The sequence below is a fragment of the Paraburkholderia sp. BL6665CI2N2 genome (genome assembly GCF_004366535.1).
Taxonomy (GTDB): Bacteria; Pseudomonadota; Gammaproteobacteria; order Burkholderiales; family Burkholderiaceae; genus Paraburkholderia.
Map to the genome: position 1 here is coordinate 3,327,159 of NZ_SORC01000001.1, position 461,373 is coordinate 3,788,531.

Here is a 461,373-nt window from a genome sequence, read left to right on the forward strand (position 1 = left end):
TGCTCGCACACGCGTCGGCTTTATTGATTGGCTATCGTATGCCTCTGCTCATCCAAAATCATTGCAGGGCCGTTGCCACCTTGACCTGCTCGTTTTCGAACGCGGGCTGGAAGGCATCGAGGTCGTCGTCAGTCATGCCGACCGGTGCCGACTTCGCGACGCGTTTCCAGTCTCTGACCGCGTTGCGAACTTCATTGAGAATGCGTTTCGCCTCATCGGCGGAGAGCCTGAAATAAGGGGCTTCATTCATCACGGCCTCGATCGAGTCGACCGGCCCGTAGTCTTCATTGAGCCACAGCTTCAACTCGGGGTCCTTATCCGGGAAAGGGTTGATGTCGAACGCCGGCGCGAGCCGCCACTGCCCATGCTCGACGTGCAGGAAACCGTGGTTCTGCACATGGTCGTCGACATTGGTAATCAGCAGATTGAACACGAGTCGTCGCCACAACTCCTCGAGGTCGCGCTTCGGGTCCACGCAACGCGCGATGATGCAATCAGCTATCTGGGTATAGGCGTGCTCTTCCTGCCGTGACGCTTGCAGCATGGAGCCAGCCGAGAGGTACGGAATCCGGCCGCCGTTCGCGACACGATCAAAGCGGCGCACGAGCGCAACCGGGATGTCTTCCGACATGACAATGCGCGATTGCGCCACCGTAATGCCGGCGGCTGCGGCCAGATGAAGAGCGAGCACTTCCCCACGCGTGACATTGCGGTCGTCGTTGACGCTGGGAAATTTGCCGATGGCCAGTTGCCCGTCCTCATCGAGAATCGTGCACTTGGGTCGCATACCGCCAAGCGACGTCCCCCGACCGCGCAAATACTTCAGGTCGGCCGCGGTTTCCCTGTTCATCTCGACCGCGCGAGTGGCGCCGATCAAATGACCCAATTCGAGCAAGGGCGGCGTGCCACGCCCTCCGTCTTCAATGCTGCGCAAATAGTTGCCCGCTTCATCCACGAATCGCAACGCACCGATCCGGCTCATATCGTCGACGCCCAGCAGGTAGTCCATCTCCGTGAGCCCGGCGCGCGGGACCTCCAGCCCCTTCTCCTGCGCCGACTTGCGACGCCTCGCGTGGTCACGCGCGATCACCCGGCATCCCCATCCGTCGGGCTCGGTATCCGCAAATGCGAAGTGAAAAATCGAATCGTCTCTGCTGGGCGCCTTACGAAACTGCTGACCGTAAACCAGCTGCAAATCGGGCGAAATCTCGAACCGGTCGGTGGATTGCAGCCACGCTTCGTGATAAGCAAAGCTTGAGTTTTCGCGTGCGCCGTCCTTGTTGAAAGTCAGGGCGCCAACGGGAAGCGCCGCTTGCCCAAGCGCCACCCGGACGATCTGCTGCGACACAGGCCGCTTCATAGTGCCCCCGATTCGGGCGTGACACGTTTGTTGCGAACCCGCTGCGGCAGTTGCTGGTTCATTAAGGTCAGCCCGATGGTATCGCCAGCGGAATCCATTAGTCCGTCGATTTTGTCCAGCTCACCCAGAACGAGAAACGCCTGCGCGATCGTGCCGATAGAGATACGTTCGTCGCCGTGTTCCATGCGACGCAGCGTAGCAACGGACGTCTGAATGCGCTCGGCCATTGACGCCTGAGTCAACCGGCGTCGACGGCGCGCCAGCGCAAGGTCGGCTCCGAGTTTCTTCAAGGCACGCACGACCGGCAGGGGGAGCGGATCTCTTTTTCTTTTAACGCTCACATGTGAGCGCTTATGCGGCTTTGCGGTTTCCATATGAGCGGTACTTCAGGATATGGGTTTCCTATTGTCCGCGCGCATTGTTCCTGGGTCAAGGAAATCGACTTAATCGATCACAGATGATCTTTTATCCGCATATAGCGATCATACGTGCGCGATTAACAGGAACGGAAAGTCGTGCGGATGGAGGCACACGCGTAGCCAAGAGGGGCGTTCCGGGATTCACCCACCACCCGTCGAGCCCTCAGGCACGCGGCTTGCACACCAAAAACCCGCCGCGCAAGCCGCAACGATTCCGCCTAAGCTGATGTGACGCCGCATTTTCTCAAGCACCGGCGCGACACTCGAGCCTCTACCCGTTTCGTCCCCGGCCCGCGCGTCGCGAACCCATCACACGCCCCATGAGCGAAACCAGCCCGCGCCTTTTCATTGTCTCGCCCCATTTCGACGACGCCGTCTTCAGTTGCGGCGCATTGCTCGCCGCCCATCCCGACGCCGCCGTGTGCACGGTATTCGCCGCGCCGCCCGAGCAGCCGATGCACACCGAATGGGATGAAAAGTCAGGCTTCACGGACGCCCATCAGGCCATCCACGAACGCACACTGGAAGACAACCGCGCACTCGAAGTGCTCGACGCGATTCCGCTGCGCATGCCATTTCGCGACAGCCAGTATTCGGACTCGCCGTCGATCAGCAAAATGGCGGCGGCGCTCGAAGAAACCATCTACCGCACTACCGCCAACACGTTGCTGATGCCGCTCGGCCTGTATCACGACGACCACGTGCGAGTGTTCGAAGCCTGCTGTGAAATCCTGCCGCGCCTGTCGCATCTCACCTGGTTCGGCTACGAGGAAGCGATTCACCGGCGCACGCCCGGCGTGGTGCAGGCGCGGCTCGCCGATCTCGCGCAGCGCGGCATCGTCGCGACGCCCGCCAGTCCGAGCGCCGGCCACACCATCGATGGGCAGCGCCGGGCGCAACTCAAACGCGAGGCGGTCTATGCTTATGAGAGCCAGTTGCGCGCGTTTGGCGCAGGCAATTACGACGACATCTTCGCGACCGAGCGCTACTGGCAGCTCAGCGTGGGTCGTCGCGTGAAAAAGTAGCAGACGGGGCGCGCCGGAAAGGCCTACGCTTGAAGAGGACGGCCGGCGAGAGTTCGACGCCGTCGCCGCACCGGCTTCTTCTCCACTCAAAGGTGCTGCCATGAGCTACGACATGCATACCAGTCCGATTCCCGACCCCAACGCCGATCCGAACCGCGACCCGGAAGCCGATCCGCTGGTGCCGCCGTCGCCCGGCCATCACACAGAGGAGCCGCAGCGGCCCGATGGGCCGCCCGACAAAGACCCGGTGTGACCGCGTTGCGCGGCCAGCCACCGCAAGCGCGAATCAGCGCATCAGTTCGGTAAAGCCTTGCAACAGACGGTCGATGTCGGCGGCGTGAATGTTGCCCATCGTCGAGATGCGGAACAGTTCGGCCGACAAGCCGCCTTGCCCTGCATAGATGACGAAGCCGCGCGCCTTCAGCGCGTCGTGCAGGTGCGGATACGCGATGCCTTGTGGCAAACGGTACGCGCGCAGCACCACCGACGACTCTTCCGGCGGCAACACGCTGCCGATGCCGCGCTCGGCGAGGCCCGCCCGCGCCTGTTCGGCCAGCGCCGCATAGCGCGCGTGACGCGCGCGCCAGCCGCCTTCGTCGGCGAGTTCGCGCAGCGCTTCGACCAGTGCGTAGTACGCGTGCACCGACGGCGTGAACGGCGTGTTGCGCTGATCCTGCAACTTCGCGAGACGGCCGAGATCCAGGTAATACGTGCGGCTCGCCGCTTGGGCGAGCGCCGCGCGGCGCACCAGCACGAACGAGGCGCCCGGCACACCATGCAGACATTTGTTCGCCGTGGCGGCGACTGCGTCGACACTGGTATCGGCGAAATCGATCGTCTCCGCGCCGAAGCTGCTCACGCCGTCCACCAGCAGACGCAGTCCGCGTTCGCGGCACAATGCGCCGAGCGCAACCAGATCGTTCAGACGGCCCGTGGTGGTTTCATGATGGATCACGGCGACGTGCGTGAACGCCTTGTCCGCGTCGAGGCGTTCGGCGATCCTGGTGAGATCGGGCGCCTGCATCCAGTCGTGCTTCAGCGATTCGTGCGCGATGCCGTATTGCGTCGCGATCTGCGAAATACGCTCGCCATACACGCCGTTTTCCACCACGAGCAGTTTGCCGTTCTGCGGCACCAGCGCAGCAGTCATGCTTTCGACGGCCGCCGTGCCGGAGCCGGTCATCAGCACCGCCTGCCATTCGCTCGCGTCGAGACCGTAGAGATCGACGAGGCGCGTGCGGGCCTCTTCCTGCAAATCGAAAAATTCGCTTTCGCGATGGCACAGATCCGTCTGCAACAGGCTGTTGCGAACGCGTTCGGTGAGCGTCACCGGGCCGGGATTAAGCAGCAGCATGAGCGTTCCCTGACGTTGAATCGAGTTTGACTCGAGGTTGACTTCAAGCGGCGCCGATGTGGCGCATCAGACGCGTCTTCACATCGGGCGGCGTGATGGTGGGACGCGGCAGCCCGTCGGGTGTGCCGCGGCGAATGGCCAGACGCACGAAGCGTGGGCCGTCGAGCGGCGCGGCGTCGAACAGGGCGTCGAGCACATTCACGTCGTCGCTTTCGAGCGCCGACGCATAGCCGCACGCCGCCGCCACGCCCGCAAACGAAACTTGCGGCGAGACCGTGGCCTGGCCGCCGGTCGAATCGTGCGCGCCGTTATCGAGCAGCACGTGCGTGAGATTCGACGGATCGTACGCGCCGATGGTGGCGAACGCGCCCATGCGCATCAGCGCGGCGCCGTCGCCGTCGAGCGCGACCACGTGCAGGTCGGGACGCGACAACGCAAGACCCAGCGCGAACGGCGTCACGCAACCCATCGAGCCGACCATGTACAACTGGTTCGCACGATCGTCGATCGCGTAGAGCTCGCGCCCGCAAAAGCCGGTCGACGCGAGCACCACCGTCGATTCGAGCGGCGTGTGCGCGATCACCTTGTTTAGCGCGTCGTGACGCGAAGCCAGTTCGCTCGCCGCCACATTCGTGAACTGCGATTGCGGCGTGACAGGCGCGCGGCGCTCGTTCGCACCACTGTCCTTCAATTCGTACGGCGCCACGCTGCCCTTCTGCATCACAAGCGCGTACGGGCGGCCGGTTTCATCCATATGCGCGATGGCGCGTTCGAGCGCCGGGCCGATTGCATCGGCTTCGGTCGGGAAGGTTTCCCAGGGAATCTCCATCGTCTCGAGCATCGCGGGTGTAACCGGACCCATCAGCGCGTGCTGCGGTTCGTCGGCGACACCGGGCTGGCCGCGCCACGTGACGATCAGCAATTGCGGCAGACGGAAGGTCCACGTGAGCGAGGTCAACGGGCTCACAGCGTTGCCGAGCCCGGAGTTCTGCATCATGGTGATGCCGCGCCGGCCGTTTTGCGCGCCAAGCGTGACGCCCGCGATCAACGCGACGGCGTCGCCTTCATTGGCCGCCGACACGTAATGCAACGATTCGTCCTGCAACACGTAGTTGATGAACGGCGTCAGATACGAGCACGGCACGCCCGCGTACCAGTCGAAGCCGCGCTCGCGCGCCGCCTCGACGAACTGTGCTGCCTCGATCATTGCGCGGCTCCGCTCGCTGCGTCCGTCGCATCTTTGCCGGCTGCGCCAACCGCGGCCGCGAACGGCGCCTGCGCGTGCGCGAAATCGCCCGCACGGCGGAAGTCTTCGAGGTCGTTCACGCCGCGCCAGTGCCCGTGCACGTATTGCACTTCAATCGATTCGCCCGCTTCGATCAGCGCGTTCAGCAACGCCGGCATGTCGAGCGACGCGAAATCCGCGCGCGCCTGCAATTGGCTCATCACCGCCTGCAAACGCTCACGGCCTTCACCGCGCACATTCAGCAAACCGACCCAGCGGCCATGCGGTGTTTGCGACGCGATCGCCGAGGATGCATCCTGCCCGCTCGACACATGACGCAGCACGACCTTATTGCCGAACAGGCCGCGGTCGTCGGCGGCCGAACACCACGCGAAATCGCGCACACTGGCATTTTCGGCGTCGGTCAATGACGAATCGACCACCACGCTGAACGCCGCTTCGCTCTCCACGAGATCGCGCAGGATGTAGCTGCGGAACAGCAGATCGCCGTACGAGACCACCGTGTCGCCCGCAAGTTTGTCGATCGCGCAGGCGAGCGACGCGAGTTCGCCGGTTTGCGCATGTTGTTCATTGACGACGAGCTTGATGCCCGCCGTGTCGATCGCATCGGCGCGATAACCGCCGACCACAGTAATGTCGTTCACGCCCTGCTTCTTGAACGCATCGACGAGCCAGCGCAAGAGCGGCTTGCCGGCGATCGGCAGCATCACTTTCGGACGGTCTTCGGTCACGGCTTCGAGACCCTTGCCGCGGCTCGCCGCGAGCACGACCGCGGAACCGGCGGCACGGCCGCTCGACAGGTAGCGATCCTCGGCTTCCGAGTATTCGTCGGCGTCTTGCAGGCGGAAGATTTCGTTGACGGCGGCAATGCTGTCTTCCACATTGACGAGCGTTTCGCTCGAATGGATTTCCTTGGCGACGGCCTGCATGGCCGACGTCGCCGCGCGGATCAAATGGTTCGCCCAGATCACCGTGCTGATGCCGGCTTCGCGGAACACTTCGGTGGGCGTGCTGTAGTACTTGGTCGGCACGATCACGAGCGGGCCGCGGCCGGCCCATTCGCGCGCGAATTCGAGAATTTCGTCGGGACGCGACAGCTTGCTGTGAATCAGGATCGCGTCCGCGCCGGCCTGGCGATACGCTTCCGCGCGACGCAGCGCTTCGTCCATACCCCAGCCGGCGATCAACGCTTCAACCCGCGCGACGATCGAAAAATTCTCATCGGACTGCGAGTCTTTACCGGCCTTGATCTTGCCGCAGAACTCGTCCATATCGGCGAGCGGCTGCGCTTCGCCGTTGATGAAGCTGTTGGTCTTGGGGAATTGCTTGTCTTCGATACACACGCCGGCAATGCCGCGCTGTTCGAGTTTGCGCACCAGGCGGCGCACGTTGTTGAAGTTGCCGTAGCCGGTATCGCCGTCGAGCAGGATCGGCAGATCGCTGGCGTCCGCCATGAATTCGAGCGTGTCGACCACTTGCGTCCAGCTTGCTTCGTTGTTGTCGCGCACGCCGTATTGCGCGGAGATCGCGAGGCCCGAACCCCAGATGGCCTTGAAGCCGGCTTCGCGAACAATGCGGGCGGACAGGCCGTTATGGGCCTCCATCATGAATTCGAGTTCGTTGCTGACGAGCATCTGGCGCAGGCGCGCGCTACGGGAAACAGACACGAAAGCGGGTTCGCGGGCGTTCATTTTATGTACTCCTGGTGGCGGGCTTATCAATGCTCTTCTATTGCCCGGCTGGCGTCTGGAAAACGGCGACTATAGCGGAATTTTTATTTATTCGTCTTTTCCGTGACAGCGGTTTTCTTCATTTGCGGATAAGTGGAAAAATGTGTCGTTTTTTGCAATCCGCAATTGCGAGAAGTCGCTTGGATTTTATTGGCGTTTTGTGGAATTCTGCCGCAACCGCACGACCACGCTTCGACGGGCGGCGCGTCCGTTCGTTTTTGTCATCACGCGGTTGTGGCGATACCGAGGTTTTAGTATCCGTATTTTATTTACGGAAGGTTTTAACTCTTATTATCGATTCGCCAACACTGCCAATTTCTCACCCGCAATCGTGGGGAATCCCGATTGAATCGGGCATCAAATAAATCAGCTGGTGCGAATGCACGCATAAAACCGCCCTCGCGACGATAAAAGTCCTTTTAGTCAGACGAATAAAAATACCTGACAGCGGGTTTCCCCTGCCCTGCGCAGCTTCTGTCGCCGCGCCGTAAACACAGTCAGCGACAAGCCACTCGCCGCAAGCGAATCCAATCCCTGACCGACCACTGTGCGAAAGCAGAAACCGCTATGACCCTGAACAAAAAACTGACCTCGATGATCGCCGTCCTCTGGATCGGCCTGATCCTGATCGGCGGCTTCGGCGCATGGCAAAACCGTGCCTCCATGATCGCCGACCGCCGCGATCAGTTGAAATCGCTGATCGACCAGGCCGACCACATCGTCGAGCGCTACTACACGCTCGCGCAGCAGCACACCATCACGGACGAGGAAGCCAGAAAGCAGGCGCTCGATTCCCTCAAGGCGATGCGTTACGGCACGGACGGCTACATCTCCGTCAACAATTCGCAGCCCGTCATGCTGATGCATCCGTTCAAGCCGCAGATGGTCGGCAAGGACCTGACGCAATTCACCGATCCGGCGGGCAACCATCTGTTCGTCGATATCGTCAATGCGGGCAATCACGACGGCGGCGGCTTCGTCGACTACCTGTGGGCCAAGCCGGGCAGCGACAAACCCGTGGCCAAGACCAGCTTCTCGCGGCACTTCGCGCCGTGGGACTGGTATATCGTCACCGGCATGTACATGGACGACGTGCAACGCGCGTTCTACGCCAATCTGCTGCGCTGGCTCGTCATTACCGTCGCGCTCGGCGCGATCGCTACCGTCGTCATGTTGCTGGTGCTGCGCAGTATTCGCCGCATGCTCGGCGGCGATCTCGAAGTCGCCGTCGAACACGCGCAGTTGATGGCGCGTGGCGATCTGGCGACGCGCGTGCCGGTTCAGTCGGACAACACCGGCAGCCTGCTGCATGCACTTCAAACGATGCAGGCCGGTCTCGTCGAAACGGTGTCGCGCGTGCGTCTCGGCACGGAAAACATCAATATCGGCGCGACCGAAATCGCCGCCGGCAACACGGACCTGTCGCAGCGCACGGAAGAACAGGCCGCCGCGCTCGTCGAGACGGCGTCGAGCATGGATCAGATGACGGTCAACGTGAAGCAGAACGCGGACAGCGCGCTGCAGGCCGCGCACCTCGCCGGTCAGGCCGCGGACGTCGCCACGCGCGGCAGCCGCGTGGTGGACGACGTGGTGCGCACGATGGGCGAGATCACCACCAGCTCGCGGCAGATCGGCGACATCATCGGCGTGATCGACGGCATCGCTTTCCAGACCAACATCCTGGCGCTCAACGCCGCCGTCGAAGCGGCCCGCGCGGGCGAACAGGGACGCGGCTTCGCGGTGGTCGCCGCCGAAGTGCGCAGCCTCGCACAACGCTCGGCCACGGCGGCGAAGGAAATCAAGGCGTTGATCGAAACGTCGACGACTACCGTGGAAGCCGGCGCGTCGCTAGTCGCCAACGCCGGCTCGACGATGGGCGAGATCGTGCAGTCGGTGCGTCGCGTGAACGAGATTCTCGAGGAGATCAGCAACGCTTCGCGCGAACAGAGCGCGGGCATCGAGCAGGTCAATCGCGCGGTCGGCGAAATGGATCAGGTCACGCAGCAGAACGCGGCGCTGGTCGAAGAGGCCGCCGCGGCGGCGCATTCCTTGAAGGATCAGGTGGGTGTGCTGCGCGAAGCGATTTCGAGCTTCGCGCTGCCGGCCTGAGCGTTTTTACACCGCCCGGCACGAGCAGTTGAAACAGCAGAAGCAGCAAAAAAAGAAGGCGCTCAACAGGCAGGGAGCGCCTCTTTAACACGCCGCGTCGGAGTCGACGCATTAATCGAACGAAACAGCCGCGCGGATTTTTCAAGTCCGCGCGGTTTTTTTATGGCCGCGCGCACCCTGGTCTGGCGTCGGGTTGCGCCTCGTCGGCACCGTCACCGCGCTCGGCGGCGGCACGATGCGCGACGTTCGGCTCGGTCACTATCCTCTTGCGTGGATCTCGCATACAGATTACGTTCTCATTACAATCGGAGCGGCGTCGATAGCCGCGGCGTGCGCGAGGTGGCTGCGCAACTGGCAAAGGCTCTTCGTCACGGTCGACGCGATCGACGCGATCGGCTGCGACGTGGCCGCCGCGCTGGACGCAAGCCCCGCCATTGTCGTGCTGGCCGGCGCGATCGCCGGCGTGTGTGCTGCGTGACGTGCTGTGCAACCAGATGCCGCTGGTGTTGCGTCAGGAGTTGTACGCGAGCATCGCGCCCGGCGCCGGCGTCGTGTATGTGGGTTTGCAAGCCTGCGGCGTGGCGCCGGAACCGGCGTCGCTCGTGGTGCTAGCAAGCGGTTTCGCGGTGCGCATGCCAGCCGTGCGTTTCCGCTGGCAACTCAAGGTATTCACCGCCGCCGATTCAGGCGGCGCAAGTTAATCGAGCTGTTCGTTATGCGCATCCAATGATCCAGAAGAAGAAATCGCAGTCGCACGATCCCTATACGCCCGTCGCGAAGCACCCGCTGCTGGCCGCGCGCCTGCCAATGTGGCGTTCGAAATTCATCGTCCTGCTGGTGTTCGGCGCGTTCGCCTCGCTCGCGGGACGCGCGTTCTGGGTGCAGGTGGTAAACCAGGACTTTTACGTCGATCAAGGGCAAAAGCGCTATCAGCGCACCATCGAACTCGACGCGACGCGCGGGCGGATCGTCGATCGCAACGGCTCGATGCTCGCCGTCAGCCTCGCAACGTACGAGATCTGGGCTTCGCCCAAGCTGATCGACGAAGCGGCTGTCGCGCCGCTCTCGAAGCTGCTCGATCTGCCGCTCGCGGAACTGCGCCGGCGTCTGAACGGCGACAAAACCTTCGTGCTGCTCAAGCGTCAGGTGGATGCCGAGACCGCCGGACATCTGTCGAAATTGGGCCTCGCGGGCATCACGCAGATCGCCGATTCGAAGCGCTTTTATCCCGAAGGCGAATCGGCGGCGCACGTGGTCGGCTTCACGGATATCGAGGACAACGGCCAGGAAGGCGTCGAGCTCGCCGTCAACGAACGGCTGCTCGGCGTGCCTGGCCAGCGCGAAGTGATCCGCGACCGGCTGGGGCGCGTGGTGTCCGAGACGCGGCCGCTCGTGCCCGCGCAGAACGGCGATACCATCCACCTGACGATCGACCGACGGATCCAGCAGCTCGCTTATGCACAACTCAAGGAAGCGATTGCCAAACATCACGCCGAAGCCGGCAGCGTGGTGGTGCTCGACGTGCGCAACGGCGAGATCCTCGCGCTCGCCAACTACCCGAGCTTCGATCCGAACGACCGCGCCCGCCTGACCGGCCGCCAGTTACGTAACCGCGCGGTGGTCGATACCTTCGAGCCGGGCTCAACGATCAAGCCGGTGGTCGTCGCGCTCTCGATCGACGAGGGCAAGGTGCGGCCGCAGAGTGTGATCGATACCGCACCCGGCTGGTACAAGATCGGGCCGGCCGTGATCCACGACACCTCGAATCATGGCGTGATGACCGTCGCCGAAGCCGTGCAGAAGTCGAGCAACATCGCGCTCGCCAAGCTCGCGTTGAATCTGCCGGCCGAAAAGATCTGGACCAAGTATCAGGAATACGGGCTCGGTTTGCGCCCGGAACTGACGTTTCCGGGCGTGGCATCCGGCAAGGTGCGTCCATACAAACGCTGGCGTCCGATCGAACAGGCGACCATGGCGTATGGCTACGGGCTATCCACCTCGCTATTGCAGATGGCGCAGGTGTACACGGCCTATGCCGGCGACGGCACCATGCATCGCGTAAGTCTGTTGCGCAACGGAGCGGGCGCGGCCGCGCCGTCCGACGACAAGGGCCACGCGGTCACGACGCCGGCCACCGCGCGTGCCATCCGCTCGATGCTGGAAATGGCAACCGGTGTGGGTGGCACAGGCCGCGCGGCGACCGTGGAGGGTTACCGGATCGGCGGCAAGACCGGCACGGCACGCAAACAGGTCGGTGCGACTTACGCGAAAAACCGCTATCGCGCGCTGTTCGTCGGCATGGCGCCGATGAGCGACCCGCGGCTGATCGTTGCGGTGATGATCGACGATCCGGCGGGCAAGGCGTTTTATGGCGGGACGGTGGCCGGCCCCGTGTTCAGCGGCGTGACGGGCGGAGCGCTGCAGTTGCTGGGTGTGCCGCCGGATGCGCCGGGTACTTGAGCGAGAGCTTCGGGCAGCATGCGGGGAGCGAGGCGAGGCGAGGCGCGAGCGTCAGCGCCTCAGATCAATGTGCCATCTGCGCATCGCCCGCTGCTGCCAGCGCCTCGATGCGATTGCGGCCGTTGCGTTTGGCCTGATACGTCGCGCGATCGGCATCTTCTATCATCGCGCCGCCCAGTTTGGCCGCGTCGGTCGGCGTGCCGCTGATCGTGCGCGCAGCCACACCGATCGACACCGTCAGGACGATGCGCTCGCCATGATCGTCCTGCAAAGCCAGCCGTTCGACCGCCAGCCGCACACGCTCGGCGACGGTAAGCGCGTCGGCCCGGTCGCCTTGCAGCAGCGCGGCGAATTCTTCGCCGCCATAACGCGCCACCGTATCGCCGAGACGCACCTGTTGCCGCACACAAGCCGCCACAGCCGCCAGTGCGCGGTCGCCGGTCTGGTGGCCGTAAGTGTCGTTAATGCGCTTGAAACTGTCGATATCGATGAACAGACACGCCACCGGCACGCCGTAGCGACAGGCGCGCATGATCTCCTCGCGCATCCGCTCGTCGAAATAGCGGCGATTGGCGAGGCCCGTCAATGAATCGGTCATGCCCAGTTGCTTGAGCCGCTCGCGATGCGCGACGTTGTCGAGACTCGCTGTCACGATGCTCGCGAAGCGCTCCAGAATGTCGGTGGCCATGCCTTCGGCGAAACGCGCCGGGTCGTCGCTGCCGAGACAGAGATAGCCGCTCGCGGCGTCGCCCACTGCAAGCGGCAGAACGATTGCGCTCGCGGGGACTGCGCCGTCGCCGAAGAATGCACGCCGCGCCGAATCGCCCATACCGTGCAGCTTGCCGAGCCACGGCCGGCGCGCTTCGCACAAACCTTGCGCGGCAAGGCCACCTTCGCGCGAGACCAGCAGCTTCGACTGATCGAGTGCGCGCAAGGCGGCCGGCTCGAGCAGCTCGCGCAGCATTGGCGCGCGGTCGTCGAGCCAGAGCGTCACGCCCGCCAGCGAAAATTCCCGCGGCAATTGAGTGAACAGCGTGTCGAGAAACGATGCGAAGTCCTGAGCGCCGATTAAACGAAGTTCGACGTTCTGGAAGCGCCGCAACGTGCGCTCGTTGTGCTGCACGGTATCGACGAGCGAACGAAGGCGCTCGGAAAGCGGCGTTTGGGCGAGGTTCGTCACGTTATCAGGGCGGGCCCGAAGGCGAAGCGGGGTTGGCGACCCCAATCGCTGTAATAACGGCGGATCTTGCCGGGTCTTGAGGGTCCGATCGCGCGACTACGCTTTTACGCGGTCCGCTTTTCGCCTTCTTAAGTCTGGCTTAATTCTTTGCTGCAACCATGAGGCACAACATCCCCTGTTGAAGCCGCCAGAGCACCGGCGGCGCTTTTTCCCCGGGGTGTCGACGACGCGCCAGAAGATGGGCTGCAGGCCCGCGAAGAAGGAGTCAGACCATGGTTGAAGACACGGTATTCGAGCATCTGCGCGCCATGCCCGGCAACGACTGGGTCAGCCAGATTCACTCATGCAAGGTCTCGGACCCGCTGCAGCATCCTTGGGGTCGCTCATACCGGCTCGTCGAATGGACCATGAAGCACACGCCCGAATCAAGCCACCGCGTGGTGCCCGCCGAGAGCACGCCGCTCGAGATCGCTCAAGCTGTTGTCTCGCACGTGCCGGGCCGCCGTTTTTGCCAGGACGGCAACGAATAACCAGCAGCGCGCCGATCACGCGCCGCGCATTCGACGCTCTAGCCGCGCGCGGCGATCGATGCGCAGTGGTCCAACGCATCCTCCAGTCGGTCGTTGCCCCAGAACATTTCATCGCCGACAAAAAACGTCGGCGCGCCAAAGATGCCACGAGCCGCGGCCGCCGCGGTTTGTTCACGCAAGCGTAGTTTGTTCGCGTCGCTTTGCGCTTCGGCGATGATCTCCGCCGCCGGCAAACCCAGTTCATCGAGCGCTTCGCTCACCACTTCCGTCGAACCGATATCGCGGTCATGCGCGAAGTTCAGTTGCATGATCTCGCGGCAGTAGGCGGCGATCCATTCGCGCTGCGCGCCGAGCAGCGCCACGCGCATCGCAAGAAGCGCGGCGCGCGGAAACGTGGAGGGACGCTTCAGGGCGATGCCGTATTTGCGGCATTGCCGTTCCATGTCTTTCCACACATACGCACCCTTTTCCTTCTGAAGCACGAACGGCGAATTGTCGAAACCGAGATCGCGAAACACCGGCCCCAGCAGGAACGGACGCCAGCGAATCCGCACGCCTCGCGCAGCGGCCTCCGCTTCGATGCGCATGACGCTGAGGTAGCTGTAGTTGCTGCCGAAGTCGAACCAGAAATCGATTTCCGGTACTTGCGTGGGCACGCGCGTTGCTGATTCGTTCATCTTTGCCCTCCAGTCATTCGTAACCGGACCGCGCTTATGTCTTGCAAAGCTTAACAGTCGGACAGGGCGCGTGTCCCTATGATGACCCTTCACACCGCTACGTCAGATGCTCATAACATGATGAAGTATCCCTACGACATTCTCACCGCCGCGTGTCTTTTCATCATCGTGGTTTCCACGTCAATCATGCTCGCGCTGTCCTGAGCGATTCGCACCCTTTTCCGCGGCAACGGTAAACCTAGGTACGCACGCTACGCGTTCCCGTAAAGAGACGGGATATACTGTACATATATACAGTACTTTTCGTCTGAGCAATGCGCCTTCCACCCTTTGAACCTCCCACGCTCGCCGAGCTGCGCGCCTGGTGGCGCACGCGCGACGAGCAGGCCGTCCAGCGGCTCATCCTCGAAATCCAGCGGCAGCGGCTCACGCTGCTGGAACTGCGCAATCTGATCGACGTCGGCGTCCAGCAGGCGCGTGCCGCGGACCGCACGCTGGTCGAGCGTGGCGAACCGTTGATGACACTGCGTATCAGGATCGCCCAGGAAGTGCTCCGGGTCGGCGAGATCGACGACACGCGGCAAATGAGCCGCGCCGAACAGGAAAGGCTTGCGGTTCGCACCGAAGGCCAGATGGATTACGCGCGCGAAGGCCGCCTCAGGCGACAGCGCCGCAATATCTAGCGCAAACGCGACCTCGCTGCCGCAGCGGTTAAGCGAGGCCGCGCCGTTCGATCAGCGCGTTTGCGTGGCCACGCGCAGGCCGAGCGAAATGAACAGCACGCCGATGATCTTGTTCTGCCAGCGCGTCAACCACGTCAGACGCTTGACGAATTTGCCCAGCGGACGAATTGTCAACACGATCAACGTCGTATAGAGCGCGCTCATGCCGACAAAAATCAGCCCGAGCGTGGTGAACTGCAGAAACGTGGAACCGTGTTCGGGACGAACGAACTGCGGCAGAAACGCGAGAAAAAACAGTGCGGTCTTGGGATTCAATACTTCGGCGGGAATGGCCTGAAAGAAGGCTTTCGAGGCCGACACCGGCGCGACGGCCGGCATATGAGCGCTTGCCTGTTTCTCGCGCAACGCGCGAACGCCCAGATACACCAGGTAGGCGGCGCCGACGAACTTGACCGCGTTGAAGGCCAGCGCCGAAGTCATTAGCAGCGCCGACAGGCCGACCGATGCGCCCAGCGTATGAATGAAATCGCCAACCGCAATACCAAGGCCGGTGAGAATGCCGGCCTTGCGGCCGCCGTGCACGGTGCGCGTCAACACCAGCAGCACAGCCGGACCGGGAATCAGAAAGAGCCCGAATACAACGGCAACGAAAGTCCCTAGCGTGGATAGATCAAGCATGTCGTCTCCCTGGTGACGCGCTGGCTGCAGCGAACAGGCGCGCGCGTTCAGCGGAAGATTGTAGACGAATGGGTGATTTCTGATTCGCGTGCGCCGTGCCTGCCGTCCGGTGCATTGCTATCACTTACACAACAAACGCGCGGCGAGCGGCCGGCAGAATGCACGCCGCAAACGGGCTCGCGGGTCTTGCAGAGTCGTCTCGGAGAGAGTCCGTCAGTGGCCGCTGATCCGTTACCATGGCGGGCACGACGCCGCGTGCGGCCCGTATTTTTTATCTAACGAACTCCTTGCCTTGCCCACTTACACCCTGCCCGCGGCGTTGAGCGCGGAACTCGAGATACGCAAGAGCCGATTTATTGCGTACGCGATACCGGTTGCCGACCGCGACACCGCGATGGCCGAATTGCGGCGCCTGCGCGACGAGCATCCTGCCGCGACGCATGTCTGCTGGGCGCTGCTGGCTGGCGGCCAGTCCGGCATGTCCGACGACGGCGAGCCCTCCGGCACCGCTGGCCGGCCGATTCTCGAAGTGCTGCGGCATCACGACCTGGACGGCGTGCTGGCCGCCGTCGTGCGCTACTACGGCGGCGTGAAGCTCGGCGCAGGCGGTCTCGTGCGTGCGTATACCGATGCGATCGCTTCGGCGCTGCTGGATGCGCCGCGGGTAGAGCGTATCGCGCAGGTTTCGCTGACCGTCGAGGTCAGTTACGCCGACGAGGCGAAAGTGCGTCGATGGATCGACGCCGAAGGCTATGCGCTCGTGGACAGCGCCTACGCGATGCTGGTGAAAATGACGATCCGTTTGCCCATCAACGCGGTGGATGATGCGCAGCGAGCGTTGGTGGATATGACTCAGGGAAAAGCCGGCTTCTTCTGACGGCGTGGCGTGCCTCGTCCTTAAAGGAGGCCGAGCGCGCCCCGATTAAGAGATGCCAGGGTGCGGGCCGCTGTTACCATGTTGTTTATTCCCCGGAACGACTCAATTTAATAGGGCAACTCCTCTGACCTCGACCGCCGCTTTTTCCAGCATAGCGCCTGAGTTGCCGCATCGGAGCGCGTCTGTGCCGCAGTCGCTCGATGCCACGCGTTCACCGTTGACCTCGACCGTGCTCAAGGGATGCGGCACGCTCGCGCTGCCGTTGATGCTCTCCGCCTGCTCGTGGTCGTGGTTCGGCCTGAATACCTCGGCACGCGCGGTGGCGCATCCGACCGGCTGGCTCAGCGTCGCGCCCGCAAGTGACTTCGCCTATGTGCCCGCTCGCGACGGACAAGTTTCGCCGAACCGCATCGAAAACACAGCAATGACGGGCATCGTGCTCAAGAACGACATCAATGAAACCGTGCGCAATGGCATTGTGAAGAGCCTGCGGATCGCCGGTTTTCATCTCGACGGCGGCAAGCGGGTCCTCAGCGGCAGCATCGAGAAATTCACGGTGGACGACACGCGCTCGCCAGCGTTCTGGACATTGAAAATGCGCTACGTGGTGACCGACGCCGCAACCCAGAAGGTTGTGTTCTCAACCACCAAGACGGTCAAGCAAAAATCGCCGAAGTTTACCAGCAGCACCATCGCCATTGAAGACACGGTCAAGCTGAGCGTCGACGCATTGATCGACGATCCGGGGTTTGTCAAAGCGGTGAATTAAGCGCACCCTCGACATCGGCCTCACCAGCTTCGCTACAATCGCACAAGGGTGTCGCGCGCGCCGTCCTGCCGCGCGGCCCGTCGCAACTGCGTTCTTTCTATGTGCGAGCCGTCATGTCCATCACCGCCTGGCTGTTCTTTCTTCCCGCCTGCTTCGCGATCAATCTCGCGCCCGGGCCCAATAATCTGCTGTCCATCAACGTGGCGGCGCGTCATGGTTTCATGACCGCGTTTGTCGGCGGCACGGGGCGTCTGGCTGCATTCGCGGTGATGCTCGTGCTTGCCGCAACCGGTCTCGCCGTCGTGTTGCACGCGTCGGAGTGGTTCTTCCTCGCGATCAAACTGGCTGGCGCTGGTTATCTGATCTGGTTGGCCATTCAGTTGTGGCGCAGCGATGCGCCCACCATCGACACGACGCAGCAGGAAGATGCCTCGCTTACGCGGATCGCACGCAGAGAGTTCCTCGTGGCTGCCGGCAATCCGAAAGCTATTCTGGTGTTCACCGCGTTCTTGCCGCAGTTTGTCGATATTGCCAAGCCGATGTTGCCGCAGTTTGCAGTGCTGGGAGCGAGTTTTCTGGTGTTGGAGTGGTTCGCTATCGCGCTGTATTCGTGGGCGGGAATGTATCTCGGCAAGTGGTTGGTGCGTGCGAGAGTAAGGCGGTGGTTCAATCGGTGCTGTGGGGGTTTTCTGGCGGCGATTGGGGTGGGGTTTTTGATGGTGAGGCGGGGGTGACGAACTCCGAAATTCAGACGCTCCGCCGCGGCTTGACGATTCGCGCGGGCACGCCCACTACGGTTACGTCTGGCGGCACATCGAACGTGACCACGGCATTTGCACCGATCTTCACGTTGCGCCCAATCGTCACCGGCCCCAGTATGCACGCGCCCGCGCCGATCAAAACGTTATCGCCGATCACGGGCGCACCGGGCTGGCCACGACCTCCAATCATAACGTTGGGTGAGATCACAATATTGTCGCCCAGCACCGCTTGCCGGTGCACGACGATACCAAGCCCCTGATAACCGAAAACCACGTTGCGCCCAACTGTCACCGACGGCGGCAGCGATACGGAAAACACCACTCGGTTAAAAACCTTCAGCGCCCATGGCAGAAAGGGCACGCGCAATCGATGAAGCAAATGCGCGATGCGATAGATGTACAGCATGAAGAGCTTCCCTTTTTATATAGCCGGCGCAGTCCGCCGTCCCTGTTACCGTTGCACGAATAGCGCCTTACCCAACATAACTGCGAACTTGCTGTTCGTGACCAGATAGCGGCGCCACATGCGACGCGGTTCCTGCAGAACACGGAAGAACCACTCCAAACCTGCCGTTTGCATCCAGCGAGGCGCACGGCTGACTTTCCCGGCCACCACATCGAAGGTCCCGCCAACGCCCATCACGAAGTCGACGCCGAGCGATTCTCGCCAGCGGTTAATAAAATTTTCTTTGGTGGGTGATGTGATGGCTACGAACAGCAGCCGTGCACCGGACTCGCGGATCCGGTCGACCACGGGTTGGTGATCGTCGCCGAAATAACCATGGTGGTAACCGGCGATTCTAAGACCAGGATACGTGTCTGCGCATAGCATGGCTACGCGTGCCACGACTTCGTTGGTTGCGCCTAGCAGATACACGGGAAACTTTAGTCTCGCCGCTTCCGCTAGCAGCTTGTCGAATAGATCCACACCTGCGACGCGTTCCGGTACGGCATAACCCAGCGCCCGGGCAGCCCACACGACACCCATTCCATCAATGCTGATCATGTCGCAGCAACGGACCGACCTCGCAAGTTCCGTGTCGGCCTGCATGTACACAAGCTTTGCGACATTGACCGCAACGTGCTGAGTGAACTGCCTCGCAGCAATGCGAGTTGAAATCTCGGCGACCGTTTCATCCATTGTCGCCACGTCCATTGGACATCCGAATACTTCAATACGCTTCATACCAACCATTCTCTATGTTCGTTCGCATCCGCCCGCGAATCGCCCGCCGCAGATGTGCCTTCATTTCTTCGATACGGAAACCGATCCAAAGAACAAGGTAATGTCGCTGACGTCGGAAGCAGAACTCTTCCACCCCGATTTGTACAGCCCCATCTTCAGGTAGGCATCCTGTACGCCGGGATAGGCATTCGGTATTCCCTGCGACGCAAACACCGAATGCCCGTCTTTCCACAATTGAGTCGAAGCATGGTGACCGGAATCGTCGGCGATGTAGCGCAGCGACCAGTTCACCCACTTGCCCTGGTCCGCGTCGGCGCAGCACAGCCATTTGCCTGCGGAAACGGTCGAAGTATTCGCCCCGCCGCGCTCGGATATGGCATACCGATTGCCCTGCAGACTCAAAGCGATTGTCGGACCGCCCGTCCGTTCGCCCTGGTGCACCTGAGTAACAATGACCGCCTGTTTGTTATCGAAGGCGAATCCGGCGGGTATGAACGTACTCCACCTCAGCAGATAGTCAGGTCCCTGCGCAAAGTTCACCGCCTTGGGAAAAATCAGCTCTGCTCGGGGAACACCGTTCGCGATCTTTGAAAAGTCTTCGGCTCGGCTCATGTGAACACGTACGGCTTTTCGTCCGACTATTACTGGATCATCGACCACCGCGATATCACCGGGATTCGCCTGCACGCCGATGCCTGCATCAATACCGCCGCTCCACTCTGTCGAGAACAGCTTGTCGTACGTGCTCGCGAGCGCAGTCATTTGCGGATCGGTCCAGCTAACGTTCGCATCTTGCGCGACGGCAATACTAGATAGGGTTCCTAAAATGCAAGTCAGCGTCCAGCGACGTATCGGGCTACACTTCATATCACTCAACCTCCTTTGGATTCGCTCACATTTCTATAGCAGTGAACATACTGCCTGACGACCGCTTCGACGGAATAGCGACTCAAGGCTCTTGCGACGCCATGCCGCCCCATCGTGCGCGCGAGTTCGGGACTTTCCACGAGGCGCCGGATTCTTTCCGCGAGCTCGGCCACGTCTCCGCACGGGACAAGGTAACCAGTCACGCCCTCTTCCACCAGATCCAGAAACCCGCCAATGCGCGTGCCGACTACAGGTCGACCGATAAACATTGCCTCGAGCGTCGAAATCCCGAATGCTTCGAAATGACTCGGCATGCAAAACAATGCGGCATCGCGATAGAACTCGAGCTTGGCGTCACCCTGCAGCCACCCGACAAAGCTGACCTGATCGCGAACGCCATATTCGATCGCTGCGCGCGTCCATCTATCCGTATCGCCGGCACCGGCCAGTCTCAGTTGTATCGTCAGGCCTTGCCGTTTGAGCAGCGCCGCCGCGCGCAACAATTCGTCGAGCCCCTTGCCCTCTGTGAATCTGCCTGCAAACGCGACATATGGCGTCATGTCTGAGGCCTTCGCGTCGGGAGCCTCGCGCAAAGCCGCGCCTACCGCCGCCTCGGCGCTATATGCCGTGTTGCCGATCACATAAAGATTATTCGCAATGCCTTGACTGCCTCGAAGTCCTGCCGCGACTGCCGAAGAAACAGCCACCGCGGCGTCCGCTCCGCGCACGAAGCCACACACCGCCTTGCGAGTCAACGACCCACCGCCGGCGTAGAAATTCTGGAAGTTACCCGCATGAAGATGAAAAATAGTTTTCTTACGGAAAAGCCGTGCGAGAAGATACAGCGTGAACTTTCGATAGAACGATCCGCGAACCGACACATGGAAATGAATCAAGTCGATACCCATGAGCAGCGCGAACAGAAAGCGCGGAATGTCGAACAGCGGAAAGCACAACAGCGATTTCGCGCTCTGGAAACCATGCGTTTCGAAGATGGCTACCGCTACACCCGCGCGCCGGAAACTCGCACGTTGTGCAGCAAGTTCCGCGAGAACGGACGCAATGCCGCCTCGCTGACCTTGTCCCGGCCCCACGTGCAGCACACGTAACTGCGGTACGTCGTGAGCTGCGTGTGGCTCTTTGCTTTCGCGCTTACTCATCGTGTGCTCCTTCTATAAGAGTACGATTGTCCGCAGCACGCTTGATAAGCACGGCGATCATGGCCAGATACGGACTCACAATTGCTGAGACGAGGATGTGCCCCGCCGTGCACGCCGTCGCCATGAGGACGAAAAAGAACCACTTGCCAAAGCGCGACTCAGCCCCGCCTTCACCGCAGACAAACGCCTTCCTTATGTCCCACAAGTAAAAGACACAAACGGGTAATCCCATTGCCAACACAAGATCGGGCACGTCAATTTCGACCAGATATCGCACCACCGGATAGCCACCGGTGAGCAGTGGAAGATAGCCATCCTTCGCCACTTCGTCCCACACGTTGGAAAACTTGACATCCCGCCCGGACAAGACCATCGTGAGTGCCCCGCCACTGTTCACGTGGTCATGCTGGTACATGAAATATTGAAAGCTGAGATCGACGGCGCTTTGCACGCCCGGCAATGACAGATAGGCAGCCGCCGCGAAGCCGGCCAGCAGCCCGAGAAGGGCCAACGCACGCACGGTGGCTTGCGGCACGTTATGCCGGCAATAGAAGTACGAGCAGATCATCGCAACGGTTCCGGCCATAGCGGCTTTCGTACCGACAAGGCACGAAGCCAGCACGATGCTTCCTACCAGTACGCCGTTCCATGCCGACCAGCCGAATTTCAACACCCTCATCAGTCCATAAGCCAGGCCCACGATCATGAGTGCGGACGCTTCGTTCTGCGCGTACACGATACCTTTGTAGCCAGATCGGATCTGCGTATCGGCCCAGTAGCTGCGAAACAGGTCGATCGAAAATACCGCGCCAGCCACGATCGCCGCCGCATATGCCAATAGCGTGAGCCGTATGAACGGTTCGAGTTTCTCAAGCTGCCTGTCGCTCATTCCCGATAGGGCCGCGAGACAAACAAAGAAGGAGAACACCTTCAGGACGAAAACCGCCTGCTGCGCAAACTCCGCACTCGACATATCGCCAAACGCATATGTCGCGGCCGAGGCGGTGATCGCCACCATCGCCAGAAGCGCCGTGCGCCAGCTCGACAGCCGGATCCGTCCACTCGCCAATAGAAGCAACAGCAGTCCGGCTACCATGGTTCCGCGCACGAGCAGCGAGTAACGTGCGTTCCCACCCGCAGCGTCGATTCCATGCGCGGCCCTGACCGATAGGTAATCCGCGAAAGGCGACAGCGCGAGACCGCCGGCGAATATCGCCCAGGTAATTGAGGTTGAACTCTGACGCGCCGACTTCTGCGCTGTCGAATCGCTCAGCCGCCTCGCAACTGCGGTGTTACTCATGACGTGCTCTCACCACATCGCTGCCAGATGAAAGCCGCTGCGATGCGACCACGCTCCAGCGAACCGCGGTGCGCATGAGACGAAGAGGCCAGCGCGCTGCGATATGCAACGACGAGCGAGGCTTTATACGCGCCTTACGTTCCTGCTCGATACTGCTCGATAGCCGCTCAAAGTCTTCCCACACAGCATAGGGGCGCAATTCCGCGACGCGAGCACCGCCCTCGTCGCGATGCCACGGCCAGTCGTCGAGCAATGCGCTGAGTGGGCCTTCACTGTAGGCGAGCGCCTGCCGAGCGGCCTGCGTGGATATCCAGTAGCCCACGGCCCCGGATGTCCATTGTTTGAACGGGACGCCAACCCGCAATCCGCCAACGCTCGCGCGCCGCCTGAGCGGTTCGTTAAAGTAGGTCCAGGATGACGCGGCGCGACGCAGCTTCGATCGTCCCAGCAGCACAATGTCGGCGACGGCCGACAACTCGGACTCGTCGGCATGCAACACGCGTTCAAAAAAAGCCGGTTCGAGAATCGCGTCGTCTTCGAGAATCACGGCGGCGCGGCCGGTCTCCACGACCTTTCGCCACACTGACCGATGGCTCATGAAGCACGCTACCTCAGCACTAGTCAGTGAACGTCCGTAGCGGCGGCGAGCCGCGGCGTCGTCGTAGACGGCATTCAGTTCGCTATGCGAGAGCAAACGCCCGTCGACCGCGTCCTCGATATGAAACTCGACGCCACGGTCGCACAACAATGCTGCGATCGCGTCCCGGCGTCCCGAGCGAGCCAGAGATATGACGTGAATGGGTGCCAGACCTTCCATCATCGATTCAACAATTGCGTAAAGTGGTGGCGCAAAGCCGGCTTGCTCAAGATCATCGACACATAGACGACCAGCAACACCGCTTCTGCGACAAGCAGCGATATCGCCGCCCCCGAGGCGCCGAAGCGCGGCGTCAGAACGATCGCCAACCCGACGTTCAGCACACCTGCTGACAGCATCAACAGCGACCGGATACGAGCGTTGCCGAACGGCACCAGTACTTGCAATCCGAGGAAATAAGCCAGATTGCCGAAGACGGTGGCAAGGCAAAGCATATTCAGGAGCGACGCGGCACCTGCGTAACCACCGCCCAATATCAACGTAGTGAGCGGTGCCGAAACACGGCCGACAAAGGCCACTCCGGCAAGCGTGGCCAACACGGTGGCGAGCGCGCCGAACACCGTCAGCCGGGCTGCGGACCTGGGCTGCGCACTGAACAACGAAGTGATACGCGGGTAGCAAACCGTATTGATTTGAGCGGGCACCATGTTGGCCACCGTTTTGAGCTTGTCGGCGGCCGTATAGATGCCCACCTGATAGGGCGTCGTCATTGAAGCGAGGATGACCGCGTTCGTCACGCCGAAAAGACTCACGGACGCCGACGAAACGAACATGTCGGCACTTTCTCTGATGCGCTGCATGACCGAGCGCACCGAAACGGAAGGGCGTCGCAACGCGCCGAGGCGCCGTGCGGCAACCAGCGAGAAGACGCCGGTGAAAACCGCCGCCCCTGCCTGGATTCCGGCTGCGAAAGCGACATCGTCGCTGTGACGCACGAAGACAAATGTCAGCGGTAAAGCCGCAAAGCGGCCAGCCAATGCTACTGTCGCAAAGACTGAGAAACGCTCCAGCCCTTGCAATAGCCAGTTCAATGTAAAGACATTGCCGATGACCATCGGCCAGGCCGCGAGTACTACAGGAAACACCGAAGCCACCTTGCGATCGAAGTGCGCAACAACCAGCAGCACGGCAAACGCGATCACACACAGACACGCTTTCGCGGCCATCGTCGACCATACAAGTTCGTTCAGCGCCTCCGGATGCCCCCGGCGCTCGACCACCGCTTTGGGGCCGCTGAGAAAAAATCCCCATTCGGTCACGAGCATGCCGTATGTGGCAATCGCCGTAGCATAGCCAAGCATGCCGAAATGCGCCGCCCCAAGCACCCGCGTCAGATAGGGAAAGGACGCAAGCGGTACGAGATAGTTGCCGATCTGCCAGACCATCATCGCCACAAAGTTCGTGCGGATGCGCGGCGCCTTCAGCACCGGCATGTGGCCCGTAACACCCCGATCATTCACGAACGGCTCCAAATGGGGGCCAACGAGCGGCGCGCGCGATCACGCATGCGCCAGCACCCCACGCGTGTCGATCACCACCTTCGCCTGAAAGCGGACGGGATCCACACGTCGAAACTGCGCATGGTCCACCAGAATGACAATAATGTCCGCCTCCAGCAGCGCTTCGTTCAATTCACAGAGGCGAACCTTGCCATCGAGCGACGCCGGCAACGTTCTCACATTCGGTTCGACGACGACCACCTGGCCGGCGAATCGCTCCGCTAGTTCGTCGGCGATTTCGACGGCCGGGCTTTCGCGCAGATCGTCAATATTCGCTTTGAACGCCAGCCCGAGACACGCAATCACCGGATCCTTGAAGCGCCGCGCCGCGCGTTCCACGCGCTCTATCACATAGCCCGGCTTTGCGTCGTTGACCGTTCGCGCGGTACGGATCAGGCGCGCCTCGTCCGGCGCAGAGTCCACGATGAACCACGGATCGACGGCGATGCAGTGGCCCCCCACTCCCGGCCCCGGCTGCAGGATGCTCACCCGCGGATGGCGGTTCGCAAGACGGATCAACTCCCATACGTTGATATCGAGCTTGTCGCAGATGATCGAAAGTTCGTTCGCAAAGGCAATGTTGACGTCGCGGAATGAGTTCTCCGTCAGCTTGCACATCTCGGCAGTGCGGGCATCCGTCAGGATACAGTCGCCTTGCACGAAGCTTTGATAGAGCTCACGCGCCAGCTCGCTACAGCGCGGCGTCATGCCCCCGATTACGCGGTCGTTCTCGACCAGCTCGCGAATCACGTGGCCAGGCAGCACGCGTTCAGGACAATGAGCGATGCGGATGTCCGACTGCTCGCCCGCCTCTTGCGGGAAGGAGAGATCGGGACGGAGTTGTGCCATCCAAGCTGCCATCTGCTCAGTTGTCCCGACCGGTGAAGTCGATTCGAGGACGACGAGGTCACCCTTCTTGAGCACCGGCGCGATCGCATGGCTCGCTGCTTCGATGAAGCGGAGGTCCGGCTTGTAGCCGTCGGAGAAAGGCGTCGGCACAGCGATCAGAAACGCGTCCGCAGGCTCCGGCGTGATGGTCGCGCGCAGATAGCCTTGCGTGACTGCCGCGTGCACCAGCATATCGAGTTCAGGCTCGACAATATGAATGGCGCCACGGTTGATGGTGTCGACCGCATGCTGACTGACGTCCACGCCGATGACACGTTTGCGGCGTGCCGCAAACACGGCTGCAGTAGGAAGCCCAATGTAGCCGAGGCCGACCACCGAAACAGTTTCAAAATCCATTTTCTTTTCTATATCCGTAAGCAGGGTATGTTCGCTCAGACCGCCAGAGCCGGACCGAAACGTTTTTCAAGTAGCGCGCTCGCAATGCGAGCGCAGGCTTGGCCATCGCCATAGGGGTTGCCGCGTACGCTCATCGCCTGGTAGACGGTTTCGTCGCACAGCAGCTGCGATACGGTCTGGATGATTTTCTGCACGTCGGTGCCGACCAGTTTCACTACGCCCGCGTCGACGGCCTCCTGACGCTCGGTGGTTTCGCGCATCACCAGCACCGGCTTGCCGAGCGAAGGTGCCTCTTCCTGAATCCCACCGGAGTCGGTCAGGATCAGATAGGCACGGTCCATCAGACAAACGAACGGCAAATAGTCGAGCGGTTCGATCAGATGAACATTGGCAATGCCGCGGAGAATCCGGTTCGCCGGCTCGCGTACATCCGGGTTGAGGTGAACCGGGTACACGATGTCCGCGTCGGGATACGAATTCGCGACCCGAGCCAGCGCCGTGCAGATACGCTCGAAACCGCCGCCGAAACTCTCGCGCCGGTGTCCCGTCACCAGAATCAGGCGCCGGCCTGGCGTCAACAACGGGAGATGCCGCTGCGCTTCGTCGCGTAGCCGCGTAACGCTTGCCAATTGCTGCCGCACGTGCAGGAGGGCGTCGATCACCGTATTGCCCGTCACCACAATGCGTTCGTCCGGCACGTTCTCCGCGAGCAGATTCTGTCGGGCGCGCTCGGTCGGTGCGAAGTGCATCGCGGCAAGCACGCTGGTCAGCCGACGATTCGCCTCTTCCGGCCACGGCGACAGAAGCTCACCCGTTCGCAGGCCCGCTTCCACATGGCCGACGGGCACGCGCTGGTAAAACGCCGCGAGGCTGGCGGAGAAGGTCGTCGACGTATCGCCATGCACCAGCATCAGGTCCGGGCGGCAGTCCTTCAGCACATCCCGCATGCCGAGCAGGATGGAACTCGTCACGTCATAGAGATCCTGATTCCGCTTCATCACGTTCAAGTCGAAATGAGGACGGATCTGGAACAGGTTCAATACCTGATCGAGCATCTCGCGATGCTGGCCGGTTACGCAGACGAAACAGTCAATTCCCTCGGCGTTCTTGAGTTGCCTCACGAGAGGCGCCATCTTGATGGCCTCAGGACGGGTTCCGAAGGTAAGCAGAATCCTCTTGTTCATTAGCGAGTGGTTTGCTGATCGCGCACCCGAAAGCGCCGCGATACGACTATCGTGGAAGACGACGCGTGGCGCCGTGACTAAATGCTGCAATCCGTCATGCGGATTTTTCGGCCCCGTATTCGGAGAACGCGCCGTACGCACTGGCCCGCTGCGGAACGTCGTTCAGCAGAACGCCGTCGACTGTATGGCCGCCGTTACTCAGCTGACGCACGCTCTCCTGGAGCTCGGCCGCAGAGTGGCGTCCGTGACGAACGACGAGCAACGTCAGGCCCGCATGCTTGCCGATCAGTACCGGGTCGGTAACGGCCAATACCGGCGGCGAATCAACGATGACCACGTCGTACTGTTTACTGAACTGTGCTAACAATTTGCCGAATGACTCACTCATGAGCATTTCGGCCGGACTCGACGCAACGCTGCCACTCATTAGTACGTCGAGGTTGGGCAGGACCTGGTAGTGCACCGCGCTTGACGGCTCGACTCCGCCGATCACGTCTGACAAGCCGGGTTTGCTCGGGAGCGAAAAGTATCTGTGCACGTCACCTCGGCGCATGTCCGAGTCGACTAACAACACGCGTTTGCCGCCAGCCGATAGCACCGCTGCCAGATTCACCGAGAGAAACGACTTGCCGACGTCGGGCCTTGGCCCCGTCAACATCACGATGTTGTTGTGCAAATTGAGCAAGCCGAACTGCAACGCCGTTCTCAAGCTACGGATGCCTTCCACTGCCACGTCATCGGGTTGCGCCGCCGCGAGCACGTTCAATTCCGACCCGCCGCCGCGAGCCGACTGATGCAACGTCCGTTGCCGCGCGCTTCGAGACACGATCGCGTACACCGGCACGCCGACCGCGCCTTCGATTTCCGACGGCGTCTCGAGTCCGCGATTCAAGGTACTGCGCACGAACGCGATAGCGCATCCGAGCAACACCCCGATCAGGCCCGACAGCGCGATCACAAGCGTTTTCTTCGGTTTGACCGGTTTTTCGGCCACCTCTGCGTAGTCCACCGTGTGGACGTTGCCGAGCTGGCCCGCCTTCAGCACACGCAACTGCTGCGTGCTATCCAGCAGCTTGGTGTACAGGTCAGTGTCGACCCGAACGTCGCGCATGAGGCGCAGCGCCTGTTGCTGCGTGCTCGGCAAAGCCGCGACTTTCTCGTTGAAAGAGCGTTGCTGTTCCTGCAACTCACCGATCTGGGCGTCGATCGCCTGCACGGATGGATGTTCCGCCGTGTAACGCTGCGCGAGTGCGGAGCGTTGCTGTTGCAACTCGACCAGTTTGGTTTTGCTGTCGACGATTGATTGCAGCAGAAGCTTGCCCTCTGCTTCCAGATCAACAGTGCCGTTCTGCGCTCGGAACGCGTTATATTTGGCTTCGGCCTCGTCGAGATCCGCGCGCAGCTGGGGAAGCTGGTCGGCGAGGAACTGCAGCATCTGCTGTGCTTGTGCGGACTTCCGGTCTACATTTCGCTGAACATAAATGCTCGCCACGCGATTCACGGTAGCGGCGATCCTTGCAGCATCCCCGCCTTCGAGCGAGACGGCGACGATACCCGACTGTTTGGCCTTCTCGCTAATGTCGAGTGCGGTCTGCAGGTCCGCTGTCGTCAGTTGCGTCGAGGCTCTCGCCAGATTGAACGACGTGCCAGCGCGCGCGACCATGTGGTCCACTCTCAACTGCACCGGCCCGAACCGTGTGACGCCCTGCTCCGCGATGCCCACGCGGCCGCGCAGCACCGTATGACCATCCGCATCGCTCAGTTCGAACGCCTGGTCCGCGCCGACCATCAATTTGAAACGCTGATCGTAGAGCGCGGCTGGGACGTCGAATTGGGTCACGCCCAAAGCCTCTCCGCCCCAGGCGAAACTGCTCATTCCGAGGAAGGGACTCGCCGGACTGCCGGCCGGCGCCTGCCGTGCGATCAGGGCGCCGATCAGCGGAAATCGATGCGGCGTGGCATTGACATCGAGATGCAAACTCCGGACAGTTTCTTCGACCACCATTCGCGAACGGATCAGTTCGATTTCCGCGTCGGTCGAGGCCTTGCTCTGGAACAGCGACGCGAGGTCGCCTAGCTTGTCGTTGAGCGTGTCGCTGCCGGGGTCGCTGTCGACCTGAATCATTACATCGGCTTTGTACAGAGGCGTGCCGAAAAATGCATAGGTAATGCCGAGAAACAGCATTGCCGCCGTGGTCAACACGATCAAGAGCCGATTTTCGCTCAGCAATGCGAAAACTTCGGACAGCGTTATTTCCTTTTCGCCCAGCGCGTCGGCGAAGCGTTCCCGATCAAGTAATTTCATGATTTAGTGCGTCAGCCTGATAATGTCGTCGCACCATTTCAAAACGCTGTGCTCGATTTGCGCGAAGGCCAGTTCAAAAATGACACGATGCCGCTGATATGGATCCACAATATCGAGCTGCTCATGTTCGCCCAGACGAAAAACCTTTCCTCTTGCAGAAGGAAAGCGATCGAGAATCAACGTGCGCTGGGAATTCGTCATGGCCAGCACGACATCCGCCGCGCGTACGTGTTCGTTGCTAAGCGCCTCGGCTACATGACCGCTGATGTCCACGCCGTGCTGGCATGCAACCTGAACCGCGAGTGGATCCGCGTGCCTGCCAACGAGCGCTCGCGTACCCGCGGAACTCACTGAGACAGCAGGCAGCGCCCGTTCAAGAATGGCCCGCGCAACCGGACTGCGGCAAACGTTCCCCTCACACACCATCAGAACCCCGGTCATTTCGCAATGACTCCCGCCGTCAGACCCGTGTTAATCAACGGCATCAACAGACTCAACACGCGATTGAAGCGAACAAGACCGCTACCATCCACGTACACCACGTCCTTCGGTTGCAATTCGAAATCCTTCGCAAGCAGCATCGCGACCGGCGAATGCGCGTCGAGGTGAAACACCTGCGGCGTCCCGGTCAGTGAACCGCGGATCACGAACATCTGGGCGGCATCGGCGGTCGAAGCGTTCACACTGCCGGCCTGCGAAAGTGCGTCGGCCAACGTCATGCGACCCGTTCGGCGCGGAATCGCCGAAACCGGTTTATTGACTTCACCCATCACATACACGTCGTTCTCATCGCGCGAAACGACACGCAGCAGATCACCCGCCTGTAGAAAGAGGCGCGACGGGCTCAATCCTTGAGCGAGCATTTGCGTCAGATTCACGCGATAAGAGCGATCACCGCGCACCAGAACGAGGTCGCTCTGATCGGCCGCCTCACTGAATCCACCGGCGCGGCTGACAGCTTCATAAAGCGTCATGGGAACATCATTAACCGCCAGCACGCCCGGGCTATGCACTTCCCCGTCGACGTAAACTTCATGCGCGCGGTAAGAAGCCATTCGCACTGTCACCTGCGGCTTGACGAAGTACCTGGCAAGCGCACTGCTTAGCCGCTGCTGAATCTCTTCGGCGCGCAGGCCCGCCGCCTGCAGCGTGCCCGCATAGGGAAATGTGAGTGCACCGTTCTGGTCGACGACGAATCCCGCAAGCGGATCCCCCGGCCTTGCCGACGATTGGGTTTGCGCAGAGCCGAGTGCAGCGGCGAATTCCGGATGATCCCAAACGACGATCTGCAGCACGTCACCGGGACCGACCGTATAGGCCTGGGGTGCGCCAGAGAGCAATTGCGAAACTTCGAGCTGCTGCTGTTTGCGGCTTTGTGCGAGCTGCGAAATCAGCGCAGCGTCGAGTTCCGTTATCGCGATGTCTGGCGTACCACTCGTTGCACTCGCCTTTTCGCCCGGCGCACCAACGCCGGTTTCCCCAGCCGTGCCAGAAGTGGCATACGTACCCGAGTGATCCTGCGCCTGAGACGTGTCCATCCTCATCCCCGGCGCCACCGAGCACGCACTCGCCAACAAACTTACTGCCGTCATCACGACCCCGAGCCTGAAGGCGGGTCTGGCCAGAAATACCGCTAACATCGTGTTCAACCTATTCAAACCAGCGTGCCGAGGCAACGCTCTCGCCACCCAACATCGGGCAGATGTAATCCATAACTAGCGGCGATCTCTGCCTTTCTATGCAGAGTATTGCCTCACAAAAACTCGCCGGCGCCACATCGCGGAACCGCATTTCAATACGCATTCCGATGCCGCAACCCTCTCACCACCGTCGCCAGCACAATCCGCATATCCAACCCAAACGACCAGTTCCGCAAGTAATACAAGTCGTGCTCAACTCGCGCCTGCATCTTCTCAACCCGATCCGTCTCACCGCGAAAGCCATTCACCTGCGCCCATCCGGTAATACCAGGCTTAATCCGGTAGCGATGGATATACCCATCGACAATTCCCCGATACTGGTCATCGTGTTCGATCGCATGCGGCCGCGGCCCAACCACCGACATTTCCCCACGCAACACATTCAGAAACTGCGGCAACTCATCAAGGCTCGTGCGACGTAAGAACGCGCCGACACGAGTCACCCGCGTGTCTCCTCGCGTGGCCTGCAGAACCACACCTGGCCGCGCCGAGTGCTCGCGCATCGAACGAAACTTGTAAATGCGAAAGACGCGTCCGTCCGCACCCTTACGCCGCTGGGTGAACAACACAGGTCCCTTCGAAGTCGCCTTGACGGCAACTGCAATCGACAACATCACCGGCAACAAAGCCAGCAGCGCCACACTCGCGAACAACCGGTCGAAAACCGCTTTCTGAACCAGCGCGTACGGTGTCATCGGCGAGGCCATCAGATTGATCGCCGGCGCGCCGATCAGATCGACCACATTTCGATCGAACATCGCGAGACTGCGCACATCAGGAATGAAGCGCAAATTAACAAGGTCACCACTGAATTCGTCGAGCACCTTCAGCACGGTGTCTTCTTCGGACATCGGCAGCGCGATCCACACTTCTTCGATCTGTTCACGGCGCACCCAGTCCGCGAATTCGCGCAGCCGCTCGAACGACGGCAAGCCGTCAAACCCGGACTCACTATCCTGTCGCGTGTTGAATGTGGCAACTGCCCGGAAGCCCGCATCCGGTGAACTCATGATGTTGGCGATCACAGCGTCGCGATGCGCGCCGGCGCCCACCACGGCGACCATTCGCAGATTCCGGCCGCCACGTCTCATCCGACCGAGTACCGCATGCACCACCCACCGCGAAGCGACCAGCGCCGCAGCGGCGATCACGGTCCAACTCACGCACCAAAGCCGGGACACCGACGCAGCGCGATGAAGCAGAAACAACATCGCGAGCCCGCAGGCTTGCACCGCGATCCAGCCGAGCACCAGCTTGACGCTCAGCCGCCATTTCGAGCGGCCGCGCCATGAGTCATACACGCCGAACCAGGGCAGCAACAAAACAGCGAACGCAATATCGAGAGCGACGAAGGCGCCTTCGAGAATCGAATACCCTGAGTGAGGCATGAACAGCAGCGAGGCGAGCGCCGCCGACAACGCGATCAACGTCGCGTCTAGCAGGCGCGCCAGCACGCTTTCCATCTCCGCCAAATCCCGGCCAGCGGTTTTACGAATCACCGTGTGCATGAGACCGGGCCTAGCGCGGAGCCGCCGATCCGACACCGCGCAACTTCCGCACAGATGTCACACGCAAGAACACAACGGGATAGCTCACATCAAGCTTTGACTTCATGGCACCACTCTCAAAATTCCTTTCGCGATGCCACGTGCATGCGCAACTTCTCATAGAGGCCGCATTCTGCGCCCACGAAGATTGGAGAGGCTTAAGAGATTTCCGAATCGTTCGCGGCATTCGTCCGCCATCCCCCTTTGGCTCCGATTCAGTCCGGTCCTGTTCCACGTTTTTTCGGGCGCCGCGCCACCCATAACCGATCCCTAATGCACCTCTCCACAAACTTTAACTATCCGCAATCGTCCCGCCCCCGTATGCTCGAACAATGATCCGCAAACCGTGCACGGCAAGACACGGCATCGGGCAAGCGACTATTCATCATCAGAGGAGGGGCATCATGAAGATCTGTGTCTTCGGAGCGGGAGCAATCGGCGGCTTGATGGGTGTGCAACTCGCACGCGCCGGTGCGGATGTGAGTTTCGTTGCGCGCGGTCCGCATCTCGCGGCAATGCGCGAGCACGGTGCGCGTCTGATCATGGACGGCGAGACGTTCAGCGCACCGGTGCGCTGCACGTCCGACCCGCGCGAACTCGGCGTGCAGGACTTCGTGATCATTACGCTCAAGGCGCACTCGCTGCCCGGCGTAGTCGATGCAATGCAGCCGCTGCTCGGCAAGCACACGGCCATCGTCACGGGCGTCAACGGCATTCCGTATTGGTACTTCTATCAGCACGGCGGACGCTTCGCCGGCACGCGTCTCACCAGCGTCGACCCGGACGGCAGTCAATGGACCAAGCTCGGCCCCGAACGGGCAATCGGCTGCGTGCTCTACCCGGCTGCCGAAATCGTCGAACCCGGCGTCATCAAGCACGTGTACGGCAAGAAATTCCCGATCGGCGAGCCGAGCGGAGAACGCACGCCGCGTATTCAACAGTTACACGAGATCATGCAGGCGGCGGGTTTCGAGGCGCCGATCCGCGACAATATCCGCGACGAAATCTGGCTCAAGCTATGGGGTAACCTGTGCTTCAACCCGATCAGCGCATTGACGCACGCCACGCTCGACGTGCTCACCAGCGACCCAGGCACACGCGCGGTATCGCGCACGATGATGCTGGAGGCCAAGCGCATTGCGGATCAATTCGGCGTGCACTTTCGCGTCGACGTGGAAAAGCGTATTGATGGCGCGGGCGCGGTCGGCGCCCACAAGACATCGACGCTGGTCGATCTGGAGAATCGTCGGCCGATGGAGATCGATCCGCTGTTGACCGTCGTGCAGGAAATGGGCCGCCTCGTCGCCGAGCCGACGCCGACTATCGATGTCGTGCTGGCGCTCATTAAACTGCGTGAACGGATGGCGTTGCAAGGAGATTGAGACTCGATAGAGAGCGCGCGATCAGAAATTCGTTCGCTCTCCAACTTATCGGCAAACGCAAGCATAAAAGGATCGAACGCCAAAACGCGTTCGATCCTTTTTTACGCTACTGATCGATGGCGAGCCACACAGCCTTGGGCTCTGTGAAGTTCTCGATCGCGACGTCACCGTGTTCGCGGCCGAACCCCGAGTCGCCTGATCCTCCCCACGGCAGGCGCACATCGGTGTAGCCGTATGTGTTGATCCACACAGTCCCCGCCCTCAGATCCCGCGCAACCCGATGCACCCGGCCGATGTCCGCGCTCCACACGCCCGCCGCCAGGCTATACAGCGTGCCGTTGGCGATCCGTATCGCGTCGGCTTCGTCGTTGAAGCGAATCACGCTCGCCACAGGCCCAAATATTTCCTCCTGTGAAATGCGCATTTCATGCTCGACGTTGGCAAACACGGTCGGCTCGACAAAGAAGCCGCGCTCGCCCACGCGCGCGCCGCCCGTGACGAGCGACGCACCCTCAGAACGACCCGTTTCGACATAGCCCAGCACCGTCTTCATCTGCGCCGCGGAGATAAGCGGTCCCATCGACGTTTCGCGCGAAGACGGATCGCCGACCTTGATCGACTTCGCGCGCGCGGCGAGGCGCTCGACCACTTCGTCGTACACATCGCGATGGGCGAGAATGCGCGACCCCGCCGAACACACTTGCCCGGTATTGAAGAAGATGCCCGACGCCGCGGCGCGCACGGCGTTGTCGAGATTGGCATCCGGGAAAATCAGATTGGCCGATTTGCCGCCGAGCTCCAGCGTGACGCGCTTGAAATTGCCGGCGGCGCCTTGCAGAATGCCGCGCCCCACCGAGGGCGAGCCCGTAAACGTCACCTTGTCGACGCCGGGATGCGCGACCAGTGCGTCGCCGACCACCCGCCCCTTGCCCGTGACGATATTTAGCACGCCCGGCGGCACACCCGCTTCGAGCGCGAGTTCGCCGATGCGCAGCGCGGTCAGCGGCGTAATCTCCGCGGGCTTGACGATCAGCGTGCAACCGCACGCGAGCGCCGGCGCGATCTTCCACATGCCGATCATCAGCGGGAAATTCCACGGTACGATCGCAGCCACCACACCGACGGGTTCACGCAACGTGTAAGTCAACGCATCGGGGCGCACCGGCACGACCTGACCGTTGATCTTGTCGCACCAGCCTGCGTAGTATTCGAGCGTATCGATCGCGGCCGGAATATCCTGGCGCATCACCGCCGCGATCGGTTTGCCGGCGTCGAGGCTTTCAAGCGCGGCGAGTTCCTCGAGATTCGCGCGCATCAAGCCGGCGAGGCGCATCAGAATGCGGGCCCGCTCAGCGGTCCGAATGCCGTTCCATACTTTCAACGCAGCGCGCGCGGCGCGCACGGCGGTGTCCACGTCGGCGGCGCTGCCTTGCGCAACCAGCGCGATCGGCTCTTCGGTGGCGGGGTTGATGTCGACGGAATATTCGCCGGTGCCGGGCGGCAAGCGCTTGCCGTCGATCAGCAGATCATGGCGCCTGAGGTCGGTTTCAGTTTCCATCATGAAGCTCCTTGCTTGGATGTTGCGTGGGCTGAGTGCGTGCGAGCCGCTTCGAGTAAAAGACGCTAGGGCTCGTGGAGGACGGCGCCGTCGCGCGCAACGGTCGGCTTCGTCTGCATCTGCGAAGCGGACGGCGACACGTCGGTGGTCTGTGAAGGAGTGGAGAATTGCGCCCAGGCTGCTGCGGCGTTGGGTCGGAGGGAACGGTTGCGGCGATGCACGAGCAGTGTCGCCAGATTCATCGCGGGTGCGAGCGGTCGGCTGACCAATGAGGCGCCTACTGCGGGCCAATGCGTGTCGATTGGCAAGATGCCGACGCCGAGGCCGAGCTCAACCATGCGCAGCACCGCCGCGACATGTCCGAGTTCCTGCACCGGCCGTCGTTTAACGCCGTTCGCGTTGAAGGCGAGTTCGAGCGCCCCACGCACACCTGTGTCGGCGTTCAGCGTGATGAGCGCCCATTCGTGCAACTCGCTCCATGCAACACTCGCGTGGCGCGCAAGCGGATGCGCAGGTGGCATCACCGCATGGAGCGGTGTCGTGAAAACCAGTTGCGCGTGCAACAGGTCGCCGGCGAGCGGCTCGGCCATCGAGACCACGCCGAAGTCCACCTCGCCCTGTTCGACGCTCGCGAGCACGCCGCTTTGCGGCTGATCCCTGACGGAGACAGCTAGCTCAGGAAAAGCCGCCGCGCAGCGCGCGAGTCCCTGCGCCACCCAACTCGACGACAACACCGGATTGCTGGCGAGCACCACCACGCCGGTGTGACCGTCGTAAGCCGCCCGCTCTTCGCGCAACGTAAGTTCGATTTCATCGAGCAGCCGGCCGATTCTTCGCTCGAGGCTCGCCCCTGCATGCGTCAGTTCGACCTGGCGCGTGGTACGGTCGAACAGCTTTAATTCCACGGCGTCTTCGAGTTCGCGCACGCAACGACTCACCGCCGATTGCGTCAAGTCGAACTCACGCGCCGCGCGCGTAAAACTCCGCTCACGCGCGACGGCGACAAACACCTTGAGTTGCTGCAACGAAACATTCATGACGTCACTGCCGGGTGTGGACCATTCACCTATTCTCCTGTCTGCTCAGGCCAATGGCTCAAGCGCGAAGCCTTGCCGTTGCCGGCAACGGCAAGCGCACCTTGCGGCTCGTTGTGCGTTTCGATCCAGCGCGAGCGCATCGGCGCGAGTATGAACTTCGCGGAAATGCCCGCGACGATCGTCACGACGGCGGAGACGATGAATACGAGATTCCATCCGCCCGTCGCCGACAGCACCGATGCGATCGGCACCAGCAACGAAGCCGTACCCTTGGCGGTGTACAAAGTGCCGGCGTTGGCCGCGGCATATTTGCTGCCGAACGTATCGGCACAGATCGCCGGGAAGATCGAGAAAATTTCGCCCCAGAACAGGAAGATCAATGCGGCGAACGTCATGAACGCGTACGGGTTAGTGCCGTATTGCATCAGACCGAGCAACGCCAGGCCTTCGCCGATAAAGATCACGAACATCGTGTTTTCACGGCCGAGCTTGTCGGAGATGAAGCCGCACAGCGGACGCGTAAAACCGTTGCAGACGTTGTCGATAGAAAGCGTGGCGGTCAGGAGCGGCAAGGTCATGCCGAAGATCGTCATCGGGATGCGTGCGAGGCCCCAGTCTTTCGCAATCGGACCGATCTGCGCGGTCGCCATCAAACCGCCCGCGGCCACGGCGACGAACGACACGTAGATCACCCAGAACACCGGCGTCTTGATCATCTGCCCCGGTGTGAAGTCGACCTTCGACACGGCGAACTTCCTCTTCGGTGCGGCTTGCGAGCGCAAGTTCGGCTTCTTCAACAGCAGCGCAAGAGCGAGAATGCACCCGCCTTGCAGGATGCCGAAGAAGAAGAACGTATGCTCATAACCCGAACGCGTGATCATGTTGGCAATTGGAATCACCGTCACCGCGGCGCCCGCGCCGAAGCCCGCAGCGGTGAGACCCGCTGCGAGTCCGCGCTTGTCGGGAAACCATTTCAACGCATTGCCCACGCACGTGCCGTACACGCCGCCCGCACCGATACCGGCGATGACCGCGGAGACGTACAGCATCGGCAAGGTCGTGATGTACGAGTTCATCACCCACGCAACGCCCGCGCAAATCGCGCCGCCCGCGACTACGGGCCGCGGTCCGAACCTGTCGACGAGCCAGCCTTCGAGCGGCACGAGCCAAGTTTCAGTGAGAATGAAAATCGCGAACGCAAGTTGAATGGACGCTTCGCCCCAATGATGCCGCGCGTTCATCGGCGTGACGAACAACGTCCACGCGTATTGAAGATTGGCCACCAGAGCCATGCACACCATGCCGATGACGAGTTGCCACCAACGGTTGCCCCAAAATGCGCGGCTCGTAGTCTGCTGACTGATATCGTCCATTCGCTTTGTCTCCACTATTTGTCTGGTGCAGCCGGCTGGCGTCCCGCAGGAAATCGCCCTGCAACGCGCCGTACTGTATGCGTCCCACCTTATGTTATGACCCGAAAAGCCGCGCTCTTCGGGAATATCTGATATTTGCGTCTTTAATTCGCTGCTTTAAAAATAGATCGACTTAAATCATCTCTTTGCGGGAATTTCTTTATTCCGATCAATTAATGCCTTTAACCGCGAGGCGTCGGTTGTTTCGCCCATCAGGGCTCGCATCCAAGCGTTAACCCGAGTTTTTCGCCACGCGCTCCGGCGGCAATTCCGCTTTCTTATACAGAGCCATGCTAGGGTCATTGCTGAATTACTAATAATTAAAGTTTGTTATTATGTTGATTCACATTTGCTTATACATCGGTCATGACGATGCGGAATGCGACTCTGCGGCAACTGAAGGTTTTCGAAACGGTGGCGCGCCACCTGAGCTTCTCGCGCGCCGCCGAGGAATTGCACCTCACCCAGCCGGCCGTTTCCACTCAGGTCCGGCAACTCGAAGAACACGCCGGGCTGCCGCTGTTCGAACAACTCGGCAAAAAAATCTATCTGACGCCGGCCGGCACCGAAATGCTTCACTACAGCCGCGCGATCATTCAACAGTTCCACGAAGTCGACGAAGCGATGAGTCAGCTCAAAGGCGTCTCCGGCGGCAAGCTGAATGTCGCGGTGATCAGCGCCGGCGACTACTTCTTTCCGCGGCTGCTGGCTGAATTCACGCGCCGTTACTCGGGCGTCGTGCTCAACCTCGCCGTGCACAATCGCGAGGAACTGCTGCATCAACTCGCTACCAACCAGACCGATCTGGCGGTGATGGTGCGTCCGCCCCACGAGACCGATGCGACCAACGAGCCGTTTGCACCGCACCCGTATGTGATCGTGGCGGCGCCCACGCATCCGCTCGCCAATAAGCGCAACATCAAGTTCAGCCAGTTGGCGAACGAAGCGTTTATCGTGCGCGAGCGTGGCTCGGACACGTGGAATTCGATGGAAGAAGGCTTCGCCGGGCGGCTTGCCAACCTCAAGATCGCCATGGAGATCAAAAGCACCGAAACGATCAAGCAGGCCGTGATCGCGGGCATGGGTATCGCCTTTCTGTCCGCGCATACCATCAGCCTCGAATTGCAGCTCGGCCACCTGGTCGTGCTCGATGTCGAGAGCTTTCCGGTCATGCTCAACTGGTACGTGGTGCATCGAAAGAACAAGCGCCTGCCGCCGGTGGCGGTCGCCTTCAAACGCTTCCTGATGGAGGAAGGCGCGAATCTGATCGAGAAGATCACGCGCGTCAAGGAATTGAGCGTGTATAAGCAGTAGGCTATGAAGATCCAATGAAACTTTAACTATTGCAGATTCGTCAGGACTTCTATGCTGCAAGCGAGTTCCATCACTCGTCTGCCCAGGAGTCCGGTCATGAACCACGCTTCGGTTGAGTCTCATCCCAGCGCACACACTGCCCGTGTTGCCGCAAACCATCCCGACGACGCCCACCTGAGCGCGTACAACGCCGCCTTCAGCGACCTCGGCCTGCGCTTTCGCTGGGACCGCGCCACCCTCGACGTCCTCAGGGAATTCAATAGCGAGGCGGCGCGGATCACTGCCTACATCGAGCGCTTTCACGCCCATTTGCATAGCGCGTACGACGCCGACTTTCTCGCTCAAATGATTCTGCACAAGAAGGCGCAGTACTTCAGCGAGTTCGCGTCGGCGGGCGATTGAGGGGGTTCGCGGGATCACGGTCCCGCGACGCGTCACACCCGCCCGCCTGAAGGTGTGAGCATTCATGGCATTCGCCGTGTCGCGGCGCGAACCGGCCGGCGGCGGTCGCACGCACGTTGCCGCACGTGGACACTCACACCATTGCTGCCGTTTCGACGATACGGGTAGGCCGCCGTGCGCACGCAGTATGTCGTCACGTCGCGCAGCATCCAGCTCTGCTCTTCCCCGCCGCGCCATTCGATTCGTGCGAACAGCCCGTGCTTGCCCATCGTCAGGCTATGACAGCGCGCGGCAAAGGCGAGTGTGCTCGAATCGTGGCCATGCTCGTGGCTGTCGGAGTACTCGCGGCTGAGCATCAAATGTACGCCCATCGCACAAGCCAGCGCGCTCATCGCGAGGAGCGCGGCGAGTCCGAATGGCTGCGCCGGTTCGGTCACGAATCCATAGCCGAGCCAGCCGCACAGCGACAGCGCAAACAGGTTGACGATGCCGTGCCCCGGCCGCGCCACCACGCTGAGTCGCAGTGCGCCGCGCAGTTTGCAGAACGCGATGGCCGACGTGGCGAAGATCAATGCGCCGATGAACACGGCGACACAGAGCTCGACGCGCTCGACATTCGCCTGCGCCGCCGACGACAGATAACGCGCGAAGCCGCCCGACATCACAGCGAGCCCCATACTGCTGCCCAACAGCGCAACGAGGCGCGGGCGCCGCGTCAAGTTGCGCCGACGCACCAGCCACGCGCCGAGCACCGCGCCCGCCACCGCTGCGCCGACCACGCCATCGCTCGCGCCTATGCCGGCTGCGAAAAGACCCGCGAGCGCGGCGGCCAATGCGCCCGCATGCCAGTCAGGACGGCGCTTCGGTCGCCGTTCGAGCGGCAGTTGCCCGACAGCCGCAAGCGCAACGGCCAACACCGAAGCAAACACCACGGCCAGCGAACACCAGACGGTACTGTCATACGCTAGCGGCATGCGTGCTCCTTGGTACCGGAATGCATGGGCGCGATCCCAACGGATCGCGCGATCGGTCAAGCGTTCAGACAGCGCCTGCCACGGCCGGCTCCGCGCCTGCGGCGGCGCCCGCGCGCACAGCGTTCAAGGTATTGCTCAGCGTGCCGATCCCGTCGACCGTGACCGTTACTGTCGCGCCATCCTTGATCGAACCGACGCCGACCGACGTGCCGCACGCGATCACATCGCCCGGCTCGAGCGTGAGATCCTGCGAGATCAGACTCACCTGCTCGGCGGGCGAGAAAACCATGTCGGCGAGCGGATAGTTCTGCCGCTCCACGCCATCGAGCATTGTGATGAGATGTGCCTGCTGCCAGTCGAAACCGGAGACGATCGCCGGGCCGACACAGCAGAACGTATCGAAGCCCTTCGCCCGGCACCATTGCGGAAAGTGCGGATTCTCGTTCAATAGATCGGCCGCGGTGACGTCGTTGACGAGCGTGTAGCCGAAAATCGCTTCGGCCGCCTCTTCGACACTCGCATCGCGGCAGCGCCGTCCGATCACAATGCCGAGCTCGCCTTCATAGGCGATCTTGCCGGCATAGCTGAGCGGCCGCCTGATCGGCTCACCTGAACCGATCACCGAACCCGCGGGCTTCAACAAGAAAAGCGGGTGTGCCGGCACCGGTTTGTCGAGCTTCGCCGCCAGCGCGTGAAAGTTGTTCCACAGCGCCACGATCTTGCCGGGCGCGCACGGCGCGAGCGGCGTCAGTGCGCGCGTCGACAGCACGGCGCCGGTCGGCACCGGGTGCTCCAGACCTTCATACTCGTGCAGATAGCCACCTTCCACACGGCCGAACACGACGCCGCCGTCGCTCGACATGAACCGCATCCATGTATCCATACGTTGCTCCCTGTTTACGTGGATCGGGCCTAGATCGCGCCGGCAGTGCGCAGCGCACTGACCTGTTCGGGCGAATAGCCGAGTTCGGCCATGACTTCGTCGGTATGTTCACCCAGCAACGGCGAGCGCGTGACCTCGGTCGGGCTGTCGGACAGTTTGATAGGATTGCCAACCGTCAGATACTTGCCGCGAGTCGGATGATCCACTTCGACGATCGTGCCGGTTTTGCGCAACGACGGCTCTTCGGCGATTTCCTTCATCGACAGAATCGGTCCGCACGGAATGTCGTACTTGTTCAGGATCTGCATGGCCTCGAACTTGGTCTTCGTCATGGTCCAGCGTTCGATCTCGGCGAAGATATCCTTCAGATGCGGCAGGCGCGCAGCGGGCGTCGCGTAGTTGGGATCCGTGGCCCACTCTTCCTTGCCGATCACGTTGCAGATCTTTGCCCACACCGGCGCCTGCGTGATGAAGTAGATATACGCGTTGGGGTCGGTTTCCCAGCCCTTGCACTTCAGGATCCAGCCCGGCTGACCGCCGCCCGACGCATTGCCCGCACGCGGCACCGCTTCGCCGAACTCTCCGTTCGGATACTGCGGATACTCTTTCATCACGCCGGTACGTTCGAGCCGCTGCTGGTCGCGCAGTTTCACGCGGCACAGGTTGAGCACGCCGTCCTGCATCGCGGCGAGTACGCGCTGACCGCGTCCGCTGTGTGTGCGCTGATAAAGCGCCGTGACGATACCGAGCGCCAGATGCAAGCCGGTGCCGCTGTCGCCGATCTGCGCGCCTGTCACGACCGGCGGGCCGTCGTCGAAGCCGGTGGTCGAAGCCGCGCCGCCCGCGCATTGCGCGACGTTCTCGTAGACCTTGCAGTCCTCGTACGGCCCAGGACCGAAGCCCTTCACCGACGCGACGATCATGCGCGGATTCAGTTCCTGAATCCGCTCCCACGTGAAGCCCATGCGGTCCAGCGCGCCCGGCGCGAAGTTCTCGACCAGCACGTCGCATTTCTGGATCAGCGCCTCGAGCACCTGCTTGCCTTCAGGATTCTTCGTATCGATCGTGACGGAGCGTTTGTTGTGGTTCAGCATCGTAAAGTAGAGGCTGTCCACATCGGGAATATCGCGCAACTGCTCGCGCGTGATATCGCCCGCGCCCGCCCGCTCCACCTTGATGACATCCGCGCCGAACCATGCAAGCAGTTGCGTGCAGGTAGGCCCGGATTGCACATGCGTGAAGTCGAGAATGCGCACACCGTCGAGTGCTTTGCTCATGTCCTGTCTCCTGTGTCGACCAGGGTTTTGCGCTTTGGCGCCTTACTCTGGTCCTGAGCAACGTAGTTGTTGAAAAGGCGTCTACTTGTAATTTCCTGGCAATTTCGGTGCGTTCTCCGCCGCGCTGACTATGTATGCGGCTTGTCTTCGCGGCAAAAAACGTTAGCGCCGTCACGCGATGCGGGCGAAACAACGGCATCGGCTTTCGGTCTGCGTCTTTTGATATATCACATACCATATTTTTAGGACCGTCAAGCGAGGTTTATCCCGCATTAGCCGGGAAGCCCCGCGCCTGCTGCGTTCGACACAAATAAAAAAGGCCCGCGGTGGCTGCGCCGCGGGCCCTTCCTGTCCTACTCATTCATCAAACGCCGCCTCGACAGGCAGCCGCGTCAGTCCAGAAAATCGCAATTCGCCTCGACGAACGCCGCCAGATCTAGCGAATGCTGACGGGTGAGACGCTCGGCGAGTTCGGTATCGCGCTTCTCCAGCGCTTCGATAATGCGTAGATGATCGACGATCGAGCGCGATGCGCGGTCGCTCTGCGAAATGGTCATGCGGCGAATCGCGCGCACGTGGATGAAGATGTTCTTGATCGTGTCGAGAATGATCTGCGACTTGGACAACTCGACAATCGCCTGGTGAAACGCGATGTTGGCGTCCGAATACTCGGCGATGTGTTCAGCCGGCGTCGCGTCGCGGAAGTTGTCGAACATGTGGCGCAGACGGGCGATCTCCTCGTCCGTGGCGTGCAGCGTGGCAAGACGCGCCGCCATGCTTTCGAGCGCGGCCCACATCTGGATCATCTCGACGATTTCACGCTTGCTCTTGCGCACGATATAGATGCCGCGGCGCGGCACCATGCGCAGAAAACCTTCCTGTTCGAGCAGCGTCATGGCCTCGCGCACCGGCGTGCGGCTAACGCCGAGTGACTCGCTCAGCACCCGCTCGTCGAGACGGATTTCTTCACGGTTCTGATAGATGTCCGCGTCGGCAATGGCCTGGCGGAGCATCGCATACGCCTGATCGCGCAAGCTCGCGCTCGCGCCGATCGGCTGCAATGACAACGTCAACGGTGTGGCCACTGCTTCAGTTTGAAGTTCTGACGACATTCATCGCCTCTTGTTGAACATGCGCACGATACGGTCTTGCCACTGCCACGCGCTGCTCGCCCAAGCCCACGAAGCGGCCATGTTGCGCTGCAAGTTGCGCGACAGGCTGCGGAATCCAGCGGGTCAACAGCACAGTGGCGGCAGAGCCTAAACCGACAACAGCAATGGCAAACAGCGAGAGAGGAACAACTTCCATTTGTAACTCCGAATGATTGAGTGAAGGAATGACTCAATCATATGCTGCAATGCCGCAAAAATCAATATTCCGTATGTAGTATATCAGCCGATGTTGTTTTTAGGATTATCTACTCACGGTAGCACGGGCCGCTCCGGGGTGTTCGGTCAAGCGGGCCGACGTGGCTAAAGATGCCGCTCACGGGCCGCCGTCCTATGAGAATGCGGTAGTTTATTCCGGACAACGCCACCATCGGGCCGCGAATCGGCAGATTACGCTGGTGTTTCATCGGGCAAACGTCATATGTATTTGTATCTCATATTGCCAAGGGCTTGATCGCCCCCTATCGTTCGACGAAGTTGATTTCGTCGCGAATTCGAGCACGCCATATGCAATGAAAATACATATATTGGTGGCATCGAAAACCGCAATTTTTACGCCGCAAGACCTAAAGCATTCTTGCGCAAGGCCGATAACAACTAATTCGTCACCGGGAGACCGACCATGAGCAGCATCACCGAGCCGAGCGGGAATTCAGGCTCCGCCCCCTTCTTTTCCAAGCAGGCCACCGTCGCGAAGCCAGGCTTTTCGCGCTGGATGGTTCCGCCCGCAGCCCTTGCCGTTCACCTCTGCATCGGCCAGGCGTACGCCTTTTCCGTGTTCAACGGTCCGTTGACAAAAGTCATCGGCATCACGCAATCGACTGCTGACGACTGGTCGCTGACCTCGCTCGGCTGGATCTTCTCGCTGGCGATCGTGTTCCTCGGTTTGTCGGCGGCCTTCGCGGGCAAGTGGCTCGAACGCGTCGGCCCGCGTCGCACGATGTTTACCGCCGCATGCTGCTTCGGCGGTGGATTCCTGGTTTCCGCGCTCGGCGTATATCTGCATCAGATCGTGCTGCTCTATCTCGGCTACGGCGTGATCGGCGGAATCGGGCTCGGCCTCGGCTACGTGTCGCCGGTGTCCACGCTGATCCGCTGGTTCCCGGATCGCCGCGGTATGGCGACCGGCATGGCGATCATGGGCTTCGGCGGTGGCGCGATGATCGCCGCGCCGTTGTCCGTGGCATTGATGAATCACTTCCGCAGCGCGACCAGCATCGGCGTGGCCGAAACGTTCGTCGTGCTCGGCATTGCGTATTTCATCTCGATGACGATCGGCGCACTCGCGATCCGCGTGCCGCCGGCGGACTGGAAGCCGGCCGGCTGGACGCCGGGCGCCACGAATCAGAACAAGATGATCTCGCGCAATCACGTGCATATCGATCAGGCGTTGAAGACGCCGCAGTTCTATCTGATCTGGCTCGTGCTGTTCCTGAACGTGACGGCCGGCATCGGCATTCTCGGCCAGGCCTCGGTGATGATCCAGGAGAGCTTTAAGGACACGGTGTCGGCAGCCGCGGCGGCCGGTTTCGTCGGCCTGCTGTCGCTCTTCAATATGGGCGGCCGTTTCGTGTGGGCGTCGGCGTCGGACTGGATCGGCCGTAAGAACACCTACTTCATCTTCTTCGCGCTCGGCGCGGTGCTGTACTACCTCGTGCCCGGTTTCGCGGCGTCGGGCCACATCGCCCTTTTCGTGCTCGCCTACTGCGTGATCCTGACGATGTACGGCGGCGGCTTTTCGACCGTGCCGGCTTATCTCGCCGACATGTTCGGCACGGCGTTCGTCGGCGGCATTCATGGGCGTCTGCTGACGGCGTGGGCCGCGGCGGGCGTCGCCGGTCCGGTGCTGGTGAACTACATTCGCGCTTATGAAGTCGCGCAAGGCGTCGCCAAGGCGGACGCGTACACGATGACCGTTCACATCATGGCCGTGCTGCTGGTAGTGGGCTTCGTCTGCAACCTGCTGATCAAGCGTGTGGACGACAAGCACCACATGACCGACGCACAACTCGCCAAAGGCGCTTAAGGAGACTCGCATGTCGACCATTCAAGCAGTGAATCAGACCAGCAAGGTCAAACTCGCCGTCTTCTGGCTGTATGTGACGCTGCCGCTGGCATGGGGCGTGGTCAATACACTCTCGCAGGCAATGAAGCTTTTCAAGTAAATGTCGTTCGGCACCCCGCGCGCTCGGACGTGCGGGGTGCCTCTGCAGCGAATGCGCCTCGCCGACTGTCTATCGACGCATTCCAGCAGCGTCAATTTCCCGCCGCCCGGCTACCACTGATACGCCGCGCCGGCCGTGACCGCAGTGGTGGCGGAACTGATGCCCGCGCCGAGTTTCACCTTCAAACTCTGCGTGACGCGCGCCGACAGACCCACCGCCACCGCCTGATAGCCTTTGTAACCAGCCGTTCCGACGCCGATTGCGAGGTTCTTCGTGGCATCGACTTCGGGGATCGAGGTCAGCGCCAGCGCCGATGCCGTTCCGGAGTACGCGCTGCGCGCCATGTCGCTCAAACCGCCCTGGAACTGCTGCATGTTGACGGCGTCGGTCGGCCCCTGCCCGGCCGCGACGTTGGTGATACGGCGCTCGCTGCCGGACGAGCCTACCGACACCGTGTTCGTCACATCGGCCACCGAGCCCTCGCCGATTGCGACCGAATTCGGCGCCGATGCTTTGGCGCCGCCGCCGATCGCCACGGAACCGTTGCCGATTGCCTGCGCAGCGTTACCCGAACTATTGACGGCAACATAGGGCGTGCCGCTGGTCTGGTTGTTCCGCACCACGTTGATCTGCTGGCTAAGCGTGCTGACAGTCTGGTTGGTGGTCCAGAGTTGCGCCCCTGTCACCGCGTCGGTACTGGTGGCCGAGAGCGCGCCGTCCTGCAGATTGGTCAGTTGGACTTTCGGCGCATTGGCCGCCGCGCCGCCGAGCGTGATTCGGTCATGCGCCGAACTGTCGTACTGCACCGCATTCGCAACCGCGCCGCCAAGGTTGCCGACGGTGCTTTGCAGACCGGCGATATCGCTGCTGTTCTGCGTCACGCGCCCGTCCAGGTTGGTGATCGCGCCGCCGACATTGTTCACGACCGTGCCGCCCACGCTATACGACGGCGCCGAGACCGAACCGTCCGCGTTGACGGTCGCCCCGCCGCCGAGCGCCACTGCCGTGCTCGCCGCCTGCGCGTACAGTTGCGAGCCATTGACCGCGTTGCTGCTGGCCGGACCCACCGTGCCGGCTGCCACGCCTATGACGACACGGTTGCCCGCCGTGCCGGCCATGTCGATCAGTTTGCCGTCCGTGATCGCACCGACGTTGATGACGCGCGACACCGGATCCTGCGTGACCATCCCAATGCCGCCGTTCTGCATGCTTTGCTGCAAGGTGTTGAGGCCGGTGTCGAGCGAGTCGAGCGCGTTGCCGACGGTGGTTTGCGTGCCGCCCTGCATGTGATAGCTGGGGCCGGTCAGCGAACCGTCGGCATTGATCTGCGCGCCGCCGCCCAGCGCGGCCACCATCGGTCTGAACTGGCCGAGATTGACCGCGGAGGCATCCGTGGTGCCGGCCGCAATGCCCGTCAACTCGCGCGCGCCGCCGGTGCCGGTGAAATCGACGCGAGCGCCGTTCGTGTCTTTCGCCACCGTGAGATTACGCGAGGTCTGATCCTGCTGAACCAGCCCGATCTCACCATTGCTGATCTGGTTCGTGATGTTGCTCACGTCGCCTTCGATCGTCGTGGTGCGCTGATCGAGGTTGCTGATGTTCGTGGTGTTGTCTGTGGTGCGCTGATCGAGGTTGGTGATATTCGTCGTGTTGTCCGTGACGCGCTGATCGAGGTTGCTGATGTTCGTCGTGTTATCCGTGACACGCTGATCGAGGTTGCTGATGTTCGTCGTGTTATCCGTGACCCGTCGATCGAGGTTGCTAATGTTCGTCGTGTTATCCGTGACGCGCTGATCGAGGTTCGTGATGCTGCCGGTGTTCTGCGCGACTGCCTGATTGGTGGCGAACAGTTGCGCGCCATTGACGGCGTCCGAACTGCCGGCGGCAAGATTCGCGGCGCGCACGTTGGTGAGGCGGACCGGCGCGCTACTGCTGCCTAACGTGACGGTGTCGTGAGAGCTCGAATCGTACTGAACGGAATCGGCGCTGGCCTGGGTGGTGGTCGTGACGACGGCTGCGAGCGCGGAGCCCACATCGTTGTATATCCTCCCACCGACCTTATAGACGGGCTTCGCAATCGTTCCGTCAGCGGCAACGTCGGTGCCGCCTCCCAGCACGCCCGCCATGCCCTTCAACTGCGAGACGTTAGTGGCATCGCTGCCCTGGGTGCCGGCCCCGACATTGGCGATCTGCCGTTGCAGCGTGGCGCTGCCGATTGAGACGGTATTCGCCCGGTCCGCGGAGGAATCCGCACCCAGCGCGACCGATCCCGCTGCCGTGGCCGTCGCGCCGGAACCAAACGCGATTGCTTTCGTGGCGGCCGCCGTGATAAGGGCGCCGCTACCCGCTGCGATCGAGTTCGCCGCGTCCGTCTGGACGCTCGTCCCGATAGCCAATGCATTGACGTTCTGAACGGCTGCGTTATAGCCGATTGCAACACCATTCTCTGCAAAATTGTTGCTTGTCGCACCCGCGCCCACCACCGTCGCATTGGGTGCCAACGCTGCGGCTCCCGCGCCGACGGCGGTCGTATTGACGCGCGCCGCGCCCGAACTTGTGCCAATGGCGAGTGCGTTATTGTCGATGGCCATCGCGCCGACGCCGACCGCCATTGCGTTTTCGCCTCCCGACGCTGACGTCGTCAACGCGGGCGTCGTGAACGGACTGACGGCAATGAATTGGGTGACGGGTACTGGATCAGCCAGCGCAGCAGTTGCAAGCGTTAGCGTTTTTGAACGGTTCACATTGGACTCGGGCGTTTGGCCGACAGTCACCGGATCGGCGACATCCCATTCGACAGGCGCATTCATGAGTGGGTTGGGCGACTCCCCGGCCGCTTTCGCGGGCAAAGCCATCACTAACGTCCCAAACAGACTGGTGCTGACGGCTAGCAGTGCGCTATAGCCTACAACCCCTCGCCCACCACGACCTTTCGTCACCTCGGACCCCGCCGCGTATGTGCGGGTCGTGCTATTCGATACGCTCTCATAAGACTTGTTCAACATTCCTCCCAATCTTTTATAGAAGATCCAAAGCACCAGGACTTTTACTATGTCATCCTAATTATTTAACGCGATCCAATAGAAACTTAAGACAGCGTGACTACCTGGTCACGACACAAAGTCGCCGAGCACAAATATACCGTGTAAAGCGATTTTTTAGCTTATATTGGAAAAATGGCATAGCGCGTTTAAGACCAAAAATGCCAAACGTCTTATATCGCGCTCATTATTTCTAGGCACTTCTAAGCAGAAGTTTTGACTATTCCGAATCAGCGCACGAGACAGCGCTAATTCCGTTCGAAGTTCTCAAACGGGACGAAAATCGACCACAACGAGTCCACCCTCGGCGGTCAAACGGAAGTCATACGGGAGAACTACACGTGAAGAGGCGTGAACTGATACAGCGGGTGACGCTATTCCCAGGCAGATCTATCAGCCGCCCGCGGCCTCCAGACGCATCGGAAAACTGATTTCGAAGATCGTCCCCTCGCCTTCGTGCGAGTCGAAGCGAATCTCGCCCTGCAGCACCCGGCACAGTTCCTTGACGATCGCGAGGCCCAGGCCCGCGCCCGGAATGTCCTCGTCCGTGGCGCGCTCGAACTCCTTGAACACGCGTTCGCGGTCCGACGCGCCGATGCCCACGCCCGTATCCGACACGCGCAGGCGCCAGCGATCGTTTTCCATCGCCGTCATGCTCAATTCGACCTCGCCCGCCTTGGTGTATTTGGCCGCGTTGGTCAACAGGTTGAGCGCGACCTGTTTGAGCTTGAGACGGTTGGAGACGACCACGTCCAGCGCGCCGTCGAAGGCGGTCTGAAGCTGCAGCCCTTTCGCTTCGATCGCGCTTTCGCAGGAGATCACCAGTTCGTCGAACAGCTCGCGCAGCGCGAAGCTTTCCAGCACGAGCGGACTGTCGTCGCCGAGCACCACCGAGTATTCAACCAGTTCGTCGACCAGCGTTTTCATATCGGCCGCCTGACGGTTCGCCAGCGCGAGCGCGGTCTCGGTTTTGGCCGGCGCGCGGCCGATCAGTTGCAGCGCCATCGAAAACACATTGAGAAAGTTGCGCAGATCGTGCACGACGCTGCGCGTGATCTGCATGCGCGACTCGTACAGGTCGCCGACCAGCCGTTGCTTGAGCGTCAGCTCGTGATTGGCGCGCTCGAGGCGCTCGGTGTAGTCGTCGATCGTGCGGTCGCGTTCGTTGACGACCTCGCGAATCGACGTCAGCGTGACAAAGCTCACGGCTTCGTCGATGAAGTGCCGCGCCCGTTCCTCGTGGCGCCGCGTGAAATACGGCCGCGCTTCGCTGAATTCGACGATCGCGCCGGTCAGCATCTGCCGGAACAGATCGAGCTCGCGCACCAGTTCGTCGATCCGGTAGCCTTGCTTCCAGCGCAATTTGCCGTGCAGGCGCGCGTCGCGTTCGATCGCGCTCTCGACGTGGTCGAGATCCTGGTTCTCCAGCACGCTGCAGATTTCGTCGAGGATATTCGGGATGTGATCGGCCAGTTGTTCGTAGGTCAGCCGGTCAGATTCGGTCAATTCTGCGTCATGAAAGACAGCCTTCATCCAGCGTTCGGTCAGTTCGACCTGTTGCAGGCGCAACTGTTTGGCGAAAGCGGTGAGCGGCAGTACGTGCGAGTCTGTCATGTGGGAGACCTGGCGCCGCATGGCGGCGAAAATAGGTGTTCCGCGCCGTCCCGGCGAGACTTCCTTCGGGACATGCTTAACGCGACCGCATGGACTGCAAACCGCGCTCAGGAGGCAATGGTGAGCGCTGCGCAAGCCGCCCGGGCGCCTCCAGTATGCGCGATTTATGGAACAAAAATTAACCAGGGTTAGGACGTGTCCGCACCGGCTCGTCCCAAAGAAGGAAGTCCGGGAGGTTGCCACCCGGAGGCCATCCCCCTTGCGCGAAACTGCCCCGCCGCTTCAGATCTTCTCGAACAGCACGTCCTGCGCGCCTTCCCACAGCACTTTGGTGCCGAGCTCGCGCAGCTTCTCCTTGCCTTCGACGATCGTCAGGAAGTGATTGCCCGCGAGCTGCCCCATCTTGCTCGCGAAGCAGCACGAACCGTACGCAAGAATGATCTCGGTTTCGCTGTAGCCGCCGGGATAAAACAGGATATCGCCGACCGACGGATGGCTCGTATGGTTCTCGAAGCCGACCGCCTTGCCGTCGTTTTCGAGCTTGAAGTCGCCGAGCGGCACCCAGCATCCTTCGCCGCTCCAGCGCACGTGGATGAGCTTTTGCCGGTACGGCAGGAGCTTCAGGAACGCGGCCACGGTTTGCGGCGCGTCCGGATGGGTTTCGGCGGTAAAGACATGGCCGCAGGAGGTGATTCGGAGTCGGGTCATCGCCAGGTTTCCAGTGTGAGGTGAAGGGAACGGTCGGTCGGAGCGGTTGACGCAGGGCGAGGAACCAAGCCGCGGGCACATGATTCTGTCGTCCGATGCAAGGCTTCAACAGATACAGTTGCTGTCCGACTGGTCAGTCCAGTTGGCTCCGTGCCAATGTTTTGAGCGAATTACGCCCGGCAAGCCACACCGGCACACGCATGCCAGGTCCAACCACCTCGCCGCCACGGAAGTTCGTAGTTTGCAAGCTGCGCAATGCACAGCACACTGCGCGATGTGCGTGATTCCCGAAGGCGGCTCATCGGCTGAATCTTCCGGCGACCCGATCTTGCCCGCGGTCGCAGGCAGGGCGGCAACACTGCCCGGCGGCGAAAGCGGCGAGGGGCGAGGCGCCCTCGTCAGGCTGCCTCGAATTGTCCACTGCCGTCCCGCCATTGCCGCGCTGACCAGCCGGCCACTTCCAGCCGCGCAATCCGTACTTCAGCCGCGCAGCCGGTAAGCGAGCGGCGTTACGCCGTAGCCACGCTTGAACTGCACGGAGAAATGACTGGCATTCTCGAAACCAACCGCGATCGCAATCTGCAGCACGGTTTGACCGGTGGCACGCAACAGCCGCGCGGCTTCCTCGAGCCGCAAGCGCGATACATATTGATGCGGCGTCTCGCCGGTCTCGCGGCGAAACACCCGCGCAAAATGGAAACTGCTTAGCCCCGCCTGCGCGGCCAGTTCGATGATCGCCAGATCACCGTCGAGATTGGCGCGAATGTAATCGGTTACACGGCGGACCCGGCGCGGCACGAGGCGCTCCGGGCGCGCCGGCGTTGCGGCGCCCGCGGGACGGCCGCGCGCATAGTGCTGCAACAGATGCGCGGCTAGCGCGTGGACCAGCGCATCGACATACAGACGCGAGTCGGACGGATCGGCGGCGGCGCGATGCAATGCAGAAAGCATTGCGGCGATCAGCGGATCGCGAAACTGCATTGCGTCGCCGAGGGACAGCTCACGGGAGCCGCCCAGTTCCATCTGTTCGGCGACGCTGTCGATCAGGCTGCGCTCGAGGTGCAAATGGACGGTCGACAGCGGCGCATCGCTGATCGAACGCCAGCGCCAGGAGATCGGCGCGGGCGGCACGAACCAGACGTCGCCCATATACAGATCGGCGCTTTCCCAGCGCCCGTCGAGGTTGCGTTCGAGATGCTCGGCGCCGCTCGCGAGCGTCATCAGCGTGAGGTCCTGCAAGCCGGGCGCTTCCAGCAGCTCCTGCTCGGCCGGTTCGAGATACGAGCGCAGCACCAGGTGCCGCCACGGGCGATCCACGCTCGACACCAGTTTCTGGCCCGCCATGTAGCGGTCGTAGGCGAGCGTCGTTGTGAGTTTTGGAATTCGTACCATCACGTCCATTCCCAGGGAGGTGCCATATGAAGAGTGAACCCTGCCATGCCCGCGTTGCCGATTCTCTATCGCAGCAAGAACTCAAAAATGATAGCAAGGAACCGGCTACCGCAATTTCTGGAAATAGCTAATCATTCAGGTTGTCGTCTTTCACGCGTTTCGAACGCCGGAGCTACCGTTTCATGGAACACGAATGCGATACGCTGCCGCACTGGTTGACCGGTTCGCCGCAAGGTGAAGCCGGGCACGCGTCGGCAGCATACAACTCGGCGGTTGCCGCCCAACCGGCTTACCCGGCCGACACACGGCAACTCGAGAAATCAGCCCACGCGGCTGATGCATCCAGGGCACCCAATCGCGCCGCAACAGGCGTGGCGCCCGCAGGCTTTCTCACGCTCTTCACCGAGGAGGAGATCGGCACGCCCTCGCCCGCCGCGCGGCGCGCCGCACCCGTCATCAGTCCGCTGGTGCGCTTTGGCAGCGCGCAGGACCGCATCGAATTCGTGCGGCGGCGCATCAGGCAACTGGGCTTCGACTCGTTCAGCTATACGGCCACGCGCACGTCGGCGCATCACAAGACGATGTTCGTGCTGACCAGCTACGAGTCGCAGAACTGGCTCACGCGTTATTTTCGCGAGCGTTATTTCGAGCTCGACCCGCGCGTAGCCCTCGCCTCGCCCACCGGCATGCCGTTTCTCTGGAACACGGCCGACATGCGCGCCGACCTGCCGCGTGCGCAAATGCGCAGCGAACGGCTCGGCGGGCTGATCGACATGCTGGAGGCGACCGGGCGCAAAAGCGGCATTCTCACGCAGATGCCGCTGCCCGAGCCGGAACTGAGCGCGAGCCTGTGCTTCAACTCCGAGATCGGCAATCCGCGCTGGATGACCGAGTCGATCGTGGCCGAAACGCTGATGTTCGCGCACACAATCCACGAATTTATCTGGACGCACGCGAAGAGCGTGATCGGCATCGCGCCCGCGCAGCAGCAACGCGTGACGCTGAGCGAATTGCAGCATGCGGTGCTGAAGGCGGTCGTGCAGGGTCAGCGAGACAAGGAGATCGCCTACTTCCTTGGGCTGTCGCCGCATAACGTCGATTACCACTTGCGCCGTCTGCGCCAGTTGTTCAATGTGCGCAACCGCGTGCAGTTGATCAATGTCGCGCAGGCTTATGTGACGTAGAGGCTGGCAAAGCTCAGGGCCGGCACGCTAACGCGTGCCGGTCACTCGAAAGCCGGTTGCGATCGCACCGGGCTCGCCGGGCTGACGCGTGCGTGCGCGCGCTCATGCCCTCAGGTCTTGAGCCGATAACCCGTCTTGAAGATCCACGCGACGATCAACAAAAACACGGCCAGAAACAGTGCGGTCATGCCGAGACTCACCTCGACATTCACATCGGCGAGACCATAGAAGCTCCAGCGAAATCCGCTGACCAGATAGACGATCGGATTGAACAGCGTCACGACCTTCCAGAACGGCGGCAGCATATTGACCGCATAGAAACTGCCGCCGAGAAAAGTTAGCGGCGTGATGATCAGAAGCGGCACGAGTTGCAGCTTCTCGAAACTATCCGCCCAGATGCCGATAATGAAACCGAGCAAACTGAACGTCACCGCCGTGAGCACGAGAAACAGGATCATCCAGAAAGGATGCTGCACTTGCAGCGGCACGAACAAGCCCGCGGTGGCGAGAATGATCAGACCGAGCAGAATCGATTTGGTGGCCGCCGCGCCCACATAACTCACGACGATCTCCAGATACGATACGGGTGCCGACAGCAACTCATAGATCGTGCCGGTAAAGCGCGGAAAGTAAATCCCAAACGAAGCGTTCGAAATGCTTTGCGACAGCAGCGACAGCATGATCAAGCCCGGCACGATGAAGGCGCCGTAACTGATGCCGTCCACTTCCTTGATGCGCGAACCGATCGCCGCGCCGAACACGACGAAGTACAGCGAAGTCGAAATCACCGGCGCGATGATGCTCTGCATCAGCGTGCGCCAGGTGCGCGCCATCTCGAACTTGTAGATGGCGCGAATCGCGTAGATATTCATTGATTACCTCGGAGCAGACTGACGAAGATGTCTTCGAGCGAACTTTGGGTCGTGTGCAGGTCCTTGAAGCGGATGCCGGCGTCGTCGAGCGCCTTAAGCAGCGCGATGATGTCGGTGCGCCCGCCCTCGCCTTCGTAGGTGTAAATCAGTTCGTTGCCGCCCTTCGCGACGTCGAGCCCGTAGCCCGCGAGCGAGGCCGGCACTTGCTCGAGCGGGCTTTCCAGTTGCAGCGTCAACTGCTTCGTGCCGAGCTTGCGCATCAACTCCGTTTTCTCTTCGACCAGCATGATTTCGCCCGCGCTGATCACGCCGATGCGATCAGCCATTTCCTCGGCCTCGTCGATATAGTGCGTGGTGAGGATGATCGTCACGCCGCTCTCGGCGAGCGAGCGCACCAGCTTCCACATGTCGCGACGCAGTTCCACGTCCACGCCGGCGGTCGGCTCGTCGAGGAACAGCACGCGCGGTTCGTGCGAGAGCGCCTTGGCGATCAGCACGCGCCGTTTCATGCCGCCCGAGAGCGTGATGATCTTGCTATTGCGCTTTTCCCATAGCGAGAGGTCGCGCAACACCTTTTCGACGTAGGCCGGATTTTTCGGCTTGCCGAACAGCCCGCGGCTGAACGAGACGGTCGCCCAGACGGTTTCGAAGGAGTCGGTGGTCAACTCCTGCGGCACGAGGCCGATCAGCGAGCGCGCACCGCGATAGTCGGTTGCGATGTCGCGGCCGTCCACCGTCACGCTGCCGGCGCTGGCGTTGACAATGCCGCAAATGATGCTGATAAGGGTCGTTTTTCCCGCCCCGTTCGGCCCGAGCAAAGCGAAGATTTCCCCGCGGTTGATCGCCAGATTGATGTTTTTAAGTGCATGAAAACCGGTGGCATAGGTTTTCGACAGGTTCGTGACTGAGACGATTGGCTGCATGGAATCGACGATGGCAGACACCGTTGTTTGATTAGAGGGAGCGATGCTAAAGCACCATCGCACCCGCAATGTAAAGGAAAGTGGGAAAGCGTGCAGCGCATCGCGGCAGTGCGCCGGCAACGCGCGGGGTCGAGGCAGGGATGGAAGCGCGCCGCGCCGGCACGGCAAAAGGCGCAAGTTGACCGGCTTCGCTGCAGTGCAAAATAGTTCGGTTTCCAAAGCGGTTTAGTCGCGCGACGCCAGGAACGCCTCCTGCTCGATACGCCTCCTGCTCGATTGCAGGCAGTGCCGCCGCGGCGCCTGTCCGAGCGAAACGCGCTCGAGCGAGGCACACCGCTTGCGGCAGTCCATGCATGCAAGTGACAGGCGCTTGCGTGACATTAGACCGACTCTATGGAGGTGAACCATGAAACGCATTACCAGGACGATTTTCGCTTCGGCACTCGTGATGGCATTGTCTGGCGGCGCTTATGCGCAGGCAGGCGGCGGCGCGGGAGGGGCCGGCGGCGGTGCGGGTGGTGGCGGCACCGGCGTGGGTGCGGGCGGCGGCACGACCGGCGGCGCGGGTGGGACTGCCACACCGGGCACGGGCGCCGGGTCGATGAAAAGCCCGAGCGAGTCCGGCTACGGCTCGCCGGGTGTGACCGGCACCGGTGGCGGCACGGGCACCGGCACTGGGGCGACACCCAATAGCCCGTCGATGAACCGGCCGAACAACGGCATGAGCAATGGCATGAACAAAGGCACGAACAAAGGCATGAGCAACGGAACCGGTAATGGCATGAACAACGGTGCCGGCGGCACGACGCAGAACGGCCAGTAAAACAGGCTGTCGTTGGCTTGACCGGTTCAGTTTCGAACGGGGCGGCGGCGCTGACGTAAAGCGTCGCCGCCCTCTTTTTTGAAGCGCCGATCACGCGTTCATCCACCGGGGGCTCGGATCACGCACGCGAGTCATTCCCCTTGCGAGGCATTTTTTCAATAACTGCCGCTCACGGCTCCGCGCAAACGAAACTGTTGGCGGAATTCACATTGCCTCTGCCGACATAGCGCGGAAACAGCGGATAGCGGCACAGCGGACGCGAGCGCCCATTGGTCGCCGCCGCGATATCGGTTGCCGTCAGCGTCTCGGGCGATGCCCCGCGCGTCACCCAGTTGTCGAGCGCGCCCAGCAGATCGACCGATGGAATGAACACTCCGCTGCCGTGCTGGAATCCCGGCACCATGTACAAGCGCATGAAACTATTGACCTGGTCGATGCCGAACCGGGCCACCAGCCTGTCGTAGTAAGCGATGGTCTGGTTCGGGCTGATAACTTCGTCGGCGAGGCCTTGCAGCGTGATGAGCTTGCCGCCGCGCGCAATATAGCGCGTGAGGTCGGGGTTCATCGCGCCGATGGTCTGCGACAGTGCGACCAGTTGTGCGCGATATTTGCCGGGGTGTTGCGGGTCGAACCTGAGCGAGTCGAAGCCGGCGTCCCGCGCGACGAAGTAGCGGATATAGCCGTCGCCTTGCGCGAACAGGTAGCCGTTGGCAAAAAACGTCGGCACCGGCAAGCGCTCCGGCTGATGCGCGAGGCCGAGCAGGCCGGTCAGATGCGTGCCCTGAAAAATGTTGTAGCCGCTATAGCCGTCGACATCCCACGCCAAACGGTAGGGCAACGAGAGCCCGTCGCGCATCACGAGCAAGGTGGCAAGCTGCGTGTTGGTGAGGCATTCATCGTGCGAAGGCGTGCGTCCGCTGCAGCGCAACGAATCGATGATCTCCGCCTCGCGCTCACGGCATGCGGCGACGTCGCTGACAATGCCGTCCGCCGCGCCGTCGAGCCGGTCGCACGCGGCGAGCGTGCGTTGATAGGCGTGTTCGAGCAGCATCGGTGGAATGAAGCCGCCGGGCGTGCTGTATTCCGCCTGGCCGAGTTTCACGCCCAGCAGACGCACGCCAGTGAAATTGAGCGCGGGCGAATTCGCGATCACGCCGTCGTAATCGTCGGGATAGCGCTGCATCACGGTGTAGCCTTCGCGGCCGCCGGTCGAACCGCCGGCGAAATACATGCGTTGCGGCGGCCGGCCGTATGCGCGGACAATCAGCGCAAGCGCGGCATCGTGGGTTTTCTTCAGATGCGCAAAGCCGAAGTTGGTGACCGCGTCGTCGACGAGGCCGAACACCGCCACCGACGAATCGCCGACATGCCCCGAGTCGTCGCCGAAAGTTGCATAGCCTTGCGCGAGCGGCGCGCGGTTCGGCGAAAACGGCATCACGCCGGTGCCGCTCACCACCACGCCGTTATAACCGCCGCCACCGATCTGCAACGCGCGGCCGTTCCAGCGGCGCGGCAAATTCAGGTCGAAACGGATATCCGGCGTCGTGGCGCTGAACCCTTTTATGCGGCCGGTGATACGGCAATACTCGCCGCCTTGCTGATTGCCGGGTGCGGTCGCGCTCACCATCGCCGCGCTTTCGATCTGCACGCCGGCAGTGGGCAACGCAATCAGTTCGGGTTGCAGGACGGCGCCCGCCAATTCCGCACAGCGCATGGCGAGCGGCGCTTCCGCGAGCGCGGCGAGCGCCGGGTGAGCGGCAAGCCACAACATCGCGCCGACAATGCGGATGACCGCACGCGAATCTCGCGCGACACGCGCACAGCGCCGCCGCGACCTCATCCGTAACCCGCGCCATTGGCGACCGCAGCCGACTTCTGCCCTTTCCAGCCGTTCCAGCCGCGCGCGATCATCAGCACGGCGCCGATAGCGACGAGATCGCCGCCCAGACCGATCAGCACGCCGCGAAAGCCATGAAACATATGCGGCGTCGCCGTATCGACGATCAGCGAAACGAGTGTGCCCGCAACGAAACACACGAGCCCCGTGCGGCCGACGGTCACCACGGCGGGCAGCCGCCGCGCGAGCCACGCGATGCTGCCCAGACGCACGAGCTGTGCGGCGAGCCAGGCAATGACGATGAAGTTGATCACGCGGTCAGGAGACAGATTCTGTTTAAACGCGCCGGGCAAAGGCTGCGTCAGCACGAAGAGTTTGACGATAGCGAACGCCAGCACCGCGACCACCGCGACTCGCGTGAACCAGCGCGCGGTACGGGTTGCGTGAAAGCACTCGCTGATGGGTTGCACCCGGCAGAGAATCCCGAGCACGAACATCAGTTGCCATGCAAACGGATTAAAAGCCCAGTCGGCCACATCGTCAATGCTGAATAATGCGGCCAACGGCCGGGCCAGCGCCCAGATCAGCAAGCTCAGGTTTACCGCCATGAGCGGCGAACGCCGCGCCAGCGGCACCGCGAACGGCACGCTGAGCGCGAAAACCACGTACATGGGCAATACACTCGACAGATAAGGCTGGCGCCGCAGCAGCATGATATCGAAAGCGTCGCGCAGCGGCTGAACCGCAAAAGGCGGCCAGCCGGTGAGGTCCACCATGGGACGGTTCAGATTCAGCGTTGCGAGAACGGCGCCGGACAGCAGCGTCAAGACCGCCGTCAACAGATAGGCACGGTAGATTTCCCAGCAGCGCCGCATGAAGCGCATCTTCGCCGCGTTCTCGCCGCGGCCCGCGAGCACCGCCGTGTATGCCGCCGCCGATGCATAGCCGCCGAGAAACACGAACACTTCCGCTGAATCGCACAACGCGTAGGCATGCAGCATCAGATGCGACAGCGTGCTGCCGGGAATGTGGTCCAGCACGATGACGATCAGCACGACGCCGCGGAAGAAGTCCACTTCGATCGAGCGCCCTCCAGGAGGACTTCCACCGGGGCGGCCACGACGGGTTTCCATTCAGGTTCTCGCAGGAGGGACGCACGCATGCCGCGCGTCGTTTTTCGTAGAAACATCATGACAATAAAACGTTCCCAGCGAGGCTGCGCGGATGAGCGCCGCGCGCTGACAACCCGCCTCTAATTTCGGATCACGTGGCGGCGATTTGAAATTCGGTTGTCGGCATGCGGTAATACTGAGTCATCGCGTCTTCAATTTGCGGCAAGATTTGCGGCTTTAATTCAGCGTCGCGCGGGAGATCGGTAATCGGCGCGGAAAATAAATCGCTGAATGCGATGCGCGATTTTTTTCGCTTTTTTTCATCGTAGGATGGTTTCATGCACGCCCGTCGGGCCTCGCGCGATTCGCGCGATGCCACCGTTCGACGGCGGCCACTCATGTGGACCGGACACGCGGGCGGCCGATCCGCGATCGGCCGGCTCGCCGAGCGTCATTGCGACGCCTTCCACTCGCCACGGCCGACCTGAGCGTCACCGATGCGCGCCGGTCCTTCCACTACCGCCCAGAACGGCTGCGCCGCGCGCGCCGCCTTCGCAATGGAAGACGACCACATGAACAACAGAATTGCCGGCTTCGACGGATTGCGTGCGATCGCAGTCCTGATGGTATTTTTTCAGCACCGCCTGTTCGGCGACATCGGCGAGATCGGCCATCTCGGCGTATGGATCTTTTTTGCGCTGAGCGGTTTTCTGATCATCGGCATTCTTGCTGCGCAACGCGCACGCATTGAAAGCGGCGCGAGCCGATTCGGCGCCGAATTGAAGCGCTTTCTGTTTCGCCGGACCCTGCGCATTTTTCCGATCTACTACCTGATGCTGGTGGTGATGTGCGTACTGATGGCGTTCGGCATGGCAAGTCCCGAACTGGCGAGCGGCATGCCGTTTCATTTCGCCTATCTGTCGAATATCTGGATCGGCTCGGTGCTGCACTATTGGCCGGGGCGCTACTCGCATTTGTGGAGCCTCGCAATCGAAGAGCAGTTTTATCTCGTGTTCGCGCCGCTCCTGCTGCTGCTTGCCACGCGCCGCCATCGCGCGGTGTGTGTCGCGATCGTCGTGGCCGGGCTAGGTTCGCTGCTCGCCATGCGCGCGGCGCATTGGCCGGAAATCACCATTTACACGCATCCGCTGACGAACTTCTGGTTGCTGGCGTTGGGTGGCATTGGCGGCTTGATGATCGCCGGGCAAGCGAGCCGCTTGCGAGGCTGGCTCGGGCACGGCGTGACACTCTTCGCGCTGAGTCTAGCGCTGGTGGGCTTCTGCGCGACCGAACCGAGATGGAGCGAGGTGGACAGTCCGCTGCTGTTCACCGTGGTCAGTGCTTTGTACGGTATGTGCATCGCGGCGCTGGTGTGCTCGATTGCCTGCTGCCGCAACGCCTTCGTGATCGGCCTGCTTGAAACGGGCCGGCTGGTGAGCTTCGGGCGAATCAGCTATGGCTTTTACCTCTATCACAATCTGATCCCGGACCTGACGCGCAACCATCACGCCGCGGCGATCTTTGGCGGCACGGTGCCCGTGTGGGCGCACGTCGTGGGCATCGCCGGGTCGTTTGTGATTTCGCTCGCGATGGCGATGCTGTCATGGCGGGTGATCGAAGCGCCGATCCTTCGTTTGAAGACGCGGCCTGCGTCGGCGACGTCGCCTTCGCGTCGTGAGCGGACAGAGCATTCGTCGAGGAACGACAGCACCGCATCCGACGCAGCCTGATCCAAACGCGACCTACGCTCACTTGCAAGCGGCGCAGTTGGGGGCACGGCATCGTGCGGCCTCGGTTAGCCGGCAGCTTCGGATCTTGCGTGGCACGCGGGCACTGACCTAGCGATCTCTACCTGCGCAAGCGTGCCGGTGATTGCGAGCATGCTGCTGGTGCGGCCCTTGCGCAGTGGCTTGCCGGCCTCCGCGCTCCGGATTCTGGTTCTGGTACTGGTGTTCGTGGTGGTCGCCGCCATGCAGATGATCCGGAAATCCGGCGCCCTGTAGGTTTGCACCGTCAGCGCGCGTTCGAAATGGGCCGTGGTACGCGCATTGCTGCACAACGGTGTACCCCAATCAACCGGAGAGCCCGTCGTGGCAACCATGGCCAATTCCCCGAACGAGCAAGAGCACGAGCCCGCGCGCCAGCCCGAGGAAGACCCCGGCAGGCCGCCCACCGAGGTTTCCAAGCCGATCGGCGACGCAATCCCCACGCCAGTCGAACCGGGTCTCGATCAGCCGCTGCCGAAAAAAGGCGAGACGCCGCCGCCCGCTGACGAAGCCGATGGCGAGGCACTCGGCGACACCGACACGCCTCCGGGCGTTCCGGAGCCCGGACCATCGGATTTCGCGTAGCTACTGCCAGCGAATAAAAAAGCGGCGCCATTAACTGGCGCCGCCCATTGATTGTGATCGAGGCAATCAGTCGATCATTCGTTCAAGCCGCTTCCGGCTCGTGAACGATTTTCAATGCGCTCTTGTGTTCCCTGATCAGCCGATACACGGTTTCTCCAGGCACGGTCTCCTGCTCTAGCAATTCGTCCGCAATCGCGCGCAGCACCGGCTCGTACACATGCAGCAAGCCGTAGCACAGTTCATTCAATTCCTTGAGCAGCACATTCGCATGCTCGATGGCGCTCTTCATTTGCAGACCCGCGTACTGCGAGGGCAGCGCCGCCAGGCTGAACAGATCGCCGTCGCTGTTGAAACCGAATTTCGACACCATGTCGAGGCTGATGCGCGACGCTTCCTGCAAATCCGAAGCGGCGCCGCTCGATGCTTCGGAGAACGTCAGAATTTCCGCGTTGCGGCCGCCGAGCAACACCTGAATTTCGTTGCGGATCTCGGTCTCGCGATACAGGTGCTTGTCTTGCGCTTTCGTGATCAGCGCGACGCCGAGCGCACCGCCGCGCGGCAAAATCGTGACCTCTTCCAGCACGCCCGTGCCCAGCAACGCGGCGACGAGGCCATGCCCCGCTTCGTGCACGGCGATACGGGTGCGTTCGTCTTCGCTCAGCGCGCGCTCGGCGCCGCTCACGTCGCCGATGCGCGCGATCTTGATCGCTTCCATGAAATGCTTCGAGGTGATTTCGGTGTCGCCCGCCTTACGCGCGACGAGCCCCGCCTGATTCACCACCATCGCGACCGTTGCCGGCGACAGGCCCGTGGTGAGGCGCGCCAGTTGGTCGTAATCGATGTCGGCGGCTTTCGACTTCAGCTTCTCCGCGTAGAAACGGAAAATCTTCGCGCGGTCTTCGCGGTCGGGCAAACGGACCTGCACGGTGCGATCGAAGCGGCCCGGCCGGCGCAATGCCTCATCCAGATTGTCGGGGTGATTGGTCGCCGCGACGATAATCACGCCTTCGTTCGAAGCGAAGCCATCCATTTCGGCCAGCAGTTGATTGATGATGCGGTTGCTCTCGGCTTCGACCGGACCGCTGCCCGTATCCGTGCGCTTGGCGAGCCCGTCGGCTTCGTCGATGAAGATCACCGTGGGCGCATTCTTGCGCGCCAGTTCGAACAGATGCTTGACCTTCTGGATGCCGACGCCGTAGTACTTCGCGCTGAAATAGCTGCCCGTGATCGAGATGAAGTTCGCGCCGCACTCGCCGGCTAGCGCCTGCGCAAGCCGCGTCTTGCCGACGCCGGGGCCGCCCACCATCAGAATGCCGCACGGCGCGCGCACGCCCATCGACGTGAACTGCTTCGGGTCGGAGAGATAGCCGCGAATGTCCGCGAGCGCCGCCTTCGCCTCGCCCGCGCCGATCACATCGTCGAAACGCAGTGCGGGCGCCCGCGCGAGCAGCGTCGCGCCGCCGCGCATTTCGCGGCGCATGAACCACACCATGCCGCCGACCAGCAGTAACGGCAGCAGGACGCTGATGGCGTCGCGCACCTGATCGAACGCCTGCACCCAGCGCGCGCCGCCGGTTTGAATATCCGCATCGGGAAGCCAGACGAGTTGATAGGCGGCGGCTTCGTCGGCCTTCGGCTCACCGAGCAGCAGCGCATGCGAGAACGTCGCGTTGTGGTCGGTGACGAAGTATTTCGTGCCGTCGCGCTTCGAGATCAGAATTGCGTTGGGACTCACGCCGATCGCGGCAACCTTGGCGTCGTGAATATCGCGCAGCATTTGCGAGGCGTCTTTCTCTTCGTGCGTCCATGCCGAGGAATCGTGGCGCATCTGGCTCGCGACGCCGGTCAACGCAGGCGCGACCTGTGCCGCTCGCTGCTGGTAATGCCACACGCCGAAGGCGAGCAGCACTGCGATAAGCGCCGCCGCCACCGGGATGGCGATCTTGCGCGTGCGTCTTTTACCAAGCGAATTGTTTCGCGGCTTCATGAGTCACTTCCAAAAACGGGCTCAAAGCGAGCCCCGATACTTGTCAAAGTTCAGATGGGCAGAGGTTGGCGGAGGGGAATCGACCGACGCGACACCATGCATAACCGGAAGACAGGACAGCCAACCATACGTCCCTTTTTAACGACGTGCCTACGGCCAGTATGCCGTGCCGCCGCTTCTTCCAAATCGCAGAAAAGGCCTAGTTCTACCGTCTATCCGGCGTTTTCGCGCCGCCAGATTTTGGGGAGCGAGCACCGTGTGCAGCGCGCTATGAGACTGCTCCGGCGCACAGTTTATCAGCGCTAAATTCATTGCGTATTCCGCATATCTACTATTAACCGCTCCCTATTTAAAAGCGGTCAGAATTACTGAATATAGTCTCGTCATGCTCGCTTATCCTCCGACGAAAAATGCTCGCTGCCGCCGCGTTCATCTGCATCTACTCTAAAAAGACCGCCGTGGATGCAGGTTCGCCGCGGCGAGCTGCACAATCCTGTGCATCACCGCGGCGCCACACGACGGGAGGACTGCCATGCACGACAACACGCCGGTATTCGATACAGCGCTGACCCGTTTGCTCGGTTGTCGGCATCCCGTCATTTCCGCTGGTATGGGCGGCCCGGCGCGCGCAGAGTTAGCGGTGGCCGTTTCTGAAGCCGGCGGCTTTGGTCTGCTCGGCATGGTTGGAGAAGCGCCGGAAGTGATCGAGTGCGAAATCGCCGCCGTGCGCGCGACGACGAACCGGCCGTTCGGCGTCAACCTCATTCCTTTCCGGACGGAGCCCGCGCTGCTCGATGCGCAACTCGACGTGTGCCGCGCGGCGCAGGTGCCGGCCATGTGCTTCTTCTGGGACGTCATGCCTGACGTGGTGAAACGGGCTAAAGATGCCGGCGCGCTCGTCCTCTGGCAGGTCGGCTCGCTCGACGAAGCGCTCGCCGCGCAGCAGGCCGGCGTGGACGCAATCATCGCGCAAGGCGTGGAAGCCGGCGGCCACGTGCGCGGACGCATCGGCATCATGGCGCTGCTGCCGGAACTCACGCAGCGTTTGCGCGTGCCGGTGGTGGCCTCCGGCGGCTTCGCGACCGGTGGCGGCCTGATTGCCGCGCTCGCGCTCGGCGCGGCGGGCATTCACTGCGGCACGCTATTCGTCGCCACGCATGAATCTTTCGCGCACGGCTATCACAAGCAACGGATCGTCGACGCCCGAGCGGGCGACACCGTGCATACCGACATCTACGCGATCAACTGGCCGCCCGGCTCGCCGGTGCGCGTGCTGGCCAATAGCGTGACGCGCGAGGCCGGCGATCATCTGTTCGGCAATCAACCGCATGTGTTGCCGCGCGAAGAAATCGCACACGACGACCAGGGGCCGATTTACAAATTCAGCACGATCTCCCCGCTACGCGACACGGTGGGCGATCTGGAAAAAATGGCCTTGTTCGCGGGGGAATCGTCGGCGCTGGTCGAGCGGTGCGCGTCGGCGGCGGAAGTTATCGACCGGCTCATGAACGAGGCGGCGGACGCAGCGGCGCTGGTCCGCGCCGCAGGTGTGCATTGACAGTCACGTGCTGGGGAGATGCGACGGGCCTCTTCGGGCCCGTTCGCATCGTCGCCACTTGCTCTCTCAGGTTCTGCTGTTTTTATTAGCTTTTATTAGCTTTTGTTAGCGATGCCGGCCTGCATCGATCTGGTTCTCCTCGGCTCGGCGCTATATCTGCGCGCAGTTTCGATTCCCATTCGGGCGGCGGCCGACTCCCTGCCACGCCGTCAGCGAAAACGATCTGCATCTGATCACGCAACATTAATGCAAGTTTTTTGTTAGGCTTGACCGTCCGTCTCACATTCGGACGGCGGCGCGTGAAATACCCGCATGCGCGCCGCAGCCTGCCGAAACACATTTCCCGCTTGCAGCAACCGATTAATGAACCAGCGAACTTCGCCGCACCATGTGGCCGCGGCCGCCGCGGCCAATTCGCGCTCCGCCACGTCGACGAGCCGTTTCAGCACGCACGGACTGGCGCCCGACGAACAATTCCTCGCCTGGCGCCGTCGCGTGGGGCATGTGGTCGACGCGCCGCCGTCGAAAGCGCAGATTGCCGGGGGGTTTCGCGGCGAAATCGATTTATACGCGGTCGGCGGCATGGTTTTTACCGACTGCCGCACCGATTCCATGCTGCTGGAGCGCTCGGTAGCCCGCGTATCCACCGATTCGCGGCGCGACTACGTGTTTCAGCTCTTCGTGGAAGGGGAAATTGGTCACGTCACCGGCATGCACAAAAAGCGCAGCGCGCCGGGCTCGGTGGCAGGCATTGTCGCGTTCGATCTGAACCAGCCGTTTCGCGCCGAACGCCCGGACTGCCGCCTTCTGAGCCTGTTCGTACCGGCCGCGGTGGTGGATGAGGCATTGCGCGACGGCGCGTCGATTCACGGCCGCATCGTCCCGCAAGGCTCGCCGTTAACCGGCGTCGTGCTGGATCACATGACGGCGCTCGCCCGCGACATTGCGCGGCTCGATCCGGCCAGCGCCATCCATGCTTTGCAGGCGGGCACGCAATTGCTGATGGCCGCGTTTCGCAAGGAGGCGCGCCTGAGCGGCGCCGGCCGCGCCGCGCTGCAGGCCGCGGTGATGGGCCGGGTACGCCGCTATATCGAGGCCAATCTGCACCAGGGCGACCTCACGCCGACCAGCGTGGTTCAGGCGCTGCAACTTAAACGGGCGACGATCTATCGCTGGTTCGAGCACGAAGGCGGTCTCGGCGCCTATATCCGCAATCGCCGTCTGCGCGAGGCCGCGGACGAACTAGTCCGTTATCCGCATCTGCAGGTCGCGGAAATTGCTTTTGGACTCGGCTTTCAGAGCGCGTCGGACTTCACGCGCGCGTTTCGCCGCGCCTTCGGCATGAGCCCGCAGGACATGCGCGCCCATGCCTTCGTCCTGCAGCAGTTGCGCGGCGCGGCCTAGCGCGTCAGGCAGGCGATTGCGACGCGCTTGCAGCGCACGCGTCCGGCTCGGGCTCCGCCTCCGGGAACGCTTCCGGGAACGCCTTCAGCGCGACCAGCGTTAGTGCGGCGGCGCCCATCAGATACCAGGCCGGGATCATCGGATCGCCTGTTCGGTTGATGAGCCACGTCACCAGAAACGGCGAAAATCCGCCGAACAGCACCACGCCAAAACTGTAGATCACCGATAGTCCGGCCGCGCGCCGGTGTGCTGGGAATGCTTCCATCATCAGCACCGAGGCGGCGCCGGCATTGTTCACCGCGAGCGCCACGTAAGCCGTGATGATGACGAGCACCGCGAGATCGCCCGCACCGTGTGTCAGCGCCCAGAACGCGGGCCATGCCGCCGCCAGCGAGGCGAGAAGCGATGCGTACTGCAGCGTCTTGCGGCTCGCGAGCCGGTCGGCCGCGCGCGCGATCAGCGGCGTCACGAGCAGAATCACGACGCCCGAAAGGCACGCCGTCAACAGACTGATGGTAGGCGGCCGGTGCAAGGTACGCACCAGATAGGCCGGCATGTAGAACACGGTGATATAGATGCTCACCGAAGGCGCGGCCATCATCAGAATGCCGCAGACGAGCGGACGCGTATGCTCCGCGAACAGCCGCCGCGGACTGAGCCGGGTGCGCTCCCGCGGCGCGGCCGCCGGCATGCGGCGGCGCAGATACCAGCCGACCGGGCCGATCAGGCCGCCCAGCACGAACGGAATCCGCCAGCCCCATTCGTGCATGGCGGCGGGCGACAGAAGCGCCGTGGTGCCCGCCCCCACCAGCGCGGCGGCGAAAGCGGCCGCGCCCTGACTGGCGCCGCGCCAGCTCACCATGAAACAGCGGTGCCGGTAGCCGGCCGATTCCATCAGCGAGGCCGACGCCGGGCCGATCTCGCCGCCCGCCGCGAGCCCTTGCATCAGGCGCGCGAGCACCATCAGCACCGTCGCCGCCGGGCCGATCGACGCATAGCCCGGCAGGCAGGCGATCAGCCACGTGCCGAGCGTCATCAAGGCGAGCGATACGGTGAGCCCGGTTTTACGGCCGCGGCTGTCGGCAATGTGGCCGATCATGAGCGCGCCGAGCGGGCGCATCACGAAACCCGCGCCGAAGGTGGCGAGCGACAGCAATAGCGACGACGCCGGATTGTGCGACGGAAAGAACAGATTGCCGATCACGACGGCCGAGAAGCTGTAGACAGTGAAGTCGTAAGCGACGAAACCATTGCCGATTACGATGGCGGCGACGATACGCCTGAGTTCGGCGCGGGACAGCGGGACCGCTTTGCCGGCAGCAGTGTGCATGAGTGACTGTCGACGCATGTCGAGGTATTCAGGAAGGTTATGGAAGAAACGCGAGTTGCCTGTTCGACTTAACGGCGAGGCATCACGCTGCACTTTTACGGGTCCGGGCCTTGGGTCTCGCACAGACTCACGCGCGCCGCCAGTAAGCAAGGCAGCCAGAGGCTCAGGCGGCTTGCGGCCGTCCCTTGCGCTTCGGCTCGACCGCTGCACCACGGCCGCGACCGTCGCCACGCGCAGACTGCGCTTGAAATACGGCGAACTCATACCATTCCACAAACGCGAAGCGCAAGATATTTCTGCATTCATGGAGGAATGACGCTGCGCGTACTGATGTCAGCAGGAAGCGGTTTTCTCGGGGGAACCGATCCACGGACCACCGCTCGCGCAGTACATACTCAAGCAAGATCGCCCGGCATCGCGGCATGATGAAAGCCGGGCAACACTTTGGAGACACACAACATGACGCAATCCGATGCCCCTTCTTTTTCCACCTCGCTGGATGAAGGCCTCAGTGGCGCCACGCGAGTGATTTTCATCGTCGGTGATCCGATCGCGCAGGTCCGCTCGCCGTCCGGCGTGACCACCGCTTTGCGCGCGGCCGGACGCGATGCGGTGGTGGTGCCCGCTCACGTCGCGCCCGCCGATCTGCCCGCATTTTTTGCGGGCGTGACGCCCATGCGCAATGTCGACGGCGTGATCATTACCGTGCCCCACAAGTTCAGCGCCACCAGGTACTGCGGTTCGCTCACCGAGCAGGCGAGCTTTCTCGGCGCGGTCAACACGTTGCGCCGCACGGCGGACGGCATCTGGCACGGCGGCATGTTCGACGGCACCGGTTTCGTGGCGGCGCTCGTCGATGCGGGTTGCGATCTGCGCGGCAAACGTGCGCTGCTGGTCGGTGCGGGCGGCGCGGGCTCCGCGATTGGACACGCGCTGGTGCAAGGCGGCGTGGCATCGCTCGAAGTGCGCGATAACGATGCCGAACGCACGGCGTCGCTGCTCGGCCGGTTGAACGCGCTCGGCCAAGGTGAAGTGCGCGGTGCGGCCGCTTCCGTGGATGCCAATGCGTATGACGTGGTCGTCAATGCATCGCCGCTCGGCATGCGCGCGGACGACCCGCTGCCCATCGACGTATCGCGTTTGCCGGCCACGACATTCGTCGGCGATGTGGTGACGAAGCCGCCGCTTACGCCGTTGATCGAAGCCGCCCGCGCGCGTGGATGCCCGACCGTGACGGGCACGCAAATGTTCGGCCGCGTGTGCGACCGGATGGTGGCGTTTTTGCTGGATGCGGATCGGTAAGCGAAGCTTCGGACGCGACAGCGTCCACGGCCCACGCTGCTACACTTGCGCGACGCCAACCTGTAGAAGACATCTGCCGCGCGATTCAACGCGGCCGGTCGTCTCCTGACTCACGCTCCAACCATGCTTCGATTCGAAAACCTCGGCAAACGCTACGGCGAACGCCTCATCTTTGAGGCACTGCATTACGACACAGCATCAGGATGCGTCGCGTTGAACGACGAATCCGGCAGCGGCAAGTCGACGTTGCTCAGCATCCTCGCGGGCACAATCGAACCCGATAGCGGCGAGGTGTGGCTCGGCGGCCATTCGCTGCGCAGTGCACCGCGGGCCGCGCAATCCGTGCTCACCTACGTGCCCGAAGACTGCATGCCTTGTTCGGATCAGACCGGTCGCGAGTATCTGAACACGGTGGCATCGGCGCGAAACACCGCTGTCACCGCCGGCGCGTTGACGCTCGCGGACCGCTTCGGTCTCACGCCGCATTTCGACAAACGCTTCGAGCAGATGTCGTTCGGTACGCGCAAGAAGTTTTTCCTGACGTCGGCCGTGCTCGGCGACACCCAGGTGCTGATCGCGGATGAACCCGTCGGCGGACTCGACGCCGCCGCACGCGCCGTGCTGGTCGATCTGTTCAAGACACTGGCACAAACACGCACGGTGTTTTTCTCGAGCTACGACGAGGTCTTTACGAATGCGTGCGAAGCGCACAGCGTCAGCTTCGCCGACTTGGGAAAGCGCGCCTGACACGCTTGCATGCCCTGCATACCGTTTGTAGCCCTTGCGGCGATATGGACAACGCGAGCGAAACCGGCACACGTCGGCATTCACTCGCACACGCGAACGGTCCTCAAACCGCCACGCAAATCTTCCCGAAGTGAGCGCCGGATTCCTCGTGCGCAAACGCCTCGCCGAGTTTCTCCAGTTCGAACGTGCTGTCGATCACCGGCTTGATGCCGGTCACTTCGAGCGCGCGGATCATGTCGCGCTGATCCTGACGGCTGCCGACGATCAAGCCTTGTAGGCGCTGCTGCCGCGCCATCAGCGCTGCGGTCGGCACCGGCCCTGCGCGTCCGGTCAACACGCCGATCAGCGCGATATGACCGCCTATCCGGCACGCGGTGATCGACTGCGGCAAAGTGCCCGGCCCGCCGACTTCGATCACATGATCGACACCGCGGCCACCGGTCAGCGAGCGGACCTGCTTACCCCATTCCTGATTCTCGCGATAGTTGATCGTATGGTCGGCTCCGAGTTCGCGAAGCCTCTCGAGCTTCGCGTCCGATGAAGACGTCGCGATCACCGAAGCGCCCATCGCTTTAGCGATCTGCAAGGCGAAAATCGACACGCCGCCGGTGCCGAGCACGAGCACCGTGTTGCCGGCCTTCAACTGGCCGTCCACGACGAGCGCGCGCCATGCGGTCAGCCCGGCTGTAGTCAACGTTGCCGACTCGGCGTGGCTATAGCCGCGCGGCGCATGCGTGAAGTAGTGGCTCGGCAGCACGACGGCCTCGCGGGCATAGCCGTCGACGCCGTCGCCGGGTGTGGTCGTGAAATCGGCGATGGCAGGCGGCCCGTTTTCCCAGAACGGAAAGAAGCACGACACCACGTGATCGCCCGCTTTGAATTCCGACACGCCCGCGCCAACTGCCTCGACGACGCCCGCGCCGTCCGCCATCGGAATCCGCCCTGCTTCAGCAGGCAGATTGCCGCTCACCACGCCATAGTCGTGAAAGTTCAAGGAGTTCGCTTGAATGCGCACGCGAATCTGGCCCGCCGCGGGCTGACCGGGATCGGCGATGTCGACGACCTGGAGATTGGCGACGGTAGCGGGCGAACCGATTTTGACGGCTTTCATGTTTTCGTTCCTCTGTGAGTTGCGCCGGCGCGCGACGCGTCGCGGCGAAATGCTCGCAAAAGAATACCGTAAGCCTGCTCTGCGCGTAGTCGAGGCGCGCACCGGCTGACGCCGGTGAAACGCTCGCTGAAAGCGCATTATCAACGGGGGAGTCCCTTCACGACGCCCGTGAATGACACGGGGCGCGTCGCGAACGTCATGCATTCATTTGACGGTTTGAATGACTTCGAAGCCTTCGAATTCCGGATGCCCGAGATAGAGCACGCGATTGTCGCCGCCCGCGTTGCGATGCGCGGCGCGAAAGGCTTCGGATTGCGTCCACGCCTCGAAGGACGCGTAGTCCTTCCAGATCGTATGGCTGGAATAGAGAACGTGATCGTCCTTCTGCGGACCCTTCAGAAGATGAAATTCCACGAAACCCGGCACCTCTTTCAGATGCGTATCGCGCGTGGTCCACAGATGTTCGAAAGCAGCTTCGGATCCGGGCGTCACTTTGAAACGGTTCATGGCAATGTACATGCTGAAGGCCTCTTTGCAGTCACGATGTATCTGACGGATTGCCGGATTCGAACGAATCGTTCCGGCAAATCCGTCAGGCGGCCTTTTATTATATGCGCGCCACTCTTCGTACCCGTGTCACGACTGCGATACGGCCAACGCACCCGACACCGTCCGCATTCAGGCCGCCTTGTCCTGCGCCACCTGTTCGAGCCATAGCCGGCTGTCCGGAAACCAGAATGCGTCTGGCCGCGGCGGCGACACGAGTTTCACCGGCAGCGACGGATTGAATATTCTGGACCATGCCGACAGATATGACGGCGTCTTCACCAGATACCCGCAACGGGACAACAGCAGACTGGAGACCAGCGCTTCGCGGCCGATTTCGAGTCCCGGATAACCGCTGAAATGAATGGGCGTATTGCCGTACGCGAGGAGTTTCGCGGGCGCCACTTTGACCGGCCTGGAAAACGGCCACACGGCAAAGTAGTCGAGAAACGCCTGTTCGTCGCTTGAAACGAAAACGTTGCTCAAGTGCGGGTTTTCAGCAAGTGTCGTTTCTATTTGGCGGCAGAAATCGCTCCATGAAACAGGGATCGCTTCCAGCGATTTGTCCGTGCCTCTGAAATGCGCACCAAGTGTGGACGCGCCGATCTCTAGCTTGCCGCAGATCGCATCGACTTCATCGACGATATGGGCGGCTGGGCGGTAATGTGCGAAGAATAGTTCGCTGGCGCTCTTGAGTTGAAGCTGAGTCTCATAGCGTTGACGAAACCCTAACTGGACCAGGTCGCGAACCGTCGACTTTCTCACCTTGTGCGCAAGCGATGCCGCCGCCTCGCCATTCACGGACTCGAAGAAGGAAGAGAACCAGTCGATGGTTCCCTCTGCGTCTCCGTAGAGACCGCCGCGTGCGCTGATGCACGGCGTCAGAGACTTCTCATCGCAATACATCAGAATAAACAGGACCATCTGCATCACGGAGAAGAAACCAGAGTTCTCCTGAATTTCAATGGCAAAGATTCCCCTGTTTAACCGCTGTGTGGCATGAAGCGAGATGCGACGCGGTGTGGCAACGGAATGCTTGAACCCCTCACTGCGTCGGATCTGTTTCGCCCGATCGACTACTTTTCTTAGCATGCCCGGCTCCTAATGGAATCTAGGTATTTTTAATTTCGCACGCGTCTATGCATGAAGAAGTTCACGACGCCCGAGCATAACATCTGCGAAGCGCGCGGCGAGTAAGTTCCGCCCGTCTTCGTGAGCTAACGCACAAAGGATCGGTAAGACTTCCTATAACTTGCGCCCGGTCGAGCTGTGCAAAGCATCGGCGACACGTTCGAGCACGCCGTCCCAGTCACCGCGTTGCGACTGCGTGAAGAGCCGCGCGCTGGCGTACCAGGGGCTATCGTCGCGATCGCGCAACCAGCGCCAGCAACCGGCGAAGCGGTTGAGCAGCCACACCGGCTTGCCCATTGCCGCGGCCAGGTGTGCAACCGAAGTGTCGACGCAGATCACCAGATCGAGGTTGTCGATCAGCGCGGCGGTATCGGCGAAGTCCGTCACGTCGTCCATCCAGTCCGTCAAACGCGCGTTGCATGTTGCGTCGGCGCGCTTCGCGGGGTCATCCGTCTTTTGCAGACTGATCCAGCGCACATCGGGCAACGCGAGCAACGGCGCGATCTGCGCTGGGGTCAAGCTGCGTGCCCTGTCTTCCGTCAGACCTGAATGGCCACCTGCCCACACCAGGCCGACGCGCGGCAAGCCGGCATCGGGCAACAGGGCAAGCCGCGCGCGCCATGAAGCGGAGCGAGCGGCATCCGCATGCAGATAGGCGCCGGCGGGAATGTTGTCGAGCCGCGTGCCGAACGCCATCGGCAGCGACATCAAAGGACAATGCCAGTCCCAGTCGCTCAGGTCGGACAAGCCGTCGTCGAGCATCACGAGGTCTGGCAAATGCGCGAAAGATTCTTCGTACAAGCGCCGCAACGACGGCGGGCATATGTAGCCGACGCGCGCAAAACGTTCGAGCGCCATCGGCAGATAGCGCACGAACTGCAGGCTGTCGCCATGGCCCTGCTCCGGGATGACAAGCAGACGCGCGCCGTATGCGGGCGCTCCCTGGCTGGCACTCGGGATGTCCAGGCGCTCGCCCCTCCATTGAGGCAGCGGCAGCGTCGGGCGCGCCGACACGGGGCGCCCGTCCGCATCCACGAAATTGGCCCAACGGTCTTCGAAATACGGCCAGGCCTCTTCATTACGGCCGGCGGCCAACAGGACCTGACTGAGGCTGGCACGCGCGCCGAGGTAGGACGGCGCGAGCGCGATGGCTTGACTGAGATGCCGTTCGGCTTCATACAGCGAGCCGAGATCCTTGAAGACCACACCCAGATTAGCAAGCGCTTGTGGATGGTCCGGCCGGAGTTCGAGCAAGCGACGGTAGACCACGGCGGCATCTTCGGAACGTCCGAGCACTTGGAGGATTACCGCCATGAAGAAGCAGAGCGGCAGTGCCGCCGGTTCGAGCGCGAGCCCGCATTCGGCCGTTTGCAAAGCGCTTGCATACGCACGCAGTTTGATCTGGATAATACATAAGGTGCCGTAATACGCCGGGTGCGAGCGCACTTCGAGCGCGCGTTCGACCCAGCTTTGGGCCGACTCGAGCTGATTCGATGCGAGCGCAACCAGCCCATGCGTATGCAACGCGTCCGCATGTCCGGGGTCTTGCCCGATGACTCGGTCGAGGAGCGTTCGGGCCATGTCGAGCTCGCCTGCCAGGCGAGCCTGCTCGGCCTGATTGAACCATACATCAAGGGTTTCTTCGGATGGTGAAGCGGGATGGGTCGGCATGTTCGGCGCAATGAGAAAGATGGTGTCGTGTCGCGGGTGATGCTGCCTGCCCCGCGACACTGTGTGCGCGGATTATCCTTACCGCTCATCGGCCAGTCTGTAGGAGCGCTCCGAAACGCCCCTCACGCGAAGCGCGCTACCGCTTCTCCAGTTTCACCACCGTCAGCACTCCGGCCACCTCGTCGGCGATGAAGTCGATCGTGTCGCCCGGCTTGACCTGCGCGAGGATTGCCGGGTCCTTGACCTTGAATACCATCGTCATGGCATCCATGCCGAGGTTTTCCAGAGGCCCATGCTTGATGGTCAGCTTGCCGGCCGCCGCGTCCACTTTCCTGACTTCGCCATGCGACATCGTCGTTTGCGCATCGGCGCTCGCACTCATTTGCGACTCACTCGCCTCGCCCGCCGCGTACGCCGACGCGGAAATCATCACCATGCAACCCATCGCCATTGAAGCCAACCAATTCTTCATCTCACACGCTCCCACGTTAAATACGATCCTCACGGCCAGCCCGCGACCGTCGACGTCAACCATCCGGCAACTCGCCGGTATATTCATAAGCCACCGTTCCCTTCGGATGCCTGAACCAGCCCGGGTCGCGGTAGTCGTTGCGGCCCAGCCCCTCGCGCACTTTCACTACCGTAAACATGCCGCCCATTTCGAGCGCGCCGAATGGGCCCGTGCCGGTCATCATCGGCAATGTGTTGTCGGGGAGCGGCATCTCCATCGCGCCCATCGAGCCCCCCGTGCTGCCCATCGCCATGTAGTCGGGCACCAGCCGGTTAATGCGTTTGGCAAGGTCTTGCTGCGGCACGCCTATCATGTTCGGAACCTTATGCCCCATCGCGTTCATCGTGTGATGAGACTTGTGGCAATGAAATGCCCAGTCGCCGGGACGATTCGCGGTGAACTCGATAGCGCGCATCTGCCCGACCGCGACATCGGCGGTCACTTCGGGCCAGCGCGCGGACGGCGGAATCCAGCCGCCGTCCGTGCCCACCACTTCGAAGTGGTAGCCGTGCAGATGAATCGGGTGATTGGTCATGGTCAGATTGCCGACGCGGATCCGCACGCGATCGCCCGCGCGCACCGGCAATGAATCGATGCCAGGAAACACGCGCGCATTCCACGTCCACATGTTGAAGTCGGTCATCTCGTTGACACGCGGCGTGAAGCTGCCCGGGTCGATGTCGTAGGCGGACATGATGAACACGAAGTCGCGGTCGACCTGCATCACGCCCGGATCTTTCGGATGGACGACAAACGCGCCCATCATGCCCATCGCCATCTGCACCATCTCGTCGGCGTGCGGGTGATACATGAAGGTGCCGTGCCTCTCCAGCTGGAACTCATAGACGAAGGTCTTGCCCGGCGGAATGTGCGGCTGCGTGAGACCGCCCACGCCGTCCATGCCGCAGGGCAGCGACATGCCGTGCCAGTGGACCGTGGTGTGCTCCGGCAAGCGGTTGGTCACGAAGATGCGCACCTTGTCGCCTTCCACCGCCTCAATGGTCGGCCCCGGCGCCTGACCGTTGTAGCCCCAGAGGTTCGCGCTCATGCCCGGCGCCAACTCGCGCACCACCGGTTCGGCAATCAGATGAAACTCTTTCCAGCCGTTCTTCATGCGCCATGGCAGCGACCATCCGTTGAGTGTGGCAACCGGCGCGTACGGCCGGCCGTTCGACGGCGCGCGCGGCGGCTGCATGGAGGACGTGGCCATCGAGGGTGCTTCGGGCAGCGACGCGGCGCCGGCCTTGCTCACCAGTGCGGCTCCCAGCAAAGCGGCGCCCGAGCCGCTCATAAAATGTCGACGTGACACCATGTCATTGACCTTTGGATTCTTCGGATTGGGTGGACGACGCCGCGAGCGCGGTCATCGGCAAACGGCCGCCGACTTCCTGTTGCAAATCGGTCTGCGCGAGCCAGTAGTCCTTCAGTGCGTCGATAGCGCTATTCACCGCGCCGATCTGGTCGCGCGAATCGGCGAGCAGTTCGAACACGCTCGCGAGCATGCCGTTATAGCGAAGCAGCAGTTCGTCGGAGATGGTTTTGCGGATCGGCACGACTTCGTCGCGATAGTGCTTCGCGAGGCCGTAGCCGGACACGTAGGTTGAATACGCTTCGCGCACTTCGGAACGCGCGTTGATGGCGGTCCCGGCGAGGCGATTCGCCGACTGCATATAGATCGCTTCAGCGCGCGCCACTTTGGCGCCGCCCCAGTCGAAAAGCGGAATCTCCACACTGATTTCATAGCCCTGCTCGCGTCCGTCGGAAGTCGTGAAATTGTTTTGATAGCCGACGTCCAGCACGTTGATGAAACGCGTCGCCTTGCTCAATCCCAGTGAACTCGCGACGCTTTGCGTTTGCAGTTTCGCGGCCTGAATATCGAGCCTGTTTTGCATCGCAAACGTTTCCAGATCGCGCAACTCGGGGCGTGTGGCAGGCAGATCCGGCAGACGTTCGGGCAATGCGTATTGCGCTTGCGAACCCCACAGGCCCATTACGCGAGTGAGCTTTTCTCGCGCGGACGCCGACTGCTGCCGCGCTCGTGCCACTTGCGCCATTGCATCGGCGTAGAAGGCCTGCTCGCGCGCGTAATCGAGTTGGCTGAAGTTGCCGGCCCGCTGCATGCGCCGTGCGAGTTCGGTGCTGGCCTCGGCCGAGTCCTTCACCTGCTCCGCGTAGGCGGCCGACTGCTTCGCAGCGACTGCGCGGATGTAGGCGCGCCGTGCATCGGCGGCGACGTCGAGCATGGCGTTGGCGGCTTGCAAGCGGGCCAGTTCGAAACGACGGCTTTCGATGCGTGTCGTCAACGGCATCGTCAACACGCGCAACATGCCGAGCGTGAACGTGCGGCTGATACTCAGGTCGTCGCCACCGCGCGTGCGGCTAAACGAGAAGCCGGGATTCGGCAAGCGTCCCGCCTGAACGAGGTCCGCTTCGGCGATGCCCAGCTCGCCGTACGAAGCCTGCAAACCGCGGTTGTTCAGAAGCGCGATCTGGACAACCTCGTCCATGTCGAGCGGCGCGGACAGCAGTTCCTGTGTGCGTTGGGCGACGGCGTTCCGGTCGTCCTCGGTCTTGATCAGGACGGCGTCTTTACCGAGTCGCTCGGATGCAACGCTCGACACGGTGCCGAAACCGCCGTCCTTCGAAAACGCCGTGCAGCCCGCAAGTAAAGTCACCGCGATGGACATGGCCACGGTGCGGGCGGCAGGAAACAGGCACGGCCTCATTTCGCCGCCCCTTCACGATGAGAACTGTGAGCGTCTTCTTCGGCCTCAGCAGTGCCCGAATGCAGCGAGCCATGGCCCGCTCCAGAGCGGCCCGCTGGCTGCGTCACCGCGCGGTTGAGCGCTGGCCAGCTCGCCACCTGCTGCTCACGGGACGGCCGATAGTCGGCCAGGACCGACGGCGTATCGAGCGGCGGCACGGATGCCGCCGGATCGGCCGGGTCAGGGAGTAGGGATATAGCGTGCGCAAGCGCCGGCAGACATGCCGTCGCGCCGAGCGCCACAATGAACGTTCGCATGAATCGTCTCGTCAAGTACGGCCACGACGCACGGCACACGGCCGTCCATCGGGTCGGAATGAAACAACGGGAACAACGCAGCGTGAGGCTGCGAAAGAACTAGACGAGAGAGATGCGAGGAGGCCGTTCGACGCCGCCGGTCAGAAACGACGCGACGCGGACAGCGGGAGGCAGGGGAACAGCGAAATGAGCCGCGTTGCCGGACAGGGACGCAAGCGGCGTGACGGGCAGCGCGCCGCCGAAACAGCAGGACGCGCAAGTGGAGCACGCGTGCGCATGATGCTCGCCGCCGACGGGACTGTGATGCTGAAGATGAGCCCCGGCGTTATTGTCGGCGTGGTCGGCGTGGTCGGCTTGTTCGGCCAGCATCGCGGCATGGTCGAGATGATGGGTCATTGCACCGGCTGCCTCCTCGTGCGCGGGTGCCGCATCGCCCACGGAATGCGATGACCCGCATTTCATGGAGACGGCCGCGAACGACTGAACCGGTAGGCTCAGCACGAGCAGCACGACGATGAAGAGTTTGCGCCAGTAAGACATGGGTACGGAGTCTAGCATGCAGATTTGCAAAATCGTAAAGCTGAAAATGATGCCGCGCATGATGGCTTTGCGTGCGCCCATACGATTTCAACCAGCGACGAAAACCTGCTTGACCTTACCGCCGTGGGAAGGTCCACGCTGGAGTCATGACTTCTCATTGGAGGTAGGAAATGGAATTCGACGTCCCGGATATGTCCTGCGGCGGGTGCGCCAACGCAATCAAGCGTGCAGTCACGAGTCTCGATCCCGCGGCGAGGCTCGAAGTCGATGTCCCCGTTAAAATCGTCAAGGTTACGTCGACACTGGCGGCCGGACAACTCATCGAGGCCATCGAGGCGGCGGGTTTTCATCCGTCGCCGCGAGGCTGACGGACACCCTTTTCCCAACGGACATTCACTATGAAAAAACTTCACGCCTTTCGTGCCCTTTGCCTGTTCAGCGGCTTTGCATTTGCTGTCGCGACCGCGCCTGTCCACGCCCAGCAACCGGCCGCCATGCCTGGCATGGACATGTCGAAGTCGGCGGATGCCGGCACCGGGGATGCGACGCAAGCCTTCAAGGCCGCCGACGACAAAATGATGCGCGACATGAGCGCCGACTATACGGGCAACGCCGACAAGGACTTCGTCGCGCACATGATTCCGCATCATCAAGGGGCGATCGAAATGGCACAGGTCGAGTTGAAGTACGGCAAAGACCCGGAGTTGAAGCGGCTGGCTAGAAACATCATCAAGGCGCAGCACGATGAAATCGCGTTCATGAAGAGCTGGCAGGCGAAGCACGGGGTGAAGTGAGGACGGCGCACCCGCTCGCGCGGCTGGCGCTCTAGGCACCTCGATCGTCGAACGATCCGTCCATGGCGGCGGCCGCGGCGCCGGCAGAGCCCGCAGAAGTGGCCGCCGTCTCGCCCCGGCTCCTCCGCCACCCGGCCGGCGGCATGCCGAACTCGCGCTTGAAAGCCCGATTGAACGCCGCCTCCGACTCATATCCCACCTGATCCGCCACCGCCGCCAGCGACTTTGTCCCAACACGCAACTCCTGCGCGGCAATCTGCAAACGCCAATGCGCGAGATACTGCATAGGTGGCTGACCGAGCAACTGCGTGAATCGCTGCGCCAGCGCGGAGCGGGACAAGCCCGCTTTGCGCGCCAGTTCATCGACCGTCCAGCCGTGTGCCGGCTGCGCATGCATCAACGCAAGCGCACGACCGACGAACCGGTCTCCCACACCGGCGAGCCAGCCCTTCCGATCGGACGGCAGCGCGTCGATGCAGCGTCGCACTGCCTCCACGAAGAGCAGCTCCGATAGCCGCGCAAGAACAATCGCGCTGCCCACTCGCCATTCCGCCGCCTCAGCCGCCGCGAACCGTAACGACGATTCGAGCCACGCGGACTGCGGGTCATTGCGCATGTCGACTTTGAAGATGCGAGGCAGCGCGGACAGCACCGGATTGCTCAACGTGTCGTCGCACGCGAGAAAGCCGCACACCAGACGCGTGTGGTCTCCACCCCCGCCGTAGCGAAGCGCCATTAACTGTCCCGGAGCATTGCGCAACTGATTCTCGAGCAGTTCGCCAGTGGGTCCGGGCGCGATGTCGAGCGAACTGCCGAGCAGATGCGCCTCGCCTTGCGGTACGACAAGCAGTTCGCCGGCAGCCACGTAAATAGCGGAGTCAGGCTCGTCAGGGAGAGAAGCCCAGCAGCCTCCCTCGGTGATCAGATGGTAGGAGACGATGCGTTCGGCCGGAGGAAGGAAGCTGCCGCACAATGCCGCGTCGGCCTGGCCGTACAAACACCAGGGTGCGGTGAAGTCGCCATTTAAATACACGGCGCCACCAAGGCGAACCAGGCGGAGCACGTCAGAAAGAGCGTCCATCGTTGTCCACGAACTTCGGCGTCCTGCGCAAAAGATCTGGACGCCCGGTCATTCACCGATTTAACAGTCGCACCGATACTAGCATCCATGCGAATCCCTTACAACAATGCTAAGGAATCTTGAATGAATAGAACACTTAACCACAATTAAGGAGGCACCACATGAATTTATAAACCCTGGCGCAATAACACTAGCGTGCATCGCACAACTTTTTCTCTGGAGCATCTCATGTCTGAAGTCCAATCTTCTTCATCACAAACCTCCGAATTCGCTGACGTCAAAGCGCGCCAGCACGCCGCGTGGGAAACGGGCAATTACGCCGTGGTCGGCACAACGCTACAGATCGTCGGAGAAAACCTGTGCGAAGCACTCGACTTGCGCGCCGGCAGCCGCGTGCTCGATGTCGCGGCGGGAAACGGCAACGGCACGCTCGCCGCCGCGCGCCGCTGGTGCGACGTCACCTCGACCGACTATGTGGCCTCGCTGCTCGACGCGGGAAAAGCTCGCGCGCATGCGGAAGGTCTGACAGCGGTTCAGTTCCGCGAAGCCGACGCCGAAGCGCTGCCCTACGCGGACGCCTCGTTCGATGTCGTCATGTCGACCTTCGGCGTCATGTTCACGCCCAATCAGGAAAAAGCGGCCGGCGAGCTGGCGCGCGTATGCAAACCCGGCGGCAAGATCGGCCTCGCGAACTGGACGCCGGATAGCTTCGTCGGCCAGGTGTTCAAGACGATCGGCAAATATCTGCCTCCGCCGCCTGGTCTCAAGTCGCCGGCGCTGTGGGGCACCCGGGCGCGGCTCGACGAGCTCTTTCATGGCAGTGTGCGCAGTGTCGCCGTGACGAGCCGCGAATTCATGTTTCGATACCACTCGCCGGCGCATTGGCTCGAGGTCTTTCGGACCTACTACGGCCCGATGAACAAGGCATTCGCCGCAATGGACGGCGAACGGCAAGCGGCCTTCCAGCTCGATCTGATGACGCTGATGGAAAGCCGCAACCGGTCCGGCGACGGGACGCTCGTACTGCCCAGCGAGTATCTCGAGATCGTGATGGTGCGGCAATGAACGGGGTCGGCCGCGTACTGGCCGGCGCGGCTGTCTACTTTTTCGATCGATGGCCACAGGCCAGCGCCGTCGGCTTGCGGTGTATGTCGCTAGCTTTCGGCCTGCCGCTGTTTTCGTCAGTTTGTTTCTTCGGTCTTCGGTTCGTTCTCGCCAGCTTCGGGCTGATGTCTTAGGCTTTGCCGTTGCATCAAAACCCGTTATTTCCCGGCTTCGTCCGTTGCGGACGAAGCCGGACGTTCGCTCAGCGCTCCTGCGGCACCCGCACCCAGCCTTCCATCAGCACCCGCGCGCTGCGGCTCATGATGGCCTTGGTGACGGTCCACTCGCCGCCGCGCTCGCTCGCCTCGGCGCCGACCCGCAACGTGCCCGATGGATGACCGAAGCGCACCGATTCTCTGGCGCCGCCGCCCGCCGCGAGATTCACCAGCGTGCCGGAAATCGCCGCCGCCGTGCCGATCGCTACGGCTGCGGTGCCCATCATGGCGTGATGCAGCTTGCCCATGGACATCGCCCGCACCAGCAGATCGACATCGCCCGCGCCAATCTGCTTGCCGCTCGACGCCACATACGCAGCCGGTTTCGCGACGAACGCAACCTTCGGCGTATGCTGGCGCGTGGCGATCTCGTCGAGGTTCTTGATGAGCCCCATGCGCAACGCCCCATGCGCGCGAATCGTCTCGAACATCGTGAGCGCCTTGGCGTCGCTGTTGATGGCGTCCTGCAACTCCGTGCCCTTGTAGCCGATCGATTCCGCATCGACGAAGATGGTTGGAATGCCCGCGTTGATCATGGTCGCCTTCAGCGTGCCCACGCCCGGAACGTCCAGATCGTCCACCAGGTTGCCGGTGGGGAACATCGAGCCGCCCGCGCCCTCTTCTTCCGCGGCCGGATCCATGAATTCGAGCTGCACTTCCGCGGCCGGAAACGTCACGCCGTCGAGTTCGAAAGCGCCGGTTTCCTGCACGGCGCCGTCGGTCATCGGCACGTGTGCGATGATCGTCTTGCCGATATTCGCCTGCCAGATGCGCACGACAGCCACGCCGTCGCGCGGAATGCGGCTTGGGTCGACGAGACCCGCGCTGATCGCGAACGGCCCGACCGCGGCGGAGAGGTTGCCGCAATTGCCGGTCCAGTCGATGAACGCCTTATCGATCGATACCTGCCCGAACAGGTAGTCCACGTCGTGATCGGGCCGGCTGCTTTTGGCGATGATCACCGTCTTGCTGGTGCTCGACGTTGCGCCGCCCATGCCGTCGATCTGCTTGCCATACGGATCGGGGCTGCCGATCACGCGCATCAGCAGCGCGTCGCGCGCGGCGCCGGGCACCTGGGCCGCTTCGGGCAAATCTTGCAGGCGGAAGAACACGCCCTTGCTGGTGCCGCCACGCATGTAGGTGGCTGGAATTTTGATCTGGGGTTGGTAGGCCATGAAAATCTTGTCCCGATGTAAGCGGGTGACATGGCAGAGCGTGCCATGTCACCCTGTCCCGCGTTGTAGCATTCGCCGCTTCAGGCGAAGCGATCCGAAAAACCAGCCACCTCAAGCCGCCTTCTTCGACGACTCGAGAAAGTCCTGCGCAAAGCGTTGCAGAACACCGCCGGCTTCGTAAATGGAAACCTCTTCGGCGGTGTCGAGCCGGCACGTCACCGGCACCTCGACCCGCTCGCCGTTCCTGCGATGAATCACCAGCGTGAGGTCCGCGCCCGGCTTGCGCTCGCCGACCACATCGAACGTCTCCGTGCCGTCGATTGCCAGCGTGAGCCGGTTCACACCGGGCTTGAACTCCAGCGGCAGCACACCCATGCCCACCAGATTCGTGCGGTGAATGCGCTCGAACCCTTCGGCGACGATTGCTTCCGCGCCGGCCAGACGCACGCCCTTCGCGGCCCAGTCACGCGACGAACCTTGGCCATAATCGGCACCGGCAATCACGATCAGCGGCTGCTTGCGTTCCATGTAGGTTTCGATTGCTTCCCACATGCGCGTGACCTTGCCCTCGGGCTCGATGCGCGCGAGCGACCCGGCTTTCACCTTACCGTCTTCAAGCACCATCTCGTTCTTCAGCGTCGGGTTCGCGAAGGTGGCGCGCTGCGCCGTCAGGTGATCGCCACGGTGCGTCGCGTAGGAATTGAAGTCCTCTTCCGGCAAGCCCATCTTCGCCAGATATTCGCCTGAGGCGCTATCCGCCAGAATCGCGTTGGACGGCGACAGGTGATCGGTTGTGATGTTGTCGCCGAGCACGGCGAGCGGACGCATGCCTTTCAAGGTGCGCTCACCGGCAAGCGCGCCTTCCCAATACGGCGGACGGCGAATGTACGTGCTCATCGGGCGCCAGTCGTAGAGCGGATTGGCTTTCTCGCCTGTATCGACGGAAACCGCGAACATCGGCTCATACACCTTGCGGAACTGCTCCGGCTTCACGCTCGAGGCGACGATCGCGTCGATCTCCGCATCCGACGGCCAGATGTCCTTCAGCGTGACGGCGTGGCCGTCGGCATCGATACCGAGCACGTCTTTCTCGATGTCGAAACGGATCGTGCCCGCAATCGCATACGCCACCACCAGCGGCGGCGAAGCGAGGAACGCCTGCTTCGCGTACGGATGAATACGGCCGTCGAAGTTGCGGTTGCCCGACAGCACGGCGGTCGCATACAGATCGCGCTCGAAGATCTCCTTCTGGATCGCCGGATCCAGCGCACCGGACATGCCATTGCACGATGTGCACGCATACGCGACCACGCCGAAGCCAAGTTGCTCCAGTTCCGGCAAAAGCCCGGCCTCTTCCAGGTACAGCGTGACCGCCTTCGAGCCTGGCGCGAGCGAGGTCTTCGCCCATGGCTTGCGAGTCAGTCCGCGCCGGTTCGCGTTGCGCGCGAGCAAACCCGCGGCGATCATATTGCGCGGGTTGTTGGTGTTCGTACAGCTCGTGATCGCGGCGATGATCACCGCGCCGTCGGGCATCAGTCCCGGTTCGTTCTCCACCTTGCCGCTGATGCCGCGCGCCGCCAGTTCCGACACCGGCAAACGGCGATGCGGGTTGGACGGCCCGGCCAGTGTGCGCACCACAGTCGACAGATCGAACTTCAGCACGCGTTCGTATTCGGCATTAACGAGGCTGTCTGCCCACAGGCCGGCTTCCTTCGCATAGGTCTCCACCAGTTTGACGAGTTCGTCGTCACGGCCGGTGAGCTTCAGATACTTGATGGTCTGTTCGTCGATCGAGAACATCGCGGCCGTGGCGCCGAATTCGGGCGCCATGTTGGCGATCGTCGCGCGGTCGCCAAGCGTCAGATTGGCCGTACCCGCGCCGTAGAATTCGAGGTACGCGCCGACCACTTTTTCCTTGCGCAGGAATTCGGTCAACGAGAGCACTACGTCGGTCGCCGTGATGCCTTCGGCCGGCTTGCCCGTCAATTCCACGCCGACGATATCCGGCAGGCGCAAATACGACGCGCGCCCCAGCATCACGCTTTCCGCTTCGAGCCCGCCCACGCCGATCGCGATCACGCCGAGCGCGTCGACCATCGGCGTATGCGAGTCGGTGCCGACCAGCGTATCCGGAAACGCCACGCCGTCTTTCACCTGCACCACCGGGCTCATACGCTCCAGGTTGATCTGATGCAGGATGCCGTTGCCCGGCGGAATCACGTCGACATTTCTGAACGCACGTTTGGTCCAGTTGATGAAATCGAAGCGGTCTTCGTTGCGGCGATCTTCGATCGCGCGGTTCTTCGCGAACGCGTCCGGATCGAAACCGCCGCACTCGACGGCCAGCGAATGATCCACCACGAGTTGAGTCGGCACCACCGGATTGACCAGCGCCGGATCGCCGCCTTGCGCGGCAATCGCATCGCGCAGGCCGGCGAGGTCGACGAGCGCCGTCTGGCCGAGAATGTCATGACACACCACGCGCGCCGGGAACCACGGAAAATCCAGCTCGCGCTTGCGTTCGATAATCTGCCTGAGCGACGCGGTCAACGTGACCGGATCGCAACGGCGCACGAGGTTTTCGGCCAGCACGCGCGACGTGTACGGCAGCTTGTCATAAGCGCCGGGCTGGATCGCGTCGACCGCGGCGCGCGTGTCGAAGAAATCGAGCTGGGTGCCGGGAAGGCGTTTGCGGTTTACAGTATTCATGGCGTAGGGGACAAGACAGTAATGATCCGGGGACGATGGCGGCGGCCGATCACGATCGGCGGCCCCTTTTTTATGGCGTTTCCCTGGCGGGCCAGTCAGGCAGTACGTGTAGTTTAGCGCGCGGCACCATGCCGGCCGGGTTTGCAGGCGGCCGCGCAAACGCGCCGCAAAAAACGGCCCTGGCTCGGGGTTTCAGAAAGCCAAGGCCCAACTTCATTGCGCCGCGCTCTTTAGACGCAATGGAGGAGAAACGCTTACTTGCGTGCGGTTATGCGCTCGCGCGATCGACCGCGATGAAGCCGCCAATAAAGGCGGCTTCAAAGCGACCTCAAACACGCTTCGCGAGCGGCACGAACGGCAGGTCGTCGGGTCCGGTGTAATTCGCGCTCGGGCGGATGATCTTGTTGTCGACGCGCTGCTCGATGATGTGCGCGCTCCAGCCGGCCGTGCGCGCGATCACGAAGAGCGGCGTGAACATTGCCGTGGGCACGCCCATCATGTGATACGAGACCGCGCTGAACCAGTCCAGATTCGGGAACATCTTCTTCGCCTCCCACATCACCGACTCCAGCCGCTCGGCGATATTGAACAGCTTGCTGTTGCCGGCTTCCTTCGAGAGCTTCTTCGCGATTTCCTTGATGACCTTGTTGCGCGGATCGGAGATCGTGTACACCGGGTGGCCGAAACCGATCACCACTTCCTTGTTCTCGACGCGCTTTCTGATGTCGGCTTCGGCTTCGTCCGGCGTCTGGTAGCGCGACTGGATCTCGAACGCGACTTCATTGGCGCCGCCGTGCTTCGGTCCGCGCAGCGCACCGATCGCGCCGGTAATGGCCGAATAGATGTCCGAGCCCGTGCCGGCGATCACGCGGCCGGTGAAGGTCGATGCATTGAATTCGTGTTCGGCGTACAGGTTCAGCGACACATGCATCGCGTCGACCCAAGCCTTCGACGGCTCCACGCCGTGCAGCAGATGCAGGAAGTGGCCGCCGATCGAATCGTCGTCGGTTTCCACTTCGATGCGCTTGCCATTGTGCGAGTAGTGGTACCAGTAAAGCAGCATCGAGCCGAGCGAGGCCATCAGCTTGTCGGCGATGTCGCGCGCGCCCGGCAGGTTGTGATCGTCTTTCTCCGGCAGCACGGTGCCGAGCACCGACACGCCGGTGCGCATCACGTCCATCGGATGCGCGGCGGCCGGGATCCATTCGAGCGCGGCCTTGACGTTGGCGGGCAGCCCGCGCAGCGCCTTCAGCTTCGTTTTGTACGCGGTCAGTTCGGCCTGAGTCGGCAGCTTTTCGTGCACCAGCAGATAGGCGATTTCTTCGAATTCGCAGGCGCTCGCGATATCCAGAATGTCGTAGCCGCGGTAATGCAGGTCGTTGCCGGTCTTGCCGACCGTGCAGAGCGCCGTGTTGCCCGCTGTCACGCCGGACAGGGCGACGGATTTCTTCGGCTTGAATGCGCCCGCGTTGGGCGTGCTGTTGTCTGCTTCGCTCATGAGTTTGTCTCCTGATGCATGGGGGATGCTTTTAAATGCAGCCTGAAATGCAAAGAACGGGCCAGCCGCATCGACACGCGCTAAGTGCCTGATTTCATGAGAGACATGCGATCGCATCCACCGGCATTCGATTTCACAACTGAAATGCTGATTTCAAATCAGAAACGGATGCGCGCATAATAGACGCACTTCACCCGCCTCTTCGCGAGCCGCCCTCCCTTGAGCACACCTCTTTTCGAACCCGCCCAGCGCCCCCGCATCTGGGCCGTGAGTATCAGCCGACTGCGCGATCTGTTCTTCGATATCGCCGGCGAATACGTGGAACGCGCGGACCTGCGCATCGTCTCGCATGGTTTCGAAGACGCCGTGCGCGAGATCGACGCCGCGGGCGCGGGTCGTCCGGACGTGGTGATTGCCGGCGGCTCGAACGGCGCGTATCTGAAGACGCGCGTGTCGGTGCCGGTGGTGCTGATCAGCCCGACCGGCTTCGACGTGATGCATGCGCTCGCGCGGGCGCGACGCGACGGCGCAAAGGTCGCGCTCGTCACACACGGCAATACGCCTGACGAAGTGCGCCGCTTCGTCGCCGCCTACGCGCTCGACGTCACGTTCGCCTCGTATCAATCGGCGCAGGACGCGGAGAGCGTCGTGCTCGATCTGCGCGATCGCGGCATCGACGCGGTGGTCGGTCCTGGCATGGTCACCGATCTCGCGGCGAATGCCGGCATGGGCGCGGTGTTTCTGTATTCGCGCGCGTCGGTGCGCGCGGCCTTCGACACCGCGCTCGAAGTCGCGCAAGCCACGCGGCGCGAAACGGTCCGGCGTCAACGGCTCGACAATCTGCTGCAGCATCTGCGCGACGGCGTCGTCGCGCTCGACGCGCAAGGCCGCGTCGAAGCGATGAACCAGCGCCTTGCCGCCGTGCTCGGCCTCGACGCGGCGAAGGCCGTGGGCCGCGTGCTGCTCGAACTCGCGCCCGATCTCGCGGGCAGCCTGCCGGACGCCGACGGCGACACCTTGTGCACGGTGCGTGGCGTGAGCTATGTCGTGCATCGCGGGCCGCTGGCGAGCAGCGGCGCGGCGGCGGGCACGGTGCTGACGTTTCAGGAATCGCGCGCGGTCGAACGGCTCGACCGGACCTTGCGCTCGCGCCAACGCGTGCAGCAGTTCAGCGCGCGTTACCGGCTCGACGATATCGTCGGCGCGTCCGAATCGATCGAACGCGTGCGCGCGCTCGTGAGACGCTACGCGCGCTCGGACGCCACTGCGTTGATTCTCGGCGAAAGCGGCACGGGCAAGGAGATGGTCGCGCAAAGCATGCATCAGTTGAGCGCGCGGCGCGACTTCGCCTTCGTCGCGATCAATTGCGGCGCGTTTCCGGAGGCGCTGCTGGAGAGCGAACTGTTCGGCTATGAGGAAGGCGCGTTCACCGGCGCGCGCAAGGGCGGCAAGGCGGGGCTGATCGAAGTGGCGCACCGCGGCACGCTGTTTCTCGATGAAATCGGCGAAATGCCGCTGTCGCTGCAAAGCCGGCTTCTGCGCGTCCTGCAAGAGCGTGAAGTGGTGCGGCTCGGATCGACTGAGCCGACGCGGGTGGATATTCGCGTGGTCGCGGCAACGCATCGCGCGTTGACCGAGGGCATCGAAGCGGGCAGCTTTCGCGCGGACCTGTACTACCGGCTCAACATTTTGAGCATCGCGCTGCCGCCGCTGCGCGAGCGGCCGACCGACCTGCTGCCGCTCGCCGTCGAACTGCTGCTGCAAGCCGCCGCGCGCGAACCGAGGCTCGCGGCGCGCCTGCCGGACGCGCCCGCCGCCGGGCGCCTGCTTGCCGCGCTCGCCGAGCCGCTCAAGCGCTACGCGTGGCCGGGCAACGTGCGTGAATTGCAGAACGTGATCGAACGGATCGCGGTCGAACTCGCCGATGCGAATGCCGAAGCCGATGCAGATGCGGACGCGGGCGCGATGTCCGAACACACCGCCGAACCGGTTCTCACCCGCGACATGCTGCGCACGGTCGCGCCTGAAATAATCGAGCCGCACGCGCGCACAAAAAAAGCCGCGCTGACCCTGCGCGAACGCAGCCGTCACGTGGAAGCCGACGAAATCCGCGCCGCGCTCGCCGCGCACGACGGCGATCGCGACGCGGTCTGCGAGGCGCTCGGCATCAGCAAGACGACGTTATGGCGGAAGCTGAGCGCGACGCAGTAGGCGTGCCGTTCAAGCTATTCAAGCCGCTAGCGCCACTCAAACCGCCAGCGCCATTCGCTGCGCTCGCCCCACCGTGCCGCGCCGCATTGGCCGCGGCCCGCGCGATGAACATGCTGGGCGTCATGCCGCAGCATCGCTTGAAATGGCGGCCGAAGTGGCTTTGGTCGAAGAAACCGACCTCCGTCGCCACCACCGATCCCGGCACGCCTTCGAGCAGCAGCGTCTGCGCGCGCTGGATCCGCAGCCCGCACAAATAGCGGTACGGCGATGAGCCGTATTGCTGCCGGAACACCGTGGCGAAACGCGACACGCTGAGCGCGGACAGCGCGGCGAGTTGGGCGAGCGTCACCGGTTCGTCGAAATGCGCTTCGATGAAAGCGCGGGCCGCATTGAGGCTGATGGACTGTTTCATGACGTCACGATGGTCGAGCGGGCCGCCGGTTGTTTCGTGAAACGCTGGATGGAAAACGCGTCGAGAGGAATCGCCGTGCTGCCCGTATCGACGAGTTCCGCCAGCGTTTCGCCGACGCCCGGGCCGATCTGAAACCCCGACCCACTGAAGCCGAACGCGTAGAACAATCCGTCGACCTGACCGCTCGGACCGATCACCGGCTCGCTGTCGGGCAGATAGCTTTCCACGCCGCTCCACACGCGAATCACATGCAGCGGCGCCAACGCGGGCACGAGCCGGCGCATTTGCGCGAGTTGCCGCACGGTGTTGATCGGCAACACGGAAGCGCGGCTCGTCACGGCGTCGGCGGGACCGGCAGGACCGCCGCCGACGATGATGTTGCCGCGCGGAATCTGACGAAAATAAATGCTCTCCTCCTTGATCGACGTGAACACGCCCATCGACGACTTGAACACGTACGGCACCGGCTCCGTCACGCACATTTGCGGTCCGCGCGCGGTGAGCGGCGCGGATTCGCCGAACTGTTCGGTCAGCCGGCACGCCCACGCGCCGGCGCAGATCACGAGTTGCGCCGCCCAATACACGTCGCCGCGCGCGCTTTCCACGCGAAACCGGCTACCGTCTTTTTCGACGCGCACGATCTCCGTGTCCTCGATCACCCGCGCGCCCAGCCGGGCCGCCGCGCGGCCGAACGCGGGCGCGGCGAGGCGCGGATTGGCGTGGCCGTCGAGCGGAGAGATCGAAGCCGCCAGCACCTCGCGGCCGAGAAACGGAAAGCGCCTGAACAGCGCTTCGCCGTGCAGCACTTCGAGTTCGAGACCGTAGGCGCGGGCGTCGATCGCGTACTGGTCGAAATTCTCCACGTCCTTCTGGTGGTAGCACACACGCGTATGACCCGACGGCAGAAACTCGATGTCCTCGCCGAGCAGTTCCGTGGAACGTTGCCAGGTACGCAGCGCGCGGTTCGCCATCGCCAGTTGCGACAACGCACGGCCCTGACGGCGAACGCCGCCGAAGTTCACGCCGCTCGCCTGCTGACCGGTGAGTCCGCGTTCGAGCAGAATCACCGAACGGTTGCGCCGGCGCAGGAAGAACGCTGTCGTCGTTCCCACGATGCCGCCGCCAATCACGATCACATCGGCTTCGTTCGCGGTCGTCGCGCTCATTCGATCACCTCGTCGCTCACCGCTTCGGTCACTGCCTCGCTCACCGCTTCGGTCAATGCCACCGGCAGCGGTTTGACCGGCGCCTGGCCGCGCAGCCGTCCCACTGAAGACAGCGGCACGCACGCCGCAGCCGCAATGATTTCCGCGCCCGCGTGGCCGCAATAGCGCCCCTGGCAACGACCCATGCCGACGCGCGAAAACGCCTTCGCACGATTGGCCTCTTTAGCGCCGGTCGCGCGCACCACGCGACGCAACTCGCCTGCCGTGATCGTTTCGCAACGGCAGACAATCGTTTCGTCCGGCAGCGACGCGGCGAATTTCGCCGGCCACGGAAACGCTTCACGCAAGCCCGCGGCAAAACGCGTAAAGCGCGCGAGTTCGGCGCGCAAGTGCTCCACGCCGTCGACCGGCAGGCCGTGATCCTGCAAGGCGGCCAGCGCCGCGAGACGGCCCGAGCGTTCCGCTGCGTCCGCGCCGCGCACACGCGCGCCGTCGCCTGCCAGATAGACGCCTTTGATGCTGCTGCGGCCATCGGAGTCGATTTGCGGCAGCCACTGCTGAGCGGTCTCGTCGAACAGAAAGCGACAGCCGGCAAGGTCCGCGAGTTGGGTCTCGGGCCGCAGGTGATAACCGAGCGCGACGGCGTCGCACTTGAATTCGAGGCGCTTGCCACCGGGCAATGTCACCTCGACCGCGCTCACGCCGTCTTGCGCCGAGCCTTTGATTTCGAGCGGCACTACGCCGCGATGAACCGGCACGCGCGCGTCAGCCAGCACGCGCGTCAACGCAATGCCTTTTCTGAGCGCGGCGGGAATCGCCAGCAAACGCGGCAATGCGGCCACGCGCTGCATGAACGTCGAAGTGTCGAGCACCGCGGCAACCTGCGCGCCCGCTTTCACGTACTGCGCGGCCACGAGGTACAACAGCGGACCGCTGCCCATCATCACGATGCGCGAGCCGATCACGCAGCCTTGCGACTTCAACGCGACCTGCGCGCCGCCGAGGCTATAAGTGCCGGCCTGATGCCAGCCCTTGACCGGCATCAGCCGATCCGTCGCACCGCTGCAAACGATCAGCGCGTCGAACGCGAGCTCGTGATACCGCGTGCCGCTCACCAGATGCACCGTGTTCGGCGAAATGTTCCAGACCAGCGTTTCCGGCAAATAGTCGATCCTGCTTTTCAACGCATCGAAGCTCTGATGCAGCGACGTGGCACGCTCGGCCTCGGTGCCGTAGAGCGTCTCGTAGCTACGCGAAAACCCTTCCGGCTGACGCCGATAAATCTGCCCGCCGTCACGCCGCCCTTCATCGATCACCACGGGCCGCAGTCCCGCTTCGACGAGCGCCTGCGCGGCGCGCACACCCGCCGGGCCGGCGCCGACGATAACTACGCGCGGGGCCATACACCCTCCCCGGCTTCCGCCAGCTTGGTGACGATCGACATGCCAGGCAGTGCCGGCGTGCTGCACGCGCGCACGCGCTCGCCTTGCGCGGTCCACACCCAGCAGTCCTGGCAAGCACCCATCAGACAGAAACCGGCGCGCCGGCCGTCGCCGAATTCGGAGTCGCGCAACGTACGCGTGCCGGTGAGCAGCGCGACCATCAGCGTGTCGCCTTCGGCGGCCTCGCGCACGACGCCGTCCACCGTGATCGGAAAGGTCTTGCGGCCCGTTTCCGCGACGCGTACAAATCGTCCGCTCATGCCGCGGTCGCCTCCACGGTCTGCAGGCGGTTCAATTCGGCGGCCGGATGGTGGCACAGAATCTCCGCGCCCGAAGGCAGCTTCTTCAACGAAGGCGGCGTTACGTTGCATTTGCCGTCGATACGCACCGGACAGCGCGCGCGGAACGAGCACAACTCGGCAATGTCGGCGCTCTCGCCCATCGCCGGCAAGGCGGTCGCGACAATGTCGCGGCGCGCGTCGAGCCAGCCGGGTTTCAAGGCCGGCACCGAATCGACCAGCAAACCCGTGTACGGGTGATACGGCGGCGCCGCCAGCACGTCGCGCTGCCCTGCTTCCACGCGATGCCCCGCGTACAGCACGATCACTTCGTCGCAGATCGCGCGCACCGTCGAGATATCGTGGCTGATGAACATGTACGACACGCCCAGTTCGCGCCGCAATTCGGCGAGCAGATCGAGAATCGCCGCGCCGACCACCGTGTCGAGCGCGGAGGTCACTTCGTCGCACAGAATCAAGGCAGGATTGGCGGCGAGCGCGCGTGCCAGATTCACGCGCTGCTTCTGGCCCCCGGAGAGTCCGGCCGGCGTACGCTTGGCGATCGAAGCCGGCAGCTTCACCAGATCGAGTAACTCCAGCATGCGTTTTCTTGCGGCCGAGCCGCGCAGATGGTGATAGAACGCAAGCGGCCGCCCCAGAATATCGGCAATCGAATGGCTCGGATTGAGCGCTGTATCCGCGTTCTGGAACACGATCTGGATCTGCCGATACTGCTCCGGCGTACGGCGGGAGATTTGCGCGTGCAACGGCTCGCCGTTGAACAGCACCTCGCCGCGCCCCCGGTCGACCAGGCCCGCCACCACGCGCGCGAGCGTGGTCTTGCCGGAGCCGGATTCACCGATCACGCCGAGCGTGCTGCCGCGTGGAATCGACAGACTGACGTCGTCGAGCACGCGCACGGCAGGCACGCCTTGCCGGTCGATCCGTCCATAGCCCGCCGACAGCCCGCGAATCTCCAATAGCGGCGGCACGTGTTTGCCGAGATTTGGCGGCAACGTCAGCACGGCTTCCGGACGCCGCGTCGCGGCCAGCAATTGACGCGTGTACGCATCCACGGGCGCGTCGAGCACTTGCGCGACCGCGCCGTTCTCCTTCACCGCGCCGCCGTTCAACACGACGATGCGGTCGGCCATCTGCGCGACCACCGCCAGATCGTGCGACACGTACACGGCCGTGGTGCCGAGTTCGCGAATCACCTTCTTGAAGGCCGCAAGTACTTCGATCTGGGTGGTGACGTCGAGCGCGGTGGTCGGCTCGTCGAACACGACGACGGCCGGATCGGTGATCAAAGCCATCGCGGCCATCAAGCGCTGCAACTGACCGCCGGATACCTGATGCGGATAGCGCGCGCCGATCGCTTCCGGCGCGGGCAGCGCGAGCGAGCGGAATAGTCCGATCGCTTTGGCGCGTGCGGCATCTTTCGTCATCAGGTGATGCAGCAGCGCCGGCTCGATGACCTGATCCATGATCGTGCGCGCCGGATTGAAGCCCGCCGACGCGCTCTGCGCGACGTACGCGACGGTGCGCGCGCGCAACGCGCGGCGTCCCTTCGCATCGAGCGACAACACTTCGAGCTCGCCGATGCGCACCGACCCGCCGCTGATCTCGCAGCCCGCGCGCGCATACCCGAGCAGCGACAGCGCGATGGTGGTCTTGCCCGAACCGGACTCGCCGATCAGCGCGAGCACCTCGCCCTTCTTCACCGAGAAATCGACGCCCTTGACGATCTCCGTCACCGGCCCCGGTGCGGCACCCGCGACGACTCTCAGGCCCTTTACTTCGATCATGTCCCGCTCAGCCATCACGCACCTCCCTGCTTGCGGTTGCGACGCCGCAAGTTGTCGATCAGCAGATTCATGCCGATGGTCAGCGTCGCGATCGCGACAGCGGGCATCAGCACGGCGGGCGCGCCTTCCGACAAGCCGCCGATGTTCTCGCGCACGAGCGAACCCCAATCGGCGTTCGGCGGTTGCACGCCGAGGCCGAGAAAGCTCAACCCGCTCAGCAGCAGCACGATGAACACGAAACGCAGGCCGAAATCGGCGAGCATCGGATGAATCATGTTGGGCAGCACCTCGACCCGCGCGATATAGAAGATGCCTTCGCCGCGCGCGCGGGCCACCTGCACGTATTCGAGGCTCATCACGTTCACCGCGAGCGAGCGCGAAATGCGGAACGCGCCGGGAATGTAGGCGGCCGCAGCGACCGTCGTCAGCATCGGAATGGACGATCCGAACGCGGCGATCACCACGAGCGCGAGCACCTTGCTCGGAATCGAAATCAGCGCGTCGAACAGGCGGCTCAGAACTTCATCGACCACGCGGCCCGAGACCGCCGCGAGCAGGCCAAAGAACGTGCCGATCACGCTGGCGAGCACGGCAGCCGCGAGCGCGAGGCCGACGGTATAGCGCGCGCCGTAGAGAATCCGGCTCAGCATGTCGCGGCCGAGATAGTCGGTGCCAAGCGGGTACGCCGCGCTATAACGGCCGAAAATTTCCGTCGAGGTCAACGCACCACCTTTGTACGGCGCGACCAGCGGTCCGATGAACGCGACCAGCAGCCAGAACGCGACCATCAAGAGACCGATCAGGCCGAGCACCGAGAAGCGGTGCACGAGGCGTTTGAACACGCCGTGTTTCAACGGCGCGACTTCGACAGGCGCGGGCTCGACGACCACTTCGTCGCGGCGCACGTCGTACAGCTCGGTGCCGGCGTGAGGAACATGGTGGGGATTGGTAGGTTGGCTCATCATCGACGCAGCCTCGGGTTGGATACGATTTGACACAGGTCGGCGATCAGCACGAGCGCGAGATACGCCGCGCAGAACACCATGACGCAACCTTGCACGAGCGGCATGTCGCGGTTGGTGACCGCGTCGACCATCAGGCTCGCAAGACCCGGATAGTTGAAGATCGATTCGACGATCACCACGCCGCCGAACAGATACGACAGACTCAGCGCCACGGCGTTGGCAATCGGCCCGACGGTGTTCGGCAACACATGCCGCCAGACCACGCGCACCGGCGAGGCGCCCTTGAGCAGGGCCATTTCCACATACGACGAATTGAGCTGGTCGAGCACCGCGGCGCGCGTCATGCGCGCCATCTGCGCGACGAGCACGCAGCACAGCGTCATTACCGGCATCGCGTAGATGCGCAGCAGCGCGCCGAACGAATGCACTTCCGACAGATACGACAGCGCCGGCAGCCAGCGCAGCTTGACGGCGAAGATCAGCACGGCGATCGTCGCGATCAGGAATTCCGGCACGGCGACCGTGGAGAGCGTCAACACATTCAGCGTGCGGTCGAGCAGCGAGCCGCGGAACATCGCCGACGAAATGCCGATCAACAGCGCCACCGGCACGGACACCACCGCCGTCAGTCCGGCGAGCACCAGCGAGTTCGGCAGGCGCGTCGCGATCAGTTGACTGACGGGCAGATTGTTCGACAACGACGTGCCGAAGTTGCCGCTCACCACGTGAAGGAGCCACACGAAGTAGCGTTGCAGCGCGGGCTGGTCGAGGCCGAACTGATGCCGCAGAGCGGCGACGGCTTCGGGGGTTGCCGCCTGGCCGAGCGCCTGCTGGGCCGCGTCGCCGGGCAGCAGCCCGGTGATCGCGAACACGACGGCGGACACCAGCAGCAGCGTGAGCAGCGCGAGGCCGAGGCGCGCGGCGATGAGACGTTGCGCATGTGCTTTCATCGAGAATCGCCTCCATTGCAGTTGAAGCCGCGCACCGCCGATGAGGCGGCGCGCGTGTTGCAGGGCGTGCCCTGAGTCGGGCTCAGGTTTCGAGCCAGACGTTTTCCGCGAACATGAAGCCCATCAATCCGGCGAGCGGAATCGAACCGAGACCCTTGAGCTTGTTCGTGTACGCGTCGAGCGAACTCTGGAACAGCGGAATGCCGGTGCCGCCCGTTTCATGCACCAGCACCTGCATGTCGCCGTAGATCTTCTTGCGCTTGACGTCGTCCGGTTCGCCACGCGCCTGGACCAGCAACTGGTCGAACTTCGGGCTCTTCCAGTTCGCTTCGTTCCACGGTGCATCCGACTTGTAGAACTGCGTGAAGATCACGTCGGCGCTCGGCCGCGCGTTGACATTGCCGAAACCCAACGGATGCTTCATCCAGTGGTTCGACCAGTAGCCGTCGGCCGGCACGCGCGACACCTGCAGATTCAGACCCGCTTGCGGCGCGACCTGCTGAAGGAACATCGCCATTTCAACCGAGCCTTCGGCCGCCGGCGACGCGAAAATCTGGATCGGCGCGCTGCCCACCTTGGCCTTCTGGAAATGGAACTTCGCCTTGTCCGGGTCGAAGGCGCGCTGCGGCAAGCCGGCCAGGTAGTACTTGTTGGTCGGATCGATCGGCTGATCGTTGCCGATCGTGCCGTAACCCTGGAAGATCGCGCGGCGCATCTGCTCGCGGTCCTGCAGGTACATCATGCCTCGCCGAAAATCGTCGTTGCCGGTAATGCCGCCTTCGTCGCGGACCACCAGGTCGGTGTACAGGCCCGTTTTCGTCTCCAGCACGGAGTAACCGCCGGCGCCCTTGATCTGGGCGGTCGAACGCGGGCTCACCGAGTTGATCAGTTGCACGTCGCCCGAGAGCAGCGCGTTCACGCGAGCCGACTCGTCGCCAATGCCGATCAGCTCGATTTCATCGAGGTGCGGCATGCCCGGCTTCCAGTACTTCTCGTTCTTCACGCCGACCGTGCGCACGCCCGGCGAAAATTCCTTGACCTTGAACGGGCCAGTGCCGATCGCCGTTTTGAAATCCTTGGTGCCGTCCTTGATGATCTGGAAATGCGAGGTGGCAAGGATCACCGGCAGATCGGCGTTCGGACCTTCCAGCGTGATGGTCACTTCGTTCGGGCCCGTGGCCTTCACTTCCTTGATCTGATCGGCCAGCGTCTTCGCTTTCGAAGCGGTGGCCGGATCCTTGTGGCGCATGATCGAATAGACCACGTCGGCCGGCGCGAGCGCCTTGCCGTCGTGGAACTGCACGCCATTGCGCAGTTTGACGACCCAGACGGTGGCGTCTTTCGTATCGAGCGAGGTCGCCAGCGACATCTTCGCGCCGAGATGCGAGTCGAGTTCGGTCAGGCAGTTGTAGAACATGAAGCCGCGCACGTAGTCTGTGCCGAGCGCGCCCTTCGCGGGGTCGAGCGTATCGGCCGCGGAGGCGGACTGCGTTGCCACGCGGATCTTGCCGCCCTGCTTGGGCGTGGCTTGCGCCAGGGCCTCACCGCTCGCGGTCAGAAGGCCGGCGCCTGTCACCGACATCATCCCGGCTGCAGCCACCGCGCGCAGCACGCCGCGCCGCGATGCACCTTTGGCGGTCAACCGCTCCAACTCGGTGCCGAGACCAAGAGCGCCATGTTGCGAGTTTTCCTTATTCATCGAACTTCTCCGCGAGGTAGAGCTATGGGGTTGAGCAGGCGTGGCTGCGTTTTTTTAACTGCCGGGTGTAAGTGTCAATCCAACAACGAGACCATCAGTAGAAAATGTCTTTGATACGGTAATACGTGCCCACCAGCGGCAGAAACCAGGGCTTGCCGGTATGCCCGGGAATCGCGGGCCACTCCGACTCGCGCCACGGGTTCTGGTCCTCGTGGCCGTCCATCACGTCGGCCATCACCTGGCCCATGTGCGTCGACATCTGCGTGCCGTGGCCGCTATAGCCCATCGAGAAATAGATGCCGTCGTGCTGCCCGGCGTGCGGCAGACGGTCGGCGCTCATGTCCACCAGACCGCCCCAGCAATAGTCGATGCGCGCGCTCGCGAGCATCGGGAACATCGCGGCGAGGCCTTCCTGCAGGATGCGTCCGCTCTTTGCATCGGACGGGCGTTCGGACGCCGTGAAGCGCGCGCGGCCACCGAACAGCAAACGCGAGTCCGGCGTCACGCGGAAGTAGTTGTGCATCAAACGCGTGGTCGTGTACGCGCGCCGGTTGGGAAACACTTGCGCCAGCAACTCGGGCGACAAGGGTTCGGTCACGACGATGAACGAACCGATCGGCGCGAGGCGCCGCCGATACCAGCCGAACGGACCGTGCCGCGACGGACCTGTCGCGATCAGCACCTGCCTTGCGCGCACTTCGCCGCGCGCCGTGGTGATCCGAAAGCCACTGCCGTCTTTCACGATGGCGGTGACCGCCGCGTTCTCGTACAGCTTCGCGCCGCGCCGCACCGCCGCCTCGGCGAGACCGACCGCGAACTTGCCCATGTGCATCTGGCCGCCGTGGCGTTGCAGCAGCCCGCCGTGAAAACTGTCGGACTGGATTTCGCTGCGAATACGGCTGCGGTCGATTAGTTCGATATCCGTATCGACTTCACGGCGAATCGCTTCCGCGGTCTTCTCCAGATGCGCGAGGTGATGCGGCTTCGAGGCCAGTTTCAGCTTGCCGGTCGCGATGTAGTTGCAGTCGATGTTTTCCTCGCGGATCAGCCGCTCGACCGTATCGACCGCATCTGAAAACGCGCGGTAGCAGGCGCTCGCGCGCTCCACACCGAGTTGCGCGACCAGCGCGACGAAGTCCTGCGCGACACCGGTATTGACCTGCCCGCCGTTGCGCCCGGACGCGCCGCCGCCGATGCGGCCGGCGTCGAGCACGGTCACCGCGGCGCCGCGCTTGCCCAGCGCCTGCGCCGCCGACAGCCCGGTGAAGCCGCCGCCGATCACCACCACGTCGGTCTGGCCGTCGACCGGACCCTCGCACGCCGAAAGCAGGGGCGGTGCGGTGTCGAGCCAGTAGGAATCGAGCTTCATCCGGTCTGTCCTTGAGATGGGCAATGAGCGTGAAAAACCGGCGCTTACAGGCCGAGTTCCGAAGCCAGATGCGGAATGTCCTGGACCTCGTAGTACTGGTAATACGGCGTGGACGGTTCGTGGCCGCGGCTGACGAAGACCTTGTGCTTGATGCCCATGTCGTGCGCGGTCATCAGGTCGTAGCGCAGGCTCGACGATACGTGCAACACGTCTTCCGGATTGCAGTTGAGCTGGTCGAACATGTATTCGAAGCCTTGCATGCGCGGCTTGTACGACTGCGCCTGCTGGGCGGTAAACACCTTGTGGAACGGCGCGCCGAGCTTGTCGACGTTGCTCTGGATCTGGTCGTTCGAAGCGTTCGAGAGAATCACCAGCTTGTACTTCTTCGCCAGACGAGCGACGCCTTCCGGCACGTCCGGATGCGGGCCCCAGGTCGGCACGGCTTCATAGATGCTCTGCGCGCCCGCTTCGTTGAATTCGACGTTCACGCGCTTGCACGCGCGGCGCAGCGCATTCACTACTACGTCGCGATACGGTTTCCATGCACCGAGCACTTCATCGCGACGATAGCCCGCGTAAAACGCGACGAGCTTTTCGAGGTCTTCACCGCTCAGCAAGTGGCCGTACTGTTCGCGCGTCATGTCGGCCATGTGGAATTTCGTCAGCGTGCCGTAGCAGTCGAAGGTGATGTATTTCGGTTCGAATTCGATCATGGTGCAGTCCTATCGTGATGGTGAACCCGCTGTCGGAGTTCATTGGCGGAAACCGCTTTGCGTGAGACCGGAGCAACGCGTCAAAGCGCGCAAGCCGGTCGACTAAACCTCAATTCCTGTTAAAGATTTAATCAGCGCAAAAACATAGATGTTCCTGATTAGTGCGCTGCTGGTGACACAAACATTGCGTTTTAACGCCGCTGACAGCACAGAATGCGGTGTTCGGGCTGAAAGCCTTATCCCGCCTGGATTTGCGGCCGGCGCGCGAGGCGTGCATCGCGCGTTCAGACGCGCCGCTCGATCAGCACGCTTTCGAACCGCAGGCTGGCCTCGTAAGCGTGGCGGCCGAGATTCTTGCCGCCGCCGAAGCGCAGCGTCGCGCCCGGCTTCAACCCGGCGAAGGTCTTGCCGATGCGCTCGGCCAGCGGTTCGGCAAGACTTTGCTCGACGTCGTCCGGATTGAAGCTGTCCATGAGCAAGGTTTCCTGGGTGACTGGCCGGTGGTCCGCGCGGTGCGTTTCGTGAATGCTTGCGCCATGACAAAATCGTAGAGCCGCGGGCCTGACATATGTCGTCGACAAAATTCGCCTCGCAGCAGAAGTTACCTGTAATGCGCACCCAGACCTGGCGTTTTGCATTGAATTTCGATGCGGCCCTGTCCGTGGGCCTCGATAAAAAGATCGTCCTAGTCACACCGCGCACCGGATGACACAGTGACGGCGTAAGCCTTCAGTCAATCAGGGAGTACGGCGTGTCCGATTCGATTACCTATAGACGCTTCACCCTCGACGACATTCCCGCCGCGCACGCGTTGACGGTCGAACTCAAATGGCCGCATCGCGCGGACGACTGGAGATTCGTCCTCCAGCTGGGCGTGGGTTTCGTCGCGGAAGACGCGAGCGGCGTGATCGGCACGGCCCTATGCTGGAAATACGGCGCGCAGCGCGCCTCGCTCGGCATGGTGATCGTGTCGCCGCAAAGCCAGGGGCGCGGCATCGGCAGAAAGCTGATGGAACTGGTGCTGGAAGAACTGGGCGGCCGGGTTACGTTCCTGCACGCCACCACCGCCGGCCAGCCGCTTTATGAAAAGCTCGGCTTTCGTGCCGCGGGCACGCTCGACCAGCATCAGGGCGCGGCGTTTCAGCCGCCGCTCGTATCGCTGCCGCCGGGCGAGCGCTTGCGCCCGCTCGGTTCGAGCGATACGGCGCGCCTGGTCGAACTGGCGTCGCGGGCCAGCGGTCTGGATCGCGGCGAAGTCTTGCCCGCGCTGCTTGACACCGCCGATGGCATCGCGCTCGACCGCGATGGCGAACTGATCGGCTTCGCGCTGTTCCGCCGCTTCGGCCGCGGCTTTGCGATCGGTCCGGTGGTCGCGGCCGCCTCGGAGGACTCGAGCCGTGCCAAGGCGCTCATCAGCCACTGGCTCGCGCTGAACGAGGGCGTGTTCGTCCGCGTCGATACGCCCAGCGATAGCGGTCTCACGGAGTGGCTGGAAGAGTTGGGTTTGCCGCGCGTGGACACGGTCGTCAGAATGGTCCGCAACGCCACGCCGGGCGAGCCCGCGAGCGCCGGCCAGGACTCGCATTACCTGCAATACGGCATCATCAACCAGGCAATCTTCTGACCGACATGGCCTTCCTCTATAAAGCCGATCCGGCGCGCGGCGCGCAGTGGGCGAAACTCTTCGCGCAGAAAGCGCCTGAGCTGCCGTTCCATATCTGGCCCGATCTCGGCGACCCGGCCGCGATCCGTTATCTCGCCGCCTGGCAGCCGCCCGAAGATCCCACGCGCACCTTCCCTAATCTGGAGGTCGTGTTCTCGGTCGGCGCGGGAATCGATCAGTTCGATCTGTCGGGCGTGCCGGAGCATGTGCCCGTGGTGCGCATGATCGAGCCGGGAATCGTCGAAGGCATGGTCGAGTACGTCACGCAGGCCGTGCTGACGATTCATCGCGATCTGTTCGACTACGGCCTTCAGCAACAGCAGCAAGTCTGGCGCGAGTTGCCGCTCAAACCGGCGAGTCAACGCCGCGTGGGCGTGCTCGGGCTAGGTGTGTTGGGCACGGCCGTGCTGGAGCGGCTGCGGTTGTTCGGCTTCGACTGTGCGGGATGGAGCCGTTCGGGCCGCGAGATAGAAGGCGTGACCTGTTATGCGGGCGAAGACGCGCTGGATGCGTTTCTCGCGCGCACCGATATCCTGATCTGCCTGCTGCCGCTCACGCCCGCCACGCGCGGGCTGCTCGACGCGGCGTTGTTCGCGAAGCTGCCGCGCGGCGCGTCGCTGATTCAACCCGGTCGCGGTCCGCATCTGAATCAGCAGGATCTGCTGGCGGCGCTCGAGAGCGGCCAGTTGCACAGCGCCATTCTCGACGTGACCGATCCCGAGCCATTGCCCGCTGGTCATGCGTTGTGGACACATCCACGCGTGCGCATCACGCCGCATATCGCCAGCGCGACGCGGCCCGAAACCGCCGTTGAAGTCGTGCTGGAGAATCTGCGCCGGCATCGTGAAGGCGTGCCGATGGTCGGTCAGATCGACCGCGCACAAGGCTATTGAGGGCAGTACCGCATGAAACGCCCGCGCGGTGGTGCTTTTCAGCGTCCGCAGCAGAAAATGCCAAGACAGCGCATCAAAACGCGTCGTGCGAGCTTTTCAGGCAATTGTTTAGGTAAGCGGGCGATCGCCGCTGATCAGTAGTATGGAACGGTCAACAGCCCCTTCCGCGACGAGATACCCATCATGCCGATTCAATCGCTCATCGAAGCCGACCGCAAGCATCTGATTCACCCGGTCATCAACTACCGCGCGCACGAAGCACGCGGCGTCACCGTCCTCGAATCCGCCAACGGCGCGTTTCTGCGCGACGCGGCCGGCAACGAATTGCTCGACGCGTTTTCCGGACTCTGGTGCGTGAACGTGGGCTACGGCCAGCAGAGCATTGTCGACGCCGCTGCCGCGCAGATGCAGAAACTGCCCTACGCGACCGGCTATTTCCATTTCGGCTCGGAACCGGCTATCGAACTCGCGCAGAAGCTGGTCGAAGTGTCGCCCGCTTCGCTGCAACATGTGTACTTCACACTCGGCGGGTCCGACGCGGTCGATTCGGCGCTGCGTTTCATCACGCATTACTTCAACGCCACGGGGCGGCCGTCGAAGAAGCACATCATTGCGCTGCAACGCGGCTATCACGGCTCGTCGACGACCGGTGCCGGTCTTACCGCTCTGCCCGCGTTCCATCGCAACTTCGATCTGCCGCTGCCGAACCAGCATCATCTGCCGTCGCCGTACGCCTACCGCAGCGATTTCGCCGACGACGCCGCGCTGACCGCCGCCTCGGTCGCAGCGCTCGAAGCAAAGGTGGCCGAGCTCGGCGCCGACAACGTCGCCGCGTTCTTCTGCGAACCGATCCAGGGCTCGGGCGGTGTGATCGTACCGCCGGTCGGCTGGCTCAAGGCCATGCGTGAAAGTTGCCGCAAGCTGGGCATTCTGTTCGTCGCCGATGAAGTCATCACCGGTTTCGGCCGCACGGGTCCGCTGTTTGCCTGCCAGGGTGAAAACGTCGAACCGGATCTGATGACGGTCGCCAAAGGCCTGACGGCGGGCTATGCGCCGATGGGCGCCGTGCTGATGTCGGACGAAATCTATCAGGGCATCGCGGACGGCGACGCCGAAGCCGTGGTCGGCCATGGCCATACGTATTCGGCGCATCCGGTGAGCGCGGCGATTGGCCTCGAAGTGCTGCGCCTCTATCACGAAGGCGGCCTGCTCGCGAACGGTGTGGCGCGTGCGCCGCGTTTCGCGCGCGGCCTCGATGCACTGCTCGCGCATCCGCTGGTGGGCGACTCGCGGCATCGCGGCCTGCTGGGCGCGCTCGAACTCGTCGCCGACAAAGACAGCAAGGCGGGCTTCGACCCGGCGTTGAAACTGTCCGACCGGATCGCCGCCGCCGCGTATGAAAACCGCCTGATTTTCCGTGCGTTCGGCGACAACATCCTCGGCTTCGCACCGGCGCTTTCGTACACCGAGGCCGAGTTCGATCTGATGTTCGAACGGCTCGAAAAGACCCTCGACGACGTTCTCGCACAAGCCGATGTGCGCGCCGCGTTGAAGGTCAAAACTCATGCCACTGCATGCTAGAGTAGAGGGCCATCCCAGCCCCCACCACGATCGCCGGAGCGACAACGTTACGATGAGCAGCGACTGCAAGCTAGACCGGATTGACCTGCGCATACTTTCCCAGTTGCAGAAGAAAGGCCGCATAACCAACGTCGAGCTTGCCGACGCGGTCGGGCTGTCGCCCAGTCCTTGCCTGATCCGCGTCAAGCGTCTGGAGAAAGCCGGCTACATCATCGGCTACGGTGCGCAGATCCAGCTCGAAAAGCTCGGCGACGTGCAGATCGTGTTCACCGAAGTCACGCTCGCCGATCATCGGCGGGAAGACTTCATCAAGTTCGTGAATGCGATTCGCGACGTCGACGAGATTGTCGAGTGCCATCTGGCAAGCGGCGGTTACGACTATCTGCTGAAGTTCGTCACGCGCAGCGTGAGCCACTACCAGAGCATCGTGGAAGGGCTACTGGAACGCGATATCGGCATCGAGAAGTACTTCAGCTACGTGATCATCAAGTCGCCGTTCGTGAAGAGCCATTACCCGCTCGAAACGCTTTTCTCGCAGAATCATCACTAGGCATTGCTTTGTTGTGACCGGCCGGATCTTGCCGTCGTTCAGCGTGCAGTATTCAACGTTCGGCAACGCCGGCCATGTTCGCGCCGGCCGCATCGTCGCCCGGCGCATTGCCTTGCGCGAATTCCTCGCTCAGAAAGTCCACGCAGACGCGCACCTTCGCCGACTGTGCGAGGCGCGCCGGATACACCGCCCACAGGTTCGCCGGTTGCGTGACCTCGGGCAACACCTGCCGCAACTGACCGCTTTCGAGCAGCGGCCGCACGTCCCACATGGAACGCAGCACGATGCCGCGTCCGGCCAGCGCCCACTCTACCGCCACTTCCCCGTGATTGGTCGACAACGGTCCGGTGACCTTGATCGACACGGGCTCGCCGCGCACCGTCAAACGCCACAGACCAAACGGATGGTCGCGTTCCTTGATCGCGAGACACGCATGCGAGGACAGCTCGGCAAGCTGGCGCGGCGCGCCATGCCGCGCGATGTAATCGGGCGACGCGCACAACACGCGATGATTCGACGCGAGCCGCCGCGCGATCAGATGCGGAGCGATCTCGTCGCCGATCCGCACGTCCAGGTCGAAGCCCTCGCCGCCGACATCGACGAGGCGGTCGAACAGATCAAGCCGCACGCTCAGTTGCGGATAGCGCTCGGAAAAGCGCGCGAGCGCGGGCGCGACGAAGCGCCGGCCAAAGCCGAAGCTGCTGGAAATACGCAGCTTGCCGCCGGGAATGCGGCGCGTGGTGGAGACGTCTTCCACGAGCTGATCGACATCGTCGAGAATCTTTTCGGCCCACGTGTAGACGCGCTCACCGGCTTCCGTGATCGCGACGCGGCGCGTGGAACGGTGCAATAAACGCGTACCGAGCGTAGTCTCGAGCACGTTGATGCGTTTGCTGACATACGCCGCGGACACCGACAAGGCTTCCGCCGCCGCGCTGAAACTGGACTTGCGCGCTACTTCGCAGAACACGCGCAAATCGCCGAGATCGGGTGAGGGGACGGCGTTCATGGGTCGATTGCTCGCACCTGAGTTTGTACACGAATCGTGCACAGTGGCTTAACTAAAGCGACTATTTTAGTCTCAAACAGCGGGAATAAAATAGCCGTTATCGAATCGTCCAGAAGCCCCAACAGAACCCAAGCGGAGGAGCACAACATGTCGAAGAAATATCGGATCGCAGTCATTCCCGGCGACGGCATCGGCGTTGAAGTCATGCCGGAAGCCATCCGCGTGCTGGAGGCGGTGAAAACGCGCTTCGGCATCGAGCTGGAGTATCAGCACATTGAATGGGCGAGCTGCGAGTACTACGCGAAGCACGGCAAGATGATGCCGGACGACTGGAAAGCGCAACTGCAATCGGCCGACGCGATCCTGTTCGGCGCGGTCGGCTGGCCCGACACCGTGCCCGACCATATCTCCCTGTGGGGGTCGCTGCTCAAGTTCCGCCGCGAATTCGACCAGTACATCAATCTGCGCCCGGCGCGCCTCTTCGCCGGCGTGCCTTCGCCGCTCGCCGGCCGCAGCGCGGGCGACATCGACTTCTGGATCGTGCGTGAAAACACCGAGGGCGAGTACTCGTCGGTGGGCGGCGTGATGTTCGAAGGCACGGAGCGCGAATTCGTGCTGCAGGAATCCGTCTTCACGCGGCACGGCAGCGAGCGCGTGCTGAAGTTCGCATTCGACCTCGCGCAGCGGCGCGAGCGCAAGAAGATCACCGTTGCCACCAAGAGCAACGGCATCGCGATCAGCATGCCGTGGTGGGACAAGGTTGCGGCCGGCATCGCGGAGCAGTATCCGGACGTGACGTGGGACAAGCAGCACATCGACATTCTGTGCGCGCGCTTCGTGCTGAACCCGGATCGCTTCGACGTGGTGGTGGCCACCAATCTGTTCGGCGACATCCTGTCGGACCTCGGCCCCGCCTGCACCGGCACGATCGGTCTCGCGCCGTCGGGCAATCTGAATCCGGACCGCAAGTTTCCTTCACTGTTCGAACCGGTGCACGGCTCGGCGCCGGACATCGCCGGCAAGAACATTGCCAATCCGATCGCGATGATCTGGTCGGCCGCGATGATGCTCGATTTCCTCGGCAATCACGAGGGCAAGGAGCGCGAGGCGCACGACGCGATCCTCGCCGCCATTGAAGCAACGCTGGTGGAAGGCCCGCATACCGGCGACCTCGGCGGCAAGGCGAACACCACCGAAGTCGGCCAGGCGATTGCGGCAAAACTCGCCTGAGTCTTTCGTTCACTTTCTGCCAGGACAACTCGCATGAGCATGGAAGCCTACCCCATCGAAGTCGAATTCCCCGATATCTCGGCGCACGAACAATCGGCGTCCGGCATCGCTTACGTGCATACGTTCGATTCGGGCGCGCCGGGTCCGCACGTAATGATCAACGCGCTGACGCACGGTAATGAAGTGTGCGGCGCGATCGTCGTCGACGAATTGCTGCGCCGTGAGTTGCGGCCGCGGCGCGGGCGTCTCACGCTGGCGTTCGCCAACGTCGACGCTTATCGGAGTTTCGATCCCGCGCAGCCGGATGCGGCCCGCTTCGTCGATCAGGACTTCAACCGCGTGTGGACCGCCGCGATGCTCGACGACACCTCACGCACGTCCAGTGAACTGGAACGCGCGCGCGCGATGCGGCCGGTGATCGACGCTGTCGACGCCCTGCTCGATCTGCATTCCATGCACGAGAAGAGCAAGCCGCTGATCGTGGCGGGACCGCTGCAAAAAGGCATCGATCTCGCCGTGCGGCTCGGCACGCCGGCCACCGTGATCTGCGACGAAGGCCATCCGGAAGGCCGCCGCATGCGCGACTACGAAGGTTTCGGCGATGCGGCCAGTTCGAAGAACGCGCTGCTGATCGAATGCGGGCAGCATTGGGAACAGAGCGCGGTTGCGGTCGCGCGCGACACCACCGCGCGCTTCCTGCTGCTCGCCGGCGTGATCGACGAAGCGGACCTGCCGGAAGGTTGGCTTGCTCCGCTGCCGCCGGTACAGCACATCGTCCGCGTGACGCAGCCGGTGGTGGCCACCAGCATGGATTTTCGTTTTGCGGCGCCGTACACGGGTCTCGAGATCTTCGCCGAGGCCGGCGCCGTGATCGGCTGGTCCAACGGCGAGCCGGTCACCACGCCCTACGACAACTGCATGCTCGTCATGCCTTCGCTGCGGCAACTGCGGCCCGGCGTGACCGTCGTCCGGTTAGGCAAGATCGAGCAGACCGTGACGAACACCCAAGCCAGCGGCCAATAAAGCGGCCCGTGCACACTCAAAAGGTAACGTGAAGATGAAGGTACAGCAGCTCAAGCAAAGCGTGAATCTGCAGAATCTCGAAGACTGGGGCAAGGTGGGATTGCCCGGCACGGCGCCAATTCAGGTGTCGGGCGTGCAACGCGTTATCAAGGGCAGCGAAGCCGTCGATACCGGCATCTTCGAATGCACCGCCGGCACCTACCGCCGCTCGATCAAGCAGGCCGAGGTGATGCACTTCATTGCGGGACGCGGACGCTTCACGCCCGATAACGAAGAGACCATTCACTTTCAGAGCGGCGATACGCTCTTTTTCGAAGCTAATACAGAAGGGCTCTGGGAAGTCGAGGAGACGATGCGCAAGGTCTACGTCATCTTCTGAACGCCGCGTCATAAGTTGCACCGAGCGGCGGCCTGCACCGCGCGAAACCGATAAGGCCGGCGCTCCGCCCCCTCTCTTGCCCCCTCCCTGCGCGCGCCTCGACCATTCGGGTCAGTCGCGCCGCCTCCCAGCGCTCCCCGCCTTCCCATGCACGTCCGCGACAGCGTCGGGTAATCCCGCGTTGCTCCGATGTTGTCGTCCTACTTACAATTCAGCTTCGTTCGCAGATAGAATCTACGTTCTTATTATGAACATTTACGCGTTGCAACTATTACTTGCCGTCCCTGCGGCGTAACTGGTTCGCCGCGGCATGGGCGTCGCACGGCTTCTAAAACGGCGTCCGATCGTATAAAAAGAAAAGGCTCGTTCCCGCGAGCCTTTGCTTATCCGGCAGTGAGGAGACCATCATGAACCGCAGCACGGCTGTGAACGTTCAAGCATTTATCAACGAACATCCCTTTTCGCCGTTCCAATGGCTCGTGTTCTCCATGTGTTTCATCATCGTCCTGCTGGACGGTTTCGACACGGCCGCGATTGGCTTCATTGCGCCTTCGTTGATCGCTGAATGGGGCATCACCAGACCGGCGCTCGCGCCCGTGCTGAGCGCGGCGCTGTTCGGCCTCGCCTGCGGCGCGCTCGGCTCGGGACCGCTGTCCGACCGGCTCGGGCGACGTTCCTTGCTGCTCGGCTCGGTGCTGCTGTTCGGCGTGGCGTGCCTCGGCTCCGCCTTCTCGACCAGCATCGAACAACTGACGACACTGCGCTTCATCACCGGCGTCGGTCTCGGCGCGGCCATGCCGAACGCCGTGACGATGATGGGCGAATACTGCCCGGACCGCCGCCGCGCGACGGTGATCAACCTAATGTTCTGCGGCTTTCCGCTCGGCGCCGCGTTCGGCGGGTTCCTCGCTGCGTGGATGATTCCGCATTTCGGCTGGCGCAGCGTGCTGCTGCTCGGCGGCATCACGCCGCTTCTGCTTCTGATCGTGCTGGCGATCAAGATGCCGGAATCGGTGCGCTACATGGTGGCCAATAACAAGCCGGTCGAACGGATTCGCGCGGCGCTCGCGCGCATTTCGAGCGAAGCCGCGCAAGCGGGCAGCTTCATCATGACCGAAACGGCGCCGCAAACCGGCGGCAAGGGTGCGGCGGTAGTGCTGTCGCGCTCGTACATCATCGGTTCGGTGATGCTGTGGATCACCTATTTCATGGGTCTCGTGATCTTCTACGCGTCGATCAACTGGATGCCGATCCTGCTGAAGGACGCCGGACTCACGCCGCAACGCGCGACACTGATTTCCGCGCTGTTCCCGCTTGGCGGCGTGGGCGCCGTGCTGTGCGGCGTGCTGATGGACCGCTTCAACGCGAACCGGATCATCGCGGCCTGTTATGCGTTGACGGCCGTGAGCGTGTACTTCATCGGTCAGGCAGTGGGCAATGTGGGCGCGCTGGTGTTCATCGTGTTCGTCGCGGGCGTGCTGATGAATACCGCGCAATCGTCGATGCCCGCGCTCGCCGCCGCGTTCTACCCGACCGAAGGCCGCGGCACGGGCGTGGCGTGGATGCTGGGCATTGGGCGCTTCGGCGGGATTGCCGGCTCGTTCCTCGTGGCCGAACTGACGCGTCGCCACTTTTCATTCGCGGGCATCTTCGCCATGATCGCGGTGGCGGGTCTGATTTCGTGCGTGGCGTTGCTGATCAAGCAGGCGGCGCGGCCGCATGTGGCGAACGTGGGTGCGCCGAAGGCGGAGTCGTTCGGGCATTGAGCGGGTGAGTCGAATGCGTACCTAATCGACCCAAATCATGAGTCGATTAGCTCCCCCGAGCCTGAACGGCCGGTTGCACGCGATTCTGAGGCCGGATTCGGCATAAAGCTGTTGTCCCTGACAGTGAAGGGTTCGTGACTTTCCCGATAAACTACGCGCTTGTTGACCCGTGCCCATCTACCACAGGATTCAGGGAATGAAACGCGTAGTCGTATCCGCGCTGCTTGCGGCGTGCCTCGCGCAGCCGGCCGTTCAAGCCGTTGCGCAAACCGTCAGCGATCAATGCTTTGCGATCGGCGATATCGCCGGACAGGTCGCCTCCTGGCGCGCGCACAAAAAGACCAGGGCGCAAGCGCTCGAGCAGGCGGCCAAGTATTACAACGATGCGGCTGACCGGCAGGCGGTCAACGCCATCATCGAGAAGATCTACAGCCCGGACGTGCCGCGCATGACGCCGGATCAGGCCAGCATGGCGTTCACGTCGGATTGCGCGAATCGTAAGGCGCAGACGCCCAGGCAGTAGCGCCTGCCCTCGCCGTTGGCGCCTGGCTCTTGCCGCTAGCGTTTCCGAAACGCATCCAGCGACGTCAGCACGTTGCCGTGGAAATCGAACAACGTGTTGTTGTCCCACTGATCGCCGGCGCCGACTTTCCATCCGACGTTCGGCGTCGGAATCCATTCGGGCTCCCACCAGAACACGCCTTTGCCGTGGCCGTCCGGTATCGCCTTGACGACGTCCGTCAGCGCGCCGAGAAACTGTGCCTGTCCTGCCGGCGTCTGCGGGTAAGTCGCGGTCCCCACGTTGGTCATCGAGTTCGGTTCGGAATCGCCGTCGCTGGTGGTCCACGGGTACGCCGTCTCGACGACCATCACGTCCTTGTCGTAGCGCGTCGCGAGATCGCTCGCGTTGTTCTGCAGGTCGCTTAGCGAGCCTTGCCACTGCGGGTAGTAGGACAGACCGATCACATCGAACGTGACGCCGCGCTGGGTCGCGCTGTCGAACCACCAGCGGCTCGTCGCGTTGTTGCCGCCGCTATCGAGATGCAGCATGACCTTGATGCGTTCATCAACCGATTTGACCGCATCGTGCCCCGCCTTCAGCAATTGCGCCAGGTTGTCCCACTGATCGTACTTGCCAAGCGGCCATAGCATGCCGCCCGTGATCTCGTTGCCCACCTGCACCCACTCGGGATGCACGCCGTCGCGCTTGAGCATGTTCAGCACATTCGACGTGTACTCCGACAGCAACGCGCAGGTCTGCACGATGTCCTTGCCGGCCCACGCGTGCGGCGGATACTGCTTGCCCGGATCCGCCCACCAGTCGCTGTAATGGAAGTCGATCAGAACGCGCATGCCGAGCGCGGCGGCGCGGCGCGCGAGCACGCGCACATGTTCGGCATTGTTATAACCGGCCGCGGGACTTTGATCGGCCGGGAAAAAGTTCGGATTGCCAGGATCGTTCCAGACCTTGATACGAATCGAATCGATGCCGTGGCTTCTCAACAGCAGCAGACAGTCGTGCGGCACGCCGTGCTCATAGAACTTCGCGCCGTTTGCCTCCAGTTCGAGCAGCGTCGATATGTCCGCGCCTTTTGCAAAGCGACTGCTGCGACCTGAAGCTTGCAGTTCCGCAGCCAGCGCCGGCGCGCCGCGCGTTGCACCGACACCGGCGGCGGCCGCGGTAGACGCGAGCCAGCCGAGCATTTCTCTTCTGTTCATCTGTCATCCTCCGTCAATTGATGGGCGGCTCTTTTGAAGGCCGCCTGGTCCCAGGTTCAAGCGCCCTTCCACGCACAAACGTCGCCCGTTCTCAGCAGCGCATTGCCGAGCACGAACGTCGCGTCAGCCGGCGACGGTGCATGCACAGGCTCCGCGCCGAAATTGAACGCAAAGGTCAAATCGCCGCGCCGCCGAATGCGCAAGCCTTCCGCCAATAGCTGCGTCTCGATCCCGGCCTCGTGCGCCGCCTGCCGCAATACCGTGCGATGCAACGCATGCGACAACCAGCCCGCCACATAGCGAACCCTGCCGTGCGAGAGAATCGCCGGCCATGTGTCGTCGAATTGCGCGTCGACATGCGTGCCGCCATTGGCCCGCACGTGCTCGCGCCAATGCACCGCCACACCGTCCGTACCGTCGATGGACACTGCGGGCGCCAGCGTGGGCCGCAGCGTTTCGACTTCGAGCACTTGCATCGGCAGAACGCGTTGCAAGGCGCCGGGCGGCAGCGTGGACGGAATGGCGAAGCTGTCGGTTTTCGAGCCGCTGCGCGGGCCGAAAACCCATTGCGCCTGACTTCGCTCGATCTGATGCACCAGCGCGTCGTCGATCACGGCGATGCTCGGGACGACCACTAACGCATAGCCCGTCAGATCCGCGCGGCTCGACACGATATCCACGTCGAGCCCGAGTTCGCGCAACGACTCGTAGTAGTCGAACGCCAGCGTCTGATAATCGAAGGTCTTGCCATGACGCTGAATCTCGAACATCCATTGCGTCTCATAGTCGAATACGAGCGCAACAGTCGCGCGCGACGGCGCTTTGAGTTCCGATAGCGCGGCACAAGCGGCAATCTCGCGCGCCGCCTGCTGCACCTCGAGGCCGCCTGGCGACAGTTCGTTGTTCGGTAGATTGAGCCCCGAATGCATCTGCTCCTGCGCATACGGACACTGACGCCAGCGGAAATACGACACCAGTTCCGCGCCATGCGCGAAGGCCTCGTACGCCCACAACCGGACCATGCCTTTCGCCGGCACCGGATTCCACGGCGCCCAGTTGACCGGACCGGCTTGCTGCTCCATCACCCAGAAACGGCCGCCGCCGATCGCCCGATAGCGGTCGTGGTCGAACGCGGAAACGTCGGGATGCGCGGTGCGCGCATAACGCGCTTTCTGCTCATCGGGCAGCGCGATCGATTCGGTGCGCGCGATCGGATAGCTGTCCCACGCGGCGACATCGAGCGCATTGTCCCTGGCGAAGCGGTAGTGATCGAAGGTCGTGAAAAAGCCCATGAAGTTGTGCAGCAAATCCGCAGTGGGCGCATGCTCGCGCAACACATCGATCTGCTCGCGATGAAAACTCGCCACCTCGTCCGACACGAAGCGGCGGAAGTCGAGCAGATGAATCGGATTGGCGTCGGTGGGCGTGAGGTTCGGCAAGCCGATCGCCTCGAACGACGGATACTCCATGCTCCAGAACACGTTGCCCCACGCATCGTTGAGCGCCTCGACGGTTTCGTAGCGGCGCCGCAGCCACTGATGAAAGTGCGCGAGCGCCGCAGGCGAATAGCTGGGCACGGTATCGTGACAGCCGAGTTCGTTATCGGTCTGCCACGCGACGATGGAAGGATGACGTCCGTAGCGCTGCGCCATCGCCGTGACGAATCGCACGCACTCGCGCCGATAGGTTTCGCTGGATATATCGTAGTGACGGCGTGACCCGAAATTCCAGCGCGTACCGTCGGCGCGCACCGGCAATACTTCGGGATATGCGTCGATCAGCCACTTCGGCGGCGACGCGCTCGGCGTACCGAGCACGAGCTTCAGGCCCGCAGCCGCCAGCGTGGCGACTGCTTCATCGAGCCATTCCCACTCGAATTCGCCGGCGCGCGGTTCCATCCGGCTCCACGCGAATTCGGCAATCCGCACATGCGTGATGCCGAGCTCGACCATACGTTTCGCGTCGTCGGCCCACATCGTGCGCGGCCATTGTTCCGGGTAGTAACAGACACCAAGTTGCATGAGAAAGTCTCGTTGTTAGATGACGTCGAACAGGCGCTCAGCCCTTGCTTGCGCCGAAAGTCAGACCGGCGACGAAATGCTTCTGCATCGCGAAGAACATCAGCACGGAAGGCAGCGCGGCCAGCACCGAGCCCGCTGCGACCAGATTCCATGCGGTCGTCCACTGGCCCTTGAGCGCCGCGACGCCCACGGTGATGGGCGCGGCGTCGTCGCCTTGCGTGAGGCATAGTGCCCAGAAGTAGTCGTTCCACACGAAGGTGAACACCAGAATGCCGAGCGCGGCGAGCGCGGGACGGATCAGCGGCAGCACGATACGCAGGTAGATGGTCCATTCGCTCGCGCCTTCCACGCGCGCGGCCTCGATCATTTCGAACGGCAACTGCTTGATGAAATTGCGCAGAAAGAGCGTGCAAAAGCCGGTCTGAAACGACACATGGAAAATCACCAGCGCCCACACGCTGTTGAAGAGTCCGACCTTCAACGCCATGTCGCGCACCGGGATCATCAGAATCTGGATCGGCACGAAATTGCCCGCGACGAACGCGAACAACACGGCTGTATTGCCTGGAAACCGATAGGTGGCTAAAGCAAAACCCGCCATCGATGCCAGCACAATCGCGCCGATCACCGAAGGCACCGTGATCAGCACGCTGTTGGCGAAGTAATGCAGCATCGGCGTTTGCGTCAGCGCGGCGCCATAGTTTTCGATCAGCGCGAAGTGTTTCGGCCAACCCCAGTAGTCGCCTTGCGAGAGCTCGTCGGAAGAGCGAATCGACGTGACGAGCGCGGCCAGCATCGGCAGCAGCCATATCAGCAGCGCGACGGGCAGCGACGCTTTATAGAGCCTTCGGTTAAGCGGTTTCCAGCGTTCGACGGGAAGCGGATACATGACGCGTAACTCCTGGAGATCACCGTTCTTCGCGCAGCATGCGGCGCAAATGGAACACGATGTAGACGAGCATGATGGCGAACAGCACGACGGCAATCGCCGCGGAATAGCCTTCGCGGTAGTACTTGATGGCCTGGTCGTACATGTAATAAGCGAGCACGGTGGAACTGTCGAACGGACCGCCGCCGCTCATCACCGCAATCAGGTCGAAGCTGCGCAGCGCGCCGATCACCGTCAGCACCACGGCCATGAAGGTGGCCGGCCGCAACTGCGGCAGGATTACATGCCACAGCAGCTTCACGCCCTTGGCGCCTTCCATGCGCGCCGCCTCGACCACTTCCGGATTGATGCCGGTAAGGCCTGTGAGATACAGCACCATGCAGAACGGCGTTTGCGGCCACAGTGCGGCGAAGACGATGCCGAACGTCACCGTGTGCGGATCGCCGAGCACCGGAATGCCGTGACCGACGATCAAACGCAGCAAGCCGAAGCCCGGGTCGTAGAACCAGCTGAACACGAGACCGACCACCACGCCGGAGAGCACGAACGGCGCGAAGAACAGCGACTTCACGACGCGCATGCCACGGATATGCTGGTTCAGATACAACGCGAACAGCAGGCCGAGCGGCGGCGCGAGCAGGAACAGCGCGAGCCAGATGAGGTTGTTTTTCAGAGCCGTGTAAAACGTGTCGGCATGGAACAGCTCGACGTAGTTATCGAAACCCGCGAAGGTTTTCGGCGTCATGCCGTCCCAGTGATAAAAACTGAGTGAAATGCTGCTGATGATCGGATACACGACACACAGGCAAAACAACGCGCAACCCGGCAACAGGAAGAAAAACGCGGCGCGGTGCTGATGACGGCGCGTCGTCGAGACGTGACGGTGCGAAGCCGCGGGCAAGCGGCGCGCTGCGGAATGAGACATGGATCGGGCCTCGTTGAAAAGCGAAGGCGAATCGAAGACGAGCGCCGGCCGTTGCTACGCCGCCGGCGCTCCAGGGCTGACTTCTTTACTTCTGGTAGATGCGCTTGCGGGTCGCTTCGAGGCGCACGAGCACAGCGTCGAGTTGCGACGGATCGCTATAAAACTGCTGCATCGCTTTCATGCCTTCGTCAGCCATTTCCTTTTGCATGTCGCGATCGTAGAACTGCGCGATGCCGCCTTTAGTATTGGCGAGCGTCTGGAAGCCGACCTTGGAAATCGCGTCTTCGGGTTCCGCCGACTGGCTGTTCGACGGCAGTTGGCCCCAACCCTTCGCGAGATCGGCGTTGATCTGCGGCTGTTCCATGAAGGCGAGCAGTTTGCGCGCATCGGCCTTGTTCTTCGCTTTCGCGGGAATCAGCAGCACATTGACCGGACCGTCTTCGGCCATCGGCACGTTGGCGTCGATCACCGGGAAACGGAAGAAGCCGGTTTGCGGTTTGAGGTTCGCCGGGATGCTCGCGGAGAAGAACGTGCCCATCAGCATCATCGACGCCTTGCCGTTCACGAGAAACGGCGCGATCGAATCGAGGTCGTAGGAGAGCGCGTTGTCGATGAAGTAGCGATCGTCGATCAGCGTTTTCCACGCGGCATAGACCTTTTTCACGCGCGCGTCGGTGTACGGAATTTCGCCGGCCATCAATTGCTGGTGGAAGCCATTGCCGTTGATGCGCAGATCGAGATAGTCGAACCAGGCGGCGAGCGTCCAGCTATCGCGCGCGGCCACGGCGATCGGCGCGACGCCACTGGCTTTCAGCTTCTTGCAGGCGTCGAGGAATTCATCCCACGTCTTCGGCTCGCTCTTGATGCCGGCTTTCTCGAACAGGTCCTTGCGATAGAAGAAACCGTATGCGTCGTAGCCGAGCGGCGCCGCATACTGCTTGCCCTTATACGTCGACGCTTCTTTCACCGACGCATACTGCTGCGTCCAGCCGTTCTTGCTCCAATCCGGCGACAGGTCTTCGAGCAACCCGCGTTGCGCGTAATACGCCATGCGCTCGCCGTCGTGCCACGAGACGACGTCAGGCGGATCGGTGGCGAGCCAGCCGCTCATCTGCACCTTGTACGCTTCTTCGGTAATGTAGGTCACTTTGAGATCGACATCGGGATTGGCTTTTTTGAACTTGTCGAACGCGTCTTGCCATGTCGAGCGTTGATTACCGCGCGCCGATACATTGACGTTGAGCGTGGCGGCGTCGACGGCGGCACAGCAGAGCGAGCCGGCAACCAGCGCGGCTGCGATCGACACGTGTGCAAGACGGCGAAGGCGAAGAGCAATCATCTTGTGTCTCCTTGATACCTTGTTGGCCGGCAGCGAACGGCTGCCGGCGATGTAACCCGCTCTGTGGCGGAATTCGGCTTTGATCAATCAGTGGGCGCTATCTGCGCTCATGAACGGAAACTCAGGCGGCGGCCCGTTCGGGCTCGAACGCGCTTCGCCGCAATGTAATCCCATCCGCATCGAATAGATGGCACGCGGAAGGCGGAACGTGGATGGCGATGCGTTCGCCGGAGCCGACCGGCGTATCGCCCGCGGCCTTGGCGATCAGCGTGCCCGCTGCATGATCCGCGTGAATGTAGCTGTGTTCGCCGAGGCGTTCCGAGAGCACCGTCGTGCATTGAACGAATTGCCCGTCGCCGTCGAGGCGCAAATGTTCCGGCCGCACGCCGAGCGTGACCGGCTGGCCGCTTTGCAAGCGTTGACCGTCGACGTGCGCGTTCAGACGCTCGCCGCTCTGTGTCAGCGTGACCCTTACGCTACCAGGCTCGATCGAATCGACCACGGCGTCGATGAAATTCATGCGCGGCGAACCGATGAAGCCCGCCACGAAGCGCGACTTAGGATGGTGATACAACTCGAGCGGCGCGCCACTCTGCGCGATGCTGCCAAAGCGCTCCGCATCCGCGCCGGCGTGCAGCAGCACGATGCGGTCGGCGAGCGTCATGGCTTCGACCTGGTCGTGGGTCACGTAGACCACGCTCGCGTTGGCGAAGCGCTGATGCAGGCGCGCGATTTCGACTCGCGTTTGGCCACGCAGCGCGGCGTCGAGATTCGACAGCGGCTCGTCGAACAGGAACACACCAGGCTCGCGCACAATCGCGCGGCCGATTGCGACGCGCTGCCGCTGCCCGCCCGAAAGCGCCTTCGGATAGCGCTGCAAATAATCATCCAGTTGCAGGATGCGCGCGGCTTCGCGCACCTTGCTGTCGATCACGTCCTTGGGTTGTTTCGCGAGCTTCAGTCCGAATGCCATGTTGTCGAACACGGTCATGTGCGGAAACAGCGCGTAGCTCTGGAACACCATGGCCACGCCGCGCGCGGCAGCAGGCACATCGTTCACGAGACGTCCGCCGATATGCAACTCGCCTTCGCTCAAATCTTCGAGACCGGCGATCATTCGCAGCAGGGTCGACTTACCGCAACCCGACGGGCCGAGAAAGACACAGAACTCGTGCTGCCCGATGTCCAGATTCACGCGCCGGATCACCGGCGCGTGGTCACCGTACGACTTTTGCACGTTCGTCAAACGAATTGCCGCCATGTTGCCTCCTGTGGATTTAACCGCTTAAATTTCTCTGGAAAATAAGTGGCCAACCCTTGCGCGGCAGGCATTTAATCGCTTAAATTCGAGCTTGAGGGAAAAAGTCATGGTGGGTGTCTCCTGTGTGTTTTCCAGCAAGTTATCAACGTCGCCAGCGGCTTGCAACATTTGAATCACATTCCCTGAATATGGGATAGCGAGAATATGGTCACTCTGTCCGAAGTCGCGAAACGCGCTCACGTCACCGCCGCCACCGTCTCCAACGTGCTGCGCAATCGCGAGAAGGTGCGCCCGGAAACGGCTGAGCGTGTGCTCAAGGCGATCGCCGATCTCGGCTACCGGCCCAACCTGAACGCACGTGCATTGGCCGAGGGCCGCTCGTCGACGCTTGCCTTGATGCTGTCGAATATTTCGAACCCGTTCTATCCCGAGTTCGTGCTGGCCGCCGAACGCGCCGCGCGCAAAGCCGGCCACTTCCTGATGGTTTGCAATACTGACGATGACGCCGAAATCGGCCGCGCGTATCTGAACCAGATCGCTGGCACGCTGGCCGACGGCGTGCTCGTCATGAACACGGACATCACGATCAACGACCTGTGCGCCTCCGCCACGCACAGCGCGCCGATTCTGCTGGCCATGTGGGAGCACCCGGAAGCGCCGCCCGCGCTGCCCTGCATCGCCGTGGACTTCGCGCGTGCGGGCGAACTGGCCGCACGGCATCTGCTCGAACTCGGCCACCGCGAAATCGGCCTGCTGATCGGCGACGGTTGCGGCGGCTTGCAGGATGCGCGCTCCAACGGCTTTCGCGCCGCCATGCGCGCCGCCGGCATCGAGACCGATGCGGCGGCGGTGCTGCAGATTCGCGACTCGATCGACGCCGGCTACGCCGCCTGCATGCAACTGATGGCGAACCAGCCGCACCTCAGCGCGATCTTCGCGACCAACGACCTGCTCGCCATCGGCGCGGCACAGGCGCTGATCACGCTGGGCCGCGCGGTCCCGAACGACGTTTCGGTGATCGGCATTACGGATATTCAACTCGCTCATCAGGTTCACCCTGCCCTGACGACGGTCGCCATTCAGACCGCGGCGATCGCCGAGTTGTCGATCGAGAGTCTGATCCGGCTCATCCACACGCCGAACCAGCAGCCGTCGATGGTGCTCGCGCCGCCGCCCACTTTGGTGGTGCGCGCATCGACCGGGCCGCGGCGGCTGAAATGAATTTGCAGGGTGATCAGCAGAAAATGCTGTGATCGCCGCAAAAAAACGGCATGCGCACCACCGGCGCCTCGATTGGCAATTTCATCGATTGCGCTAGAGGCGTAGCATCGATCCATCAATCGACGCGCGTACGCGGCCGCGTGCCTCGCTACGTCAAGGGCAACCTGAAGGAGCAACCGAATGTCTCTCGCATTGACACGCAATGAACTGATTCGCTCGCAGAACCTGATCGACGGAGCATGGACCGGCGCCGCCGACGGCGCCCGCTTTGCCGTCACCAACCCGGCCACCGGCGAGACGATCGTCGAAGTCGCCGACAGCGGCGCCGCTGACGCGCGTGCCGCCACCAACGCCGCAGCCCGCGCATTCCCCGCCTGGCGCGACAGGCTGCCGCGCGAGCGCGCCGAGATTCTGCGCCGCTGGCATGCGCTAATCGTCGCCAATACCGACGACCTCGCGAAGCTGATGTCGATGGAACAGGGCAAGCCGCTTGCGGAGGCCCGCGGCGAAGTCGCTTATGGCGCGTCGTACGTGGCCTGGTTCGCCGACGAAGCGACCCGCATCTACGGCGATCTGATTCCGCAGCAGCAGCGCGGCAAGCGCATGAGCGCGGTGAAGGAGCCGGTCGGCGTGGTCGCGGCGATCACGCCGTGGAATTTCCCGCTGGCCATGATCGCCCGCAAGATCGCGCCCGCGCTTGCGGCGGGTTGCACCGTGGTCGCCAAACCCGCCGAAGACACGCCGCTCACCGCGCTCGCCCTCGCCGCGCTCGCTCAGGAAGCCGGTTTGCCGGACGGCGTGCTGAACATGCTGTCGGCGTCGCGTGAACAGGGCATTGCCGCCGTTGCCGACTGGCTCGCGGACGCACGTGTACGCAAGATCACCTTCACCGGTTCGACGCCGGTGGGCAAGCATCTCGCGCGCGAATCCGCGGGCACGCTGAAAAAGCTCTCGCTGGAATTGGGCGGCAACGCGCCCTTCATCGTATTCGACGACGCCGATCTCGACGCGGCCGTTACCGGCCTGATGGCGGCGAAGTTCCGCAATGGCGGCCAGACTTGCGTGTGTCCGAACCGCGTGTATGTGCAGGACGGTGTCTATGAGCGTTTCGCCGATCTGCTCGCGAAACGCGTCGGCGCGCTGAAAGTTGCGCCCGCAACCGACCCGCAGGCGCAAATCGGCCCGATGATCAACGAACGCGCGATCGAGAAAATCGCCCGTCACGTGGAAGACGCCGTCAAACATGGTGCGAAGGTGCTAGTGGGCGGCAGGCGCCTGACGGAACTCGGACCGAACTACTACGCGCCGACCGTGCTGACGGACACGAAGGACGGCATGCTCGTCTGCTGCGAAGAGACCTTCGGCCCGGTTGCGCCGCTGTTCCGTTTCGACGATGAAGCCGAAGCGATCCGTCTCTCCAACGACACGCCGTTCGGCCTCGCCGCCTACTTCTATACGCAGGACGTGCGGCGCATCAACCGCGTGGCCGCGCAACTCGAAGCGGGCGTGATCGGCATCAATGAAGGCGCGGTGTCGAGCGAAGCGGCGCCGTTCGGCGGCGTAAAGGAATCGGGCTATGGCCGCGAAGGGTCGAAGTATGGGCTCGACGATTACATGTCGATCAAGTACATGTGCCAGGGCGGGCTGGATTGACGGGCCGCCCTCCCGCCAGAGCCTGAACACCTGAACACTTGAATACCCTGCCGCCGAACGCCATCGCTTCCCAGTTGTGAGAAGCGCTACGCCGAGGCGGCAGTTCTCATTTTGCCCGCAATAAATCCAGTGCTTCGCCAGACCCAACGCGTTCGCCTCTCAACAGAACGCAGCCCCCTCTCGCCGTAACACCCCTCGCGCGAAATACCGTAACCGTCATGCACACGATTCATGACGGCCATTTTTGGCCTGAATTTGACCGCCTATTTCCGCGGTCATATTGTTCGACCATGCCTGCCGGGCTCGTTTCGCCGCTCCTGCCGAACACCATGACAAGAACGCGCGACCCTCCACATCGTGACCCTCCACCTGCCATGACCCGCCATGAATTCTGACGCGACAGCCGCTCTGACACCTCTGCCCGCAACCCGGCCCACCAGCAAGGTTCGTCGCGCAGTGACGACCGCCGTGCTCGGGCAGGTCCTCGAATGGTATGACTTCTTCCTTTACGGCACCGCTGCCGCGCTCGTGTTCGGCAAGCTGTTCTTTCCCGTCGGCAGCGATCCGTTGACGGGTACGATCGCGGCATTCGGTGGCTTTACTGTGGGCTTTATCGCGCGGCCTATCGGCGGCGTGTTGTGCGGCCATATCGGCGATCGCTACGGCCGCAAGACGGTCATGATGCTGACGCTGCTCGTCATGGGCACGGCCACCGTCTGCATGGGTCTGCTGCCGACCTATCAACAGATCGGCCTCGCGGCGCCCGTCTTGCTGGTGCTGTTGCGCATTCTGCAAGGCCTCGCCGCCGGCGGCGAATGGAGCGGCAGCATCCTGCTGATTCACGAAAGCGCGCCCGCCTCGCGGCGTGGCGCGCTCGCCGCCTGGAGTCCGTGCGGCGCGGCGTTCGGCTTCGTGCTGTCCACCGCCGCGTTTCTGCTCGTGCAAACGCTCTCGCCCGCCGACTTCCACAGCTGGGGCTGGCGCGTGCCGTTCCTCTGCAGCGCCGTGCTGGTCGCGCTGGGTCTGTGGATGCGCCGCTCCGTCGACGAAAGCGCGGAGTTCGCCGCAGTCAAGGCGACGCGCCGCGACGCCCGCATGCCGATCGTCGAAGTACTGCGCCAATGTCCGCGTCAAGTGCTGACCGTGTTCGGCCTGCGCTTCGGTGAAGGCGCGGCGTCGTACATCTTCTTCGCGTTCTCCATTGCGTACGGCCAGTTCATCGGCCTCAAATCGAGTTGGGTGCTAGGCGGCCTGACCGTGTCGATGCTGCTGATGATTCCCGTGTCCCTGTTAATGGGCCGTCTCACGGATCGCGTCGGCCGCAAGCCGGTTTATCTCGCCGGCGCCGTGGCGATGGTGCTGGTCGCCTATCCGTATTTCACGTTGCTCGGCTCCGGCGTGCTGTGGAAAGTCATCACGGCGCTCATGCTCGCCAACAGCATCACGCTCGGCATTCTGGAAGGCGCGCAGCCCGCTTTCATCAGCGAATTGCTGCCCGTTCATCTGCGCTTCTCGGGCCTCGGCATTGGCCGCGAGATTTCGTCGGTACTCGGCGGCGGCCTCTCGCCGATGGTGGCGACCGCGCTGCTCGCGCACTACCGCAGCGCCGCGCCGGTGGCGATCTATCTCGTCGTGCTCGGTTTGATCACGGTGCTCGCGACCTGTCTCGCGCCGGAAACCTTTCCCAAAACGCTACGGCTTCAGGCGAAAGCCAAAGAGCACGCCGGGTACGAAAGCGTCTAAGCCCGCTTCTTCCGCACCCATTCACTTTCTTTCGAAGCCGTCATCATGCAAAGCCTTCCGATGAGCACTCTTTCGACTTACGCCTACGAACCTCGCGCGACCGATCACGCGGATCCGTATCCCGACTACGCCGGCCCGCTCACGCTCGACGCGCTGATCGGCGAGATCGAACGCCGCCGCGACGAGTTCGATCATCTCTCGCATGTGCCGCGCGACATGATCGCGAAGATGAAGCGCGCCGGCATCTTTCGGGCGAGCACGCCGCAGCGCTTCGGCGGCGACGCGCTGCCGCCGGCGCAATTCCTGCGGATGCTCGAACGCATCGCGACCGCCGACGGCTCCGCCGCGTGGGTCGCGGCGTTCGGCTCGGCGAATACCTACCTCGCCGCTTTGCCGATCGAAACGCAGCAGCAGATTTACGCCGCCGGCCCCGACCAGGTTTTCTCGGGCGGCCTCTATCCGCTGCAACCCGCGACGAAAGCGCCGGGTGGCTTCGTGGTCAGTGGGCAGTGGCGCTTCGCGAGCGGCTGCAAGGGCGCGGACTGGATCGGCGTCGGCATCGGCGGCACGCCCGCCAATTCCGGCGATGCCGGCGCGGGCAAGCCGTTCACCGCCGTGTTCCCCGCGCATGAAGTGGAGATCGTCGAGAACTGGAACGTGGTCGGCATGCAGGGAACGGGCAGCCACGATTTGCGGCTGCGCGAGAAATTCGTCGATACGCAATGGACCTTCGTGCGCGGCGGCGCGGCGCTGATCGACGAACCGCTTTACCGCTATCCCGCCGTCGCGTATCAGGCGCAGGTGCACGCCGCCGTCAACATCGGCCTCGCGCGCGCGGCGCTCGATCTGCTGACGGACATGTCCGGTTCGACCAAAACCACCACCGGCGCGCCGCGTCTCGCCGACCGTGGCTATTACCGCTCAGGTCTCGCGAAAGCGGAGGCCAACTGGCGCAGCGCCCGCGCGTTCTTCTACGAATCCGCCGAGGCCGCCTGGCGGACGATCATCGACGGCGATCCCGTCTCGCAGGAACAGGCCAATCTGTTGCGCCTCAGCGCGACGCACGCCGCGCAGATCGGCGCGGAAGTGGTGATGCAGGCGTATCAGATGGCGGGCATCGCCGCGATCTATCGCGAGAACCGTTTGCAGCGCCTCGTGCGCGATTCGATCGTCGTGACCCAGCATGCGTTTCTCGGCGAAGGCACGTATGACGCATCCGGCGCGCTGTTCGCCGGCGTGCCGCCGGTCACGCCGTTTCCCTAACGCGGCGCGCCCTGACTCATGCCATGCAAAAGGAAAACATCGTGACGATCGAAGACACCAGAAAGCGTTTCCGCGATGCGATGGCGTGCCTGCCGGCCGCCGTCAACATCGTCACCACGGACGGGCCCGGCGGCCGCTGCGGCATCACTGCAAGCGCGGTTTGCTCGGTGACGGACGCACCGCCCACCATGCTGGTGTGTATCAATCAGGCCAGCTATGTGCATGACGTACTGCATCGCAACCGCAGCGTGTGCATCAACGTGCTTGCCGCCGAGTGCCAGGAAGTGGCCCGTGATTTCGCCGGCATGACAGCGTGCTCGATGGACGAACGCTTCGGACGCCATGCGTGGACCAGCGGCGCTTTGCAGGCGCCGGTGCTCGCGGATGCGATTGCCAGTCTCGAAGGCGAGATCGTCGACATCAAGACGGTCGGCTCGCACTCGGTCATGTTCGCGCAGATTCGCCACATCGCGTTGCGCTCGGATGGCGATGGACTCATCTATTTCGGACGAGAGTTTCATCGGTTGACACGGCCGCAAGCGGCGGCGCGCCTGGTTGCAACGCCCGGCGCGAGGTGAGCGTGGAAGTCTGCTTCTTTCTCCTTGGCCACGGTACGCCTGCATGTGCGCCGCGCTTCGAGCTAGCACCGCGAAATGTAGAGGGATTACGCCGTTACGTGATCCACCTGCCCGGGGACTCGCACGACTGCGATCCTTTGTCGAAGTCCGACGTATCCGCGCGACCTCGCTGCGTGCTGCAATGGTATTTCGACGACCTCGAACTGCTTGAACAAGCGCTGCAACCTAAGGGGGCGATTCACGACGTCGCAAAGGAATCTGCGAGCACGGGTCTCACCTTTGTGCAGCAAGCCATGGCGGTCAGGCAATTCACCACCCCGAATCCAGGCGACGTCGGCACTCGCGCCGAATACTGCACCTACCTCGTCAGCTACGAAGGCGAAGCGCAGGACTTCAACGCGTGGCTCTCGCATTACCTCGCGCATCATCCACCGCTGATGGCGCAATTGCCCGGCATTCGCGAGCTCGAAATCTACACGCGGCTCGATTACCGCTCGGGTCTCGACGTCGAGCGCGCCATGGCCATGCAACGCAACAAAGTCGTCTTCGACGATTCCGCGTCGCTAGCGGACGCGCTGGCCTCGCCGATACGCGCCAGCATGAAGCAGGACTTCAACGCTTTTCCGCCCTACAGCGGCGCGACGCTGCATTTCCCTATGCGTAGCATTTACGGTAATCTGAAACCCAAATAAACGCCCGCCCTCGCCGCGATCCGAACGTCATGACCAAGTCGCACCCCGGCATTACGGATTTGAACCTGCTGCGCGTGTTCCTGGCCATCTCCGATCTGCGCAGCCTGACCGCCGCAGGCGAGCGTCTCGGACTTACACAACCGGCGGTCAGCCACGCGTTGCGCCGGCTGCGCGTTTTATTCGACGACCCGCTGTTCGTTCGCACGCCCACTGGCATGGTGCCCACCGACGCCGCGTTGCGCCTGCACGCGCCGTTGACGCAAGCGCTCGGCATCATCAACGACGCGGTCCAGCAAATCGCCAAATTCGATCCCGCCACGGCGCAGCGCGTGTTTCGCGTGTCCATGTCGGATATGTCGGAGTTCTATTTCCTGCCGCCGCTTCTGTCGATGCTCGACCGCAACGCGCGCGGCATTCGCCTGGAGATCGCGAATGTCTCTGTCGATTCGGTGAGTTCGGCCATGCGCAGCGGCAAGATCGATCTCGCGCTCGGCTACGTGCCCGGTCTCGATCCAGGTTGCGTGAGCAGGACGCTCTTCGTCGACGAACATGTTTGCGTGGTGCGGGCCGGTCACCCGCTGCGCAAACAGAAGCCGACCAAGGAGGACCTCGCGAGCCTGCGCTACGTCTACGCCAGCACCAACGCGACCGGCCACCGGATGGTCGAACAGTGGCTCGAAGAATTGAATCTGCGCCGCGATATCGTGCTGCGCCTGCCGCATTTCGTGGTGGCGCCGGAGATCGTTCAGCATACCGACCTCGCCGTGATCTTTCCGCGGAGTATCGCGCAGCGCTTCAATCGCAACAAAGCCTTTCGCATTTTGCCGTTGCCGTTCGCGCTGCCGCCCATCGAAATCCAGGTCCACTCGCACTCGCAATTTTCAGCGGATCCGGGCATCGCGTGGTTGCTCGATGAGATTTACGGCATGTTCCGTCAATCGCCTGATAGCGCATAGACGCGGACGCCGGCTGAACCGTGAAGCCACGCGGCTTAGCTTCGGATACTGAAGCTGGGTACTTTCATTGTCGGCAACGATGACGGTCACATCCACCGCTCGTAGGTCATTCCGCACCGGAAACGGATGATGAACAACTGCCTGTGAGCCTCATGGCGCAATTTCCGAACGCTGCAACACTCCTCGAACCAATGCTCGCTGTGCAGGCGGCTCTAGATGCGTTACGTGGAGGCTGGCGGATATTTCGTGGACCGCAGGATTCGAGCGGTGAAGGCGGAGTTGATCGAGGATGTGCCTTTGCCGGCGTAACGGTGGCAGCGCGCACGCGCGCCGCCTAATGCCCCGGTTTCAACGCCGCATACGCCCCGGGCGTGATCCCATAAGCCCGCTTGAACAACCGGTTGAGATGGCTTTGATCGTAAAACCCCACGGCCGCCGCAGCCGTCGCCGCGCTCTGCCCTGAGGCAAGCATCCGCTTCGCCGCCAGCAACCTCACCTGGGTCGCGTAGGCGTGTGGCGGCAGCCCGAATTCCTTGCAGAAAGCGCGCGTGAGGTAGTAGCGGCTCAGTCCCACCAGTTCCGCCAGTTCATCGACCGAAATATCGCGCTCGTAATTGGCGGCGACGTACTCGCGCACCTGCTCCATCTTGCGCGCCTCGCGCCGAGGTTCTCCCATCTCCTCAGCCGAGCGCCCATAGCGCCCGACCAGCATCCCCATCGCGGCCCACCAGTTCGCCTGACGCTCCATCAGCGACACCGCGCGCTGTTCGTCCAGGCTCGCATGCGCCTTGACCAGCAGGCCCGCGAGGTGCGGATCCTGATACAGCCCAGGTGGAATCAGCAGTGGTTTGTCGGCGCGCGCGTCGGGAGAGAAGACTGCGCTGAGCGCGCCGAGCCCTTCCATGTCCAGGTAGATCGCGCGATAAATCCATTCGCGCCCCTCCCAGACCTCGCCGCTATGGTATTCCCCCGGGCCGAAGACCAGCACGCTGCCGGGCCCGGCAACCTCGCTGCCCGCGCGCGTGTGACATTGGCCCGCGCCGGTTTCGGTCATGACGATGACGAGTTCGTCATGCAGATGCCGGTCGAACTTGTGATTGCCGTAACGGGCGCTCGCGAGACATGCGCCGTCGAGCGCGCCGTCGCGCCAGCAGACCACTTCCGGCTCGTTTTTATCCGATGTCTCCATAGCTCGCGCCCCCTGTTCTTCAAACCAGTTCGATTCTGACCCGGCGATTGCGACGGCCCTTGTTCTCTATCTTCGCGATGCGAATGGGCCGCGACTGCGCGGTATTGGTCAGGTGAGTGCCGCCGCATGCCTGCCGGTCCAGATCGCCGATCTCGACGATGCGCACCGTGCCGTCCGGCGTCGGCGGCGGCGCCACCGAGAGGCTGCGGATCAGACCTTGCGTCGCCTTTGCTTCGTCGGCGCCGACGTAATAGGTGCGCACCTCCATCGCGCCGCGGATCACCTCGTTGACGGGTTCTTCCAGCAGACGCAGCGCGTCGTTGTCCGCTTCGGGCAGATCGAAGTCCATGCGCGCGGTGCCGTCGGCGTTGATCTGCGCGCCGGTCACGAGCGCGCCGGCAAAACGCTGGTACACCAACGCGTTGAGGATATGCGTGACGGTATGCAGTTGCGCGACCGTGGCGCGGCGCGCCGCGTCGATGGCCACGTGCACGTTGCCGTCCAGTTCGAGCGGTTGGTCGAGCAGATGCCAGAGCACGTCCCCTTCCGCCGCGACACCGGTAATGCGCACGGCACCATGCGCGTGCGTCAGCGTGGCGGCGTCCGACACCTGGCCGCCGCCACCCGGATGCAAGGCGGAACGGCCCAGCACGACCGCGCCGGGACGCGCGGCAATCACGGCCGTTTCAAAGTCCAGCAGATCCGGCTGCTCGTGGCAAAGATAATGCGGCACCTTGATGTCCTCGCGGAAATTGACTGAATACGCCTAGGATACCCAGTCCCGCGGGCGGCCGTCTTGGTTAAAAATGCCCTGCGGAGGCTCACCGGGCAAACTCATGTCGGCGGATATGGAACAGCCTCTGCCGGAAGCGCTCCGGACAAGGCCCATTTCTCGCGAATTCCAGTATCCTGAACCATCTCGCTGAACGCACCCAACCGCCCCGGCTTTCCTCAATGAATCTATCTTTTGAAGTCCTGCAGGTACTCGATGCAATCGATCGAACCGGCACGTTTGCGAACGCCGCCGAAACGCTTCACAAAGTTCCGTCGTCGCTCAGTTATCTGGTTCAGAAACTCGAACTCGATCTCGGCGTCAAGCTGTTCGACCGCACGGGCCGGCGTGCCACGCTGACGCACGCGGGACGCGTGGTCGTCGAGGAAGGCCGGCGTCTGCTGGAAGCGGCCGAAGCGCTCGAATTCAAGGCGAAGCGAATTGAGCACGGCTGGGAATCCGATCTGCACATCGCCGTCGACGAGATCATTCCGTTCGATCTGCTCTGGCATCACGTCAGCGAGTTCTACAAGCTGAAGCTGGAAACGAAGCTGCATCTGTCGAAAGAAGTGTTGGGCGGCTCATGGGACGCGCTGCTCACTCGTCGCGCGGATCTGATCGTCGGCGCGGCCGGCGATCCGCCGCCTATTCCCAATCTGATCGCGAAACCGATCGGCTCGCTGAAACATGTGTTCGTGGTGGCGCCGGATCATCCGTTGGCGTCGATACCCGGACCGCTCACGATGGACATCGTCGCGCGCTATCGCGCGGTCGCGATCGGCGATACGTCGCGCAAACTCGCGCCGCGCACGATCGCGCTCGCCGTCAATCAGGAAGTGCTCACGGTGCCCACGCTCGAAGCCAAGCTCGCCGCACAGATCAGGGGCCTCGCCGCGGGCACGATCCCGGAATGCCTCGCCGTCAACGCGCTGAGGCAGGGCGAGCTGGTGCAAAAGGAAGTGATCGGCATGCGCGACGTCACGCACTTCTACCTGGCGTGGCGCGACAACGAGAGCGGCAACGCGCTGCAATGGTGGGTCGATCAGTTGAACCGGCCGGACCTGATCGATGACGTAGTGCAACAGCGCATGCTGCACGGTTGAGGTTCGATGACTAGCAGGCTTCGCTGATCTCGTCCGGTGGCGGGTCGTCGAACGACGCCGCACTGGCATCCGCATGCGGGTGCATCCGCGTATCGATTCCTGTTGAAATACCGGCCGGCGCGCACGCTTCAGTCGCTGCACGCAGTAATGTTTTAGCCGCCTTGAAGTCGTCCCAATCGCGGCCCTCCGTCAGTCTCGCGCAAGCGGACTTCAGCAGTTGCACCGCCTCCGCCCTCCGGCCTTGCGCATGCCAAAGCCGCGCGAGGCTGGTCGCGGCCCGCAGTTGCAACGTGCCGCAACCCTGTACCGACGATTCTTCGACCGCCGCGGTCAAACTCGCCTGCGCCTGCGTCGCCGCAGCGCCGAACGGCGACTGGCCAAAGCCGTTTTCCATCAGCATTAGTTCGGCGTGCACGCGTCTGAGTTCGGCCGCATACCACTGGTCGCCGGTTTCGTCGCCCCGCGCGAGCGCAGCCACCACGGCGGCGATGCCTTCTTCAAGCTGTCCGGCACGGCCGAGCGCAAGGCCGTATCGCGCGACGAGCATGGCGCGTGGCGCGGCGTAGCCGAGCGCGTCGAGATCGTCCAACGCGGCGCGGAAGCTGTGCACACGCTGCGCACTGCTGTCATCCAGCGAACGCAGGTATTCGTCGAAACAGCGGCAGCACGCATGCGCCACACGCAGCCCGCCGCGCGTCGACACGTCCTGCAATAGCGCGATGGCCTGAGCCGCCCGCTTACGATCGCCCGCGAGCAGCGCCAGCGGAATTTCCGCTTCGACCAGCACATAACACGTGACGATAGCCTGCTCCTGCCGGCACGCTTCGGCAACGCATGCCTCGGCGACCCTGAGCGACTGATCGCGCGCACCCTGCAAGCCGAGCACGCGAGCAAACGTCGCGCGGCCGACCACGCCCTGATCGATGGATTGCCCCAACGGCAGCCGATGTTGCAGACGGCCGGCATGCTGCAAGAGCTGATCGAGCGAGGCGCGCGCCTGGTGCTGATCGCCCGCATAGTGCGAGGCAATGCCGAGCAGGCGATGAGCGAGAATCCCGTTGGCGGTATTGCCCGTCTCGGCGGCGAGCAAAGCGAAGCGCTGCGCGAACGCCAGCGCGTTGCGCGCCTCGCCGGACGACTGGCTCGCGTTCCACATGCCCCACAACGCGCGCGCTTCGAAGGTCTGATCACCGAGCGCAATCGCGAGCGCGAGCACTTCGGCCCAGATGCCGAGCGTTTCGCGATCCGGTCCATTGACGTAGACGAGCGCCGCACCGAGCGCGGCCAGCAGTTGCATGCGCACGCGTAAATGGCGCGGCGAGCGCGAGCCCTGATACGTCGCGTCCACGGCGTCGAGCGCGCGCCGCGTCCACACGCAGCATTCGTCGACCAGCGAGAGCTCATACAGCAGCGACACGAACTTCACCGCCAGCGTTTCACCCAGCGCGGCGTCGCCTTTGGGCGATAGCGCCCAGCCCAGCGCGGCTCGCAAATCGTCGAGTTGCTCGCGCATGCGGTGATGCCAGCCGTGCCGTTCGGCGCCCGCGGCGTCCGCTTCACGCGCTCCATTGGAGGCGTCGCTCGACGGATCGCGTTCGAGCAGGTTGGAAAAATAGCGTGCATGAGCGAGCGTGATGAGACGCCGTTCGCCGTTGTCGTCGAGCTTTTGCATCGCGTAAGCACGCGTGGTTTCCAGCAGCCGATACCTCGCGTTGCCGCGCTCGGCCTGCACCACCACCAGCGATTTTTCGACGAGCCCGGATAGCGCCGCGATCACGTCCGATTCGCGCAAGCCTTCGTCGCTTACGAGAGCGATCGCCGAGTCGATCGTGAAGCTGTTGACGAAAACGCCGAGCCGGCGCAACGTCGTGCGCTCCGCGTCGTCGAGCAACGCGTGGCTCCAGTCGAGCGTCGCCTTCAAGGTCTGGTGGCGCGGCAACGCAGTGCGATTGCCGCCCGTCAGCATGTTGAAGCGGTCGTCGAGATGATCGGCGAGCGTCTCGATACCGAGGATCGCGGCACGCGCCGCCGCCAGTTCAATAGCCAACGGAATGCCGTCGAGGCGGCGGCATACGGTGCCCGTCAAATGGATGCTTCTGTCGTCGGACGAAAAACGCGCGTCGATCGCGCGGGCGCGTGACAGGAACAACTGGACGGCACTGTGTTGCAACACACACTGACTCTCGACGTCGCGAGCGGGCACGTCGAGTGACGCCACCCAGTACAGGTGTTCGTCCACGACACGCAGAGGCTCGCGGCTGGTCGCGAGAATCCGCATGGCCGGACTCACGTTCACGAGCGCTTCGGCGAGTTCGGCTGCGGGACCGAGCACATGCTCGCAGTTGTCCAGCACGAACAGCACGCGCCGTTCGCCGAGTTCCTTGCTGATGCGGGCCAGCGTAAGCGGGCCACTCGCGGCGCTCACGCCCACGCTGTTGGCGAACATGGCGAGCACGCTGTTCGCATCCACGGCGCACGCAAGCGGCACGAGATACACACCTTCGGGAAAGTGCGCCAGCAAGCTGCGTGCGATCTCGATGGCCAGGCGCGTCTTGCCGATTCCGCCCGAGCCGACGAGCGTCACGTGGCGCGTTGAAGCGAGCGCGTGTGCAATGTCGTTGATTGCCTGGTCCCGCCCAATTAGCGACGAGCTATTGGCCGGCAGATTGTTCGGAGTACCGCGAAGGGATGCGACGTCTTCAGCGGCGTCGGGCGCGTTATCGCGAGCGGCATTGCCCGCCTGTTCCGCGGATGCGTCTCGCGACACCAGCCGGTAGCCTCTTCCCGACACGGTCTGTATGAGGTTGCGGCTCTCGCCCAGCACCTTGCGCAAGGCGGACATATGCACCTGAAGATTGTTCTCTTCAACGATGGTGTCCGGCCAGACCTGCTCGAGCATGGCGCTCTTCGACACCAGCGCGCCGTTCGCGCCGATCAGCACGGCCAGGATGTCGAATGCACGGCTGCCGATGCGCACAGGCTGGCCGTCGAGAAACAGTTCCCGGCTGGCGAGGTCCACCTGAAGCGGGCCAATGCGGATCATTGCCTGAGTATCCAAGACGCTGCGGGAAGAGGAAACACTGAGCATTGATCACTCAGCGTTATGTCCCCGAAGTCTAGACCAACCGCGAATACGCATGCGCGGAAAAAACTGAACCTATCGTTCAAATTTTTTGTACTGAGCAAGCGGCTGCTGGTGACGGACCGCGTGCCCGCAGTGGCGCGCTAACGCGAGTCGCCCGTCAAGACAGTAGACGCCACGCAGGCAATGACGGAAGCCAGAATCATGGCGTCTGCATTGGCGGGAACCGCGCTGCGTATTCTCGGCTTGTAGATTGCATCGTCACGGCGAATCGTCGCGCCGCTCAGTGCGCAGCGTCCCTTGATGCGGGCGCGGCAGCAGATCCACACCTGGTCGACGTATTGACAGCGGGTCGCGTCCCGCCACAGCACGGCGATCGATGTGTCCGACAGACGCTCGAGTATTTCGATCTGGATATGGCGCGACGGCGTGTCCGCCGCGCCGGCGACGCGTTTAGCCCGCGGCTTGAGATAGGCTTCACCTTCGGTCTCGTTGCAATAGCCCGCCAACAACCGGTTGATCACGTGATCCCATACCGGCGCGCGCCGGTCGTCCGGCATCGCCGGCGCGTTCTCGCTGACCTGACAGCACGCTCCACAACGAACGCGCGTCTCGTACTGAACCGTATCCGTGCGTTGCGTCAAGGGGGTTTCGATATGCATGATGCTGCTCCCGAAGTGTGTGCGGGTGGAACCGATCAGCACTGATGTCACCGGCCGGGTGCGGCCTCGTAGTTGACCGGCACCCAGTCGTATTTGCGGCCGTTTTTTCTGATGTGCCCGAGGCCTGGAAAGGTGACATGCGCCGCGCCGATCAGATAGCGTTTGCTGGCCGCGAGTTCGAATGACGAACGGCGCGAGCGCTGCGCGTCCGCCGCGCTGGTGTCGTATTCGACCGAAGCCGCCGGGTCCTGTAACTGGATCGACGCGACGTGGATAATGTCGCCCCACACCAGCAAATCCTGCGATTCGCTCTCCACCAGATAGCCGGTGTGACCCGGCGTATGGCCGGGCAAGGCGACCGCGTGAATGCCCGTTTCGAGTTCGGCGTCGCCACTGAACGGCTTGAAGCGTCCGGTCGCGACGTAAGGCGCGACAGAGGCGCTGGCCGCGTCGAAGAAGGTGCTGAGAAAAGCGGGCGCTTTCGACTTGTTGAGCGGGTTCAGCCAGTAGTCGGCTTCAACCTGGCTCACTCGCACAACCGCGTTCGGAAATGCCATCTGGCCGTTCGATACGATGCCGCCGACATGGTCCTTATGCAGATGCGTCAGCAGCACCTCGTCGATCTGCTCGGGCTGATAGCCGGCCGCGCGCAAGTTCTCGGGCAGCTTGCCGCAGCAGTCGCCGTACAGCACGCCCGCGCCGGAATCGATCAGGATCAGCTTCGAACCGGTGTTGACCAGAAACGCGTTGATGGAACCTTGCACCGGCGCCTGCAAAAAATCGCGCTGGAGATCGCGCGCGATTTCGGCTTTCGATACGTCCTTCACGACTGTATCGATTGGAAACGGATGCGTGCCGTCGAGCAGTGCGGTCACTTCAAAGCCGCCGAGCATGATCCGGTAAAAGCCCGGTCCCTGCGTTTTCACCTGAGGCGCGGCGGCGAACGCGGAAGCGCTCGCCATGCTCGCCGCCAGGCTCAATACGAACACGCACCACGTGCTTGCATGCATCGTCCATTTGCGCCGTATCCACTTCATGATTCGGTCCCTGGTGTTCATCGTGAATATGCTGAAAAGCATAGCGGCCACCTGCCCGGCACACTCGCTAATTTTTATTAATCGTCCTGAGTAGTCACCGTCGCGAGCCGGCTCAGATACGCATGAATCTGCGCGACGACCGCTGCGCCGTCGCCCACAGCGGCGGCCACCCGTTTCGCGGACTCCGAGCGCACGTCGCCCACCGCGAACATGCCCGGCACGCTGGTTTCCAGCGGATATCGCGCACTGGCTTGCGAGAACCCATGCTCGCTGCGCGCAAAACCGGTGACGACGAAACCGCGGTTATCCAGCTCCACGCCGCTCATGTCGAGCCAATCCGTCTTCGGGTCCGCGCCAATAAACAGAAACAGATGGCGCGATGCCACCACTTCGTCCTCGCCATCCTGTTCGTGCCGCACGTGCAGATGCGTGAGTCCGGCTTCGTCGCCTTCGAGCGCGCGCAGTGTGCAACCGGTGCAAAGCGTGACGTTGGGCAAGGAGCCGATCCGGTCGATCAGATACTTCGACATGCTCGCGTTGAGGTCCTTGCCGCGAATCAGCACGCGAATGCTGCGCGCGAAGTTGGCGAGGAACACCACCGCCTGACCGGCGGAATTGCCGCCGCCCATCAGCACGATGTCCTGGCCTTTCACCAGCTTCGCTTCGATCGTCGACGCCCAGTAGTACGTGCCGCGTCCTTCGAAGCGTTCGAAACCCGCCACCGCCGGCTTGCGATACGCGGCGCCGCTCGCCAACACGACCGTGCGCGCGTTGATGCGCTGGCCGTCGAGCAGCGTGAGCAGGAACATGCCTTCGTTGCGGCGCACCTCGGTGACTTTGCCCGGAATCGCCAGATGCGCGCCGAACTTCAGCGCCTGCTGGAACGCGCGCGCGGCGAGCGCCTGCCCCGAAATGCCGGTGGGAAAGCCGAGATAGTTTTCGATGCGCGAACTCGCGCCGGCCTGGCCGCCCGGCGCCCTCTGATCGAACACCGCAACTGACAGTCCTTCCGTTGCGGCATACACGGACGCCGCGAGTCCCGCCGGCCCCGCGCCGACGATCGCGACGTCGTACACATGCGATTGCTCGAAGGTCGGCACGAGACCGAGGCACGACGCGAGTTGCACTTCGTCGGGCGCGCGCAGCACGTTTCCGTTCGGGCAGAACACCAGCGGAAAATCGCCGGGGCCGGTGGTCATGCCGCCCAGCAGCGTGATGGCTTCGGGATCGGTGCGCGCGTCGATCACCATCGCGGGATAGGCATTGCGGCGTAGAAAGCCTTGCAGCCTGATGAGCCGGTCATCGTTTCCATTGCCGACGATGATCGGCCCCAGCCCTTGCTCGATCAGCCCGAGCCGCCGCAGAATCAGCGCACGCATGATGTGTTCGCCGAGTTGCGCGTCGGCGACGATCAGCGCCCGCAGCCGCTCCGGCTCGATCACGAGCGTCTCGGCTTCGGTCAATGCCACGCCGTCGATCAACGCGGGCTTGCCGGAGAGTTGCGCCATCTCCGCCATGAAGTGGCCGTCTTCGTGTTCCGTGACGAGCGTCGAGCGTCCGAAGCTGTCGCGTGAATAGATGCGCACGCGGCCGCGCAACAGCACGAACAGGCCGAGCGCGATCTTGCCGGTTTCAAAGATCAGTTCGCCGGCCTTGAACGACATCGGCGTGGCGAAGCGCCGAAGGCTTTGAATCTCCGCGGGTGAAAGCCGCGGGAACATCTGGTGCTGCCGGTATTCCAGCGACGAATACGGAAACTCGAGTTCGGACGGCGCCGCCGCTTCGACCTGTAGATCAGGCGTGCTCATAAAAAATTAACCTCTTCTGACACGCCTCGCTGACGACGTGGTGCTGATACGGCGTTACCAGCCGAACTTGAGTTCGGCGCCTACATAGTCGGAATTGCGCGCGCCCAAGTCGCGCAGCGACGGTCCGACCTGAAAATGCACGGCTTCGACCGCAGCGGCGAGATTCGCGGTGACCGCATAGTCGGCGCGCAGTTGCGTATAGAAACCGGTCCAGCGGCTGCCGTGTCCCGCCGTTCCGGGCACGACTGCCGAGCCTTGCTGATATACGGCGTCGGCGGTGGTCTCGCGCCATTGCAGCCCCACGCCCGCGAGCAGCGAGAGCTTGCTGTTCGGTTTGACGATCAGCGACGGCTTGACGTGAATCACGTTCGAGTAGCCGGTATAACCGGCGAGCGCGAAGTAGTAGCCGTTCGGAAAGAGCGGATTGAAGGTGCCGATGCGGCCGTCTCCGGGATGCGTGTCGCCCGAGGCCGCATCGATCTGCAGACCGAGACGCGGCGTCCACGGCAGCGAAGCCAGCGTGTAGCCGGCGAGCGTGCCCACCGCCCACGCACCGATCGTCTTGTTGCCGACATGGCCCGACTGATACATCGCCTCCGCGTCCCAGTCGATGTGATTGACCGAGCCGGCGTAACGCGCGTCGAACACGTCGCGACGCTCGTTGCCGGTAGCGTCGAGAAAGCGCGCGTTGCTGCGGTTGTAGCGGGAGTAATAGGCGGACAGATCGCCCGGCCCGACTGCCTTGCGCTCGACCCGCACGCCGCTGAAGGTCAGGTCGCGATTGGAAACGTCGTCGAAATCCGAGTTGTCGCGGTACTGCACCGGTTGCGTCGCATAAGCGATCCAGCGCCACGGGCCGGTTTCATAGTCGGCCCAGATGGCGTCGAAGGCCTGGCGCACGTTCGGGCCGTCACGCACGGAAATGAACCGCTGCAAGTCGAATGCCATCTCCTGGCGGCCGACGCGGAACTTGAAGGTGCCGGGTCCGAGCGGCTCGGTGATGGCGACGAACGCCTGGCGCAGGTCGAGCGGATTCTTGTCGACCGGCGAAACGTTGTCTTTACCGAAAGGCCGCGCGTCCTCGAACTGCGTGAAGATCTGCACATGAGGGCCGAGGCGCACATCCGCGTGAACTTCGAGACGTTGCAGCACATACGTGTCGTCGTGGCCCGAACCGAGGCCGAAGAGCGGCGCGTCGTTCATTTCGAACCGCTCGCGCAGCACCATGCCGAGCGAGATATACGCGTCGGGATTGCCGAACAGCGGAATGTATTTCAGCGAGTCGAAGGGCTTCTTCGGCACGCACGGATTGGCGAGCGCCGACCAGTTTTCCTGCCAGCGGTTGAACATGACAGCGGGCCGCGCGCATGAAGTGCTTGCCGCCGTTGCCGTTGCCGCTGTGCTCGGCGTACTGGTCGTGCTGGTATCGTCCGCACCGCCGAGCGCGGTGTCCGCCGCCGACGCCGGCAATGCGGCCGCCAGCCCCGCGCTGATCAACAGCGCGCGGGCCGCGCGCAGCGCCGAGCGCCGGCGTAGCCGCTCGCGCGGCCGCACCGCCTGCATGGTCTGCAACGTCCGCATGAGGCCTGCTTTACTGGCCATCGTGCACTTCGGCGATATAGCCACCCGGGAATTCGAGCACCGCGCTCTTGCCCGCTTCGCTGCTGTACGGCTGCGACACCACTTTCGCGCCGGCCGCTTGGGCGCGCTCGAGCGTCTGCGCGAGGTCGTCGACGGCATAGCCGGTCGTTTCACGTCCGAACGGGAACGGCAGCTTGCCGTCCGTGACGAACACCACCATGCGGCCGAAGCCCGAATTGATGCGGATCTCGCGAATCGTCTCGCCGGGACGGCCAATCACGCCGGCATCCGCGCGCGGGTTATCCGACACCACCTTGCCGTGCGAAAAATGCACCCAGCGACGCACGAAGTTGTTGGCTTCATAACGCGACACATACACGCGGTTATCCGGCACGCTGTGCAACGGCGCGTAGTTCGGCGCCTTGGTGTGCCAATAGAGCTGCATCGTCAGGCCGCCCGGCCATTGAATGACCGCGTCCTTGCCGATTGGATCGTCGAAGCTATCGACCAGCACGTCGGCGCCCGCCGCGCGCGCCGCCTTCACCGCCTGGTCGATGTTGGTGACCAGATAGCCGGTGCGTTCATTGCCGAACGGATAGGGAATCGGCGTTTCAAAGCCGAACACCGACAGCATGCCGACCGGCGTCTGCACGTATTGCGACGCGGTCTTGCTCGGCGTCGGCGTGACCGTGAACACCGCGCGCGGCGACGCCTTGCCGCCGAACGTGGCGAGGAAGCTGGTGACGAACGCGTCGAGGTCCGCCGAGGCCACGTACACATGGGTCGTGTCGTACTGCGCGCCGACCGAAACGTCGGGCATGCGCGCCGCGAGCGCGGTCTTGCCGCTCGAGACTTCCGGCGGGCCGTTATCGGCGAACGCGGACGAGACCGGCGCGAGGCCGATCAGCAAAGCTGCGCAGAAAGCCGCAATGGGACGAAAGCGTTGAAGCGATGTGAACATGTGATTACCCGATCGTGTTAGCACTATCTGAATGGACGGCCGGCAGGATCAGCCGCCCTCTTTTGTCGCGCCGGGCGTAGCCGGCTTTTGCGCCGGGCTGCCCGGCTGCCGCTCGGCGACCTGAACCGCGGTCGTCTGCGCGAAAAACTGCGCCTTGACGACCGGTATCGCGTGCTCGCCCAGCACCATGCCGAGCAGGCCGGCAAGAGCGATCAACGGCGGCGCCGGCGACTGCACCTTGAGCAGCCAGTAAAGAAGTCCAACGCCGAAGCCGACTCCCAATGAAATGATGTAGCCCATGCCGATTTCCTTTGTATGCACACTTGCGGCGAACCGCGTCGTCAATTCGCCCACTCCGAACCCAGCACCAGCCCGCAGAAATTCAGCCGGCGATAGTTCGGGTCCCACCGGTCCAGCACGTCGGCATTCACGGTGCCGAACGTCGTCTCGGGACGATGCTCCATGCCGCGCGCGTACGCTTCGATGATCTGTTTCTTGAAGCCGGCTTCACGCGGACACGCCTGCACGATCTCGTCGCGCTGCTGCGCGGTGAACTCGCCATAGCGGGCGCCGCGAATGTCCATCTGCACGCCGGCGCTCACCAGCGCGACGAGAGGCGACAAATGCTCCGGAATGCCCGGCGTGGTGTGCAGCGCGATCGCCGCCCAGACCTCGCCGATCGCGCCGGCGGCAACGCCGTACTGGAGCATGAAGTCGCGCGCCTCGTTCGCGCTGTCCACTTCATAGCGACAGGGGGACCGCTGATGCCGCACATTCAACCCGACGTTGTGAAACAACGCGCTTACGTACAGCAACTCCGCGTCGAACGTCAGCTTGTCGCGCACGCCGGTCAACACGCCGAACAGATACGCCCTGAGCGCGTGATGAAACATCAGGCTCGACTCCGTGGCGCGGATCCGATCGGTTGCGGCCCGCGCCAACGGACTGTCGGGAATGTCGACTCCCGCGATGGTCTTCTTCACGTCTCCTCCTCCCTATCCGACATTCGCTTGCGGGCGCGCCTCGCCGACAGACTGTTCAATGCAGCGTAGCGAATTAACCTCATAAAGACTTTGGCGAATCCTTAAAAAGACTTAATCGACGCGGCACGGCTCGCACTCGTTCATAGCGCTAGGTCGTGGATGCGCCGGACCCCATCGCGAATCCATTGCAGCAGACCGCCGGAGCCTGAATCGGCGTCGTCCGGCGACGCCAGCATCAGCTTCTCCGTTTCATGGTGTTCGGACAGCAGCCGGCACATTTCGCGTCCCACTTCGGGACGCCGCGCGAGAATCGGCGTCAACGCGGCCTTGTCGAGCTGGAAAACGGTGACTCGCGTCAGCGCATGAACGATCACGCCGGTCTTGACGCCGGCCAGGATGCCCGACTGGCCGATCGAGTCGCCCGGCGCGAGGCGGCGCAGCTCCAACTCGCCGCTGTCCTTCGGCACGGTGACTTTCGCCACGCCGCTCGCCAGAATGTGCAACGCGTGGCCGCTTTCGTCGGCCGCGCTGTAGATGGTTTCGCCGACATCGAACTCGTGGCGCGTCAGTTGCGCGGCCAACTCCGCGATGCCGTTGTCGTCGAGCGTCTGGAAAATGAGCACGCTGCGCAGCAGGCGTTGCTTTTCATCCGTGGCCTCGTTCACCGGTTCGACCACGGATAGCGGATGCAGCACCACACCGCGCGATGACAGATGCCGGTGCGCGAGATCGAATAGCTCGTTGCGCACGTCGATCTTCCTGCTCAGCGAATCGACATAGCAGACGATCTCGTACTCGATCGCGTCATTGGTCGCCCGCCGGACGCTGACCACCGGCTTCGGCTCGGCAAGCACGTTCTCCGAGCTTGCCGCCGCGTTGGCGAGCGCCTGCAACACGGTGGCGGGCCGCACCGAAGGCTTGACCGGCAGCAGCACGCTGATGCCGTGCGTATGCGAAGGCTGGTTGGCATTGACGATATTGGTGCGCGCCGCCACGCTGTTGGGAATCACGACGATGTTGCCCTGCCCGTTGAGCAGGCTGGTCGCGCGCCAGTTGGTTTCCACCACCTTGCCTTCGACTTCGCCGATCGTCACCCAGTCGCCGATCGAAAACGGCCCCGTGGCGTTGAGCACCACGCCAGAAAACACGTCGTTGAGCGTGCTCTGAATCGCGAGACCGAGCACGATCGCGAGCGCGCCCGAGGTCGCGAGCAGGCCGCGCACCGGCAGTTCCAGCACGAAGGCAATCGCGCCGACCGCGGCCGCCAGAAACACCAGTGCGCCGAACACGTCCTGAAACAGACGCTCCTTGTGCCAGGTCTCCGGCAGCACGGTGCGATCCAGCAGGATCGTCACGAGCCGCGCGCCTTGCAGCCACCACACCACCTCCAGCAATTGCGCGAGCAGATGACGCACCGGCTCGTCCGGCCACGGCGCCGCGCGCAGCGGATTCATGCCGTAACTGAACAGCACATAGGTCGACAAGCCGAACATCAGCGCGCGCAGTGCGAGACGCCCCTTGTCCGTTTTACGGGTCATGAAACGCCAGGCGAGGAAATCGAGAACCAGAATGCCCAGCCCATACAGCACACCATCGTTCAGGGTCGGCATAAAGGTTCTCGCTGGACTCGTTGCTTCAAGCGGTGAAGGTCAGAACGCGAAACAGCTACAGCCCAGCGCGCCCCAGAAGCCGTTCGAATCGGTGACCGGCACGTTCTTCCGCCATGCCCAGCCGTGCGCATGAGCATGCACGCCGCACAGATTCACGCAGCCGTCCACACAGGCCACCGCAGTCGGTTTGTAACGGCTGTAGCCGCCGAACTCCGCGACCGGCGACCACGACGGACTGACCGGCAGATCAGGCGGCGCGAGCGGCGCGAACTCGTCGTCCGCATAGACGACCTTGCCGCCCACCACCGTCATGTTCGAGGTGAGGAACTTGATGCGGCTCTCGTCGACGGTGAAGAAGTCTTCGCTGAGCACCGCGAAGTCCGCGAACTGGCCGGGCACCAGCGCACCCTTTTTGTCGTCTTCGTTCGAGAACCATGCGCTGCCCACCGTGTAGCGGCGCAGGGCTTCCATGCGATCGAGCCTGTTCTCTGCCGCATACATCTGCGTGCCGCCCACCGTCTTGCCCGACACCATCCAGTACAGCGAGACGAACGGGTTGAAACTGGCGACGCGCGTCGCGTCCGTGCCGGCACCGACCGGCAGGCCGGCGTCGAGCATGTGGCGGATCGGCGGCGTGCGCTTCACCGCCTCTTCGCCGTATTGATGGATGAAGTACTCGCCCTGATACGCCATGCGGTGCTGGATCGCAATGCCGCCGCCGAGCGCCCGCACGCGCTCGATGTTTTTCTGCGTGATGGTCTCGCAATGGTCGAAGAACCACCGCAGTCCGTTGAACGGAATTTCGGCGTTGACGCGTTCGAACACATTCAGGAAGCGTTCGATCGATTCGTTATAAGTCGCATGCAGACGGAACGGCCAGCGGTTCGCCACCAGCAGCTTGACGACGGCTTCGAGTTCGTCTTCGAGCGAGTCGGGCAGATCCGGGCGCGGTTCGAGAAAGTCTTCGAAGTCCGCAGCGGAAAACACCAGCATTTCGCCCGCGCCGTTCACACGCAGGAAGTCATCGCCCTCGCCGGGTTTGGTCATCTTCACCCACCTGGCGAAGTCTTCGATTTCCTTCTTGGCGTTCTGCGTGAACAGGTTGTAGGCGATCCGCACGGTCAGTTCGCTGTGCTTCGCCATGTCCATGATGACGGCATAGTCGTCGGGATAGGCCTGATATCCGCCGCCCGCGTCGATCGCGCTAGTTACGCCGAGGCGGTTTAGTTCGCGCATGAAATGGCGCGTGGAATTGCGCTGATCCTCGGGCGCGAGCTTTGGGCCTTTCGCGAGCGTCGCGTATAGAAGTCCGGCGTTTGGCCGCGCGATCAGCATGCCCGTCGGATTGCCGCGCTTGTCGCGCCGAATCTCGCCGCCGGGAGGATTAGGCGTGTCTTTCGTATAACCGACCGCGCGTAGTGCCGCTGCATTCAGTAGCGCGCTGTCGTACAGATGCAGGATGAACACCGGCGTATCCGGCGCAATCGCATTGATTTCTTCGAGCGTCGGTCCACGGCGCTCGGCGAACTGGAATTCGTTCCAGCCGCCCACCACGCGCACCCACTGCGGCGCCGGCGTGCGGGCCACCTGCTTGCGCAACATGTCGAGCGCGTCGGCTAGCGACGGCACGCCGTCCCAGCGCAGCTCCATGTTGAAGTTCAGGCCGCCGCGAATGATGTGCAGGTGCGAGTCGTTCAGCCCCGGAATGACCGTACGGCCTTTCAGATCGATGTGGCGTGTCGCGTCGTTGGCGTGCCGCATCACGGCATCGCGCGAACCCGCGGCGACGATACGGCCGTTCGCCACGGCGAGCGCATCGGCGAAAGAGCGCTTGTCATCCTGCGTGGCGATCTTGCCGTTGAAAAAGACGACCTCGGCCGGCGTCGGCGCGGAAGGTGTGGAAGTCATGGCGGTCCTCATGGGAGAGCGCTCCGCCGGGCACGCACGGAGCTATTTCCGGGCAAGCCCGGAAACCGGAAACAGGGAAGCCTGGAGGCGCACGGCCGGCGCGCCTTCTAACGAGCACTCGAACGGATGCCGCGGCCGGCATGAGCCGGGTGGATATGCCGGCCCACGGTTGTTGAACGGTGCGGCATCCATACGCTCCGGCCGGCGTCACGCCGCGCCGGGGCGCTGAGTCGACCGGTTAGCCCGCTTCGCTCGCGTGCTCGCCGAGAATCGACTTCGCGTAACGCACGCCGATGCCATAGGCGCTGTGCGCCTTCAGGATGTCCATGCAGCCTTCGTACGTTTCGCTGCGTCCCCAGTCGCGTTGCAGTTCGAACATGTACTGGAACGAGGTCATCGGCACCGCGCCCGCCTGGATGATGCGTTGCACCGCGCGTTCGTGCGCTTCCGTGGTGATGTCGCCGCACGCGTCGGTCGGCACGTAGATTTCGTAGCCTTCATTGATCATCTGGATGGTCGGGAACGATACGCATACTTCCGTCCACAGGCCGGCGAGCACGATCTTCTTGCGGCCGGTCGCCTCGATGGCCTTGCGGAAATTCACGTCTTCCCACGAGTTCATCGACGTACGGTCGATCGGCGTGTACTCCGGGAAAACCGATTGCACTTCCGGCACCATGTCGCCGCTGAACGACTTGGCGGCCACCGTGGTCAGGATCGTCGGGACCTTGAAGAGCTTCGAGGCCTTCGCGATTGCCTGGACGTTGTGCAGGATAGTGGTCCGCTCATGCGACGTCGTTCCGAAGAACATCTGCGGCTGGTAGTCGATCAGGGCAACCGCACATGAATCAGGGGTCAAGAGTTCTTTAGGCATTACGGGCTCCGTATTGAATGGACAAAGCATGTCTGAGAGACGTGCCGTGCTCGCTTGAACAGCGAGGAAAACTGGAGCCGAGTCTATCGACGGGGCTTCGCGGAGTCCTTGTGGAAGTCCTTAATCGTTCTTAAAAATGATGACGGTGTGGAGTTGATTGCATTCCTGCAAGCGCGAGTGCGAGATGTCGCAAGATGGTCGGCGCGCGCCGGTAGACCGGCGCACACAAGCAAGCGCATTCAGAAGAATTAAGCAATCTGAAGTTCTCTACAGTGGCTCCCACCGTACGATTGAAAACTGCGATGGCCGCCACAACGGGCGGCAGCGGCAACGCGCACGCAGGCAATGCATCCCACTCACAGCATGGAGAGCGTCACACAATGAACACGGTAACCACGAAAGACGGCACGCGAATCTTCTTCAAGGACTGGGGCACCGGCAAGCCCGTTGTCTTCTCGCACGGCTGGCCGCTCGACGCCGATGCGTGGGACGCGCAAATGCTGTTTCTGGTGCAGAAGGGCTATCGCGTCATCGCTCACGACCGGCGCGGCCACGGCCGCTCCGACCAGCCGTCGCACGGCAACGACATGGACACCTACGCCGACGACCTGGCCGCGGTCATCAATGCCCTCGACCTGAAGGACGCGACGCTCGTCGGCCATTCGACGGGCGGCGGCGAGGTGGCCCACTACATCGGCCGCCACGGCACCGCGCGGGTGGCGAAGGCCGTGTTGATCGGCGCCGTGCCGCCGCTCATGCTCAAGACCGAAGGCAATCCGGACGGCCTGCCGATGTCGGTGTTCGACGGCATTCGCGCGAACGTGGCATCGAACCGTTCGCAGTTCTATAAGGACCTTGCCGTGCCGTTCTACGGCTTCAACCGGCCCAATGCCGAAGTCTCGCAAGGCACGATCGGCGAGTTCTGGCGCGAAGGCATGCTTGGTTCGATCCAGGGCCAGTATGAATGCGTCAAACAATTCTCAGAAGTGGACTACACCGAGGACCTGAAGAAGATCGACGTGCCCACGCTGATCCTGCACGGCGACGACGACCAGATCGTGCCGATCGACGACTCGGCCCACCTATCGGCGAAGCTGGTGAAAAACGCCACGCTGAAGGTTTATCCGGGCGCACCGCACGGCATGTGCACGACTGAAGCGGCCAAGGTCAACGCCGATCTGCTTGAGTTCCTGCAAGGCTGATAACGGCCGGGGCGCCGGTTGTGGATGCAGTCGCACGGCGCAAGTTGAATACGTTGTAGACGCGGCGCGGCGCCTGGTGGATTTACTTCGCCGGACGCCGCGCCGCGTTGTTTTTGCGGGCTCGAATCAGATCGTTCAATATAGGTTGTCGGCGTTTTTGCTTTGCGTTTCTACTCCCCGCCGAATGCCGGTTCAGAATTTCCACCGCGCATTCGCATGGCGCCATGGTTATTGCGACGGCGCACAGGTGTAATCAAAGGACTACGGGTAGCCGCGCCGCTTATGCGCGGCGGTGCGACAAAGTTGGTGCGACTGCCTTACGTTCGCGCCAGAGTTGCATCTCGCGGACTCGATCGGTTGTCATCGGACCCGAACCGGTCCGTCGAATTAGCCCGTAGCGCTCATTCGACGACCCTAAGGCGTAAGCCCGGAGACACCCTCAACGGAGTTCTGCATCTCGTAAGATCGCTGAACCGGACCGGCCGGCTCCTGCCCGACGGTTCGTGAAGCTGCATTAGTTGAATTACCTCGGATCGTTTTCAGGTAACCAACCCTCCTCGATCCGCTGTATCAGCATCGTGTCATTCCAGGAGCGTCGAATGGGGAGCTTTCGCTGCTCATCGGTGATCGAACCGATGCACCATTCCTTCTCACCATCCCACAACCACCAGTCGACCACTTTTCCGACGGCAGGATCGACGACGCCAGCCCGGAACACCGGGACGCTCTTTGAATGATCCGGAATGGCATATCTGCCGATCTTGCGAACGATGCCGCGAGAGAAAGCGGCTCCCGCAGGAAAGAAGATCCAGAAATTCGTTTCTTTCGCTACGAGCGATTCGAAATCTGTAGATGCGTCCACGAACACACCCGGCAACACGCGGATCAGCGAGCCCATCGGATCGATTTTCTTCACATACTGGAAGTATGCGTCGCCGCCAGACGTCCGAATTGCAAAGACGTCTCCTGAACGAATCACGTTGCTCTCCCTGTAAAGCTATTCGACGAGGCATTGTCGACGATCCTCGGCACTGAGTCGAGTGTCTCCTGTTGGCCGATCGCCGTCCGATGCTGATTGCGTAGCGTGCTTACGTGAGATCGAGGTGGCGTCGGACCTTCATCGACCCTGAACGGTCTCTCACGTTTGTCGAAACCGGTCATTCACAGTCCTTGAATTTACCGGACGAATAAACCTAAATCAGCGCAAGTTCATTCGACGCACGCCGACGTTCCTCTACCATTGCTTCGATTAAAGAGGCAAGATCATCTGTGGCCGGATCACGAATCCCTGACGAGCGATGCAATTCGAGATCTGCTGGCGGTAGCGGCGGCAACCCTTCAGCGGCACCCAATACGCGCCAGTTGGACGGCAGCGTACAGCGGTCAATGATCGTCGCCGCCGCACCGTGATTCACGGCCACCTTGATGCCGGTCGGGCTCTGGCTCGTATAGATCACGTGATACGAGCGGTCCAGTGCCGCCAGCGCCTCAAGTCCTCGCTGCCGGTAGCAGCAAGTCTCCGGAAACAACGCGAGCGGCACCGAGGCCTTCCGGTCGAGCACGAAATCCTTGTGCGCCGCCCACACCACATTTTCCCGCCCCAGGCTCCGGCCACCCGTCGTCGAACCGTGCCGCACGACGAGTGCGAGATCCAGCTCGCCCGCCTGCAACCGCTCCAGCAATTCGAGCGACATCCGGCAATGGATGTGCGGCCGCGCACCTGGCCGCAGCTCGTAAAATTTTTTCAGCAGATCCGGTAGCCACAGTTCGGCGTAATCCTCAGGCAGTCCAAAACGGATCACTCCTTCGCGGCTGCTCCGGTTTAGTGCAGCGATCGCTTCGTTTTGCACCTGAATAATGCGCCGCGCGTGAATCAGGAAGTTCTCCCCGTCGCGCGATAGCGCGAGACGCCGGCTATTGCGCAAGAACATGTGTGTTTCGAGACGCTCTTCGAGGGTGCGAATCCGCAGACTGATAGTGGATTGTGTGCGATGCAGTTGCTTTGCGGCAGCGGTGAAGCCGCCACTGTCAACGACAGCGACGAATGCACGCACCAGTTCGGGGTCCAGAGAGCTGAGTTTGGACCAATCGGGTCCGCTGATGGCTGCCATCGGAATTACTCGCTTTCCAAAGAAATTTGGCGATCAAAACATGAGGACGTCGGTGAGCTGATTGTTGTCGAAAACAATTCAGCTCACAAATCAACCTTCGAACCACAAAACTGGAGCCGCACCGTGTCAGCCAGCCTGCCTCTTGCCGACGCCGAATGTACCGATCTGGGCGATATAGTCGATACCGAGCGTTATCCGTTGCACGATCCAGACCACCCCCGCATGCGTGAGCTCGTCGCAAGCTGCCGGGCGCATCTTGCCGGTAACGGCAGCGCCGTGCTGCACGGTTTTCTGCGTTCGGCTGCTTTGGAGCAGGCTCGCGCCGAAGGGTTGGCGCTCGCCAGGAAGACGTACTTTTCGAGCCGCAAGGTCAACGCGTATTTCACCGCCGACGATCCGTCTTTGCCCGAGGGCGATCCGCGCCGCGTGTTCATGGACCGTACCAGCGGCTTCGTCACGCGCGACTTGATTCCGGGCGACGCGATCATTCACCGCATCTACGTGGCTCACGCCATGAAACGCTTTGTCGCGGCTTGCCTTGGCGAAGAGCGTATCCGGGAATACGCCGACCCGTATGCAGGCCTTGTACAGAACGTCATGCCGCCGGGCACCGAACAGCCGTGGCACTACGACACCAATGAATTCATCGTTTCGATGATGACGCAACAGCCCAACGCGGGCGGCGATTTCGAGTACTGCCCGAACATCCGTTCTCCTGGCGGCGAGAACTACGACGGCGTCGGCGCGGTGGTACGCGGCGAAACTCGTGCGCCGATCAACGTCATTACGCTGCAGCCGGGCGACCTGCAACTGTTCAAGGGCCGTTTCTCATTGCACCGCGTGACGCTTGTGCAAGGTGAGATTGACCGTCATACCGCGATCTTCGCGTATTCGAAGAAGCCTGGCGTGATTGGGCGGCTGGAGCGTACCCGCCAGCTCTATGGACGCGTGTCCGAGATGCATCTGGAAGCCGAACAAAAGCTGGTCCGTGCCGACAATCTTGTCGATTGAAGTCGCTTTCAAGTCCCTGCCGAAGCCGCTGCGGTAAACCTCGTCGTTCCCAATACTTATAACGCGCTCTCACTGACACCATGACAATTCTTCGCCCGACTCATCGCCCGGAAGATTGCGAACCGACTGCGGAAGAAATTGCGCAGATCCAGCGCGACCGGCTCGCCGCCGTGCGCCGCGAACTCAGGAAGCGCGACCTCACCGCCGCGATCCTTTTCGATCCCACGCACATGCGCTACGCAACCGGTTCGCGCAACATGCAGGTCTATTCGATGCGTAACCCTGCGCGCTATGTGTTCGTGCCCGCAGAAGGCAAGGTGGTTTTGTTCGAATACGCGGGCTGCGATTTTCTGGCTGAAGGACTCGACACGGTTGACGAGGTACGGCCCGCCACGGCGATTTCCTACTACTTCTGCGACGATATGCTCGGCCGCGTTACCGAACGCTGGGCCGACGAAATGGACGAGCTGGTAAAGCAGTGCGGCGGCGGCAAGCGCATCGCAATCGAAAGCGCGACCTCGGCAGCGGCGTTCGCATTGCAGGCACGCGGCTACCAGATCTCCGACGCACAGGAACCGCTCGAGCGCGCTCGGGCGATCAAGGTGCCCAACGAGATCAAGATGATCCGCTCGTCGCTGCGCGCGGCCGAAGAAGGCGTGCGCAAGCTGGAAGCTGCGCTCGTGCCCGGCATCAGCGAAAACGAACTGTGGTCGCATCTGCACAAGCACATCATCGAGACTGACGGCGACTATGTTGAAACGCGGCTCATCAGTTCGGGGCCGCGAACGAACCCGTGGTTCCAGGAAAGCAGTCCGCGCAAGATTCAGGCAGGCGAACTGGTTGGCCTTGATACCGACGTGGTGGGGCGCTTCGGCTATTACGCCGATTTTTCACGCACCTTTCTGTGCGGCGACGGTCCCGCAACACCCGCGCAAAAGAATCTCTACCGCCTCGCTTACGAGCAGGTCCATTCGAACATGGAAAATGTGCGCGCCGGCACGACCTTCCAGGAGTTCATCGCCAAGGCCTGGAAAATCCCCGGTCCGTATCAGGCACGCCGCTACTTCGCCCTCGCGCATGGCGTGGGCATGACCGGAGAATATCCGTACATCGTTCATCGCGAAGACAACGAAGCAAAAGGTTACGACGGCGTGATCGAGCCGGGCATGACGCTGTGCATCGAGAGTTATATCGGCCACGAAGACGGCGGCGAAGGCGTCAAACTGGAAGAACAGGTGTACGTACGTGACGATGGCCATGTCGAACTGTTGTCCGACTATCCATTCGAAAACCGCCTGCTCGCCTGATTTTCAAGCACCTACGGCTGCTTGGTGAGCACAAAGGCGGCCTTCCCTGATCCAGGAGTTGAATATCCATGAATAACTGGCTGAAAACGGCATTGCTAGTTCTTGCGATGTGTCATATACCAGCGGCCGCTGCCGGGCCGAAGGACACGCCGATCACGATTGGCGTGAACAACTGGGCGGAGAACATTGCAGTCGCGAATCTATGGAAAGTTTTGCTCACGCAGAGGGGCTACACGGTCAACCTGCAACCGGGCGACAAGGCAATCATCTATAGTGGCGTCGCGCAAGGAAAGCTAGACCTGACTTTCGAGGTATGGCTGCCGTCGGCCGACGCCGCCCCCTACGACAATGTGAAGGCCCGCGTGGAAAAAATCGGCCCTTGGTTCGATAAAGCGCAACTGGGTTTGGCCGTACCGGATTACGTAAAGATCGACAGCGTCGATCAGTTGAATGACCAGGCAGCTCAGTTTATGCACGACGGCCACGCTACGATCTTCGGCATCGAATCGGGCAGCGGGCTGATGAAGCTGACGGCGAAGGCGAAGACGGACTACAGCCTGAATTACTCGGTGCTGGCGTCGTCGGAGGCGGCTATGCTACTGCAGTTAGCGCGCGCCGAACAGGGACACCAGCCAATCGTGGTAACACTGTGGAATCCCCATTGGGTGTGGGCGAAGTATCCGATGCACTATCTGAAGGATCCGAAGGGCACATTCGGCGCGCCGGATGCGATTTATTGCATCGCTGCATCACATTTCTCGCATGACTATCCGGATCCGTCGCGCTGGCTGCATCAGTGGAAGATGGATGACCAGACGCTTGGCTCGCTTATGGACGATATTCGGACGGGAGGCGAGGCCACGCCGGAAAAAGGTGTAGCGGCGTGGATCGGCAAGAATCCTTCGCTAGTAGCGCAATGGTTCAAGTAGCCGTGGCGTTGATGTAAAACCTACCCGTTCATCATGCAATCGCGACGACGCCAGCCGCCACGATGTCACGCGACTATTGTCCCGGATCGACGCCATCCCGCCGATCCGGGAGCCGAGGTGGCTGCCCCTGTTGCCGTTCAAATTTACTGCTAGCCATGATCACAGATACTGCTAGCGACGAAAACTTCGAAAGCCTCTCAGGAAAGACAGCGCGCGATTTTGGGCTGAAACAGTCTGCGCTGCATCGTCGCAACAATGTAAGCGATCGATAAACGACGCCTTTCAGTCATCGAACGTGTAAGAACGTTCTGATAATCTTCGCCTCTCATTCTCGCTCACCAGGAGCAATGACATGCGTTGGATACTGACTTTTGTATTGGCAATCGTATGCCCGTGCTCCGCGCTAGCCGCCCCGGCCGCTTTTTACGCAGGCGTAATCCGTCTCACGGTGGCGGGCGAGGCGGCTCCTTTCGACGCGGTCGTCTTTTACCCTACGCTTGAACGTGAGGTTCCGTGGCAAGCGGGTCCGTTCACCGTCGAGGCGACGCGCAATGCTTCGCCCGCACCGGATAGTCGCTTCCCGGTCGTATTGATCTCACACGGGCGAGGTGGCGGCCCTCTCAGCCATCGTGAATTGGCTAGCGTTCTGGCTCGTGCCGGATTTATCGCCGTCTTGCCGACCCACGTTGGTGACGCTTCAGGCTATCCCCGAGCGCCATCGCAAGCCCAGGTTCTGATCGATCGCCCCCGGCAGGCAGAGGCCGCGCTCAATGCAGTCCTCACAGATCCACGGTTTTCGGCGAGCGCCGACGCCGGACGAATCGGCATGATCGGATACTCGGCAGGCGGCTACACGGCGCTCATTCTGGCGGGAGCGAAACCCGACTTTGCGTCCGCCAGTGCATACTGCGCGAGCCACGATGATCCCGGATCGTGTCCGCGTTCAGCATCCGGCAATGGTACGAACGGCGCCCAGGGTAAAGCGGCCGTACCCAACCAATTGGTAAGCTGGCAACCGCCCGTTGAACGTCGCCTGAAGGCCCTAGTGCTGATGGATCCATTGGCCATGATGTTTGAGGCGCCTGGCTTGTCCGCTGTACGCGTACCGACGATGCTTTATCGACCGCAGGACGACAGCTATCTTGGTTCTGCGAGAAACTCTCTCGCCGTTATGTCAGGCTTGCCCACACCGCCTGCAACCCACATCGTGCCAGGCAATCACTTCGTTTTCATTGATCCTTGTCCGGCCTCGGTCGCAGTCAGTGCGGCGCTGATCTGCCAGGACGCGCCCGGGATCGATCGGGTGGAGATTCACCGACAGATCGATCAGGAGGTCGTGAACTTCTTACGAGCAAATCTATAACTCATGGGGGATGAACTGACATGGCCCACGGCATGAGCGCCGCATAGACGTCGGCGGTTGCAGCGAGGGGCAACTTCTCGAACAGCGAGACGGCAACAAAAGTGGGACCGATGTTCGCCAATCTGCGAGCGCGTTTGCCAAGTTTCCCCTGCCCTGCGCGTCTGACACGATTATCGACGATTCACGAGATACACTTGAGCGACTGTTCTTGGGCCGAACTGTGCCTTATCTCTCGGCACCCGATGCGTGCTGTGACAACAGATGGTTGAAGAATACCGACTCTATGCTACGAGCGTTGAACTGTGCATCCGAATTTATCTCGGCCAATGGTGGGACCGGCAGCCTTCCAAGCTGAGTTCCCATTGCCGAATTGTGGCCGTCTGCGTATCCGCACCCGACCGTCGCGGAAAAACTCGAGTTTGCGAATTTCATAACGTTCGTTGTCAAGCTGCGAGACGAGTCGAATCGGCTCCGTCACGAAACCGTGTGTCCATGCAACATCGATAAATATTGGCTGAAACGCCTCGTCCATCTGTTTCTCCCTGTGGGCTTGCCGCTGCTAGCTTTGAAACCGTCATTGTCGACGATTCGTGCAGTGGAGTCGAAGGACCGTTCATGGCCGACACGGGGCAGCACCGCGGCAGACCGATGCTGCACTCATTGGGCGACGAGCTGATAGAACGCCCATACTCCCGCCGAAACTTCCGCCGCAGCAAAGCGAACGACGCCGGGTCCGGACTCGATCTCAAAGATCCGCACTAAATGCCGTTGCGTTCGATACTTCGGATGAGGCAACACGATGGGCGGTTCCGGCGATCGCCTCCCTTCGAAACTCCATGGATTCAACCCTGAAATGATTATTTGCTGCCCTCGGCGACCACGCCGATGGCTTCCCAAGGCTCCATCGCGACTTCCTAGATGGTGAGACTGCGATTCTCGACGATGTTCGCCAGGAGGGCGAATGTCCCTTCATGGCCGATGCTGTTGAAAAAATCGCTGCCCTGCTTTTTCAACTCGGCGGTGAAAAAATCGACCTCTCAGATCGGTCTACAAACCGCTCGCGAATGCCGGCTAAGGGTAAGACGACCCCTAAAAACCTTATGCGGGAGACGTCAACGACTTTTTCAACAGCATCGGCCGGATTCTGTCCGACGACGCTCGGCGGGAGTCGGCCCCTTCCCGTCCCCAGTTAGTTTTGCGAATACCGCCACTGCGCTCCAGAGCGACCGTTCTGCCCCGCCGCCGCTCGAACGCAACTAGACGTCACCGATTTGTGTTCCCGCCTGTCCACGCTCACAAAGGACTGTTCTGCGCATATTGAGCGAGCCGCTTGTCGATCCATCCCCGGTTCCTGGTGGCTTGTCACCCTCACCAGGTGCTATGTTAAGCACTGCGGGACTAATGGCGAAAATCAGTGATGGGACAGGAATAATGGCGAAAATTATCAATCTCTATCGCTATCCAATCAAGGGCCTCTCTCCCGAGCCCTTGACGGAAATGGCCGTCAGCCAGGGGCAAGGACTGTCCTTCGACCGCGCATTCGCGCTGGCGCTCGGCACGACGCGTTTTGATCCGGAAGCCCCCGAGCCGCTCGACAAGGGCCATTTCCTGATGCTGCGCAAGAATGAAAAGCTTGCCGCGCTGGCGACACGGCTGGATCCAGAGACCGGCACGCTGACCATTCGCTATCGCGGTGAGCTTGTGCTTGAGGCGGCGACGACGAGTGCTGCGGGCCGCGAGGCGATCGAGGATTTCATGGCGGCTTATCTGGGCGAAGCGACTGAAGGCCGCCCCCGCCTGGTCTCGGCCACAGGCCACAAATTCACGGATGTCGGCGTGGTCTCGCCGGTCATGATGAAAGCGATCTCGGTGATCAACCTGGCCTCCGTGCGGGCGCTTGAGGAGGCGACCGGGACTTCCGTGCACCCCCTGCGGTTCCGCGCCAACATCTATCTCGACGGCGTGCCTGCCTGGGCGGAGCTCAACTGGCTCGGTCGGGAAGTCGAGATTGGCGGGGTACGCTTTCGCGGGGCCCTACCGACGCGGCGCTGTGCCGCCATCAACGTCAACCCGGAGACCGCCACACGCGATGCCAATCTGCCGAAAGCGATCATGCAGCATTTCGGCCACGCCGATCTGGGCATTTATCTTGAGGTGCTGAGCGACGGCGTCTGTTCAATCGGCGATGCGGTGACGGTCGCGGCCGCCTGACGAGGCCGGAGGGGTAATCAGGGTTTCGAGATTCTGTTCGTCGGACCAGCGCTTTACTCCCGGCTTCCTTCGGATTCCAGGTTGCCCGCAGCACCGTTACCTTTCGCTAACTTCCCCTTGTCGGGCCCGGCGCGGTTTGGCCGAACCCGGAAGTTCGTCGCAAGCCGCACCGCCAACGGCGGCGAACTTCGGCTGTCGATCCGTATCAGCCGTCGGGAACGGTGCGGCATCAAGGGCCGCGGCTGATGATCTTCGGACCTTGCTTCGCTCCGGTTCACAGCCTGTGTGGGCCACGCGATGTCATCTTCAGATCGTCCTCCTCGCGCACTACCATTCCTTTACGATCCGATGATCTTGACGCGATTTGACGGCACTCGGCAGTGCTATGCCGCGGCGCCCAATCGGGCCGCAAACCCTCATCTGCGCGAAATCTGTGTGAGATACGGAATAACTCCGAATCTGACAGGTTCACTCCAATGAGACACCTGTTCATAACAACGGGAGAACCATCGTGCGTACCCCAAGCCCCCGTACCGTGCTGACGATCCTGAGCGTCGTCATTGTTCTGGCGATCTCGGCGCTTTGCGACTCACCTTCCTTCACTGCCGGCTTACAGACCGACGGTACGTCCAACGAAACCCCCTTCCTGGCGGAGAACAATACCGCCATGACAAGGATGATGGACGGCATGTCGACGAGACCGACAGGCAACGTTGATCGCGATTTTGTCGCAATGATGGTGCCTCACCATCAAGGTGCCATCGACATGGCGCAGGCCGAACTGCGTTACGGTCACAACGAACAGTTACGCCGCATCGCGCAAGAGATCGTCGTCGAGCAACAACAGGAAATTGTCGCCATGCGCGTCGCACTCGGGCAGCCATTGCCGCCACCTGCCGCCGCCCCGGACCAGCAAAAGCCGGCGTCTATGCCTGTCGCACCTGTTCACCGGACGTCCGACCACGGCATGCAAATGAACACGCCAAACCCTATGCAGGAGGACCGGCAATGAAACGCCAATCAAGAATCACCATCGCGTTGTCTGCAGCCATGCTGGTGGCGACTCAGCTCGCGTGCGCTGGGCAGGCCCCTGGATCGCAGTCCGATCCTGACATTCCCGTAAGCCATCACGACCGCGTTTACGCCGCTGAGCAGTTTTCGAACACGGTGTCGGTGATCGACCCGGCCGACACCACGCTGCTCGGCCTGATTCGGCTCGGCGATCCCTCGCCGGGCAATTTCAGTCCGTTGTATAAAGGTCAATTACTTGTGCACGGCATGGGTTTCTCGCCGGACCATCACACGATTGCGGTTGTCTCGATCGGATCGAACTCGGTTTCATTCATCGACACGCAGACTAACGCCGTCAAGCATGTCACCTACGTTGGCCGCTCGCCTCACGAGGCTTTCTTCACGCCCGATGGAAAGGAGGTCTGGGTGACCGTGCGTGGTGAAAACTACGTCGCGGTACTCGACGGAAAAACGTATGAGGAGAAAACACGCATTACTGTCCCGGCTGGCCCCGGAATGCAGATATTCTCACCGGACGGGAAATACGGTTATGTCTGTTCGTCCTTCAACCCGGAGATCGAGGTGGTGTCCGTGGCCGACCACAAGATCGTCGGCACGGTCCAGCAGGCCAGCCCTTTTTGTCCCGACCTGGCGGCGACGCCCGACGGCAAGCAGGTCTGGTTCACGCTCAAGGACACCGGCAAGGTCCAGGTGTTCGATGCAAGGCCGCCATTTGCGCTGATCAGGACACTCGACACAGGCCCAATTACGAATCACGTGAACATCGTACATAACGACAAGGGCACGTTCGCGTACGTCTCCGTTGGGGGCCTGAATGTGATCAAGGTGTTTCGAACTGACAACTTTTCGCAGGTCGCGACGATACCTGTCGGCAACTTGCCGCACGGGCTCTGGCCGTCGGGGGACGGCAGCCGCATCTATGTCGGGCTGGAGAACGCCGACGCGATGACTGCGATCGATACACTGAGCAACAAGGTCATCGCGACTGTGCCCATTGGCCAGGCGCCGCAGGCCGTCACCTATGTGCCGAATGCGGTGCCGGAAGGTGATGGTACGCAGAATCTGCAGACGTTGGGCCTCGCTGGTCAGAGCGTCCACCTTGCACTGGTGCCGGTGGGCGCGGGCAAGACGGCGGACGCCACCCATGCACCTACGACTGTCGCGTTGTTCGACCAGGGCCTGGTGCAGGTTCTCCAGGCCGCTGTCACTGGTCTTCAACCGAAGCAGCCCTATGTTCTAGGTCTTGCCGATAACCCCGATGGCACGGGTGACCTGCAAGTGCTCGCGAATTTCATGTCCAATCCGGCCGGCTCGGCGATCGTCAATGCTCTCGGGCAGATTCGCCAACTGGTCACACCAGGAATGGGCCATGCCGCTGACAAGCGCCGCTACCTCGTTGTCGCGCCGCAAGCGTCGGGTAAGCCAGGTGCCCCCGTACAGGTGCAGTCGCCGTAACCGGTTCCGCCGCCACGTCTCGTTCGCGGTGGCGGAACGGTGTGCGGTGCGGCTATCTGATTCTGGTAGTCACGGGAGCGATCCCGTCGCGGCGGCGAATTGAATGACCTGCTCCTGAGTGGAACAGACGCCTGAACGTCTGAGCGACGGTAAGAGGGAACGACGCTTCATGGCCGGGTCCTGCCTGTTGGGGATTCGCAGGACATGACCCGTTCGAATCAGTCCCGCTTCGCAATCACACCTCCGCTACACGACAATCATCTCGGCGGAGTGGTAACGTCGTGTCGACAGAACCCCGCGTTGTAAGGTCCCTGTGCCACACTTTGATGTCAAACCTATCGTCGACGCAGGTGAATGCGATGGATCAGCTACATACTGCCATGACTGCCCCCATTCTTTGCGCCGACTCGGCGGTGTGGTTTTCCGCCTATGGGTTCGGCTGGGGATACTGCGCTTTCGCGCTGCCGTTTGAAGTCGTTAGTGAAGAGCTTGGCGCTCGCAATGAAACCGTCCAACAGGTGCGACTCGCGTTCGAGTTGAACAAACGCCGAATTCTAAGTACCGTGCAACAGTATGAAGCAGCATCTGCAACAGGCGAGCGCATAACGCTCTCGGTCGCAGATCTTCAGCGCCGGACGCCCGAACTCATTTACTTCGGAGCATAAATGCCGACAGATCGCGCTTGGCCGACCTCTGCCTGACGGCGATCGGCCGCACGCAACCCGCTTCGGCCGGTCGGAGTTCTCGAAAGCCGTCACTCGCGGGAAACCGACGAATGGGAACGGTGGCGGCGCAGGGAGGGAGGGCTAGGCCCAATGTCTGTTGTGGCATGAGGGGAGCACGCCTGCGGAGCGATGCTGTCGCTGCATCGGTCAATCGCGACGGGGGCGGTCAGACAGCGCGTATTCAATCCAAGGAATTTGATGAAGACGCCCGAGGCGTCTGACGGGACGCGTAGAGCCGCTCTGACATGCGCGCATAGCTGTTAGCCAAAAACGGGTACACCGACAGTTCCGGTTTTGCCAAGTTGTTTGCGACGCACCGTTGTTCCTCGACCGAGGGAAGCACCTTTTTACCGCGGTGCAAATTGTCGTTAAACCTCTCAACCTCCTCGGACGTGATCTCGGGCTTTGTGCGCGGGGTATACATTTCTCCGACCGTTTCCGGGAGAACTTCGGGCAACATCTTGATTGTTTGTGCGAAAATTCGATCTGCGACTCGGACAACCCACGGATCCGCCTGCGGGTCGCGTCCGATCAGCTTCAAAAAGTCGTCCACCTGAGAATTGACCTTCCAGTAGTCGCAAGTAAAGAATTCGTTCGGGACTTCGCCTTTCGAAACCATGCGAATGGTCCAGATCATCGTTCGTGTGCAATACAAAATCGATTCAATATTCCGTCTTAACTCCATCAAGGCGGCGGCCTCATCTGGCTCAAGCGAGCTTATGAGTATCGACGAGTTCTGGAGAAACGCTTCGCATGCCGTTTCGCTGCCTGAAAAGGCAATTTCGCTTCTCGATAGAAGGGATTTGAATTCGCTATATTGTTTGTCGAAAATTTCTTTTGATATCTCTAATTCTCTGACTAAGGGACTTCCTGATTTTTCATATTTCAAAAAGCTGTCGTAGAGCTCAGGTTCAGATTTGGCGTTACTAGTTCTGAGGAGCGCCTGTGATATAAAATCATGACATTTACAGTATTTCTAACTAGCTCGCTCCAGTCTTCGGACACAAAGGCCGTACCTATCTTTCGGGTTGGCGCGATCGTCCGCCGCTTTCTTCGAGAGGTCAGCGCGGCAGTCAGCGGTGCGATAACAAGTATGCTAACAATGAGCGGGCCTAAAGTCGTCACGATCCACCAACCGGCGTCGAAAAGTTGTTGTTCAGTTAATACCGTGTGCGGGGTAGTCATAGCTCATAGCCCAAAAAAGCGCCCTGTATGTGCGGCAAGGGTTGCTCAAACTTCGAGCGACGCTAACAGGCAAGTTGGGGTGCGTATGTGCGCGACCGTACGGTCAGAGCAGGGCGGCGACCGCCGATTGGGATTGACAGGATCACGAGTCGCACCGATGTGCTGAATTTCCGTCGCGAACCGTGGTCGCCCATCGCTCTCTAGAGTCGACGAATGCGGCTCGCTGCCTTAGCAAGGGCCGGCTTCGTTGCTCCATTGGGTTCCTGTTCACCGTGAAATAGTGATTTCAGTGTGCGTAATCAGCTACGCGGCGTCGTTTGTTGACGATCTGGGCGCCGATGTCTATTGACCGATGTTGGCCGCGCGCTGCCTGATGCCCTTTGGCTCATCGCGACCCTCAAGGCGCAGCCAACGTTCCCGACAGCGGTCATTGGCGACGCTAACTAACCGGCTGTTCGCCCAAATACGCGAATAGGGATCGCTTACTGACATCCGACTGATCGGATCAACCAGCTAGTCTTACTGTGTCACATAAGTTGTTGTGTGGTCTTTCGCTACCCAGGAAGAGTGCCATCGCCGCATGAGCCGTAGTCCAAGCAGGATGCGCAACGTAGTTATGGAATCAGGAACGTGACGTTGAGCGCGCTGGACTGCCCCGGGGGATGTAATCCGGGGGAAGGGAAGGCAGCGTGCGTTCAGCGACGTTTTTTTTACCGCGTTCATCCGAGCGCATCCTGAGTCGCTGAGCCATCAGAAACCCATATGCAGCGATACTCAGCGTGGCGTGGTGGTGAAAGCCACGCCAGCCTCGCCCTTCGTAATGGCCGAGTCCGAACTCCTGTTTCAGGTCCTGGTAGTCGCGCTCGATGCGCCAGCGCATCTTGGTTACGAACACGAGCTGCTCAAGTGTCGCCTCCTCAGGGGCGGTAGTGAAAAAGTACTTGAGTGGCTCCGCATCGCCGTCAGGCCATTCAATGAGCAGCCATTCTTCGTCGCGAACGGTACTTCGCCAGTAGTCGCGATGTGCGGGACGAACCCGTACGGCGGCAAAGCGTGAGGAAAGTGCTGAGTTGCTGCCTTCCCGCCAGGTTACGGTTTGCCAGGCGTTCACGGGCAATTGCATGGCCAGTTCCTTCACCGCGAGCGGTTCGTGGCCGGGTGCACGGCGCAACAGTGTCGGCGGCTTGCCGCGCCCGCTCCAGGGTTTGGGCGGAAGTGGCGCCGTACCGCGCGCCCACACAGAGGTGCCAGGCCGGATCCCTACCGCGTACAACAAACCCAGTTCAGTGATGCCATCGCGGAAAGCGGTTTCGTCGCCGTACCCAGCATCGGCCAGCACGATGCCCGGTGCAACGCCGGATGCTATAGCCTCCCGAAGTTGGGCCAGCGCAATCTCGGGCTTGGTCTCGAAGGCCAGATCGTCGGGAATGCCCGCACGACGGGCTCGTTCCCGGTCGTCAATCCATTCCTGGGGGACATACAGCTGCCAGGCGATCGGCAGGCTGCCGCGTTGCGTCGCAATCGACAGGCTCACGGCGACCTGACAGTTGTCTTGTTTGCCGAGTTGCCCACAGTACTGACGTGTCACCCCGACCGAATGACGCCCCTTCTTTGGAAAGCCTGTGTCGTCAACGATCCAGTAGTAGCCGGTTTCTTCTGCAGCGTGCGCGTCTAACGCGGGCATCACCCATTCGTGCACCCGCTGCAAGACAGCCCGGTCAGACCATTCTGCCTTGGCCACAAAGTGGTGGAGTGACTGGTGCTTCGCACTCGCGTGAAGTGGGTCAATATGCGCGGCCATCGGTTCGACACTCTTGCGTGACAACGGCAATACCAGGCCCGAACAGTAGCCCTTGAGGCCGGCATGGCGATCGGCGTGACCCAATACCTGCGTCAGATGGTTAAGATACGAATCAAATTCGTCGACATCTTCTCTCATCGCGATCGCCCGGAGTTTGCATTATTCAATAGTACCAGGTACCACGCCACTGCGAATATTCTTTATGACACAGTCAGACTAGGTGTCTGACAATTTTCTGGACCGATGGGATATTCGGAGCACTTTGGGCTGGCAAATCGTGCGGACACCACGGATAGGGCAGCATCCGTACCCATTCGAGAATTAATTGGCTCGATTCTCCGGACAGGTTTTTCATCTCTTCGATGGTTATTTTAAGCTTCGAGACCTTTCCCGATCCATCTTGACAAAGCCATTCGTATCTACCGAAACCCATGCGTGCCGCGCCTGATACCTTTTCGGTCATGCATACGAGCCAATCGCAACGGAACGAGGTTTCGTCGTCTGGCGGTGTCCCCAGGCACAACGTGTAGATGTTCTCGTAGCGCTGCGCGAACTGGCTTACCAAAACGGCTGAAATGCCATCCACGCCTTTAACCAATGTCGGGAATGATATCTCCTCGGTTTTGACTTCCATAACAAGCTCGGCATCAACCGTGAACGCACTGGGCATCAAATGCGGCCGGTTTCCGTCCTTCGCATGAATGTAAGTCTCGATCGATCGTCGTAGCAGTGTCATTTCGGCGTCCGCAAGCTAAGGGGTATTCCACAACGAGTTTACCGCGATGGACTGACGCTGCTATTGATGCCCCTACGGCGTTACGGACATGCCGGCCCTCACGTATCGTGAAATGGGTTCAAGAGCAGAAATTGGCGACGTACGCGAATGCCCGCTCGTGGCCGACTCTGTCCGACTCGGCCTCGGCGCGGTAGATGCTCACGCGACCAGACAATGTAGCCCAGTCATACCGACCTTGTCGCTCAGTCGCACAACTGCGGCGGCAGTCGCACTCACTCTGTCGCCCTACAGCGTCGATATCCGTTACGCCTATATGTCAGCGCAAAAATAAATCATTTCGGCAAGCTGAAAAAAATAAAACCGGCTGCGCCAACGATAAGGCGCGACACCACGCCTGAACGCTCCAGAGCCCACGCGTTCGCATCAAATGTCCTTCTGCCTGTTATTAAAGCACCGACCATTTAACTCCGCACTTTCACATTCCGCGCCGATTAAGCCATAATCCCGCTAGCTTACATTTTTTAATTTTCAGGTAAATTGCTGAAAGCAGTGCGACCGCTGCGCGACGATCGAGGTGACCCATCATGTTGAACGCCACACTGACCGCCACCACCGCCCCGGCCGCACGATCCAAGGACTCGCTGGGATGCCTCTCGAACCAGCTCGGCCGGGACCTCGAACTCGACACGGGCGAGTTCAAGTTTTATCGCAAGTCCACCGCGGACGACAAACCAAGCGCGGTCGCCATGCACGGTTCCGATCGCGGCTTCCTGATCGGCGTGTCGCTCAAGCCTGGCCACCGGCGGCGCATCTATTCGGCGCACCGTTGGACGACTCACGACTTCGGCCAGGATAGCGTCTATATCCGCGACTTCGCGGACGACTACCAGGCCGATCTGCAACGCGGGTTCGATTTCGTGCTGATCGAACTGTCGCGTGCTTTCATTGCCAACGCCTGTTATGAGCGCAACGGTTCAAACGTGCCGCGCCTCGCCACGCTCGCCGGTCGCCACGATCCAACGCTCGGCCACTTCGCGCAGATCCTCTCGCTCACGCTGGACCGCAAGAGCGACGCAAGCCCGCTGTTTGTCGAGCAGTTAGGTCTCGCCATCGGCACACATCTGCTCGATCGATACGGCGACACGGCGTGCTCGTCCTTCAGCAAGACCCGGCGCCTTTCGAGCTTGCAGGAAACACGCGCCAAAGACATGTTGCTCGCCAAGTCGCAAGGCAACGTGTCGATCGAAGAAATCGCCAACGCATGCAACCTCTCGCGCAGCTACTTCATTCGCGCCTTTCGCGAAACCACGCATCGCACGCCGCATCAATGGCTGCTCGAACGGCGCATCGACCGGGCTCGCGATCTCCTGAGAAATTCGGACTATTCCCTTTCCCAAATCGCCATTGCATGCGGCTTCTCCGACCAGAGCCATTTCACGCGGACCTTCTCGCAACTGGTCGGCACGCCGCCCGGCACATGGCGCAGACAGGCCACCGGCTGAGCGGCCGGACCGTCGAACAAACGCCGCTGACGGCGCCTGCCGCCTCCTGAACCATGCCGCTTTTGCAACGAACGAACGGTATTCGCACGCACCGTTAGACTTTCCTACAAAGCATCGCACTAACCGACAAGACGCGCGTGATTTGCCAAGGTACTTTCGAGCCCATCGACGATGGCTGTTCGAGCCTGCGCCGCCGCAGCGAGGACATGCAAGGCGCTCACCAACCACCGAGCGGCACATCGCTCTCTCACGCTCATTGTCCCGGGACTTGAAGACGACATGATTGAACTAGGCCGCTTTCAAATCGATCTGGAAATGCGCATCGTGCGGCGAGACGGCGAAGCGCTGCATCTCGGCTCACGCGCCTTCGACATTCTCGCCGTCATCGTGTCCGCCGCCGGCCGTCTCGTCACGAAAGACGAATTGATGAATGCGGTCTGGCCGAACACCGTGGTGGAAGAGAACAACATCCAGGTGCATCTGTCGGCGTTGCGCAAAATTCTCGGCGCGGACCGGCATCTGATTCTCACCGTGCCCGGCCGCGGCTATCAGCTTGTGCATCGGCAAAAGCCGGCCCCTGTGCGGCCCGCCAATCAGGTTTGCGCCGGGCGTCCTTTGCCTTCGTCCAAAAGCCGCCTCGTGGGCCGAGACGCGGCAGTCGAACAGCTCCGCGCGATGCTGCAGGACGCGCACGTGCTGACGCTGGTGGGCGCGGGCGGCATCGGCAAAACCAGTCTCGCGATCGAAGCCGCGCGTCAAGCCGAAGAGATTTTCGCCGAGCCAACCTGCTTCGTCGAACTGGCCACGCTGACCACGTATGACGGCGTACTCGGCGCCATTGCGGAAGGCTGCGGGCTGCTCACGGAAGGCGCGACGCCCGCCGTCACGCAACTCGCCGCGGCGCTCGCGCACAGGCATCGGCTACTGGTGCTCGACAATGCCGAGCATGTGATCGGTTTCGTGGCCGAAATCGTGGAAGCATTGACAGCGGAAAGCGATTCGCTGCGTGTGCTCGTGACGAGCCGTGAACCGCTGCGCATCATGCCCGAAACCGTATTTCGCGTGGATCCCCTGGACGTACCGCACTTGCATTGCACCGATGCGGAGATCCTGCAACAGTCGGCCGTAAATCTGTTTCTGCTGCGCGCCAACTCATTGCAGTACAAGGTCGGGGCCGAGAGCGCCGAATTGCGGCTGGTCGGCGAGATTTGCCGCCGCCTGGACGGCATTCCACTCGCGATCGAACTGGCGGCGGCGCGCGTCGCGGCGCTCGGCGTGGAAGGCGTGCATCGGCGGCTGGACGATCGCATGGCGATTCTCGCGGGCGGCTACCGCACCGCGCTGCCGCGCCATCAGACCTTGCGCGCCACCTTCGACTGGAGCTTCGCGTTACTCGACGAAGACGCGCAGTGTCTCTTCCGGCGGATCGCAGTGTTCGGCGGCGTGTTCACGTTCGAGGCCATGTGCGCGGTCGTGTGCGATTCCACGTTGACGATCGCGAACGCGATCAGCGGGATCAGCGAACTGCTGGCCAAATCGCTCGCCAACGTCGAGTTCGACGGGCCGGTTGCCAAGTACCGGCTGCCCGAATCGACGCGAGCCTACGCGTTGGAAAAACTGCAGGCCGAAGGCGAGCGCCCGGCGTTCGCTTCGCGCCACGCGCGCTATCTGTCCACCTGCTTTCAGTTGCGCACGGCGCCGGCCGTGCCGCGCGACGCCGAGCGCGCCACGGTTCTCCACCACTCGTTCGACGACGCGCGCAGCGCGTTCGACTGGGCCTTCTCCCCCGAAGGCGATGTGTGTCTCGGCGTCGATCTCGCGTCCAACCTCGCCGATGCGCTACTCGACGGCGGCATGATCGCGGAGGCCTGCGCACGCGCCGAACGGGCGGTCGGCGTACTCGACCAGCTTCCGGTCGGCACGGTGGGCGCCGCCTGCGAGATGCGGGTGCGCGCGGCGTTGGCGACGGCCTTGCCGTCAATTCACGGGTGCGTGGCGCGGTCGGCCGAACTGTGGCGCGATGTTTTTGCGCTGGCGATCGCGAGCGGCGACCGCGCGTTTCAGGCGCGCGCGCTGTGGGGCCTATGGAACATGATGCTCTCCAGCAGCAACATCCACGAATCGATGAAGTTCGCGCGACAATTGCAGCGTCTCGCCGAAGACGAAAGCAATGCATGGCAAGCCGTTCTGGGCGACCAGGCAGTAGCCATATCGCAGCACTGTCTCGGGCAGCATGCGGAGGCCAAACGGAGACTGCTGGGCGCGCGCGAACGCTTTGCGCAACTTGAGGGCGAGTCGCAGCGGGACAGCGCGTTCGCCGTCGATCCGCTCGTCTATTGCAATGGGACGCTCGCGCGGATCGCCTGGCTTCAGGGCCAGCCTGGTGAGGCCATGACGCTGGTCGATACGCTCGTGAGCCGGGTTCGCCCCGAAACGATGGAGCCATCGCTCACGCACATGCTCGGCGCCGTGGCCGCGCCGCTCGCGCTGCTGTCGGGCGATCTGAACCGCGCCGGGGCGTACCTGGAGATCATGCGCTCGCAGGCAGCGCTGCATCGCTTCGACGTGTGGGTGGAGTATTGCGGGTGCCTGAGCGCTTACCGCGACATCCTCGACGGACAGGTCGCGCCGGCGCTGCCGATCCTGGCCGCATCGCTCGATGCGTTGATTGCGCGCGGCTTCAGGCGCCTCGTCACGTTGTTTGTCGTCGTGCATGCGGAGGCGCTCGTGAGCGTGGGACGCACTCGCGAAGCGACCAGCCGTCTGAACGACGCGCTGGCGTTTTGCCAACATCACGGTGAACTGATGTTTGTGCCGGAAATCTGGCGTGTGCTGGGAATCGCCGCGCACGCTGAAGCCGGTGTGCAAGCCGGTGCCGGCGAAGAATTCGGCGACAGGCTCGCTCAAGCGCTCACCTGTTTCGCGACGGCACTCGAAATGTCCCGCGCACAGGGCGCGAGAATGTGGGAACTGCGCGCGTCGCTGGCCATGGCGGCAATGCTGCGCGACCAAGGCCGGAATGACGAAGCGATCGAAGTGCTGGAACAGATCGCACCGTATTTCGACGCGTCGGCCAGTGCCGCCGATGTGCGCTCGCTGTTCACGATGATCAGGGCGCTGCGCTCGCGTCACGGCAAGACAGGACAACGAGCGGCGTTCGCAGAGTCTGGCGAATCAGTTGATGGATAACATCGAGAGCTTCGTCAACGATACGCCGATGAATCTGGTGAGCGGAGCGTATTGAGCTTGCTAGCCGCGCCGCCTGTATGTCAAGCGACGCGGCTTCCCGCCTTGAACGCCGCTTACGCTTGACGGAAAATCGGCGCGCCCCACGGCGCTCCAATCGTGCCGCCGTCCACGACGATTTCCGCGCCGGTCATTCCCGACGCGTCGCTGGAAGCCAGGAACAACACGGCCGCCGCGACTTCTTCCGGAGCGGCGAGGCGCGCCATCGGAACACGCGGCGCGAGCGCCTGTTCGGTGCCGTCGAGCGTCGCGCCCTCGCGCGCGCCACGTGTCCAGATCGGCGTACGCGTGCCGCCCGGGATCACTGTATTCACGCGAATACCACGCTGCACCAGTTCCGACGCGAAGACCTTCGCCATACCCGTGATGCCGGCCTTGGTGGTCGAGTACGCCGACGAGCCAGGCGAGCCGAGTTCACGCATCACCGAGCCGTTCAGCACGACTGCGCCACCCGCGCTCATCAATGGCAATGCGGCTTGCACGGTCAGAAAGACCGCTGTCAGATTCGTGCGGAGAATGGCCTCGAACGCCGCGGCCGTCGTGCCGCCGAGCGGCGTCGGACCCGAGATGCCGGCATTCGCGAACACGATGTCCAGCGAGCCGAATTTGCTCTTGATCTGTTCGAACAACGCGTCGATGTCTGCTTCGTTATCCAGATTGGCCCGCACGCCCAGCGCGTTTTCTCCGAGTTCGGACACGGCCTGATCCAGCTTCGCACTGTCGCGGCCGGTGACCACCACCTTTGCGCCTTCGGCAATCAGCAGCTTCGCCGTGACGAAACCAATGCCGCTATTCCCACCGGTAATCAACGCTGTTTTTCCTGAGAAACGCATCATCTCTCTCCTTGATTGCGCCGCGAACGCGCCGATAGTCACGGCCGTGCGACGCCTGTAACGGTTAAGCGGCCAACAAACGCCGCCGCGTGCGGACATCCGCGAAAGATGCCCTCATCCAAATTCTGCATGTTGATCATCATGCACATTTTCAGTATTATGCTCATCATGCAGATTGTCAAGAGGGTGATGAAAATGGGCTACTCGCAGGCGCAAAAAGCAGAAAGCCGGCAGCGTGTGCTGGAAACAGCGGCGCGGCAGATTCGGGAAGATGGCATCGAGGCGCTCGGCGTGGCGGACTGCATGCGGCGCGCCGGCCTCACGCATGGCGCGTTTTACGGTCACTTCGAGTCGCGTGACGCGTTGATCGTCGAGGCGCTGGAGTATGCCGTCGCGCTGAGCGAGAAACGGATCGCCGCGACCGTGGCGGCGGCGAATGCGAGCGGCTCGGCGAAGAAAGAACCGTTGCGCGTGATCGCCGAAATGTTTCTCAGCGAGAAACACATCAAGGATCCGGGCAACGGTTGCGCGTTGTGCTCGCTTGCCGGCGAAGCGCGGCACGCGGCGCCGGCGGTTCGCGAGAGTTTGACGCAATACGTGCACAAGCTGGCGGCGCGCATCGCGCAGACGTTGGCCGGCGATAGCGAAAGCCTGCCGCTCGGCATTGTCGCGACCATCGTCGGCGCGGTGACGCTGGCGCGTGCCGTCGACGACCCTGAAACAGCCAGATCAATTCTGGCGGGCTCGCTGGATCTGATCGTGGCGCAAGGCGCCGAAGCCTAGCTTGATGGAGCGACGCCGGCATAGGCCAGCGCCGCCCTTCTGTCGCCTCAATGCGCGTCGGAAACTACGAGGCGCGCGTCAGCGCTTCAATGATCGTCGTCGCGATCGAACCCGCACATGCGGTCCGACTCGCCGTGGTCGCGGCGGTGGTCGCCGTGATGATCGTCATCCACGCCAGGCAATTTTTGCGCAACGTAACCGGGCAAGTCGCTCGGGTCCCACGCGAAGGCGAAAAACTGATTCGGGTTCGCGATACCGGCCGGGTGGTTGGTATCGGTAACCGTGCCTATGAAGTCGTTGTCGTTGGCAACGAACAGCGTGTGCTTCTTCACACCGCCCACCACGACATCGGGACCGAATGCCAGACCTTCCAGCTTCGCCGGAATATCGTTCGCGTTGTAGCCGTGGGCGGTGAGCGCGGCGACCAGGTCCACAAACAGCGTCTTTTGCACCGCATACGGCGCAAGGCCGGCCTCGCCGCTTGCGTTGCTCACGTCCTGAGCGCCGTTCAGGTCGATATGGAACACCTTCTTGAACACGGCCGTCGAGTTATCGCCCAGGCCCTGGCCGTCCCGCTCATCCATCAGCATTTCGTGATCGTTGACGGCCACCACGTCGCTAATGGTCGGATATTTGGGTTTGGCTGCCGTGCCGATGTTCGTCAGCGGATACGCGAACTGGGTCGTCTTGCCGGTGCGCACGTCGATCCTGACGATGCGCGTGTACGCGCCTTTCGTGCCGCCATCCTGGATCAGCGGGCTTTGCATCGCGCCGAACAGCGTCTTGCCGTCCGGCGAGATCGCGAGACCTTCCATGCCCTTGTTGGCGACACGGCCCGAGGTGTTCTCCGAGATCTCGTCGTTGCCGATAGGGCTCAGTGTGGCAACCGCGAACGCATCCGGCAGCTTGTACGTGTCGATCCGGCGGCCACTGCGGCGATCGAAACGATACACGTAAGGGCCGTACTCGTCCGAGATGAAGACGCTGTCGCCGTCGTTGCTCACGCGCACGCTTTCGGGATCGAAGCGCGCGTTGCGGTCGTTCGTCGACAGGCGTGTCGGATCGAAGTTGTCCGAGCGGCCGGTGAAGTAGTTGGTGTGATTGCGGCGGTTGAGCGCGGGCGCGCCGTTGGGCACGCCCGCGGCAGCGCCTGTGCCGTAGACCAGCCTGTCGTCGGTGCGGAGCAGCGTCGTGGCGAGCAGGGTCGGCGTCATCGTGTACGGAAGCGACGCACCGCTCGCGCCGGGTTTCAGGCGCAGACGCAAAGTCTGAAAACGGTTGATATACGAAGCGGTGTCGTCGATCGCCGGGTTGTACGACACCGCATTCGGACCGCGGTCCGGCACGGCGACGAACGTATGGCATCCCGCGTAAGCGATGCCTGAACCGAGACCGCCGAGCAGATTGCCCGCCACACCGTTCTCCAGCGGCGCCGCGGTTTCCTTCGATAAGTCGCTGGCGAGGCCGCTGAGCTGGCCGACCGCGATGAGATCGATGCCGGCATGCGCGGCCGTTGCGAAGAAAAGCGACGAAGCGATCGCCGTCAGAGCAAAGATTCTTGAACGGGACACGGTGTCTCCTTGATTGGAAGGCTTGTTTGTCGACGGATCGGGCGCGCGGCGTCGTGCATGGGCGCTTTTGTCCGCGTGGATATGCGAAAGATGTTGAGGGCGGGCCGGCCCGCGGCCCGTCGGCGGATTGAAGGCCGCCGGTAATACTGCGTGAGGTTCGTGACCGAATAATGACGTCGGGGACCAGCCTTGAGACGACGGCGGCAGCATTGCACTGCGCCGGAAGGGTCGATGGGTGCCCGCGACCTTACCCGATCGCCAATCCCGCGTCGGCCAGCGAACGGCGCAAACCCAACTTTGGATACGCCCGATCGACCGCGCGCACGTCCGCGCGCGTCTCCTCGATGATCCAGTCGCGCACGTCCGCCGCGGCGGGCCGCAGCGCGCGGCTCTCCGGCCACACCAGACAGCAGCGTCGGTTGGTGACGATCAGTTCCTGTTCGGCCGGCTGAAGCGCGCCTTCCAGCAGCCAGTGCGACACCACGTTCAACCAGCCAAGCGCCACGCCCTGGCCGAGCAACGCGGCCTGCACGACGATCGCGTAGTCGTTGAAACTCAACATGCTCGCGGCGTGCCGTCCGTGTGCCGCGAACGCTTCAAAGCGCTCATGCCAGCCGCGCTCGCCGTCGTCCATGACGATCACCGTGTCGCCGTGCGCGCGGCCTGCCTCGGTGGCCGCGATCTCATCGTAGCGCCGGTTGCACACCGGCAGCAGCGTCTCCGGCATGACCAGCACACTGTTCTCGCCGATTTCGTCCTCGCGCCGAAAGCGCATGCCCAGATCCACGTCGACGAGCGGCCCGCCGATGCGCCCCGAGATCAACTGGAACCGCAAGTCGACATGGGGGAACGCCTGATTCAGCCGGTTCATGCGCGGCATCAGCCAGTGCGTGGTGAAGGCCGTGGACACCGACAGCGTGACCGACTCCACGCCGGTGGCGCGCGCCTCGATCTCGCGGATCGCGCCTTCAATGCCGTTGAAGCCCTCGGAGATCTTCCGATAAAGAATCTTACCGTTCTCGGTCAACTCGATGCCGCCGCGCACGCGCTCGAACAACCGCACGCCGAGATGGTCCTCCATGCGCGCGAGCATGCGGCTCACCGCCGGCTGGCTCACATATAACTCCTGCGCCGCGCGCGTGAAGTTGCCGCAGCGCGCGGCAGCTTCGAACACGAACAGCGCATTGGCGCTCGGCAGTTTTTTGCGGAGATTAGGCATGATCTGATGTTATGCCTTCTCCAACAATTTGGGAATTGCCGCCAAAAAAGGCGAAGCCTATATTTTCCCTAACGCAGGCTTCTACAGCGAGACATGACGCAATGGACGCACGAGCGAAAACAGGTGTTTCGATCCGATCGGCAGCGAAACGTTATGGCCAGGTGGTGGCCCTCGACGACGTTTCACTCGACATCGCCCCCGGCGAATTCGTCTCGCTGCTCGGTCCTTCAGGCTCGGGCAAGACCACCCTGCTCGGCATTCTCGGCGGCTTCGTGCAGCCGAGTTCGGGCGCGGTCTGGGTCGGCGAGCGCGACATTACATTTGCGCCGCCGCATAAACGCGACATCGGCATCGTGTTTCAGAACTACGCGCTGTTTCCGCATATGAGCGTCGGCGAGAACGTCGCGTTTCCGTTGCGCGCGCGCCGTCAGCCGAAAGGCACGTGGGCGAAGAAAGTCGCCGACGCGCTGGCGATGGTCGAACTCTCCGGCTACGAAAGCCGCGGCATCGGTCAGCTCTCCGGCGGCCAGCGGCAGCGCGTGGCGCTCGCCCGCGCGATGGTGTTCGAGCCGCAACTGATCCTGATGGACGAGCCGCTCTCCGCGCTCGACAAGCAGCTGCGCGAAACCATGCAGATCGAACTGCGGCGGCTGCATCGCAAGCTCGGCGCGACGATCGTCTATGTGACGCATGACCAGCGCGAAGCGCTCACCATGAGCGACCGCGTGGCCGTACTGAAGAACGGCCGGCTGGTGCAGATCGACACTCCTGAACGACTCTACGACCGCCCGTGCGATGCCTTCGTGGCGAGCTTCATCGGCGAGGCGACGCTGCTCGACGTGACGCGCGCCGGCGACGACGCCGTGCGTCTCGGCGATACCGTTCTGCGCACTGCGCATCCGCTGCCGCATGGCAACAAACTGCTGCTCGCGGTGCAGACCGAAAAACTCGTGATCGATGGCGGCGGCGTCCAGAACGGCAACGTGAACCGTCTATCGTGCCGCGTCACCGAGGTGCTGTATCAGGGCGAAAGTCTGCGCGTGTTCGCCGCGCTCGCCGACGGCACCGCCATCAGCCTCAGACAACCCGGCGGCCACGACGCGCGCCGCCGCATTCCCGAGCCGGGCGCGCAGATGAGCGTCACGCTCGACCCGCAGGACACGATCGTCGTGCCCGCCTGATTTCCTCCGCCCACGCATGGGGCACTCCCTCTCCGATTCACCGCACATTGCAAAAGGATGATTTCATGAAGCTCACCGATTTCAAGGTCCTGACGTTCGACGTCGTCGGCACACTCATCGACTTCGAGCGCGGCGTGCTCGCCTCCGTTCGGCGCATTGGCGGCCCGAAAGCGAAGGACCTGACCGACGACCAGATCTTCGAGCCGTACATGCGCGGCCGCGCGGCTTATCCGGGCCGTTCGAGCCACGAAATGGCGAATGTCTATCTGTCGCTCGCGAAAGAACTCGGTCTGCCTGACGACGCGCAATCGGCCGCCGCCTTCCAGCGCGACGTGCTCGAATGGCCGGCGTTCGCGGATTCGGTCGCGGCGCTCAAGCGTCTGCGCAAGCACTTCCGCCTGGTCGCGATGACCAACGCGGACCGCGTGGCACTCTCGGCTTACGCGCACACGCTCGGCGATCCGTTCGACGACACCGTCTGCTGCGATGAAACCGGCGTGGCCAAACCCGACCCGCAATTCTTCGCGTACAACCGCGGCCGTCAAGCGGCGTTCGGCTACAAATTCGGCGAAATCCTGCACACCGCGCAGAGCCAGTATCACGACATCGGCATCGCCACGAAACTCGGCTATGCGACCTGCTGGATCGAGCGCCGTCAGAACGTGAAGGGCTTCGGCGCCACGCCCGTGCCGGAAGCGGTGACCACGCCGACCTTCAAGTTCGCGACGCTGGGCGCGCTCGCGGACGCTGTCGAAGCCGAAGCACGCCTCGCCCCCTGAGCCGATGCTCGCGCCGATGACACCTCCCACGCCCGCGCCTGATTCGCTCTGGCGCGCGCTCCTGACGGCATCGCCTGGCGCCGCCGCGGCGGTCAGCACCGGCGTACCGCTCACGCGCGATCTCGACGTCGAGGTCGCCGTGATCGGTGCGGGCTACTCGGGGCTTGCCGCAGCGTATGCGCTGCAGAAGCGCGGCGTCGACTGCGTGGTGCTCGATGCGAATCCGGTGGGCTGGGGCGCCAGCGGGCGCAATGGCGGCGTGGTGTCGTCGAAGTTCCGCCTGTCGTTTCCCACCATCGACAAACTGCACGGCCTCGATACCGCGAAGCGCATGCATCGTCTCGCGCATGACGGCGTGCGGGTCGTCGAGACGCTGGTCGATGAATTCCAGTTGGCGGGTGCCCGCTTCGAACACACGGGCAGCCTGCGCTGCGCGCACACGGACACCGCGCTCACCGCGATCCGCGCTGAAGCCGACTGGGTTCGCACGAATCTCGGCGACACCTCCATGACCGCGCAATCGCGTACCGACATCGAACGCGAGACGGGTTCCAAGGGCTTTGTCGGCGGCGTGCTGAGCGCGGATGCCGGCACCATTCTGCCGCTCGAATACGTGCGCGGACTCGCGAGCGGCCTCACACTGCGCGGCGTGCCGATCTACGAATCGACGCCGGTGCAGCAGATGCAACGCGCGCCCGGCGAGCCGCGCGTGACGCTGCGCACGCCAGGCGGCACGGTGCGCGCGAAGCAGGTCATCGTCGCGACCAATGCATATTCGGATCTCACGGAGGCCACCGCACCGTATCAGCGCGAACTCGTACCGTTTCGCAGCGCGATGATCGCCACCGAACGCCTTCCCGCCGACCTCGACGCGCGCCTGATGGTCGAGCGCCGCAGCTACACCGAAACGCGGCGCATGATGAAGTGGTTCCGCAAAGTGGACGGCCGCATGCTGTTCGGCGGACGCGACGCGTTCGGCAAGGAAGGGCAAACCACCGGCTTCGACGCGCTGCAGCGTGCCATGGTCGCGCTCTTCCCCGATCTCGCAGACCTGCGCGTGGAATATCGCTGGTCGGGTTATGTGGGCATGACGTTCAATTCGCTGCCGCATGTGGGGTGCAGCGACGACGCCACGACCTTTTGTCTGGGGTATAACGGAGCAGGCGTTGCGATGGCGAGCCTGCTCGGCCAGCATGCCGCCGCGCTCGCGCTCGGCGAAACGCCGGAGCTTTCGCTGCTCGGCGCGCCCGGTCTGCGGCCGGTGCCCTTCCATTCGCTGCGCGCGCCGGGTGTGAGACTCGTCGCGGCGTGGTGTCAGTTTCTCGACGCCGTAGGTGCATGATGACAACCGCCAAACGGATGCTCCAGGGAACCGCCTTGATGCAGGCCACCGAGTCCGATCCCGCCGCGCGCTATCAGCGCCGCGAGGATCGCACGATGCTTCTCCTGATGACGCCGGCGCTCGTCGTAATCGTGGTGCTGCTGGTCGTGCCGCTCGCGTGGCTGTCGTGGCAGTCCATCTATCACGACGGCTTCACGCTCGAAAACTACCGGCGCATGTTGACCGGCGCTTACCTCGATACGTTTCTGCTGACATTCAAGCTGAGCATTATCGTGACCGTCATCACGCTGCTGCTCGGCTATCCGGTGGCCTACTTCGCCGCTTCGTTGCCGCCGAAGCTGAGCGCGCTCGTGCTCGGCATGGTGATTCTGCCGTTCTGGACCAGCGTACTCGTGCGTACCTATGCGTGGCTCGTGCTGTTGCAGCGCACGGGGCTGGTGAACAAGGCGCTGATCGCCTCGGGACTCGTCGACCGGCCAGTGCAACTCGCATACAACCAGTTCGGCACGGTGATCGCGATGGTGCATATCCTGCTGCCGTTCATGGTGCTGCCGCTCTATTCGGCGATGCAGAAAATCCCGTCGAATCTTTCGCAAGCCGGCGCGAGCCTGGGCGGCTCGCCGCTGCACGTATTCCTGCGCGTGTTCCTGCCGCTGTCGCTGAGCGGCGTGTTCGCCGGCGTCACGCTCGTGTTCGTGCTATGCCTCGGCTTCTACATCACGCCTGAACTGATGGGCGGCGGCAAGTCGATCATGGTGTCGATGGTGGTGAGCCGCAACGTCGAGATCTACAACAGTTGGGGCGCGGCGAGTGCGGTAAGCGTCGTGCTGCTGATCTGCGTGTTCGCGATTTTCTACGCCGCGAGCCGCGTGGTGCCACTCGAAAAGACCCTGGGCGCGAAATGAACAAACTCCCGTTCAGACGGATCGTCCTCGGCGCGAGCGTCGTGCTGATTCTGCTGTTTCTGATGGTGCCGGTGCTGATCGTGGTGCCGCTGTCGTTCTCCGACACGCGCTTCATGACCTTCCCGCCGCCCGCCTATTCGCTGCGCTGGTATCACTCGTTCTTCGACAACCCCGCATGGATCGACGCGGCGCGCACCACCCTGAGTGCTTCGATCTGCGCCGCGCTGATCGCCACCCCGCTCGGCGTGGCCGCCGCCTACGCGATCCAGAACGGCACGCACTGGATCATGCGCTATCTGCGCACGCTGTTGATGCTGCCGTTGATGGTGCCGATCATCATCGTCGCGGTCGGCGTGTTCTTCGTGTACTCTCAGGCCGGCTACGTCAATACGCTCGGCGGCCTGATTCTCGCCGATACGATGCTCGGGTTGCCGTATGTGCTGATTTCGGTCGGCGCCGATCTGCGCACTTTCGACCGCACGCAGGAGATGGTCGCGCGCAGTCTCGGCATGAATCGCTTTCGCAGTTTCATGACGGTGACGCTGCCGCAGATCAAGGCAAGCGTCATTTCCGGCGCGGTGTTCGTGTTCATTCAGGCGCTCGACGAAACGGTGGTCGCGCTCTTCGTGTCGGGCGGTTCGAACCAGACGCTCACGCGCCGCATGTTCGTGACGCTGCGCGACGAGATCGATCCGACCATCGCCGCGATCAGCACGATGCTCACCGCGCTGACGCTGTGCCTCGTGATGATCGTCGTGGTAAGCCGCCGCTCCAACGCGGCGCGCGCCTAACCTCTCTCTCTGAAGAAACGTGACTACATGGTCAACGCACTGAAGTTTTATATCGATGGCGCGTGGGTCGAGCCGTCCACCGACGCACGCCGTGCCGTCGTCGATCCCTGCACCGAGCAAGCCATCGCCGAAGTGGCAATGGGCACGCCCGCTGACGTGGATCGCGCGGTAGCCGCCGCGAAGCGCGCGTTCGTGTCGTTCTCGCAGACCATGCCGGCCGAACGCCTCGCATTGATCCGCCGCATTCTCGAAGTATTTCTCGAACGCCAGGACGAAATGGGCGACACGATCTCGCGCGAACTCGGCGCACCGCGCGCGATGGCGCGTGCGTGGCAAGCGGGCATCGGGCGGCGGCATCTCGAGGAACTGATTCGCACGTGCGAAACTTTCGCGTGGCAGCGCAGGAAGGGCACGACGCTCGTCAATCACGAACCGGTCGGCGTGGTCGCGCTGATCACGCCATGGAACTGGCCGATCAATCAGATCGTCTGCAAGGCCGCGCCCGCCATTGCGGCCGGATGTACGATGGTGCTCAAGCCCAGCGAAGTCACGCCTCTCAATGCGTTGCTGTTCGCGGAGATACTCGACGCGGCAGGCGTGCCGCCGGGCGTGTTCAATCTCATCAACGGCGACGGGCCGACTGTCGGCGCGGCGCTCGCGGCGCATCCCGACGTCGATATGGTGTCGTTCACCGGTTCGACACGCGCGGGCGTCGAGATCGCGAAGCTCGCGGCGCCGACTGTGAAGCGCGTGCATCAGGAACTGGGCGGCAAGTCCGCGAACATTCTGCTGGACGACGTCGATTTCGAAGCGGCTGTGACGGCCGGCGTCAACTCGTGTTTCAACAACAGCGGCCAGTCGTGCAATGCGCCGACGCGCATGCTCGTGCCTGCGGCGCGCCATGACGAAGCAGTGGACATCGCGCGGCGCGCGGCGCAGGCGCAACGCGTCGGCCCCGCCGATCACGAGCGCACGACCATGGGTCCGGTGGTCAGCAGCGTGCAATTCGAGCGGGTGGAGCGGCTGATTGCGGCCGGCATCGACGAAGGCGCGCAAGTCGTAGCTGGTGGCCTCGGGCGTCCGCCGGGTCTGGAACGTGGCTATTACGTGCAACCGACGGTCTTCGCGGATGTGCGCCCTTCCATGACGATCGCGCGCGAAGAGATCTTCGGCCCGGTGCTCGCGATCATGCCGTACCGCGACGAGGAAGAAGCGATTGCGATCGCGAACGACAATCCCTTCGGACTCGCGGCCTATGTTCAATCCGCCGATCTGGAGCGCGCGCGGCGCGTGGCGTTCAGGCTTCGTGCGGGCAGCGTGTATCTGAACTATCCGTCGTGGGATGCGGGCTCGCCGTTCGGCGGATATAAGCAGTCGGGCAATGGACGCGAATACGCCGAATGGGGACTTGAGGCGTTTCTTGAAGTGAAGGGTATTGTTGGATTCGGCGACTGAGCACGCCGGGCGCCGATTGGACCATTCATCGCTTGATACCTGACGGGCCGCCGCGCTGCAACGCGACGGCCCGGCATTGCATTCACATACGCCCGCGCAACATGTCCGCAATCCGCTCCGCGATCATGATGGTCGGCACATTCGTGTTCGCGCACGGTATGGACGGCATCAGCGACGCGTCGCACACGTAGAGGCCGCTGACGCCATACACCGCGCCGCGCGCGTCGCAGACAGCGAGCGGATCGTCGGCGGCGCCCATGCGGCAGGTTCCAGATGGATGCCAGGTGCCGCCAACGGAACGCGTCACGAAGCGCGTCAACGCGTGATCGTCGGCGAGCAAATCGTTTAGCGTCACGCCTTGCGTGACCACGCTGCGCACCAGCCACGCGCGCATCGGTCCGGCAATGTCCAGCAGCAGGCTCAGCATGCCGCGTTGCAATGCATTCCACGCGCCCGGCACGGCCACGCTCGCGACACGCGGCGAATAGCTCGAAGGCAGCAGCGTCGCGCGATGCTGCGCCATCATGGGATCAGCGAGCGTGCGGGCGCCGAAGTGCAGCGCGAGCTTCAGCCGTTCGAGATCGCGCGCGTCGGCGAGCATGTTGAAGTCGACGATGGGTTCGTCTTTCGGATCAGCCGACGCGAGACTCACGCGGCCGCGCGAGTACGACTTGTTCACCCAGAAGAAGATCGTGCCGAGCCGGTGGCCGACCGAATGCCAACCCGAGCGTGAGAGGATCGCACCGTGCATGTCGCCGGGCACTGCCCCGCTCACCCCCGATGAGAAGCGCACGATCGCCTGCTCGTGATGCTCGTTCGGATATAACGTGCGGGAAGCGCGCGGCAGAAACGCCGACACGGCAATCGACGGATGCTCCATCAGATTGCCGCCGACACCGCCTCGATCCGCCACCACCTCGATACCGAGCGCGGCGAGTTCAGCCGCCGGGCCGATGCCGCTTCGCATCAGCAGCGCGGGGCTGTGAATCGCGCCCGAACAGACGATCACATGTTTGGCGCGCAACGTTTCGTTGCGGCCGTCCTGGCCGATCACGCGCGCGCCGATCACGACCTTGCCGTCGAACAGCACACGTTCGACGAGCGTGTGCGTGCGGAACGTGAGATTCGGTCGAGCGCGCACGGTGTCGTCGAGATAGCAGACCGAGGTCGGGATGCGTTCGCCCGCTGCGCTCACCGCGATCGATCCAATGAACGTGCCGTCCTGCCACTCGCCGTTCTGGTCATCACGCCGCGGGTGGCCGCGTGCGTCGAGCGTGGCGAGCACCGCGCGCACGAATGGCGAGACACGCGCCCACGGCGCGCGCTGGATGCGAACCGGCCCGCTATTGCCATGCAACGCGCCGTCGAAGTCGCAATCGGTTTCGAGCTTGCGGAAGTACGGCAGGCAGGCGCTCCAGTTCCAGCCATGCGCGCCGAGCGCGTGCCATTCGTCGTAGTCGGCCGGCGCGCCGCGATTTGCCATCAGCGCATTGATCGCCGAACCGCCGCCGAGCAGGCGCGCCTGTTCGTAACGGCGCGGCGTGGCCGAGGCGCTCATGCATGCCTTCAGTCGCTGCCAGATGTTCGCCGTTTCGAGATAGGCGCGGCCGGGATAGCGGCTGCGCACTGCCTCGGGCATATCCGTTCGCGAGATATTGCGGCCGGCCTCGACGAGGCAGACGGTCTTGCCGGCATCCTCCGACAGGCGCGCGGCGAGCACGCAGCCGGCCGAGCCGCCGCCGAGAATCAGATAGTCGATCACGTTCGATGAATGCGCAGACGATGAGTCGTGCGGGACGCGTGACAAGCGCTCAGCGTTGCGCGCGCAACTCGGCGCGTTGGCACTCAACGGCCTCGACTCGCGCGCGCAAGATAATGGCGCTTACTGCATGAACTTGAGCCAGCGCGCCTTCGCCTGGATGCCGGCGTCCGACGCCCACCATTCCTCCGACATCAACGCCTGCTTGGACGCATTCTCCGGCGAGCTCGGCAACTCGCTCGCGCGCTTCGCGTCGATCTTGCCGGTCTTGAATGCCGCCGGATTGCCCGGACCGTAGTCGATATAAAGCGGCAAGTTGGCCTGCAATTCCGGCGAGACAGCTGCGTTGACGAACTTGATCGCCTCGGGCAGGTTCGGCGCGTTCTTCAGCACACAGAGTTGGGTGTTCTGCAGAATTCCGTCGTTGAAGGTGAAGTCGACATCGGGATTGTCCTTGCGCACCGCACTTGCACGGCCGTTCCAGATCATCGTCATATCCACTTCGCCGTCGTGCAACAACTGCGCCGACCGGCCGCCCGAGGTCCACCACACGGTCACGTCCGGCTTGATCTGCTGCAGCTTCTTAAATGCCCGATCGACGTCGAGCGGATAGAGTTTGTCACGCGGCACACCGTCGGCGAGCAGCGCGGCTTCGAGCACGGTCTGCGGATCATTGCGCAATGCGCGCGTGCCGGGGAATGCCTTCACGTTCCAGAAATCGGCCCAGCTCTGCGGCACTTTTTTCAACGACTTCTTGTTGTAGCCGATCACCGTCGAATAGAACTCGTACGCGACCGAGTACGGCGTGCGGTATTTCTCCGGCATGGCCGCCCCATTCGGAATCTTCGAGAAGTCGAGCTTTTCCAGCAGACCTTCCTTGCCGCCGCGCAGGCAGTTGGAGGTCGGCGTGTCGACCACGTCCCAGATCGGCTTGCCGGTCGCGGCCTAGGCTTTGATCTGCGGCCACGCGTCCGGAATGCTGTCCTGGTTCACCGTGATGTTAAGCAGCTTCGCAGCCGGATCGAGAATCGCCTTGGTCTGCGCCTCCTGATAGGTCCCGCCTTGCGAGACAAAGGTGATCTTGCCGGCGGCGGCAAACGCGGGCGTCAAACACGCGGACGCGAGATTCGCGACGCCGAGGATCAGAACAGCGGCAAGCGGGCGCAACATGGGCTTCTTGATCACGACGGGGTCCTCGAAACGGTTGAGCGAACATATCGTCGATGTCATGCATCGTTGAGCCCAATATAGTGAGTCTATTTATTCGCGACAACGCCGGAATTGTTTGAGTGCCCATGACGTCACGTTATAACCCGGCTAAACCCCAATATGCCGTGAAAACGCCCGTTTGCGTACGCGCGAGACACGCGCCGCATGCTGATGCCAGGTTATCGGCGCTCGAGACCAGACTCGAGGACTATGAATCATGGCGCTGATCAACAGACGGGCGTTTACGCTGCTCAAGGCGCGCGGCTCACTCGACAAGGCGCTGGGACTTCTCAACGAAACGCGCAGAGGCGGCGGGTGGCTGATAGTGACGGACCGACCGTCGAGCGGTGTCAGAACGGTGTCAAAACGCACGGAGAAAACCGCATAAATCGCATTGCAAAACGCCGCGCCAAATGTTTTTTGGCGGTCGATTATCATGATTCGATCACCTCACTCGAATGGTTCGGTGTTGGATATGACGAATACAGGCAAGGCGTTAGTAGTCGCGCTGGTTCTGGTGGACGTGGGCTTCATCGCTTACCAGCTTCTCCCTAAAAGCAATCGCTCCGAAGGGGCGCCGGACGTGGTGACGGCCAGCTCCGTCGCCACGGCACCGGTTAGTCCGCGCGTGGACGGCACGCATGTGACCGCGGGCAACGTGGTTGCCACTTCGCCGTCCGCGAACAGCACGGGCGAGATCGCGGGCGCACCGTTGTCGCCCAAAACGGAGCCGGTCCTCAACGGCGCGCAGCCACAGGCATCGCGACACAAAGCGCCGGGGCGCGCGCCTGCATCGGCGGAAGCGCGCGAGTCTGTCGCTGCGAAGGCGAACACCGTGCAGCCGACCGCACGCGCGCGAAGCGATCTGACCCGGCATGGTTCGAATGCCGTCGCGGCGGCCATGACGGAACAACTCGTCAGGGAATCCTCCAAACCCGATCCGTCGCTGCCCATGCCACCGCCGACGCAGGCCGCACCGGCCAGCCAGGACCACCGCGGGTCGAACCCCGTCGCCGCCGCGATGACGCAGGAACTGGTAAGACAATCCGCGCGAGTCGGTCCAGCTTCTCAGGCACCGGCTCCAGGCGGCACTCAGTAATACTGCAGTCCGAACTAATTGAATGACCGCCTGCCTTCGATCGACAGGCAGCTTCCCAACTACACGGCAGAATGGCTGTCGCGTGCATTTCGAACACCCCGACTCGCTGCAATCGGCCCACTCACCGAAGGTTTGGGCGCGATGCCGCGTGCGCTTCGTCGCAGACTCGAAGCATGAAGGCGCCAGGCGAACGGCCTATACTGGTTCGGACTCCCGCAGACCGCCCTCCTCCACCTGCCTGTCTGGACCCAGCCATGCTGACAACCGACGACATCCGGTCAGTACCGCTCTTCGCCACCCTCTCCGACGACGAACTCGACCATCTCGCGCACACGTCCGCGGACCTCCATCTGTCCGCCGGGGAGTTCGCGGTACATGAAGGCGGCGAACGCGCACTGTACGTCGTGCTCACCGGCAAGATGGAAGTCATCAAGACGTTCGACGGTATCGAGCGCACGCTAGGCTGGCGTTTGCCCGGCACGATCTTCGGCGAAGTGCCGCTTGCGCTGAGTTCGCCGTTTCCCGGCGCGTACCGTGCGGCGGAGCCGTCCCGCGTCATGCGCGTGGACGCTCAGCGTTATTACGAACTGGCGGCCACATCGCCCGCTGTGGCGCTCAAGATGGGCGCGCTCGCGCGCGAACGCATCGGCGGCTTGCAGGGGCTTTCCGCTGAACCGCCCAAGGCGCGCGTCACCATGGTCGGCAGCCGCTGGGACGATGCCTGTACGGCGCTGCGGCATTTCCTCGCGCGCAACCAGATCAGCTACGACTGGATGACGCCGGACGCGCCCGAACTGCCCAGGCGTTGGCCCGGAACCTGTCCGGCGGAAGAAGAGGGTCCGTCGCTGCGACTGGTCGACGGCACGGTGCTGAACCGGCCCGAGACCCGCGAGCTTGCCGGACTGCTCGGTCTGCAAACGCAGCCCCGCCTCGCCGAATACGACACGATGATCATCGGCGGCGGCCCGGCCGGTCTTGCCGCGGCGGTGTACGGCGCATCGGAAGGCTTGCGTACTATCGTGCTGGAGCGCGAAGCGCCGGGCGGCCAGGCCGGCACCTCTTCGCGTATCGAGAACTATCTGGGCTTTCCTAACGGCGTCTCCGGGGACGAACTCGCGAGCCGTGCACTGCAGCAGGCAAGGCGGCTCGGCGCTGAGATTCTGGTGACTCGGTCAGTCGACCGGATCGATGTGCAGGCGCGTAGCGTTCACCTCGACGGCGGCGACATCATCCGGACGCGCACCATCATTCTTGCGACGGGTGTCACGTGGCGGCGTTTGTCGATGGAAGGCTTCGACCGGTTTATCGGTAAGGGTATTTACTACGGCGCGTCACGCAGCGAAGCGAACGCGACGCACGGCCTCGACGTGTATCTGATCGGCGGCGGCAATTCGGCCGGCCAGGCCGCGTTGTACTTTGCCAATCATGCACGCATGGTGACGCTCGTTCTGCGCGGCGATTCGCTCGAAAAGAGCATGTCGCGCTATCTGATCGAGCAGCTGCGCGGCAAGTCGAACGTGGCGGTGCGACTGCGGGCGGAAGTCGTGGGCGCGTACGGCGATACCCATCTGACCGCGATCGACGTGCGCGATGCGTCGAGCGAGGAAGCGCGCCGGCAAGATTGCGGGGCATTGTTCGTGTTCATCGGCGCCGACGCACAGACCGGCTGGTTACCCGAAGAAATCGCCCGCGATGCGCGCGGCTACGTGCTCACCGGCGACGACGTCGTCAAGGCCGGACGCTGGTCTCATAACCGGGATCCCTACCTGCTCGAATCGAGCGTGCCCGGTGTGTTTGCCTGCGGCGACGTGCGCCTGAGCCCGGTCAAACGCGTTGCTTCCGCGGTCGGCGAGGGCAGCATGGCAATCGCGTTCGCCCACAAATATCTGCAGCAGGACGCCCGCTAGCGGCGGTCGCGCCGCGCGGCTATTCGGCCCGCGCGCGAAAGCGCGCCGGCCGCTGGACGGCGGCGCCGACAACGCCTATTCTTCAGCGGAATACGTCGGTTTTCCGATCATCGCAGATTGACTAAAAAACAGGCTTCTGTTCGGCCGATTGGAACCTGCCCCGCCAGCGCACACTTGGCGTACCCATTGCGCAAGGAGCCCATGATGTCTACCCGCCACGATAAAGATAACGAGTTCGAAATCGGCCGGCCGGCTGCTTCGGCGCCTGAATGGACCAGTCCGGTGCCGGGCGCCGACGCCGCAACAATGCGCGGGCTGCACCTCGCATCGGAGAGCGTGCTGTGCCTCGCGACGCAGACCTACGACGCCGTTGCGCGCGGCGACGCGGCAGGCGCGGAGGCGACGCGCGCCTCGCTCGAACAGCAACTGCAACTGGCCACGCGCCTGATCGACGAGCTTCTGTTCGACGGCAGCGGCCCGCATACGACGCATTGACCGGGCCGCCGGCCGAACAGCACCCATCGCATCTCACCCTCTGAAAATTGACATGAGCGCTCTGACGGTAATTTTCTGCATCTGGGCCATGGTGGCCTTTTGCGCAATCCTCTTTATTCGCGGCGCCACCTCGCGCGTGGAGCGTCCAACCCAGGCACCGCAAAAGCGCCCGGCGCGTTTTTCGATCGCGGAGTAACGGCAAGCAGGCGATCCCGATTCGCACGTGAGAACACATGCGAATCGTTCGAACGTTCTCATCGGAATAGTCATACGGCAAAAGCGGCGCGGCAGCCCATCATCACCACAGGTCGCAACGACCCGGCAGCCGCCGCAGCATGAATCCGAGCGGTGCAGTGCTGCCCGGCTGTCATCTGCGTTGCCTTTTATTCCATGGAGATCGTCTTCATTTAAGGCCGAGCCGTTTAGCGAGCCGGTTCAGATTCGCGCGGTCAAGACCAAGCTCGCGCGCGACCGCCGCCCAATTCTGATTGTGGCGCGCCAAAGCGTCGACAACGGTGTTCCGCTCGAACTCGGTGACCGCGCTGCGAAAATCCTTCGATCCGGTCTCAGTTGTTTCGGCCTGCGTTTTCTGGACCCTGTCTTCTTCCGGTGCGGCGGCCAGCGCAAAGTCGGCGGCCGTCAACGTCAGAATCCGGCGACGCTCGCGATTCGCGGCCAGCGCCTTGAGCGCGCTTCGGCCGATCAGGTGCTCTAGTTCACGCACGTTCCCCGGCCACGGATAACGCAGCAGCATGGCTTGCGCATCCGTCGCCAGACGCAGACTCAAAAGACCGAGCCGCGAGCGATTCTCTTCGAGAAAAAACCCCGCCAGCAGCAACACGTCGCGGCCGCGCTCGCGCAACGGCGGCACGCGTAACGGATAGACGCTGAGCCGATGATAGAAGTCCGCGCGGAACCGCCCGGCGCGAACCTCTTCAGCCAGATCACGATTCGTCGCGGCGATCAACCGCACGTCGACCTTGTGCTCGTGGTCCGAGCCGATGCGCTGCAACTGGCCGTTCTGCAAAACCCGCAACAGCTTGGCTTGCACAAGTAGCGGCAGCTCACCCACTTCGTCGAGAAAAATCGTGCCGCCGTCGGCCAGTTCGAATTTGCCGCGCCGGTCCGACGACGCGCCGGAGAACGCGCCGCGCACATGCCCGAACAGTTCGCTCTCGACGAGCGTATCCGGCAGCGCGGCGCAGTTCAGGCTGATCAGCGGCTTGTTCGCCCGCGCCGAGAGCGCGTGGATCGCGTTGGCCACGAGTTCCTTGCCGACGCCGGTCTCGCCGGTGATCAGCACAGTCAGATCGCTACCGGCGACCACCTCGATTTCCTTCATCAGATGCGTGTGCGCGTCGCTGCTGCCGACCATCTCGCGCCGGCTCTGGCTGCTCGCCTGCCGGTAGGCTTCAGCACGCGCCCGCTCTTCCTCGCTGCTGCGCGCAAGGGTGTCAATCCGCTCGACGACGCTCACGGTAGCGGCGGCCAGGCCCAGAAACGCCCGCAGCGACGCCATGTCGATACTGTCGAAGCGCGCCGGGTCGAGCGCATCGAGCGTGAGCAGCCCCCACGGCCGGCCGCGCACGAACAGCGGACAGCCGAGGCAGTCATGCACTTCGAGATGCCCGGCCACGCCTTGCACGAGGCCGTCGTAGGGATCCGGCAGATCGGAGTCGGCGGCGAGGCGGGTCGGCTCCGGCCGTGACAACAGCTGCTCGAAGCGCGGGTGGTCGCTTACACGAAAGCGGCGTCCAAGCGTATCGCTGCTCAATCCGTCGATGGCGAGCGGCACTAGCGTGTCGCCCTCCAGACGCAATAGAGCGGCCGCGTCGCCGGGAAACAGCGCGCGCAGGCTGCTCAGCAGACGGCGGTAGCGTTCGCGGTCGGACAGCTCGCGCGACAGATCGAGGATCAGCGGTGTCAGGACGTCCAGCAGTGCTTCCGCAGTCAAATTGACTCCATCAGGAGTCTTTTCGACTAAGGTCGAATTGACCATCATTAAACTCAGATCATTGATTTGATTATATTTTATACCTGGCACGGAACATGGATACATCAGCACATCAGTCGAAGACGACTGGATATCCACCAACAACCCAGGACTTCCCATGCTTTCCGCCGAACACCGCGCCATCGTCAAAGCCACCGTTCCTCTTCTCGAAAGCGGGGGCGAGGCGCTGACCACGCACTTCTACGACATGCTGATCAGCGAACATCCCGAAGTGCGTCCCATGTTCAATCTCGCCAATCAGGCGAGCGGCGCGCAGCAGCGCGCGCTGGCCAACGGCGTGCTGATGTACGCGCGTCACATCGATCAACTCGAACAACTGGGCGGGCTGGTCTCGCAGATCATCAACAAACACGTCGCGCTGAATATCCTGCCGGAGCATTATCCGATCGTTGGACGGTGCCTGCTCAGGTCTATCCGCGAAGTGCTCGGCGCGGAGATCGCCACTGATTCGGTCATCGAAGCATGGGCCGCCGCTTATCAGCAACTCGCCGATCTGCTGAGCGGCCTCGAAGAGAAAATGTACGCCGAGCGCGAAGCGGCGCCGGGCGGCTGGCGCGGCACGCGGCTTTTTCGCGTCGCCCGTAAAGTGCGGGAAAGCGACGAGATCACGTCGTTCTATCTGCGTCCCGACGACAACGGCGAGTTGCTCGCGTTTCAGCCGGGGCAATATATCGGCGTGCGGCTCGTGATCGACGGCGAGGAAGTGCGGCGTAATTATTCGCTCTCGGCCATGTCGAACGGCGAGGAATACCGGATCAGCGTGAAGCGCGAACCGAATGGCAAGGTGTCGAACCATCTGCACACGCACGTCAATGAAAACGATACCGTGGAACTGTTCGCGCCGGCTGGGGATTTCAAGCTCGAAGACAGCGACAAGCCGCTGGTGCTGATCAGCGGCGGCGTGGGCATCACGCCCACGCTCGCAATGCTGCAAGCCGCGCTGAAAACCGATCGCCCTGTGCACTTCATTCACTCGGCGCGTCACGGCGGCGTGCATGCGTTCCGCGACGTGATCGACCAGTTGGCCGCCCGCCATCCGAAGTTGAAGCGTTTTTATTGCTATGAGCAGCGCCGCGCGGAAGATGCCGACGCGCACGGCATCGGCTATCTGGACGAAAAGCATCTCGACGCGTGGCTGCCCAGGACGCGTGACATCGACGTCTATTTCCTCGGACCGATCGCGTTCATGAAGGCCATCAAGAAGCATTTGAAGGCGATCGGCGTGCCGGAGTCGCAGAGCCGGTATGAGTTCTTTGGTCCGGCTTCCGCTCTCGAATAAAGCGCGGGTTGCGCTTGACGTGCAAATAGCCGGAGCCGGCTATTTGCATGCAACGACCGGGCGCGTTGAAATCACGCCTTTAGCAAAGCGTTGCGCTCGTCACCCAGGACATGCTCTTGAAGCGCGCGATCATCGCGTCCACCAACTCGCGTTGCGCTTGAGCCAGCGCAATCGTGACCTCTTCAAAACCGCTGCCCGGAAGCGTCGTGACAGCGACTGTCTCGACGTTGCGGGAGAATGGAAATAGCACCTGCCAGATTGCGGCAATGCGCATGCCATGAAGTGCCGCGCGCACCACGAGTCGATGACGGCCCGGGGTGTGCGATGTCAGTACCTGCAATCCGCTCTCAGAAGATTCACTGGTCATGTCGTGTCCTTTTATATTGACTGATCCGCGTTGCTCGCGGCTTTTCGATGTTTGCCGATTCTCCCACCTTATTAAGGCATCTTGATGATTCCGCTCAAGCGCCTGAGCAAGGCGTCGGCATGCTCGCGCTCGACCCTCGATATTTCGCGCTGATTCAGTATTGTCTCGATACGTTGACGCCAATAATTCGGTTCATTGATGACCGACGTGCCGGCCATCGAATCACCTTTTGAAAGCAATCTCTCTAGCGTTGTGACTATCGTTTCAATATGCGAAAGATCGTTCCTATAAGAAGCGTGACTTCCCATTACATTCCCGGCTTACTTTATCAAGCGCCTTCGGACCGCCCTTCGAACGGGTTGGCAAGCAACGCGATACCCGTTTCGTTTCCGAATCGGCCGATCCGTCTGCTTGGAGGAAAGCGAAACAACAGCCCCCGGCGCATTTGCGCCAGGCTGCGTGAGCATTGCTGTTGACTGACTGGCTTTATTTGGCCCGCGCCTGAGCAGGCACCGTCAACTGACTGGCTTGCGCCATGGCAATGGCTTGCGCAGTGGCTTTGCGCATCGCGTCGTAGGCAGCGCCCGCGCTGGAAACCGCCGACTTGAACGCGGTGACCGCGAGTTCGGAACCTGCGGGCGCATTGCGCGCGAAGTCGTCGAACGCCGTCTGCATTTTCGTGTTGGACTGTGCGAACCGGTCTTCGACAATCTTCAGAAACTCGCCTTGTGCGTCATTCGCGATTTCAAACATGTGACTGCTATAAGACAGTACTTTCTCAGCGACGGGCTTGGCGTTGCTGGCCTGATGAACAAACAGCTCGACCGGCGTCTTACCCGACATCGCCATCTGCCATGCCTGCTCGCTCTCCGCAAGCGTGGCCCTGGCTGCCTGCAGGTTCAACTTAGCCAGCTCTTCAAAATACTGGAATGTTTGCTGCGCCAACGAAAAGGCGACGGCAACATTGGCACTTTGCAGGGAGATGAATTGATCTGGCGTCGAAAAATACACTCTGGACTCCTTCGTTAAGACGTTCACATTGCTCAGACAAGAGATATGCGAAACCAGCGGGATGCAAGCAGATTGTTGACCATCGAATTGCCCCAAGCCGCTCGAATCGTTTTGCGATGCAGCATTAGATGAAACATTCTAACTTTGTTAAATCTGCACCTGGCGTACTCTTTTGTAAGTAATTACCCTTGTCTGATGGCGCGGTTTTGGCTGAGGAATCGCGCGGCTGCGCTGGTTGAAAGATCAGCGGAATAAGCGCCGCCCCGGCGCATGCACCGCCATATGGGAATCAACGTGGAGAACACTGTGAATAAGCGGCTTGGTCGCGCTATGAAGTGCGTGGGCAGATGTGCGGTAGACGATCAAATGCATGCATATGTGACCGTCTATGGCAGCGGAGAAAAGAATAAATGTGATGCGGATTTACAACCACTTATCCGCAGCGCGCGCAATTCAATGCGGCGGCAATACCAGTGGGCTTCAATTGGTATCAGCAAAAAACGTCGCGAGTATTTTGGCCGCATGCACGGGATCAGGCGCGCATGAATGCCAATTCCCTCTTCCTGCGAATCAACACGGATCTGGTACCGGACACTTAGCGCGCTGAGGGCGCTGTCGGATTACCTGGAACGGCATCCTGAATCGATCGTGTCGGGTAAATCGGCGGACCGCTGAGGTGCTTCGCGGCATGCCCGTGAGCCGGGGTTGCGCGTGTGCGATGATGCCTCACGTCGAACCGCCCCCCCGGAGGTCATGATGAGCGGCAAATGGTTTTCGAAGTTCGCAAGCTTCCTTTCCACGATGACCGGCAGGCCGGTCACCTTTGTGCTGGCCGTCGCCATGGTGATCGTCTGGGCCCTCACCGGCCCGCTCTTTCACTACAGCGATACGTGGCAACTCGTGATCAACACGTCGACCACGATCGTTACATTCCTGATGGTCTTTCTGATCCAGAACACCCAGAACCGCGACACCGCCGCGATGCAGATCAAGCTCGACGAGTTGATCCGCGCACTGGGCGGGGCTCACAACGCCCTGCTCGATCTTGAAGAGCTCGAGGAAAAGGACTTGACGCGCTTTCGACGACACTACGAAAAGCTGGCTGAAGAAGCGCGCGCTGTGTTGCGCGCCGGCGGAAGCGACACCGATTCGCCGTTCGTCGACAATCGCGATGATCGTGACGAAGACCGGCGAAGCGGTAAAGGTCGCGACGGCAAACCTGGAGCGGCGGAGCAACGCGACTAGCCAATACGTTGGCCGCGTGCGGACGCTTTGCAATAGCCGTCAGCGCGCGCAATGCTAGAAACGTGCGACATCGATCACGGCATCGGCAAATGCTTTCGGCGCTTCCTGCGGCAGATTATGTCCTACGCCGCCGCCGATGTTCCGATGCGCGTACTTGCCGGTGAACTTCTTCGCATACGCCGCCGGGTCCGGATGCGGCGCGCCGTTCGCGTCGCCTTCCATCGTGATGGTCGGCACGGCGATCGTCGGCGCCGCGGCCAGGCGCTTCTCCAGATCGTCGTATTGCGGCTCGCCCTTCACCAGTCCCAGACGCCAGCGATAGTTGTGAATCACCACCGCGACATGATCAGGGTTGCTGAACGATTGTGCCGAGCGCTCGTACGTTGCATCGTCGAAATTCCATTTCGGCGATGCCGTATGCCAGATCAGCTTGTTGAACTCGTGGCGATTCGCGTCGTAACCCGCCGCGCCGCGCTCCGTCGCGAAGTAGAACTGATACCACCAGGCCAGTTCCGCTTTCGGCGGCAACGGCGTGCGGTTCGCCTCCTGGCTGCCGATCAGATAGCCGCTCACCGAGACCATCGCCTTGCATCGTTCCGGCCACAGCGCGGCGATAATATTCACCGTGCGCGCGCCCCAGTCGAAGCCGCCGAAAATTGCCTTGTCGATCTTCAACGCATCCATCAGCGCGATGATGTCGACCGCCACGACGGCCTGCTGGCCATTGCGCGGCGTATCCGCGGACAGGAACCGCGTCGTGCCATAGCCGCGCAGATACGGCACGATGACGCGATAGCCGGCCGCTGCCAGCAACGGCGTGACTTCGGCAAAGGCATGGATATCGTACGGCCAGCCGTGCAGCAAGATCACAACCGGACCGTTCTGCGGGCCCGCCTCGGCGTATCCCATGCTGAGCGTGCCCGCGTTGATCTGCTTGAGGGTGTCGAACGAGGCGGCGCTCGCTCCCGCCTTCGTGCTATTGGACTGTGCGTTGGCAAGCCCGCTTAGTCCCAGTTCCGTCAGGCTGAGGCCCGCAACCGCCGTCCCGAGCAGACGACGCCGCCGGGTGTTGATCTGGTCAGACATCGCTAATTCTCCTTATGTGCGACAGCGCTGAATTGAACGGTGCGCCCGCGCGACGCACCGAATGTTTGAAGCAAAACATCGCGAGGCGTGGTCGACAGAAGCGCCTGTCCTCGAAGCCGAGTTTAAGTTACGGCTTGGCGTAGATCGCGCCGAGACCGATCACTTCAGAGTCCGGCGCACGCGAGCCCGATGCCGAGCTGCCAGCCGTCGCCGAGCCGTATGACGATGCCGTCGGCCCGTTTTGCGCACTCACACGAGCTTCGGCAGCCAGGATATTCCTGGGGTACTGCGTCTCATCGCTCGCGGGGTTGTAACCGGCCTTCTCCAGTTGCACGAGTTCCGCGCGAACCTGCGCCCGGGTGAGCGGCTGATTCGATTGTGCGAACGACAAAGCCGGCAGAGCAACGGCAGCGGCGACGATAAGCGAACGAATGACTTTCATGACTTTCACCTCGAGAAAATGTCTTCCACGCAAACGCCCGTTTGCGTTCTGGTTAGCAAGGCCAGTTCGGCTGGCTTGGAAGCATTAGACCCCGTGGACGTATCTGGCTTATGTCAGCAATGCCCGTTGATGAAACGTTATGTACCTTGCTACGGTGCAGATACATTGCGATACAAAGAGCGGGACGACGTTAAGGCTTCCGCCCGCCTCTGAGTCCTCGTCCATGATGGGCAGAAAGGGTGTTGCCTGGGAGGAAATGCTCAGTTTCCTGTAGAGATTGCGCCGGTGAACCTTGGCCGGGGCCGGTGATGCACTCAGCTGTCTCGCCATGTACCTGGTCGAGTGACCGGTGAGAATAGTCAGCGCGACTTCGATCTCGCGATGGGTCAGCGACGCATTGGATCGCTTGCGCAATGCTTTGTGTCTCCGCGATCAACTGAGGTTTTCTATTGGGCCAAAAGACCATCGCCGTCGGGTCGTCGAAGTGGACCACTTTGCGCAACAGATGGTCGAGTTTTTCTACCAAACGTCCGCGCCGCTGATGAAACGCGACATCCCATACCTCAAGCGCCATGTCAGCGCGGACGCAATTCAAAGCGGGGCGGTAACTTACAATGCTGCGGATGAGCCAATCTTCTACAGCATCGAAGCGAGACCTACTGACTTCCTATTTCTCGAGTGGCGATGCCATTCGCAGTCGAAGCGTCAGTGACATCGTGCTGTCAGGCATGCTCGACGTGCCGCCGCTCCCCGCTCGTGTGCTGGCGGATTGGGACAGGGAGACGTCGTCGCGCATGGTCCTCGAACCCGGTGACGTCGAGGTCATGCCGTTGGCGCGAACGCAAGTGCGCTGGCCGGACTACACGCGCTGCGTGCGAGCAGCGTCCGAATGGACGGCTGCGCTCGGCCTGCCCGGCGTGCTTGCCGTCAGCGACATTGCGCTCATGGCCTGCCGTGGCGCGAGATATCACCATGACGGCGCGCAATATGGCGGTGCGGCCTTCTGCAATCTTTTTCTCAGCGAAGACAAAGGGCTGGATGTGCATTTCCCCGGTACGGGTCATCGCATTCCCCTGACTCGCGGCACGGCCTTGATATTCGACACCGGCCAGCCACATGGGGTAATCCGGCGCGGCAGCAGCGGATTCAATGCTGCTGACTTCGTTGCGGATCAGGATTGCACGCAAATATTCCTGACGTGGGAGCTTCCCATCGAAGACGTGCATGTGGCGCAGACGCTTAAAGTTGCCTTCGACATTGCCTCTCCAACCTCTTTGCACGCGGATAAAGATCAAGTGTGCGTGAATGGCGAACCCGCCATGGTGTGCCCGGAAACCGGTCGTTGGTGTCGGGTTGAATGATCGTCGAGGTTGACAGCGGGTTGTCGCGGTTGAGCCTCGCCTCCTGGAGGCAACCGCCTCAAGATTGCCCTCCAGGCGTTCGCCGCGTTGGTGGTGACCGCACTGGCGTTACCTGCAAGCCGCGGCCTGAGGCGACTCGGCCGCAACCGCACATGCATGGCCTAACGACGCGTTAAGCCATCGCGTTCGCTATACGGCAATACCTTGCGTGACTGGTGCGGCGCAAACCGCTTCGCATTCGTGCGCTTCGGGCGCGATCGTCGTGATTGGCGTGACTAGCTTTGCCAGCGGCAGACGCACCACGAATTCCGAGCCGCGGCCCAGTCCCCCGGAAAACGCTTCGACGGTGCCGCCATGGCTCGCGACGATATCGCGCACCACCGCCAATCCGAGTCCATGCCCCCGGGTGCCCAAGGCGCGGCCCGCAAGCCCGCGCGCGTAGGGCTTGAAGATGGTCGCAAGCTCGCCCGGCGCGATGCCGGCCCCTTCGTCGCTCACGCTGATATAGCAGTAACGCCCGGCGCGGGACGCTGTCACCTTGATCGCATCCGCAGCCGCCGAATATTTGAGCGCGTTGATCAGCAGATTGACGAACACCTGGGTCAGCTCGCCGAAGTCCCCTTGCACCCGCAACGGTGCGTCGCCGGCCATCACCTGAATCGGCGCGTGATCTGGCGCGCCCGCTTCGGCTACCAGCACACAATGCGCGAGCAGATCGCCGACATCGACCGCCGCGCGACTCACCACCGCTCTCTCGCGCGACGCACATGCCAGCGCGCCCAGCGCCGGGTCAACAGAGCCGGCATCGTCCGGCGCCATCAATTGCTGGGCCAGTTGACCGAGCACGCTGGCCTGCCGTGAGAGTAGAAGCGCGTATCGCGTCAACTGTTCGTCATGGCCGTACTGGGTGTTCAACAAACGCGCGAGCAGTCCGAGCGGGGTGATGGCATTGCGGATTTCGTGGCCTATCGTTGCGGCGCTCGAAGCCTGTTCCGATTCATCACTGCGCCCGGCAACGGTGACGACGTGCTCCGCACGTTGCACGCTCTGCCCACCAGCCTGCGCGCGCGCATGCCCGCAAGTCTCGACGCGCGGCCGCTCGATCTTCGCATCGTGCAGACGCTCGATGTCCCGCGCCTGCGCAGTGCGCAGCTTCTGCACGCAGTACGTGCACAAGCCGATGATCGGCAGCGCAGCAAGCCTCTCCTTCAGCGAGGCTTCATAGTCGAGCAGCGCAACCCAGTCGGTGCTTTCGTTGCAGACGGCGTCGCCGGCCACTCGCAATCCTTCGAAGCCTCGCCCCAGTGCGTCGTTGATCGCCTTGGACCACAAGCCCACGGTGGCGCCGCCGTTGAAGCCCGTTTTAGGCGAGGCGTAAATCTGCGCGCCGTCGAGAATCTGCAATTGGCCTGCATCGATATATTCAGCGAGTGCGGGCGCGGTTCGCGTGAGCATATAGCGGGCTTTGTCGGGTCCCAGCAGCGCGGGCGCGATCCACACGGCCGCTTCGCGATTGGCGAGTCCGGCATGCAGGAAGTCCGCGGTGACGCTGAGCAATTCGCTCCGCGATTCGTAGAAGTGACACAGATGGGAGCCCCAAGTGAGGGCGCCAAGCGCTGGAAAACCGCTTTTACGAGGTCCGGTGGTCATCGTTTCCCTGAGAGTGCGTGGGTCAAGAACCACAGTCGCGCCAGGCTTTAACGATGTCCCGCGCGCTCGAATATGAATGTCACGACACCACTCGCGTCGATCCGCCGATCCTATTGAAGGACAGGAAGCGGTTCCGCCGCGTTGGTGCTCGATATTTGGGATTCAGCAGAATTTGAAAGTACGCGAGGGCCCGCTTTGACAGAATAGATATTTTCCCTATGCATGTTTTGGGGCGGCAATGAGCATCTGGTCACACGCGCGTCAATCACATGTGGTATTCGATCTGAAGAGGGGCAATGCGCTCACGGCGGCCAGGTGCTCGCCACGAGCAGATCCTCCGCATTGTTCGGCGGCCGCAGACCGTCGGTCCTGCCGGAGAAGTAGCGCTGCGTCAGATCGGCCGCCGGGACGTGTATCGCTTCGCCAAAGCCGGCTTCATGGGCCAGCGCCAGCATCTCCGGTGGAGTGAAGAAGCTGATAAAAGGTGTCCCGCTTGCTCGCGCGCCCTTCTCCGCCATCTCGAGCCCCGGACGCACCTCAGGGTCCGCCAGATGCAGCGGGAGCAGGAAGGTCATGGCAAGCGTCGATCCCGGCGCGAGCGCCGCGACCTCGCGCAGCGTGGCCATGTTCGCTTCCAGGGTGAGATACATACTGACGCCCGTGGAGACCACGAGCGCCGGCTTGCTGTCATCGAAGCCGGCAGCCGTCAACTCGTCCCGCCAGTTCCGGCCCGCTTCGAAATCGACCGGCACGAAGCGCAGCCAATCCGGCACGCCGTAGCCGAGTTCGTTCAGGCGCTGGCGCTTCCATGCCTGAGGACCTGGCGGGTCGATCTCGAACACCTTGAGGCGGGACGCGATCTCCGGCCTGCGCTGCGCGAAGCTGTCGAGCCCCGCGCCGAGGATCACGTACTGACTCAGCCCGCGCCCGGCCTGTTCCGCGACCAGGTCTTCGATGAAGCGCGCCCGAGCCACGATCGAAGCGCGAAACGGACGCGTGAACTGCGGGTCCATGTCTCCGCGTCCGCGCCAGTCGCCGCCTGGAGCCAGCAACTTGAGGCCGACTGTGTCTTCCAGCACATGCGGCGGCGGGTCCGCCTCGACATGCAGCGCGCGCCACAAGGCGACACGCGCAGCGGTGCTATCGGGCGCCGCATTTCGCTTCTCGTTCATGAGTCTCGATCCGGTTCTTTGTTTCCGGGCTCCGATTCGACATCGCACACCAGCACCTGTCGCAATCCTGCCGCGCGCAACAGGCTATGATTGCCACGTGAATAGACGAGCCGATGACGGGGGACAGCGTGTCACAGACAAGCTCTGATCGCAAGACGACCTTCAGCACACGCCTCTTATGGTTCATTGGACTGTGGCTGCTCGGCGTTGCCGGCGCAGTGCTGCTCGCGCTGCCGTTCCGGCTTCTGATCGCCGCGGCCATGCATTATCAGCATTGAGGCATTGCTTCCGCTTCAATGGCGGTCGAGCATTTTTGGCAACTGGCCAAGCTGTCGAAATAGCGATAGCCAATCCTCGAGGTGCCAGGTTTTCTCGATCAGATTTCCGCGCATCTGATGGAAAGAATGAATCGCGAATTTCACATGCTTCGAACTCGCGTCGATGCCGAGCAGCTTGCCCGTTTGCGTGCCGCTGATCTCCGCGCGAACCCCTATCCGGTTGCCATGCACCAGCAAATCGAGAATTTCGACTTTCAAGTCCGGCAGCGCGGTCGCTATGTCATGGAACACCTCAACCATTTGACCGGGCCCGGGGGCGGCGCCGCGAGGCTCCGGAATGTACTGCCAGTCAGGGGTGACAACCTTCGCCAATAACTCGACGCTTTTCTGCTCGAACGCTCGATAGAACCCTTCAACCGCTTCTCGCGCCACCGCTTCATCGGTACCTGAGGTCATGATCTGCTGCTCCTGAGGGTGCAAGTCGTCATGGTAGACCGAATCATTCCGGGTGGCTTCACGGCATTCAACGTCAGCCCGCCCTCCATTTGCAATGCGAATGAATGCAGTCGTTTTTTTCAATCCGCCGCGCCATAGCGCGTCCCGAAGCCGGCACCCAGCACCCACAAATTATCTGCCCGGTATAACATCTGTGAGCGTGATGGACGTCAACCATGTCACGCATGTTGCGCCCTTCCTGCGACAAGCCAAAGCGGCATGCATGCGTGCGGCGTCGCGGTGACCGCAATAGCTAACCTGCTTCAATCATTCAAACGAAACTCGCGCCCGCCTCCGGCATGAAACGCGCAGGCGGAACGACGTGGGTTCTACTGCTGTAGGAACCCGTAACGGTCTAACAACAATCAAGCCGATGCCCAACGAAATCCCGGAACCGCAAGCAATTTGTAATGACGTCTCCCGCAGCGCGATCTTCATTGTCGCGACAATCGCGAACAACCGTGATCAGGAGGCCAAGGTGCGCGAATGGTGCGGCGACATTGCCGCCCTCGTGCGCGCGGTCGGCAAGCGTGTGCCGGCCGGCAATCTGTCGTGCGTCTGCTCGTTCGGCTCCGACGCGTGGGACAGGTTGTTCGGCGCGCCGCGGCCCGCCCTCCTGCATCCGTTCCGCGACATCGGCGAGGGCGAGCGTCGCGCGTTGGGGACACCGGGCGATTTACTGCTGCACATCCGCGCCGATCATATGGATCTCTGTTTCGAACTCGCCACGCAGTTGCTGGGCGCGCTCGGCGACGCGGTCGCCGTGGTCGATGAAGTCCACGGATTTCGCTACTTCGATATGCGCGACATGGTGGGTTTCGTCGACGGCACCGAGAACCCGACAGGCCGCGCCGCCGATGAATACACGCTGATCACCGAAGACCCCGGCTTCGAAGGCGGCAGCTATGTCCTCGTGCAAAAGTACCTGCACGACATGGACGGATGGAATGCGCTTTCCGTCGAGACTCAGGAACGCATCATCGGCCGCAAGAAATTGTCCGACGTCGAACTCGACGCAGCGGTCAAACCGTCGTCATCGCACAGCTCGCTGACCACGATCACCGAGAACGGCAAGGAAGTGAAGATCTTGCGCGACAACATGCCATTCGGCCGCCTGGGCGCGGCGGAATTCGGCACCTACTTTATCGGCTACGCACGATCGCCCGCGCCGATCGAGCAGATGCTGGAGAACATGTTCATCGGGCGGCCGCCGGGCAACTACGACCGGCTGCTCGACTATAGCCGCGCCGTCACGGGTGGCCTGTTCTTCGTGCCGTCGGCCACCTTGCTCGAAGAACTCGCGGACCGCGATCCGCCGAGCGTCACGGCCGCCATCGAAACACAGCCCGAACCCTCTTCGCCCGCCGCGCCACGCCACGACGGCTCGCTAAATATTGGCTCTCTCAAGGGAATCTCCCAACATGAATAACCTGCATCGCGAGCTCGCCCCCATTTCCAGTGCCGCCTGGTCGCAGATTGAAAACGAAGTGGCGCGCACCTTCAAACGCAGCGTAGCCGGCCGTCGCGTGGTCGACGTCAAGGGTCCGGGTGGAACCGAGTTGTCCGGTGTCGGCACGGGGCATCAGACCGCGATTGCCGCGCCTCAACAAGGCGTCGTGGCCAGGCTCGCGGAGGTCAAACGCGTGGTCGAGTTCACCGTGCCGTTCGAGTTGCAGCGCGAGGCGATCGACAGCGTGCTGCGCGGCGCGAACGACGCCGACTGGCAACCCGCGAAAGACGCAGCGAAAGAACTCGCCTATGCGGAAGATCGCGCGATCTTCGACGGATACGAGGCAGCGGGAATCGGCGGGATTCGCGAAGGCTCGTCGAACGCGCCGCTCGCGCTGTCCGCCGACATCGGCGATTATCCGCACGCGATCGGCAATGCACTGGAGGCGTTGCGGCTCGCCGGCGTGGACGGGCCTTATTCCGTGCTGCTCGGCGCCGACGCCTACACGGCGCTCAGCGAGGCACGCGACCAGGGCTATCCGGTGATCGAGCACATCAAGCGGATCGTGAACGGCGACATCGTCTGGGCGCCCGCGCTGAGCGGCGGAAGCGTGCTCTCCACGCGAGGCGGGGACTTCGAGTTGCACCTCGGTGAAGACCTGTCGATTGGCTATCTCAGCCACACCGAATCGGTCGTGCGCCTCTATCTGCGCGAAACGCTGACATTCCTGATGTTGACGAGCGAAGCCTCCGTGTCGCTCACGCTCGCTGAATAAGCGCGGGCCGTTGCGGGCTCAGGCACGCAACGGCCGTTTCATCCGCGACCGGCGGCGCCGGTGTCAGTGGTAGCCGGCATCCCCTTCCCGCACCTTGCCGCGGAACACGCGGTACTGCATGGCGTTGTAGACGAGGATGACCGGCAGCACGATCACCGTGCCGACCAGCGTGAAGAGCTGGCTCGAATGACTCGACGAGGCTTCCCAGATCGTCAGCGAAGGCGGCACGATGTTCGGCCAGATGCTGATCAGCAAGCCGCTGTATCCGAGAAAGCACAGCGCAAGCGTGAGCAGGAACGGCATCGCTTCATGCTGCAAGCGAAGCGATCGAAAAATGCCCCACACGCAGGCCAGAACGAGAATCGGCACCGGCATGAACCAGCCGAGATAGCCGCTCCCGAACCAGCGATGCTCGACCGCCGGCAATCCGATCACGGTCCACAGACTCACCACGAAGATGATCCCCAGCAGCACGGCCAGCAGCGGCCGCATCACCTCGCGCATCTTGCGCTGCAGTTCGCCTTCTGTCTTGAGGATTAGCCAGCCGCAGCCGAGCGTCGCATAGGTGAAGAGCACGCCGATGCCGCAGAACAGGCTGAACGGCGACAGCCAGTCGAACGGGTCGCCGGCGAATTGGTCATCGACGATCTTGATGCCTTGCAGCAGCGACCCCAGCACGACGCCCTGGCAAAGGCCCGCGAGAGCCGAGCCGGCGATAAAGGCGAGATCCCACGCATGCTGGGTCCGCGTGGCCTTCGCGCGCAATTCAAAGGCCGCGCCGCGAAAGATCAGCCCCACGACCATCAGGATCAGCGGCAGATAGTTTGCCGGGAGCAGCGTCGAATAGACGACCGGGAACGCCCCGTATAGCCCCGCGCCGCCGAGCACGAGGAACGTTTCGTTGCCGTCCCAAACCGGCGCGATGGTGTTGAGCATGACTTGCCGATCGCCTTTCTCCTCGAAAAACGGAAACAGCAGGCCGATGCCGAGATCGAAGCCGTCCAGCATCACATAGATGAAAACGCCGAGGCCGATGATCGCAGCCCACACGACCGGAAGATCGATTTGCATGGCCTCACTCCCGTTCCAGTGCGTCCAGCGGACGATTGCGCAACACCGGATGTTTAACGGACCGGCGGGCGTCGACCTGTTCTTCCGGTCCGCGCTTCATCATCTTGAGCATGTAGTAGACCCCCATACCGAATACCAGGAAGTACACCAGCACGAAGATCAGCAATGACACGCCCGCTTGCTGGGCACTGATCGGCGAGAGTGAGTCTTCGGTTCGCAGAACACCATAGACCGTCCAGGGTTGGCGGCCGACCTCCGTCGTTACCCACCCGGCCAACAGCGCGACGATCCCCGACGGCCCCATGCACAGCACGAAAATCTGATACCAGCGCGTCTCGTAGAGGCGGCCTCGCACCCTGAGCAGCAACCCGAGCAAGGCGGCCAACAGCATCAGCATGCCGAGGCCCGCCATGATCCGGAAGGTCCAGAAGATGATTGGCGAATACGGGCGGTCTCTGGCGGGAAAGGTCTTGAGCCCGCGGATTTCTCCGTCCCAGCTATGGGTCAGAATGAGACTGCCCAAATGCGGGATTTGCAGCGCATAGCGCGTCACTTCCGCATCCATGTCGGGAAAACCGACCAGATTAAGCGCCGTGCCGCCTTTCTCGGTTTCCCACAGGCCTTCAATTGCGGCGATTTTGGCGGGCTGATATTGGCGCGTATTGAGGCCGTGCGCATCGCCGACAAAAATCTGCACCGGTGTGAGCAAAAGCAGAATCCACAACGCCATCGAAAAGCTGCGTTTGACGGGTCCGTCGCGCCGGCCATGCAACAGGTGCCACGCCCCACACGCAGCGACGATAAAGCCCGCCACAATGAACGCGGCGATGGTCATATGCGCGAGCCGGTACGGGAACGACGGGTTGAAAATCACCTTCAGCCAGTCGACCGGTACGATCCGGCCGTTCATCATGGCGAATCCCTGCGGCGTTTGCATAAAGCTATTCGACGCGAGAATCCAGAAGGTGGACATCAACGTGCCGAGCGCCACCATCAGCGTGGCGAAGAAGTGCGCGCGCGGACTCACACGCTGCCAGCCGAATAGCATGACACCCAGAAAACCCGCCTCGAGAAAGAACGCCGTCAACACTTCATAAGTCAGGAGCGGTCCTGTGATGTTGCCGGCAATGGTGGAAAAGCCACTCCAGTTGGTGCCGAACTCGTAGGCCATCACCACGCCCGAGACCACGCCCATGCCGAAGCCGACCGCAAAGATCTTCGACCAGAACAGAAACATGTCCTTGTAGACCGCGTCGCCGGTCAGCAACCAGCGCCCTTCTAGCACGGCGAGGAAGCTGGCCATGCCTATGCTGATTGCGGGGAAAATGATGTGAAACGAAACCGTGAATGCGAACTGAAGCCTGGCGAGGTGGAAGGCATCGAAGATTTCCATGATTGAACGGCGGCTCCAGGTTGTACCGGCACTTGCGCAAAGATGAACGCCTCGCGAAGCTGAGAGACATCACTCAGCCGGCGAACCGCGCGCCTCCCGTCTCTTTCCTGGTAGAAGAGTTCGGGAGGCATCATCAGGTCCGCTTCCGGATAATACGCGCCACACCGCCGACACGCTCGCTGCGTGTCCTTGCCCGTTGCTCACACCACGCCGTCAGGAACTGGCGCCCTCCGTGGACTCCGTGCTGCCGACTTCGTCGGACGACTTCTTCTTTGTCCGGCTATTAGCGCGTTTCGCCTTGGGCGTCGTCGCCTCGCCGCGAACGAACTTCACTTCGCCGCTGTCCTTGTCATAGCTGACCTCGACATTGTCGCCCGATTTCAGTTTGCCGCCGAGAATCTCCTTGGCAAGCCGCGTTTCCAGTTCCTGGCGAATCTGGCGCTTCAGCTCGCGGGCGCCGAACTCCGGCCGGTAGCCGGCCTCGGCCAGATGGTCGACAATCGACTCGTCGATCTTGAGTGTGATGTCCTGGGCCGCCGCGGTGCGCGTGACCCGCTCGAGCTGGATCCGCACGATCGAGCGGATATTCTCGCGAGAAAGGCCGTGAAAGACGATCACCTCGTCGATGCGGTTCAGGAACTCCGGACGGAAGTGGCCCTTGAGCACATCCATCAACTCCTCGCGAAGCTTCTTCTCCGGCAACTGATCCGCCTCGGGCTTTTCGAGGTTATCCATGATGATGTGCGCGCCGAGATTGCTGGTCGCGATGATGATCGTGTTGCTGAAGTCCACCACGCGGCCCTTGCCGTCGGTCAGACGGCCGTCGTCGAACACCTGGAGCAATACGTTGCTCACGTCTGCGTGGGCCTTCTCGATCTCGTCGAGCAGAATCACGCTATACGGCCGCCGCCGGACCCGCTCGGTCAACTGGCCGCCCTCGTCGTAGCCGACATACCCCGGCGGCGCGCCGATCAGGCGTGCCACGGCGTGACGCTCCATATACTCGGACATGTCGATACGAATGACCGACTGTTCATCGCCGAACACCGTTTCGGCCAGCGCCTTCGCGAGTTCGGTCTTGCCGACGCCGGTCGGTCCGAGAAACAGGAAGGTCGCGATAGGCCGGTTTGCCTGGCCGAGTCCGGCACGCGACAGGCGCACGGCGTCGCTCACGGCAAGCACCGCGTCGTCCTGGCCGACCACGCGCTCACGCAATTTGTTTTCCATGTCCAGCAGCTTCTGGCGCTCTTCCTGTGTCAGTTCCGTGACCGGAATGCCGGTTTGACGCGACACCACTTCGGCGATGGCCGCCACGGTGACTTCAAGCGTTTCCGAACCGGTCTTGCGCTGCCATGCCTCCATCTGCTCGTCGAGTGTCGTCTGCTTTTCGCCGATACGTTCCTCGAACTTCTTCGCCTCGTCATAGCGCTTGCGCGAGGACGCGTAATCCTGCTCGCGCTTGAGTTGAGACATCTCGGCTTCGAGTTCCTGGATGTCCGCCGGACGCGAAGTCGCACCGATCCGTACGCGCGCGGCGGCCTGGTCGATCAGGTCGATGGCTTTGTCGGGCAGAAAGCGCGACGTGATGTAACGGTCCGACATTTCAGCGGCCGCGACAAACGCATCGTCCGCGAAGGTCACCTGATGATGCGCCTCGAGCTTGTCGCGCAGGCCGCGCAGGATGACGATGGTCTGCTCGACGGTCGGCTCGGGCACCAGCACCGGCTGAAAGCGCCTCTCCAGCGCGGCGTCTTTTTCAATGTACTTCTGGTATTCGTTGAGCGTCGTCGCGCCGATCAGACTGAGTTCGCCGCGAGCCAGCGCCGGTTTGAGCACGTTCGCGATGTCGAGACCGCCCTCGCCGCCGCCCTGGCCGGCGCCCACGATCATGTGCAACTCATCGATGAACAGAACCAGCTCGTCCTTCTTTGCCGTCACTTCGTCGATCAGCGTTTTTGCGCGTTCCTCGAACTCGCCGCGATACTTCGCACCCGCCACCATCGAATTGATATTGACCTCGACGAGCCGCTTGCCGCGCAGATTTTCGGGAACTTCGTCGTTCACGATGCGCTGCGCCAAGCCTTCGACAATGGCGGTCTTGCCGACGCCGGGCTCGCCGATCAACACCGGATTGTTCTTCCTGCGCCGCGCGAGCACCTCGATCGTGCTTTCGATTTCCTGCGCGCGGCCCAGCACCGGGTCGAGCTTGCCCTGGCGCGCGAGCGCCGTGAGGTCACGCCCGAACTTGTCGAGTGTGGGCGTGCCGGTCGGTGCATCGACGCGGCCGTCCTCGGCGCCTTTGCCGACCAACTTCACCACTTTCTGCCGCAGCCCTTCCGGCGTCACACCATACTTCTTCAGCAGCGTGCCCGCGATACTGTCCGGCACCGCCGCAAGCCCGATCAGCAGATGTTCCGGGCCGACATACGAATGACCCAGATCGCGCGATGCCTGGAACCCGTACTGGAACACTTTCTTCAGGCGCGGCGAAATGGTCATTTTCTCGAGCGGCGCATCGGGATTCGCGGTGCCCTTCTGCGCGTGCTGATCGATATAAGCCTTGATGTCCTGCGGCGAGAGCTTGAGTTCCTTGAGCAGCGCAGTGCCGACATCGTTGTCCGCCAGTACATACAGCAGATGTTCGGTGTCAAGCTCGCTTCGCTGGAGTTCGTGCGCTTTCTCTGCCGCACGCTGCAACAACTCGAGCGTCTGTTCGCTGAAGGCGTCGGTTGCGTCGACCGATTCGCGCGGCACCTCAGCGGAGAGACTCTCGTTATCGTCGTCTTCCTCGTGCGCGCCGCCCATCCCGCCGAAGAAGCGTGACAGACCACCGCCTCCCAATAGCGAGTCGAACGGGTTCGCCATGCTCTGGTGCCGCATTAATTGCCGGTAGTCGTAATCGCAAATCGATAAAGTTTTCCGCTCGCCGTTCTGCACAACGGTCACACGGGCGACGGCGGGACGGGCGTTACAGATTTCGCAAAGGGCGGGCATCGTAAAATCACCTTTCTGAGGTAAGGCATCCGATGTTGTTAGAGGTTGTAGGACGCGTTCAAGTGAGGGGAGAACGCTCGGAACCTGTCGCCGGCCTTTCGTTATGGTTGTGCGCGAGGCCGATGTTTCGCTGTTCAGCGTTCAAAATGGGCGTCGCTTTCGAACAGATAGCGACGCACGAGCGGCTTGCGTCAACCGGCATGCGCTTGCGCTCTCTCACTACGCGTCTGATCGCCGCATGATTGGCATAACGAACCTAAATAAACCGCCCTTGAATTCTATGAGTGGATTGTGAGTAAGGGGACATTGGTTTTTCCGATGGGGCGCATGGGCCGACATGCCGACGCTATCGTGCGGCGAGACGACGCGCTCTAATGCGCGTGGTCGTCACTACTTGCGGGCCTCGCGGCGGCTCTGCTCCGCCACGGTGAGAATCGCTTCTGGCATGACCTCGAGCCGCTCTTTCGGGATCGGCTGGCCACTTTCGTCGGAGAGGCCGTAAGTGCCGTCGTCGATTTTCTGCAGCGCCCGCCCAATATCCGCAATGCGCTGGTCGTTCACGTCGTGCAGCGACTGATTGATTTCATTCTGCGCCATTCCCTGCGCCGCGTCCTCATACTCCTCAGCCTCGTCGCCGTGCTCCTCCCGAGCCGTTCGATCGTCTGCGATCGTCTCTGCTTCGCCGCCCAGCAATTCCCGGCGCAGCGCCTCCAGGCGCTTACGCTGCTGCGCGATGAACTCGTCACTCAAGCCGCTCTGTTGGTTCGACATGGTGTTCTCCCTCTGTATGATTGGCCCGCTGAACGTTGGGACGGCGCCGTCAACTTTCGTCGACGTTGTCCGCGTAATGGTCGACGGTAACCTTGCATTCGTCGATCACGACCTGAAGAAAAGCAGGATCGTTTCTTTCCACCCATCTTTCCACGTGCAGGAAACGCTGCGTGCCGAGGTCGTGAGATCGACCGTAACGGTCCCCCGATTTGTTTGCAGAGGCGAGATCGTCGCGGAGAACTGAAACCGTCGATATGAAAATTCTTGTGCCATAGCGACTCCTTGGCAGAAGTGAGCTAAACGTACGATTTCTTCATACGAGTGCGAGGTTTCGTGCGCGCCTGCTTGCGACCACCATGGTCATGCTACCGGGATTACGGCATGATGGCGCTAGCAGCGACACGCAGGCTAAGGAGAAAACGATGCCAGCATCCACTGTTTTCTATGGCGAGTTCGAGATGGTCGTGCGCCCCGAGACCAATAAGTTCGGCGCCTGGATCGCGAGCGTGAGCCTGAAAAATAGCGCGGGTAAAGTGGTCGATATTCGCCCGATGACCGTTCAGCCCGAATGGCTGACCGAAGAAGAAGCGATCAGAGACGCGGTCGAATGGGGCCGCCGGTTCATCGATCGTGAGTTCGAGACGCCGCAACCACACTCCTGGGTCAGCGCCCGGTCTCGCGCGGAGGACTGGTTCCGCGATGCCGAAGAAAAATCGCACGGGCCGGACATCAGTTCCTGAACGCGACAAACCTGAACACCGCAAAGCCGGCCCTGCACACGCTTGCAGGCTCAGTGAACTCTTGCGCAGCCGCTCTCTACTTACGCAGACGCGCCTCGATTTCCTGCTTACTGAGCGCCAGCAGATCTTCGCTGATCTGCTCGAATATCATTCGACGCGCTTCCTCGCTCAGATTCGAACGCACCATGCCGAGGAATTTCGCCTCCATGGCGAGCCGTAGCCGATTGTAGAGTTGACGGAGTCGCCCTTCTTCCAGATAGGTGGCAACCCGCTTTGCAAATTTCTCGCGGTCTTTCTCAGTCAGCGCCGTGCCGGTGTATTCGTCGTTGACGAGAACTTCGACCTCCTGCAAGTCGAGCTTAAGCCCAGGCGTCTGGAAAACGCGCGCGCGACCTCCGTCAGCCACGACAAGCCAGGTAACTTCGACCATCATGCACCTCTGAGCAGAATTTCTAGCGCATACGTGGCGCTCGCTCGCCGACAGTGCCGGCGACACTCACTCAAGATAGCAGTTCGGACGGGCTACGCCCAAGGTCAATTCGTCGATTTTCTCGAGCCGTGCCACCGCTTTACCAACCGCGGCTGAAGACATGCCGAGTTGCTGGCCGGCATCCGTGACACTGCGCAACTACGCGGCGCCGGAAAAGGCCTTGAGAGCGTTGAGACTGTCCAGACGCGTCCGCACGATCGCGGACATTGGTGTCTGATAAGTCATGAATTTCAGCATAGTGATGGCCGCGGACGCGGTCCTCGGCTTCGGCCGGACGCCAAACCGCGAAGTTCGGTACGATAAGGCCGCCTGTCGCACGAGCACATCCTGCTATGAACGAAATGACAATGGATTGGGGCGATGTCCGCGTGTTTCTCGCGATCGCCCGTTGCGGCACACTCGGCGCCGCCGCGCGCCAACTGGGACAAACCCAGCCCACCATGGGGCGCCGGCTGCGTGCGCTCGAAAGCGCGGTCGGCCAGGCGCTGTTCCAGCGCACCGCCGACGGCTTCGTACTGACCGACGAAGGCACCGCGGTGTTGAGTTTCGCGGAGCGAATGGAGGAAGAAGCGCTCGCGTTCACACGTTCGCTCGCGGGGACCACGCAGCAGTTGACGGGGTCGCTGCGCGTGTCGTCCTCGGACTGGTTCGGTATTCATGTGCTCACCCCTGTGTTCGCCGCGTTTCTCTCGCGGCATCCGCAGCTCTCGATCGAGTTGATCACCGATTCGCGACGCTACAGTCTTTCACGCCGTGAAGCGGATCTCGTGTTTCGCATCACGCCGTTCGACGAACCCGACGTGATCCAGCGAAAGGTCATGGATCTGAACTACGCGCTGTACGGGCACGCCGATCTGGTGGCGCCGCAGGCCGGCGATGGCGCGGGCCAATCGCTCATTACGATGGACAGCGCCTTCGAGGCCCTGCCCGACGTGACATGGATTCGCCGCATGCTGCCGAATGCGCGAGTCGCGTACGCCAGCAACAATCGCGGCGTCCAGGCGCGCATGTGTGCCGAGCGCGGCGGCTTCGCGGTGCTGCCGTGCGCGCTTGGCGACAACACGCCGGGACTGCGGCGCATCGACCTCGGCGAAACGCCGCCGGGCCGCGAAGTGTGGCTCGGCTACCATCGCGACCTTCGGCGGCTGGGGCGGTTGCGGGCGTTGATCGACGTTGTCGTCGACAAACTCGCCAACACGTAATTGACGTCTGGCCGCCGCTGAATTCACTCACGATTGCCGCCCCGCGCGGCCAGCGTCACTCGATATCGACGACGATCTTGCCCCGCGCGCTGCGATCGGTGATTGCGTCGTACCCTTGTTCCGCCGAGCGAAGATCGAAGCGGCGCGGATCGAGTCTCGGCGTCAATTGACCCGCTTCTGCAAGGCGCGTCGCCTCGCGCAGCATATCGCCGTGATGCGCCCGATTCTCGCCGCTCAGCAGCGCATGCAGAGTGAACACGCCTGAATACGTCGCCTCGCGAAACGACAGCGGCGCGAGCAGATGCGTGCCCCAGCCCAGCGCGCTGACCACATGGCCGAAATGCTTGACCGCCGCGAACGATGCATCGAGCGTCGCGCCGCCCACCGTGTCGGCGACCACCTCGAATCCCGCCCCGCCCGTATGCTGCGCGACATATTGCTCGACGTGCTGCGCGGCGTAATCGATCGGCGTGGCGCCGAGGCGCATGAGTTCGTCGTGATCGCGTGCGCTCGCCGTCGCGAACACGCGTGCTCCCAGCGCCCGCGCGAGTTGCACCGAAACATGGCCCACGCCGCCCGCGCCTCCTTGCACGAGCACGGTCTGCCCGGCCTGAAGCTTCGCGCGATCCACGAGCCCCATGTAGGCGGTGATGAACACGAGCGGCAAAGAGGCGGCTTCGCGCATCGACAGATTGGCGGGCTTCAGCGCGAGCAGATCCGCGTCCACCACGGCATATTGCGCGAGCGAACCCTGAATGCCGCCGACACCGCCTGTCATGCCGTAGAGCTCGTCGCCCGCTTTGAAGCGCGTCACGCCCGCACCCACCGCCTCGACCACGCCGGCCATGTCGATGCCGAGCACCAGTGGCAGCGGATGTTTTGCATGAGCGGCACCGCCTGCGCGGATTTTCGTGTCGAGCGGATTGAGACCGGCCGCGGCGATACGCACCCGCACCTGGCCGGGCAACGGTTCAGGGCGAGCCACGGTGGTGAGTGCCAGCGGTCCGTTGTACTGAGAGAGAACGAGGGCTTGCATTGTCATGGTCAACGCTCCTTGCAAATACCGGTGAGAGGAAAAGCAGATGGAGCGAATAGTGACCCATGCAAACGGGTCTGAAAACTTACAAATGTGCACGCTTGTCATGCATTAATGCATGATGCAACGCCTTTGGGCGGCGGTTCTTCATTCAGAGTCTCACGCATGAGATGACTGATATTCCAATCCGCCTCAATCGTGACTTCCGGAAAAATACCGAGAGTGTCGCGACGTGCGCCTCCGACGGCGTTGCGCGCCCCCATCCCTGAAGCGGGGGCAGGCCCAACATGTCAATTTCGTAATGAACCGGTGGGGATCGCGTCAGGTGCGCAAGCGCAATATGGTTTCCAGACGCTCAGAGAAGAAAGACCCGCGCAATACCAGTAGCGTCGAATGAGCTGCTGCTATTCAACGAATTTCCCTCAATCCACCCTCGTATTTATTTCGGAGTCTGAATCATGAAGAAAGCTATCGTTTGCATCGCCCTCGCTGCCGCCGCCCTGTCCGCTCCGGTGCTCAGCTTCGCGCAATCCAACGGGCCGGTGACACGCGCCGAGGTCCGCAGCGATCTCGTGCAGTTGGAGCGGACCGGCTATAACCCGGCGCGTTCCGACGACGCCAGCTATCCGGCCGACATCCAGACCGCCGAAGCAAAAGTCGCCGCGCAATCCACGCATCAGCAAACGCAGAGCTACGGCGGTGTGCCGGCGAACGGCACGTCGTCCGGCGGACCGGCGCATACGGCAATGCAATCGACCTGTATCGGTCCGGCCAGCTTCTGCACCCCGTACTTCGGCAAATAAGCGATATGCCGCGCCGGTCCCGTGCTTGCCGCCAGGCGCACGGGATCGAGCTTGATGACGCCCTTGCCTTGCGGGCGTCGCCGTTGATGACGCGCAGCGTTTTTAGGCGCGAGGCAGACGCCGTGGCGGCCGCTCGCGACTCAATCCTGCAAGCCGCGCACGTTCCGGTAAGAACAGCGGCTCGAATCGACGAAGCGCACGCGAAACTCGACCGGCTGGTCTTTGAACGTAAAGGCCGTCCGTTCGATGCGCAGCACCGGCGCACCGACTTCGATATTCAGCGCGCGCGCCACTTCTTCGTCGGCGGCCGCGCCGCCCAGATCTTCCACCACGCGCACGACTGAGATTCCAAAATGCTCCTGGTAAAAGCCGTAAATGGAACCGCGCCGTGCCTTGAACATCTCCGCTTCCAGCGTCGGGAACACGTCGAGCGGAAACCACAAACGATCAAGCATGACAGGCACGTCATCATGCAGCCGAAGATTGTCGGCGGTGGCAAGCCGTGCGCCGCGTGCGAGCTTGAGCGTCGCGGCGAGTTCCGCGCTCGCGCGCTCCTTGCCGAAACGCAGCAGGCGCGCGGTGACTTTCAGTAATTCGCCGTCTGTATCGACGAAGCTGAAGTAATGGTCGAACGCATGTTCGTCGGCGAACTTCGCGACGATCGTGCCGCGCCCTGCCCGGCGAATCAGCAGACGCTCGGCCACCAGTTCTTCGACCGCGCGGCGGATCGTACCGATGCCGACGCCGAATTCCTCGGCTAGTTGCGGCTCCGTCGGGATCTTGTCGCCGGCTGTCCATTGGCCGGTACGAAGGCGCTCGAGAATACCGGCGCGGACGATTTCATAGAGCGGTTGCTCTCCCGGAGTACGAAGTCCTGGCATTCAGGTCAGTGTCAGAGTGAAGAAAAAAGAATCGGAAAACGCCGCTCGATCCGCGATGAGATGCCCGCGAAACGCACGCGTTTCATGCGCCGCTTCCGGTCCGATTCGCGGCCCGATTCGCGGCCCGCATGGCGAATTCCGGAAGGATACAGGATCGACACCCAAATGCGTCACCACGACAGGGCGCCGCGCCTAACAACCGCGAGGATCGAAGACAATCGGCGCCGACCCCAACCCCTCTTTTAATTCGAATCATTCGAATGATTCGATTGACGAAGGCATGATGTCGTCCTAGACTGATCTCCATCGCGCAACCACGCGCGCTTACATCAAAGGAGATGAGCCATGCCGAATTTCATCAAGCACATTGCATTCAAGGTTGAAGATGTCGAGAAGGAACGCGCGTTCTATGAGAACGTGTTCGGCTACAAGCACGTGAATACGGTGCGTCGCAAGGGCAAGAACGGCGACCACATTTCGCATCACCTGACCGACGGCTATATGGACCTGACGTTGATTCACTATGAGCAATCGGATTCGGACGAAGCCGATTTCGCCGGCCCGGCGCCGTGCATTCACCACATCGGCATGGAAGTGGAAGACCTCGAGGCGTTTATCGCGCAGATCAAGGAAAATGGCGGTGAAATCATGACGGCGCCGGGTCATCTGCCAGTCAAGTTCCGTTCGCCGAACGGGCCGGTGGCCGAAGTCGTGCCCATGGATCGCTGGGAAAAGAAGACGCTCGCCGCCGGCGTACACGGCGAAGTACTCGAGTAACTACGTTCAGGTTCGCGTTACACCAGCTCGCATTACACCAACTCAATAGCGAGCGGTTCGACGTACGGCGACGTGGAGCGATCCCCGCGGCGCCGCGACACCAAACGCAACGGCACGTGCCGTTGCGTGGTCGCAAGGAGGAGACACGATGGAATCGATCCGCCGCCGCAAGCGCTTTCCCGCGACGACAGGCGTACTGATTGTCCTGTGCATCATGTCGTTCCTGATGTATGTGGACCGCACCAACATTTCCACTGCGGCTCTCGCGATCCGTCGCGATCTGCATCTGAGCAACTCGCAGCTTGGCATCGTGTTTTCCGCTTTTGCGCTGACCTACGCGCTCGCGATGATTCCAGGCGGCTTTATCAGCGATCGTCTCGGCGCCCGCAAGATGCTCGCCGTGTGCGGCGTGCTGTGGGGTCTCGGCACGCTCCTGACCGGCCTCGCCGGCGGGCTGGGTACGCTGCTGCTCGCGCGCTTCGTTGTGGGGTTGGGTGAAAGCCCGATCGTACCGGCATCGGCCCGCGCGTTGACCGCGTGGATGGAACCCGAGCGGCGCGGCTTTTCGCAAGGCATCACGCATGCCTGCGCCAGGCTGGGCAACGCATCGACGCCGATTCTCGTCGCCAGTCTGATCAGCGCATTTTCGTGGCACATCGCGTTCATCGTGCTCGGCGCGGCGAGTCTCGCGTGGGTCGTGCTGTGGGTCTGGTACTACCGCGACAATCCCGCTGATCATCCGGGCATCACACCCCAGGACATCGCGCGCCTGCCCGCCAAACTCGGCACGGCACGCGTGCCGATGCGCTGGCCGCCGCTCTTGCGGGCGCTCTGGCCGGCTACTCTAGTGAGCTTCTGTCACGGCTGGATTCTGTGGTTCTTTCTCAACTGGATGCCGTCGTTTTTTGCGCAGGCGTATCACCTGAATATCCGGCATTCAGCCATTTTCAGTTCGGGGATTTTCCTGAGCGGCGTAGTCGGCACCACGCTCGGCGGCTCGCTCAGCGATCTGATGCTGAAGAAGACCGGCAACATTCGCCGCTCGCGTCAAACGCTGATTACAGTGGGGTTTCTCGCACCCATCGTGTTCTTCGTGCCGATGTTCCTGCACACGTCGTCGACGCTTGCCGCGCTCTCGCTGGCCGCCGCGCTGTTCCTCTCCGAACTGGTGACCGCGCCGCTGTGGGCCGTCGCAATGGATCTCGCACCCAACCACGCGGCGACCTCGAGCAGCATCATGAACGCGGGGCTTGGCATTGCGGCATCGGTGTCGCCGCCGCTCGTCGGATGGCTGGTCGATACGACGCATTCATGGCAACCGGTGTTCGCGCTGTCGATGTTCTTTCTCGCGCTCGGGCCAATCGCCGCGCACTGGATTCGCCCCGACCGTCCCTATCTCGGCGAGCCCGAAGCGAAAGCGAAGGAGGCCGGCGGTTTTGCGGCGCGGATGGATGCTTACTGAACGCGGCGCCTCGCCAACGCATGTCGGTTGGCGACGAGTTGGCCGCGTCGAACCTCACGCAGTGTGCGCACGAAATCGTAGGCTAGGACTTCGCAGCGTTGCCGTTGTCATCCCCGATAACGCCGAACTCGACGGGTGTCTTCACGTAGAACAGATGCACGCCATCGGCGCGCAGCCGGTCGAATAACCGGTCGGCTTCGTCGCTCGTCACCGCCATCACGACGGACAAAGGCTGGTCCGCCAGCTCGAAGAAATGTGCAGAGTGAATGCGGTGATGGTGGCCGATTCCTTCGCAGCCTGGTATCACGGTCGCGCCGCGCAGGCCAAGTTCGCCCGCAAGGTGGACGAGCCAGTCAGCCAGCGGCTTGCCGCGATGGCGGCGATCCTGTTGAGTAAAGAAAGTGACCTGATAGCCGTTCATGTCGGTGTCTCCTGTCCGCGCTGGATCGCTGTCGATTATTCTTGTCAGTAGAGAGGCGCGGCAATACCTGCGTCGCCGGTTCGACGCAGTCGTCGGCATCATCAGCCGAGCCATGGAATAAGTGTAGATGCCGGGCAGAACGAGTGCCAGCTAAGGCTGCCGGGATGCCCCGTATTCCTGCTGCCAGCAGCGCAGGCCGAACAGCGGCACGAGCCCATAAGCGTGGTCCAGCATGTCCGACTGCAGGTTTTCGTCACGGCCGCAGCGATTCCCGACGCCCGCAGCTTACGTACTCTCTTCTCCAACACCGCCGCAGCCACATTCGCAACGTGTGACGCTGGAAGAACCGCGGCTGCGATTGCACGAGCGGCTCCTGAACGGCAAACTGCATCGTACAACTCGTGGATTCGCAATTGTACTGATTGGACCCTGCCCTGCCCCGCGTCGAGTTTTACCCCTGCTCAATCTCAAGGAGCCGCGCGTCAAGCCGCCGCGCTAGCGCCGCGCCGCCTTCGCGCATCACCACGTCATGATTCCATTGAAAGACCGGTCGCAGCAACGGCGCCAACGCATTCATCCACGCGCGTTTCGTATGCACGCACCAGTCATAGCGAACCACGGTCAGGTTGCGCCCGTCGGTCGAAAAGCTCCACCGGCCTGCGCCTTCGACGTCGCCACTGGCCTCCCCTTCCAGCGCGACCAATGGGTCGACGCGCGTCACCCGCATATCGAACACGAGGCGGTAGGGCAACCAGCCTTTCCACGTATAGCGTTGAACGACGCCCACGCCTTGATCCGAACCCGCTTGCAGCTGGTCCACGCGCTCGACGTTATGCCACCATTCGGGCCAGCGCGCCGAGTCCTGGATTGCCGCCCACACTTCCTGCACTGGCGCATCGATGCGCCAGGTAGTGGAAAAGCGGTATTCGACCGTGCGCAAGCTGCCTCCATTCTTAATATTCTTCCCGAGATTTTGGCAGATGCTCGTTGTACTTGCCATCACCGGCGAAACTGCGCCGCGCGACAAAACGTAGAACAGCCGGAAGCAGCCGGCGGCCGCTGACGCGCTCGGCGACAGGATTAACTGTCGCCCGTCGTCCGATAGGACTTATGCTAGGATAAAAGTTCGCACACGAACTAAATTACAGCAAAAAAGCGCCGTCCGCCGGAGCGCAACAGGTGAGGTTGAAACATGGATCATCGGCTCGTGTATCTGCTCAATGTGGGCCAAAAGCGCCTGCATCGGTGGTCGCAAACTCGGACAGCCGCAGGTGGAGTGACTGCGGCGCAGGCGGGGCTGCTTTTCTTTCTCGGGAAAAACGACGGTGCACTCACGAGCGAGGCGGCTGCGGCGCTCGATCTCAAGGCGCCGGGAATGAGCGGGTTGGTCGACAGAGCGGAGCGGGCCGGTCTCCTGGAACGCCATTCGGACGAACTCGATGGGCGCGCGTCGCGACTTTGGCTAACGGCGGCAGGACGCACCGCACTCAAGCGGTCGAAGTCGGGCCTCGCTGAACTGAATGTCAGGCTGACGGAAGGATTTACGGAGGCCGAGATCGACGTGGTTGGGCGCTGGCTGACGAGTTTGCAGGACAAGTTCCCCGATGTCGACGAGGAAACGGCATAAGGCGACACCTGAGGACGGCGGCACCGGCATACCGCCGTGTTTCCCGGCAGTGTTCGCCGCTTCCATCAGCGTGGAATCTTCGTGAAGTCCGGCCGGCATTTCTGAGCAAACGCGAGGAATGCTTCTTTCCCCTCCGCGACGGCAAGCCGCTCCATGAATGTGACGCTTTCCCGATCCATCCGGGCTGTCAGCCGCTCCGCGTCCCGCATGAGCCGTTTCGTTGCTGCCAGTGATCCATAGGCACGCGGGGCACATTTGAGCGCATAAACTTGTTCGCATGCGAAATATATAATGTTCGCATACGAAGTAAACGTGTTTGTCATCGACAAGGCGGATCAGCGGGAACGCCGTTGCGGGACGCGAGTGAGACCCGCTTTCGCAAAACATCGGGAATTCGACCGCGAAGCCGCACGCTTCCAGTACGCCGCATCCCACGCGTTCTGCAACGCTTTAAAAAAGGCCCAATGCGCGTCGCGAATCCCAATAATTGGTCTGCAGCAACCCTGAACCGTCGTGCAGTATGGAGCGAACGCTTCCCCTTCTTCTCATCCGTCTTCTTTCAGGCATCAACTCGGTAGTAATACTATTAAATCGGTGTATCGTGCACAAAAAAAGCCGCGCGTTCCACGCCAGTCATTCATATTCAAACCAGTTAAGGGTATACATCGATTAGTAGCCAAAAGTGCGTGATATAGCATTTTCGTGGGGTAGTCATGCGTACGCGCGTGCACGTGGGCTTTCCGAAAGGAGCGATGCCCAGCTCCGGTGCCTGTCTTGCCGGAGTTTTTTCTGCTTGCGCCGTTACAACCAGTGAAACGTTCTACAACTGAGAGACGGGAGACTGAGATGGCGCAATCGAAGGAAGACAAGGACGAAGTGCAGGGAACGCGTCGTGGTTTGCTGCAGGGCGCAGGCCTGACCGCGGCACTGGCGCTTATGGGTGGAATGGGTGGAATGGGTGGAATGATCTCGTCGGCCCAGGCGGCGGAAGGCGGTTCGTTTCCAGCACACAAACGTTGGAAGATCGTGTTCGTCAACCATGTCACGACGAATCCGTTCTTCGTGCCCACGCAATACGGCATTCAGGACGCGACCGCCTTGCTCGGCATGGACTATCAGTGGACCGGCTCGGCCAACGCCGACATCGGCGAAATGGTGAATGCGGTCAACGCGGCGATTGCCGCGAAAGCCGATGCCATCGCAGTACCGATCGTCGACCCCAAGGCATTCGACAAACCCATCCAGGCCGCACTCGACGCCGGCATTCCCGTGTTCGCCTATAACGCCGACGCGCCTTCGGGTTCCACCAATCCGCGCCTTGCGTACATCGGCCAGGATCTTTATCTGTCCGGCTATCAGATGGGCGAGCGGATCGTGAGCCTTATCGACAGCGGCCTCGTCGCGCTCTTTATCGCCACTCCCGGCCAACTCAACATTCAGCCCCGGCTCGATGGCGCGGCGGCTGCAATCAAGAAATCGGGCAAGAAGATCGACGTGCAGACCATCGCCACCGGCGCGACCGTCAACGAAGAACTCTCGAAGATCAAATCCTTCTTTCTCGGCCACCAGGATCTCAAAGGCATGTTCGCGGTGGACGCGGGAAGCACCCAGGGCGTCGCCGAAGTCATGAAGGAATCCAACCTGCCGTCCAAGGGCGTGCACGGCGGCGGCTTCGATCTGCTGCCGCGCACGGTCGATCTGATTCACGACGGCTTCCTCGACTTCACCATCGACCAGCAGCCGTACGTGCAAGGTTTCTATACCGTGGTCGAGGCATTTACCTTCCTCGCCTCCGGCGGGCTCGTCGGGCCGGCCAACGTCAACACGGGCCTGAAGTTCGTCACCAAGGGCACGGTCGATCCGTACCTGACCACATCGACGCGCTATGAAGGCAAGAGCACGAAGCCCCAGATCGTGCCACGCACGGGTGCGATCAAAGGGTGACGTCTTCCGTGACGGACGCCCAGCAAGCCGCCAAACGTCCGAGGCGCTGGTCCGGCGCGCTCGGGCGTTCCAGCGAGATCCGCATCTTCGCGGTGGCGCTCATCCTCTGCATCTACTTCGAGACGGTCAATCATGACTTTCTGCTGACCGGCGCGAGTCTGCAGAATCTCTCGCAATTCATCGCGCCAGTGGCGATCATTGCCTTTGGCGAAATCATGTTGATGATCGGCGGAGAGATCGATCTCTCAGCCGGGATGGTCTTCGCGTTTGCGCCTTTCATCATGCATTTCGCCATCGAGGCGGGCTTGCCGCCGTGGCTCGGGATGCTCACCGGCCTGGTGGCCGCGGCCATCGTCGGGCTGATCAATGGCGCGGTGACGGTGTATCTGCGCATCCCATCGTTCGTGACGACGCTCGGCACCTTGTTCTTCGTGAACGGCCTCACGCTGACCATCTCGCGAGGCACGCCGGTTTCGCCACCGGAAAATTCAGCGTTCGCGGCCTTCATGGGCGAATGGGGCTACAGCGAAATCATCTGGACGCTCGCCATTGCGGCCTTCATGCACGTGCTGCTGCGCCACACGCGCTGGGGTTTGCATACGATCGCGTCGGGCGCGAATCCGCTGGGCGCAAGCGAGGCGGGGATCCAGGTCAGACGCCTGAAGCTCGGCAACTTCATTCTTGCGGCGCTGCTCGCCGGACTGACCGGAATCCTGGAGGGCTTCCGCATCACGTCGATCGATCCGCAGGCAGGCGGCAACCAGATCATGTTTCTCGCCGTCGCCGCTGCCGTGATCGGCGGCACGCCCCTCGCCGGCGGATCGGGCACGATCATCGGCGGACTGATCGGCGCGGCGGTGCTCGGTATTCTCAACGACGGCTTCACACTGATCGGCATCAACGCCTTCACCTTCAACATGATTCTCGGCGCGGCGATTCTCGGCGCCATGATCTTCAACATCCACGTGGTTCGTCTCGCGCGCAAGGGGGAGCTGTAATGTCCGAAGTGCTGGAGGCGCTGCGCGGCGAAGACATCGTCAAACGTTTCGGCGCGGTCACCGCGCTCGATGGCGTTTCGCTCACGCTGAAACAGGGCGAGATTCTTGGCGTACTCGGCGACAACGGCGCGGGCAAATCGACCCTGATCAAGATCCTGACTGGCTTTCATCAGCAGACGAGCGGCAAGCTTTTTGTCGGCGGCGAGGAAACGCTGCTGCGCTCGGTCGATCACGCCCGTTCACTCGGCATTGAATGTGTGTATCAGGATCTGGCGCTCGCCAATTCTCTGAGCATCTATCACAACATGTTCCTGAATCGGGAGATCATCCGCCGAGGGCCATTTCGGCTGTTGGACAATCGCGCCATGCGCGAGCGCGCCGCGGAGTGTCTTGAAGAAATCGGCGTGCACGTGCCCTCGGTCGATCTGCCGGTCGAGCAGCTTTCGGGCGGCCAGCGGCAAGCTATCGCGGTCGCACGCGCAGTCAATTCGAACGCAAAGATCCTGTTGCTCGACGAACCGCTGGCCGCGATGGGCGCCCGCGAGGCGGGACTCATCATCGACCTGATCCTTCGGCTCAAGGCGAAAGGCGGCCTGTCTATCGTCATGATCATGCACAACTACGCGCAGACGCTCGACATCGCGGACCGTGTGATGCTCATGCAACGCGGACGGGTGACTTATCAGCGCGAGGCAGCCAGCACGTCAGTGGAAGAACTGATGGATATCGTGCGGCGCGAATATCGGGCAATGCGGTCAGCGACGCATTAATACCCGAACCGGCGACCCGCCGGCTTTGCTCCTGGAGCTTATCGAATAGCCGCGCCCCGCTCGCAAGCGCCGAAGCCGAATACGCTGCGAGTCGAGCCGCTTAACGAACAGTCAAGTGCGGTCAAGTCCAGCCAACGCCGGAGACATGCCATGAGCCCGACAATGGATCGACAGTGGAAGCGGTGGACCGCAATCGCGGGCGCCGCTCTGCTGGTGTCGTGCGGCGATTCGCTCAGCTCGAGTCCCACGGTTCCCGATTCGATCATGCAGGTGATGCAAAAACCGGTCTACAAGAACGCGACCTGGTCGATGCAGGTGGTCGATCTCGACTCGGGCCATGTGATCTACGACCTGAATTCGAGCGCCCAGATGTTGATCGGCTCAGTGCGCAAGCTCTTTTCGGTCGGCTCCGCACTGAATCAACTGGGTGCGCGGCACCAGTTCGTCACGCCGGTCTACCGGCAGGGCACGCTCGATGCGGGCGGCACCCTCACCGGCAATCTGATCCTGCTGGCAAGCGGCGACCTGACGATGGGCGGCCGAGCCAACCCGGACGGCACGATCGCCATCACGAACTTCGATCACAACGAGGCCGACTCGCTGGGCAACGCCATACTCGCCACGCCCGATCCGCTTGCCGGCTTCAATTCCCTCGCGGCGCAAGTGGCGGCGGCGGGCATCAAAACGATCAATGGCGATGTCGTGATCGACGACCGGCTTTTCGAGCCCTTCGACTTTCGCGGTGAATTCAACGTGCGGCCGATCTTCGTCAACGACGACGTGGTCGACGTCACCCTGAACCAGGGCGCCGAAGGCTCGGCCGTTCCGTTCGACTGGCGGCCCAAAACAGCCGCGTTCAGCGTGCAATCCACGCTAGCGACGGGCAGCGCGGCCTCGCAACTGGACATTGAACTCGCACCGGAACTGCCGTTGTGCATCGGCTCGCCGGGCTGTATCGGCAACATAACCGGCAACGTGCCGGCGGGTTTCACGCCGCCACTGACGAACGCCTACCCGCTGATTCGCACGTTCCGAGTGACCCAGCCTTCCAATTACGCTCGCACCGTGTTCATCGAAGCGCTGGCGCGCGCGGGTGTCACGGTTTCGGCGACGCCCGTCGCCGCCAATCCGGTTCAGTTGCTGCCCGCGCAAGGCTCGTATTCGAGCGCGACGCAGGTTGCGCAACTCACTTCGCAACCGTATGAGCAATACGTCAGATACGTCATGAAGGTCAGCTATAACATCGGTGCCGACACCAGCCTCATGCTGTTCGGTCTCGCACGCGACGGTTCGACGACGCTGACCGGCGCGCTAGCGGCGGAACAGGTCCAACTCTCGAACACGTTCAAGATCCCGTCGAGCCAGTACCACTTCATCGACGGCAGTGGCGGCGGCGACTCGACTGCGAGCGGCACGGCGGTCATCGCCATGCTCAGAGGCATGAGCACGACGCAGGTCTTTTCGCCCTTTTTCGACGCGTTGCCGGTGCTGGGCGTGGACGGATCGCTGGCCACCATCACCGCCTTCGAATCCGATGCGACGCTTGCAGGTGCGAAAGGCCAGGTGCACGCGAAGACCGGCACTTACGTCACGGAGAACCCAAACACGCCATCGCTGCCGTTCCTGAGAGGACAATCCCTCGCCGGCTATATCGACGCGAAAAGCGGCCACCGGATCGCGTTCGTACTGACGGTCAACAACGTTCCTATTTCGGGCATCAGCGACGTGCTCGCGGTCTTTCAGGACGAAGGCACGATATCGGCGATGCTCTGGAAACTGCAGTAGTGCGGGCGCGTCCGCTCTTTGCGTCGATATAGCCGGTCATCGGCAGACGCAGACCGGGCCGGCTAAGGATTTCCTGACCCGAAGTTCAGCATCGACCCCGCTCATTTTCTTGATCTCCTGACAGCACTGTGAAAACTGGCCGCATACGATGAACGCACGCCGATCGTCCTTCGTCCGAGTGCTGCCATGGTTCCGTATCTGTCTGAAAGAGAAAATTCGATCGAGCACGTCAATGCGATGTGCTTGCGCCTCTTCGACCAGTGGTGCGAAACCAGAAGCGTCGTGCCGCTGACGTATCTGCTAAAGGGCTGGCCGATGACGAACGGCGACCCCGACACCCTCCGGCGTCTCGGAACCGCGTTGCGTGAGCTCAGACGGCAACATCTGCACGATTCCAACGACGCCGCCTTTCAGGAAGTCTGCGAGCTATCGGATTGTGTCGACGATCTGCTGATCCTTTCCTCCCTGCCAACGTCGGTGACGAGCGGCTGGTAGCGCGAACGGCGACAGCCGGGCCCGCGCAATGCAATGAGTAGGGGGAGGACAGCGTGCATTTCAACGAAATCAGTGACGAAGAGTGGCTACTGCTCGCGCCCGTCCTGGCCGATCCCCCGCTTATACACCGGCAGCGCGGCCGGCCACGCGCAGCGGTTCGCGCGGTGGCGAATGCCGTGCTGTGGGTACTCACAACCGGCGATCCCTGGTCCACGTTGCCAAGCCATTATCCGTCGGTGCCGACGTGCCGGCACCGCTTCGAGGCGTGGCGTTCGAGCGGCGCCCTTGCGCAGATGTACCGGATCCTTTCGAGCAGCGGCCGCAAGTTTCGGTGCGGCCCGCAACTGACACTGGAACGCCGCAACGCCGTGACGCGCGGCATCGACCGCCAGACTCGGGACGAAGGTTTTCGGCGGGTGTTCTGGAGAGACCAGGCGTCGTGGCAGACATCGCGCGAGACATGGCAGTCGTCCCAAACGGCGGATATTTTCAAGGATCTCGCGCGCGATCTCCCGCACCCCGCCAACTCCGAGCATGCCGTACCCGAGCGCATCGAACCCCGCGCGCCGGTGACACACCTCCCTGCCATTCAACGAGTCGCGTCGCCATGGATGGGCCTCGCGTCGAAAGGCCGAACCGAATCCGACCCGCGCGGCTACGTCATCTACATTGCCGCCGATCGGCTGGCGAACGCCCATTTCCGCGGATGGGCCGAGATCGTGCGCGACGATCGGCGAGTTGCGCGCTCAGGGCTGATCGGGCCGAGCTTCAAGAATTGCGAGACGGCACAGCAATACGCGCTCGAATGGGCCTGGCGGTGGATCGACGAGGAAAGCGGTGAAGACGGCAACGCCGCCGAACTGGACAACGACGTCCGGCAGCAAAAAACGCGCGCGGGGTGAGCGACGCATCGACGCGGCGGATGCCCCGGCGCGTCCGCTGCGTCAATGCACCACGCCGAAGATCGCGTTAACGCCCTCCGCGGGCGTCAGGCCCACGTCGAAGTAACCTTCCAGCCTCAAAGCGGTCGCGTCGTCGAGTATGAAAGGCGGCCGGATGAAGCCGGTCGCGAATGCGTGGTCGTACCAGTCGCTCAGCCACGCGCGCAATTTGGTTTCGTGGCCCGACAGCGTCCCCAGGTTGTCTGCGTTCATCGATAAACTCCTTTGTGCGGCCTTGTTCACGTCAACTGGCGAGCGGTTCGAAGCTCATTCTGCACAGATCCTTTGCCGGCGGAAATACGTGCCAGGTACCATCGTCGTGCCGGAAGAAGAACAGCAGGATCGGACCGTCCGGACGCCTGATTTCGACGCATACCCGGCAAATCCGACCGTCCGGCGAACCATGCAGCGTAAGCACACGAACGGGTAGCGTACCCGCCGTTGCCAATAATTTGTCGCGCAGTCCGCGTAGTGAGCTTTTTGTCGCATCCACATCTGCCCCCGCACTTCAGGTTCCGATTTGACAATCGTGGGACAACGGCGAGGATTCTTCAGTCAGCAGCGCCGGATTGTTGATTCGGGAAATGCTGCTTCTCGCCTCAGGATATCCCTAAAGCCTCTGTCACTCCGTCACCAGACCGTGCCTGATCGCATACCGGATCAGCTCGGCGTTGTTGTTGAGGCCGAGCTTTTGCATGAGACGCATCTTGTGGGTGCTGATGGTCTTGGCGCTGAGCGAACACGATTCGGCAATCTCGTTGATGCTTTGACCGGCCGCCAGCATCCGTAATACCTGAAATTCACGGTCGGACAACACCTCGTGCGGCGGCGCATCGCCGGAATGCGTTTCGAAGACCATGGCGTCGACCAGTTTCGGGTCGATGAATCGCCCGCCTCCGGCCAGTTTACGGATCGCCGCGAGCAGCACGTCCGGATCGCTGTCTTTCGTCACATAACCGGTCGCGCCGGCGCGCAGCGCGCGCGACACGACCTGCGCCTCGTTATGGATACTGAGCACGAGGATCGGCAAGGGCGGCTGCTCGAGGCGTACGCGGCGGATCAGATCGACTCCGCTGATGCCGGGCATCGTCATGTCCAGCAGCACGAGATCGAAGCGCCTCGCGCGCAGCCGGTCGAGTACTTCCGAACCTTGCGCGGCTTCGGCGGCGACGACGATATCCGAGGTCGTCGCGATAATCTGTTTCAGGCCGCCACGCACCACGGCATGGTCGTCAGCAATCAGGACGTCGATCATTTTCTGCCCCGCCTGTATGCGGAATGTGAATGGAAATGGCGGTGCCCATGCCCGGCGCACTGTCGATGGTCATCGCGCCGCCGATCAGACGCGCGCGCTCCTGCATGCCGAGCAGTCCGTAGGAATACCCGGTCCGCGCCATGTCGGGATCGAAACCGCAGCCGTCGTCGCTTACGTGAAGTTTGAGCGCCGACGCCGTGCTGGTCAGCGTCACGTCGGCCCGCGTTGCATGCGCGTGGCGCCCGACGTTGGTCAGCGAAGCCTGAACGATACGAAATACCGCTGTGGCGCACGTCTCCGGCAGCACCGGTTCGCCTCCGTTGATATGCAACTGGCAAGGAATGCCATGGCGCCGAATGAAGTCCTCCACGAGCCACTCCAATGCCGACACAACCCCGAAGTTCAGCGCCACCGGCCGCAGATGGTTCGCGACATTGCGGACCATCCAGATGGTCCTTTCGACGAGTTCGCGCATGTCGTCGGCTTTGCGCATCGCGTCCGGATCCTGGCCGAGGCGCATTTTCAGCAGCGAGACATCCATCTTCAACGCGGTCAGCAACTGGCCGAGTTCATCGTGAATCTCCATGGCGATGCGCTTGCGCTCTTCCTCGCGAATCGCCTCCATATACGCGGACAACTCGCGCAACTGGTTACGCGATTCGAACAGCTCCTGTTCGATACGTTTGCGCGACGTAATGTCGCTGAGGCCCACGTAGATCGCCGGAGCATCGCCGAAGGTCGCGACGCGCGCGGTCGCCATGGCCCAGAACGGGGAGCCGTCCACGCGCCGCATGTGGACTTCGCTGTTGTTGAAACTGCCCTCCGTGCGCAGATGCGAGACGAGCCGGTCACGATCGACGGGGTCCATATAGAAGTCGACGATATTGGTCAGCGTGCGCATGCCGGTATCGAGACCGAACAGTTCTCGCAGCGGTTCATTCACGTACAGAATGACGCCTTCGGGCATCGACGTGATGCACAGCGGGATCGGGCTGGTTTCGACAATCGTGCGAAAGCGCGCTTCGCTCGCCTGCAATTTCGCTTCCGCACGGCGGCGCTCGTCGATCTGGGCGGACAGCCGCGCGTTCGACTCCGCGAGTTGCCGCGTGCGCTGCTCGACCTGCTGTTCCAGCGCATCGCGCGCGCTCGACAGTTCCGTCTCGGCCTGCTGGCGCACCGCTATCTCGTTCAGAAGCAGGCGGTTCTGCGCGATGAGCTGCCGGTGCATCACGCGCAAGGCGAGATGAGTTTCGATGCGCGCCATCATTTCATTGACGCGCACAGGCTTGGCCACGTAATCGACGCCGCCGGCCGAGAAACCCTCGACCATGTCTTCCGCGCCGGTCAGCGAGGTCATGAAAATCACCGCGATATCGCGCGTGCGCGGATCCGCCTTGAGCCGCCGGCAGGTCTCGAAACCGTCGATGCCGGGCATCTTCACGTCGAGCAGGATCAGGTCGGGTTGAGAAAACAGCGCGCGTTCGAGCGCCTCTTCGCCGTCTAGCGCGACGAGTACCCGAAAGCCGCGGTCCGTCAGGCTCTCCACGACCACGCCGAAATTCGCCGGCGTGTCGTCCGCGATCAGAATGGTCGGCCGTTCGCCGGCCTCCGTGTTGAGCTCGTTCATGGCCTGGGCTCGACATTCAGATGCCGCTCGACCAGATTAAGGATGGCTTTGGACTGGTAGTCGCGAGCGAGCGCGCAGAGTTGCGCCGTGAACGAGCGATAACGTGAATCGCCCGCCGCCACACTCTCGGCCCAGACGATAATTTCATGCATATCGCCAAGGCGGGCAAGGTGATGCAGTTCTTCCATCTGTTGCTGGGGCACGGCCGCAAGACTGATTTCGGGCGTCGCTGCGCGAGCGGACGACGGCAGCGACGCATGGCTCCACGTCAGTCCGAGCAAAGTGGCAATTTGCGCCAGTAGCGCTTCCAGGTCGACCGGTTTGGGCAGGAAGGCGTTGACGCCCGCTTCAATGCTCATCACCCGGTTGACCCCGGATGGGCTGGCGGACATGGCAACGATGGGGACATTGGCGAACTCCTGCGATTGGCGCAGGTTGCGTGTGAGGTCGAATCCGTTCATCTCGGGCATCACGATGTCCGTGAGAACCAGCGCGGGTTGTTCGCGCTGCGCCACCTCCAGCGCCTCGCGGCCGTTTTCCGCCTCGACGGTATCGAAGCCGAGACGGCCCAACAGATCCACGATGATCGCGCGGTTGATCTCGACGTCGTCGACCACCAGCACCTTCCTGCGCGGCCCTTCATAGCCCGTCGCGCTGAACGAGAGCGGCGCCGGCTCCGCCGTCTTGCGCAACACGGGTGCCACGTTCGCTGCCGTCAGTTCGAAGCGGAAGGTGCTGCCCTGCCCGATCTGGCTCTCCACCTCGATCTCGCCGCCCATCGCTCGCACGAATTCGCGGCTGATGGCGAGGCCAAGCCCCGCCCCGCCGGCTCGCCGCTCGGCCGCGCCCAACTGCTCGAACGGCTCGAAAATCGTATTCAACTGATCGTGACCAATGCCGATCCCCGTGTCGCGCACCTCGAAACGAACACGGTTCGGCTCGGACCGCGAGATATGCAGGCTGACGCACCCCGAATCGGTGAACTTCACGGCGTTGGCAAGCAGGTTGAGCATGACCTGCCGCAGGCGCCGCTCATCGGCACGGACACCGGCGGGCGCTTCTGCGCTGATGTCGCAAATGAAGTCGAGGCGCTTCTGCTCCGCTTTCACGCCGATGATGTCGCGAATGACATCGACAAACCCCGCCAGCGGCACGTCGCCGATTTCGACACGCAGCTTGCCGGCTTCGATCCTCGCGAAATCGAGCGTGTCTTCAATCAACGTCAGCAGATGTTCGCCACTATGGCGAATGGACGCAGCGCGTTCGCGCTGCCGCTCGCTTAGCGTGTCATCACGTTCAAGGATCTGGGCGTAGCCGAGAATGCCGTTCAGCGGCGTCCTCAACTCATGGCTCATATTCGCGAGGAATTCGCCTTTGGCCCGGTTGGCCGCCTCCGCCAGATTGCGTGCTTCGCGTTCAGCCGCCGTGTCCTGCTCGTCGCGATACGCGCAATACAACCGCGCGCCCATCGCATTGAATGCGGCAGCCACGCGATCCAGTTCGTCCGGCTCGCGCCGTTTGCGCCGCTGGAGACTGAACGGCCGGGGCGGTTCACGGAAATCGTAGTTCTCCACCATGCGCGCGATGGCCGCGACATGCCGCATCACGAGACGGGACAGAATGTAGACGATAAACAGCGAGACGAGAAAGGTGTTGGCGGCCTGAGTGACCAGGATCATCACCGCGGTGCGCGTCAGTTCATGGTAAAGGTCGAGCAGCGTGGCCTCGACGTAGAGCTTGCCGATCTCGCGCTGCTTGCCTTGCACGCTGTAGTAGAGCGGGAATTCGCGGGCGATGACCGGACCGGCCGAGCGATGGCCCGCGCTCAGATAAGGAGATTGCCCCTCTTTGCCCGCCTCACGAATTTCCACGGCACGAATGTCCGGGAGACGCAGAATGCCGTTCAACTCCAATTGCAGCTGCGAACCATCCAGACGCCAGAGCGCTTCCGCGAGACTGTCGCGATTGCTGCGATCAATGTCCGCAAGGCGATTTTCAATCTGCTCCACGCCCCGGTAGTAGTCGCTGTAAAGCTGCAATCCGGTCAACAATACGGTGACGACGCAACTGACCAGCAGCACAGTCACGAGAAGCCGCGAGACAAGGCTACTCCTGAAGCTGCCGATCAAACTCCACCATGCGTCGAACAGGTTGTGCTTCATACATCCCCGCGAGTGCTACGGTTCTTGTTTCGTCTATTCTGCACTCGTTGCGCGCTGCGCGGCCCAGATCTGTTGGCCGCCGCATCGGCAGGGTGGCGATTTGACGTTCGCCTGCCCCAGCCAGCCAGTTACTCTCATTTGCCGGTCTGCGCCGGTGGTGTTTCCGGGAGAAACGCGTTCCGATCGAGCTGACGTGAATCTACATGACGTACATGTTCGATTCGACAGGCGACATATCGTTGATCGCCGGCGGCAAGCAGATTCGCGGATACAGCAGAATTTCATCGATGCATGACGTCAGCTCGCCGAGGATCGGCCGCACGCGGCCGCCAAGGGCGTCGGGGTTCGACGTCCTCAGTTCGCGCAATCCGTCCGACAATTTTTTCACGGACGCGTGCCCCCAATCCGGCAGCGGCCAGCAGTGCAACAGATAGCAGAGCGGTATCACGCTTCTGCTTTCACACCAGATGTCGAACAGGCGCTCGCAGCCGGCGTTGAGGAATTCAACCGCGACTTCGCGGCTTTCCGAATGACCGTTCATAACGGATCCACTGAGATAGACGATTTCGATAGACCATCCTAGGGAGGCCGAAAGTGTCACACAGTCAGGAAGCGCGGAAAAATGCACTTCCGATCCGCTGAATATGCCGTCAGGAAATCCTGAATGGCCGTGCACGAGCGTTCGCGCGCCTGGGGCCTTGCGTCGACCTGTTTCAGATCGCATCGCGCTGCCTGACAAAGGGATTACACGATTTGTCAGCACCGGCAGGACGTGGCACGATGAAACACCAGCCAGGCAAGAACCTGTGCGGACAAGCGCCTGTTTGAGCGCGTCACGGCTGATTCGAGAAACCATCCATTCATGCATCGCAGGCGCTTTGTTCTGGCCGCGCTAAGTGCGGCGGGCAGCACGCTTCGGGCACGCGCCGCCCCGGCCGACCCGCCCGTCCACTTCGACATCGTCTATCCCCGCATTCGGCCTACCCGCGACGTGCAAGCCGCGTTTGCGCTCGCCGTGCTCGATCTCGCCATGAAAACGGCCAACGCCGCGTACACGTTGCGATCGGCCGACATCGAAATGGAACGCGGCCGCGCGCTTGCCGAACTGGCCGGCCCCGACAATATGATCAATCTGCACTGGACGAGCATGGAGGCGCAGGCCGAGCGCGGCCGGAACGTCGTGCGGATTCCGATACACCGTGGTCTGATCGGCCACCGGGTGTTCATCATCCGGAAGGATCGGCAAGCCGATTTCGACAAGGTCGAACGCTTCTCCGATCTCAAAGCATTCATGTGTGGTCAGGGACTCGGCTGGATCGATACGAAAATCCTGAGAGCTGCCGGCCTGAACGTCCAGACCTCGACCTATGACACGATGTTCGAGATGACCCAGGGCGGCCGCGTCGACTTTTTCCCACGCGGCTTAGTGGAAGCATTTACCGAACTGGAAGGACGCCAGCACCTGGAGCCTGATCTCGCGGTCGAGAACCGGCTGTTGCTGAAGTATCGATCGGATTTCATTTTCTATGTTGCAGCGGGCCATGAAGCACTGGCACAGACCATCGAAGCGGGGCTCGTCGCCGCGTATCGCAATGGCACGTATATGAGGCTGTTCAACACCCATCATTACATTCAGGATGCGCTCGCGCGCGGAAATATCGCGTCCCGGTTGACCTTCACGCTCGACAACCCCTTCCTTTCCGAAGCCGACCGGAGGATTCCAGACGAGTACTGGATGAGCTGATGCCGCCAACGGCGGCTTACTCCGTTGGCAAAAAAAGAAATGCCCGGGCCAAAATCAGGAAATCCTGACATCAAGCTGAATCGGGCGTCGCCGTATACATGGAAAGGCGGCGCGAATCCCCCGACGCGACGTCCTTTCGAATGCAGGCGGGGTCATTCATCGCCACTCACGAATCCCACACATGGACATTGACAGGTGAAGCCGCACACGTTCGTCCTACAGGCGCGGCTTTGCGATCGCGCCACCGCGCTCAAGACGCGCATGGCCGAAGCGCATGACAAAGCGCAGCAACTGGTCGAGCGCGCCGAGGGCTGCCTCGCGGTGCTGGATCATGTGCGGCAGGGCACGTCCACCGCGGCCAACATTTCACTCGCGGACGATGCAGGTCCGCTCATCGCGGCGCTGTATCGCGCGGAAAGCGACTGGCACGATCAGTTGCGGATGTTGAAGGCGCTGCTGACCGAACTCATGCATCAAAGTCGAAGCAACCGCGGTGAAATCGAGTCGCTGGCCGCGCTTGCGTTTCGCTCGCAGACGACTCCTGAAGCAATCGCCGCAGCCGAGCGCGCCGTCGAAGTGCATCAGTCCCACTTTCAGGAAGTCGACACGCAACTCGAAGTGGCGCGCGCATGGTTCGAAAGCTTCGACCTGCAGATCAACGCGATTGTCGCCGGTTTGCGGAAGTCGTCTTAAGGTTCGATCAGGTTCTCGACTGCTATGAAGCGTCGTCGGCCGGTATGCACACGGTGATCGACGTGCCGCTGCCCGGCGCGCTGAGCACCGAAATCTCGCCGCCCAGCATCAGCACGCGTTCTCTCATGCCCACCAGCCCGAACGACTTCATCCGCGCCGCCATCGAATCGAAGCCGCAGCCGTCGTCGCTTATTTCGAGGACCCAGCAGCGTCCGGTCCGTTCGAGCGAAATCGTGACCTGGGTCGCCGCGGCATGACGCGCGACATTCGTGAGCGCCTCCTGCACGATGCGAAACAGTGCGATTGCCCGCGCCTCGTCGAGGACCAGACTATCGTCAGGAATCCGTAGATGGCAGGCCACCCGGCCGTCGCGCGAGAATTCGGCGGCCAGCCACTCCAGCGCTGCGACGATGCCGGCATCGATTGCGGCGGGACGCAGCGATGCAACCACATTGCGAACCACCTGCATGGTGTCGTCGGCGAGCGCCAGCAGGTCCCGGAAACGCCCGGCCAGCGCCGGATCGTCTTGCGCGAACTCGATTCGCATGGCCGATACACCAAGCCGCAGCGCCGTCAGTTGCTGTCCCAGTTCGTCGTGCATCTCGCGGGCAATGCGCTTGCGCTCTTCCTCACGCGCGGTTTCGCGTAACGACGTCAACTCCTGCAACAGCGCATAGGATTCGCGCAAACGGAGTTCGGCCTCCATCCGCTCGGTGATGTCGGTCCAGATCGTCAGCGCACCGCGTATGTCGCCGTTGGCGCCGTGCTCGGGCACCGCGCTGACGTGCCAGCCCACTGGCTTGCCGTTCTTCTCCGACGTGAGATCCACCTTCGCGCCGATGCCGCTTGCCATCACCTGCTCCAGCGTGGCGGTGATCATCCGCAACTCGGGCATCACACTGTCCGATAGCTCGGCAGGCGCTTTATCGATGGCGTCCGCCGCGCGAATCCCGTTGACCTGTTCGAACCTCGGATTGACGTAGCTATAGCGACAGTTGCGGTCGTAGCGAACGATCATCTCCGGCGCGTTTTCGGTCAGCGTACGAAACAGTTGCTCACTGCGCTTGAGTTCGTCGATATCGCGGCAAATGGCAAGGACGGTGGCGACCTGGCCGTCGGCGGCAAACTCCGGCACCATCCGCATGTGCCCCCATCGCACCTCGCCGTTGGCGTTGCGGAACCGCACTTCGTCCATGCGCTCCGTGCCGGTCTCGACAACGCTCCGCAGCCGGTCCCGATACCGTGGCACATCGACCACTGGCGACTCGTCCACGCTTCCCGTGCCGGTGGCTTTGTCGGCCGTCGACGGCAAGATCGCGCTCAGTGCCGGATTGGCGTAGATGCGCCGGCAGTCGCGGTCAAAGCGCGCGATGTAGTCCGGCGAATGCTCGACCAGCGCCCGGAATGCCTGCCCGCTCGCATGCAAGCGCTCTTCGGCCTTCTTGCGTTCGGTGATGTCGCGCCCCAGCGCCAGCACGCTCGTGATCTCGTCATGCAGCCCGCGCTCCGCGAGAATGCGGACGTGGTGATAGCTCACGTCATTCGCGCCGTTGCGCAACGTGAGTTCGTGCGTGCGTTCCGCGCCTGTTGCCAGCGTGGCCGCCAGCGCATTCTGATAGGCGACGAACTGGGGATCGGCGGTGTGTTCGGTCGGCGTCGCACCGAGCATTTCGTGCAGGGGACGGCGCAGTATCGCGGCAAGTCCGGAGTTGGCATAAACCAGCCGACAGTCGAGGTCATACCGGCAAATGATATCGGGCGTGCTTTCCGCGAGGCGGCGGAATTGCGCCTCGAGTTCCAGTTGCGCGATCAGGAGCTGCTCGGTGCGCTTGCGCTCGGTAATATCGCGCACGAGCGCGAGGTTATACGGTTGGCCTTCGTACTCGAAATAGCTCGCGCTGATCTCGACCGGCAAGGTCGTGCCATCCTGGCGGCGCTGCATCGACTCGATCATTATCGAGCCGTTCTCGCGCAGCTCTTTCCAGACGTCGAGCCACCGTTCAAAGTTCCACTCGGGATCGATATCCATCACGCGCATCCGCAGCAACTGCGCCTGACTGTATCCGAGCATGCGGCAGGCCTCCTCATTGACGTAGATGAAGCATGCATGCTGGTCGATCAGATAGGCAGCATCGCTGACCAGGTTGAGCGCGTAGCTCTTCAGGTGCATGAGCGCATCTGGCTCGGCCGTGGGGAGTTCGAGGCGCCCATCATCCTGCCGGGTCGCGGCTGCCGGCGCCTTGCGTGGGTCACCGCTGATCTCTTTCATTGAATTGCGCGCGTGTCGGGTCAGTGGTTGCGTGTCTTCGTCGATAACCGGGCCCGTTCGCCTGTATTGCGGGCAGGGCAGACAACTTATTCGATAAGCATAGCCCGGAATGCGCCGGCGGAAAATTCGGTCTGGCGCTAGGCGAAGGAGCGATCAGCCGCCTCTTCGCTTTCAGCAACGTGGCATTCGTCGGCCAATCGCCGGGGTTTACCCTTCAACGCATCGCTATCGCTTGCAATCTCTTCGCAGAAAGGCACAAAATGTAAGCGCTATCATTTAGACATGTGAAGCGAAGTTGCTAGCAAAATCCCGTGATTCGCGTAAAAGCACCGCTTAATGTAAGCGCTAACATAGGTGATGGAACGAAGTATTCGCCTTCACCCACGTTGACGCCACGCTCAGCGCGATGCGCAAAAGCGCGCGGACATCGACCAACGCGCGCCGACATAGACGCGCACATTCCGGCCGTCTGACATCGCATCAGCGCGGCTTGCTCACACCCGCCGAAGACATGAAACGGAGACAACGATCATGAGCGCAACACCGAGCCTCGAGCAGGCGCCACCGCGAATCCGCCGCGCCCAGATCGTGGCGCTCACACTGCTGATGGTGAGCGGCATCGTCAACTATCTGGACCGCGGCACGCTCGCGGTCGCCAATCCGCTGATCCGTCACGACCTCGGCCTGTCGCTCGGACAAATGGGACTGCTGCTGTCCGCATTCTCGTGGAGCTACGCGCTGTTCCAGTTGCCGGTGGGCGGCCTCGTCGATCGCATCGGACCGCGCAAGCTGCTCGGCATCGGCCTGATCGTCTGGTCGCTCGCGCAGGCCGCGGGAGGATTCGTCTCCACCTTCGGCTGGTTCATCCTCGCGCGGATCGTGCTGGGCATCGGCGAGGCGCCGCAGTTTCCGTCGGCGGCCCGGGTGGTCAGCAACTGGTTTCCGCTGCGCGCGCGCGGCAAACCGACCGGCATTTTCAACTCGGCGTCGCCGCTCGGCACAGCGCTCGCACCGCTGTGTCTTTCGGTTCTCGTCGTGCAGTTTCACTGGCGCTGGGCCTTCATCGTGACGGGCGTGGTCGGCCTCGTCGTCGCGCTCGTGTGGCTCGCGGTGTACCGCGACCCTGTGAAGGCGACCATGACCGAAGCCGAGCGGCACTATCTCGAAGGCGACGAAGCGGACCGCAAGCCGGCACCCACGGTCACCTTCGCTGAATGGCGCTCGCTGTTTTCGCACGGCACCACGTGGGGCATGCTGATCGGCTTCTTCGGCTCGGTCTATCTCAACTGGGTGTACCTCACGTGGCTGCCCGGCTATCTGACGATGGAACGCCACATGAGCCTGATGCACACGGGCGTCGCGGCATCCATACCGTTCTTCTGCGGTTTTCTGGGCTCGCTGACGGCCGGCTGGTTCTCCGATCTCATCACGAGCCGCAGCACGAGCCCGGTTGCGAGCCGCCGCAATGCGGTGGTGATCGCCATGCTCGGCATGGTCGCGTTCACGATTCCGGCGGCGCTCGTCGAGAGCAACACGATCGCGATCGTATGCATCTCGGTGGTGATCTTTCTGGCGAATGCCGCATCCGCCAGTTCCTGGGCGCTCGCCACCGCCGCCGCGCCGCCGAACCGCGTCGGCTCGCTCGGCGCGATTCAGAACTTCGGCGGTTTTCTGGGCGGCGCCCTCGCCCCGATCCTGACGGGCTATATCGCGCAGAGCTGGTCGTTCGTCCCCGCGCTGCTCACGGCCGCGGGCATCGCCTTCATCGGAGCGATGAGCTATCTCCTGCTGGTGCGCAAGCCGATCGAAGACCCGTCCGTCCAAACCGAACCCGTGCGAGCGCCCGCGTAAAACGCGCGCGCCGCCCCGACTCAACGAACCCTTGCAGGGAGATCACGCGCATGACCACCTTCAACCAAGCTGCCACGTCGATCGAAGGCATCGTCCCCGTGATGCTGACGCCATTCGACGACGCCGGCGCCATCGATTACGCCGGACTCGAACGCCTGATCGAGTGGTATCTCGCGCATGGATCGGATGCGCTCTTTGCCGTCGCGCAGTCTAGTGAAATGCAGTTCCTGACGCTCGCCGAACGGGGCGCGCTGGGACGCTTCGTCGTCGACAAGGTGGCGGGCCGCATCCCGGTCGTGGTCTCCGGCCATATCAGCGACGACCCCGACGCGCAGGCCGAGGAACTCAACGCCGCGGCACGCACCGGCGCACAAGGCATCGTGCTGGTGACGAACCGGCTCGATCCGAAGCAGCAGGGCACGGAGACGTTCACGGCAAACCTCCGGCAACTGCTCGCGCGCCTGCCGTCCGACATTCCGCTCGGGTTGTACGAATGCCCCGCGCCCTACCGCCGTCTTCTCTCCGATGACGAACTGAAGCTGTGCATCGACACCGGCCGCTTCATCATGCTGAAAGACGTGAGCTGCGATCTCGCCACGGTCAAACGGCGCGTCGCGCTCGCCGAAGGCTCGCCGCTGAAAATCCTGAACGCCAATGCGGCCATTGCGTGGGACGCGATGAAGGCGGGGTCCGCCGGCTTCAACGGCGTATTCACGAACTTCCACCCGGATCTGTACAACTGGCTGCGCAACCGCGCGGCACAAGATCCAGTTCTGGCAGAAGAGCTCGCTACGTTTCTCGTGCTCGCCGCCGTCTCCGAATCGCTCGGCTATCCGGCTCTCGCGAAGATCTACCATCAACGGATCGGCACGTTCGGCTCGATTCGCTGCCGCGTGATCGACTACGACGTGCGCGAACGCTTCTGGGCGCTGGACGCGGTGCTCGACAAGATCGTCGCCGGCACTGAGCATTTCCGTGGGCGTATCGCGGCACTCGGAACGAACCGCCCGGTCCGCTAGCGTTTGACTGGAAGATTTCCAGGTCACAGGAGCGTCCGCCGCCGCTGTCGCGCGCGTCCGCGGCGGTAAGATGGCGGGCGTTCCCCGATTCACTCTGCGCGCTCCAACCTGATGCCTGACTCTCTCGACCCGCCGGCCGCCGCCCGCACCCAGACGAACCGCGCTCGCCGCGGCACGGGCCGCAGCGTGCTTTCCGATGTCGCCAAGCTCGCGGGCGTCTCCACCGCGACCGTCTCGCGGGTCTACAACGAGCCGGACAAGGTCTCCGCGAACGTACGTGAGCGCGTCGAGCATGCCGCGCTCACATTGAACTGGTTTCCGAACGCGGCGGGCCGCGCCCTCGCCTCCACGCGCAGCCACATCGCCGGCATCATCATTCCGACTTTGGATGATCGCGTGTTCGCCTCACAAGTGAGCGGCATGCAGGCGGCGTTCGCGGCGCGCGGCATCACGCTGGTGCTCGGCTGCTCCAATTACGACCCCGCGCAGGCGCTCACGCAGGTGCGCGCGATGCTGGCGCGTGGCGTGGAAGCGATGGCCGTGGTGGGCGAGGCTCATCCGCCCGAACTGTTCGATGCGTTGCGGCTCTACCGCGTGCCGTATGCGGTGACCTACGCGTATCGCAAGGACAGTCCCCACACCTGCATCGGCTTCGACAATCATGCGGCCTATGAGGAGATCACCGAACATCTGATCGGCCTCGGGCACCGCGCGTTCGCGGTGTGCATCCAGCCGACGCGCGACAACGACCGCGTGCAGGCACGCGTCGCGGGCATTCGCGCGACACTCGAACGTCACGGCCTCGCGGTGCGGCCGGAGCATATGTTTGAAGGCGAATCGACGATGGGATTCGGGCGGCGCAGTCTGCGCACGATCTGGCAAGCGTCGGGCGAGCGTCCCACCGCGATCGTCTGCGGCAACGACGCTATCGCGCTGGGCGTGTTGCGCGAGGCCGAGGAACTGGGCATTGCAATTCCGGGCGAATTGTCCGTCACCGGATTCGACGATCTGGAAATGGCGCGGGAGATCCGCCCCGCGCTGACCACCATGCGCGTCGACACCTACGAGATCGGGCGGCTTGCCGCGCAGTATCTGCTCGACACGCTCGACGGCAAGCGTCCGCTGCACGGGCACGAGGTGCATGCGTTGTTTCAGCTCAGGCAGTCGACGGGACCGGCCGCGAGATAGTCTCGCGGCGCGATGCCTCATCGACGGGCTACAGCGTGGCGGTCACGCCGCCGTCCACGTAAAGAACGTGGCCATTGACGAAGTTCGACGCGTTGCTCGTCAGGAAGACCGCGGCGCCGACGCATTCAGAGAGACGCGCCGCCGCACATCACGATCTGTTGACCGGTAATCGACCCGCCCTCCGGCCCCAATAGGAATGCGGTCAAACCGGCCACTTCCGACGGTTGAACGAAGCGGCCGAGCGGCGGCATTTTCGGTGGAGTGCCCGCGCGCGCCGGATCGCGCAGCAAGGGTGTATCGGTCGCGCCGGGAGCGACCACGTTGACCGTGATGCCGCGCGGCGCAAGTTCGGCCGCCCAGGAGCGGGCCATCCCGACCAGCGCCGCTTTGGTGGCCGCATACTGGCTGCGCGTAGGCGCGCCGTTCGCGGTCCGGCTGCCGATCAACACGATACGGCCACCCGCCGGCATATTCGGCAGCAAGGCGTTGGCGAGAAATGCGGCTGAATCGACGTGGATGCGCCACATCGCGGCGCCGTCGTCGGCGGAGAGTTCGCCGAGCGGCGCTGTTCTCATGAAGCCGGCGGCATGCACGAACGCATCGCATGCGCCGATCGATTCGACAACCGGTGCGAGCGCCGCGAAGTCCGTCACGTCGACGGGAACGATGGTCAGATGTTCAACGGCTTGCGTCGCCGGCCTGCGGCACAAGCCGGTAACGCGCCACCCTTCGTTCAGCAAACGTTGAGTGATCGCCAGGCCGATACCCGACGAGGCCCCTGTCACCACGGCATGCCGCTGCTTCACCTGTGTCGTCGTTTCCACTTCACTCCCCCTGGCTATCCGTAAAGAGGAGACGCCGGAAACGCTTATCGAACCGCTACCGTCTCCACCGTCACCTCGCCTCGTTCGTCGAACAAGGCCAGTTCATGCGGCTCGGCCGCGTCATCGGTAATCAGCGTCCACTCACGTTCGAGGGGCGTCCAGTGCTGCTGGCTGGCGCGCCCGAGTTTGTCGGCTGTCACCAGCACGAACACGCTCGCGGCCTGACGAATCACGCATTCCTTCAGATACGCCTGCTCCGCCGTCGCCTCGCACAAGCCACGCGCCGCCGTTACGCCGTCGGCGCCGAGAAACGCCTTGTCGAACGTGAGGCGGCTCAATGCCAGTTGCGCGAGCGGCCCGAGCGTACTCATGCTCGAAGAACGGATGTCGCCGCCTACCAGCGTCACGCGCACCTTGCTCGACGCCAGCGCGCCGACCACCAGCAGGTTGTTCGTCACCACATGCACCGAGTGCTGTCCGATCAACTGACGCGCGAGCGCCGCGGTGGTGGTGCCGCCGTCGAGAAACAGCGTGTCGTCTTCCTGCACATGCGCGAGCGCGGCGCGTGCAATCGCATCTTTCTGCTCGCGAAAGCTTTCGCTGCGTTCGTCGAGCGAGGCCTCGGGTTCATGCGCGCTGACCGCAGCCGCGCCGCCGTAGGTGCGCAGGATCTGGCGGCCTTCCGCGAGCGCCCGCAGATCGCGCCGCACCGTTGCCTCGGACATGCCGAAGTGCTCGCACAACGTCCCGACATCTGTCATCCCGCCCAGCACAGCGTGAAGCATCGCCTCGCGGCGTTTCGCAACTTTCATGATCTTGGATCGGAGGAACCGGTTTAGCGACGGCGCGCAAGAGGCGCGCCAATAAGTGCGCCTAGTGTAGCGAATTTCCATCGCACGCCGTGGTCCCTTGCGGTTCGCTCCGATCCAGCTCCCGCGCTAACGTGTCAGCCGCGCACCCACGCTTCGTCGACGCATACGTATTTGATGCGTTGGCGAAAGTACGTGAAAGCGATATGCAATGCGCCGTCGGCCGATTGCACGATCGACGGATACGAATACTCGCGGTTGCGCTGCTCCGCCGAGTTGTTCGTCATGCAATAGCCGTCGCCGATTTCCAGCGCGCGCCGGCGCGTCCAGGTGTGGCCGCCGTCCTCGGAGATCGCCAGCGACATCGGCGAGCGCGGCACGCCCCACACGGCCGTGCCGCGCGTCGACGCGCCCTGGTCGCGCAGCGCGCCGCTGTCTTCCGAATCCTCGATGTCGTCGTATAGCGACGCACGCCGTTCGGTGCTGTGCGACGCATCGCTTTCGTTGAACACCAGCGCGAGGTGGCCGTTCTTCAGCGCAACGAACTGGATCGACGAATTGTTGTTCGGCAAGTCGGTCGCTTGCGGCGCGCTCCACGTGCGGCCGTCTTTCGAGCGGCTCGCGTAGATCGAATCCGCCCAGCGGCTGCGAAACAGCGCGAGCAGCGAACCGTCGGCCAGCAGTTGCACATTCATGTGCACGCAGCCCACGCTCTCGGGCACCTCGTGTTCGCGCCACGAGCGGCCCTCGTCTTCCGAAATCAGCACCGCGCTGATGTCGTTGTTGCCGACCCAGCGCTCGCCGGGTTCCGTGCGGCACATGAACACCGGACACAGCCATGCGCCGTCGGGCAGCACGACGATCGGCTGGCGCACGAAGGTGCCCGGCCGGTCGAACAACGTTTCGATCGGCCCCCACGTGAGGCCGCCATCGGACGAGATACGGCGGCGCACGATCGCGGTGTTCTGGTGTCCCGACAACTGCGCGGTATAGGTGAGCCAGAGCCGGCCGTCGGGCGCGGTGAACAGCACGGGGTTCTGTTCCGAGCGCGTCGGATCGTCCGACAGCTTTTGCGGCTCGCTCCACACGCCGCTGCCGGCACGCAGCCGCGACATATAGACCGATACATCCGGAATGCCCTCTTGCGTGCCGCCGAACCAGACGCACAACAGGTCGCCGTTCGGCAACGCATGCAGATTCGCCGCGTGGTTCTGCACGCAGGACGAAGGCAGATAGGCGTCGCGGCGCTGCGCGTCCGCATAGGTCACGCGCACATGGTTATCCCACGTCGCCGCGTTGGGAGTTTCTGCAAGGATGGAAGACATCCGGTGTTCTCCTGATTACAGCACTTCAATGTGATTCACGATGCGCGAGACGCTCGCCGCTCGCGCCGACCGGCTTGGAGCCCGCCGGAAACAACAGCTTCTCCAACACGATGACGACGGCCGGCGTGACCAGCGATACGTACATGTTGTCGATGCCGAGCGGATTGCCAAGCAGATACCAGACGGTCGTGGCCAGCGCGGACACGATCAGCGCGGCCATGGCTCCGCGGCTGCTATTGAAAAACGGCAGATAGATACCGATCAGCGCCACCACGGACACCGTCAACCGCAACGCGCGCGTGAAGAACGACAGCGCGAGAATCTGCGGCACGAACAGGACGAATACGAGCGGAGCAAGTCCGACTGCCAGCGAAATCCAGCGCGTCATGCGCAGTTCGACTTCCGGCGTCGGATGATAGCGCGGCACGTAGAAGTCTTTGACGATCAGCGAGGCGATGGCGAGTGCAACCGTGCACACGCTCACGAAGATCGACGCAACGAGCGACGTCGTCACCACACCGGCCAGCAGCGGGTTCATGTGTTGCAGGAAGACCGGCAACGCGTACAGGCTCTTGATACCCGGAAACAGATACTTCGCGGCGACGCCGAGAAAGCCGAGCGCGAGCGAAATCGGCACGCACAGCACCGCTGCGAGCAAGGACGCACTGCGCGCCGCCGCGGCCGAGCGCGTGGCGGAGATCGCCTGAATGATGAACTGTGTGGAGAAGATCGCGCCCGCGGTGCCGATGATCCACGCGCCGATCGTGCCGTTGCTGAGCGATCCGTTCCAGGTGAAATAGTGCTCGGGCATATTCGCCATCATCGGCTTGATGCCGCCGGTCAGGCGCCATGCCACTACCACCAGAATCGCAATGCCGATCAGCTTGACCGCACTGTGCACGATGGTCAGATACGCCACGCTCTTCAGACCGCCCCACGCGAAGTAGATCGTGCTGACGATGGCGGTGATCACCGCAGCGGTCGGCAGATTGATCCGCATCACTGTCGAGATCGCGGCCGCTCCGCTCACGTAGTTGCCCACGTTCACGAGAAAAAGCGCATAGATCATGATCGCCGAAACCACGAGCTTGGCGCGCTTGCCGTACTTCATGGCAATGAAACCGGAGATCGTGAATTCACCCGAATTGTAGAGACGTTTGGCCATGAACAGGCCAAAGAACAGAAAGCCGATCGACGCGGCGATCACCGACCACGAAGCCGCGATACCGGCGCTGAACGCTTCCTGCGAGGTCCCCACGGTCGACTTCGCGCCGATGAACTCGGACATGAGCAGGACCGCGACGACCACGACCGGCATGGAGCGCGACGCCACCATGAACTGCTCGGAATTGCGGCTGCGCAGCTTCACGCTGAACCAGCTGGTCAGAAGTATGTAGACCACGACCATGCCGATGATGATTGCGGTGTCCCAGTAGCTGAAAGTTGCCATGGTGTCTCCAATGTACTTTTGCCGATGCATACGCATCGAGTCATCCGGCTGCGCGGCGTGTGTCCGCCGTCCCCGCAGCCGTTATCCGCGTCCCGTCGTAACGGGATGCCCATTCACTAACGGCTCTCAGGCTTCCAGTTCGGAACGCCGCGTGGCCAGATCGAGCGCCTGCTTCAGCGCCTCGAGCATGCTGCCTTCGTCGGCGATACCCTTGCCGGCGATATCGAATGCGGTGCCGTGATCGACCGAGGTGCGGATCACCGGCAGCCCGACCGTCACGTTGACACCGGCCTCCAGCCCCATCACCTTCACCGGGCCGTGTCCCTGGTCGTGGTACATCGCGACCACCACGTCGAAGTCGCCGCGGCCGGCGCGGAAGAACAGCGTGTCCGCGGGCAACGGGCCTTCGACGTCCCAGCCGCGCGCCTGCAATACCTTGACGGCGGGAATGATCTTTTCCTCTTCCTCGCCATAGCCGAACAGGCCGTTCTCGCCCGCATGCGGATTGATCCCGCACACGCCGATGCGCGGATTGTCGATGCCCGCGCGCACCAGCGTTTCATGCGCGCGCTCGATGGTCCGTTGCACGAGACCCGGCTCGATACGGCGAATCGCGTCGAGCAGGCCGATGTGGGTCGTGACGTGAATCACGCGCAGCTTCGGCGCGACGAGCATCATCGACACTTCGTCGATGCCTGTGAGATGCGCGAGCATTTCAGTGTGGCCCGGGAAAATGTGGCCGCCGGCGTGCAGCGCTTCCTTGTTCAGCGGCGCGGTGCAGATCGCGTCGAGTTCGCCGGCGGAAGTCAATTTGACGGTGCGCGCGATGTACTGATACGCGGCGTCGCCCGCGACGGCGGAGAGCTTGCCGTACGGCATGTCGGCGGGAATCAGGCCGAGGTCGATGCAATCCACCACGCCGCATTCGAAGCCGGCATCCGCCGGGCTCGCAATCGAGCGCACTTCGAGCGAGACGCCCGCGCGCTGGCCCGCGTCGCGCAGACGCGCGGCGTCGCCGATCACGAGCGGACGACATTGCTCGTAGACCGAGGCGTGCGCCAGCGCCTTCATGACGATTTCCGGGCCGACGCCGGCAGCATCGCCCATGGTGATGCCGATAACTGGACGATAGGTCATTGTGGTCAGTCCTTTGATGATGGCCGCGCACGGCCGGGCATTGGGTTGGACGCCGGCGAGTTTTCGCCAGGCCAGATTGAGCGTATCCGGATGGCCGAAGCCGCCCGCTTTGGTGACGACGTTAAGACGGCGTCCGTTGTGAATGGCGTGCAGCAGCGGCACACCGCTCTCGATTTCTTCGACGACGCGTAATTCGCCGATACCCGCCGCGGACAGCAGCGCGCGGGCCGTTTCTCCGCCGGTGGCGATCACGCTGCCGGCGTACTGCAATGCGGGAACCAGCAGCGCGGCGAGGCGCTGGCAGAACAGCAGGCCGTCGGCCACGCTGGTGCGATCCGTCTGGCTCAGCGACACGACGACATGTAGCCCTCGCTGCAGCGCCGCGCTCACCTCGGTGGTGAACTGCGCGTGCGCTGGCTGGATGCTACGCAACGTCGACGGATCGATTTCGAACGACGCGAGCGCCTCGCCCGCTTCCGTCCTGAGTCGCGCGACCTGCGCATGCGAGACGCTCGACATGCTGCCGACCACGGCCAGCACAGGTTTGTTCGGCTCATGAGCAGCAAAGCCGGCCTCGCTGGCGGCCGTCACGTCACCGGGATTCAAAGCCTGCATCAGATGGCGCGCGAGACCGGCCGATCCGACCCAGAACACGCTACGCAGCGACGCGGAAGCGTGCGCGATGCGCCGCAGGTCGTCGTCCGTTTCGCTGTCGCATACCGCTGCTTGAACGCCGGCCTGTCGCATCGCGTTAAGCTTTGCCGTCAACGCGGCCTGATCCGAACGCACGTCCGCGAGCGACAAAGTGTCGGTCCGCACATCGTATTGCGCGAGCATCGACGCAATGGCGGCCCCGCCGGCAATGCCCTCGTTGCGCCAGACTTCCGTCTGCTCCACCGGTACGCCGTTCAGCCATTGGCGGCCGTTACGCGTGGTGCGTCCCGCTGCGGGAAATGCCGGCGCTACGATGGCCATGCCCGCCAACGGAATCAGCGCCGCGACTTCGGCTGCGACGTTGCCGCGCAGCGTCGAATCGATCTTCTTGTAGAGCCGTGTGTCCGCATGAGCGAGTTCACGCCAGACCTGGGCGTTCACTTGCGCCGCCGTTTCCGCGCCGAGCCGGCGCGAGTCGGCATCGACCGCGAGAACGTCGATGCCTCGCGTGACGTCAGCCTCACCGCCCTCACCGGTCAACTTAGGCATGCGTGCGTCGAGCATGACGACACTGCGCAAACCCAGGCGCGCGCCCGTCACGGCGCAATCGGCCGTGCCGGACAGATCGTCGCCGATGATGAGCAGGCGCGGCTCACACGTGCGGTTCATGGCAGCAGGCGGCGATAGATCGCCTTCATGTCGTCGAGGGACAGCGGCTTCGGGTTGTTGCCGAGCAGCCGTTTGACTTTCGCCGCCGCGACGGCGAGCGCGTCGAGATCGTCTTCGCTCACGCCGAACTTGCGCAGATCCTGCGGGATGTCCACGGCCGCGGTCCATTGATCGATGCGCTCGATCAGTTTCGTGGCGGCCGTCAGGTCATCGTCGGCGGACGTGACCAGCGACAGCGCGCGTGCCACGTTGGCGAGCCGGCCGGCGCAGGCGTCCATGTTGAACGCCATCACATGCGGCAACAGCATCGCGTTCGCCACGCCGTGCGTGACGTTGAACATGCCGCCGAGCGGATACGCGAGCGCATGGACCGCGGCGGTGCCGGCCGCCGTCAGCGCCAGTCCGCCGTACATCGAGCCGAGCATCATCGCTTCGCGCGCCTTGATCGACTCGCCATGCTCGTACGCTTCGATGATGTTCGCGCCGATCAGCCGCATCGACTCCATCGCGAACATGTCGCTGATCGGGTTGGCCTTGGTCGAGATATACGATTCGAGCGAGTGAACGAAAGCGTCCATGCCGGTGGCGGCAGTGATCGCCTTGGGCAATTTCAGCGTGAGCGCCGCATCGAGAATGACGAGTTGCGGCAACAGATGGCGGCTCACAATGCCGACCTTCAGCTCTTCGTCGGGTAGCGTGACGATCGCGTTCGGCGTCACTTCCGAACCCGTGCCCGCTGTGGTCGGCACGAGAATCAGCGGCACGCCCGGCTTCGCGATCAGATCGATGCCGAGCCATTCACGCAACGGCTGTTCGTTGGTCAGACGCACGGCGAACAGCTTGGCTGCGTCGAGCACGCTGCCGCCGCCGATCGACAGAATCGCGTGCGGCGCGAACGGCGCGATCTGTTCGCTGAAGACGCTTTCCACGTTGCCGATGGTCGGCTCCGGTTCGACGTCGCGCACGATCAGCACTTCAATGTCTTTGGCTGCAAGACTCGCGATCACGCGGTCGATCACGCCGAGTTCTTCCATCGCCGGCTGGGTAATCAGCGCGATGCGTTTGACCGGCGCGTCGAGCAGCGCGAGCTTATCGGCGAGCAGATCGAGGCTGTGTGCGCCATGCACGATGTGCTTGACAGTCTGGAAGTGATAGGTCGTGGTCATGGCGATGTCTCTTGGGGCGGTGAATGAGGTACGGACGGAAGAACGGGCGCGCTTTAGCGCGTCTCGCGATAAATCGAGAGCGCCTGTTCAAGCCGGGCGCGAGCGTTCGCGTCGAGCGGCTGCGCGGGCGCGCGCGCCGGACCCGCCGGCATGCCGAGCATTTGCGCGGCGGTCTTCAGCACGACCGGCATGGTGCCGAGCGCGAAGGCGTCGCGCAGCGCGCGCAGCGACTCCTGCGCCCTGCGCGCGGCCGCGATGTCGCCGGCCTGAAAGTGCTTCCAAATCGATGTGACCACGTCGGGCACCGCGTTGGTGGTCGCGGCCACCGCGCCGTCGCCGCCCGCGATCAGTGTCCACAGGATCATCGAATCCGTGCCGGTGAAAACGGCGAAGTCGTCGCGGCGCAGATTGATCAGCTGCAGCAAACGATCGAAGTCGCCGCCGCTGTCCTTGATGCCGCGAATGTTCGGTATCTCGGCGAGGCGCCGCACTGTGTCCACGTTCAGCGTGATGCCGGCCTTCGCGGGGATCGTATAGAGCATCACCGGCAGCGTGGTGGCGCGCGCGATCCGCTCGTAGTGCGTGAACAGTTCCTGCTGGGTTGCGCCGTTGAAATACGGCGTGATCACCGACACCGCATCCACGCCCACGTCGAGCATCTTGCTGTTCAGATCGATCACGTCGCGCGTGGCGTACGCGCCCGTTCCGGCAATCACCGGCACGCGCGAGCGCGCCTGATCGACCGCGATCCTGGCGATGCGCAATTTTTCCGCTTCATTCAAGGCGATGAATTCGCCGTTGGTGCCGAGCACGAACAGCGCATGCACGCCGGACTCGATCAGGCGTTCGATCAGCGTGCGCAAGCCCGCTTCGTCCACCTCTTCGGTTGCCGTCATCGGCGTGATGAGTGCGGGAATGATCCCTTTGAACAAGACTGTCATGCTCGACTCCACTTCCACGACGGAAGGTTTCTACACCTTCCTGTTTAGATCAAATTGCGCGAAACGCTCAGAACTTGTGACGCAAACCGAGTGCCGCGACGAACTGATGCGAGGTGCTCGACGCCGTGATCGGCCACAACGCCGCCGTGGCCGCGCGGCCCGTCGAATCGATGCCGCTCGCGCCTTGCCAGCCAGTGCTCAGATAAACGTCGGTGCGCTTGGACAGAAAGTAGTCGGCGCCCGCGTTCACCTGGTTATAGTGCGCGTCGCCCGCGCCATGCGTGCGGGTGTAGTTGTAAGCCACGCCGAGCAGCGTGGCCGGCGTCAGCTGGTAGCGGAAATTTGCTTCGACGTTGTCGAACGTCGCGGTCTCGCCGACGAAACGCGCGACCGGTGCCGAGGCCGCGCCCGAACCCAGATCCTTGAACTTCGAGTTCGAATAGATCAGGCCGAAAGTCGCCGCGCCGAATGTGTATGCGCCGCCCACCGCCGCTATCTGCAGCGTGCGCGCCGACGCATAGCCCGAATAGATCGGCGTGTTGTTGGGCGAAATCACCGCCGCGCCTGCCGTGCCGTCGAAAAGTCCCGTGTTCGGTGTGGTGGCGTTCATATACGACGCCGCGACCACGAACGGGCCGTTTGCGTAGGTGGCGCCGAGCCCCCACACGCGATTGTTGGCGAAGTCGCCTGCCGTGCCGCCGAAGCTGTACAAACCGCTGAAGCGAAAGCCCGCGTAGTCGTTGCTGATGAACTTCACGCTGTTGCTGATCCGCGCGTTCACGTAAAGATTGTCCGTATTCCCCGGATGGGCGCCGAGACCGCCCGCCCATTGATTGGCGGCCGTCAGCGTGCCGATGAAGTCCGCCGAAGTATCGTTCTGCCGGCCCGCCGTCACCTTGCCGAAGCCGCCGCTCAAGCCCACATAAGCCGCGCGGCCGAACTCACGGCCGTTCTGGCCGAGCGTGCCCGTCGTGCTGCTGAAACCGTTTTCGAGCACGAACACTGCGCTCAAGCCGCCGCCCAGATCCTCCTGGCCGCGCAAACCCCAGCGGCTGCCGGACAACGTGCCGCTCGACATCTGAACGTTCGAGTGACCTTTCTGGTTGTTCGTGTAAACGAGTGCGGTGTCGATCAATCCATACAACGTGACGCTGCTTTGCGCGTGCGCGCCGGTCGTGGCGGCGCCGAACACGCCCAAAGTGGCCAGAACCTGGAAGGAACGCTTTTTCAATGATGTCTCCGTGATTTTTCTTGATGGCACGCCGTGGCGCTCGGGCCACGTTGAGACGGTCGGCTTCCCTCGGAAGTGATTGCTTCGCTCAAGGAAAACGATCGTTTCGATCAATATAGTGATCGGAACGGTCGGTTGCAAGCGATTTTTTCGATTCGATCACTTTTGTGATTGAATCGGTCAATTGACTTGTGGTGCTTTTGCGCCAAGGGAATTGGGCGTTGCCGGGCGGAGGAAAGGCCGGCGAAGGAGGAACGTTGGGAGTCGAGGAGCATGCTGAGCGGCACGTCGCGAGGCGGATAAGCGCCGCCGTCGCCGACCGGCGCTTAACGTCGATTAGTCGCCCAATGAGTCCCCGTTCTCGCCGCGCGCTTTGGCTGAAGTGAAGTAGGTCCGCAACGCGGGGGCCGAATGATCGCTCAGCGAGCAGATTTGCGCCAGCCAGTCGGCTTCCGCGGGCCATTCGCCTTCCACCACGCGCGGATAGATCTGCCGCACGAACTGATGCAGCGCCTTTGCGCCGATGTTGCCGCTGATGCCGAGCAGGACGTGCAAGGCGCCGTGCGTCGATTCGAGGTCGCGGGCCGCCACGCTGGCGGCGAGCTGCGCCACAGTCGAGCGAATCTGCTCGATGCCGTTGAGGAACGTCTGGTCCAGCAAATCGAGCGCCACCAGTTCTTCGAGGTGTTTCTCGTCGAGCAGCGAGCCTTCCCTGATCGGCGCCGGCCTGGCGGCTTGCACGGCGGGCGTCTGTGCCGGTTCTGATTTGCCCGGCCCTTGCGACGCGCGTTGCTGGGCAAACTGTCTTGCAAGAGACGCATAGAGCGCGCCGATCTGCACGGGCTTGACCATGACCTCGTTCATGCCCGCGGCCAGACATGCCTGCACGGCTTTCATATCGGACTGGCCGGTCAATGCAACGATGGGAATCCGGGCATACGCGTCGGCACGAGCACGGATCGACGCAGTCGTTTCCACGCCGCCCATGCCCGGCATGTTCATGTCCATCACGATGGCATCCACGGCGTCGTTCTCCTCCAGCCTCGCCAGCACGTCCGGCCCGTGTTCGGCCTCGACGACGCGCGCGCCGCATCGCTCCAGATAACCTTTGGCAATCCGCCTGCTATAGGTGTCGTCGTCCGCGACCAGAATCGTTTTGCCGGCGAAACCGTCGAACGGGTGGCTCTGAACATGCCGATCGCCGCTTTCGAAAAGCTTTTGAAGCGTCGCGATCAGTTCCACCGCGCTGGCGGATTTGCTGATCAGATCGTCCATGCCGGCGCGGCGGGCGAGCACCCGCGTCACATTGCCCGGCTCGGCCGTAAAGGCGGCGATCAGAACATTCCAGTTCGGGTGTTGATGGTCGGCACGAATTTTCTCGGCCGTGGTGTAGCCGTCCATGAGCGGCATATTGATGTCAATCAGCACGAGGTCGTGCGGCGCCGACTGTTGAAGCACCCTCAATGCCGCCTCGCCGTTTTCCGCCTCGCTCACCTGCGCGCCGACCTTCGACAACGCGCGGCGGCTCCGCGTCCGCTGAGCGGCATCGTCGTCGACGACGAGAATGCGTTTGCCCGCAAAAAATGGCGTGGCGCGCTCGAAAACCTTCTGCTCATGCTCGGCCACTTCGCGGCTGGAGACTGCGGGGAATTGCAGCGTGAACTGCGTAAATTTCCCGACTTCCGAGCGGCAGGCGATCGTGCCGCCGAATGCGCGCATTGCGCGCTGGCAATAGGCAAGGCCGAGCCCCGTACCCGCTGAATTGCCCGCAGTGCGGAAAGGCTCGAAAAGATGAGGCAGGAGGTCGGGCGCGATGCCGGGGCCGGTGTCATGAACCAGCACCGTCTGGCGGTCGATCGTCAGCGTGAGTGTCGCCAATGGATGCGCCGCAATGTGATGCAGCGCGTTCTTGATCAGATTGAACAGCGTGAACAGATAGACGGTTTCGTCGACCTTGAAGACGAAGTCGTCCAGCACCACGAGCCGGACTTTGGCGCGCTCCTTCTGATCGCCGAAGCCGTATTCGTCCAGCGCTTTACGCGTGGTGGCCGCCGCGCTCAGATAGGTGAAATGATCCGCGCGGATGGGTTTCGCGCTGACCTCATCGAGTGTCATCGCGATGATGCGCAAGCCCCGATCGATCGACAATTGGCCATGGGCAAGATGCCGGTAAAGCAATGCCGCCCTGTCGTGCGACATGGCCGGCGTCGGGCTGGCATCCGTCACCGCGGGCAGCGCCTCTTCCATGCGATCCAGCACGTGCCTCAACTGGCTGAGAGGATTGCGCATTTCATGAGCGATCGAACCGGCGAGCGCACGAAACGCCACATTTTTTGCCTGCGCGACGATGCCTTTCAGATTGCTGTAACTGAACGTAAGGCCGGCGAAAATACCGAACGTAAAAACCGGCAGATACGTGTAGAGAAATAGCTGACCGTCCACGTGCAGGGATTGCGGAATGACGATCCTGGCGCACAAGACGGCAAGACCAATGCCCAGCATCAGATTGAGTGCTAACGCAACGACCGACGGAAAAATGGCGATCAGGAAAAACACCATGCCGAGCTCGGCCATTGACCAGAGCATCGAATAGTGACCGGCAATCAGGTAGTAAGTGAAAAAGAACGGTAGCGAATAGGCTACCGTTACGAAGTAATACCACGACAGGAAGCGCGCGACCGAAGCGGGCCAGAAACGGTGCAATAGCAGCAGCGTACAGGCCGCCGTACCGATAACGCGCATCGGCAGGCTTTCGTTGGGTTGAGGATCGATATACGTCCACCACAGCCAGTACAACGGATGCCCGATCGCACCGATTACGCCAACAGCCAGCACGCTGTAGTCCGACACCTTGGCCGAGTCATAAACCAGTCGGTTGAGATAACGGATGCTCCCTGAAATGGCTCTCATGTCGTGCTTTATCTTGGCTTGCCCAGCCTCAGAATTTGAAGCTGCTGACGTTGAACGACATGCCGGCGCTGCCGACCCAGCACAGCACTCTGTCGCCTCTCTTCAACCGCCCGCCGTCTTTTGCCAGTGAAATGGCAGCCGGAATCGACGCCGAAACGAGGTTTCCCGTCTCCGGATAGATGTGATACATCTTGTCGTCGATCCCCACCTTGGCGCCATAACCCTGCCACGCCGCCTTGGAGGATGCGTGGGTGAAGACGATGTCGATGTCCTTCTTGGGAACTGGCAGTTTAGTCAATACCGCGGACAACTCGTCCGAATTTTTGTGAAGCTCATGGCCGAATGACGTGAAACGCATATCGCCGTTCTTGCCGATCCGTTCGGTCGGGTGGCAATACCCTTCATAGCCGGGAATTGGAATGGTGCACAAATCCGACACTGCCGGCTTCGCGCGGAACGCGAAGGTGAAGTTATCCGGCTCTTTGGCGACGAGCAAAGTCGCGGTCGCCGCCTCGCCAATCGTGAACGACGGCAACGTATATTCGATTTGAGCCTGGCTCTTCAACGCGAAATTCCCCGGATAGAGTGGGCCGCCCGCAAGCATATTGAACTCGGCATTCACAATCATAGCGTTTCTGTACTGACCCGACTTGAAAAGGCTGTCGATGATCGCCATGGCCCGGGTCCAGCTCATGCAGGCGTCGACCACATCGAAACACTCGGCGTTCACGAAGCCGAGCGTGCTGGCCATCATGTGGCTGTTGCCGGGCTCGAGGAAGCCTCGTCCAATACCGACATAAATAAACAGCTCGATGTGTTCCGGCTTCAGATACGTTTCCGATAGCGCCTTGCGCGTCGCCATGGCGACGTGATCGATAGGCGACTCGTGGCTTTCACACCAGCGCCGGTTGACCAGTCCGCTTCTGTCGAGCAAGGTCTTGATGGTGCGCATCCCCCGGTCGATATCACCCTCGTAGTCCCTGGAATGGAATCGAATCATATCGATCACTTCCTCGTTCGTCACGATCCTGGAGGGCAAGCTGACGGCTACGTCTTTGATAAGCATAAAGAATCCATGAATAAATTAACGCGGTGGGTAGAAGTACCTTTTGCGCCATGGCACGCGAGTATCTGGGACGCCAGATACGCGGCCTCGCGGCGCTGGTACATTAACGCGTCCACCGCGATTCATGAAAAAAGTCGCGTCTGGTGTGTTGGCAATGGGGATGTTGGGTGGTGCGGAGGGCTGGAGCGCCGATGGTGCCGTCGCTGCGGATCTGCACGGTCGCGTTCGGCGGCGTGTCCTTCTGCGTGCGTGAGCCCTTTTTCATGTCCTGTTCCGTCAAGAACGTGACCTCATCCGCCGCGCGCGTCCGCAGCCTCCTTCGAGCGACTAGACTTGGCTTCGGTCTTTCGAGGGGGCGCTTCTCTCAAGCGAACCCCACCCCTCGATCTTTCAGCCTGCCGCTCCCTCGGGCGGCAGGCTCTTTTTTTTGTGGACCGCTTCAAATTCAGGCAATAGTCGCTCGTGAGCCGGGCGGATCAGGCCGCTGCATGCGGCTCCAGCTTCATCCGCGACGGCGGCTGCTGTCGTAACCCGTGGGTCGAAGACGAGTACCGTTCCAGTGGGAAAACCGCGTGACGCTTTCGAGGCAAGCATGCAGCTACCGAACGTAGACAACTTCATCAAAGACTCGCAGCACGGCGTCACCTACAACATCTGTGCCTATCGCAAGCTTTCGGTTCAAGAGATGACACGCGCGATGCAAGTCTTTATACAACAACAGGGCAAGCGTCAACCGAAGCAAGGAACGGTCGTCAAGATCTTTTCCCTGCTCGGGTTTGGGGATCAGTAGCCGTGTTGAAGCCTGGGACGTCGATTGACGGAGGTTGAACGCGCTCGCCATTGCAGGTGTGCCGGCATGCTGCGCGGCAAGATGAACAGTGTCGACTAAACCGTCTAGTCCAACATTGACAACAGATCGGCGAGGTTCGTGTCGGGCAAGCGCTTCGCAACCATGTCCCAGAAGATCACGTCGTGCATTGCGCTCGCATCTTCCGCCGTCTTCCATTCGCGCGCACCGACGATCGAATCAGCCGTTTCGCGAGCTGCGGATACGATGGTCTGAATGTCTTGTTTCTGCATGAACCCGTTAACGGTCGCATAACGAGCTTATTTAGCCTCATGCGCAATCGTTTGCCAAAAAAGTTTAATCACTGCCCTCCGCACGGGACGATGCCAGCGGTGACCTGACTGAACATGGCGCATCACGGAGTTCAAGCGTCCGCTGTGCCCGAGGAGACGGGACAAGACGGCCGCTCTGCGACTCAGGTGAACCGCGGTGCATGTGAGCACGCACTTGTACTTCGCGCATCCTGAGCGTCGGGCGAAATTCTACCTCTTCCGCCGCGCCGCACCGTTTTGCGGCGTTTATTGGAAAACTTAAGTCCGAAACGAGCACATGGTTGGAGCCGCCTGACGACCTACCTGAGACACAGGTATTCCCGACATCGGCCATGACGCTCGCCGACAACACCTGCGGCGCCGCAAATGCACCACCTTTGATCAACCCGACATGCATTCACCAAAAAATATTTCGCCGCTAATGGACTATGCACTTTTATAGAGCAGAATTATCATATCGACGAGATAAATCGATAAATGGATGCACTTTGCATGCCGCCCCTGTGTGTTGCGAACTACGATAATCATTTCTCAATCTTACCCATTACGGAACGAATCAGGCGCTCAGCAAGGCTGTTCGCCATCTTGCCACTCAACTCCGCAACAGCCAATGTGTTGGTTAATTCAGCCATGAAATACTGCCAAGAGAATTACACGTATAGCATGATCTAATAAGAAAAAAGACGGAGTCTTGGGGAGAAGTCTCTGTAGACCACATATTTCCGGGGGAAAATAAATGGATTTGGTACATACTCTGCCGCGCAGTTCGCGGCACAGTGCCGTGCCGATGCAAACGAACGATCTGACTCGCATCGACATCGCGCTGTTCAACGGATTCGCATTGCCTACGGTCGCCGCACTCATCGAGATTTTTCAGCGGGCCAATTCGCTGGTCGCCGCACCGCGATCCGGCCGCGCACGTTACGACGTCTCGCTGCTTTCCGCCGCGGGCGGACGCATCGCCAGTTCATCATCAGTCTTTGTCTGGACCGACGACGTCCAGTCGCATCGGGGCACCAATGAGCCGCACCTGTTGTTCATCGCAGGCGGCGCCGGCGTGCAGCAGGCATGCCGCGACGAGCGATTGAGCGAGTGGCTTCGCCGCAGGCATCCGTTCAGCGAGATCGTGCATCCGATCGCGGAAGGCCAACTGCTGCTTCAGGCCGCCGGGCTGCCCAGCCGGTACTGCCCGCTTCTCTATGGAGACAACGAAGCATCCGGGTTGCATCGGGCGCGGTTGACGGAAGCGCCGGGCGCTGTATCGACTGCGCTGCGTATCGTCGAAGAGGATCTCGGCGCCGATCTTGCGCGGCGGGTTGCCGAGTCAATCGCGCCGCAACCCGAGACGCCCTTCAGCTCGTCGGTCACGCTTGACGTGACGCCTCAGATCAGTGAGAAGATTCTCGCGTCGGCGCGCTGGCTGGAAGCAAACGTCGCCCGGCCTATCTCGATCGACGACGCGGCCCAGGTCGCAGCGATGAGCGAGCGCAACTTCCTGCGCCGCTTCAAGAGCGAGATCGGCATGACGCCCTCGGACTATCTGCTTCGCGCGCGCCTGAATATGAGTTGCCGGATGCTGATCGAATCGCGCCTGCCTGTCGACAAGATCGCGCGCCACTGCGGTATCGGCAGTGGCGGACAATTGTCGAAGCTGTTCAGGAAATATCTGGAGACCACGCCAACGGACTATCGAACGCGCAACCACGTGGCACTGCAGAATCCCAAAGCACCGCTACCGGATCAACGGCGCGAGTTCGATCCAGGCGTTCTGATCGAAACCGACTACGCAAGTCAAGTCGAAGCGTAGGACACAACCCAGCGGCACTTGAAAGAACATGCCGCGTTGAGCGCCTTCCATGTCATGTTCAGTCAACAGCGTGACGCAATCCGCCGCTCGCGTCTTGAGTCCGCTTCGAACGAATACACTTGGCCTCGGCCTTTCGAGGGGCGCCACTCTTGGTCAACCCCCAACCCCTCGATTTTTCCAGCCTGCCGCACCTTCGGGCGGCAGGTTCTTTTTTTCCCCGTCATATCAGGGTGGAGTCGCGTGTGCCACTATGCGCCAGGCTTCTCGCGAGGCACATGCATCCGCGTCCTTGATTCATACGAAACCTTCCTAACGGAGCGCGCATGGATGACAAAGTGACTTACGTGTACGAGTACACGGGTGGTTTTGGTACGTACCGTACTACTGGAAAAGGTTTCGCATGTCATCTTCCCCTTGTTGGCGACAACGTAGTCATGAAGGTCGATGAACTGGGATTCGACGATGTTCTTAAAGTGAAGTCTCGACTCTTCGAGTACGACAAAGCGGGGGCATTGACCGTTACGTTCACACTATCTCATACCGTCACATAGGATCACTATATATCGACGGCAAGTTAACTTTTTCGATAATCGCGCGCCCTATCAGGCCCACACTCGATATTCAAATTCCCTCCAAGGATGAAGGCATCCTGGTTCTTTGCTCGATACTCCATTGCAGCCCGTTCAATAGAGCCGCATTTCATTCCCTCTCAAGACTTACCCACGTCTCAATTTAAACCCACCTCTTATCCAACGGATAAATCTGTTTCTCCCGAAACACCCCATGACTTGCCAATTCTTGCCAACACCTTGGCAAATTCGGCCAGTCATTAATGCAGTGCAACAACGTTATGTAGCATTCGATCAAACAATTAAGAGCGGCTTAGAGACGGCCGGCAAGTCACTCATTTCCGGGAAAGTACGATGGAGTTTCTTTGCAACGTGAAGCATAAGAATGCACTTCAAGCACCCGCTTTGCCGCAGAGCACCGGCGCCATCCATATCGGCATTGCATTGTTCAATGGATTCGCGCTGCCCGATGTGGCTTCCATCATCGAGATATTCCAGTCGGCGAATGCCCTGAGTGACACCGGCGAGCCCCGTCGAACGCGCTATGAGGTCTCGCTGTTGTCGGCATCCGGTGGGCGTATTGCCAGTTCTTCCTCGGTGTTCGTGTGGACCGACAGTGTCGAATCGCGCGGGCACGACGATAACTTCCGCGCGCTTTTCATTGCCGGCGGCACCGGCGCAACGAACGCGTTCCGTGACGATCGTCTGATCGTGTGGCTTCAGCAGGCGTTTCCGAGAAGCGGCATGGTCCATGCCATCGCGGAGGGACGCCTGATGCTCGAAGCGGCGGGTTTCTCGAACGCCTACGGCGGTCGCATGGAGAACGACAGTTACGCACGGAGCGCATTCCCGTCGCGACCTCTCGTCGACTCGCCCAGCCCGCTGCGAACCGCGTTGCGCATCGTTGGCGACGATCTCGGCTCCGAGGTCGCGCGGCAGGTCGCCGACTGGGTTGCGCCTCAGGGCGAAACGCAGTTCAGTGCAATCTTGCGCAGCAAAACGGCATCGCATATCAGCGATAAGATCCAGGCATCGGCGCAATGGCTCGAGGCCAATGGCGCTCGCCCGATATCCATCGACGATGCCGCGCAGATCGCGGCGATGAGCGAACGGAATTTCCTGCGGCGCTTCAAGAGCGAAATGGGTGTGACGCCGTCGGAATACCTGCTCTATGTGCGACTCGACATGAGCTGCCGCCTTCTCGCTAAAACGAGCTTGCCCGTGGACAAGATCGCACGTCGATGCGGCATTGGCAGCGGTGGACGGCTCGCCAAGCTGTTTCGCAAGCACCTGCTTACTACGCCGACGGAGTATCGAATCAGCAAACAAGGTTCGCGCAGTGCGTCCTAACGCACGCCGGCGATAAATCCACGGTCTCTTTCCAGAGCCCTGAGAACTCTGGAATCTTCAAGCGGTGCGCTCGAATCGCTCGTCTAGCGTCTGAGCAAGCGCATCCCACCAATGGGGTCGCACAAGGCCGAATCGCTCGTCGAAGCGGTCGTTGTTGAGAGCCGAATTGCGCGGACGTGCCGCACGTGTCGGAAACACCTCGCTCGGTACAGGCTCGATGTGTGTGACGCGTACCCGGCCCGACGGCGCGAGATTGCGCGCATAGTCGATGATCGCAGAAGCATAGCCGTGCCAGCTGGTCACGCCTCGCGAGGTCAAATGAAAAAGTCCGCTTTGAAAGCGTGCTTCCTGACGCTCGCGCATCGCTTGTGAAATAGCGTGGGCAGTAACGTTGGCAAGCATTCTTGCGGGCGTCGGTGTGCCGAGTTGATCATCGACGATCTTGAGCGCTTCACGTTCTGCGGCGAGCCGAAGCATCGTCAGCATGAAGTTTGCCCCGCGTGTCGCGTAGACCCAGGAGGTGCGGAAGATCAGATGATCGCATTCGGACGCGATGATTGCGAGCTCCCCATCGCGCTTGGTCGCACCGTACACATTCAGCGGCGCAGTCTCGCTATCTTCCGTATAAGGCTCCGCCGACTTTCCGTCAAATACGTAATCCGTCGAGAAATGAACAAACAATGCGCCCGCACTTTTTGCCGCGCGGGCCATTACGTCGACCGATTCGGTATTGACGAGCCGTGCCGTCACGCAATCGTCTTCCGCCTTATCAACCGCCGTATAGGCCGCGGCGTTGACAACGACATCCGGGCGGTAAAACCTCATCAACCCGTCAAGCAGCGCCGGTTTGCTGAGATCCGCGACTTCCCGATCCCAATGAACTACCTCACCCAGCGGCGAAAGCGAGCGCGCGAGCTCCCAGCCGAGTTGTCCTTGCACGCCTGTGACCGCGATTCTCATCAGTAAACCTCAGCCTCGTTGAAGCGGCTACCGGCGGCGTCTTTTGACGAAACGAACGGAATACCGTTCAGTTCCCACTCGACGGCGATGTCAGGATCGTCCCAGCGCAACGTACGTTCGTGTTCCGGATGCCAGAATGCAGTCGCTTTATAGAGGAACTCAGCAACGTCCGACAATACGACGAACCCGTGTGCAAAACCCGGCGGAATCCATAGCTGCCGCCGGTTCGAAGCGGACAGCCGCACGCCGACCCACCGCCCGAACGTGGATGACCAGCGCCGCAGATCGACGGCGACGTCGAATACCTCACCCACTACCACCCGAACCAGCTTGCCTTGCGGATGCTGGATCTGGTAGTGGAGACCTCGCAGAACGCCTTGCGCTGAAATCGAATGATTGTCTTGCACGAATGTATAGCCGCGCGCCACTTTTTCTTCGAACTCAACCTGATTGAACGTCTCGAGGAAAGCACCGCGTGAATCTCCAAACACTTGGGGCTCGATGACCTTCACGTCAGGAATTGCGGTATGTCGAACTTGAATGGTCATGTGTGGATAGTCGGAATGAGAGATGACAGATATCGGCCGTAGTCAGTCTTTTGCAAAGGCGCCGCAAGGCGGGCCAGTTGCTCGGCATCGATCCAGCCACGCCGGAATGCGACTTCCTCCGGACTTGCAACCAGCAAGCCCTGTCTCTGTTGTAGCGTCGCGATAAACGTCGCCGCATTGATCAGCGATTCGTGCGTGCCGGTATCGAACCAGGCAAAGCCTCTGCCCAGCGTTTCCAGATGAAGGGCTTCGCGCTCCAGGTAATGCCGATTCACATCCGTGATTTCCAGCTCACCGCGTGCGGATGGCTCAATATTCGCGGCAATGTCGCAGACGTCGCCGTCATAGAAATAAAGACCTGTAACGGCAAAATTGGAACGCGGTTTCTGGGGCTTTTCCTCGATACTCAGAACCTTACCGCGAGCATTGATCTCCACCACGCCGTAGCGTTGCGGGTCGTGCACGTGATATCCAAAGACAGTCGCGCCTTTGGTTCTCAAATGCGCATTGCTCAGATGCGCCCCCAGGTCCGCGCCATAGAAAATGTTGTCGCCCAGAATCAGCGCGGACGGTTTCCCACCGATAAACTCGCGGCCGAGTATGAATGCCTGAGCGAGCCCGTCCGGTGACGGCTGTACTGCGTATGTGATCTGCATGCCCCACTGGCTGCCGTCGCCGAACATCGCCGCGAAGCGCGGCGTGTCGTCCGGCGTCGAGATCAGCAGGACCTCGCGAATGCCCGACATCATCAGCGTGGACAGCGGATAGTAAATCATCGGCTTGTCGTAGATCGGCAGCATCTGCTTGGAGATCACGCGCGTGATCGGGTACAGCCGCGTACCAGACCCGCCGGCGAGAATAATGCCCTTACGGTTCGAGTCCATCGTTCAAGCTCTCTTGAGTACGCTTTCGGGGTTCCAGCGCCGATAGGCGCCGGAGCGGATTTCCTCGAGCCACGCATCGTTTTCGACGTACCACTGCACCGTCGTCGACAACCCGCTCTCAAACGTCTCGCGCGGCACCCAGCCGAGTTCGCGACGCAGCTTCGTCGCATTGATCGCGTAACGCCGATCGTGTCCCTTGCGGTCCGAGACGAAAGCGATCTGCTCGCGATAGCTGCCGTTCTCGCGTGGCTTTATCCCGTCGAGAAGATCACAGATGAAATGAACGACTTCGACGTTGGTTTTTTCGTTATCGCCGCCGATGTTATATGTCTCCCCCGGTATGCCACGGGCGAGCACTGTGCGGATCGCCTCACAATGGTCGCCAACATACAGCCAGTCACGCACATTGCCGCCGTCGCCGTACACTGGCAGTGCGTCGCCGCTCAGCGCACGTTGGATCATCAACGGAATCAGTTTCTCCGGAAACTGATAAGGCCCGTAGTTGTTCGAACAGTTCGTGGTCAGCGTAGGCAATCCATAGGTGTGGTGGTACGCGCGGACGAGATGGTCCGAACTCGCTTTCGATGCCGCATAGGGACTGTTCGGCGCGTACGGTGTCGTTTCCGTGAATGCGGCATCGTTGGCCGACAGCGAACCGTACACTTCATCTGTCGACACATGCAGGAAGCGAAACACATTACGGTCCGTACCGTTCAGCCGCTCCCAATACAGCCGCGCGACATCGAGCAGTTCACCGGTGCCCGTCACATTTGCATCGATAAACTCGCGCGGTCGGTCGATCGAGCGGTCAACGTGACTCTCTGCTGCAAAGTGCACCACGGCACGCGGTCGATATTCTTCAAAGATCGCGCTCATGGCTGCGCGATCGCCGATATCGCGGCACACGAAAACGTGACGAGGATCGTCGTGCAGCGCTCGCAACGTGCCGTAATTGCCGGCATACGTCAACTTGTCGATATTGAGTATCGGCTCATCGTGTTGGGCGAGCCAGTCGATGACAAAATTTGCGCCGATAAAGCCGGCGCCACCCGTGACGAAGATCATTTGAAGTTCTCTTAGATGACGGCTCTTACACTGTGAATCGTAAAGGCGCGACTATTTTTCTATCGGCCATATCGTTGGCGCATTCAGACATTCGCCAGTTACCCGCGTGGATCCCTCACACTGACTCATTCGGGTCGATCGCATCAGTCGTCGAATTCAATCCCTGCCGATTCGCATCACGAAACTCGCTCGGCGTGAGAGAGAGTCGACGTCTGAATATTTTTGCAAGCCTCTCGCCACTTCCCATTCCGCAACGTCGCGCGATCGTATCGATCGGCAAACTGGTTCGCTGGAGCAGGTTGCATACGACACCCAATCGAATCTCGAGCAAATACTCCGAGGGCGTGATCGACACCTCCGCCCTGAAACGACGCAAAAAAGTTCGCTCGCTCATATTCGCGACCTCGGCCGCGTGCGCAATCGAGATCGGGTGCATATAGTTCTCTCGCAGCCAATTTGCCCCCGCTCTGATCGGTGTCGTCCATTCCATCGATGGTGCTCCGACGGTTTGCGCATCGGGACTGCTATTCGACGCCCGAGGACTTGCATGTTTTCTCACAGCATTACGCGACGATGTGAGATAAAGCAGAATCTGCGATTCGATCTGTTTTCGCGCATGCGTGCTGGTCGCCGCCAACGCCGCAACAAACGATACCCCTGCTTCTGTCATAGACAACGCCAGCCTCGAGCGCGTGCTAGCGCTGCCCAACTGTCGTCCGCGCCGCGCGGTACTCGGCGAAGCCATCACGAATCGATGCAACGAGCTATCGCTATCCCACACGACGATATCGGCTCGCGCCACCAAGGTCGACACGACGCGCAACACATCAGGATCTTCAGCCACACCCACCCTGCACTCCGCTCCGACTACGAACACACCGTCGAATTTCTCCGATAACCGCGGCTCGATCGCCTCCGTCCAGATCCGGATTGAAAGCGAGTCATCCACATAGCCACCTCCAATCGATAGTAACGACACCTTGAATATCAGACTAGGCGACGGCGACCTGTCCTCCACGATACCGTCGCCGTGAGCGCGATTAAAGATATCCGCCAGCGCGTCGACCTCTTTGATAGAGAACCCGGCGAATACGACTATCGCAATCTTCACTTCCGATTCCATGGAAGGCGCCGCGGCGCTCTCGGAGAATGCTCCTTTAGCTCTTGTGCGGTCTGTGTACGGGTGCATGTTCCTGTTTCCGCCGCCAGCGCTGGCGTGTCACCTATTCTCACCGCCGATATTACTCACAGCGTGCTGTCGACAACGATCGCTGGCTACCGGTGCCATGGATTTGTCTGAAATGACGCTGGCCCCTGTGCGAAACGCACCAAGCATGCACCTTTACTTCTTGAAGACACCGACAATGTGCTGTTGTTCCAATACCAGTAACGAAGTAATCCGCCGTTCGTCGAGCAATGCCAACGCGTCCTGCACGCGCGTGGCGGGTGACACCATCGTGGGCTCTCTCGACATGAAGTCTCGCGCGCATTTTTCGAATGCATGGGGTCCGTGGAGCTCGATCAAGCGGCGAACGTCACCGTCGGTAATCAGGCCCCAACCCGTTTCGTCTCGAACGATTGCAATCCCAAGACTGCCGCGCGTCATCTCGCTGACGATCTCCATGACCTTCGCATCGGGTCCGACGAACGGAAGCTTGTCGCGCACCATCTCGTCACCCACGGTGCTCAGCAATCGCCGCCCAAGCGATCCTCCAGGATGAAAACGCGCGAATCCCTCCGGCTTGAAATCGCGCGCCTCCATTAACGTCACGGCGAGCGCATCGCCCATTGCCAGCGTCGCCGTCGTCGAAGCGGTCGGCGCCAGTTGAAGCGGACAGGCTTCTTTCTCGACACCGATATCCAGATGGCAATGCCCCGCGCGCGCAAGCGTCGACTCACGATTGCCCGTCATTGCGATCACGAAGTTGTGATTGTTTCGCAGAAATGGGAGCAGCTGCACAACCTCGTGAGTTTCACCCGAATTTGAAATAGCGAGAAACACGTCGTCACTGGTGACCATTCCGAGATCACCGTGGTAGGCCTCGCCGGGATGCATGAAAAACGCCGGCGTGCCGGTGCTCGCGAAAGTTGCCGCGATCTTCTTGCCGATGATTCCAGACTTACCCATGCCGCACACGATCACACGGCCGCGCGTTTCGAGAATACGTGCTATCGCCTGCGTATAGTCGTCGTCCAAGGCCGACGCGAGCGCGGCAACGGCACTGGACTCCAAAGCGAAAACCCGTTTCGCCGACGAGATGTAATCGTGAGCCGTCATGATCTCCCCGAAGCGTTCACAAACAGTATTTCCCTTACTCGCGCCACATCCTCGTTCGTATCGACACCCGGCGGCGGAGCTTCAGGCCATTCGAATACGCGGATCGGCATACCCAGCCAGATCGCACGCATCTGTTCCAGCTTCTCGAGTTCTTCGAGTTCGCATGAAGGTGTCTCCGTCAATCGGTAGAGCGCGGAGCACCGATAGGCGTAGATACCGATATGACGCAAGTACGCGGCCAACGGCCAGTCGTCCTGGGGAAGATCGCGACAAAACGGAATTGCCGAACGTGAAAACACGATTGCCTGCCCTTGGGCGCCGACCACGAGTTTGACGACGTTTGGATCAGTCAAATGGGACACCTCGGTCAAAGGGACCGCGACAGTCGCCATGTCGAGAGCCTGCGCATTCGCGCAGAATTGCACGAACGACGCAAGCAACGGCTGTGGAACGAGCGGCTCATCGCCCTGCACATTGACGACGAGATCGTCTGGATTCCAGTTCAATTCACGCGCAACTTGCGCGCACCGATCAGTTCCGGACTGATGATCGGGGTCGGTCATCCGGACCGGAATCCGGTATACCTCCAGACTGTCGACAATCCGCTCGTCGTCTGTGGCCACCACGATATCCACCGTCTCGGGCAATGCCGCTCGTACGGCTTCATACACACGCACGATCATCGGCGCGCCCGCCAGATCGATCAGTGGCTTGCCGGGCAAGCGAGTCGACCCAAAGCGAGCTGGAATCACCACGTGGATCGAAGCGAGGCTACTGGACGATCGCACTGCGCACCTCCCCGGTCAAAAACGATTGATACATCTCGTCGAGCGTCATCCCGTCGGCCAGCAACACGTTTTCTGCGACTTCACGGGCGACGCCGTGGCCGCCACGCGCGCGCGTGACATGATCCGCGTGCCGCAATACCAGCACGTGTGCATCGCCGGGGGCGAACGCGCGGCCGGCGCGCAACATCACCGGCAAATCAATCACGTCGTCGCCGACGTAGACGATCTCCTCGTCCTGCAAGCCCCGCTCCAGCTTGATCGCCTCGTACGCGGACAATTTGTCGTGGCTGCCGGTCACCACCAGGTCGAAACCGAGTTCTTTCGTCCGGCGTGTAAGCGGCGCACTCGATCGACCGGACAATACGCCGGTCGCAATTCCGTATTCCCGCAGCAGTCCGATCGCCACGCCGTCGCGTACGGTGAAAGACTTCAGGTGTTCACCTTCGCCATTGAAATGCAGCGATCCGTCCGTCAGCACGCCGTCCACATCGAATAGAACAAGGCGGATTTTTCCCCGATACTCTCGTGGCCCGCTCATTGAATATCCAGCGCCGGGAAGCTCTTGACCAGATCGTCAAGGTCCTTCATTTGCCGGAGAAACGGTTCGAGCACGGCAAGCGGAAGCGCGCTCGGACCATCACAGCGCGCGTGATCGGGATCGGGATGTGCTTCCAGAAAGAGACCGCCCAGACCAACCGCCAGACCCGCACGTGCAAGCTCGACGACCTGGCGGCGCCGGCCACCTGAAGCGGCGCCGCCTGGATCGCGATATTGCAGGCTATGCGTCACGTCAAAGATCGCCGGCGCGCCATCCGATGCTTCGATCATCTGCCGGAAGCCAAGCATATCGACCACCAGATTGTCGTAGCCGAACGAACTGCCGCGCTCGCACAGAATGACGTTGTCGTTACCGACTTCACGGCACTTGCCGACAATGTGAGCGACCTGCGTAGGGCTCATGAATTGCGGCTTCTTGATGTTGATTACGCGGCCCGTTTTCGCAATAGCTACGACGAGGTCCGTCTGCCGCGCGAGAAATGCCGGCACCTGGAGCACGTCGACGACCTCCGCGACACGTGCGGCCTGCTCGACTTCGTGGACATCGGTGATGACGGGCACGCCGAACTCACGTTTGACCGCTTCAAAGATTTTCAGACCTTCATCCATTCCGACCCCACGGTAGGAATGGATCGACGAACGATTCGCCTTGTCGAACGAAGCCTTGAAGACGAATGGAATGTTCAACTTAGCCGTCGTCTCGACATAGTGGCGGCACGCATACAGCGTCGAATCGAGGTCTTCGAGAACGTTGATGCCGCCGAACAATACGAACGGCAGACGGTTCGAGACCGTTACCGCGCCTGTGATTTCTACCGCACGATCGTTTATCTTCATCGCACACGTCCACGCCAGAAAGAGTTAGAACGGTAGACCTGAATCGCCCTGCTCAGAGATATCCGAGCGCGGCGATCTTCAGTCTTTGGGTCTCATGCACTGCACGCGTTGAAGTTAGCTACGCGTCTCGCCACCGTATTCATAGGCTGCATAGCGATATGAGCCATATTTGGAGCCGTAGCCATACCGCGCGTGCGACAGATTCAGCCCGTTAAAGAGTACGCCGTTTGCCTCAACCCCGTTTTGGGCGAGCCGCTTGACCGACTCTCCGATCTCGCCCGCTTTCGTCACCGCCGCCCGGGCGACCAGGAACACAGTGCCGGCGTTCGGCGCGAGAATTCCGGCGTCGGCGGCTGCGAGTGCAGGCGCCGTGTCAATCAGCACGATGTCGTACATCTTCGACAGGTCCTGGATACAAGACGCCACCCGGTCACCTAGCAACAACTCCGCGGGATTTCGCGGCAGTGTTCCAGTCGAAACAAAGTCCAGTCCCGGAATCAGATCGCGCCGCACGACTTGCTCGAATGCCGAGAGACCCGACACCAGCTCTGAAAATCCGCCACCGCGTTCAAATCCGAACGACTGATGCAAATGCCCTTTGCGCAAGTCACCGTCGATCAGCAGCACTCTCTTGCCTCCCGCCGCCAGCACCGCCGCAAAATTCACCGACACGAACGACTTACCGACGGCCGGCGCCGACCCTGTCAACAGTACGACGTTGTTTCGCGCGTTGACCATGGCAAACTGCAACGCAGTTCTCAGACTACGCAAGCTCTCGATAGCCGGATCGCTGGGCGAATCGGCGGCGAGAACGTGTGTACCCGCTTTCTTTGCGCTCGACGTCCTGCTTAGCTCCTGTTGACGCTTACTCAACGGGATCGTCGCGTACACATGAAGCCCCGTGCGGCGCTCCAACTCGGTCGGATCGCTGATGCCGCGGAACAGCATGTTGCGCACAAAGGCAAGCACCGCACCTGCAAACAGGCCGACGACCAGCGATCCCGCAAGGACGATCAACTTTTTCGGCTTGACCGGCTTCTCAGGAATCGCTGCCGTGTCGACAAGCCGCACATTTCCCGTCTTGCCCGCCTTGACGAGCTGCAATTGCTGAAAGTTGTTCAGCAACGACGTGTAGAGATCGGTATTGACCTGAACGTCGAGTTGCAACTGAACAATCTGCTGCTGCACGTCGGGCAGTTGCTTGATTCTGGAGGTTGCCGCGTCGCTGTATTGACGCAATGTCGCAATCTGCGAGTCGATCGTGCGGATCGCCGGATGGTGTCCATTGAATCGTGCCGCGAGTCCCTGGCGTTGCTCCTCGAGTTCGAGTAGCTTGGTCTTCGCATCGACGGACTGCTGCAATACCACCTTCGCTTCCTCAGTCAGGTCCACGCTGCCGAGTTTGTTGCGTGCCGCCGTATAGCGTTGCTGGGCTTCGTCGAGACGCCGCTTGATCACCGGCAATTGCGAGTTCAGAAACTCCAGTGACTGTGCCGCTTCAGCAGACTTTCGTTCGACGTTCTGCCGGATGTACTGATCGCCCACCGCGTTCAACTCCGCCGCCACGCGCACCGGGTCCGTATCGAGCAGACTTGCAATCAATACGCCCGATTGCTTCACCTTCTCTTGAACGTCGAGGTTGTTTTGCAAGTCGGTGATACTTTTCATTCTCGAATGGCGTCTAAGGACAAACTGCGTATCCGGCTTGCCTCGAATGGATTTCGCCCAGAGAAGGATCTTTCCGCAGCACGACGGTACTGACTCGACCCGTCCAACTTGACCGACAAACGGTTCGGGGAGATCGTCGCCGGTCAACCGGTAGTGCGTCGCGTCAATGACCGTCAAGCGGAATTTGTCGTCCTCGAGCGATGTCGGTACGTCGAACTGCGTCACGTCGATACGCTCATTTCCCCATGCATAGCCGCCCATGCCGAATAGGCCAGGCGTGGAAAGCTCCTGATTGCGGCGGGCTATCCAGTTCCCGATCAATGGAAAGTAGCGCGGCTGTGCGTCGATAAACAGTTTGAGATTGTCGACCGCACGCGTAACGACAAGGCGTGACGCCAGAATCTGACTTTCTGCAGCAGCCGTCGACTTCACGTCGAACAACGACGAAACATCGCCCAGCAGGCCTTTTTCCGCCGAGCTTTCCGGGCTGTCTTCGACCTGTATGAGCAGATCGGCTTCATAGACCGGATTGCTCAGAAACGCGTAGAGCGTGCCGGCCACGACGAAGAAAGCGACGACAATGCCGATCAGCCAACGGCTTTCTATCAGCACGTCGAGGATCGTCACGAAGTCCAGTTCTTCTTCACTATCGGGTGCCCCCGTGGGAGGCAATTTAGTTTGCGTCATCAAATAGGTGCCAAGGTAGCGAGCGGAAAACGCCCGCTCGGTTAAGCAACAATTTTGAGTCGCTCGACCCAGTCTTCGATCGCGCGGTCAATCAAGGTGAGGCACGCTTGAAAATCCGAACGCTCGCCTCCGTAAGGGTCGAAAATATCCTGATCAATGAATTCGCCCAGCCGAAATACCTTTCCACGCGTGGTCGGATAACGATCGACCACGCTCTGCTTCTGTTTTGCGTCCATCACGAAGATCACATCCGACTGCGCACACAGAGACGCCGAGAGCGGCCGGGCGCGGTGATCGTCGATCACGATGTCGCGTTCGCGCATCAATTCACGCGCAATCCGGTCGGCAGGGTGGCCGATGAGCGCGCCCAGTCCCGCGGATTCGACCCGAACATGGCGCAGCCGTGCGCGCAAAAGGCCGACCGCCATTGGACTTCGGCAGATGTTGCCGATACAGACCACGAGAACCGATTGGACCATGTTCAGTTACCCGATGCGGTTCGTTGCAGGTAGTACGCACCGGTCGCACTGCCCACCAGAGGCGTCACGACGCGGTACCACCTGATCACGCCTGGCGCGTCCACATACACGACGTCATCCGGCTTCATTTCAAACCCGGCGGCAAGCACCATTCCGGTCGGCGACTTGCTGTCCAGATGGAATATCTTCGGAAGCCCATCGTCCGATTTCGCGCGCACCACGTAGATTTCACCCGCATCGCCGGTCAACTGGCTGACACCACCCGCGTCGCCCAGCGCATCGCTTAGCGTCAGGTGACCATTCGTCTTGAACACGACAGGCCCCGGCTTCACGACTTCGCCCGAGACCACGACCCGATGTTCGATTAAAGGCGGGACCCGGATCGCGTCCTGGTCACGGATCGCAATGTCCTTCGGATTGAGCCCACGCTTCAGCATTTCGGGAAGATTGATCCGATACGTGATGCCGCCGCGGGTCAGTTCGATTCTGCTCAGGTCGCCGGTTGCCGCGACGCCGTTTGCCTGATTCAGCATCTCGGCCAGCGTCATCGGGACATCGGTGATCTGCTTGACGCCCGGCTGGCGCACTTCGCCGTCGATATAGGCTTTCTGACTGCGGTATCCAATGACGCGCACCGTCACCTGCGGATCGTTGAGGTTCTGCTTCAGGTGATCGATCAATTGTTGCTGCAATTGCAGTTCAGTCAGCCCACTGGCCTTGATCTTCCTGACATAGGGAAACTGGACGTATCCGTCCTTGCTGACGACAAAACCAGGCAGACTCTGCGCCGTCATGCCGACGGTAGCCGGAGAAGCGCCCGAGTCCGTGCCGATCGCGTAACTGAGGTTAGGCATCACCAGTTCCGGGTGGTCCCAAACGATGATGGACAGCACGTCCTGCGCTCCGATCCGATAGGGCGCGGACGGTGCGATCAACGATGCATAGCTGGTGTCTGCCGCAATGGCCGCCTTGCGAGTTGACGACTCCTGCTCGATCAGCTTGAACGTAATCGGCGTGATAACCGGCACTGAAGAAGGATCCTCGGGATCGATCGGCTTATGGGGATCGAAACTCATCCCTGGCGCAAATGCGCAAGCGCCAAGTGCAAGCACCGAACACAAGGACAAGCGTTGAATAAGTAATGCAAAGCGATTTCTCATTGGCAGTGTGCTAGGGCAGTATGGATCTGCAGACTTCGAAATGACCGACTGCAAAAGCGAAGACCCGTGGACTATTCGAGGGCCCTTGAATGTCAGTCGCGCTTTACGGTTGTTAGACCGCATCGCACAGTCTGCCGTCGCTTTCTTGACGGCTTGTCTTACCGGGATCGGATATTACCGATGCTGCGACGCGGCGAATCGCGTTGACCGAAAACGGCATGCATTTGGCGAAATACGGAAAGTCCCGGGCAGCGCCGGGCGACTTCGAGGCTGGGTCCCCGGACTTTTTACCCAATACGACTGAATCGGAGATCGAGGCGCCACGCGGCTTCCGGCCGGTGTCAAAACGCCATGCATGAGCACGTTGAGTCGATTCGGACGATTCATTGCCGTTTTCCGTCATCGGAATTGTCGTCGCCAACCTCGTGGTTATGATGCGACGCAAAACCGGTTAGCGCCTGCAAACAAATCGCTAGGGGAATGAAAATGCAATCAGTCAAACCGCTTGAGTTTCATCCCGGTACTCGCGCACCTGAATTTCTCTTCGCGTTGCTTGATGCGTGTCTCGTATTGGCGGGCGCCGAGATTGCGTATGTATTCCGTTTCGAAGACTTCACTGCATGGAGTAACTCGACGCTGCTTCTCGTCGCCTTCAACACGGCGATGACCGCTCTGCTATTTCCCACGTTGGGTATCTATCAATCCTGGCGAGGACGGAATCCGCTGGAGATGGTGACGCTCGTCACGATCGGCTGGGTGGCCGTCTTCGTCCTTGGACTCGTACTGGTCTTCACGACACATCAGGCACACACCCTGTCGCGACTCTGGTGCGGGACGTGGCTCGTCACGTCGCTTGCGCTCCTCGTCACCTTGCGGCTCACGCAATATCACTTGTCGAAACAGCTATGGCGACGCGGCATCAATGTCCAACCGGTCGCCATCGTCGGCGCGAATCCGCTCAGCCTTACGTTGATCGATCGCTTGCGTAAGAACGCCCAGTCGGGCTTCTCTCCGGAATGTGTCTTCGACGAGGATCCGCAGGCCTCCACGTATGCCGGCGGACTTCCGGTGATCGCTTCTCTCGACGGACTTGCCGATGCGGTGCGCACCCGAAGCATCAAGGAAATCTGGCTCGTTCTGCCGCTGCGGGAAGAAGCGCGGGTACACGCCGTATTGAACGCATTCCGGCATGACTTCGTGAACGTCCGCTTCATTCCGAACGTGCGTGACATTTCCCTTTTCAACCACTCGGTCTCCGAGGTCGTCGGGCTATCCGCAATCAATCTATTGGCCTCACCGTCGGCAGATCCACGTTTTGTACCCAAACAGATTTTCGACCGCACCTTCGCGGCTCTTGCGCTGCTCTGTTTGTTGCCGCTGATGCTCGTCATCGGAATTCTCGTGAAGCTGTCCTCGCCCGGTCCGGTTTTCTTCCGCCAATGGCGCAAGGGCGCGAACGGCAACGAATTCCAGATCTACAAGTTTCGGACGATGGTGGTCCATTCCGAAGATGCCGGCCAGTTGACTCAGGCCAAACGGCGCGATCCTCGCGTGACGCCGATAGGCGCGCTGCTACGCAAGACCAGTCTCGACGAGTTGCCGCAGTTCATCAATGTCCTCAAAGGCGACATGTCCGTAGTCGGTCCGCGCCCGCATGCGTTGCAGCACGACGAACTCTACAAAGACCTCGTGAACGGCTACATGTTTCGCTACAGGATCAAACCTGGCATTACGGGTTGGGCGCAAATCAACGGCTATCGCGGCGAAACCGACAAGATCGAAAAGATGGAAGGACGAATCGCGTTCGATCTCTATTACATCGAGAACTGGACGTTCGGTCTCGATCTCAAGATCGTTCTGAAAACCTTTATCCATGGTTTCAGTGGCGCCCAAGCGTATTGACGGCATGCGTTACTTTCGACCTGCACGCATTCCGGATTTGCCAGTCGCCAAATCCGTGTCTCGCGTCCCGGGATCAGCGCTGCGATTCACAGTAAAAGCAGCCATTTTTTGACCTTTATCTCAATCTTCGAGCTCGCATGAATATCCTGATCACCGGCGGTGCCGGCTTTATCGGCAGTGCACTCGCGCGTACGCTTAACCGCCTCGGCGACACTGTTACGGTACTGGACAACCTTTCTCCGCAGATTCACGGGACTAATCCGGATGAATCCCCGCTGTTCAAGTCGTTGCCTGAATCCGTGCGCTTCATCAAAGGCGACGTGCGTCGCCGTGAAGACTGGCAGGCCGCGCTGGAAGGTCAGGAAGCCGTCATTCACCTGGCTGCGGAAACGGGTACTGGTCAATCCATGTACCAGATCGACCACTATGTCGAGACCAACGTCCGCGGCACGTCGCTAATGCTCGATTTACTCGCCGAAGCGCGCGACGCCGGGCATGGCACCGTCCGCCGGGTTATCGTGGCGTCGTCCCGTTCGATCTATGGCGAAGGCAAATACCGCGGCCACGCGGGCTACGTATATCCGGGCACGCGGAAAGCCTCTGACATGCGTCTCGGACTGTATGATTGCCTTTGCCCGGAAACCGGCGAACGCCTCGAACTGGTCCCAACCGACGAGACCTCCAAGACGCATCCCAGCTCTGTCTACGGCATCACGAAACTGTTTCAGGAACAACTGGTTCTGACCGTCTGCGAGACGCTCGATATCGGCGCGATCGCACTCCGTTTTCAGAACGTGTATGGACCGGGCCAGTCGCTGCGTAACCCGTACACCGGCATTCTCTCCATCTTCTCCACGCTGCTGCTTCAGGGCAAAGACGTCAACATTTTCGAAGACGGCCTCGAGAGCCGCGACTTCGTCTATATCGACGACATCGTCGAATCCATTGTGCTCGCGCTCGATGCAACGAATAAAGCCGGTGTCGCCTACAACGTCGGATCCGGTAAAGCAACGAGCGTGCTTCAGGTCGCGCAAACGCTGAAGCGCTTCTATGGCGCGACCGGCGCGCTCAACATCACGGGCAATTTCCGTCTCGGCGACATCCGCCATAACTACGCGGATTTGAAAAAAATTCGCAAGGAGCTCGACTTCGAGCCGAAGGTGTCGTTTGCAGAAGGTGCGATGCATTTCTGCAAATGGGTCGAGGAACAAACCATCTCTGATGCAGGCTACGACCAATCGGTCGCCGAGATGCGCAGTCGCGGGCTGTTGAACTAAGCGCCCTCACTCTTCAAGGAAATTCGTGATGAAAATTGGCATTGTGACCGTGCTTTTCAAATCGGACCCGGTGATCGCAGGGTTTATTGCGAGCATGAACGCTCAACGATTCACAGATTTTCATGTCCTCTGTATCGAGAACGACGTCGACAACCAGTCCTGCGAAGCCGCAATTCGCGCAGATCTGAAGGTTCCGTTCACATTCATTCGCAACAAATCGAACCTCGGTGTGGCCACGGCGAACAACCAGGGACTGGACTTCTTTCTTCCGGATGAGAGCTTCACGCATGTCCTCTTCCTGAACAACGACATTGAAGTCAACGCCGATTTCCTCCAGCAGCAAGCGGATATTCTGAATGCCAATCCACACGTCGACGCGCTCGCGCCAAAGAGCTTTTACTATGACACGCCCGGCAAGCCGTGGTATGCCGGTGGCAAGCTGAGCTACCTCAAAGGCGGCTGCCGTCATTTCGGCCATAACAAACCCGATCGACTGACCAAAAATCTGTTGTATCCGGTTGACTACGCGCCAACCTGCTCGCTCATCGTCAAATCGCGTCCGTTAAAAGAGTCGGGAATCCGGATGTGGGAAGAGCTCTTCGTCTACTACGACGATACGATCTTCTGCCTCGAATTGAAAAAGGCCGGAATCAAGATGTATTACACGCCGACCATTCATCTTCAGCACAAGATCAGCTCTTCGACGGGCGGCAGCCGCTCAGATTTTTCACGTTATTACTTGACGCGCAACTGGCTTTACTGCGGATTGAAAACACGCAATCTGGCTGTCGCCGCGTCGGCAATCGTGTTGACCGTTTTTCATGCGGCGGCACGTCACAAGATCGAACTTCGCGCATTACGCGACGCGCTTCTGATGAAACGGGCTGTCGCATAACCACGTTCGACATCGTATCCGGCCGGCGCCTGGCTCGCTCACACACTATGAAAACTAAAGTTGTCACGCTGGTTTACTACCATCCAATGGCGCGCTTCTTCTGCGCGATAGAGGATGCATGGAAGCAGTTGGATCCCAACGTCGAATTTCTCCATCTGGCCGTTTTCCCGAGTGCGTGGGCGTACTTCCGGTTGCATGGGCGGGCGACCAAGGCGCTGTCGTGGAGGGCATTTCTGAAGAGGGCGAAGGACCGTTCGACCGACCCTGACGTCATTTCGGCTCTGATCCGCTTCCACTCGTCCGATCCCGGTATGACCGATTCGCAACGGGACGCGCTTGACCGCCACGCGCGGAAAATGCTCGACGTGAGCCGATCGGTGATCGAGCAGTTCGATCCGGACGTAGCCATTCTGAGTGGCGACACACGTTTGCCCGCCGAGGTATTGATGCGCACCCTGGCCGATTCGCGTGCGACGACGTGGTTTTTTGAGCAGGGACCGTATCGCACCACGCTACTGGATCGCGAGGGAGTCAACGCGAATTGTTCGTTCCGTACGGCTCTTGCCGATCTTCCTGCGACGGGTCCTGAGCTGGTCGTACCTGGTCAGCGTCCGAGATGGAACAATCGTCTGTACTCGACGGTCGACAAGCTTGTCGTTGCACAATCGCGGCTTACCGGGTTACTGCCTCCCGATCTCCGACCGTATCGCCTGAAGAAGTGCCCGTCTGCGCGTTACAAGGCATTGGTGCGCCAATCGGACACCGTGTCCGACCGGCGAAAGACGCTCCTTCTCGCAATGCAGGTGCCCGAAGACGCGAACAACATCTATCACAATCCACTTCAGCTCAGCGACGCTGGATTGATCGAGTTCGTCATGTCGGGTATCCCACCGGACTGGAAAGTCGTCGTCCGTGAGCATCCGCTGTACCGCCGCAAATACAGCGCGGCATTCTATGCGCTGGTGGAACGCCTGGAGAGAATCGAACTCAGCGGCCGGTCGCTTCCCGAGGATATTGCCCGGACATGTATAACCGTCACGGTCAATTCGTTGACGGGACTTGATGCTTTCGCGGCCGGCCACAGGGTCATCGTGCTCGGCGAATCGTTTTACGATCATCTCAACGGAATTCTGCCGGCACGTACGCCAGCCGAACTCGGACATTTAATCGAACACCCCACCGACCGGTCCAATCCCGCGCCGAACATGTTGCTTGGCGCGCTGGTCGACCGGTACTTCTTCCCCGGCCACTTTACCGACATCGATCTCGGCTATACGCGCGGTATCGCTGCGCGCGTAATCGAGTCGCTCCGCGTTGAGACTCGATAAACAGTTATGAAAGCAGCCGGACTTCCGCCGTCGCCGAGCATTGTCAAACGTATTGCGTCGAGTTTCGTCTTCAGACTCTCGGGCGCGGTGACGAATTTTTCGTTCGTGATCTTTCTCGGCCGTTACCTCGGCGCGTCGCAGACGGGTCTCTACATGATTGGCCTGGGGTTTCTGTCGGTGCTGTCGACATTCTGCCGTCTCGGCCTCGAACAGATCGTGATTCGCGAAGGTGGTCCGATGGTACGCGATCGTCAGTGGGCACAGCTACGAAGCTTGTACCGCCAAACCATGCTCCTCGCCGCTGTCGCGAGTCTCGCCCTCACGCTGACGGTCATTCTTCTATCGAAACCCCTCGCGCTGTACGTCTTTCATAAGCAGGAACTTGCCTCTGTATTGGTGTGGTTCGCAGTAGCGTTATTACCGACTTCAATCGCGATGATGCACGTACCGTTTCTGCAGATCATCGGCAAGCCGGAAAGAAGCATTGCCGTGTTCAGCGTTTGGGTACCGCTCCTCTCGTTCCTTTCACTATTCTGCATGCCGCCGTCGAACGCGGTGACGGCGGCATATATCTTCGTCGGCGCATCGACCGTCAACCTGGCTATTGCGTACATTCCCTTCAGCAGGTTCATGCGCAGTGCCGGTGGTGTCACCAGTCCGATCGGCCCGGTATGGAATGTCCGATTACTGCGGCCAGCACTGCCGCTGCTGATCGGCAACACCTGCCAGATGGCGCTGCTCTGGATCGCGGTTTTTGCGGTGGGCATCCACTCTTCTCCTTCCGACGTGGGCGGGTATTCGGTCGCACAACGCGTTGCGCTGACGCTTTCCGGCTTTCTGGTCCCACCCATCGACGCGCTAGTGGGGCCCAAACTTTCGATGATGCGTGGCACCGCCAGCAAGCACGATATCGAGTGGATTGTTCAACGAGTATCGGCTGCACTGCTGATCCTGGTGTCGGGTCTTTTCGTCGTCCTGGTCATATCGGGTCACCAACTGTTGCGACTATTCGGCAACGACTTTGGGGCGGGTTACGGCCCCCTTCTATGTTTGAGCGCGGGACAACTCGCCGTGGTCGCAAGCGGTTCGATACGGCCTTTACTGGTCGTTCACGGACTGGAGAGAGTCATCCGTAACGCGATGGTAATAGCGACCCTGGCGTGCATTGCCCTTGCCGCGATTCTCGTACCGACGCTTGGCGGGACCGGCGCGGCACTCGCTACCGCTCTCGCACTGGCGGGCGAAAAACTCGTAGAGGGATTTGTGGCGTGGAAGGTTCTGGGTATCTGCGTCTATCCGTCGCTGTCGTTCTACCGACGTGAGATCACCACCCTCCTGAAGCCCCACGCCAAACGTACACAAACGGAATAGACACGTGAACATAGGCATCTTCTTCAAGATCCGGAATCGTCTTCGGACGTCACTTCAGAGCGTCGTGTATCCATTTTTCTTCGCTCGGTTCGGGGCACGTTCCCGCATTCTCAGGCCAATCCGGATCGACGGATCGGACAACATCGCGATCGGCACTGACGTCTTCATTAACAACTTCGCATGGATCGAGACGATTCACGCGTTCTCCGTGCAACCCAGACTTGAGATCCGCGACCGTGTATACATCGGCAACAGCGCACATATTATTGTCACCCAGTCGATCGAAATCGGATGCGACGTACTGATCGCCGATCGGGTCTATGTCGCCGATTATATTCACGGATACGAAGACATCCACAAACCGGTCAAGACACAAGACCTGATTCAGCGCCGCCCGGTCAGCATCGGGGATGGCTCGTGGATTGGCGAAAACGTCGCAATACTCGGAGCCAGAATTGGCCGCAACTGTGTGATCGGCGCTAACGCCGTCGTCACGAGCGACATCCCCGATTTCTGCGTCGCCGTCGGCGCACCCGCCCGCGTGGTTCGACACTGGCATCCGGATCATAGGCAATGGTTAAAGGGCGGGCCTTCTGCGCGCAACGCCTGTCCCGCTAGTGTCACAACCGAAATCAATCATGCTTAATGCCCTCTTCCGACGCGAAATCCGCGCCTCGTTACTGCTGACCGCAATCCTGCTTGTCAGCGGCGGTTGGATCGTTGTGGTTCGAGTTGGCAATTCCGCGATGATCGCCGCAATCGTGGTCGTTCTATTTTGCAGCTTCCTGGTATCCGTACGTTTTCCTCGAGCAATCCGCGGAAGCTACGGGATTCTGGTTATCGCGATCTTCGTTGCCAGCTACGCGCAGGACTTTCAGATCGACGACAAGGAACTCTTCGTCATTCTAAAAGCGCTGATCGCGGGCGTCGCGTGCATCTATTTCAAGCGGACACGCCGCGACTTCCGCGAGCTTTTCGTTGACGTGATGTATTACATGGCGATCATCTCGCTGGTCCTTTATCCGCTCGCGTACGTGGCCCCCGGCATCGCACGCCATATCGATGACGAATACAGCACGGTCTTCGGCCTTCTCTACGTCCGCTCGACCGATCTGCAGCGCTTCAATCACTACCGCAATCAGGGCATCTTCTGGGAAGCCGGTGTTTACGGCGTCATGCTGACGATGGCCTTTGCATACAACTGTCTGAAGTACAAGAAACGACCCAACTGGGTATTTCTTCTGGCCGCTCTCTCCACTCAATCCATGGGGGCCTTATCGGTCTTGATGCCATTCGCTGCCTATTGCTTCGTGCATCAGCGCCAGCCGCGCCTCGCAAATCTCGCAGCCGTCATGTTGGGCATTGTGGTGGCACTTGTACTGGCCGCCCCTGGCGCGATCGACGACGCCTTCTCGACCCTCTTCGGCCGCTCGCTGCAAGGCGACTCGAGTATCACCGTGCGAATCAACGACATGACACTCGGGGCGCGCGCCGCAGCTGACAGCTTGCTGCTCGGCCGTCCAAGCGGCGATCTCGACGCCTACAACGCACTTGCACTGGACGAGTATGGGTACATCAAGGAGAACGACGCCGGCATATCGAACTCGATTACCGGCATGATCTACAAATACGGCGTACCTGTCACCGTGATCTATTGCTGGGTTCTCTGGCTCCGGGTGCGTAGGGATTTCGGATCTATGGCGCCACTTGTTTTTGCCGTTTTCGCCGGCTTGCTGATGATCGAACCACTCGGTCTGTCTATCTTCATCTTCATGCTTCTCGCCTATCGAGACTATCCGTCGGTAGCCGGCCGGCAATAGGTCCGACATGTCTCACGAAGCCCATTTTCAAAGCGGTTGTAGTGGGTTACCCGGATCTGCCAAAAGTATGTCGAATAAAGACAGTCGACGCACAACACATAGGTTGCTCAGTAGAGTCACACCGAACGAGGCACACAGGATAGAAGCACATGAGCATTTTCCCAGTTGTTCTATGTGGCGGCAGTGGAACGCGGTTGTGGCCGATGTCTCGTGGCGGTCAACCAAAACAGTTCCTTACGCTGGCGGGCGAGCACTCGCTGCTGCAGACTACGCTCAAACGCGTCAATGCCCTCGACAACACCAAGCCACCGGTTCTGGTTTCAAATGCCGAATACCGCTTTCAGCTTGCCGATCAATTAAAGGAAATTGCTCTCGACGTCTCTGCGATCATTCTTGAGCCAGTTTCGAGAAACACCGCGGCGGCGATTGCGGCCGCGGCACATTTCGCTGTCCAGCATGATCCCAAGGCACTGTTGCTGGTACTGCCGTCCGATCACGTCATTCAAAACGTAGACGCGTTTCACAACGCCGTCGAAGCCGGCATTGCTCTGGCGCGCGATGGACGGCTCGTCACATTCGGAGTGGTGCCGACTGCGCCGCACACCGGGTTCGGATATATCCGCAAGGGTGAGTCGTTGGCGGACATGGAGCACGAGGCATACAACGTCAGCGCCTTCGTCGAGAAACCTGACGCCGCGCTAGCTGCCGAGTTGCTGGCTAGTCGCGATTACTTGTGGAACAGCGGGATTTTTCTGTTTGGCGCAGCCGTCTACCTGGACGAACTGAAACGATACGAGCCAGACGTTGCCCGTCTCGCGGATCAGGCTTACAAAGATGCACGTCCTGACCTGCAATTTCTTAGACTCGGCAAAGATGCCTTCACCGAATGTCCCAGCATCTCGGTGGACTACGCGGTTCTTGAGCGTACCGATCGCGCGGCGGTTATCTCTGTGGACAATCTCGGCTGGAGCGATATCGGATCGTGGTCCGCACTGCATGAGATTGCGCCGCAAGACGAGCAGCGCAATGCGCTTATAGGCGACGTGCTGCAAGATTCCGTATCGAATTCCTATATCCGCGCTGAACACCGCATGGTCGCGGCAATTGGCGTCAGCGACCTGGTAATCGTCGAAACGGCAGACGCTGTGCTCGTCGCCCATCGCGATCTGGCCAAAAACGTGAAGACTATCGTCGACAGCCTCAACGCAACGGGACGGCGCGAGTCCGTTACCCATCGGCGCGTGACGCGCCCATGGGGCTCGTATGAATCCATCGACCAGGGCGAGCGCTTCCAGGTCAAACGGATCGTTGTCAATCCCGGCGCTCAGTTGAGTCTTCAACTGCACCATCATCGAGCCGAGCATTGGATCGTGGTCAAGGGCACGGCGTTGGTTACGAACGGCGACCGCGAGGACTTGTTGACGGAAAACCAGTCTACCTATATTCCCGTTGGGATATCGCACCGACTGTTCAATCCGGGAAAGATCCCACTTGAGCTGATCGAAGTTCAATCCGGAGCGTATCTCGGCGAGGACGACATCGTTCGGCTTGAGGACCGCTATGGCAGAACCGGCACCGCATAGCGCTTAAGCGCTGCTCGCGCTTGCTTCCATAGAGGCGGGCCAGCGGATCTCACCGCGCGATCTTGCGTGTATCGGGCCGATACAAGGCAGATTCGACAAGATTCTCATTTACTTAGTTATCCAAATTCTCCGACAGAAATAAATCCTGTCGGAGCGCTTCGTCACGTCTTATCGACCGGAGGCCTGTTAAATGACCACCAAATGCACGATGTTCGGGATAGAGATAGACGCCATCTCAATGGATACGGCCGCAAAGACGTTGGCACGGTGGCTTGAATCGCCGCGCACAGGATGCCGTTACGTGGTCACGCCGAACGTGGACCATATCGTCAAACTTCGAAACTCGCCGGCATTCCAGGCTGCGTATGCAGACGCTTCGATGATACTGGCAGACGGTAAGCCGCTGATACTCGCATCGCGGATGATGGGACGCGCATTAAAGGAAACAGTGCCCGGCAGCGATCTCGTACCCAGTATCCTTCATCAGGCGCGGTTAATGAATCAGCCGATGCGCGTGTTTCTGCTAGGCGCCGGCCCAGGTGTCGCGGAGCGCGCCGCGCGGATCATTGCGCAACGCTGGTTGAACGTTCTTGTAGTCGGTACGTATTGCCCTCCTTTCGGATTCGAGACATTGCCGTCCGAGTGCGATCGCATTCTCGACGAAATCGCCGCAGCTGAACCGGATCTGTTGATCGTTGGACTTGGTGCGCCCAAGCAGGAGCTATGGGTGCATGAATACAGGGCGCGCATCAGCGCAAAGGTGGCGATCTGCGCGGGCGCGACGATCGACTTCATTGCAGGCGAGAAGGTGCGCGCGCCGGTCTGGATGCGCAGGACTGGCCTCGAATGGTTGCACCGGATCGTCACCGAACCCCGGCGTCTGTTGCGCCGCTATGCACACGACGCATTAGTCTTCCCAACCGTTCTGGTCAGGGAACTCGTGAGCAACGCCGTTGCGCGCAATAAATGATTGACGACAGAGAGTCATACCGTGACTAACCGACGACAGGTAATCAAGGGTGCCCTCGCAGGCACGATTCTCAGCGCGGCGGCGGCCGTCAACGGGCAAACGAAACCGGACGCGTCATCCGTAGATACGGGGTTATCGAAGGACACGCCGTCTGGAGCAAGCAACGCTCAATCAATCGCATTCAAGGCGGCCGCGCCGACGAGTATCGTCCGGACGGTGGCCGAAGAGTTGAACGACGCCGACATCAATCCCAAACGATTTGGTGCAAAGGGCGATGGCCGCACCGACGACAGCGCGGCGATCCAGTCTGCGATCGACCTGCTCGAAACACGTGGCGGCGGTGTGGTTCGCTTTCCTGCCGGGCGTTATCGCTGCAATGTCGTGCTGAAGAACGGCGTGTCGCTTGTATCGAGTAGCACGATGTTCGGCTATCTTCCGGGTCACATTTCCGGCGTAACGCTGGTACAGGCAGACCACGGCTTCGTGGTCGATACGCCGGCGACGCTCGTGCGCGGAATCGGCATCAGCGGCATTAATTTCGAAGGACGCGGCGCCAATTTCCCCGGTGGCGGGGTGCGCTTTCAACTGGTCAAATGGGCGGCTCTACGACGTTGCACCGCCAACAATTTCGCCGATCAGGGCTTTCAGCACCTCGCAGGGTTTGGTGTCGTGTTTGAAGATATTCTGACGACGAACGTCTTGCTCAATCGCCAGCGCGACCGAATTTCCGGATGCATCGAAACGTTCGGCACCGACGATTTCCTCAACCGCATCGAAGCCAACCCTTCTCTGATCGCTGGTCGCGGCCTGGTCACGCCGGACCTTCTTCTGTGCGGGATTGTCGTGGGCGGGGCAAATAACTTCCTGTCGAATTGCATTGGCGAGGATGCCGAACGCGGTATCTACATCGCACCGTTGCGAGGATCACAGCACCGCATTTCGCAATGCCGTGGCGACTCCAATATCGGCCATGGCTTCTATGTGGATGGCAGCGCCATATGGAGCACATGTTTCGGCTACAACAATAGTTCCGCCGAGGTCGGCACCTACAGCGGCTTCTACATGTCGTCGAAATCGCGCTCGAACGTGCTGACGTCATGCCGCTCCGAGGGTCGAAAAGAGCGTCTTCAGAAGTATGGTTTCGAGGACTACGTCAGCGAATCCGATCCGGATGCGCGTAATCAATACTTCGCCTGCGCGGGCAGCTTCAATCAGGCTGGATTGTTCCTGGTGCAGAACCATGAAGGGTCGAGCGTGTCGGGCGCGCCGCTCACCATCAAGCCTCCGGCTGGGACGCGGATCGTCAACGTCACCGGCTCAGGTCTCGTTGTGCTTGATAACTACATGACGCCCACGGACATCTCGTATTTTTCCGGCGCCGCCGATGGTCAAACGATTCGCGTACTGGGGAATCCGAATGTGACGATCGTTCACGGATCGGGCATCGTGACGCGTTCGTCTAAAGACGTTGTGCTGAAAGCGGACACGATCTACGCATTTACCCGATACGTCGACAAGTGGTACATGAATTGAGTGGAGCGGAAACAATAGGATCCGTGCGATGCGAAGTGTTGCCTCATCTTGAGCGAGCCTCGCACGGTGCTATTTAAGAATGGCCAGCAGATCGGCAACGCTTATATCGGGCAATTGTTTGGCAAGCATATCCCAGAAGATCAGATCGCGCATAGCACTCGCATCTTCGGCCGTAGTCCACTCACGCGCGCCGACGATGGAATCGGCCGTCTCGGAAGCGGCACTAACGATTGTCTGAATTTCTTCTATACGCATGAATGCGTTATCGGCTACGTTCAGGACTTATTTAGCCCTGCGCGTTGAGAAAATGGCAAACCGCCGAAAAATTCTGCTTGGAACCGGTTTTTAGGCGGGTGAACTGGCAGTGGCAATCCCATGATAGCTGGAGTTTTTGCCGCAAATTACCCAGGAAAGCCCTACCTTGAAAAAGATCGGCTCGAGTGACATCCCGTAAAGGTTGAGCGGAGCGGCGGCCACCGTTCTGGCGATTCGTTTTATATCGCGTTCTCGCATAACCCATATCTATAAATGTGCTATACATTCCGTCTCATTTCACGGGTAAATTTATGCATATACGCATAAATCCTGTCCAAACGGATTGCGGATGTATCGGATAACGGATTCTCTCCGCTAAAACGGAATTTCTGCGGTCAGGTCGTGAACAGCCAATGTGTTGGCCAAATCGGACATGTAATAATTAAGCTAGAATTGATGGTTAGCATGCAAAAGATAAGAAAAATACAGAGTCCAGGGCGGGGCTTCGAAGGCTAAAACATTCCGGGGGAAAACAAATGGAGCTGGTACATACTCTGCCGCGCTGTTCGCGGCAAAGTGCCGTGGGAGCACAGACGCGTGAGATGACTCACGTCGACATAGCGTTATTCAACGGATTTGCACTGCCAAAAGTCGCGGCAATCATCGAGATTTTCCAGAAAGCGAATGCGTTCAGCGCATCACAGCAATTACATCGCGCGCGTTACGACGTTTCTTTGCTGTCGGCAGCAGGCGGCCGTATCGCAAGCTCGTCTTCGGTATTCGTCTGGACTGAAAGTGTCGACTCGCATCAGGTGAGGAATGACAGACATCTGCTGTTTATTGCAGGCGGCGCGGGCGTACCGCATGCGTGCCGCGACGAACGCCTTAGCAATTGGCTGCGCCGCAGGCATCCGTTCAGCGAGATCGTTCATCCGATCGCCGAGGGCAGGCTGTTATTGGAAGCAGCAAAGCTTCCCAGCCGCTACTGTGCCCTCTTATATGGCGAGGATGAAACGGGCGACTACTATCAAGCACGGGCACTGAGCGAAGCTCCAACCGAGGTCGCCACAGCACTGCGTATCGTGGAAGAGGATATGGGACTGGAAGTGGCGCGTCATGTCGCTGAATCGGTTGCGCCTCAGCAGGATGTGCCTTGGGACACGTCCATTTGCCGCAGCGGAGCGCCGAAAGTCAGTGAAAAGATCATGACATCGGCGCGCTGGTTGGAGGCAAACGTCGACCGGCCCGTTTCTATCGACGCGGCCGCGAAGGTGGCCGCGATGAGCGAGCGCAACTTCCTGCGCCGCTTCAAGAGCGAGATCGGGATGACCCCCTCCGACTATCTGCTTCGCGCTCGTCTTAACATGAGTTGCCGGATGCTCGTGGAGTCGCGCTTGCCTGTCGATAAGATTGCGCGACGTTGTGGCATTGGCAGCGGCGGTCAGCTGGCCAAGTTGTTCAGGAAGTATCTTGCGACGACACCCACCGATTACCGCTTGGGCAGGGCACCGGCTCCCGCGGAGCAATCTTGAGCGAACGTCTCGGCTAAGTTCCTCCGGTAAAGCACGTCGCAATTCCGTTGGCCGCCCGTTTCTCCCGAACTTTCCGCGAAGAGATTATTTCTAGCATCGTTATGCGCGGACTGGATCGCAACAGAGCCTCGCCGCTGTCATCGATGCCATGGATCCACGCGCTATACGCCCTGCGCCGTGGTATTCCCCGCCAGGCCTTCACGTATCCGCTTTAGCCAAAAGTGGCGCCTCTTCCGCCACCTCGCATCCATAGCCGGTTTTCGCCCCTATGGTTACGCTCGACCACCCGAGTCGATCTATCCGACGCTACGCAAACACTGCCTGGTCAGCTCCGCTTTGGCCCGTCTTGGAAGGCCGGCTACTCTCTAACGTCTATATCGCGAACACCCCGGACAACTCATGCTCAAAGTTACCAAGGCCATATTTCCGGTGGCGGGTCTCGGCACCCGGTTCCTTCCCGCCACGAAGGCGAGCCCGAAAGAGATGCTTCCGATTGTCGACAAGCCGCTGATCCAGTACGCGGTCGAAGAGGCAATGGCGGCCGGCATCACCGAAATGATCTTCGTCACGGGCCGCAGCAAGCGCGCGATCGAGGACCACTTCGATAAGTCATATGAAATCGAGGCCGAACTCGAGGCGCGCGGCAAGGACAAGCTGCTGGAACTCGTGCGCAGCATCAAGCCGAGCCATGTGGACTGTTTCTACGTGCGTCAGCCGGAAGCGCTGGGCCTGGGCCACGCGGTGATGTGCGCCGAAAAGCTGGTGGGCCACAACCCGTTCGCCGTCATTCTCGCGGACGACTTGCTGTACGGCACGCCGCCCGTCATGACGCAGATGATCGAGGTGTTCGACCACTATCACAGCTCGGTGATCGGCGTCGAAGAGATCCCGGCTCAGGAGACGAAGTCGTACGGTATCGTCGACGGCAAGAAGTGGGAAGACTCGATCATCAAGATGTCGGGCATCGTCGAAAAGCCGGAGCCGAGCGTGGCGCCGTCGAATCTCGGCGTGGTCGGCCGTTATGTGCTGAAGCCGCGCATCTTCGACCATCTGCGTGCGTTGAAGCCGGGCGCGGGCGGCGAATTGCAACTCACCGACGCGATTCAGTCGCTGCTCGCCGACGAACAGGTGCTGGCGTACAAGTATCACGGCACGCGTTTCGACTGCGGCAGCAAGCTGGGTTATCTGAAGGCAACCGTCGAGTTCGCCTTGCGTCACCCGGAAGTGGCCGCCGATTTCGAAGAATATCTGCTTGCGCGCTCGCCAGTGACCGCAGGCTGACAGACTGATCTGCCGCGGATACGTCCAACACCTCCGTAGGTTTTGCGACCGAAGGAATGGGCATTCGTCCGGCGGCCGGTGAATCTTGACGATATCGGCCAAGACTATGGTTCATTCAGCCGCGCTTTCGTGCCGCTAGCGCGGCATCGGTAATATCAAAACCTGTCGCGCCGTCTCTCGACGTCGAAGAGCGATTGTCCGAAGGCAATCGACCATTCGACCGCAAAGTTCGAACGGACGGTTTTCATTTAAGGCGGTTTAACGTAGCGGGCGCACAGGAAGTTATGGGCGAGTTTATTCCAGAGTATCTGGTCCGAGAACAGGCAGCCGTGGGTGCGCTCGTATTGTTCGCCATTCTGCGCATTGTCTGCGCCGCTGTCGCCGTCGAGAAGGGTTGGCGCATATCCGCCGTGCAATCTTATTGCATTGCGATTGCAGTACTTTACTGCGTACCCCAGTTATTTGATCTTCTCATGCACTCGTATGGAATGCGTGCCGCGGCTGCGGCCGCGGAACTCGAAGGTAAGGCGGCGGGCTCAGCGATTGCACTCTTTTTCGCGCCCATTCTGAGTCACAAGCTCGGCTACGAATAGTTACCGCGCTGGAGCCGACGCAGCCTCTTCTCCCACCGCTGCATCCGCCGACGCAACATCGGCCGCTACATGCGACAGCTTCATCATGCGCGGCTGAAGCAGCAGCGCGACGAGCCCGCTCCAGCCGGTCTGGTGCGAAGCGCCGACGCCGCGTCCGTTGTCACCGTGAAAGTACTCATGAAACAGGATGAGATCCTGCGAACGCGGGTCGGCCTGCAGCATCGGATAAGCAGCCATCACGGGCCGCACACCTCGTGCATCTTTAAGAAAGAGCGTGGTGACGCGCCGCGCAAGGTCGTCGGCAATCTCGCTCAGCGAACAACGCTTGCCCGATCCTGTCGGATAGTCGATGCGGAATTCATCGCCGTAGTAACGATGGAACTCATATAGCGATTCGATCAGCAGGTAGTTGACAGGAATCCAGACCGGCCCGCGCCAGTTCGAATTGCCGCCGAAAACGCGCGAGTCCGATTCGGCCGGCTGATATTGAATGCAGACATTGACGCCGTCATGGTCGAAGACATAAGGTGCATCGCGATGCACGAGCGACAGCGCTCGCACGCCGTGCTCGGAGAGAAATTCGTTTTCGTCGAGCGCGCGGCGCAGCAGTGTCGTCATCCGGTGTCCACGCAACAACGACAGCAGCGTGGTATTGCCCTTACCGGGTTCGGTCCAGCGCGACACCAGCTTAGCCAGATTTGGTCGATGATCGAGAAACCAGGCTAGCCGTTCGCGCAATCCCGGCAGATGGCCGTACACGCGATCCTCTAACACGTGAACGGCGAACATCGGAATCAGTCCGACAATCGAACGAATGCGCATCGGCACACGGGTTCCGTTCGGAAGGTGAAGTACGTCGTAGAAGAATTCGTCCTGTCCGTCCCATAGCCCCGTTTTGCACCCTTCGCTGCAACTGACCGCTTCCGCGATATACAGAAAGTGCTCGAAGAACTTCACCGCGATTTCAACGTACGCGCTGTTCGTCATTGCGAGTTCGAGGCCGATCTGCATCAGGTCGAGTGCGTACGAGGCCATCCATGCGGTGCCATCCGCCTGATCGATGCGGCCGCCGGTGGGCAGCGGCGAAGACCGGTCGAAGATGCCCACGTTGTCGAGCCCAAGAAAGCCGCCCTGAAAGATGTTGTGATCATCGGCGTCCTTGCGGTTGACCCACCACGAGAAATTGAGCAGGAGCTTGTGGAACATGACTTCAAGAAACGCGTGATCGCCGACGCCCGTCACCTCGCGGTCGAGTTCATACACGCGCCATGTGGCCCACGCATGCACCGGTGGGTTGGCGTCGCCGAACGCCCACTCGTAGGCGGGCAATTGTCCGTTCGGATGCATATATCGTTCCTTCACGAGCAGCAGCAATTGCTTCTTCGCGAAGTCAGGATCGATCATGGCGAACGCGACCGCATGAAAAGCGAGATCCCACGACGCGTACCACGGGTACTCCCACTTGTCGGGCATCGATACGATGTCGCCATTGCACATGTGCCGCCAGTCCGCATTGCGGCCGTTCCTGCGAGCTCTCGGTGGGGCCGGTTGGCCAGGGTCGCCGTCGTGCCAGCGCGTTACGTCGAACTGGTAGTACTGCTTCGACCACAGCATGCCGGCGAGTGCCTGGCGCTGCACGAGCCGCGCATCGGCGTCGGCGATGTCGTGCTGAAGCGCCGCGTAGAATTCGTCGGCTTCCTCTTGCCGGCGCGTGAAAAGCGCTGGCATGTCGAGACGTGCGGTATCCGCAGCCGCTTCGGGACGCCAGCGCAGGTACAGCACCGAGCACTCATGTGGCGCAAACTGCAGGGCCACATGCGCGGCGGCACGAGTGCCCTTGTCGCGCCGGATTGCCTGCTCGTCGCCGTCAACGAGGTAGTCATTGAAGCCGTCCTTGAACGGCCCTGCTCCATCGACGCCGAAAATCCGGCGCACATTCGTTTCGTTTTCGCAGAAGAGCCACTCGATCGGCTGTTGCGCAGACGCCGTCACGATCATCGTTGCGAGTGCGGGGTGGCGCGCGACGACACACGCGCCATCCTCGCTATTCGACTCCAGCGTAAGCGACGGCTTGCCGGGCTTACCCGACCAGGCCCATCTGTTGCGCGCCCAGAATTGCGGCAGTAGATGAAGCGCCGCGCGCTGATCCGCGCGGTTTTCGACGGTCACCCGCATCACGATATCGTCAGGTGTGTGCTTCGCATACTCGACGCAAACGTCGAAGTAGCGGTTGTCGTCGAACACGCCCGTATCGAGGATTTCATATTCGGGCTGGTCCGCGCCGCGCCGCACATTTTCATCGATAAGGTCCTGGTACGGGTACGCGTCATGAGGATACTTGTACAGCATCTTCATGTACGAATGCGTCGGCGTGCCGTCGAGATAGAAGTAAAGCTCCTTCACGTCCTCGCCGTGATTGCCCGCCTCATTCGCCAACCCAAAGAGCCGTTCCTTGATGATCGGATCGTGCCCGTTCCAGAGCGCGAGCGATACGCACCAGTCGAGTGGGTCGTTGCCGAATCCGGCAATGCCGTCCTCGCCCCAGCGGTACATGCGGCTGCGCGCATGATCGTGCGGAAAGTAGTCCCATGCGGTGCCGTGTTCGCTATAGTCTTCGCGAACAGTGCCCCATTGCCGCTCGCTCAGATAAGGCCCCCAGCGGCGCCAGCGGTCGAGTTCGGGGCCATGAAGACGGGCACCTTCGTTCGACTGGAGCAGATTGGTTGCGTGTAGCGGTGACATGGCACCTCCGGGACCCGACATCGACCATCCAACACGTTCAGTACATCAAGCGTCTGTCCTTTTTCATCAGGAGTACCGTTGCACGGCGCACCGCCGTGCTTCAACAAACGCTTCCAGCAAGGGCGGCCAGACACTTCTCTAATGATAAGCGCCATCGCGCTGCAACGAGTGAACCTTGCAGCCGCCTCTTGCTGCATACTTAAACGAAATATACCGCCGGGAAGATCGTGACGATGACGAACCTTGCTCACTCGTGGTTGAGTTTCAGCGGACCTGTGGCCGCTGCACAGGCTGCCGGCCGCCCGCTCGTCGCGCTGGAATCGACCATCATCGCTCACGGTATGCCCTATCCGGAGAACGTTCGCACTGCGCGCGAAGTGGAGGCCGTGATCCGCGGGCTGGGTGCCGAGCCCGCGACTATCGCGTTGATCGACGGGCGAATCCGCATCGGCCTTTCGAACGACGAACTGGAACTGCTCGGGCGCTCGGACCAGGTACACAAGGTCAGCCGCCGCGATCTGCCGGCCGTGCTGGCCGGCGGCGGCCTTGGCGCCACCACGGTAGCCGGCACGATGATATGCGCCGCCTTGGCCGGCATCGAGGTCTTCGTGACCGGAGGCATTGGCGGCGTGCACCGGGGCGCGCCGGAAAGCTTCGACATTTCGGCCGACCTGCAGGAACTGGCGAAGACTTCGGTGGCGGTGGTCTGCGCGGGCGCGAAGTCCATTCTCGACATCGGACTCACGTTGGAATACCTGGAAACGCACGGCGTGCCGGTGCTCAGTTGCGAGCAAGACAATTTCGCCGCGTTTTACATGCGCGACAGCGGTTTTCGCGCGGACTTCAGGCTGGACGATGCGGCGCAGCAGGCACGCTTCATCCGCACCAAGTGGGACCTGGGTCTCGTGGGCGGCGTGGTGTTGAGCACGCCAGTGCCGGAAGCGGCAGCGATGAAGTCCGAGGAGATCGACGCGCTGACCCAGCAGGCGCTCGCCGAGGCCACGGAGAAAGGCATCACCGGTAAGGCCGTGACGCCCTTCCTGCTGGCTCGCATCAAGGCATTGACGAGTGGACGCAGCCTGACGACAAACATTGCGCTCATTAAACACAATGCCGAGGTCGGGGCGAAATTGGCGCTGGCGTTGGCACATGCAGCGCGCGGGGCCTGTTCAATTCGTCGATGACCCCGTCCTTTGTTTAAGTCCGTAAGGCACTATAGTGAAGACTACCTTCACTCCACGGCAAGAGGGCTTCCATGATCGCATGCAACCGTCGCACCTGGGCCAACGGGCTCCTGGTCGCTACATTGCTCTATTTCCCAACCGCCCACGCCCAACTCGGCAACCTTCTCAATCAGAGTGGAAACGGCGCCGCCGCTGGCGGACTCGACAGCCTGGGCGGTTTAGGCAGCGGGTTGTCGTTGCAGTCGCTAACGTCCGGCAGCACGGGCAATGTCGCAGGCGTGCTTGAATTTTGTATCAAGAACAACTATCTCGGTGGCAGCGCGTCGTCGATCAAAGATGGGCTCATGAGCAAGCTGCCGGGCGGCTCATCGTCGAGCGACAGCGGGTACACCGACGGCGCCAAAGGCATCCTGAACAGTGGCGACGGCAAGCAGGTGGACCTGAGTGGCGGCGGTCTGAAGGAGCAGATCACGAAACAGGTCTGCGACAAGATTCTGGCCCAAGGGAAATCTTTGCTTTAAGCAAGTGACGGCGCACTCCATCCGAAGAGAGTGGCGATGTGACTTCGTTCGCGTTGAGAGTGCGTTGGCAACTATACCGAAACGAAACCGGTTGACCACGGCTATTCTGTTCAAGTCGCGATGGTTCGGCGAACCGTCGTCGAAACGCTAGCGCATTTCGGCGCGAAGTTCCCGCACCCCGCGGCCGAGCCTTCGGCGCAGCAAAGTCCGCAACGTCGCCGAGTCGGCGTAACCCACCTCGCTCGCAATTCTCTCGAGGTCGTAGCCGATTGAGACGAGGTTCTGAGCCCGCTCGATTCGCAAATCCTGAAAGAAGGCCAGTGGCGACTTGCCGAGCACGGCCTCGGTACGGCGCTGCAAAGTGCGAGGTCCGACCGACAACGCTGCCGCTGCCGCCTGAAGCGAAAACCCTGCCGAAAGATTGTCGCGAGCCCATCGCTCGAACCGCGCGACCAGCGGATCGGCGTGAGCGAGGTGATCCGGAATGATGTATTCGGACTGGGACGAGCGCTTGTCTATGAGCATGAAGCGCGCAACCAGCGTCGCCAGTTCGGGGCTTGCCTGACGCAGCAGCCAGAGCGCAAGGTCGAGATGACCCATCGCGGAACCCGCCGTCACCACGCGTTGTGAGGCGACGACCATGCGCGAATCGTCCAGATTGACAGCCGGATAGCGTCGGCGGAAGAAAGGCGCGAGCGACCACGTGGTTGTCGCCTCGCGGTTATCCAGAAGCCCGGCTTCGGCCAGCAGGAAAGTCCCGATACAGGCAGCCGCGACGCCGACGCCGTCGGCATGCCAGCTGCGAAGGTACGCCATCGTATCGCGCACGTCCGGACGGCTCAGCGCCTCGATCAGGCGCTCAGGCTGTCTGACATTCGGCGCAGGCACCACCACCCAATCGGGACGGCTAACGGTGCTTGCGGGTTCGACCGCGGTCGACAAGCCATGCGCGGTCCGAATGCGTTTGCGCACGCCGACGACTCTGACATCGAAAGGCGGTGCGGCGAAGCCTTGGGCCACGGCGAGCTCGTTGGCAGTCGCAAAGGTATCCAGCAGGACCGTGAGCCCGGTGTCGAACAGGCCGTCCAGTGCGAAGATGACCACTTTCATGTCGCAAATAGCTCCATTAATGTCATTTGCGACTATAGCCTCGCGCCTGTCGGGCGTCTAGACTGCACAGCAATACGGTCAGCGTGACGCGCTGGCGGATCATTCAGTCAAGCCGCCTGCACACAGTCGCGCTTGCAAAGGGAGAAAGCATGAGCGGTTCGATAGACGCTGACCTCGACCGTCCGATCTGGGCGGCCCTCACCACGAAGCAGGCGCACCTCGGATATGGCGATGCCCTTGCCCGCCGATACCACCTCGATGTGGCGCCCTTCGCTGCCGTGGCATCCGAAACGCCCGCGGCATATCAGGCGCTGCTTCAGCTTTTGCTGCCTCACGAGCAGGCCGCCGTGCTGCGATCCGACGAATCGATCGGTCCGCTAGACGGGCTTCAGATCACGCACGCGGGCGTGATCCATCAAATGATCGCGCGGCATCGCACAGCAGCGAGCGTGGACGACCACGACGTAATTCGCTTGGGTGACGCGGACGGGAAAGATATGCTTGAGCTCGCCCAGAAGACCAAACCCGGTCCTTTCGGCAAGCGAACGGGCGAAATGGGCAACTACATTGGAATTCGCGAGCAGGGGCGTCTTATCGCAATGGCCGGCGAACGGATGCGCGTTGACGGATACGTTGAGATCAGCGCTGTTTGCGTAGATGAAGACTATCGGGGACGTGGCCTTGCGGGGCGGCTCATCAAAGTCTTGCGAAGAGAGATCGAGCAACGGGGGGACACGCCGTTTCTTCACGTGTTCAGCAACAACACCTCCGCGATCGGGTTGTATGAGCGTCTGGGATTTGAATTGCGTCGCACGTTTCAGCTTACTCGTGTCGGACATGCTGATTCACGTTCGGCCGCAGTCGCTTAAACCTATTCCGGGAGATGTCGAATCAGGAGCTTTGGATGATTCGTATCGCTTCGCGATTCTTCCTTAACTTCATCTCTTCCTCGACGAGTCAAGAAACTTCGGCGCGCCACATAGCCCGAAGAAAGGGAAGGTCACCCGGCCGAGACAAGCAGCGCCGATTCAAGTCCAGTTGATGGAGAGTCTCGGTCTTGCACAGTTCGCGTTACCACGAACTGGTTTCGCAGCAGCCTGAAACACCTCTTGGGCCGGCACCGAGGCCGGCCCAACCTGCTAGTCAGGCAGCCGGGGCGCGATCCATTGCGGCATCGCACCACCGGCCGAACGCTTGCATCAGCCGATGCGCGCGTTGCTAACCGTTACCGTCGGGCCACCCTTGTCCCAGTCTTCCAGGCTCAGGCCGGTTTTCTTCCAGACCGGGTTGGCGCTGGTAATCGATCCATTCACGACGTAGCCATTCAATTGCAGGCCCTGAACGTTGAATGAACCGCCGGGACTGCCCGTATCCGTATGGCCGGTAATGCTGATGCTGACCGTCTTGTTGACCGGACCCGGGAAGAAGCCAAAATAAACGTTAATCCCGCCGCCGGCGCAGTTATTCGTCGTCGGGCTGACGATGCGAATGTTTTGAAACACGGCGCTATTGTCATTCGGTTCGATATCGAGACCGGCGCCGGGAGCCGTTCCGCCGATATTTTCCCAAAGCGGACTATTAAACGTGATGCCGCTGCCGCTGATAATCGATACGCCCTGGCGTCGGCATCCGGTCGCGTGGTGCGAATTGACCGTGATGTTCGTGCTGTAGCCGTTGCTCTTTTTATCGCTGTTGTTGATATAAATGCCGTCGCCCCAGCAATTGATCGTGGTCGGAGACGTAATGGTGCAATTCGTCGCGCCGTTAATCGAGATCCCCATTCCCCATTCGCCCGACTTCGCCGAATTCAATTCCTTGCTGCCGTCGAGATACGGGCTTTCAAGCGTGACATTATCCACGTCCGCCAAGCGCAGGATTTCATACGTATCGGTATTATGCGCCAGCAGTTTGATCGAAGCGCCGCTTGCAAACCGCACGTGGCTATTGGTGCGCAGGTCGAGGCCGGCCACATCGATCCGGCTCTTGCCGGTAATCAGCAAAATCTGTCCAATGGAGCCGTCGATTGCGCGCTGGAGTGCGACGCGATCGTTGGTGGTCCCATCGCCTTTTACGCCGAACGACGTGTCGAGAAGAACGCCTTGGGTGCTTGTCGGCGAGCTCGCGCCAGCCGGGGAGCTTGCCGCCGCCGGCGAGCTTGCCGTTGCCGGCGCGCTCGCGCCGCTCGACGAACTGGCGCCGCTCGGGTTCGATGCGCCGCCGCCGCGTCGGTATCGGTCCGCGACCGCGTCGGGACTGGCGGCATCGCCACCACCGCCGCATGCGGCGAGCACGAACGCGCCGCCGCCGGCCAACAACGACGTCAGAAATTTACGACGGACCGTGAGTTCAGTATTAGAAACGGGGAGGCTTGCCGCTGGTGTATTCTTAATCATTCAAGTCTTTCCAACTATGCCGGCGCGATCAAAAGCCAAAGCCCAGGCGAACGACCGCAACCATACAGGCGTTAATAGGGAAATTAAGCGAGATAACGGGCGCAAAGCCCGTACGCTTAAGTACGAGTTACCCCGCGTAATCGGCATGCGAATACGCGCGGGCGCAAGCGAATACCCGAAGAGATCTCCGCTTAAAGCAAAGAGAACTTCAGGATTGGTAAAGCAGGTCTTCCGGAAGGGTTCGCCAGACTTGCATTTCGATGGCGCCAAAGCGGCCGATGAGATGCACAGTAATAGCTAGAAGGTAAATTATTACCATCTCTTAATAATCGTATCAGATTAACAAAGTCAGTCCTACGTCACACTTGTTACAATATGTACATCATATCATCATACTTTTTAGAAGATCCGGAACAAATTCCCTGAACCTCCATCTTTTCAATGACTTCCGTACCGATACTTTTGTCTGCTGAATGGTAAATTTTTCTAAACGTATGACGATAAAAACGTATCAAGAACGACACATTTTTATTGTCTGATTAAATATAAATAAATATATGAGTAATTTATTAGAAAGGAATTAAATCCGGAGAATTCGCATTATGCGTGCTTTCACGCACCAGCGCACGACGCGGAGGCCGAATCGAGCTGCATTGGCGGTTTCCAGCGCGCGTCGGACACCTGCGCGCGCAGCGTGTTTGAACGTCGCTCGCCTACTCGTCCGATAAATCGATTTATCGGTGTCCCGTATCAAAACAACGCATTTAGCGTATTTTAATTTTGTCGGACGAGTACTGCCGAACAATCTCATTCCGGTTTATGCGCCGGCTTTGTCCGGAGGACGATTTTCCCCGAGAATAAATTAGTGGGGCGATCGCCAGCGCTATGTGCGAATTCGCACAGTGCGCGTTAAATTACCTTGAAACACAACAGCTACGGGTAAATCCTTAATCGACTTTTTTTAAAAAAAATATGCGCAACCAGTGAACGTTTGTTAAAGGGCAAACGTTGTTCAGATCAAATTCATTCTCTGCCTCGTGCAATGTTGTTTAGCGCACCGAAGCGGCCTCTAAAGAGCGATCCAATCGACCAAAACGCTCAAAACAAAAAGAGGCTCACACTGATGCACTACGAGACAAGAACATTGCGCGGTGCAGTTGCAAAAGACCTTGCAACGCCCGCTTTTTGCAACCCGGCCCCAGTCGGCGACAACAACCAGACCGATCGAGGCTAGCCATGAAACCGATCGCATTCGGTGGACGCTTTGGATGGCTTCATGCTGGAGAAGGCACGCATGGCGTGGTGCTCTGCAGCCCGTTCGGCCATGAGGAGCCGTGGTGCCACAAGGGCATCCGATATCTCGCCGAAGAACTGTCCGCGTACGCTATTCCCACACTGCGCTTCGACTATCTGGCGACGGGAGACTCCGCGGGCGTCGACGGCAATGCCCATCACCTTGAAGCCTTCGTGTCCGATATCGTCGCGGCCGTCAAGCGCCTGAAGGAACAAACCGGCGTGACCAGCGTGACGCTCTGCGGCTTGCGTCTCGGCGCGACCCTCGCTGCGCTGGCGTCGCGTGCATGTGCGGCTGACTCGCTCGTGCTGCTCGCGCCCGTCACACGCGGGCGCACCTATCTGCGCGAACTGGCGGCGCTGCGCAAGGTCTGGCTCGACAATCTCGCCCCGTCCTTGCGCGCAACGCAGCGCGACAAGCCGTTCAACGTGCTGGGACAGGTTTACAGCGACAGACTTTGCAGTGAACTGGACGCGCTCGATCTGTCGAAGGCGATGGACATGCACTCTGCGGTTCTCACGCGCGCGCTCGTGCTCGATGCGCGCGCCCGCGCCAGCGCCACGCTGTGTTCGACGCTGCGCGGCCGCGGCGTCGCGGTCGAAACAGGCGTGCTGGAAGGCTACCTCGAATATATGGATGAGACGAAGTCGTCGACTGTGCCGGCTCGCGCGTTCGACGAGGTCGTCAAATGGATCGTGGACGGCGCCCCGGGAACGCGCTTCCACAACCAGGTGAACAGAGGCGCACGGCCGAGCGTATCCCTCGACGACGAAGCGATCATCGAAACGCCCGAAGCCCGCGAGCGCCCGGTCATCTTCGGCGCCAACGGCCTGTTCGGCATGCTGTGCGAACCGCGCGGCAGGATCGCGTACGGGCCCGTCATGCTGATCACCAATACTGCCGGCAGCGTGCATCATGGCGACAGCCGGCTTTCGGTTCGAATCGCGCGGGAAATGGCCCGGCGCGGCATTCCATCCATGCGCATCGACGCGCGCGGCATCGGCGACAGTCCTCCACGTACGCCACAAGGTCCACTCGATCTGGTGCCGAAGATCCACGCATCCACGACTATCGAGGATGTCGCGACGGCCGCCGCCTGGCTCAAGCGCAAGGGCTATCAAACGGTCATCTCGTTCGGGATCTGCTCGGGCGCCTACAGCGCCTTGCGCGCGGCGCTCGTGGAGCCGGCTCTCACGGCCGTCATCGCGGTCAATATCGTGCGTTTTTACATACCCCCGCACATGTCGATGGCTGAACTGGAGGAGTTGCAGCGTAACTCGCTGAAGCGTGTCGGGCCCGCGATATTCAAGCCGTCCAAATGGTGGCTCGTCCTGAGCGGAAAGCGCAAGTTCCGGCCCATCGCGCAGGCCGTCGCTGCGACTCTGCTCGCGCGTCTGCATTCGCATCGGCTGGACGCAGCCGGCCACCGTACCGGCGCGGCCGAAGCCGATACGCTGACGCACCCGCACGGCGTCGTTCACACGCTCGAACGCAAAGGTGTGCGGACTCTCTTCGTCTACGGTTCAAGCGACGAAGGAATGGATCAGCTCAATGCGCATTTCGGTAAGCGCGGGAAGAAGCTGTCGCGCTTTTCGCATGTCAAGGCGGTCGTTCTCGATGAGCTCGATCACGCGCTCTTCGATCCGCGAGCGTCGGCAAAAGTCATTGCGCTGAGCGAAGCGTTCATCAAGGATCTGCATCAGAAGGCAGCGGCGCCGAAGGTCGTCAATCCGCTATTGGCCGTGCAGCAGCAGCGTTGAGCGAGAAGCCGGGGCGATTTTTCTAACTTCCCGCCGATGACACCTCAGCGCGCTTGCTCTGCAGAAATCGGCGCACGGACGGATCGCGCTCGAGTCCGATCGCGAGATCGTACGCGCCGAGCGCTTCAGCCGTCGCGCCGGCACGCGTGAGCAGATCGGCGCGCGCGGCCCAGTACGGCTGGTAGTCGGCCAGGCGCGGATCGTCTGCATACGGCTCGAGCGCGTCGAGCGCCGCCAGCGGGCCGTCGCGTTCCGCCAGCGCGAGCGCGCGGTTCACCGCAACCACCGGGGACGCTGCAATCGCGAACAGCGCATCGTAGAGCTGCACGATCTCGTCCCAGTTCGAGCGATGCGTGCGGCAGCGGTGCACGTGCGCCGACTGCAGCGCGGCTTCCAGCTGAAAGCGTCCGATTGCGTTGAATGCGCTCGCGCGCAGTAACAGTGCGTCGGCTGCGTCGATCATGGGCGCATTCCATGTCGCCGGATCCTGAGCCGACAGCGGCACATAGTCGCCGGCCGCATTGCGTCGCGCGTCGCAACGCGCCTGCGCATACAGCATGAGCGCGAGCAGACCCAGCGTCTCCGGCTCCTCGGGCAGCAGTTCGACGAGCAGGTGTGCAAGGAACAATGCCTCGCCGGTGAGATCGCGCCTCTCTGTATCGCGACCGAGCGGGTCGGTCCACCCTTCCGCATACGCCGCATAGACCGCTTCCAGCACCGCCGCAAGCCGGCCAGGCAACTCCTCGCGCTCGGGCACGCTGAACGGAATGCCCGCCGCGCGGATCTTGTTCTTCGCCCGCACGAGGCGCTTGCTCATCGCGGCCGGCGACATCAGGAACGCGGAAGCAATCGTCTTCGCTTCGAGCCCCAGCACGACTTGCAGCATTAGCGGCGTGCGAATTGCGGCTTCGAGCGCAGGGTGCGTGCATGCGAACAGCAGCGCAAGCCGCCGGTCGGGCAACGCGGCTGCTTCACGCTCGTCGATCTCGTCGGCGAGGATTGTGAGCTGGTTCGTCACTTCGTCGCCGACGCGGCGATGCCGCGCGCCGTCGATTGCCCGGCGTCGCGCGACCGTCATCAGCCACGCTTCGGGATTCGCGGGGCAGCCGCGCTCCGGCCAGTCGGCGAGCGCGGCCGCAAACGCGTCGGCCAGCGCGTCCTCGGCCGCGGCAACGTCGCGCGTGCGCATTGCCAGCAGCGCGACGAGCTTGCCGTAACTGCGACGCGCGACCGCCTCGGCGATCGCACGCGCCGCGCCGTCAGCGCTCACGGCCGCAGCCATCCCGGCTCATGCAACAGAAGGCGCATCGTACGGAGCCGTCCAGACCGGGCGCACCTCCATGAGGCCGTGCGCCGCGCCGGGGCAACGCGACGCCCACGCGATCGCCGCGTCCAGGTTGGGCACATCGATCAGGTAGTAGCCGGCCAACTGCTCTTTCGAATCGGAGAACGGTCCGTCAAGCACCTGCGGCTTACCGTCGACGAGCCGCACCGTGGTCGCCGTGTTCGTGTGCTGCAGCCGGTTGGCGCCGACCAGAACGTCCGCTTTTTTCAACGATTCGGTGTACGCGTGATATGCGGCGACGCCTTGCTGCCGCTCGCTGTCGCTCATCTGGTTCCAGCCGTTTTCTTCCGAATAGATCATCAACAGGTATTGCATAGGAGCCTCCGTCATGGGTTGAGGCGGGTGAACTGCATCGGGCCGCCATCACAATGACGCGCGGGCCGCGTGCTGACGGACAGCAGGCCGCGAAAAATGTCGGACGGCAAATGCATGGTAAAGCTAATCAGCCTCGCGCAGCGCATGGAGATCGTCCAGTGCTTCGGCGAGGGCAAATGCGTGGCGGGTTCCGCTGATCGGGTCGGATTCGAGGGATGCGATCCCGGCCACTTGCGCGGCACGGCGGGGCGGCTCACGAGCCGCCCATGCGCAGTGTTCATCCGGGTTTCAAGGACCGCCACCGTTGAGCCCGCGTCTCTCGGCCTCTAAACCCCCTTCTTCAATCGCCACTCTTATATAAGATATAAGACAATTGACCTCAAGCGCCCATCCCTTTAAAATTGCACCCAAACGCTATCCGGCACAGCCATGGCGGGCCGGAAGCGATCCCCTGAAACGCCAACATCAGCAGGTTCTTTCATGCTTGAAAACTTTCGCGCTCACGCAGCCGCACGCGCCACGCTCGGCATTCCGCCCCTGCCGCTGACCGCCCAGCAGACCGCCGAACTGGTTGAGCTCCTCACCAACCCGCCCGCAGGCGAAGAGCAAACCCTGCTCGAGCTGATCACCAACCGCGTGCCCGCCGGCGTCGATGAAGCCGCCCGCGTGAAGGCCGGCTTCCTCGCTGCCGTCGCCAAGGGTGAGACCGCCTGCGCGCTGATCTCGCGCGCTCGCGCCACGGAACTGCTCGGCACCATGCTGGGTGGCTACAACATCCAGCCGCTGATCGAACTGCTGTCGGACGCGGAAGTCGGCACCGTTGCCGCGGACGCGCTGAAGAAAACCCTGCTGATGTTCGACGCGTTCCACGACGTCAAGGAACTGGCCGACCAGGGCAACGCCAACGCGAAGGCCGTGATGCAAAGCTGGGCCGACGCCGAATGGTTCACGAGCCGTCCGGAAGTGCCGCAGAGCCTGACCATCACTGTCTTCAAGGTGACGGGCGAAACCAACACGGACGACCTCTCGCCGGCGCCGGACGCCACCACCCGCCCGGACATCCCGTTGCACGCGCTGGCAATGCTGAAAAATGCGCGGCCCGGCATCACGCCGGAAGAAGACGGCAAGCGCGGCCCGATCAAGTTCATCCAGACGCTGAAAGAGAAAGGCCATCTGGTCGCCTACGTCGGCGACGTGGTCGGCACCGGCTCCTCGCGCAAGTCGGCCACCAACTCGGTGCTGTGGTTCACGGGCGAAGACATCCCCTTCATCCCGAACAAGCGCTTCGGCGGCGTATGCCTCGGCGGCAAGATCGCCCCGATCTTCTACAACACCATGGAAGACGCGGGCGCGCTGCCGATCGAACTCGACGTGTCGCAAATGGAAATGGGCGACGTGGTCGAACTGCGTCCCTACGAAGGCAAGGCACTGAAGAACGGCGCGGTAATCGCCGAATTCCAGGTCAAGTCCGACGTGCTGTTCGACGAAGTGCGCGCGGGTGGCCGCATTCCTCTCATCATCGGCCGTGGCCTGACCGCCAAGGCGCGCGAAGCGCTCGGCCTGGCGCCGTCCACCCTGTTCCGCCTGCCGCAGCAGCCGGCCGATAGCGGCAAGGGCTTCTCGCTCGCGCAGAAGATGGTCGGCCGTGCGTGCGGCCTGCCGGAAGGCCAGGGCGTGCGCCCGGGCACCTACTGCGAACCGAAGATGACCTCGGTCGGCTCGCAGGACACCACCGGCCCGATGACCCGTGACGAACTGAAAGACCTGGCGTGCCTCGGCTTCTCCGCCGACCTCGTCATGCAGTCGTTCTGCCACACCGCCGCTTATCCGAAGTCGGTGGACGTGAAGACGCACCGCACTCTGCCGGACTTCATCAGCAACCGCGGCGGCATCGCGCTGCGTCCCGGCGACGGCGTGATCCACTCGTGGCTGAACCGTATGCTGCTGCCCGACACCGTCGGCACCGGCGGCGACTCGCACACGCGCTTCCCGATCGGCATCAGCTTCCCGGCGGGTTCGGGTCTGGTCGCGTTCGCCGCCGCCACCGGCACGATGCCGCTGGACATGCCGGAATCCGTGCTGGTTCGCTTCAAGGGCAAAATGCAGCCGGGTGTCACGCTGCGTGACCTTGTCAACGCGATCCCGCTGTACGCGATCAAGCAAGGCACGCTGACGGTCGCCAAGCAAGGCAAGAAGAACATTTTCTCGGGCCGCGTGCTCGAAATCGAAGGTCTGCCCGATCTGAAGGTCGAGCAGGCGTTCGAGCTGTCGGATGCATCGGCCGAGCGTTCGGCTGCCGGCTGCACGGTGCACCTGAACAAGGAACCGATCATCGAGTACCTGAACAGCAACGTCACGCTGCTGAAGTGGATGATCGCGCAGGGTTACCAGGATCCGCGCAGCCTGCAGCGCCGCATCAAGGCAATGGAAGCATGGCTCGCCGATCCGCAACTGCTGTCGCCGGACGCGGACGCCGAGTACGCAGCCGTGATCGAGATCGACCTCGCCGATATCCATGAGCCGATCGTCGCCTGCCCGAACGACCCGGACGACGTGAAGACGCTGTCCGACGTGGCCGGTGCGAAGATCGACGAAGTGTTCATCGGCTCGTGCATGACCAATATCGGTCACTTCCGCGCCGCGTCGAAGCTGCTGGAAGGCAAGCGCGACATTCCGGTCAAGCTGTGGGTCGCGCCGCCCACCAGGATGGATCAGAAGCAACTGACCGAAGAAGGCCACTACGGCGTGTTCGGCACGGCCGGTGCGCGCACCGAAATGCCGGGCTGCTCGCTGTGCATGGGCAACCAGGCACAGGTGCGCGAAGGCGCGACGGTCATGTCCACGTCGACCCGTAACTTCCCGAATCGTCTGGGCAAGAACACGAACGTGTACCTCGGCTCGGCCGAACTGGCGGCAATCTGCTCGCGTCTGGGCAAGATTCCGACCAAAGAGGAATACATGGCCGACATGGGCGTGCTGACCGCCAGCAGCGACAATATCTACCAATACATGAACTTCGACCAGATCGAAGACTTCAAGGAAGTGGCAGATACCGTCGCGGTGTAAACAGGCTTAGCGTTTGCCGCGGCCACCCGCGGATCTGGCAGCCGGCTTGCGTGACCCCGCAACCGGCTTGCTGGCGGATTTGCCGCGTGGCTTTGGCACGCCGAATGAGTGACCGCTGGAGGAGCTTGTGCCTTTACCCGCGGCCACAGCGCCCTGCGCCGCTGGCTTGCGTTTGTTTTCGCCACTTTGCGGGCGCGATTTTTTGCTGAGCACCTGCGCGGCGCCCGGCGCAGCTTGCGGCACTTTCGGCTTCTTAGGCTTCTTGGGTTTCTTGATAATCTCGCCTGTCGCGCTAGTTTGCGGCACGCGGTGTTCGGCTTCGAAACCCGGCTCTTCTTCACGGCGCAACGTTTGCCGGATCAGCGCTTCAATCGCGGCCAGTTGCGGCGCTTCATCGGCGCAGACAAGGGACACCGCCACGCCACTGGCACCCGCGCGGCCGGTACGGCCAATACGGTGCACATAGTCTTGCGCCACGATCGGCAGATCGACGTTGATCACCAGCGGCAGGTCGTCGATATCCAGCCCGCGCGCCGCCACATCGGTGGCTACCAGCATTTGGACTTCGCGCGTCTTGAAGCGCTCCAGCGCACGCAGGCGCGCGGGTTGCGGTTTGTCGCCGTGGATGGTGTCGACCGCGTAGCCCGCTTCATCCAGCATGGCCGCCAGGTATTCCACGCCGTTGCGGGTTTTGACGAACACCAGCGCGTGCTGCCACTTGTTCTCAGCCACAAGGTGCATGAAGAGGTCAGGCTTGTTCTTCTTATCCACCGGCACCACCCACTGCTTGATCCTGCTGGCCGTGACGTTGGGCGGGCTGACGCTGATATTGACCGGGCCGCGCAGAATTCCCGCCGCCATCGCGCGGATATCGTCCGTAAACGTGGCGGAGAACAGCAGGGTCTGGCGCTCGGCAGGCAAGGCAGCAAAGACGGCGTTAAGTTCGCGCGCAAATCCCAGATCGAGCATGCGGTCCGCTTCATCCAGCACGAGCGTTTGTACCTGATCAAACTGCACTGCGTTCTGGCGATTCAGATCCAGCAAACGGCCCGGCGTGGCAACGAGCACATCCACGCCTTTGCGCAGCTTCATCATCTGCGGGTTGATACTCACGCCGCCGTAGGCGGCCAGAAATCGTAAGTCGAGACCTTTGCCGTACTCGATAAAGCTTTGCAGCACCTGTTCGGCCAGTTCACGCGTGGGCACCAGCACCAGAACGCGCGCGCGGTTGCTGGACACTGCCGGGCCGTGTTGCACTAGCCGTTGCAACAGCGGCAGCGCAAAACCCGCCGTTTTGCCCGTGCCGGTCTGTGCCGCGGCCATGACGTCCTTGCCACCGAGCACAGCGGGAATCGCCTTGGCCTGCACCGGCGTAGGTGTCTGGTAATTGAGGTCCTGCACATTACGCAGCAAAGGATCGATCAGGCCAAGCGAGGCAAAAGACATTGGCGTATTCCAGGCTAAAGCCGCAATTCTAACGGTTACCACCTGACGCATTGCACCGTGCTCTACGCACGTCTTCTACGCGGCTCGCAAAGCCCGATGTCTCGCCGCTAAACCATGGATGGCCATGATCTATATCACCTGGGATCAATACTGCTTATCGCAAGAACGTGGAGCGTCAGGCCAAAGCTGCGGAGAAGCGAATTGCCGCGGGCGGCAAAGCGCAAGGTGGGTGCGACGGGCAGTCGGCTCTCTTCGAAGTCGACGCGCGCGGATTCTTGACGATACCTCGCTATCGAACAAAGCGTTCGGCCCCTCAGCACTGCTGGTGCGCGTAGAGGATATTCACAAGACACGCAGGAGGCGTACCATCTGCTGCGTCGATAAAACGTCGCCCCTACAGATTGCCGCTCGCTGCGCCAGCCGCGAGATGACTAGAGGACTGGGCCGCGGCGCTTCCATGCGGTCTGATCCGGCATCGGCAATCGATCTTTTCAAGTAAAGCACGGCGAACCCACTGTCTATGGCGAACCACGCGAATCAACAACTGGAATCGAACGCTACTCCATCGAATCGATCGCTCGAACGCGGGCTCGAACTGTTGCGCGCGTTCGGCCCCGGTGCGACGCTTCTCGGCAATGGAGAACTCGCGGAACGCACCGGCCTGCCGAAGGCGACGGTGAGCCGGCTTACGCGAAACGCTCGTCGAAGCGGGTTATCTCGAGCACGATGCGGCACGCAGGGCATACAGACTGGGCCTGTCGATGCTCAGTCTGGCGCAGGCGTTGCGCAGCGGATCCGCGGTCCTGAATGCGGCAGGACCGCTAATCCGCGACACTGCCCAGGCAAAGCGCATCAATGTCGGAATCGCCGGCGCCGACCGGGAAAAGAGATGGTCTACCTTGAATCCATTCGTTATAACCAGCGGGCCTCATTGCGTACGATCGTCTCGGGACAACGCGTGCCGATGGAACTGACTTCGCTCGGCCGGGCGTATCTGGCCACGCAACTGAAGCCCGAATTCACTCGTCTGATGGACGCGTTCAAGCGTCGCGGACGGAGCGGTTGGGAGCGCCTGGCGCGAGAAATCGCCGAGGCGGTGGATGACGTGCACCGAAACGGCTATTGCGTCGCAAGCTGGCAGCCCGAAGTCATTGCGCTAGCGACACCGCTCGCCATTCCCGGACACCGGTTGTTGATACTTAACTTTAGCGTCCGCACGGCGGCCTCGAAAGACAGCGTTATAAGCGAACTGGCACCGACCCTGCTGCGTCTGCGCGACGACATCAAAGCGGCATGCGTGCGTCTCGAAGCACGCCTCTGCCGATGCGCTCTATGTCGACATTGCCGACAAGTCGTCACAATGCGCCGTCTCAACTAGATGATGAGTGATGGTTCGGCGCTCGCGGTTACAGGCTGCAGGCGGAAGCACGCGTTGAACGCATTACAGCAGGCAGTTGCGTCGTGTCACCTCGTGCGCGAATCATGATTCGCTTAAGGACACCATAAGGAACCTTTGTTCCCGTTCGGCACGCCAACCAACCGCATCGCAACAGATGCATGGTGGAACCCTGAAGCGGCACCCGCGCCAAATTCGCCGATAGCCCGTGGTCAAATCGGTCCGACCGACCTCCGGTAACTACCTGACGGCGGTCTATAGCGAGACGCGATTCGCCTCTCGCATCAAGTCACTTGAGCTTTACCACGTCGTCTGGAATCCATGTCTGATCGTAGAACGGCATCAACGCGCCATAGAGCCGAAGCGACGCAGCGTAACCCTGGCCTGGGTTTGTGCGAATCCAGTTGGATTCCGGAGCGCCATCAGGCAAACGCGGTCCGAAATAAAGATCATATGACCCATCCTCGTTTCGTGCGACGTTGCCAATCGAATTGATTGAGGGAAATGGCTGCCCATTATTTACCATTGTCCCGTCTACCGGGCTGTACAGCGTCAAAGACCAGAATAGCGCCGCGGGAACATTCGCCGGTAAGTGCAGGCGATATGTTTGATCTCCCACGAGATAGTTGCCGTCAGCATCCCGGAAAGTGGTCGGATACCGTGCTCCGACTCCCGGAACGTTCACGTTCATGTATGGCGCCGACGAATAGGCCAGCAGGAAGAACGTCGACTGCACGTCCACATTGAAATAGCTGTTGCTGAAGAATTTGTCGTCAGCACCCGCGTATCCGTTTTGCCATTGGCGCTTGACGTTTCCTCCGTAGTAGTTGCGCTGGGGAATTGCGCCATCGCTCAGGTTCACCGCCTCGGCCATTTTGGGTGCAACCCTCGCCGCCTTGTCGAGTATTGCTCGCAGGTGCGCGTCGGGCTTGAATGGCTGCCCTTTCACTATGCCGATTGACGCCATCATCCCGCGCAAATAAGGGTCTGCGGAGGCGGACGGCTCATAGTCGATAAACCTCGCGAGCATGTCGTAAAACGTCGCGTCCCGCGGATACATCATGTTGACTGCAACACCGGAGGCATCCGGGAATTTCATCTTCTTCCATTCACTGGGCGTCCCTGCGCGCAAAGGATAGACAAGCGTTGCTTCGATCGTTTTCACCGCCTGCGCAGTTTCGGGGCCGTTAGACCCTTTGGTCAGCAGGGCGCGCCAGAACAGGAATACGTTGTACGTCGGAGAGCGGAAAGTATGGTAGCCGCCGGGAACCGGACCATCATAGTCCGGGGGAAGCAGCAGATACAGTCCACCTTGTCCCTTATCGGGGCCGCCGACTCCCACATCAGTGAGCGCGCGCTGCCAGAAGTCGGTGAACATACCGATCAGCCCAGGCGGTGCAACCACGACGAGCGGACCATCCTTTTTGAGGTCCAGGTAGCTCTGCGCGTAAACAACGTCCCCGTTTGGCGTCGGGATGATCGCCCTTGCGTCCATCCGTTCCTTCCACACGGGCAGTATGTTGTAACCGGAACCCCATTTTGCCTCGGACCCGTCACGGATCGCGAGCATGTTGACCGCAGGCAACGCGCCAAGGTAGACCTGCACCGCACGCTGGAAATAGAACTCGTCGAGTAGTTCTTTTCGAGCCGCTTCTGTTGGGTAGCCGCCGGGGAACGGTGCGTTGGCTAGCTCACTCCATCGCATGTCTTGGGCTAACGCGGCATGGCACATAACCAGTGTTGCAACAATCGGAATCCATGCAGTGCGTTTCATTGATCGTGGGTCCTGTAGATTTAACTGCCTGCTTCGAACTGCTTAACGAGGCTATCCTGGCAAGCTGTTACTAATGACGCATCGCCAAACATTCTTTGGTCTTTCCGGAAACGCCCAACCCGGTCGACTGCTGCAAAAAGCGCTCGACCGGAGGACACGAACTGGCCTCCTGGTCTCTCGTGTTCGCTAAACCGGGCATTTGCCAAGGCAGTCGGCCGCTCATCTTCTAATTCGCGCGACGAACGGCTGGCGGTATCCATGAACCGCTGGTTACCTCTGGCTTGGGCCAGTAGGCACGGACGTAAAGCGAAAAGTCTCCGTTCGGTGCAGGTAGCCAATTCGCCCGTTGACTTGCGTCCGCCGGCGGGTCGCGCTGGACGTAAATGGTCAGTGAGCCATCGGCGTTGTATTTGAGGTCAGTGTTCTTGGTCCCGACGGAAAAACGATTGATCGAATTTGCGACGAAGAAATGATGTTCGTTGTAGATGGACAGCGACCAGAAGCCATTCACCGGCGGCGTGGCGCCCGGGCCAAACGTTACGATGTACCTGTGATCACTATTAAGCCGGCTCCCGTCGGCGTCGAGGTCCTGGTAGAAATACTTTGTCTCATTCGGGGAATTCACCAGGATGTTGGACTTGGCGACCGCAGTGCGTGTGAAGTAGTCCGTACCAAAGGCGGCCTCGTTAGACACAGTGCTCCAGTGGTGAGGCAGTTGCTGACCATAGTTCCGAAACTGGAAGAGCGGCTTAACGAGTTGTTCATCGGCTTTCCTCGCCCCCCTCGTGAAAGCCTCCTTCAGGCCAGCGTCGTTTTTCGCGGCGGCCACGACCGCCAGCATCTGGGCGTAACGAGCCTCTTCGCCCGGCATGGGTGGCGCGTCGGCAAGGACGGCCGGCAAGTCATCAATGAACCTGTCCGGCGATACCCATTGCATTTCCTCGTCGCCCACCGGCGCTGCGGCCGCTTCAGGAAGCCGCGTCCAGTCCCGCGTTTTTATGTGGCCGTCATAATCCGAAAGCGGGTACATCATGATCCTGGGCAACACGGCCTGGATAGTCCGTTTGTCCTCAGGCGTATCCTTTTGCGCGACGCGAGGCGCCACCATGCCCGTATTGGTTGGCGATCGAAAAACCTTTGTGATGCCCTTCGGGACCTCGCCATTCCAGGTTGGCCCCACGAGCAGGTAGAACCCTGGCGTCGTGCCATACATCTCGCCGAGCTGCACGAAACTGTCCGTGCGAAGGTCGACGATCTGATAAACCCAGAAACGGCTACCGAAATCGGGAACCTGAATAACGACCGGCGAAACATCGAGCGCGAGCACACCGATGCCGTAGACAACGTCCTGATTTGGACATGCAACTGAACGCTCCGCCGGATCGACATAGTCAGTCAGCATCGCGAGTTGATTAACCGGTGACGATACCATCGGGCCGGCTCGAACAGCTTCCTTCAACGGTGTGAAAGCAAGCCGGCGGTTATGGATGTTGACCATTGGCCACGCCCAGAAGTATGCATCGGCAGCCACCGCTTCCGCGTACGCCGGCGTGATCTTGACGCGGACATCCGGCCCGGCCGGCAGGGCATTTGCCCAGCCCGGCGACACCTGAACCGGTGAACTTGCATAGGCCGTGCCTACGAGAAGTACCGCAACGACGGCAGCGATAACATTCAAATTCGGGTTTCCAGACATAGTTCGGCCCTGTCGGTGATCACGTCTTACCAGCTTTGGTCTGAATCAATATCAGATCGTCAGGGACCGGTCAACCCAACCATTACGTTGAGACTGCGTCGATGAGACGCCGGCAGATTAGAGGACACATGGCGAACTACAGCGAAGTCGCAGGCAGCTTACCCTGCCATGCCTTCAGGATTACGAGTCAATCCGGTTCGCGACTCGCGGCGGGAGCAATTGACCAATGCCTATGTCCTGAGACTCACTGCTTCCGCCGACCGATGTGCCCGGCGATTTACGATGCAAGGTGAGCCGACAACTCCGGTACAACCGTGAACAGATCGCCTGCGAGACGGTAGTCGGCCACGCTGAAAATTAGCGCTTCCGAATCACGTTAATTGCAACGATCACCTTCGAGTCTTTTGTGCCGCCCAGATGCTGGATCGCACCCGAGATGCCGACTACCAGGTACAGCTGCGGCGCGACGATCTCGCCGGTTTGACCGACCCGATAGTCGTTCGGCACGAAGCCCGCATCGACCGCTGCACGCGATGCGCCGAGTGCCGCGGTCAGCTTGTCTGCCAGCGGTTCGAGAACCTTGGTCTGGTTCTCGCCGTTACCCAGACCCCGGCCACCCGAGACGATAATTTTCGCCGGGGTCAGTCGGGACGGCCCAACTTCGTCGCTTCGCGGTTCACGAATTGCGACAGGCCGGTGCCGGCTGCCGCTTCCATTTTTTCCACAGAAACGCTGCCACCTTCTGCCGTGCGCCCCTTGCGCGCAATTCACCGCACCCGGATACATCAAACTTTTATCCGCGCAGCGCTTCTACTGCGCTATTAATGAACCGCTGCACTTCTTCGCCCGCTTCGCTATATGCGCGCGCACTGCTCCAGTCGGCAATTTCGCCGAAGCGGCGAGCAATGGTCTCCGGCGTCAGTTCCTCATCGCGCAGATGGCAAGGCGCGGTCTCCATGACTGCCGCAACTGAAAATGAGCCCCCGCCGGCGGATAGCACGACCCTGGAAGGCGCGTCGCCGCTGCACAGGAACAGCACGCCGGGCGTGACGCGCTCGGGGCGAATGGCGTCGAGCGCGTCGGCGGCCAACAATGCCTCGGTCATGCGGGTTGCCGCGATCGGCGCGATCGTGTTGACCCTGATGTTGCTCCTCACGCCTTCCTGATGAAGCACGTTCATCAGCCCGACCAGCGCCATTTTGGCGGTGCCGTAGTTCGCCTGGCCGAAGTTTCCATAGAGCCCTGCGGCGGACGTCGTCATGACGATACGGCCGTACTTTTGCTCGCGCATGATGTCCCACACTGCTTTCGTACAATGCACCGAGCCCATCAGATGCACGTCGAGCACCGTCTTGAACTCCGCCAGGTCCATCTTCGCGAAGCTCTTGTCGCGCAGAATGCCCGCATTGTTGATCAAGATATCGACGCGGCCGAACGTGGCCATCGCCTGCGCAACCATGTCGACGACCTGCGTATAGTCGGCAACGTCGGCACCGTGCGCGATCGCGCTGCCACCCGTGGCGCGGATCTCATCCACGACTGCTTGCGCGGCCGACGATGAACCGCCGGTGCCATCCCGATTTGCACCGAAATCGTTAACCACCACCGCTGCGCCGCGCGCGGCAAGAGCGAGTGCGTGTTGGCGCCCAAGGCCCGCACCTGCTCCCGTGACAACGGCGACTCTGCCGTCAAAGCGAATGCTCATTATCTCCCTCTCCTTAAGTACAAGCCGCGCGGGTCAGTAGAAGAAGCGCACGATGGATTCGGCCACACACGCAGGCTTGCTCTGCCCATCGATTTCCACAATCATCTCGAGCTTGATTTGCGCGCCGGTGGTTCCCAGCGGGTCCCATTCGACAAGCCTGAACTGTGCGCGCAAGCGCGAGTTCACGGGAACCGGTGCCGCAAAGCGCACCCTGTTGAGGCCATAGTTGAGCGCCGACCCGATGCCCCGTACCTCGAACGCGGTCGCGAGGAATGCGGGCAGCAGGCTCAGCGTCAGGAGGCCGTGCGCGATCGGCATGCCGAATGGACCGCTGCGCGCGCGCTCGACATCGACGTGGATCCACTGGTGATCGCCGGTCGAGTCCGCGAACAGATTGATGCGGTGCTGATCGATGACGAGCCAGTCGCTTATGCCGATCGATTCCCCGACAAGCGGCTTGAGCGCTTCGATGCTTTCGTAATGTTTCATGCGTTTTCCGTGGACAAACTCAACGCATCGCACAGCGAGGCCGCGCAATATGCGTCGTGCTGGTCGCTGGTCCCGTACAGAAGGTCGCCAACGACAGCGCGTTTGAAATAGTGGCCAATCGTGTATTCCTCGGTCATGCCGATCCCGCCGTGCAACTGAATCGCCTGACCACATACCTGCTTCGCTGTCCGGCCGATCAGCGCCTTGGCCGCCGATACCGTGTGCTGGCGCGTCGCTTCATCGTCGTTTTCGAGCGATGCCAGCAGCACATACAGCATTGAGCGTGCAAGCTCCATCTCGGCGGCCATGTCGGCCATCCGGTGCTGCAACGCCTGAAAACTGCCAATCGGCACACCGAATTGCTTGCGTACCCTCAGAAACTCCGCCGTTGCGACGACGGCGGCTTCCATCGCGCCCACGAGCTCCGCGCACAGCGCGGCGGTTCCGTGAGCCAGGCCGTGGCGGAGCGCGCTCAGACCGCATCCCGGATCGCCCAGCACCGCTTGCTGGCCGACCTGCACGCCGTCGAGTTGCAACTGCGCGGCCCAGCTTCCGTCGTGCAGCGGCACCGGGCGCACCGTCACGCCTTGCGTCGTCGCGTCGACGAGGAAGAGCGCCGGGTGGTCGCCGCTTGCACCGTTGCCCCCGATGCGCGCCGACACGATGAACTGATCTGCGCCGGGCGCACCCAGCACGGCTGTCTTCTGTCCGTGGAGCCGGAAGCCGTTTGCATCGCGAGTCGCGAGCGTCTCGACGACCGCCGGATTGCCGCGCGACGAAGCCTCCAGGTACGCGAGCGCGATACGACACGTGCCCTCGGCGATGCGCGGCAAGAGCACATCCATCTGCGCGGGCGTGGCCGCCGCCACGAAGGTCTGCACCGCCAGCACCGCGCAGCCGACGAAGGGATCGACCACCAGCCCCCGACCCAGCTCCTGCGCGATCAACACGGTGTCGAGCAACGATCCGCCCAGGCCGCCGTACTCTTCCGGCAACGCCGCGGCAAGCCAGCCGTTCTCGGCGAACGAGGACCAGTTCCGCGCGTGATGATCGCAGCCCGCGTTCACCTGCGCGGTGCGCCTGTCGAATGCATACGCGCGCGCGATATAGCGACGTACGCTGTCCTGCAGCATCTGCTGCTCCGAATTCAACTGGAAGTTCATGGTGATCTGTCGCGTCAGAGTTGAAACATCAGCTTGGCAATGATTCCGCGCTGAACCTCGCTCGTGCCGCCGTAAATCGTCGACGCACGTCGAAAAAACATTTCGCTGGCAATACCCGGCCCCAAGCCCGGAGCTGGCATCGGCAATGCGTCGTACGTTGCACCGGAACCGCCATGCGCGTCTGCTTCTGCGTAGGCATATGCCCCGTAGTGGCCCAGTGACTCGACCAGAAACTCGCTCATGCGCTGCTGGAGTTCGGTGCCGCGAATCTTGAGCATCGAGCCCAAGACGTGAGCGCCAGGACTATGGTCTTCCTCCATTGCCGCGACGCGCTGCACCAGCATGCCAATGGCTTGCAATTCGGCTTCGAGACGCGCAAGCCGTTGCGCGAATTCAGGCCGCTCGATCAGCGGCTTGCCGTCCACCACCAGCGTGGTGGCGAGCTTGCGCAATTGCCGCCGAAAGCGTACGAGCGTCGGCAGATCGGCCGTCGCCGCATGCTCGTTGTTGAGCAGAAACTTCGTGACGGCCCACCCCGCGCCCTCGCCTCCGACACAGTTGACCACCCGCACACGCACGTTGTCGAAGAACGTCTCGTTCAGGTGATGACAGCCGTCGATCGTCAGAATGGGGCGCACGGTGATACCCGGCGTTTTCATATCGGCGAGCAGGAAGCTGATGCCCGCCTGCTTTTTCACGGACGCGTCCGTGCGCACCAGCATGAAGATCCAGTCCGCCTGATGCGCGTAGCTGGTCCAGATCTTCTGCCCGTTCACGACGTAGTGGTCGCCTTCGCGTACGGCCTGCATGCGCAGCGAAGCGAGATCGGAGCCGGAGCCAGGCTCGGAAAATCCCTGGCACCACAAACGGTCCCCGTTGAAGATTGGCGGCAAATGTTCAGCTTTCTGCGCCGCCGTGCCGAAGTGATTCAGCACGGGGCCGAGCAGGCGTTGGCCAAACACGTCCTGGGTCGGCGCGCCCGCCGCGGCGCACTCCTCGTCGAAAACCAGGCGCTGTTGCGCGGTCCAGCCGGTGCCGCCATGGTCCGCCGCCCAGTAGGGCGCGCCCCAACCGTGCTGGTTGAGAATGCGCTGCCAGCGCACCAGATCGGCGCGCGGCGAACGCACGCCGTGCTGCGAGCCGGCCAGCTCGGCTGGCAGGTTCCCACGCAGGAACGCGCGGACCTGCTGGCGAAAGGCGTCGAGGCCCGTGTCCGGTCGAAAGTCCATCGGACGTTACTCCTGTTGAGGAATCAAGATGAGATTGTTCGAAGCGGCAGCGCGCGCTCAGACGCGCTCGTACAAGGTCACGACGCACGCGCCGCCCAGCCCGACGTTGTGTTGCAACCCGAGCCTTGCGTTGGGCACCTGGCGCGCCTCGGCCGTGCCGCGCAGCTGCTGGACCAGCTCCACGCATTGCGCAATGCCGGTAGCGCCGAGCGGATGCCCCTTCGACAGCAGCCCGCCCGACGGGTTGGTCACGAACTTGCCGCCATACGTGTTGTCGCCATCGACGACGAACTTTTCCGCCTCGCCTTCAGCGCACAGACCGAGCGCCTCGTAAGTGAGCAACTCGTTGTGCGCAAAACAGTCGTGAAGTTCGACGACGTCAATGTCCTGTGGGCCGATACCCGCCTGTTCGTACACCTGGCGCGCCGCCGCCTGCGTCATGCCCGCACCTGCGATCAGGCGCATGTCGCGGTTCTCGAAGGTGGCGGCGAAATCGGTCGTCATTGCCTGGGCGGCGATCTTCACCTCGCGGTTCAGCCCGTGCTTCTGCGCGAACTGCTCCGAGCAGACAATCGCCGCGGCAGCGCCACTGGTCGGCGGGCATGCCATCAGACGCGTCATCACCCCTTCCCACAGCATCGGCGAGGCCAATACCTCGTCTTCGGTGACGACGTTGCGGAATACCGCAAGCGGATTATTAGCCGCGTGGCGGCTTGCTTTAGCGCGGATTTTCGCGAACGTCGAGAGCTTCGTGCCGTACTGCCTCATGTGCGCGAGTCCCGCACCGCCGAAATAGCGCAAGGCCGGCGGCACGTCTGACGCACCGACGAGATCTTCGGAAATCGCGTCGAAATGATCGAACGGCGACGGACGGTCCTTGAAGATCGTGCCGAGCGCGCCGGGATTCATCTGCTCGAAGCCGAGCGCGAGCACGCATTCCGCAGCGCCGCTCGCCACCGCCTGACGTGCGAGATAAAGCGCCGTCGAGCCAGTCGAACAGTTGTTGTTCACGTTGATGACCGGCACGCCGGTCATGCCGACGTTGTAGAGCGCGCGCTGACCTGCGGTTGAATCGCCGTACACGTAGCCCACATAGCACTGCTGCACCTGCGCATAGCCGATGCCTGCATCGGCCAGCGCGGCGGTTGTGGCCCGGGCGGCCATCTGCGGATAAGGTTCGTTCGCGCCCGGCTTGGTGAACGGAATCATGCCGATGCCGGCTACATACACGTCTCGACTCATGGTGTGCTCCGCGATAAATCGGTTGAAAAGGAAATTCATGGCGACGCGATCGTCTTCCTGCATACCCAGTTGCTGTAGCGCGCCGGCGAGTTGCGCCACGCGATTGGCGAACTCGCGGAAACATCGCGCGCGCCCCGCCAAGCGCGCGGCGATCCGCTCGGGATATTGCCGCACCGCGCGATGCGAGGACCGGGTTGCGTACATCGGTGTCTCCATCACTTTTTCTGGCGTTATAGCGCGTGTTGTGTGAACTGGATGTTAGAAGCGAAGGCCAAACGCGACGATTGCGCTTGGCCCCGATTACATTGCAAAAGACCGCGATCGACGCAACTACGTCAATCGGGTCTAATGCTCGCGGGTACTTTATGCAGCTCGGCGCCGGTTTCACATCAGACTGCGCGCGATGATCAACTTCTGGACATGGCTCGTGCCTTCGTAGATCTTGCAGACACGCACATCGCGGCTATAGCGTTCGACTGGGAAGTCCGTCAGGTAGCCGTAGCCGCCGTGAATCTGGATCGCGTCCGAGCAAACTTTTTCAGCGATCTCGCTCGCGAACAGCTTGGCGATCGATGCCTCCTTCGAACATTCGATACCCTCCCCGCACAGACGCGCGGCATGCAGCGCGTACTGATAGGCGATCTCGACCTGCGCAGCCATATCGGCGAGATCGAAACTCACGCCTTGCAGTTCCGCGATCGGACGGCCATAGGCTTCGCGGTCCTTCGCATAGGCCACAGCGGCGTCGAGCGCAGCGCGTGCAACGCCGGCCGCGATGAACGCGATACCGATGCGCCCGTCCGACAAACCGGACATGACGAGGCGATAGCCTTCGCCTTCGGCGCGCAGCAGGTTCTCGCGCGGCACGCGGTAGCCTTCGAGTGAAATCGCGGCCGTATGCGCCGTGTGCTGGCCAAGCTTGCTCTCGATGCGAGTGACGGTGTAGCCCGGCTGTTTCGGGTCAATGATGAAGGTACTCGCGCCGCGCTTGCCCGCGTCCTTGTCGGTCAACACGAAGGCGATCGCAACGCCCGCTTCGCTGCCGTTCGAGATGAACTGCTTCGCCCCGTCGAGAATGTAGTGGTCGCCGTCGCGGCGGCCCGTGGCGCGCAGCGCGGCGGTGTCGGAACCGGCTTGCGGCTCGCTCAGCAGGAACGCGCCGATCGATTCGCCGCGCGCCATGGCCGGCAGGTAGCGGCGCTTTTGCTCCTCGGTGCCGTGGATCGAGATGCACAGCGCCGTGAAGTTATGCACGTGCAGAATCGTGGCGAGCCCCGCATCGGCGCCGGCGAACTCGTACTGGGCAAGGCAAAATTCGACGACGCCCGCCCCCACCCCACCGTACTCTTCCGGCACCAGCATGCCGAGAAAGCCAAGCTCGGCCAACTGTTTCAGTTCGGCGTGCGGCCATGCGGACGTGCGGTCACGCTCCGCGGCGGTCGGTGCGATCACCTCCGCGGCGATGCGGCGCGCCGAGTCGCGAATCATGATCTGTTGCTCAGTGAGAAATGCTGTGGATTTGTCTGCCATGGGTGTCTCCTTATTCCGGGTGCGTCGATCGCCGTTCTGAATTCTCGCTCCGCAACGTCGCAGCCGCCTGGTGGCACGCTGCTCATTTACACGGAGGATTATTTTTTCTACTCTTGAGTAAATTGTTATTCTTCGTCGTCACATTGTCAACCTGAAAACTTTCCTGCTTTTTCGGCCAGGCCCTGGCAGGTGACAGTACGGTGCTCGCAGTGCATTTCCAGTTGAGTTCCAGCGTCATCGCCGCCGGTTCGACCGCATGGTAAGATTCATTTAACAAATGACGGCATCTTGACCATGACCTCGACTGCGCGCAAATCTACCGGCACCCGAAAATCGAAAGAGTCTTCCGCGCGGTGGAAAGACGCGCTGCCCTCGCGCGAAGATCTGCAAAAGCTGAAGAAAACCGCTTTAATCCGCGAGGCCGGCCGGGCGTTCAAGACGAAGGGGTTTCACAACACGTCGCTCGACGAAGTGGCCGAGGCGCTAAACGTCACCAAGGCTGCGCTGTACTACTACGTGAAGGGCAAGCGCGAACTACTGTTCGAAACGCAGAAACTCGCGCTCGACATGGGCGACATCGCGCTCGAGGAAGGTCGGCATGGCAAGACCGGGCTTGACAAGCTCGAACGGACAATCGGCCGGTTTGTAGTATTGGTGACAGAGGATTTCATTTCGCACGCGTTCGTGTCCACGCTCGACGACATGCTGCCGGAGCACCAGGAAATCGTTCGCAAGCGCCGCCGTGCTTTCGATCTGCGTATCAGGGAATATATCCAGGAGGGCATCGAAGACGGCTCCGTCGCGCCTTGCGAGCCGAAGCTGGCCGTGGCCTGGCTGATGGGCTCGATCAACTGGATTCCGAACTGGTTCAATCCGGAGGGCGGCTACGGCCCGGAGGCGATCGCAGAGGTGTTCGTCAACTTCATGTCACGCGGGCTCGCGGCTGGATCCGCGAAGGCCCGCCCTCGTCCGCGCAAGACCACCACCGAAGCAGCCTAGACGTTCCGAACGCCGCCAAGAGACGTGCACGCGCTGAATCGCGTGCATGCATGTGCCGGCAGTGAGCCGTTGTATCCGCGTCGCGCCTTCCCTCGACACGACGCGTACACGCTCACTGAATCCGCTGCGCGGCAGGCGGAGTCCAGTTACCCGCCGTGATCGCCGCTGCGGGCCAATATGCCCGCATCATCAGAGAAAAATCCCCGTCGCGTGGCGCTGGCAGCCAGTTCGCCCGCTGTGCCGGATCGGCAGGCGGCTCGGACTGAATGTACACGGTCAGCGAGCCATCCGGGTTAGGCCTGAGATCCGTATTGCGCGTACCGATTGCATAACGGCCAAGCGGGTTCGGCACGAAGAAGTGATACGCGTCATACAGCGTCAGCGACCAGAAGCCCTGCACCGGCGGCCACTGTCCCTTCGCGAACGTGATCGCATACCGGTTGTGCGCATTGAGCCGCTCGCCGGCTGCATCGAGGTCCAAATAGAAGTACGTCGCCTCTTCCGGCTTGTTGACGAAAATATTGGAGCGCGCAACAGCGGTCCGGGTCAAATAATCAGTGCCGAAGCGCCCGCCGTTGCGTTGCGTCGTCCAGTGATGTGCGAGTGGTATGCCGAAGTTGCGGAACTGAAGCAGGGGGTCGACGAGATCCTTGTCCGCGCGCGCCGCTTCGTCGATCATCGCGGCCTTCAGCGACGGATTGCGCCGCGCCGCCGCGATCACCGCGAGCGCTTCCGAGTAGCGCGCCTCCTCACCCGGCATGGGTGGGGCATCGGCCAGTACCGCAGGCAAGCCGTCGAAGAAGCGTTCCGGAAATACCCAACGCGCTTCGCCGGGACTGGCACCCTCGTGAGCCGGCATCGGAAACGCCGGCAACTTTTTCCAGTCGTGCTGTTTGAACACGCCGTCAAACATCGCCAGCGGATACATGTCGATGCGGTTCAGCAACGGCTGGATGGCCGCGTTGTCCTGCGGCGTGTCGGCCTGAAAAACGCGCGGCACGACAAATGCCGTACGGGTGCCCGAGCGAATCACCTGCGCGATGCCCTCCGGCACCGCGCCGTGCCAGTCCGGGCCCGCCAGCAGATAGAAGCCCGGTTTCGTGCCGTACATCGACCCGAGGTTGGCGACGCTATCGGTGCGCAGATCGACAATCTGATAGACCCAGAAACGCTTGCCGAAATCCGGCACCTGAATCACGACCGGGCTCTCGTCGAGCGCCGCGACGCCCGCGCCGTACACGACGTCCTGATTCGGGCACGCGACCAGCCGCTCTGCGGGGTCGACGTAACCGGTCAGCATCGCAAGACGGTTGAGCGGGGCAATCGGCATGATCCCGCCGACGAGCACAGGCGCCGGCGCGCGGGTGAATGCAAGACGGCGATTGTAGGCGTTGACCATCGGCCACGCCCAGAAGTAGGTATTGCGCGCGACCATGCGCGCATAAGCCTCGGTCATGAGCGCGGCCGGTATAACAGGCGCTTCGTCCGTGCGGATCGCGCCGCTCGCCGCTGCGGGGCCGGCCCCTGCGGCTTGCGTGACAACCGGCACGCGGCCGGTTTCGCACCCGCCCAACGCAAGCAGTGCAAACCCGAATGCCGCGAACAACTGGAATGAACTCGAAAGCAGTTTGCGCATGAATGATTCCTCCAAAGTCGACTCAACGCTGCCCGACGAGCGGCGGCGGGAAATACTGGTCTGCCGCTGCGCCAGCCACCGGGCCATATAGCCGGAACGTAAGGTTGTAGTTCGTACCAGGCTGCGTGGGCAACCAGTTCGATTCAGGGACACTGTCAGGACGCACAGGACCGAACGCGAGCGTGACAGAGCCGTCCGCGTTGGGCTGCACACGCGACTGCCGGTTTAGCGCATGACGTCCCAGCGGATTCGGCACCACTTTGAAATGAGTCGAATCGACTTCCGTGACCGACCAGAAGTAGCGCGCGAGACTCTGCGGCAACGCATCCTTCGGATAGGTCTGCGTATAGGTCGCCCTGCCGTCCAGATTCCGCATGCCGTAGTACGTCACCTCGGTTCGGGTGTTCGCCCAGATGCCGACGAGATCGACAACCGTGCGGGCGAGGTAATCGCTTCCGTAGTGGCCGAAGGTCGTAGGCCGGACCCAGCCGTTGCCGCTCGGACCTAGCGCGCTCAACCGCTGCATGAGCGCCGGCAGCGCCTTCCGGGCGATCACGTCGTCCACCCGCGTGCGTGCCGCTGTGCCCGATTGAACCAGCGCGGCCACCGCCCTTACCTTCGTACGTACGTCGTCCATGCCAGGCGAGACGTCCGGCTGACCATCGAGGACCTGTGTAGCGAAGTCGAACGCTTCGGCACGGGGCAATTGCGCATTCGTGAAAAATGGAACTTCGATGGGCGTTTCGATCCGCGGCTCGCCGAGCGGCGTCAAGTGGAATTCATGCTGCAGACGTATCGCCTGCGCCGCATCCTCGCCGGGCTCGATGCGCGCGAGAACCCGCATCGTCCGGACCGGCAAATCGATGCGCAGCGCGTCGGCGGGTGGCATGACGCGTGCGCCCTTCAGACACAGTGCATAGCGGCCGTAAGGCCGTTGGGCAAACGTGCGCTCATTGATATTGAGCACCGTCTCGCCCCATCCATCCAGCATCTGCCACGTGTAATAGCGTCCTTCGATGCGCGGAATGTCGAGCAGCACGCAGGTCTTCTCGTCGAGTGCGACCCACGCTTCGGAATAGACCACGTCAAGATTCGGGTTTGCCCATTCCACGCCGCCCGGCTTGCGGTGCACGAGGTGGTTCCATTGAAACCCGTCCTTCTCGAAATCGAGGCGTTGCTGACGTAGGACCAGCAACCGTCCGAGCAGGTAGTGGTAAGCATGGACGATGTCGGTGTCGCTCACTGTGAGTGCAGAGTTTTGATCAACCGCAATCGGTGGCGTCTGTTCGACTGGCGCGCTCTTGCAACCATCGAGGCCCGCGAGCAAGGTCACCGCGAGCACGGTCGCCGCGCTCGCGCGAGATAGCTTGTGCATTCTTGTCTCCATCAAGTAAGTACAGGTGGCCGCTCACGCGCGCAAGCGGCCACCGGGGCAAAATCAGCGGCCGGTGAACTGAGGCGCACGTTTTTCCTGGAACGCGGCAAGTCCCTCGCGGATGTCGTCGCTGTGTTCGTGGAGCGCGGTCATCAGCAGTTCCTGGCGCAGCGCCACCTCGGCGGGCTGCTCGATACCGTCGTTCACGAGCGCCTTCATCCGGCTCAAGCAGAGCGGACTCTTCGCGGCTATCGTCTTCGCAAGCGCGTCAACCGCCTCGCCAACCTGCGCGTCCTCGACGACCTGATTGACAAGTCCCGCCGACTCCATCGACCCGGCTGAGACGAATTCGCCCGTGTACATCAGATATTTCGCGCGCGTCACGCCGATCTTGCGCGGCAGGCGAACCGAGCCGCCGCCGCCGGGCAACAAACCGTAATTCGCATGCGCGTCGCCAAAGCGCGCCGACTTCGCCGCGATCACAAGGTCGCAGCACAGCACCAGCTCAAGGCCGCCCGCGAGCGCCATGCCATTCACGGCGGCAATCACCGGCCGGGGGAAACGTTCGAGACGGTTCAGCAGCGCGAGCAGCGCGTCGAGGAAGCGGCTTGCGCCCGGCTGGTCGCCATCGCGCTCGCCACGTACAAATTTCAGATCAGCGCCGGCGCAAAACGCGCGGCCCGCGCCGGTCAACACGACCACACGCGCGTCGTCCCGTTTCGCGGCTTCGTCGAGCGCCTGTTCGATTCCCCGAACCACGTCGGGCGTAATCGCATTCATCGCTGCGGGGCGATTCAGTGTGATCCACATCGCGCCGTGCCGTACCTCGGCGATAACGGGCAATTCCTGCATGGTGTCTTCCTCCTGAAAGAGTCTCGGTTCGCTTGCCCGGCGCTGGACGCCCGGGCTTGATTTTAATATCGCGTATCAATACTAACTCATCGGTAGAAACTATGCCAATATAGCGCCTCAACAGCGCGGCGCACGCACAGTCTTCACGCGATCCGCTGGATCGCAGTACCAAACATCTTGCATGAGAGGAGACACATATGAGTTTGCCTTTGGAGGGTATACGCATCCTCAGCCTTGCTGAACAGTATCCCGGCCCGTTCGCCACGCTCGTGATGGCCGATCTGGGCGCCGACGTGATCGTGGTCGAGCGGCCGCCGGCTGGCGACCCGGCCCGACAGTTGCCCGACTTTCACGCCGCACTCAACCGCGGCAAACGCTCGGTCGGCGTCGATCTGAAAACCGACGCGGGACGCGCAGCACTGCGCGAGCTGATCGCTTCCGCGGACGTGTTGATGGAAGGTTTCCGTCCCGGCACGATGGCCCGCCTCGGCTTCGGCTACGACGATGTCGCGAAGCTCAATCCGCGCATCGTCTATCTGTCGATCTCGGGTTTCGGCCAGAACGGACCGTATCGCGACCGCCCCGCGCACGATCTGTCTTATCAGGCAATCGCAGGCCTGTTGCACCGCCAGGCTGCCAGCGGCCAGATCGAAGCGCCGCCTGAACTTGCAATCGGCGACCTCTCCGCAGCGATGTTCGCCGTCACGGGCTGTCTTGCCGCCCTGCTCGAGCGTACCCGCACCGGCCTCGGCCAGTACGTCGACGTGTCGATGACCGACGGCCTCGTATCGTGGATGAGCGTGTTTCTTTCGCCGGCGATGAACGGCGGACGCCTCGGCATGGCTGAAATCAATGCCCAGCCCGCTTACGGCGTGTTCCGCTGCGAGGACGAGCTTCTGCTGACGCTGTCGATCGCGCACGAAGACTGGTTCTGGGCTCCGCTATGCGAGCTTCTCGGCCTCACCGATATCGCGCACGTGACAAACGCGGAGCGCGCACCGCGCGAAGCTGAACTTCGCGCCCGCATTGCCGAAGCGCTGCGCCGCAAGCCGCGCGCTCAATGGGCGCCGCTGCTCGATCTGGCAGGCGTGCCCTGGGGGCCGGTGAACAGTCTCGACGAAGTCGTGAATGACCCGCACTTTCGCGCCCGCGGCATGTTCCGCGAGGTCGACGAACGCGGCGGCCGTCGCGCCTGGCACGTGGCGCAGCCACTCGTATTCGGCGGCGTACATCCCGGACCTACGCGCGGGGTGCCCGCCGTCGGCGAGCATGACGCCGAGTTGCTCGCGCAAGCCGTCAACGCACGGGCAGCCGGGTAAACATGGACTTCTACCTTATCGACTATATTTTTACTCCCAAGTAGAATTTGATTCATTGGATGTGCCTATCCTCAAACAGCATGGGAATTGAAATGAAAGATATCTATGTGGTTGGCGTCGGCATGACGCCGTTCGGCAGGCTACTCGACCAGAGCATCAAATCGTTGGTACGCAACGCCACCCAAGCGGCGCTCAAGGACGCGGGCATCGAAAAGAGCGCTCTGGAAGCGGCGTTCTACGGCAATGCATCACAAGGTCATATGGACGGCCAGCACATGATTCGTGGCGAAATCGCGCTGCGCGACATGGGCATCGGCGGCATTCCGGTCGTGAATGTCGAGAATGCATGCGCGAGCGGCAGCAGTGCATTCGTGCTGGCGGTCAACCATCTGCGCTCGGGCGCCGGAGACGTTGCGCTGGCTGTGGGCGCCGAAAAAATGTTTTCGGAAGACCGTGAGCGCATGTTCTCCGTATTCGATAGCGCACTCGACGTTTCGCGAGCCAAAGAAATTCACGCGGAGTTGTTGCGCATTGGCGAAGGCGTCGAGATTCCGGCAGGATCGACGTCGCCGAAGCCCTATAGCGTGTTCATGGACGTCTACGCGGCATTCTCCCGCGCGCACATGAAACGCTTCGGCACCACGCAGCGCCAGATCGCCGCCGTGTCGGCGAAGAACCACCGTCACTCGGTACACAACCCACTGTCGCAATACCGGGTCGCTTACACCGTGGAGGAAGTGCTGGCCGCGCCGCCCATTACGTACCCGTTCACGCTACCGATGTGCTCGCCGGTATCCGACGGCGCTGCTGCTGCCATCCTGTGCACCGCCGACGCGCTCAAGCGTCTGAACATCGATCCGAAGCGCGCGATCCGCGTGCTGGCTTCGGTGGTCCAGAGCGGCACGGACCGCTCGTCCGACGACATCGAGCAGCACGTCACCGTGCAGGCTTCGCGGCGCGCATACGAGCTGGCCGGCATCGGTCCGAAGGACGTGTCGGTGGCGGAAGTGCATGACGCGACCGCAATGGGTGAGATCGTACAGATCGAGAATCTCGGTTTCTGCGACTTCGGCGACGGCGGCCCGATCTCCGAGCGCGGCGAAACGTCAATCGGCGGCCGGATCCCGGTCAACCCGTCCGGCGGTCTGGAATCAAAAGGACACCCGGTGGGCGCGACGGGCCTCGGACAGGTGCATGAACTCGTCACGCAACTGCGCGGCGAAGCCGGCCCGCGTCAGGTCGATAACGCGCGGATCGCGGTCGCGGAAAATGGCGGCGGCCTGTATGGAATCGAGGAAGCGGTGGCCTGCATCACGATTCTGGCGCGCTAGGGCATCACGGGCGAGCGCACTGCAGCGGCCTCCTTCAGGCTGCTGAGCTGGCGGCGGGCAAGAACCCGCTGCCACCGCCTATCATGAATGAAAAGGTAGCCGCCGAGCACGGCTACGTCGACTCAAGGAGACTGATATGCGCCTTGCTGATTACTTCGATTCGGCTGTGTCACGGCATCCGGACCGCGAGGCATTCGTCGACGGAACGACGCGCATCACGTTCGCCGAGGCACAGAAGTTCGTCCATGCCGCCGCGCACGCGCTCACGCTCGACCCTTCGCTGAGGCCCGGCGCACATGCGGCGATCTACGCACCGAACGACTACCGGATCAGCCTGCTGCAGTTGGCGATCAACCGCGCGGACATGGGCTGGGTGTCGGTCCATACACGCAATACGGTGGAAACCAATGCGGCCGTGCTGTCGTTCGCCGATTGCGAGCTAGTTTTCTTCCACAGCGCATACGCCCACATCGTGCCTGCGCTGAAAGCCGGCCTCGCGGCGGGTTGCAGGTTCATCTGTATTGACCAGCCATCGGAACACGGCGAGTCGCTCGACAGCTGGATGCCGAATCATCGTGATCCGTTCGTCGCGCCGCCGGAAAACCCCAATCAACATGCGCTGCTGCAGCCGACCGGCGGAACGACGGGACCGTCGAAAGGCGCACTGCATGACAATCGCTCGCTCGAAATGGGGCTGATTGCGGTTTTCTCCAAACTGAACATTGATCGGGACTCGCGCGTGCTGGCTGTGGCGCCGCTCACGCACGCCGCGTGCATGCTCACGCTGGCCGCGGCGATCCGCAATGGCTGCACCGTCGTGCTGCCCTCGTTCGACCCCAAGGTGGTACTGCGCACGATCGCGGAAGAACGTATCACGCATTTGTTCCTGCCGCCAACGGTCGTCTACGCACTATTGAGCGATCCTGCGATGGCGGGCGCCGATCTTTCGTCGCTACGCTGCCTCGCCGTCGGCGCAGCGCCCATTGCCCCGGAAAAAATGAAGGAAGCTGTCCGCCGCCTCGGGCCGGTGATCTACGAAGTCTATGGGCAGAGCGAGTGCGGCTTTCCCGTAGTCGTCAAACGGCCGTCCGACTATCTGCTGACTGATGGCACGTTCGACGAAGTCGCACTGCAATCCGCGGGAAAGGCCGCGCAGTTTGCGTGTGTCGAGATCATGGACGACGCGGGCAACATCGTCGGCCCCGGAGAAAAGGGGGAAATCGTCGTGCGCTCCACGACTGTCATGCTCGGCTACTACAAGAATCCCGAGGAAACGGCACAAGTGTCGCAGTTCGGCTGGCATCACACATCCGACATCGGTATCAAGGATAAGCGCGGGTTCATCACCGTGGTCGATCGCAAGAAGGACATGATCGTCAGCGGCGGCTTCAACGTCTTTCCGGGCGAAATCGAGGCGGTCATCAACTCGCACCCCGCTGTTCTCGATTGCGCGGTAATCGGCGTGCCGGACGAGAAATGGGGCGAGGCGGTCAAGGCCATTGTCCAGCTGAAGAACGGCGAACATGTCGGCACAGAACAACTCGCCGAGCTATGCAAACGCGAGCTCGGCAGCGTGAAAACGCCGAAGAGTTTCGAGTTCTGGGAAGACCTGCCACGCAGCGCGGTCGGCAAGGTGCTCAAACGTGAGATTCGCGGCAGGTACTGGGCAGGTCAGTGGCGCGCGGTGTGACGTCCGCGCTTGATCGCTTCACTCTTAGACATCAAACCAGGAACAAGGCAAGAACATGAATCTGCAGAACAAGGTTGCAGTCGTCACCGGCGCGGCATCTGGCCTTGGCCTCGCCACCTGCAAGGCGCTTGCGGCGGCAGGCGCCAAGGTAGTGGGCTTCGATCTCGACGGCGCGAAGCTCGGAGAAGCGCTCGGGCCGGATATCAAGGGCGTCGCGGTCGACGTCGCGAATGAAGAAAGCGTCAAGGCAGGTATCGCTACGGTCGTGCACACGTACGGAACCGTGCACGTCGCGGTCAATTGCGCAGGCATTCTCGGGCCCTCCAAGACGATCTCCAAAGGACAGCTTTTCCCATCCGATCTGTGGCACCGCGTGCTGTCGGTGAACCTCACCGGCACCTTCAACGTGCTACGTCATGCGGCGCTCGCGATGACAGCGAATGAGCCCGAAGAAAACGGCGAACGCGGCGTAATCATCAACACCGCATCGGGCGCGGCGCGTCAAGGCCAGATGGGACAGGCGGCCTACAGCGCAAGCAAGGCCGGCGTGATCGGCATGACGATTCCGGTTGCGCGCGATCTTGCCGAGCACGGCATTCGCGTGCTGTCTATCGCACCGGGTCTGTTCGAATCGGGCATGTCGGCTGGCATGCCGCCGAAGGTGTCCGAGACGATCGTCGGCAAGCTGCTGTTTCCGCAACGCATGGGCAAATCCGAGGAATTTGCGGGCCTCGTCCGGCATATTGTCGAAAACGCCTATCTGAACGCCACCACCTTCGATATCGAGTGCGGAACGCGTTAATCGTCACGGCGCGCGGCGCGCCGTGATCCAAATGTCCCTTTCCGCTTCCAATCGTAATCCGCGTTAATCCGATGGTGTAGCACCCCGGCCTTCACCAGGCAACGAGCGCTCATTTTGATAAGGATTCCTTTTAATAAGATGAGATGTGGTGATTTTGAAATGAAGTGACCGGCTTCAACAATCAAGAGAAGCCCACCTGATTTTGCCTTACCCGCGTCTGTCGATGCGGCATAAACATAGAGGAGACATGCATGCGTTTTATTAGCAAGGGAATTTTCGCCACCAGCTTCGCGCTCGCGGCGGGCAGCGCCGCCGCGCAGTCGAGTGTGACGTTGTACGGGGTGGCAGACACGTTCGTCCAGTACCTGAACAAGGGGGGAGCGAGTTCAGTTTCCCAGCGAAGCGGCGGCTCAACGGGTTCGATGGTCGGCTTCAGAGGCAAGGAGGATCTGGGCGGCGGGTTGAAGGCGGTGTTCGACCTGGAAAGCGGTTTCAACATCAACAACGGTGCATCCTTCGCCGATACCACCACCCTTTTCTATCGCCAGGCATGGATAGGGCTGCAGCAGGACAAGTACGGCACGCTTAGCTTCGGTCGTCAGTATCAGCCGAGCTTCTGGGCCGTTTATCCAACCGATCCGTTCCGTGGCAACGAAGTACTCTCGCCGCTCTCGGCGGCCGATCTCGCCGCGGCCTCCGACCGTCGTACGCTCGCGGTTCAATATGCGCCGGGGCGGATCAGCAACACGATTTTCTATCAGTCGCCCAACGTTGCAGGCGCGAAGCTTTATGCAATGTACGGTTTCGCGGCGACGGCTACGCAGCCGATCCCGACCACATCGGGGAATATGATCGATGTCGCGCTGACCTGGCAAGGCGCCGGCCTTTACGCAGCCGTGGCTTACCTGAACCAGCATTCCGGCGTGGAGACCATTGCGGGTCTGCCACGCTCGCTTAACCTGCTCGGGACTGAGCATTTTAGCGGCGCACTCGCGTATCAGATCGGCATAGTGAAACTTCAGTTTAACTACTCGTATGCGCGCCCCAAAGATGCTGCGCCTGGGTCGATGGCGGCGCTCCTCGGCGCAGGACACGCTCTGAGCTACGGCGAGTTAGGTGCGACTATCCAGGCCACGGACGCCGACGAAGTCCAACTCGCAGTTGTCGAGCGCGATGTGCGCGGCGTGCACGACAATGCAGTCGGCTTCCAGGTGGGCGTCGACCACAATGTGTCGAAGCGGACCAGCTTTTACGCGCGGGCGGGCTACATCAAGAACAATGGCAGTTCGACGATGAGCTGGCCGGGTATTTCAGTGACGGAGCCTGATGCATCTCAAACGCTTGTTGCCATCGGCATGACCCATCGTTTCTGACGTTCCCGCGGTTTTGCTCCGTGAAGGCCCGCCGATGTGGCAGGCCGCCCGTCGTGTGTGTCCCGTGGTATCGACCGCGCGCGGAGAGATCAAGTTGGAAACGAAGGCCTGCGAGGCCGCCCCGCTCTTGCCAAACCTGCACGACTATTCACAACGTTAGCGACGTGAACAACGCATGCGTCATTAGTCTCGCCTTCGTGCGTCGTGGCATCGTGTCGAAGGAAGTCAGGTGGCAGAAGATGATTTGCGTTTTCGGGCACTACGCACGCCGGCAGGATGCCATTGGAATGTCTGCACGGCGCACCTGACAACCGTCCCTTCCTGACCGCACCGAGACGAATGCGGATAAACCTCTCTGAACGATGCCTCGAACGCCGAACGATGCCGTTTTCCTACATGCGCTGTGGGAGTGCCAAAGCAAAAAAGTCCGTCGCGCGACGCACGCGTGCCGGTACAAAGCGCCGTTTCGGCCAGATAAGGCTGACGTCTCTGACCTCACTTATGAATTCGTCGAGAACCGTGATCACGTCCGGATGTCGGAGTTCATCGGCAAGAGAGACTTTGGCGAACAGGCCAATACCAACACCGGCCAGAACGCCGGCCCGGATCGTTTCGACACTGTTGGACGAAAGATTTCCGCGCACGGACACACTGAATCGTCCTTCCGGTCCTACAAACGGCCAATTGGCCGACTCCGTCAGGCCGCCATATAAGAGGCAATTGTGATCGACGAGCTCGACGGGAGACTTCGGTATTCCGTGTTGCTCGAAGTACCTGCGGGAGCCGGCGCATACAAGCGGGGTGGTAGCCACGCGCCTGACAACCGCATCGAGATCGTCGACGGCGCCCACCCGGATCGCCAGATCGATCCGATCTTCCACCATATCTCGTACGAAGTCCGAAAGAACAAGATCGACCTGAAGGCCGGGATTGAGTGACAACAACTCCGGTATGAGTGGAAGGACGTGGAGGCGGCCGAAAGTAGCGGATACGGCGATCCGGATCAGACCGGACGCATTAAGCACGCTGCTGGTCAGTTCGCTGTCGGCTTCATCCATTTCATCAACAAGGGGTTTGGTCCGGTCGTAATATCTCTGGCCCTGGTCCGTCAGCGTCACGCTGCGTGTGCTTCGGTTGAGTAGCATCACGCCGAGGCGTTTTTCCAGCGCGCCGATCGCCTTGCTGATCGCGGACTGTGACTCGCCGGTTCTACGCGCGGCGGCGGAAAAACCGCCGGCCTCGACAACGGCGATGAAAGCGCTCAATTCGTGAAACCTGTCCATGGCATTCCTCTCGTCTGATCCATTCCGTCAAAGAATAGATCTTATGGGAAATTTGCGGATTATCATTCCCGGCGATGGTAATTACCATGGACCTGTCATTCACGAACAGGCAGAAGGTCTCAATGTCCACTCTCGCAGGCAAGATTGCAGTCATTAGCGGCGGCACCACCGGTATCGGTCTAGCGATCGCCCAGCGGTTTGTTGCCGAAGGCGCTCACGTCTTTATCTTCGGCCGTCGGCAGGCACAGCTCGACGAGGCGGCCGAACTGATCGGGCGCAACGTCACCGCCATCCAGGCTGACGCCGCGAACCTTGATGACCTCGACCGGGTCGCTGCGGCAGTCAGGGACAAAAAGGGTGTCGTCGATATCATCGTGTCGAATGCGGGCTTTACGGAGCAGGCTTCGGTCGACACTCTCACGCCTGAGCACTTCGACAAGGCGTTCAACCTCATGGCCCGCGGTCCCGTCTTCCTGGTGCAGAAGCTGCTGCCGCTCATGACAGGGGGCGGATCGATCATTCTGGTCTCGTCGGGCATGCACGTCATGGGCATTCCGGGCCACACCGCCTACGCGGCGACCAAGGCCGCGTTGCGCTCCTATGCCCGCACCTGGGCTGCGGAGTTTAAGGACCGCGGCATTCGCGTCAATCTGCTCAGCCCTGGTGCAACGGACACTCCGATTCTCGACACTCAATCGATGGCGCGCGAGGATCCGGTCAACATGTACCAGAGCATGATCCCGCTCGGTCGACTCGGTCGGGCTGACGAGCTTGCCAACGCGGCGCTCTTCCTCGCATCCGACCAGAGTTCGTACATGACGGGCGCGGATTTGATGGTCGATGGCGGCATCGCCCAGGTCTGACAGCTACGGTCGGCGGCGAGGCCTTTCGATATACACAGGAGATTTCAATGAGCTACGCAATCATCGGGCTTGGCAAGATCGGCACGGCCATCGCTCAGGCGTTCGCCCATAAGGGCCTCGAAGTAATCGTGGCAGGCAGGCGATCGCTGGACGCGCTCGCGGCGCAGATCGGCCCGTCTGTCGTCCCCCGGCGTGTCGATGACGCGGTCAAGGCCGACGTCGTCATCCTGGCCGTCCCCTTCGCCACGCATAGCGAAATCGGACGGACCGCCGAGAGCTGGCATGGGAAGGTGGTAATCGACGCAACCAACGCATTCGGCGTTCCCCCGGAAGAACTGGGCGGGCTGCCGTCGACCGCCGCCCTTGCGATGTCGTTCCCGGGGGCGAAGGTGGTGAAGGCCTTCAACCACCTGCCGGCGAGCGTCCTGGCCAAAGGCGCGAGGACGCCCCAGGGAGGCCGGCGGGTCGTGTTCGTCTCCAGCGACGATGACGCGGCCAGCGCCTCGGTGGCGGTACTTGTCGACAAGCTCGGCTTCGCCCCGATCGAGCTGGGGAAGATTGACGAGGGCGGCCTGCTGGTCCAGGCACGGGGCAGCACGTGGGCTCAGCTTATTTTCCAGGACCTGGCCAAGTTCGACTGATCGAAACACGTGGAAAAGCGGCCGGAACCTCCTCGGAGTCGTTACGTGCGCAGCGGTCTCAGACCCGCTCTAACTTCCTCCACAAATAACCTTGGCTGCTCCCATGCCGCAAAATGACCGCCCTTTTCGGGCCGGTTGTAGTAAATGAGGTTGTGATAAGCCTGCTCCGACCAGCTCCGCGGGGCCTGATAATTCTCACCAGGAAAGGCACTCACGGCAGCCGGCACAGAGACGTCTGCGGCAGCATAAAAGTTGAAATGCGATTCCCAATAGAAGCGAGCCGCGGAAACGCCTGTATTCGTCAACCAGTAAAGCGTGATGTCGTCGAGCACGTCGTCTCGCGTCAGGTCACCTGCAGAGTGTCCGTTGATCGTGCGCCCGAACACGGCTGAGGTCAGTGCCGCAGCCGGCTGGCCGTAACCGTCCGGGTGATCCAGCAGCCAGCTTGCCAATGCAATGGGTGAGTCCGCCAATCCATAGAGGGTTTGCGGACGCGTGCCCTGTTCCAATGCGTAGGCCCGTCGCTTTGACAGGGCGCTGAGTTGGTCGTACGCGAGTCTTTCGTCAGCCGACAGGCTAGCTGGCGCCGGATCGCCGACTTGAAGCGCCTTTGCGATCGCCGGTGGAATTGTGGCGGGGAAGTTGACGTGAATACCGAGCAACTCCGGTGGCGCCTGCTTGGCCATCACGTTGGCCACAATGCCGCCGAGGTCGCCGCCTTGCGCCGCAAATTTCGCATACCCCAGGCGCTTCATCATCACAACCCAGGCACGTGCGGTGCGTTCCGGACCCCAGCCGACTTCTCCTGGCTTGCCCGAAAATCCATAGCCCGGCAGGGACGGAATCACGAGGTGAAACGCATCCGATGCGCTCGCGCCATGCGCGGTCGGATTGACCAACGGATCGATGATCTTGAGTTGCTCGATGACCGAGCCGGGCCATCCGTGCGTGACCACGAGCGGCATCGCGTTGTCATGCTTGGAACGAACGTGGATGAAATGGATGTCCACGCCATCGATCTCAGTCACGAAGTTCGGCAGCGCGTTCAGTTTCGCCTCGACCTTGCGCCAGTCGTAATCGGTCGACCAATGACGCGCGAGTTCCTGAATCATTGGGAGCGGCACGCCTTGCGAATCGTCGGCGACTATCTCCCGATCCGGCCATCTCGTCGCTTTGATGCGTCGCCGCAAGTCGGTCAGTTGCGACTCTGGCACATGGATACGAAGCGGACGAACAGCGGTTTTGTCGGCTCCGGTCGACGAGGCAACTTCAGTGATGGTTTGATTCGTTTGCGCGAACGCGAGCTGACTCAAGGAGCCGGCGGCAACGGCTGCCGCCGCCACGCCAACAAAGCGACGGCGAGCCGGTGACTGGGGAAAGATGTTGTCTGTCATAAGTTTTCCGATTGGCGATGGCCAGGTCCTCGGTTAGCAGCCGCGTGATCTCACACGCTACCGGTTGCGATAAGACTGTGTCTGCAGAACACGAAGGCGCTAAGCGGTCGCGTCACCGCGAGTGAACTCAGCGGCGTGGAGCTTCACGAATTCGTGCATGTCCGTCGGTTCCCTACCGGTGAGCTTGAATAGATCGTCCGTCATGCGGTCGTATCTTCCCTGCGTGTGAAGTTCAGCCATCACGGCGAGGTGATCGACGAGATGCGTTGGCACACCCACTTCCCGGAGCGTGTTGGTCCACGCGGAGAGCGGCACGTCGCGGTAATGGATCGTCCGGCCGAGCGCGTCGGAAAAAGCGCGCGCGTAGTGCGCGAGATCAGCGGACTCGGAACCCGTCAGGTTATAGACGTGGCCGATGTGCGGCGCCGGATCGTCGAGGATGACGGATACGGCACGCGCCACATCGACGGCAGAGATCGGCGAAGTGCGGCTGCTGCCCAGCGGCAACGCCAGTTCATCGCGATCACGCACACCTGCGTCCGCGAGACGCAGAAAGAAGCCTTCGAGAAAGACCGTAGGCCGCACCGTGACGACCGGCAGCCCAGACCATGCCAGGACCTGCTCGGCAAGCCAGTGCAGCTTGTGCTGAGGGCTATTCGTGGTCTCCGTGATGCTCATTTCCGTGACCGTCATCTGGGACATGTTCACGAGGGCTTCGATGCCATGGTGACGCGCCACTGCAGCGACGTTGACCGTGGCTTCCAGATAATTCGCCGAGATCGACATGCCGAAATAAATGCGCGAGCACCCTTCGATCGCACGATGCATCGAAGCGAGATCAGTCAGGTCGCCCAGCATGACCTCGGCGCCGACCCGACGCAATTCTTCTGCGCGTTTATCCTCGCGACGAACCAGAGCGCGCACTTTATGGCCCTTGGCGAGGAGCATTTCGGTGACGTTGCGGCCGATGCCGCCAATCGCGCCGGCCGCGCCTGTGACCAGAATCGGCCGATCCTGTGTGGTTTGAATCTTCATATCTTTAACCTCTTTGCAAAGAACAAGCGCATTTATGCAGATGCACACTTAAGGACGAAATGCGTCCCGACGGAGTGGCTGTTCGGAAAGCTGGGCCACCTAATGCGAGGACGGGCATCTGCAGCGTGCCGTACGTCTTGTTGTCAATCACATGCTGGGGGAAGGTCTGATACCACGCGTTGCTTGCACGGATCGCGTCTGCCGTGTTGTACGCCCGCTCGTACGCTGCGGTCGCGCGTGCCTACCGCGCTCGCGTCCTCTAAAAAGTAGTTGAAGATCCGGTCCTGTTCCACCCGAACGTGGCCAGCCAGAGGCTTCTCCGGCAGGGGGTCTCGACGACGACCCCGTACCACGCAGGTCAATCTAACTTTCAAGGTACATCTCCCTACACTCAGAGAGTGAGTTAAAAGAAGGCACGGGTGGTTGATGAGCACGGGTGTGTCGCGGTCGGTTCGCCATGCTCAGGCAACCGTGACGCTCGTATCGTCGGCGCCTTGTTCTGTGCTCGATTTGCCGTGGACGCCGCGTTCGTGAATGTGCGCAGTCGGTGTACGGTCGATCATCAGGCTCAGCAGTTCCGGCCGGTTGTAGTGACCGGCTGAGTCCATCAACAGCTTGCGTCGGTCGATCATCGTGAAGTCGAGATCGGCAATGACCTCGCCCTCGCCCGAGCGGAGAGGTTCGCCGATCAGCATGCCATCTGGCGTCACAATGGTGGTGAAGCAACCACCCGAGATCGGACCGATTTCGCAGCCTGTGTCCTTCATGATTTGCGCCTGCTGATCGGCGTCCAGCCACGCCGTCGCGTTCACGACGAAAGAGCCGGACTCCAGTGCGTGCTGACGGATATTGATTTCCATCCTTTGCGCAAATCCCTCGCCGAAGGCGGAACCCGGATACATCGCCGAATGAATCTGCTCGCCGTCGGCCATCATCGCGTAGCGCGCCAGCGGATTGTTGTGCTCAAAGCAGGCGAGCTGGCCAATGCGACCAACCTTGCTATCGACGGCGCGCAGACCCGACCCGTCGCCCTGACCCCAGATCATCCGCTCGAAATGCGTAGGCGTGATCTTGCGGCGGCGCTGGATCAAGCTGCCATCGGCATCAAAGAGCAGCTGAGTGTTGTAGATGGTTCCACCATCACGCTCGTTGACGCCGATCGACACCACCATGCCTGCCTTGCGGGCAGCCTCGCCAATCGCGTCGGTCGCGGGAGACGGCACCGTCACGGACTGGTCGAGCAGCCCCAGATGCTCTTTTCCAGACAAAAGCTGAATGCCGGTCTGCACTGCTGCGAAGTACGGGTAATAAGGCACGACGGTTTCCGGAAATGTGGCGAACTGCACGCCCTGCTGGCCCAATTCGTGGATCTTCTGCACGACTTTTGCGACGGTGGCTTCACGGCTGTACAAGACCGGGCTGAACTGCACTGCGGCGGCTTTGACGACTTTCATTGCAAACTCCTCGATTCATAAGAACGGGCATAGAGCGCCCTTGCGGTGTTGCATATGCAACATCGATGATTAAAAAAATTAGCGCATGCGCCGCGGCAACTCGCTCGCGATGCCCATGAGCGCGTCAGCACCGACCTCTCCGACGAGCGATCTGGCTCTTGCCTGCGCAGACGACCACGCGGACGCGGCGTTGCGGAGCAATGTTTTGCCTTGTCCTGTCAGCGCAAGAGGCCGACTGCGGCCATTGCTTTCAGGGGCATCTTCGAAAACCCACTCCTGCGAGATGAGCGGTTGCAAATTCCTTGTCAGCGTCGATCGATCGTGATGATTCTTGCGCCCCAGATCCGCACGGCTAATGGGTCCAAGTTCACCAATGAGTACAAGCAGGCTGAATTGAGAGGCGTTGATGCCAAACGGCCGTAGCGCCTCGTCGTAGATCGCGGTCAGAACCCTGGAGATCTGCCGCGTGCGCGTCAGCAGACAGTTCTGCGCAATCTCACAGCCGACGTCATGACCTGCTTTGTTTTGAGTATCTACAGACATGATGGGCTCATGTTTTGGGCGCCGGCTTGCGACCCTGTCAGTTGTAGGTCGCGGTACCGTTCGTCGCTTCAGGTGTTTCGATGTGGCGATAATCGGCCTTTACGGGCACACCGGACAGTGGCAGCATTGCCATTATTCGAGGAATATCAGACACGCACGGAAATGATCACGATCAGGATCTGGGTCTATGACGGAATTCTGGCGTCGGGCGTCGCGGGGCCCATCGACGTCCTGAGCGCAGCCAACTACCTGAATGGCAAGTTAGCCGCGCGTGGGGCCAAACCTTTGCCCATGTTCGCGTGGCGCGTGGAATCGCTGGACGGACAGCCCGTCACGGCTGCGTCGGGCCAGAGCATTCCGGTGGACGGCAAAATCGATCCGCGCAAACGTGCTGATGCCATCCTGCTAACGGCTCCGTTTTTTTCCAACATGGACGAGTTCATCGGCCGCCGCGAGCAGATGAATGCGCTCTCTTCCGCGCTACGGCGCCAGCGCAACGCAGGCGCCGTGTTGGCTGCGTACTGCACCGGCAACTATCTGCTTGCCGAGGCGGGTTTGCTGGACGGGCGGGTCGCCACCACACACTGGGCCAACGCGGCCGACTTCGCCCGGCGGTATCCGCGTGTCGAACTCCGCGCGCGGGAAATCCTGACCTGGCAAGACGGCATTGTCTCGGGCGGTTCGGTGACGTCGTATCTCAATCTCGCCGTACGGCTGGTAGAGATGTTCGTCGGCGACACGCTTGCGGCGATGACCGCCAAATCGCTACTGATCGACATGAACCGGACTTCGCAAGCGTCTTACGCGAAGCTGCTCGACGATCACGGACATGTCGATTCGCTCGTCGCGCGAGCTCAACAGCGGATGGAGGCGACACTTCAGGAGGGGTTCCGGCTGAGCGAGCTCGCCGGTTGGCTCGCTGTCAGCGAACGGACGCTTAACCGGCGTTTCAAGCAGGCAGTAGGCCTTGCGCCCTTGACGTACCTGCAGAATTTGCGCATCGAAGTAGCCAAGCAGTTGCTGGAGTCGAGGCCCATCGGGCTTGAGATAGTCAGCCAGCGTGTCGGCTATGGAGACATCAGTACGTTTCGCGAACTGTTCAAACGCAAGACCGGTCTCTCACCGAGCGAGTATCAAACGCGCTTTGCGCGCGCGTCAGTGGCGGGCGTTACTGAACGCGAGTCGCATGGCGACGGTTGACGGATAGTCTGGATAACCCGTCCTGAGGATTTGCGAACGCGTGGACGGCCATGTTGCGCGAAAAGCTGGCGAGCTTCGTCGGAAAAGTGAAATCAGGCGGAAGTCCGACTGGCCACTTCCCACACGCGACGCAGACGCAGACGCAGAATGTCGGGGAGTCCGAAGTCCCACACGTTCGGCTCCGCAAGCCCTCTTTTTTTCGCGACTTCAGCAGCAATTTGCAGCGCGGAAGACCGCTCTCTCAAAAGCGACGACAACGCATCCACCAGCAACGTGTAATCAGCCTCTGTCACGCCCGCGATATCGGGCGATCGGGTCATGGGCATATGACACCTCCGTCTAAAAACGGTATCGATCCTGGAACCGTAAAATGGCCTTCACACCTCGGGGGACCCGTCTGCTTTCACATGACAGCGCCGAGTTGCCACGGAACAAACTCACTGTCTCCCATGCCATGCTGCTCGCTGCAGGTTTTTCTTCCTGACGCCGTGTCCAGCATCAACTGGAATATCTGGGCTCCAGCCTGAGCAATTCCAAGCGTTCCATCAAGGATCGCTCCACAGTTGAAATCCATATCCATGCTCATCTGCTCGAACATCCGGGTGTTCGTCGCGAGCTTGAGCGAGGGCGTCGGTTTGCACCCGTACACTGACCCACGGCCCGTGGTGAAACAGATCAGATTCGCGCCGCCGGCGACCTGCCCCGTCGCCGACACCGGGTCATAGCCGGGGGTGTCCATGAAAACGAGTCCGTGCTGCGTGACGGCTTCGGCGTATTCATACACCTCCATCAAACCCGTACTCCCGCCCTTGGCAACCGCACCCAGTGATTTTTCCAGAATGGTCGTAATCCCTCCGGCCTTATTACCCGGTGAGGGATTGTTGTTCATGTCACCGTGATGGGCGCGCGTGTACGCTTCCCACCAGCGCAGCTTTTCCAATAGCCTGTCCGCCACCCGCGGCGAAGCCGCACGCGACGTCAGCAGATGTTCCGCGCCATATATCTCCGGCGTTTCGGACAGTATGGCCGTTCCTCCATTGCGCACCAGAAGATCAACGGCGCAACCCAATGCCGGATTGGCGCTGATCCCCGAGTACCCATCCGAACCGCCGCACTGCAGCCCGACTTTCAGGTGCGCGGCCGACACGGTACTGCGATTTGCGCGATCGGCGAGCGTCAGCATGTCGCCGACTATCTCTATGCCTCTTTGAATAGTTTCACGCGTTCCGCCTTCTTCCTGAATCGTCAGCGTGGCGATCAAACCGTCCGGTCTGGCGGCCAGCGTATCGACCAGCGGCGCGATCTGATTCACTTCGCAACCGAGCCCGATCAGCACCACGCCTGCGAAGTTGGGATTGTTCGCGTACCCGCGCAAGGTACGGCGCAGCAATTCGATCCCCTCGCCAGACCCGGCCATGCCACAGCCGCTGCCATGTGTGATAGCCACGACTCCGTCGACTGATGGAAACGCCTTGAGCGCATCGTCTTTAAAGGCGTCGGCGATATGCCGGCATACGGTTGCCGAGCAATTGACGCTCGCGATCACACCGATAAAGTTTCGTGTACCGACGTCTCCATTGGCTCGCACATATCCCTGAAACGTTGCCGGCCGCCCGTTCACTTCAGTCGCTTCGTAAGCGGTACCGCTGGCGAGTTCGTTCCCGACCGCGCTCATGCCGACGTTATGGGTATGAACATGCTCCCCCGCTTCAATATGATGCATGGCGACACCGATGACCCGCCCGTACTTCAGAATGGCAGCGCCCTTTTCAATGCGGCGCACAGCCACTTTATGGCCAGACGGAATCGACGCGCGGGTGCGCAGTGTGGCCGCCCCGAGATTCACCTCGACCCCAGCCGGTACTGCATGGCGCGCGACCGCGACATTGTCCTGTTCGCGCAGAAGAATAAAAGAATCCGATTCCGTGTTCATGACTTTCTCGAAACAGTTCTAAACCGATGCGACGCGCTCGAGCATCGCGCGTATTCGCAGCGGTCCGGGCTCAACGCCGAGTGTGTCGGCAAGTTGCACAAGCGGCAGAAAACGCCGCTGCATTTTTTCTGCGTGATTCTGAGCGATGTCCGCGATCCGATGCTCAAGAAAGGGATTGAGCAGGCGATCACGTAACTCGACGAGATAGGCCAGAGCCTGCTCGTGCTGACCCAACGCCGCAAATGTCGGGAGTACATCTTCCGCCCAGACAGTTTCCAGGTTCGCGCGCAGGATTGGGTCGTTCATTGCCCGATAGACGGTCTCGTCAGCCGGCCTGCGGTCCTCCAGCCAGCGCTCGGCCAGATAGCTGTGACCGAGATTAAGCAGGAACAGCTTCAGACGCTCGAAGCGCTGCAGGTCGTCTGTCAAAACGATGTTCTCGTGTGTGCAAGGCAGAACCAGCCCCGGCTGCTGCTCAATCGCCCACAGCGCATACGGTTCGGCAACCGCGCCTACCGGTTCAATCGCCTGTGAAACGATGCGATCGACGAGCGAATTGGCCCATATGCAATGCGTTCGAAGGTAGGTAATAAACGGTTCCGGCATCCGCCAATTTGTCGCGAGAGTCACAACAAGCTCGCGCAGCGTATCGCCGTTATTGACCACAAGTTCGCATGGAAAAAGCGAGAGCGGCACATCAGGGTTGCGTTCCCAACGGGCATGAAGCAACACCAGCAGCTTGGCCGGAAAGCTATGTGGCACGCACTCCGGGTGAGTCACGAGCGCCGCGGTGTCCCGGTCATCGAGCTGGAATCCCCGGTCTCCCGTATTGGAGACAATCACTTCGACATGTTCCGCTACGGCATCTCGCACTTGTGCCCAATGCGTCCCGGCGTGCCATGCCGCGCGCACCGCGTTGCCGCTCAACATCTCGTCCACCGGCACGCCGCGCCGCATACCTCGAATCCGTACCGGGTATGGCCTGCCCTCTGCCAGCGCCGCAATGCGCTTCTGACTGGACTCGCTGCCGGTGGTCTGCACGACCGTAATGCCACCAAGCGCGGCGCCGCGCGTCAGCGCTTCCGAAACGAACAGGTCGACATGCGCCTGGAGGAAGCGGCTGGTGCCGAACTGGAGAATGGGCTGGCTCATGGCTTATATCCGATCTGCGCCTTCGTCAGCATTCGATGATGGCTTTCACCACGCCTGCGGACGGTTCGAGCAGTTTCGAAAATTCCGCGGGGACATCGGCAAGTTTCATCCGGTGTGTGTTGAGTGCCGCATCGGGCACCTGGCCGGCGCGCATGGCCCTGAGCACCGTTTCGAAATCTTCCGCGGTCGCATTGCGGCTTCCGATCAGGGTGGCTTCGCGCTTGTGGAACTCCGGATCGGAGAAAGTGATCTTGTCTCTCACCACGGAAATCAGCACGTATTTTCCGCCGTGCGCAATAAACTCGAAGCCACGCTCCATGGCAGCCGGATTGCCCGTCGCATCGAAGACGACATCGAAGAATTCACCGTCGGTGAGTCTCGTCAGCTCGTCCACGTCGGTATCACCGATTTGCACGGTAGCCGCCACTTCGATTTTCCCGGCGCAGAAGTTCAAACGATCGAGCCGTGTATCGAGTGCCGTCACCGTGGCCCCGCGCAGACGTGCGAAGATCATCGCGGCCATCCCGATCGGACCTGCCCCGACCACCAGCACGCGCTGCCCCGCCTGAACGTCGGCGCGACGAACCGCATGCGCGCCAATGGCGAGAAACTCGATCATTGCCGCCTGATCGAGCGTGATTCCTTCAGCCTTGTGAACGAACTGACGCGGCAAACTTAGATACTCCGTCAATGCGCCATCCCGATGCACGCCCAATACCTGAATGTTCACGCAGCAATTCGTTTTTCCATTCCTGCAGGCAATGCATTGGCCGCATGACAGATAGGGCATGACGTAGACCGGGTCGCCGGCGATCAGGCCGGAATCCGCATCGGCTTCTTCGACCGTGCCCGACAGTTCGTGTCCCATCACGCGGGGGTAGGAGAGAAATGGCTGGTTGCCGGTAAAGATGTGCAGGTCAGTGCCGCATACGCCGACGCGTCGCACTCGTAGCAACACTTCGCCGCGCTCGCGCGATGGCATTGAGCGCGTTCCGGCGCGTAGTACTCCGGGCGTTTCACAAATAACAGTGAGCATGAGGTTTCCCTTTTCAGATACAGAGCCCGCGACGCCATGATGCGGTTTCAGTGCGGGCCCGGTTAATTTGGTTCTCTATGGCGAGGTCACCCGAGCGCAGTGTCGGGACGACGCCTATTCGACGTAAAAAACCTCTTCCATCCGTGCCCAGTGTTCCGACGGCGCACGACTCGGCAACGGTTTCTGGCATGGACCGCACAGGCTCCACCAGCGTTGCGTTTCCGGGTCGTTCGCAATCTCCGCCATATCGCTTTCATAGTCGGACCCGACGTATTCCCAGTAGCCGAACAACAGGTTCTCGGGCTCCCGCAGGAAAATCGAGTAGCGGGTGACATTCGAGCGTTTCAGGCGATTGAGTACCGTCGGCCAGACCTGCGCATGCAAGCGTTTGTATTCGTCGATATGCTGCGGATCGATACCGATCACCATTCCCATGCGTTGCATCACACTCTCCCTATTCTTCGAGCCGGTAGAAGCGATAAGCGTTGCCGCCGAATACGGCGCCTTTGTCCTCATCGCTCGCATATCGATCGCAGTAATCGTCACAGGCGGCAAGCCAACCGGCGTAGTCACCGAAATGTGTCGCGAGCCGCTGGACAGGCCAGTCACTTCCCCACAAGAGACGACGCGGGCCGAACAGTCGGAATAGCGTCTCCACATAGGGCTCGAAAGCGGCAACGCCGATATCCGGCGGCGCTTCCGTCCATAAGCCCGACAGCTTGCAATGTACGTTTTCGAGTCTGGCCAGATCGGCCATGTCGGTTCGCCACGGCTCCAGTTGGCCGGTAGCGATCAGCGGCTTGGCTGCATGATCTATAACGATCCGCAGGCCGGGGTAACGTTTCGCGAACGCGACCAAACCGGGGAGTTGACGCGGAACAACCAGCGCATCAAACGCAAGGTCATTGGCGAGCATCGCGGTAATCGCCGGTCGCAATACCGGGTCGTCAATCCAGTTGTCGTCTGGAAGATCCTGCAGCATCGGCCGCAGCGCTTTCAACTTCGGGTGGCGGGCCAAAGCATCGATCTGTTGCGGCGCGTCAGGCGCTTTCAGGTCGACCCATCCCACCACTCCGCGAATAAAAGAATGACGCTCCGCCAGTTCGAGCAGGAAGCTGGTGTCGTCGCTGTCAGGCAAGGACTGGACCAGCACGGTTCCGCCGATGCCGCATCGTTCAAGCAGCGGTTCAAAATCGGCCGGCCCAAAGTCTCGATAGATCGCTCCAAGACTGGCAGGCGGCCAATGCCCTACGCGCGCCGCGAGGTGCCAGAAATGGTGATGTGCGTCGATACGCAGGCTCACAGGCTCCCCCCGGGCACACGTGCGGCGTCCGCGATCAGACCATCCGACTTCAGCTCCTGCCACAACCCGGCCGGCAGCGTCTGCTCGAACCACGCGACGTTCTGCCGAAGTTGTTCGACACTGCGCGCGCCCACCACGCACGACACAACCGCGGGATGCGCAAGCGGAAACTGCAGTGCCGCAGCGGGTAACGGGACCTCGAATTCGCGGCAAACCTCGGCCAACCGGTGAACGCGCGACACGACAGCGGCGGGGGCGTCCCCGTAATTGAACTTGCCATTACCCGCCAGCACGCCGGAATTGAACACACCGCCGGCCACGATCGAATTCCCATGCCGTACGCAATCGTCGAGAAACGGCGACAGGCAATCTTGCTCGAGGAGCGTGTAACGGCCCGCGAGCAACGTCACATCGATCTGTATCTCCTGCATGGCTTCATGCACAACCTGCCATTCATTCACGCCAAGACCGAAGGCTTTGACCTGCCCTGCACTTCGCAGCGCGTCGAGTGCGCGAAAGCCCCCTCCCGTGGTCAGTTGCCTCCAGAATTCGACGTTCGCGTCTCCATGTGTCATTCGACCGACGTCATGCACATACAGTAGGTCGATCTGCGGAAAGCCGAGACGCTGCTGACTGTCTTCGAACGACCTCATGACGCCATCGAAGCTGTAGTCGTAATGCGGCCGGAAAGAAAGCGGCTCGGCCCACCCGTCGTCGCCGAATTGAACAGTCAGGTCTGGCCGAAGAAGCCTCCCCACTTTCGTACTCAGCACGAACTCGTCGCGTGGGCGCGCTGACAACGCGTCGCCCACGCGGCGTTCGGAAAGCGTGTACCCGTAGAACGGCGCAGTGTCGAAATAGCGCAGACCAAGCGACCACGCTTCGTCCATCAGTGCGCGCGCCTGTTGCGGCGGCATGGGGCGATAGAGGCCACCAAGTTGCGAACAACCCATGCCGAGTGCGCTCAGTTGCACGCCGCCACGCGACAGATCACGCAGATCACCTGCTTTCATCAAAAATTCCGCCTTCAGGGATTCGTTTCTCGATGTTCAACGCTTTACCGCGCGTCCTGAACGGCGCAGTCCTCAAGGGCGGACAACGCCGTCGGGCATCGTCCGCGCCGCGCTTCAATACAAGACGTTCTTCGCAGCCGGCTGATCGATGTTGTTCTTGTCGACCATCACGACACCGGTATCCAGTTGCTTCGTAACCGGCTTGTGTTCGATGACCTCCACCGCCGTTTTGACGCCTTTGTAGCCCATTTGATAGGAACCCTGAACAGCGATCGCCTGGATGGTTCCGTCCTTGACGAAGCCCTGCAGGTCCTGGTTGCCGTCAAAGCCGATCGCGACGATCTTGCCGGCTTTCCCGGACTGCGCCAACGCGCGTCCCACTCCTACGGCAGTCGGTTCATTCGCACCGAAGATACCCTTCAGATCCGGATTCGCCGACAGCACGTCGGTCGTCTGATTGAGCGCGGTCGCCATCTGCGACTGCGAATAGAACGGTCCGACAATCTGCAGCTTCGAGTGTTCCGCGAGATACTTCCGGAACCCGCCCACGCGGCCAATCTCGGAACCCGCGCCGGCAACGTACGACATCACAGCGACCTTCCCTGTCTGTCCGACACGGTCGATCATCGCTTTGGCGCACATCTCGCCGGCCTTGGCGTTATCGGTCGAGAGAAACGACTGGTAATACTGCTTGCCGGAATCGGACACGAGCGAATCGATCAGGACAACCGGAATTTTTGCCTCCCAGGCCTTCTTCATTGCGGGGACCAGTGCATCCGGATCGGACGGCGCGAGCACGATCGCCGCAACATGCCGGTTCACCGCGTTCTCGACCATATTGACCTCGTCGGCCACCGCTGACTCGGTCGCCGGTCCCTGAAACGTCATCGTGTAGCCGTTCAGCCCCTTCATGCCCTCCGCTGCACCTTTCTGCACGTTCTGCCAGAAATTCGAGTTGGCCGTCTTGACGATAACGGCGATCTCTCCGCCCGCCGCATTCGCGTGCGCCGCCACTGCGGTCAAAAGCGCGGCGGCCCATGCCAGATATTTCTTTTTCATGTCTCACTCCTTGGGTTGGTGATTGCACTGCTTTGTTGGACTTCTCGAATGGCATCATTCGATGTGCTTTATCTGCGGTTTCTAACCTGATCGATCCAGACCGTGCCGAGAATGACCAGTCCGATAATGATTTGCTGGACGAAACTCGATACGCCGTTCATGTTCAGGCCATTGCGCAGCACGCCGATGACGAACGCACCAATGGCCGTACCCGAGATCGTGCCGACGCCGCCCATCAGGGACGTCCCGCCAATCACGGCGCTGGCGATCGCATCGAGCTCGTACATGACGCCTTCGTTTGGTTGCGCTGTGACGAGACGCGACATCAGCACGCAACCCGTCAGACCGGCGAGCACGCCGGACAGCACATAAGTAAATAAGGTGACGCGTCGGACATTGACGCCGGAGAGCCGCGCAGCTTCGGCATTCGATCCGACTGCGTAGATGTGGCGGCCAAGTGAAGTGCGCGTCAGCATGATCGACACGGCCACCGCCAGCACCACCATGATGATCACGGGATAGGGAATGCCCGGAAATACCGTATCGGGGAACCCGTCCGCCCCGATATGCGAGATGCGGAACAGCGCGCCATTTCCGAGTTCGCCGAACGCGTCACCAAGTCCCGAAACCGGGCGCGCGCCAGTGATCTGAAGTGCGAGACCGCGCGCGACCAGCATCATGCCGAGCGTGGCGATAAACGGCGGCAGACCCATACGCGTCACGCACAGGCCATTGACGAGTCCGCACAGGCCGCCCACCACGACGCCGCCGAGCATGCCGAGGGGAATCGGCACGCCAGCCTTGACCAGCAACGCGGCGACCACGCCGGACAGCGCGAGTACGGAACCCACGGACAGGTCGATTCCGCCGGTAATGATCACGCAGGTTGCCGCCACGCCGAGATAGGCAATCGACGTCACCTGCAAGGCGACCGTCATGCCGTTTTCCACCGAGAAGAACGCCGAACTGGTCGATGAAAAGACGACCACCAGCATGATCAGACTGCCGAGCGCGGCAAATTTCTGGATCAGGTCGCGACGGCGGAGTTTCGCGCTGCTGTCGACACTAGCGGTCTGGTCAGATGTTATTTCAAGCATGGTTTCGTCCCGATGCGAAGTGCATGATTTCTTCCTGATTGGTGTGACGCGTCTCCAGAACTCCGGCGATCCGGCCTTCGTGGAATACCGCGATGCGATCGGACATGCCGAGAATCTCGGGCAATTCCGAACTGATCAGCACGACGCCGATGCCCTGCGCGGCGAGCTGATCCATCAGCGTGTAGATCGCATATTTCGCGCCGACGTCGATCCCGCGCGTGGGTTCGTCGAAAAACAGAATCTTCGATTCGCGAAACAGCCATTTGCCGATGACGACCTTCTGCTGATTGCCGCCGGACAGGTTGCGCGTGAGTTGATGGACCGTCGGCGTGCGGATGCCGAGCGTTTCGACGTAGCGCCGTGCGATGGCCGCTTCGTCGGCAAAGCGGATGAAGCCCGCGCGCCCCGACACCGCTTCGATATTGGCCAGCGTGATATTGGTCGCGACCGGCATCTTCAACGCGAGGCCGTCACTCTTGCGGTCTTCCGATAGATACGCGATACCGTGGCGGATCGCATCGATAGGCGAGCGGATCGAGACGCGCTCGCTGCCGATATGAATCTCGCCGCCGTCCGGTTGGTCGGCACCAAAAATCGCCCGCGCCACTTCGGTCCGGCCTGCGCCCATCAAACCGGCGAAGCCGAGAATCTCGCCTCGTCTCAATTCGAACGAAACCGGCCCGAATGCCGGTGCGCGCGACAGATTGTCGACACGCAGCAGCACGTCCTGCGTCGGAACCGACCGGCGCGGCGGGTATGCATCGTTCAGCGCCCGGCCGACCATCCGCGCAACGATCTCATCCATGCTGGTCGCCGCGAAATCGTCGGTGGAAATGTGGCGCCCGTCGCGCAGCACCGTCACGCGGTCGACAATCTGCTTCATTTCGTCGAGACGATGAGAGATGTAGACAATGCCCACCCCGCTCTCGCGCAACTCCTTGATGATCCGGAACAGGTGCATGGTTTCGGATTCCGTGAGCGACGAAGTGGGTTCGTCCATGATCAGCACCTGGGCGTCGAGCGAGAGCGCCTTGGCGATCTCAACCATCTGCTGCTGGGCGATTGACAGCGTCCCCACCAGCCTGGTGGGTGGCAACGACAATCCAATGCGGGCGAGCGCGCGCCGGGCGTCGCCATTCAGCCGCGCGCGATCGATGAACGGTCCGCGTTTGGGCTCGCGTGCCAGGTAGATGTTTTCCGCAATCGAAAGGTGCGGCACCAGATTCAGTTCCTGGTGAATGATCGCAATGCCGGCTTTTTGTGCCTCCAGTGAGGACGCGAACCGCCGTTCCATGCCGCGAAAAACGATCGTGCCGGCATCCGGCTGGTATTGGCCGCTGACGATTTTCATCAGGGTCGACTTGCCCGCGCCGTTCTCGCCGCAAATCGCGTGTACTTCGCCGCGGCGCAATTCGAAGTGCACGTCATCCAGTGCAACCACACCGGGGAACCGCTTGCCCAGCCCGCTGAGTTTCAATAGCTCCGTAGGTTCCTTCGAACCGAAGCCGCCCACCGCGCGCGGGGCCAGTTCAGCGCTCAAGTCTGTCACGCGTGTCTCCTTCTTTATGCGGCGCTTGTGATGGTCAGGCCAATCTGAGGCAGATTAGAGAATAAAAAGGGAAACTGGTCAAGCCAATTTTCATACTTTGTAGATTGGCCTTACCTAGAACAAACCCCTATGCTTCCCACCGAATGCGCGGAGAACCTGGCGGAGCTTGCGTGATAGACTTGACCGCCAGGCGCGCCAGGCGCCCGCGCCACTTTTCCTTTTGCCAGCAAGATGAAACAGACTGAGCCAAAGCGGCTTTACCAATTGGTCGCCGACCAGATTCGCGGCCTCATCCACGGGGGCGATTTCCCTCCGGGGTCAAGGTTGCCGGCTGAGCGTGAGTTGTCGCAGCAACTGGGCGTTTCGCGCCCGTCGCTGCGCGAGGCGCTGATCGCACTGGAAATCGGCGGCAGCGTCGAGACCCGCATGGGTTCGGGTGTCTATGTGCGCGAAACCGCAAACGAAAGCGAAGGATCGCTGGCGGTACTAGGCGAAAGCCCGACGGAAATCATGCAGGCGCGGGCTGTGATCGAAGGCAGCCTCGTCGTGCTCGCCAGCACGCGACTCACAGCCGCCTCTCTGGACCGGTTGCGGCGCAGCGTGGATGCCATGCATCGCCTTGCGTCCGCCGGCAAATCTCCGCTGGAACCGGACCGGCAATTCCACCTCATCATCGCGGAGGCTGCGGGCAACACGGTGTTGAGCCGATACGTGGCCGATCTGTTTGACGCGAGGCGCGATCCGATCGGGGCGAGGATTAGTGAACTCGCCGAAAATACGACTACGTGGATGGCTGCCGTTGAAGAGCACGAGAGAGTCCTGCATGCACTGCAGGCAGGAGACCCGCTTGCCGCACAAGCAGCGATGCGATCGCATCTGAAGTCTTCTGAAGAGCGGTGGGTCGGAAGCGACATGAAGAAGGTCGCACCCAACGATGCGGACGGTAAAGCTGCCCGCGTGCGATTGGGTTGAGTGGCGAATTCAAGCGGGTTGTGGTTCCCTCGAACTTTCGCCGAACACGGACTACTTTAGAGGAACTCGATTGGCTTTCCGGAATTCAAGCAAATAACTTCCGCTGTACGAGACCGAAGGGCCTTGCCGCTTGCACAGGATGACGGGATCGTCTGCGTAGGTCACTATTCGACTGCCAAGACTGCGCTGAAGGCCGAACGTCTTCCCCACGCCTGTGAAATCCCGCGCCGACTGTCTCGAGCCTCCGTCGTCCGTTTCTGCCGGCCTCGGTCATCGGTTTCTTCAACGGGGCATTCCAGCCACATCCTGATCAGATGCAGCACACGCCGATCAACGATGCGTCGCGCGAGCGACAACATTAACGCGCCCGGCCTTCCGGTTGTTCATCCCTGACCATGCAGGCAAGCCCTGCGCGAAACGCCGCAATTGACGGATGAGGACAAAGCTTGTCCGTCGGTTCCAGGCACGAAAGCGAACAGCTGGCCGCAGCGCTCGACCGCCATTTCAAAAACGCGCAGCCGAAAACTGCCAGGCGTATCGGGTTGCTGACCGCGCTGGATGCGCATCTGGCGAACCTTAACGAGAAATTCCCGAAGTGATCGCACGACCGGCGCGAACGTTCAAAGAAAAAGCCGCGCCAAATGACCTGCACCCGGAATGCTGGCTTTCTCACAGCGCCTCTAAAGACCGGACGGCGTCGGAGTCCGATCTAGGTTAGGTCCCGATGGCAGGCCGTCGGTCATCGGCTTATTATTCCGCAAGGTCGGCGAAAGTTGGCCCGAGGTAACGATTTCGCATGCTGGCAAGAACCTTCATAACAAGGCAATGCTTTCCCGCAAGCTTACGCGGTCGGCTCCAGGCCACTGCCAGTGGACACATCATGCTTGGACGTCTGAGATTATTCATGCTGCTCTGGTCGTTGGCGGGGATCGTGCAGACCGCGCATGCGACCACGATCGGCGTCGTGCTACCCGGCTCGTCGCTTGTTTTTTACCAGACAATGCTCAAGGGGATACAACAGTCGGCCCATGATCATCATGTAGATCTGCTGACCCGCAGCCCGTCCGACGGTGAGTCGCTCGATACATCAAATATCCAGTTGCGCATTATCGATTACATGGTGACGCAAGGAGTCGCGGGTGTGCTACTGGCACCGGAACCATTGAAAAGCGACACGCGGGTTTCAATCCCTGTCCCCCTGATCCTCGTGGATCGGTATAACGCCGATTACGACGGCATCTCGACGGTGTACACAGACAATTTCGGCGCAGGCAGGAAGGCCGCCCTCAGCCTGGTACCGGTTTTGAAAAAGGGTGCCAAGGTGGCGATGCTGCGGCTCGCGCCCAACGTGAGTTCGACTACCGCGAGAGAAAGCGGATTCTTAAGCGTCGCCCGGAGCGAGGGATGGGATGTGGTGATCGATGCCTACGTCGGGTATCGACCCCGCGATGCCGAAGCACGGATCGCTGAAGTGCTAAGCACGTACCCAGCCCACCTGGACGCCGTTTTCGCGCCGGCCGAACCCATCGCCTACGGCGCTCTGCGGGTAATTGAAAATGCGGCAGTCGGCCAGCGCCCGCGCCTTGTGCTGTTCGACTGGCGTCCGGAATTCCTGGAAGGCCTCAAAAGAGGAATCGTTTACGCCGCCATATTGCAGGACCCTTATCGCATGGGTTACCTCGGCTTGGCGTCGCTAGTGGAGGCACTGCAGGGCCATCCGCCGCCCCGCAATATATTTGTCGACGTGGTCACCGTTACGCCAAAAAACATGAACGACCCGGCGATCCGTTCCTCGTTGGCAAAGTACGCGAAATAGCCGGCGTGTGCCACGAGCGTGTTCAGTACCGCTTGACGGGGCGACCGTTGCCGCCACTTGGATCCCCACCCAGTCCGTCCTTCTATGGACTGCTTCAGGCTTGGGGAAATCACATGCATCCGCCCGCCTCTTGAAGTGCCCACGTCGCGGAATCGCAGCTAATTGACCAGACACCGGAAAACTTCATGCCGAAGATCACTTCATGTCCGCCGTGTTGCAGACGCGAGTGGCCTACACGGCCACCGTCCTAGCGGTGACGTCACCCATGCGTGTGGCACGCGATGCCCATTTCACTCCCCGGCACACCCTGGCCGATGCGGGTGCGCCATCAACCGCAAGCCGCTCGCTATGCCGCCGATGCCCGCGAACATCGCGCCGCCAAACAGAGCGAGTATGGGTCCGTGCTGTCCGTCCAGTCCAAAAAACAACGCAACCAGCGCAGCGCCCGTGGCCTGTCCGATCAGGCGCGAGGTCGCGACGACGCCGCTGGCGCCGCCGCTGCGCGCGTGCGGCGCGCTTGCCATCAACGCCTTGATGTTCGGCGACTGGAAAAAACCGAAGCCGACACCGCAGATCCCCATCCGTATCGCGATCGAGTACGCGCAAGGATGTGCGGGTAGCAACGAGAGCGACGCGAGACCCACGCACAGACAGGCGAGCCCGGCCGCGCCCAGTGCGCCGGGCGGATAGCGATCCGACAGGCGTCCGGCAATGGGCGCGACAAGCGCAACGACAACCGGCCAGGGCGTAATCAGGAACCCCGTCTCAATCTGGCTGCGATGCAGCACGTCTTCGAAGTAGAACGGCAGCGATACGAACGCGAGGCCCTGCGCGGCGAACGCGCACACTGCCCATCCTTGCCCGCTATACGACTCGCGAGAGCGCCGTCTCGTTCCGGCTCTCCGTGCAGGTGTCGGCGCTGCTATTCGACGAACTGAAGGACGGGCAACTCGATCTCGCGCTTTGCTTCACGCCGCAGACCGTCGCGGACGAAGAACTCCAGTCCGATGACATCGGCAGCCAGCGCTACCGGATCGTCGCGCGGCAGGGTCATCCGCTCGCGCATACGCCTGCCGATCCACGCCTGCTGCAAGCGGCAAAATGGTTGCTGCCGCTGCCAGGACATGGGTTGCGCCAGATCGTCGATCGCTACTTCCAGGACCACGATCTGGCGTCCCCGCAGGCCGTGATCGAAACCGACGCGTCGATTTCGCTGCTGACATCGCTGCTGCGCAACAGCGATCTGATCACGATGCTGACCGAACGGATGCTCCAGACCTATGCGGGCCGCGATCTCGCGGCCCTGCCCTACGAAACGGCATTATTCGAAAGCAAGGTTCGGCTTTTCTATCGCAGGAAAACCCCCATGTCACCAGCCGTGCGGCGATTTCGCTCGACGTTGCATGAAGCGTTGACCGATTCCTGAATGCAATCGCTTACGCTTCAATGGTCGACGGCCTTTATCGGCAGCAAGCCCGTCTGCCCATAGAACTCCTGCAACGCAAACGCTTCCTGCTCCCGCTGCGCGCGAGCACCGCGATCCAGTATCGAAAAGAGCCAGATTCCCGCGAACGCTAGCGGCACTGAAACCAGCGCGGGATTGTCGAGAAACACGGGCGTATGCGCGTGATGCAGCACGTCGACCCACACCGATTTCGACAGCAGCGTCAGCAGCACGGCGGATATCAGGCCGAGCGCGCCGCCAACTACCGCGCCGCGCGTCGTCATGCCGCGCCAGAAGATCGACGACACCAGCACCGGGAAGTTCGCGCTCGCCGCGACGGCCGCCACGAGGCCGACCAGAAACGCCACGTTGACGTGCTCGAAGAGAATGCCGAGGCCGATGGCGACGACGCTTAAAATCAGCGTCGCTGCGCGCGAAATGCGCATTTCATGGGCTTCATTCCGCTTGCCCCGCGCGAGCCAGCACGCGTACAGATCGTGCGAAACCGTGGTCGCGCCGGAGAGCGTGAGGCCCGCCACCACGGCCAGGATCGTCGCGAACGTGACGGCGGCGATGAACCCGTAAAACAGGTTGCCGCCCACGGCCTGCGCCAGCTTGACGGCAACCATGTTTGAACCACCCAGCAGGTCGCGCGTGAGATTGAAATGCCCGTCTGCCGCCGTCTTGAAGAACTCGGGATGCTGCGCGAGCAACGCAATCGCGGAGAAGCCGATAACAAACGTCAGCAGATAGAAGTAGCCGATGAACCCCGTTGCGATGAATACCGACTTGCGCGCCTCTTTCGCGCTCGGCACCGTGAAAAAACGCATCAGGATATGCGGGAACCCCGCCGTGCCGAACATCAGCGCGATGCCGAGCGACAGCGCGTTGAGCGGGTCCTTCAGCAGCTTGCCGGGCGCCATGATGCTGAGCGCGCCGGGATGAACGTCGACGGCGCGCCGGAACATCTCGTCGGGACTGAAACCGAAGTGAGCGAGCGCGGTAACGGCCATGAACGTCGCGCCGCATAGCAGCAGCACGGCTTTGATGATCTGCACCCACGTGGTGGCCGTCATGCCGCCGAAGAACACGTAGACCACCATCAGCGCGCCGACGATCACTTCCGCCATCCAGTACTGCAAGCCGAACAGCAACTGGATCAGCTTGCCCGCGCCGACCATCTGCACGACCAGATAGAACACCACGACGACGAGCGATGTGCTCGCCGTCAACAGACGGATCGGCGCCTGCTCGAAGCGGTAGGCGACCACGTCGACGAACGTATATTTGCCCAGATTGCGCAGGGGTTCAGCGAGCAGGAACATCACAAACGGCCAGCCGACCAGAAAGCCGATCGAATAGATCAGGCCGTCGAATCCGAACAGATACACCATGCCGGAAAGGCCCAGGAACGACGCCGCCGACATGTAGTCCCCGGCGATCGCGAGCCCGTTCTGGAAGCCGGAGATACCGCCGCCCGCGCTATAGAAATCGCGCGTCGTGCGCGTTCTACGCGAAGCCCAGCGCGTGATGCCGAGCGTCACGAGCACGAACAGCAGGAACATGCCGATCGCCACCGGGTTCAGTTCGACGCGGTCAGCCACCGGAGCTTCGATGCCCGACGCGCGAGCGAGCGCAGCTGTCGATGCGAGACCCGCACACAACAAAGAACGAACGAGCTTCATGCTTCACTCTCCTGCGATGCGTTGACGAGTAGTGCGCGCATCGAAGGATCGAAGCTGCGGTTTGCGTGAAGCACGTACCAGGCGGTCAGCGTGATCGCCACCGCAATGATGCAGACGCCCACGAGTACGCCGATCGTGGTCGTCGCGCCCGCATACAACGGTCGCGCCAGCAGATGCGGCGCCACCGCGACGAACAGGATAAAGCCGTAATACGTGGCGATCATCAGCGCGGTCAGCGTGAAGCTGAATCGCCGGCGTGACGCGATGAGCCGCCGGTACGCGGGGCTCGCCTGGATTGATTCGATATGGGCTTGCTGCATGCGTTTGTCTCCTGCCTGCTGTCTGTTGTCTGTCGGAACGAATTGAGCGTCTTGGCGCTCGATGCAACCGCGCCGCGGGCTTCTGTCGGCACCGCTTGCCCGGCAGCGTCAGTGGCTCGCCAGCCGTCCCATCGCCTGCCGCATGTCGCACTCGAACCGGAGCACGATGTCAGCAAGCGGTTCGATCCGGTCGGTGAAGGCGAGCGACTGTCCGGCGGAAAGCAATCCCTTCGACCAGTCGCCCGTCACATAAGCGTTGCGACCGATCTTGCCCGCGACCATCGGCATCAGGTCGGCAATCGTGATGTCCGGGTTCTGTGCCTCGAGTTCCTTCACGGCCGCCGTCGTCTCGTTGCGCAGCGTCCGCACGGTATTGCGCACGGACTGCATGCACAGATCGGTATCGGTCGGTCCGGCTTCCACCAGACGGCGCTTGTAGTTGTCGTGCGCCCAGATCTCTTCGGCCACGGCGAAGCGCGTACCGACCACCACGCCCGACGCGCCCATCGCGAGCGCCGCGGCAAGCTGCGAGCCGCGACCGATGCCGCCGCCGATCAGATAGGGAATGTCGAGGTGGCTCTCGGCCCACGCGGCGTTGACGAACGAGCCCACCATGTCGAGACCGGGATGTCCGCCGCATTCCGCGCCGACGATCGCCACGGCATCGACGCCGACAGCGGCAGCCTTGACCGCGAACCGGAGCGCGGGCACTTTGTGAAGCACCTTGACGCAGGCCGCTTTGAGCAGCGGCATGAATTCCTCGGGATTGCGCCCCGAGGTTTCGACATACTTCACGCCTTCGTCGACGACCAGCTCGAACACCTCGCGCGTTTTCTCGCCCGGGACGAGCTTCGGCAGCATCGACACGTTGACGCCGAACGGGCCGCCCTCGCACAGTTCGCGGCAGCGCCGGATCTCGGCCCGCAGTGCATCAGGCTCAGGGAAGCTCGCGGCCGTGATGAAGCCGATGATGCCGGCACGCGAGGCGGCGGCGACATAGTCCGCATCGGCGAGCCACATCAGGCCACCGGCAACGATCGGCAGCCGCGTGCCGAACAGTTCGGTCACAGCATTCGTAAAAGCGGTTTGACTCATTGAACGGTCCTTGTGCAATAACGCGTGATCCAGCGTCACACGACGCCTTCTGCCTTCAGTTGCGAAAGCCGTTCGGCGGACAGCCCGAGCAGCGACTGGAGTACATCGTTCGTGCCTTCGCCGAGTTGCGGCGGGGCTGTGCGAACCGGAAGGCGCGCGCCGTCGAAGCGATATGGCGGCGCGAGCACATGCGTGCTGCCTGCTTCGGGATGTGTGTAGGTGGTCACGAGTCCAGCCTCTCCCGCCCGCGTCGAATTGAGCGCTTCGTGAAGGCCCGCGACCTCGCCACAAGGAATGCAGGCTTGCGTCAAACGTTCGAGCAACACCTTGCGCTTGCGCTTCCTGATCTCTTGCTGGAGTTCGGGTGCGAGCACTTCGCGGTGTGTGGTGCGGGAAATGTTCGTGCGAAAACGCTCGTCGTCGGCGAGATCGGGACGCTCGATGACCTCGCGACAGAATCGCTCGTACTGGCGGTTGTTGCCGACAGCAATGACAAGCGGGCCATCCTCTGCATCGAATACGCCGTAGGGCATGATCGACGGATGCGAATTGCCGTAGCGCGGCGGATCCTCGCCCATGATCAACGCCTCCAGTCCGTAGTACGACGTGATCATCAGCCCGCAATCGAAGAGCGCCATTTCAATGTGGCGTCCCTTGCCCGTCTTCTGACGCTCGAAGAGTGCTGCGAGCACCGCCTGTGCGGAGTACATCCCCGTGAACAGATCGACGGCGGCTACGCCGAACTTGAGCGGCGGCTGATGGGCCTCGCCGTTGAGCGCCATCAGCCCGGCTTCGCCCTGAACGACAAGATCGTAGCCGGGACGCGCCGCTTCCGGCCCGTGCCGGTCGTAGCCGGAGATCGAGCAGTAGATGAGGTTCTCGCGTCCTTCCTTGAGTTGCTCATAACCGAGGCCCAGTTTCTCCGCGCCGCCGAACTTGAAGTTCTGGATCACGACGTCGCACTGCTGTGCCAGTTCGCGGGCGATCTGCTGGCCCTCTTCCGTTTGCAGATCGAGACACACTGATCGCTTGTTGCGGTTCACGCTGTTGAAGTAAGCCGTCTCGGTCGTGCCGACGCGGATGCCCCAATCGCGCGTGTCGTCGCCGCGCTTCGGATGCTCGACCTTGATGACTTCTGCGCCGAGATCGCCGAGCACCATCGCGCACCACGGCCCCGCCAGCACGCGGGATAAATCGAGAATGCGAACACCGGCAAGCGGCAGGGATGAATCGAGGTTCGACATGACAGATCCGGAATGACAAAGAGTGACGAAGGCGCCGCGTCTAGCACGAACTGGCTTCGGACGCACGGCGCAACGCCGAAAAATCGGCGGCGCGCTTATCGAAAAAGGCGTTGATGCCTTCGGCGGATTCATTGTCGCCAAGCGATTCCGCCATGTAATCGGCTTCGAGGTCGAGCTGCGCGTCCACCGTGTTTCCACCCGCGTGGCGGCACAGACTCTTGATCCGTGCGATCGCGCGCTCGGGTCCCGCCGCGAGCGATTGCGCGAGCGCCACGGCTTCCGACAGTGCGCTGCCCGGCTCGGCGAGTCGATTCGCGACGCCGAGTGCATGCATGCGTTCGCCTGTGACGGGCCGCCCCGTCAGACACAGCTCCGTCATCAGCTGCCGGGAGACGACACCGGACAGAAATGCCGTCGCCCCGCCGTCTGGCGACAGGCCCACCTTGACGTAGGCCACGGAGAACGACGCGTTGCGCGCGGTCACGAGCATGTCGCACGCGAGTGCGATCGAGAGCCCCGCGCCGGCTGCCGCGCCTTCGACTGCTGCGATCACTGGCTTGCCGCAGTCGCGCAGCGAGCGAATCATGTTGTGCAGACCTTCGATGCCCGCGCGCCGCTCGGACGGCGTCGCCAGGCGCCGCTGCGCCAGCCGTTTCAGGTCGCCGCCCGCGCAGAACGCGCCGCCCACGCCCGTCAGCACGATAGCGCCGACTTCGCGATCGTTTTGCGCCGCTTCGATGGCAGCCGGAAGCGCCGCGTACACCTCGGCTGTGAGCGCATTGCGCGCAGACGGATTGTTGAAGGACAGCACCTGCACCGCGCCTTCGCGGCGTGCAAGGATAGGTTCGTTCATCGTGATTCACTCCGGTTCAAGGTGATGTAGCGTTCGAGATGGTGGTCTTCATCGCCCAGTTGATGGTCGATCATCACGAGGCGCTTCGCGTAGTGGGCAAGCGGCAGTTCCCATGTCATGCCGATGCCGCCGTGCAACTGGATGGATTCTTCGGCGACCTGCGCACCGACGCGGCCGATCGTGTACTTCGCCGCCGACAGCGCGCGTTCGCGCTCTACCCGGCCCGCGCCAAATGCGGCGGCCGCATTGATCACCGCAGAGCGGGCCTGCTCGATCTCCAGCAACAGATCAGCCATGCGGTGCTGCAATGCCTGGAAGCTGCCGATCGCGACGCCAAACTGCTTGCGCGTGCGCAGGTACTCAAGCGTGTGTTCCTTCGCGACGTCCATCGCGCCGAGCGCCTCGGCGCACAATGCGAGCACACCCGCGCCAATGCAGTACTCGAGCGTCGTGAAGCCCGCATCGCGTTCGCCGAGCAATGCCGTGTCGGGAAGACACACTTCGTTGAGGCAGATTTCGGCAGCGCGCCCGCCGTCGATCTTTCCGTAGCCGCGCAGCGCGACGCCTTCCGTCTCGCGCGGAACGACGAAGAGCGAGATGCCCTCTTCGGCGTCGGCGGCACCGCTGGTACGCGCCGAGACGAGAAAGAAGTCGGCCTCGGCGCCCAGCTGGACGACAGCCTTCCTGCCCGTCAGCACCCAGCCATTCGAACTGCGCACGGCGCGCGTGGTCACCTTCGCGAGTTCGTAGTGCGAGCCGGGTTCGTCGTGAGCAAGCGCCGCAGCAGTGTGGCCTTCGATCAAACCGTCAATCAGCGCCTTCTGTGCGTCGCTGCCAGCCAGGGCCAGCGCGCGCCCGACCATCAGGGCGCCGAGAAACGGTTCGACCACGAGGCCGCGTCCGAGGCTCTCGAAGACAACGGCAATATCGAAACCCTTTCCGCCGAAACCACCGTCGGCCTCGTCGAAGAGCGCGCCAACGATGCCCAGTTCCGCAAAGCGAACCCACAGTTCACGGCTGAAGCCCGAGTCGCTGCGCGCCAGTTCGTCGCGCTTCGCGAAGCTGTACTGCTCGCTGACGAAACGGTTCAGCGTATCCGCCAGCATGCGGCGGTCTTCGGTATGCTGGAAATTCATCGCGATCCTCTTACAGTCCCAGGATCATCTTCGAGATGATGTTCCTCTGGATTTCATTGGAGCCGCCGAAAATCGACAGCTTGCGGTTGTTGAAGTAAAGCGCGGCGGCGCTCGCGGCCTCGTCGGGGCCAATGGGCGCATCGTCATGGTCTTCGTGCAGCGCTTCTTCGACAAAGGGCTGTGCGTACGGCCCCATCGCGCGGCGCATCAGCGACGTCAGTTCCTGGCGAATCTCGGTGCCGCGAATCTTCAGCATCGAGCTTTCCGCGCCCGGCACACCGCCGCCCGCTACCGCGGCGATCACGCGCAGGTTGGTCGTCTTCATGTTCTCCAGGTCGATTTCGACGCGGGCGACGCGCGCTGCAAAGAGCGGATCGTCGACGAGCGGACGGCCGTTGCGCGTCACGTTCTGCGCCGCGCGGCGCAAGCGCGCCAGCGCTGCAACCGAGAAGCCGACGCCCGCGATGTTGGTGCGCTCGTAGGTCAGCAGATACTTCGCGACCGTCCAGCCCCGGTTCTCCTCGCCGACCAGATTCGCAGCGGGCACGCGCACATCGGTGAAGAACACTTCGTTGATTTCGTGTTCGCCTTCGAGCGTGATGATGGGACGCACTTCGATGCCCGGCGATTTCATGTCGACGAGCAAGAAACTGATGCCCTCCTGCTTGCGTACATCCGTCGCCGTACGCACGAGGCAGAAGATCATGTTCGCGTGCTGGCCGAGCGTCGTCCACGTCTTCTGGCCGTTGACGATGTAGTGCTCGCCTTCGTCATCGATGCCGCGCACCGCGCTCGTCTTGACCGACGCCAGATCGGAACCCGAACCCGGCTCCGAATAACCTTGGCACCACCAGTCGGAACCATCGAGAATGCGCGGCAGCCAGTGACGCTTCTGCGCTTCGTCGCCGAACTTGATGAGCACGGGCCCCAGCATATTTACGCCGAACGGCACGATGCGCGGCGCGCCCGCCAGCGCGCACTCGTTCTCGAAGATGAACTTCTGCACGGCGTTCCAGCCCGGACCGCCGTATTGTTCGGGCCAGTGATTCGCGAGCCAGCCCTGTTCGTTCAGGATCGCGTGCCATTCGGCCATGTCGCCGCGCGTGAGGCGCAAGCCGCTGCGCACCTTGCTGGAGAGCCGCGCGGGCAGTTTGTCGTTCAGGAAGCGCACGACCTGCTGGCGAAAGGCTTCCTCCTCAGGGGTGAAGTTCAAATCCATATGCTGTTTCTCTCAATAGATTTCGAAGAGGCCGGCGGCGCCCATGCCGCCCGCAATGCACATCGTGACGACCGCGTACTTCACGCCACGACGCCGGCCTTCGATGAGGACGTGACCCGCGAGGCGCGAGCCCGTCATGCCGTACGGATGCCCGATGGAAATCGCGCCGCCGTCGACGTTGAGGCGCTCGGACGGAATGCCCAGGCGTTGCTGGCAATAGACCGCCTGCGAGGCGAATGCTTCGTTGAGTTCCCACAGGCCGATATCGCCGACCGTCAGCCCATGGCGTGCGAGCAGCTTCGGTACGGCAAGCACCGGGCCGATGCCCATCTCATCCGGCTCGCAGCCTGCTACCGCGAGACCCCGGAATGCGCCGAGCGGAGTGAGGTTCGCGCGCTCGGCGGCTTTCGCTTCCATCATCACGCAGGCCGATGCGCCATCGGAAAACTGCGACGAGTTGCCTGCCGTGATGAATTTGTCGGGGCCTTTGACGGGGGCGAGCTTCGCCAGCGCCTCAATGGTGGTGCCGGGACGATTGCAGGTATCCGCCGAGACCGTCACCTCACGCCGGCTGACGGCGCCCGTCTCCTTGTCGGTCACGGCCATCGTGGTCGTCACGGGCACGATCTCGTCGGCATAGCGGCCGGCGAGTTGTGCCTCCGCCGTGCGCCGCTGGCTTTCCACCGAGAAATGGTCCTGCGCTTCGCGGCTGATGCCGTAGCGCTGCGCCACGATGTCGGCGGTATCGATCATCGTCATGTAGAGCGAAGGCTTGTGCTCGACGATCCACGGGTCGAGCGCGGTCACGCCGTCTTCACGCGTACGGATGCTGGAGATGCTTTCGACGCCGCCCGCGATCATCGCCGGCGCACCGTCGACAACGATACGGCCGGCCGCCATCGCGATGGCCTGCAGGCCCGACGCGCAGAAACGCGTCACCGTCGTGCCCGCGATCGACAGCGGCAACCCCGCACGGATCACAGTCTGGCGCGCGATGTTGCGGCCCGTGTTGCCTTCCGGATAGCCGCAACCGAGGATCGCGTCCTCGATCAGTTCCGGGTCGACGCCCGAGCGTTCGACGGCCGCACGCACCGCGAACGAAGCCAGCGTGGGACCGGGTGTGATGTTGAATTCTCCACGGTGCGCTTTGGTCAATGGCGTGCGCGCGGTGGAGACAATGACGGCTTCTCGCATGGTCTGGCTCTGCAAAGTGGCATGAAGAATCGAACGGATCAGGCGGTGTGATTGAGGCTCGCCAGGGTGGCGCCGCGCTCGACGAGATCGACGATCAGCGGCGACGGCTGCCAGAACACCGGGTCCCGTTCGGCGGCTCCGATAGCGTCGCTCAGTGCGCACCGCACCGCGACGCCCAGCGCGTTGACGGGCGGATTGTCGACAGTGACGACAAGAATGCGGTTGCGCAGCTCACGCCTGACGGCGTGTCCGGCCGAGTGGGAAGTCATGTCCCGCGTCTCCATGTATTTCGTGTTGACTGATTGTTAAATGCGCAGCGCGCATTGACAATCCAACTGGCAGTTGACGAACTGTTAACTGAAAGTTGACACTGGACATGGGAGAGTCTTGATCGAGCGGGGTGATGTGCCCGTCGGAGTGAAGCCCGGCGGTCTAGCTCCAGGCTTGCGCGAGCGAAAGGATTTCGGCGCGCAGGTAGTCGATCAGCGCTTGCGTCGCGGGCGACGGGTAGCGATTAGGCAGCGTCACGATATACAACGTGTTCTGCATGCCGGCTACGCGGAAATGCGGAAGGACTCGCGTCAGTTCGCAGCTCATCGGAGCGAGCGGCACGTAGGCCGGCAACAGACCGATGCCCATGCCCTGACACACGGCTTCCGTCAGAAATGGATAGTCCGAAGACTGAAGCGCAGGCTGCATCGTGATCACGTGGACGTCTGTCTCGTCCTCGCGGTGCGTGAGCGTCATCGTGACGCGGCGGCCAGGATAAGGTGATGCGACCAGCGTCTGCTTTTCGAGGTCGCTCGGACAGTCGATGGGACCGTGCTTGTCGACGTAGTCCGCCGACGCAACCAGATTCCAGTCGATCGAGCAGATAACGCGCGCCACGTAATCGAGCGGCGGCGTTGTCGTAATTCGTATCGCGACGTCGACTTCGGCTGCGATCAGGTCTTCGATCCGGTTGTTGAACGTGACCGTGAGCGCGATGTTCGGATGCATGCGCGCGAACTCCAGCAGCTTGCCGCCGAGAAACATCCTGCCGAAGCCCGTGGGCACGCTAATGCGAACACGGCCGCTCAACGTCTGTCCGAGGCTGTCGATCGAGGCCCTCGCCGTGCTCAGGTCTTCGAGCATGCGCTGTCCGCATTCGTACAGCGTGTGGCCGGCTTGCGTCAGTTCGAAACTGCGTGTGGAGCGGCGCAGCAGTTGCGCGCCCGTCTCGCGCTCCAGCAGCTTGAGCCGCTGACTGATGTTCGCGCGCGTCATGCCCAGTTTGCGTGCGGCGGCGCTGAGGCTACGCGACTCGACGATTTCGACGAACAGGCTGACCAGGTTCAGATCCATGATTTGACGGTGCGCGTGATTACCAGGCGATCGACTGCGGCCGCTTTCCCATTTCCAGAATAGGCCGCCAGTTTAAGTCAGCCGCGGCCAGGAGCTCAGCGCTGCGCGAACACCAGCAGCGGCTTGGCGTCGTGTGCGGCGCTTTCAGCAGCCACGAAGGCTTCGTGTGCGCGGTCGAGGCTGTAGCGCTGCGCTGCGGGCGGCTTCAAGGTGCCCTCGGCCATACGATCGAGCAGACTGCGCAGCGTCTGGCTGGCTTCACTCACTCCTTTGCGTGCGAGCCACGAGAAGATCAGCCAGCCGCGCACCTCGGCAGCCGAATAGATCAACGCCGGGGCGAAAATCGGCATCTCGAACGCCGCCGGATCCATCTGACGATGCGACGACAAGGCGCCGTAGACAAGCATGCGCCCATTCGTGGCCAACTGACGCGCAAGCGTGGCGCCTGTCTGGCCCGCGACGCAGTCGATCGCGCTTACGATGCCTTTGTCGCCAGTGGCCGTTTTCAGTTGCTCGGGCCAGCGTTCGTCAGCCGTGCATAACACGACGTCACCGCCCAGTGCCTGTATCTCGGCGACCTGCTCTTCACGGCGCACGAGGTTGATGGTGCGGAACCCCTGTGCCTTCGCGATCTGCAGCACGAGGCGTCCGACTGTCGAGCCCGCCGCGCTCTGGACCAACCAGTCGCCGCGTTCGAGCTGATGCTCCGACATCGTCATCGCCCATGCGGTCATTGGGTTGATCAAGGCCTGCGCGGCGTCTTCGTCGGAGATTGCAGCCGGAACCGGTATCGCACGGTCGACTGGACTGATGACCTGCTCTCGCCACGTTCCTGGCACGTCCAGCAACACAACACGTTCTCCTACCCGCGTGCGTGACACGTCGCTGCCCACGGCGTCGATGACGCCGACGCCCTCGGACCCGGGCGACGCCGGAAGCACCGGCTGACGCTGACGGGCGAAACGACCACGAATCACGTGCAGGTCGGAGGGATGCACGGGTGCGAGAAGCATCTTCACGCGGACTTCACCGGGCCCGGGGGTGGGTTCGGGCAAATCACGCCAGTGGACTACCCCTGACGGCTCGCCGTTACGTTCGATTATCAAGGCCTTCATGTGCTCTTCCATACGGTCGGGAGAGACTGCGGCGAAAGCCGGACTTTCACCGCAATCGATTGGGTTCAGCGTGTCAATAGACTCAGCCCCAATAGCTTCAGACGAAGCTGATCGCTTCAACCTTCGCTCGGCTCATATGGCGACGCCCGGTTTTCGCGTTTCCATTTCTTTTCAGCTTCCGTATCGGGCCGCGGTGGGCGAATGCCGTCGATCAACCACAGTTGTTGCGGCGTTTCGCCGACATGCAGTTCGTAGTGGTAGCCCCGGTCCTGGACGAATGGCGCAATGGCAGCGTTCGCCTTGCGCAGCCACGACTCCGTCCACGCGACGTCGTTGGCGATATGTCTGGCGAAATGATCCAGTCGGATTCTGACGAAATCGCCTCGCGACTCACCTCCCATGAAAAAGGAGTCTTTCGGCTGTTCATGAAACAGAACGCCGACGTAAAAGGGAGGAATGATGTAGATACCGGTGATTCGTTTCGCCATCTCCTGCTTGTCTTCAGCCGTGTAGGCACCGGGGGGATGATAGATATTCCACAAAGGCATTTTTGTCTCCATACATCAATAGATGCCGCGTTTCTTATGCCAGAACATCCAGTTGTCTTGAAAGATAAGGCGAACCAGACATGAGCGACGCGGCGTGATAGATAGCCCAAGGATAGGCTACCGTTTGAAATCAATGCTTTCGCAATGCAGCATTGATGGCGACTCGTCACATAGAAGTGCAATCACATCGTCGCACCCGTTCTAGTGGCGACGGGAAAGGCCGAGTATGCTGCGCGCGTCGCCGGGTGTTGCCACCTCCCCGCCGATGCTTTTGACGATACTGACCGCGCGTTTCACCAGCGCCGCGTTGCCCGGCGCCAGTTCCCCTTTGGCCAGATAAAGGTTGTCCTCCAGGCCGACGCGTACATGTCCGCCGAGAATCACGCTTTGCGCCACGATTGGAAACTGGGCACGCGAGATGCCGAATGCCGACCAGCGGGCATTCGCGGGCAGATAGCGTTTCATCTGCAGAAGGCTCTCGGTATCGGCGGATGCGCCCCACGGCACGCCAAGACACAACTGGAACAACGGCGCCTGCAGGATGCCCTGCGTTTCGATCAGATGGCGAGCGAGGCGCACGTGGCCCAGATCGAATACCTCGAGTTCCGGTTTCACGCCGGCTTCTTCAATCAAGGTTGCCATCTTGATCAGATGGTCGGACACGTTCACGAATGCGCGATTGCCGAAGTTCATCGTTGCGATGTCCAGCGTGCAGATTTCCGGGCGCAACTCCAGCACATGCCGCACGCGCGCCTCGGGCGTCATCATCGTGCTGAGTTCGCTTCCCCGGTTCGGGTCCTCGTCGCTGGGAACGAAACGCGCCCCCGGTCCTGTCGTCAGGTTGATCAATATCGGGCATCCACTTTTGCGGATGCGCGCAACGACTTCGCCGTAGTGCGCCAGCTCAGTGCTTGGCGCGCCGGTCTTCGGGTCACGAACGTGAATGTGCGCGATGCTCGCGCCCGCTTCATATGCAGCAATGGCCTCATTGGCAATCTGCTCGGGCGTTACCGGAACGGCGGGGTTCACGCGCTGGGTATCGTCGCTGCCAGTGAGTGCACAACTGATAATCGTCTTGCTCGTCATGGTGTCTGTTCAAAAGGAGAAAAGAATCAGGCGCTGCAATCGCGCGCTCAGGCGGCCCGCGCGGGGCCGAACGGTGAAGCGCCGACGGGCGCAACCCGGATCAGCTTCTTGTTGACGAATTCGTCGAAGCCCAGCAGAGAAAGCTCTCGCCCAAACCCTGAGCGCTTGATGCCGCCGAACGGCAGTTCCGCCGACGTGCCGAACGGCTGATTGATGAACACCATGCCACTGTCAATCTGTGCGGCTACTTGCTCGCCGCGTTCGGTATTGGCCGTAAACACCGACGCACCGAGACCATAAGGCGTCCCATTGGCTAGCGCGATCGCAGCCGCTTCGTCCTCGACGACATAGAAAGCGGCGACCGGGCCGAACAGTTCTTCGGCGAAGATGGGGTTCTGCGGCGAGATGTCGGTGAGGACAGTCGGTTGCAAATAGAAGCCCGGACGCTCGACACGTTTTCCGCCACACGCAATGCGAGCGCCATGCGAAGCCGCGCGATCGATCTGCTCAAGCAGCAACTGCAACGCGCGCTCCGACGAAAGCGGTGCGACGGCGGTCGCCGGATCGGCTGGATCGCCCGTCTCGAGCTCTGCCATCCGCTGCGTGAAGCCCTCCAAAAAAGCGGCACCGCGTTCCTTGCCGACCACGATAATGCGCTTGGAGCCCACGCAGCATTGACCTGCATTGAGCATGCGGCCTGCGACCGCGCTTTGGATCGCCCAATCGAGCGGCGCATCGTCTAGCACGATGAATGGATCGCTGCCGCCCAGTTCGAGAACGACCTTCTTCAGATTGCGGCCCGCACGCTCGGCGACGGCGGCGCCGGCGCGCTCGCTGCCCGTCAGCGTTACGCCCTGCACGCGCGGATCGTCGATGACGCGGCCAGCCTGTTCGATCGAGATGAACAGATTCGTATAGACACCTTCCGGCGCCCCCGCTTTCTCGAACAGCCGGGCGAACGCCAACGCCGATTGCGGGACGCTTTCCGCATGCTTGAGCAGCAGCACGTTACCGACCATCAATCGCGGACCGGCCACACGCGCAATCTGGTAGTACGGGAAATTCCAAGGCTCGATGCCGAAGAGCACACCGATTGGCTCGACGTGCACGGCAGCACCGGGCGCTTCATCGAGCGCGCGCGGTTGCAGATAGGCATGCGCGTGTTTTGCGTAGTAGTCGAGAATGTTTGCCGCCGACTCCACTTCCTTGCGCGCTTCGCCCCTTCGCTTGCCCATTTCCAGCGTCAGATAGCCCGCATATTCGTCGGCCTCCTCGCGCAACAGCATCGCAGCGCGCGACACGATGCGAGCCCGGTCGCTGACGGGACGACGACGCCAGTCGGTTTCAAAAGCGCGCTGCGCGGCAGCGAGTTTCGCTTCGAGCGACTCGTCGGATATATCGTCGTAGGTGGCGAGCAGTTCGCCGCTTGCAGGATTGATCGTCGTGTACGGCATGAAGTTCTCCGCAAAAAAGTTGGCAATGAGTCATCGCGTTGACAAATGCTAACACTGTTAACACGTTCGACGACCAGCTTTTTTGGCCAGGAAAAACCCTCATTGATATTCATGTTAACGCCGTTACTATTGTCGTGTATCTTCTTCAAATATGGGAAGGCGAAATGGCAAAGGGATATTGGGTGGCAGCGTATCGGGCGGTCCATGACGCGACCAAACTCGCGGCGTACGGCGTCCTCGCGACACAGGTAGTGAAAGCAGCGGGTGGAAAATTTCTGGTGCGAGGCGGCGAAGTCGTTGCGTTTCAGGCTGGCATAAAGGAACGGACCGTCGTGGTCGAATTCCCGAGCTTCGATCAGGCGCTCGCTACATTTCAGAGTGAGGCATATCAGGAAGCTCTGGCCGTATTGGGAGACGGCGCCGAAAGAGACGCGCGCGTCGTGGCAGGCCTCGATGATTGAAATGCTCGTCCGCTCCCCGCTGTGGACTTCCGGAGAACGTTTTGGCTTGTGAACGAAAATCGCTGCATACTTTGGTCGAACATTGGCTTCCCTCCTGCACAGGCTCGGCCCGCGATGGGCGCCAGCTGTGCCTTTACTCATTGACATTGATCAACCACCGGAGCTGGGAGGCGACCCTATTCAAGTTAATGCCGGCGCTATTTTTTTGACTAAATGTTATGCTTGTTAACATACAGGCATGCGAGAGATACGAATCTGAAGAACCCGGAGCAAAAATGGACGAAGCAATTGTTCAGACAGAAATCAAAGGCCACGTAACGGTCCTTACGATGAACCGCCGACCGCACAATCTGATGGGCCCGACGCTGTATCGCGCGCTACTCGATGAATTCGACGAGGCGGTCAAACGCGGCTCGCGCGCGATCCTCCTGCGCAGCAATCTGCGGCATTTCTCGGCCGGCGCTGAAGTGGCGCTCTTTCCGGATCGTATTGCCAAACAAGGAAAAGCACTGATGGATCCGCTCGAGGTGCTTCGTGGCTTCGAAAGCCTTCCGATCCCCATCGTTGTCGCGGTGAACGGCACCTGCCTCGGCGGTGGCTTCGAAGTGGCGCTCGCCTGTGACTTCAGCGTCGTCGCCGAATCAGCCAAGATCGGCTCGGTTGAGGTCGCGCTCGGCTTGCACCCGCTGCTCGGCGGCATCCAGCGTCAGGTGATGCGTGCCGGTCCGGCGCGTGCGAAAGAGCTCGCGTTGCTCGGTCGTCGTTACGACGCGGCGACGCTCGAACGCTGGGGCTTGATCAATCTCGTCGTGCCCGACGACAAGCTCGATGAAGTGGCGTTGTCCGTCGCTCAGGAACTGGCGGCCGGTCCGACCGTCGCGCATGCAGCCACCAAGCAGCTAGTACGGGTCGCGGTCAACGAAGGCGTGGCCGCTGCCGACGAGGCGATGTTCGAACTGCAAAAGCCGATCTGGGCGTCGCAGGATCTAAAACGTGGACTGGAGGCCTTTGACAAGGCCGGCCCTGGCACCGCTGTTTTCGAAGGGAACTGACATGACCGGACCGCTCGAAGGACTCAAGGTCGTCGATTTTTCCCGCGTGCTGGCCGGCCCGCTGTGCGCGCGGACGCTAGCCGATCTCGGTGCTGACGTCATCAAGATCGAGCCGCCTCGGCCCGACGTATCGCGTGCCGCGTTCCCGAATCGCGACGGCATGTCCGGCTACTACGCCCAGCAAAATAGCGGCAAGCGCAATATCAGCATCGACCTGAACGCGCCGGGCGCGCGTGAGTTCGTGCTACGCCTGTGCGACGACGCCGACATTGTCGTCGAAAACTTTCGAGCCGGGACACTCAAGGGTTTCGGACTCGACTACGACACGCTTTCCCGCCGCAATCCAAGGCTGGTCTATGTATCAATCACAGGCTATGGCCAGCGCGGTCCTTGGGCGTCGCGCATGGCTTACGCACCGACCGTGCAGGCCGAAACGGGATTCACGCACAACACGTTGCGACATTTCGACAGTGCAAGCGAGGGCCGCAGATGGACCGATCCCCTATCGCATGCGGACGTCTATGCGGGCCTGCAGGCGACCATTGCCGTGCTCGCGGCAGTGCGCAAGCGTGAAGTCACTGGGCGCGGCCAGTACATCGACGTGGCCATGGCGGCAGTGATGCTGTCGATCAACGAGCGCGCGCACCTCGATCTCGCGGGTGTCGAAACGGGCGCCGAACCGGGCATCCTCGGCGCCGCCGATGGACCGCATTTCGTCGGCCCCGGTGGCGAAGAGTTCGTGGCGGCGCAAAGCATCGTCGGCAGCAACACGTTTCCGAACTACTTGCGCGCCATGCGCCGTATGGACTTTGCACAGGACCCGCGTTTCAGTACCGCTGAGCGCCGCCTGCAGAACTACAAGGCGTTGCACGCGGTGATCCAGACGTGGATGCTGTCGTTCCGCGATCTCAAGTCGCTCGATGCGCAACTCGACGAGGCCAAAATCGCGATGGGGCAAATTCGTACGCTGAAGGAACTCGCCGAGACCGATTGGGCAAAGCAATGGGGTGCTGTACACGAGATTTCGGATCGTCGCGGCGGGTCGTATCTGATACACGGCTATCCATGGAACTTCTCCGATGACGAGCTTGGCATGCGCAGCGCGCCCGCGTTTCGCGGCGAGCATAACGAGCAGGTGTTCCACGAAGCAGGAATGGCCGATAGCGAAATCCGCCATGCAATCGATACCGGCATTCTGGTCGGCGGCCCACTACCGTCGGCAACGAAGATCGGGGCCACCGTTCTTTCGCAAGCGCGTGAGTTGCAGAATGTGACGGACGAGCTTTGATCGCCGCGATATGCGTCGTAGTACCCGTATCGACACAAGACATCGGAGGACCGAATGGAAGTGGTCAATGAAGCCCGTCAAGAGGAGGCATCGTCTGATGACGACGCCCTCCTTCCCCGCCATCTGGATCTTGAGCGCCGCCCACTTTAGCCTGCTGGCCGCCACCGCCGCACTGTTTCTTCTCCCCGACGATACTGCGTGAAGCGGGATTCGGCGGATTCAAAGAGATCGGCCGTGCGGTCGCTGGTGCCCGCGCATTGGGGGCATTGGGCAATGTAATTATCTGCAGCATCGGGGGCAGTGCGCAGCGTCGCCGGCTCTTCTGTGCGCTGGCGTCGGTCTTTACTGCTGTGAGCCTTTCGGCACTCGTTTTCGTATGGCATGGCAGTATGACCGCGACGTTTTTCCTGCTAGTTCTTGGTTTCGCGGGAACGGGAGCCGGTATAACGCTCTTCTGGCAAATGTCTGTCGGTCTTCTCAGCGGCAAGTCGATGGTGGTCGGCGTGCCATTGATCAGTTCCGTCGCCAACATCGCCGGTTTCGTTACACCGTTTCTGATTGGATATGTCCGCGACGCGACGGGCACTTACGCGAGCGGGTTCATCATGATCGCCTGCGTCCAGGCACTCGGCGTCGTGGTGCTTCTTTTCGGCGTGCAACGCATTGTCAGGAAGCGATCGCCCGTTGACGATGTATCGGTTCGATGCCCAATGTGACGAGAAGATGCCGGCGTGGGCGCGCAAGGTACTCGTGGTAAGCCCACCGGCAGCCTACCGAGCCGTTACGCGGCTAGAATGCCCGTAGCGGATTACGGTTGTCAGCGCGCGATCAGCAATAGTGCGTGCCTCTTCGCGCAGAATATATAATCGATTCCTTGTTTTACTCCACGAACGAAGGCCACGTGAGTCCCAAGTCACCTATCGCGAAGAATGCGGATTACCACCACGGCAATCTCCGCAACGCGCTCATCGAAGCGGGACGCAGTGCGCTCATGGAAGTATCCGCACAGGACTTGAGCCTGCGTTACCTCGCGCGCATGGTGGGCGTATCGGAAGCCGCGCCCTCGCGTCATTTCTCGGGTATCGACGAATTGCTGGCGACGATCGCGGCGAGTGGTTATCGTGATCTCGCTGCGTTGCGCGTTGCGATCCGTGACAGCGAAGATACGGCGCTTTCCAAAGCGTACCGGATGATGCGGGAGTATGTTGAGTTCGCACAGCGCCACAATGGACTGTTCGGCCTGATGATCGGTCCTCGCATCGTCGCGCATCAGGCGTATCCAGAGCTCATCGAGGAAAGTAACCGGTCTTTTGGCTTGTTTTCCGAAACGATCGAGGCACTGGCAATCGAAACTGGCTGGACCCAGGCCGATCTGAAGCTGGTGACGCACGCCGCGTGGAGCATGGAACATGGTCTCGCCACGCTCATCCTGGCGAATCGCGCACCACGAGCTGACACGAAAGTCTCAATCTCAAAGCTGATCGATTTTGTATTGATGACCTTGCTTAGCGCGATCACGGCCGGTCCGGATCACCTCGAGCGCGTGATCCAGCAATGCGAACTCTCCGGAAAGAAAGCGGTGTCGCGCACGGCTCGCAAACGCGCCAAAGCGTAGTCATCGCCGCTGTTGTCCTGATGTCAAGTTTCAGTTAACAGCGCGTTAACTCCGACGACGTTCAATTCCGAGCCAATACATCTACACTTCGAAGCGAATATTGAACGCAAAGGCGTTTCGGAGGAAGAGGATGCAACCATTGGAAATGAGCGGTCTTGAATTGCTGCGTGCAGCTGCTTCGGGCCAATTGCCTCGCGCTTCTATGGGAGAGACGATTCCCATGTCGTTTGCCGAGGTCGATGCCGGATATGTGAAGATGACAGCGCGCGCCAGCAGCCAGCATCTGAATCCTCTAGGCGGGGTACACGGCGGCTTCACGGCAACCGTACTGGATTCCGTGACCGGTTGCGCCGTACATTCGATGTTGGAGCCAGGCGTCGGGTATGGCACGATCGACCTGCAAGTGAAAATGTTGCGACCTGTGCCGCGCGATCAGGACGTCGTGGCGGAAGGCAGAACGGTCCATCTCTCTCGGAACATCGCAACCTCCGAAGGTACGTTGAAGTCTCTTGACGGCAAGCTGCTCGCCACGGCAACGGCTACCTGCTTCCTGAAGAGAACCTGAGCCACTCCGACAATGCCCCTGCGGTAGCACATGGCGAGAAATGCCGTGTGCGACGCGGACGCTTCTCGTAACGGCGCCCGCAAATCTGTCGCACGAGATTAGAAACCAGTTCGAGCGCCAGTTCGGCGGCGCCGACCGATCCAGCTTTCGTACATCGCCTGATCTGCGAACAGGGCGCCGGCGAATTTGGCTTTGGTGAGGCCCGGCAGCAACGCATTCACGCGAATGCCAAGCGGCCCGCACTCCTTGGCGAATGCGCGCCTCCTGTTGACCACGGCCGCCTTTGTACCTTGCGGCGCCTGCGTGACGCTAGCGCCCTGCATCGCCGGCCCTGATCGTGCAACCCCTACACCACTTGCTCCCGCCTGATGGACCGCACCCGTGTCTTGCGCGGATCCGGTCGCCGGACAGGTCGACATCAGCGCTGCAATGGTGAAGTTTCTGAAGCGCAAGTCCATTTGCGTCTCCATGGTCACGCGTTCATGATGTGCGGGCGTGTCGACTCGAAAAAGCGCTGCTGACACAGGAGCTTTTTCCATAGCGGCAGCCCGAAATCGCCGGATCCTCCCTCACGCGATCTGATGATCGCCGTGGCCAGGATACAAGCCAGCGGGCGCAACGCTTTGCCGCGGCGATCACTTTCCATGTTCGATCCGTTAATGGACGGGACCGGTATTTTTGTTACCTACGACGAAATCGCGATGGAGCGCCGACTTTGGAAAGCGCAAGCGCTGCGAGCGCGCGTCAACGAATTGCCGAATTGGGCCCGGATTTTGCGCAGCATCTTGCACGCCTCCCGCTGCCGATCCAGTGCTTTGCGCAGGGGCGTGGTTCACGACATTCGCGCGGGCGCATTTTTTCGGTGCAGCCTGACCGCACGCACCTGAGGAGCAGACCATGGAAACGACAAACGGAGAAGGAACTGAGGAGGAAGTCGCCGGCGATGTGCAGCCAGCCGCCGGGGACCTGCTCGGCAATGTCGGCGCGCAAGTTAGCGAAACGGCAAGCGAACTGAGTGGCAAAGCGCAGCAACTCTATGCCGACTTTGTGGATGTCGTACGCGAATCTACGGTGGAGCGGCCGCTCGCGGCGCTGGCAATTGCCGCCGGCGTCGGATTCGTCCTCGGGGCGTTACGCGCGGCAAATCGCTCGACGCCCGATAACAGCCGAAGCGACTGGAGAGATCGGGAGTAAGGCCATTTACACCAGGTGGTGCGCCAAGGCGCTTCCACAACGAGCCGACCTCGAGGAGTTCCGCAATGTCCATGCGTTCGAAAGTCACGAAGTGGCGAAACGTCGGCAGATTTTGCGTCGAGCGAGCCACTGATTATGGTGAGTTGCTCGGGGTCGAACTTGAGGAGACCAGGACGCGCCTGGTCCGCGAGTTGAGCGCACTGGTTGCCCTGGCCGTCGCCGGGCTGTTCACACTGTCGTTCGTGTGCATTGCGATCATCGCGACCGCGTGGCGTACGCCTTACTTTCTCCAGGTGGTATGGGGCGTTGCCGCGACGTGGCTGGTGGTTTCCGTGATTTCTTTGCTCTTCGTCCGCGCCCAGAAACCTGGACGCTCGCTTCATCTTTTGCAGAGAGAAATCCGGAGCGATCTCGACACGTTGAAGGAGGCGCTGAAATGAACTGCACCGTTAGCATCAGGGAAGCCGAGACCGCCATCCTGCTGCGCATGGCGGAAACACGCGCAGGGCTGCTACTGGCAAATAGCCTCCCACCATCGACCCCGAGCATACGGGGACAGACGCGCTCTCCCGCGCTTGGCCTCGTCGTCTCGCTCACGGAGGCACCGCGCGTCACGCTGCTGCTGGCGTTATGCGTCGGCGCCATCGTCCTCGGACCTCGCCGGACTATCGTCGTTGCCGGCCGCTCCGGGATCACCGCATGGCTCGGAGGCACCGTCCGGAAGGTCTTGCTCGGCGAAACCCAGGCTGCAGCGGCAGATAGTCGGTCACGACGTGCATGATGCCGAGTCGGCGGAACTGGCTGCGTTGCTGATACGACGTGCTAGTGTGGCGAAGTGCGTGGCAGGAAGTCCGCTGCTGCACTGCGACAACGGCAGCCCGATGACGGGCGCGACGATACTCGCCACCCTGAAAAACCCAAGGTCGTGGCCCCGTTCAGCCGGCCCTTGGTGAGTGACGACAACCCGTTCGCGGAATCGCAACGGAAAGAACTAAAACCGGTTGGTTGAAGTGATGCGACAACTGGCGCGGGGCCAACAAGACAGAACCGGCACCAAGGCGTTCCGAAGTTGAAATATCGCGCGGAAATGCGCTTGAGTTGATTCGGCGATGAAGATGCGGTCGGGCGCATCTTCATCGCTTTTCGTTGGTGCTCGGCCGCCTGCCGGACTGATTCTCGCCCTGCCCACTTACGATCGGTAGCGGCCCACCCAGTGTAAAAGTGAGCGCTCTAGAGTGGACGCGTGCGACCTCGGCTGAAAAGTCGCAGAACAGCGAGCAGGATGACCGCGCCAATGAGCGCCGTTATCAATGAGCCGATGATGCCACTGCCCAGATGAAGTCCGAGGGCTCCCCCAAGCCATCCTCCGATAAACGCTCCAACAATTCCGACGATGATATCGACAACGATGCCGAAGCCGCCGCCGTCGACTATACGACCAGCCAGAGCGCCGGCGATGCCGCCAATAATCAGCCAGAAAATGATTCCATGCGAGACCGGGTCCATGTTTCTTTCCCTATAGAGGTAAATCCGCATTAGCGGCGAGCAAGCATTCCGATGATGAGTCCGCCGATGAGTGCCATAGTGACCGCTTTCCACGGAGCCTCATGAACGTAATCGTCGGTCGATTCAGAGACGACACGGTACTTCGTCTTGACCACTTCCTGTGCACCGGTAATCTTGTCCTTCAGGTCGGCCAGAACCCGGGCACCGTTTGGTCGTTCGCGGTCATTGTCGTCGGACTTGGGTGTCGAGCTACTGGCCGGCTGAGATAAACCGGCGGAGCCGCCGTGGGTGGATTGAAGAGACTCGTCCATTTAAACCTCCATTCTGTTAGTGCTCAAGGCTGAGCAAGTGGTGTGCCTTCCAGATGGCGCAGCCAATAATCGCGAGAAGCGACTCTGTCATCTGCTTTTCAGCACTGTAAATGTCGGACAGCGAATGAATGAACAAATCCTTCAATGTCCTCGCAGGCATGTCTCTCCTTCAGTCGGTAGGGAACCGCAACTGGAAAAAAGCGCGGTGTGAGCGCAGCGGCGCAAACACCATTCGCGCTCGGCAACATGTCTGAATTTGACGGGACACCGGCGCCCAGCGTATGACGAGACGATTCACAAACGTCTCCGGTACTTGCTGTCTTGCAAACTTCTTGTTGAAACAAATGGTGCGGCAGCGCTTGAGTATCTTCGCGATGGGCCGCGGTAGAGACGGTTCGACGCCGGGCGATGAAGACTCGGGTCCCTGGAACGAGGGCGCCGGTTGGCAATTTGTTGAGACGCCCGAACCTGCCGTCACGGCGGCGACGGCTTGGCGTCAGTGAACATATTGGGCGCGGACCTTAAAATCCTGACGGCTATGGCTGCGCGGACGGCTTCGGAAACGAAGTCGGACCCGGCTACAGGAGCCGACTGGGTAGGGGACAATATACGGCGGACCCGGAAGAGTGAGCGAGGCGTTCTGGCATCTCTTAGATTGCTCCGCCTCGGGCGGGTTGACGATCGCTGAGGTGTTAGCGACGGTTGCGTCGTTACTGCTGTGCGACAGAACACGCTTTCGGCGACAAGAGCGCTGGTGCGATGACGCCACGAGCGCGACAGCGTTCGCGGGCGTCATCGCCGACAGGAAGAGTTAAGTCGCCATGATGCCCCTTAGGCCACTCGTGGCCCCTGTCGTCTTCTGGGCCAGTCGCCTACACCGCCCTTCGCACGGACGAAGATGTTGCCGCACTGCCGGCTTCGACCGGCGGCTGATGACGGAATCCGAGGCCTCCTGCCCCCAGCGCTATGATGGCACCGACGAACAGGGCGGCGACGGAGAACCAGCTCGCACGCGCCACGGCGCGCGCCGCGGTGTCGGCGGCCTGTCGAGCATCCGCTTCCGCTTGGGGACTGGACGCTGCTGCGGTGACAGATGCGATAGCGTTGCCCGCCTTTTGCGTCAGGGAATTTATCGGATTGTTTCCCGCATTCGTCTGGTTCGCCGGCGCGCCGATCGCCGCGCCGGCCGACGCGACGTTCCCGACGACACTGACCGCACCGCCAATTAGTGATGCCATCTCGAACACAACGAAAAGAATCATCACCGCCCACGCCAGCAGTCCATGCAGCCAGCCCAGAACTGGCGCGCAACGACCCGAAAAGTACGCTCCGGCAAATACGGATACGACGGTCGTGACAATCATCCAGGCGCCTGAGCCGAAACCAAATGCACGGGAAGGGTTTGGCTGGGATAACGGATTGAGCAATGACGCACCGATGGCCGTGCCAAGTACGCTCATTACAAGGTAGACAAGGAGCGAGATAATGACGCCAGTGAAAACCGCACCCCACGAAACGCGCGGCAGTCCCTCTTGGGTTACTAGGAGTCGCATGGCAAGTCTCCGGTTGAATTGGCTGTTTCAGGTGGATTCGCCGGAAATGCCCCGGCACGCGAGACCCCGCAAGCGGCATTCCACTGTCGCTGCTCGGTGCTAGCTCAGCGAGCAACTGGGTGAAGTCTGCTGTCCCGATTGTTCCGATAGCGGACCTGTCGTCACTCGCGCAAGACGACTTCTGACTGACCTTGGAAAACCACCGTTAGACCTATCCGTACGATGTTAAAGGTCGGCGAATATCCTTCACAGCGATGCCGGAACACGTCTGGGAAATGGCCGACGACGAATGTCGAAGCCTCGCGGCGTCGGTGCGCGATGCGGTCGGCTACGAGCAAACGACCGCCCCGGTGGAAGAGTTCCGATGGGCGGACCTGTTTCGCAGCAACCGGCGCTCCACCTACAATTCCGACCGTTATCGCGTCGCTGATCATCGTGCTCATACATCGCGTGCTTCCGTGGGCGTGTGTCGCCGGATTCGCGCAACAGGTCCGTCGCCATGGAGATGCACAGAACCGCAACGACGGCCAGCGCGGCGATAACGATACCGGTCACGATGATCTCCACGACATGTCTCGTCCGACGGGTTCGGTCAGATTCAACCGGGCGTGTTGAGCGCAGCAACCGCGCACCGAGCCTTATTGTTGTGATCAGCAGTCCAGCAAAGACCTTCAGGTACGGAGCTCCGACAGGCCAGAAGTGCGGGACCAGTCGAGTACCAGTGGAGCGAAAGGGAGCGCCGCCGGATGAGCCGCACTCCCCCGTCCTGATTGAGTCCTCACTGCGCGAACGCGCGGGACACGATCAGAATGGCCACCAGCCCTTACCGCCGCTCCCTCCGTCATCGTTGCGGGACCGGCCGTCATCGCGTGCGTGATCGTCATGATCGTCGGAGTCCCGCCCGAAGTCGAAAAGATCGAACAGGTCGCCGATCGCGGGAGCATTAACCGGGACGTACGGGTTGTCGCTGCGCTGGACCGGGTTTGGCAGGTTGTCACGGCTGCGCCCCGTAATCGGCGGCAGCCCCCAGTTGCGCTCGATGAATTTGACCAACGACGCGTGATCCGCGTACCCGTGCGAAATGCGCCCTCCCGACGAATACTTCGACACAGCGATCATTGGAATACGCGATCCATCGCCAAAGAAGTCGATGGGCTGGATGTAGCCCGAATCGTAGTAGCCGCCGCCCTCGTCCGTGGTGATGAGAATCGCAGTAGTGGCCCATAGTTTCGGATCGCTCTTCACCGCATCAACCAGTTTCCTCACGAACGCCTCGTAAAGCCCGAACTTCGACGACGTCGGGTGCCCGTCGAGCAGTCCGCCCGGCTTCACGAATGAAACGGCGGGCAGATTGCCGTCGCCGATGTCCGCATACAGATCCGGCAGGTCGGCAAGGTGCGTCTCGCGGACCTGCTGATTTGTCATGATTGACGTCTCATACAGGAACGGATTGCAGATGTTGCAGTAGACGCTTTTCGACGGATCGCTGATGAAGCTGCGCCACCCTTCACCGTAGTACTTCCACGGGATCTTGCGCTCGAGCAGCGTGTCGCCGATTGTGCGCACCGGCGAGGGCGGTATCGTGAACGGCGACTTCGTCCTGTCGAGCACCGTGCCGTCCCCGTTGTAACCCGGGTTGTAATTGTTGAGGAGGTAATAGTGCTTCGGCGCACAATTTGGCTTTGGGTCGTAGGGCAGCGCTTCAAGGTATCGACGGATCGGGCGGACACCGGGCTGGCCGGGGTCCGAACAGTTGCTGTAGCTGCCGCCCGAGTAGCCGTCCTGCGTGTACCAGTTGTTCGTGCCGGCCAGCGGGTTGGGGTTTTCAATCTGGTCCGACGGCGGCGTTGCCGCGTTGCCGGCGCCGTCGGTGTAGTAGTACGCATCGGCCGCGCCGATCATGATGCTGTTGGCTCCGGTGCCGCCCATCACCGGTTGATGATAGTTGTCGCTCATCGCGTATTGGCGCGCCAACTGCGTGAAGTACGGCATGTCGCCGTTGTTCACATTGTAGAAGCCGAGCGCATTCGAGCCTTCACCGGTAGTCTGGTCCGTGAAGGGCGTGGGTTGCGGCTTCCCGTTGCTGCCCGCACCGATGCTGGTCTCGACCCACGCGAACAGATCGGCCAGACAGCCGCTGGGATTTGCGTGGCTCGCATGCGCGACTGCGCAGTCCGCCTGCTGCCACGCCTGGTAGAAGCGATGAACCGGACCACCCATGTAGGCATCGTAGAGCGGTGGCTGCAGGAGATACGGACCGTTCAGCAACGAGTTGTAGTTGGCCACCCGCGAATCCTTCGCATCCGTCGGCAGCCCTGAAGCGCCGGTCAACAGTTGATCGATGTCGGACACCTCCAGAGCGTCGCTTTCGGTTTGCGCGGCCGCATCGTGCGTCAAGAAAGGTGGCGGGCTTGCGTCGCTAGCCGCGGTCGCGGTCCCACCGGTGTTCGGTGCGGGCAGTGTTCCGTACGGAGTTTTGTTCGAGGGGGCGAGCGAGAAGTCGGCCGGTCCCATCAATTGCGCCTGGTATTGCTGAGCCTTCTTGAAGTGTGGGCCCGGTGAGCCGTCCGCGTTGACAATGCCCTGCGACAGCAGGTTCCACACTGATTGACCCCGTTTCGGTTGGTAGGTGCCGAACACGTGGTCAAACGTCCGGTTTTCTCCGACAACCACGATCACATGTTTGATCGGCGTGCGCGTTTCGGACTTGTGATCATACCCTGCTGCCGTCACGCCTGTGGGCCACGTCGCGAATGCGAGCGCGGCCGCTCCCGCACATGCGCTGAGCGAAACCCGTACGCACACCTTATTGCATCTTTGTGACAAGTGGAACATCGCCATCTCCGTCTCCTTACCGTTGGTTACGACGGTAAGACCTTAGGGTGCGCCGATGAACCTTGGGAGTCGCTGGCATTACACTTAGCTGTCGTTGGACAGTCCTACCGCGTGAAGCACGATATAAGGCGATGGATTGCTAGTGTGTGTCCGATATCGGCGAGCCCTCGTTACCGCGATGATAGTTCGCTGCCATCGGGTGTGCCGCTTCGTGTCGGGCGGGGAAAAACGGTGCGTGTGGCGACACGCGTGTAGATCTATGCGTTCGTCAAATACGCGAATACCATTCGTACACGACGGCTACGTCAACTGTGAGGCGCATGCACACATACGGCGACGAGCCGAACTACACCTCGGGTCGTCACTCGGACGGAGTTGCCGCAGGAAATGGACTGTGCCAGTCCATCCAGTCATATGCATCGCCAGAATGCGCCCATGCCCAGTTCCTTGCCGAATTCGGACTGGTTGCCTCAACAACAGGATTCTTCACCGAATCGAACTTGTTCGGGTCATTCGTGCCGCTCTCGGCATCGGTATTTTGGAAATTCGTATGCTCGTAATACATGGCCACATCCTTCAATAGCTTGGAAAACATATAACTATTTGCATCGACCGCTCAAGACCGAAGTGCTGTCCGGGCGGTTACTCTGGCGAACGAAACGCGAGCAGGATACGGCGCGTCACACAGACGCTTGCCGCTCGACTTCATCGTACGAGGCCTTGGTCGCGGATCCTGTATGCGCACACGACGGCGCTCGGACGTCCGCGGACTCAGTCGGGCTCGACCGCGCGATGATCGACCAGCGCCATTTCTTTCGAAGACCGCCACAGTGCACACGAAAAAAATGCGGCAAGCACGGTATGCATCACCTTGTCGGTCATCAATTGCGGATCGCACATTCTGAAAAACTGCACACCATCGCACAGGCTCATCAAGCCAAGCGCGAGAGCGTCGGTCGGGAGAACCATTGGTCCACCATTGCGGTCCGAAATCGTGCCGACGTACGCGCCAATCTGTTCGAACCTGTTGTGCCGGAAGGCACTAAAGCGCTCCTGAAACGCGGTATCTCGGCCCGCGAGTAGCTTGGCTTCGACCCAGAGGGGAAAGCAATCGTTTTCAAGAAAAGATCTGCTGTAGTGCGCGACGACGCGCTCCTTCATTTCCTCGGCCGTGCCACCCTCCTTCATGATCCCCTGAAGATTCACTAGCGCCCTATCGTCTTCGCGTCGTAGTAGCTCGATCAGCAGTTCCCGTTTGCCGCCGAAATTCGAATAGAACGCGCCGCGCGTATAGCCAGCCGCCTCAGCGATTTCCTCAACGCTTGTTGCGGCCACTCCTTTTTCAATGAACATCTTCCGCGCAGCCTCAAACAGGAACTCTCGAGTCCGTTCTCTGCGCTGTGAATGTGTCAGGCGTTCGCGCTTCATGGAATAGCGTACCGGTCAGGCCGCCATCCGAGTTGTCGCCAATGGGCGCGTGTGTCAGATGACGCGTTTCAAAATGGTTCAGTCAATAACGGATATGTGTCTCACAGACTGAAACCAAATGACATTAGACTCAATACTGATGGTTGCGTCAACTTTATTAATAGGGTCTCCAACAAAGTGCGCTGGATACACGGGGCGTCGTAGCGAACAGCGGAATCCGGGAAAGGTACGGAATGTTCAGACGAGGCGCCAGAACGCCCTTCGTGAGGAATCGGCGCAGTATGTCGAGAGCGCCTTCGTCGCGTTGGAAGTGTTCTAGCGACAGCGCGCGCCGTTCGAATCGCCCAGCGACTGCCTATGCAGCTAGTCCGCCGGTGAGCGGGGCCCGTCGATCTCAGGCAAAGCAGCTTCATTGCGCGATCATGCGACCACAGCGTCATTAGTGGCCTGGACGAGACTGACCTCGCCCAGGTAAGTGCTTTCGCCCAGTTCGCATTCGCACGAAGCGTTGCCGAGGTCATGACGGATCTCGACCCGGTAGATGCCGCTTCCCTTCACCAGGCCGCCGAACCTGAAATCACCGAAGCCGTCCGAGACAGTTTCAGCCAGCTTCTCGTTGCCGACGTACAGCGCCACCGCCGCATCCGTGACGCACTCGACCACGTCACCGATACGCGCGCTGACGCTTCCGCCAATGAAGCAGGTTTCCCAGCGCTCGAGGCCGCTATACCAGACGCGAGGCTTTGCGCCCAGGTTAGGCCGCAACACTTTGAGTCCCTCGCGCCGGGCCTTTTCTGCCATCGCTGCATCATCGAGTTTGACCGTCTCGAAGACGTCGGTGGGACATGACTGCTGGCAACGCGGCTGAGGCCAACCCTGATCGAGCAAATGGGCGTCGAAGATCCAGGTCTGCGGCAGTTGCAGTTCTTCATTCCAGACGATGGCCTTGTACGGGCAGGACTTCACGATGTCCTTGCGGCCCCGCGCCTTGTCCGGGTCGATGATGACGATGCCGTCGGCGCGCTTGCGAATGGCGTCGCCGCCCACCCGCATGCAAGGTGCTTCGTCGCAGTGGTTGCACATGACAGGCAGATACGTGGTCTCAACCATATGCGAATCGCCCTGAACACGGCGCAGGATACGCACCGTGCTGTCGGCGTCGGCTGCGGCGGGCGCGGCATAACCCGCAAAGTCGTTGCCGACGTGCTCGTCCCGCGCCGCAATGACGCAGTTCTGGCAGTTCTCGCAACGCCCGACTTTGATAACCAGATTCCACTTGCTCATTCCATGTTCCTCACGCTGCGCGACCGAGCATGAACGCCTCGGCACTTTTCCATTTTTCGACCTGCACCAGGCAGGAGTTGGGACTCATGCTGCTCGTGCCGGCGGTTTGAGGCCGGTCGGGGGTCAGCATATTCATACAACCGCCGATCTCGACGCGCTCGCCATCGATTTCAATCAGCTTGAATTCGGCACTTGCCTCGTACGACTTGACCACTCCCGCGGTGACCAGCGCCGAGACGTCGGCCGCGCAGATCACGGCGCCACGGTCGTTGTAGACCTTGACGAGGTCACGATGGGCAATGCCTCGAATGGCCGCATCGGCCGGACCAAGCCTCAGCAGCCAGAAGCGGTGGCCGCCAATCAGCGCGCGATGGTCCTCGACGCTGTTGACCGAGGAGTTCTTGCCGTCACAGTGGGTATGGAAGCTGTAACGGCTGTGAGTGGCGATCAACTGCAACGGATAACGCTGAGCCAGGTCCGAGCGCAGCCCCTCCCACGAGGGGATATACCGGTTAAGCGGTGGCCGCTCGGGATTGTCCGCAGTGTGCCGCTTCAGCAACTCGGGCACGAACTCCAGCTTGCCGCTCGGCGTCTGCAGGCCCATGCCGAATTTTTCCGAAAACTGGGACGGCAGCGGATGGGGTTCCTGCAGGTCCTTGCGCCGTCCCTCCGCGAACCAGCGCATGTCCACCGGATGGCGCAATTCGGGCTTCTCGGGTGGCACGACGAAATAGCCCTTGCGGCAGAACTCGCGCCACGAAATGTGATCGGGCAGATCCGACGAGTCGAAGACCCGCCTGACCCAATCCAGTTCACTGCCCCCCTCGGTGAACACCCCGCCAAGGCCCAGCCGCGTCAGGATGGCGGCGAAGATGTCGTAGTCGGAACGGGAGTCGCCCAAAGGCTCAATGCACTTGTGCTGCAGTGTCATCACGCGATGATTGACCGTACTAAACCCGTGGTGGGCATAGCCGCCGGAATTCGCCCATTCGCCGATGTCCCATCGCTCCAGCGCGGTACATGCAGGCAGGATGATGTCGGCGAACTGGGCCTCGCCCTCCATCCAGATCGACTGGTTGACCACGAACTCGATGCTCGGATGCCGGTAGGCCTCGGGCCAGCGTCCGGAATTCGTCACCGTGCTGAAGGCGGACCCGCCGTAGCGGTAGATCATGTGAATGGGCGAATAGCCGGGCATGGGGTAGCTGAACGGCGCGAACTGGGCTTCCTGGGACATGCCGTCCCAGAGGTAGCCCGTCGCATGGCCGTTGATAATGGCGTCGGGCAGTTGCTGCCGCGGGACCATTTGCTTGACCGGATTCATGGACAGAATGTGCGGCATGCGCTGGTAATTGTTCACCGCATTGGCGGTCCAAGCCAGGTCGCCGGATATGCCGCCGTCCGCGTAGCCAGGGAAATAGAAATGGAGGTCGTGGGGCACACCGGCTTCAAGGCAGCCGAAATTGACCCCCGGCTTACCCCAGCCCTGCATCGCCATCATCATGATCATGCACCGCGCCCATTGCGCTCCAGTCGCACCTCGGCCTGCTCCACCAAATCCCGCGCCGGTCATCCCCACCGCGAGATGGACCTTCCTGTTCCCCCATCGGCGCGCAAGCGCACGAACATCCTTGGCGGGCACACCGGTCTCGCTCTCCTGCCACTCGGGAGTCTTGGGAACGCCATCGGATTCGCCGAGAAGATAGGCCCTCCACTCGTCGAATCCGGTCGTGCGCGTGGCAACGTAATCCTTGTCGTATAGGTCCTCCACTGCCCACACATACATGATGGCGGTGGCGAGCGCGGCATCGGTTTGTGGTCGGACCGGAATCCAGCGCCCGCCCAGCAATTGCGCGGTCGGGTTGCAGTGCGGGTCGATATGAACGAACTCAATGCCGAGCTCCTTGGCCCACAAGCGCCGCGGCGTGCCCTCGAATCCCGCGTAGGCCCCGTTGGTACTTTCTGGGTCGCAGGACCAGAAGACGATCATGTCGGCTTCCTGCAGGCAATCCTCCACTCCACCGTAGCCGGATGGCACGCCGACGCGCATCGAGTTGCCGAAATGATGCATGGCACCCCAGTACCAGCCTTCCCAGCTGTCCGGATTGGCCGCGACCCGGGTGAAGCCGATCAGGTTGGCAAAGCGGGTCAGTGCGCTGAGGTAGTAGCCCACGTTGCCCCACTGGTGATGAGACGACATCGGGAAGGTGATGGAACCGGGACCGTGAACGCGTTTCTGCCGGTTGATTTCCCTGGCGACAATGTCCAGGGCCTCGTCCCAGCTGATACGCACATAGCCGGATTTGCCCCGGTTCTGTGGATTGCGCTCGCCGTCAGGGTCGAAGTCGACCCGCTTCATCGGATGAAGGATGCGCTTGTCGGAATAGACGAGTGACTTGAGCGTCAAGGCGTGGGGTGCTACCAGGCTACGCCGTGGCGGACTGAAACGGCGTCCGCGCGCCTCGATCACATAACTGGGCGCATCCGTGCTGTCCAGTTCGATGGGAGTCACCCGAACGACGCGGCCATCCTTGACGTAGACGAACAGAGGACCGCCGTTGGTACAGGTGGTGTAGCGGCGCGTGCCATCGCGCAGAGGCGTGCCCATCGGCAGGCCGACGGTGCGCATCATGCCCAGGGTCTGCATTAGCCAAACCAGCAGTTCGTCCTCGCCCTCGGTCACCACCTTGAAATTCTTGGCAGCGTGGATGATCTCGCCCTGGTCAGGGTTCGGAGAAAGGAATTTCAGGGCGGTGGCGACATCCTTGAAGGCCATGCGCACGTCGGCCCGCGGATGCTTGCCGGCGCGCGACCGCACGCGCCCGTTCCTGAATGTGATGACGCGGCCGACGCTTTCATCCATAAGTCCGATCCAGGCCACGAGATCGCGCTCCTTCAGGCGATCACGATAAGCGGGAAAGCGGCGTGCCGTCAGGTCAAGAACCTTGGGCAAGGCAAACAGAATGGTCTTGAGGACCTGTCGTTTCATTATTCAATCCAAAGAAAAGCTTCGTTTGTTGCGCAAGCGCAGGCATAACGGCATGACTGAGCGCTTCCCCGGGCGGGCGAGTGGCCCGGGCGAGCGCGGCCATGTCAGGCTGTAAGTCAGAGACCCGGCAACGCAGGGCTCCATTGCAGCAACATGTCACAATCGACCGAGAAATCGCGGACCGTAGCCGGGTCCGGGTGGTGAAAAATCATGTCCATGTCTTCGATGAGCGTTTCAAATCTCTCGATTCGTCCATTGGCGATCTCTACGCGCTAGAACGTATAGGCGACGTTCAGGAAGACGTTAATGGGATCGATTCGCAGCGTCGATCTGGAAACGATGTGCGTCCCAGTTGCGGTCGTCCCGTCCAGGGTAAGGTGAGTCTTTAGCGGAACGTAACCGACAGCGGTTCCGACAGACCAGTGTTTTGTGATCGCATAATTTGCCCCGATTTCAAATACCGGATTCCAGGACGAACTGAGTGACGCGTGTGCCGACCCGCCCGGACCAAGGTTATCCGTGACAAACTGGCTGTTGGTTGTCCGAACCTGTGTGAACCATGTGTAGTTCACCCCTAATCCGACGAAAGGACGGAATTTCGACTGGGCTGCAAACAGGTGGTATCGAAGGACGATAGCGGGCGGGATCGGTCTCGTCGACCCGAGGGTTCCATACTTCTTGAGCGTGCCATCGCCGACCAAGTTCACTGTGAGTGGCAGTCCAATAAGCGTGGCGACGCCGATGTTGTCGGTGACGTAATATTCGGTGGTAATTCCCATCGTATCCGTGGAACTCGCGTGCGCGCCGGTGCCGGAAAGTTGCTGATTCACCGTAACGCCGTCGACGCTTTCTACTGTGAGCGGCGTTGCATTTCCCTGTGGCGCGACGTGAAGCCACCCTGTCGAAAGCGTTATGCTTCCTGCCGATTGCGCATTGGCATTTCCGATAAGCGCAGCCGAGCAGATGCAAGCCACCATACCTACCGAACTGATTGCGCGTTTGTAATTCCGCATGTCTCTCCTCCTGTCGCTCTGTTTCGAACTTGTTATGAATCATCGGTGTCGCAACTGGATCTACCCGAATGATTTTTTTCATCATTTCGTATAGCTAAACACATACCACGTACTCCGATCACCCCACGCCCTGGTAAGCGTGCATGGCCAGGCGTTCCGTCTCAGGCGGGAACACGCACCACGTACCGTCGCGGTGCCGGAAGAAAAAGAATCCAAGCGGGCCGGCCGGTAGCAGTAGTTCGATACGCACGCAGGGTCTCTGATTCGAGCGCGCGCGACTGAATCGAGTAACGCGAACCGGCGTCGAAGAAGTCGGCCCAAGCCATTTTTCAACCTGCGAACGCAAAGACCGTTCTGCTCCAACACTCATGCTCTTTTCCTGCAAACCATTAGGTGTTCTAAACTCGAAACACTGCCAGGTGTCGGCACCGCGACTTCGCGGCGCCTACGCCCGGTTAAACTTTAATCCGGGTGCGTGATCGAACCCGTCCATGTGATGTCGTGGCTCGTGTCACGTTGCGCTGCCCTGCGCATCTGTCGCTGCTGGGTCTTTCTCCCCCGACGGTTGCTCTGCCCGTGACGGCCTCGCGGCGGCCGAGACAGAAAATGCGAACGGAAAGCGCCCGAGCGAGGATGTCGCCAATGCTTCAAAAGCGGGGTCGGCAAGTTCGACCTGGAGCGACATTCCGCGCGAGGCGTCATCAATGAGGCGAACGGTTGCATCCGCGACGCCAGCTTCCACAAGCGCTGAATTCAGGGCGTCTACCGTTTCGCGCCGTTTAAGCGCTGGTTTGAAGATCTTGCCGACGCCGGTCAGTGGCATCGCATCCACGATCCGTATCCCCTTCGGCAACGCGGCGCGTTCGTTGATCTCGTGACGCAGAAACTCGGCCAGTTCCGCTTCGGTTGCGGTTGTGCCTGGCTTCAGTTGGACATAGGCGACCGGCAACTCGCCCGCGTGCATATCGGGGCGCCCTACAGCCGCGGCGATCTGGACTGAGGGATGGCGATGCAATGGTTCCTCGATTGCCGCAGGGTCGATGTTGTGTCCGCCCCGGATAATGAGTTCCTTCTTGCGGCCGGTGAGCCAGAAGTAGCCGTCAGTGTCGCAGCGTCCGAGATCGCCGGTATTGAGCCACCGCCCGCCGTCGCCACCGTCCATCCAGATGCCATTGTTCTGCTCCGGTCGCGTATAGCCAGCGAACACATTGGGCCCCGAGATAACCAGCTGGCCGACCTCATCCGCAACGCAATCTCGAACATAGCGGCCAGCTTCATCGACCACTACGGCTTTCATTGCCTGCCCTGGAAGACGCAGACCAATCGAACCCACCCTGCGCTCGCCAACCGGCGGGTTCACGCTGCTAACGCAGGTACCTTCGGTGAGGCCGTAGCCTTCGAGGATTCTTATTCCCGTACGATCCTGGAAAGTGCGAAGCAGTTCCACCGGCATGGGGGCGGCACCGCACAACCCATACTCGAGTGAACTGATATCGTGTTCGCCAACCGGAACGTCAAGCAGCGATCCGTAGAGTGTCGGGACACCGCTGAAGAAGTTAATGCGGTAATGCTCGACGATTTCCCAGAAACGATTTACAACGCCCTCGCCCCTGTAACCTTGCGGTGTGCCGAGCACGACGTGGGCACCACGCGAAAGCGCCAGCAGACCTGTCACCATCACGGCGTTGACATGGAAAAGCGGTAGCCCGCAAAAAATCGTTTTCCCCGGACCAATGCTGTCGCCGAAGAATTGACCCGCGTTCCACGCATTGACCACCTCGTTGCCGTGCCGGCGAACCGCAATCTTCGGCAGTCCAGTGGTGCCGCCCGTGCAGAAGAAGGACGAGACATCATCGCTGCTCATCCGACCGCTGGTGTTGACCGCCTCCCCCGATTCCCTCGCGATTGCGGTGCTGAAATCGTGGATGCCGACATGTGCAGGCACGGCACCGTGCACGCCGCCAGGCCCATGCAGGTGTGAACCCTCACCACGTCGAAGTACCCTGGCGGCAAGTCCCTTTTCGCCCGGCATGCGGGCGGCCGGATTCACGAGTACCAGATGCTGCAGGCAAGGGAGCTTGTGCAGCACTGCCTGCACCTTCTGCCAGAGGTCGGTTCCGGGCAGCGGCGCCAGCGTGACGAGCACGCTCGCGCATGAGGCGTTGAGCAGTTCGCCGATGGCGTCACTCTCAAGCAGCGGATTGATCGCGCAGACAATGCCGGCGGCTTCCCCGCCCCAGATCACGAAGTGCGTCTCAGGGAGATTCGGCAGAACGTAAGCGATAACGGAGTCGCGCTGTACTCCCAGGCGCGCAAACATGTTCGCGGTTCGCGTGACATCGCGCACGAATTCGCTGTACGTCCAGCACTCTGCGTGCCGGTGGTCGTCGGCGGTTGCAAAGAAAGAAAGTGCGGGTGCCGACGGATTAATCGTCGCGCCCCGGCAGATCATCTCGTACGTGCTCGACGGAAGATCCGCCGGCAGCCCCTGCATTTCGATGGCAAGGACCTCGTCCATGTTTGCGATGCCTTTCATGCGGCCTGTTCCACAACGACGTTATGCTGCACGCCCAGATCGATCGAGCGATCGTAGCTGGCGATGTGCGCCTCCACGACGTCTCCCACTCGCAGGTACTGCGGTCTTTCCTCCTGCATCTTCAGGAAAAGACGCCATTTTTCCGCGTCGGGCAGCTGCGCCGCGGCGCGTTGCTTTTCGGGCGATGGAATGCTCAGTGCACAACCCGACGGCGTGCCCGTCGCGAGCAGATCGCCAGTGTGCAGATCATGCACGCCTGAAAGCTCCGACAAGGTCTCTGCCGGTCCATAGACAAGACCCGCGGTCGTGTCATTCTGGCGGACGGTTCCGTTTACCGTCAGCGTCAGCACGAGTTCCTTCAACTTCGGAATATCGTGTTTCTCAAGGAGGCAAAGGTAAGGGCCGACAGGGCCGAACGTGCGATAGCTCTTGCCCTTGTAGAACTGCATCTGCGGAATCTGGATGTCGCGCGCGGAATAGTCGTTGACGATAACGGCGCCGGCGATGTACTCATGCAAGTTCTCTTCGGTGACAGTCTTTCGCGCCCTGATGCCGCGTTTGAGGACAAGACCGAGTTCGATCTCGTAGTCGAGGAACTGCACCTCCCTGGGCTTCACGACGGATGAGTCGGCGGGAACGATGCAGCTCGTCGCCTTCGTGAAGATCATGTTGAACTTCTTCACATCCGGATCCATGCCGGACTCGATCATATGCTGGCGATAGTTCGCGCCCTGGCAAAGGAACTGCTGGTTGTCAGTAATGGGCGACAGCCAGTCCACCTCCGACTCGGGAATCGTCGGACCGCCTAGCACCAGCAGCCGTTCGACTGGATTCGCCTCGATGAACTCGGCGGTCGTGTTGAACTCGCCGGGAATCGGCGTAATCGCGCCGTTGGCCACGATGCCCCATTGGGCGTGGCCATAGTGACTGTAATGCAGAACATGAAGTGCCATTTATCGATCTCCGGTTTCTATTGAAGGGTTTGGTTCAGGCGAAAATCTTTGCCAGCGAGCGCAGCTTGCTCAGCGTCAGGTCGGGGCTGCGGCGCAGGTTCCTGAAGAGTGCCGCGATGCTCGCAGGCGTGAATCTGGGCTTTGTAAAACTGCGCGGCATTGTCGGCCCCCATTGCGCCATCGCTTCGCGGCTCACCGCGTGCACACCCGCCGGCGCATCCGCCGTAAAGAGATCGCCGTCGCAATAGTGTTCGTGCTTGTCGCCCCACGGGTCCTGCCAGTAGTCGAATATCTGGCTGCCCAAAATATGCCGGCCGATCCCCCAAGCGTGCGTCCAGCCCTTTTCGCGCAAGACGCGCTGCCCCATGCCGACCGCGTCGGCATCGACGACTTCGTAGGCGCTATGGCTGTAGGTGGGCAGGAAGCCTTGTGCAAGCGCGAGAGTATGGTGGTCGGCCGGCTTGTCACCCAGATCGAGCCGCATGAACGCGACGACGGGCGAGCCATCGGGGAGCACTTGTACGTCGCTTGGGATAAAGCCGAAATGCTGCGTATACCATGCGCAGGTTTCCTGATAGTCGACAAGCTCAAGCACGACATGTCCGAGCCGGACGATTTCCGGCGCGCACTCGGGCGGTCGCTGCGTCGCGTTAATCCGGACAGCCGCATCCGCGGAATTAAACGGCAATGGCGGCCGATGGGATAGCGTCGAAGCCGGCGATTGGCCCCAAATCGCATCGATGCGAAAGCCTGAAGGGTCGGTCAGTCGTACCAGATAGCCGCCACCGGGCAAGGGAGACCGTTCGACGTCCGAGGCGCCCGGCAGTTTTGCAAGTGCATCAAGCTCGGCCCTGTTATCGACCTGCAGACCGAATCCAACGAACCGGGACTTTGGTGCCTTCCGGACGACATAGCAAAAGTGCGAAGCACCCGTTCCACGCAACAGGAGGAGGTCTTCACTGAGCGACACCGTCTGTAGCCCGAAATCAATGAGAAATTGCTCGGCTTTATCGAGGTCTGGTCGGTCGAATATCAGATAGGCCAATGCCGACGCTTTTGTCGTGGGATTGGGGTGACGGCTCGGCTGTGCAGTAGTCAGTTTCATGGCAATGGGGAATCAGACGGGTCGGATGACGTATGCAGCTTCCAGGGTTCGCGCGCTGATGAGACGGCGGGGCTCCACCTGCAAGGCAAGTCTTTCGCGCACGAGCCGATTTGCATCGGCGGCCGGAGTGTCCTGGCCGATCGTCGCGTGCGATCGATCGGACCGAGGCAGCCCGTTCGACGGGCACGAGCCCGCGAAGAAATGCGGCTTCGAGGTCTTCCCAACTATCGTGTTGAGCGAGACGAAGCCGTTGCTCCCGATGGGCAATCTGGCCATGCCGCTTGACGGCGCGGCACCCGCCTTTGCTGCTGTCTCCACAGTCACTCCATCTGTCGTTTGGCGTTTGCCATGTTGTCTGTAACGCTGGCTCTCTGCCGTCGTTAGTGACATTAAAGTCATCGCTGATACTTTTGTCAATAGAGGGATTCCATCTATACATGGACGTGGGGACGCCTCGACCTGTCATGCCCGACGCCACAAATCGCCGCTCAGCAAAGCGTCCCAGCCATACGGCGCCAGTCGCCCCGGTCGACGTACCAGAAGATTATCTGAACCGTACAGTTTATTTTTGTTGACAGATGCGCTCCCCATAACTAGACTGCTCGTACTGGAAAAGAGGGCAAGGGAGCGCGGGGGCATGCAAGAGAGCATGGATATTCGGAGTCGGAACCTTCAACGGTCCTGCCGCATTCGATCAAGATGACCACCCGCGACCCACAGTTTCTGGCTCGTCCACACGGACACCGCATCGCGACCGATGTATGTCCCACATAAATGAAATAGTCGCTTCGCGCGCCCTACCCCTCATCCAGACTGCCAAATGCTGACGTGCAACCATCCCATCTGTTTCCGAGATCGTCATATGACGGCAAATGCTGAGCATTTCCCAAGTCAGTGCGGCAGCCGATTTCCCGCCCGGCCGCGTCCGAATGCAACTCCGCTCACATACGTATCGCGCGCATGAGCCCGATCTCGCCAGTGCATACTCTTCGCCACCTTCACATCGTGCGACAAGTGGTTGCCGTCATACTTCGCCTTATCGCGCTCATCATGTTCGGCCTGGCCAGCGCCGCTCTGAATGCGGCGGCGCTGCCGCCCTCCAGTCTGGACGCTCCCGCTGATGTTTCGCCCTCCGTGGGCGGAGGTTCCATCGCTTTGCAAACGCTCAATGCGCTGCAGAATAGACAGGACCAGATACGGCAGCGTGCTTCGACGGCAACAAGCGATGCGCAGTTGTTCGAACTGGATGCACTGAGCCGGCACGTCGCCGAAGACGTCGACAGGCTGATAACCACGTCGCTGGAGCCTGATCGCGCGAAAACGCATGCACAGCTCGACGTACTCGGAGCCGCACCCGCTTCCGAATCCGCAGCGGAAACGCCCGCAGTCGCCCAACAGCGCAATGTGCTCGCTGCCGAGCAGTTACAACTCGACGCCGAAATCAGGCAAGCGGCAACCATCAAGGAAAATCTTGCCAAGCTGAGCGCCCAGATCACCCGACTGCTGCACAACCATCTAAAGGATCAGTTGGCCCTTCGTTCCGACAGCGTAGTCAGCACCGCGTTCTGGGCGCCCGCGTTCCATCCCGACACAGCTGATTATCAGCGTCTGCGAGACTTCACTGGGCAGATCCAAAGGCAGATTCAATCGACGTGGAAAGCAGGGCATCGGGCCGTAACCGCGCTGCTTGTGCTGTTGGCTCTAGCCATCGCAACGATTGGCACGCGGCTTCTTGACAGAGCATCGGAACGGTTCTGCCTGCACCGCCTCCCGGAAGGCCGGTTACGGCGCAGCGCGATGGCGATCTCGACCGTATTCGCGTCCGTGGCGACCACTATATGTGCCGTTGATCTATTCTATTTCGCGTTGACCCGCCAGCAGGCGGTGCCCGCTACGCTGCAGGGCTTCGCCAGCGAATTCATCAAACACGTGGTGACCTGCGCGTTGGTTGTTGCTCTCGGCCGGGCATTGCTTAGCTCACGACATCCGTCATGGCGGTTGCCGGCCATCGCAGATCCGGTCGCTCGCGCGCTACGTCCTTTCCCATGGATACTGGCCGCACTGTTGCTATTTTCAGGTGCCGTCGAGCAACTCAACCGCGCAATCGACACGAGTCTGCAAATTACCCTCTTTACTCGTGGCGTGGTTGCGTTAGTGGTCGCGCTAACCATCGGTATGTCGCTTTTACGAGCAAACCGGGTACGCCGTGCGCTTGCCGCTGCAGGAGAATCGCCCGAGGCTCGTTCGACTCTCGCTGGGATTATTCACGCCGCCGTCTGCCTTGCCGTCGGCGCTTCTCTGATTGCATTGCTTTGTGGCTATGTTTCGTTTGCGCGGTTCCTGACCTACGAACTGGTCTGGTTCGATCTCGTACTGAGCAGCGTTTATCTGCTGACAAAGCTCGCCCATGATGTTTCCGAAAGCGTATTTTCGCCATGCCACGCCAGCGGCAAAGCAGTCGGGCAACTATTCGGACTGCAAGAAGTCCATCTTGCACAGGTGGCAACGATCCTGTCTGGCGTTCTTCGTAGCGCATTGATACTGGCTGCAGTCATCGCACTGCTCACGGGGGGGCTCGGGACGACGCCAGGAGACCTGATCGACAGCATTCTCAGCGTGCTCGGCGGCGAGCGCTTACACGCGCTCAATATTGTTCCCGCCCATATTTTTAGCGCTATCTTTACCTGCGCATTATGTCTGTATCTGGTTGGACTCGTCCGCAAATGGCTCGACACCGAGTTTCTGCCCAAGACGCAAATGAGTTCAGGTATGCGCGCGTCGCTGCTAACGGTGTTCTCCAATGTCGGCTATGTCCTTGTCGCGCTGCAAACCTTTTCCGCACTCGGTGTGAAATGGCATAACCTGGCGTGGATCGTCAGCGCATTGTCAGTAGGTATCGGCTTTGGTCTGCAGGAGATCGTTAAAAACTTCATCTCCGGACTAATATTGCTTGCGGAACGGCCGGTCAAAGTAGGCGACATGATCAGTATCACCGGCATTGAAGGCGACATCCGGCGTATCAGTGTACGTGCAACCGAAATACAGCTCGCGGACAGATCAACGGTAATCGTTCCCAATTCACACCTGATTTCGCAGAATGTGCGGAACGTGACAATGGGAAACAAAACGCAGGGAGTTGTCACGCTGAGCCTTACGTTTGCGCTGGACATCGACCCGGAGCAGGTACGCGATGTTCTTCTGGAAGCTTACCTGGATCATCCATCGGTTCTCGACCGCCCCGCGCCTTCGGTGATCTTCAGCCAGTTGACGCCTGAGGGAATGACACTGACCGCCACCGGATATGTCGCCAGCCCCAGGATCGCCGGCGACACGAGAAGTGATCTGCTATTTGCAATCCTGAAGCGATTACGTGCTTCGGAAATACCGCTGTCGATCTCTCGAACGGTCGTAGTCCGAGGTATGAGCGGTAGCATTTCGAACCAGCAACCCACAGATCGCAATCCCGGACCGGCGGAGCTTCGGATTCCGTCTACAGTCATCGAATAGATAGTCATCCAAAATAGCACGCCTGAAATTTTTGACTTCTACAATGGCGCGAAATACGCGTAAGCTTTCAAGCCGCGTTAAGCCCTCTACAGACGTCTGGCCTTTGAACTGCCGACCAATGAGTCGTCGCACAAGCGACTTGATCCCGCCCGCGCCCATCAGATAACAGGTCTTGACTGCACGGTTGCATTCATTGCGAGATCCAGTGACGCTGCCGGGCGACTGGTTGCTCGCCGAAGGCTGCCATCTCGACAGTCACTCCATATGTCGTACATTAGACCAGCCTCTTTTGCCGTTGACACTAACATCATGGTTGCGTACTTTGTCAATGTAGACGTTTGAATCTATACTTGGGCATGCCCAGGATCGGATCCATCAATGCCTAACCCTTCAAATCGCCGGACAGCAAAGCCCGCAGCCCCTGCCGCACCGTCCCCGGCACCCGTCGCAGAAGAGCGCGAGCCACGCGGCGCGCGCCGCAAGCGCGAGACGCGCGCCCGACTGCTCGACTCCGCCCTCAGGCTCATGGCTGAGAGAGGCATGGAAGGCGTAGCGATCAACGAGATCACCGAGGCTGCCGACGTCGGCTTCGGTTCGTTCTACAACCACTTTGAATCGAAAGAAGAGATTTACTCGACGCTTGTCGACAACGTCTTCAAGGACTTCGCGGACGTGCTGGACCGTGTTGCCAGTGGCCTTTCCGATCCGGCCGAGGTGGTTTCCGTCGCCGTGCGCCACACGGTGATGCGCGCGCGGCGCGACCCCGTATGGGGACGTTTCCTGATACGCGAAGGGTTTTCAGCGCGCGCGCTGAGCCGCGGTCTTGGTCAACGGCTGCTGCGAGACATCGCCAACGGTATTGCGGCCAAGCGCTTTGTGCTTGCAGACCCGCTGATGGGCTTTCTTTCAGTGGGGGGCACCGTGCTGTCCGTGATTGCCGCGGACCTGAATTTCGTCGCTCCCGGTGCGCCCGCGTCGAACGTACTCAAGGAACTTGGGTTTAGTGGAGAGCACTTGCCCGAGCGTACAGCAGCCACGCTGTTGTACACACTCGGGATCAAGCGGGCAGAAGCGGAGAAGATCGCGGCGCGTCCGCTGCCTGCCGTCGACGAAAGGACTGAAGCCGTTTGAGTTCGAGGGCCCGGTCACACTAATTCCGACGGCTTGGCCGCCTGAAATCAGCCGCCAGCGTGGCGGACCGGGGAACAAGTCCGGTCGACCGCTAGCGATAGAATCCACCGGCTAAAGCCTTGACACTAGCAATGAGCTCGCGCTCCTGGTCGTCGAGAGCTTCGCTGTGGCACTTCGCAAGTTCGCTAAGCGCTCGCGACAGAGCTCTGACCGGATGAGACGCCGACGGCAAAAACGGCCACGCATGGAGCAGGTAGATGAGTGGCGTAATCTCGCGGCGTTCGCACCAGCGATCAAAGAGCACGATGCACACGTCATTGGCCTCTTTACGCAAGCAGGAATCGTCGTTCCCGCTGCTGTTGCAAGGCTCGGTCCCGACGATCTTGAATGTTCCCGCGCAGGTGCGGTGGCGGTTTCGTTCCATGTTCCTTCCGGTGCGCGGTGCGCCAATTCCTGTATTGGTTCAGCCCGCCAGAGCCGGGCATGACAAGACCGAACTTCCCGTACTCGCAGGCACGCGCGCCGGTGCAGTCGCCGACACGATCGCCGACGCCGAAAATTCCCGGACGGCGTCGCCAATCTGGGCGCCTATCCTTCTCACTGCGACTCGATGGCCGTTGACGAGTGCATCGTAGCCGGCCGATACGGGCTGGCTGACTATGCTGCGGCAGGTCAATGTTCGTGAGTCGTTCGACTTGCGTACACTCCAGGTGACGTCAATCAACGCGTGTGAGCCCGGCCACGACTCAAAACGCTGCACGTCGACGGAGACCTGATACGTGCGAGCGTCCTCAGCATGACCTGGCTGGAACGTGTCGGGTCGGCCCGTCGGCCGAGTTGCGGCCGCGAGCAGCGCATTGCGCAGCTCGTCTGCAAGCGGCGATGCCCAGCGCTCGTCTTCCAGAATCCTGACGCGCGCCGCATCGTCCTGTACGACGATCTGGCTCCTTGCCACTGAAACCGGCACCTTCGCCACGCGCATGTCGATCCAGAAGGCAGGACTGACCGTGACGCTTTCACGCGTCGGTTCCCTGTCAGTGCCGAGGGTATAGAAGCGGGCCGGCGGGGAAGCACAGGCGCTCAGCGCGGCCAGAGCCACGACGGTTGCAATACGGGCGACCGCGCGCCACGCGCGGGATTGGATGAGGTTCACCGTTGATCTCCTTTCTTCCCGAACAGAAGCGCCTGGGGATGACGTTCCAGATAATCGGCGAGCGCATTGAGGGATTGCAGGGTGCGCGTGAGTTCCTGCATCGCATCCTGGACGTCCGACTGCATGGGCGCCGTCTGCCGGAGCGTCGTTTCGGCGGTACTGAAGGTTTTCTGCGCCGCCGCTAGCGTGTCGCGGGCTTGTGGAACGACCTGTGTGTCCATGTGACCAAACAGCTTGTTGGCGTTTTCAAGTGCACCGTTAAGGTTGGCTCCGATCTTGTCGAACGGCACCTGATTCAGCTTCCTCGCAATGTCGGCTATCTGCACCTGAAGTTCGTCAAGGGTGTTCGGCACAGTCGGCAGTTCAATAGGATTGCGATGTACATCGACACTCGCCCGAGGCGCTTTCGGAAACATGTCGAGTGCCACGAATAGCTGGCCTGTCAGCAGATTGCCGGTCCGCAACTGGCCGCGCATTCCCTCCATGACGAGGTGTTCCAGCAACTCATGACCACCCTGCGAGTTCGGAGCCGGTAGCGCTTCGTTGGAGCGCCGGCTGAGCCGGTCGGGATACAGCGCCAGCGATACCTTCATGCTGAAACTCTTCTCCTTTTCGTTGTATTCGATACCGATGTCCGTCACCTGCCCCAGCGCGATGCCTCTAAGGTCGACAGGCGCGCCGACAGACAGGCCACGCAGCGACTGGTTGAACCGCATCACGACATTGAGCGGCGCGCCGTCGGGCTCGCGCATCGCGTCCGACTCGTCCGATGCGAGCCGGAACACGGCCTTGTCCCCCGCCGGTTGTCCGGCGTCCTGACCCGGCGGCGACTGGAATGCCAGGCCTCCGACAACCACCGTCGCCAAAGATTGTGTATTGAGCTTCAATCCGTTCGAATCCAGACGAAGGTCAACACCGCTTGCGTGCCACCACCGTGTATTGGTGCCGACATACTGGTCAAACGGGGCAGTGACGAAAACATTGACGATGACGCCGGTGCCATGCGGATCGAGCGAGAAGCCGACCACCTGGCCTACCTTGACGCGATGGTAGAAGATCGGAGCGCCGATATCGACGGAGCCCAAAGACTCCCCTCTCAGCGTGTACTGATGCCCCCGCTGCCCGGAAGTGACAATAGGCGGACTTTCGAGCCCGACAAACGCGGCTTGGCTTTCCGAAGACTGCCCGACGTCGACACCGATGTACGCGCCGGACAGCAGCGTACCGAGGCCCGAGATGCCGTTAGCGCCCACGCGCGGACGAACCACCCAGAAGCGCGTGCCTCGGTTCGCGAACTTTCCTGCCTGCTTGATCAGATCGATCGTGACGATGACATGCTGCAGATCCTTTGACAGCGCGACCGACCGAACCGAACCGATCTCCACGTCCTTGTATTTGACCTTCGTTTTACCCGCTTCCATGCCCTCAGCGTTGCTGAATGTGACCGTCACCGTCGGTCCCTTGTCGGTGACGGATTTGACTACCAGCGCAACACCGATCAGCGCACAGATGAGTGGCACTAACCAGATGAGGGAGGGAATCCAGCGTTTTCGCGGTTTGATGTCAGGTCTGGGTGGCGTGGGAAGATGCATCGATCGTGGAGTGGGTAGAAAATATGAGGTTATTGAGAAGCGCGGAAGCCGCTAAAGGAATTCGTTCATGGCCGTGAACCACGCGCTGGCTCGCAGCGCACGTTGTCCCAGATCAGCCGCGGATCGAACTGATGCGACGCGAGCATGGTGAGAATCACCACCGCGCCGAAGGCCAACGCGCCCGGACCGGCAGTGACAACGGCAAACGAACCGAAGTGCACCAACGCGACCGTCAGTGCGACAACGAAGACGTCGAGCATCGACCAGCGGCCTACGCACTCGACGAGCCGGTGCAGCCTCGCGCGTTCGAGCGGTTGCCAGTCCGGACTGCAACGGGCCGCTACGATCTGCAGCGTGAGAATCGCGAGCTTGAGCATCGGCACGACGACGCTGGCGACGAACACAACGACGGCGAGCGGCCAGTCGCCTGAAGTCCAGAAGTACGCCACACCGCCGAGGATAGTGTCGTCCTCCGAGTGGCCGAGGGACGCCGCGTGCATGATAGGCAACAGGTTCGCGGGTATGTAGGCGAGTGCCGCGGCAAGAACGAGGCTCGACGTGCGCGTCACGCTATCGGGATGGCGCGTGTGAAGCATCGATTCGCACCGGGAGCAGCGCTGGTCCGACGATCCCGCAATGTGCTTCTGCACCAGTCCACAGGTATGACACGCTACGAGCCCGGCGCGCCGCGCCGTCCAATGCACCGCCGGCGCGGGCTTCAGCCCGAAGAACCTCAGCCGTCGCGAGGCGCACCGGCGCTTTACCCTGGTCCAGCGGATCTCGGTGGGTTGTCGAAGCTTTATTTCGTCCCGCGCTGACCACAGCACGCGCGGGTCGAAAGCGCCGAGAAACGCCAACATCAACGTGAGTGCGCCGAATGCAAACAGTCCTGGCCCAGGGATCACCTGCGCCATGCTGACCATTTTCACGATCGTGATGACCACGCCAAGCATGAACACTTCCACCATGCCCCATGGCCTGATGATCTGCACGACGCGAAGCATTCGATTGAAATGACGTACCACCTTGCCAAGGCGCAGCGGAACAAGCACATAGAGAAGCGCGAGGAGTTCGATCAGCGGAAACAGGATCGCTGAGCACAACACCATCGTTGCGACGATGCGCATGTGGCCCGTCCATAACGCCCACACCGCGCCAAGTAACGTCGCCTCCGAGGTCATACCGTTGGTCTGCAGTTGTATGACCGGGAAAGCCTGCGCTATACAGAATGTGATCAAAGCTGCGACGGTGAGCGCACCAATCCGGTCGAGGGGCACGCTCGCTCCCTGCGTTCCTTCCAGGCTCGCACGGCAGCGCGAGCAACTCGCAGCCTGCCCGTCCCGCAGCAGAGGCTTGCGAAACAGCAGATCGCACTCGTGACAGGCGATCAGTTTCTTATATTCCATACTGGGAACTGGACAACCTGAAGTTGTGGCGCGTTCGATGCACGTGAAGTCCGGCTTGACCCTTCCTGTACGTCGGCGCATTGTTATTTCGGATTGAAAACGACTGCTCCGATACCGGCGGTACAGTCAAGGAAAAGCGGCCTGACTGGCAGGCCGCCCTCCGCGGCTTCATCGACGCGCGATCATTGCGTCGACGCTGTTTGCGGCTGGCCTGGCGGCAGTTCGCCCATCGACTGGAACAGTGCAGCGGTATCGGTCATGCGCTGGCTTGCCGCGCGCACGGCGCCGATCTGTGCGCTGAGAAAGCGCTGCTCGCTGGCATGCTCCGCTGTTGACGGCAGCGAACCCATGCGGCGGCGCGACGCGGTATCGTCGAACGCCGCCTGCGCGGCCTGTGCCGCTGCTGCAGTCGACGCGAGTGTCTGTGCGTCGTTATCCAGCGCGGCAAGCGAATCCGCGACATTCTGGAACGCCGACAGAACGGTGGACTTGTAGTTCAGCACCGCCGCATCGTAAGCATCGATTGACGCCTTGCGGTGCGCGAACAGCGCGCCGCCATGGAAAATCGGCTGCGACAGTCCCGCACCGATCGCCCACAGCCCGCCCGCGCCCGAGAGAACCGCCGGCCAGCTAAAGCCGCCGCGGCCCATCGAAGCCGTCAGCGACAGGCTCGGAAAGAGCTGCGCGGTCGCAGCGCCGACATCGGCGGCAGCGGCTTTCACGGCGGCGTCGGCTGCCTGAACGTCGGGGCGCGAACGCAGCAGGTCCGACGGCACCACGACGGGCACGTGTTCAGGCAAGCTCAGGCTGTCGAGGTCGGGAACCGCCGGCGCGTTGTCCGGCGTGCGGCCCATGAGCACCGCGAGCGCGTGAATTGCCGTGGCGCGCTGCTGGCGTAACGCAGGAAGACTCGCCGCGGCCGAAGCCGCATCCTGCGTCGACCCAAGCGCCTGCACACGCGAGACCGAGCCGAGTGCGTAGCGTTGCTGGTCCTCGTCCGCGGCCGTCCTGGCCACGGCGACGAGCCGTTCGGTGAGCGTGATCTGGCGATCGAGTGCCGCCACGCTGATCGTCGTACCGACGATGTTTGCCGCGAGCGCGCGCCGCGCCGCCTCCAGTTGATACGCCTGCACGTCTACGCGAGCGGCGCTGGCCGCGTTCGCCGAACGGGTCGCACCGAACAGGTCGAACGTGTAGGACGCGAGAAACTGTCCGGCAAAAAAGTTGTAGCGAACCTCACTGGGGCCGAGGCCGGGCACAACCGGTGAACGCCCGCGATCGACCTGTGCGGCAGCATCGATTGAAGGCAGCGTCGATGCGCCGACCTGGGCGCGCAGTTCCTGCTGCGCGGCTGCGAGCGTGCGCTGCGCAGCCCCGAGCGTGGGGCTGTTGCCCAAGCCTTCCTCGACCAGTGCACTCAGCGCGTCCGACCGGTAAAGCCGCCACCATTGCGGAACGCCCACTGCGCCGACATCGAACTGCTGCGCGACGCCGGACGCGGTGACGGTCCTGGCCGGTTGTGCTTCGGCACCGTAGTGCACGGGCGAAGGCATCGCCGGGGGCGCGCCGTTCGGGCCGAACGTGCAGGCCGTCAGTGCGATGGCCGCAGCCACGGCCATCACGGATGTCTTATACGAAAGTCTCATCATCAATTCTCCGCATGTTCGGCGACGACCGGCTGCACCCCGCGCTCGTCGTGCCGGACCCTGAAGCACGCCGCGTACAGCGCGGGCAGGAAGAACACGGTCAGTACTGTGGCGATCGTGATGCCGCCCATCAGTGCGGTCGCCATCGGACCGAAGAAGCCCGAGCGCAGCAGCGGAATGAGGGCGAGCACGGCGGCCGCAGCCGTCAGCATGATCGGCCTGAAACGCCTTATCGTTGCGCCGATAATCGCGTCGAAGCGCGCATGCCCTGCCGCGATATCCTGATCGATCTGGTCGACCAGAATCACGGAGTTGCGCATGATGATGCCGAACATCGCAATCACGCCCAGCAGCGCGACGAAGCCGAAGGGCTTGCCGAACAGCAGCAGCGCGGCCACGACGCCGATCAGGCCGAGCGGCGCCGTCAGCACGACGATGAAGGTCCGCGCGAAGTTCTTGAGCTGGATCATCAGCAACAGCAGCACGGCGATGATCATCAACGGCATTTCGGCATTAATCGACGTCTGGCCCTTCACGCTTTCTTCGACCGCGCCGCCCACCTGAATGCGATAGCCGACCGGCAGCCTGGCGGTTTGCGCCGCGAGCGCACGTTCGATGTCGTGGGTCACGTCGATGCCCTGCGCGTCGCCGCGCACGTCCGCCTGCACCGTGATGGTCGGCTGGCGGTCACGTTGCCAGATGACGCCGTACTCGAGCGTATTGCGCACGTGCCCGAGCGAGGCGAGCGGCACCGGGCCGTTGGGCGTCGGCATTGCGAGGCTCGTAAGCTGTGCCGGGTCGACGCGTTCGGTTTTTGGCGCACGCAGATCGACACTGATCAGCTTGTCGCGCTCGCGGTACTGCGTCACCGTGTAGCCCGACAGCGTCATCGCGAGGAAGTTCGATACATCTTCCGAGCTGACACCAAGCTGGCGCGCCCGGTTCTGGTCGATCTCGAACGAGATCGAGCGCTCCGCCGGCTCGTCCCAGTCGAACTGCACGTTGCGCGTACGCGGATCAGCGCGGACCTTGTCCGACACGTCTTGAGCGATCGATCGCACGGTTGCGATATCGTCGCCACTGACGCGGAATTTGATCGGGAAGCCGACCGGCGGACCATTCTCGAGCCGGGAAACGCGCGCCCGCACGCCGGAGAAATCCTTCTCGAGCTTGCCGTCGAGCCAGCGCATCAGTTCCTCGCGGTTTTCCACGCTCTTAGCCGTAATCACGAATTGCGCGAAATTCGGCTGCTGAAGCTGCTGGTCGAGCGTCAGGTAAAAGCGCGGCGCGCCGGTGCCGACGAAGTCGACGAAGTGGTCGATTTCGGCTTTGCCGTCCAGCACCGCTTCCAGGCGCTTCGCTTCACGCAGCGTCGCTTCGAACGAGGCGCCTTCCGGCAACCGCAGATCGACCAGCAGTTCCGGCCGTTCCGAGTTCGGGAAGAACTGCTGCGGCACGCGCGTGAAGGCCAGCATGGAAATCGCGAAAAGCACGACGGTGACGCCGAGCACGACCCATCGACGCTCGACGCACCACGCAACCCACCCCGACAGGTGCCGGTAGAAGCCGGTGTTGCCGATTTCATGCGGATCATGGTGTGCACCGCCGGGTTCAGGCTTGCGTTCCGGCAGCAGGTAATAACCCAGCAATGGCACCAGCACGACGGCCGCGAACCACGAAACGATCAGCGCGATGGCCGACACCTCGAAGATCGAACGCGTGTATTCGCCCGTGCTCGATTTGGCCAGCGCAATCGGCAGGAAGCCGCATACGGTGACGAGCGTGCCTGTCAGCATCGGGAATGCCGTGCTGGTATACGCGAACGCTGCCGAGCGCGCCCGGCTCCAGCCCTCCTCCAGCTTCACCGCCATCATTTCGACGGCGATGATCGCGTCGTCGACGAGCAGGCCCAGCGCGAGTACGAGCGTACCGAGCGAAACCTTGTCAAGCCCGATATTGAACATGTGCATGCAAAGCGCCGTCACCGCCAGCACGATCGGAATCGTGATCACGACGACCATGCCCGTGCGCAGGCCGAGCGAGACGAGGCTCACGACCAGCACGATCGCCACCGCTTCGCCAACCGATTTCACGAACTCGTCCACCGAGTGCTTGACCGCGTGCGGCATGCTCGACACCGGCGCGAGTTTCAGACCCGCCGGCAGCGTGGCCTGCAGTTCGGCGGCTTTTGCGTCGAGCGCCTTGCCGAGGTCGATCACGTCGCCGCCCTTTTGCATCGTCACGCCGATGCCGAGCACCGCCTGGCCGCCAACGCGCATCTGGGTCGCCGGCGGGTCGTCATAACCGCGCGTGACCTTCGCGATGTCGCCCAGCCGGAACGTGCGCCTGTTGATGGTGATCATCATGTCCGAGAGCGCCTGCACGTCCTTGAACGCGCCGCTCGGACGCACGAACACGCGGTCGTCGGCGGTCGTGATGGTGCCGACGGGCGCCACGGTGTTCTGCGCGTCGATCGCCTGCGCGAGCTGTTGCGGCGAAATCGAGAGCCGCGTGAGCTGCGCATTCGATATTTCGACGAAGATGCGCTGATCGGGGTCGCCGAAATAGTCGACCTTGGCCACCCCGGGTAGGCGCAGCAGGACCGTGCGCAGCTTGTCAGCGTAGTCGTGCAGTTGCGCCGGCGAAAAGCCGTCGCCTTCAAGCGCATAGATGTTGGTGTAGACGTCACCGAACTCGTCGTTGAAAAACGGGCCGACCGTGCCCTTCGGCAGCGTCGCGGCAATGTCGCCAACCTTCTTGCGCACCTGATACCAGGTTTCCGGCACTTCCTTGACGGGGGCCGAGTCCTTCATGGCGAAGAAGATCATCGACTCGCCCGGGCGCGAGTAGCTCTTGATGTTGTCGATGTTCGGCGCGGCCTGCAACTGGCGGCCGATCCGGTCAGTGATCTGTTCCTGCACTTCGCGCGCAGTCGCACCAGGCCAGTAGGTCTTGATCACCATCGTGCGGAAGGTGAACGGCGGATCCTCCGACTGCGCGAGTTTCGTATAACCGATCACACCGAAAAGCGTGGCGAGGCCAATCAGAAAGATCACGAGCTGCTGATGACGCAGCGCCCAGGCGGAAAGATTGAAGCCGCCTTCGCCAGATCTGTCTTCGCCGGAAGACGGGACAGGCGCGCTCTTGCGCACGGATTCATCGTCGCGTGAGTTCATGACGGGGAATCCTCCGGATGCAGCGGCGCCACCACCTGCACATGCTGGCCTGTGCTCACGGCGTGTACGCCCTGCACCATGACTCGGTCGCCGTCGTGGAGGCCCGATGCGATGGAGACCGTGCGCTCGTCATATCGCTGCACCGTCACAGGGCGCAGCTCGAGCGTATCGGTGCCGGCACGCACCACCCAGACTGCGGGGTTCTCGCCCTGATGAAAGAGCGCCGTCACCGGCACAGTGAACGGCTGTGCGCCCGACGCGCCACCGACGATATCGAACGCAACGGTGGCCGTCATGCCGAGGCGCACTTCAGGGGTGGGAGCGTTCAGGGTAAGCTTGACGCGCCAGGTGCGGCTTTGCGGATCCGCACCTGGCGACACCTCGCGCACGCGGGCCTCGAAGGTCTTGCCGGGTAGCGCCGATAGCGTTACGCGCGCCATGCTGCCGACTGTCAGCGAACTGAGCGTCCGCTCGGGTGCGTCGCAGACGACATCTACGTCGCCTGTCCAGTCGAGGTGATAGATGGATTGGGTTGCCTGAACGTTCTGGCCCGTGTCGGCGTCCTCCGACGTAATCACGCCGTCGTGGTCCGCTGTCAGCGTCGCATAGCGCAGATTGTCCGACGCGAGCGCCATCTGCGCGAGCGCCGAGTCGCGCTGCGCAGTAGCGGAAGCGTACGCGTCCTGCGTCTGTTCAAGCTGCGCAGGTGCAATCAGGTTTGCTTGCGCCTGCGCTTGATCCCGATTGAGCTGCTGCGTCGCGTAGACAAACCGGTGTTCGGCGGCATCGAGTTGCGCTCGCGCGTTCGCCAGGTTACTGCGCAGATCCGTCGGATCGAGGAGCGCAACGGCCTGCCCCGCCTTGACCGCGTCGCCGAGACGAAGGCGCCGTTCGATGATCTTACCGCCCACTCTGAACGAAAGCGCCGTGGAGTAGCGAGCCTGCACCTGAGCCGGCAGCGAAGCACTTACCGTGCGCCCGTCAGCGTGCACGGCCACGGCGACCACGGGCTTCGGCTCCGGAGCGGCCGCTTCCCGCGGGTGGCAAGCCGAGAACAGGACCCGCGCAGCAGGCCGCAAGCGCCACGCGTGCGCATTGCAGAGATTGGACGAAGGAAGGTAAGAAGCAACGCGCGGGCGCCTGCGCGATAAGGCCGGAATGTTTCACGATGTTCACAAGACGGGCAATAACCCAAGTAAGAAAGTTTCCTCATGCGGTGCAAACCTGAAGTGCCAGTAAGCACAGTTTGCTATCAGCGAGGACCTACAAAACCAGCTCTGTTGATACGTTAGTTGTCCTTCTTTAGACGTACATATCGGGGCACGCCACCCGGGTACGACTCACGCTGTCAGTGGTCGACGCCGCGCCCGCTTATGCCTAGGCGCAATGATCTGCCAGCCTGTCAGTTTCGCCCGAAGACTTGGCGAGACCGGAAAGGCATTTTTCGCTCCGTCGCCATCGATCGGCCCTTCGTACGTCCGGTTGCCGGCGGTCTCGGGTGAGATTAGACCCATTACTGAGTATATTGTCAACCATGACATATAAATCTACAATCTGGAAATTTCAATAATCACGACCACGGAGCCGACATGCCCCAAGCCCCCAAGCCGCGCGCGAGCCGCGGACGCGCGCTCAAGGCGCCAACTGCGTCCCGCGACGCGCTCAACCGAAGCTATCCGCGCGGTGCCCGTCGCAAACGCGAGACGCGCGCGCGCCTGCTCGATGCTGCGCTGAAACTGGTGGCGGCCAAGGGTTTGACCTCCGTGACCATTAACGAAATCACCGAGGCAGCCGACGTCGGGTTCGGTTCCTTCTATAACCACTTCGAATCCAAGGAAGGCATGTTCACGGCGCTCATCGAATGGATGTTCGAGGAATTTGCGGATACGCTCGATCACATCGCCGCGGGGTTGTCCGATCCAGCTGAAGTGATCGCCGTCTCCGTCCGCCACACGCTCCTGCGGGCCTACCGCGAGCCGGTTTGGGGGCAACTCCTCATCCGCGAAGGTTTGTCGCCGCGCGCGCTGAGCAGGGGTCTCGGTCAACGCCTGCTGCGCGATAGCGAGAGGGGCATTTCAGAAAGGCGCTTTGTGGTCGCAGACCGGCTCATGTCCGTGATCTCCGTGGTTGGCACGGTGCTCGGGGGAGCTGCCGCCGAGCTGCACCTGGCCGCCTCGTCGAAGCGGGCTGTTCGTGCGCGAAAAGTGCTTCGCTCGAGGGAAGAGAAGTTTGCCCAGCGAACCGCGGCCATCGTCTTGCAGGCGTTCGGTCTCACACGTGTAGAGGCTGAGAAGATCGCGCGACGTCCGCTGCCCACTGCCCCCGATGCTCCGAGCTTGCCGTGACCGTGCAGCTAGCGCGGCGTTTCCCTGCCTTCGCAGGTGTGGTGGCCCGGTATGGTCTCGTGTCGGTAAGCAGGCGGGCAGGCGCCCGGAGTTCGGATCGGGCGATCGTTATACCGGTCAGCTCTGGTAAAGCGCGCTAGCGAGATAGCGGCGGCGCAGTTCCCGCAATGCCGACGCGAGGATGGCGCTGACCGACAACGCGAGCAGTACACCGAAGAATCCGTACAGCCGCCCAAAAGCCAGCAACGCAAAGATGATCGCGAGCGGATGAAGGCCGATGCGCTCGCCAACCAGTCTAGGCGTCAGCACAAAGCTTTCAAGAATCTGGCCGACGCCATACACCACGACCACCACGGCCAGCCCGTACCAGTCACCGAATTGCAGGAGCGCCGCGAGGTGCGCGAACGCGAGGCCGGTTGCAAAGCCGATGTAGGGAACGAATACCGCAAGCGCGCTAAACAGGCCGACGGGCACCGCCAGATCCAGCCCTGCAATAGTCAGCACAGTCGGATAGAACACGGCGAGCATTGCAATCACCAGCAATTGACCGCGCAGGTACTGCGACATCATGCAATCGATCTCACCGACGAATTCGCGCGTCTTGCCGAGCCAGCGCCGCGGCACGAAGCTCTGCATGCGCGCGAACGCCTCGTGCCTGTCGTAGAGCAGATAGAACAGGACGAGTGGCATCAACACTGCATTGCTCATGACATTAATCATCACGTTGCTGCTGGTGCGCAGGTATTGCTATAGGGCAAGCATCGCGCCCTGCCAGTCCGCTTTGAGACGAGCCGCCAGCACGTCGCGAATATTCGTCGCATCGAGCGAATAATCCAGCCCCAGAGAAGCCTGACGTGGCTTCAGCCATGCATCGAGCTTTGCGACGATAAAGGAGATTTGCCTGATGAGTTCCGGCCCCTCCTTCTGGACGACTACGCACATGAGCCGCATGACGAGTGCAACGGACAGCGCAAACAATGACATCATCCCCAGCGCCGCAAGGGCGCGGCGCATCCGTCAGATCCGCGTCGCGCAACCAGCCGCGCTGCGGGTCCGCCTGTCATCACCCTGCTGACGTGACGGGTCTTGCGGTGTCGCCGGCTTGCCGGTGCCTGTCTGCAATTGGCCGCCGGGTTGCCCGGTGACCTGGATCCACAATGGAGGTGCCATCAGATCGGGCGGCGGCATCCCTCCCGGTGCTTGCATCGCGGGAACGACAATCGCGATGACGCGAGGCGTAGGCATCACGGTCGCCGAACAACCGCAGACCGTCGCAGCAATCGGGAACGAGCACAGCACGGCGAAAGAGAAGCGCGGTCGTCGCGTCATTCCGGCCACCGATGCGGCGAATCGTTAAGGTCTGGTTGAACAGTCATGAGTGAGATCTCCACAGTTGATGCAGCGTTCGCTGGCATTGCGGCAACTCGCCTACAGCAACTTCGTGGACGGGCCATTGGGTGATAATGTTATCATATACGGTTCGTTAGTCAATATCGATCGGCGCGGTTTAACCCACTACATACCATCGCCGGTACGCGGTGAGTTGCGCCGGCCTGATTCTCGGCTAGTTCGCAGAGGGCTCAGTGCGTCAGGACGCTCGGGCGCACGGCGAGGCGCTCGACTTCTAGTAGCGCCTGGCCAAGCACATCGATAGCTCCATTCGTGGTGGAGGCCGTAGCAGCGCTGCGCAACGCGTGCTGAACGATGTCGTGAATGACTTCCGTGTTCGATGATTCGGCGTGGAAGATAAGTTGGTGTTCCATAAGTATTCCTACGTAAAAATGAAGCGTACTTTCAGGTGGATGCAGTATAAGCAAAACGTGTCCCCATTCGACGTGCGCAATTATGAGTTGCGAGATGTTCAATGCACAGTTTACGTGCATCGCGGATCGCTGACATAAGAGCAGCAAGCGGACGTATTCCGATACCCACGTAGCGTCTTCTCAACGAGCGGCGATGGAAACCCGCATGCTCGACGGCCGATCTTGTTTGTGTAACGACCAGCGGATACCGCCAAACGAATTTGCTGCGTGTCATTCAGCCGTCCCACTGCCCCTGCCGCCGGGACACACTAAAGAAGCGCGCAACCGCTTCAGCGCAACCGGCTACAACCTTGCAGCGACGACAACTATCTATTGCCATGGGGATGGTTGTAAGCAGACGGTAAGTGACTAAACTGGCACTCAACGAACTGGCAAACAGCACTCAAGGCCTCGCCAGACCGTCGTTCCCCAAACACCGCGTCGCCATCTGACGCTCGATATGGAGTCTGATCATGCCAAGGTCGAAGACCTTCATCCCCGTCCCTGTTGTCGCGTCGATCCTGTCGTTCTCAACCGCCGCATTCGCTAACAATGATGGCTCGCAAACGTACGAGCAAGCGATTGCGCAACCGGTTCAGCGTCAAACGGTCGGCTACCACGAACGCACGAGCGCCAATACGCAACATGCAATGGATTTTCAGGCGGTGTTAGCCCGCGTGGAAGCCCAACGACAGGCGTTCGACAACTACGGCGGGGTGACTAGTTCGTCCGTGTCGCTCCCGTCAGACAACGTTGCGTCGGCTAAACGCGTCGACTTCAGTACCGCAACAGCGTCCTGGCGTTACAAGCCGACCGTGGCCGCACGTTGATACGGCCTGCCGCTGCTAATCGCATCAAAAAAACAAAGCAACCCACTGTAGAGAACTGAAATGAAGAAGACATTCCTTGTACTTTTCGCATCCCTTACTAGTGCATCCGTCCTTGCGCAAAGCAGTCCGCCGCAGCAATTGCCGTCTCTGCAGCAAGCGTCCGCCGGGCAACCCTCCGCGAAGCAGCTTTCACAGGGTGGGCCGCAGCTTCCGCAACCTCCACAGCTTCCGCAGATCCCGCAACGTCCGACACAGGCGTCGACGCAAGTCCCGACCCAGCTTCCGAAATAACCCAAAGCCCACCCAAATGCGCAGTCGCGATGACTGCGTTACAGTTGCGCAGCTTCGCGCACCACATCCCAGCCGGGCTTCGGACCGCCCTCATAGATCAGAGCGGCGGGCGCTTAACCGCCCGCCTTCGTTTGCCGGCGATTCGTTCATGACATCGGGAAATCGCTGGCCGCGAGGACCTTGGTTTTTTGAGCAATGGACTGCTGTTAAAGCTTTGTCGCAGTAAGCGTCGGTATCATGCGCCTGATAACACGAACGATGGGGCGCTTGATGACGACTTTGAATCCAGCCTCGGCACGGGTGCTCAAGCGTTTGCACTATCCGCTAGATATGATCCTCCCGTGTGTCCGCTGGTATGTGGCGTATCCGCTGAGCCTTCGACATCTGGAAGAGATGATGGCGGAGCGCGGAATTTCGGTCGACACATTCAACTGTGTACCGCTGGGCCATCAAGGTCTTGCCGGTCTTGGAGAAGGCCTTTCGCCGCCACAAGAAAGCCGTCGGTCGGAGCTGGCGAATGGATGAAACGTATAGTACGCCCAGCCAACGTAGCCCGCCCACATGGGGTGAAGTTGCTTGAGCATGTTTGGAATGCAGGACCCGGTGGAGTTGAAGTCGCAGTACCGGGACATGCCCTTTCTCTGCTGCGAGAGAAAGTGAGCCGAAGCGGCGGTGACTTGCTGACACTAGCAAGGTGACGAAGTCCGTGGGAAACGGAGCTTGCGGCGAAGCGGTTACGCCAAGATGAGCTTCTAGGCTGAGCATGGGACGGTTGAGGGACACGAACCTATTGAAACGCATCTGAGGGTTGAATCGTCACCCCTGCCTACACCGCTTAAGAGGCAGGACGCGGATCGGCGCCGGTCACACGTATGGACTGATGCCGCGAACGCTGGCTGGAGATGTATGCCGGCCAACTGGAACCACGGAGAGCGCGCAGCTAGACCGTGGTGTCTGCGACGACTTGCGGCAAGCAAGGATAAAGACTGCGATAGGCAACCTCGCCCATGCGTTGAGTCCAGCATGTGAACTGGGGAAGGCTTGCATAAATGACAAGGGAGTGTGCCCCCGATGATATGCAGGCTGGCGGAGCCTCTGTAGTAGTCCGAGGCCGGGAAAGCCGGTTACATGGCGAAGGGAGGCAGTTGAAGTGGTTTGCTGGGTTGATTAACTGACCATAGTGAGGTGAAGACCTTTGATAATCAGTGAAATGCAAAGCAAACTGGCGACATGGTCGACGGAGGACAAAGAACGCAAGTTCGATCGACTTCTGAGACTGATTGCCGACAGGATTTGGCTGAGCGAAGCGGCTCGCATTACGCTGGCCTCCAGCGGAGCTCGCACGCCGGGTGTGGACGGTGTCAGCAAGCGCATGATGGAGGAGAATCTCCAGCATGAACTGGCGACGATACGCGACGAACTGTTGGCGGGCTCGTATAGTCCGCTACCGGCGCGCCGCGTGTACATCCCGAAAGCGAACGGCAAGCTCAGGCCACTCGGCATCCCGAGTCTGCGGGATCGAATTGTTCAACGGGCCATGCTGATGGCGATGGAGCCGATCTGGGAGAGTGATTTCCACCCGGCTTCACATGGCTTCAGACCGGCCCGCAGCGTACACCACGCTGTGCGCATGGTGAGACTTCAGTTAACGGCTGGAGATGAGCAGAGTGCTGCGGGACGTTGGGTCATCGAGGGCGACCTCGCCAGCTACTTCGACACCGTTCATCACCACCTGCTACTGAAGGGGATCCGCAAGCGCATCGCCGATCAGCGCTTTCTTGCCCTGCTCTGGAAGTTCATCAAGGCGGGCTGCGTTGATCATGGTCTATTCCGTGCTGCTAGTGAAGGTGTTCCTCAAGGCGGAGTTATCTCGCCTCTGCTGTCCAACATCATGTTGCATGAGTTTGATGCGTGGATGGAAACGAACTTCCTGAACAAGAAGGTACGCAAGGACCGGTGGGCGTGGAACTTCGCTGTTCTCAAACAGCGGCCCATTGCTGTGCGGGAAAATCGACAGTGGAAACCAGCAGTATCCTACTGTCGTTATGCGGATGACTTTGTGGTGGTCGTAAAAGGAACCCGCGCGCACGCCGAAGCAATACGCGAAGCGTGTCGGGAGTTCCTGGAAGGCAAGCTGAAGCTCACGCTGAATATGGAGAAGACCCATATCACGCATGTGAATGACGGTTTCGTCTTCCTCGGCCATCGAATCATTCGCAAGCGCGGACCACGCGGCAGCATGCGACCGGTGACGACAATTCCGTGGGAGAAGTATCGGGGCTTTGCCGAGCGGCTGGTCAAACAGCTGTCAAGCAATTACAGCATGAACCGGATGGATATGGTGGAAAGCCTGAATCGGCAACTGATGGGATGGGCAACCTTCTACCAGTACACCGACTACACGGCGACCCTGTTTAGCAGGTTGGACCGAACCGTCTTCTGGAAGCTAGGATATTGGCTTGCGCACAAGTACCGGCGTGGCTTCCGGTCGCTAATGCGCGATCATATCCGGGCCCCTGAACCGGGGAGGGCCACGACATGGGTGCTGCAAGGCCTGGATAGTCGGGGTCGGTACGGTGAAGTGGCGCTTCGGCGCCTCGTCACCAGCCGCAAGGGGCGATTCACTTGGCGAACCCCCATTGAAAATCCGTACATATTGCGCGATGAGACACGCCGCACCATCGAGTCGCGCTACGCTGATGTTGCCTTTGCTATGAGCGACACCTCAATGGAGAGCCGGATGCGCTGAGAGGTGCAAGTCCGGTTCGGGGAGGAGAAACAGGGAAATAGTTCGACTACGCCCTGTTTCTTACTCCACTCAAGGTCCGAGGCCATTGGAAGTATTTGTATCGCGCAGTTGACAAGGAAGCTAACACGGTGGATTTTCTGCTCCGTGCCCATCGTGACAAGGCTGCGGCGAGCGTTACTTCCAAAAGTCAATCGAGCAGAACGGGCGAGGCCGAGACGGTGACAATCGACAAAAAGCGGTGCGAACCTGGCCGCACTGGATGCTCTCAACGCGGAGCGTGAAACACCGATCAAGATTCGCCAGAACAAGTATCTGAACAACATTGCCGAGCAAGATCATCGGGCGATCAAGCGACGTACACGACCTATGCTCGGCTTCAAGAGTTTTCGTTGCGCCCACATCCTGTTGAGCGGCATCGAGCTCATGCACATGATCGCCAAGGACCAAATACAAGACCGTGGCATCGGATACACTCGTGCCCAGCAGTTTTACTCACTGGCAGCGTAAGTAATCCTACTTATACTGCCGTTTGTTCGCCACCTTGCCCTTACCGCGACAAAACCTATCGAAAACACCTCGCGGCTCGATTCGCTGCGTGGCACGAATTCACCGACCTCACCCAGAATCCGTCGAATGCTTGCTGAGCAATGATGACCTCTGCCACCATTTCGTCTCGCTACCGGCAAGTTGACAAAACCCCAGGCGCGGCTGAGCCGACTAAAAATCACTGTCCTCTTCCCCGAGCAGATTGGTCGCCGGTCCGCCAACATATGTCCGCTAAAACCGGTGCGTCACGCCCATGAGCACCAGCGTCTGCGACGCGTTGGGTTCGGTCACGGCGATACCGGGCCAGCTCGTCGTCGCGCCTCCATTGTTCTTCATATAGCCGGCCCGGATGTACACGAACGTGCGCTTCGAAAGACTATGTTCCGCGCCCACTTCTATTCCGGGCGTATTGTCGTGTGAACCGCGCACATTACGTTCAATTACGGCGATCTGGATGGCATCCTGCGACGTCGCCTGAATCGTCGCCCCCACCTCAACAATACTGACGGAATGGACTGTACCAAGACGGGCCGCGAGTGAACCCGCTGCGGCGTCTTTGGGTTGCACGTACAGATAGGCGAACTGCAGGTTCACGATACCGAACCGGTAAGCCAATGCCCCCGTGTAGTGAGCCGTTCCAACCAGATCCAGGCGGTCAGGAAGTCCGGGAAAGCTCAACTGTCCAGCATGCTGATACTGGTATCCGAAACCAGCAAACAGGCCATAGTTAGAATAGGTTGCGGATACATCGAGAAAATTCCCCGACGTGGACGGCAAAGGCTGCGTGACCGTAGCGGCGAACGCGTACATCGCGTTGAACGTGAAACCGCCCAGATTCGGCGATTGATAGTTGATCGAATTGCTGGTGCGTCCGGTGGCGTTCTGCGTCGACAACGTGTTTCGGTCAATTGCAAGGACGGCCGCGGCGAGCGGCGAAATCACTTCGTTGATGCGGAAGGGGTCGACGGGATAGACAACCTTGAAGCTCGGTTGATACTGACGACCGAAGCTCAGCGAACCGAAGTCGGCATGACTCAACCCGATCCACGCCTGACGATAGAAGAGCGCATTGCTGTCCGCGAAGAACGTCCCGTTGTTCACGTTGAAGCCGCTCTCGAGGTCAAATTCGGCCGCCAGTCCGCGGCCGAGGTCCTCACTTCCCTTGAACCCCAAAAGGGACGCTGAGGAGCCGCCACTTCTTTCGGAAAACGAATGAGTCCCACCGTTGTTTAGATACTGACCAAAAACGTCGACCACCCCATACAACGTCACACTCGACTGCGCTACTGCATGGCCTGCGGCAAGGACCAACGTAGCACCGCAAACTCCCCGACTGATCGCACGCATGCTGTCTCCTATCGGCGCTTGCTTCATCAATATCTCCTTGTTCCCGGTGATCGTCCTGACCAGGTGTCTTCATGTCGATTTCATGTTCGATGTTCCGACATATTTAGTACTACATATCTGTAAATCGCCATCAAACGCCAGCGCTTTATGGCCCGCAGCGTCCCGACGTTGGAAGCCGTACCTGGCGGCCCATCTCCATGCAAGCAATCTGGCTAGTCCAATTCACACCTGCGCTTCATGTGCCCGAATGACGAGGAGCTCGGGCGCGCGTACCGCAGTTCGAAGGCGAGGCTGGGATCGCCCCAACTGGGACGTGCCGAGAAGTCGCGCGGCCTCGGAGCGAAGAGCGACTTCTGGGATCGATCGAGAATGTGCGGTAAAAGGACCGCGCATCTTATGGCGCGGATCCAGTCCCCGTTTGGGCATGGACTCTTGAGCGCATCCGGTCACTTCTAGTAAATGTCCGGTATCCGCCTCTTGATTTTCGAGATGGTGTGGACCTTCACCTGGTGAGCCCACGGTCCATCGATTGTCCGTTCAGACTGCGAAACGACCGCGCCAAAATCGAGCGAAAGGTTGGTGACAAGAACCTCATCCCCGCGGAATACGAGGCTGTTCGACCAGAGAAAGCCTATGGGCGCCCCCTCGCGATCGATTCCGCCGAAATCGCCGAGCTTTGCAATCACTCGCCCCCGCGTCGGTTCGAGTACGAGAATTTCGTTGGACTGGTTGCACGCGGTCCAGATGTTATCGTGCTCGTCAATGATCAGGCCGTCAGGTCCCCCACCGACGCGATTGACGAAGACCTCAGGCGTGCCAGGTTCAAGCGTCGACCCGGTCACCGGTATCTTGACAATCGTGTCGTTCGCTGTGTTGGCGACGAACAACGCTGTCCACTCGTTGTTGAACGCCAAACCATTCGCGCCGATGCGCGGTGCTGGCCTTGCCGGACTGAGCAGTGGGCTTTTGACCCACGCGAATGCTTCGCCGCCGCCCGGTCCAGTTTTCCAGATGATGCCCTGGTGAGAGTCGGTCACGTACACGTTGCCCGCAGCGTCGAACGTCATCCCGTCGAGGCCGGGATTATTACCCGTGACCGTCATGAAAACGGATGCGGCACCCGTGTTGGGATCGACGACCCAGACCTTCGCGGCCTGGTAATCGACCACAAGGAACTTGCCGGTCTGCGGATGGAATGCAAGGTCGAGCAATAGCCTGCTTGAGCCTTTGACCCGAACAGTCCGAAGATGCTTGCCACGTGGGTCGAACACAATGAGCGTTCCCTCACTCGTCTCAGGTTTGTTCGCCGCCACTGTGGCGACGTAGACGTTCCCCTGACGGTCGATGGTGATCCCCTCGGGATGCGCCTCACCCGGCGGCAACGTGGCAAATTTCTCGACCTTGCCGCGCTCCCAGGCGTTCGTGGTGAGCGGCGTCGCCAACAACGCCAGCAGTATCAGCATCGCTATGTTCGTTCTCATCGTGCAGTCTCCAAAATTGAGGGAGCTGTAATGCATCGGATTATTCGATCGTGTCTGCCCCCATTGAATCCACCAGCGCTCCCACCACCGGCACCAGGAACGCCGCCCGCCCGCTCCGAGCCCGGCCTAGGGGCTGGCGAGCGATTCAAACAGTCGCAGCAAGGCGCACCCTCAGCGGTTGTAGAGGCCGGTCAGGGTGGCCGTGGCGAGCGTGTTCTGGTAGATCAAGAAGCGCACCACCGCGTTGGGCGCGTTGGCCGGCGGCTCCAGCTTCTGCACACCCAACGCGTGCACGGTGAAGATATAGCGGTGTGCCGGCAAGCCCTTGGGCGGGCAGGGACCGCCGTAGCCGGTGGCGCCGTAGTCGTTGGTGACCTGAGTGCCGCTGGCGCCCAGGTCAGTGGCGTCGGTGGAGCCTACGCCTGCGGCGAGCTGGGCGACGGACGAATCGATATCGAACAGGATCCAGTGCCAGAAGCCGCTGCCGGTCGGTGCGTCCGGATCGTACAGCGTCAGCGCGAAGCTCCTGGTGCCTGCCGGCGCGCCGTGCCATTGCAGCGCGGGCGAACGGTTCTGGCCGGTCCCGTCGAAGCCATCGAATTCATGCACCAGTTGCAGTCGTTCCTGATCCTTGAATTCAGGCGATATCACTGTGAAGATGCTCACGCCATTTCCTTTGCTTTACTTGATTTGATAACCAGGAAAGCTGCATCGCGTGGATGTGCCCCAGCACCGATGCACTTATTTGTCATGGCGCCGCTTCCTCTAGCTGCGCCACGGCCTCCCCTCGCACGACACGTTCGGCGGCGGACGATTATTCAATCGTGTCCGCCCCATTGATTCCGTCATGCGGACAGGTCCGCGATCACCCGTGCATAGGCGGCGCCCATTTCCGTCACTGTCGGATTGCGGCGCAGCGTCAGGCCGCCATTGACCTGCAGGTTCTGTCCCGTCATGAAGCACACGTCGCTTGCCAACCACAGAGCCGCTTCGGCGACGTCGTCCACAGTGCCAATACGTCCGAGCGGATAGCCGGCCTCGAAGGCCCCCAATATCTCGGGGATGTTCAGGGCGTCACCCGACATCGGCGTGCGAGTGATGCCAGGAGAGATCGAATTGGCGCGAATGCCGAAATGGCCAAAGTCGTTGGCCACACAGCGCACGACGTGGTCGGTGCCAGCCTTGGTGCCCATATAGGCGGCGTGGTTCTCAAGCATGATCGTCGCGGTCGCTGACGAGATCATGATGATCGAGCCCCCCGGCGTCGGATTTTGGCTCATCGCTTTCACGAGCGCCTGCATGAACTGAAAGGGCCCCTTGAACTGGAGATCCATCATCGCCTGCAGTTCTTCCTCACTCGTGTCTTCGAACGGCCGGAGAAGTCCCCATCCCGTGGCGTTGATGCCGACATCGACGTGGCCGTAGCGCTCGCGCGCGAAGGCGACGAGGGCGTCGACGTCTTCCTTGCGCGTGAAATCGCAAAGCCGGCTCGCGCCTCCGATTTCGCTTGCCAGCTGATCCAACGGCTCCGCGCGTCGTCCAGCCACAACCACGCTGGCGCCTTCGCCGGCGAAGCGTCGGGCAAGGCACTGCCCCATGTTGCCGTGGCCGGCGGCGCCGACGACGATTACGACCTTACCCTCAAACCTCTTCATGAAACTGTCCTCCCCCAAGGTTCATCCTCATTTCGCAGTCTCCAGGCTCGGGTTTATCGACCGTTGCGAATTGATCTGGTCGATGTCGTCGGACGTGCCTTTGCGGCGCCCTGGATGCGGTTTGTCTCGCGCTGCGCGGGTCAGTACGACTTCGGCAATCCGAGCGCCTGCTCGGCGACGAAGCACAGCGCGAGCTCCTGTGTCACCGGTGCGAGCAGCGACAGCACGCTTTCGCGCAGGCCGCGCTCGACGTGGTACTCCGTCGCGTAGCCGTAGCCGCCATGCGTGCGCACCGCACGCAACGACGTCTCGAAACTGGCCTCCGCCGCCAGGTACTTGGCCGCCGTAGCCTCGACACCGCAGGGCTTGCCGGCGTCGTAGAGCGCCGCCGCCTTCCACATCAGCAGTTCGGCCGATTGCAGGCGCATCCAGCATTCCGCCAGCGGATGCTGGATCGCCTGGTTCTTGCCGATCGGCCGGCCGAACACGACGCGTTCCCTGGCGTAGTCGGTTGCCCGCGCCAGCGCCGTCTCGGCGGCGCCGAGCGCAGCAGCCGCGACGAGGATGCGCTCCGGATTCAGGCCGTGCAGCAGGTACCTGAAGCCCTGGCCTTCGTCGCCGATGCGATCCTCGACGGGGATCTCCAGCCCGTCGATGAACAGTTCGTTCGAGTCCACTGCCTTGCGCGCCATCTTCTCGATCTCGCTGATGCGCACACGCGACCGGTCGAGGTCGGTGTAGAACAGCGTGACGCCGTCCATCGGCCGCGCGCATGCCTCGATCGCCGTCGTGCGGGCCACCAGCAGGATCTTGTTGGCGTGCTGCGCGGTCGAGGTCCAGACCTTCTGGCCGTGGACAATGTAGCGGTCGCCCGCGCGGCGGGCGAAGGTTCTGACGCGGGTGGTGTCGGAACCGACGCTGGGCTCGGTCACGCCGAAGCAGGCGCGATCCGAACCGTCGATCAACGGCGGCAGCATGCGCCGCTTTTGCGCCTCGCTGCCGAACACGACCACCGGCTGCGGGCCGAACAGGTTAAGGTGTACCGACGACACCGCCGCCGAGCCGAGCTTGCCGATCGTGCGCATCACCATCGCGGCCGCCGATATGCCGAGGCCGGCGCCGCCATGTTCCTTGGGCATGGTCACGCCGAACCACCCGCCGCGGGCAACGGCGTCGCAGAACTCGCTGGGCCAGCGTCCATCGCGGTCCCGCTCGAGCCAGTAATCGGCGCCGTAGTCGGCGCAGGGAGCCTCGACGGCGTCGCGGATCGCAAGCAGGTCGTCAGAGAAGTCGAAATTCATGCGGGGAGCTCCTGCAGCAGGCCTGCGGGCACGTCGACCGGCATGTCGAGCAGCATCTGCGCCATGCCCTTGCCAAGCGGGTCGTTGCGCAGCGACGCCATGCCGCCGCCGCCCAGCGCCCGCTCGCAGACGAGGTTGATGGCATGGATGCCGGGCAGCTCGTAACGGTGGACCGGCCCCTGCACCAGATGGCGGAGGTACTCCGCGACGCGTTCTGACGTCACCTGGTCTCTTAGCACCGGCAGCAGGGCCGGATGCCGCGCGATGAGGCCGATGTTGGAGGTGTCACCCTTGTCGCCGCTGCGTCCGAGCGCGATTCTCAGGAGCGGCACGGTCTGGCGCGGGCCGGCGGGCAGCGCACCCTCGATGCGCGCCAGCGGTCCAGGCCCGACCTGTGGTTGCGGTGGCGGCAGCGTCACGGTCAACGTCGTCTCGCCAAGCGTGACCGTCGGCGTCATCTGCGCCTTCGGAATGAGCCAGGCGAACTGCCGTAGCACCGGAGACACAGAGGGACGGCCACCGGCACCGGTCGTGCCGGGTGACCAGGATGTGCCTGGTGCGGCTAACTCGCGGCTGAACATCTCCAGTGCGCGCCGGTCGACATGCGTCACCGTCAGGCGCAACACGACTTCGCGCGTCGGCAACGGTCGCGCATGCGGCCCGTAAGCCGACTCCGTGCCGAGCAGCTCGATATGGGTGGCCAGGAAATCCGCGAACCCGCTCTCATGCAGCAGCCGGCGGCCGCGCTCGAGCAGCGCCTCGCCCGTGCGGTTGGCCTTCGCTGCGGCGTCGATCCCCACGATGGTGAGCTGCCCGGACACCTTGAAGCCCGCCGGCGCGGTGGCGCTAACCTTGTAGGTGCCGGTTGGCGGGCGGCCGCGCGCGCCGGTCACGAGCACGCGATGCGACCCGGCCTGCTCCATGCGCACCTGGCGGAAGTCGCAGATCACGTCCGGCAGCAGATAGTTGGCCGGATCGCCTATCTCGTACAGCAGTTGTTCCCCGACGGTTGCGGGCGTGACAAGGCCGCCGGTGTCCGCGGGCTTGGTGACCACAAAGCTGCCGTCTTCGCGGCACTCGACGATCGGATAGCCGATGTTCGCCCAGTCCGGCACGCTGGCCCAGTCGGTGTGCAGGCCGCCTGTCGCCTGGCAGCCGCATTCGATGATGTGGCCGGCGAGGCTGCCGGCGGCGAGCCGGTCGAAGTCGTCGGCCGCCCAGCCGAACTCGTGCATCAGCACGCCGAGGGTGACGGCACTGTCGACGCAGCGCCCGGTGATAACGATGTCGGCGCCCGCGGCCAGGGCCCGTGCGATGGGCAGTGCGCCGAGATAGGCATTGGCCGTCACCAGCCGCTCCGGCATCGGTTCGCCGCTGGACATTTCGACCGTGCCGGCCGCTCGCATCGCCGCGGCGAGCGGGAGCACGTCGTCGCCTTCGACGATCGCGATCCGCACCGGTACACCGAGTTCGTCGGCAAGAGCCCGCACCGCCGCGGCGCATCCCCTCGGATTCACGCCGCCGGCGTTGCTGACGATGCGGATGCCCTGCTCGACGGCCTGCTTCAGCACCGAGCGCAGCGCCACCGTGACGAAGTCGATGGCGTAGCCTTGCTCCGGCCGCTTCATGCGCGCGCCCGCGAGGATCGACATGGTGAGCTCGGCGAGATAGTCGAACACGAGGTAATCGATGGCGCCGCAGCGCACCAGCTGCAGCGGCCCGAGGCTGCTGTCGCCCCAGAAGCCCGAGGCGCCGCCGATGCGCACGACCTTGCCCGGCGTCGACGATGTCAGTTGCCCGTCCATTGCGGTTTCCTTTTTTCCTTGAATGCGGCCAAGCCCTCGCGCGCGTCCTGGGTCAGGGCCAGCAGGCCGATCTGCCCTTCGCCGAAGGCGATCGCCTCTTCGAAGGACATCGAGTGCATTGCCTTCATCGCATACATGCCGCGCCGCAGCGCGGTGGGTGAGTTGGCGAGCAGCCGTGACAGCAGGTGCTCGAGCGCAGCGTCGAGGTCGTCAGCCACCTCGTTCACCAGACCGATCTCGCGTGCCCGCGCTGCGTCGATGGGCTCGCCCGTCAGGCACAGCTGCGCCAGGCAGCGCAGCGGCAACTGGGCCTGCAGCACGGCGAGCACCTGCATCGGGAACACGCCCACCTTCACCTCGGGCAGGCCGAAGCTCGCGTGCCGGGCCGTGATGGCGAGATCGCACATCGCGAGCAGGCCCATGCCGCCGGCCATGCAGGCGCCGTTAACCCGCGCGACGAGCGGCACGTTCAGCGTGCGGGCCGTGCGCAGCAGGTCGGCATAGGCGCTGGTCGGCGTGGCGTAGTCGAACGCGAAGGCATCCCCGCCCAGGTCGGCGCCGGCGCAGAACGCCTCGTCGCCGGCACCGGTGAGCACCACCGCGCGAATCGTCTCGTCAGATCTGGCGCGCTCCAGCGCTTGTTGCAACGTGCCGATCACTTCCGCGTTGAGCGCATTACGGCGCTCCGGACGGTCGATGGTGAGAATCAGCCGCCCATCCTGCCGGCTGGCGTGCACGACCTCGCTCATGCTTCGACTCCCGTGGACTCGCTGCACGCGGCGACTTGCGTCACACCCGCCTGCTCCATCTCGCGGATCTGCTGCGGCGAGTAGCCGGCCTCGGCCAGCACTTGCGCGCTGTGCTCGCCCAGCAACGGCGGCGGACGCAGCGGCGGCAGCGGGGTTTGCGGCCATTCACTGGGCACCGCCATGGTTCGCAGCATGCCCTCGGTGGGATGCTCGAACTGCTGGAAGAACCCGATGTCCTGCAGGTGCGCGTCGTCCATCAGCGACTCGAAGGTGTGCGCCGGCAACACCGGGATGCCGAGCGGCTCCAGCAACTCGCGCCATTGCTGCGTGGTCTGCGCTTTCAGCTTGTCGGCGAGGATCGTGTACAGCGCCTCGACATGCTGGGTGCGCGATTCGCCGTCGGCAAACCGCGGGTCACTGTTGAACCGCTCGGCCTCCCCGACCACGCCCATGAAGGCCTGCCACTGTTCGTCGGTGTAGACGACGAGGCACACCAGGCCGTCCTGCGTGACGTACGGCCGCCGCTGCGGGTTGAGCAGCCGCGGATAGCCGAAGCCGCCGCGCGGCGGGATGAACGTGTGGCCGTACAGATGATCGCCCAGCATCATCTGCGCGGTGGTCTCGAACATCGGCACGTCCACCGCCTGCCCGCAACCCGTACGCTCGCGCGCGAGCAGGGCCGCGCAGATCACGCCGAACGCGTACAGGCCCGTGGCCCGGTCCGAGAGGTTGAGCGGGGCATAGCGCGGCACGTCGGAACCGGCCCGCACGCTGGCCTCGGGGATCGCGACGGCCGCCTGGATCAGGTCGTCGAAGGCGCGCGAGTCCGCATAGCGGCCGCGCTGGCTGAAGCCGAAGGTGCCGACGTAGACGATGCGCGGGTTCACCAGGCGCAGCGCCTCGTAATCCAGCCCGAGGCGCTGCATCGCCTGCGGCCGCACGTTGTAGACCAGCGCGTCGGCCGTCTGCGCCAGCTTCAGCAACGCTTCCTTGCCGGCAGGGCGCTTCAGGTCCAGCATGACGCTGCGCTTGTTGCGGTTCAGGTTGAGGAACAGCGGGCCGGCGCCCGAGCGCCCGCCGGGTCCGACGGCGCGCAACATGTCGCCGCCGGGCGGCTCCACCTTGATCACGTCGGCCCCCAGGTCGGCCAGCATCTGCGTGGCCGAAGGTCCCATGACGACTTCGGTGATGTCGATGATGCGCAGGCCGGCCAGCGGCCCACCCTGGTTCGAGTCATTGCTCATTCTGTCCGCGCTCCTTTTTCCGGTCAGGAACCGGCTACGTCGGCGCCGTTGCCGCGGATGTAGGGCACCGGTCCGATGTCGCGCGCTGCCGCGAGGGCCTCGATCGCGTACCGGATCGAGACCGCGTCATTGAGCGAGTGGAACGTGCCGTCCTCGTTGAAGCTCACTTGCGCGCCTTCGATCCAGGCGATGGTGATGGTGTCCTCGGTGTTGTCCTCGGGGGTGTAGAAGGTGTGCACCGAGCCGGCGGGCTCGTACAGGTAGGAGCCTGCCGTCTGCCGCTGCTCGGGGTACTCGCGATACGCCCAGCAGCCCTGGATCGTCCACACCTGCGCCGTACCGGTGTGGTAGTGAATCGGCAGCGAGCAACCGGGTTCCAGGATAGCCATGAAGACCCACTCGCCGCGTTCCAGGTCAAGGCGCAGCGGCTTGATGTGGATGCCCGGAAAGACATCCCTGATCAGCGGGATCTGGTCGATGTTGACGGTCAGGAGCTTGTCCTGTGGCAGAGCGGGCAGCGGCAGCGGGGCGCCGGTGGACGTGGTGGGCTGCGCGAGCATTCTTGCGTTCATGAATTGTCTCCCGTTGTTACTGGATTTAAGGCAGTGGATGGAAGCCGCCCCTTGATAAGGAACCCGGACGCAGGCTGCTCCGGCAAACAGCGCAGGGAGGCGGCGGCCCCGCGCGGAAGAAACAGGAAGTCGCCCGGGGCGAGACCGAAGTTCTGCCCGTCGACACGTGCGTCGATCCGTCCGTCTTCGACGTAGAGAACCTGCTCGGCGTCAGGCTCCGAGGTGCAGACCGATGTGCTGCCGGCAGGCATGCGCAGCGCCGCAATGTCGACCCAGCGCGCGCCAGCGGTCTCGCGGTCGATGAGGGGAACCGTGCCGGTGGCGGCGTCGCCGGCGGCAAGCACGCGCACCTTGCCGTGAGCGGGCGCGGCGGCAACGCCATCGGGCTCCGTGATCGTGTGCGCCGGGTTCTCGCCATACGGCGGCGTATAGACGACCAGCACACGCCCGGGCTGGTCGCTGGTCACGCGAAACGAATGGAATACGCCGGCCGGCACGTAGGCCCAGGTCCCCGGCGCCATCGCTTCCACGCGACCCTCCGCCCCGGACTCGCCGGTTCCCTCGAGCATGTAGGCGCATTGCTCCAGGTGGGGATGCGCATGCGGCCGCGCGCCGTGCGATTTCACGATCGTGCCGACCAGCACTTCGAGCGCCGTCGCGCCGACAGTCTCGGGGCCGATCACGCGCACGTTAGAGGTGCCGGTGTGGTTCGCCGGCGCGTAGGCGGCAAGGTCGGCGACCCTGACCACAGTAGGTACGGGCTTCATTCGGGCTGGCTCCATGCGGTCCTGACCGCCAGGGCGGCGGCCCGCGCCGCCATGAAGCCGGAGGCATTGGGATGGTTTTCCACGATGACGGGCCGGCCCTTGCTGGCGGGCAGCGATTGGTCGAGCACGCGCGCCCCGGCGTCCATTCCGCTACCCACCGGAAAGCGAATGATCATCTTGATGGGTTGGGCCGGATAAGGGGCCGCCGCCATCGCTTGCGACTCAAGGCCGGGGGTAGCCGGGAGGAAGAGAAGGTTCCACATACGCATTGAACTCCAGTGAGGACTCAGCTTCGAGGAGTTAAACCTAAATGACTAATGTTAGTAGTTTAGGCGTGCGTAAAGTGGAGTCAAGTACGGGCTTACCCGACAGCCCGCCGCTGGGGCTCGGTGATCCCCGGCACGGTTTTCAGGGCGGACGCGGGGAGGTCGATCTCGGAGACGTAGCGGTCGCCCCGATACCAGGTAGCGCCGGCGTACAGCACGTGGCCTTTGCCGTCAACCAGGCGTCGCGACATCTTCGCGACGGGAGAGGCAAACGGGATCTTCAGCATGTCGCACAGAGGGAAATCCGCGGGGATCACGGTCACGCGTTGCCGCAAGCGTTTGCAGCGCGCGCCCAGTTCGTCGAGTACCGCGGCGAGCAGCTTCCGCTTCATGGCGATGTCCGTGGGCAGCGATTCGAAAACCGGCGTGGGCACATAGATTTCGGCGTAGCAGAACGGCTCGCCGGAATAGGTGTGCAGTTTGCGGACGCACACGTATTCGCCAGCCGACTGATCATCCGGCCCGAGCAGCTCCTGCGGCAACAGGGTGCGGCGCCCGACTTCGAGTATTTCGAAGGCAAGCGCCTGCGGCGCGGCGAAGGGGTTGTTGATCACCTGTTCGAGGTCGCCCGTGGCGGCGGGCAGCGCTGCAACGTGGGTCCCAACGCCCCGCTGGCTGCGGAGCAGCCCTTCCTTCGAAAGCAGATCGTATGCTTGCCGGACGGTGACGACGGCGACGCCCAGGTCGTCCGCGAGTTGCGTGATCGGCGGCAGCTGCGCGCCGAGCGGGTACTCGCCCATCGCAATTCGGTGCCGCAACAGGGACGCCAGCCGCTGATATTGCGCAACGCCGCGCTCGACCCGCAGCTCCGTCCGCTCGGTCCCAAGGGGTCTCTTACCCGCCATCATATAAGTCCTAAATAACCAACATTCGAATTATATGTCAGCGATGGGCGACCAGACTCGTCGCATTGGGATGGATACGAACTAACCGGTTCAGCTCGCGCGCCAGAAGGGCCCGCGTATAAGATGGCGCAGGTCAAGCGACGTCTCCATCAGCAAGTGTTTCGCACCAAGGTATTCTCGCGATATGGAAAGGCCTGTGTTGTCACGGGTTGCGACGTCGAGGAGTTGCTAGAGGCAGCACATTTGGATGGCAGCCGCTGGCAGGATGGCGACAACGACGCGCAGCACGCAATCCCACTGCGCGTCGACATTCACCGTGCTTACGACAAGGGTCTTCGCCCATAAGCAAGGCTTCGAGCCCGTAATACGCGGTGATCATCAGGCCGCAGTCGTACAAAGCCATCTCGATCGAGCGGCCTTGCCCGGTGCGCTGACGCTGGTAGAGCGCCGCCAGAATCGCTTGCGCTGAATACATGCCGGTGAACAGATCGACGACAGCCACACCGAATTTCAACGGAGGCTGACCGGCTTCGCCGTTGATGCCCATCAACCCGGCTTCGCCTTGGACGACGAGATCGTAGCCCGGGCGTGTGGCCTCCGGGCCAGTGTGGTCATAACCCGAGATCGAGCAGTAGATCAGATCTTCGTGGTCCTGACGCAAATCGTTATAGCCCAGGCCGAGCTTCGCCGCGCCACCCACTTTGAAGTTCTGGATGACAATATCGCTCTTGCGCGCGAGTGCGCGCGCAAGCTCGACGCCTTCCGGCGACTGCAGATTCAGGCTGACCGAGCGCTTGTTCCGGTTGACGCCGTTGAAGTAGGCAGTCTCCGTGGCGCCCACGCGCATGCCCCGGTCCCGGGTATCATCGCCCCGCTCGGGGTGCTCGACCTTGATAACTTCAGCGCCAAGATCGGCGAGAACCAGAGCGCACCAGGGTCCGGCGAGGATTCGCGAAAGTCCAGTACGCGGATGCCGGCAAGCGGCAAGGCGAGGTTGTCAGTCTGCATGGTGTCTCTAGTTTTTGTATCGACCCGATCCGCCCCGCTATGGTAATGCGCATCCTTCGATCGTGCCGTACGGCGTGTTCGATGCAGCCGACGGCCCACTCGTGATCACCGTCGGCAATAACGCGCAGTTTGTACGCTTCTGTCGGGACGTGATCGAGCGGCCTGACCTTGCGACCGATCCGCGCTTCCTGACGAACCTAGACCGGTCGAAAAATCGCGCGATGCTCCTGCCGGAGCTTCATCGCGAACTCGCCAAACGCAAGCGTGATGGACTGCTTGAGTCGCTGGCCCGTTCGAATATTCCATGCGGCGAAGTATTGGGTCTCCATGAAGCGCTGACGTCGACGCGGACCCGCGATGCTGGGCTCATGACATCACATCCGCACCCAGTGGCAGGCAAGGTCGACGTGTTTGCACCACCTTATCGCTTCGACGGCGAACGGTTGCCGGTCCGCGCCATTCCCCCAACGCTTGGCGAGGGTACGTCGGACGTTTTAAGCACATTACTCCATGTATCCGCTGACCGTCTCTCGCTTCTGAAGGCTAACGGCGTGATCTGAACGCGCTATGAGCAGCGGCATTGCAACGGTGCCGACGAACCCGTCCATCGCGACGGGTTCGAAGTAACTTCTGAAGTCCCCTTTCCCTGTTTCCCGCACCGTATTCGCCGCGAAAGGCTGCCCGAGCGCATTCTTGATGCACACAGGATCTGTTGCATGCGTCGCGCGCATCGAAAGGGTTAATCCCAGTGTCGCAAGTGACAGGATGATAAAAGTGAGTGACAAAATGATAAAGGCGTTTCGCTCACTTTCCCTAAAGTTCCAGTCAACGGATTCGCCTTAGTGCAACCGGCCATTAATCCCAGGTTTGGAGACGCCCAATGAATTTTCTCGACGATAGCCTTTTCCCCGAAGTTCAGGAAAAACTCGTGATCCAGGTCGCGCCGTTTGGCCCGCAATGGATTCCGAGCGACTCGGACGACATCCCGATCACAATGGACGAACAGATCCAGAAGGCGGTGGACTGCTACAACGCCGGCGCCACGGTGCTCCACGTGCATGTCCGCGAGGAAGACGGCAAGGGCTCCAAGCGCATGTCCAAGTTCAACGAGAGTCTCGCCCGGCTGCGCGAAGCGGTGCCCAATATGGTCCTGCAGGTGGGCGGCTCGATTTCTTTCGCACCGGAAGGCGAGGGTCAGGAAGCCCAGTGGCTCGACTACGACACGCGGCACATGCTTGCAGAACTCGATCCGAAGCCCGACCAGGTCACGATCGCGATCAACTCGAGCCAGATGAACATCTGCGAGTTGCTCACGCCGGACGACGTAGTGGGCACCATTCTCGAGAAGCCTGAATACTTCAATGCCTACTCGGAAATGGTCGTCGATGCGAAGCCGTCATTCTTCATCGAACACCTGCGCCGCCTGCAGGCGGCCGGCATTCAGCCTCACTTCATGCTGGGCCACGTGCACCAGCTCGAGAGCGTCGAGCGCCTGATCCGCCGCGGTCTCTACACCGGTCCGCTGGTGCTCAACTATGTCGCGATCGGCGGCGGCGCAGCGGGCCTGCATCCGGCCGATCTGATCGAATTCATTCGCCGCACGCCCGATGGCGCGGTTCTGACGATCGAAAGTGCAATGCGCGCCGTGTTGCCGATGAACGCGATGGCCATCGCAATGGGGCTGCATGTGCGCGTGGGCATCGAGGACAACCTCTGGGGCCGCAAGGGCGAGCGCATGACGTCGGTGCAGCAGATCGAGCAGACCGTGCGCATTGCCCGCGAGCTCGGCCGCGACATCGCAACGGGCGAAGACGCAAAGCGCATCTATCAGATCGGCGAGCAGTACCGCAGCGCCGACGAAACGATCGCCGCCCTCGGCATGACGCCGAATCGCAAGTCCGCCCAGCGCGGCTTTACGGTGCCGGGACACGCCTGACACCCAGGCGCGCGTTACTTCCACACTCTGACGGGAATGAACATGAAACTACGTGACAAGATTGCCCTGGTCACGGGCGTGGGCCCATGACTCGGTCTTGCATGCGCGGACGCTCTTGCCGCCGAAGGCGCCAGCATCGTCATATGCGACGTCGACGAAAACGCGCTGGCGGTGGCCCGCGCCGCTGTCGAAGCACGCGGCGCTGAATGTCTTGCACTCCGGTGCGACGTGTCGTCGAGCGAAGAGGTCAGGCATATGTTTGCACAGATCACGGAGCGCTTCGGCACGTTGCATATTCTCGTGAACAATGCCGCACTGACGCCTAACCGTCCTATCGACACCGAACGACGAAACAAGCTCTACGCGTACATGCAGACGCCCATGCCACGTCAGTCGCTGAAATTCACGAGTGAAATCAGCGACGAAGAATGGCATCGCTACTGGGGCGTCAACGTACACGGCGTGTTTTATTGCACGCGTGAAGCGTTGAAGCTGATGGAACCACAGCGCGACGGGAAAATCATCAACATCGCGTCGATTGCCGGACTTTCGACCAGAAGCGCGCACAGCCCGCACTACTGCGCCACGAAGGGCGCGGTCATCGCCTTCACGAAGTCGGTTGCTTTTGAAGTGGCCGGTGCCAATATCTTTGTGAACGCGATGGCGCCGGGCGGCGTCGCCACGCCGGCATTCAACGACTATCTCGACAAGATCGGCGAAGACGCCCGCAACCGTTTGTGGCAAAGCTGTCCGTTGGGGCGTTTTGGCACCGTAGAAGAGTATGCGTCGACAGTGGTCTATCTCGCGGGGGACCATTATCTCGTGGGTCAGGTTATCAGCCCGAACGGGGGCTCGGTGATATGAGTACGAAACCATCAGAACCAGCCACGGCGATTAGCACGAGCGATCGACAGCCGACACCGAACTACGACACGATGCGCGCCGCAGGTCTCGTTGCCCCCGCGCTCGATCCGCTCGCCGAATGGGATCCCGAGTGGACCGAGTCGTTCATGAAGCTCAGCCAGAGCGCCCAGACCAGCGACGTGCTCGACCCGCGCCTCGTGGCGCTGATCCGGTTGAATATCGACGTGACGGCCACGCATATGTATGGCCCTGGCGTGCGTCGACATGTTCGCGATGCATTGCGACTGGGTGTCACGCGAGCGCAGATTCTCGAGGTGTTCAAGCTTGCGAGCGTAGTCGGTATTCACGCATGCGCGCTCGGTGTACCGATTCTTGCCGAAGAACTCGCGAGTGCAGGACTGCCCGACGAACCAGCGCCTGCCACGTCGACGCCAGTTTGTGATCATGTGCGCGCGAACGGGATGTTCAATCCGCTGTGGGAGACGATCTATCGATGGGACCCGCAATATCTCGAGGCATTTCTCGCGATGGGTCTGGGTTTGTGGCGCGACAACGTTCTGCCACCGTTGTGGATCGAGTTCCTTTGCATCGCGGGCGACGCCGCAATCACCCATATGTACGCGCACGGCACGCGGCGTCACATCCAGGCGGCACTCGTACTCGGTGCAACGCGTGAGCAGATTCTGGAAGTGCTGAAAATAGTCAGCCTGCAAGGCATCGAGGCATGCGAGCTCGCCGTGCCTTTGCTGCAGGCCGAATGTGCGGAGCACGACCGTGCCCGGCGTAAAACGGCTTAAGGCAGGGCCGTGCCTTCCGCGCGACGTGTCGCATAAGGCATGCGTGCGGAACCTTCACCATGCGACGGCGACTTTGCGCCGTCGCACTGAATGTAGCAGATGGAGACACCATGAGTCATGCCGCTTTGCAGGCTGAGGCGATCAGCGGGTCGCGTTCATCACCCGAAGTCCGGGAGACATACCGCAAGATCGCCTGGCGGCTGCTGCCGTTCCTGTTTCTGGCCTACGCAGTCAATGCGATCGACCGGATCAACATCTCTTTCGCCAAACTGCGCATGGCGCAGGACCTCGGTCTGACTGATGCCGCCTACGCCATCGGAGCCACAGCGTTCTTCGCCGGCTACATTCTCTTCGAAATTCCGAGCAATCTGTATATGCAGCGGGTCGGCGCGCGTGCCACGCTGACCCGTATCATGATTCTCTGGGGACTCGTCACTGCGCTCACCTGCATGGTCTCGACACCGGGGCAGCTTTACATCGCGCGATTTGTTCTCGGTATTGCGGAAGCAGGCTTCTTTCCCGGCGTCATTCTTTACATGACCTACTGGTTTCCGTCATGGAAGCGCGGGCGGGTGACGTCGATTTTCTTCATGGCGGGTTTTGTCGCGGGAATGATCAGCGGGCCACTAGCCGGCGCAATCATGACTGAACTCGACGGTTGGCATGCGATGAAGGGATGGCAAACACTGTTCATCCTGGAAGGCATTCCCGCGATGTTGCTCGGCGCATTCGCGTGGTACTGGCTCGACGATCAGCCCGCGCACGTCAAATGGCTCACCGATCAACAGAAGGCGATTGTCGCCGACAATCTGCGGCTCGACCGTGAATCGAATCATGCGCCGGCGCGCACGTTCGGGAGAGTCATCCGCGATCCCCGTTCCTACATTCCTGGAATTGTATTTTTCGCGATTTATTGCGCGACCAACACGGTCGCCTACTGGATGCCGTCATTGCTTGAGGGCGCAGGATTCACTGATATGCGCAGCATCGGTTTGATTGCGAGTGGACCGTATGTACTCGGCGCGGTCGCCATGTATTTGTTGGGACGCAGTTCGGACCGTCGTCTGGAGCGCCGCTGGCACCTTGCGGCGACCATGTCGACGGCGGCATTGAGCTTTCTCCTGATGCATCTCGTTCATGCGAACGCGTTGCTATCGACCGTTTTTATGACTGTCGGGGCGGCGGCTTGCCTCGCGGCAGTGCCCGTGTTCTGGACCATTCCGCCGGCATTCTTCAACGCCGGTGCAGGGGCAGGTGGCATCGCGCTTGTGAGCAGCCTGGGGTCAATTGCCGCGGTAGTCAGCCCGGTCACCGTCGGTGCAATCAAAATGCACGCGGGAAGTCTCTACATCGCGTTCGACGTAATCGGCGTGATCCTGCTGGTGGGCGCGATCGTGCTGCTCACCGGCATCCCAGCCGCGGCTCTCCAGGAACGCCGGCACTAGAACCCGCGATTTCATATTTGCCTTAATCAGCGGTCTCTCATGCGCCCAGGCGATTTTGCCGGGTGTAGGGAAACGGCTGCTCTCGCCACGTCCAAGGAAAACGGAATGAATAGCTCGATGATGCAGATGCCACTGCTCATTTCCTCGTTGCTCGTGCATGCGGAGCGCCATCACGGCGACCAGGAGATCGTCTCGCGGCGCGTCGAAGGCGATGTGCACCGATTGACCTTTCGACAGTTGGCACAGCGTGCGAGACAACTTGCCAACGCGCTTGCCGCACTCGGCATCCGATCTCCCGACCGTGTCGCTACGCTCGCATGGAACGGATATCGGCATATGGAACTGTATTTCGCCGCGTCCGGCTCCGGCGCCGTGCTGCACACATTGAATCCGCGTCTGCATCCTGACCAGTTGCTCTACATCGCCGATCACGCGGAAGATCGCGTGCTGTTCTTCGACCTGACTTTTCTTCCGCTAGTGGAGGAAGTCGCTAAACGAAGCACCACGTTGAAGACGTTTGTCGCGATGACCACCCGTGATCACATGCCGGATTCCAGTATCACGGACCTGCAGTGCTATGAGGACCTGCTCGACGCGCAGCCTGGCGACTTTGCATGGCCCATGCTCGACGAGAATCAGGCAGCGTCGATGTGCTACACGTCCGGCACCACAGGTATGCCCAAGGGCGTTGTCTACAGCCAGCGCTCGACGGTGCTGCACACCTACGCAGCTGCCCTGCCCGATGCGCTCAACTGCTCGTCGGGCGACGTGATTCTGCCAGTCGTTCCGATGTTTCATGTGAACGCATGGGGCTTGCCGTACATCGCTTGCATGGTCGGCGCGAAGCTGGTGTTTCCTGGACCTGCACTCGATGGCGAATCGCTTTACAACCTGATTGAATCCGAAGGTGTCACGCTGTCAGCCGGTGTGCCGACTGTATGGCAAAGCCTGCTGACATGCGCTGATCAGCATGACCTCGCATTCACCACCATGCGGCGCACGGTCGTCGGCGGCGCAGCGTGTCCACCGGCAATGTTGCGGCGGTTCCAGAATCGCTATGACGTGGAGGTTCTGCACGCGTGGGGCATGACTGAACTGAGTCCGCTCGGCACGGTATGCAGTTTGACCGGTGCGCAACGCACGAAACCCACGCAGCAACGCGAAGCGATGCAGGCCAAACAGGGGCGTGCGGTATTCGGTATTGACATGAAGCTCGTCACCGATGACGGCCAGGAGCTTGCATGGGACGGCGAGAGTGTGGGGAACCTGCTCGTGCGTGGCCCGTGGGTCGCGGCCGGCTACTTTCGTCACGAAGGCACGGCACCGCTTATCGACGGCTGGTTTCCAACCGGCGATGTTGCCCGCATCGACCCGCAAGGTTTCATGCAGATCACGGACAGAAGCAAGGACGTGATCAAGTCCGGTGGTGAATGGATCAGTTCCATTGATATCGAAAACCTGGCGATGTCGCATGAAGCCGTTGCAACGGCCGCCTGCATTGGCGTCAAACATCCAAAGTGGGACGAGCGGCCACTGCTGGTCGTCGTGAGGAAAGCAGACGCGCACGTGTCGCGCGAAACACTGTTGGCGTTCATGGACGGCAAGATCGCGAAATGGTGGATGCCTGACGACGTCGTCTTCGTCGATTCGATTCCTCTCGGCGCGACCGGCAAGGTGCAGAAAAACCTTCTACGCGAACAGCTCGCGCCGATACGTGCCTAGACACCGGTTTCGGGTTCACAAACAAAGCACCATAAAAAGGAGACAGCATGAAACTGAAGTTGATGGTCGCGTTAGCAGCAATGGCATTTGGCGCTGTGGCTCACGCGCAATCGTCGGTCACGTTGTACGGTTCGGTTGACGGCGGCCTGCTGTATCAAAGTACCTCGGCAGCATCGTTTAGCCCTACAGCAAAAGATCTCGGCAAGATCTATCGGTATAAGGACGCGGGCATCTATTCGAGTTTTTGGGGGCTGAAAGGCGTAGAGGACATCGGCGGCGGTTACGCCGTCAATTTCAGATTGCAGGGTGTGCTCGATACGGGTACTGGCAAGCTCGGACTGTCAGATACGGCGGGCGTGCCAGGGTTCTTTAACCAGATTGCGACGGTGGGTGTCAGTGGTCCTTTTGGTTCCATCAACGCGGGCCGCCAGATCGCTCCGATGATCTATGCGATGGCGGAGACCGATGTCCGCGCATCGCAGTATTTCGGCAGTATTCTGAGCGGGTGGCTCGGGTTGAACACGGCAGCAGGCTGGCCAGGTACAAGCACAAATGGTCCGATTGGCGCGCTATATGACAGTAACGCGCTGGTCTATCGGTCGCCGGTCTTCCACGGAGTGAGCACCGAACTCGAATATGCGCTCGGCGGCGTAGCGGGGCAACCGCAGGGCAATACGCGCGAGTCGGCCGTGCTGAAGTATTCGGGTTACGGGCTACGACTTTCTGCACTTTACTACAACGGCCACGATACCAACCCCGGCCCGACCACTGTTCCGACCGGACTCAACAACAACCGCTATTGGTATCTGGGCGCGCTCTATAAGTACGAAGGGTTCTCGATCTCCGGTTCGTATAGCAATGGATCGAATCCCGCGCACAGGAATCTGGTCGACCTCGATCTGTACTCGTTCGGATTGGGGTATCGCTTCGCCCCCGACTTCCAGATCACCGGTGGTCTCTACTACATCAAAGACAAAAACACTTCAGCGAACAAATCACTGCAGATCGCAGCTGGGGCGGAATACAACCTGTCAAAGGCCAGTGTGTTGTATGCGCAGGTCGGTTGGGTCAACAACCACGGGGACATGACGCAAACCATCACCTACGGGCAACCTGCTGCGCCAGGTATGGGGACGACTGCAGCCATGATAGGGATGCGGCACAACTTCTAAACAGACGCAGGCTGGCGTTCGCCTCGACGGATGCCGGTCTGTGGCATTTCCTGTGAACGGAGCCCGGGTCTGAAGACCGGGCTTATCATGCAGCAGTCCGAGTCATTGATCGAAATGACCTCTTTCAGATGCCGCCTGGGAGCGAGTGAAACATCTATTCGCCGCGCCTGGCCAACCACGTGACCGACCCCGACGAGACGTTCGTCGCATCCTGAATGCCATTCTCCGGGTTAAACAGAACGACGAGAGGGGGCATCGCCTTCCCTTGACCTTCTCATCGCCACAGACCTGTTACGCGAAGCTTCATGCCTGGCGACGCACGTGACTCCTGCAACAGCTCACCGAACGGCTTTGTGCGAAACCACTTGACGGCGGTTCGCCCGAAAACCGATCGGGCGTATCGCCAGTTGTCTTTCATCTAGGTTTGTGGCTGTCAGCGTTAGATTTCTCTTTAGCGGCCGCAGAAGCCGGCGCTTCCCTGGAAACCCATCATGTCACTTCTCATCCTGCATATTGGTCACTTTTAGTCGGGCCGCGTTTCTGCGCAATTCAGTCGGTGTTCGTCCATTCCATCGTTTGAACGCGCGCGTGAAGTTGCCCTGGCTCTCGTAGCCGAGCCGCGTCGCAATGCCGGCAATCTGAAGGTCGGTCTGCGACAGCAACTGATTCGCCAGATTGCGTCTGACGTCTTCCAGCAATTTCTCGTAACTCGTATGCTGTTCGTCGAGATGGCGATAAAGCGTGAAACGGTGGATTGCAAAAAATTCCGCGACTTTCTGCGATGTGCATCCGGTCGGTAGAAGCGTTTCGATCACCTGCCTGACCCGCGCGCTGAAGTCGTCGGTCTGGCGCGCCTCCAACTCGGTCATGTGCTGATGCAGGAAGTGCCCAAGCTGCTGGTCGTGACTCGACCTCGGCTGATCGAGCAAGGACTGTGGAAACAACACCTCGTAGTGCGCCTGGCCGAACCATACAGGCGCTTGAAAATACTGTTCGTACAGCGCGCTGGCCTTTGGCTTCCGATACGCGATCCGCACCAGTGTGGGCCGCCACGTGCGACCGAGAATCAATTCCAGAATTCTCACGTTCGCCGCGAGATACGCGGTAAGCAGATGACGCGCGCCCGGAATGCCGCCGTCGATCGACAGTGACATACAGGCGTAGCCTTCATCTTCCGTCATGCTGACATGCAGCCCGCGATACCAGACACCGCAAAAGCGGATCAGGCTTTCGACGGCCTCGCGCACCGTGGGTGCGTTTAGTACCAGAAAGCGCAGGGGCCCTGCGTTGTCGAGTGTCGCTCTTTGTCCCAGTAGAAGGCCGAGGTGTTCGCAGTCAATTAGCTTCGCTGCCGATTCGAGAATGCGGCCGTGTGAGACTGTCGACAAGGGGCTAAGTGGCGAAGCTAACGCTTCGTTTGTCACGCCGAAGGACTCGAGAAGCGCCCACGGGTCCGCACCATGCTCGCGCAAGACAGCTGGCAACGATTTGAGCGCGCCGATCGGGATGGACTTTTCCGCTTTGGGTGCGCGCTTCATGTCTGACTCTTTGAGCAATGCTGAATGGCGAATAGTCTGACGTCACTTGACACCATTTTACCGCTGTTAGGTCCCGCGTCTAATCGCGGAACAAAAGCCCTGAACCTGCGTCGCCATCCCTATGGGACTTCGCAGAATCGCGGCAGGGAGGTTGCACTCGCCCATTTACGCCGAAGCAACGGTGAAAAAACCTGGCTATGCGAACTCAGCAACGCGACGAGCGATCAAAATCGCAATCCCATGCTCATGCTCCTGCCATTGAAGAAGACTCGATGAGCACCTTGGCAAGGTAGTTCTCAGCCCGCTCCCGGAACGCCGGCGCCTTCCTGACTTCGGACCGATTTTCAACTTTTCAGTGCGAGACGCGATAGCCGAACAGAGCTAGCTGGTTGTTGGGCGACCGCACTACCACCCTCCGTCTGGCCTTTTGCGTCAGGAAAGCGTTTGGCCTACGTTGCTGACGTCGCACCCGATCCGGCCCAATGTCGGCATTTTGCCGATGAAGGAATGGTCATCTTCGCCAATCGGATGACCGGAAGCAAAGTGAAGCCGACGTCTGAACGACCGATCGACAGGACGAGCGAATGACGCTTTGTGGCCGACTGTACTCGTTCACAGACGTTGCCCTCGAGCAGCAGTCGAAGGTTTCAACGGCTGCTCTACACCGCCTTCATTGAACTGGCGTTCACGGCCGAACCGCCATTCGACACATCGACCTGGATCGTCGACAATCGGCCGGTTAGAGAACCGATGCTCATCCAATGTCGATCGACGTTCCGACAGCCGAAGGTTATGCCGAGTACGCCGCGGCCTTGGCTAACGAATGCTAAATCTCGTTCGGAGACCGTCACTGGCCGGCTCTGCAACTGATACCGAAGGTACGTGCGTGCATCCTCGATGCGGGGGCCTGCATGGGCCGCGACGCTGCAGCCTTGGCAGGGATGGGGCACTCGGTGGTAGCTGTCGTTTTTCGCGTCGGCGGCTATCAGGGGTCAGGGGAAAATTCAAAACCTTAAACGTGGAGCTATTCGCCGACCCCACGGCGACTCGGATTTCAGGATGAGACGAGACCACGCGCTATTCGCGCTTTCGGCCGTGCGTGTCGTCGTTTGGCCCAAGCGTTCTCGCCGTCAAGCAGTTGCGATGTCATCAATCTGCGGATCAAGATTCCAATTGCGATTTCTGCACGGGCAAGCCAGACGCTTCCGTCGTCTCTGCGACGAGCGATGTGGCTCACTCCTCGAGCGAATCAATTAATTAGTTCCCGCTTACCAGATCCTTTGTCCGCAGGACAATCGCCGACAGGCCTTCTTCCACGATCTCCTGCCAGTCGCTGGGAACCACAACTTGCTTGGATTCGCTAACGTGAGTCTTGACGGCCTGAGCACCATGAAGAGCACCGACATCGCCTGACAACTTCACTTCTGACTTCTGGTTAGTTTTAACTGACCAGAAGCCGGGCTGGAACCAAGCCCAGAAATCGACTATTTGTGCATTTACCGGAGAGGCGGCGGCAAAGTTGGGATCCCCCTGCTTCACGACGATGTACCCTGCCTCCTGAAAGCCTTTAGCCAATGCACTTTCAACGAGCCCGGAGACCGTCTTGCCTTCAGGGAGCACCACATCGCCGAGTGCCTTGCCATAACCGTTTCTCTTGCGACCGATCGCGCGAGCTTTCGACGCATCGCTAGAATCTTCATCGGGATCGAGCGACGCCATGTCGGCGCTCGGGGGCTTGACGGTGAAGGTGCGTTTGTCCTGGACTGATTCAATTCGCACGTACTTCCCCGTCGCAGGATTGGTGCCTTGCGGCGCCGAGACGTCGACAGTTGTGCGGCCTACCACGCATCCGGTGAGAACGGATGCGGCGAGGCTATAGATAGCGATTCGACTCAACATCATGACTGTTTTCCCTGGTCAGTTTTTCTATTTGCCAAGCCAAACATTTGGCGCTGCCTGCGACAAAGTGAATGTGCTCAGGCTGCTCTTGCGGGATCCGGAGCATAGCCGGGATGATCGCCACCTTTATTTAACGGCCGGAACTGGGAAATCTGAAGGACCGTCGAGGGGGTCGTAAGTACGCGTCCGCCGGTGCGAGAGTCGGTGCTCCGGAGCCGGCTCGGGCGAACGGCCGGTTAGCGCCGTGCTGCCGCCCGATGAGGGACGATAGCTGAGCGTCGGCAATGGCCGACGAGGAGCCGTCCAGCTTCGGGTGCGCTTCAGCAGCATCTCTTGGGCTTTGTTCGGCGCCGGTCGATATCCGGGGCTCGCAAGTGCCTGGCTTACAAGTTCGGATCGTCCTAAGCGTTCCCCCGTCACCGATTTTCGCGGCGCACGTCCTGAACGTAGCCAGCCCCCATTGACCCAACGCCTTCAGAGGCTTTCGCGCCGCAACCGGGCATTCTCGATATACGTCGAGCGGCGTCGTCTCCCGTTGGCGCAATCAATCCCTCCCGCAGTAACCCCGACCCCGTCGCCTTCTCCTGCGGCGCGTCATGCTCGGCACGTGTGTCCGGTCAACCCGCGGCATGGCATGCACCCGACTCCCGGGTTCCCGCCCTTGACCCGCGACCGTAGCCGATAGCGGGCAGGCATCAAGGGGCGAGAGACCGTGTTGCCCGCACCCCTCCCTCGCCTTTTTCCTTGACGCCTGCCCGCTACCGGCTCCTCAAGTCGCACGGGCGGGAACCCGGGAGTCAGGCGGCAGCAAAGCCAACCCCGAGTTCCACCGGGAAGTGTCCAGTCGCAACGGCAAGGCACCTCCCCTCGCCCGGTTCAGGTCCTTAACCTTGACTGTGGAGATTGCCATGCAACTCGCTTCCTCTTTCCATTACGGCTCCCCGATGCTGCGCGCTGACTCGCCCCTCTCGGACGACCAGATCCGCCGCGTGGCACCGTCCATCTTCTCGGATGGCAAACACGACAGCCGTTCCGAACGCTACACCTACATTCCCACCATCGACGTGCTGCGCGGCCTGCGCAATGAAGGTTTCCAGCCGTTCATGATCTGCCAGACTCGCGTGCGCGATCAGGGCAAGCGCGAATTCACCAAACACATGCTCCGGCTTCGCCATACCGACCAGATCACCGGCGAGGAAGCCGATGAAATCGTGCTACTGAACTCGCATGACGGCACGAGCAGCTACCAGATGCTGGCAGGGACATTCCGGTTTGTCTGCCAGAACGGCATGGTCGCGGGCGAGAACATCGCCGATATCCGGGTGCCACACGAAGGCAACGTGATCCAGAACGTGATCAATGGCGCATTCGACGTGCTCGACGGCTTCGACCTGATCCGCGAGCAGAAGGAAGGCATGCGCGCCGCGACGCTCGACCGCGACGAACAACAGGCGTTCGCCCGCTCCGCACTCGCATTGCGTTACGACCCGACCGATGCCGAAGCGCCCGCGCCCATTACCGAGGGCCAGTTGCTTGCCCCGCGTCGCTTCGAGGATCGCCGCGATGACCTCTGGACCGTCTTTAACCGCGTGCAGGAAAACCTCACGAAGGGCGGCCTGCACGGACGATCGCGCTCGGGACGCGCGATGTCCACGCGCCCCATCACCGGCATCGACCAGAACGTGAAGCTCAACCGTGCCCTCTGGATGCTCGCGGATGCCATGCGCCAACTGAAGGCTTGACGCCCCCGGGGCGGCGCACCCGCGCCGCCCCGTTCCCAGCCTTTGCGCCACAACGCTCTCCGGGTCACGTCTTGGCGCATTCAAACAGCACTGGCCCGGAACCTTCTTTCCAATGTTCTGGAGTCCATCGTGCAAAACCAAACTGTTGAAACTGTCACCGCTTCCGTTGACACCGTCGAATCCACCACCGCACTCGAAACCAATTTCGGCAACGAGCAGCCGGTCCTGACCGTGCCGTATTCCAGCCTGCGCCGCTCGCCCCTGAACGCCCGCACGAAACCCCTCTTCGGTATCCCCGGACTGGCCGCCAACATCCGCGCGAAAGGGTTGCTGCAGAACCTCGTCGTCCATGAAATCAAGGGGTCGCGTGGGAAACACCTCAAATATGGTGTTTGCGCGGGCCAGCGCCGGGAAGCTGCGCTCGATCTGCTGTTCCAGCAGAAGCACATCAACGCCGACTATCCGGTGCCTGTGCGGGTCGTCAGCGAGGGCGAAGCGCTCGCCATTTCACTGATCGAGAACAGTGAACGCGAAGGACTCGATCCCTTCGATGTGCTGCGTGCCTACCGGATGCTGGCCGAGGAAGGCCGCAGCGTCGATTACATCGCCGCACTTTTTTCCGCTTCGCCCATCACCGTTAGGCGGCGCATGAAGCTCGCCAGCGTGTCGCCCAGACTGCTCGCGCTGCTGCGCGAGGACGCGATCACGCTCGACCAGCTTGCCGCGCTCGCTCTGGCGGACGACCATGGCACCCAGGAGCGCCTCTGGTTCGAGGCAAACGAGTGGCAGCGTCAACCGCACTATCTGCGGCAGGCGATTACGCGCGCGGAAATCGACGCGAACCGCAGCCGCCTCGTGCGTTTCGCTGGCCTCGACGCCTACGAGGCAGCGGGCGGATATATCCGGCGGGACCTCTTTAGTGACGAGGAAAACGCGGGCTACATTGCCGACGCCGATCTGCTGCAGCGCCTCGTCGCCGCGAAGCTCGACGCCGCCGCCGAGGAAGTCCGCGCCGAGGGCTGGGGCTGGGTCGAAACGCGTATTGATCGCGACGTGCTGGAACTGAACCGCTTCGGCAGATTGCAACCCGTCCAGCGCCCGTACACCGACGAGGAACAGCGCGAAGTCGACGCGCTCACGGCGCACCACGACGAACTGGCCGACAGCCTCGAAGCCCTCTCGGAGGACGACGAAAACGCCTAAGGGGAAGCTGAACGCCTCGACGACGAAATGGGGCGGATCAACACCGAAATCATGGCGCTCGAAAGCCGCGCCATGATCTGGGAGGCGTCACAGATGGCTGAGGCTGGCGCGTACGTGATCGTCGGTCCACAGGGTGAACTGGTCATCGAGCGCGGCCTCGCGCGACGGGACAACACGGCGGCACTCGACGCGGCAGGCGCGACCATTTCCGGTACGCCCGAAGCCGAAGCCCTCGACACAACAGGGCCAGAGATTCCGAAGGTGAAGCCTCTCCACAGCGCGAGGCTCTGCCAGCGGCTGACCGCGCACCGCACCGCCGCCATCCATGCGGAACTGGTCACGCAGCCCGCCGTTGCACTCGCGGCCCTGCTGCAACACCTGATCCCGCAAGCGCTGCCCGGGCGCTTTGCCTTTACGACCCTGCGCGATTATCTGACGCTGTCCGGCAGGAACAACCACGACAGTCTGCTGCACGCGGCCGACGACTTGCCCACCAGCCCCGCATGGAACGCCATCGAAACCCAACGCGCGCGATGGCTTGCAGAACTGCCGGAGAAACGCCCTGATCTGCTCCCGTGGCTGATCCGCCAGGACCCCGGAACGACCTTGCTCGACCTCCTCGCGTTCTGCACCGGCACGCTGCTCGACGGCATAGAAGGCGAGGAATCGCCGCATGCAATCAACGCGCTCACGGATGCGCTGAACCCCGACATGACCCGGTACTGGACGCCGACCCGCGCCACGTATTTTGATCACGTCAGCAAGGCGCGCATTGCGGAAGTCGTGTCCGCAGCCGTATCGCCGAAGGCGGCCGCCGATATCGCGAAGATGAAGAAGGCCGACGCCGCTGCCGCCGCAGAACTGCGCCTTGCCCAAATCGCATGGGTCCCGGAAATTCTCACAGACCGCGAGATTCCGGCCACTCCCTCGTGGGCTATCCGGAAGGATGACGAGGACGACGCCGCTGGCGAAGAGGACGGCGGGGAGATATCCGACAACGAGGACGCCGACTCCGGATCGAATTCCTGTAACGGCGAGAACGAATTCAACAACACACCTCGCGACGCTGAAGCGCCTGCCGGTCCCCACACCGCACAGCCGCCGTGGCCCTTCCCGACTGCCGCGAAGCTGAACGCGGCGCAAGCTAACCCGAGCGCCGAGTAACTTCTGCCCCTGAGCCGCAGACACGGCACAGCAGACGACAGTGCCCTTCAGGGCCTGCCGTCTGCCTGGTGCAATTGCACCGCACGACAGTCCGGGCCCGTCACATACCGTCCCATCTGCAAATCTGCAACGCCACCGGCAATCGCTAACAGGCAGAGAACGGCACCGCCCAGCAGCAACAGGCGACCTATCGAGCGCGCAAACTTTTGTTCCATTCGGGTCGCCATCGCCTCAACGCGCGCCGCCGACGCATCCACCGCCCGCTCGAATGCGGCAAGCGTGCTGCCGAGCCGTTCGCCCTGCTCGCGCGCCGACACCGCCGCCGCGCCGATCAGCCGGTTACCCGCCACACGCGCGATCTGATTCGACATGCGCCCGATCAAGCCGGTTAATGCAGCCTCATTCAGGCTTGCCAGCGCTGTCCGATAACGGGCCTCATGTTCCTGGATCAGGTTTTCCGCAAGCTGGATCGTCGTCTTGCACCGCTCGAGCGCTTCCCGATGCTGCTGCATTAACGCATCGGTTGCGCCGCCGACCTCCCGGCGCGCGGCTTCGAAACTACCCTCACCGGCCCACCGGACTCGGTCCGGCATGGCTTCATACAGGCGCGCGTAGTATTCGAGTACAGCAATCACCGACCATAGCGCGTCATTGTCATGCAGGTTCAGAGCACCTGACACCCGGCGCATGCGGGCAAGGCTGGCCTCGTCCGGAACATCGCCCGAGACTTCATGAAACAGGCGGACGAGCGGGTCGACCGACCTCGACTGCCTATTGCTCATGAACCGTGCGGTCAACGTCGATGACCTGCGCGAACATCGCATCGCACAGTTCCCTCCAGCGAAAGAGCTCGGCGCGCTGCCCGATGTGCATGGTCTCTGCCGCCTTGCGGATCGAGATACGCTGACTACGCAGTTCGTCCGCGACGCGATCCGCCAGATCGGGGAAATCCAGAGACCGGCCCTTCATCTCGATCGACCGGCGAAGCTGCAATTCCTGATACAGCGTGAACTTGTCGGGTTTGCCGAAGTAACCGTTACGAACCACATGCGTCACCGTATCCGGGAACGTCTGCCCGAAGATGTGCAACAGTTCCAGACTGTCGCGCTGCCGGTTGATCACCCAGAAAACGACAAGCTGTCGCCCGAGTTCTGCGAGCGTGCGGGCCAGCGTTCCGCCGTATCGTGTCACGCCCGTCTGATTGCGCGCCGCCGTGTTGACAATGACGGCTGCCCCACGATGCTCAGCACAGAAGTTGACGAACCCGATCCATCCATCCGCGTCATCGAGGTCATAGGCGGAACACTTCATGTCATCCCGAAGCGCTTTCATGACATCCGGATTCGACGTATCGGTTTCGAGCAGCATGGCGTGGATATCATGCCGCTGCAGGTAATCGGCCAGCGCGAGGGTGACCATGCTTTTCCCGACACCGCCCTTGCTACCGCCGACCAGATAAATGGGTTCCATCACGTCCATGCTCGACCTCCTAGAGATTATCAATATCAGGCCGGATCTCAAACGCAAACGTGTCCTGACCCTGCATCGCTCCGGGCTGATTTACGCCCCTCCCCCGTTGCTGTCCCGCATCGCCATGCGCGTTGCCCATCCGCTTTGCGGTTTTCTTTCGACCCGCCGATGAATTCCCTGCGTGCCTTTCCCGTGGGCCGGTTGCTTCGGTGGCTGTATCGGAAGGCGCTGGACGATACAGCGCATATTTGACGGCGCCAATGCTGACGTCGAGCCCTTTGCGCCCAGCCTCCTGGACGATCTCTTCGAGCGTATAACCCTTCACCTGCGTCGCAGCGATATGCGCGCGGATTTCCTTCATCGCATCGCTGACACTGACGCGTTGCTCGTTCCGAGGCTTCTCCGGCAATGCATCCAGTGCGCGGACAAACTCATCCCACTGCTCCCGCGTATAGTTCTTTGCAACCGGCACGATTCGCTCCCGTACGCCGCCTTCGGGACCATCATGCGAATCGGGAATCGACGCGTCAATCCCCCTCGTGACGATGACTCTGGACAACCGGATGTCCCCGGAGGACATTGGACGCTCTCGGAACAGAAAATATTTTTTCGATGTTTCGGGCGAGCAACAGACTTGAAGGGTCAGTGCCGCAGAATCGGACGGGAGACTCGACAGACTACCGCATGGAGACGCACAACCTATCATTACTCACGTCACGGAACCGCAATCTCCGGAGGCCCAACCGTTACAGGGTGCCTGACGCAACTGAGCGTCGCTACGAACAGACTTTGTTCGGCACAGCTACAGACTCGTTATGCGCACGTCACAGACTGACACACGTGAGATTGCATACACGGAGTGGCAACCGCTCAGACTCGGAGCGCACTTCGATGCGACGCCTGGTACTACTCCGAACAAACTCGTCACAGGGGCCTCGCGAACTGCAGTCCCGCAGTGAACAGACTCATCGCGTCAATCTCGCGACCTCGCCCAACGTAGTGGTCAGCATGGACCCCATATACTTGCGGATTTTCAGCAGGAGACAAACGGAATCGCACGCATGACTCGCAGACTCAAAGGGTAGACCTCGCGGAAAACCACGAAATGCGTGACAAAAAAACGGTAATGCGATTGGGATGGCAGGATAGGCTTGCGCCGGTTTTGGGCGCCCAAGGGGCCAACGCTTGAATTCCAGGGTTCTGGTGCGAATTCGTGGTGAGCTAAAGTAGAGGCTTTAGCGGCGGTGATGCAGGATGGCGAAGAAGCTCCGGGATCTGGACGAACTGTTCAAAGGTCGGCACGTTGAACGCGAACTCATCATTCTCTGTGTGCGCTGGTATTGCCGCTACAAGCTCTCGTATCGGGACCTCGTCGAAATGATGGTGGAACGCGGACTGCACGTCGCACATACGACCATCATGCGCTGGGTCCAACGCCATGTGCCGGAATTCGAGAAGCGTTGGGCCCGTTATGCGCGCAAAACCGGCCGCTCGTGGCGCGTCGACGAGACGTACGTGAAGGTGCGCGGGCGGTGGGTCTACCTGTACCGCGCCCTTGATCGCGATAGCAATACGGTCGACTTCAGGCTCAGTCCGAAACGTGACGTGGCGGCGGCTAAAGCCTTCCTGCGCAAGGCGCTCAGAACCCAGGGCCGGGCTCCCACCAGCATCACGCTCCATGGCTACGCGGCGTCACATCGGGCAGTGCGCGAACTGCCCGGCGAAAATCCGGCGTGGCGCAACACGAAGCGCCGCTCGTCGAAGTATTTGAACAATCTGATCGAGCAGGATCATCGCGGCGTCAAGTCGCGGATTGGCCCCATGTTGGGGTTCAAGAACTTCGACTGCGCGGCCATCACGCTGGCCGGTGTCGAACTCGTGCATCGCATTCGCAAGAACCAGTTTGCCATCGGTCGCCTGCGCATCAAAGACCAAACTCCGTCTGCAATCTGGAGTGCCGTGCTTGCGCCATGAGCGACGGGGTGGCACACACTTCGCTCGCCCCCGATCCAATTTTTTGCACCACAACCGCGATAAGCAGGTGGCTGCAGCTGAGCGGGAGCTGATTTTAGAAGCGACAACTTTCGCGAATTGCCACGAACGATTAGTTCGCTTGTGCTCAAACCCGTCGCCGGGCGAACTCCAGCAACGCGTCGGCGAGACTTTTTACGGCATTTTCCGTCACCGCGTTGTAGAGCGACGCTCTTAACCCGCCGATCGAACGATGTCCTTCGAGACCGACCATGCCTCGTTCACCAGCTATGGCGACAAACGCATCGTCGAGCCGGGCATCACCGAACGTGAATGAGACGTTCATCTGCGAGCGCCAGCGAGGTGCCGAATGAATGGAGGCCGCCCCTTGCATTACGTCGAGCGCGCCATATAGGCACTGCGCCTTTCGCATGTTGATCGCCTGCATTGCTTCCAGCCCCCCAACTTCCGTGCGCAGCCAGCGCGACACCAGGTTCAGCACTTAGATCGCAAACACAGGCGGCGTATTAAAGTTCGAGCCGTGCGAAATATGCGTGCGAAAATCCAGAATAGCCGGCATCCCGTCCGGAATCCGCTCAAGCAGTTCGCGCCGAATCACCGCCACAGTCACGCCGGCCGGACCCAAGTTCTTCTGTGCATGTGCGTACATCATCGCGTACTGATCTGAACGAAACGGCCTCGACAAAAAGTCCGAGGACATGTCCGCGATGAGCGGAACATTCGTTGCATTCTCCCTGAGCGGAAACTGCAGACCCTCAACCGTCTCATTTGACACGTAGTGCAAATACGCGGCCGACGGATCGATATCCAGATCCTGAAGTTCGGGGAGTTGTCGATAGCCCGTTTCGCGGCCGTCCCAAGCGACTTTTCTGGTCGCCACCTTTGCGGCCTCGGCGGTAGCCCTGCCGCTCCAATAGCCGGACGTCACATATTCGGGCGGCGCATACGCAGGCGTCGCAAAGTTCATCGGAATCATGGCGAATTGCAGGCTGCTGCCTCCCTGCAGGAAAGTGACGGCGTATTCGTCCGAGATTCCGAGCAACTGCCGCAGATTCATTTCCGCTTCGGTCAAGATCGAACGGAACCAGTCCGAACGGTGACTCATACCAAGCACGGAAATGCCCGTCTCCGGCAAAGCGACAATAGCGGTACGAGTCTGCTCCAGCACCGTTTCTGGCAGCGCGCCAGGACCACCTGAAAAATTCAACACATTGGAATTCATTCTGATCGATATTCCTGTGTGATGGTGGCGGGATTCCAAGCCGTGCGCGCGGCGAGCAGCATTTGATGAAATGCTCTGAACACGCGGCGCATTTGCGGAAGTTTGTACGGAAACAAGGCCGCGTCGTCCATATCGTGGACGACCATAGCTGTCACGATTTCGAAAATAAGCAGTCTCCCGTCCTCTGTTTCGGAACAGTCGAATCCGACGTAGTCCAGACCTGTCAGCTCGACTACAGCGCGCAAAGCTTCGCGATGGCGCACCGCAAAGGTGGTGTCGAAATTGGCCATCAGACGCTCCTCCTCGGCCCGACGTTCAGGATGCTCGATCATTTCCGCGTATGGGTAGTGAACCATCCAGTGCGCCGAAATGCCCATATGACACAAAAACGGCGTCATTCCGATCATCACGATCCGGTATTTTCGGAACAGACCGTCGGCACTGCTGTAGTCGATGAAGGGCGCGATGTAAAACTCGGCGGCAGCCGAGCGATCCACGTAATCGACAAGTTCCGCGGCGGACGAAACGCGCTCCAACCCTTCGCCGGCATGCGATCCGACCGGGCGGATGATGAGCGGATAATGCGCGTCCGGCACGAAGAGGTTGTTGGAACGACCTGCAAGCAGATCCAGAATTTGAGCACGCGAAACGCGTGTCGTTGGCGCCATACAAATGCCCCGAGAGCCTCCCAGCAGCGCGTAGGCCGCTTCGCACGTCGTATGCGCGATACCTTCGGGCAGGTTGAGCACGCGCTTTGTTGTCGTGTGTAATAAGGAGGCGATCAGGTCAAGAGCTGCAGTATTCTCGTCCAGTGCGCACGCCGCCACCAACACGACATCATGCTCTGGCAACCCGCGTTCCTGCGTGGAGTGCCCGTCGACATAGAGCACTTCGACCTGCGGGTCGGCGTGTGGTGCGTCCACCCCGTACTTCGACACGACGCTTGGCGTGACAAGCCGCTTCTTGGCTTGCTGACCGGACATGCGGGAATTGGGCCAGGATTCTTGGCGGGCGCGGTGTCGGTCACTTGCTCAACGGCGGGCGCCTTGGCGTTGAATTCCATGCGACGAGATATGCCGCCCGCATCCTCTGCGCAACCGTTGGCCGGGATCCCACAGTACGACGAAGACTAGAGACAAGCCACTCCGTGAGATTGAGGGACGACAACCCCACCACCACTAGGCTTAACGCCTCGTGGACCACGCCATCAAGACGCATGCCCGCATCGACGTCATGCTCAACTATACGAAACTCACGCCTCGCTCGCTCGACGCTTGAACGCTTGCACGTAGGGGAGTGCGATCGCATGGTCGACGTCAACATTAAGGGCGAGTTGTACGGCGTCGTCGCTGCGTTGGAGTTGGCGATGGTGGCTAATAAAGCACACGTCATCAACGTCTTGTCGGCGACTGGACATAAGTTCGGTCCATGCATTGGACCGACATACAAGAAGGTCCGCCGGAATCCGGCTATGACTTGATGTCGTTGTGTGGATCGCGCAAAAACAAAATGCGGCTAGGCCCAGACTCTGCGGGGTTTGCCGCCGCTTCTGGCGGAGAGGGAGTGATCGAACAGCGCTGCGCTCTGCGGAGTGATAAACCTATAGGAGCCTAATCGATGTTTCGATCTGAGCAGCGATCCACCACCTTGCAGTGTCCTCATAGAGATTCCCTCAGGCTGTTATCGATAGGCCGTACTAGTATCCAACGCGCATTCCTGGTTTTCCTGAGCGAATGAACTGCTGCTCCGCCGCCCTACAGTTGGACCGCTGGCAGCCCCCGAGCCGTCAGAAATGGGACTGCGTTACCAGTAAACAGGTTGTCGCGAGCACAGTTCGCGCATTGATATACGAGTCTCAATCTCGTGAGAAGCGAATGCGCGCCGGCCCCTCGACGCGACCCAAAATTCCGCTTTGTTCCCGGGAGAGCCGTCCGTCCTGTGGGGGCAAACGTGGGGGCAAAATCACCCCAAACGAAAAAGGCTCTCAGAGCCGAAGCCATGAGAGCCTTATATCTATTGGTCGGGGCGAGAGGATTTGAACCTCTGACCACCTGCACCCCATGGAAGGAACAAAGCTCCCCAGCCTGAAGAGCCTGCCCGGCGTCACGGAATTCGACACCATCCGCCATGGAACAGCGTCCTGTGGAATCCAATAGTTTTGCGTATACATATACGTATATGCACCGCAAATAAAATAATTTTTTAATTTAAAATCAAGCACTTAAACAGCATATTCGAGTCCTCTCCTGGGTACCATAAAAATAGATCCGGATTAGTTGCTGGACGATGTCCGTGAAAAAGCCCGCTTTGGCGGGCTTTTTGTTTTTGGAGGTCCCTGGAAGATGTTCGTGTCCCACCATAAGGCGACGTCGAATGAGTACGTTTTCGAGTACATGAAAGTTCGAGCCCCTGGAAACGTACTCACCACACGCCTGGCATCTTTCCCTTCCCGATAGACTGGCACCACACACGGGCCAAGTTTTTCCTTTTGACCTCCACCACTATGCCGCACGGCCCACACCGTGCGTCGCAAGGGATCGCTGACGAGCTGCTGCATCGGCTTGGCGATCTCGGCAACGCGTGCCTTTATCTCGTCACGACCGCAGTCTCATAGCTCCTGACATTTCGATCAACGTCGGCGACTATCTTACAGCTCGGCCCTTAAGCTTCGTCGTGAAATGCTGCGACATGTTCTGTGCGAAATGCCACGGGCCCATCAGCATCACAAACAGACTCTCCCCTCCCCCGCGGCCGCTCGATGAACGCGGACAAACGAGCCCAACTCGGCCGGACCCGACGTTCGCCCATTCACCTCGCTATGGCCGTTCACCGTGCTCTTTCGGCCGTTCGCATAGCAGAGTCGCCTGCTGCGTACACCGACCCCTGTCGGCCTCGAAGCCGGTCATCTCGCGCTACTGCCGGAGAGCCGCTGTGCATCAACTCACGTTAAAGTGCACGCGAATGTCTTGCCGGGTTTCAACCGGGTGTCCGTCTTGCATTGCGGGAAAAAAACGCCAGCTTCGCAAGGTCTCGAGAACTATCTGATTGAGACGCGGGTACTGCGTAGGCTTGATAAGTTCGACCGCGACAGATCCGTCCGTATGGATGACGAGGCGGGCTGTGGCGACCGTCTGGTAGGCCTGCTCCCGCAATTCGTCGGGCACCGGGGGCAGCGGCTGCGCGATTGCCCGCGCGGGCGAGTTGCCGGTAGGCGAACCCGCAGATGTCTCCTGAGTGCCTGGCGAACCGATGGCAGGCGACGGCGATGATAGCGCCGCGGTCGCCGTCTGTGCCGGCGAACCGGTCTCGGGCTTCGCAACCGGCGCGGATTCCGGGGCGTGCGTCGTCAGCGGTGCCTTCGCAGCAGGCATCGGCGTGCGAACTGGCAGCGTGGGGGTATGTGCTGGTTTGAGTGACGGTTGTTTTGGTGGGGCGACCGTGTGCGGCTCAGTGCTCGCCTGTGATGAGCGTGTTCTGACCATGGGCGGCGTTGGACCGGGCTCTGGTACGTCAACGACGCTCACCTCCAACGGCTGCTGCAGCACCCGCTCGCGTGCCGGTCCCGGATCCAGGCAGCGTCCGAGCACTACAAGAAAAAATCCCCATGCAAATGCACCCAGCGCCGCGGCAATCGTGAGCCTGACTTTCCGGTTGTCACACGCCTCGATGCGGAGTCGCGAAAGTCTACTCACGATGAACTGCAACGAGAAAATGTTCCGCGCCGGCGCGTCGGGCCGCCAGCATTGCCCGCACGACAACGCCGTGCCCCGCTGCATCATCGGCGGCGACAATGACGTCATGGTCTGGGCGCAGTGCGCGCCTTATGGCAGGCTCCACCTGATCGAGCCGAACCGGTTCGCGGTTGACAAAAATCCCGTTGCCGCGGTCGACCGTCAAAGTGGGTGGACCCTCCACCGCCATCTGTTGCGCATGACCCGATGGCAGGTTGACCTTCACGGCGTCCAGCCGTTGCATGGCGAGCGATGTCAGCATGAACGTAGCGAGCAGGAAAAACATCACATCGATCATCGGAATGATTTCGATGCGGCCGCGCTTCGCGGCACGGGAGCGACGAAACTTCACGGCGTATTACCGCCCGTTTCGGAAGCGAGGCGGATCCCGCTAAGGCGTTCATTTGCGAACGCTTCGAGTTCGTCCATCAGCCGCTCGAGGCGCCGGGAAAAGTAGTTGAAGGCGAACAGCGAGAACAATGCGACGACCAGGCCAACCGCTGTCGCCACCAGTGACTGGGCGACGCCGCCGGTGACGCCGCCCGGATTGACCAGACCGCTTGCGCCGAAGAGCTGGAACGAATGCATCATGCCCACGATCGTACCCAGCAACCCTAGCAGTGGCGCAGCGGTCACGATCGTTTCGAGTACCCAGAAGCCCCTGCTCATATCCCGCTCGATCGCTGAGGCGATCACTTCGGTCTTCGCCTCGCGATACCAGACAGGCACAGACGGCTGGCGCGCAAGCGGCTCGCTCAGGCGTCGGAAAACATGCTCCGCCGGCAGCGAATCAAATGCCTCAACGATTGCGCCGGGCGACGCGTCGGCGGTAACCGGGGCGCACAGACTTGCGCCGGGCCGGCGGGCGAAACGCGTAAAGACATATGATCGGTCAACCACAATCGCGATCGCCACGATCGCAAGCAGGCTGAGCGGGTAGATGACCCACCCGCCAAGCTGCACGGCGTCCATAAGATTCATCCAGTCTTTCATTCCGGCATCCTTTGGTCAGGCGTCAAAACTTTTTGGAAATACCCGCGTACAGCGCGATGTGAGGTCCGTATTGCGGAGCGCCCACTCCAATGCCAGAGCCGTCGCGCAGCTCGTACACGCGGTTGAACGCATTCACGAGAAGCAGTCGCGCGTCGAATTTGCCAATCAGGGGATTGTTGACGTTGAAGTGCTGGATCACGCCAAGGTTGACCTGTGCGTAAACCGGCAGACGATCGGTATTGGCAAAGCCGCTGCGCAGGCCACTTCCAACCAGTCCGTCAAACGTGAACGTGGTACGGCCGAGTTCGTACGTGCCGCCAAATGACGCGGTCACGCGTTGATCGTGATCGAGAAATACGTAGTGGTCACTGATGAACGCGAGTTCGTCGGCGCCGAAATTGAACTGCGCGGAATTGATATTCTTGCCCTGTGCGCGGCTGAACGCGAGATTCAGATAGGCGGAAACGTTATCCTGCTTGTAATTGGCCGTGAACTCGACACCATAGGTCCGGCCGTACTGATAGTTGAAGGGGGTAAAGATTAGCGCGGTGCCAAACTGGCCTTCGTCGAGCAGATTGGTCGACTTCTTGTAGTAGGCGTCAAGCCCGACGGTCAGCGACGGCGTCAGCCGCTGGATGACGCCCAGGTCGAAGTAGTGGCTACGCTCGGGTTGAACCGGATCGTTCTGTCCGGACACCTGGGCTGTGGTCCCCGCAAACCGCGCGATGTCGGAGTCGGCTACGAGTTCGAACGCGGGCGGCGTGAAGTAGCGCGCGTAACCCGCGTGAACGGTGGTGGACGGCGTTAGCGCGTACACCAACCCGACGCGCGGGCTCACCTGGCTCGCGCTGACGTACTGGTCCATCTTGTCGTAGCGCAAGCCATAGTTAATGGTGAGCCTGTCGGTGAGCTTCCACTCATCCTGCACATAGGCGCTATACAGGTAGCCGGTTTTGCTGCTGGAGTCGGGAATGGTAACCGGCTGATCGGACGACTGGTTGCCCTCGGCGTCAACCGGAAAGACAGCGAGACTGTTGTCAAAGATTGCGTGTTCCTGCTGGAAAAAGATGCCCGCGCGGATCGTGTGCTTTTCGTTTAGCCGGTAGGTTGTGTCCAGTTGAACCCCATTCGCCCGATCGCTGTGAAAATCGCTTGCCGCGACACCGTTAAACAGCAGGTCGCCGACCGGGTCGGGGTTGAACTGGGTGCGTGAATAGCGGGTGAAAACGGCAAGTTGATAGTCCAGTGCCGCCCCGTTGGTTCCCTGCAGCGCTACTACGGCAAACTGGTTGAGTTCTGACTGGGTTTCATTGAGCTGGCTCGAATCGAAGCTCGTGTTGCCGTTCAGCGTAAATGCAGTGGGCAGGCCTGGCGTATTGGGAATTTCAAACTGATTGCTGGTCGTACCGAACATCACACTCACGCGCGTGAGCGGATTGATGATGTACGACATGTAACCGAAAGCGTCGCCCTGACGCGTGTGATCGTGTATCGCACTGGCGCTCGACGTCGGGTTTTCGATACCCAGATTGTTCTCGCCGAGCGAGCCGCTGAAATAGTAGCTGAAAGGCCCCTGACTGCCGAATACGTCACCGCTCGTCTTGATGGTCTGATGGCTGCCGCCAAACACATCAATGGAACCGCCATTACCGGTATCGCCCGATTTGGTCCTGATATCGACAATGCCCGCTGTGCGATAGCCATACTGGGCAGGAAGCGCGCCCGTCAGAAAATTCAGCTGGTCGATGATGCGGCTGTCGAGTGACTGCCCAAACCCGCTGATCGGCTCGGGAATGATGACACCGTTAATCCGGTACTGCAGGTTTGCGTGATCGCCGCGCACGTGCAATTGGCCGTAGGAGTCGCTGGCAACCCCGGGCGCCTGCAAAAGGACCTGGTTGAGCGGCGTGTCCTGCCCTGCCGGCAGGTTGTTGATGTCGCTCTGGCTGAAGCGGTAGACGCTGCTGCCCGTTTCAGGCAACAGGTCGTTGCGTGCCCGGTTCAGCCGCTGCGCATTAACCTGCACATCGAGCGTATCGCTTTTTGAAGGTGCAATCGACACAGAGCTTTCCTGCCCCGGACTGGTAGTGGCAACGCTGCTTCCGCTGGTAAATCCGGGGGCGGAAACAACAACAGCATAAGTTCCAGGCGCGACGTGCCCGACTGTGAAATGCCCGATCGCGTCAGTGTCTCCCTCCCCGACAGACGCGCCCGCTGAATCCTGAAGAGTGACCGTGGCGTTGCCAACGGGTTGGCCTGCGCTGTCGGCGATGGTGCCGCCGACCGAAGCGTCGGCCGGGGCGGCGTGAGCGCGGGCGGCAAGCGCGAATGACCATAGCGCGGCGTGGGCGAGGCGGTGACGATGTCTCATCTTGTCAGGTATTTGTTAGGTCTACGAATCAGAAACCTCACCGCAGCAGGTAGTTGCTGCTCGGGCGACGAACTCCTAGGCGTGGGCAAAGGCGAGCGGGCCGTGCTGCCGTGATGGCAACTCATGCGGGTCGCGGCGATAAACCTTGCACATCGAATGCAATGTTATATTATTACGCAACAGATTGAAACATACCGTTACTTTTTGCCGACGGTACGATCCGTCGCGAGCGCCGCGCAGTCCTCGCAGACGCCCTTGATCTCGGTTTGCTGTCCGTCCACGCGGAAGTGAGCAGTCTGTGCGGCACCGAGCAGGACCTGCTCGAGCGTTGCGTCATGCAGTGCGCGCACGGAATGGCAGCGGGTGCAGACGGCGAGGATCTCGTGGCGGCCGCCGTTCTGTTCAGTCAGCCGGAAGGTGCTTGTCGTCGAGACATGACTGACCAGGCCTTCCCTGATCAGAAACTGCAATGCGCGATAAACGGTAGGTGGCGCGGCATGCGGACGCTGCCGGTGTAAATCTTCGAGTAGCTCATAGGCTGTTGCAGATCCTCCGCGCGCATTCAGAAGCCCCAGCACCAACTGTCGCAGAGGCGTGAACCGCGAGGGCTTCGCGGGAGTGGGCCTGCCGGCTGTCGATGGTCGCGAATGTCGCATTAGCGGTATATCTGGAAGTAAAAAAATCAACATCACACATGTGTAATGTTATAACATAACTATAAACCCACTAGCGCGATCCGTTATGAACAAACTTCCTGTCACGGTCCTTTCGGGATTTCTCGGCGCCGGCAAGACAACCCTGCTCAATCACGTGCTCAATAACCGGGAGGGCAGACGCGTTGCCGTCATCGTCAACGACATGTCCGAGGTGAACATTGATGCTCGCCTGATACGCGAAGGTGGCGCGCAGCTCTCGCGCTCCGAGGAGCGGCTGGTGGAAATGAGCAACGGCTGCATCTGCTGCACCCTGCGGGAAGACCTGCTGGTCGAGATAAGGAGGCTGGCAGCGGAAGGACGGTTCGACTATCTGTTGATTGAGTCGACGGGTATATCGGAACCGCTACCGGTTGCCGAGACGTTCACGTTCCGTGATGAGAGCGGCCTTAGCCTCTCCGACGTGGCGCAACTGGACACCATGGTCACCGTCGTCGACGCGTACAACTTTGTGCGCGACTACAGCTCACACGACCACCTGCGTGACCGGGGCGAAACGATGGGTGATGAGGACGGGCGCACCGTCGTGGATCTCATTACCGAGCAGATCGAATTTGCCGACGTGATCCTTCTCAACAAGGCGGATCTCGTCCAGCCGGAGAAGCTGACGCAACTGAAGGGCGTACTGCGCGGCCTCAATACTCGCGCGGAAATCGTCATCTCGTCGTTTGGTCAGGTACCGCTTGAAACCGTGATGGGGACCGGCTGCTTTGACTTCGACGCTGCGTCGCAGGCACCCGGATGGCTCAGGGAGATGCGCGGCGAACGAATCCCCGAAAGTGATGAATACGGTATCACGAGCTTTGCATATCGGGCGCGCAGGCCTTTTCATCCAGCGCGGTTCTGGAACTGGATAAAGATGGAGTGGCCGGGTGTAGTACGTTCGAAAGGTTATTTCTGGCTCGCATCGCGCAACGACCTCGTCGGGACCTGGTCTCAGGCCGGAGCGATTTCCCGACACGGTCTGGCCGGCAGATGGTGGGCCGCGGTACGTCAAAGCCGTTGGCCTGAGGATGCTGAAAGCCGCGCGATGATCTCGGAGCGCTGGTCGGCGCCATTTGGCGACCGCCAGCAGGAACTGGTCGTCATCGGCACCGGCATCGACGAAGCTGCGCTGCGCGCAGGGTTCGATGCGTGTCTTTTGACGGATGCCGAGATGGGCGTGGGTCCGCATGCATGGGAAAAATATGACGATCCGTTTCCTGCCTGGCCGACGCAAACCGCGACGGAAAGCGACCGCACGGACAGCGATGCAATCGAGGCATAGGTTCGCTCCGTCGAATGCAGCCTTAACGTGATTGATGCAGCGGTCGAACATCTTTTCCTGCTGCGCGCACTGCGCGGCTGACGTGACGGCAACGATCCGAGTCGGCCGCCGAAAAGTGATTCTGCCAAAAAGTCGGCATCCGTTTACATCTATGAGTAAGGAAATTCATGAACAGGCTTGTTAAGGTGGTGTACCCAGTCGCGCTTGCACTTGCACTTGCACTCGGCGTCTGCGGCCAAACGATGGCAGCGGCACCGTCGGTACCTGTCCCGGTCGTGGCGGCAGAGAATTTTTACGGTGACGTGGTAAGGCAGCTCGGCGGCGACCACGTGCAGGTCACCAGCATCCTGAGCAATCCAGACCAGGATCCGCATCTGTTTGAAGCCAGTCCGAAGACGGCGCGGGCGCTGCAGAATGCGGCGCTCGTTGTGTACAACGGCGCCGACTACGACCCGTGGATGGAAAAGCTGCTGGCGGCCTCGAAAAGGTCGGACCGCGCGACAATTGTCGCGGCACAACTCACGGGACGAAAGTCCGGTGATAACCCGCATCTCTGGTACGACCCGAAGACGATGCCCGCCGTCGCGAAGGCGGTGAATGCATATCTGGCAGCCACCGATCCGGCGCATAAAGGTGACTACGATGCTCGCCTGGACCGCTTTCTCAGCTCGCTCAAACCGGTCGACGACAAGGTCGCTGCCCTTAAAGCGCACTATGAGCACGTGCCGGTGACAGCGACGGAGCCGGTTTTCGGTTACATGGCCAGTGCAATCGGTCTGGACATGCGCAACGAGCGCTTCCAGCTTGCAACGATGAACGATACAGAGCCGAGTGCGGCGGATATTGCGTCATTTGAGACGGATTTGACCGCTCGCCGTGTATACGTCCTGATCTACAACAGCCAGGCGAGCAGTGCAATGACCCGGCACATGCTGAAGCTCGCGAGCAACTCGCACGTACCAGCCATCAGCGTGACCGAGACTTTACCCCCTGGGAAAGATTTCCAGCACTGGATGGGTTCGCAACTCGACGCATTATCGGCCGCGCTGAAGCGCTAGCCTGTTGAAGGCTACAGGTCCGCTCACCTGATGCCCGGCCGCGCTCTTTCCCGTCCATCGTCGACGACGGTGGCGGCTGGCATGGCGTGCAGAGTCATCACGTTTGCTGCCCGGCAGTCGAGGCCGCGCACTTCTCCGCGCTGGACGTCACGATGCGCGAAGGCGGTCTGATCGTTATAACCCCGCAGGGCCGAGCAACCTTATTTGACAGGGAATCAATCATGACCAGGCTTGCTTCAAATGAAGGCCGTATCCCGACGACAATCCTTACCGGGTTCCTCGGCAGCGGCAAGACCACGCTGCTGAACCGCGTTCTGACGGAGCATCATGGCGGACGCGTCGCTGTGATCGAAAACGAATTCGGTGAAGCGGGTATCGACAATGAACTGCTCGTGCAGGACGGCCACGAGCAGATCGTTGAGATGAACAATGGCTGCATCTGCTGCACGGTGCGGGGCGACCTTGTGCGGATCCTGGGATCGCTTGCCGAACGTCGTCGCACAGGCGAGCTTGATTTCGACCGTGTGATCATCGAGACGACCGGACTCGCCGACCCTGCTCCCGTTGCCCAGACATTCTTCGTCGACGAGACAGTGCAGGAGAACTACCTGCTCGACGCGATCGTTACGGTCGTCGACGCCAGGCATGGTAATGCACAGCTCGACGAACATCACGAAGCGCAGGAACAGGTTGGTTTCGCTGACCGTATCCTTTTGTCGAAGACCGATCTCGTCACGCCCGACGATGCAGAGGCCATTACCGCGCGTCTTCGCCAGATGAACGCGCGTGCACCCATCAAGCATTCAGATTTCGGAAGGACTGATATCAGCAGGCTGCTTGATATCCGCAGTTTCGATCTCGATGCAATCCTCGAGATTGAGCCGGATTTCCTTGAAGACGTGTCCCACGAACATGATGATGACGTGTCGTCCTTTGTTTACCGCTCGACAGTCCCGCTCGATGCCGACCGGCTCGAGGAGTTCTTTGGCTCGATCGTGCAGATCTATGGCGCCGCCATGCTGCGCTACAAGGGCGTGTTGAATCTCGCTGGCGTGGAGTGCCGGATGATCTTTCAGGGCGTCCATATGATCTTTGGCGCCGACGTCGGCAAGCCGTGGCGATCCGACGAAACCCGGGAGACAAAGATTGTCTTTATTGGTCGGCAGTTGCCCCAGGACCTTCTCAGGCAGGGACTCGACGCGTGCATTAACACCGAACAAAAAAAGAGATAGCCGGAAGGCGGCAGGAATGAATACGCACTTGTGACCAGCGATGTTTGGTGATGCCGCCGCTCCTACGACAGGGACGGCGTCAGTACACCGCCGATCTGCAAAGCGATCTGAAGTGCGGCAAACGCGACGATAGCGATGCTGCCGAGCAGAGCCGCCCTTCGCTGCATGTCCGCGACGCGCGGACCATAACGTAGTGCTAGGCGCCCAACGCCGCGGTTCAGCCCGGATGCGCCAAGACCGACAAGCGTGACGGTCACCGTGACGCCCAGCGCCATGGCCATTGTGGCTGAGATGCCTGCCTCCGGCACGTGCGCGCCCACCGAGACGACCAGCACAAAGATCGCTCCCGCACACGGCCGCATGCCCGCGCCCAGCCCGGTCAGGCAGATCTGCGATAGCATCCCGTTCGTCTTCGGGATGCGAGTTGCCTTCGCCTGCACGGGCAGACGAAGTGCGGGGCGCAAGTGCACCGGCAGCCGGTGGCCGAGATAACCGCGGTCGTGATCGCCCTGGTCATCCATGGTGCTTGAGCGTCGCGGAACCAGCACGACCTTGCGGCCGCCGGAGCAGCAGTCGCGCCGGGTGGCGATCGACCAGATGGTCCAGCTTCCGGCGACGCAAAGCATCACGTAACTGACCAGTTCAAGCGAAACAGCGCGCGCGAGTATGCCCTGAGCGCCTTCCCGCGTTACCAGAATGCTTCCCATGACCACGGCGATCGCGCTGGCAGCCTGCACAGCGGCGGTCCAGCCGCTCAGGAGTATTGCCTCGCGAAGATGTGCGCCGCGCGATCCCAGGAAGGTGCCGACCACAAGCTTGCCATGACCTGGCCCGACTGCATGTAGCACGCCGTACGCGAAAGACAGTCCGAGCAGTACCATCCACAAAGCCGGATCACGCTCTGTGCCGAGGCGCACCGTCATATCCTGGATACGGGCGTTCCAGCGTCCCTGAAGACGCACGGCGGCGAGGACTGCATGCCGCACAGGACCCGGAATCCAGTCCCGTTCCGGGTTGACATCGGTGTCTTGCGCTACGGATCCCTGTGGTGATACGGGTGACGCAGCAGCGGCCGTTGACGCTGCAATCGGCTGGCCGAAGACATCGATGCCTTGGGCCAGGGACGCAACCGGCACAGCGACGCAGAGAAAAATCATGGAGGCAATTGCGCCTCGGATTAGCAGCGCGGCGCAACTGGCCGTATAAATCCGACAGATAGCCTTCAACATGTGAGTGCCGTGGCCTGGGGAACGACAGTTCCATAAAAGACAGGGTGATGCTGGTCGGCGAAGTTCCGGGTCCTGCACGTCAAGGCAGCGCCGCTGTCGAGCGAAACGGCAGGATCCGACCCCGGGTCGTAGTCGACGTAAAACGATTCGTCCCAGACTCCGAATTGCACCCGCTTTCCTGCGACCGTAACCGGCTTCACAAGTGGCAGTGTAAAGGTGTATTCGATCCGTCCGTTTTCCACCGATACCCTGAAATCCGAAGGCTCCGCGAAATGCTGCGGTTCGCCGTCAACGAGCAGATGGCTGAAGTAGTCGGCTGGTCCCAGGGACGAGAACGCCTGCTTTTTGAAAATCGCCGTTTGCGCCGGCCCCAGCGGGCCGCTTGACGGCAGATGATCGATCCCGACCAGCATGACCGGAAAGCCCTCGGTAAAACGCCAGGTCTCCGTTATCGCGGTAATCGTCACGCCCCGCATGCGGATCTTTGCGTTGTACATGATCCAGACGTGGGGGTGCGCCACGGCAGCCGATGCGCTCAGAATGGCAAGCATCGCCAGCCAGTGCCTGATCGTCGATACAGGAAATCGTAAGGGTCGGGTCATGTGTCGCGCCAGGGAGCGTTGCAGACTTTGAAGAGCCTTTCGTGTGCCGATGCCACCCGGAGCGAAGCGGTGCACGGGAGCAGCCGCATTATCGCCTCGCCAGAACCGCGAATGAACACGCGGTGCCAATTGACAACATGTCTGTATCGATGGCGCGCACGAGGGTTGTCTGTGACGCGTCATTGACTGAGCCGCTCGAGCCACAGCGTTTCCGAGTAGATGGCGGGTAGCTGCAACTGTGCTTCCGGACGGTCATTGCCCTCACGTCGATCGATGTCGTATTGCAAAAGCGTCGCCTGGCCACCGGAAAAATGCGTATTGTCGAGTATCGCGTCTGTGCGCCGGTAGAAGGCCAGCGTCGTATGACTGCCGCTGTGAAGCAGGGCGGGACTCGAGTCCTGCCACGGCTCGTCGGGCAGGGAAACAAGCAGAACTGGCGCTGCTTCGATGTCGGACGATTCCCATACGTCGACACCGCCCGGTTCAGAAAAGCGGGGCACCGTCATGACAATTGCGTTGTTCGCGTCCCCCGGATGGTGGTCAGTAGAGAACTTCGTTGTGGCAGGCTGGAATACCGGCGGCAAAAGCGACGTGTTGCCAGCATGCCAGTGTCCATTGGAAAAGCCGAACGGGATGACGGCGATGCGCGCCCCCTCGCTGGCGGGCTGGACGGCGAGAAAGGATGCCGAATCCGTCCCTTGGGCGCGCACCGCGAGCAGACGCAGATCGAACCGGAACCGATCATCTTCCAGCACCCTTGCCTGTTGAATGTGGCCGGTCCCGTCGTCGCCTACCGCCCACAATTCGGCGCCTTTGTCGGACTTTTGCATCGCGAGCAGTATCCTCCGCCGCATTTGCGCATTGTTCGAGAACGCGATGTACTGCTGCGTGCGTCCAGTGGGTATCCGCTGGTCACTCTGAAACCACAGTGCCGGCGCTTCGAAATCGCGGCCCGTGCTTCGCAGCAACCAGAACGCAGTGCCGCCCAGGCGCGGCGTGATAACCATCAGGTCCGCGCGGCCGTCGCCGTCGAAATCTCCGAGCACGAACCGGGCGCTATCGAAGCACAGGGTGTCTTCGCCACAGGTTGCAGTGATCGCCCGGCTGTCGAACGGGACAGCATTGGCATACCAGCGTGCAGGCCGCTCTCCGGCCTGCAATTTCTGCACGTAGACGTCGAAGCCCGGGCCGTCGGCTCGCCGCTGTACATACACGGCGGAGGGTGCGCCCTGCCCGGTCACGTCCTCATACATTGCGCCGGTGAGTCGCAGATCAGTGGGCCACGCTGGTCGCAACGCCGACCACCGGTATCGCGTCGTCAGCGATGCGCAGCCACGAAGGTTCAGCCGCCCGTCTTCTTCTCCGAGGCAGCGCCGCGAAGGCGTGAAGATCAGACCGAAGTCCCATGGCGTCCACCGTTGTGACGGTTCCCATTGCTCGCACCTCGCTTCGGCGAGCGTGCCGTCGTGCTCGGCAACACATTGTCCTGTCGCCGCCGAAACAAGGGCGGCGTCGTGCTCGTTGCCCGGATAGGTCGTTCTGGGTTCCCATGTCCATTGCTGCTGCATCGAACCATTACATGGTGCGAGAACCGGCTCGCGCCCGTTGCCTGCTGAGGCCAGACACCGGCTCGATGCGGCGTTGAAGAGTACTGACGGCGTGCCGACGAAATCCGGCCTGACATGCGCCGTCGAGTCGTCGTGCGCGTACTGGCGCTGCACCCAATCGCCATTCCACTCGTATTCGCCGAACACCTGCGCCACATCCCCACCGTCGACGGAGAAATAGGTCGCGGCCACATCACGTTTGCGTTGCGCGTCTTCTCCCGACAGGTTGACCGGCCAGTTTCCCGTCGGATAGGTGACGAAATACGAGATAGGGACGGCGTGAGCAAGGGATTGGGCGACGTGCCGGGTAATGCGCGCGGCGTATATGTGATCCGGGTGTTCGATGAAGGGGACCGTATCAGGATTAAGCGTGTAGATGCGCGTGGCACCTTCGAGGATCGATCTGAGCGTCGCGGAAAGCGAGTCGCGCGTGTAGCGACCAGGCGCAATCTCGCCGTGTCCCATCGGATAGGTGGTAAGCGTTGCGCCCTGGTCCCACAGCAGCCCGAGCGGGACGCGGCCGCCCCGGACAGCACCGCCTGGCAGGCGTAGTTCAAGCAGCCGCACGCGCGGCTGCTGTTTCAGCCGGAGCTCGAATACCGGCTCGCCGGCAATCCGGATGGTCGACTCGTCCCAGTCGTTGACGACGCCCGCCAAACGGGCATAGGCAAGCCGCGTTCCCTCCTCGCGTTTCTGCACGTAGTCAAAGCTTGCGCCGTTCGCCCCACCGATCAGATGAACGACCGTAACGCACCATCCCGCGTGCAACCGCTCACTGATTGCTGGTTCGACAAAGAGCAGGTCGTCGTCGAGGTGTGCGACGACAGTAACGGCGGTTCCAGCGCTGCAATCGGGGGCTGCAGCCTGAGCGTTCGCCGGGAAGATGAAGAACGCAACGATGGAAAGAAGGAGAAAGCCAAGCTGGAGTAATCGCCGACGGTCAAAACGGTCATTGGAGCGCATGCATTGGTTCCCGCTGTCCTGATCCGGTGATGGATCCGATTGAGTGGCCACCCGGCCGCCGTGCCACGATACCCGTCGTATTCGCATCGTACCCGGTAAGCCGTAACAGGACGACCTTACGTTCGCGCCGTGTGATCTCGCTGCGTATGCCATCTGACTGTGGGTCGTGTCATCGCGCGGGAATCTGTCACGAGCGGTCGGCCAAGACGGACTTCCACATCGTTGAAGATCTTCATCAGCCGTCGGATTTTCATGTTTGTCCTGTAGTGCTCATGCCATACGCGAGCAATCCAATGGTCATCCGCCGTAGAACACATCTGGCATGTCAACTGCCCAGTGAACCATCCAGGAAGCGCAGACGACCGGCGCGTGGCCGATCCCCGGCAGACCCGAGCCGGCCATCACCGGTCAATTGTCGGGTCACGACGAACGACTGAAATGAGCATTTGACCAGCCGTTCGTCTGCGCATCGACGGCGATGATCGCTAACCCAGCTCGATAAATAGCTGGCAACTCCGCTGGCACTAAAATCTGCGATAGTGATCGATACCCCTACCCCCTATGATAGACTTCCCGAAATTGTATACCCCAAGGGGTATATGGAGAACACTATGAGTCACACGGTTCAGGAAAAACAGAAACTGCTTAATAGGGTCCGCCGTATCAAGGGACAGGTCGAAGCCGTCGAGCGGGCGCTCGAGGAAGAGCACGGCTGCGCGGACGTGCTGCAACGGATCACGAGTTGTCGCGGGGCTATGAACGGTCTTCTCGCGGTTGTGCTGGAAGACCACATCAGGAACCACCTCATCGACGCGGAAAACGGCGAGGAGGATGGTGCCAGCGCGACGGAACAACTCATCGAAGTTGTTCACAGCTATTTCAAATAGTCAGAAATGGTTGATTTCAAAGACGCCGCATTCGGCGCAGGACATGACCACATCTTTCTGGGTGTTGGTCACGAAAAGAACGAGCGCAAGACGTGGGCCGTGATCGCATTGTGCAGCGCTATGATGCTTGTTGAGATCGTCGGCGGCAGTATGTTCGGTTCGCTGGCGCTTGTCGCCGACGGTCTGCACATGTCGACGCATGCCGGCGCAATGCTCATTGCAGCCCTTGCGTACAGCTATGCGCGCAAACACGCCACCGACTCCCGCTTCGTGTTCGGTACAGGTAAGCTCGGCGATCTTGCGGGCTTTACGAGTGCCATCGTGCTCGCGATGATTGCGCTTCTGATTGGCTACGAAGCGGCATCGCGTTTCCTGTCGCCGGTACCCATCCATTTTGGTGAGGCAATTCCCATCGCGGCGGTCGGCCTGTTTGTCAACCTGGCGAGCGTGTGGCTATTGAACGGCGGCGATCACGATCATGGTCATGATGACCACGCTCATGAGGAGGAAGTCCAGAAGATTTTCGCGCTGGCGGACCGTGGAGGCTATCTGGAATCGAAGGAAGACATTCCGCAGCCACACGCCTTCAAAGCCATCGTTCGGATGCCGGACGGCGAGTTCGGAGTCGAATTCGAAGAACATGAACACCACGACGACGCGGATGAAGCAGCGACTCGCGACCATAACATCGGGGCCGCCTACATCCATGTGATGGCGGATGCGGCGGTCTCCGTGCTGGCCATCATCGGCCTTGTATTAGCACGCGCATTTGGCTGGCTCTGGATGGACGCGCTCGCCGGCATCATCGGCGCGCTGGTGATTGCAAACTGGTCGTACGGCTTGATGCGGGACACCGGTGCAATCCTGCTCGACATGAACTGCGACCGGCGGATGGCAGAGAATGTTCGTCACGCGATCGAGGACCTCGGCGACAAGGTGGTTGACCTGCATGTATGGCGGGTGGGCCCCGGTCACATGAGCGCGGTGGTGTCAGTGGCAACAGATGAAACCCAGCGAGACTCTCGCTTCTATCATGCGGTGCTTGGGCGCTTCATGGGTTTGTCTCATGTCACCGTCGAGGTCCAACCGTTACAGACGGCCGCCTGACAAAAATGTTGACCAAGACCGTCAAAGGAAGCCACGCGGCCGCTTGCGGTGATGAATTGACGTCCGGATGTCCGAACTAGGGCGGTGGCGAACGACCCTTCGGCCGGAAAGCGACCGAACTCGAGAAACTCCTCCTCGGCAGATCACATTCAGCCCCCGCCCCACCACCGCGCGCGGGACGATCTTCGTCCCGCGGCCGTCCGAGGGCGTTGCTTGCCATTCGGCTTTGGTATGTACTGCCGCTGTCGAACGGACAACGCTCGGCACGCTCCATTGTGTATCCGTCAGAGCCCCGCTCACGATCTCCCCCAAATGCGCTCTTGATCCGGCGCCATGTCACGGCGCCGGGCGCCGCCGTCACGCAGCGTTGCGTTTGCACGACAAGCGGCAATCTATTCCAAGGCAACCGCAGATAAGTACATCTGTGAGTACATTGACAGAGATAATGAACAGAAAAACCTCAGTAATTCAATGACGAAAGACAGTAATCCGAGTCCTCTCCTGGGTACCATAAAAATAGATCCAGATTAATTAGTTGATGACGTTTGTGAAAAAGCCCGTTTTGCGGGCTTTTTGTTTTTGAAAGCGCCTGCAAGATATATACGTTCCACTAGAAGCCAAGGTCGAATGAGTACGTTTTCGAGTACACGAAAGTTCGAGCTCCGGAAAACGTACTCACCGCACGCTTGGCATCGCTACTCGAGTTTGCGGAAACGCACGGCGTCGCGGCACGTTCGTCGTGTCGCTCAGGAACCTGCGGGACGTGCGAGTCGCGCATTCTTGCCGGACGCGTCGCTTACTCCGTGGAGCCTGTCGCGCATATTGAACGTGGGTGTGCCCTGATCTGCATCGCCGCGCCGGAGGGCGACAACGCTGACACGACTGGCGAACTGGTCCTCGACCTATAACTGCGATTGCGCTATTGACGGCATTGCACGATTAACAGTCAGTTCAGAGAAAAGTCCATTCTCCGGAAAACCCGTCGCGTACATAAATTCACGACCCCCGCAAAATTACCTCGCCCGCTCGGGTAAGATCGCAGCCATCGTGGACGAGCAACGGTGATCCGAGTTTCTCTTCATTCACCGCGGATCCGTGCAAGTGCGCATACGCCCATTCCCTCCCTCAGCCGTGAAAATCCGTCCTGAGCAGCGCCACTGTCGGTTTGCGCGATCCTTTTTATGTGCATGAGCAGTGGGCCCAAACTCACGCACCAATTCCTCAAGCGTACGCCCCCTCATCCACCGGCTCCGCCGTCTGCGCCCGGAGTATCGCCGCGTATACTTCGGACGCTGCCCGTGACGGCACCTGCTCTCCAAAAAGAATATTGTCGTCTCCAGCTGCTTGTGACCCAGCAGTACCTGGATCACGCGGATGTCGACCTTCTGTTCGAGCAGATGCGTCGCGAAACTGTGGCGCAGGGTGTGCGGGGTAACGCGCTTGTCAATCTGCGCGGCTTCGGCGGCAGCGTGAACGGCGCGGTTCAGCTGCCGCGTGCTGAGTGGGTCGACGGGATCCATTCCGGGAAACAGCCACCCGCGATCAAGCATGGTGCCCTGGGCACGGGCGACCCGCCACCACAGCCGCAGGCGTTCGAGCAGGACCGGCGAGAGCATCGCGTAGCGGTCCTTGCGGCCCTTGCCCTGCTCGACGCGCAGCGTCATGCGCTGGCTGTCAATGTCGCTTACCTTCGGCGCGACTACCTCGCTCGCGCGTAAGCCGGCGCCATAGGCGACCGACAGCGCGGTCTGGTGCTTCAGGTTGCCGGCGGCTGCGATCAGCCGCCGCACTTCATCGGGACTGAGTACGACGGGCAGTGTGCGGGGCACACGAACCGGATGCATCCGGGCCATCAGTTCAGGCTGGCCGAGCGTCACGTCGAAGAAGAACTTCAGCGCGCTGATTGCGGCGTTGAGCGAGACCGGCGAGGTACCGTGATCGACCAGATATAGCTGGTAATTCCGGAGGTCCTCGACAGTCGCAGTATCGGGTGAACGCTAAAGAAACCTGGCGAACTGGCGTACGGCACGCAGATATCCGGACTGGGTCTTGGGCGCGAACTTGCGCATGCGCATGTCATCAACCATGCGCTGGCGCAGTGGACTGGCGCTTGCCTGTGGAGAGGTCATGATTGGGCTCCTGCTGGAGAACGAGGCGGGTTGCCTCATTCGCCAACATACGGAGCCGCGCGGCGGGCCGCTCATTAACCGCACGCGCTAGCCGGAGCCCCCTACCGCGCGAGCGGTTTCGTTCGTCGGCCACAAGGGGACGGTCGCCCGGTTCCGACGAAAGGTGGCTCCTGTGATGAAACCAGCCTTCGGCGCGCACGTGCACACTGCGAATGGCGCTTCAAGGTCTCTGTGATCCCATCAAGTCGACTATCCGTTCAACGGCACTCTGGCCCAACCCGGTCACCCGGTTCGGCAAAAGTTTGCCGCCCGATGTGGTCGTATTGCTGCTGTTGTAGCCGGCCCGAGCGGTCCTACCCGTGGTCGCGAGCCGAACGGGCCTGGTCAATCGCGGCAAGCAGGGCAGCCAGCGATACCGGCTTGCCGACATGTGCATCGAAGCCCGCCTCCAGTGCTTCAGTCACGTCTTGTGTGCGGCCAAATCCAGTCAATGCGATCGCCGGAGTGGTCGCTGTCGGGGGTAACCTTCGAAGTTCCGCAATCAGTTCATAGCCACTCATTTCTGGCATTCCGACATCCGAGAGAATGAGATCGAATGGAGCCTCAGCTGCTGCCGCGAGTGCCGCCTTCCCGCTGAGTTCGGAACGCACTTTCGCGCCCTCCATTTCAAGCAGTGCACGGAAAGCGTCTAGCGTCTCGGCCGAATCGTCAACCAGCAACACGCGCAAACCCTTCAGGATGCTTCCATCCACGTTCACACGGCGACCCTCCGACGACAGCGGAGTCGCAACTTCTGGCAGTCTTACGGAGAATGTTGCACCCTTCCCGAGGCCATCGGATCTCGCCTCGATTTTTCCGCCATGCATTTCTACGAGTTGCTTTACCAGCGAAAGCCCGATGCCCAGGCCTCCGTGCTCGCGGGTGGCTCCGGTTTTGGCCTGGCTAAACATGTCGAAGACACGGGGAAGGAAATCAGGGGCGATCCCCTGGCCGGTATCTTCGACTTGCACACACACAAATCCATTGTCGGAAAAGAGGGTTACGTCGACTCGAGCGCCCGCCGGGGAGAACTTCAGAGCGTTACGGATGATGTTCCAGAAAATCTGCTCCAGACGGACCGGGTCGGCCTGTATCCGAACCGGGCCGTCAGCGCCCGACACGGATAAAGCAATGCCACCAGCGGCCGCGTCGGCTGCACTGGCGTCGATCACCGTACGCAGGATCGCCGAAATGTCAACGGGCGCCAGATGCAGCGCAAGTTTCCCGGTTCGCGCCCGCGACAGGTCAAGCAGATCGTCAATGATCTTTGCCTGCCCAACTACCGAGCGGAGAATCACATCGGTTGCTTCCTGAACGAGTGGACTTTCACGCAGTTGCGGCGCGCGCATCAGCATTTCCGCCTGTACGTGTATCAGGTTCAGAGGGTTCTTCAGTTCATGCGATAGCACCGCAAAGAATTCATCCTTTTGCCGGTTCGCCGAAACCGCGCGGGTCCGGACCCGCCGTTCGAGCTCAAGCTGATTAGTCTGGCGGCTTTCAGCACTTTTCCGGTCCGTAAGATCTCGCGCGATTTTGGCGTAACCCCTGAAGGCTTCCGTATCGATTGCGGTCACGACGCCGCTGCAATAGATCCGCCTGCCGTCCTTGCGTACATGCCACCTTTCATCGTCGGCGCGACCTGCACTTCTGGCCTTCTCCCTCTCGGCCAGTGGCACGCCCTGTTCCCGATCTTCCGGCGAGAAGATCAGATCAATCGGCTTTCCGATAGCTTCTGCCTCGTCATAACCGAACACGTTCTGCGCGCCCCTGTTCCAGCTGACGATCACGCCGTGCAGGTCCTGAACGATGATCGCGTAGTCGTTGGTGGTGAGTGCGGCAAACTTCAATCGCTCTTCGCTGGTTCGCGCCACCTCTTCCGCGCGTCGCCGCGCCGTGATATCGATCAGGGTCAGCACCGCACCCTCAATGCGATCGTCAAGTGTCCGGTACGGCAGCAGTCGCACAAAAAACCACTGTCCATCGTTCGTGCTGATTTCCCGCTCTGTCAGCTTGAGCGTATCGAATGCAGCGGCCGCATCTTCGGCAAGTTGCGGATAATTCAGGCGATGCCGGAGGTCCAGCAACGGCCGGCCGATATCGGTCTCGATCAGATTGAAAATACTGACTGCGGGCGCGGTAAAGCGCTTGATGCGCATGGCGCGGTCGACAAAGACCGTTGCAATGCCGCTCGACGCAATCAGGTTCTGAAGATCGTCGTGTGCCCTGGCTTCGTCTTCGACCTTCATCTGAAGCTCGGCATTCACTGTGACCAGTTCTTCATTGACCGATTGAAGCTCTTCCTTGCCGGTTTCGAGTTCTTCAGTGGCCGAGCGCATCTCCTCGTTGATGGCCTGCAATTCCTCGTTCGAGGCCTTCAGTTCCTGGGTCGACAGATTGGATTGTTCGATGCTGGACTGCAGGAGTTCTTTCGTGCGAATCAGTTCCGTTTCGAGCTGTGATACAACCCGGTCCTGTCCGGGGTGGTGAGCGTCGTTCGCCCTGTTCTCCGCATCCGTGTCGTCAGATTCGCTGAAGAAGACGGCGAGAATGTCGCCGCCTGCCATGTCGTCGTGGAATGGATGGACAGAAAGATTGACATGGGAATAGGCCCCGCCCCGTGAGAACCGCACCCGTTTGACTTCAATGCTTTTGCCATGCTGTAGCGCCTGATAGAGCGCGGTTCGAAGCTCG

400 protein-coding genes and 16 pseudogenes (1 of these 416 cut by a window edge) are annotated in these 461,373 nt (G+C 61.5%); 168 read left to right on the forward strand and 248 right to left on the reverse strand.

Annotated features, from left to right (window positions below):
• Nucleotides 1–58: 58 nt before the first annotated feature.
• Together B0G81_RS14815 and B0G81_RS14820 are read right to left on the reverse strand one after the other, a co-directional pair.
• Complete coding sequence (locus tag B0G81_RS14815; RefSeq protein ID WP_134136791.1) at nucleotides 59–1,360, reverse strand: type II toxin-antitoxin system HipA family toxin; 1,302 nt, start codon at nucleotides 1,358–1,360, stop codon at nucleotides 59–61.
• A complete protein-coding gene (locus B0G81_RS14820; RefSeq protein WP_134136794.1) occupies nucleotides 1,357–1,734 on the reverse strand; it encodes a helix-turn-helix transcriptional regulator in 378 nt (125 codons plus the stop codon). The genes B0G81_RS14815 and B0G81_RS14820 overlap by 4 nt, the downstream gene beginning before the upstream one ends.
• Nucleotides 1,735–2,099: 365 nt before the next feature.
• Here B0G81_RS14820 and B0G81_RS14825 point away from each other — a divergent pair, with 365 nt between their 5' ends.
• Together B0G81_RS14825 and B0G81_RS43640 are read left to right on the forward strand one after the other, a co-directional pair.
• Nucleotides 2,100–2,804, forward strand: coding sequence for a PIG-L family deacetylase (locus tag B0G81_RS14825; RefSeq protein ID WP_134136797.1), 705 nt, complete (start codon nucleotides 2,100–2,102; stop codon nucleotides 2,802–2,804).
• Nucleotides 2,805–2,916: 112 nt separating this feature from the next.
• Nucleotides 2,917–3,057 (forward strand): hypothetical protein, encoded by a 141-nt coding sequence (locus B0G81_RS43640; RefSeq protein WP_165924003.1) that lies wholly within the window; start codon nucleotides 2,917–2,919, stop codon nucleotides 3,055–3,057.
• A gap of 33 nt (nucleotides 3,058–3,090) precedes the next feature.
• On the opposite strand, the gene B0G81_RS14830 is transcribed toward B0G81_RS43640, so the two are convergent.
• From B0G81_RS14830 to aepX, 3 genes are read right to left on the reverse strand one after another with little or no spacing between them, the layout of a single operon-like run.
• The gene (locus B0G81_RS14830; protein WP_134136802.1) at nucleotides 3,091–4,158 is read right to left on the reverse strand and encodes a 2-aminoethylphosphonate aminotransferase; all 1,068 of its coding nucleotides are present in this window, start codon (nucleotides 4,156–4,158) and stop codon (nucleotides 3,091–3,093) included.
• Between the two features lie 43 nt (nucleotides 4,159–4,201).
• Nucleotides 4,202–5,365, reverse strand: coding sequence for a phosphonopyruvate decarboxylase (aepY, locus tag B0G81_RS14835; protein ID WP_134136806.1), 1,164 nt, complete (start codon nucleotides 5,363–5,365; stop codon nucleotides 4,202–4,204).
• Nucleotides 5,362–7,095: a phosphoenolpyruvate mutase gene (gene aepX / locus B0G81_RS14840; protein WP_134136809.1), complete on the reverse strand. Its 1,734-nt coding sequence runs from the start codon at nucleotides 7,093–7,095 to the stop codon at nucleotides 5,362–5,364. Before aepX ends, aepY begins: the two co-directional genes overlap by 4 nt.
• 606 nt (nucleotides 7,096–7,701) lie before the next feature.
• Between aepX and B0G81_RS14845 the strand changes: the two genes are divergently transcribed.
• The 4 genes from B0G81_RS14845 (at nucleotide 7,702) to B0G81_RS14860 (ending at nucleotide 11,703) form a co-directional block, all read left to right on the forward strand.
• A complete protein-coding gene (locus tag B0G81_RS14845) occupies nucleotides 7,702–9,243 on the forward strand; it encodes a methyl-accepting chemotaxis protein (protein WP_134136814.1) in 1,542 nt (513 codons plus the stop codon).
• A 193-nt stretch (nucleotides 9,244–9,436) separates the two neighbouring features.
• Nucleotides 9,437–9,721, forward strand: coding sequence for a TRIC cation channel family protein (locus tag B0G81_RS14850; RefSeq protein WP_166678997.1), 285 nt, complete (start codon nucleotides 9,437–9,439; stop codon nucleotides 9,719–9,721).
• Nucleotides 9,711–9,944 (forward strand): TRIC cation channel family protein, encoded by a 234-nt coding sequence (locus tag B0G81_RS14855; RefSeq protein WP_134136820.1) that lies wholly within the window; start codon nucleotides 9,711–9,713, stop codon nucleotides 9,942–9,944. The genes B0G81_RS14850 and B0G81_RS14855 overlap by 11 nt, the downstream gene beginning before the upstream one ends.
• A gap of 25 nt (nucleotides 9,945–9,969) precedes the next feature.
• On the forward strand, nucleotides 9,970–11,703 hold the full coding sequence (locus B0G81_RS14860; RefSeq protein WP_134136823.1) for a penicillin-binding protein 2: 1,734 nt from the start codon (nucleotides 9,970–9,972) through the stop codon (nucleotides 11,701–11,703).
• A 64-nt stretch (nucleotides 11,704–11,767) separates the two neighbouring features.
• Here B0G81_RS14860 and B0G81_RS14865 read toward each other — a convergent pair whose 3' ends face one another.
• Entirely contained in the window at nucleotides 11,768–12,883 is a 1,116-nt protein-coding gene (locus tag B0G81_RS14865; protein ID WP_134136828.1) for a DUF484 family protein, read from the reverse strand.
• Between the two features lie 272 nt (nucleotides 12,884–13,155).
• Between B0G81_RS14865 and B0G81_RS14870 the strand changes: the two genes are divergently transcribed.
• Complete coding sequence (locus tag B0G81_RS14870) at nucleotides 13,156–13,413, forward strand: DUF2866 domain-containing protein (protein ID WP_106282460.1); 258 nt, start codon at nucleotides 13,156–13,158, stop codon at nucleotides 13,411–13,413.
• Between the two features lie 38 nt (nucleotides 13,414–13,451).
• Here B0G81_RS14870 and B0G81_RS14875 read toward each other — a convergent pair whose 3' ends face one another.
• Nucleotides 13,452–14,090 (reverse strand): 2-hydroxychromene-2-carboxylate isomerase, encoded by a 639-nt coding sequence (locus B0G81_RS14875; protein WP_134136830.1) that lies wholly within the window; start codon nucleotides 14,088–14,090, stop codon nucleotides 13,452–13,454.
• Nucleotides 14,091–14,168: 78 nt separating this feature from the next.
• Between B0G81_RS14875 and B0G81_RS45375 the strand changes: the two genes are divergently transcribed.
• Nucleotides 14,169–14,294 (forward strand): hypothetical protein, encoded by a 126-nt coding sequence (locus B0G81_RS45375; RefSeq protein ID WP_279590478.1) that lies wholly within the window; start codon nucleotides 14,169–14,171, stop codon nucleotides 14,292–14,294.
• Nucleotides 14,295–14,404: 110 nt separating this feature from the next.
• Nucleotides 14,405–14,773, forward strand: a complete 369-nt coding sequence (locus B0G81_RS14880; RefSeq protein WP_134136833.1) for a hypothetical protein — start codon at nucleotides 14,405–14,407, stop codon at nucleotides 14,771–14,773.
• 51 nt (nucleotides 14,774–14,824) lie between these two features.
• Here B0G81_RS14880 and B0G81_RS14885 read toward each other — a convergent pair whose 3' ends face one another.
• A complete protein-coding gene (locus B0G81_RS14885) occupies nucleotides 14,825–15,451 on the reverse strand; it encodes a LysE family translocator (protein WP_134136836.1) in 627 nt (208 codons plus the stop codon).
• Between the two features lie 292 nt (nucleotides 15,452–15,743).
• On the opposite strand from B0G81_RS14885, the gene B0G81_RS14890 reads away from it, so the two are divergent.
• The 3 genes from B0G81_RS14890 (at nucleotide 15,744) to B0G81_RS14900 (ending at nucleotide 17,831) form a co-directional block, all read left to right on the forward strand.
• The gene (locus B0G81_RS14890; protein ID WP_134136840.1) at nucleotides 15,744–16,328 is read left to right on the forward strand and encodes a YigZ family protein; all 585 of its coding nucleotides are present in this window, start codon (nucleotides 15,744–15,746) and stop codon (nucleotides 16,326–16,328) included.
• 229 nt (nucleotides 16,329–16,557) lie between these two features.
• Complete coding sequence (locus B0G81_RS14895) at nucleotides 16,558–17,097, forward strand: hypothetical protein (RefSeq protein WP_106282557.1); 540 nt, start codon at nucleotides 16,558–16,560, stop codon at nucleotides 17,095–17,097.
• 113 nt (nucleotides 17,098–17,210) lie between these two features.
• On the forward strand, nucleotides 17,211–17,831 hold the full coding sequence (locus B0G81_RS14900) for a LysE family translocator (RefSeq protein ID WP_134136843.1): 621 nt from the start codon (nucleotides 17,211–17,213) through the stop codon (nucleotides 17,829–17,831).
• A gap of 13 nt (nucleotides 17,832–17,844) precedes the next feature.
• Here B0G81_RS14900 and B0G81_RS14905 read toward each other — a convergent pair whose 3' ends face one another.
• The 13 genes from B0G81_RS14905 to B0G81_RS14965 all read right to left on the reverse strand — a co-directional run bounded on the left by B0G81_RS14905 (nucleotide 17,845) and on the right by B0G81_RS14965 (nucleotide 32,470).
• A complete protein-coding gene (locus tag B0G81_RS14905; protein WP_134136845.1) occupies nucleotides 17,845–18,264 on the reverse strand; it encodes a DapH/DapD/GlmU-related protein in 420 nt (139 codons plus the stop codon).
• 45 nt (nucleotides 18,265–18,309) lie between these two features.
• Nucleotides 18,310–19,053 carry a WecB/TagA/CpsF family glycosyltransferase gene (locus B0G81_RS14910; protein ID WP_279590479.1) on the reverse strand — a complete coding sequence of 248 codons (744 nt, stop codon included), beginning with the start codon at nucleotides 19,051–19,053 and terminating at the stop codon, nucleotides 18,310–18,312.
• Nucleotides 19,054–19,104: 51 nt separating this feature from the next.
• Nucleotides 19,105–19,806: a heparin lyase I family protein gene (locus B0G81_RS14915; RefSeq protein WP_243856455.1), complete on the reverse strand. Its 702-nt coding sequence runs from the start codon at nucleotides 19,804–19,806 to the stop codon at nucleotides 19,105–19,107.
• A gap of 110 nt (nucleotides 19,807–19,916) precedes the next feature.
• Complete coding sequence (locus B0G81_RS14920; protein ID WP_134136851.1) at nucleotides 19,917–21,071, reverse strand: glycosyltransferase family 4 protein; 1,155 nt, start codon at nucleotides 21,069–21,071, stop codon at nucleotides 19,917–19,919.
• Entirely contained in the window at nucleotides 21,064–22,167 is a 1,104-nt protein-coding gene (locus B0G81_RS14925) for an O-antigen ligase family protein (protein ID WP_243856457.1), read from the reverse strand. The genes B0G81_RS14920 and B0G81_RS14925 overlap by 8 nt, the downstream gene beginning before the upstream one ends.
• Before the next feature lie 196 nt (nucleotides 22,168–22,363).
• On the reverse strand, nucleotides 22,364–23,191 hold the full coding sequence (locus B0G81_RS14930) for a glycosyltransferase family 25 protein (RefSeq protein WP_134136857.1): 828 nt from the start codon (nucleotides 23,189–23,191) through the stop codon (nucleotides 22,364–22,366).
• Nucleotides 23,188–24,462, reverse strand: a complete 1,275-nt coding sequence (locus B0G81_RS14935; protein ID WP_134143117.1) for a flippase — start codon at nucleotides 24,460–24,462, stop codon at nucleotides 23,188–23,190. Before B0G81_RS14935 ends, B0G81_RS14930 begins: the two co-directional genes overlap by 4 nt.
• A gap of 66 nt (nucleotides 24,463–24,528) precedes the next feature.
• On the reverse strand, nucleotides 24,529–25,773 hold the full coding sequence (gene wecC, locus B0G81_RS14940; protein ID WP_134136860.1) for a UDP-N-acetyl-D-mannosamine dehydrogenase: 1,245 nt from the start codon (nucleotides 25,771–25,773) through the stop codon (nucleotides 24,529–24,531).
• A 35-nt stretch (nucleotides 25,774–25,808) separates the two neighbouring features.
• The gene (gene wecB / locus B0G81_RS14945; protein ID WP_134136863.1) at nucleotides 25,809–26,957 is read right to left on the reverse strand and encodes a UDP-N-acetylglucosamine 2-epimerase (non-hydrolyzing); all 1,149 of its coding nucleotides are present in this window, start codon (nucleotides 26,955–26,957) and stop codon (nucleotides 25,809–25,811) included.
• A 94-nt stretch (nucleotides 26,958–27,051) separates the two neighbouring features.
• Nucleotides 27,052–29,262, reverse strand: coding sequence for a polysaccharide biosynthesis tyrosine autokinase (locus tag B0G81_RS14950; RefSeq protein WP_134136866.1), 2,211 nt, complete (start codon nucleotides 29,260–29,262; stop codon nucleotides 27,052–27,054).
• Between the two features lie 3 nt (nucleotides 29,263–29,265).
• A complete protein-coding gene (locus tag B0G81_RS14955) occupies nucleotides 29,266–29,703 on the reverse strand; it encodes a low molecular weight protein-tyrosine-phosphatase (RefSeq protein ID WP_116147781.1) in 438 nt (145 codons plus the stop codon).
• Complete coding sequence (locus B0G81_RS14960; protein WP_134136869.1) at nucleotides 29,700–30,854, reverse strand: polysaccharide biosynthesis/export family protein; 1,155 nt, start codon at nucleotides 30,852–30,854, stop codon at nucleotides 29,700–29,702. The genes B0G81_RS14955 and B0G81_RS14960 overlap by 4 nt, the downstream gene beginning before the upstream one ends.
• 200 nt (nucleotides 30,855–31,054) lie before the next feature.
• Complete coding sequence (locus B0G81_RS14965; RefSeq protein ID WP_134136871.1) at nucleotides 31,055–32,470, reverse strand: undecaprenyl-phosphate glucose phosphotransferase; 1,416 nt, start codon at nucleotides 32,468–32,470, stop codon at nucleotides 31,055–31,057.
• Nucleotides 32,471–32,913: 443 nt separating this feature from the next.
• Here B0G81_RS14965 and B0G81_RS14970 point away from each other — a divergent pair, with 443 nt between their 5' ends.
• A complete protein-coding gene (locus B0G81_RS14970) occupies nucleotides 32,914–33,891 on the forward strand; it encodes a 2-dehydropantoate 2-reductase (protein WP_116122033.1) in 978 nt (325 codons plus the stop codon).
• A 106-nt stretch (nucleotides 33,892–33,997) separates the two neighbouring features.
• Here the strand turns inward: B0G81_RS14970 and B0G81_RS14975 are convergent, their stop codons facing one another.
• The 3 genes from B0G81_RS14975 to oxlT form a co-directional block, all read right to left on the reverse strand.
• Complete coding sequence (locus tag B0G81_RS14975) at nucleotides 33,998–35,449, reverse strand: aldehyde dehydrogenase family protein (RefSeq protein ID WP_116122034.1); 1,452 nt, start codon at nucleotides 35,447–35,449, stop codon at nucleotides 33,998–34,000.
• Between the two features lie 65 nt (nucleotides 35,450–35,514).
• Nucleotides 35,515–36,486, reverse strand: a complete 972-nt coding sequence (locus B0G81_RS14980) for a LysR family transcriptional regulator (protein ID WP_134136875.1) — start codon at nucleotides 36,484–36,486, stop codon at nucleotides 35,515–35,517.
• 29 nt (nucleotides 36,487–36,515) lie between these two features.
• Nucleotides 36,516–37,859: an oxalate/formate MFS antiporter gene (oxlT, locus tag B0G81_RS14985; protein ID WP_134136879.1), complete on the reverse strand. Its 1,344-nt coding sequence runs from the start codon at nucleotides 37,857–37,859 to the stop codon at nucleotides 36,516–36,518.
• Nucleotides 37,860–38,264: 405 nt separating this feature from the next.
• On the opposite strand from oxlT, the gene B0G81_RS14990 reads away from it, so the two are divergent.
• Nucleotides 38,265–39,212, forward strand: a complete 948-nt coding sequence (locus tag B0G81_RS14990) for a LysR family transcriptional regulator (protein ID WP_012427868.1) — start codon at nucleotides 38,265–38,267, stop codon at nucleotides 39,210–39,212.
• A gap of 96 nt (nucleotides 39,213–39,308) precedes the next feature.
• Nucleotides 39,309–39,614: a hypothetical protein gene (locus B0G81_RS14995; RefSeq protein WP_134136881.1), complete on the forward strand. Its 306-nt coding sequence runs from the start codon at nucleotides 39,309–39,311 to the stop codon at nucleotides 39,612–39,614.
• Between the two features lie 62 nt (nucleotides 39,615–39,676).
• Here B0G81_RS14995 and B0G81_RS15000 read toward each other — a convergent pair whose 3' ends face one another.
• The 5 genes from B0G81_RS15000 to B0G81_RS15020 form a co-directional block, all read right to left on the reverse strand.
• Nucleotides 39,677–40,588, reverse strand: coding sequence for an NAD(P)(+) transhydrogenase (Re/Si-specific) subunit beta (locus B0G81_RS15000; protein WP_134136884.1), 912 nt, complete (start codon nucleotides 40,586–40,588; stop codon nucleotides 39,677–39,679).
• Between the two features lie 64 nt (nucleotides 40,589–40,652).
• Nucleotides 40,653–41,471: a fumarylacetoacetate hydrolase family protein gene (locus tag B0G81_RS15005; RefSeq protein ID WP_106282482.1), complete on the reverse strand. Its 819-nt coding sequence runs from the start codon at nucleotides 41,469–41,471 to the stop codon at nucleotides 40,653–40,655.
• A gap of 29 nt (nucleotides 41,472–41,500) precedes the next feature.
• Entirely contained in the window at nucleotides 41,501–42,748 is a 1,248-nt protein-coding gene (gene frc, locus B0G81_RS15010; RefSeq protein WP_106282483.1) for a formyl-CoA transferase, read from the reverse strand.
• 392 nt (nucleotides 42,749–43,140) lie between these two features.
• The gene (locus B0G81_RS15015; protein WP_012427873.1) at nucleotides 43,141–43,860 is read right to left on the reverse strand and encodes a GntR family transcriptional regulator; all 720 of its coding nucleotides are present in this window, start codon (nucleotides 43,858–43,860) and stop codon (nucleotides 43,141–43,143) included.
• The gene (locus B0G81_RS15020; protein ID WP_106282484.1) at nucleotides 43,838–44,056 is read right to left on the reverse strand and encodes a hypothetical protein; all 219 of its coding nucleotides are present in this window, start codon (nucleotides 44,054–44,056) and stop codon (nucleotides 43,838–43,840) included. Before B0G81_RS15020 ends, B0G81_RS15015 begins: the two co-directional genes overlap by 23 nt.
• 483 nt (nucleotides 44,057–44,539) lie before the next feature.
• Here B0G81_RS15020 and B0G81_RS15025 point away from each other — a divergent pair, with 483 nt between their 5' ends.
• A complete protein-coding gene (locus B0G81_RS15025) occupies nucleotides 44,540–45,943 on the forward strand; it encodes an OFA family MFS transporter (protein WP_116147763.1) in 1,404 nt (467 codons plus the stop codon).
• A gap of 10 nt (nucleotides 45,944–45,953) precedes the next feature.
• Nucleotides 45,954–46,082 (forward strand): oxalate:formate antiporter, encoded by a 129-nt coding sequence (locus tag B0G81_RS15030; protein WP_106282486.1) that lies wholly within the window; start codon nucleotides 45,954–45,956, stop codon nucleotides 46,080–46,082.
• Nucleotides 46,083–46,192: 110 nt separating this feature from the next.
• On the opposite strand, the gene B0G81_RS15035 is transcribed toward B0G81_RS15030, so the two are convergent.
• From B0G81_RS15035 to B0G81_RS15050, 4 genes are all read right to left on the reverse strand, one after another.
• Nucleotides 46,193–49,087, reverse strand: a complete 2,895-nt coding sequence (locus tag B0G81_RS15035) for a YadA-like family protein (protein WP_134136886.1) — start codon at nucleotides 49,085–49,087, stop codon at nucleotides 46,193–46,195.
• Nucleotides 49,088–49,516: 429 nt separating this feature from the next.
• The gene (locus tag B0G81_RS15040) at nucleotides 49,517–50,737 is read right to left on the reverse strand and encodes a sensor histidine kinase (RefSeq protein ID WP_106282488.1); all 1,221 of its coding nucleotides are present in this window, start codon (nucleotides 50,735–50,737) and stop codon (nucleotides 49,517–49,519) included.
• A gap of 282 nt (nucleotides 50,738–51,019) precedes the next feature.
• A complete protein-coding gene (locus tag B0G81_RS15045) occupies nucleotides 51,020–51,445 on the reverse strand; it encodes a DUF3830 family protein (protein ID WP_134136888.1) in 426 nt (141 codons plus the stop codon).
• Nucleotides 51,446–51,925: 480 nt separating this feature from the next.
• Nucleotides 51,926–52,846 (reverse strand): AraC family transcriptional regulator, encoded by a 921-nt coding sequence (locus tag B0G81_RS15050; RefSeq protein WP_208328536.1) that lies wholly within the window; start codon nucleotides 52,844–52,846, stop codon nucleotides 51,926–51,928.
• Nucleotides 52,847–53,019: 173 nt separating this feature from the next.
• On the opposite strand from B0G81_RS15050, the gene B0G81_RS15055 reads away from it, so the two are divergent.
• A complete protein-coding gene (locus B0G81_RS15055; protein ID WP_134136893.1) occupies nucleotides 53,020–54,021 on the forward strand; it encodes a LuxR family transcriptional regulator in 1,002 nt (333 codons plus the stop codon).
• Between the two features lie 110 nt (nucleotides 54,022–54,131).
• On the opposite strand, the gene B0G81_RS15060 is transcribed toward B0G81_RS15055, so the two are convergent.
• Nucleotides 54,132–54,893, reverse strand: coding sequence for an ABC transporter permease (locus B0G81_RS15060; RefSeq protein ID WP_106282490.1), 762 nt, complete (start codon nucleotides 54,891–54,893; stop codon nucleotides 54,132–54,134).
• Nucleotides 54,890–55,816, reverse strand: a complete 927-nt coding sequence (locus B0G81_RS15065; RefSeq protein WP_134143118.1) for an ABC transporter ATP-binding protein — start codon at nucleotides 55,814–55,816, stop codon at nucleotides 54,890–54,892. The genes B0G81_RS15060 and B0G81_RS15065 overlap by 4 nt, the downstream gene beginning before the upstream one ends.
• A 406-nt stretch (nucleotides 55,817–56,222) precedes the next feature.
• On the opposite strand from B0G81_RS15065, the gene B0G81_RS43645 reads away from it, so the two are divergent.
• On the forward strand, nucleotides 56,223–56,639 hold the full coding sequence (locus B0G81_RS43645; RefSeq protein WP_166678998.1) for a hypothetical protein: 417 nt from the start codon (nucleotides 56,223–56,225) through the stop codon (nucleotides 56,637–56,639).
• 169 nt (nucleotides 56,640–56,808) lie between these two features.
• On the opposite strand, the gene B0G81_RS15080 is transcribed toward B0G81_RS43645, so the two are convergent.
• From B0G81_RS15080 to B0G81_RS45380, 4 genes are all read right to left on the reverse strand, one after another.
• Nucleotides 56,809–58,479, reverse strand: coding sequence for a tannase/feruloyl esterase family alpha/beta hydrolase (locus B0G81_RS15080; RefSeq protein ID WP_134136902.1), 1,671 nt, complete (start codon nucleotides 58,477–58,479; stop codon nucleotides 56,809–56,811).
• Complete coding sequence (locus tag B0G81_RS15085; protein WP_134136904.1) at nucleotides 58,476–59,609, reverse strand: OpgC domain-containing protein; 1,134 nt, start codon at nucleotides 59,607–59,609, stop codon at nucleotides 58,476–58,478. The genes B0G81_RS15080 and B0G81_RS15085 overlap by 4 nt, the downstream gene beginning before the upstream one ends.
• Before the next feature lie 130 nt (nucleotides 59,610–59,739).
• Entirely contained in the window at nucleotides 59,740–59,928 is a 189-nt protein-coding gene (locus tag B0G81_RS15090) for a hypothetical protein (protein WP_134136907.1), read from the reverse strand.
• Nucleotides 59,929–60,039: 111 nt separating this feature from the next.
• The gene (locus tag B0G81_RS45380) at nucleotides 60,040–60,162 is read right to left on the reverse strand and encodes a hypothetical protein (RefSeq protein WP_279590480.1); all 123 of its coding nucleotides are present in this window, start codon (nucleotides 60,160–60,162) and stop codon (nucleotides 60,040–60,042) included.
• On the opposite strand from B0G81_RS45380, the gene B0G81_RS15095 reads away from it, so the two are divergent.
• The 3 genes from B0G81_RS15095 to B0G81_RS15105 all read left to right on the forward strand — a co-directional run bounded on the left by B0G81_RS15095 (nucleotide 60,161) and on the right by B0G81_RS15105 (nucleotide 61,939).
• Nucleotides 60,161–61,318: an acyltransferase gene (locus B0G81_RS15095; RefSeq protein ID WP_243856459.1), complete on the forward strand. Its 1,158-nt coding sequence runs from the start codon at nucleotides 60,161–60,163 to the stop codon at nucleotides 61,316–61,318. The two genes, B0G81_RS45380 and B0G81_RS15095, sit on opposite strands and share 2 nt — an antisense overlap.
• 150 nt (nucleotides 61,319–61,468) lie before the next feature.
• Nucleotides 61,469–61,591 carry a hypothetical protein gene (locus B0G81_RS45385; RefSeq protein ID WP_279590481.1) on the forward strand — a complete coding sequence of 41 codons (123 nt, stop codon included), beginning with the start codon at nucleotides 61,469–61,471 and terminating at the stop codon, nucleotides 61,589–61,591.
• A gap of 87 nt (nucleotides 61,592–61,678) precedes the next feature.
• Nucleotides 61,679–61,939: a hypothetical protein gene (locus tag B0G81_RS15105; RefSeq protein WP_134136912.1), complete on the forward strand. Its 261-nt coding sequence runs from the start codon at nucleotides 61,679–61,681 to the stop codon at nucleotides 61,937–61,939.
• Nucleotides 61,940–62,021: 82 nt separating this feature from the next.
• On the opposite strand, the gene B0G81_RS15110 is transcribed toward B0G81_RS15105, so the two are convergent.
• Nucleotides 62,022–63,926 (reverse strand): AAA family ATPase, encoded by a 1,905-nt coding sequence (locus B0G81_RS15110; RefSeq protein WP_134136914.1) that lies wholly within the window; start codon nucleotides 63,924–63,926, stop codon nucleotides 62,022–62,024.
• A gap of 532 nt (nucleotides 63,927–64,458) precedes the next feature.
• On the opposite strand from B0G81_RS15110, the gene B0G81_RS15115 reads away from it, so the two are divergent.
• Complete coding sequence (locus tag B0G81_RS15115; RefSeq protein WP_134136916.1) at nucleotides 64,459–65,484, forward strand: nitronate monooxygenase; 1,026 nt, start codon at nucleotides 64,459–64,461, stop codon at nucleotides 65,482–65,484.
• Between the two features lie 363 nt (nucleotides 65,485–65,847).
• Nucleotides 65,848–66,888, forward strand: coding sequence for an AraC family transcriptional regulator (locus B0G81_RS15120; RefSeq protein WP_134136918.1), 1,041 nt, complete (start codon nucleotides 65,848–65,850; stop codon nucleotides 66,886–66,888).
• 4 nt (nucleotides 66,889–66,892) lie between these two features.
• On the opposite strand, the gene B0G81_RS15125 is transcribed toward B0G81_RS15120, so the two are convergent.
• Complete coding sequence (locus tag B0G81_RS15125) at nucleotides 66,893–68,218, reverse strand: MFS transporter (protein WP_243856461.1); 1,326 nt, start codon at nucleotides 68,216–68,218, stop codon at nucleotides 66,893–66,895.
• Between the two features lie 459 nt (nucleotides 68,219–68,677).
• On the opposite strand from B0G81_RS15125, the gene B0G81_RS15130 reads away from it, so the two are divergent.
• A complete protein-coding gene (locus B0G81_RS15130; RefSeq protein WP_134136920.1) occupies nucleotides 68,678–69,520 on the forward strand; it encodes a shikimate dehydrogenase in 843 nt (280 codons plus the stop codon).
• 123 nt (nucleotides 69,521–69,643) lie between these two features.
• A complete protein-coding gene (locus B0G81_RS15135; RefSeq protein WP_134136922.1) occupies nucleotides 69,644–70,267 on the forward strand; it encodes an ATP-binding cassette domain-containing protein in 624 nt (207 codons plus the stop codon).
• A gap of 103 nt (nucleotides 70,268–70,370) precedes the next feature.
• Here B0G81_RS15135 and B0G81_RS15140 read toward each other — a convergent pair whose 3' ends face one another.
• The 9 genes from B0G81_RS15140 to B0G81_RS15180 all read right to left on the reverse strand — a co-directional run bounded on the left by B0G81_RS15140 (nucleotide 70,371) and on the right by B0G81_RS15180 (nucleotide 78,859).
• Nucleotides 70,371–71,378 carry an NAD(P)-dependent alcohol dehydrogenase gene (locus B0G81_RS15140; protein WP_134136924.1) on the reverse strand — a complete coding sequence of 336 codons (1,008 nt, stop codon included), beginning with the start codon at nucleotides 71,376–71,378 and terminating at the stop codon, nucleotides 70,371–70,373.
• Between the two features lie 204 nt (nucleotides 71,379–71,582).
• Entirely contained in the window at nucleotides 71,583–71,897 is a 315-nt protein-coding gene (locus tag B0G81_RS15145; RefSeq protein WP_116147733.1) for an antibiotic biosynthesis monooxygenase, read from the reverse strand.
• Nucleotides 71,898–72,056: 159 nt separating this feature from the next.
• Nucleotides 72,057–73,016 (reverse strand): hypothetical protein, encoded by a 960-nt coding sequence (locus B0G81_RS15150; protein WP_134136926.1) that lies wholly within the window; start codon nucleotides 73,014–73,016, stop codon nucleotides 72,057–72,059.
• A 153-nt stretch (nucleotides 73,017–73,169) separates the two neighbouring features.
• Nucleotides 73,170–74,636, reverse strand: coding sequence for a glycosyltransferase family 9 protein (locus tag B0G81_RS15155; protein WP_347877458.1), 1,467 nt, complete (start codon nucleotides 74,634–74,636; stop codon nucleotides 73,170–73,172).
• A gap of 226 nt (nucleotides 74,637–74,862) precedes the next feature.
• A complete protein-coding gene (locus tag B0G81_RS15160; RefSeq protein WP_134136931.1) occupies nucleotides 74,863–75,198 on the reverse strand; it encodes a copper-binding protein in 336 nt (111 codons plus the stop codon).
• 55 nt (nucleotides 75,199–75,253) lie between these two features.
• Nucleotides 75,254–76,549: a copper oxidase gene (locus B0G81_RS15165; RefSeq protein ID WP_134136933.1), complete on the reverse strand. Its 1,296-nt coding sequence runs from the start codon at nucleotides 76,547–76,549 to the stop codon at nucleotides 75,254–75,256.
• Between the two features lies 1 nt (nucleotide 76,550).
• Nucleotides 76,551–77,963, reverse strand: a complete 1,413-nt coding sequence (locus tag B0G81_RS15170) for a TolC family protein (protein ID WP_134136936.1) — start codon at nucleotides 77,961–77,963, stop codon at nucleotides 76,551–76,553.
• Nucleotides 77,960–78,259: a hypothetical protein gene (locus B0G81_RS15175; protein WP_134136938.1), complete on the reverse strand. Its 300-nt coding sequence runs from the start codon at nucleotides 78,257–78,259 to the stop codon at nucleotides 77,960–77,962. The genes B0G81_RS15170 and B0G81_RS15175 overlap by 4 nt, the downstream gene beginning before the upstream one ends.
• Before the next feature lie 99 nt (nucleotides 78,260–78,358).
• On the reverse strand, nucleotides 78,359–78,859 hold the full coding sequence (locus B0G81_RS15180; protein ID WP_347877459.1) for a hypothetical protein: 501 nt from the start codon (nucleotides 78,857–78,859) through the stop codon (nucleotides 78,359–78,361).
• A gap of 110 nt (nucleotides 78,860–78,969) precedes the next feature.
• Here B0G81_RS15180 and B0G81_RS15185 point away from each other — a divergent pair, with 110 nt between their 5' ends.
• Entirely contained in the window at nucleotides 78,970–79,167 is a 198-nt protein-coding gene (locus B0G81_RS15185; protein WP_116147724.1) for a heavy-metal-associated domain-containing protein, read from the forward strand.
• Nucleotides 79,168–79,197: 30 nt separating this feature from the next.
• Entirely contained in the window at nucleotides 79,198–79,593 is a 396-nt protein-coding gene (locus B0G81_RS15190) for a DUF305 domain-containing protein (RefSeq protein ID WP_116122063.1), read from the forward strand.
• A 31-nt stretch (nucleotides 79,594–79,624) separates the two neighbouring features.
• On the opposite strand, the gene B0G81_RS15195 is transcribed toward B0G81_RS15190, so the two are convergent.
• A complete protein-coding gene (locus B0G81_RS15195) occupies nucleotides 79,625–80,674 on the reverse strand; it encodes an AraC family transcriptional regulator (RefSeq protein WP_134136940.1) in 1,050 nt (349 codons plus the stop codon).
• Nucleotides 80,675–80,902: 228 nt separating this feature from the next.
• On the opposite strand from B0G81_RS15195, the gene B0G81_RS15200 reads away from it, so the two are divergent.
• The gene (locus tag B0G81_RS15200) at nucleotides 80,903–81,739 is read left to right on the forward strand and encodes a methyltransferase domain-containing protein (RefSeq protein ID WP_134136942.1); all 837 of its coding nucleotides are present in this window, start codon (nucleotides 80,903–80,905) and stop codon (nucleotides 81,737–81,739) included.
• Between the two features lie 241 nt (nucleotides 81,740–81,980).
• On the opposite strand, the gene prpF is transcribed toward B0G81_RS15200, so the two are convergent.
• The 3 genes from prpF to prpC form a co-directional block, all read right to left on the reverse strand.
• Nucleotides 81,981–83,168 (reverse strand): 2-methylaconitate cis-trans isomerase PrpF, encoded by a 1,188-nt coding sequence (gene prpF / locus B0G81_RS15205; RefSeq protein ID WP_134136944.1) that lies wholly within the window; start codon nucleotides 83,166–83,168, stop codon nucleotides 81,981–81,983.
• Between the two features lie 111 nt (nucleotides 83,169–83,279).
• On the reverse strand, nucleotides 83,280–85,877 hold the full coding sequence (gene acnD / locus B0G81_RS15210; RefSeq protein WP_134136949.1) for a Fe/S-dependent 2-methylisocitrate dehydratase AcnD: 2,598 nt from the start codon (nucleotides 85,875–85,877) through the stop codon (nucleotides 83,280–83,282).
• Nucleotides 85,878–86,205: 328 nt separating this feature from the next.
• Nucleotides 86,206–87,375 carry a 2-methylcitrate synthase gene (prpC, locus tag B0G81_RS15215; protein ID WP_106282512.1) on the reverse strand — a complete coding sequence of 390 codons (1,170 nt, stop codon included), beginning with the start codon at nucleotides 87,373–87,375 and terminating at the stop codon, nucleotides 86,206–86,208.
• Nucleotides 87,376–87,594: 219 nt separating this feature from the next.
• Here prpC and prpR point away from each other — a divergent pair, with 219 nt between their 5' ends.
• Complete coding sequence (gene prpR, locus B0G81_RS15220; protein ID WP_134136954.1) at nucleotides 87,595–89,586, forward strand: propionate catabolism operon regulatory protein PrpR; 1,992 nt, start codon at nucleotides 87,595–87,597, stop codon at nucleotides 89,584–89,586.
• On the opposite strand, the gene B0G81_RS15225 is transcribed toward prpR, so the two are convergent.
• The 11 genes from B0G81_RS15225 to B0G81_RS15275 form a co-directional block, all read right to left on the reverse strand.
• Nucleotides 89,543–89,998: an AraC family transcriptional regulator gene (locus B0G81_RS15225; RefSeq protein ID WP_116147714.1), complete on the reverse strand. Its 456-nt coding sequence runs from the start codon at nucleotides 89,996–89,998 to the stop codon at nucleotides 89,543–89,545. The genes prpR and B0G81_RS15225 overlap by 44 nt on opposite strands.
• Nucleotides 89,995–91,164 carry an FAD-binding oxidoreductase gene (locus B0G81_RS15230; protein WP_134136959.1) on the reverse strand — a complete coding sequence of 390 codons (1,170 nt, stop codon included), beginning with the start codon at nucleotides 91,162–91,164 and terminating at the stop codon, nucleotides 89,995–89,997. Before B0G81_RS15230 ends, B0G81_RS15225 begins: the two co-directional genes overlap by 4 nt.
• Entirely contained in the window at nucleotides 91,161–92,567 is a 1,407-nt protein-coding gene (locus tag B0G81_RS15235) for an FAD/NAD(P)-binding oxidoreductase (RefSeq protein ID WP_134136961.1), read from the reverse strand. Before B0G81_RS15235 ends, B0G81_RS15230 begins: the two co-directional genes overlap by 4 nt.
• Nucleotides 92,552–92,866 (reverse strand): (2Fe-2S)-binding protein, encoded by a 315-nt coding sequence (locus tag B0G81_RS15240; RefSeq protein ID WP_116122072.1) that lies wholly within the window; start codon nucleotides 92,864–92,866, stop codon nucleotides 92,552–92,554. The genes B0G81_RS15235 and B0G81_RS15240 overlap by 16 nt, the downstream gene beginning before the upstream one ends.
• Entirely contained in the window at nucleotides 92,863–94,707 is a 1,845-nt protein-coding gene (locus B0G81_RS15245) for an ABC transporter ATP-binding protein (RefSeq protein WP_134136963.1), read from the reverse strand. The genes B0G81_RS15240 and B0G81_RS15245 overlap by 4 nt, the downstream gene beginning before the upstream one ends.
• A complete protein-coding gene (locus B0G81_RS15250) occupies nucleotides 94,707–95,657 on the reverse strand; it encodes an ABC transporter permease (RefSeq protein WP_106282519.1) in 951 nt (316 codons plus the stop codon). Before B0G81_RS15250 ends, B0G81_RS15245 begins: the two co-directional genes overlap by 1 nt.
• Nucleotides 95,654–96,607 (reverse strand): ABC transporter permease, encoded by a 954-nt coding sequence (locus tag B0G81_RS15255; RefSeq protein WP_106282520.1) that lies wholly within the window; start codon nucleotides 96,605–96,607, stop codon nucleotides 95,654–95,656. Before B0G81_RS15255 ends, B0G81_RS15250 begins: the two co-directional genes overlap by 4 nt.
• A gap of 82 nt (nucleotides 96,608–96,689) precedes the next feature.
• Nucleotides 96,690–98,306, reverse strand: a complete 1,617-nt coding sequence (locus B0G81_RS15260; protein WP_134136967.1) for an ABC transporter substrate-binding protein — start codon at nucleotides 98,304–98,306, stop codon at nucleotides 96,690–96,692.
• A gap of 94 nt (nucleotides 98,307–98,400) precedes the next feature.
• Nucleotides 98,401–99,675, reverse strand: coding sequence for an FAD-binding oxidoreductase (locus B0G81_RS15265; protein ID WP_121309969.1), 1,275 nt, complete (start codon nucleotides 99,673–99,675; stop codon nucleotides 98,401–98,403).
• A 44-nt stretch (nucleotides 99,676–99,719) separates the two neighbouring features.
• The gene (locus tag B0G81_RS15270; protein WP_134136970.1) at nucleotides 99,720–100,388 is read right to left on the reverse strand and encodes a haloacid dehalogenase type II; all 669 of its coding nucleotides are present in this window, start codon (nucleotides 100,386–100,388) and stop codon (nucleotides 99,720–99,722) included.
• 284 nt (nucleotides 100,389–100,672) lie between these two features.
• Nucleotides 100,673–100,861, reverse strand: coding sequence for a hypothetical protein (locus B0G81_RS15275; protein WP_134136974.1), 189 nt, complete (start codon nucleotides 100,859–100,861; stop codon nucleotides 100,673–100,675).
• Nucleotides 100,862–101,139: 278 nt separating this feature from the next.
• Here B0G81_RS15275 and B0G81_RS15280 point away from each other — a divergent pair, with 278 nt between their 5' ends.
• The 4 genes from B0G81_RS15280 (at nucleotide 101,140) to B0G81_RS15295 (ending at nucleotide 105,075) form a co-directional block, all read left to right on the forward strand.
• Nucleotides 101,140–102,012: a GNAT family N-acetyltransferase gene (locus B0G81_RS15280; protein WP_116122077.1), complete on the forward strand. Its 873-nt coding sequence runs from the start codon at nucleotides 101,140–101,142 to the stop codon at nucleotides 102,010–102,012.
• Nucleotides 102,013–102,017: 5 nt separating this feature from the next.
• Entirely contained in the window at nucleotides 102,018–102,944 is a 927-nt protein-coding gene (locus B0G81_RS15285) for a glyoxylate/hydroxypyruvate reductase A (protein ID WP_134136976.1), read from the forward strand.
• Nucleotides 102,945–103,127: 183 nt separating this feature from the next.
• Nucleotides 103,128–104,525, forward strand: a complete 1,398-nt coding sequence (locus B0G81_RS15290) for an aspartate aminotransferase family protein (RefSeq protein ID WP_134136978.1) — start codon at nucleotides 103,128–103,130, stop codon at nucleotides 104,523–104,525.
• Between the two features lie 52 nt (nucleotides 104,526–104,577).
• On the forward strand, nucleotides 104,578–105,075 hold the full coding sequence (locus B0G81_RS15295) for a winged helix-turn-helix transcriptional regulator (RefSeq protein ID WP_011491802.1): 498 nt from the start codon (nucleotides 104,578–104,580) through the stop codon (nucleotides 105,073–105,075).
• A 52-nt stretch (nucleotides 105,076–105,127) separates the two neighbouring features.
• Here the strand turns inward: B0G81_RS15295 and B0G81_RS15300 are convergent, their stop codons facing one another.
• On the reverse strand, nucleotides 105,128–106,084 hold the full coding sequence (locus tag B0G81_RS15300; RefSeq protein WP_116122080.1) for a LysR substrate-binding domain-containing protein: 957 nt from the start codon (nucleotides 106,082–106,084) through the stop codon (nucleotides 105,128–105,130).
• A 147-nt stretch (nucleotides 106,085–106,231) separates the two neighbouring features.
• On the opposite strand from B0G81_RS15300, the gene B0G81_RS15305 reads away from it, so the two are divergent.
• The 5 genes from B0G81_RS15305 (at nucleotide 106,232) to B0G81_RS15325 (ending at nucleotide 111,005) form a co-directional block, all read left to right on the forward strand.
• Nucleotides 106,232–107,314 carry a tartrate dehydrogenase gene (locus B0G81_RS15305; RefSeq protein ID WP_116122081.1) on the forward strand — a complete coding sequence of 361 codons (1,083 nt, stop codon included), beginning with the start codon at nucleotides 106,232–106,234 and terminating at the stop codon, nucleotides 107,312–107,314.
• Nucleotides 107,315–107,347: 33 nt separating this feature from the next.
• Nucleotides 107,348–108,337, forward strand: coding sequence for a succinylglutamate desuccinylase/aspartoacylase family protein (locus B0G81_RS15310; RefSeq protein WP_134136982.1), 990 nt, complete (start codon nucleotides 107,348–107,350; stop codon nucleotides 108,335–108,337).
• Nucleotides 108,338–108,371: 34 nt separating this feature from the next.
• A complete protein-coding gene (locus tag B0G81_RS15315; protein ID WP_134136985.1) occupies nucleotides 108,372–108,716 on the forward strand; it encodes a cupin domain-containing protein in 345 nt (114 codons plus the stop codon).
• A 407-nt stretch (nucleotides 108,717–109,123) separates the two neighbouring features.
• Entirely contained in the window at nucleotides 109,124–110,482 is a 1,359-nt protein-coding gene (locus tag B0G81_RS15320; RefSeq protein WP_116122083.1) for an MFS transporter, read from the forward strand.
• A 196-nt stretch (nucleotides 110,483–110,678) separates the two neighbouring features.
• The gene (locus B0G81_RS15325) at nucleotides 110,679–111,005 is read left to right on the forward strand and encodes a hypothetical protein (RefSeq protein WP_116122084.1); all 327 of its coding nucleotides are present in this window, start codon (nucleotides 110,679–110,681) and stop codon (nucleotides 111,003–111,005) included.
• A 35-nt stretch (nucleotides 111,006–111,040) separates the two neighbouring features.
• Here the strand turns inward: B0G81_RS15325 and B0G81_RS15330 are convergent, their stop codons facing one another.
• The 6 genes from B0G81_RS15330 to ugpC all read right to left on the reverse strand — a co-directional run bounded on the left by B0G81_RS15330 (nucleotide 111,041) and on the right by ugpC (nucleotide 118,636).
• Nucleotides 111,041–112,201 (reverse strand): arabinogalactan endo-1,4-beta-galactosidase, encoded by a 1,161-nt coding sequence (locus B0G81_RS15330; protein ID WP_134136989.1) that lies wholly within the window; start codon nucleotides 112,199–112,201, stop codon nucleotides 111,041–111,043.
• A gap of 56 nt (nucleotides 112,202–112,257) precedes the next feature.
• Nucleotides 112,258–114,222, reverse strand: a complete 1,965-nt coding sequence (locus B0G81_RS15335) for a beta-galactosidase (RefSeq protein WP_134136991.1) — start codon at nucleotides 114,220–114,222, stop codon at nucleotides 112,258–112,260.
• Between the two features lie 37 nt (nucleotides 114,223–114,259).
• The gene (locus tag B0G81_RS15340; protein WP_134136996.1) at nucleotides 114,260–115,111 is read right to left on the reverse strand and encodes a carbohydrate ABC transporter permease; all 852 of its coding nucleotides are present in this window, start codon (nucleotides 115,109–115,111) and stop codon (nucleotides 114,260–114,262) included.
• Nucleotides 115,112–115,130: 19 nt separating this feature from the next.
• The gene (locus B0G81_RS15345; RefSeq protein WP_134136999.1) at nucleotides 115,131–116,036 is read right to left on the reverse strand and encodes a sugar ABC transporter permease; all 906 of its coding nucleotides are present in this window, start codon (nucleotides 116,034–116,036) and stop codon (nucleotides 115,131–115,133) included.
• 85 nt (nucleotides 116,037–116,121) lie between these two features.
• Entirely contained in the window at nucleotides 116,122–117,375 is a 1,254-nt protein-coding gene (locus B0G81_RS15350; RefSeq protein ID WP_134137003.1) for an ABC transporter substrate-binding protein, read from the reverse strand.
• 121 nt (nucleotides 117,376–117,496) lie between these two features.
• Nucleotides 117,497–118,636, reverse strand: a complete 1,140-nt coding sequence (gene ugpC / locus B0G81_RS15355; protein WP_134137008.1) for a sn-glycerol-3-phosphate ABC transporter ATP-binding protein UgpC — start codon at nucleotides 118,634–118,636, stop codon at nucleotides 117,497–117,499.
• 204 nt (nucleotides 118,637–118,840) lie between these two features.
• Here ugpC and B0G81_RS15360 point away from each other — a divergent pair, with 204 nt between their 5' ends.
• The 7 genes from B0G81_RS15360 to B0G81_RS15390 all read left to right on the forward strand — a co-directional run bounded on the left by B0G81_RS15360 (nucleotide 118,841) and on the right by B0G81_RS15390 (nucleotide 126,742).
• Complete coding sequence (locus B0G81_RS15360) at nucleotides 118,841–119,857, forward strand: LacI family DNA-binding transcriptional regulator (protein ID WP_134137013.1); 1,017 nt, start codon at nucleotides 118,841–118,843, stop codon at nucleotides 119,855–119,857.
• A 180-nt stretch (nucleotides 119,858–120,037) separates the two neighbouring features.
• A complete protein-coding gene (locus B0G81_RS15365; protein WP_134137015.1) occupies nucleotides 120,038–121,510 on the forward strand; it encodes an NAD-dependent succinate-semialdehyde dehydrogenase in 1,473 nt (490 codons plus the stop codon).
• Nucleotides 121,511–121,894: 384 nt separating this feature from the next.
• Nucleotides 121,895–123,253, forward strand: a complete 1,359-nt coding sequence (locus B0G81_RS15370) for an MFS transporter (protein WP_134137017.1) — start codon at nucleotides 121,895–121,897, stop codon at nucleotides 123,251–123,253.
• A gap of 60 nt (nucleotides 123,254–123,313) precedes the next feature.
• Nucleotides 123,314–124,516 carry an acyl-CoA dehydrogenase family protein gene (locus B0G81_RS15375; protein WP_243856462.1) on the forward strand — a complete coding sequence of 401 codons (1,203 nt, stop codon included), beginning with the start codon at nucleotides 123,314–123,316 and terminating at the stop codon, nucleotides 124,514–124,516.
• 23 nt (nucleotides 124,517–124,539) lie between these two features.
• Nucleotides 124,540–125,094, forward strand: coding sequence for a 4-hydroxyphenylacetate 3-monooxygenase, reductase component (gene hpaC / locus B0G81_RS15380; protein ID WP_134137024.1), 555 nt, complete (start codon nucleotides 124,540–124,542; stop codon nucleotides 125,092–125,094).
• A gap of 2 nt (nucleotides 125,095–125,096) precedes the next feature.
• On the forward strand, nucleotides 125,097–125,786 hold the full coding sequence (locus B0G81_RS15385) for an EthD family reductase (protein ID WP_134137028.1): 690 nt from the start codon (nucleotides 125,097–125,099) through the stop codon (nucleotides 125,784–125,786).
• Nucleotides 125,787–125,815: 29 nt separating this feature from the next.
• Complete coding sequence (locus tag B0G81_RS15390) at nucleotides 125,816–126,742, forward strand: LysR family transcriptional regulator (protein ID WP_134137030.1); 927 nt, start codon at nucleotides 125,816–125,818, stop codon at nucleotides 126,740–126,742.
• Nucleotides 126,743–127,076: 334 nt separating this feature from the next.
• Here the strand turns inward: B0G81_RS15390 and B0G81_RS15395 are convergent, their stop codons facing one another.
• Nucleotides 127,077–127,931 (reverse strand): AraC family transcriptional regulator, encoded by an 855-nt coding sequence (locus B0G81_RS15395; RefSeq protein ID WP_134137036.1) that lies wholly within the window; start codon nucleotides 127,929–127,931, stop codon nucleotides 127,077–127,079.
• 19 nt (nucleotides 127,932–127,950) lie between these two features.
• Nucleotides 127,951–128,664, reverse strand: a complete 714-nt coding sequence (locus tag B0G81_RS15400) for an alanyl-tRNA editing protein (RefSeq protein WP_134137042.1) — start codon at nucleotides 128,662–128,664, stop codon at nucleotides 127,951–127,953.
• Between the two features lie 221 nt (nucleotides 128,665–128,885).
• Between B0G81_RS15400 and B0G81_RS15405 the strand changes: the two genes are divergently transcribed.
• A complete protein-coding gene (locus tag B0G81_RS15405; protein ID WP_116147664.1) occupies nucleotides 128,886–129,806 on the forward strand; it encodes a LysR family transcriptional regulator in 921 nt (306 codons plus the stop codon).
• 10 nt (nucleotides 129,807–129,816) lie between these two features.
• On the opposite strand, the gene B0G81_RS15410 is transcribed toward B0G81_RS15405, so the two are convergent.
• From B0G81_RS15410 to B0G81_RS15460, 11 genes are all read right to left on the reverse strand, one after another.
• Nucleotides 129,817–132,849, reverse strand: coding sequence for a winged helix-turn-helix domain-containing protein (locus B0G81_RS15410; RefSeq protein ID WP_134137047.1), 3,033 nt, complete (start codon nucleotides 132,847–132,849; stop codon nucleotides 129,817–129,819).
• Nucleotides 132,850–133,031: 182 nt separating this feature from the next.
• Nucleotides 133,032–133,550 (reverse strand): DUF3331 domain-containing protein, encoded by a 519-nt coding sequence (locus B0G81_RS15415; protein WP_134137051.1) that lies wholly within the window; start codon nucleotides 133,548–133,550, stop codon nucleotides 133,032–133,034.
• Between the two features lie 47 nt (nucleotides 133,551–133,597).
• Nucleotides 133,598–134,587, reverse strand: coding sequence for an MBL fold metallo-hydrolase (locus B0G81_RS15420; protein ID WP_208328537.1), 990 nt, complete (start codon nucleotides 134,585–134,587; stop codon nucleotides 133,598–133,600).
• A 77-nt stretch (nucleotides 134,588–134,664) separates the two neighbouring features.
• The gene (locus tag B0G81_RS15425; RefSeq protein WP_134137061.1) at nucleotides 134,665–136,395 is read right to left on the reverse strand and encodes an FAD-dependent oxidoreductase; all 1,731 of its coding nucleotides are present in this window, start codon (nucleotides 136,393–136,395) and stop codon (nucleotides 134,665–134,667) included.
• Nucleotides 136,396–136,449: 54 nt separating this feature from the next.
• Nucleotides 136,450–137,976, reverse strand: coding sequence for an alginate export family protein (locus B0G81_RS15430; protein ID WP_134143120.1), 1,527 nt, complete (start codon nucleotides 137,974–137,976; stop codon nucleotides 136,450–136,452).
• Between the two features lie 10 nt (nucleotides 137,977–137,986).
• Nucleotides 137,987–138,937 carry a glyoxalase gene (locus B0G81_RS15435; protein ID WP_134137066.1) on the reverse strand — a complete coding sequence of 317 codons (951 nt, stop codon included), beginning with the start codon at nucleotides 138,935–138,937 and terminating at the stop codon, nucleotides 137,987–137,989.
• 48 nt (nucleotides 138,938–138,985) lie between these two features.
• The gene (locus tag B0G81_RS15440) at nucleotides 138,986–139,237 is read right to left on the reverse strand and encodes a DUF1427 family protein (protein ID WP_134137071.1); all 252 of its coding nucleotides are present in this window, start codon (nucleotides 139,235–139,237) and stop codon (nucleotides 138,986–138,988) included.
• 41 nt (nucleotides 139,238–139,278) lie between these two features.
• Nucleotides 139,279–139,920: a phosphohydrolase gene (locus B0G81_RS15445; RefSeq protein WP_134137075.1), complete on the reverse strand. Its 642-nt coding sequence runs from the start codon at nucleotides 139,918–139,920 to the stop codon at nucleotides 139,279–139,281.
• A gap of 140 nt (nucleotides 139,921–140,060) precedes the next feature.
• Nucleotides 140,061–141,530 (reverse strand): mechanosensitive ion channel family protein, encoded by a 1,470-nt coding sequence (locus B0G81_RS15450; protein WP_134137080.1) that lies wholly within the window; start codon nucleotides 141,528–141,530, stop codon nucleotides 140,061–140,063.
• A 39-nt stretch (nucleotides 141,531–141,569) separates the two neighbouring features.
• The gene (locus B0G81_RS15455) at nucleotides 141,570–143,438 is read right to left on the reverse strand and encodes an amidohydrolase (protein ID WP_134137085.1); all 1,869 of its coding nucleotides are present in this window, start codon (nucleotides 143,436–143,438) and stop codon (nucleotides 141,570–141,572) included.
• 238 nt (nucleotides 143,439–143,676) lie between these two features.
• Nucleotides 143,677–144,312 carry a hydrolase gene (locus B0G81_RS15460; RefSeq protein WP_106286221.1) on the reverse strand — a complete coding sequence of 212 codons (636 nt, stop codon included), beginning with the start codon at nucleotides 144,310–144,312 and terminating at the stop codon, nucleotides 143,677–143,679.
• Between the two features lie 380 nt (nucleotides 144,313–144,692).
• On the opposite strand from B0G81_RS15460, the gene B0G81_RS15465 reads away from it, so the two are divergent.
• The gene (locus tag B0G81_RS15465; RefSeq protein ID WP_134137091.1) at nucleotides 144,693–145,514 is read left to right on the forward strand and encodes an alpha/beta hydrolase; all 822 of its coding nucleotides are present in this window, start codon (nucleotides 144,693–144,695) and stop codon (nucleotides 145,512–145,514) included.
• A 523-nt stretch (nucleotides 145,515–146,037) separates the two neighbouring features.
• On the opposite strand, the gene B0G81_RS15470 is transcribed toward B0G81_RS15465, so the two are convergent.
• Complete coding sequence (locus tag B0G81_RS15470; RefSeq protein WP_134137097.1) at nucleotides 146,038–146,493, reverse strand: hypothetical protein; 456 nt, start codon at nucleotides 146,491–146,493, stop codon at nucleotides 146,038–146,040.
• Between the two features lie 214 nt (nucleotides 146,494–146,707).
• Nucleotides 146,708–147,625 carry a LysR substrate-binding domain-containing protein gene (locus B0G81_RS15475; RefSeq protein ID WP_106286229.1) on the reverse strand — a complete coding sequence of 306 codons (918 nt, stop codon included), beginning with the start codon at nucleotides 147,623–147,625 and terminating at the stop codon, nucleotides 146,708–146,710.
• A 123-nt stretch (nucleotides 147,626–147,748) separates the two neighbouring features.
• Here B0G81_RS15475 and B0G81_RS15480 point away from each other — a divergent pair, with 123 nt between their 5' ends.
• The 8 genes from B0G81_RS15480 to B0G81_RS15520 all read left to right on the forward strand — a co-directional run bounded on the left by B0G81_RS15480 (nucleotide 147,749) and on the right by B0G81_RS15520 (nucleotide 157,598).
• The gene (locus tag B0G81_RS15480; RefSeq protein ID WP_134137103.1) at nucleotides 147,749–148,636 is read left to right on the forward strand and encodes a hypothetical protein; all 888 of its coding nucleotides are present in this window, start codon (nucleotides 147,749–147,751) and stop codon (nucleotides 148,634–148,636) included.
• 80 nt (nucleotides 148,637–148,716) lie between these two features.
• The gene (locus tag B0G81_RS15485; RefSeq protein WP_116122106.1) at nucleotides 148,717–149,943 is read left to right on the forward strand and encodes a Xaa-Pro peptidase family protein; all 1,227 of its coding nucleotides are present in this window, start codon (nucleotides 148,717–148,719) and stop codon (nucleotides 149,941–149,943) included.
• A gap of 68 nt (nucleotides 149,944–150,011) precedes the next feature.
• A complete protein-coding gene (locus tag B0G81_RS15490; protein ID WP_134137108.1) occupies nucleotides 150,012–150,872 on the forward strand; it encodes a glycine betaine ABC transporter substrate-binding protein in 861 nt (286 codons plus the stop codon).
• Nucleotides 150,873–151,224: 352 nt separating this feature from the next.
• Nucleotides 151,225–152,235: a dienelactone hydrolase family protein gene (locus tag B0G81_RS15495; RefSeq protein WP_134137111.1), complete on the forward strand. Its 1,011-nt coding sequence runs from the start codon at nucleotides 151,225–151,227 to the stop codon at nucleotides 152,233–152,235.
• 1,431 nt (nucleotides 152,236–153,666) lie between these two features.
• On the forward strand, nucleotides 153,667–154,446 hold the full coding sequence (locus tag B0G81_RS15505) for an MOSC N-terminal beta barrel domain-containing protein (RefSeq protein WP_134137115.1): 780 nt from the start codon (nucleotides 153,667–153,669) through the stop codon (nucleotides 154,444–154,446).
• Nucleotides 154,447–154,957: 511 nt separating this feature from the next.
• Nucleotides 154,958–155,458 (forward strand): DUF305 domain-containing protein, encoded by a 501-nt coding sequence (locus tag B0G81_RS15510; RefSeq protein WP_134137117.1) that lies wholly within the window; start codon nucleotides 154,958–154,960, stop codon nucleotides 155,456–155,458.
• Complete coding sequence (locus B0G81_RS15515) at nucleotides 155,455–156,933, forward strand: beta-propeller fold lactonase family protein (protein WP_116122112.1); 1,479 nt, start codon at nucleotides 155,455–155,457, stop codon at nucleotides 156,931–156,933. The genes B0G81_RS15510 and B0G81_RS15515 overlap by 4 nt, the downstream gene beginning before the upstream one ends.
• Nucleotides 156,934–157,292: 359 nt before the next feature.
• Nucleotides 157,293–157,598, forward strand: a complete 306-nt coding sequence (locus B0G81_RS15520; protein ID WP_243856463.1) for a hypothetical protein — start codon at nucleotides 157,293–157,295, stop codon at nucleotides 157,596–157,598.
• A gap of 241 nt (nucleotides 157,599–157,839) precedes the next feature.
• On the opposite strand, the gene B0G81_RS15525 is transcribed toward B0G81_RS15520, so the two are convergent.
• From B0G81_RS15525 to B0G81_RS15535, 3 genes are all read right to left on the reverse strand, one after another.
• Nucleotides 157,840–158,547: a hypothetical protein gene (locus tag B0G81_RS15525; RefSeq protein ID WP_134137119.1), complete on the reverse strand. Its 708-nt coding sequence runs from the start codon at nucleotides 158,545–158,547 to the stop codon at nucleotides 157,840–157,842.
• A gap of 918 nt (nucleotides 158,548–159,465) precedes the next feature.
• Nucleotides 159,466–160,782, reverse strand: a complete 1,317-nt coding sequence (locus tag B0G81_RS15530) for an IS701 family transposase (protein ID WP_134135296.1) — start codon at nucleotides 160,780–160,782, stop codon at nucleotides 159,466–159,468.
• A 73-nt stretch (nucleotides 160,783–160,855) separates the two neighbouring features.
• Entirely contained in the window at nucleotides 160,856–161,380 is a 525-nt protein-coding gene (locus B0G81_RS15535) for a hypothetical protein (protein ID WP_134137121.1), read from the reverse strand.
• Between the two features lie 584 nt (nucleotides 161,381–161,964).
• Here B0G81_RS15535 and B0G81_RS15540 point away from each other — a divergent pair.
• A complete protein-coding gene (locus B0G81_RS15540) occupies nucleotides 161,965–162,882 on the forward strand; it encodes a helix-turn-helix transcriptional regulator (RefSeq protein ID WP_106283210.1) in 918 nt (305 codons plus the stop codon).
• Nucleotides 162,883–163,161: 279 nt separating this feature from the next.
• A complete protein-coding gene (locus B0G81_RS15545) occupies nucleotides 163,162–166,071 on the forward strand; it encodes a winged helix-turn-helix domain-containing protein (protein ID WP_134137124.1) in 2,910 nt (969 codons plus the stop codon).
• A 113-nt stretch (nucleotides 166,072–166,184) separates the two neighbouring features.
• On the opposite strand, the gene B0G81_RS15550 is transcribed toward B0G81_RS15545, so the two are convergent.
• Nucleotides 166,185–166,961: an SDR family oxidoreductase gene (locus B0G81_RS15550; protein ID WP_134143122.1), complete on the reverse strand. Its 777-nt coding sequence runs from the start codon at nucleotides 166,959–166,961 to the stop codon at nucleotides 166,185–166,187.
• 108 nt (nucleotides 166,962–167,069) lie between these two features.
• Here B0G81_RS15550 and B0G81_RS15555 point away from each other — a divergent pair, with 108 nt between their 5' ends.
• On the forward strand, nucleotides 167,070–167,744 hold the full coding sequence (locus B0G81_RS15555; RefSeq protein WP_243856465.1) for a TetR/AcrR family transcriptional regulator: 675 nt from the start codon (nucleotides 167,070–167,072) through the stop codon (nucleotides 167,742–167,744).
• Nucleotides 167,745–167,830: 86 nt separating this feature from the next.
• On the opposite strand, the gene B0G81_RS15560 is transcribed toward B0G81_RS15555, so the two are convergent.
• Together B0G81_RS15560 and B0G81_RS15565 are read right to left on the reverse strand one after the other, a co-directional pair.
• Entirely contained in the window at nucleotides 167,831–169,315 is a 1,485-nt protein-coding gene (locus B0G81_RS15560; RefSeq protein WP_134137128.1) for an esterase-like activity of phytase family protein, read from the reverse strand.
• 247 nt (nucleotides 169,316–169,562) lie between these two features.
• Nucleotides 169,563–170,534 (reverse strand): LysR substrate-binding domain-containing protein, encoded by a 972-nt coding sequence (locus tag B0G81_RS15565; protein ID WP_134137133.1) that lies wholly within the window; start codon nucleotides 170,532–170,534, stop codon nucleotides 169,563–169,565.
• 101 nt (nucleotides 170,535–170,635) lie between these two features.
• Between B0G81_RS15565 and B0G81_RS15575 the strand changes: the two genes are divergently transcribed.
• From B0G81_RS15575 to B0G81_RS15600, 6 genes are all read left to right on the forward strand, one after another.
• Complete coding sequence (locus B0G81_RS15575) at nucleotides 170,636–171,715, forward strand: ABC transporter ATP-binding protein (protein WP_134137137.1); 1,080 nt, start codon at nucleotides 170,636–170,638, stop codon at nucleotides 171,713–171,715.
• A gap of 65 nt (nucleotides 171,716–171,780) precedes the next feature.
• A complete protein-coding gene (locus tag B0G81_RS15580) occupies nucleotides 171,781–172,494 on the forward strand; it encodes an HAD-IA family hydrolase (protein WP_134137142.1) in 714 nt (237 codons plus the stop codon).
• A 4-nt stretch (nucleotides 172,495–172,498) separates the two neighbouring features.
• On the forward strand, nucleotides 172,499–173,836 hold the full coding sequence (locus B0G81_RS15585) for an FAD-binding oxidoreductase (protein ID WP_134137146.1): 1,338 nt from the start codon (nucleotides 172,499–172,501) through the stop codon (nucleotides 173,834–173,836).
• Between the two features lie 38 nt (nucleotides 173,837–173,874).
• Entirely contained in the window at nucleotides 173,875–174,741 is an 867-nt protein-coding gene (locus B0G81_RS15590) for an ABC transporter permease (protein WP_243856466.1), read from the forward strand.
• On the forward strand, nucleotides 174,738–175,532 hold the full coding sequence (locus tag B0G81_RS15595) for an ABC transporter permease (protein WP_134137154.1): 795 nt from the start codon (nucleotides 174,738–174,740) through the stop codon (nucleotides 175,530–175,532). Before B0G81_RS15590 ends, B0G81_RS15595 begins: the two co-directional genes overlap by 4 nt.
• 27 nt (nucleotides 175,533–175,559) lie before the next feature.
• Entirely contained in the window at nucleotides 175,560–176,987 is a 1,428-nt protein-coding gene (locus B0G81_RS15600; RefSeq protein WP_134137157.1) for an aldehyde dehydrogenase family protein, read from the forward strand.
• Between the two features lie 82 nt (nucleotides 176,988–177,069).
• Here the strand turns inward: B0G81_RS15600 and B0G81_RS15605 are convergent, their stop codons facing one another.
• Both B0G81_RS15605 and B0G81_RS15610 read right to left on the reverse strand, forming a co-directional pair.
• Entirely contained in the window at nucleotides 177,070–178,749 is a 1,680-nt protein-coding gene (locus B0G81_RS15605; protein WP_134137160.1) for a GMC family oxidoreductase N-terminal domain-containing protein, read from the reverse strand.
• Between the two features lie 120 nt (nucleotides 178,750–178,869).
• Nucleotides 178,870–179,931: pseudogene (locus B0G81_RS15610) on the reverse strand (ABC transporter substrate-binding protein).
• Nucleotides 179,932–180,172: 241 nt separating this feature from the next.
• On the opposite strand from B0G81_RS15610, the gene B0G81_RS43650 reads away from it, so the two are divergent.
• The 5 genes from B0G81_RS43650 to B0G81_RS43655 all read left to right on the forward strand — a co-directional run bounded on the left by B0G81_RS43650 (nucleotide 180,173) and on the right by B0G81_RS43655 (nucleotide 183,652).
• Nucleotides 180,173–180,343 carry a hypothetical protein gene (locus tag B0G81_RS43650; RefSeq protein ID WP_166679000.1) on the forward strand — a complete coding sequence of 57 codons (171 nt, stop codon included), beginning with the start codon at nucleotides 180,173–180,175 and terminating at the stop codon, nucleotides 180,341–180,343.
• 87 nt (nucleotides 180,344–180,430) lie between these two features.
• On the forward strand, nucleotides 180,431–181,054 hold the full coding sequence (locus B0G81_RS15615) for a hypothetical protein (protein ID WP_243856468.1): 624 nt from the start codon (nucleotides 180,431–180,433) through the stop codon (nucleotides 181,052–181,054).
• A gap of 254 nt (nucleotides 181,055–181,308) precedes the next feature.
• Nucleotides 181,309–182,961: a cyclic nucleotide-binding domain-containing thioredoxin-disulfide reductase gene (locus B0G81_RS15620; RefSeq protein ID WP_134137170.1), complete on the forward strand. Its 1,653-nt coding sequence runs from the start codon at nucleotides 181,309–181,311 to the stop codon at nucleotides 182,959–182,961.
• Between the two features lie 204 nt (nucleotides 182,962–183,165).
• Nucleotides 183,166–183,456: a hypothetical protein gene (locus B0G81_RS15625; protein WP_134143124.1), complete on the forward strand. Its 291-nt coding sequence runs from the start codon at nucleotides 183,166–183,168 to the stop codon at nucleotides 183,454–183,456.
• A gap of 52 nt (nucleotides 183,457–183,508) precedes the next feature.
• Nucleotides 183,509–183,652: a hypothetical protein gene (locus B0G81_RS43655; protein ID WP_166679001.1), complete on the forward strand. Its 144-nt coding sequence runs from the start codon at nucleotides 183,509–183,511 to the stop codon at nucleotides 183,650–183,652.
• Between the two features lie 207 nt (nucleotides 183,653–183,859).
• Here the strand turns inward: B0G81_RS43655 and norR are convergent, their stop codons facing one another.
• Complete coding sequence (gene norR / locus B0G81_RS15630; protein ID WP_134143125.1) at nucleotides 183,860–185,455, reverse strand: nitric oxide reductase transcriptional regulator NorR; 1,596 nt, start codon at nucleotides 185,453–185,455, stop codon at nucleotides 183,860–183,862.
• Nucleotides 185,456–185,567: 112 nt separating this feature from the next.
• Between norR and hmpA the strand changes: the two genes are divergently transcribed.
• Nucleotides 185,568–186,749, forward strand: a complete 1,182-nt coding sequence (gene hmpA / locus B0G81_RS15635; protein ID WP_134137177.1) for an NO-inducible flavohemoprotein — start codon at nucleotides 185,568–185,570, stop codon at nucleotides 186,747–186,749.
• A 79-nt stretch (nucleotides 186,750–186,828) separates the two neighbouring features.
• Here the strand turns inward: hmpA and B0G81_RS15640 are convergent, their stop codons facing one another.
• Nucleotides 186,829–187,116: a hypothetical protein gene (locus B0G81_RS15640; protein WP_116147605.1), complete on the reverse strand. Its 288-nt coding sequence runs from the start codon at nucleotides 187,114–187,116 to the stop codon at nucleotides 186,829–186,831.
• Nucleotides 187,117–187,602: 486 nt separating this feature from the next.
• Entirely contained in the window at nucleotides 187,603–188,127 is a 525-nt protein-coding gene (locus tag B0G81_RS15645) for a phasin family protein (RefSeq protein WP_134137180.1), read from the reverse strand.
• Nucleotides 188,128–188,409: 282 nt separating this feature from the next.
• Here B0G81_RS15645 and B0G81_RS15650 point away from each other — a divergent pair, with 282 nt between their 5' ends.
• Nucleotides 188,410–188,673: a hypothetical protein gene (locus B0G81_RS15650; RefSeq protein WP_166679002.1), complete on the forward strand. Its 264-nt coding sequence runs from the start codon at nucleotides 188,410–188,412 to the stop codon at nucleotides 188,671–188,673.
• A 210-nt stretch (nucleotides 188,674–188,883) separates the two neighbouring features.
• Nucleotides 188,884–189,372, forward strand: a complete 489-nt coding sequence (locus B0G81_RS15655; protein WP_208328610.1) for a low affinity iron permease family protein — start codon at nucleotides 188,884–188,886, stop codon at nucleotides 189,370–189,372.
• 54 nt (nucleotides 189,373–189,426) lie between these two features.
• Here B0G81_RS15655 and B0G81_RS15660 read toward each other — a convergent pair whose 3' ends face one another.
• Entirely contained in the window at nucleotides 189,427–190,458 is a 1,032-nt protein-coding gene (locus tag B0G81_RS15660) for an alpha/beta hydrolase (protein ID WP_134137192.1), read from the reverse strand.
• Between the two features lie 127 nt (nucleotides 190,459–190,585).
• Nucleotides 190,586–190,900 carry a DUF4148 domain-containing protein gene (locus B0G81_RS15665; RefSeq protein ID WP_134137197.1) on the reverse strand — a complete coding sequence of 105 codons (315 nt, stop codon included), beginning with the start codon at nucleotides 190,898–190,900 and terminating at the stop codon, nucleotides 190,586–190,588.
• Nucleotides 190,901–191,249: 349 nt separating this feature from the next.
• On the opposite strand from B0G81_RS15665, the gene B0G81_RS43660 reads away from it, so the two are divergent.
• Together B0G81_RS43660 and B0G81_RS15675 are read left to right on the forward strand one after the other, a co-directional pair.
• Nucleotides 191,250–191,612 (forward strand): hypothetical protein, encoded by a 363-nt coding sequence (locus B0G81_RS43660; protein ID WP_166678902.1) that lies wholly within the window; start codon nucleotides 191,250–191,252, stop codon nucleotides 191,610–191,612.
• A complete protein-coding gene (locus B0G81_RS15675; RefSeq protein WP_134137204.1) occupies nucleotides 191,515–192,261 on the forward strand; it encodes a hypothetical protein in 747 nt (248 codons plus the stop codon). Before B0G81_RS43660 ends, B0G81_RS15675 begins: the two co-directional genes overlap by 98 nt.
• Nucleotides 192,262–192,450: 189 nt before the next feature.
• Here B0G81_RS15675 and B0G81_RS15680 read toward each other — a convergent pair whose 3' ends face one another.
• Both B0G81_RS15680 and B0G81_RS15685 read right to left on the reverse strand, forming a co-directional pair.
• The gene (locus B0G81_RS15680; protein WP_134137207.1) at nucleotides 192,451–193,911 is read right to left on the reverse strand and encodes an MEDS domain-containing protein; all 1,461 of its coding nucleotides are present in this window, start codon (nucleotides 193,909–193,911) and stop codon (nucleotides 192,451–192,453) included.
• Nucleotides 193,912–194,213: 302 nt separating this feature from the next.
• Complete coding sequence (locus B0G81_RS15685; RefSeq protein WP_134137209.1) at nucleotides 194,214–195,083, reverse strand: class I SAM-dependent methyltransferase; 870 nt, start codon at nucleotides 195,081–195,083, stop codon at nucleotides 194,214–194,216.
• A gap of 128 nt (nucleotides 195,084–195,211) precedes the next feature.
• On the opposite strand from B0G81_RS15685, the gene B0G81_RS43665 reads away from it, so the two are divergent.
• On the forward strand, nucleotides 195,212–195,361 hold the full coding sequence (locus B0G81_RS43665) for a hypothetical protein (protein ID WP_166678903.1): 150 nt from the start codon (nucleotides 195,212–195,214) through the stop codon (nucleotides 195,359–195,361).
• A 15-nt stretch (nucleotides 195,362–195,376) separates the two neighbouring features.
• Here the strand turns inward: B0G81_RS43665 and B0G81_RS15690 are convergent, their stop codons facing one another.
• Nucleotides 195,377–195,940 carry an ester cyclase gene (locus tag B0G81_RS15690; RefSeq protein WP_243856470.1) on the reverse strand — a complete coding sequence of 188 codons (564 nt, stop codon included), beginning with the start codon at nucleotides 195,938–195,940 and terminating at the stop codon, nucleotides 195,377–195,379.
• 289 nt (nucleotides 195,941–196,229) lie between these two features.
• Here B0G81_RS15690 and B0G81_RS15695 point away from each other — a divergent pair, with 289 nt between their 5' ends.
• Nucleotides 196,230–197,285 (forward strand): Dyp-type peroxidase, encoded by a 1,056-nt coding sequence (locus B0G81_RS15695; RefSeq protein WP_134137213.1) that lies wholly within the window; start codon nucleotides 196,230–196,232, stop codon nucleotides 197,283–197,285.
• Nucleotides 197,278–198,081 (forward strand): family 1 encapsulin nanocompartment shell protein, encoded by an 804-nt coding sequence (locus B0G81_RS15700; RefSeq protein WP_106283185.1) that lies wholly within the window; start codon nucleotides 197,278–197,280, stop codon nucleotides 198,079–198,081. Before B0G81_RS15695 ends, B0G81_RS15700 begins: the two co-directional genes overlap by 8 nt.
• Nucleotides 198,082–198,144: 63 nt before the next feature.
• Here the strand turns inward: B0G81_RS15700 and cydB are convergent, their stop codons facing one another.
• From cydB to B0G81_RS15720, 4 genes are all read right to left on the reverse strand, one after another.
• Nucleotides 198,145–199,152 carry a cytochrome d ubiquinol oxidase subunit II gene (gene cydB / locus B0G81_RS15705; RefSeq protein WP_134137217.1) on the reverse strand — a complete coding sequence of 336 codons (1,008 nt, stop codon included), beginning with the start codon at nucleotides 199,150–199,152 and terminating at the stop codon, nucleotides 198,145–198,147.
• A gap of 4 nt (nucleotides 199,153–199,156) precedes the next feature.
• Nucleotides 199,157–200,545, reverse strand: a complete 1,389-nt coding sequence (locus B0G81_RS15710) for a cytochrome ubiquinol oxidase subunit I (protein ID WP_134137221.1) — start codon at nucleotides 200,543–200,545, stop codon at nucleotides 199,157–199,159.
• A gap of 213 nt (nucleotides 200,546–200,758) precedes the next feature.
• A complete protein-coding gene (locus B0G81_RS15715) occupies nucleotides 200,759–203,539 on the reverse strand; it encodes an ATP-dependent Clp protease ATP-binding subunit (RefSeq protein ID WP_134137224.1) in 2,781 nt (926 codons plus the stop codon).
• A gap of 390 nt (nucleotides 203,540–203,929) precedes the next feature.
• Nucleotides 203,930–204,310, reverse strand: a complete 381-nt coding sequence (locus B0G81_RS15720; protein ID WP_116122142.1) for a TraR/DksA C4-type zinc finger protein — start codon at nucleotides 204,308–204,310, stop codon at nucleotides 203,930–203,932.
• Between the two features lie 356 nt (nucleotides 204,311–204,666).
• Between B0G81_RS15720 and B0G81_RS15730 the strand changes: the two genes are divergently transcribed.
• Nucleotides 204,667–205,050 (forward strand): DUF6566 family protein, encoded by a 384-nt coding sequence (locus B0G81_RS15730; protein ID WP_243856472.1) that lies wholly within the window; start codon nucleotides 204,667–204,669, stop codon nucleotides 205,048–205,050.
• A gap of 76 nt (nucleotides 205,051–205,126) precedes the next feature.
• Here the strand turns inward: B0G81_RS15730 and B0G81_RS15735 are convergent, their stop codons facing one another.
• Entirely contained in the window at nucleotides 205,127–205,483 is a 357-nt protein-coding gene (locus tag B0G81_RS15735) for a host attachment protein (protein WP_243856474.1), read from the reverse strand.
• 389 nt (nucleotides 205,484–205,872) lie between these two features.
• On the opposite strand from B0G81_RS15735, the gene B0G81_RS15740 reads away from it, so the two are divergent.
• Nucleotides 205,873–206,742, forward strand: coding sequence for a LysR family transcriptional regulator (locus B0G81_RS15740; RefSeq protein ID WP_134137229.1), 870 nt, complete (start codon nucleotides 205,873–205,875; stop codon nucleotides 206,740–206,742).
• A 55-nt stretch (nucleotides 206,743–206,797) separates the two neighbouring features.
• Here the strand turns inward: B0G81_RS15740 and B0G81_RS15745 are convergent, their stop codons facing one another.
• Nucleotides 206,798–207,784, reverse strand: a complete 987-nt coding sequence (locus B0G81_RS15745; RefSeq protein ID WP_134137235.1) for a zinc-dependent alcohol dehydrogenase family protein — start codon at nucleotides 207,782–207,784, stop codon at nucleotides 206,798–206,800.
• 452 nt (nucleotides 207,785–208,236) lie between these two features.
• Between B0G81_RS15745 and B0G81_RS15750 the strand changes: the two genes are divergently transcribed.
• Nucleotides 208,237–208,581: a DUF4148 domain-containing protein gene (locus B0G81_RS15750; protein WP_134137239.1), complete on the forward strand. Its 345-nt coding sequence runs from the start codon at nucleotides 208,237–208,239 to the stop codon at nucleotides 208,579–208,581.
• Nucleotides 208,582–208,721: 140 nt separating this feature from the next.
• Here the strand turns inward: B0G81_RS15750 and B0G81_RS15755 are convergent, their stop codons facing one another.
• Nucleotides 208,722–209,462 carry a GntR family transcriptional regulator gene (locus B0G81_RS15755; protein WP_116122148.1) on the reverse strand — a complete coding sequence of 247 codons (741 nt, stop codon included), beginning with the start codon at nucleotides 209,460–209,462 and terminating at the stop codon, nucleotides 208,722–208,724.
• Between the two features lie 345 nt (nucleotides 209,463–209,807).
• On the opposite strand from B0G81_RS15755, the gene B0G81_RS15760 reads away from it, so the two are divergent.
• The gene (locus B0G81_RS15760; RefSeq protein WP_134137244.1) at nucleotides 209,808–210,239 is read left to right on the forward strand and encodes a VOC family protein; all 432 of its coding nucleotides are present in this window, start codon (nucleotides 209,808–209,810) and stop codon (nucleotides 210,237–210,239) included.
• Between the two features lie 148 nt (nucleotides 210,240–210,387).
• Nucleotides 210,388–211,701, forward strand: a complete 1,314-nt coding sequence (locus tag B0G81_RS15765) for an MFS transporter (protein WP_134137250.1) — start codon at nucleotides 210,388–210,390, stop codon at nucleotides 211,699–211,701.
• An 82-nt stretch (nucleotides 211,702–211,783) separates the two neighbouring features.
• Here B0G81_RS15765 and B0G81_RS15770 read toward each other — a convergent pair whose 3' ends face one another.
• Both B0G81_RS15770 and B0G81_RS15775 read right to left on the reverse strand, forming a co-directional pair.
• Complete coding sequence (locus B0G81_RS15770; RefSeq protein WP_134137255.1) at nucleotides 211,784–212,122, reverse strand: DUF190 domain-containing protein; 339 nt, start codon at nucleotides 212,120–212,122, stop codon at nucleotides 211,784–211,786.
• A gap of 451 nt (nucleotides 212,123–212,573) precedes the next feature.
• A complete protein-coding gene (locus B0G81_RS15775; RefSeq protein WP_116122152.1) occupies nucleotides 212,574–213,062 on the reverse strand; it encodes an SRPBCC family protein in 489 nt (162 codons plus the stop codon).
• A 252-nt stretch (nucleotides 213,063–213,314) separates the two neighbouring features.
• Between B0G81_RS15775 and B0G81_RS15780 the strand changes: the two genes are divergently transcribed.
• The 7 genes from B0G81_RS15780 to B0G81_RS15815 all read left to right on the forward strand — a co-directional run bounded on the left by B0G81_RS15780 (nucleotide 213,315) and on the right by B0G81_RS15815 (nucleotide 220,643).
• A complete protein-coding gene (locus tag B0G81_RS15780) occupies nucleotides 213,315–213,749 on the forward strand; it encodes a MarR family winged helix-turn-helix transcriptional regulator (protein ID WP_134137257.1) in 435 nt (144 codons plus the stop codon).
• Between the two features lie 846 nt (nucleotides 213,750–214,595).
• The gene (locus B0G81_RS15790; RefSeq protein ID WP_134137259.1) at nucleotides 214,596–215,693 is read left to right on the forward strand and encodes a sugar ABC transporter substrate-binding protein; all 1,098 of its coding nucleotides are present in this window, start codon (nucleotides 214,596–214,598) and stop codon (nucleotides 215,691–215,693) included.
• Between the two features lie 8 nt (nucleotides 215,694–215,701).
• Nucleotides 215,702–216,691, forward strand: coding sequence for an ABC transporter permease (locus B0G81_RS15795; protein ID WP_241974875.1), 990 nt, complete (start codon nucleotides 215,702–215,704; stop codon nucleotides 216,689–216,691).
• Nucleotides 216,691–217,461 carry an ATP-binding cassette domain-containing protein gene (locus B0G81_RS15800; RefSeq protein WP_106283167.1) on the forward strand — a complete coding sequence of 257 codons (771 nt, stop codon included), beginning with the start codon at nucleotides 216,691–216,693 and terminating at the stop codon, nucleotides 217,459–217,461. The genes B0G81_RS15795 and B0G81_RS15800 overlap by 1 nt, the downstream gene beginning before the upstream one ends.
• A gap of 150 nt (nucleotides 217,462–217,611) precedes the next feature.
• Nucleotides 217,612–219,246: a D-alanyl-D-alanine carboxypeptidase gene (locus tag B0G81_RS15805; RefSeq protein WP_134137261.1), complete on the forward strand. Its 1,635-nt coding sequence runs from the start codon at nucleotides 217,612–217,614 to the stop codon at nucleotides 219,244–219,246.
• Between the two features lie 186 nt (nucleotides 219,247–219,432).
• Nucleotides 219,433–219,741: a hypothetical protein gene (locus B0G81_RS15810; protein ID WP_134137263.1), complete on the forward strand. Its 309-nt coding sequence runs from the start codon at nucleotides 219,433–219,435 to the stop codon at nucleotides 219,739–219,741.
• Nucleotides 219,742–219,794: 53 nt separating this feature from the next.
• The gene (locus tag B0G81_RS15815) at nucleotides 219,795–220,643 is read left to right on the forward strand and encodes a transposase (RefSeq protein WP_243856476.1); all 849 of its coding nucleotides are present in this window, start codon (nucleotides 219,795–219,797) and stop codon (nucleotides 220,641–220,643) included.
• 42 nt (nucleotides 220,644–220,685) lie between these two features.
• Here the strand turns inward: B0G81_RS15815 and B0G81_RS15820 are convergent, their stop codons facing one another.
• The 5 genes from B0G81_RS15820 to B0G81_RS44635 all read right to left on the reverse strand — a co-directional run bounded on the left by B0G81_RS15820 (nucleotide 220,686) and on the right by B0G81_RS44635 (nucleotide 226,594).
• Nucleotides 220,686–220,895 (reverse strand): hypothetical protein, encoded by a 210-nt coding sequence (locus B0G81_RS15820; protein WP_116122157.1) that lies wholly within the window; start codon nucleotides 220,893–220,895, stop codon nucleotides 220,686–220,688.
• A 409-nt stretch (nucleotides 220,896–221,304) separates the two neighbouring features.
• Nucleotides 221,305–221,937 carry a response regulator transcription factor gene (locus B0G81_RS15830; RefSeq protein WP_116122159.1) on the reverse strand — a complete coding sequence of 211 codons (633 nt, stop codon included), beginning with the start codon at nucleotides 221,935–221,937 and terminating at the stop codon, nucleotides 221,305–221,307.
• Nucleotides 221,915–223,564: a response regulator gene (locus B0G81_RS15835; RefSeq protein WP_134137265.1), complete on the reverse strand. Its 1,650-nt coding sequence runs from the start codon at nucleotides 223,562–223,564 to the stop codon at nucleotides 221,915–221,917. Before B0G81_RS15835 ends, B0G81_RS15830 begins: the two co-directional genes overlap by 23 nt.
• A complete protein-coding gene (locus B0G81_RS15840; protein WP_134137267.1) occupies nucleotides 223,561–225,726 on the reverse strand; it encodes an ATP-binding protein in 2,166 nt (721 codons plus the stop codon). The genes B0G81_RS15835 and B0G81_RS15840 overlap by 4 nt, the downstream gene beginning before the upstream one ends.
• A gap of 199 nt (nucleotides 225,727–225,925) precedes the next feature.
• Nucleotides 225,926–226,594, reverse strand: a complete 669-nt coding sequence (locus B0G81_RS44635; RefSeq protein WP_243856478.1) for a hypothetical protein — start codon at nucleotides 226,592–226,594, stop codon at nucleotides 225,926–225,928.
• Between B0G81_RS44635 and B0G81_RS15850 the strand changes: the two genes are divergently transcribed.
• Both B0G81_RS15850 and B0G81_RS15855 read left to right on the forward strand, forming a co-directional pair.
• The gene (locus B0G81_RS15850; RefSeq protein ID WP_134137271.1) at nucleotides 226,589–227,470 is read left to right on the forward strand and encodes an ABC transporter substrate-binding protein; all 882 of its coding nucleotides are present in this window, start codon (nucleotides 226,589–226,591) and stop codon (nucleotides 227,468–227,470) included. The genes B0G81_RS44635 and B0G81_RS15850 overlap by 6 nt on opposite strands.
• Nucleotides 227,471–227,665: 195 nt before the next feature.
• Nucleotides 227,666–228,163 (forward strand): hypothetical protein, encoded by a 498-nt coding sequence (locus B0G81_RS15855; protein ID WP_134137276.1) that lies wholly within the window; start codon nucleotides 227,666–227,668, stop codon nucleotides 228,161–228,163.
• Between the two features lie 22 nt (nucleotides 228,164–228,185).
• On the opposite strand, the gene B0G81_RS15860 is transcribed toward B0G81_RS15855, so the two are convergent.
• On the reverse strand, nucleotides 228,186–230,432 hold the full coding sequence (locus B0G81_RS15860) for a PAS domain S-box protein (protein ID WP_243856480.1): 2,247 nt from the start codon (nucleotides 230,430–230,432) through the stop codon (nucleotides 228,186–228,188).
• Between the two features lie 531 nt (nucleotides 230,433–230,963).
• Here B0G81_RS15860 and B0G81_RS15865 point away from each other — a divergent pair.
• From B0G81_RS15865 to B0G81_RS15875, 3 genes are all read left to right on the forward strand, one after another.
• A complete protein-coding gene (locus B0G81_RS15865; RefSeq protein WP_134137280.1) occupies nucleotides 230,964–232,283 on the forward strand; it encodes an MFS transporter in 1,320 nt (439 codons plus the stop codon).
• Nucleotides 232,284–232,333: 50 nt separating this feature from the next.
• Nucleotides 232,334–233,302, forward strand: coding sequence for a dihydrodipicolinate synthase family protein (locus tag B0G81_RS15870; RefSeq protein ID WP_134137284.1), 969 nt, complete (start codon nucleotides 232,334–232,336; stop codon nucleotides 233,300–233,302).
• Nucleotides 233,303–233,413: 111 nt separating this feature from the next.
• Nucleotides 233,414–234,490, forward strand: coding sequence for a LacI family DNA-binding transcriptional regulator (locus B0G81_RS15875; RefSeq protein ID WP_208328539.1), 1,077 nt, complete (start codon nucleotides 233,414–233,416; stop codon nucleotides 234,488–234,490).
• A gap of 28 nt (nucleotides 234,491–234,518) precedes the next feature.
• Here B0G81_RS15875 and B0G81_RS45585 read toward each other — a convergent pair whose 3' ends face one another.
• The 11 genes from B0G81_RS45585 to B0G81_RS15930 form a co-directional block, all read right to left on the reverse strand.
• Entirely contained in the window at nucleotides 234,519–234,593 is a 75-nt protein-coding gene (locus B0G81_RS45585) for a hypothetical protein (RefSeq protein WP_134143131.1), read from the reverse strand.
• Between the two features lie 22 nt (nucleotides 234,594–234,615).
• On the reverse strand, nucleotides 234,616–235,314 hold the full coding sequence (locus tag B0G81_RS15885) for an SDR family oxidoreductase (protein WP_134137286.1): 699 nt from the start codon (nucleotides 235,312–235,314) through the stop codon (nucleotides 234,616–234,618).
• Between the two features lie 44 nt (nucleotides 235,315–235,358).
• A complete protein-coding gene (locus B0G81_RS15890; RefSeq protein WP_134137289.1) occupies nucleotides 235,359–236,126 on the reverse strand; it encodes a DeoR/GlpR family DNA-binding transcription regulator in 768 nt (255 codons plus the stop codon).
• Between the two features lie 134 nt (nucleotides 236,127–236,260).
• Nucleotides 236,261–237,448, reverse strand: coding sequence for a sialidase family protein (locus B0G81_RS15895; RefSeq protein ID WP_134137292.1), 1,188 nt, complete (start codon nucleotides 237,446–237,448; stop codon nucleotides 236,261–236,263).
• Between the two features lie 25 nt (nucleotides 237,449–237,473).
• Complete coding sequence (locus tag B0G81_RS15900; protein ID WP_121309893.1) at nucleotides 237,474–238,898, reverse strand: sodium:solute symporter family protein; 1,425 nt, start codon at nucleotides 238,896–238,898, stop codon at nucleotides 237,474–237,476.
• 126 nt (nucleotides 238,899–239,024) lie between these two features.
• Complete coding sequence (gene pdxA / locus B0G81_RS15905) at nucleotides 239,025–241,358, reverse strand: 4-hydroxythreonine-4-phosphate dehydrogenase PdxA (protein ID WP_134137294.1); 2,334 nt, start codon at nucleotides 241,356–241,358, stop codon at nucleotides 239,025–239,027.
• A complete protein-coding gene (locus B0G81_RS15910) occupies nucleotides 241,355–242,524 on the reverse strand; it encodes an iron-containing alcohol dehydrogenase (RefSeq protein ID WP_134137296.1) in 1,170 nt (389 codons plus the stop codon). Before B0G81_RS15910 ends, pdxA begins: the two co-directional genes overlap by 4 nt.
• A 53-nt stretch (nucleotides 242,525–242,577) precedes the next feature.
• The gene (gene dapA, locus B0G81_RS15915) at nucleotides 242,578–243,465 is read right to left on the reverse strand and encodes a 4-hydroxy-tetrahydrodipicolinate synthase (protein WP_134137301.1); all 888 of its coding nucleotides are present in this window, start codon (nucleotides 243,463–243,465) and stop codon (nucleotides 242,578–242,580) included.
• A gap of 67 nt (nucleotides 243,466–243,532) precedes the next feature.
• Nucleotides 243,533–244,657: a porin gene (locus B0G81_RS15920; RefSeq protein ID WP_134143132.1), complete on the reverse strand. Its 1,125-nt coding sequence runs from the start codon at nucleotides 244,655–244,657 to the stop codon at nucleotides 243,533–243,535.
• Between the two features lie 375 nt (nucleotides 244,658–245,032).
• Nucleotides 245,033–247,606 carry a hybrid sensor histidine kinase/response regulator gene (locus B0G81_RS15925; RefSeq protein WP_134137303.1) on the reverse strand — a complete coding sequence of 858 codons (2,574 nt, stop codon included), beginning with the start codon at nucleotides 247,604–247,606 and terminating at the stop codon, nucleotides 245,033–245,035.
• A 28-nt stretch (nucleotides 247,607–247,634) separates the two neighbouring features.
• Nucleotides 247,635–248,672: a 3-oxoacyl-[acyl-carrier-protein] synthase III C-terminal domain-containing protein gene (locus B0G81_RS15930; protein ID WP_106283147.1), complete on the reverse strand. Its 1,038-nt coding sequence runs from the start codon at nucleotides 248,670–248,672 to the stop codon at nucleotides 247,635–247,637.
• 592 nt (nucleotides 248,673–249,264) lie between these two features.
• Here B0G81_RS15930 and B0G81_RS15935 point away from each other — a divergent pair.
• Nucleotides 249,265–249,462 carry a hypothetical protein gene (locus tag B0G81_RS15935; RefSeq protein WP_116122168.1) on the forward strand — a complete coding sequence of 66 codons (198 nt, stop codon included), beginning with the start codon at nucleotides 249,265–249,267 and terminating at the stop codon, nucleotides 249,460–249,462.
• 104 nt (nucleotides 249,463–249,566) lie between these two features.
• On the opposite strand, the gene B0G81_RS15940 is transcribed toward B0G81_RS15935, so the two are convergent.
• Complete coding sequence (locus tag B0G81_RS15940; RefSeq protein ID WP_106283145.1) at nucleotides 249,567–249,752, reverse strand: hypothetical protein; 186 nt, start codon at nucleotides 249,750–249,752, stop codon at nucleotides 249,567–249,569.
• A gap of 775 nt (nucleotides 249,753–250,527) precedes the next feature.
• Between B0G81_RS15940 and B0G81_RS15945 the strand changes: the two genes are divergently transcribed.
• From B0G81_RS15945 to B0G81_RS15955, 3 genes are all read left to right on the forward strand, one after another.
• On the forward strand, nucleotides 250,528–251,598 hold the full coding sequence (locus tag B0G81_RS15945) for a helix-turn-helix domain-containing protein (protein ID WP_134137305.1): 1,071 nt from the start codon (nucleotides 250,528–250,530) through the stop codon (nucleotides 251,596–251,598).
• A gap of 323 nt (nucleotides 251,599–251,921) precedes the next feature.
• Complete coding sequence (locus B0G81_RS15950; protein ID WP_106283143.1) at nucleotides 251,922–252,149, forward strand: hypothetical protein; 228 nt, start codon at nucleotides 251,922–251,924, stop codon at nucleotides 252,147–252,149.
• Between the two features lie 372 nt (nucleotides 252,150–252,521).
• Nucleotides 252,522–253,517, forward strand: coding sequence for a helix-turn-helix domain-containing protein (locus B0G81_RS15955; protein WP_134137309.1), 996 nt, complete (start codon nucleotides 252,522–252,524; stop codon nucleotides 253,515–253,517).
• Nucleotides 253,518–253,574: 57 nt separating this feature from the next.
• On the opposite strand, the gene rfbD is transcribed toward B0G81_RS15955, so the two are convergent.
• The 13 genes from rfbD to B0G81_RS16020 form a co-directional block, all read right to left on the reverse strand.
• On the reverse strand, nucleotides 253,575–254,477 hold the full coding sequence (gene rfbD, locus B0G81_RS15960; RefSeq protein ID WP_134137311.1) for a dTDP-4-dehydrorhamnose reductase: 903 nt from the start codon (nucleotides 254,475–254,477) through the stop codon (nucleotides 253,575–253,577).
• A complete protein-coding gene (gene rfbC, locus B0G81_RS15965; RefSeq protein ID WP_134137315.1) occupies nucleotides 254,477–255,025 on the reverse strand; it encodes a dTDP-4-dehydrorhamnose 3,5-epimerase in 549 nt (182 codons plus the stop codon). Before rfbC ends, rfbD begins: the two co-directional genes overlap by 1 nt.
• Nucleotides 255,022–255,909: a glucose-1-phosphate thymidylyltransferase RfbA gene (gene rfbA / locus B0G81_RS15970; RefSeq protein WP_134137319.1), complete on the reverse strand. Its 888-nt coding sequence runs from the start codon at nucleotides 255,907–255,909 to the stop codon at nucleotides 255,022–255,024. Before rfbA ends, rfbC begins: the two co-directional genes overlap by 4 nt.
• 3 nt (nucleotides 255,910–255,912) lie before the next feature.
• On the reverse strand, nucleotides 255,913–256,974 hold the full coding sequence (rfbB, locus tag B0G81_RS15975; protein ID WP_134137322.1) for a dTDP-glucose 4,6-dehydratase: 1,062 nt from the start codon (nucleotides 256,972–256,974) through the stop codon (nucleotides 255,913–255,915).
• Between the two features lie 115 nt (nucleotides 256,975–257,089).
• The gene (locus tag B0G81_RS15980) at nucleotides 257,090–258,097 is read right to left on the reverse strand and encodes a helix-turn-helix domain-containing protein (protein ID WP_166679004.1); all 1,008 of its coding nucleotides are present in this window, start codon (nucleotides 258,095–258,097) and stop codon (nucleotides 257,090–257,092) included.
• Between the two features lie 219 nt (nucleotides 258,098–258,316).
• Nucleotides 258,317–259,252 (reverse strand): KpsF/GutQ family sugar-phosphate isomerase, encoded by a 936-nt coding sequence (locus B0G81_RS15985; protein WP_134137328.1) that lies wholly within the window; start codon nucleotides 259,250–259,252, stop codon nucleotides 258,317–258,319.
• Nucleotides 259,249–260,040 carry a 3-deoxy-manno-octulosonate cytidylyltransferase gene (gene kdsB, locus B0G81_RS15990; RefSeq protein ID WP_134137332.1) on the reverse strand — a complete coding sequence of 264 codons (792 nt, stop codon included), beginning with the start codon at nucleotides 260,038–260,040 and terminating at the stop codon, nucleotides 259,249–259,251. Before kdsB ends, B0G81_RS15985 begins: the two co-directional genes overlap by 4 nt.
• Nucleotides 260,024–260,578 (reverse strand): HAD hydrolase family protein, encoded by a 555-nt coding sequence (locus tag B0G81_RS15995; protein WP_134137336.1) that lies wholly within the window; start codon nucleotides 260,576–260,578, stop codon nucleotides 260,024–260,026. The genes kdsB and B0G81_RS15995 overlap by 17 nt, the downstream gene beginning before the upstream one ends.
• Complete coding sequence (kdsA, locus tag B0G81_RS16000; RefSeq protein ID WP_134137340.1) at nucleotides 260,575–261,435, reverse strand: 3-deoxy-8-phosphooctulonate synthase; 861 nt, start codon at nucleotides 261,433–261,435, stop codon at nucleotides 260,575–260,577. The genes B0G81_RS15995 and kdsA overlap by 4 nt, the downstream gene beginning before the upstream one ends.
• A gap of 114 nt (nucleotides 261,436–261,549) precedes the next feature.
• Nucleotides 261,550–263,790: a polysaccharide biosynthesis tyrosine autokinase gene (locus tag B0G81_RS16005; protein WP_134137345.1), complete on the reverse strand. Its 2,241-nt coding sequence runs from the start codon at nucleotides 263,788–263,790 to the stop codon at nucleotides 261,550–261,552.
• 41 nt (nucleotides 263,791–263,831) lie between these two features.
• Nucleotides 263,832–264,269, reverse strand: a complete 438-nt coding sequence (locus B0G81_RS16010) for a low molecular weight protein-tyrosine-phosphatase (RefSeq protein ID WP_116147559.1) — start codon at nucleotides 264,267–264,269, stop codon at nucleotides 263,832–263,834.
• Nucleotides 264,270–264,271: 2 nt separating this feature from the next.
• Entirely contained in the window at nucleotides 264,272–265,345 is a 1,074-nt protein-coding gene (locus tag B0G81_RS16015) for a polysaccharide biosynthesis/export family protein (protein ID WP_243856482.1), read from the reverse strand.
• Nucleotides 265,346–265,541: 196 nt separating this feature from the next.
• Nucleotides 265,542–265,832, reverse strand: coding sequence for a hypothetical protein (locus tag B0G81_RS16020; protein WP_134137354.1), 291 nt, complete (start codon nucleotides 265,830–265,832; stop codon nucleotides 265,542–265,544).
• Nucleotides 265,833–265,915: 83 nt separating this feature from the next.
• On the opposite strand from B0G81_RS16020, the gene B0G81_RS16025 reads away from it, so the two are divergent.
• From B0G81_RS16025 to B0G81_RS16070, 11 genes and pseudogenes are all read left to right on the forward strand, one after another.
• Nucleotides 265,916–267,331: an undecaprenyl-phosphate glucose phosphotransferase gene (locus B0G81_RS16025; protein WP_134137356.1), complete on the forward strand. Its 1,416-nt coding sequence runs from the start codon at nucleotides 265,916–265,918 to the stop codon at nucleotides 267,329–267,331.
• A 137-nt stretch (nucleotides 267,332–267,468) separates the two neighbouring features.
• Nucleotides 267,469–268,608, forward strand: coding sequence for an NAD-dependent epimerase/dehydratase family protein (locus B0G81_RS16030; RefSeq protein ID WP_134137359.1), 1,140 nt, complete (start codon nucleotides 267,469–267,471; stop codon nucleotides 268,606–268,608).
• A 28-nt stretch (nucleotides 268,609–268,636) separates the two neighbouring features.
• Nucleotides 268,637–269,503, forward strand: a complete 867-nt coding sequence (locus B0G81_RS16035; protein WP_134143133.1) for a glycosyltransferase family 2 protein — start codon at nucleotides 268,637–268,639, stop codon at nucleotides 269,501–269,503.
• Between the two features lie 86 nt (nucleotides 269,504–269,589).
• Nucleotides 269,590–270,831, forward strand: coding sequence for a capsular biosynthesis protein (locus B0G81_RS16040; protein ID WP_243856484.1), 1,242 nt, complete (start codon nucleotides 269,590–269,592; stop codon nucleotides 270,829–270,831).
• A gap of 6 nt (nucleotides 270,832–270,837) precedes the next feature.
• Nucleotides 270,838–272,202, forward strand: coding sequence for an oligosaccharide flippase family protein (locus B0G81_RS16045; RefSeq protein WP_134137366.1), 1,365 nt, complete (start codon nucleotides 270,838–270,840; stop codon nucleotides 272,200–272,202).
• Between the two features lie 4 nt (nucleotides 272,203–272,206).
• Nucleotides 272,207–272,848, forward strand: a complete 642-nt coding sequence (locus B0G81_RS16050; protein ID WP_134137370.1) for an acyltransferase — start codon at nucleotides 272,207–272,209, stop codon at nucleotides 272,846–272,848.
• Nucleotides 272,841–274,022, forward strand: a complete 1,182-nt coding sequence (locus B0G81_RS16055; RefSeq protein ID WP_134137373.1) for a hypothetical protein — start codon at nucleotides 272,841–272,843, stop codon at nucleotides 274,020–274,022. The genes B0G81_RS16050 and B0G81_RS16055 overlap by 8 nt, the downstream gene beginning before the upstream one ends.
• Nucleotides 274,023–274,171: 149 nt before the next feature.
• Entirely contained in the window at nucleotides 274,172–275,605 is a 1,434-nt protein-coding gene (locus B0G81_RS16060; RefSeq protein WP_134137376.1) for a mannose-1-phosphate guanylyltransferase/mannose-6-phosphate isomerase, read from the forward strand.
• Nucleotides 275,606–275,795: 190 nt separating this feature from the next.
• The gene (locus tag B0G81_RS16065) at nucleotides 275,796–276,575 is read left to right on the forward strand and encodes a WecB/TagA/CpsF family glycosyltransferase (protein WP_134137379.1); all 780 of its coding nucleotides are present in this window, start codon (nucleotides 275,796–275,798) and stop codon (nucleotides 276,573–276,575) included.
• Between the two features lie 216 nt (nucleotides 276,576–276,791).
• Nucleotides 276,792–276,953 (forward strand): annotated as a pseudogene (locus B0G81_RS44640) (glycosyl hydrolase family 28-related protein); the annotation flags it as partial.
• Nucleotides 276,954–277,058: 105 nt separating this feature from the next.
• The gene (locus tag B0G81_RS16070; RefSeq protein WP_243856817.1) at nucleotides 277,059–278,108 is read left to right on the forward strand and encodes a hypothetical protein; all 1,050 of its coding nucleotides are present in this window, start codon (nucleotides 277,059–277,061) and stop codon (nucleotides 278,106–278,108) included.
• Nucleotides 278,109–278,177: 69 nt separating this feature from the next.
• On the opposite strand, the gene B0G81_RS16075 is transcribed toward B0G81_RS16070, so the two are convergent.
• Nucleotides 278,178–278,363 (reverse strand): hypothetical protein, encoded by a 186-nt coding sequence (locus B0G81_RS16075; protein WP_106283119.1) that lies wholly within the window; start codon nucleotides 278,361–278,363, stop codon nucleotides 278,178–278,180.
• A 536-nt stretch (nucleotides 278,364–278,899) separates the two neighbouring features.
• On the opposite strand from B0G81_RS16075, the gene B0G81_RS16080 reads away from it, so the two are divergent.
• The 3 genes from B0G81_RS16080 (at nucleotide 278,900) to B0G81_RS16090 (ending at nucleotide 281,769) form a co-directional block, all read left to right on the forward strand.
• Nucleotides 278,900–279,895: a helix-turn-helix domain-containing protein gene (locus B0G81_RS16080; RefSeq protein ID WP_134137384.1), complete on the forward strand. Its 996-nt coding sequence runs from the start codon at nucleotides 278,900–278,902 to the stop codon at nucleotides 279,893–279,895.
• 399 nt (nucleotides 279,896–280,294) lie between these two features.
• A complete protein-coding gene (galU, locus tag B0G81_RS16085) occupies nucleotides 280,295–281,176 on the forward strand; it encodes a UTP--glucose-1-phosphate uridylyltransferase GalU (protein ID WP_134137386.1) in 882 nt (293 codons plus the stop codon).
• A 284-nt stretch (nucleotides 281,177–281,460) separates the two neighbouring features.
• A complete protein-coding gene (locus B0G81_RS16090) occupies nucleotides 281,461–281,769 on the forward strand; it encodes a hypothetical protein (RefSeq protein ID WP_134143134.1) in 309 nt (102 codons plus the stop codon).
• Here the strand turns inward: B0G81_RS16090 and B0G81_RS16095 are convergent, their stop codons facing one another.
• Nucleotides 281,770–284,511, reverse strand: coding sequence for a glucosidase (locus B0G81_RS16095; RefSeq protein WP_134137388.1), 2,742 nt, complete (start codon nucleotides 284,509–284,511; stop codon nucleotides 281,770–281,772).
• 233 nt (nucleotides 284,512–284,744) lie between these two features.
• On the opposite strand from B0G81_RS16095, the gene B0G81_RS16100 reads away from it, so the two are divergent.
• Together B0G81_RS16100 and B0G81_RS16105 are read left to right on the forward strand one after the other, a co-directional pair.
• Entirely contained in the window at nucleotides 284,745–285,695 is a 951-nt protein-coding gene (locus B0G81_RS16100; protein ID WP_134137390.1) for a pseudouridine-5'-phosphate glycosidase, read from the forward strand.
• 71 nt (nucleotides 285,696–285,766) lie between these two features.
• Nucleotides 285,767–286,216: a DUF2501 domain-containing protein gene (locus tag B0G81_RS16105; RefSeq protein WP_106283114.1), complete on the forward strand. Its 450-nt coding sequence runs from the start codon at nucleotides 285,767–285,769 to the stop codon at nucleotides 286,214–286,216.
• 147 nt (nucleotides 286,217–286,363) lie between these two features.
• On the opposite strand, the gene B0G81_RS16110 is transcribed toward B0G81_RS16105, so the two are convergent.
• Nucleotides 286,364–287,326: a helix-turn-helix domain-containing protein gene (locus B0G81_RS16110; protein WP_134137392.1), complete on the reverse strand. Its 963-nt coding sequence runs from the start codon at nucleotides 287,324–287,326 to the stop codon at nucleotides 286,364–286,366.
• Nucleotides 287,327–287,475: 149 nt separating this feature from the next.
• Here B0G81_RS16110 and B0G81_RS16115 point away from each other — a divergent pair, with 149 nt between their 5' ends.
• Nucleotides 287,476–288,195, forward strand: a complete 720-nt coding sequence (locus tag B0G81_RS16115) for a GNAT family N-acetyltransferase (protein ID WP_134137395.1) — start codon at nucleotides 287,476–287,478, stop codon at nucleotides 288,193–288,195.
• Between the two features lie 330 nt (nucleotides 288,196–288,525).
• Here B0G81_RS16115 and B0G81_RS16120 read toward each other — a convergent pair whose 3' ends face one another.
• The gene (locus tag B0G81_RS16120; protein WP_243856488.1) at nucleotides 288,526–289,326 is read right to left on the reverse strand and encodes a hypothetical protein; all 801 of its coding nucleotides are present in this window, start codon (nucleotides 289,324–289,326) and stop codon (nucleotides 288,526–288,528) included.
• Here B0G81_RS16120 and B0G81_RS44645 point away from each other — a divergent pair.
• Complete coding sequence (locus B0G81_RS44645) at nucleotides 289,310–290,020, forward strand: hypothetical protein (protein WP_243856489.1); 711 nt, start codon at nucleotides 289,310–289,312, stop codon at nucleotides 290,018–290,020. The genes B0G81_RS16120 and B0G81_RS44645 overlap by 17 nt on opposite strands.
• A gap of 935 nt (nucleotides 290,021–290,955) precedes the next feature.
• On the forward strand, nucleotides 290,956–292,773 hold the full coding sequence (locus B0G81_RS16125) for an alpha/beta hydrolase (RefSeq protein ID WP_134137399.1): 1,818 nt from the start codon (nucleotides 290,956–290,958) through the stop codon (nucleotides 292,771–292,773).
• A gap of 22 nt (nucleotides 292,774–292,795) precedes the next feature.
• Here the strand turns inward: B0G81_RS16125 and B0G81_RS16130 are convergent, their stop codons facing one another.
• Genes B0G81_RS16130 through B0G81_RS43670 form a run of 3 tightly spaced genes read right to left on the reverse strand, consistent with a single transcriptional unit; the run spans nucleotide 292,796 to nucleotide 294,714 of the window.
• Nucleotides 292,796–294,055 (reverse strand): DUF6596 domain-containing protein, encoded by a 1,260-nt coding sequence (locus B0G81_RS16130; protein ID WP_134137401.1) that lies wholly within the window; start codon nucleotides 294,053–294,055, stop codon nucleotides 292,796–292,798.
• Nucleotides 294,056–294,061: 6 nt separating this feature from the next.
• A complete protein-coding gene (locus tag B0G81_RS16135) occupies nucleotides 294,062–294,433 on the reverse strand; it encodes a YciI family protein (protein ID WP_106283108.1) in 372 nt (123 codons plus the stop codon).
• 11 nt (nucleotides 294,434–294,444) lie between these two features.
• Nucleotides 294,445–294,714 carry a hypothetical protein gene (locus B0G81_RS43670; protein WP_166679005.1) on the reverse strand — a complete coding sequence of 90 codons (270 nt, stop codon included), beginning with the start codon at nucleotides 294,712–294,714 and terminating at the stop codon, nucleotides 294,445–294,447.
• A 199-nt stretch (nucleotides 294,715–294,913) separates the two neighbouring features.
• Between B0G81_RS43670 and acnB the strand changes: the two genes are divergently transcribed.
• Entirely contained in the window at nucleotides 294,914–297,499 is a 2,586-nt protein-coding gene (acnB, locus tag B0G81_RS16145) for a bifunctional aconitate hydratase 2/2-methylisocitrate dehydratase (RefSeq protein ID WP_134137404.1), read from the forward strand.
• Nucleotides 297,500–297,505: 6 nt separating this feature from the next.
• Here the strand turns inward: acnB and B0G81_RS16150 are convergent, their stop codons facing one another.
• Nucleotides 297,506–298,945 carry a DEAD/DEAH box helicase gene (locus B0G81_RS16150; protein WP_134137406.1) on the reverse strand — a complete coding sequence of 480 codons (1,440 nt, stop codon included), beginning with the start codon at nucleotides 298,943–298,945 and terminating at the stop codon, nucleotides 297,506–297,508.
• Between the two features lie 520 nt (nucleotides 298,946–299,465).
• Between B0G81_RS16150 and B0G81_RS16155 the strand changes: the two are divergent.
• Nucleotides 299,466–300,323 (forward strand): annotated as a pseudogene (locus B0G81_RS16155) (helix-turn-helix domain-containing protein).
• A 307-nt stretch (nucleotides 300,324–300,630) separates the two neighbouring features.
• Here B0G81_RS16155 and B0G81_RS16160 read toward each other — a convergent pair.
• From B0G81_RS16160 to B0G81_RS16200, 9 genes and pseudogenes are all read right to left on the reverse strand, one after another.
• Complete coding sequence (locus tag B0G81_RS16160) at nucleotides 300,631–302,115, reverse strand: DUF1254 domain-containing protein (protein ID WP_134137409.1); 1,485 nt, start codon at nucleotides 302,113–302,115, stop codon at nucleotides 300,631–300,633.
• A 226-nt stretch (nucleotides 302,116–302,341) separates the two neighbouring features.
• Nucleotides 302,342–303,793 carry a DUF1254 domain-containing protein gene (locus B0G81_RS16165; protein WP_243856491.1) on the reverse strand — a complete coding sequence of 484 codons (1,452 nt, stop codon included), beginning with the start codon at nucleotides 303,791–303,793 and terminating at the stop codon, nucleotides 302,342–302,344.
• 295 nt (nucleotides 303,794–304,088) lie between these two features.
• Nucleotides 304,089–304,623, reverse strand: a pseudogene (locus B0G81_RS16170) (FAD-binding protein); the annotation flags it as partial.
• Entirely contained in the window at nucleotides 304,605–305,516 is a 912-nt protein-coding gene (locus B0G81_RS16175; protein ID WP_134137413.1) for an SDR family NAD(P)-dependent oxidoreductase, read from the reverse strand. The gene B0G81_RS16175 and the pseudogene B0G81_RS16170, both read right to left, overlap by 19 nt.
• Before the next feature lie 33 nt (nucleotides 305,517–305,549).
• Entirely contained in the window at nucleotides 305,550–306,005 is a 456-nt protein-coding gene (locus tag B0G81_RS16180; RefSeq protein ID WP_134137415.1) for a MaoC family dehydratase, read from the reverse strand.
• The gene (locus B0G81_RS16185) at nucleotides 306,002–307,168 is read right to left on the reverse strand and encodes an acyl-CoA dehydrogenase family protein (RefSeq protein WP_134137417.1); all 1,167 of its coding nucleotides are present in this window, start codon (nucleotides 307,166–307,168) and stop codon (nucleotides 306,002–306,004) included. The genes B0G81_RS16180 and B0G81_RS16185 overlap by 4 nt, the downstream gene beginning before the upstream one ends.
• A gap of 14 nt (nucleotides 307,169–307,182) precedes the next feature.
• Nucleotides 307,183–308,397 carry an acyl-CoA dehydrogenase family protein gene (locus B0G81_RS16190; RefSeq protein ID WP_134137419.1) on the reverse strand — a complete coding sequence of 405 codons (1,215 nt, stop codon included), beginning with the start codon at nucleotides 308,395–308,397 and terminating at the stop codon, nucleotides 307,183–307,185.
• A gap of 57 nt (nucleotides 308,398–308,454) precedes the next feature.
• Nucleotides 308,455–309,639, reverse strand: coding sequence for a lipid-transfer protein (locus B0G81_RS16195; protein WP_166679142.1), 1,185 nt, complete (start codon nucleotides 309,637–309,639; stop codon nucleotides 308,455–308,457).
• A gap of 384 nt (nucleotides 309,640–310,023) precedes the next feature.
• Nucleotides 310,024–311,169 carry an acyl-CoA dehydrogenase family protein gene (locus tag B0G81_RS16200; RefSeq protein WP_134137424.1) on the reverse strand — a complete coding sequence of 382 codons (1,146 nt, stop codon included), beginning with the start codon at nucleotides 311,167–311,169 and terminating at the stop codon, nucleotides 310,024–310,026.
• 294 nt (nucleotides 311,170–311,463) lie between these two features.
• On the opposite strand from B0G81_RS16200, the gene B0G81_RS16205 reads away from it, so the two are divergent.
• On the forward strand, nucleotides 311,464–312,168 hold the full coding sequence (locus tag B0G81_RS16205; RefSeq protein ID WP_134137427.1) for a TetR/AcrR family transcriptional regulator: 705 nt from the start codon (nucleotides 311,464–311,466) through the stop codon (nucleotides 312,166–312,168).
• 112 nt (nucleotides 312,169–312,280) lie between these two features.
• On the opposite strand, the gene B0G81_RS16210 is transcribed toward B0G81_RS16205, so the two are convergent.
• The 3 genes from B0G81_RS16210 to B0G81_RS16220 form a co-directional block, all read right to left on the reverse strand.
• Nucleotides 312,281–313,804 carry a DUF1214 domain-containing protein gene (locus B0G81_RS16210; RefSeq protein WP_243856493.1) on the reverse strand — a complete coding sequence of 508 codons (1,524 nt, stop codon included), beginning with the start codon at nucleotides 313,802–313,804 and terminating at the stop codon, nucleotides 312,281–312,283.
• 22 nt (nucleotides 313,805–313,826) lie between these two features.
• Entirely contained in the window at nucleotides 313,827–315,179 is a 1,353-nt protein-coding gene (locus B0G81_RS16215; RefSeq protein WP_134137432.1) for a DUF1214 domain-containing protein, read from the reverse strand.
• A gap of 63 nt (nucleotides 315,180–315,242) precedes the next feature.
• Nucleotides 315,243–316,031: an enoyl-CoA hydratase-related protein gene (locus B0G81_RS16220; RefSeq protein ID WP_134137435.1), complete on the reverse strand. Its 789-nt coding sequence runs from the start codon at nucleotides 316,029–316,031 to the stop codon at nucleotides 315,243–315,245.
• Nucleotides 316,032–316,228: 197 nt separating this feature from the next.
• Here B0G81_RS16220 and B0G81_RS16225 point away from each other — a divergent pair, with 197 nt between their 5' ends.
• The 5 genes from B0G81_RS16225 to B0G81_RS16245 all read left to right on the forward strand — a co-directional run bounded on the left by B0G81_RS16225 (nucleotide 316,229) and on the right by B0G81_RS16245 (nucleotide 322,546).
• A complete protein-coding gene (locus B0G81_RS16225; protein ID WP_134137437.1) occupies nucleotides 316,229–317,350 on the forward strand; it encodes a CaiB/BaiF CoA-transferase family protein in 1,122 nt (373 codons plus the stop codon).
• A 92-nt stretch (nucleotides 317,351–317,442) separates the two neighbouring features.
• On the forward strand, nucleotides 317,443–318,681 hold the full coding sequence (locus B0G81_RS16230) for a thiolase family protein (protein ID WP_134137439.1): 1,239 nt from the start codon (nucleotides 317,443–317,445) through the stop codon (nucleotides 318,679–318,681).
• A 136-nt stretch (nucleotides 318,682–318,817) separates the two neighbouring features.
• Nucleotides 318,818–320,371, forward strand: coding sequence for an AMP-binding protein (locus B0G81_RS16235; RefSeq protein ID WP_134137444.1), 1,554 nt, complete (start codon nucleotides 318,818–318,820; stop codon nucleotides 320,369–320,371).
• Nucleotides 320,372–320,426: 55 nt separating this feature from the next.
• Nucleotides 320,427–321,173 carry an SDR family NAD(P)-dependent oxidoreductase gene (locus B0G81_RS16240; RefSeq protein WP_134137449.1) on the forward strand — a complete coding sequence of 249 codons (747 nt, stop codon included), beginning with the start codon at nucleotides 320,427–320,429 and terminating at the stop codon, nucleotides 321,171–321,173.
• Nucleotides 321,174–321,424: 251 nt separating this feature from the next.
• Nucleotides 321,425–322,546 carry a porin gene (locus B0G81_RS16245; protein ID WP_134137459.1) on the forward strand — a complete coding sequence of 374 codons (1,122 nt, stop codon included), beginning with the start codon at nucleotides 321,425–321,427 and terminating at the stop codon, nucleotides 322,544–322,546.
• 392 nt (nucleotides 322,547–322,938) lie between these two features.
• Here B0G81_RS16245 and B0G81_RS16250 read toward each other — a convergent pair whose 3' ends face one another.
• Complete coding sequence (locus B0G81_RS16250) at nucleotides 322,939–323,829, reverse strand: LysR family transcriptional regulator (RefSeq protein WP_134137462.1); 891 nt, start codon at nucleotides 323,827–323,829, stop codon at nucleotides 322,939–322,941.
• 122 nt (nucleotides 323,830–323,951) lie between these two features.
• On the opposite strand from B0G81_RS16250, the gene B0G81_RS16255 reads away from it, so the two are divergent.
• Entirely contained in the window at nucleotides 323,952–324,692 is a 741-nt protein-coding gene (locus tag B0G81_RS16255) for an SDR family oxidoreductase (RefSeq protein WP_134137468.1), read from the forward strand.
• Nucleotides 324,693–324,739: 47 nt separating this feature from the next.
• Nucleotides 324,740–325,333, forward strand: coding sequence for an NAD(P)-binding domain-containing protein (locus B0G81_RS16260; RefSeq protein ID WP_134137470.1), 594 nt, complete (start codon nucleotides 324,740–324,742; stop codon nucleotides 325,331–325,333).
• A gap of 41 nt (nucleotides 325,334–325,374) precedes the next feature.
• Here the strand turns inward: B0G81_RS16260 and B0G81_RS16265 are convergent, their stop codons facing one another.
• From B0G81_RS16265 to B0G81_RS16280, 4 genes are all read right to left on the reverse strand, one after another.
• On the reverse strand, nucleotides 325,375–326,727 hold the full coding sequence (locus B0G81_RS16265) for an epoxide hydrolase family protein (protein ID WP_134137472.1): 1,353 nt from the start codon (nucleotides 326,725–326,727) through the stop codon (nucleotides 325,375–325,377).
• A gap of 99 nt (nucleotides 326,728–326,826) precedes the next feature.
• Nucleotides 326,827–327,762, reverse strand: a complete 936-nt coding sequence (locus tag B0G81_RS16270) for an SDR family NAD(P)-dependent oxidoreductase (protein ID WP_134137474.1) — start codon at nucleotides 327,760–327,762, stop codon at nucleotides 326,827–326,829.
• Nucleotides 327,763–328,223: 461 nt separating this feature from the next.
• Nucleotides 328,224–329,216 (reverse strand): carbon-nitrogen hydrolase family protein, encoded by a 993-nt coding sequence (locus B0G81_RS16275; protein ID WP_134137476.1) that lies wholly within the window; start codon nucleotides 329,214–329,216, stop codon nucleotides 328,224–328,226.
• 78 nt (nucleotides 329,217–329,294) lie between these two features.
• The gene (locus B0G81_RS16280) at nucleotides 329,295–329,759 is read right to left on the reverse strand and encodes a MarR family transcriptional regulator (RefSeq protein WP_134137479.1); all 465 of its coding nucleotides are present in this window, start codon (nucleotides 329,757–329,759) and stop codon (nucleotides 329,295–329,297) included.
• 162 nt (nucleotides 329,760–329,921) lie between these two features.
• Between B0G81_RS16280 and B0G81_RS16285 the strand changes: the two genes are divergently transcribed.
• Nucleotides 329,922–330,959: a helix-turn-helix domain-containing protein gene (locus B0G81_RS16285; RefSeq protein WP_134137481.1), complete on the forward strand. Its 1,038-nt coding sequence runs from the start codon at nucleotides 329,922–329,924 to the stop codon at nucleotides 330,957–330,959.
• A 92-nt stretch (nucleotides 330,960–331,051) separates the two neighbouring features.
• Here B0G81_RS16285 and B0G81_RS16290 read toward each other — a convergent pair whose 3' ends face one another.
• The 10 genes from B0G81_RS16290 to B0G81_RS16335 all read right to left on the reverse strand — a co-directional run bounded on the left by B0G81_RS16290 (nucleotide 331,052) and on the right by B0G81_RS16335 (nucleotide 341,092).
• Complete coding sequence (locus tag B0G81_RS16290; RefSeq protein ID WP_134137483.1) at nucleotides 331,052–331,285, reverse strand: hypothetical protein; 234 nt, start codon at nucleotides 331,283–331,285, stop codon at nucleotides 331,052–331,054.
• A gap of 77 nt (nucleotides 331,286–331,362) precedes the next feature.
• On the reverse strand, nucleotides 331,363–332,892 hold the full coding sequence (locus B0G81_RS16295; protein ID WP_134137485.1) for an altronate dehydratase family protein: 1,530 nt from the start codon (nucleotides 332,890–332,892) through the stop codon (nucleotides 331,363–331,365).
• A gap of 18 nt (nucleotides 332,893–332,910) precedes the next feature.
• Nucleotides 332,911–334,044 carry a mannitol dehydrogenase family protein gene (locus tag B0G81_RS16300; protein ID WP_134137487.1) on the reverse strand — a complete coding sequence of 378 codons (1,134 nt, stop codon included), beginning with the start codon at nucleotides 334,042–334,044 and terminating at the stop codon, nucleotides 332,911–332,913.
• Nucleotides 334,045–334,069: 25 nt separating this feature from the next.
• A complete protein-coding gene (locus B0G81_RS16305; RefSeq protein ID WP_134137490.1) occupies nucleotides 334,070–335,080 on the reverse strand; it encodes a zinc-binding alcohol dehydrogenase family protein in 1,011 nt (336 codons plus the stop codon).
• Between the two features lie 114 nt (nucleotides 335,081–335,194).
• Nucleotides 335,195–335,524, reverse strand: a complete 330-nt coding sequence (locus B0G81_RS16310) for an L-rhamnose mutarotase (protein ID WP_106283076.1) — start codon at nucleotides 335,522–335,524, stop codon at nucleotides 335,195–335,197.
• Between the two features lie 10 nt (nucleotides 335,525–335,534).
• The gene (locus B0G81_RS16315) at nucleotides 335,535–336,383 is read right to left on the reverse strand and encodes an amidohydrolase family protein (RefSeq protein ID WP_208328540.1); all 849 of its coding nucleotides are present in this window, start codon (nucleotides 336,381–336,383) and stop codon (nucleotides 335,535–335,537) included.
• Nucleotides 336,380–337,396 carry an aldo/keto reductase gene (locus B0G81_RS16320; protein ID WP_134137493.1) on the reverse strand — a complete coding sequence of 339 codons (1,017 nt, stop codon included), beginning with the start codon at nucleotides 337,394–337,396 and terminating at the stop codon, nucleotides 336,380–336,382. Before B0G81_RS16320 ends, B0G81_RS16315 begins: the two co-directional genes overlap by 4 nt.
• A 114-nt stretch (nucleotides 337,397–337,510) precedes the next feature.
• On the reverse strand, nucleotides 337,511–338,455 hold the full coding sequence (locus B0G81_RS16325; protein WP_134137496.1) for an ABC transporter substrate-binding protein: 945 nt from the start codon (nucleotides 338,453–338,455) through the stop codon (nucleotides 337,511–337,513).
• 68 nt (nucleotides 338,456–338,523) lie between these two features.
• On the reverse strand, nucleotides 338,524–339,552 hold the full coding sequence (locus B0G81_RS16330; RefSeq protein ID WP_116122238.1) for an ABC transporter permease: 1,029 nt from the start codon (nucleotides 339,550–339,552) through the stop codon (nucleotides 338,524–338,526).
• Nucleotides 339,545–341,092, reverse strand: coding sequence for a sugar ABC transporter ATP-binding protein (locus B0G81_RS16335; RefSeq protein WP_243856772.1), 1,548 nt, complete (start codon nucleotides 341,090–341,092; stop codon nucleotides 339,545–339,547). The genes B0G81_RS16330 and B0G81_RS16335 overlap by 8 nt, the downstream gene beginning before the upstream one ends.
• Before the next feature lie 240 nt (nucleotides 341,093–341,332).
• On the opposite strand from B0G81_RS16335, the gene B0G81_RS16340 reads away from it, so the two are divergent.
• Nucleotides 341,333–342,073, forward strand: coding sequence for a FadR/GntR family transcriptional regulator (locus tag B0G81_RS16340; protein ID WP_116122239.1), 741 nt, complete (start codon nucleotides 341,333–341,335; stop codon nucleotides 342,071–342,073).
• A gap of 383 nt (nucleotides 342,074–342,456) precedes the next feature.
• Here the strand turns inward: B0G81_RS16340 and B0G81_RS43675 are convergent, their stop codons facing one another.
• Nucleotides 342,457–342,639 (reverse strand): hypothetical protein, encoded by a 183-nt coding sequence (locus B0G81_RS43675; RefSeq protein ID WP_166679006.1) that lies wholly within the window; start codon nucleotides 342,637–342,639, stop codon nucleotides 342,457–342,459.
• Nucleotides 342,640–342,977: 338 nt separating this feature from the next.
• Between B0G81_RS43675 and B0G81_RS16350 the strand changes: the two genes are divergently transcribed.
• A complete protein-coding gene (locus B0G81_RS16350; RefSeq protein WP_134137498.1) occupies nucleotides 342,978–343,889 on the forward strand; it encodes a substrate-binding domain-containing protein in 912 nt (303 codons plus the stop codon).
• 290 nt (nucleotides 343,890–344,179) lie between these two features.
• On the opposite strand, the pseudogene B0G81_RS16355 reads toward B0G81_RS16350, so the two are convergent.
• Nucleotides 344,180–344,740: pseudogene (locus tag B0G81_RS16355) on the reverse strand (MFS transporter); the annotation flags it as partial.
• 2 nt (nucleotides 344,741–344,742) lie between these two features.
• Here B0G81_RS16355 and B0G81_RS16360 point away from each other — a divergent pair.
• Entirely contained in the window at nucleotides 344,743–345,315 is a 573-nt protein-coding gene (locus B0G81_RS16360) for a LysR substrate-binding domain-containing protein (protein ID WP_243856773.1), read from the forward strand.
• Nucleotides 345,316–345,332: 17 nt separating this feature from the next.
• Here B0G81_RS16360 and B0G81_RS16365 read toward each other — a convergent pair whose 3' ends face one another.
• From B0G81_RS16365 to B0G81_RS16430, 14 genes are all read right to left on the reverse strand, one after another.
• Nucleotides 345,333–347,018, reverse strand: a complete 1,686-nt coding sequence (locus tag B0G81_RS16365) for a cation acetate symporter (RefSeq protein ID WP_134137508.1) — start codon at nucleotides 347,016–347,018, stop codon at nucleotides 345,333–345,335.
• Nucleotides 347,015–347,338 carry a DUF485 domain-containing protein gene (locus B0G81_RS16370; protein WP_134137513.1) on the reverse strand — a complete coding sequence of 108 codons (324 nt, stop codon included), beginning with the start codon at nucleotides 347,336–347,338 and terminating at the stop codon, nucleotides 347,015–347,017. Before B0G81_RS16370 ends, B0G81_RS16365 begins: the two co-directional genes overlap by 4 nt.
• 108 nt (nucleotides 347,339–347,446) lie before the next feature.
• The gene (locus B0G81_RS16375; protein WP_134137517.1) at nucleotides 347,447–348,433 is read right to left on the reverse strand and encodes a nitronate monooxygenase; all 987 of its coding nucleotides are present in this window, start codon (nucleotides 348,431–348,433) and stop codon (nucleotides 347,447–347,449) included.
• Nucleotides 348,434–348,468: 35 nt separating this feature from the next.
• Nucleotides 348,469–349,677 (reverse strand): CaiB/BaiF CoA-transferase family protein, encoded by a 1,209-nt coding sequence (locus B0G81_RS16380; RefSeq protein WP_134137520.1) that lies wholly within the window; start codon nucleotides 349,675–349,677, stop codon nucleotides 348,469–348,471.
• Nucleotides 349,678–349,717: 40 nt separating this feature from the next.
• A complete protein-coding gene (locus B0G81_RS16385; RefSeq protein ID WP_134137524.1) occupies nucleotides 349,718–350,530 on the reverse strand; it encodes an enoyl-CoA hydratase in 813 nt (270 codons plus the stop codon).
• Nucleotides 350,527–351,666, reverse strand: a complete 1,140-nt coding sequence (locus tag B0G81_RS16390; protein ID WP_134137530.1) for an acyl-CoA dehydrogenase — start codon at nucleotides 351,664–351,666, stop codon at nucleotides 350,527–350,529. The genes B0G81_RS16385 and B0G81_RS16390 overlap by 4 nt, the downstream gene beginning before the upstream one ends.
• A gap of 10 nt (nucleotides 351,667–351,676) precedes the next feature.
• Nucleotides 351,677–352,885 carry an acyl-CoA dehydrogenase family protein gene (locus tag B0G81_RS16395; RefSeq protein ID WP_134137532.1) on the reverse strand — a complete coding sequence of 403 codons (1,209 nt, stop codon included), beginning with the start codon at nucleotides 352,883–352,885 and terminating at the stop codon, nucleotides 351,677–351,679.
• Between the two features lie 12 nt (nucleotides 352,886–352,897).
• Nucleotides 352,898–354,079 (reverse strand): acetyl-CoA C-acyltransferase, encoded by a 1,182-nt coding sequence (locus B0G81_RS16400; RefSeq protein WP_134137535.1) that lies wholly within the window; start codon nucleotides 354,077–354,079, stop codon nucleotides 352,898–352,900.
• A gap of 38 nt (nucleotides 354,080–354,117) precedes the next feature.
• Nucleotides 354,118–354,348: a hypothetical protein gene (locus tag B0G81_RS16405; protein ID WP_134137539.1), complete on the reverse strand. Its 231-nt coding sequence runs from the start codon at nucleotides 354,346–354,348 to the stop codon at nucleotides 354,118–354,120.
• Nucleotides 354,349–354,511: 163 nt separating this feature from the next.
• Entirely contained in the window at nucleotides 354,512–355,423 is a 912-nt protein-coding gene (locus B0G81_RS16410) for a LysR family transcriptional regulator (RefSeq protein WP_106283064.1), read from the reverse strand.
• Between the two features lie 95 nt (nucleotides 355,424–355,518).
• On the reverse strand, nucleotides 355,519–356,538 hold the full coding sequence (locus B0G81_RS16415) for a zinc-dependent alcohol dehydrogenase family protein (RefSeq protein WP_166679007.1): 1,020 nt from the start codon (nucleotides 356,536–356,538) through the stop codon (nucleotides 355,519–355,521).
• A gap of 116 nt (nucleotides 356,539–356,654) precedes the next feature.
• Nucleotides 356,655–357,086 carry a tautomerase family protein gene (locus B0G81_RS16420; RefSeq protein WP_134143137.1) on the reverse strand — a complete coding sequence of 144 codons (432 nt, stop codon included), beginning with the start codon at nucleotides 357,084–357,086 and terminating at the stop codon, nucleotides 356,655–356,657.
• A gap of 201 nt (nucleotides 357,087–357,287) precedes the next feature.
• Nucleotides 357,288–358,172, reverse strand: a complete 885-nt coding sequence (locus B0G81_RS16425; protein WP_134137549.1) for a 3-keto-5-aminohexanoate cleavage protein — start codon at nucleotides 358,170–358,172, stop codon at nucleotides 357,288–357,290.
• Nucleotides 358,173–358,219: 47 nt separating this feature from the next.
• Nucleotides 358,220–359,626, reverse strand: a complete 1,407-nt coding sequence (locus tag B0G81_RS16430; protein ID WP_134137552.1) for an NAD-dependent succinate-semialdehyde dehydrogenase — start codon at nucleotides 359,624–359,626, stop codon at nucleotides 358,220–358,222.
• A gap of 164 nt (nucleotides 359,627–359,790) precedes the next feature.
• Here B0G81_RS16430 and B0G81_RS16435 point away from each other — a divergent pair, with 164 nt between their 5' ends.
• From B0G81_RS16435 to B0G81_RS16460, 7 genes are all read left to right on the forward strand, one after another.
• Nucleotides 359,791–360,087, forward strand: a complete 297-nt coding sequence (locus tag B0G81_RS16435) for a DUF1330 domain-containing protein (RefSeq protein WP_134143138.1) — start codon at nucleotides 359,791–359,793, stop codon at nucleotides 360,085–360,087.
• A 275-nt stretch (nucleotides 360,088–360,362) separates the two neighbouring features.
• Nucleotides 360,363–361,139 (forward strand): enoyl-CoA hydratase/isomerase family protein, encoded by a 777-nt coding sequence (locus B0G81_RS16440; protein WP_134137557.1) that lies wholly within the window; start codon nucleotides 360,363–360,365, stop codon nucleotides 361,137–361,139.
• A 1-nt stretch (nucleotide 361,140) separates the two neighbouring features.
• Nucleotides 361,141–362,427: a CoA transferase gene (locus B0G81_RS16445; protein WP_134137561.1), complete on the forward strand. Its 1,287-nt coding sequence runs from the start codon at nucleotides 361,141–361,143 to the stop codon at nucleotides 362,425–362,427.
• Nucleotides 362,428–362,494: 67 nt separating this feature from the next.
• On the forward strand, nucleotides 362,495–362,629 hold the full coding sequence (locus tag B0G81_RS45390; protein ID WP_279590483.1) for a hypothetical protein: 135 nt from the start codon (nucleotides 362,495–362,497) through the stop codon (nucleotides 362,627–362,629).
• A gap of 55 nt (nucleotides 362,630–362,684) precedes the next feature.
• Nucleotides 362,685–363,143, forward strand: coding sequence for a hypothetical protein (locus tag B0G81_RS16450; protein ID WP_243856495.1), 459 nt, complete (start codon nucleotides 362,685–362,687; stop codon nucleotides 363,141–363,143).
• Nucleotides 363,144–363,328: 185 nt separating this feature from the next.
• Nucleotides 363,329–364,042 (forward strand): TetR/AcrR family transcriptional regulator, encoded by a 714-nt coding sequence (locus tag B0G81_RS16455; protein ID WP_243856497.1) that lies wholly within the window; start codon nucleotides 363,329–363,331, stop codon nucleotides 364,040–364,042.
• 130 nt (nucleotides 364,043–364,172) lie between these two features.
• A complete protein-coding gene (locus tag B0G81_RS16460) occupies nucleotides 364,173–364,607 on the forward strand; it encodes a PaaI family thioesterase (protein ID WP_134137568.1) in 435 nt (144 codons plus the stop codon).
• A 140-nt stretch (nucleotides 364,608–364,747) separates the two neighbouring features.
• On the opposite strand, the pseudogene B0G81_RS44650 reads toward B0G81_RS16460, so the two are convergent.
• Nucleotides 364,748–365,146 (reverse strand): annotated as a pseudogene (locus B0G81_RS44650) (SDR family oxidoreductase); the annotation flags it as partial.
• A gap of 42 nt (nucleotides 365,147–365,188) precedes the next feature.
• On the opposite strand from B0G81_RS44650, the gene B0G81_RS16470 reads away from it, so the two are divergent.
• The 4 genes and pseudogenes from B0G81_RS16470 to B0G81_RS44655 all read left to right on the forward strand — a co-directional run.
• Complete coding sequence (locus tag B0G81_RS16470) at nucleotides 365,189–365,494, forward strand: hypothetical protein (RefSeq protein ID WP_134137571.1); 306 nt, start codon at nucleotides 365,189–365,191, stop codon at nucleotides 365,492–365,494.
• 10 nt (nucleotides 365,495–365,504) lie between these two features.
• The gene (locus tag B0G81_RS16475) at nucleotides 365,505–365,801 is read left to right on the forward strand and encodes a CsbD family protein (RefSeq protein WP_134137574.1); all 297 of its coding nucleotides are present in this window, start codon (nucleotides 365,505–365,507) and stop codon (nucleotides 365,799–365,801) included.
• A 65-nt stretch (nucleotides 365,802–365,866) separates the two neighbouring features.
• The gene (locus B0G81_RS16480) at nucleotides 365,867–366,241 is read left to right on the forward strand and encodes a phage holin family protein (protein ID WP_106283052.1); all 375 of its coding nucleotides are present in this window, start codon (nucleotides 365,867–365,869) and stop codon (nucleotides 366,239–366,241) included.
• A gap of 312 nt (nucleotides 366,242–366,553) precedes the next feature.
• Nucleotides 366,554–366,780 (forward strand): annotated as a pseudogene (locus tag B0G81_RS44655) (IS3 family transposase); the annotation flags it as partial.
• Nucleotides 366,781–367,031: 251 nt separating this feature from the next.
• Here B0G81_RS44655 and B0G81_RS16490 read toward each other — a convergent pair.
• The 3 genes from B0G81_RS16490 to B0G81_RS45590 are packed head-to-tail and all read right to left on the reverse strand — an operon-like array spanning nucleotide 367,032 to nucleotide 367,778.
• Nucleotides 367,032–367,307 (reverse strand): GlsB/YeaQ/YmgE family stress response membrane protein, encoded by a 276-nt coding sequence (locus tag B0G81_RS16490; RefSeq protein WP_106283231.1) that lies wholly within the window; start codon nucleotides 367,305–367,307, stop codon nucleotides 367,032–367,034.
• A 29-nt stretch (nucleotides 367,308–367,336) separates the two neighbouring features.
• Nucleotides 367,337–367,618 carry a DUF883 family protein gene (locus B0G81_RS16495; protein WP_134137576.1) on the reverse strand — a complete coding sequence of 94 codons (282 nt, stop codon included), beginning with the start codon at nucleotides 367,616–367,618 and terminating at the stop codon, nucleotides 367,337–367,339.
• A 16-nt stretch (nucleotides 367,619–367,634) separates the two neighbouring features.
• Complete coding sequence (locus B0G81_RS45590; RefSeq protein WP_347877460.1) at nucleotides 367,635–367,778, reverse strand: DUF892 family protein; 144 nt, start codon at nucleotides 367,776–367,778, stop codon at nucleotides 367,635–367,637.
• A gap of 250 nt (nucleotides 367,779–368,028) precedes the next feature.
• On the opposite strand from B0G81_RS45590, the pseudogene B0G81_RS44660 reads away from it, so the two are divergent.
• Nucleotides 368,029–368,210 (forward strand): annotated as a pseudogene (locus B0G81_RS44660) (manganese catalase family protein); the annotation flags it as partial.
• A gap of 280 nt (nucleotides 368,211–368,490) precedes the next feature.
• Here B0G81_RS44660 and B0G81_RS16510 read toward each other — a convergent pair.
• Nucleotides 368,491–369,171: a hypothetical protein gene (locus B0G81_RS16510; protein WP_134137579.1), complete on the reverse strand. Its 681-nt coding sequence runs from the start codon at nucleotides 369,169–369,171 to the stop codon at nucleotides 368,491–368,493.
• 254 nt (nucleotides 369,172–369,425) lie between these two features.
• Between B0G81_RS16510 and B0G81_RS44665 the strand changes: the two genes are divergently transcribed.
• The gene (locus B0G81_RS44665; protein WP_243856498.1) at nucleotides 369,426–369,713 is read left to right on the forward strand and encodes a ParB-like protein; all 288 of its coding nucleotides are present in this window, start codon (nucleotides 369,426–369,428) and stop codon (nucleotides 369,711–369,713) included.
• A gap of 262 nt (nucleotides 369,714–369,975) precedes the next feature.
• On the opposite strand, the gene B0G81_RS16520 is transcribed toward B0G81_RS44665, so the two are convergent.
• The 9 genes from B0G81_RS16520 to B0G81_RS16565 all read right to left on the reverse strand — a co-directional run bounded on the left by B0G81_RS16520 (nucleotide 369,976) and on the right by B0G81_RS16565 (nucleotide 383,314).
• Nucleotides 369,976–372,012 carry an alkaline phosphatase family protein gene (locus tag B0G81_RS16520; RefSeq protein WP_243856499.1) on the reverse strand — a complete coding sequence of 679 codons (2,037 nt, stop codon included), beginning with the start codon at nucleotides 372,010–372,012 and terminating at the stop codon, nucleotides 369,976–369,978.
• Nucleotides 372,013–372,367: 355 nt separating this feature from the next.
• Nucleotides 372,368–372,571: a hypothetical protein gene (locus B0G81_RS16525; protein ID WP_166679008.1), complete on the reverse strand. Its 204-nt coding sequence runs from the start codon at nucleotides 372,569–372,571 to the stop codon at nucleotides 372,368–372,370.
• Between the two features lie 206 nt (nucleotides 372,572–372,777).
• Nucleotides 372,778–373,434, reverse strand: coding sequence for a TetR/AcrR family transcriptional regulator (locus B0G81_RS16530; protein WP_134137585.1), 657 nt, complete (start codon nucleotides 373,432–373,434; stop codon nucleotides 372,778–372,780).
• A 420-nt stretch (nucleotides 373,435–373,854) separates the two neighbouring features.
• On the reverse strand, nucleotides 373,855–374,718 hold the full coding sequence (locus B0G81_RS16535; RefSeq protein ID WP_134137590.1) for a 4Fe-4S dicluster domain-containing protein: 864 nt from the start codon (nucleotides 374,716–374,718) through the stop codon (nucleotides 373,855–373,857).
• 10 nt (nucleotides 374,719–374,728) lie between these two features.
• Entirely contained in the window at nucleotides 374,729–377,707 is a 2,979-nt protein-coding gene (locus tag B0G81_RS16540) for a molybdopterin-dependent oxidoreductase (RefSeq protein ID WP_134137594.1), read from the reverse strand.
• Nucleotides 377,708–377,979: 272 nt separating this feature from the next.
• Nucleotides 377,980–378,720 carry an OmpW family outer membrane protein gene (locus B0G81_RS16545; RefSeq protein WP_134137598.1) on the reverse strand — a complete coding sequence of 247 codons (741 nt, stop codon included), beginning with the start codon at nucleotides 378,718–378,720 and terminating at the stop codon, nucleotides 377,980–377,982.
• 511 nt (nucleotides 378,721–379,231) lie between these two features.
• Nucleotides 379,232–381,256 (reverse strand): acyl-CoA synthetase, encoded by a 2,025-nt coding sequence (locus B0G81_RS16555; RefSeq protein WP_134137606.1) that lies wholly within the window; start codon nucleotides 381,254–381,256, stop codon nucleotides 379,232–379,234.
• Complete coding sequence (locus tag B0G81_RS16560) at nucleotides 381,253–382,209, reverse strand: fumarylacetoacetate hydrolase family protein (RefSeq protein WP_134137609.1); 957 nt, start codon at nucleotides 382,207–382,209, stop codon at nucleotides 381,253–381,255. Before B0G81_RS16560 ends, B0G81_RS16555 begins: the two co-directional genes overlap by 4 nt.
• Before the next feature lie 34 nt (nucleotides 382,210–382,243).
• Nucleotides 382,244–383,314: a VOC family protein gene (locus B0G81_RS16565; protein WP_134137613.1), complete on the reverse strand. Its 1,071-nt coding sequence runs from the start codon at nucleotides 383,312–383,314 to the stop codon at nucleotides 382,244–382,246.
• Nucleotides 383,315–384,274: 960 nt separating this feature from the next.
• On the opposite strand from B0G81_RS16565, the gene B0G81_RS16570 reads away from it, so the two are divergent.
• Both B0G81_RS16570 and B0G81_RS16575 read left to right on the forward strand, forming a co-directional pair.
• Nucleotides 384,275–386,821, forward strand: coding sequence for a DUF3772 domain-containing protein (locus B0G81_RS16570; RefSeq protein WP_134137615.1), 2,547 nt, complete (start codon nucleotides 384,275–384,277; stop codon nucleotides 386,819–386,821).
• 378 nt (nucleotides 386,822–387,199) lie between these two features.
• The gene (locus B0G81_RS16575) at nucleotides 387,200–387,952 is read left to right on the forward strand and encodes a TetR/AcrR family transcriptional regulator (protein WP_106283040.1); all 753 of its coding nucleotides are present in this window, start codon (nucleotides 387,200–387,202) and stop codon (nucleotides 387,950–387,952) included.
• A gap of 91 nt (nucleotides 387,953–388,043) precedes the next feature.
• On the opposite strand, the gene B0G81_RS16580 is transcribed toward B0G81_RS16575, so the two are convergent.
• The 7 genes from B0G81_RS16580 to B0G81_RS16610 form a co-directional block, all read right to left on the reverse strand.
• Nucleotides 388,044–388,376, reverse strand: coding sequence for a hypothetical protein (locus B0G81_RS16580; RefSeq protein ID WP_134137620.1), 333 nt, complete (start codon nucleotides 388,374–388,376; stop codon nucleotides 388,044–388,046).
• 39 nt (nucleotides 388,377–388,415) lie between these two features.
• Complete coding sequence (locus B0G81_RS16585; RefSeq protein WP_166679009.1) at nucleotides 388,416–389,105, reverse strand: PqiC family protein; 690 nt, start codon at nucleotides 389,103–389,105, stop codon at nucleotides 388,416–388,418.
• On the reverse strand, nucleotides 389,102–390,697 hold the full coding sequence (locus B0G81_RS16590) for an MlaD family protein (RefSeq protein WP_134137625.1): 1,596 nt from the start codon (nucleotides 390,695–390,697) through the stop codon (nucleotides 389,102–389,104). The genes B0G81_RS16585 and B0G81_RS16590 overlap by 4 nt, the downstream gene beginning before the upstream one ends.
• A 65-nt stretch (nucleotides 390,698–390,762) precedes the next feature.
• On the reverse strand, nucleotides 390,763–392,103 hold the full coding sequence (locus B0G81_RS16595; RefSeq protein WP_134137628.1) for a paraquat-inducible protein A: 1,341 nt from the start codon (nucleotides 392,101–392,103) through the stop codon (nucleotides 390,763–390,765).
• A gap of 182 nt (nucleotides 392,104–392,285) precedes the next feature.
• Nucleotides 392,286–393,749 carry an efflux transporter outer membrane subunit gene (locus B0G81_RS16600; RefSeq protein WP_134143141.1) on the reverse strand — a complete coding sequence of 488 codons (1,464 nt, stop codon included), beginning with the start codon at nucleotides 393,747–393,749 and terminating at the stop codon, nucleotides 392,286–392,288.
• A gap of 2 nt (nucleotides 393,750–393,751) precedes the next feature.
• Nucleotides 393,752–396,925 (reverse strand): efflux RND transporter permease subunit, encoded by a 3,174-nt coding sequence (locus B0G81_RS16605; RefSeq protein WP_134137630.1) that lies wholly within the window; start codon nucleotides 396,923–396,925, stop codon nucleotides 393,752–393,754.
• Nucleotides 396,922–398,004 carry an efflux RND transporter periplasmic adaptor subunit gene (locus B0G81_RS16610; RefSeq protein WP_347877461.1) on the reverse strand — a complete coding sequence of 361 codons (1,083 nt, stop codon included), beginning with the start codon at nucleotides 398,002–398,004 and terminating at the stop codon, nucleotides 396,922–396,924. Before B0G81_RS16610 ends, B0G81_RS16605 begins: the two co-directional genes overlap by 4 nt.
• Nucleotides 398,005–398,514: 510 nt before the next feature.
• Here B0G81_RS16610 and B0G81_RS16615 point away from each other — a divergent pair.
• On the forward strand, nucleotides 398,515–399,270 hold the full coding sequence (locus B0G81_RS16615; RefSeq protein ID WP_134137634.1) for a TetR/AcrR family transcriptional regulator: 756 nt from the start codon (nucleotides 398,515–398,517) through the stop codon (nucleotides 399,268–399,270).
• Between the two features lie 117 nt (nucleotides 399,271–399,387).
• Here B0G81_RS16615 and B0G81_RS16620 read toward each other — a convergent pair whose 3' ends face one another.
• The 3 genes from B0G81_RS16620 to B0G81_RS16630 form a co-directional block, all read right to left on the reverse strand.
• On the reverse strand, nucleotides 399,388–399,978 hold the full coding sequence (locus tag B0G81_RS16620) for an AI-2E family transporter (RefSeq protein ID WP_347877462.1): 591 nt from the start codon (nucleotides 399,976–399,978) through the stop codon (nucleotides 399,388–399,390).
• 39 nt (nucleotides 399,979–400,017) lie between these two features.
• Nucleotides 400,018–400,284, reverse strand: a complete 267-nt coding sequence (locus B0G81_RS45595) for a hypothetical protein (RefSeq protein ID WP_347877463.1) — start codon at nucleotides 400,282–400,284, stop codon at nucleotides 400,018–400,020.
• Nucleotides 400,285–400,850: 566 nt separating this feature from the next.
• Nucleotides 400,851–401,033, reverse strand: a complete 183-nt coding sequence (locus tag B0G81_RS16630; protein WP_134137642.1) for a hypothetical protein — start codon at nucleotides 401,031–401,033, stop codon at nucleotides 400,851–400,853.
• Nucleotides 401,034–401,545: 512 nt separating this feature from the next.
• Here B0G81_RS16630 and B0G81_RS16635 point away from each other — a divergent pair.
• From B0G81_RS16635 to B0G81_RS16650, 4 genes and pseudogenes are all read left to right on the forward strand, one after another.
• On the forward strand, nucleotides 401,546–401,902 hold the full coding sequence (locus B0G81_RS16635; RefSeq protein WP_134137648.1) for a hypothetical protein: 357 nt from the start codon (nucleotides 401,546–401,548) through the stop codon (nucleotides 401,900–401,902).
• A 561-nt stretch (nucleotides 401,903–402,463) separates the two neighbouring features.
• Nucleotides 402,464–402,725, forward strand: a pseudogene (locus B0G81_RS16640) (IS6 family transposase); the annotation flags it as partial.
• A 663-nt stretch (nucleotides 402,726–403,388) separates the two neighbouring features.
• Nucleotides 403,389–404,942 (forward strand): group II intron reverse transcriptase/maturase, encoded by a 1,554-nt coding sequence (gene ltrA, locus B0G81_RS16645; protein WP_347877464.1) that lies wholly within the window; start codon nucleotides 403,389–403,391, stop codon nucleotides 404,940–404,942.
• 62 nt (nucleotides 404,943–405,004) lie between these two features.
• Nucleotides 405,005–405,449, forward strand: a pseudogene (locus B0G81_RS16650) (DDE-type integrase/transposase/recombinase); the annotation flags it as partial.
• 270 nt (nucleotides 405,450–405,719) lie between these two features.
• Here the strand turns inward: B0G81_RS16650 and B0G81_RS16660 are convergent.
• The 13 genes and pseudogenes from B0G81_RS16660 to B0G81_RS16725 form a co-directional block, all read right to left on the reverse strand.
• Nucleotides 405,720–406,835 (reverse strand): porin, encoded by a 1,116-nt coding sequence (locus B0G81_RS16660; RefSeq protein ID WP_134143144.1) that lies wholly within the window; start codon nucleotides 406,833–406,835, stop codon nucleotides 405,720–405,722.
• Nucleotides 406,836–407,287: 452 nt separating this feature from the next.
• The gene (locus B0G81_RS16665; protein ID WP_134137651.1) at nucleotides 407,288–408,298 is read right to left on the reverse strand and encodes an SMP-30/gluconolactonase/LRE family protein; all 1,011 of its coding nucleotides are present in this window, start codon (nucleotides 408,296–408,298) and stop codon (nucleotides 407,288–407,290) included.
• A gap of 189 nt (nucleotides 408,299–408,487) precedes the next feature.
• Nucleotides 408,488–408,982 carry a YbhB/YbcL family Raf kinase inhibitor-like protein gene (locus B0G81_RS16670; protein WP_134137654.1) on the reverse strand — a complete coding sequence of 165 codons (495 nt, stop codon included), beginning with the start codon at nucleotides 408,980–408,982 and terminating at the stop codon, nucleotides 408,488–408,490.
• Nucleotides 408,983–409,161: 179 nt separating this feature from the next.
• Nucleotides 409,162–409,971 carry an SDR family oxidoreductase gene (locus B0G81_RS16675; RefSeq protein WP_134137658.1) on the reverse strand — a complete coding sequence of 270 codons (810 nt, stop codon included), beginning with the start codon at nucleotides 409,969–409,971 and terminating at the stop codon, nucleotides 409,162–409,164.
• A gap of 140 nt (nucleotides 409,972–410,111) precedes the next feature.
• Entirely contained in the window at nucleotides 410,112–411,272 is a 1,161-nt protein-coding gene (locus B0G81_RS16680) for an acyl-CoA dehydrogenase family protein (protein WP_134137660.1), read from the reverse strand.
• Complete coding sequence (locus B0G81_RS16685) at nucleotides 411,269–413,077, reverse strand: acyclic terpene utilization AtuA family protein (protein ID WP_134137661.1); 1,809 nt, start codon at nucleotides 413,075–413,077, stop codon at nucleotides 411,269–411,271. The genes B0G81_RS16680 and B0G81_RS16685 overlap by 4 nt, the downstream gene beginning before the upstream one ends.
• On the reverse strand, nucleotides 413,062–413,826 hold the full coding sequence (locus B0G81_RS16690) for an enoyl-CoA hydratase-related protein (RefSeq protein WP_134137662.1): 765 nt from the start codon (nucleotides 413,824–413,826) through the stop codon (nucleotides 413,062–413,064). Before B0G81_RS16690 ends, B0G81_RS16685 begins: the two co-directional genes overlap by 16 nt.
• A complete protein-coding gene (locus B0G81_RS16695) occupies nucleotides 413,823–415,070 on the reverse strand; it encodes a CoA transferase (protein WP_134137665.1) in 1,248 nt (415 codons plus the stop codon). Before B0G81_RS16695 ends, B0G81_RS16690 begins: the two co-directional genes overlap by 4 nt.
• A gap of 23 nt (nucleotides 415,071–415,093) precedes the next feature.
• Complete coding sequence (locus B0G81_RS16700) at nucleotides 415,094–415,642, reverse strand: 2,4'-dihydroxyacetophenone dioxygenase family protein (RefSeq protein WP_134137668.1); 549 nt, start codon at nucleotides 415,640–415,642, stop codon at nucleotides 415,094–415,096.
• Nucleotides 415,639–416,409, reverse strand: a complete 771-nt coding sequence (locus B0G81_RS16705; protein WP_134137671.1) for a cupin domain-containing protein — start codon at nucleotides 416,407–416,409, stop codon at nucleotides 415,639–415,641. The genes B0G81_RS16700 and B0G81_RS16705 overlap by 4 nt, the downstream gene beginning before the upstream one ends.
• Nucleotides 416,406–416,672 carry a hypothetical protein gene (locus B0G81_RS16710; protein ID WP_134137674.1) on the reverse strand — a complete coding sequence of 89 codons (267 nt, stop codon included), beginning with the start codon at nucleotides 416,670–416,672 and terminating at the stop codon, nucleotides 416,406–416,408. Before B0G81_RS16710 ends, B0G81_RS16705 begins: the two co-directional genes overlap by 4 nt.
• A gap of 98 nt (nucleotides 416,673–416,770) precedes the next feature.
• On the reverse strand, nucleotides 416,771–417,583 hold the full coding sequence (locus B0G81_RS16715; RefSeq protein ID WP_243856500.1) for a GntR family transcriptional regulator: 813 nt from the start codon (nucleotides 417,581–417,583) through the stop codon (nucleotides 416,771–416,773).
• A 325-nt stretch (nucleotides 417,584–417,908) separates the two neighbouring features.
• Nucleotides 417,909–418,588: pseudogene (locus B0G81_RS16725) on the reverse strand (CaiB/BaiF CoA-transferase family protein); the annotation flags it as partial.
• A gap of 26 nt (nucleotides 418,589–418,614) precedes the next feature.
• Between B0G81_RS16725 and B0G81_RS16730 the strand changes: the two are divergent.
• From B0G81_RS16730 to B0G81_RS16760, 7 genes and pseudogenes are all read left to right on the forward strand, one after another.
• Nucleotides 418,615–419,148 (forward strand): annotated as a pseudogene (locus tag B0G81_RS16730) (CoA transferase); the annotation flags it as partial.
• Nucleotides 419,149–419,468: 320 nt separating this feature from the next.
• Nucleotides 419,469–420,524, forward strand: a complete 1,056-nt coding sequence (locus B0G81_RS16735; RefSeq protein WP_134137684.1) for a 3-keto-5-aminohexanoate cleavage protein — start codon at nucleotides 419,469–419,471, stop codon at nucleotides 420,522–420,524.
• 102 nt (nucleotides 420,525–420,626) lie between these two features.
• Nucleotides 420,627–421,388, forward strand: a pseudogene (locus B0G81_RS16740) (SDR family oxidoreductase); the annotation flags it as partial.
• Nucleotides 421,385–422,185: a carboxymuconolactone decarboxylase family protein gene (locus tag B0G81_RS16745; RefSeq protein ID WP_134137688.1), complete on the forward strand. Its 801-nt coding sequence runs from the start codon at nucleotides 421,385–421,387 to the stop codon at nucleotides 422,183–422,185. The pseudogene B0G81_RS16740 and the gene B0G81_RS16745, both read left to right, overlap by 4 nt.
• Before the next feature lie 110 nt (nucleotides 422,186–422,295).
• A complete protein-coding gene (locus B0G81_RS16750) occupies nucleotides 422,296–423,630 on the forward strand; it encodes an MFS transporter (protein ID WP_134137692.1) in 1,335 nt (444 codons plus the stop codon).
• Between the two features lie 105 nt (nucleotides 423,631–423,735).
• Nucleotides 423,736–425,352, forward strand: a complete 1,617-nt coding sequence (locus B0G81_RS16755) for a 3-(methylthio)propionyl-CoA ligase (protein ID WP_134137697.1) — start codon at nucleotides 423,736–423,738, stop codon at nucleotides 425,350–425,352.
• Nucleotides 425,353–425,399: 47 nt separating this feature from the next.
• Entirely contained in the window at nucleotides 425,400–426,524 is a 1,125-nt protein-coding gene (locus B0G81_RS16760) for a porin (RefSeq protein WP_134137702.1), read from the forward strand.
• Between the two features lie 494 nt (nucleotides 426,525–427,018).
• On the opposite strand, the gene B0G81_RS16770 is transcribed toward B0G81_RS16760, so the two are convergent.
• Both B0G81_RS16770 and B0G81_RS16775 read right to left on the reverse strand, forming a co-directional pair.
• Entirely contained in the window at nucleotides 427,019–428,062 is a 1,044-nt protein-coding gene (locus B0G81_RS16770) for an AraC family transcriptional regulator (protein WP_134137707.1), read from the reverse strand.
• Nucleotides 428,063–429,319: 1,257 nt separating this feature from the next.
• Nucleotides 429,320–429,964 (reverse strand): flagellar biosynthesis protein, encoded by a 645-nt coding sequence (locus tag B0G81_RS16775; RefSeq protein WP_134137709.1) that lies wholly within the window; start codon nucleotides 429,962–429,964, stop codon nucleotides 429,320–429,322.
• 905 nt (nucleotides 429,965–430,869) lie between these two features.
• Here B0G81_RS16775 and B0G81_RS16780 point away from each other — a divergent pair.
• A complete protein-coding gene (locus B0G81_RS16780) occupies nucleotides 430,870–431,703 on the forward strand; it encodes a DUF932 domain-containing protein (RefSeq protein ID WP_134143146.1) in 834 nt (277 codons plus the stop codon).
• Between the two features lie 129 nt (nucleotides 431,704–431,832).
• Nucleotides 431,833–434,070, forward strand: a pseudogene (locus B0G81_RS16785) (ParB/Srx family N-terminal domain-containing protein).
• Nucleotides 434,071–434,117: 47 nt separating this feature from the next.
• Here B0G81_RS16785 and B0G81_RS16790 read toward each other — a convergent pair.
• From B0G81_RS16790 to B0G81_RS16800, 3 genes are read right to left on the reverse strand one after another with little or no spacing between them, the layout of a single operon-like run.
• A complete protein-coding gene (locus B0G81_RS16790) occupies nucleotides 434,118–434,852 on the reverse strand; it encodes a hypothetical protein (RefSeq protein WP_134137711.1) in 735 nt (244 codons plus the stop codon).
• Nucleotides 434,842–435,549: a P-loop NTPase gene (locus tag B0G81_RS16795; RefSeq protein ID WP_134137713.1), complete on the reverse strand. Its 708-nt coding sequence runs from the start codon at nucleotides 435,547–435,549 to the stop codon at nucleotides 434,842–434,844. The genes B0G81_RS16790 and B0G81_RS16795 overlap by 11 nt, the downstream gene beginning before the upstream one ends.
• A gap of 10 nt (nucleotides 435,550–435,559) precedes the next feature.
• Nucleotides 435,560–436,099: a hypothetical protein gene (locus B0G81_RS16800; protein WP_243856502.1), complete on the reverse strand. Its 540-nt coding sequence runs from the start codon at nucleotides 436,097–436,099 to the stop codon at nucleotides 435,560–435,562.
• 695 nt (nucleotides 436,100–436,794) lie between these two features.
• On the opposite strand from B0G81_RS16800, the gene B0G81_RS16805 reads away from it, so the two are divergent.
• Nucleotides 436,795–437,514 (forward strand): IS6 family transposase, encoded by a 720-nt coding sequence (locus B0G81_RS16805; protein ID WP_134137715.1) that lies wholly within the window; start codon nucleotides 436,795–436,797, stop codon nucleotides 437,512–437,514.
• Nucleotides 437,515–437,659: 145 nt separating this feature from the next.
• Here the strand turns inward: B0G81_RS16805 and serC are convergent.
• From serC to B0G81_RS16840, 7 genes and pseudogenes are all read right to left on the reverse strand, one after another.
• Nucleotides 437,660–438,754 (reverse strand): annotated as a pseudogene (gene serC / locus B0G81_RS16810) (3-phosphoserine/phosphohydroxythreonine transaminase).
• Nucleotides 438,751–439,737, reverse strand: coding sequence for a RimK family alpha-L-glutamate ligase (locus B0G81_RS16815; RefSeq protein ID WP_134137717.1), 987 nt, complete (start codon nucleotides 439,735–439,737; stop codon nucleotides 438,751–438,753). The pseudogene serC and the gene B0G81_RS16815 overlap by 4 nt, the downstream one beginning before the upstream one ends.
• Nucleotides 439,738–441,690: 1,953 nt before the next feature.
• Complete coding sequence (locus B0G81_RS16820) at nucleotides 441,691–442,458, reverse strand: energy transducer TonB (RefSeq protein WP_243856504.1); 768 nt, start codon at nucleotides 442,456–442,458, stop codon at nucleotides 441,691–441,693.
• Entirely contained in the window at nucleotides 442,439–442,837 is a 399-nt protein-coding gene (locus tag B0G81_RS16825) for a biopolymer transporter ExbD (RefSeq protein ID WP_116120352.1), read from the reverse strand. Before B0G81_RS16825 ends, B0G81_RS16820 begins: the two co-directional genes overlap by 20 nt.
• On the reverse strand, nucleotides 442,834–443,478 hold the full coding sequence (locus B0G81_RS16830) for a MotA/TolQ/ExbB proton channel family protein (protein ID WP_116120350.1): 645 nt from the start codon (nucleotides 443,476–443,478) through the stop codon (nucleotides 442,834–442,836). Before B0G81_RS16830 ends, B0G81_RS16825 begins: the two co-directional genes overlap by 4 nt.
• A gap of 22 nt (nucleotides 443,479–443,500) precedes the next feature.
• Nucleotides 443,501–445,849 carry a TonB-dependent receptor gene (locus B0G81_RS16835; protein ID WP_134137719.1) on the reverse strand — a complete coding sequence of 783 codons (2,349 nt, stop codon included), beginning with the start codon at nucleotides 445,847–445,849 and terminating at the stop codon, nucleotides 443,501–443,503.
• A gap of 197 nt (nucleotides 445,850–446,046) precedes the next feature.
• Nucleotides 446,047–446,538, reverse strand: a complete 492-nt coding sequence (locus tag B0G81_RS16840) for a Fur family transcriptional regulator (protein ID WP_134137721.1) — start codon at nucleotides 446,536–446,538, stop codon at nucleotides 446,047–446,049.
• A gap of 52 nt (nucleotides 446,539–446,590) precedes the next feature.
• On the opposite strand from B0G81_RS16840, the gene zigA reads away from it, so the two are divergent.
• The 3 genes from zigA to B0G81_RS16855 all read left to right on the forward strand — a co-directional run bounded on the left by zigA (nucleotide 446,591) and on the right by B0G81_RS16855 (nucleotide 450,119).
• Nucleotides 446,591–447,829 carry a zinc metallochaperone GTPase ZigA gene (gene zigA / locus B0G81_RS16845; RefSeq protein WP_106314948.1) on the forward strand — a complete coding sequence of 413 codons (1,239 nt, stop codon included), beginning with the start codon at nucleotides 446,591–446,593 and terminating at the stop codon, nucleotides 447,827–447,829.
• A 242-nt stretch (nucleotides 447,830–448,071) separates the two neighbouring features.
• A complete protein-coding gene (locus B0G81_RS16850) occupies nucleotides 448,072–448,887 on the forward strand; it encodes a zinc ABC transporter substrate-binding protein (protein ID WP_243856506.1) in 816 nt (271 codons plus the stop codon).
• A gap of 221 nt (nucleotides 448,888–449,108) precedes the next feature.
• Nucleotides 449,109–450,119 (forward strand): GTP-binding protein, encoded by a 1,011-nt coding sequence (locus B0G81_RS16855; RefSeq protein WP_134137725.1) that lies wholly within the window; start codon nucleotides 449,109–449,111, stop codon nucleotides 450,117–450,119.
• 62 nt (nucleotides 450,120–450,181) lie between these two features.
• On the opposite strand, the gene B0G81_RS16860 is transcribed toward B0G81_RS16855, so the two are convergent.
• The 3 genes from B0G81_RS16860 to B0G81_RS16870 form a co-directional block, all read right to left on the reverse strand.
• Nucleotides 450,182–451,276, reverse strand: coding sequence for a high frequency lysogenization protein HflD (locus tag B0G81_RS16860; protein ID WP_166679011.1), 1,095 nt, complete (start codon nucleotides 451,274–451,276; stop codon nucleotides 450,182–450,184).
• Between the two features lie 65 nt (nucleotides 451,277–451,341).
• On the reverse strand, nucleotides 451,342–451,899 hold the full coding sequence (locus tag B0G81_RS16865) for a DUF1007 family protein (protein WP_106314951.1): 558 nt from the start codon (nucleotides 451,897–451,899) through the stop codon (nucleotides 451,342–451,344).
• A gap of 230 nt (nucleotides 451,900–452,129) precedes the next feature.
• Complete coding sequence (locus B0G81_RS16870; protein WP_134137729.1) at nucleotides 452,130–454,520, reverse strand: PIG-L family deacetylase; 2,391 nt, start codon at nucleotides 454,518–454,520, stop codon at nucleotides 452,130–452,132.
• Nucleotides 454,521–455,131: 611 nt separating this feature from the next.
• On the opposite strand from B0G81_RS16870, the gene B0G81_RS16875 reads away from it, so the two are divergent.
• The 3 genes from B0G81_RS16875 to B0G81_RS16885 all read left to right on the forward strand — a co-directional run bounded on the left by B0G81_RS16875 (nucleotide 455,132) and on the right by B0G81_RS16885 (nucleotide 457,422).
• Nucleotides 455,132–455,407, forward strand: a complete 276-nt coding sequence (locus tag B0G81_RS16875) for a metal/formaldehyde-sensitive transcriptional repressor (RefSeq protein WP_106314954.1) — start codon at nucleotides 455,132–455,134, stop codon at nucleotides 455,405–455,407.
• Nucleotides 455,408–455,413: 6 nt separating this feature from the next.
• Nucleotides 455,414–456,514, forward strand: a complete 1,101-nt coding sequence (dmeF, locus tag B0G81_RS16880) for a CDF family Co(II)/Ni(II) efflux transporter DmeF (protein WP_134137731.1) — start codon at nucleotides 455,414–455,416, stop codon at nucleotides 456,512–456,514.
• 686 nt (nucleotides 456,515–457,200) lie between these two features.
• Nucleotides 457,201–457,422 (forward strand): 2Fe-2S iron-sulfur cluster-binding protein, encoded by a 222-nt coding sequence (locus B0G81_RS16885; RefSeq protein ID WP_134137733.1) that lies wholly within the window; start codon nucleotides 457,201–457,203, stop codon nucleotides 457,420–457,422.
• A 420-nt stretch (nucleotides 457,423–457,842) separates the two neighbouring features.
• On the opposite strand, the pseudogene B0G81_RS16890 reads toward B0G81_RS16885, so the two are convergent.
• Nucleotides 457,843–458,643, reverse strand: a pseudogene (locus tag B0G81_RS16890) (site-specific integrase); the annotation flags it as partial.
• Nucleotides 458,644–458,996: 353 nt separating this feature from the next.
• A protein-coding gene (locus tag B0G81_RS16895; protein ID WP_243856508.1) for a CheR family methyltransferase crosses the window boundary here: on the reverse strand, nucleotides 458,997–461,373 show its 3' portion. It continues 1,706 nt past the right edge of the window; only the last 2,377 of its 4,083 coding nucleotides appear in the window; its start codon lies off the right edge, out of view; the stop codon is at nucleotides 458,997–458,999.

Coding starts and splice junctions, on each gene's coding strand:
- B0G81_RS16700 (WP_134137668.1), bottom strand. CDS start 415,642: ATGAACGCAAGAATGCTCGCGCAGCCCACCACGTCCACCGGCGCCCCG.
- B0G81_RS16330 (WP_116122238.1), bottom strand. CDS start 339,552: ATGCTTGAAATAACATCTGACCAGACCGCTAGTGTCGACAGCAGCGCG.
- B0G81_RS15330 (WP_134136989.1), bottom strand. CDS start 112,201: ATGAACAGAAGAGAAATGCTCGGCTGGCTCGCGTCTACCGCGGCCGCC.
- B0G81_RS15040 (WP_106282488.1), bottom strand. CDS start 50,737: ATGACAGACTCGCACGTACTGCCGCTCACCGCTTTCGCCAAACAGTTG.
- B0G81_RS15835 (WP_134137265.1), bottom strand. CDS start 223,564: ATGAACGAGCTCAACACGGAGGCCGGCGAACGGCCGACCATTCTGATC.
- B0G81_RS15545 (WP_134137124.1), top strand. CDS start 163,162: ATGATTGAACTAGGCCGCTTTCAAATCGATCTGGAAATGCGCATCGTG.
- B0G81_RS14935 (WP_134143117.1), bottom strand. CDS start 24,462: ATGCCGGTGCTGAAGGCGCCGCGCATCCGCACGAACTTTGTGGCGATG.
- B0G81_RS14995 (WP_134136881.1), top strand. CDS start 39,309: ATGAACCACGCTTCGGTTGAGTCTCATCCCAGCGCACACACTGCCCGT.
- B0G81_RS15710 (WP_134137221.1), bottom strand. CDS start 200,545: ATGGAAATCTTCGATGCCTTCCACCTCGCCAGGCTTCAGTTCGCATTC.
- B0G81_RS15495 (WP_134137111.1), top strand. CDS start 151,225: ATGCGTTGGATACTGACTTTTGTATTGGCAATCGTATGCCCGTGCTCC.
- B0G81_RS15450 (WP_134137080.1), bottom strand. CDS start 141,530: ATGCCGACCCTGAACGATGGTGTGCTGTATGGGCTGGGCATTCTGGTT.
- B0G81_RS16405 (WP_134137539.1), bottom strand. CDS start 354,348: ATGACTTCCCACTCGGCCGGACACGCCGTCAGGCGTGAGCTGCGCAAC.
- B0G81_RS16020 (WP_134137354.1), bottom strand. CDS start 265,832: ATGACGGAAAACGGCAATGAATCGTCCGAATCGACTCAACGTGCTCAT.
- B0G81_RS45380 (WP_279590480.1), bottom strand. CDS start 60,162: ATGTGGTCGTCTTCCATTGCGAAGGCGGCGCGCGCGGCGCAGCCGTTC.
- B0G81_RS16445 (WP_134137561.1), top strand. CDS start 361,141: ATGACCGGACCGCTCGAAGGACTCAAGGTCGTCGATTTTTCCCGCGTG.
- B0G81_RS15360 (WP_134137013.1), top strand. CDS start 118,841: ATGGTCACTCTGTCCGAAGTCGCGAAACGCGCTCACGTCACCGCCGCC.
- B0G81_RS16685 (WP_134137661.1), bottom strand. CDS start 413,077: ATGGACGGGCAACTGACATCGTCGACGCCGGGCAAGGTCGTGCGCATC.
- B0G81_RS16620 (WP_347877462.1), bottom strand. CDS start 399,978: ATGAGCAATGCAGTGTTGATGCCACTCGTCCTGTTCTATCTGCTCTAC.
- B0G81_RS16745 (WP_134137688.1), top strand. CDS start 421,385: ATGAGTACGAAACCATCAGAACCAGCCACGGCGATTAGCACGAGCGAT.
- B0G81_RS14955 (WP_116147781.1), bottom strand. CDS start 29,703: ATGACCGGGGTTCTGATGGTGTGTGAGGGGAACGTTTGCCGCAGTCCG.
- B0G81_RS15060 (WP_106282490.1), bottom strand. CDS start 54,893: ATGAATATCTACGCGATTCGCGCCATCTACAAGTTCGAGATGGCGCGC.
- B0G81_RS15550 (WP_134143122.1), bottom strand. CDS start 166,961: ATGCGTTTCTCAGGAAAAACAGCGTTGATTACCGGTGGGAATAGCGGC.
- B0G81_RS15955 (WP_134137309.1), top strand. CDS start 252,522: ATGGAGTTTCTTTGCAACGTGAAGCATAAGAATGCACTTCAAGCACCC.
- B0G81_RS15325 (WP_116122084.1), top strand. CDS start 110,679: ATGAAACGCGTAGTCGTATCCGCGCTGCTTGCGGCGTGCCTCGCGCAG.
- B0G81_RS16195 (WP_166679142.1), bottom strand. CDS start 309,639: ATGAGTCGAGACGTGTATGTAGCCGGCATCGGCATGATTCCGTTCACC.
- B0G81_RS15980 (WP_166679004.1), bottom strand. CDS start 258,097: ATGGAATCGGAAGTGAAGATTGCGATAGTCGTATTCGCCGGGTTCTCT.
- B0G81_RS16870 (WP_134137729.1), bottom strand. CDS start 454,520: ATGCGCTCCAATGACCGTTTTGACCGTCGGCGATTACTCCAGCTTGGC.
- B0G81_RS16525 (WP_166679008.1), bottom strand. CDS start 372,571: ATGTATTACGAGCATACGAATTTCCAAAATACCGATGCCGAGAGCGGC.
- B0G81_RS15235 (WP_134136961.1), bottom strand. CDS start 92,567: ATGGCCCCGCGCGTAGTTATCGTCGGCGCCGGCCCGGCGGGTGTGCGC.
- B0G81_RS15600 (WP_134137157.1), top strand. CDS start 175,560: ATGGTCAACGCACTGAAGTTTTATATCGATGGCGCGTGGGTCGAGCCG.
- B0G81_RS16470 (WP_134137571.1), top strand. CDS start 365,189: ATGATCGCCGTGGCCAGGATACAAGCCAGCGGGCGCAACGCTTTGCCG.
- B0G81_RS16340 (WP_116122239.1), top strand. CDS start 341,333: ATGAAACAGACTGAGCCAAAGCGGCTTTACCAATTGGTCGCCGACCAG.
- B0G81_RS16210 (WP_243856493.1), bottom strand. CDS start 313,804: ATGCGCAAACTGCTTTCGAGTTCATTCCAGTTGTTCGCGGCATTCGGG.
- B0G81_RS16695 (WP_134137665.1), bottom strand. CDS start 415,070: ATGAGCAATGACTCGAACCAGGGTGGGCCGCTGGCCGGCCTGCGCATC.
- B0G81_RS15505 (WP_134137115.1), top strand. CDS start 153,667: ATGGCGAAAATTATCAATCTCTATCGCTATCCAATCAAGGGCCTCTCT.
- B0G81_RS15410 (WP_134137047.1), bottom strand. CDS start 132,849: ATGATCCGCATTGGCCCGCTTCAGGTGGACCTCGCCAGCCGGGAACTG.
- B0G81_RS15055 (WP_134136893.1), top strand. CDS start 53,020: ATGGAACACGAATGCGATACGCTGCCGCACTGGTTGACCGGTTCGCCG.
- B0G81_RS15120 (WP_134136918.1), top strand. CDS start 65,848: ATGAACCAGCGAACTTCGCCGCACCATGTGGCCGCGGCCGCCGCGGCC.
- B0G81_RS15405 (WP_116147664.1), top strand. CDS start 128,886: ATGAATCTATCTTTTGAAGTCCTGCAGGTACTCGATGCAATCGATCGA.
- B0G81_RS45595 (WP_347877463.1), bottom strand. CDS start 400,284: ATGCGCCGCGCCCTTGCGGCGCTGGGGATGATGTCATTGTTTGCGCTG.
- B0G81_RS16370 (WP_134137513.1), bottom strand. CDS start 347,338: ATGCAGCAAGCCCATATCGAATCAATCCAGGCGAGCCCCGCGTACCGG.
- B0G81_RS16280 (WP_134137479.1), bottom strand. CDS start 329,759: ATGTCTGTAGATACTCAAAACAAAGCAGGTCATGACGTCGGCTGTGAG.
- B0G81_RS16580 (WP_134137620.1), bottom strand. CDS start 388,376: ATGGAACGAAACCGCCACCGCACCTGCGCGGGAACATTCAAGATCGTC.
- B0G81_RS15895 (WP_134137292.1), bottom strand. CDS start 237,448: ATGTCTTCCATCCTTGCAGAAACTCCCAACGCGGCGACGTGGGATAAC.
- B0G81_RS16230 (WP_134137439.1), top strand. CDS start 317,443: ATGAAAGATATCTATGTGGTTGGCGTCGGCATGACGCCGTTCGGCAGG.
- B0G81_RS15860 (WP_243856480.1), bottom strand. CDS start 230,432: ATGAAAGAGATCAGCGGTGACCCACGCAAGGCGCCGGCAGCCGCGACC.
- B0G81_RS15185 (WP_116147724.1), top strand. CDS start 78,970: ATGGAATTCGACGTCCCGGATATGTCCTGCGGCGGGTGCGCCAACGCA.
- B0G81_RS43675 (WP_166679006.1), bottom strand. CDS start 342,639: ATGCGCATCCAGCGCGGTCAGCAACCCGATACGCCTGGCAGTTTTCGG.
- B0G81_RS16310 (WP_106283076.1), bottom strand. CDS start 335,524: ATGCAACGCATGGGAATGGTGATCGGTATCGATCCGCAGCATATCGAC.
- acnB (WP_134137404.1), top strand. CDS start 294,914: ATGCTTGAAAACTTTCGCGCTCACGCAGCCGCACGCGCCACGCTCGGC.
- B0G81_RS16875 (WP_106314954.1), top strand. CDS start 455,132: ATGAGTCACACGGTTCAGGAAAAACAGAAACTGCTTAATAGGGTCCGC.
- B0G81_RS15145 (WP_116147733.1), bottom strand. CDS start 71,897: ATGTACATTGCCATGAACCGTTTCAAAGTGACGCCCGGATCCGAAGCT.
- B0G81_RS16535 (WP_134137590.1), bottom strand. CDS start 374,718: ATGAGCAAGTGGAATCTGGTTATCAAAGTCGGGCGTTGCGAGAACTGC.
- B0G81_RS15540 (WP_106283210.1), top strand. CDS start 161,965: ATGTTGAACGCCACACTGACCGCCACCACCGCCCCGGCCGCACGATCC.
- B0G81_RS15140 (WP_134136924.1), bottom strand. CDS start 71,378: ATGAAAGCCGTCAAAATCGGTTCGCCCGCTACCGTCGCCAATCTCCAG.
- B0G81_RS15715 (WP_134137224.1), bottom strand. CDS start 203,539: ATGCCCGCCCTTTGCGAAATCTGTAACGCCCGTCCCGCCGTCGCCCGT.
- B0G81_RS15250 (WP_106282519.1), bottom strand. CDS start 95,657: ATGATGAGCCAACCTACCAATCCCCACCATGTTCCTCACGCCGGCACC.
- B0G81_RS16480 (WP_106283052.1), top strand. CDS start 365,867: ATGTCCATGCGTTCGAAAGTCACGAAGTGGCGAAACGTCGGCAGATTT.
- dmeF (WP_134137731.1), top strand. CDS start 455,414: ATGGTTGATTTCAAAGACGCCGCATTCGGCGCAGGACATGACCACATC.
- B0G81_RS14830 (WP_134136802.1), bottom strand. CDS start 4,158: ATGCTGCTGCTTAATCCCGGCCCGGTGACGCTCACCGAACGCGTTCGC.
- B0G81_RS14870 (WP_106282460.1), top strand. CDS start 13,156: ATGGTTGAAGACACGGTATTCGAGCATCTGCGCGCCATGCCCGGCAAC.
- B0G81_RS16570 (WP_134137615.1), top strand. CDS start 384,275: ATGAGCCCGATCTCGCCAGTGCATACTCTTCGCCACCTTCACATCGTG.
- B0G81_RS15935 (WP_116122168.1), top strand. CDS start 249,265: ATGCAGCTACCGAACGTAGACAACTTCATCAAAGACTCGCAGCACGGC.
- B0G81_RS15985 (WP_134137328.1), bottom strand. CDS start 259,252: ATGACGGCTCACGATTACATCTCGTCGGCGAAACGGGTTTTCGCTTTG.
- B0G81_RS15095 (WP_243856459.1), top strand. CDS start 60,161: ATGAACAACAGAATTGCCGGCTTCGACGGATTGCGTGCGATCGCAGTC.
- B0G81_RS15490 (WP_134137108.1), top strand. CDS start 150,012: ATGAATAACTGGCTGAAAACGGCATTGCTAGTTCTTGCGATGTGTCAT.
- B0G81_RS15180 (WP_347877459.1), bottom strand. CDS start 78,859: ATGCGCGGCATCATTTTCAGCTTTACGATTTTGCAAATCTGCATGCTA.
- B0G81_RS15295 (WP_011491802.1), top strand. CDS start 104,578: ATGAGCAGCGACTGCAAGCTAGACCGGATTGACCTGCGCATACTTTCC.
- B0G81_RS16390 (WP_134137530.1), bottom strand. CDS start 351,666: ATGAATTTCCAGCATACCGAAGACCGCCGCATGCTGGCGGATACGCTG.
- B0G81_RS15315 (WP_134136985.1), top strand. CDS start 108,372: ATGAAGGTACAGCAGCTCAAGCAAAGCGTGAATCTGCAGAATCTCGAA.
- B0G81_RS16040 (WP_243856484.1), top strand. CDS start 269,590: ATGGCGCGCTTCTTCTGCGCGATAGAGGATGCATGGAAGCAGTTGGAT.
- rfbB (WP_134137322.1), bottom strand. CDS start 256,974: ATGATCTTCGTCACGGGTGGCGCCGGCTTTATCGGCGCAAATTTTGTC.
- B0G81_RS16350 (WP_134137498.1), top strand. CDS start 342,978: ATGCTGCTCTGGTCGTTGGCGGGGATCGTGCAGACCGCGCATGCGACC.
- B0G81_RS15765 (WP_134137250.1), top strand. CDS start 210,388: ATGGAATCGATCCGCCGCCGCAAGCGCTTTCCCGCGACGACAGGCGTA.
- B0G81_RS15190 (WP_116122063.1), top strand. CDS start 79,198: ATGAAAAAACTTCACGCCTTTCGTGCCCTTTGCCTGTTCAGCGGCTTT.
- aepY (WP_134136806.1), bottom strand. CDS start 5,365: ATGATCGAGGCAGCACAGTTCGTCGAGGCGGCGCGCGAGCGCGGCTTC.
- rfbD (WP_134137311.1), bottom strand. CDS start 254,477: ATGAGAATCGCGGTCACAGGCGTGCAAGGACAACTCGGCTGGGAGCTC.
- B0G81_RS15290 (WP_134136978.1), top strand. CDS start 103,128: ATGCCGATTCAATCGCTCATCGAAGCCGACCGCAAGCATCTGATTCAC.
- B0G81_RS16185 (WP_134137417.1), bottom strand. CDS start 307,168: ATGAACTTCCAGTTGAATTCGGAGCAGCAGATGCTGCAGGACAGCGTA.
- B0G81_RS16815 (WP_134137717.1), bottom strand. CDS start 439,737: ATGTCCGGTCAGCAAGCCAAGAAGCGGCTTGTCACGCCAAGCGTCGTG.
- B0G81_RS15240 (WP_116122072.1), bottom strand. CDS start 92,866: ATGAGCGGACGATTTGTACGCGTCGCGGAAACGGGCCGCAAGACCTTT.
- pdxA (WP_134137294.1), bottom strand. CDS start 241,358: ATGAACCGCACGTGTGAGCCGCGCCTGCTCATCATCGGCGACGATCTG.
- B0G81_RS15810 (WP_134137263.1), top strand. CDS start 219,433: ATGGTTCCGTATCTGTCTGAAAGAGAAAATTCGATCGAGCACGTCAAT.
- B0G81_RS16320 (WP_134137493.1), bottom strand. CDS start 337,396: ATGAAAGCAGGTGATCTGCGTGATCTGTCGCGTGGCGGCGTGCAACTG.
- dapA (WP_134137301.1), bottom strand. CDS start 243,465: ATGACAGTCTTGTTCAAAGGGATCATTCCCGCACTCATCACGCCGATG.
- B0G81_RS15875 (WP_208328539.1), top strand. CDS start 233,414: ATGCCTGACTCTCTCGACCCGCCGGCCGCCGCCCGCACCCAGACGAAC.
- B0G81_RS14930 (WP_134136857.1), bottom strand. CDS start 23,191: ATGATGGAAGGTCTGGCACCCATTCACGTCATATCTCTGGCTCGCTCG.
- B0G81_RS15535 (WP_134137121.1), bottom strand. CDS start 161,380: ATGACACTGCTACGACGATCGATCGAGACTTACATTCATGCGAAGGAC.
- B0G81_RS14950 (WP_134136866.1), bottom strand. CDS start 29,262: ATGAAATTACTTGATCGGGAACGCTTCGCCGACGCGCTGGGCGAAAAG.
- B0G81_RS16290 (WP_134137483.1), bottom strand. CDS start 331,285: ATGCCCATGACCCGATCGCCCGATATCGCGGGCGTGACAGAGGCTGAT.
- B0G81_RS15530 (WP_134135296.1), bottom strand. CDS start 160,782: ATGAGAGAAGATGTCGACGAATTTGATTCGTATCTTAACCATCTGACG.
- B0G81_RS45385 (WP_279590481.1), top strand. CDS start 61,469: ATGCTGCTGGTGCGGCCCTTGCGCAGTGGCTTGCCGGCCTCCGCGCTC.
- B0G81_RS16795 (WP_134137713.1), bottom strand. CDS start 435,549: ATGGACGTGATGGAACCCATTTATCTGGTCGGCGGTAGCAAGGGCGGT.
- B0G81_RS15415 (WP_134137051.1), bottom strand. CDS start 133,550: ATGCATATCGAAACCCCCTTGACGCAACGCACGGATACGGTTCAGTAC.
- B0G81_RS16260 (WP_134137470.1), top strand. CDS start 324,740: ATGAGCTACGCAATCATCGGGCTTGGCAAGATCGGCACGGCCATCGCT.
- B0G81_RS16410 (WP_106283064.1), bottom strand. CDS start 355,423: ATGGATCTGAACCTGGTCAGCCTGTTCGTCGAAATCGTCGAGTCGCGT.
- B0G81_RS16245 (WP_134137459.1), top strand. CDS start 321,425: ATGCGTTTTATTAGCAAGGGAATTTTCGCCACCAGCTTCGCGCTCGCG.
- B0G81_RS16830 (WP_116120350.1), bottom strand. CDS start 443,478: ATGAAAGACTGGATGAATCTTATGGACGCCGTGCAGCTTGGCGGGTGG.
- ugpC (WP_134137008.1), bottom strand. CDS start 118,636: ATGGCGGCAATTCGTTTGACGAACGTGCAAAAGTCGTACGGTGACCAC.
- B0G81_RS15515 (WP_116122112.1), top strand. CDS start 155,455: ATGAAACGCCAATCAAGAATCACCATCGCGTTGTCTGCAGCCATGCTG.
- B0G81_RS14885 (WP_134136836.1), bottom strand. CDS start 15,451: ATGCTTGATCTATCCACGCTAGGGACTTTCGTTGCCGTTGTATTCGGG.
- B0G81_RS15020 (WP_106282484.1), bottom strand. CDS start 44,056: ATGGAAGTTGTTCCTCTCTCGCTGTTTGCCATTGCTGTTGTCGGTTTA.
- prpC (WP_106282512.1), bottom strand. CDS start 87,375: ATGAGCGAAGCAGACAACAGCACGCCCAACGCGGGCGCATTCAAGCCG.
- B0G81_RS15950 (WP_106283143.1), top strand. CDS start 251,922: ATGGATGACAAAGTGACTTACGTGTACGAGTACACGGGTGGTTTTGGT.
- B0G81_RS16415 (WP_166679007.1), bottom strand. CDS start 356,538: ATGAAGGCCTTGATAATCGAACGTAACGGCGAGCCGTCAGGGGTAGTC.
- B0G81_RS15015 (WP_012427873.1), bottom strand. CDS start 43,860: ATGTCGTCAGAACTTCAAACTGAAGCAGTGGCCACACCGTTGACGTTG.
- B0G81_RS15840 (WP_134137267.1), bottom strand. CDS start 225,726: ATGAAGCACAACCTGTTCGACGCATGGTGGAGTTTGATCGGCAGCTTC.
- B0G81_RS16380 (WP_134137520.1), bottom strand. CDS start 349,677: ATGTCGAACCTCGATTCATCCCTGCCGCTTGCCGGTGTTCGCATTCTC.
- B0G81_RS15830 (WP_116122159.1), bottom strand. CDS start 221,937: ATGATCGACGTCCTGATTGCTGACGACCATGCCGTGGTGCGTGGCGGC.
- B0G81_RS14980 (WP_134136875.1), bottom strand. CDS start 36,486: ATGAATGTTTCGTTGCAGCAACTCAAGGTGTTTGTCGCCGTCGCGCGT.
- B0G81_RS16065 (WP_134137379.1), top strand. CDS start 275,796: ATGACCACCAAATGCACGATGTTCGGGATAGAGATAGACGCCATCTCA.
- B0G81_RS45590 (WP_347877460.1), bottom strand. CDS start 367,778: ATGCCTGCGAGGACATTGAAGGATTTGTTCATTCATTCGCTGTCCGAC.
- B0G81_RS15305 (WP_116122081.1), top strand. CDS start 106,232: ATGTCGAAGAAATATCGGATCGCAGTCATTCCCGGCGACGGCATCGGC.
- B0G81_RS16705 (WP_134137671.1), bottom strand. CDS start 416,409: ATGAAGCCCGTACCTACTGTGGTCAGGGTCGCCGACCTTGCCGCCTAC.
- B0G81_RS15650 (WP_166679002.1), top strand. CDS start 188,410: ATGGGAATCAACGTGGAGAACACTGTGAATAAGCGGCTTGGTCGCGCT.
- B0G81_RS16160 (WP_134137409.1), bottom strand. CDS start 302,115: ATGAAACGCACTGCATGGATTCCGATTGTTGCAACACTGGTTATGTGC.
- B0G81_RS16200 (WP_134137424.1), bottom strand. CDS start 311,169: ATGGCAGACAAATCCACAGCATTTCTCACTGAGCAACAGATCATGATT.
- B0G81_RS16060 (WP_134137376.1), top strand. CDS start 274,172: ATGAGCATTTTCCCAGTTGTTCTATGTGGCGGCAGTGGAACGCGGTTG.
- norR (WP_134143125.1), bottom strand. CDS start 185,455: ATGGTCAATTCGACCTTAGTCGAAAAGACTCCTGATGGAGTCAATTTG.
- B0G81_RS15430 (WP_134143120.1), bottom strand. CDS start 137,976: ATGCGGACGTTGCAGACCATGCAGGCGGTGCGGCCGCGCGAGCGGCTA.
- B0G81_RS14905 (WP_134136845.1), bottom strand. CDS start 18,264: ATGCTGTACATCTATCGCATCGCGCATTTGCTTCATCGATTGCGCGTG.
- B0G81_RS16595 (WP_134137628.1), bottom strand. CDS start 392,103: ATGGAATATAAGAAACTGATCGCCTGTCACGAGTGCGATCTGCTGTTT.
- B0G81_RS16420 (WP_134143137.1), bottom strand. CDS start 357,086: ATGCCTTTGTGGAATATCTATCATCCCCCCGGTGCCTACACGGCTGAA.
- B0G81_RS16215 (WP_134137432.1), bottom strand. CDS start 315,179: ATGCACAAGCTATCTCGCGCGAGCGCGGCGACCGTGCTCGCGGTGACC.
- B0G81_RS15745 (WP_134137235.1), bottom strand. CDS start 207,784: ATGACAATGCAAGCCCTCGTTCTCTCTCAGTACAACGGACCGCTGGCA.
- B0G81_RS15175 (WP_134136938.1), bottom strand. CDS start 78,259: ATGCGAACGTTCATTGTGGCGCTCGGCGCGACGGCATGTCTGCCGGCG.
- B0G81_RS16430 (WP_134137552.1), bottom strand. CDS start 359,626: ATGCCGTACACGACGATCAATCCTGCAAGCGGCGAACTGCTCGCCACC.
- B0G81_RS14910 (WP_279590479.1), bottom strand. CDS start 19,053: ATGGTTGGTATGAAGCGTATTGAAGTATTCGGATGTCCAATGGACGTG.
- B0G81_RS15375 (WP_243856462.1), top strand. CDS start 123,314: ATGAGCACTCTTTCGACTTACGCCTACGAACCTCGCGCGACCGATCAC.
- B0G81_RS16300 (WP_134137487.1), bottom strand. CDS start 334,044: ATGAGCCAGCCCATTCTCCAGTTCGGCACCAGCCGCTTCCTCCAGGCG.
- B0G81_RS16850 (WP_243856506.1), top strand. CDS start 448,072: ATGGCAGCGGCACCGTCGGTACCTGTCCCGGTCGTGGCGGCAGAGAAT.
- B0G81_RS15000 (WP_134136884.1), bottom strand. CDS start 40,588: ATGCCGCTAGCGTATGACAGTACCGTCTGGTGTTCGCTGGCCGTGGTG.
- acnD (WP_134136949.1), bottom strand. CDS start 85,877: ATGAATACTGTAAACCGCAAACGCCTTCCCGGCACCCAGCTCGATTTC.
- B0G81_RS16030 (WP_134137359.1), top strand. CDS start 267,469: ATGAATATCCTGATCACCGGCGGTGCCGGCTTTATCGGCAGTGCACTC.
- B0G81_RS16100 (WP_134137390.1), top strand. CDS start 284,745: ATGACGAACCTTGCTCACTCGTGGTTGAGTTTCAGCGGACCTGTGGCC.
- B0G81_RS15870 (WP_134137284.1), top strand. CDS start 232,334: ATGACCACCTTCAACCAAGCTGCCACGTCGATCGAAGGCATCGTCCCC.
- B0G81_RS14815 (WP_134136791.1), bottom strand. CDS start 1,360: ATGAAGCGGCCTGTGTCGCAGCAGATCGTCCGGGTGGCGCTTGGGCAA.
- B0G81_RS16675 (WP_134137658.1), bottom strand. CDS start 409,971: ATGAAGAGGTTTGAGGGTAAGGTCGTAATCGTCGTCGGCGCCGCCGGC.
- B0G81_RS16055 (WP_134137373.1), top strand. CDS start 272,841: ATGCTTAATGCCCTCTTCCGACGCGAAATCCGCGCCTCGTTACTGCTG.
- B0G81_RS15460 (WP_106286221.1), bottom strand. CDS start 144,312: ATGCCTAAAGAACTCTTGACCCCTGATTCATGTGCGGTTGCCCTGATC.
- B0G81_RS15625 (WP_134143124.1), top strand. CDS start 183,166: ATGTCTACCCGCCACGATAAAGATAACGAGTTCGAAATCGGCCGGCCG.
- hpaC (WP_134137024.1), top strand. CDS start 124,540: ATGCAAAAGGAAAACATCGTGACGATCGAAGACACCAGAAAGCGTTTC.
- B0G81_RS43670 (WP_166679005.1), bottom strand. CDS start 294,714: ATGAACACTGCGCATGGGCGGCTCGTGAGCCGCCCCGCCGTGCCGCGC.
- B0G81_RS15035 (WP_134136886.1), bottom strand. CDS start 49,087: ATGTTGAACAAGTCTTATGAGAGCGTATCGAATAGCACGACCCGCACA.
- B0G81_RS15995 (WP_134137336.1), bottom strand. CDS start 260,578: ATGAGCGGGCCACGAGAGTATCGGGGAAAAATCCGCCTTGTTCTATTC.
- B0G81_RS15590 (WP_243856466.1), top strand. CDS start 173,875: ATGCAGGCCACCGAGTCCGATCCCGCCGCGCGCTATCAGCGCCGCGAG.
- B0G81_RS15050 (WP_208328536.1), bottom strand. CDS start 52,846: ATGGACGTGATGGTACGAATTCCAAAACTCACAACGACGCTCGCCTAC.
- B0G81_RS15945 (WP_134137305.1), top strand. CDS start 250,528: ATGGATTTGGTACATACTCTGCCGCGCAGTTCGCGGCACAGTGCCGTG.
- B0G81_RS16750 (WP_134137692.1), top strand. CDS start 422,296: ATGAGTCATGCCGCTTTGCAGGCTGAGGCGATCAGCGGGTCGCGTTCA.
- B0G81_RS16715 (WP_243856500.1), bottom strand. CDS start 417,583: ATGATGGCGGGTAAGAGACCCCTTGGGACCGAGCGGACGGAGCTGCGG.
- B0G81_RS43645 (WP_166678998.1), top strand. CDS start 56,223: ATGAAACGCATTACCAGGACGATTTTCGCTTCGGCACTCGTGATGGCA.
- B0G81_RS15160 (WP_134136931.1), bottom strand. CDS start 75,198: ATGAAGAATTGGTTGGCTTCAATGGCGATGGGTTGCATGGTGATGATT.
- B0G81_RS15420 (WP_208328537.1), bottom strand. CDS start 134,587: ATGAAGTGGATACGGCGCAAATGGACGATGCATGCAAGCACGTGGTGC.
- B0G81_RS14900 (WP_134136843.1), top strand. CDS start 17,211: ATGTCCATCACCGCCTGGCTGTTCTTTCTTCCCGCCTGCTTCGCGATC.
- B0G81_RS44665 (WP_243856498.1), top strand. CDS start 369,426: ATGCCGGAACACGTCTGGGAAATGGCCGACGACGAATGTCGAAGCCTC.
- B0G81_RS15575 (WP_134137137.1), top strand. CDS start 170,636: ATGGACGCACGAGCGAAAACAGGTGTTTCGATCCGATCGGCAGCGAAA.
- B0G81_RS15930 (WP_106283147.1), bottom strand. CDS start 248,672: ATGCTTATCAAAGACGTAGCCGTCAGCTTGCCCTCCAGGATCGTGACG.
- B0G81_RS15045 (WP_134136888.1), bottom strand. CDS start 51,445: ATGACCCGACTCCGAATCACCTCCTGCGGCCATGTCTTTACCGCCGAA.
- B0G81_RS15125 (WP_243856461.1), bottom strand. CDS start 68,218: ATGCACACTGCTGCCGGCAAAGCGGTCCCGCTGTCCCGCGCCGAACTC.
- B0G81_RS15755 (WP_116122148.1), bottom strand. CDS start 209,462: ATGCCAGGACTTCGTACTCCGGGAGAGCAACCGCTCTATGAAATCGTC.
- B0G81_RS16090 (WP_134143134.1), top strand. CDS start 281,461: ATGGGCGAGTTTATTCCAGAGTATCTGGTCCGAGAACAGGCAGCCGTG.
- B0G81_RS15640 (WP_116147605.1), bottom strand. CDS start 187,116: ATGACCAGTGAATCTTCTGAGAGCGGATTGCAGGTACTGACATCGCAC.
- B0G81_RS15695 (WP_134137213.1), top strand. CDS start 196,230: ATGCCCAACGAAATCCCGGAACCGCAAGCAATTTGTAATGACGTCTCC.
- B0G81_RS15655 (WP_208328610.1), top strand. CDS start 188,884: ATGAGCGGCAAATGGTTTTCGAAGTTCGCAAGCTTCCTTTCCACGATG.
- B0G81_RS16495 (WP_134137576.1), bottom strand. CDS start 367,618: ATGGACGAGTCTCTTCAATCCACCCACGGCGGCTCCGCCGGTTTATCT.
- B0G81_RS14920 (WP_134136851.1), bottom strand. CDS start 21,071: ATGAGTAAGCGCGAAAGCAAAGAGCCACACGCAGCTCACGACGTACCG.
- B0G81_RS15890 (WP_134137289.1), bottom strand. CDS start 236,126: ATGAAAGTTGCGAAACGCCGCGAGGCGATGCTTCACGCTGTGCTGGGC.
- B0G81_RS15370 (WP_134137017.1), top strand. CDS start 121,895: ATGAATTCTGACGCGACAGCCGCTCTGACACCTCTGCCCGCAACCCGG.
- wecB (WP_134136863.1), bottom strand. CDS start 26,957: ATGAACAAGAGGATTCTGCTTACCTTCGGAACCCGTCCTGAGGCCATC.
- B0G81_RS16045 (WP_134137366.1), top strand. CDS start 270,838: ATGAAAGCAGCCGGACTTCCGCCGTCGCCGAGCATTGTCAAACGTATT.
- B0G81_RS43640 (WP_165924003.1), top strand. CDS start 2,917: ATGCATACCAGTCCGATTCCCGACCCCAACGCCGATCCGAACCGCGAC.
- B0G81_RS16575 (WP_106283040.1), top strand. CDS start 387,200: ATGCCTAACCCTTCAAATCGCCGGACAGCAAAGCCCGCAGCCCCTGCC.
- B0G81_RS16375 (WP_134137517.1), bottom strand. CDS start 348,433: ATGAGTCAAACCGCTTTTACGAATGCTGTGACCGAACTGTTCGGCACG.
- B0G81_RS16860 (WP_166679011.1), bottom strand. CDS start 451,276: ATGATTTTTCTCTGCGTCGCTGTGCCGGTTGCGTCCCTGGCCCAAGGC.
- frc (WP_106282483.1), bottom strand. CDS start 42,748: ATGAGCAAAGCACTCGACGGTGTGCGCATTCTCGACTTCACGCATGTG.
- B0G81_RS16095 (WP_134137388.1), bottom strand. CDS start 284,511: ATGTCACCGCTACACGCAACCAATCTGCTCCAGTCGAACGAAGGTGCC.
- B0G81_RS15805 (WP_134137261.1), top strand. CDS start 217,612: ATGAGCCCGACAATGGATCGACAGTGGAAGCGGTGGACCGCAATCGCG.
- B0G81_RS15275 (WP_134136974.1), bottom strand. CDS start 100,861: ATGGACAGCTTCAATCCGGACGACGTCGAGCAAAGTCTTGCCGAACCG.
- aepX (WP_134136809.1), bottom strand. CDS start 7,095: ATGAACGCCCGCGAACCCGCTTTCGTGTCTGTTTCCCGTAGCGCGCGC.
- B0G81_RS44635 (WP_243856478.1), bottom strand. CDS start 226,594: ATGCATGAATGGATGGTTTCTCGAATCAGCCGTGACGCGCTCAAACAG.
- B0G81_RS15675 (WP_134137204.1), top strand. CDS start 191,515: ATGCTGCGGATGAGCCAATCTTCTACAGCATCGAAGCGAGACCTACTG.
- B0G81_RS16015 (WP_243856482.1), bottom strand. CDS start 265,345: ATGAGTTTCGATCCCCATAAGCCGATCGATCCCGAGGATCCTTCTTCA.
- B0G81_RS16220 (WP_134137435.1), bottom strand. CDS start 316,031: ATGCAGGAATTGCCCGTTATCGCCGAGGTACGGCACGGCGCGATGTGG.
- B0G81_RS16270 (WP_134137474.1), bottom strand. CDS start 327,762: ATGAAGATTCAAACCACACAGGATCGGCCGATTCTGGTCACAGGCGCG.
- B0G81_RS16365 (WP_134137508.1), bottom strand. CDS start 347,018: ATGAAGCTCGTTCGTTCTTTGTTGTGTGCGGGTCTCGCATCGACAGCT.
- B0G81_RS14820 (WP_134136794.1), bottom strand. CDS start 1,734: ATGGAAACCGCAAAGCCGCATAAGCGCTCACATGTGAGCGTTAAAAGA.
- B0G81_RS15585 (WP_134137146.1), top strand. CDS start 172,499: ATGCTCGCGCCGATGACACCTCCCACGCCCGCGCCTGATTCGCTCTGG.
- B0G81_RS15665 (WP_134137197.1), bottom strand. CDS start 190,900: ATGAAAGTCATTCGTTCGCTTATCGTCGCCGCTGCCGTTGCTCTGCCG.
- B0G81_RS15260 (WP_134136967.1), bottom strand. CDS start 98,306: ATGAATAAGGAAAACTCGCAACATGGCGCTCTTGGTCTCGGCACCGAG.
- B0G81_RS15620 (WP_134137170.1), top strand. CDS start 181,309: ATGCTGACAACCGACGACATCCGGTCAGTACCGCTCTTCGCCACCCTC.
- B0G81_RS15760 (WP_134137244.1), top strand. CDS start 209,808: ATGCCGAATTTCATCAAGCACATTGCATTCAAGGTTGAAGATGTCGAG.
- B0G81_RS15730 (WP_243856472.1), top strand. CDS start 204,667: ATGGTCATGCTACCGGGATTACGGCATGATGGCGCTAGCAGCGACACG.
- B0G81_RS15580 (WP_134137142.1), top strand. CDS start 171,781: ATGAAGCTCACCGATTTCAAGGTCCTGACGTTCGACGTCGTCGGCACA.
- B0G81_RS15080 (WP_134136902.1), bottom strand. CDS start 58,479: ATGAGGTCGCGGCGGCGCTGTGCGCGTGTCGCGCGAGATTCGCGTGCG.
- B0G81_RS14860 (WP_134136823.1), top strand. CDS start 9,970: ATGATCCAGAAGAAGAAATCGCAGTCGCACGATCCCTATACGCCCGTC.
- B0G81_RS15135 (WP_134136922.1), top strand. CDS start 69,644: ATGCTTCGATTCGAAAACCTCGGCAAACGCTACGGCGAACGCCTCATC.
- B0G81_RS16225 (WP_134137437.1), top strand. CDS start 316,229: ATGAGTTTGCCTTTGGAGGGTATACGCATCCTCAGCCTTGCTGAACAG.
- B0G81_RS14925 (WP_243856457.1), bottom strand. CDS start 22,167: ATGGTAGCCGGACTGCTGTTGCTTCTATTGGCGAGTGGACGGATCCGG.
- B0G81_RS15720 (WP_116122142.1), bottom strand. CDS start 204,310: ATGTCGAACCAACAGAGCGGCTTGAGTGACGAGTTCATCGCGCAGCAG.
- B0G81_RS15345 (WP_134136999.1), bottom strand. CDS start 116,036: ATGTCTCATTCCGCAGCGCGCCGCTTGCCCGCGGCTTCGCACCGTCAC.
- B0G81_RS15320 (WP_116122083.1), top strand. CDS start 109,124: ATGAACCGCAGCACGGCTGTGAACGTTCAAGCATTTATCAACGAACAT.
- B0G81_RS16780 (WP_134143146.1), top strand. CDS start 430,870: ATGCAACTCGCTTCCTCTTTCCATTACGGCTCCCCGATGCTGCGCGCT.
- B0G81_RS15850 (WP_134137271.1), top strand. CDS start 226,589: ATGCATCGCAGGCGCTTTGTTCTGGCCGCGCTAAGTGCGGCGGGCAGC.
- B0G81_RS16265 (WP_134137472.1), bottom strand. CDS start 326,727: ATGACAGACAACATCTTTCCCCAGTCACCGGCTCGCCGTCGCTTTGTT.
- B0G81_RS16835 (WP_134137719.1), bottom strand. CDS start 445,849: ATGAGACATCGTCACCGCCTCGCCCACGCCGCGCTATGGTCATTCGCG.
- B0G81_RS16255 (WP_134137468.1), top strand. CDS start 323,952: ATGTCCACTCTCGCAGGCAAGATTGCAGTCATTAGCGGCGGCACCACC.
- B0G81_RS15475 (WP_106286229.1), bottom strand. CDS start 147,625: ATGGCAGCCATCAGCGGACCCGATTGGTCCAAACTCAGCTCTCTGGAC.
- B0G81_RS14915 (WP_243856455.1), bottom strand. CDS start 19,806: ATGACTGCGCTCGCGAGCACGTACGACAAGCTGTTCTCGACAGAGTGG.
- B0G81_RS16325 (WP_134137496.1), bottom strand. CDS start 338,455: ATGAAAAAGAAATATCTGGCATGGGCCGCCGCGCTTTTGACCGCAGTG.
- B0G81_RS15465 (WP_134137091.1), top strand. CDS start 144,693: ATGAACACGGTAACCACGAAAGACGGCACGCGAATCTTCTTCAAGGAC.
- B0G81_RS16755 (WP_134137697.1), top strand. CDS start 423,736: ATGAATAGCTCGATGATGCAGATGCCACTGCTCATTTCCTCGTTGCTC.
- B0G81_RS15680 (WP_134137207.1), bottom strand. CDS start 193,911: ATGACCACCGGACCTCGTAAAAGCGGTTTTCCAGCGCTTGGCGCCCTC.
- B0G81_RS16710 (WP_134137674.1), bottom strand. CDS start 416,672: ATGTGGAACCTTCTCTTCCTCCCGGCTACCCCCGGCCTTGAGTCGCAA.
- B0G81_RS16560 (WP_134137609.1), bottom strand. CDS start 382,209: ATGGCACTTCATGTTCTGCATTACAGTCACTATGGCCACGCCCAATGG.
- B0G81_RS15750 (WP_134137239.1), top strand. CDS start 208,237: ATGAAGAAAGCTATCGTTTGCATCGCCCTCGCTGCCGCCGCCCTGTCC.
- B0G81_RS16865 (WP_106314951.1), bottom strand. CDS start 451,899: ATGCTTGCCATTCTGAGCGCATCGGCTGCCGTGGCGCACCCCCACGTC.
- B0G81_RS16490 (WP_106283231.1), bottom strand. CDS start 367,307: ATGGACCCGGTCTCGCATGGAATCATTTTCTGGCTGATTATTGGCGGC.
- rfbA (WP_134137319.1), bottom strand. CDS start 255,909: ATGGACTCGAACCGTAAGGGCATTATTCTCGCCGGCGGGTCTGGTACG.
- oxlT (WP_134136879.1), bottom strand. CDS start 37,859: ATGGACGATATCAGTCAGCAGACTACGAGCCGCGCATTTTGGGGCAAC.
- B0G81_RS15340 (WP_134136996.1), bottom strand. CDS start 115,111: ATGTATCCGCTTCCCGTCGAACGCTGGAAACCGCTTAACCGAAGGCTC.
- B0G81_RS16775 (WP_134137709.1), bottom strand. CDS start 429,964: ATGATGTTGAGTCGAATCGCTATCTATAGCCTCGCCGCATCCGTTCTC.
- B0G81_RS16385 (WP_134137524.1), bottom strand. CDS start 350,530: ATGAACGAACCTATCCTTGCACGCCGCGAAGGCGCGGTGCAGGTGCTG.
- B0G81_RS43655 (WP_166679001.1), top strand. CDS start 183,509: ATGAGCGCTCTGACGGTAATTTTCTGCATCTGGGCCATGGTGGCCTTT.
- B0G81_RS16530 (WP_134137585.1), bottom strand. CDS start 373,434: ATGAAGCGCGAACGCCTGACACATTCACAGCGCAGAGAACGGACTCGA.
- B0G81_RS15565 (WP_134137133.1), bottom strand. CDS start 170,534: ATGCCTAATCTCCGCAAAAAACTGCCGAGCGCCAATGCGCTGTTCGTG.
- B0G81_RS14990 (WP_012427868.1), top strand. CDS start 38,265: ATGACGATGCGGAATGCGACTCTGCGGCAACTGAAGGTTTTCGAAACG.
- B0G81_RS15150 (WP_134136926.1), bottom strand. CDS start 73,016: ATGCTAAGAAAAGTAGTCGATCGGGCGAAACAGATCCGACGCAGTGAG.
- B0G81_RS16130 (WP_134137401.1), bottom strand. CDS start 294,055: ATGGCTGCGGCCGTGAGCGCTGACGGCGCGGCGCGTGCGATCGCCGAG.
- B0G81_RS15455 (WP_134137085.1), bottom strand. CDS start 143,438: ATGACTTCCACACCTTCCGCGCCGACGCCGGCCGAGGTCGTCTTTTTC.
- B0G81_RS16540 (WP_134137594.1), bottom strand. CDS start 377,707: ATGAAACGACAGGTCCTCAAGACCATTCTGTTTGCCTTGCCCAAGGTT.
- B0G81_RS15940 (WP_106283145.1), bottom strand. CDS start 249,752: ATGCAGAAACAAGACATTCAGACCATCGTATCCGCAGCTCGCGAAACG.
- B0G81_RS15200 (WP_134136942.1), top strand. CDS start 80,903: ATGTCTGAAGTCCAATCTTCTTCATCACAAACCTCCGAATTCGCTGAC.
- B0G81_RS15285 (WP_134136976.1), top strand. CDS start 102,018: ATGGCCTTCCTCTATAAAGCCGATCCGGCGCGCGGCGCGCAGTGGGCG.
- B0G81_RS15485 (WP_116122106.1), top strand. CDS start 148,717: ATGACAATTCTTCGCCCGACTCATCGCCCGGAAGATTGCGAACCGACT.
- B0G81_RS15660 (WP_134137192.1), bottom strand. CDS start 190,458: ATGTCTGACCAGATCAACACCCGGCGGCGTCGTCTGCTCGGGACGGCG.
- B0G81_RS16665 (WP_134137651.1), bottom strand. CDS start 408,298: ATGCTGATACTGCTGGCGTTGTTGGCGACGCCGCTCACCACGAACGCC.
- B0G81_RS15245 (WP_134136963.1), bottom strand. CDS start 94,707: ATGGCTGAGCGGGACATGATCGAAGTAAAGGGCCTGAGAGTCGTCGCG.
- B0G81_RS15790 (WP_134137259.1), top strand. CDS start 214,596: ATGGCGCAATCGAAGGAAGACAAGGACGAAGTGCAGGGAACGCGTCGT.
- B0G81_RS15090 (WP_134136907.1), bottom strand. CDS start 59,928: ATGAAACCATCCTACGATGAAAAAAAGCGAAAAAAATCGCGCATCGCA.
- B0G81_RS15130 (WP_134136920.1), top strand. CDS start 68,678: ATGACGCAATCCGATGCCCCTTCTTTTTCCACCTCGCTGGATGAAGGC.
- B0G81_RS16005 (WP_134137345.1), bottom strand. CDS start 263,790: ATGACGCAAACTAAATTGCCTCCCACGGGGGCACCCGATAGTGAAGAA.
- B0G81_RS16115 (WP_134137395.1), top strand. CDS start 287,476: ATGAGCGGTTCGATAGACGCTGACCTCGACCGTCCGATCTGGGCGGCC.
- B0G81_RS16605 (WP_134137630.1), bottom strand. CDS start 396,925: ATGAACTCACGCGACGATGAATCCGTGCGCAAGAGCGCGCCTGTCCCG.
- B0G81_RS16615 (WP_134137634.1), top strand. CDS start 398,515: ATGCCCCAAGCCCCCAAGCCGCGCGCGAGCCGCGGACGCGCGCTCAAG.
- B0G81_RS16425 (WP_134137549.1), bottom strand. CDS start 358,172: ATGACGAGCAAGACGATTATCAGTTGTGCACTCACTGGCAGCGACGAT.
- B0G81_RS15025 (WP_116147763.1), top strand. CDS start 44,540: ATGAGCAGCATCACCGAGCCGAGCGGGAATTCAGGCTCCGCCCCCTTC.
- B0G81_RS45390 (WP_279590483.1), top strand. CDS start 362,495: ATGAAGCCCGTCAAGAGGAGGCATCGTCTGATGACGACGCCCTCCTTC.
- B0G81_RS14880 (WP_134136833.1), top strand. CDS start 14,405: ATGCGCCTTCCACCCTTTGAACCTCCCACGCTCGCCGAGCTGCGCGCC.
- B0G81_RS15395 (WP_134137036.1), bottom strand. CDS start 127,931: ATGGAGACATCGGATAAAAACGAGCCGGAAGTGGTCTGCTGGCGCGAC.
- B0G81_RS15170 (WP_134136936.1), bottom strand. CDS start 77,963: ATGAGGCCGTGCCTGTTTCCTGCCGCCCGCACCGTGGCCATGTCCATC.
- B0G81_RS16545 (WP_134137598.1), bottom strand. CDS start 378,720: ATGCGGAATTACAAACGCGCAATCAGTTCGGTAGGTATGGTGGCTTGC.
- B0G81_RS16590 (WP_134137625.1), bottom strand. CDS start 390,697: ATGCATCTTCCCACGCCACCCAGACCTGACATCAAACCGCGAAAACGC.
- B0G81_RS14975 (WP_116122034.1), bottom strand. CDS start 35,449: ATGGAAACTGAAACCGACCTCAGGCGCCATGATCTGCTGATCGACGGC.
- B0G81_RS16135 (WP_106283108.1), bottom strand. CDS start 294,433: ATGCAATACCTGTTGATGATCTATTCGGAAGAAAACGGCTGGAACCAG.
- B0G81_RS16680 (WP_134137660.1), bottom strand. CDS start 411,272: ATGAATTTCGACTTCTCTGACGACCTGCTTGCGATCCGCGACGCCGTC.
- B0G81_RS16760 (WP_134137702.1), top strand. CDS start 425,400: ATGAAACTGAAGTTGATGGTCGCGTTAGCAGCAATGGCATTTGGCGCT.
- B0G81_RS16475 (WP_134137574.1), top strand. CDS start 365,505: ATGGAAACGACAAACGGAGAAGGAACTGAGGAGGAAGTCGCCGGCGAT.
- B0G81_RS15255 (WP_106282520.1), bottom strand. CDS start 96,607: ATGAAAGCACATGCGCAACGTCTCATCGCCGCGCGCCTCGGCCTCGCG.
- B0G81_RS14960 (WP_134136869.1), bottom strand. CDS start 30,854: ATGACGGCAGTAAGTTTGTTGGCGAGTGCGTGCTCGGTGGCGCCGGGG.
- B0G81_RS15085 (WP_134136904.1), bottom strand. CDS start 59,609: ATGGAAACCCGTCGTGGCCGCCCCGGTGGAAGTCCTCCTGGAGGGCGC.
- B0G81_RS16600 (WP_134143141.1), bottom strand. CDS start 393,749: ATGAGACTTTCGTATAAGACATCCGTGATGGCCGTGGCTGCGGCCATC.
- B0G81_RS15595 (WP_134137154.1), top strand. CDS start 174,738: ATGAACAAACTCCCGTTCAGACGGATCGTCCTCGGCGCGAGCGTCGTG.
- B0G81_RS16250 (WP_134137462.1), bottom strand. CDS start 323,829: ATGGACAGGTTTCACGAATTGAGCGCTTTCATCGCCGTTGTCGAGGCC.
- B0G81_RS15780 (WP_134137257.1), top strand. CDS start 213,315: ATGGATCATCGGCTCGTGTATCTGCTCAATGTGGGCCAAAAGCGCCTG.
- B0G81_RS14875 (WP_134136830.1), bottom strand. CDS start 14,090: ATGAACGAATCAGCAACGCGCGTGCCCACGCAAGTACCGGAAATCGAT.
- B0G81_RS15615 (WP_243856468.1), top strand. CDS start 180,431: ATGACGAATACAGGCAAGGCGTTAGTAGTCGCGCTGGTTCTGGTGGAC.
- B0G81_RS16660 (WP_134143144.1), bottom strand. CDS start 406,835: ATGCGTGCGATCAGTCGGGGAGTTTGCGGTGCTACGTTGGTCCTTGCC.
- B0G81_RS16125 (WP_134137399.1), top strand. CDS start 290,956: ATGAAACCGATCGCATTCGGTGGACGCTTTGGATGGCTTCATGCTGGA.
- B0G81_RS16285 (WP_134137481.1), top strand. CDS start 329,922: ATGATCACGATCAGGATCTGGGTCTATGACGGAATTCTGGCGTCGGGC.
- B0G81_RS16840 (WP_134137721.1), bottom strand. CDS start 446,538: ATGTTGATTTTTTTACTTCCAGATATACCGCTAATGCGACATTCGCGA.
- B0G81_RS15300 (WP_116122080.1), bottom strand. CDS start 106,084: ATGAACGCCGTCCCCTCACCCGATCTCGGCGATTTGCGCGTGTTCTGC.
- B0G81_RS15230 (WP_134136959.1), bottom strand. CDS start 91,164: ATGAGCGCGACGACCGCGAACGAAGCCGATGTGATCGTGATTGGCGGC.
- B0G81_RS16190 (WP_134137419.1), bottom strand. CDS start 308,397: ATGGACTTTCGACCGGACACGGGCCTCGACGCCTTTCGCCAGCAGGTC.
- B0G81_RS15005 (WP_106282482.1), bottom strand. CDS start 41,471: ATGGATACATGGATGCGGTTCATGTCGAGCGACGGCGGCGTCGTGTTC.
- B0G81_RS16305 (WP_134137490.1), bottom strand. CDS start 335,080: ATGCTCACTGTTATTTGTGAAACGCCCGGAGTACTACGCGCCGGAACG.
- B0G81_RS45375 (WP_279590478.1), top strand. CDS start 14,169: ATGATGACCCTTCACACCGCTACGTCAGATGCTCATAACATGATGAAG.
- B0G81_RS16565 (WP_134137613.1), bottom strand. CDS start 383,314: ATGAAACTGACTACTGCACAGCCGAGCCGTCACCCCAATCCCACGACA.
- B0G81_RS16075 (WP_106283119.1), bottom strand. CDS start 278,363: ATGCGTATAGAAGAAATTCAGACAATCGTTAGTGCCGCTTCCGAGACG.
- wecC (WP_134136860.1), bottom strand. CDS start 25,773: ATGGATTTTGAAACTGTTTCGGTGGTCGGCCTCGGCTACATTGGGCTT.
- B0G81_RS15335 (WP_134136991.1), bottom strand. CDS start 114,222: ATGCAACTTGGTGTCTGTTACTACCCGGAACAATGGCCGCGCACGATG.
- B0G81_RS16035 (WP_134143133.1), top strand. CDS start 268,637: ATGAAAATTGGCATTGTGACCGTGCTTTTCAAATCGGACCCGGTGATC.
- B0G81_RS15155 (WP_347877458.1), bottom strand. CDS start 74,636: ATGGCCCGAACGCTCCTCGACCGAGTCATCGGGCAAGACCCCGGACAT.
- B0G81_RS16460 (WP_134137568.1), top strand. CDS start 364,173: ATGCAACCATTGGAAATGAGCGGTCTTGAATTGCTGCGTGCAGCTGCT.
- B0G81_RS16790 (WP_134137711.1), bottom strand. CDS start 434,852: ATGAGCAATAGGCAGTCGAGGTCGGTCGACCCGCTCGTCCGCCTGTTT.
- B0G81_RS16080 (WP_134137384.1), top strand. CDS start 278,900: ATGGAGCTGGTACATACTCTGCCGCGCTGTTCGCGGCAAAGTGCCGTG.
- B0G81_RS16240 (WP_134137449.1), top strand. CDS start 320,427: ATGAATCTGCAGAACAAGGTTGCAGTCGTCACCGGCGCGGCATCTGGC.
- galU (WP_134137386.1), top strand. CDS start 280,295: ATGCTCAAAGTTACCAAGGCCATATTTCCGGTGGCGGGTCTCGGCACC.
- B0G81_RS15740 (WP_134137229.1), top strand. CDS start 205,873: ATGAACGAAATGACAATGGATTGGGGCGATGTCCGCGTGTTTCTCGCG.
- B0G81_RS15900 (WP_121309893.1), bottom strand. CDS start 238,898: ATGGCAACTTTCAGCTACTGGGACACCGCAATCATCATCGGCATGGTC.
- B0G81_RS15425 (WP_134137061.1), bottom strand. CDS start 136,395: ATGAGCACGCCTGATCTACAGGTCGAAGCGGCGGCGCCGTCCGAACTC.
- B0G81_RS15115 (WP_134136916.1), top strand. CDS start 64,459: ATGCACGACAACACGCCGGTATTCGATACAGCGCTGACCCGTTTGCTC.
- B0G81_RS15435 (WP_134137066.1), bottom strand. CDS start 138,937: ATGTTCACATCGCTTCAACGCTTTCGTCCCATTGCGGCTTTCTGCGCA.
- B0G81_RS15735 (WP_243856474.1), bottom strand. CDS start 205,483: ATGATGGTCGAAGTTACCTGGCTTGTCGTGGCTGACGGAGGTCGCGCG.
- B0G81_RS15910 (WP_134137296.1), bottom strand. CDS start 242,524: ATGACCACGACCTATCACTTCCAGACTGTCAAGCACATCGTGCATGGC.
- B0G81_RS15925 (WP_134137303.1), bottom strand. CDS start 247,606: ATGAGAGCCATTTCAGGGAGCATCCGTTATCTCAACCGACTGGTTTAT.
- B0G81_RS15440 (WP_134137071.1), bottom strand. CDS start 139,237: ATGGGCTACATCATTTCATTGGGAGTCGGCTTCGGCGTTGGACTTCTT.
- B0G81_RS16855 (WP_134137725.1), top strand. CDS start 449,109: ATGACCAGGCTTGCTTCAAATGAAGGCCGTATCCCGACGACAATCCTT.
- B0G81_RS16275 (WP_134137476.1), bottom strand. CDS start 329,216: ATGAAAGTCGTCAAAGCCGCCGCAGTGCAGTTCAGCCCGGTCTTGTAC.
- hmpA (WP_134137177.1), top strand. CDS start 185,568: ATGCTTTCCGCCGAACACCGCGCCATCGTCAAAGCCACCGTTCCTCTT.
- B0G81_RS16555 (WP_134137606.1), bottom strand. CDS start 381,256: ATGAAAGGCATCGCAAACATGGACGAGGTCCTTGCCATCGAAATGCAG.
- kdsA (WP_134137340.1), bottom strand. CDS start 261,435: ATGAAGATAAACGATCGTGCGGTAGAAATCACAGGCGCGGTAACGGTC.
- B0G81_RS15520 (WP_243856463.1), top strand. CDS start 157,293: ATGGATCAGCTACATACTGCCATGACTGCCCCCATTCTTTGCGCCGAC.
- B0G81_RS16770 (WP_134137707.1), bottom strand. CDS start 428,062: ATGAAGCGCGCACCCAAAGCGGAAAAGTCCATCCCGATCGGCGCGCTC.
- B0G81_RS14970 (WP_116122033.1), top strand. CDS start 32,914: ATGAAGATCTGTGTCTTCGGAGCGGGAGCAATCGGCGGCTTGATGGGT.
- B0G81_RS15350 (WP_134137003.1), bottom strand. CDS start 117,375: ATGATTGCTCTTCGCCTTCGCCGTCTTGCACACGTGTCGATCGCAGCC.
- B0G81_RS16010 (WP_116147559.1), bottom strand. CDS start 264,269: ATGGTCCAATCGGTTCTCGTGGTCTGTATCGGCAACATCTGCCGAAGT.
- B0G81_RS15700 (WP_106283185.1), top strand. CDS start 197,278: ATGAATAACCTGCATCGCGAGCTCGCCCCCATTTCCAGTGCCGCCTGG.
- B0G81_RS16025 (WP_134137356.1), top strand. CDS start 265,916: ATGCAATCAGTCAAACCGCTTGAGTTTCATCCCGGTACTCGCGCACCT.
- B0G81_RS15390 (WP_134137030.1), top strand. CDS start 125,816: ATGACCAAGTCGCACCCCGGCATTACGGATTTGAACCTGCTGCGCGTG.
- B0G81_RS16205 (WP_134137427.1), top strand. CDS start 311,464: ATGACCTCGACTGCGCGCAAATCTACCGGCACCCGAAAATCGAAAGAG.
- B0G81_RS15770 (WP_134137255.1), bottom strand. CDS start 212,122: ATGAACGGCTATCAGGTCACTTTCTTTACTCAACAGGATCGCCGCCAT.
- B0G81_RS16520 (WP_243856499.1), bottom strand. CDS start 372,012: ATGGCGATGTTCCACTTGTCACAAAGATGCAATAAGGTGTGCGTACGG.
- B0G81_RS16105 (WP_106283114.1), top strand. CDS start 285,767: ATGATCGCATGCAACCGTCGCACCTGGGCCAACGGGCTCCTGGTCGCT.
- B0G81_RS16510 (WP_134137579.1), bottom strand. CDS start 369,171: ATGCGACTCCTAGTAACCCAAGAGGGACTGCCGCGCGTTTCGTGGGGT.
- B0G81_RS16400 (WP_134137535.1), bottom strand. CDS start 354,079: ATGCGAGAAGCCGTCATTGTCTCCACCGCGCGCACGCCATTGACCAAA.
- prpF (WP_134136944.1), bottom strand. CDS start 83,168: ATGGCCTACCAACCCCAGATCAAAATTCCAGCCACCTACATGCGTGGC.
- B0G81_RS15225 (WP_116147714.1), bottom strand. CDS start 89,998: ATGAAACAGTCCATCAGCCTCAATGCGGCCCGCGCTTTCATCGAAGCG.
- B0G81_RS16635 (WP_134137648.1), top strand. CDS start 401,546: ATGCCAAGGTCGAAGACCTTCATCCCCGTCCCTGTTGTCGCGTCGATC.
- B0G81_RS16735 (WP_134137684.1), top strand. CDS start 419,469: ATGAATTTTCTCGACGATAGCCTTTTCCCCGAAGTTCAGGAAAAACTC.
- B0G81_RS15030 (WP_106282486.1), top strand. CDS start 45,954: ATGTCGACCATTCAAGCAGTGAATCAGACCAGCAAGGTCAAACTCGCC.
- B0G81_RS16175 (WP_134137413.1), bottom strand. CDS start 305,516: ATGAGCATTCGCTTTGACGGCAGAGTCGCCGTTGTCACGGGAGCAGGT.
- B0G81_RS15685 (WP_134137209.1), bottom strand. CDS start 195,083: ATGAACGAGAAGCGAAATGCGGCGCCCGATAGCACCGCTGCGCGTGTC.
- B0G81_RS15110 (WP_134136914.1), bottom strand. CDS start 63,926: ATGAAGCCGCGAAACAATTCGCTTGGTAAAAGACGCACGCGCAAGATC.
- B0G81_RS15270 (WP_134136970.1), bottom strand. CDS start 100,388: ATGATCGAATTCGAACCGAAATACATCACCTTCGACTGCTACGGCACG.
- B0G81_RS16435 (WP_134143138.1), top strand. CDS start 359,791: ATGGCAAAGGGATATTGGGTGGCAGCGTATCGGGCGGTCCATGACGCG.
- B0G81_RS15165 (WP_134136933.1), bottom strand. CDS start 76,549: ATGGTGTCACGTCGACATTTTATGAGCGGCTCGGGCGCCGCTTTGCTG.
- B0G81_RS43650 (WP_166679000.1), top strand. CDS start 180,173: ATGGCGCTGATCAACAGACGGGCGTTTACGCTGCTCAAGGCGCGCGGC.
- B0G81_RS16630 (WP_134137642.1), bottom strand. CDS start 401,033: ATGGAACACCAACTTATCTTCCACGCCGAATCATCGAACACGGAAGTC.
- B0G81_RS15195 (WP_134136940.1), bottom strand. CDS start 80,674: ATGGACGCTCTTTCTGACGTGCTCCGCCTGGTTCGCCTTGGTGGCGCC.
- B0G81_RS16690 (WP_134137662.1), bottom strand. CDS start 413,826: ATGAGCGAGGTCGTGCACGCCAGCCGGCAGGATGGGCGGCTGATTCTC.
- B0G81_RS16805 (WP_134137715.1), top strand. CDS start 436,795: ATGGCGAAGAAGCTCCGGGATCTGGACGAACTGTTCAAAGGTCGGCAC.
- rfbC (WP_134137315.1), bottom strand. CDS start 255,025: ATGACCATTCAAGTTCGACATACCGCAATTCCTGACGTGAAGGTCATC.
- B0G81_RS14965 (WP_134136871.1), bottom strand. CDS start 32,470: ATGCACACGGTGATTCGTAAAACCGCTGGCCGGGATTTGGCGGAGATG.
- B0G81_RS15065 (WP_134143118.1), bottom strand. CDS start 55,816: ATGCAGCCAATCGTCTCAGTCACGAACCTGTCGAAAACCTATGCCACC.
- B0G81_RS15865 (WP_134137280.1), top strand. CDS start 230,964: ATGAGCGCAACACCGAGCCTCGAGCAGGCGCCACCGCGAATCCGCCGC.
- B0G81_RS16150 (WP_134137406.1), bottom strand. CDS start 298,945: ATGTCTTTTGCCTCGCTTGGCCTGATCGATCCTTTGCTGCGTAATGTG.
- B0G81_RS14845 (WP_134136814.1), top strand. CDS start 7,702: ATGACCCTGAACAAAAAACTGACCTCGATGATCGCCGTCCTCTGGATC.
- B0G81_RS15365 (WP_134137015.1), top strand. CDS start 120,038: ATGTCTCTCGCATTGACACGCAATGAACTGATTCGCTCGCAGAACCTG.
- cydB (WP_134137217.1), bottom strand. CDS start 199,152: ATGCAAATCGATCTTCCGGTCGTGTGGGCTGCGATCATCGGCCTCGGC.
- B0G81_RS14825 (WP_134136797.1), top strand. CDS start 2,100: ATGAGCGAAACCAGCCCGCGCCTTTTCATTGTCTCGCCCCATTTCGAC.
- B0G81_RS16395 (WP_134137532.1), bottom strand. CDS start 352,885: ATGGATTTGAACTTCACCCCTGAGGAGGAAGCCTTTCGCCAGCAGGTC.
- B0G81_RS16110 (WP_134137392.1), bottom strand. CDS start 287,326: ATGAAAGTGGTCATCTTCGCACTGGACGGCCTGTTCGACACCGGGCTC.
- B0G81_RS16440 (WP_134137557.1), top strand. CDS start 360,363: ATGGACGAAGCAATTGTTCAGACAGAAATCAAAGGCCACGTAACGGTC.
- B0G81_RS16180 (WP_134137415.1), bottom strand. CDS start 306,005: ATGAAACATTACGAAAGCATCGAAGCGCTCAAGCCGCTTGTCGGGGAA.
- B0G81_RS16235 (WP_134137444.1), top strand. CDS start 318,818: ATGCGCCTTGCTGATTACTTCGATTCGGCTGTGTCACGGCATCCGGAC.
- B0G81_RS16295 (WP_134137485.1), bottom strand. CDS start 332,892: ATGAACACGGAATCGGATTCTTTTATTCTTCTGCGCGAACAGGACAAT.
- B0G81_RS15820 (WP_116122157.1), bottom strand. CDS start 220,895: ATGAACGCAGACAACCTGGGGACGCTGTCGGGCCACGAAACCAAATTG.
- B0G81_RS15555 (WP_243856465.1), top strand. CDS start 167,070: ATGCCCTCATCCAAATTCTGCATGTTGATCATCATGCACATTTTCAGT.
- B0G81_RS15265 (WP_121309969.1), bottom strand. CDS start 99,675: ATGAAGCTCGATTCCTACTGGCTCGACACCGCACCGCCCCTGCTTTCG.
- B0G81_RS15800 (WP_106283167.1), top strand. CDS start 216,691: ATGTCCGAAGTGCTGGAGGCGCTGCGCGGCGAAGACATCGTCAAACGT.
- zigA (WP_106314948.1), top strand. CDS start 446,591: ATGAACAAACTTCCTGTCACGGTCCTTTCGGGATTTCTCGGCGCCGGC.
- B0G81_RS15310 (WP_134136982.1), top strand. CDS start 107,348: ATGAGCATGGAAGCCTACCCCATCGAAGTCGAATTCCCCGATATCTCG.